This window comes from Desulfobacula toluolica Tol2 (genome assembly GCF_000307105.1).
Classification (GTDB): domain Bacteria; phylum Desulfobacterota; class Desulfobacteria; order Desulfobacterales; family Desulfobacteraceae; genus Desulfobacula; species Desulfobacula toluolica.
Genome location: NC_018645.1, coordinates 4,479,729 through 4,941,101 on the forward strand (window position 1 = coordinate 4,479,729; position 461,373 = coordinate 4,941,101).

The following is a 461,373-nucleotide window of genomic DNA, read 5'->3' on the forward strand; positions in this document are numbered from 1 at the left end:
AACACAAGGGCTGCCTTGGAACCATAAAATTCACAAAACCGTTTCTCCAGTGCCTCATAAAGGCCGGAATTACCGGTCAAAAGCCTGGAGGATGAGGAACCCAGACCATATTCATTGATCATGTTTTCCTTGTCCATACGGCTGTAAAACTCTTTGCACAGCACAGCATCGGTTGCAAGCCCCAGGTAATCGTTTGACGACAGGTTAAGGCAGGATTTGTGTTTATAGGTTATGGTTTTGTCCTGGCGATTATCAATGTCTTTAAAGGATCTTAACAGATCGTTTTTTTTGATTTCTTCCAGTCTTTCAGAATAGGTTTTGTAAGGGTTATGCATAATTAAACACCTGTTTTGTAAACAACTTGAGTTATCTTTTTTGTTAATGTGTCAAGGTCATGGTCTTCTATAATATAAGGTGGCATGGTATAGATCAATTTGCCGAACGGCCTTATCCAGACTCCCTGTTCAACAAACTGCCGCTGTATTTTTTCGATATCCACAGCTTCTTTCATCTCCACGACCCCAATCCCGCCTAAAACCCTGACATCTTTCACTTGCTTGAACTGTCTGCATTCCTGCAATCCGGATTCCAGTTTTGTTTCAAGGTGCTGAATTTTCATTTTCCAGTCATAGGAAAAAAGAAGGTTGATATTGCTCAGGGCAACACTGCACGCCAGTGGATTGCCCATGTATGTGGGGCCGTGCATAAACACCCCGCATTCTCCTTGTGAAATCACCCGGCCGATTTCCTGTGTGGCAAGAGTGGCTGCAAGGGTGAGGTATCCGCCGGTCAAAGCTTTGCCCACACACATGATATCAGGTGAAATTTGGGCATGATTGCAGGCAAACAGTTTTCCAGTACGGCCAAAACCTGTGGCGATTTCATCCAGGATCAGCAGCAATTCATACTGGTCGCACAAGGCTTTGAGCTTTTTCAGATACACGGGAGAATAAAACCTCATACCTCCTGCACCCTGAACAATAGGTTCAATAATGACTGCGGCACAGGATTGATGATGTTGTTTGATCAACTCTTCCATGTGTTGTATATGGCTGTCATTCCATGGTTCATGAAATTTGCAGTCTGGTTTTTGTGCAAAATGGTGTTTGGGCAGAATATTCTGAAAGGCATGGTGCATACCGGTCACAGGATCGCATACAGACATGGCATAAAAGGTATCGCCGTGGTATCCTGACCTGACCGTAATCATGGTATTTTTTTCAGGCTTTCCCATGGCATGCCAGTATTGAAAGGCCATTTTCATGGCGACTTCAACGGAGACCGACCCGGAATCACACAAAAAAACCTGGGTTAAGGGGTCAGGTGTGATGCTGATTAAGAGTTTGGACAGCTCAACCGCCGGCTCGTGGGTTAACCCGCCGAACATCACATGGGACATTTTTTTCATCTGAGTTTCAACAGCTGCATTTAAAACCGGGTGATTGTATCCGTGGATGGCTGCCCACCAGGAAGACATCCCGTCTATGAGCCGTGTTTTGTCCATAAGGGTGAGATGGACGCCTTGGGCGGATTCAACCGGATATGTTTTCAAAGGCCGGGTCATTGAAGTGTATGGATGCCACAAGTGTGTTTTGTCAAATTCCTGTAATTGTAAAATTTTATCTGTCATATTTTGCCTGCTGTTTTATACCGTTAACTTTTGTTTGAATTTTAGTTAACCAAATTCAATGACCAAGTCAATACCCATATAAAATTATTCCAGCAGATATATTTGCAAAATAACTCATGGCGATGATATTGAATTATAAAAAACTTTGATATATGGTAGCCTCTATTAATGGATTCAAAAATCACAAAATATTACATTTTGTTTGGATTAGTAAATCCAAACTGTAATTGTAGCTAAAATCAAAAGAGATTGTTATCTTTTACTTTAAACAACAGGAGTGATTATTTTGTTCCGAATCCCTAACCTGTTGAAACAATCTTGACTAGTTAAAGAGACAAACAATGAAGATAATATGGTCTTAATCTTGATCAAGTAATTGATCAATTACTTGATAGGTTCTTTTTTACTTTTATCTGTGGATGGGTAAGTATGCATGTACGAATTTTAATTTTTACAATCCTGACATTAATAAGCTCTTTTTCCATTGCACAGGCAACTCTTCCTGATAAAATCGACATTGGTATTATGTCTTTTAAACCCCAATCTTGTAATATTCCCCAATGGTCGGTTCTTGAAAATTATCTGAACACACAAATTCCAAAAACAGAATTTAAAATCATTTTAATGTCCAGGACTCAATTGGAAGAAGCCATTGGCAAAAAGCTGATTGACTTTGTTGTGACCAACCCGTTTCAATATACCATTTTTCGCCACAGGTACGGCTTGTCTGCTCCATTGGCAACAGTCATAAGAGGCGGCAGCAACACAATTCCCCTAAAGCGGGTTGGAGGAACACTCTTCACACTTTCAGACTGTACTGATATCAACAACCTCAAGGACATAAGAGACAAACAGATTGCAGTCCCGTTTCAAAACAATTCTTTTATCGTTCAAATGCTGCAGTATGAATTATTTGTAAATGATCTTTCCCTACTCCGAAAACGCCAGCTTGTTATAACAGGATTGCCCCATGACAATACGGTTTTGGCGGTTATTAAAAATCAGGCGGATCTCGGTTATGCCAGGGCAGGTACATTGGAAAAAATGGCGTCACAGGGCAAGCTTGACCTTTCACAGTTCAAGGTCATCCACCCTCAGATACTGCCTGATTTTCCGGTTCAGGTTTCAACCGGTCTATACCCGGAATGGCCTTTTGCATCCTTATCCCATATCGAACCCGCAGATCAAAAAAAGATAATTGCCGCCCTGCTGAAAATGGAACAGACAGATTCTGTAAAAATGCCCTTTATAATACAAGGATTTTTACCCCCTGCAAATTACGATTCCGTTGAAAATTTAATGAGGACATTGCGGATTGATCCCTTCAACAAGACACCAGACATCAACATGTCAGATCTCTGGCAGATATATAAAACAAAAATTATTTTTATCGGACTTTTTTGTTTTATAATGATTCTGGTAGGAGCTTACCTCCTTCAAAACAGGCAGTCATTGCGCTTAACTAAAGAGCGTCTGGATATGGCAATTGAAGGAACCAATGCCGGGCTGTGGGACTGGTATGTGCAAACCGGTAAAGTCGTATTAAACGAAAGATGGGCCAAAATAATAGGATACACCATAGATGAACTTGCACCTGTGAGTATTAAGACATGGGCTGAACTTTGCCACCCTGATGATCTGAAGAGATCAAATAATCTTATCCAAAAGCATTGGGCCAATGAAACCGGCTTTTACCAATGTGAAGTCAGAATGAAACACAAAAACGGGTCATGGGTATGGGTACGGGATCAAGGCAAGGTGATGCAGTGGACCAAAGATGGCAAACCCATGCGTATGACAGGTACTCACATCGACATCACAAAAAGAAAACGCTATGAAATCCTGATTCAGGCAGAACATGATATGGGTTCTGACTGGCGCAGCGCAGGCAGTTTCAATGAACAGCTCAATCTTTGCCTTCAAACCGCCCTGCAGGTTTCGTCCATGGACTGCGGGGGACTTTACCTGGTGGATGAAAACGATTACAGCCTCCGGCTAACCGTACATCATGGATTGTCCAAATATTTCATTGCCCATGCCACATATTTTGGAGCTGATTCCAGGCAGGCACACCTGATAAAAAAGAAAAAGCCTGTTTATGCAAGGCATCTGGATCTGCTCGAGGACAAAAAAAGTGCAACCGCCCATGAGAGGCTGAAGGCTGTTGCCATTATACCAATGATATTTCAAGGCAGGGTAATTGCCTGTTTGAATGTTGCCTCCCATATATTGGAGTCAATACCTGAACATGCCCGCAATGCCCTGGAAAGCATTGCAAATTATACAGGATCTTTTGTCGCACAGGAAATTCAGGATGAGCAGATCCGGCAAGACCAACGGAACATGGATAACTTTTTCAACACTATTGAGGATATGCTGTTTGTACTCGACATGAACGGCTGTATCATCAAGCACAATCAGGTAGTTGCCAAACAGCTGGGATACTCTTCAAATGAATTAATCGGCAAACACATCCGTTGCTTGCATCCGGAGGATCGTCACCACGAGGCCCAAGCTGTTATGAGCAGAATTTTTGCCGGTGAATCCGATTCATGTTCAATTGCACTTAAAACCAAACACGGCAAGCTCATACCAGTGGAGACAAAGGTTAAGCTTGGCCGATGGCAAGACAAAGAGGTGATATTCGGCACCAGCAGGGATATTACTGAGCGCATAGAGATAGAGCAAAGAAGACAGCAGATTGAAAAGACAGAGGGCCTCAATCGCATGGCCGGGGCTGTGGCCCATAATTTCAACAATATATTGACCATTATTCTTGGCAATCTTGAACTGGCCATGGAGGCCTTGCCGCCGGAAACATACATTTCCGATAATATCAAACAGGCATTTCAGGCTGCTCAACGCGCTGCGGACATAAGCAGACAAATGCTTGTTTTGCTGGGTAATATTCAACCAAAATTAGAATCAATTGATTTATCAAAAACGTGCCTGCAACACTTACATCAGCTGCGTGACAACTTAATAAAAGATGTATCATTAAAAGTTGATATCCTCACACCCGGACCTGTTATTAAAGCTGAAGACGATCTGATTTGCAAAATCCTGACCGCTCTGGTTACCAATGCCTGGGAAGCCATAGATGATTTTCCCGGCACCGTTCAGGTTACAGTGGGAGAAGTTACTCAAACAGATATTCCAAAACATAACCTTTTCCCAATTGAATGGAGCCGTTCTGATGCACAGTATGGCTGCCTGACGGTTACGGATACCGGCCGGGGAATGAATAAAATTCAGATCAATAAAATTTTTGATCCTTTTTACACCGACAAATTCACTGGTCGAGGATTGGGGCTTCCGGTCGCCCTCGGAATTATCAAAACTTATGGCGGCTGTATTACAGTTAAAAGCGAACCTGGAAAAGGAAGCAGTTTCAGGATTTTTTTACCATTGGCCTCTTAATGTTTTTTAGGCTCAAAGGAAATCCAATCCAAATGATTTGATTGGGAGGGACAATTTTCGCTGAACAGGTCCGTGCCGTCTTTTCATATTTCAGATACGAAATCCTCTGAGTTCATGACCCTAAACAGCGGGTACAAGGGGTTTTTTCTATAAAGATCCAGGCATTGTGCATGCATGGTTTCAGAAAAAGCGGTCGAGCAGTCATCCACAATAACAGCCTTGAAATTATGGCATATGGCATCCATTGCAGTGGCCAGAACACAAAAATTGGTTGCAATCCCGGCAACAGCGCAAAGGGTTATCTGCTGGTCTCGAAGAATCTTTTCAAGACCTGTGTCAAAAAAGGCTGAAAACCTTGGTTTGGGAAGCCAGAGATCTTCGGGTGCCATGTCAAGGTCAGCAACGACTTGTGCGCCCTTGGAACCCTTGATGGCATGAGGGTGCATTTTGCCTGTAAAAAGAAAATCATCCTCGGCAAAAGCATCAGTTGAAAATATAACGGGGAAATTTTTTTTACGAAACTCTTTGATCAAAAGGTTGATCACGGGAATAATTTTTCTGGCCAAAGGGGTGATTGGGTAATGATTTTCATCTTTAAAATAATCTTCTACCATATCAATGATCAATAATGCCGGTTTTTCTGTCATAGTCGCTCCTTTGGGATATTTTTTTGATAATATTTTAATGATAAGGAAAAACCCATGGCAAGGGAGCTGATTAACCCTTGCCATGGGAAATCGGAGTGATTTTTTCTATTTACTCACTTAACTTACTCACTTACTTAGCTTATTTGTTTTTCCAAACAGCTCTTCTTCTTTCTTCAAAAGAGGCAATACCTTCAAGGGTATCTTCTGTTTTCATCATGGTTTTCAAAAAATAATTGCTGACCAGATCAACGCCCTGGGCAAAACTGGTTCCAATATGGCGTTTTACAGCTCGTTTATTGAGCCGGATAATCAAGGGACTTGCCATAACAATCTGTTTGACGTTCTTTTCCACAACGTCCTGGAACTCATCCACTGAAGCCACCTGGGATACAAATCCAAGATCCTTGGCAGCCTGGGCAGAATAATTCTGGCCGGTGGTGACAATTTCAATTGCCTTGGCAACGCCGACAAGCTCGGGAAGTCTTAAGGCAGCATAGGGTGGGAAAAATCCCAGCTTGATTTCAGGCTGTCCAAGAATGGCTTTTTCAGATGCAATCACGATATCACAGGCAATGGCCAATTCCATACCGCCACCTAAGCATGCACCGTTCACAGCAGCAATAATGGGGATATCAATCATGTTGATCAACTCGAAAATCCGGTTGAATGTGGAAACCATAAGGTCCACATTATCCGGTTTATGATCGGCCACTTCAACACCTGCACAAAAACTTTTACCCTCGCCTGTGATAACAACGCATTTGAGTTCATCATCTGCAGCAATCTTTTCAAGCTCGGCATTCAGTTCATTCATCATGGGTATGTCCAGAACATTATGTTTTGGTCGGTCAAGAATAATTCTGGCAACCTGGTCATCTTTTTCCACTTTTAAAAATTCTAGTTCTGCCATATAGGCCTCCTGTTAGTTTAAGATAATGCGGTTATTTTTTATCCTCTGATAGCTCTGGGTGTAATCATATGATGCTGGGGACAGATGGATTTTGGATTCTGATATGCAGCCCCGGCAAAAGCTTTCAGGTAATCACGCAATGCGCTCATTTTTACAACTTCATCCACCATACCGTGCTTTGCACAATAGGCAGGTCTTGAATTATCATAGTATTCTTTAGCCTGCTGGTTCATTTTGTCGATAATTGGCTCAAGGGGACGTCCTGCATCCTTTTCCTTGACAAGTCTTCTTGAAAAACTTGCAGCCGCAGCGGTTTCACCATGCATAACATAAATTTCCGTAGTACCGATACCCAAAGTAAAAGCATTGTGCCTGTTGGCCGTGGGGCCGCCCATGACATAATGGGCTGCCGCAGTTCCTTTTCTCAAGGTGATCAAAGTCATGGGAACATCGGTTTGCTGGATAGAGTAGATCAAGGACTGTCCAAGGCCGAGAAGTTCAGCTTTTTCAGCAATATCACCAACATCAATGCCTGAGGTATCCTGGAACCAGATCAAGGGGATTCTGTCACGGCCGCAAAAGGTAACAAATTCATTCATTTTGATCAGGCCCTGGCGATACAATTTTCCGCCGATTCCGCCGTAATCAGCATACTCGGGATAATCTTCTCCCAGCCATCCCTGGTTGTTGCCGATCATGCCCACAAGAAATCCATCCATTTTAACCAGACCTGTATAAATTTCAGGGCCGTAATCAGGTTTGTATTCCATGTGTTCACTGCCGTCGACAAGACGGGCAATGATTTCTTTGAAATTATAAATCTGTTTCTGATTAAATGGCATTAGACGGTAAAGATCTTCTGCCGGGAACCTTGGCGCTTTGGGTTCTGCTACCCTGAAAAACTTGGGATTATAGGCAGGCATATCTTTCATGTAATCTTTAAGTCCGTCAAGCACACCTTTTTCTTCTTCATATACATACCTGAAAAAACCTGTTGAATCGTAATGAACATCAACTGATCCCGGTGGTTTTTCCTTGAACTGTTTGGCGGATGCAATCAACTGTTCCGCACCTTCCAGGTCAAAATATCCCTTGGGAGACATGCCGCTTAGAATACCGCCTCCGCCTACGGCAATATTACAATCTTTGTGGGCAAACAATATGGTGGGGCTGATCCCCTGGTATCCGCCGCCTGCCGGGTTTGTACCATAGATACCGGCCAGTATGGGAATGCCCATCTGCTCAAGTTCCGCATGACGATAAAAAGTGGTGCCGCTTCCTCTTCTGTTGGCATAAAATTTTTCCTGTTCTGTCAATTTTACACCACTGCAGTTAACAAGCCATACCAATGGGATATTCAACCGTTTTGACAGGTTAGTGGCCCTGAAAATATTTTCCGGCTGTCCCGGAAGCCATGCACCTGCCATGACTTTGTTATCAAACCCTGCCACGACACACCATTTACCGGAAATTTTTGCAAGGCCGTCAATGACATTGGTTGTGCCTTCAACATTATTTTCGGGATTAAAAATGGTGTGCAAAGGAGTCCATGTGCCGGGATCAACCAGATACTCAAGCCGCTGCCATACCGTCATTACACCTCTTGAATTGATCTTTTCCGTAGGCAGTCCGGCATTTTTAACCTTTTCGACTTCTGCATCAATCCCGGCTTCCACTTCCTTGATATTTTTCACATTTTCTTCTGAACTTAATAATTGTCCTTTATTAAGTTCAACACCGAATTCCGTCATTTTTTCAAAATATTGTCTCATTATTTACTCCTGGTCAAATTTAATTATTATTTTCAAATCACCACCCTCCTGTCAGGAGAGTCATTCGCTTATCGTAAAATTTTAATTTTATATTTCGCCTGCTTGGAAACACCCCCTTGACTTTAAACTTTTCTTTAAGTATAGACCCAAATTATCTTGTTTAAGAAAATTTTTTTTTCTGACAAGGGAAGAACCAAATATTATACGAACAAAGGAGAAGAAAATGAGCACTGAAATTTTAGCACCAATGCCCGGATCAATCTGGAAAGTGCATGTAAAAGAAGGTGATGAAGTTGTTGAGGGACAGGAACTCTTAATCCTGGAAGCCATGAAAATGGAAAACCCCATTATTACAACAACAGCAGGCAAGGTAACGGAAGTTAAAGTAAAAGTGGAAGATAAAGTTGCCACAAAGCAACTGCTTCTGACGATTGAATAATTTTCAATACCTTGAATAGCAAATTTTGTATCTGCAGAGGGCATCATCTTTTATGCTCTCTGCATGATATGAAATTGTTCATTTTCTTCTTTGTATAATCCTTTTTCCAATTAACTGAACCAGGCAGAAATAATCAGCCCGGGGCAGTGCTTTCCATCCTGATAATTCATATAATAAAACAGCATTTTCATACCGGTTATAGATTAAATAATTCCCCTCCTTTGTCAAGCTGTTTTTCAGCCATGTTGTGACTTTTTTCTTGACAAGTGATTTAAATTTTAGTTTATGGTATGCATCATAACATGGAACAATGTTTTGATATATAAAACACCACAAAAAGGATTAATCTTAAAGAATGCACAATAAACCACAAACCTTTAATTTAAGATAAATGGTATATGGGTCAGGATATTAAAAAGCTAAATTCCATTGAAAAAGCCCTGGAAATCATGCTCACATTCCAGGACGTTAAACCGTCATGGGGTATAAGGGAGTTAAGTGCAAAGCTCGAATTCAGTCCGGCAACTGTTCAAAGAATTCTGCAAGTTCTCAAATCATATGAATTTGTTAAACAAGACCCTAAAACCAGGCAATATTTTATTGGTAACATATTTTATAAATTTCTTGAGTGTCTGAACAGTTCAAATAATCTTACCCGAATCGGACGCAGATTCATGGAAGAACTGGCAGTCGGAACCCTTGAAACAACCCATTTGAATGTCATCAAAGGAAATCTTCGGATCTGTATCGACACCATTGAATCTCCCAAAGAATTAAAGGCAGGCATGCGAATCGGCAACCAGTCACCGCTGTATGCCGGAGCATCTGCAAAATGCCTGCTGACCTTTTCCTCTAAGGATTTTCAAAACAATTATTTTCAAACCATAAACATGGAACCCATTACCGAGTTCACCATCATACGGCAAAACAAGCTGCGGAAAGAACTTGACAAAATAAAAGAACAGGGATATGGCATCAGCCTTGGGGAGAGAACTCCGGGGCTAGGTTCATTGAGTGCCCCTGTTTTTGATTATAGAGGGCAGATCCTGGCAAGCCTGAGCCTTGCCATACCTGAAATCAGATTCAAGCAGGAGGATCATCTTTCAAATTGTATTGATATACTAACCAGTGCTGCAAAATCTTTTTCAAACGAAATGGGATTGGGCGCTGGAAAATTTTAACTATTTAGGAGGAACAATGGATTTTAAACTATCAAAAGAACTTCAAATGCTCCAGAAAGAGATCAGAAATTTTACAAAAAAACAGATTGAACCTAATATTGAGGAATGGGATGAAAAACATTACCTGCCTTATGAAGAGGTCATGAAACCTCTGGGAGAACTGGGATTTTTCGGAACAGTTATCCCTGAAGAATACGGTGGGGAAGATATGGGTTTTCTGGCAGCCATGATCGTTACAGAAGAGCTTGCCCGCGTATCTTCTTCTTTGCGCGTTCAGGTCAACATGCAGGTACTGGGATGTGCTTACACCATCTACCGTTACGGCAGCGAAGAACTGAGAAAAAAATATGTTGAAAAACTGTGTACGGCTGAATATGTCGGCGGTTTTGGTATTACTGAACCCGATGCCGGTTCAGACATCATGAACATGTCCACCGTTGCCGAAGATAAAGGAGACCACTGGCTGATCAACGGTTCTAAAACCTGGATCTCCAATGCCAACGTAGCCGATGTCCTTATGTGCTATGCCTATACGGATAAATCCGCCGGTTCAAAAGGCATGTCCGCTTTTGTTATTGAGCCTAAAAATTTCCCCGGCATCAAAGTATCCTCATTAGATAAGCTGGGATCTTGGTCTTCCCCCACAGGCGAACTTTTTTTGGATAATGTAAAAGTTCCCAAGGAAAACCTCGTGGGTGAAGTTGGTGACGGTGCAAAAATTGTTTTCTCATCCCTGAACCAGACCCGTCTGTCTGCTGCAGCCGGTGGTGTCGGCCTTGCCCAGGCATGCCTGGATGAAGCAATCAAATATTGCAATACCAGAGAACAATTCGGCAAAAAAATCGGTACTTTCCAGATGAATCAGGATATGATCGCCCAGATGGCCGCTGATATCGAAGCTGCCAGACTGATTGTCTACAAAGCTGCCTGTGCAAAAGACGACGGCAACCTGAACAATGGTTACGACGTTGCCATGGCAAAATATCTGGCTGGTGAAGCTGCAACAAAATGCGCTAACTTTGCCATGAGAATCCTGGGTGCATACGGATACTCAACAGAATACCCGGTTGCCAGATACTACAGAGATGCCCCAACCTATTCCATGGTTGAAGGTTCCGCCAATATCTGCAAATGGATCATGGCCCTTGATCAGCTGGGTTACAGAAAAGCCAACAGATAATACAAAAAAAACAACGTGGACAGCTCTTCTTCCTGAACTACCGTTTGAATTGCTGTTCACGGCTTTTTTTAAGGAGGCCGAAGTGGACCCGAAAGAAATTGCTAAAAAAACAGGAAAAACTGCTAAACTGTACTTTTCCACTGTCAAAGAAGAGGAAAAGCCCTACAACCTGTGGAGGCATTTTGACAAAGAGCTTGCAAAAGACATGTCCCTTTATATCACAGGTCAGATGTATGCCAGAGAAAAGATTCCCCATCAAACCCGACAACTGGTCACAGTGGCTGCGTTAACGGTTCTTTCAAAGCCTGATGAACTAAAACTGCATACACATGCGGCACTGAATGTGGGGTGTACAAAAGAAGAAATTGCAGAAGTGATTTTCCAAACCAGTATCTACGGCGGTGTACCTGCTGCAAACACGGCTTTGACGGTACTCAAAGAAGTTCTGGAAGAACGCGGCGAAGAGTAAATCAGGTATCAACAAAAAAATTTGTTAAAAGCAAAGATGCATGTGCCGCACAATTTTTTGCTTTTAACGTTTAACTCTTGAGTGATAAAAATCCATGACAGAAGAAGCCTATTTCAACCTGGCCAAAACCATCATACAGGGAAATACACCGGATTCAACACAATTTGCCAAAATTGCCCATTTGACTGATGACAAAGTATTTGAACTATTCCCTGGTGCAAATTTAATTAGATCCACTTATTTTAAAAATCAAATCCACCTTTGCACCATCTGTAACGGTAAATCAGGTAAATGTTCCGAAGATTGTACCTTCTGCGCACAATCCAGATTTCACAAGACAGATGTTGAAACCTATCCGCTTCTTTCCAAAGAAAAACTACAGCAGCCTGCACTGGATCTTAAAAATACGCAGGTTACCCGTTATTCCATCGTGACCAGTGGAAAAGGCCTGTCCGGAAAAGAGATAAACCGCGTTTCAGAAGCGTTTTCAGAAATAAAAGACCTGCCTCTTTGCTATTGCGCTTCCCTTGGCATTATCACGGAGGATGATTTCAATCTGCTTGCAAGGTCCGGTGTCACCCGCTACCACCATAACCTTGAAACCGCAAGAAGCCATTTTAACAACATCTGTACCACCCATACATATGACCAGCGGATCGAAACCATAAAAGCGGCACAAAAGGCTGGACTGTCCGTTTGTTCAGGCGGCATATTCGGTCTGGGTGAAACCGATGATCAAATCCTGGAAATGGCTCTTGAACTCAAGTGCCTGGATGTGGATGCAGTACCCTTGAATTTTTTGTCTCCCATACCGGGAACACCAATGGAACATCAGTCTAAGCTTACCCCGCTGAAATGCCTTAAAATAATTGCTCTGTTCAGATATGTACTTCCTGAAAAAGAGATCATCATCTGCGGCGGAAGGGAAGCCAATCTGGGCATGCTTCACCCGTTTATTTTTTATGCCGGGGCAAGCGGCATTTTAACCGGCAACTATCTGACCACCGGCGGCAGGCAGCTGGAAAAAGATTTGAACATGCTCAATCAGCTTGAACTGACGCCACGATAGGTCATTGTTTGATTTTTTTATAAAAGTTTTTCAGAATCTAAACAGCGACTTTCATATTTTAGTTTCTGCCCTTTAGGGTGTTTTGGACAAACCAAGGTGACCAGATTGTAGTATAAAATGGCCAGGTCTGCCCATGAAAGTTATTCCAGGATCTATTCCAGGCTTTTCCCGAGAATGGTGTTCCAGATTCCGTCCGGGCATCGCCTCTCAATGATATGGACATTTTTTTGAGACAATGACGCCAGTACTTTTTTAGCTTCGGAATTCAAAAGCCCGGACAGAATAAACCATTTTTTTTCCAATAGATACGGGCTTTCTATCATTATCCGCATGACATCATAATGAATATTGGCAACCAGAAGATCACAAGGGATATTCATGATCTCCTCGCCTTTTGCCTGGAAAGCAAGAATTTGTTCTTCAAATTTGTTGAGCCTGATATTGTTCAGGGTGGTTTTAACCGCCAGATGATTGAAGTCACACGCCATCACAGGATTGCAGCCCAGAACTGCCGCTCCCAGGGATAGCAGCCCGGTTCCCGTACCGATATCCAGCACAGACCGAATCTTATGCCGGGTACACAATCGATGGATCAGATACAGACAATCTTCCGTGGTCTGATGCCTGCCGGTTCCAAACACCACTCCCGGATCAAGCTGGATGCCCTTTATGGTTTCATCATCCAAAGCAGGCCTGTTCCATGGCGGATAAATGCACAGACTCTCGACACAGTAAGGCTCAATCTTATCTCCATGCCATTGTTCTCCGGTCATTTCATATTTTTCAACCAGGCTGATGCCCTCATTTTTTTCAAGGATTTCTTCTACAACATCATCACAAAGCGAAGAGAAAAAAAGAAACGCCATTGTTTCTTCCACCCATGTGCCGAGAAAGCAATCACTGCCCTGAACCGTCTCATCAACCAACGGAACACCGTCAAAATAGTAAATATAAAGATTATTATACGGATTGATCATTTTTTATTGTTTTATCACCTCTTTTAAATTCAAAATATCAGTCAGGCTTTAATTAATAAGTTCCACCCGGATTTTTGTCAAGATCGCTTCTCTATAAGGCCAAAATGAATTTATTATATTTTGCAAACGCGGTAAAATTTTACCGAAGTAAAGTTTAAAAATTGCCAAACCATCCGTAAAAATTTGATTGTTCACAGATAATCTTTTATAGAATAAGCGCAACACTATCTCTAATATGTTGATTCAAAAATGTCGAATTTAAAACTGGCGTTATGCATCAAAATAAAGGACTAATATCAACCATAATGACATCTCTTTATAGAATAAATGCTTGGTTAAACACTTTTTATCAGCGAGTGACTCATTTTTTATACTTTTTTTAATTTGGCGAAGGTATTACCAAGAACATGTTTATTTAGTGTCTGCATGGAAAGTCAATGGTTCTCGTGCAAATGCAAACACTACTTGCTTGGAAAATTTAATTTAAAATAAAGGAACAAGATATGAAAAAGTTATTCATCTGTTTTAGTCTCATATTGGCAACTCTATTGCTTAATAATTGTGCAAAACACCGAGTAATGCCTTTAACATCAAGTGAAGAAAAAATCCATATTGATGTACTCTGTGACCGCGGCAATCAGGAAGAGTTGAAATCAAGGCAGTGGCAGTACCGTAATGAAATTGCTGGTTTTATGGAACCCAATCTCGTACGCCGACTGGGTGATTATGGATTCAGCTCTGCGTTAATTGGGAAGGAAACAGAATATAAAAAAGCAGCTGGCACCTATCTTTTGAAGGTGGCTATTGAGTCCTATAATCCCGGCAGTGCAGCCGCCCGCGTTCTTGTTGGTTTCGGAGCAGGAGCCTGTTCATTGAAATGTCACTACGAGTTACTCGACAGTAAAGGCGAAACCATTTTGAGCTGGGATGACGGTATTGGTACATCTCAACACTGGAAGCGCTTACCTGTTGCCTTGAACAAAAAAGCCGGGGCTAAACTGAGTCAATACCTTGCCGGTGTTAGCCAGAAGTGAAGGGTGAAGAGGGTAAAATATTAACTTAAAGCATCTGTCAAAAATACTGGCCGAATACAAATACAATGGAATTTTGTCCCCGGTTCGATGAGCCAATACCTCCATTGGAAATATGATGCATCCTTAAGGAGATCAATTTATTGGCCTTTCCGTTTCTTTTGAATTCAATACCCATTCCAGCCTGCGGATTAAAATTAAATCGATAGTCCTGACCTTTAACACGGTAGTCGTCATACACAACACAGATGCCAGCTTCCAGATACGGCTTGATACGGTTGGTCTCAAACCTATCCAGATAGATCAATGCCAGCACTCCGGTATTTGCAATAAATTTCATATCCTCATCATCAGGGAAAGCTCCCCCGACAGAACCTTCAACCTTAAACATAAGGTTATCCGGCGCTTTATGTTTCCAAACCCTCTCATAGTCATACAGCCTGAATATGGATACCTGTAAAAAACATGCACCGTCAGATGGATCATAAGTATACCCTGAATTCAAAGCTATCCCGGTCTCGGTGGGAACATAGCTTTCATTGATTTGGGCGGACACGGTAATAGGGGTAAAAAAGGACACCATTGCTGTTATAAATAGACAAATCAGTTTTATTTTTTGAAATATCAAATCAAAGCTCATTTTATTTTAAATAAATACCTTTATAAAAATTTCGGGTGTATCTCACCCATCGGTTGACCAGCCAGTCTTCAATGTAAAAAATAAAGCAAATTTAATTTGAATACAAGAACCCATTGCTGTATAAAGCCCCATCACTAAAAAAAATGAAAGAGGGTGATATGTTAATACAAAAATTTTTGGCTGAAATCCGCTATTACCAAAGGCGTTATCAGTGTTTTTTGTCCAGATGCTTATATTTATTGTTTTGCTATACTGTACAAATTTTGATATCCTCAACAGTTGGTCAAGCAGGTTACAGACTTAAAGCGGGACAGTTTGAACTGGTTAATAAAAATTTTTCCAGCACACAAGCCTCAAAACAAAGACTTCCGGAAAAGGAGTATTATACGGGGTATCCCTGCTTAAAATGGTAACCGTCAAACAGAAAAATTCGGTTAGTTATTCTATTATTAATAGAAACATCACTGGTGTTAATAAATGAATAAATATGATGACATTGTCGTTGGAAGCGGGGTAAGTGGATTAACTACTGCTTTGATTCTAGGTATGAATCAAAGAAAAGTCCTTTTAATCGAAAAATCTTCTAACATAGGAGGCGCTTTATCTCGTTTTTATAAAAAAGGTATCCCTTTTGACACTGGGTTTCATTTTACCGGTGGATTTGCGAATGATTTAATTCTTTCTGATATGCTTGAAGTCTTATCAATTAATCACGATATCCAACCAGAATTTATAAGACACCCTGAAGACAACAGATTCGTTTTTGAAAACCAGGGCAAGGCACCAGGCAAATCATTTGAATTCCATCCTGGTTTTGAACAAACCATGCAAGATATGCTATCTTATTTCCCGGATGAGAAACAAGCAATCCATTCTTATTTTTCTAAAATGAAAAGTATTAGAAAAAACACTAAAGCTATGAACATCCGGGCTGAATTTGAAATGCAAAAACCTTTGGACGAAGATTTTATCAGTCTGAAAGATATGCTTGATTCTCTTACTCAAAACAAAACACTAAAAACTCTTTTAAGTGCATTTTCCATGTGTCATGGAACTGAACTTTCTAAAATCTCATTTGCAAACCATTCAAGAGTGACATATAGCCTCTATGAATCAATTGCCAGAGTAAAAAATGGTGGGAATGCTTTTATCAAAGCATTTAAAAAGAAACTTAAAAAATATAATGTCGATATACAAACAAACACTTTTATTACTTCCTGTGAAGATATTGAAAATCGAAAAGTTGGAACTTTTGTACTTAACAATGGTTCAAAATTAAAAGCAGCAAACTGTATTTTTACAATTCATCCTAGAAAAATCTTAAAAACATTTCAAGAAAAAAATACATCCAAAGCATTTGCAGATAGAATTAATAGTTTTGAAGAATCTATTGGATTTTTTCTTGCCTTTATAAAAATTACAAAAAAAGATCAAAAACCTTTTAATCCCAGCATAACAACGCTTTATCCTGACAATGACATGAACAAAATGTTTGACCCTGAATTTAAAGGCGACCTGCCGTTAGTTATAGTAAGAAACTCTGAAGAAACTAAAACGAAAAATGTTAATGTTATAAATGCTTTTGAATTATCACATTGGGAGCATGTAAAAAAATGGGCTGATTCCACGACTGGTAAAAGAAGTTCAGAATATAAAGAGTATAAAAGAAAAACAACCAGTCGGATATGTGAACGCATAATTAAGATTTTTCCTGAATATAAAGATTGCCTTGAAGTTATTGATTCGGCATCCATGCTGACTTTCCGTGATTATCTAAACAACCCGTTTGGGTCTGCATATGGAATAAAACAAAAAATAGGACAATTTAATCTTTTTGGTCGTATTCAATATAAAAATACATTTGCAGCAGGACAGAGTGCTATCTTGCCAGGAATAATCGGAGCAATGATTTCTGGGTTTACTATTTGCCGATACTTATTGAGTAAAGATGTTTATGCAGCTTTTATAAAAAACCAGCTAAAAGACAAATAAGGGTAAAAATATTATAATGAGAAGAGTTGTTATTACAGGGACAGGAACCATTTCTGCTCTTGGCAATTCCATGGATGAATTAATAAATTCCATTGAGCGCAAAGTTTGTGGTACAAAACAAATGACAACATGGAATAAATACAAAGGACTGCAAAGCCTTGTTGGTGCCCCGGCAAAATTACCCGATATAAAAACAATACCGCGAAAAATGCGACGTTCAATGGGTAGAATGAGCCTTTTAGCTGTCTTTGCAGCAAATGAGGCTTTAAAGTCAGCTAAAATAGAAAAAGATGCAATCACAAACAAGAGATATGGTTGTGTTGCCGGTTCTACAATGGGAAGTGCAGAAGCTTTGAACGATACTTTTGAAACTATGCTTCCGGATCATGATCTTACTTTGTTAACATCAATGAGTTTTTTCAAATGTATTTCCCATACCGTATCCATGAACCTTGCACAATATCTTGGAATTACAGGAAGTATCATTGCAACATCAGCAGCCTGTGCATCTTCTCTCCAGGCGATAGGCACCGGCTTTGAATTGATCCGGTACAACAAACAGGATATTGTACTTTGTGGTGGTGCAGAAGAGCTGCATCCTACAGTAACAGGCTCATTTGATATATTATTTGCAACTTCTACTAAATTTAATGACAATCCTGAAAACACGCCCCGCCCTTTTGATAAAAACCGGGACGGATTAGTTTGTGGTGAAGGTGCCGGCATACTTGTACTCGAAGAACTTGAACATGCTAAAAAAAGGGGAGCTAATATACTTGCTGAGGTCCTTGGATATAATACTTGTGGAAGTGGTTCTCATATAAGCCAGTCAAACAAAGAGGCTATGATTCAATGCATGAACTCAACATTGTCAGATGCAAGCTTGAACCCTGAAAATATTGATTTTGTCAGCGCACATGCTACTGCAACTTTGCAGGGCGACCATGAAGAGGCAGCAGCTATTTATGAAGTATTTGGATCAAGAATACCTGTTAACAGCTTAAAAGGATATTTAGGACATACCCTTGGAGCATCAGGTGCTATTGAACTTGCAGTTTCAATTGAAATGATGAATAAAGGTATCATTTATCCAACATTAAACCTTGATGATGTTGATGAAAATTGCAGTATGATAAATCATGTAAAAACAAAACTGAAAAAAAACATAAACTTTATACTGAAAAACTGTTTTGCTTTTGGTGGAATAAATGCTTCTATTATTTGTAAAAAATATGAGGAATTAAATGAGTAGTGATATAGAAACAATGAATATAGAAACAATGATTAATGAAGTTTTTGAAGAATCTTTTGAAATTGAAAAAAAAGAACTTAGACCAGAAGCTAATATATTTGAAGATTTAGGACTGGACAGCCTTGATGTTGTTGATTTGGTTGTTGCCTTACAAAAAAAATTCAGTGTGGAAATCAGAACTGACGAAAAAATAAAAGATATTAGAACTCTTGAAGATCTTTTCAAATTTATTAAAGAATTACAATTAGAAGCTTAGTATTTATGATCTTTTTCAAGAATCTGTTGTTTTTTATTCTTGTTAGTACTTTTACAATAATTTTTTTTCTGTTTTTTGGAATAATTTTAATATTTATTCGTGTTTTTAGCTCAAAAACAATAGCTCAAAAAACTTTAAGATTCCTGATTGTATGTTACGGAAGAATAATTATATTCGGTTTTGCAAGAATACTTGTTAAAGTTAAATTTATAGATTCATCAGAAGGCAAACAGGCTTTGGACCCTTGTGTGTATGTGGCAAACCACAGCTCAGCTTCAGATGCTTTTCTCATGGGTGTACTTCCGGGTGAATTTGTTCAAATTGTCAATTTATGGCCTTTTAAGATCCCAATTTTAGGGCTATGCGCTCGTCTTGCCGGATATTTGAGTATTCGAAGTATGTCTTTTGTTGATTTTTCAAAAGAGTGCAAACTTTTATTTTCAAATAATATTTCAATTATTGGTTTTCCCGAAGGCACTAGATCTGTCTCTTCTCAAATGGGCAAGTTCCATAGCACATTGTTCAGAATAGCAAAAGAAAATAATCTGAAAATTGTACCCTTGTGCATTTTAGGAAATAAAGACAAGCCATTACGTGGAAGTTTAAAAATAAATCCAGGAAATATTGAAATTCATAAACTCCCTGCCATTGATTATAATGAATATGAACATTTTAGTAGTTTTGAACTAAAAAATTATACTCGTGCAAAAATGCAGATATTTATTGATCAACACAAAGAGGTAATATGAACAATAATATAATCAATAGCATAGAAATAGATCTTGGGGGCAGTTGCAACCTTAACTGTTTTTTTTGTTATTTAACAAAGGTTAAAACTTCTGATAAATTTAACAAAAACAAACTTTTGCTTGATGAAATAATAGATTTGATAAACCAGGCAAATGAGCTTGGTGTTCAAAAAGTGATTTTATTTAACAATTCATCAAACCAACATCCTGATACTGCCGAAATTCTTAAATTAATTAATAAAAAAAACATGCAAATGGAATTTTCATTAACAAAACCGTGTAACAACCTATCTGTTAATGAAAATGCATTGATTAAGTGCTTAAAACATAAAGATTCGTGCTTCATTAATTTATATGGTTCTGTTTATCCTTGCGCTGGAATGCGATTATCAATTGGTAATATACGCCAGAATAGATTAAAAAAAATACTTTTTGACAGTGAGGTTCTTGCAAACCTTAAAAACCATGAATTCAGTATAAAAGGCCCATGTCGAAAGTGTGATAAATTTTCCAATTGTTATGGGTGTCGTGCCAGAACATTTGCTTTGACTGGTGATTATCTGGCATCTGATCCTTTATGTCCTGAAAATCAAGATAAACTTGAAAAAATCACTTATCTTCCCATGTCAGTTGAAAAATTAGTACCTCAAAAACAAGGCATGCGTGTTGTCACTAATTTATTAACTGTTAAAGAACGTTATGCAAAAGTGGAATCTATTTTTCCAGCCAACAGCCCTTTTATTAAAAAGGATGGAAGCCTGGAAGAATTTGCGTATATGGAAGTAATGGCACAATCTGCCGGTGTAATGGATGGGTTTGAAAAATTTGATACTGGTAAGCTTAGTCCCGGAGGATTTTTAATCGGAGGTCAAAAAATTAATATTTATGCTAAAACCTTTGCCGGAGATAAGCTTATTATTGATATTTATAAAACAACTAAATTTGGAAATTTTGGCATACTTACAGCAAAAATATATTGTAAAGATATTTTAATTGCAGAAGGTGAAGTAAAGATTTATCAAACTGACGGAGTAAATAATGAAATTTAACATTATAATATTACTAATAATCTTTTTAATTCCTACCAGTCAACTTTTTGCTGCAGATGCTCAGATTGATAATTTTTTATCGGAAGTAGAACAAAACATGAGCCAGGTTAATACAGTTCATGCCATGTTTGTTCAGAAAAAAGAAATGGCTATGTTTGACATACCTATTATAATCAAAGGTGAGTTCTATATTCAAAACCCTGATAAGTTTGCCTGGATTGTGACTGATCCGATTGAATACACACTGATTTTAAGCAAATACAAGGTTAAAAAATGGGACAAATCAAACGGAACACAAGAGATGTCACTAAAAGATAATCCAATGTTCAAAGCAATGATTGAACAGATTACTTTCTGGTTCTCAGGATCATATTCATCGTGTAAAAATGATTATGATATCAAAGTTATTCAAAAAAACCCAGGTATCTTAGACTTTGCGCCAAAGAAACATAATCCTGCTTCAGAAATGCTCACTAATATCACTCTTACTTTTCAAAATGATAAAAGATATATCTCAAATATCAAACTTTTGGAAAAAAATGATGATATTACCGAACTCTTTTTTAATGATGTAATCTTAAACTCAAAAATTGACAAGTCAGTTTGGGAAACAAATTAACCGTGTCTAAAAAGACTGATATAAACTTTGATAAACTCAATAAGTTTGACTTATTTTTTGATTTTATTGGAAAAAATAAAATTTATCTTCTGATTTTATTTTTCCTTCTAATCATGGTTTCTTTTGTTCGAATTGCCAAAGTAGATTTTGTTAATGATATTTCTGTTATGTTACCAGATTCCCCTGAATTAAAAAGATCTCTTGATTTTATTAATAATTCAGACATGTCTGACACTATAGCTTTTTCCATAACATGTAAAAACAATTCAAATAAAAATTTATTATCACAAACAGAGGCTTTTTCAGACAAATTAAAAAAAGTTTCTCTGATTACTGAAGTAGTAACAGGAATTGAAAATCTTGATATTTCAAAATTGAGAAGGGATATTACAAAATTATTACCGCTGTTACTTGCAAAAGAAGATTATAAATTATTTAAAGATATTGAAAAAGATGAGTATATTGCTGAAAAAGCAAGACAGTTGTTTATTATGCTTACAACACCCGGCAGTTCATTTATGCAAACATCTATGGACACAGACCCTTTTGGGTGGTCTAACCATATACTCAATAAGCTTCAGGTTTTAAGCAAATCAATGGGGTTTGATGTTGAACTTAAGAACAAGCATTTTGTTGACAAAACCCATCAATATTCACTTGCTATAGCCAAAACATCCGCTCCTTTAACAGATGCTGAAAAATCTGAAATTCTTATGTCAGCAATAAATGATATCATAAAAACGTTCCCTGATCTTAATATTGTGACAGTATGCGGGCATAAGCATACATTGAGTAACCAGAAAATTGTTAAAAAAGATATATATATTACCACTATCATTATCACTCTTAGTTTTATTGTCTTAATGCTCTTTATGTTTAAAACATTTGATGCTCTGTCAATATTTATCTTGCCGTTTTTTGCTATTGTTCTTTCTGTTTTTATCTCCAGTTTTATTCTCAATTCTTTATCCTTTTTTATGATAGGATTTGCTGCTGTGATCGCAGGAATTTCTGTTGACTATGGGATACATTTGTTCACTGCCTGGAAGACTAACGGTTATAAAGGATTAAAAAATACAATTAAACCCGTTTGGATAGCATCTTTAAGCACAATGGGTGTCTTTGTCTCTTTTTTTATTTCATCTGTTCAGGGTTATAAGGAGCTTGCTGTTTTTTCCATTATCAGCATTGTGATTTGTGTTCTTTTATCAATAATTTTTTTGCCTCATTTTTGGAAAAAGAAAAGTTTAATCCCCAACATTAATATCCCTGCTGAAGTATCAGTCAATAAAAGTAAATTTATCTTAATTTTGTGGGGTGTAATTTTCTTTTTTTCCATAATGAGTATGATAAATTCTGATTTTTTGAAAGCAACCGACATTTCAGCCTTTGATGGAAGCGAGCAAAGTGTTTTTGATTCAGAATCACAATTTTATGGTGTTTGGGGTGGAGAAAAAAAACCAGGTGTCATTGTTACAAAAGGCAAAAATATTGAAGATGCCTGGCCCGATTATGAACTAATAACAAATAAACTTAAAAATAATATTGATGGGTTTAACTCGCTTGCTGTTCTTTTGCCTTCAATAAAGCAACAACAAAAAAATTTGCAGAACTTTCAAGAATTCTGGACAAAAGATAAGATTTTTCAACTTAAAGACAAATTCTTAAAAGAAACAGAGGCTTATGGTTTTAAAAAAGATTCTTTTAACAAATTTTTCCTTTTGCTTGAATCAAAAGGCCTTTCATTTGAAAATCAAATTCCGGAAGTATTACAAATATTTGAAAAGCACTTTGTCAAAGAGATCGACTCAACTCATCTTCTCTCTTATTTTAATGACACAAAAGAAAACTTTACAAAAATAGAATCAGTTTTAACGGATTATCCAGATTCGTATATAGTTTCAAGAATAGAACTTTCTTCCCACATTGGAAAACAATTAATCCTGGACTTGAAAAAGATATCTTTTTTTGCATTTTGCTGGGTGTGTGTATTGATTATAATTTTTTTGAGAAAGCCCAAGGATATTTTTCTATCATTACTTCCTGTTGTAACCTCAATTTCGTTTGTTTTTCTTGCTTTAAACCTTCTTTCAATCGAGGTCTCTGCAATAATTCTTATAACTTTAATTATTATTTTAGGCTTAAGTCTTGATTACGGTGTTTTTATATCAAGCGCTGATTCATTAAAAAATAGAAAGTCTGTAATTATTGCTGCAACTTTCTCAATGCTGACAAGTATGATGGGAGCAGGCGCATTATTATTTGCTTCTCACCCTGTGATGTTTTCTATAGGAGTAACTTTAGTAAGTGGAATTATTGCAGCTTACTTGAGCGCAGTCTTTTGTATTCCTGCTTTTAAAAAGGTGTTAAAATGAAATTTTTCTTACTTTTCTTCTCTCTGCTATTTATAGCTGGCTGTTCAACCATAGATGTACCTGAGCATAATCTTGTCCCACTTAACCATATAGACAAAAAAACTGCCTGCAAAGAAATAGCTCAATATAATGATTCAATTACACAAAAAACAAACATGATCAACTCAACCATATTCACGTTCAAAGGTCGATCCATGACTGCTCTCGGCATTACCAAACTTGACGGAGAAAATAAAAATTTTTCTGTTGCAGGTTTTAATCCCATGGGCATAACCCTTTTTAAAATTCAAATGGAAGATGAAAAGGTAATTTCAAGTTACGTTATTCCTCAATTCGGCGCTGATAATCTTGATAAGGCGGCTTCCATGATAAGTCAAGATATAGCACATATCTATTTTAACAGAAAAATTGATTTAAAGACTGCATCTCTTGAGCTTGATAAATATAAAGTTACAATAAATACTCAAGTGGACCAAAATGATTTTGAATACATTTTTAGTGGGCAGCCTCTAAAACTGACAACAAAATCAATGTATAAAAATAACAACAAAATCTGGTCTGTTGATTATTATGATTATACAATTGTTAACGACAGGACATCTAATAGAGAAATACCGTTCAAACTTTTTTTTAAAAATTATAAATATGGCTATGTCCTTGAAATAGAGACAAAAGAAATAAAATAATCATTTGTGTATACGCATACACCCAAAATCTTTTTATTTATTTGTTTAAAAAAACTTTATATTGATATATGGTTCGAGTTTTAGCAATCAAAGATTTGACTTGAAAATGAGCTTAATAAACCAACAGATAACTGAATTAATAAAAGAAAAACTTGAATATCAAGATGATAGTTTAAATATCCAAATTAAGTTTGATAAAAACTTTATTGGTTTTAAAGGACACTTCCCTAATAATCCGGTTTTACCTGGTGTTGTGATGATTAAAACAATGACTCTAATGTATGAACTATACAAAAAAAAAGAGGTTACATTATCTCAAATAACACAGGCTAAATTTATTGAACCTGTGTTTGCTGATACTGTTACTTGTTTTATTGTCAAAGCAAATAGAGACAAATTAAACAGAGATAAACAAACAATTAAACTCCAAGGTAAAGTCCTTAAATCAGAAAAAATTATTGCGAAAATTTCACTTATTTTGCAGGAATAATAGATAAAAATTCTGAACAGCAAAAAAATACTCCAAACATATTATTTCTGGAACAATAAACATGAAATGTTTTTTAGTTGATGCAAATATAGCCACCTCGCCCTATCCAGTATATCCTCTTGGAATGAGCATGGTTGCAAATGCTCTTATTAAAGCCGGCAACAAAGTTTTTCAATTTGACTTTTTACAAAATAACTCTTCTTATGAAAAACTTTTGTTTTCCATAAAAAAAGAGGCTCCTGAAATAATTGGCATATCAATGAGAAACATTGACAATGTTAATTCCATGAATGAAAAAATATATATCGATGTTGTTAAATCAATTGTTTCTCAAATCAAATCTGTAAGCAATGCAATGATTGTTCTTGGCGGCACTGCTTTTTCAATTTTACCGGAAAAATTACTTGAGGAAATTGGAGCAGATTTTGGAATCGTTGGTGAAGGTGAAAGTTTGATGGTAGACCTCACAAGTCAAATCAAAGCCGGTAAAATACCTCCGAATAAAATCCTAAAAGCCAAATCAGACCTTAGAGGAAACCAAATACAAAAAGCATACTATGATAAGGAGATTTTAAATTATTATCTGAATAATGGTTCTATTGCCAATGTCCAGACAAAACGTGGATGTATACATAAATGTGTTTATTGTTCATATCCTTACCTTGAAGGAAATGTGTTCAGACATCGTGATATTAAAGAAACAATTGATGATATTGAATTCCTTGTAAAAGAGTGTAAGGCTAAAATGATTTTTTTTACAGATTCTGTTTTTAATGACAATCAGGGCAATTATATTGAGCTGCTTGAAGAAATGGTCAAACAAAAGGTTTCGGTTCCATGGACAGCTTATATCAAACCTGAAAAAATTTCTAAATCTGCCATTAATCTTATGATAAAAACCGGGGTTCGCGGAGTTGAAATTGGGTCTGACGGTGCTTCGGACGAAACCCTGGCAGGATTGGGTAAATCTTTCAGATTCAAAGATATTATTGAATGTAATAAAAATTTTACTGATAATAAAATTGCAACTGCAAATTTTTTTATGTTTGGATGCCCTCGTGAGACTAAAAAGACCGTTGAAAAAGGGATTAGTAATATAATAAATTTAAACAAGACTGTCTCTTTTATATTTCTGGGGATTAGAATCCTTCCTAACACAAAATTACATGACATTGCTATTAAACAAGAAATTATCAAAAAAGATAATGATTTGCTGGAACCTGTTTATTATATTGCACCTGGTCTTGATAAAGACTGGATGCAAACAACTTTAGATGAAAATTTTAAACCATACCGGCACTGCGTGTTCCCACCTGATGCTCTTGAAAACAGTGTGAAATTTTTACACAAATTAGGTCATACAGGGCTTATGTGGGATCTTCTTATACCTGGCAAAGATCGACTAAGGCCAAAAAGACGAAAAAAATCATAATAATGGATAATAATTCTGTCTGGTGTGTCATACCAGTATATAATAATGCAACTACTGTTAAAAATATAGTTGAGCAAAGTTTTAAATATATTAAAAATATTCTTGTTGTAGATGACGGTAGCACTGATGCTAACCTTACTGAACTTCTTGATGACACTGAAGCAATAGTTATTCGCCATGATAAAAACAAAGGTAAAGGAGCAGCCTTATTAACAGCCATAAACTATCTTAAAGAAAAAAATGTCCTTTCAATGATAACAATTGATGGGGATGGACAGCATCGTCCTGAAGATTTGCCCAATTTTCTTGATGCAATTGAGAATAATCCAAATTCATTGTATGTGGGTGTCCGTGATTTAAACCAATCTTCTGTTCCAGGCTCCAGTCGTTTTGGTCGCAAATTTTCCAATATGTGGTTTAAAATTGAAACTGGTAAAGATTGTAAAGACACTCAAAGTGGTTTCAGGGCATATCCAATTAAACTGATTTCAAAGTTAAAACTTTATGGTTCATTCTATGATTTTGAAATAGAGGTAATAGCAAGGGCAGCATGGGCACAAATACCCATTAATGAGATCTCAATCAATGTTGTTTATGATCCACCTGAAACTCGTATTTCCCATTTTAATAAATTTAAAGATAATTTTCTTATTTCTCTAATGCATACGCGTCTTATTGGCCGCTGCCTTGTACCATTACCCCATAAAAAATTAGTGGCTAATAATAAAAGCCATGGATACTCTCTTGTTTTAAATCCGATCGGTTTTTTTAAAATGCTGCTCAATGAAAACACAACCCCCATGGCATTGGCTTTCTCAGCTGCAATGGGTACTATCATAGCAGTTCTTCCTATTTTGGGTTTTCATATGATTGCAATCATATATGTAACGGCACGATTACACTTGAATAAAATTATGGCTTTAGGCATTCAAATTCTTTATTCACCTCCTTTTGTTCCATTTGTATGTATTGAGGTAGGACACTATTTTCGTAACGGCAACTGGCTTAGCGAATTTACTTTAGCTGCATTTAAAACAAATTGGCAGGAATATATTTTTGACTGGTTTATAGGGTCGTTGGTAATGGCACCAATCTATGCAATAATTGCATTTGTTGCTGTCTATTTTATAGCACTTAAAATTCAAAAAAAAATATCAAAACATGACTATGCCTGAAACAATTGAACAATCCCACAGAGGAAATAGAATCGGCTTCTGGTTTTTTGGAATATTTCTGCGTTTTGGCGGGCTTTATGCCGCATATACACTTTTATATGGTGTCACCCTTCATTATTGGCTTTTTGATAAAATAGCAGTCAAAACCTCATCAGCTTATTTGAAAAAACGATTTCCTTCAGATTCTAAAATCAAAATACGCTTCAAAGTCTACAAATTGCTCTACAGTCAAGGCAAACAATTGATCGACCGGGTTGCACAAATATCCGGGTCAGTTAATTTTAATTTTGATTTTGTTGACAAAGATAAGCTTAATCAGCTTTCTGCATCAGATAAAGGTTATATCATCTTGACTGCCCATGCAGGAAACTGGCAACTTGCAATGACAGAGCTTGGCCAATTAAATAAAAAAATTTCACTTGTTATTCGACCAGAAAATAATAAAGCTGTTAAAAAAGCGCTTAATATTAACGATAATAATAAATTTGGTATAATTTCTCCTGAGGAACACTTGGGAGGAATAATCCCTGTAGTAAAAGAGCTTAATGATGGCAATATTGTTTCATATATGGGAGACAGATCCTACAGGTTTGAATCTGTAAAAATAAATTTTATGGGTGCTAAGGCAAATTTTCCATATGGTGCTTTTGCAATTGCTGCTGCAACTAAAGTTCCTGTTGTAATAGCTTTAGCTTCAAAAACCGGTTTAAAAACTTATAAGGTAGACTTTACAAATATTATGAAACCTGAGTATAAGAGTCGTAAAAATAAAAAGAACCAACTATCTGAATGGGTACAGGAATATGCTGATATACTTAATGATTTTTTTGAAGAATATCCATACCAGTGCTTTCTTTTTCATGATGTATGGGAAGAAGATTAATACTCAAAAGGAGAATATATGTCCCAAAAGCAGAGCCTTGAAGAAATCAAAGCACAACTAAAAGAAGAATTAATTGAAAATCTTTCTTTGGAAGATATAGGGCCGGAAGATATTACAAATGATGAAGTATTATTTGGTGACGAAGGAATAGGCCTTGATTCTCTTGATGCTGTCGAAATTGTTGTGTTTTTACAACGTATTTGGGGAATAGAAATTCAAGATATGGAAGAAGGCAGGGAAATCCTTGTATCAATTGACACAATTGCTAATCATATTTATTCAAACCTATGAATGCTCCCCTCCTGAATTAAAGACTCATAAGGTGTTTCTATCAGGTCAAAGCTTAAAATTTTATAATGAGATATTATGAATAATGAAAAAATTTTCATAACAGGCATGGGTATCATTTCTGCATTAGGTAATTCAATAGATGAAACTTTTCAGGCATTATCAAAAAATAAGATTAATACTTCGAACATTGATTTTTTTGAATGCGATATAAACAAACCTGTTTTTAAAGCAAGTTTTCTGAACAAAGCATCAGATTCGAGAATGCGTACAAAAAAGCTTGCTGATATCGCTTTTAAGCAAGCTATTGTTCAGGCTAACATAGTTCCGGCTAAAATCAACAATTCAGACAAGTTAAAAATTGGAATTTGCTGCGGGACAACTGTTGCAAGCCAACTCAATGATATTGAATTCTACAGACAGTTTCGCTCCGGCACGGTAGAGTCTTATGATCCTGTAAAGCATTATCTTGAAGGAAATATATCAGAAGCACTCCTTTTAGAACATAATTTTTCAGGTCCTGGTTTAAATGTTGTGAATGCATGTTCTTCTGGCACTGATGCAATTGGAGTTGCTATGTCATGGATTAAAACAGGGATTTGTGACATTGTAATTGCCGGAGGTGCAGATGAATTAAACCGTATTCCTGTTGCCGGATTTAATTCTTTAGGGATACTCAGTGACTCAATTTGCAAACCTTTTGATAAAAACAGAGATGGATTAAATCTTGGAGAAGGAGCAGCCTTTATAGTGCTTGAAAAAGATTCTACTGCAAGGGCACGTAAAGCTTCAATATTAGCAGAATGCTGCTCATATGCAACAGCTGCTGATGGTTATCATTTAACCGCACCTCATTACAAGGGCAAAGGTTTAAAAATTGCGATTGAAAAAGCCTTGTTAAATGCAAATTTAACTCAAAATGATATCAATTTTATAAATGCCCATGGCACTGCAACTAAAAACAATGACTTTGTTGAAGGCTATGTTTTTAAAGATCTGTTTAAAGACAAAACAAAAATTCTTTCCACAAAAGGATATACCGGACATACACTTGGTGCTGCTGGTGCAATTGATGCAATATTGACTGTATTATCACTTGAAAAACAATGGCTCCCAATAAATGCAGGCTTTTGCGATCAAGATCCTGACATTGGTTTCAGCCCTGTGACAGAAGCCACAAGTTTTAAGGCTGAATATGCTTTATCAACATCACTTGCTTTTGGTGGTAACAATTCAGCAGTTATTTTCAGGAGAGTATAAAAGTGAACTTGCTTGGTAAAGGGTTTGCAGATAAAAACACAAAAATAAAAGGTATAAGAAGAGCGGATATTTTTGCAAAAATGGCTGTATCTGCTTCAAAAAAGGCATGTGCAGGTTTTGACTTTGAAAATGAAAATACTGAAATTTCAATTATTGTAGCGACCTTGTTTGGACCTCATGTAACAACCTTTAATTTTTTAGACAATCTTTTAGATTATTCTGATTCAGGTGTGTCACCAACAACATTTTCCCATTCAGTTCATAATGCCGCAGCTTCTTATATCGCAACTTCTCTTAAAATCAACGGACAATCGCTTACAATCACCTCTTTTAATGATCCTTTTAAACAGGCATTGATTTTGGCTGATGCTTGGTTTGAATTTAATCAAGCAAAAAAGATCCTTGTCTGTTATGTAGAAGAAGAATCAGACCCTCTTATTGCTGCTCATAAGCATTGTACATTTTTATCTTATTCAAAAGATAAAATTTCTACCGGTGCTGCATCAATTCTTTTGGAAAAGGGAAACAATATGAAAATACCTGAAAAAATTCTCCATCCTTTTACTTATATTGAGGGGTTATAAACGAATTGGAAAACATTACTATCAAACATATTAAAGAAAAACTTACTGAACAGATAGCTTTGTCCATAGGTGAAGAACCGTCAAATATAAAATCAGACATGCTAATGCATGAGCTTGGTCTTGATTCACTCGGGCTTGTAGAATTGTTTGTGTTTATTGAAAAAGAATTTAAAATTCAACTTATGGAATCAGGTATTTCGCAAGAAGACATACAAAAAATTGATTCTTTATCTGAAAGTATCAGTAAGGCTATAAACAACTAATTAATGATTTTTTTTAACACATCCCGGCGTTATTACTTAAATGGCATTGACTGGGTCATGGCAGCCCTGGATAGAATTAATATAAAGCATACAGGGCTTGGCAATCACTCCCAACTTGTGCTTGTATTGAAAGGATATCTTGATAAAAAGAACCTAACAAATAAACTTTCTAAAAACCTGTCTAATAGTGCTTTTTTACGGGGTAAAACTAAACGTGCTTGGCATCTTGCACCTTATTGGGTTTCAGAACAACAAAATTTTGATCCTGAGGATATTCGATTTTTTAAATTAGAATCAAATAACCAAATAATTGAAAATAATCTTAATGAAATTATTCAAGATTGTGCAAGAACTCCTTTTAAAGATGACAAAACCCTTCTTGGTTTTGATCTTATTCATTCTAATAATAGCACCTATTTGATTATGAGATTTAATCATAGAATGTTTGATGCAAGGGGAGCAGAAGCATTCCTTGGATATCTTTTGGATGAACAAAAATCTGACGAACAATATACCTTGCCATCACAAGGCGCTCAACTGAATTTATGGAAAAGTCGTTTTTTATCAGGTCAACGTATTAATCGTTTTTTAAGATCAATATATTCAAAAGAAACTCAAGTCGTTCAAATTAATGATCAGTCTGATGCATCTAAATCAGAATCAAATAATTCACATTGTTTTCATTGCTTTACCTTTTCTGAGAAACAGACCAGTACAATAGATGAAAATGCCATAAAAAAAGCAGGCTATCTCATGAATGGCATTTATATCTTAAGCTGTGTTACAAAGAGTTTTGATTCTCTATTCAAAAAGCGCAACAGTCAGGGTAACATACTTATTCCAATCAATGTGGATGTTCGTGAAACCAAATTCAGTACCGCAAAAATTTTTTTTAACAACGTCTCTTTTATGCTCTTTAATGTCAAACAAGGTCTATCTATAACTGATTATATAATAAGTTTTAAAACCCAGTTTATTGATCAGATTAAGAACAAAATACCATATCATTTTATTAATGCATCTTTACTGATGCGTATTATGCCGCTTAAAATCCTTTCATTTTTTATGAATTTTAGAATGAGAAAAAAACCATGTTCTTTCTCATTTTCTTATATTTCAGAACAGGCATTCAATTTAAAATCTGTACAAAACTTTGAAGTTTTAAATCTTTTTCATATGCCTTTAGTCCCAGTCAATCCAGGCATTGGAGTGTTTTTTACACGATTTAATAAAAAAATTAATATGGTTATATCAAGTTTTGACAATAATCTTAGTAAGAAAGATGGCAAATACTTACAAGAAGAAATAATTTCAAGGATAACTTTTCGGCCCAACCAATGAAAAAATTTGATGCCATAATTGTTGGAGCAGGAATAGCAGGTCTTTCTTCTGCACTGACTGCTGTTAATTCTGGAATGAGGACAGCACTTGTAGAAAAAAATCATTACTTAGGAGGTATTGCACAAGATTGCTTTCACACATATATTTGCGGTCTTTTTCAAAATGACAGGTCAAAACCTTTTCAAATTGCTAATCCTGGAATTTGTTCTGATATTTTTAAATTTTTGCGTGAATGCTATGGTGACAAGTCTCTTGTTAAAATTGGAAAAGTTGAAACTCTTGCATTTATTCAAAAAGATTTATGGGGCTATTTTTCTAAACATTTAAAGAAAAATAATTTTACTTTTTTAAAAAAAAGCAAGTGTATAAAAGTGATGTCTGAAAATAAAAAAATTCAAAGCATAACAATTGCAATTGAGCATGGCACTCAAAAAAAAAATATTAATCTCTATGCTGATATTTTTATTGATGCAACAGGAAACGGGTATTTTTCAGACAAAACCCTTGAAAACAACTCCCAGCTTGGAGGATATTGTATTCTGTTAGACGGTTGTTTAAACAAAGATTTGTCTTTGATAATCCCTTATACTGCTCGAAAAATTATCAAAGAGTACGAGCTTAATGAATATCTTAAATTCATAACCATAACTTACAATTTTCTGACAAAAAAATATATTTTGAAATTTTCCGTAAAAAACCATGAAGATGTGGAGACATGCCAGTTTATTTATGAAAAATTAAACAAAAACATTAAAGAGTTATCCCAGTTAAAATTCATCAAAGCCTCTGAAAATATTCATTTAAGAAGTTACAGTAATATCCAGGCTAATACGTTAATTAATCACAAAACTCATGATAGAGACATAGCTGTTAAAAGTTACTGGCCAACAGAGAAATGGGATATAAACAAAGGCACTCAATATCAATATTGTAAAAAGGACAAGCCTTTTTGTATTCCAGTGTCTGCTTTAAAAGATGATAAGATTCACAATCTTTTTCTTGCCGGAAAAAATATCAGGGTATCAGAACAGATACATGCATCAGCCAGAGTTATGGGAGTATGTATGGCAACAGGCGAGCAAGCAGTTATTAATGCGTTAAAATATTTAAAAACAAATAATATGAAAGCATTACGACTATGAAAGTACTATTAGTCAAACCATATACTGAACTAAAAGTTGCAAAAAGACTTCAGGAAGGATTTTTACATTTAGAGCCACTTGAACTTGAGATAACTGCTGGTGGTATTAATAAAAAACATGATGCCCGCATTCTTGATCTTAGTGTAGAAAAAAAGCCACAAAAAATATTTTTTCAAACACTTAAAGACTTTAAACCGGATTTAATAGGTTTTGGTGCTTACAGTACGGCTCTTTATATTGTAAAAGACCTTGCCGGAAAAACTAAAGAGATACTCCCCCGATCTCATATTATTGTTGGTGGAGTGCATGCAACTTTGCGCCCTTATGATTTTAATGATAATTGCATTTCAGCTGTTGTTCGGGGAGAAGGTGCAAATGCAATATCTGAAATTATTGCAAATCTTGAAGCAAATGCTAAACTCCACAATGGTTCAAATATTCTTGATCCAACTGACCCTGATTTTGAAAAAGATGCCGGAAAAAACCCACCGACCTATGTTGATGTTACCTCCATTCCCTTACCCCGACGTGATTTAGTAGACAGAGCTAAATATTTTTGTATCTGGACCCATAGCGACTCAGGAAAAGCAGATAAATTATTCCCACGGGTTGCAAGCCTCAGGACGTCACTGGGATGCCCTTTTTCATGCTCTTTTTGTGTGATTCATCATGTTATGAACAAAGCATATTTACAACGCAGCCCCGAGGATGTGGTTGATGAAATTAAAAATTTAAAAGAAGACTATATCTATTTTGTTGATGATGAGATGTTTATTAATATAAAACGTGTTACTAAAATAGCTGAACTTTTAAAAGAACATAAAATAAATAAAAAATATATCAGCTGGGCAAGAAGCGATACCATCTCAAAGCACCCGGAAGTATTTAAGCTCTGGAAAGAAGTTGGGCTTGATGTAGTATATGTTGGGCTCGAATCAATGGATGAGAAACGACTTGAGGATTATAATAAAAAAACAGGATATGAAACAAATAAAAAGGCTATAAAAATAATAAAAGATTGTGGAATTATGCTTCATGCAGCTTTTATTGTTCATCCGGATTTTGACAAAAATGATTTCAAACGTCTTGAAAAAGATGTAATTGATTTATGCCCTTCAGAAGTAACTTTTACAGTTTTATCACCATCACCCGGCACACCACTTTTTGTACATCATAAGGAAGAATTTATTTGCGATCCTTTTAAATACTATGATTGCATGCATACTGTCATTCCCACTAACATGACTATCAAACGATTTTACCAGCATTTTGGTCGCTTATATGCAATTGCGCTGCGTTCAAATCCTTTGCGGGTCAATAAAATCAAGGTGCCGCTCAAAGATTTTTTTCGGGCACTGCATTATGGCATAAAATATGTTTTTTCTCTTTATAGTATTTACAAAGACTACCCTGAAAGCTTGCATCATCTAAAAAAAGATGAACTTCTTGAAAAGGCAAAAAAAGAAGGATTTTCCTATGATGATTAATAAGCAACAACGAACTAATATTGTTGATATTATAAGAAAAGAAAATTTTGAACAAAACAGTAATCTTGCTGTAACCAGATCGGTAAAAGATGGATTGAAAAATTCAATCACATATTCAGAACTGTTTAAAGAGGTTGAAAAATATAGCAAAAAGCTCTCTATAATCGGTTTTACAAGTCACGACCGTATCGCTCTTTTTTGTGAAGATTCAATAGAATATGTTATTATGGCACTTGCAATTTTAGATACTGATGCTGTTATTGTTCCCATATCTCCTTCTCTTTCCTCTAATGAGTTAGAAATTTTATGCAATCGGATTAAAGTTAAATATATTGTATCTGAAAAAAAAATTACAACATATTCTATTGTTTCAGAAAAATACCTTGATAAACTTTATCTTTATGAAATTGATAAAAATATCAAATATTCAAAATATTATATGGAAGTTAATAGTCCTGCCTTTATTCGTTTTTCATCAGGCACAACCGGAGAAAGCAAAGGAGTGTTATTAACTCATCAGGCAATTATCGACAGAACCTCTGCTGCTGATGAAAGGCTTAATATAGCTTCAAATGATATTATTGGCTGGTTTTTATCCATGAGCTTCCATTTTGTAGTCAGCATTCTTCTTTTTTTGCGTAAACGTGCCCATATTGTTTTATCCCAGAATAACTTCCCTACAGGTTTTATTGACTCGTTTGAGACAATTAAACCTACATTTTTATATGCTTCACCTTTTTATTATAATTTGCTTGCAACTCATAAAAATATTTCAAGCACATTGTTGTCGGATGTTCGTATGGCTGTGGTAACAGCTGTATCCCTCAATAAGAAAACAGAACGAAAATTTTATGATAAATTCAATATTCATCTTAGCCAGGCCTATGGTATTATCGAAGTTGGCCTGCCGTTTATTAATGACAGATTTGATGATGAATATATTTGTTCTGTGGGAAAACTTTTACCATCCTATGATCTAAAGATTAAAGATCCTGATGATAAAGGTCAGGGTAGAATTTATCTTAAAGGAAAAGGAATGTATTCTGCATACATTTCCCCCTGGAAAAAGCAAACTCAATGGTTTGATACAGGTGATATCGGATATTTAAAAAATTCTTATCTTTTTATTTCAGGCAGATCTAAAAACATTATAAATTTTGCAGGCATGAAAATATTTCCTGAAGAAGTAGAAAAAATTATTTTAAGTTATGACAACATTAAAGAAGTAAGGGTCTTTGCTGAAAGACATGATGTTTACGGACAACTACCCATAGCTGAGTTTGTATTGGCATCCAAAGAAGAGCTTAATGTTTTTAAACTAAAAAAGTATTGTTTACAGCACCTTGATTCATACAAAATACCCAAGGAATTTATTGAAGTTGAATCTATAGAAAAAACATTGAGTCAAAAAATTAAAAGGACATAGTATGAATGAAAATTCTGAACAGATAGTATTGGTAACAGGTGCCAGTAAAGGTATTGGACAGGCTATTGCTGTGGAACTAGGACAAAAAGGAAGAGTTGTCTATGTAAACTTTCAAACAGATAAAAAAGGAGCCCTTGAAACCTGCAAATTAATTGAAAAAAATGGTGGTATAGCCAAAGCCCTGCAATTTGATGTGAGTAATGCAAAAGAATCTGAACAAGCTGTAAACTCAATACTCAAGACCCATGAAAAAGTCGATATCCTTGTTAATAATGCCGGGATCAGAAACGATAAACTCATGGCATTCATGCAGGAGTCTGACTGGAAAAATGTTTTAGATACCAATCTTGCATCTTTTTTTAATGTATCAAAATTAATTGTTAAAAATATGATTACCAAACGTTTTGGAAGGATAGTCAATATTTCATCCACAGCTGGACAAGTTGGTAATGCAGGCCAGGTTAATTATTCTGCTGCCAAAGCCGGTATAATTGGAGCAACAAAAGCTTTGGCAAAAGAAATAGCCAAAAGAAATATTACTGTTAATGCTGTGTCTCCAGGATTTATTGATACTGGAATGCTTGATGGAATGCCCCTTGATGAAATCACAAAAATGATACCGTGTGCAAGACTTGGAACAGTTGAAGAAGTAAGCGCGCTTGTTGGCTTTTTATGTTCAAATCAAGCCTCCTATATAACAGGACAGGTAATTGGAGTAAATGGTGGAGTAGCCTGAATCTTATGAATAAACCATATTTTAAAACAGCAAAAGATGCACCTGAACCTTTAAGAGCCATTGTAAAAACCATTACAAGATTTGAAGAAATCGATTCTATGGGTATTGCCTGGCATGGAAGGTTTGCAAGCTATTTTGAGGATGCCAGGGTATCTTTGGGTGAAAAATATAAAATCAGTTATTTTGATCTTTTTAACAATGGAATTTTAGCTCCATTAAAAAAAATTCATATTGACTTTAAAAAACCTGTTTTCTTTAGAGAAGAGATATCAATCGAATGTATTTTGCATTATACCGAGGCTTCAAAAATTTCAACTGAGTATATAATCAAAAAACAAGATAATACAATAGCTGCAACAGGATATGTTATTCAAATGCTGCTTAACCTAAAATATGAACTCTTTTTAACCCAGCCTGAATATTATAAAAATTTTTGTAAGATGTGGGAAAAAGGGAAAATTAAATGAGAAATGTTGTTATTGCTCAAACCTCTGTTGTTACATCTGTCGGCTCAGATTTGACCTCTACTTTTCAATCTTTTTTAAATAAAAAATCAGGCATTAAGAAAATTGATCGATTTGAAACTAAAAACTATAGAAGTAAATATGCAGCACTCATTAAAGATATAGAGACACCTGAAAATAGAAGCAGTTTCTTAAATCTTACTGATTTGATCATTGACCAACTGAATGACATACCCAAAAATTGCCGTTTGTTAACAGCTACGACACAAGCATGTGTTGATCTGTTTGAAAAAAACGAAAAAAAAAAATGCTCTATAAACAAATACCTGATCCCTTCCAATATCCCTAAATACATAGCTCGAAAATTAAACCTGAAAGACAGCGGAATAAATATAAATTCTGCCTGCGCTTCCCCAACAATTGCTATTATTAAAGGCACGCAAATGATTAAAAACAAAAGAGCAGACTCTGTTCTTATATTTTGTGCTGATATTGTAAGTGAATTTGTTTTTTCAGGTTTTTCCGCGTTAAACGCACTCTCTGCATGCCCTACACAACCTTTTGATATTAACAGAAAAGGGTTGAATCTTGGTGATGGAGGGGCGGCAATCCTTCTTATGAATGAAGAACTTGCAAAAAAAAATCATATTGAGTTTAACACATCCATTGCAGGATATGGCATTGCATCCGACGCCACTCATATTACCGCACCGGCAAAGGACGGACGTGGATTAATCATGGCTGTCAAAAATGCTCTTAAAACGGCTAAAATAAATGCTGATCAAATTGGTGCAGTCAATACTCATGGCACAGGAACTATATATAATGATTCCATGGAAATTAATGCATTAAAAAATATTTTTAAAGACATAAAGATACCGGCAAATTCATTTAAAGGCTCAATTGGACACACTTTGGGTGGTGCAGGCGGAATTGAAGCAGCCGTTGGGACATTAATGCTTAAAGAACATATACTTCCTGGAACCTGTGGTTTTTCAAACCCTGAAAAAGATGCTGAAAATTTAATAAGTTCTGACAATGTATCGTTTTTTAAAAATTATCTTTTAAGTACAAATTCCGGTTTTGCCGGAACAAATGCTGCTTTAGTTTTAAAAAGGATAAATTGTTAATGGATTATTATATATGCGGCATAGGTTTTGTGACTCCTGAATCATTTGGATGTGGCAGGGATTTTAAAACCTTTAATCCAAAACCTGGAAAACTTTCCCCCATAACAAGAAAAGATGTTTTAGAAAAACCTTATAAACCTTTTGGCAGGATGGACTTTTTTTCAAAAATTGGTTTTACAGGTGCATATTTTGCCTATAAAGATGCTCAATTAATTACTGCTGAACCAGTTGAAAACAATAAAACATCCAATACTGCTATAGTTGTATCAACACATTTTAGATGTCTTGATACTGATAATAATTATTTTCAAACAATCAAATCTGAAAATGGCAAGAATGCCAGCCCAGCCCTGTTTGCATATGCACTTCCAAATGCATTTTTAGGCGAAACTTCAATTTATTTAAAAACAACCGGTCAATGTTTTGCTATTAATGAAGACAGTACAAATGGAATTACCGCACTTAAAATGACATTTGACATATTAAATTCCGAGGAATCTGAAATTGTAATATGCGGCGTCTGCGATGTAAACATTCCAAAAATTTTAGAGAAACAGTTAAACAACAGAGATGATTGTTTTGCAGGAAGTCTTTTTTTTACAATCAGCAAAAAAGAACAAAAACATAATTATGGCAAAATAAAAGAAGATGAAAACGGTAATTTTTTTTTTAATGAAAAGAATATAGAAAGTCTCCTTGATCTTGCTCAAGTTTGTATAGAAAACAATAAATTAAGGACAATTTAATATTATGAAAATGCAACTAATCTTTCCTGAATGGAAAAAACTCAGGCATCAGACAGTATTTCATCTTCCTCCCCATGCACCGGTTGTGTTTTCCGCAGCTCTACCAGAATACGTTGATCTTCATTTTTTTGATGAAAATGTACAAACTATTCAATATGACACGACCTATGATATTATTGCAATCTCAGTACTTCTTTCCTGCCAGATTCCAAGAGCATTAGAAATTGCTGATAAATATAGAAAAGAAGGGGTTCCTGTGATTTTTGGAGGCATTGCAGTTATGCTTCATCCCAAAGAAGTCATGGAACATGCTGATTCTGTATTCCTTGGTGAAGTTGAAGATGGAAGGCTTACAAAGCTTCTTGAAGACTTTAAAAATGGTGAGTTAAAAAAAGTTTATGATTATATGCAAGATCACCCTGACACCAATACAATTGGACCTGCCAGGAGAGATATTCTTGATCATGAACTCTATGCCTACAGAGGCATTCAAATGGTTGATCTTGTTCATGCATCCCGTGGTTGCAAATTCAATTGTTTTCCATGTTGCAATAATTTTTTAGGTGGTAGTAAATTCAGGCCACGTCCCATTGATACAGTCATTAAAGAGATAAGTGAAATAAAAAACAACCGTCTTTTTATTGTGGACAACTCCCTTGCTCAGGATAAAGAGTGGGTAATGGATCTTTTTAGAGAAATGATACCCTTAAAAAAGAAATGGGTTTCACATCCTATTGTTTATGATGATGATGTGCTTAAACTTGCTGCTGAAGCTGGATGCTGGTATGTTTATCAAGCAATTGTTGATACATCAGATGTTATCAAAGACAGAATAAAACGCCTCCATGATCATGGAATCGGGGTAGAAGGAACAATTCTTTTAGGTACTGATGAACAAGATGAAGATTATATTAAGCGTTTGATTGATTTTCTCATGGAAACAAATCTTGATATGGCTGAGTTTACAATTCTTACACCTTTCCCGGAAAGTCCTATCAGAAGAAAATTTGAAAAAGAAGGAAGGATTCTGCACAATGACTGGAGCAAGTATTCGTGTGATAATGTAGTTTTCCAGCCAAAGCAAATATCCCCTGAAAGACTTGAGGCAATGTATGATCTTGCCTGGGAAACCTTTTATGCCAATGGAGGTCAGCAAACAAAAATGGGTTCGCTTTTTTATAAAGTTATCCAGAAAGAAATCAAAGATGGTACATATAGACGATATAATCCAAAAACAAAACGGGCTTTCAGGAAACTGATATGATCATGAACCGTAAAAATAAAAAAATTCTGCTTGTTCATCCTTTGGGTTATAAATCTGATAAAGCATCCACTGATATTTCAAGAATCGCTAATATTACACCACCACTTGGCATTGCAAGCATTTGCGCCTATTTGCTTTTACGACAAATTGATTGTGATATAATTGATTGCTATGCCCATCCTGATGCAGACAAGAAAATCAATAAATATCTTGAAACTGAAAAACCTGACTATATTGGTTTTTCCTGTTCAACTTCAACTTTTATGGATGGAATACGTATTGCAAAAATCTCAAAATCAATACTTTCTGACATTAAAATTGTTTTTGGTGGCGCACATGTTTCAGCTTTAAAAGAATCAATTATAAATAATTTTAACATTGTTGATTATGTGGTCGTAGGTGAAGGAGAGCAGACACTTACTGAACTAATAGAAGCTGACAACAAGAACCTTTCCGATATTAAAAACATTGTCTACAAAAATTATGATAATAAAGTTGTTTTTACCGGATACAGAAAAAATTTACTTGATTTAGACTCCCTGCCCTTCCCGGCATATGAAAAACTTGACGGGTATCCCGAAAAATACAAACTCCCGATTTTCAACTACCCCAAAACTCCGAATTCCAGCTGTATTTCAAGCAGAGGCTGTCCTTATTCATGCAGTTATTGTGACAGATCCGTATTCAGAAAAACTTTCAGATTCAACAGTGCTGAATATCTTTACAAACATTTTAAATATTTAAACCATAATTTTGGAATCAAGCATGTAAATTTTTATGATGATCAATTCACATTCCATAAAAAAAGAGTTTTAAAATTTTGTGATCTTATGATTTCAGGCGATCTTAAAATGAGTTTTAACTGTGCTGCAAGAGCAGAACATCTTGATCATGAAATTGTTACGGCAATGAAGGCTGCCGGGTGTTGGATGATTAGCCTGGGTATTGAAACAGGAGATCAAAAACTTCTTGCACAACATAGACAAAATGCAAATATTGAAATGCTTCGAGAAAAAATCACATTAATTAAAAAAGCAAAAATACGTGTAAAAGCCCTTTTGATGATGGGACTTCCAGGGGAAACAGAAGAAAGTATATCAAAAAGTAAAAAATATGTTTATTCTCTGCCAATTGATGACTTTAATCTTGCAAAATTCACTCCTTTTCCCGGCTCTCCAATCTACCAACAAATCAAGGATGGTGGCTCTTTAGGAACTTTTGATGAAAATTGGGAGAAAATGGACTGCATGGAATTTATTTTTATTCCCAATGGAATTAACAAGGAAAAAATGGAAGCACTGTTTATAGATTTTTACAGATCTCATTTTATGAGATATAAAGTCCTTTTTGGATACTTTTCTATGATATGGAAATCACCAGATTCCTGGCGCAGATTTTTCATTGATTTTTTCTCTTTTATGAACTTTATTAAAAATAAAAAAAGAGTTCAGACATAGCTAAAATAATAGATATCTTTGAAGATGGGATTTTAAATACACGAAAGAGTTGACAACCATGAAATTCAAAAAAGTCATTGTTCAATTTGATACAAAAGATTTGATGTTGGCCGAAGAGCTGATCTGTGATATTTTTTTTTCTTTCAGCCTCAAAGGGGTGGTGTGTGATATCCCTCTGGATGAACCTGATGAAGGCTTTGGCACAAACACTTTGCCAAAACCTGAAATCAACTCCATCACAGGATTTCTCCCTCTGATTGATTCGTCCGACATCATACTTGAAAAAATAAAGCAACAAGCGGCAAAACTGTCGAGTCTGGATATAAAAACCAATATTAAAACTCAGATTGTTGATGAAAAAGACTGGGCTGATGCCTGGAAGGACTATTTTGAAGTCACAAAGGTTACAGACAAAATTACCATAAAACCGGAATGGAAAGACCATACAGCACAAGAAAATGAAATTGTTATCCATCTTGACCCTGGTATGGCATTTGGCACGGGAACCCATCCGACAACAGCCATGTGCATAAAGCAAATTGAAACATTTCTTGTGCCGGGTTCAACATTCCTGGATGTTGGAACAGGATCGGGAATTTTAATGGTTGCGGCTGCAAAACTTGGTGCTTCATGCCTTGTTGGCATTGATACTGACGAGGTGGCCATAAATGTGGCCAAAAAGAACCTGGCCAAAAATGATATTGACCCTGAAATCTTTGATCTTCTGTGTACACCTATAGACACAATGCCACAGGATCAAAAACCTGCCCAAACCTTTGGGTTTATTGCCGCCAATATTATTGCCCAGGTCATTGTAGACATCCTGCCACAGATATCTTTGAGAATGACACACAAAACAACAACCGTTCTTTCAGGTATTATCAAAGAGCGGCAAGCCGACGTAATGAAAGCGCTTGAGGCCAGTCATCTTGTTGTCATCCATGAAGACCATATGGATGAATGGGTAACTCTTGCCGTTAAAAAGACCCCCTGATTCCCATATTAATTTGAGGATCAGTTGAATAACATTGGAAATTAATGATATACCCGTATGCATAAATTATTATCTTAACTTTTGAACTTAAACTATAACAAAAGGGTTATTGTAAGGTAAGCACATATGGCATCCCTGCCGGAATTTACTGTGTCAAACAAGGATAATACAACAATTATTTGTCTTATCGGTAAGCTTGATGCAAAAGGCGCATCCAGCATCTGGCAGGATGTCATCCACGCTATGTCTGCCGGTAGTACGGCAAACCTGATCCTTGACCTTGAAAAGTTAACATACCTGGATACGGCAGGGGCCACACTTATTCATCACATGGAAATGCTGGTCAAAAACCTGGGGATAAAAGAAATCAGCATTGTCAATCTTAAACCGGAACATTTGCCTCTTGTTGATCTTGCAAAAACCATAAAACTAAAAAATATCTATTCTCCCTTGAAAAAACTTTCCTTTGTTGAGAATAAAGGGAAAAAACTGTCAGAGCTTTTATCGGAAACAACAGAATTTATAACCTACACCGGAGAAATCACCTGGGCATTGATTCAAAGCCTTATCCATCCCAAAAAAATTCGATGGTCCGACACCTTGCAGGTTGCCGAAAGGGCCGGGGTTGACGCCCTGCCCATCGTTGCCCTGATCAGCTTTATTGTGGGCCTTGTCATGGCCTTTCAGGCAGCCATTCCCATGCGCATGTTCGGGGCGGAACTTTATGTGGCCGATCTTATCGGAATCGCCATGGTAAGAGAGCTTGGCCCCTTGATGACCGCCATTATCCTGGCCGGAAGATCGGGTTCGGCTTTTGCCGCTGAAATCGGGACCATGCGGATCAATGAAGAGATTGATGCATTAACGGTCATGGGAATTAATCCAATACGGTTTTTGATTGTACCAAGGATCATTGCCTCAACCATCATGACCCCTTTGCTGACCATATTTTCAAACCTTGTGGGAATGCTGGGCGGTGCCCTTGTGATCACATCCATGGGATATCCTATTATTTCCTATTACAACCAGATTGTATCCTTTGTGACATGGATTGATTTTGCAGGGGGACTGATTAAATGCTTTGTGTTTGGAATTCTGATTGCCGCAACCGGCTGCATCCGGGGATACCAGACCCAAAGCGGGCCGTCTGCCGTCGGGATTTCAACCACCCGTGCCGTTGTCACCGGCATTATACTGATTGCCGTGTTTGACGGTATTTTTTCAATTATTTATTATACCCTTGGAATATGAAACAGACTCAAACCGCCATAAAAATAAAAAACCTTTTTGCTGGGTATAACAATACCGCAATTATTGAAAATCTCAATTTTGAAGTGCTTAAAGGCGAAGTGTTTGTGATTATCGGCGGGTCAGGATGTGGAAAAAGCACTTTGTTAAAGAATATGATCGGACTTTTACCACCTATTTCAGGCAAAATTATAATCCTGGGAGAAAACCTGTCCGATGCCTCTGGACAAGACAGAAACCGTATCCTTCAGAACATCGGGGTAGCCTTTCAGAGCGGGGCCTTGTTCGGCTCCATGACGGTGATGGAAAATATTACCCTGCCGTTAAAAGAATTTACTCGCCTCCCCGGTTCAGTTATGGAAGATATTGCCTGGTTGAAACTCAAACTGGTCGGCCTTGAAAACTCTGCTTTTCTCATGCCCGGAGAATTGTCCGGCGGCATGAAAAAAAGAGCTGCACTGGCCCGTGCCATGGCTCTTGACCCCTCCATTATTTTCCTGGATGAACCCTCTGCAGGGTTGGACCCGATTACATCGGCAGAGCTGGATCATCTGGTCATGGATCTTGCATCATCCCTGGGAATCACATTTGTGATTGTCACCCATGAACTGGCAAGCATTGAGGCCATATCCGACAGGATCATCATGCTTGAAAAAACGGCAAAAGGCATCATTGCAACCGGCACACCTGAACAACTGAAAAATTATCACACCAACCCTTATGTCCATAATTTTTTTAACCGGACCACTGATTTAAAAAAAACTGTTGATTTTAACCGGACTAATGACAAAGGTGAACAATGACCCAAAAAACAAATTTCTTTAAACTCGGCCTGTTTATAATTATTGCATTCAGCCTAGGTACGGTATTTTTAATCATTTTCGGAGCTGGAAAATTTTTCAAACAAGAGCTGCTCGCAGAAACCTGTTTCAATGAATCGGTCCAAGGCCTGAGCATCGGCTCCGAGGTAAAGTACAAAGGAATTAAAATCGGAACGGTCAAGTCCATTACCAGTGCGGCCCGTGTATACCAGACCAAGTCGGATTATGTGCTGGTGATCATCGCCCTTGAAAACGGCATATCCTTAGGCCAGACAGGTAACTCTTCAACGATCCGAATCAGGAACGCCATCAAGGACGGCCTGGTCATCCGCCTCTCCTTTAAGGGACTTACCGGCGTAGCCTATCTTGAAACCGATTATTCAGTACAAAATCCCGATGATGTGCTTGATATTTCCTGGTCCCCAAACAACATCTATATTCCTTCCCAGCAAAGCAATATCAAACAATTGGGCGATACCCTCAACCTGATTCTTGATAACCTGGCAGACATCAATCTGAAAGGGATTACAACTGACATTGATCTGCTGTTACAGACCTTGAATCAAAAAATAAATACCATTGACATGGAAAAGATCTCCGGTCTTACAGCCTCCCTGCTGACAGAACTCAAAGATACCAACCAGAAGATCAGCAAAATTATCGGATCAGACAAGGTCAAACACCTTCTGGATGATGCACAAGCCTCTTTTTCAGAGCTGAGAACCATTGTTGAGTCTTCAAAAATACCGTTGAACCAGGCGCTAAACGATTTCCAAAAAGCCGCCGGCAGCACAAAGAACATGACCCGGGATCTTGAAACCCGGCTGCCACCAAAAATTGACAGCCTGTCGTCCAACCTTGATCAATTGATGCAAAACCTTGCAGGTACATCCGAACAAGTGGAGAATATCATCTGGCTCAATTCCGATAAGATCAAGCTGATTATTGACAATCTTGAAACCACGTCTGAGAATTTAAAACAGATGAGCCACGATCTGAAACAATATCCCGGCAGGCTGCTTTTTGAAAAGCCGCCCCAAAAAATAAATACGGAGAAAAAAAACTGATGCGGCAAAACTATTCCATCATTTTAACCGGATTACTGGTTTTCCTGACCGTCCTTACCGTCATTTCGGTCTTTTCAGGGTGTGCCGGCATACAGACAAAGCCTGCCGACAAAAATTATTTTGAATTGCAAATCACCGTACCTGCATCAGCCCCCAACAGCTTTTTCATTGGTGATCCCCTTCTTGTCAGAACATTTTGTATCAACCCTGCATTTGATTCCCATTCTTTTGTTTACCTCATTGAAAAAAACGAGTATGTAACCGATTATTACAATGAATTTATCTATTCTCCAACCCGGCTTATCACAGAAAAAATTGCGGAAAATCTTTACAACTCAAACCATTTTAAGCCTGCCCCCACCGACAGCAGACAGGACATCACCTACCTTTTATCCGGTAAAATCACAAGGCTTTACGGAGATTTTCAGGCGACAAATGATCCCAGTGCCATAATTGAAATCAGAATGATTCTGAAAAAAAATACAGGCAAAGCTTTCCAGGTTATTTCCAGCAAGACCTATCTGGCCCAGGAACCCATTTTATCCCGCAACCCGGCTCACCTTGTTTTTGGCTGGAACAAAGGGCTTGCAAAAATCATGGCACAATTTATCAGCGATTTTTCAAAAACAGGTCTTTCAAAATAAATTTTTCCAATCCATGCTACATTAAAGAATACGGATCAACATCCACAATCAGCCGCATCCCTGACTTGGGCTTTGTCTTGGGATTATCCATCATGGATTTTATCAGCTGGTTTAACATTGCTGAAGAAGGGCTTTTCACAAGAATCTGCCATCTGAACCGTGAAGAAATTTTGGGAATACTCGCCTCAATGGGTCCCAAAACCTGAACCAGATCCTTTTGATTTTCCTGAGCTTCAACCATGGCTTTGAGAACCTGTGCAACAGTGGCGGCATAGACTTTTACCTTTGCCGCGCTGTTTCCCGACAGTTTCAACTGAATCATCCGCGAGAAGGGCGGATACATCAAGGCTTTCCGATAGGGCACTTCATTTTGAAAAAATTCAAAAAAATCCTGTTTCCTGGAGGCTTCAATAATAAAATGTTCGGGATTATAGGTCTGCATAATCACTTTTCCCGGCGTATCCCCTCTTCCTGCACGACCGGCCACCTGGGCCAGAAGCTGAAATGTTCGCTCCCCTGCCCTGAAATCCGGAAGACTCAAGGACAAATCGGCACAAATCACGCCCACCAGGGTGATAGAGGGAAAATCATGCCCTTTGGCAAGCATCTGGGTTCCCACAACAATATCGATATTCCGGTTTCGGATACTCTTCAATATTTTTATGGTGGCCCCTTTTTGGGATGTGGAGTCCTGATCCATCCTCGCAAGCCTTGCATCCGGAAACAGGGCCTTTAGCATGGATTCAACTTTTTCAGTTCCAAACCCCAACAGCTTTATTTTTTTAGACCCGCACTCCGGGCATTTGATGTTGACGGACCGGGCATAACCGCAAAGATGGCATTGATATTCATTGTGCCCTTTGTGCATGGTCATGGTAATATCACAATATTTACAGGACAAGGATTTGCCGCAGTCCATGCAGACCGGAAAGGTTGCAAAACCCCGCCGGTTCAGAAAAATCAATGCCTGCTTTCCTTGATCAAGACAGGCCCTGATCGCTTGCGCAAGCGTTGGCGTAATGATCCGGTCACTGCCCCTGGCATCTTTATAATTTTTCAAATCCACAAGGATGATCTCCGGCAGGGGATGACGGTTGATACGGGTTTCAAGTTTTAATTCTTCGAACCGCTTGAGAACCACATTCTGATAGGATTGCACCGAAGGGGTGGCAGACCCTAAAATCACGGGGCAGCCGTTAAGCTTTGCCCGGACAACGGCCAGATCCCTTGCATTATATCTGAGACCTGTCTCCTGCTTGTAAGACCCGTCATGCTCCTCGTCCACGATAATGACCCCGATATTTTCAAACGGTGCAAACACGGCAGACCTGGCCCCGATAACAATCTTTACTTTTTTTAAAACGATTTTTCGCCACTGGTCCAGCAGCTCACCCTTGGACAAGGCAGAATGAATCACGGCAACCTTATCACCAAACCTTGCCCTGAACCGTCTTTCCGTCTGGGAGATCAGGGAAATTTCCGGCACCAGCACAATGGCGTTTCTCCCCTTTTCAATCACATCCCAGACCAGCCGCATGTAAACTTCTGTTTTGCCGGAACCTGTGATACCGGACAAAAGGTAAGGGCTAAATCTTTGGCCTGATTTGTCCTGTACCTGCCTTACCACCCGTTCTTGTTCCGCTGTCAGTTCCGGTGGTCTGTCCGGCTCAACAGGATCACCCAGGGGGTCTCTGAAAACCTGGCGTTGAATGATTTTGACATATCCGGCCTCGGCCAATGGTTTGATCAATGCTGGCGCAGTGGGAATCTTAGCTTTCAACCCGGTCAGGGAAATTTCTTGTTTCTTTTTGACCAGTGCAAGGAGCTTTTCCCGTTTTTTTGACATGCGAAGAGCTGTTTTAGGGCCATCCCCACAAAGGATGAACTTTTCTTTTTTTATGGTGGCCCCGTCTTTTTTCAAAACTGCTGAAACCGTTATCAGATCATTTTTTTCCATCCGGCGGATAAGGGCATTGATGGTGGTGTTTTTACTGTTTTTCACCAATTGTTTCAGGGTACACGATTCTTTTTGCAGAATAGATTCAAGGACCTGGGCTTCCCCCGGCGTTACCTTGGCATTATTCAAGCTATGCCGCCCCTGCCGGGTCACAAACACACAGGAGACATCATGACGATCAAAACCCGAAGGAAGAGCTGTTTTAATAACATCCCCCAGAGGATGGATATAATAATTTGAAATCCACTTGAAAAATGATATTTGTGATTCAGGGAACAGGGGATGATCATCCAATACATCCAGAATCTTCTTTGCTGTAAACCCGTCACAGCTTTCCTGCCCGGAAAGGATATATCCGGTCACACGTCTTCTTCCGAACGGAACCAGGACTCGCATTCCCGGGGAACAAACCGCTTTCAGTTGATCCGGAACCCGGTATGTATAGGACTGCATTACAGGAAGAGTCACGGCAACCGATATGTAAGGTGTCTTAATCATTTGTCCTATTGACCACAAAAACCGAAATATTTCAACATAAGACTGGCTTGAAACAATTACAAATCATGTCAAATCAGACAAAAACCTCTTAAATCGATAAAACCGCCCAGGATACAAACAAATACCGCAAAAATTTACCGACGCTCACAAGAAAAAGGAATACAACAAAATTTATTTTCAGCACGCCTGCTGCCACGGTTAAGGGATCTCCAATAACAGGAACCCATGCAAACAAAAGACTGAAAACCCCGTATTTTTTAAACCGTTTTTCAGCCTGCCCCATTGCCAGGTCTGATAAGCCAAAAATTTTATAAAAAGATATCCGGCTGCCCAAAATTCCCAAACCATAATTTACGACAGATCCCAGCACATTGCCCGAAGTCGCTGCAAAAACCGTTATATAAGGACTCAGATCATGAGTTAACAAATAGCCCAGAACCACTTCGGAACTCATGGGGAGAATGGTTGCGGCAAGAAACGAAGCAAGAAACAGTCCCCAATAGCCGTATTCACTCAAAATTTCCACAGGGTCTATTCAAACAACTTAAAAAGTGCCTGGGTTCCCTTGTTTTCATATCCCATTTTGACTGTTTTTTCATACAGGGACATGGCAAGATCAAGCCCAGGAGTTCTGAGACCCGAACGACTTGAAGATGCTATGGCAATCTTCATGTCCTTTATAAAATGTTTGATATAAAACCCAGGTTCAAGGTCACCGGCAATCATACGGGGACCCAGATTGTTCAAAGACCATGACCCTGCAGCTCCCTGCCCTATACTCTTGAATACGGTTTGAGGGTCAAGGCCTGCTTTTTTTGCATAGGCAAGGGACTCACAAACCGCGACCATTCCGGCGGCAATGGCAATCTGGTTCGCCATCTTTGTATGCTGGCCTGATCCTGCTTTGCCTTGAAATACAATATTTTTACCCATCACTTCAAACAAAGGGATCATTTTATCAAAAATCTTTTTATCCCCACCCGCCATAATGGAAAGTGTAGCGTTCAAAGCCCCCAGGTCACCGCCGGACACCGGTGCATCAAGACATTCAATACTGAACAACTTTGCCTGTTCATAAATCCTGACTGCAAGATCCGGGCTGGATGTGGTCATATCAATCACAACAGTACCTTTTCCTGCATGGTTTAAAATACCGTCCGGCCCCAGGTACACATCTTCAACATCAGCGGGAAATCCTACCATGGTAATAATCACATCACATTTTCTGCTCAAGCGCCCCACTGTATCTTCCCAGACAGCACCTTTTGAAAGGATTATTTCAGCCTTCTGCCGTGTACGGGTATGGACATGCAGCTCATATCCGGCATTTAAAATATGGCCTGCCATGCTTTGCCCCATGACACCCAATCCGATAAATCCGACACTGGTTTGTCCCGGTTCGACACTCATTTTTAATATCTCCCAAAAAAATTAAATTTCCCTATTAATGACAGTTTTTTAAGGGTTAATCAATACGATGTAATTTCCAATAGACAGCCAAAGTTATGATCAACCCCAAAAACAAGTAAAACTATGAATTTTGTAAGAAATTTACCTACACCAGAATCAGAAATCCTCCAATTGATTCATTGACGCCATATTTGATATCCTTTTAACGGCAAAGATAGATTCTTTTTAAACACCAAAAACAGGAGGATCGTAATGAAAAATAAGGGGTTATTAATAATCATTGGAGCAGTTGTAATTGTCCTGATTTTTGCAGGACTCTATATTTCGGGTATATTCAAAAAGGCACCAACGGTTGTTGAAAAAAAAGAAACAAGTAGAATCGTTTTTGGTGGCGGCCCTGCCGGTGGGACATTCCAGGTGGTGGCCAATGCCATCCAGGTGTATAAACCCATGAAAGCTGTTGCAGAATTTAAAGTACAGGCACAATCTTCAGCCGGTTCAGTGGAAAATTTAAGAAAAACAGATTCCGGGGCTCAACAGATGAGCGTTGTGTACTCAGGTCATGTCTACCTGGGTCGAAACGGCATGATGAAAAATGATACAAAAAAATATGAAAATGTCCTTGCTGTTGCATGGCTCTATGGCGCTCCGGCTCAGCTGGTTACACGAAAAGGTTCAGCAATTAAAAGCGTAAAAGATCTGAAAGGCAAAAAAGTCGGGGTCGGCAATGCCGGTTCAGGTGCGTTTGCAAACTGTGAACTGTTTTTTTCCCACATGGGAGTCTGGGATGAAATCGAAAGAAATGCAATGGGGTATAATGATGCGGCTCAGGCATTTGGCAACAACCAGCTGGATGCTTTCTGGCTGTTCACGGCTTTTCCCAGCGGTGCCGTTATCATGGCGGCCCAGACAAATGACATTGAACTTATAAATCTTGATGAAGACGCTAAAGCAAGCGGATTTTATAAAAAATATCCTTACTTTGCAAAACTTTCCATCCCTGCAAATACATACAAGGGTGTAGAGTATGACTCTCCCTCGTTCCAGGATTCCGCTCTCTGGGTGGCAAATCCAAAAGTGTCTGCCGATCATGTTTATAAAATGCTTTCCCTGATCTTTACGGATGAGGGGCTGGCCCACATGAGATCACAGAAAAAGACCTTCAAATATATGGCAGTTGAAACCGGTGCCGATGGTATCGTAACACCTTTCCATCCGGGTGCTGAAAAATTCTGGAAAGAAAAAGGGGTTTTAAAATAAGTTAATCGTTAAAATAAGTTAACAGGGCTATTAATTTAAAAAACAGGAAGGCAAATCATGTACGAAAAGCTAAACAAATTTGAGCAAATCGTGTTTGATGCATGCTCGGTGATCCTGGTGGTTTTTTACTCTTATGCTGCGGTGATCCAGCCCATGGCAACCCAGTATCACAGGGGGGTTTATGTCATTATAACCTATGTTCTTGTCTTCCTGCTGTATAAAGCCAAATCCAGAATCATGAGGTTTGTGGACTATATCCTCATTATTCTTTCCGTTCTGTCCATTGGATACTGGATTTTTATGTTTGAGGTCATTAATTATAGGACAGGCGCTGAAACAACCACGGATATGTTTTTTGCCATTATCGGCGTGTTAATTGGTGTGGAATTGGCCAGACGGGTGGTAGGCGGTGTGTTTGTCTTTTTGGGTGTCATCATGCTGACGTACGGTGTTTATGGATATCTGGCACCGGATCTGGTTTCCCATGCAGGTGCCCCGTTCACTGAATTGTGTGTCAGCATATTTTACAAAAGCGACGGCGTCTTTGGGATAATGGCCAATGTTCTGGCAACCTATGTGATTTTGTTTGTACTCTTTGGTGCATTCCTGGAAAAATGCGGTGCTCAGAAATTTTTTATTGAATGGCCCCTTGCTGCCGTAGGACATAAAATCGGCGGGCCTGCAAAAGTGTCGGTTATTGCATCAGGACTGTTCGGGTCCATCTCGGGATCAGCCATTGCAAACACGGTTTCCACAGGCATGTTCACCATTCCCATGATGAAAAAAGCAGGATTCAAACCTCATATTGCCGGGGGAATAGAACCGGCCGCTTCCATAGGCGGCATGTTCATGCCCCCGATTATGGGGGCGGGAGGATTCATCATGGCGGAACTGACAGGTGTACCTTATTCCACAATAATGCTGGTGGCCATATTTCCGGCCCTGATGTATTTTTTTTCTGTTTTCTGCATGGTCCATTATGAAGCTAAAAAATATAATATTGTGGGTGAAAAATCAGAATTTTCAGCCACACAGATTTTTAAGAAACAATGGTTTTATATCATCCCATTGGTTGTCATCACCATTTTTATGCTATATGGATTTTCTCCCGGATATTCCGCCATTTTGGGTCTTGTATCCTGTATAGCCATAAGTTATGCCAGAAAAGAAACCAGGATCGGTCCCAAAAGATTTGTTGAAGCGGCAAGAGAAGGAACTGAAAACAGCCTTAAGATTGGTGCAACAGTGGGTATTATCGGTATTATCATCGGCGTGTTGACCTTCTCCGGTCTGGTGCTGACCTTTGCCGATATTATGATAGAACTGGCAGGAGGTTCCTTGTTGCTGACCATAATGCTGGTTGCTCTTGCATCCCTTGTGCTGGGAATGGGCGTGCCGGTAACGGCTGCCTATCTCATCACTGCCGTGGTCGCTGTTCCGGCCCTGACTCACTTGGGTGTAAATGAGATAGCTGCCCATATGATTGTTTACTGGCTGTCACAAGACTCCAATATCACCCCACCGGTCTGCATTGCGGCATTTGCAGGTGCCACAATTGCAAAAGCAAACATGTGGAAAACCGCGTTTACCTCATTTAAGTTTGCAAAATTTTTATACCTGGGGCCTATCCTTTTCGGCTATGTCCCTGGGTTCTCGCTTGACGGCAGTTCAACCGACATTATTAAAGCATTTGTTTTGATTTTCTTCGGCACCTGGGCCTATTCATGGTTTCTCAGCGGTATCTGGATCGGCGACATAAAAAAACTTTTCAAAAAAAAACCAGCATAAACACCCTTTTTTTTATTTCGTCCAGGCCAGTCCTTCCAAAAAAACAATCAAATCCCCTTTGAAATCAGGTTATTTCACAGGGGATTTGATTGTTCAAGCATTATCCTTCTAAAAAAATAGTTGCAATGTCAACGATTTTATACAATATTAGCCAAAAAGGTTTAGAATTAAATACAAAATAATATTTACACATTAATCTGTGTAATATTTTTAATATGGGAAATAAAATAGATCTAAATGGAAATATTCAACAAACTTATTGATTCATCAATTGCATATTTAGTGGGCCGCACATCCCGCTCAATCATAAAAAGACTGACTAAAAAATTTTCTCAAAGCGGTTTTGATGTAAGCTATGAGCAATGGAGCATCCTTGTTCATCTGTACAGGAAAGACGGACAGACCCAGCAGGAGCTTTCCAATATCGCAGTAAAAGACAAGGCCGCTATTACACGTCTTTTGAATGTCCTGGAAAAGAAAAATATTGTGTTAAGGGTTCCTGATAGAAATGACAAACGAAGCAAATTGGTCTATCTTACCAATAAAGCCAAAGAATTTAAAACCGAGTTGATTGCCATTGTCGAAGAATTATTGGAAGAGGCGGAACAGGGCATTTCTTCAGAAGAAATCAACCAGTGCAAAACCACTTTAAATAAAATATTTTTAAATTTTGAACAGCTCGATCAATAATTTATTTGATTGCCCTACATGGTTGTTGCCGGAAAAATATCCGGCAATGCCCCTTGTTATCCTCTTGATTTATATGAAAGAATTTTTAAACTGCTGAAATTAAATATCTTTCATTATTAGTTGTGGCAGAGTGATCTGCCATGGCCGTTATTGCGTCTTTATACTAAAGCTGCCAGCTCACCTACCATAACTTTCATCTGCTGTGCGTGACCGCTTATTTCCGAAGAGGTATTGGCCGACTCTTTAGCACTGTCGGCATTCCGCCGTGTCACCTTGTCCATTTCCAATACAGCTTTGTTCACCTGTTCTATTCCGGACGCCTGTTCATTGGAGGCTGTGCTGATTTCATTGAGCAGAGCCGCCACATCAGAGATGCTTTCAGTCAGATGGATGAACACTTCACTTGCCTGAGAGACCATTGCAGAACCTTCACCAATAGTATTCACCGTTCCTTCAATCATCTGGGAAGTGCTTTTAGCAGCTTGAGCTGCCCGCATGGACAGGCTGCGAACTTCATCGGCCACCACCGCAAATCCGGCACCTGCCTCACCTGCCCTGGCAGCCTCAACTGCAGCATTTAATGCCAGCAGATTTGTTTGAAATGAAATTTCATCAATGGTTTTAATAACATTGGATATTTTCTCACTGGCCGTGGAAATTTCATTCATGGAAGTGTTTAAGTTGGTAATGGCCTGATTGGCCTGTTTTATCACCTGGTTGCCTTCCTGCATGAGAAGATTGGCCTTTTGTGCATTGTCGGCGTTTTGTTTGGTCATCACAGACATTTCTTCGATGGATGCAGAGGTTTCCTCTATAGCGGAAGCCTGGCCGGATGATCCCTCTGCAAGGGATTTGCTGTCAGATGAAATTTGAATTGCTCCGGATGCCAGCCGGGAAGCGCTGTCGGACAATCCGTCAACAACCTTCAGTATAGGCCTCACAATTCCTTTGGAAATTTGAAGGGAGCCAAGAATGAATAATGAGATGCCAACAAGGGCAACTCCAATGATCCAGGTTTGAACTTTTCGTTTGGCTGCAAGGCCGGAATCAATCAATGTCTGTATTGTGCTGCTCACATTTTCTTTGGGCACACCCACTAAAACGGAACCTAATTTTTCTCCGTCAAAGGATGTCAGCACTGAACATTTGGTGAGATATTTTTTGTCTGCAAGCAGGACTTCACGATAAATTCCATCTGGATTACTTAGAATATCCTTTTGTATATCCGGGTCCAAGGCCAGTCGGGACGCTTCATTGGGTGCGGCTTGCTTTGACGGATCAAACCCTGCAAACACCAGGGGAATACCTTCAAAATAAATCGCACTTGCAGAATCAATAGTTTTAAATAATTTTTTTAATGGATTATCAGAAAAATCATTTAACAGTTTTCCATTAATACAAACCCCGACAGGGCCTCCGAAATCATCCAGAATAATATCTGCCGACAGGATGCCTATGGTTCCTTTTCCTGAAACATCTTTATGGCTTAAATTAAGCGCTTTAAGAAAATCAGCCGTGACTTTTGCCATGAGTCCGTTTTTTAAAACAGCATCCTTATCCTTACTGTTGATAAGCTCCTTTATAAGAGGGCCGTATTTTGACTCCTTATAATAATTATTCAACCAGCCTTGATCCGCGTCTGCTGGAAAAGTAGCGATACAGCCGCCCTTTATATCAAGCACAACGGAATAGTCAATTGCCTTTTGCTTGCCTATTTCAGCCAGTTGAAAACTCAGCGGTGTCGCCAGAACCATTTCGACAAGACTCCGAACAGAAGAATTATTCGAAATTTCTTTGGTCGTCGTTCGAACATTTTCTTTAACATCATTAATAAAAAGATCCAGAACTCTGCCATAGCTGGCGATAGTTGCATTATTTTGATTGACAAGCCCATTGCTTATTGCTACGGCTTGCTTTGTAATACTGTTGTCTAACTGCCAGGATACAATTATGCCGATGGCAGCAACAATTAAAATCATTACAATACTGTACTTTACAAGCATTTGAACCTTAATGGTTTTCATAATCACACCCGATTTTACAATAATTAATAATGGAGAACCTTCAAGAGCCTCTCCGTTTAAGATATATTATCGTCATACGATTTTTTTTAAAAGTTATGCCTCCGATGCTGATGATGAGGTTAAAAATTCCGATAATTTTTTAATATTTTCATATAACAACATAATAATTTTTTTCCTCTTTTCTAGTTTATTAAATTCACACAATAATTAAAAAAAAGAAAACTTGTCAAGTGAATTTAAAAAAATCGGGCAGATGCATGTGGCGATGAAATCAAAACAATCTTATTAAACCAATACGTTATAATTCAACCAGCTTGTTTTGAATGGCATACCTGGATAACTCGGCATTATTTCTTAAATTAAGTTTTTTTAAGATTCTTGACCGGTAGGTGTCAACGGTTTTTACGCTGATATTATATGATGTTGCAATTTCCCTGTTTGTCGAGCCCATGGCAAGTTTGCGCAATACTTGAAGCTCGCGCATGGACAACGATTCCGTGAGTGTTTGGCTTTTATTTCCACGGATAACCCTGAGGGCCAGAGCTTCACTGGCTTTTTCCGTCAGATACCGCCGGCCTTCATGAATTTTTTTTACGGCAGCCACAAGCTGTTCAGGAGCGGACTGTTTGGTGACATATCCCATTGCGCCAGCTTCTATGGCTCTTATAACGTATTGCTCTTCATCATGCATTGTTAAAATAAGAACAGGAACATCCGGGCAGTAACTGTTCAATCGGGTCGTCACCTCAAGCCCATCCATTCCCGGCATGGAAATATCAATCACCGCCACATCGGGCTTTTTATTCATGGCTTCGTCCAAAGCGGCCTGACCGTCTGCTGCCTCGGCTATCACTTCAATCTCATTGCTGTCTTCCAGAACTTTCCTTAACCCTTCCCTGACAATACTGTGGTCGTCGGCAAGCAGCACTTTAATCATGAATTATCCTTTAATTTTTACTTTACAGCAAACGGTTGTCCCTTCCGACAATCGGGAAGATATGTCAAGTTTTCCTTCGACAAGATCGGCCCTTTCTTTCATTCCCTCCAGACCGAATCCGGCAAATTCTTTATCATTAAACAGATCAAAACCACATCCGTTATCCTGTATGGTCAAAACAATACCGGCTTCATCTGTTTTCAATTCAACCGTAATGGTTGTGGCATTGGAATGCCGAAGTGCGTTGGTTACAGCTTCCTGACCGATCCTGTAAAGTGCCGTGGCAAGGGTGTCGTCAATTTTCGGAATTTGGCCGGCCTTGAACACACAGGAGATATTGGACCGCTTTTCAAAATCCGAGAGCAATGATTCCAGCGCATCCACAAGCCCAAGGTCATCCAGCACCCTTGGCCTTAAGCGATAGGCCATGGCCCTTACATCCGTAATGGTATCATCAATCAGGGAACACATTTTTCCAGCCCTTTTCCCGGCGGCTTCATCAATGCCAGTTAAATATTTTTCCACCCATACCGCATCAAAGCGCAGGGCGGTAAGCACCTGCCCCAAATGATCGTGAAGTTCCCCTGCTACAACTGCTTTTTCCCTTTCCTGGGAATCAATAATGTTCTTTGACAGATTTTTCAAATTATCCCGGGTTTTTTCAAGCTGAGCAGTCCTCTTTTTTACCTGTTGTTCCAAGTCATGAGAATATTGCGATAATTTTTCTTTTGCGATCTGAAGATCTTTTTGCGTGCGGTTTTTTTCCGTCACATCCACGCTAACAGCAAGGGATCTGACAATATCGCCGTTTTCATCCTTGACTCCGTAGCATGACAACATGATATCCAAAGTTTCCCCATTTTTTTTAATATATGTATAGGGGATATTTTTACAGAATCCAGTACTGAAAAATCGGGGAAAAACAACATTCACGGCATAGTTTTTGGACTCAGGCGTAAAAAAGCTGATGAGCTGCCTGCCAATAACATCCTCGCGTTGATACCCCATTACCTCCACCCAGTGATCGGAAACCCGTATAATCCTTCCCCGGATATCAATTGAATGAAGCATGACCGGGGTTTTATGGTAGATGTGTCTGTATCGCTCTTCACTGAGCCGAAGTTCTTTTTCCGCTTTTTTCCGTTTTGTTATTTCCAGGCTTCCCAGCCGGTAAAGAATCAGGGCTAAAAAACCGGTCAGGATCAACACGCAAATGATAACCGGTCCTGTAACCCTGACAAAGGGTTGGACTGCCTGCCGTTCAATTTCTTTGTAATTTCTTAAACTAATAATTTTCCAACCCGGATAATTTGTAACATCAAGGCTTGTAAACAGGTATCGGGCATTGTGTTTATCAATTACATACCCTTCTTTTATATGACTATTTTTGTCTCTTGAAAAACCGGACCAGGACCAGGGGCCGTTTCCAAATTGTCTTGAGTTCTCAATTGAGCTTATATCCTCTTCATTCAACTGCCATAGAAGCTTAAACCTCAATTCTTTTTTGTTTGAGATGAATATAACCCCATTTTGATCGACAAAAAGAAGAGAGTCCTCTGAGTTTGAAAACAATTTTGTTTCAACAAATTCAACCGATGTTTTGATAACAACTACCCCAAGGATGTCACTATTTTTTTCATCATAAACCGGGTGGGCGTAATAAACTCCTCTTTTGTCAGAAGTTGTTCCAAGGGCAAGATAGGTTGATGCAATGCCGTTAACGGCTTTTTTATAATAAGGCCTGAAGGAAAAATCATGTCCCACAAAACTGTCGTGGGCATTGCGATTGCTGGAACATAAGGTAATACCGTTTTTATCCATGAGGTAGCTGACATCAAGATCAAGGGAGTGTGTGAAATGATCAAGGATCTTGTTGGCCCTGTAAATCGTTTCCAGGTTGGTGTCGGTAAGTGCTGTTTGTAATTCTCTGATACCCGAAATGGCCCTGACCGGTTTAATATGCTCTGAAAGATAAGAAGACAGTTGACCTGTAAGAAGTTTCAGCCTGGAATAGGCATTGGTTTCCGTCTTTTGAAAGGCAGCCTTTCGAAAGGAGTAATAGTATAAGAATCCGCCGGTTGAAGCGGATAAAAACACAAACAGCGCCAATATCAATATGATGATTCGAAGTCGCATGAAAATAAGTATATCCGCATAGTTAAACTTTTTCAATGAATTTGCACAAAGTGACAATACCCAGACTCTTTTAACGTCTTTATCCGCAACATAAAACCCTGAAGAGTATGCCGGCAGTTACCAAAGCCATAACCTCAAAACAATCAAAAAAACTTAACCCATCTTTTCGACCTAATGTTAAAATCGCCTATAATTACAGCTTGTTATATTTTTAATTTGTTCGTTATGGCACTACTTTTATTGATTACTCTTTTAACCGTTGCTCCCGGATGAAAACTGATCCCCAAGGCAGAATAAATTTCCTGTTGCCTTGGTTCGGGGCGGCTACTCTTTCTAACATGCACGATATTATCATTTTCAGGCCGTAATAGGCCAGTAATTGTTTGTCGTTTTTCATGATGTTCCTTTTATTGTTTCAGAAGGCCTCTTGCTCCCCGTTTTGGTATGACGAATACGGCAGTGTGGTTTCATGGTTGATGCCCAGTTTTATAAGGCCGTTACAGGTTTCATGGGCAATCATGGCTGCACCTTTGTCCGTCATCAGGCTCCTTGGAAGTCCTCTTTTGTAAAACGCCTGGGACAGCCCGTGGATTAAAACTTCGGCTGTTTCATTCAAATACCATTGAATGTGGCAGCACAGGCGGGAATGATCATCAAGAACAAACAATGGACATGCCCATATCTGAACGAACTTTACGGCCCAATTCCATAATGGGGTCCTGGGCATTTCTTGCCTTGTAATACCAGCTTTCAATTTCAGGTTTAAAAAACTTAAAAAATTTGGATAAAAATCCAGGACCAGTTGGTAAAACATCTGAATTTTAAAAGCTATGCCCATCTTCTGCGCGGAATCAACCGGCCCTGATTTTTTGACACATGCCGGACCTTCCGGACAAAAATTCAAGGCAGGATAAAAGCGCATCCCAGGCACAGGAGTTGAATCTTAAAAAGTAATTGATCAGGTAGGCTGGAAGCTGGCTGTTTTTAATACAAGAAGGTGCCCGACCTCGAATCCTTTGCAATCATGATAAGACTATGAATACAAGTCTCTGCTTTTTGTTGCCAGGTCAAACCAAAGACTGATACCATAAGTGCTTGGTCAACTTTTGTGTAAAAAAATTACTCTGGTAAAAATATTTTGGTTCAGCTATATCTCCAATAGTTGATTCAGCTAATAATTCTAAAATAAAAGTTGAGCAAAGGCAGAATATTGACCGAACAAGACCAGAAAAAATGGAACGAAAGATATCTCAATAATATTGGGAATCAAGAACCTTCAGATATCATACTAAAATACGTATCTCTTGCACCAACAGGGAATGCCCTGGATATCGCTTGTGGAAATGGCAGAAATAGTAAATTCCTTGCCCAAAAAGGTTTCCACGTAGATGCAGTGGACATATCAAACATTGCTTTAAGCCAATTCACGGGCGATGATACACATATAAATGTAATTTGCCAGGATATAGATACCTGGCAAATTCCACAGAACCATTACCAGCTTATCATAAATATCCGTTTTCTGGACAGACGTTTGTTTCCAATGATTAAAAATGGACTTAAACCCGGAGGTGTTCTCATATTTGAATCCTTTATTGATGATAAAAAGGATTATTGTTTGAAGTCGAATGAACTATTACATGCCTTCAAGTCCTTTCGTATTGTCTACTATGAAAAAAAAGAGAATGAACCCTCTGAGAAATTTGATCAATCTGTATATTTTGTTGGAATTAAAAAATGAAACAAATCATTAAAAACATTTATCATGTAGGCGACAATGAGTGTTCGGTCTATATGGTTGATACACAATCGGATCAGGGCTTAGTCTTAATTGATGCAGGTATGAATTTAAATATGATCAAGCAGATTGCCTCCCATGGGATGCGTTTCGAAGATATCCAGCACTGCATTTTAACCCATTGCCACATTGATCATATTGGTGCATGCGCAGAATTAAGCCGGGCATTACCGGGTATAAAATTTTACGCCCATGAATTAGATGCTGTTCCCATTGAAGAGCCTGGTCATGATGGCCGGACTGCAGCATCTTGGTATGGGGTAAAGTATAAGTCCATCAAATTGTATGAAAAATTTAAAACAGACACGATTCTCAGTCTTGGCAATTATAAATTCCAATGCATCCATACACCTGGTCACACACCCGGATCAATTTCCATTCTTGTTGAATCAGAAGGTAAAAAAGTGTTGTTCGGACAAGATTTGCATGGCCCTTTCAATGACAGTTTTTTATCAAACCTTCATGATTATCAATCTTCCATGGAGAAGCTCTTGGATTTAGATACTGATATTTTATGTGAAGGCCATTTCGGAATTTTTCAGCCTGCTAATAAGGTCCGGCATTACATTGAAAAACACAAATCACTGAATCAGCCTTAAATATAAATGAGTAACGAAAGAACACAAACAATCAGACAGGAAATTATAAGCCACCTTGAAAGTGGTCCCATGACTGTACGAGATCTTTCCCAAACAGTGGGTATAATGGAAAAGGATGTTGTCCATCATTTGGAATTCATCGAGAAAACAATCCAGAGTAAAAAGAAAAGAATCAGGATGGAGCCTTATTATTGCTTGAATTGCGGATTCGAATTCAAAAACAGAAAAAAGTTCAAAAAGCCTGGAAAATGTCCGGCATGCAGGGATGGCAGAATCGCTCCAGCTATATTCTGGATTGAATCTTAATTCTACAAACCGCTTATACCAGGGATAAAAAAATATGCCCCAATTTAAAAAATATCGTGAATCCGTACGCCCCCCGTTATCTATTCGGTTATCCTTATCTATTTTTATCGGATGTGTTTTTTTGGGCGGCTTAACCTGGATTATGTACCCCGGTATTAACAGGCTACCAGCATTACTTCCTTCATTGATATTTGTTCTGGCTGTTGGAACGGTAGCGTTTTTATTGTTGTCACTGTTCTACAAAGTATCGATTCGGATATCAAAAAAGTTGATGGCAAGCAGCGCAGAAAAAGAAATTATATTAAGGGTTTCCGGTGTTAAAAAAGATGGGAGTTCATATATTCGATGTGAGAATATTCAGGCCTTAAATATTCGTCCTTATAATGTTCCAGGTTTTGCTAGCATTAATCCTTTTTGTTCAAGGAAAGGTGATGAGGGGGAACAAATTGTTATTTTGCCTGGATTTAAAGGAGAAGGCATATTGTTGACCTACACCTATGAGGCGTTCTTTTCGCAAAAAGAAAAAACCCATACCATTCTTTTTCCCACGAATAATGCTAAAGGCTTGTCCGAAATCTTAAATGATATTATTGACAAGACAGATGATACGAATAAACAACCGGAAGGTATTGAATAACCATGAATCCCAAAATCAGAAAAGAGACAGATGGTGACACGGATGCTATAACCGATGTGATAATGGCAGTCTTCAAAGATTTAGTTTGCTGTTGAAACCCTGGCCCTCAGGGTCAGGCTTTTTAAAATTCAAAAAAGATCCCGGACTATTATTAAAAGTTCTGGAGCTTTAAAACTGTAGCTAAGCGCAACTTCTTGCAGTTTGTGGTAATTTCATCCATCAAGCGGATAATATAAAAAATTGAGAACCTTATTGAAGTCATGAATAGTTATCCTATAATTTAATCTTCTCATACAACTGTTAACTTTTTAACAAAAGTTAATATTCTTTTATAATGCTGATTGACATCTATTAGAGTACGAATCCGGCACATGTATAAAAGACACATGTATAAAATAGATTGACAACAAAAGGAGGTTTCTGGTTTTATGTCATGTTTGATTTAAATACCCGTGGATGAAAAGATACAATAACCCTTCCCGGGTCTAAAACATGAAAATAAAATAAAGGAATGATCTAATGGACCCGATTGCCAAAAAAGCAAAACAATGGATTGATGAAAAAAGAGACCCCAGGAGTGCCTATTGGCAAGCCGCTCTTGAAGCCAACATGGACCTTTTTTCACCTGATCTGGAAAAAGGAAAACTAACACCGGTCCATTCGCTGGAAGAAAAAGACCTGCCCGTATTCAAGGCGGCTTTGGAAGTGACGGACCTGAGTCCCGGCCTTTTAGCAGCCTTTTTAACCCCTTCTGTTGCCAACTCCATTATTCCGCCGGATTCAGCTGAAGAACTTATGCGCATTGAAAAAGGCAAACCCTCCTATAAAATAATTATCCTGAGACCGGGCAAGGAAGAACGGATAATCTGTATTGAGATTTCAGAACATGCCCACAAGCCGGGCATGGATATTTTCCAGTCCGGCGCCCTGTTGGGAACATTTGATTATCAGACCCATGAAATCTGTCTGTCGGAATTGACCAAAGCCATCCGTGCCCATGCCTGGGAAAAAGACAAATGGCAGCACAAAGATCATATTGCCTATACCTTGAACTGGTTTGAAAAAATTGAATACCTCGGCAAGGCAGATGTGAGTGTGGACAAAACCCGTTCTGTTTTTCACAGCCCCACATTGATCAGAACCAATCGGGTCGATGCTTTGTTCCTGATAATATACGAAATATTGCACAATCGTTTCCAGGAAAATTTTCAAGCCCTGTCTCAAGACCTGATAAGTGCAGGGGCAGGGAAAAATTCTGAAGACAAAGAAACAAGGCTTTCAGCCTGCCACACCCTTGCAGAGACCAGTATGCTCGATATGCTTAATATGGTAAAAAAATTTAACCTGCTTGATTTTACAAGTTTTAACGATGCGGAAAGCCGGAATTTTAAAAACGAGTTTGTCAGAACAGCCAGGAAACTTTCCTCAAAACTGGATAAAATGTTGGTATCGTGACAACGAAAAGCAAGCGGCTTAATTTTGTTAAAGGACTTCCAATCTCTGCAAAGTAAAATAATGACATAAAATCTTTTGCTAAAACAAACACTGTGTGCCGGTCAAACCCGGAACACAGTGCTTATCCCTTCTGTGCTACATATGACGGCAAGTCCGCCGGATCATTGTGCAATAAGGCTGCGGGTAAATTCGATAATATGGTTGGTGCCTTTTACATCTCCCATTGCCATAATATGAATACCGTCTGCATATTCAATAATATCCTTTATAAAATCGCAGGTAATCTCAATCCCGGTTGCGCCTTGATTTTCCATACGAGAAATAACGTCTTCCGGAACATCAATACCCTCAACATTTTTATCCATGAACCTTGCCATCTTTACACTTTTGAGCGGCATTACTCCGATTAATATCGGTTTGTCCAGTTTCCGGGCGGCTTTAAGAAACGTCACGGCTTTTTCAGAATCATACACAACCTGGGTTTGAAAAAAATCCGCTCCGGCTGAGATCTTTTTTTCCATTTTTTCCATCTCATGTTCGGGTTTCCTGGATGTTGGCATGGCAGTACATGCAATGTTAAAATCCGTGCTTCCGCCGAATTCTTTTTCATCATAATCCAACCCGTTGTTCATTTTTTTTATCAGTCGGATCAGGTCAACCGTATTGTAATCATAAACCGCTTTGGACGGATAAGGCCCGTGTTTCGGCGGATCACCTGTTGTAACAAGGATGTTGCGGATGCCAAGGGTGTGTGCCCCCAGCAGGTCAGCCTGTGTTCCCAGCAGGCTTCGGTCTCTACAGGTAAAATGGGGCACGGTTTCAACATCAAGGCTGTTCTGGATCAGGCTTGCCATGGAAATCGAATTGATCCGCAGGTTGCCCATGGGGCAATCATGAATATTGATGCCGTCCAGTGGGAGATAATCGCGGGCCTTTTCCAGAGATTCATCTGCCAGGACACCCTTTACCGGCCCAAGCTCAGTGGTGATAACGAAATTTTTGCCTAATTTTTGTGATAGCTTCATAAGAAACTCCTGTAAGTTAAAAAGATGGTAATTTCAATTAAAAAAAATTCAAGCTGTGTACCGGGCACTCATTGATTCAACCTTTTCCTTTTCTAGTAAAACTGCGCGAATTTAAAGCAAAGACCCTCCAGTGTCAAGATGTTTATCATTTTGTGCAGCTGCCATTCGGTCATGATATCCAGGGTGATATGCTCATGCTTGCATCCTGCCGGCAAAATCGATAAACTGTCCTGAATCATATGAAATAGGATAGTATGAAAATAGGACAGTATAAAAATAATATAAAATTAAAGGAGATTAAAAATGAACGTAATCATTGATCTTTGCGTGGTACCCATCGGTGTTGGCCTTTCCGTATCAAAATATGTGGCAGCATGTCACAAGATCATCAAAGACGCCGGTCTTGAATCCGAGCTTCATGCCTATGGCACAAATATAGAGGGGAACTGGGATGCCGTATTTGACGTGGTAAAAAAATGCCATGAAAAAATTCATGACATGGGAGCCCCCAGAATCACAACCACCATAAAGGCCGGCACACGGACAGACCGGGACCAGACCATGGCGGATAAGGTTGCCAGCGTTAAAGCCAAACTTTAAGAATCTTTTTTGTTTTCAAACAAGATGTTCAGGATCTCTTCAATGTCTTGGTCGGCAGTTTGCACATTTAACGTGCAGCCTCCGGCGCCTGCGTGGCCTCCCCCGCCAAATCGGGCCAGAAGATTTCCAATGTTGACATGACATTGTTTGTTGAAAAGACTGCGACCGATGCTGAGCAGCACAGAATTATGTTCAGGGCCGTCATACCTTATTTTTACACTGGCAATGGTTTCCGGGAACAATGTATATGTCAAAAACCTATTGCCGCCGGGAACAGTGTCAAGAGATCGAAAATCGGTAATGGATATGGCGTGACGGATTGTTGTATGGGCTGTTAAATGATTTTCATAGGCTGCATTTTCTTTAATGACCCTGGCGCAACGGATTTTCACGTCCGGGTCTTCAAGAACACGGTCAATGCCTTTGTCCATCAAAAGATTCACCAGCTTTTCCCAATAGGCTGAATCCGCATAGTCACGGTTCTGGATGGTCATGGAGAAAAGAATATACGGGTATTTTTCCGGATATCGCACCTGGTCTTGGTCAAGATCGGCAGCATCAATGATATCCGTGTTCAAGACCAGTTCATCATAATGGTCGTCCAGTTTGCCTTTGTCTTGATAATAGTTGTAAACAACACGGGCGGCGGATGGCGCAATATCAAAGCCACCGTTAAATGGAGTTTGAGGCTTATTGGAAACATGGTGGTCAAACCATAAGGCACATTGGGGCGAATAGGGCAGATTGGCCATAATATCAGTGTTTAAAATAACGGCTTTTCCGGTTTGAATCTCATTGGGTTCAACCCATTTAATATTGGGCTCAATATTTTCAGCACGGCACAGCAGAACCGCACATACAATTCCGTCAAAATCAGGCCTGGTAACTATTCTCATAAGGTAACTCTTTTCAATTTAAAAGGGTTTTGGATATTTTGGGTTTTTGGTATTAGATGATGGTTTTCGGGTAATGGTTGCTGACAAATCATGATAAATCCTTACTCCCTGACCTGTCTGATCACATTGCAAAGCAATCGGTTAAGGGGTTTTAACGCCCCTTGGGCGGTTTCCAGAACAGCTTCCAGCGTGGTTTTAACAGGAGCATCAGGATTATTTATATTGGTGATCAACGACAGTCCCAGAATTTTCATGTCGGCATGAACGCCTGCAATGGCTTCCATAACTGTGGAAAACCCCACGGCATCACTGCCAATTGCTTTTAGGAACCTGATTTCCGCAGGTGTTTCAAGGCTTGGCCCCAAAAGACCGGCATACACACCTGTTTGAACAGGAACCTGATGAGTTTGGGCTGTTTTCTGGGCCAGGCCCACAAGATCCTGATCATACACCTGTGTCATATCAGGAAACCTCAGTCCCCAGGCATCCTCATTGGGACCGGTCAAGGGATTTTTCCCGGTGAGATTGAGGTGATCTTTGATGATCATGATATCACCCGGCGAAAAATTCAGATTGATACCCCCGGCAGCATTGGTTAAAATCAATGTTTTGACGCCCAGTTCCTGCATTACCCGCACCGGGAAAGTGACCTGGGCCGGTGAATATCCTTCATACAGGTGGAAACGGCCCTGCATCATCAGAATCGGTATGCCACAGATGTTGCCGTACACCAGTCTGCCTTTATGGCTTTCAACCGTGGATATCGGAAAATTGGGCAGTTGTGAATATTCAAACTCTTTTAGCACCTCAAGGTCATCAAGAGTATCGGAAAGCCCTGTGCCGGTTAACACCCCAATGGAAGGCGGCCGCTCGCCTATTGCCTGTGTTAAAAAGTGAACTGTTTTACCAACAAGTTGCCGATCATTTTTCATCATGACTCCTTATGCTGTGGTATTCCGTTTTTTTGCATCTGTCCGCTTTTATCAATTTTACCGATTTTACCGACCTTTACCTATCTTATCCTTACCGACAAAAAAAATTCAATCGTATGATATCCGGGCACACCGAGTATACGGCATGAGGTGATGCAAGCCGTTTTATGACGGCTCTTTCTTTTTGGGTGAATTTATACTATATGCGGAGCATAAGGTCAATTTAGGAGCTATATTCATTTCAAGGCATGAATGATCATATGACGGATGAACAGATGGATGAAAATTATTTTTACTCAATTGAACATCAACGAACCTCAACCATAAAAATAAGGCGGTCTGTTTTTATCTGCACTTTGGAATTTGTGGACTCCATTGAAAACGCCAAAGAATTTATTTCCAGGATTTCAAAAGAAAATAAAACCGCCACTCATAATTGCTGGGCATATGTTTTAGGAGACAAAGGAGAAATTTTTCATTGTTCCGATGCAGGCGAACCTTCCGGAACAGCAGGCAAACCCATCCTCAACACATTAAAAAGCCATTGCATGACAAATATTGCAGCTGTTGTGACCCGGCATTTCGGCGGTGTCAAACTGGGTGTCAGGGGGTTGATTGAAGCCTATTCAGCGTCTGTGAAAGAAACCATTGACCTGAAAAAATTAAAAAAACTGATACATACGGTAAGTATTGATATCAAGGTGTCCTATGAGTTTAATGATACGCTGCTCAACCAGATAAAAAAATATTTAGACAGGATAACAAATACTGCCTATACAGATAAAATTGTACACAGGGTTGAAGTTGAACTTAAAAATTATGCCCGGATGGAAAGCCTGCTGCTGGAATATCAAGCCCGGAAAAAATTAAAATTTACCATTATACCACAAGACTGATCTTGCAAGCTTGAGCCGAATATGATTGTCACATCTGCATTTAAAGGCATCCCGGACAAATAAAAAAAGATATTGACAATAAACCATATTTAAGTATTATTAAATTTTAATTAATTATACTTAAATAATTGGCGGATTCATGAAAGCAAAACTCGGCGCACTGCTCAGGGCCATCAGAAGTTCACGGCACATTACAATTAAAGAAGTTGCAGGAAAAGCCGGTGTCAGTTCAAGCCTGCTGTCACAAATAGAAAGGAACCGGATATCCCCTTCCCTGGATACCCTGCTTCAGATTCTGGAAGTGTATGGCGTTACGCCGGATAAATTTTTCAAAGATTATGAAACAAATTCCCGGGTTGAGATTATCAAAAGGGATGATCGAAAAATTTATCAGCGAAAAGGCTTTAAATATGAAAAGCTTTGCGGAGACAGCCAGACCAGGGGGAACCACTCGTTTAATGCCTTTTTTCTGGAACTGGCCCCGGGCCAGTTGAGAGGGGATGCCGGCAACGGGCATCTTGGACGTGAGTTGGGAATTGTTGTTAAGGGATCTGCACAGCTTGTTTATGGTGAAGAGACATACGAAATTCAAAAAGGCGACTCAGTGTCCTTTTTTTCACAGATCCCCCATGTGATTCAAAACTCATCGGATCAGATATTCCAGGCATACTGGGTGGTAACACCGGCAGACGGGGAAGACTATTTTGGAGAAAAAACATCATAACTGCCACAGGCAGGTCCGGCCATTTTTTACAACAATCTGGTCATACAGGTCTTGCCACAGCAAAGATTTAAAGCAGTTGTTTGGATTTTTAAAGACTTTCTTATAAAAATTATTTGGAGAGAATAATGGGAAAAACCATCGCAGAAAAAATTTTTGACGCACATTTAGTAGATGAACCTTTTGGAGATGTCAGTGTTTTAAAACTGGACAGGGTGTTTTGTCATGAAATCACAACCCCCACAGCAATCCAGGATCTGGTGGCAAGGGGAAAGGACCGGGTGTTTGACCCGGAAAAAATCAAAGCGGTGATTGATCATGTCACCCCTGCCAAAGACTCTAAAACTGCCATGCAGGGCAAAATTCTGCGGGACTGGGCAAAACGGCACAAGATTAAGGATTTTTTTGATATCGGCCATAACGGTGTGTGCCATGCCATTTTCCCTGAAAAAGGATTTGCCCGGCCAGGATTCACCATTATTATGGGTGATTCACATACCTGCACACACGGTGCTTTCGGGGCATTTGCAGCAGGAGTAGGCACAACGGATCTGGAAGTCGGTATTTTAAAAGGGGTGTGTACCTTTAAAAAACCTGAAACATATAAGATTGAAATCGTTGGAACCCTGCAAAATGGCGTATATGCCAAAGATATCATTCTCAAGGTCATCCAGGAGTTGGGCGTAAACGGGGCCACCAATATGGTCATTGAATTCAGAGGCAATATTGTGGATGAAATGAACATGGACCAGCGCATGACCCTTTCCAACATGGCGGTGGAAGCAGGTGCCACAAGTGGGATCTGTCTTCCTGACATGACAACGGTGGAGTATCTGTGGGACTTTATCAAAGATGAGCATGCAAGCAAACAGGAGGCCCTGGAAACCTTTTCAACATTCAATTCCGATGAGGATGCCGTGTATGCCAATCAGAAAACCATTGATGTCAGTGATCTTGAGCCGTTAACAACCTTTGGATATAAGCCGGACAATGTCAAACCCGTATCCCAAATGAAGGGAACAAAAATCGATCAGGTCTATATCGGCTCCTGCACAAACGGGAGGCTTGAAGATTTAAGAATTGCCGCAAAAGTTCTGGAAGGCCATACCATCAATGAAAATGTCCGGGGCATTGTATCGCCTGCCACACCCAAAATCTTTTCACAGGCTTTGGAAGAAGGGATTATCAAAATTTTCATGGAATCGGGTTTTTGTGTGACAAATCCCACTTGCGGTGCCTGTCTTGGCATGAGCAACGGAGTTCTGGCCGACGGTGAGGTGGCTGCAGCCACAACAAATAGAAATTTTAACGGCCGCATGGGCAAGGGCGGTATGGTTCATTTGATGAGCCCTGCAACAGCAGCAGCCAGCGCAATTACAGGCGAAATTTCAAACTCCAGTCTTTTTTGTAAATAACTGACATGGGCATACCTGACCATTTTTTACAACAATCTGGTCACTCAAGTTTGCCCACAACAAAGATTGAAAGTCAACACCGTGTTTGCCAGGACTTTAATATAAAAAAGAGGAACGACATAATGAAAGAATTTAAAGGAAATGTATTATTTCTTGATCGCTCGGATATCAATACGGATGAAATCATTCCAGCCAAATATCTGACTGAAATTGAAAAATCAGCCATGAAACCCCATTTGCTTGAAGATTTAAAGCTTGAAGGATTTGACCCCAAAGCAGATATTGACCAAAAGGCCGTGGTTATCACCCGGGAAAATTTCGGGTGCGGATCATCCAGAGAGCATGCACCCTGGGCTCTTGAAGAAAACAGTATTAATGTTGTGATTGCCGCAAGTTTTGCAAGAATATTTCGTCAAAACATGTACAATTGCGGCATGCTGGCCATTGAACTGCCCCGGGATACTATCAATGCAATTTTTGATACATTTGGAAAAAGCAACGCTCAAGTCGAAGTGGATGTTGATGCATCAATGCTGACTATTCTGACAAAAGACAAAACTGAAAAAATTGAATTTCAAATTTCAGAATTTGACAAAACCCTTATTAAAACCGGCGGATGGGTAGAGTACGCAGATAAGAATTATTAGTCCCTTTGCGTCAGCTTCGCCCTCCGCTCCAGTGCAGACGGGTTTTTAACACCTTATAGTAGGATTGAGCTTCAAATGATATCATTTGGATATCATTCCTACTTTTTTTAATGAAAATCTTGTCTCCAGGGTCCATTTCAAATCCCTCCTGGCCGTCAAGGGTGAGGATCATATCTTCAGGACTGCCTTCCAGGCGGATCTCTATCTGTGTTGTGTCAGGAATAATCAAGGGCCTGTTGGTCAATGTAAACGGACAGATCGGAGTCAGGATGATAGAAGAGACTGACGGGTGTACCACAGGCCCTCCCGCAGCAAGGGAATAGGCGGTTGATCCGGTTGGGGTTCCAACGATCAGGCCGTCTGCCCTGTAGGTTGTCAAATAATTTGAATCCAGGTATACGGCACATGATGCCAGCCTTGAAAGAGCTGATTTGTTGATGACCGCATCATTGAGGACATCAACATCAACAATCTGTTCACTGTTGCGCATAACTTTGATATTAAGACGGGTTCTTGTTTGAACAAGGAACCGCCCTTGAACCAGTGCGGTAATTGCCTTGTAAAGATTTTCTTCGGTTGTTTCGGCCAGGAACCCGACCTCACCGAATTTTACCCCCATCAGGGGAATGTCCCGGTTTTCTATGAATCGTGCAGCACTTAAAAATGTGCCGTCTCCGCCCAGGACAATGATACACAACAAATTATCAGGAATAGCAGTACTCTCCGAGTGCTGGATATCAATGACAACACATTGGTTTCCCAGTTTTTTTTCAATTTCCAGGGCCTTTTTTTCAGCCTTTTCATCATTTTTAATTACAAGCCCGATCCGTTTTGCACTCATGATTATTCGCTGCCTCCGTCATATGATCTGGAAGGCTTCTTGCCTCATATCTGCCATAAAGTCAAGGTTTAAAGTTAATGAGCCTGTGCCCAGTTTTCACCGATACCAAAATTTACAGTTAAAGGAACTTTCAGGGGATGAACCTGTTCCATAACGGTTTTTGCCAGATCAATCAATTGCTCTTTTTCTTCAAGCGGGCATTCAAATATGATCTCATCATGAACGGACAAAAGCATTTTTGAAGCCATGTTATTTGCTTTCAAGGCATCTGCCATTTTGATCATGGCCATTTTGATCAAATCAGCGGCACTGCCCTGTATGGGCGTGTTGATGGCTGCCCGCTGTGCAAAATTGCGAACATTTGCATTGGAAGAGTTGATGTCATCCAGGCGGCGTTTTCGACCAAAAAGCGTTGAAACTTCACCTGTTTTGCGGGTTTCTTCTATGGTGGTATCAATAAATTTTTTCACACCTGCATACCGTTTAAAATAATTATCAATATAGGCTTTGGCCATTTTCCTGCTGATGGACAGCTCATTGGACAGCCTGAACCCGCTCATGCCATAGACAATGCCAAAATTTATGGCTTTGGCCTGGCTTCTTAAATCTGCGGTAACAAATTCGGGCAAAACCTGGAAAACCTCCAGGGCTGTCCGGGTATGAATATCCTCACCCTCATTAAACGCCTCAATGAGAATATCATCTTCGGCATAATGAGCCAGGATTCTAAGCTCTATCTGGGAATAGTCTGCTGAAATAAGGGTATGGCCCTTTTTCGGAATAAAGGCTTTGCGGATCTCTTTTCCTTCTTTTTTCCGGATGGGAATGTTTTGAAGATTTGGATGGGAACTGCTCAACCGGCCGGTAACTGTAATGGTCTGGTTAAAAGAGGTATGAATTCTGCCGGTCTCTTTGTTGATCAGCTGCTGCAAAGAATCCGCATAGGTTGACTTAAGCTTGCCAAGAGTTCGGTATCTCAGCAGCTTTTCAGGCAGTTCATGTGTTTGTGCAAGCTTGGTCAGCACTTCCACATCTGTTGAGTAACCGGTTTTCTTTTTTGTCTTTTTGGCGGTTTTCAGTTGTAATTTTTCAAACAAAATAACCCCCAACTGCTGAGAAGAATTGATGTTGAATTCCTCGCCTGCAAGGGCATAAATCTCTTTTTCCAGACTCTTTAATTCCAGGTCAAAGGTTTGGGAAAGATGCTGTAACGCATCCTCATCCACTTTAATCCCTTCCATTTCCATGTTTGCCAGAACAGTTATCAAGGGGATCTCGATCTTTTCCATCAGATCGGAAAGGTTTTGATCCTGTATTTGTTTTTTAAACTGCTGATAGGCCATAAAGGTAATATCCGCATCTTCAGAAGCATAATTCACGGCCTGGGCAATGGGAACATCCTGAAATCCGATCTGGTTTTTCCCTTTACCTGTCACATCTTCATAAGAAATGGTCTTATATCCAAAAAGATTCATGGCAATCCGGTCCAGACTGTGACCCCGTGTTGCTGGGTTTAAAAGATAAGAGGCAATCATGGTGTCAAATGCAATGCCTTGCAGTGTGATGCCGAATCTTGACAAGACAATATAGTCATACTTGATATTTTGCCCCACTTTTTTGATGTCCGGGTTTTCAAGTATTGGTTTAAAAATCCTTAATATGTCATCCTTGTCCGGTTGATTAATTTGGTCAGGTTGATCAAGATCATCCGATTGAGCAATATCATCCGGGCTTGTATGGCCGATGGGAATATAAAACCCCTGGTTTTCCTTGAAAGAAAAAGAGATTCCCACAAGCTGCGCATCCATGGGGGTTTTGGATGTAGTTTCCGTATCAACGGCAAAAATTTTTTCCTTTTCAAGGGTATGAGCCAGGTTTTCAAGATCCTTGATTTTGGTGACCAGAGTATATTTTTTTTCAGAACTGTCTGTTTTTTGAGCAAATTCTGCAGCCAGTGTCTTGAATTCAAACTCCCTAAACAGTTCAAATGCTTTTTTTGTATTAATATTGTCTATTTTAAAATCTTCAATCTGTCTTGTGACCTCTACGGACTGATCAATGGTGGCAAGATCACGGCTTAAAAAAACTATATCCTTGCTGGTAGAAAGATTTTCATATAATTTTTTCTTTTTTTTAAGCTCATCAATATTTTCATACAGATTTTCAATGGAACCAAACTGGGCAATCAGTTTTATGGCGGTTTTAGGCCCGACCCCCCGGACACCTGGAATATTGTCCGAACTGTCTCCGGCAAGCCCTAGAATGTCAATAAATTGTATTGGGTCTATTCCCATGTCTTTTTTTATTTTGGCCACATCCGTTATGGTATCTTTCATGGGATCCCAGAGAGTGCAGTGGTCGGACACCAACTGCATAAAGTCTTTATCCCCGGTGACCATGACAACCTCAAATCCTTTTTCCCGGGCCAGTTTTGCATAGGTGCCCACAAGGTCATCTGCCTCAAATCCCTGCTTTTCTTCAATTGGAATATTGAATGCCTCAATAACCCGTTTGATATCCGGAATCTGAACCGCCAGATCTTCTGGCATTGGAGGCCGGTTGGCCTTGTATTGATCATACATCTGGTGGCGGAATGTGGGTCCTTTAACATCAAATATGACCACGGCATATTCAGGAGTGTTGTCCCTTAATAATTTTAGCAGAATCCGGGCAAACCCGAATGTGGCATTTGTGGGGTGCCCTTTTGAGGTGTTCAGACTCCTGATGGCATGAAATGCACGGTATAAAAATGCACTGCCGTCAATGAGAAATATTTTTTTTCTGGAATCCGCTTTTTTTGAATCTGCCATGGTAACACCCTTTTTTTTATATTGAATTTTTCATGAATTAAAGGCATATATACTATCTTTTTTATGAAAGGAGAAGTATATTCAGCAAGATGAAATCAAAAGCCCAAACAAGAAAAGAAAACCGGCGTAAAAAAAAGTCAAAACTCTGTCATTGCTGCGGCAAAACCGTTATGTTCTGCTGGAATTGCAGATGCGGATTTTCCATGTGCCAGGACTGCATGTATGAAAATCAATGGGGCATGACCTGCAATGGCATTACCTGGGAATGTCCTGATTGCGGTGGACAGAACGGATTTGGTAATCAATAAGATTTTTAAAATTCAGCCAAGAATCTTTGTGTAAAAACATGTAAAAGGAAAAAAATATGGCAAAAAAAATCACTGTAGGCACCTTGATATCAGGTGGCGGGACAAACCTTCAGGCAATCATTGATGCATGCCGCGACAACAGAATTGATGCAAATATTGTTTTTACTGGCTCTGACACGCCAGGAGTCAAAGGGCTTGAACGGGCGCAAAAAGCCAATATCGACACCTTTGTTGTGGATTACGCCCACATCATTGAAGACTGCAAAAAAAACGGAATAAAGGACACGGATCTGCCAAAAGATTTTAATCTGAAAGAAATTCAGTCAAAACAAAAACTGGTTGTATCTGATGCATCCAAAGAACAGGTGGAATTTTTTTTAAAAAGCCGGGCTATTGCAGAAAAAAAACTGTTGGATATTATCCTTGACTATGACATGGATCTTCTTGTCCTGGCAGGATTTATGCGGGTTTTAACCCCTTATTTTATTGACCGGATCAACATTGAGCCAGGAAAACACAAAATCATGAATATCCATCCCGCACTTTTACCGTCTTTCCCAGGCACGGACGGATATGGGGACACGTTTCGGTACGGTTGCAAAATCGGCGGATGCACGGTTCATTTTGTTGATTACGGGGAAGATACAGGTCCAATTATCGGACAAAAGGCATTTGAAATTGAAGACAAAGACACCCTTGACGACATAAAGAAAAAAGGCCTTGAAAAAGAGTGGGAACTTTACCCCCACTGCATTCAAAAGTTTGCTGATAGGGTTTAATGCGTAACATTGCCGGTGACAAGCCCCTATATGAACAGGGGCTTTAGGATACCGCCGTCAAATAGACTGGATAAAAAAAGGTCCTTCTGGATTCCGGATCAGATTTCCGTATTAATTTATCGCATCAGGAAAGAAAAGAATTCACCATTTGTATGGCGTCAAGATAGAACTGAGGCAATTTCTTTTCTATGGATTTGCCGGCGATCAGCGTGTAGAAATTATTATCCCACTCTCCTCTTTCAAGACTGACAACAATCTTTAAAATCTTTTTAAATTCCTTGTCTTTTCCCAGCAAGCCATCCTTTATCTTTTCCGAAAAAGTGATGTTTTTAAGAACATCTTTCATCTTTATATCCAGCATGGCATCCATAACGGAAAACAGGCCGAGAGTAAAAAGTTCCTCGGTTGTGAAATGGGTTTTGAAAACCGTTCCGAATTGTTCGCACAGCCTGGCACGAATGACTGAAGACCGGATCAGTTCGTTGGGTTTGCTTTCACTCAGGTCTGATACTGCAATAATGTTGATGAATTTTCTGAGTTCCTCCATACCAAGATAAGTAATGGCGTCTTTAATGGTGTTGATCGGGGTGGGCCGGGCAAAATATGCTGAATTGATAAATTTTAAAAGCTTAAACGATACTGAAACGTCTTTTTTAATCAAAGATTCAATTTTTTTTATATCAAGCTCTTTTTTTCCAACTTCGTTTATCAGCTTTAATTTGGTGATTTGGCTGGATGATATCTCTTTTTTTGATAATATTTCCGGCCTGGAAAAAAAATATCCTTGAAACAAGTCGAACCCCATCTCTTTTGCCAGTTCAAACTCTTCATAGGTTTCAACCTTTTCCGCCAGCAGGGTGATAGAATAATTGGATCGAATATCTTTTACAATGCCGGTCAGTGTTTCCAATGGGGTGGCCATCAGGTCAAACTTAATGATGTCGCACATTTCCATCATGGGAGTAAATTTTTCATGATAGACAAAGTCATCCAGAGCAATTTTAAACCCTTTTTCATGAAATTCTTTCAAGGCCAAAAGAATTTCATGGTCAGGCTCAATATTTTCCAGCACCTCTATGATGAAATGCTGTTGAGGAAAGAGAAGCGGGGTTTTTTGAAGAATAAGTTCTTTTGTAAAATTAATAAGGCCTGGTTTGTTGCCCAGGATTTCTTTGATTTCAAAAGAAAAAAAAGTGTTGGCCAGCACATTGGAAGTGGCAACATCCCCGTCAATATCCGGAAAAGCATTTTTAAAACCAAGCCTGAACAAAAGTTCATATCCCCAAAGTTTTTTTTGCGCAGTAAAAACAGGCTGTCGAGCAACGAAAATATCCATACAAAAATCCACTCCAAATACAATTAACTGCAATCAATAATTTTAAATGATATGACTATTTAACATTTATTGAAATTATTTGCAAAAAAACGAATTGCAGCAGACATACAACAGTTGGCATCAATTGATCAGTTTCAGCATCAAAGGCAAGGCTGTCATGGTTCCGATGGATGACCCCAGGTTGGTGAAAACAACCACCAGAAGTATCCGGGTCACATTGTTACGCCAAAAGCCTTTTATGGACCCGATATCATTTGGAATGTCTTCAAGATCCTTGACTTTAGGCTTTCTTGAAAAAGCTTCCACAAGCCCGGACACCCAGCCGGCAGCAATCATGGGATTTAAAGAGGTTAACGGGGCTGCAATAATTGACGAGATAATGGTCAAAGGATGAGCCAGTGCCAACAATGCGCCAAGACCTGCAAAAATACCATTGGCAGCGATCCAGATCCAGATCATATCCGATCCTGCGGATTTCCCTTCCATAAGAAACCCTGTTGCAAACAGCAATAAAATCAAAGATGGAATAAGCCATTTTAAGATTTTTCCGGTGTTGCCTGCCGGGGGGACACTGTTTAATTCATCAAGGTCTATGACATCATTTAGCGCCAGGTATTTTTTTATTCCAGGTGCATGAGCAGCCCCGACAACGGCCACGATTTTTTCACCCGGTGCAGACCTGATTTTTTCCGTCAGGAAGCGGTCCCGTTCATTGATCAAAGTTTTTTCAATAATGGGGTGGGTTTTTTTTACATCTGCCAGAAGGGTTTGCAGAATATCTTCCTGCTTCATTTTTTCAATATCTTCTTCCTCGATATCATCAGAGGCACCAAAGGAGAACACAAGAGAAGCCATCAATTTTAGTTTTTCCCACACCCCCATGCCTCTCCATACCCTGGAAAGAGTGACCTGAATATCCCGGTCGGCCGGAACTATAAGGGCATTAATTTTTTCTGCTGCTGCAATGGCATTGATCATTTCCTGGCCCGGCTTGATATTAAATTTATCCGCCATTTTTTTCTGAAAAGAAGCCAAGAGAAGATTCATGAACAACAGCAAAGCTTTTTTCTCTTTAATGACCTTGACAATGTCCATGTTTTTCCACCTGTCTGCATCCTTGAGAGCTGCAAGCCTTGTCCGGCAAAGTTCCACACAGACCGTATCCGGATTTTGTTCATGGATGGTATCTTGAACAAGCTGTGCGCTCTGTTTTGATACATGTGCGGTGCCGATTAAAATAATTTCTTTTCCATTGCAGGAAATACGGGTTATCATTTTATCGTCTTTATCCGGTTCAGCCAATTTGTTCGAAGAATTTTCCATGAATTTTATTCAACCTTTCAACTCAATTTAATGGGACTCGTATTATAACCATTATATTTTTCATGGCAATACAAATTCATCCAAATTCTTGACCTTAATAAATAGTTTTGATATTCAAAACAGTATGAAATCAATAGACGAACAAATACTGAGAACAACAAAAGAAATTATCGTCAAATTCATTGAAATGGGAAGACTGTCCCCCTCAAATATTCATGAATCATTTAAAGATATTTATACGACGGTCAATGAAACGGTCAAGAAAAATGTCAATACGACTGTCCCTTCCAATGACAAACAAGACTGAAGATAATTTTTTTCCAAGACTAAAATCCGGGATAAAACAGGACTTGATCCAGAAAACTATTTTTTTATCTGCACGGAGGCTTTATGCTGAGCGCACTGGCCATAAAAAACTTTGCGATCATTGATGATGTACAGATTTCATTTAAGGATGGATTTTCCGTATTGACCGGGGAAACCGGGGCGGGAAAGTCCATTATCATTGAGGCGGTCAACCTGCTGCTGGGTTCACGGGCATCAGCCGATCTGGTCAGGGCAGGCTGTGACAATGCGGAACTGGAAGCCTTTTTTGACATTGAAGAGCAGTCAAAAACCGCAAAGCTTTTAAAGACCCAGGACATTGACGGTTCCGAAGGTCTGATCGTTCGCAGGGTAATCTCGTCGTCAGGCAAAAGCCGTGTGTTCATCAACTCACGACAGTCAACCCTGGACCTTTTGAAAAAGGTCACCCGGGACCTTGCCGGTATTTCAAGCCAGCATGCCCATCAAGGGCTTTTAAAAGAAGAAAACCACCTGGAAATTCTGGATGAATTCGCAGATACGACACTCCTGAAAAATGAAGTCAAAGGCCTGTATCAAACCATTGTCCCTTTGAAAAACAAAATAAAAGAACTTACTCAAAGCCTGGAGGCAAAAAGAAAAGAACAGGACTTTTTAGAGTTCCAGATAAATGAAATCAGTTCTGCCGATATTCTTCCCAACGAAGATGAAGAGCTTGAAAAAAAACGCAAAACCCTTTTAAATGCTTCAAAAATATTTGAGGCGGTCAATCGCTCCATACATGAAATTCATGACAGGGAAGGCTCTCTTATCGAAAAATTGTCTTTTTTAAAAAATAATATGGAAAAACTGGAGGAAACAGAAGCCACCCTTGAAAAAACAGTTCAAAAATTATCGGGAACCATCTTTGATTTGCAGGATATTTCCGATGAATTAAGAGAATTTTCTTTTACCATTGATCTTGATCCGGCTTCACTTGAGATGACAGATCAAAGGCTGGACCTGATTTCCAAGCTGAAAAGAAAATATGGTCCAAGCCTTGAAGATCTGTTTTCTGCATATGAAGGCATGCAAAACAGGTTCTATCAAACAACCGGAACAGCAGAACAGATTAAAACGCTTGAAAAAGACGTTAATGAAATTTTAAAACAGATCAGTCAAAAAGCCGCGCAATTATCAGTCTTAAGGAAAAATGCCGCCAAAACATTATCCCGGCTTGCCGGAAAAGAATTGGAAGCCCTTGAAATGGGAAACGCAAACTTTGAAGTTTGTTTTTCCCATCAAATCGCAACGGGTTCAGACGATATTTCAACTCCTGATCAAAAAAAAATAGGACCGGACGGTATGGACAAAGTGAGGTTTTTGCTCAGTCCGAATCCGGGGGAAGCATTAAAGCCTCTGGTGAAAATTGCTTCAGGCGGTGAACTGTCAAGGATTGTTCTGGCACTAAAAGCTGTTTTATCAAAGACCAGATCCCTTGAAACATTGATTTTTGATGAGGTGGATGCCGGTATCGGCGGAGCAACCTCTGAAAAAGTCGGCCTTAAATTAAACCAATTGTCAAAAAAACATCAATTGATCTGCATCACCCATTTGGCACAGATTGCAAAATATGCTGAGAACCAGTTCCGAATATCCAAAAATGTTGTCAATGGACGGACCTTTACTACAATTGTTCCATTAGAACAGGGGCAGGCAAGGATAGAAGAGATCGCCAGGATGATCGGCGGAACGGATATTACAGGTGCAACCCTTGACCATGCCAGGGAACTTCTTGAACAGGCATCATCTTGACAAATAATCATAATATGGTTAGCTTAAAAAATCATTGAAAATCTGAAATAAAGGAGTTGTGATGCCGATATATGAATTTAAATGCTCAAAATGTGAAGAATTCTTTGAAGTCATTGTAATGGGTTCAAATGATAATGATATAATAAGTTGTCCTAAATGCGAATCAGAAGAATTTGAAAGAGTTATCTCCAAAACCAATTTTGCCATGGCAAGTCCATCCGCAGGACAAACCAAAGGGGTTCAAACCCAGGAAAGGCAATGTTCCTCAGGATCTTGTAAAACCTACACCGTTCCAGGTGAATCAAGATAATTTTCATGATTCGTTTAACACCCACTGATTTTTCCCTATTTAAAATTTAATGTAAAACTGCCGCATAAGGCAAAGGAGTTGTTGATGCAAAAAGTTGCCAAACTTGTTATTGACGGAAAAGAACTGATGCTTCCGGTAGTTGAAGGGTCAGAAGGAGAAAAGGCTATTGATATCAGAAGCCTTCGGCAGGAAACCGGATACATTACATTTGATCCTGGATTTGGAAACACCGGAACATGCAGAAGTGCCATTACCTATATGGATGGGGAAAAGGGAATTTTAAGATATCGTGGCATTCCCATTGAGCAACTGGCAGAACATTCAACATTTGTAGAAACAGCATTTCTCTTGATCACAGGTCAGCTTCCCACCCGTGAGGAATTAACCAGGACCAGCGTTTATTTGAATGATTTTTCACCTCTGCACGAAAACATGAAGGCGTTTTATCAGAATTATCCGCCCAAAGCACATCCCATGGGTATCTTGTCAGCCATGGTAAATGCCATGAGAAGTTTTTACCCTGAACTGATTGACCTTGAAGAAGAGATGAACAAGACATATCTTCGCCTGATCTCCAAAATCAGGACAATGGCGGCCATGGCCTACAGGATTTCATTGGGGGAACGGGTGGTTTATCCCAGACCTGACCTGTGTTATTGTGCCAATTTTTTAAACATGATGTTTGACAGTGTGGTGGTTCCCTATCATGTGGATGATGACCTGGTAAGGGCCTTGAACGTGTTCTGGATTCTTCATGCCGACCATGAACAAAATTGTTCCACTACGGCGGTAAGGGTTGTGGGCAGCGGAAAAGTCAATATTTACTCTACGATTTCAGCCGGAATTTCAGCGCTTTGGGGTCCTTTGCACGGAGGTGCAAACCAGGCAGTGGTCAATATGCTTGAAGATATTCATAAAAAAGGGTTGACGATCAAAGATTGTATTGCAAAGGCAAAAGACAAAACAGATCCTTTCCGGCTGATGGGATTCGGACACAGGGTCTATAAAACCTATGACCCCAGGGCAAAGATCATGAAAAAAATGGGGGATATTATTCTTTCAAAGATAAAACGAAAAGATCCTCTGCTGGACATTGCCCAGAGGCTTGAGGAAGCCGCGTTAAAGGACTCATATTTTAAAGAGAAAAATCTCTACCCCAATGTGGATTTTTATTCCGGCATTGTATTGAGGGCCATGGGGATTCCCACCAATATGTTCACAGTGATGTTTGCAATCGGACGTCTGCCGGGGTGGATAGCCCAGTGGAAAGAGGATGTGTCCGACCCTGAGATGAAGATATCAAGGCCCCGCCAGATCTATACCGGCCATCAGGAAAGGGGTTATATTCCAATTGATGACCGGGAATAGGTTATAAGATAGCAAAAAGTGTTGCGGAAAAATCATTTGATCAGACATGAGCATAAATCAACAAATATAGCTTTATTGTATTTTTCCGCAACAACATCCGTTTTTATTATTTGTAAGGCATCGTATGGTTTTAACGCTTTTCTAAACGTTTTATCCTGATATTTTAAGGCCTCGTAGCTGTCAATCAAACCAACAAGTTGAGCTTCAAAGGATATCTGTTTTATCCCATGCGGATATCCACTGCCGTCTAATCGCTCATGGTGTTCAAGAGCGGTTATGCCAATGGATTTATCAAAGGTCGGATATAATTCTATCTCCCTGAAACCCTTAATGGTGTGTGTCTTATAAATTGAATACTCTTTATCGGTAAGCTTTTCTTTTGTTTCTATAATTTTTTTATCAATTTTGGAGGAGCCAAAATCATGCAACAATGCACAAAGACAAAATGTTTTAATTTGCTCTTCAGAATATCTTTTAAAAAAACAATATTGAGCAGTAAGGGCTAAAACATTGACAGAATGCTCAACAACTTTAGAACTTTTATTGTTTATAGCGGTTAATGCGTCTAATAAATCCGAATTCTTTTTTACGCCATAAAACAAAATTTCTATGGTCTCAGGCAATGATTCTAAAGTAACTCCTAACGGCCCTGACAGTGCCTCTTCAACAATATTACAAAGGCTTTTTTTAATTGCATAAAGACCTTTTGAAGATATGGCTCGTGCTAATTTTATATTTAAAACCCTTTGCAATTTTTCAACAACAGAAACTTTATCTTCCTTGTGGATAAAAAACTGTGGATACTGATTTCGTTCAAGCAGGTCTTTATCCAATTTCTTATCTGCGTTTTTATAAAGAAGCGCCTCTCCATTCTTTGAAATATAATATAAAGGAAAATTATTATAGTATTTTATATGTGATTTTTTAATCGGTATTAAATCAGGCATATTATTTAAAATTTTTCTACAAATATTGTTACATATAACGGCCATGGCATATCACTCTGCCACAACAAATAATGAAAGATATTTAATTTCAGCAGGTTAAAAGTTCTTTAATATAAAACATACATGGCAAATTTGTCTGCCACAACAAAAACGAAACTCTTATTCTGGGGTGTCTAAAAAACCGCGTATTAGCCCATTTTTTTTGCTCGGTTTTTGGGCCTCTTATTCGGGTTAATATCGTGGTACATTGTTAGGATCATGGAAAGCCGCTTTAAAATCATCTTCACCGAGCAGATCCCTGCATTCTTCGCATTCTTGCCATTTTCCGGAATGCCCGTCATTGTAATGGAAATAGCAAACGCTGTATTGCTCATGGTGATATTGACAATACCCTCCACCTTCGATGGAAACATAAGAAGTGTCGCAGCAAATCCATTGATCACAACATTTAGTTTTCACAAGAGGAACCGAATCATTACCGCAAAATCTGCAATATTCACCTGGGATCGTTTTAGCTTTCAATCTATCATGTGTCATTAGAGATCCTTCTCTATTTTCATTAACCCAATATCTAACCGCACAATAGCAAACCCCACTGAATGACTCAAGATTGTTGTAAAATTCCTTTTGCGCCTTATGTTTTCTGTTTTTTCAACTGAAATCGGTTTTTTTATGAGTAAAATTTCAAAATTAAAAAAAGTAGATCGGCCTGGAAAGGGAAAGCAGTTGATCGAAATCAAACGATTAAGTATCAAAAAGCTGAACTGAAACGCATTAGAAACGATCGAGACAAATACAAGTTTCAATTTCGAAAGACCAGGCAGCAGCTGGTTGAAGAGCGCAAAAAAGCCACCTTGCCTGCCAAGGAAAAGAAAGAATTGCTGATTTATATTTCATTGAGCCTATTCCTGATCGGTCGTATTGGATTCAGAGCCATATCCAGGGTGCTTGGCGTATTAGCCCCATATTTTGGAATTGACGGCAAAGTTCCTTGCCCTCAAACGATCATCAACTGGCTCACTCGCTATTCATTGTCAAAAATTTGGACTTACAGTGGTCTGCCTTCAGTTTCTTTTGAGAAAAACAAATTTGTAAACGGTGCCATCTGGATCATAGATACTTCTATCGCCTTGGGTGTCGGTAAAATTCTTGCTGTTCTCGAACTTAACATCAATCATCATGCCACCAATGAGAGCGCGCCTGCCCTTAAAAACATAAATTGTGTTGCCATTTCTGTGGCTTCCTCATGGACTGGAAAATCCATTGCGGATTTTTTACAACAGGTGATCCATATTACGGGAAAGCCTGCGGCATATTTAAAAGACGGTGGATTGGATTTGAAAAAAGGTGTCAGACTTCTGAAGGAAAGAGGGCTGTATAGTCATTCCATCGATGATGTCTCTCATGTCGTTGCCAATCTGCTGAAAAAAGAATACAATAGGCATCCTTCTTATGATGGCTTTATCTCTGCATGCGGTCAAGCCTCAAAAAAAATGAAACAGACGGATCTTGGCTGTCTGGTTCCTCCAAAAGTATCGACAAAAGCCCGATTCATGAATATTCATCGACTGGTGAAATGGGCTGAAATGATTCTTCAACACTCCCCACGAGGGCGAACATCAGAGGGATCTGTCATTGCAAAGCTTAGAAATTCCATCGGTAAGCTTTCTGAACACAGGCCGTTTATCAAGCGATTCCTCCGTGATGCCCGTCCGCTTTTAGAAAGCCAGAAAATCCTTAAACATCGAGGGCTGAATTTCGAGACATACAAAGAGTGCAAAGCGATGTTACAATCTATTCCCCAGAGATCTCAGGTATCTATCGGCTTTATGACCTGGATGGAAAATCAACTGATCGTCGCATCATCATTGGGATTGAACAATATCGGGATGCCCATTTGTTCCGATAATATTGAATCCCTGTTTGGCCTTGGTAAAACCCATGGCGTCGGCGAAGTAAAAGACGCCAACAGAATCGCACTGCGCTTGCCAGCTTTTTGTGGAACCTTACCTGAAGACGCAGCAAAGATGGTCATGAGAGTGACTGTAAAGGAACAACAGGAAATTGAAAAAAAACTGTTGTCTTTAACCCGGCAACGCCGGGAAATTTTACCGAACCCCGGAAGTATGACAGCGGTTTTTTCTTCTGAAAAGAGATGCTATTTATCTCTTTTGCCGGTACCTAAAAACGGTGAAAAAACAGAAAATATAATTGATATTACAGCGAGTTGTGGAAAATTTATTGGTCACATGAAATCTATCCCAGACAATACAAATAATTCAGACGTCACGTCTCAAATCAGATCTGTAATCGCTTGAGAATGGCTTGCCTGGTCATTATTGATCGAAAACGTATGTGCGATCAGCGTGTTGAAATGCATGAGTTACAGGTGGATAGATTACCTGCAACTCAAGCAGGTTCAATGGAGGGCCAAATTATGAGCAAACTAAACAGGAAGATTTAGACGTCCCACTCTTATTCTTACAAGATGTTGAGCTGAGTTTCATATGAACGATTTTAGATGAAAGCCCTAAAAATTCACACAGAAACTTTCAATCTTTGTTATGGGCAAATCCTCAATAAAACACAAAGTCTGCCTATAGCAGCTATCGTAGATACTCTTTTTTGAAATTATTGTAAAGTTGAAATTGCCAATGAAAAAAACCCACCCATAACAGTAAGGGGTGAACTTAAAGTGCTGTTGTGCGGACTTTTCAGGCTGACAAACATCCCATGTTTTCTTGATTACGGGAAGTAAAATTAAAAGTGTTATTAGTTTTTATCATACCTCTATTGACAAACAGCAAAACCCTGCCCTATCATTGAAAATTTCAACACTGATAAGTATTAGGGTTGATTTAATACGATTGGAGTAAAAGCTATGAATTCAAAAGATTACTACCGCCTGTTGAAGATCGACAGAAACGCTACAGAGAATGATATCAAAAAAGCCTATAGAAAACTTGCCATGGAATTTCACCCGGATGTTAATACGGAAGAAAATGCAGAAGAAAAATTCAAAGCAATTAGTGAAGCCTATGCTGTTTTAAAAGACAATCAAAAACGGCAGATTTATGACCAGACAGAAAGCACTGATTTTAATGGATTTGGCAGCATGGGAAACCGCATGGGCCGTGGCATGGGACGATGCATGGGCCGGGGTATGGGTATGGGCATGGGGAAATGCAGCGGTATAGATGCTCTTTTCCAGAGGCGCTCCAGGTACAGCAAAAGAAGACCGGCAACACCAGGTGTCATACCGGAATAATCATTCAAACGGCAGGGAATTCATATTCATAGGACAATGGCGATTGTAAAGGCATGTCGTCCTCATATCACATGCTTCAACACTGTTTTATTTGAAAAAGGGTTAAACTATTGTGATAAATTAATGGATTTTTCGTGGTATCTGTGATGGCATTTTCTCTTTATTTAATGGCTGCGGTGTGTTTTTATGCCGGCCTGTATCATTTTATATTTTTTTTAAGGAGAAGAACCTACGGATTAAACAGTTTGTTTTCCTTTTTTTGCTTCACCCATGTTCTTTATTTTGTGGCCCAGGGCCAATGGTATTCTTCTGAAACTATCGAACGTGCCCTGATTTGCGTTCAATTTGCTTATGGATCAATATCCCTTATATTGATTTTGCAACTGTGGTTTTTCTACTATTATTGCGAAAAACCATTTTCCCAATTTATAAACATTTTAAGCACTGCACTATTTAGTATCTTTTTGATTGCAAGTTTTACCACAAGTGACCTGACACTATCTGCTGATAAAGCCTATATAAAAGAATTTGAGTTATTCGGGACAGCAAAATTCACAGCATATGAATTTGCTCCGGGGATATTGTTTGAATTGTTTATGTTGTTAGGTTTTGCTGAAACTATTTTTCTGTTTGTCATTATTTTGAGGTATTATCACAAGCGTTACGGCACGGTACTTAAACCCATGCCAATTGTTTTCAGCATCCTGCTTGTGGCCGGAGGGTATGACATTTTTTCTGCCCTGGGTTTGACAAATTCCATCTATATGAGTGAATTTGCTTTTATGATATTGCTTCTAACCATGGCCTACAGACTCACAAGTAATTTTATTGATGCAATAGATGAAGTAGAACGCCTTAACCTGTATCTTGATACCATCGTAAAAGCAAGAACCCGCGAACTGGAAGAAAAAAACAATACACTTCAAATGTTATCCACCACAGATCCTCTGACAAAACTGTTTAATCGCCGCTATCTGGAAGATAAATTGAAAAAAAAAGTTGTTCAAAGTGAGCGGTACGGCACCCCTTTTTCCGTGATCCTTATGGATATAGACAAGTTCAAATCCGTTAACGACAACTATGGCCATGATTTGGGGGATCAAGTTTTGATCAGCATATCACAAACCTTATTGGATAACATCCGTGAAACAGATGTTGCAGGACGCTGGGGTGGTGAAGAATTTTTAATCTTGACCCCTGAAACAGATATTGTAGTTTGCAAAACATTGGCAGAACGGCTGAGAATTCAAATACAAAACAAATCCCACGCATCCATTGATCAGATAACTGCAAGTTTTGGCATTGCCCAGTTCAAGCCCGATGATTCGATCAACTCTCTTATCAAAAGATCTGACAACAGGTTGTATAAAGCCAAGGACAGTGGACGCAACCAGGTTATAGCAGGGTAGCGCTTCCATCTTCTGTATTGTGCCGTACTTAAATTTTTATCAAAAGATAAAAGTTGACATACATTTTTAAATATTCTAATGAAACATCTAACTAAGCCACGAAGGCTGTTTTGCTTAAAATATAAAAATTAATTATTATTTATAAATAAACCACGAAGGTAACCAAAGTCAGAAGACTTGAAAATTCCTTGTGGTTTTTTGTTTTTTATAACTGCCAATGACAGCCCCGGCATTTTTCCTGGGTTTGTTCAAAACAAATATTGAAAGTTAATGCTTGGATTAGCAATCGCTTTCATAATAATGAGGTGGGCAAAATGGCCAACAAAAAATATGAGTTTTCATGTGTGGCATATGTATTCTCAGTTCTTTTTTTCATCGTTCTTTTATCCGGTTCCATTGTTCTTTTGTCTGATTCTATTGCATATGCTCAAGATCAGATCAAAGAAATCCGAATTGCTGATGCCAAAGGAGACTGGGGATACCCAAATCCCTACAGGCATTATCCAAGGGGGCCGGGCTATATTCGCATGAGCTGGGTGTTTGACACCCTTGTGTGGAAAGACAAAGACAAATATATTCCCGCACTGGCAAATTCCTGGAAATTCGATAAAAAATCAATGTCATATGTGTTTGAACTGAACAAACAAGCCAGGTGGCACGACGGGCAGCCGGTCACGGGTGAAGATGTTGTTTTTACAATTGACTATATGAAAAACCATCCCTACCACTGGATTGACTTAAGCCGCATTGCCGGTGCAAAACTGCTAAAAAAACATACAGTGGCTGTTTTGCTTAAAAAAGGCTATGCACCGTTTCTTTCGGATATCGGCGGAACAATGCCCATATTGCCCAAACATATCTGGAAGGACATTAAAAATCCCAAGGCCTTTGATGAACCCCTTGCCTATATCGGTTCCGGGCCTTACCGGTTTAAAGATTATGACCGGGCAAACAAGACATATTTGTATGAATCCTTTGATACCTATTATCTGGGAAAGCCAAAAGTTCATAAACTGATCTATATCAAAACAGGCAATCCCATTATGGCCCTTTCAACCCGCCAGGCATCCCTGTCAGCTATCCAGCCGGATATGGCGACCTTTTTGAAACAAAAAGGCTTTACCATTCTTGCAGATCAATACGGATGGAATAAAAAGCTGATGATCAATCATACCACAGCTCCTTTCAATAACGTAAAATTCAGGCAGGCCCTGGCTTTTCTGATCAACCGCCAGGAAATCATCGACAAGGCGCACAGGGGATTTGGCAAGATTGCTTCCTGCGGACTTTTGTCCATGGATCATGATATGTATAACCCTGATACAGCTAAATATACTTTTAACCCGTCAAAGGGACACGATTTGATAAAATCCCTCGGGTATAAAAAGAATAATCATGGATACTATGAAAAAGACGGAGCGATTTTAACCATTGAACTGCTTTCCTCCAATATCACGGTGGCAGGCGGCACTGCCAATGACCGGGATGGAGAGATTATAAAAAAACAGCTTGATGATGAAGGCATTAAAACACAATTGATCCATATGGAACAAACCACAGTTGACTCAAAGATCAGAAACTGGGATTTCATGCTGGCTGTTTCCGGGCACGGTGGAATCATGGGTGATCCCAAAGTGTTGAATGAAATGATAGGATCAAAATATGGGGCAGGATCTGTTAACAGTGCCAGGTTTGATACAGACACCCGGCTGAACAGCCTGATGGAAAAGCAGATGGAAACAATGGACCCGGAAAAAAGAAAGGCCGTGGTATTTCAAATCCAGGAACTGCACGCACAGCTTTTACCGGCAATCCCTCTGTACTGCCCGGATACTTACAGTGCATTTGATCCGTCTGCCAAAATTGACTGGTTTTACACAAAAGGCGGCATTTCAAAAGGAATTCCCATTTCTCAAAACAAAATGTCATTGGTCAGATAGATGAAACAAAAAAGCTTCACTGTTATTGCATACACAACAGCTCTTTTGATTTTAATCTACTTGAGCTATGCACTCCCCAAATGCCTTCCCGGAGATTTTGTTACAGCCATGTATTCGTGTTCCAATGTGATTTTAACCCAGCAGCAAGAGACTCAGCTAAAAGAATTTTATTCTGATAATGAAGATTTCAAAACTTATCTGTTCCGGGTTATAACGCTTGATTTGGGCTATTCCCATGCGTTTTTGGCCCCCATCTGGACATTAATCAAAGAATCACTGCCCTGGACCATTCTTCTTTTGGGCGGTGCCAATGTCATTTCCCTGGTGGCAGGATTTATCATCGGTGTTGAAACAGCCTGGCGAAAAGGCAGCCGGTTTGAAAAAAATACCGTAGGATCAATGACTGTGCTGGAGGGATTTCCTGAAATTGCAACCGGTGTGATTTTGCTGGCTGTTTTTGCCCTTCACCTGCAATGGTTTCCGTCATCAGGTGCCCAGGTTGCCTATTCAGATTTTACCATGGGTGAAAGACTGACCGATATTCTTTACCATCTGGCACTCCCCCTTTTAACCCTTGTGATTGCCTATATCCCCGGAACTGCGCTTCTGGTCAGAAACACCATGATAATGGTGCTGGGAGAAAAGTATATTCTGACGGCAAAATCAAAAGGCCTGCCCAATATCAGGATTAGATATCACCATGCTGCACGAAATGCCATCCTTCCGCTTGTCACCAGAATAGGCCTGAGAATGGCTTTTATGATAACAGGCGCCCTTGTGGTGGAAACGATTCACTCTTATCCGGGAATCGGCACCCTTCTTTTTACTGCCATTGGTACACGTGATCTGCCTTTGATCCGGGCCATTGTGCTGTATTCGTCAATGGGGGTGTTGATGATCAATCTGCTGCTTGAATTTGTTTACCCAATCATTGATCCAAGGATAAAAGATGCATAAAAACGGTCTAAAAGAAACAATTCGTGATCCCTTGTTTATTACCGGATTTTTTTTGTTGGGATTTGTTGTGGTCACCCTGGCTGTCGGCCGTTGCCTTACGCCTTTTTCACCGGATGACATCTCTTTTACACCTCTTTCACCGCCGTCATGGGAACATCTTCTGGGTATAAATGACGGGGGCCAGGATATTTTTTCAGAACTTGTTTTTGCCGTGGGAAATTCCCTTGGGTTTGGATTGCTTTGCGGAGGCACAACTCTTTTTATTGCAATTTTTGCAGGTCTTTTTGCCGCCTGGTATCAAGGGATAGTTGATCAGGTGATCATGCGGGTTTGTGATATTCTGCTCTCCATTCCATCAATTATGATTCTTATCTTTATTGCGGCACTGTTTCGTCCGCCTCCTTTTGTTCTTGCATTGGTTCTATCCTTTATGTCATGGCCAACCCTTGCCAGAAGTTTTCGGGCCCAAGGGTTGACACTCAGAAAAAGCCTTCATGTTCAGGCAGCCTCCCAGATGGGGGCAGGTGCTTTTTATATCATAAAAAACCACCTGGTTCCGGAATTGTTCCCTTTGTATCTTATCGGTTTTGCAGGAAAAATGAGAATGGCCATGTTTATGGAGGCAACGCTGGCTTTTCTGGGATTGTTTGATCCATCCAGAAAATCCCTTGGAATGATGATCAGTTACGCACTCAAGTACTATTATATGGATATCTGGTGGAACTGGTTTGCACCGCCGGTTGCTTTTTTATCAATCATGATCATGTCGGTTACGTTTATGGCGATTTCAATGGAAAAAGCCTTTGATCCGCGTATCCAAAACACAATGGGGTAACACCATGAATTTAAGGATAAACAATCTGTTTGTTTCATACACAGACAATGACCATGTTCTTTCAGCTTTGAACGGCGTTGACTTTAAAATTGAAAAAGGACAAATCACCGCTCTGGTGGGAGAATCTGGTTCCGGAAAAACCACCCTTGGTCTTGCCTGTATGGGGCTGTTGCCGGAAAATGCCGAACAAAACGGCCGGATATGGCTTGGCACACAAATGCTGACCGGCCTGGATAATGAAAGTTTGAATGCATTGCGCCACAACACCATTGCCATGGTGTTTCAAAACGGCGGAGCTAATTTCAATCCGGTGATCCGTGTGATTGATCAGGTGGCAGAACCACTTGTGAGCAGAGGAACAAAGAAAAAAGAGGCCAGGCAAAAAGCAAGCGCAATGTTAAACCGCATGGGTCTTGCAGCCCCCCTTCATGACCGCTATGCACACCAGTTGAGCGGTGGTCAGATTCAACGTGCATTGATGGCAATGGCATTGATTCTTGATCCCAAAATATTGATTCTTGACGAACCCACAGCCTCACTGGACAGCGTCACAAAATCCTTTGTCAAAACCATCATCCAAGAGGAAGCCGCATCAGGAAAGGCTATTCTGCTGATTACCCATGATCTTGGCCTGGCTCAGGATCTGGCCGATAAAACCATTGTCCTCTATCTTGGGCAGGTAATGGAAGAAACTTGTGAAAAAATCATTGAAAATCCGGGCCACCCCTACACCCATGCCCTGGTACGTTCTTTTCCAACCCTGGATACCACACGTGATCTTGGCGGTATACGGGGCACGGCATTTTACAGGTATACCCATTGCCATAAGCAGGGAGACGGCAATCACAACCATATTCAGACGGACAGATTCCATGATGACGGTCATGTGCCGGTATCAGGCTGTATTTTCAGGCCAAGATGTACCCAGGTGATTGACCGGTGTTACAATAGCATTGAAATCGTTCAAACCGAATCACAAAAAATCAGATGTGTCCGGGGCGGCATCACCCGGATGGTCCGTTTTAAAGGGGTTTCAAAAAAATATCACAAAAAAACCGCCTTAGCTTCCCTTGATCTGGATCTATACGCAGGAGAGTTGTTCTGCCTGGTGGGAGAGACAGGTTCCGGCAAAACAACCCTGGCAATGATTGCATCCGGTGCAATCAAATCCGATACAGGCAGTTTTGAATTCAATCCGGAAGACATAAAAGGAAAATCAATTTCACAAATTACCGGTGTTGTTTACCAGTCCCCCATGGAATCAGTGAGTCACAGGCTCAATGTTTTTGATATTGTGGCCGAACCCTTAAGAATTGCCAAAATTGAAAAAGACAGGGTCAATGAAATGGTGGTCAGAGCCTTGAAAAGAGCCCAGGTTTCCACGGCTTCCGATTTTTTGTTGAGATACCCTCATGAGCTTAACATGGGAGCGGTTCAAAGGGTCTGCATTGCAAGGGCAATTGTTAACGAACCGCTATTTCTTGTTGCTGATGAACCCACAAGCGCACTTGATCCCAGTGTTCAGGCAAAAGTTTTAAAGATGCTGCTTGACTTGCAGACGCAACTGGGACTGACCCTGCTGTTTATTACCCATAATATCGGTCTTGCAAAAAAAATCGGAGACCGGGTTGGGGTGATGTTGTCAGGCCATATGATGGAACAAGGTCCGGCAAAACAGATATTTAATTCCCCCTGTCATCCCTATACCCGTCTTTTGCTTGAAGACGGTGAAGAATATCAGCCAACAAATTCTGAAAGCCGCGTTGAAAATTCAAAAGAACACATCTGTCCTTTTATATCCAGATGCGCTTTGGCACAGACTCAGTGTTTTAAAACAATGCCGTTAAAAACAATCAATGGCAAAGGGTTTGTAAGCTGTCATCAATTTGAAAAAACATTGGAACCCTTTGTTCATGGCTGTATAAATTGATCAAGGATCGTGATTGAATCAGCATAAGAAAAAAAAATTGTGCATAACTGCCATGGCAGGACCTGGTCTTTCGCTCAGATTTGCCCACAACAAAACATGAAAGTCACTGTTGGAATTTTTTAAGACTTTCATATAAAAAAAACAATAAAAAGGTACAAGGAGAAAATAATGGAAATTATTTTAAAACCCACGGGAATTGTCAAAAGTTCAATCAAAGCACCTAGTTTAAAAGCTGACCATAAAGATATAAACCCGGCAAAAGCTAAAGAAGAGATGAAACAACAGCACAGGGAGTTAAAAGAGCATATTTCACAAATTATAATTGACAAAAAATTTGAAGAAATCCTGGAGGGTATTGAGGAATTTTCCCATATTCTTGTGCTTTACTGGCCTCATTTGGTGCCTGAAAAGAGCCGCGAGCTTTTAAAAGTTCATCCTATGGGCAGAAAAGATATGCCCCAAAAGGGGATTTATGCCACCTGCAGCCCGGCAAGACCCAACCCTATCCTTGTGACAGCCGTTAAGTTATTATCACGGAAAGACAATGTGCTGGAAGTAAAAGGGTTTGAGGCGGTTGACGGCAGTCCTGTAATTGATATTAAACCTTATGTGAGTCACTATTACAGCCCGGAAGATGTCACTGTTTCAGGCTGGATGCAGGACTTGACAGAAGAGCTTGAAACAGAAGAAATTAAAAACAATTGCTGAATAACCGCCACGGGCAGACCTTGTATCTTTTCTTTTTAAAGTCCACACCTTGGTTTGCCCACAACCGGTTTGCCCGCAAAAAAGATTAAAAACCTCTAAAAAAAGACCGTATAAATTCATTCATTTCAGTAAAGCTGATCTTGTCAACCCGTGCTTTTCCAATCTGTTCAAGAAAAACATAAAAAAGGTCAGTGCCCTGCTTTTTTTTATCTTTACCGGCAGCGCTGACAATCTCTTGTGCATTGTAATTTAATGTTGTGGGAAGGTTAAGATCATTTAAAAGTGATTGGATTCGTAAAACATCGTCCCGGGAAATCAATTGCCTGGCCTGTGAAAATTCGGCTGCCGCCACCATCCCCATTGCCACTGCTCTTCCATGGCCGGCTTTTTCAATTTTTTCAATTGCATGGCCAATGGTGTGGCCGAAATTGAGTTTACGTCTTTCTCCGGACTCTTTTTCATCCTGCTGGACAACTTGGGATTTGATGCTTACGGAATCTGCAACAAGCCGAAAAATCGTATCATAATCAAGATTCAAAGCTTTTTGTTTGTTTGATTCAATAAAATCAAACAGATTGGCATCGCAAATCAGTGCATGCTTGACGATTTCAGCAAGACCGTTTGAAATTTCTTTTTCAGGAAGGGTATTTAAAAGCTCAATGTCACAAATGACGAATTCAGGCTGGTTGAAAACCCCCACCATATTTTTATAGGACTCCAGGTTGACACCGTTTTTGCCCCCCACACTGGCATCCACCTGGGAGAGAAGAGATGTGGAGACAAACCCGAAGTCGACTCCCCGAAGAAAAGTAGAGGCTGCAAACCCTGTAATATCACAGACAATGCCGCCGCCGATTCCCACAATAAAGCTTGAGCGGTCACAGGAATAATGGATCAGCTCTTTTAATATGGTTTCAATGGTTGCAAGGGTTTTAATTTTTTCTCCTGTCCCGATGGTGATAACGGGAACATCCGGAAAATCTTTTTGATAATATTTTTTCAGGTTCTCGTCCGTGACAATGACAACCTGACTGGACGGCAAATAATTTTCCAGATTTTTAAGACGTTCTCCCACATATATGGAAGAACGTTTTGATTGACCGTTAACATGGAAGGTTTCCATTATTTTTCCCCAACAATTGCATGAATCGCATTCATTTTTTTCATGAGATCAAAAAACTGATCCGGGTATAAAGACTGGGCTCCATCACTCAAGGCCTCATCCGGGTTATTGTGAACCTCAATCATCACGCCGTCCGCACCCAGAGCTGCCGAGGCATAGGAAAGGGCTACAACCTGATCCCTGACACCGGCTGCATGGCTGGGATCGACAATGATGGGAAGATGGCTTTCTTTTTTTGCGGCAGGCACAACGGAAAGATCCAGCGTATTTCTGCTGTGTCTCACAAAGGTTCTTACCCCTCTTTCACACAAAATAACATTGTTATTGCCCTCTTCCATAATATATTCAGCAGCCATCAACCACTCCTGAAGCATGGCAGACATCCCTCTTTTTAAAATCACAGGTCTGTAGGATTTTCCAGCACGCCTTAAAAGGCTGAAATTCTGCATATTCCTGGTGCCGATCTGGACAATATCGGCATATTCTTCAACAACATCAAAATTCTCAACATCCATAACTTCCGTTACAACAGGCAATCCTGTTTCTTCCCGTACTTTTGCCAAAAGTTTGAGGCCTTGTTTCCCAAGCCCCTGGAAAGAATATGGAGAAGTCCTCGGCTTAAATGCACCGCCTCGAAATATTTTTGCCCCGGCATCTTTAACGGATTTTGCAATGGACATAACCTGTTTTTCGCTTTCAACAGCACAGGGACCGGCAATTACGGGTAAGCTCCCATTGCCGAAAACAGCATCACCAACTTTAACGTGGGTATTTTCCTGTTGAAATTCCCGGCTGACGAGTTTATACGGTTTTGTCACCGGAATAACCTCCTTTACACCGTCAAGCCCCAGAAAATGAGCGGCATCAACAGAACCCTTGTTGTGCAGAATTCCAATGGATACCCTGTCTCCTCCGGGTATGGGCCGGGCTGTGTAACCTCTTTTTTCAATTGCGTTTACTGCAGCTTGAATTTTTTCTTCAGTTGTGCCTTTTTCCATCACTACTAACATTGTTTTCCTCCGTTTGATTTTGTATCAGTATTCAATCGTTTGAGCAATAAAAAAGGCTGCAGATTTTTTACAGCCAAAAAAACAAAAAAAAGGCTGCATTGTTTGACTGCAGCCTTTTTAAATTTTAGTGTATAATTTTTATTTCAGACCGCTGCCGCAGAAAGTTATGCGCCACCATCGCCAAAGCGGACAACCTGCCGCAGATTTTCTATCGGCATGTTGTTTTTTTGTGTTTGTTTCTGTGTATAAGAACATCATAATAAAACTGATTATAGATAATAAATGACGTTTGTCAATAAAAACATTTGAAACTTATAACTTAGTGTTTGCTTTTCCACAGCTATCACGGTAACCTTTAATCGTTTATATGAAAGAATTTCTAATTTCGTTGACATCATACTTCTTTCATTTTTTTGTTGTGGCAGCTTGATCTGCCATTTCCATTATTCAAAGTAATATTTTTTTTCTTAATAGATATGAAAACACGAGTAATTATTGCAGATGATCATGCCATACTTCTGGAAGGATTGAAAAACCTTCTTGAAAAAAAGGGGATAATTGTTGTTGCGACAGCAAAAAATGGGCGTGAAGCCTGTGATTTGGCAATCCGGCTTCAACCCGATGTTGTTATTATGGATATTTCCATGCCAAGGCTCAATGGTGTGGAAGCAACGGAAATCATACGGCAGAAAATTCCAAATACCAAGGTAATTGCGCTTTCCATGCATTCCAACAAACAGAGCATAGATAAAATGTTTGCATCCGGTGCATCCGGATATATCCTAAAAGAATCTACATTTGATGAATTGTATGATGCAATACAGGAAGTTAAAAATGACAAATTTTACTTAACCCCTTCCATTGGCAAATTATATGTCGATAAAAAGGGAAAAATGCCTAATGGCATCAGTAACCATTCGAAATTCAACAAAATCTCAAAAAAAGAACGCGAAGTCCTTCAACTGGTTGCAGAGGGACAAAGAAACCGGGCAATTGCTGAAAAACTTGGCCTCAGCATCAAAACTGTAGAAACCCATCGCAGAAATATCATGAAAAAACTTGGTATTTTCAATGTTGCAGGGCTTACAAAATTTGCAATCAAAGAGGGAATTATTTTTCTGGAGTAACTGCCACAGGCAGACCTGGTAATTCACCTTGATTTGACAACAACAAAACATAAAAATCACTGTTTGGATTTTTAAAGATTGTCGTAACAGAAAAAAATGTTTAAAAAAATAAAAGTTTTCCATGATTGTAATACCTTTGATAGTTTAATATATTATGATGAATATTAATTTGCTTTAGGGGTGAGGTGGGTAAAATGGAACATATACGATTAAACAATGAGGATCCTGATGTGGTAAAAACCCTTGCCGGAGGAATCGCTCATGATTTTAACAACCTATTGACCGCAATTAAAGGCAGAGCATCACTGATGATGAATAGCATGAAATCATCTGATCCTCTGTATAAACATGTCACGGAAATCATCAAGTGCATTGATAAAGGCTCTGAAATGACAAACCAGCTGCTTGGCTTTGCCAAAGCCAATGAGTATTACTTGCGGCCTATTGATATAAACCGGCTGGTTCGAAATATAGTTGAAAGCCTTGATTTCAGGCGTAAAAGAATTATTCTGGATGTGGATCTAAACCCAAAACCTCTGATCGTTGATGCTGATCCTGATAAAATTACCCAGGTACTGATGGCAATTATTGATAATGCCCTGCTTGCCATGCCCAAAGAGGGAAAGCTTTCCCTTGTAACGGAATCTGCAGCTATTGTAAATGGAAACGCAGATTCTTACGGGCTGAACAGCGGATTTTTTGTTAAAATTACCATTGCAGATACAGGGATAGGTATGGAAAAAGATGTGCTGGAGAATATTTTCACCTCTTTTTATTCTCTAGACCCTGAACGTTATCCTGATAAAAAGGGCTTGGGGCTAACCTTTGCCAAAGAAATTGTTCAAAATCATAATGGGGTCATTGATGTATGGAGTTCTCCAAATACAGGATCTTCTTTTTCTGTTATTTTACCCTTAAAAGAAAAACCGGATAACATAGATATCCCGTCAGAAGATGAAAAATTGATTATGGGCAATGGATTGGTTCTTCTGGTAGATGACGAGGAACGAATTCTGACGGTTGGACGGGAAATCTGTAAGGTGCTTGGGTATAGTGTTATAACGACTGCTTCCGGAAAAGAGGCATTAAACATCTATAGAAAAAGAAAAGATGAAATAAATCTTGTTATTCTTGATATGATTATGCCGGAAATGAATGGACTTGAGACATTCATTGAGCTCAAGAAACAAAATCCTGAAATAAAGGTACTGCTTTCAACCGGGTATTCCATTGATGAAAAGGCCCAGGAGATGCTCAGACAGGGATGCAAGGGATATATTCTGAAACCTTACAGCGTGGTCGATTTTTCCCATAAAGTAAGAGATGTTTTGGAATTGTAAATTTGTCAAACTGCCTGCAGAAAAATATTGTCAAAGGGATATGAAGACTTCAGGAATACTTACGTGTATTCAATCCTTGACACTTAACCTGTGATTTTTTATAGTCCTTGGAACTTATTTGAATAAATACAAGCTTTTGCTAAAGATGCACTAATGATTAATTTTGATAATTCTGCGCCGGTAAGATTAAAAGGGGTTGGGGATGGTTTCTGGATCACGCTTGACCCGTCTCAACCTGAAAATGTGCTTAAATCGGAAATAGACAAATTATTTAAAAATTTAAGGCACCTGATCATAAACTCAAGTGTTATAATTGATGTTAAAGATGCCAGAGGACACGACGATTTGATAGAAAATATCAAATCATATTTGATAAACACATTTGAGGTCGCAAGAGTATCTAAACCATCTGAAAAGAGATCCATTCCAACAGAACGAATCCGTCAAAGGGATCTTTCAAAGGGCTGGAATCATCATAAAAGTGACGTGTTAATGCTCAGGGGACGGGTTAGATCCGGTCAGAAGGTTGAATCAAAAAAGCATATTGTGATAGCAGGAGATGTGAATCCCGGATCGGAAATCATTGCCGGAGGAGATGTGATTGTTCTTGGCAGGCTGGCAGGAAAAGTTCAGGCTGGCTGCCCCAATGATGAAACCGCCATTATCTTTGCACTTGATTTCAATCCAAACCAAATTGAAATCGCGGGATTTTTTGCTCCGGGAATCAATAAAAAAGCCAGCGCAAAGCCGGAATATGCCTGTGTTGAAGATAGTGGGGTAGTTGTAAAGGATTATATGGAGGCAAATCCTTTCCGGAAATTGCCTTGGCCGGAAGCCATTTAAGAAAAATTTAAGAATAGAGGTGTGAATTGGAAGGTAAAATAATCGTCATAACATCTGGAAAAGGCGGTGTTGGAAAAACAACCGCCACTTCTTCTATTGGTGCCGCCCTTGCCCTTGAAGGCAAAAGGGTGGCAATTGTTGATATGGATATCGGCTTAAGAAACCTTGATGTTGTTATGGGCCTGGAAAACAGGATCGTATTTAATATCGTTGATGTTGTCCAGGGAAAATGCAAAATAAGCCAGGCTGCCATCAGGGATAGACGGATAGAAAACCTTTTCCTTATTCCGGCATCACAAAGTGACAACAAAGATGTGCTAACGACTTCCGGTGTGGAACGGGTGGCCAATCAGCTCAGAAAAGAGTTTGATTATGTGATCATGGATTCACCGGCCGGTATTGAAAAGGGATTTGAAAATTCAATTGTGGGTGCCAATGAGGCTCTGGTTGTCTGTACCCCTGATGTATCTGCTGTCAGGGATGCGGATCGCGTTATCGGAATTTTGTATTCAAGGTCGTTAACCCCGAAACTGATCGTGAACAGGATTGAACCCAGCCGGGTGGCAAAGGGTGAAATGCTAAGTCATGAAGATGTTCTTGACGTTCTTTCCATTGATCTTGCAGGGCTTGTCCCCATGGATGAGCTTGTATTGATTTCTTCCAATACAGGAACCCCTCTTGTTTTACAAAATGAATCAACAGCAGGCCAGGCATTTAAACGGATTGCCAGACGACTCAATGGTGAAGCAGATTTGCCAATAGAAGTTCCAAACCATAAAACCAGCATGTGGGGCAAACTCAGCAAAACCTTTGGGTTTAAAAAATAAGGAGAAATGAATGTTCAGCGGATTAATAAAAAAATTTGCCAGTCAGAAACCAAGTAAAGATGCTGCAAAAAAAAGACTTCAATTCTCCTTAATATATGACAAGCTTGAGATAGACGATACAACATTAACCAATCTTCAAAGAGATATTGTCGAAGTGATTTCAAATTATTTTGAGATTGATACAAGCTCTCTTGAACTCAAGGTCAAAAGGGGTGAAGAGGTGTCAGCACTGGTCTTTAACACACCCATTCTTCATATAAAACGAAAAACCGTATAAGTTAGATCTTAAATTTGACTAACAGCCATGGCAGATTGAGCTTTCACAACAAAACGTGAAAGATATTTGATTTCAACTATTTAAAAGTTCTTTCATATAACTGCCACGGGCAGACTTGCTCTTTCGCTCAGATTTGCCCACAACAAAAAATGCAAGTTACTGTTTGAATTTTTAAAGACTTTCATATAGAAAAGCACCAAAATGAGCTTGCAGCCTTGTTTTAGCTCTTTCTTTTTTTCCTTCCAAGTACCCTATCTATTTAAGACACCCAATCTTTTTTTGTTTTATGATCAATTCGTGATTATTTTAATAATTAAGCGGTGAATTTCAGCATCGTTAATTTAATGAACCGTCAAGGATTTCAAATTATTTCATTTGAGATCCTAAGCAATCTTTAAAAAAAAAGGAGATGCAAAATGAAACAAAAAATGATCCTGTTTCTGATGGTTATGACAGTTTGAATTTTTAAAGACTTTCATATAGAAAAGCACCAAAATGAGCTTGCAGCCTTGTTTTAGCTCTTTCTTTTTTTCCTTCCAAGTACCCTATCTATTTAAGACACCCAATCTTTTTTTGTTTTATGATCAATTCGTGATTATTTTAATAATTAAGCGGTGAATTTCAGCATCGTTAATTTAATGAACCGTCAAGGATTTCAAATTATTTCATTTGAGATCCTAAGCAATCTTTAAAAAAAAAGGAGATGCAAAATGAAACAAAAAATGATCCTGTTTCTGATGGTTATGACAGTTATTTTGATTTTCGGAGAGTATCTTTTTGCCGACAAACAGAATGCCGTAAAAAATAAAACAAAACAAGCCTCGGAGAATATTATGATATCAGATAAAGACGAAATAAAAAAAAATATAGGAAAGCTTGCAATTGCCACCTTTGCAGGAGGATGTTTCTGGTGTACAGAATCTGATTTTGAGAAAATCAAAGGAGTTAATCAAGTAATTTCCGGATATACCGGCGGGCAAGAAACAAACCCGACCTACCAGGAAGTGTCCGGAGGCAACACCGGTCATGCCGAGGCGATACAGGTGTATTATGACCCCGATGTTGTGACCTATGATGAACTTTTGGATGTATTCTGGCGGCATATTAACCCGACAGATCCGGGCGGGCAGTTTGTGGACAGGGGGTCACAGTACCGGTCGGAAATTTTTTACCATACCGAGGCGCAAAAAAGAAAGGCAATGGCTTCCAAGCAGGCATTGGAAAAATCAAAGATTTTTGATACGCCTGTTGTCACCCCCATTACAAAATTTGAAAAATTTTATGAGGCTGAAGCATACCACCAGGATTATTATAAGAAAAATTCATATCGGTATAAATATTACCGATGGGGGTCCGGCAGGGATCAGTTTTTAGACAAAGTATGGAAGGATAAGAATATGGATAAAATGGACAAAAAGAAAAATCTGCCGGAGAAGAAAAAAACCGTTAACCTGTCATCCTGGTCAAAACCGGAAGATCCGGAGATCAAAAGAAAACTTACACCTCTGCAGTACAAGGTCACTCAGAATAACGGAACAGAACAGCCTTTTAACAATGAATACTGGGACAACACCAAAGATGGGATTTATGTGGATATTGTTTCAGGAGAACCTCTGTTCAGCTCCAAAGACAAATTCAAATCAGGTACTGGGTGGCCAAGCTTTACAAAAGTTCTTGAGCCGGATCATGTTATTGAGAAAACAGATAAAAGCCTGTTCACGGTCCGGACAGAGGTGAGAAGCAGATATGCGGATTCCCACCTGGGACATCTGTTTGATGACGGCCCCCAACCCACGGGCATGCGATATTGCATTAACTCTGCGGCATTGAGATTTATCCCCCAGAACGAACTTGAAATTCAAGGATATGGCAAATATCTGGAAATGTTTTGACAAATAAAGACTTTTGATACGAAAGGTGTCTTCTATGCTATGGGAAAGGCACCTTTTCAAGTTTCAGTCCTTGTTTTTGACTGATTGTTATGGTACTGGTGATCATGTTCCTGAGAAACAATCAAATGCAGCTTGCCATTAAGTTAAAAGACGCTATTCTGGATGCCTATGATCCTGAAGCCGTCATATTGTTCGGATCTCTAGGGCGTGGTGATGCCGATGAGTTCAGTGATATAGACCTTTTAGTGATTATGGAAACGGTTCAAGATTCAAAAGAAGTGAGAAACAAGATATCCGAATCTCTGAACCATATCACAACCAACAAACATATTATCGTTAAAAAGGTTAACGAGTTTATTCATCAATTTGATATCCCCGGAACCCTTGTTTTCCCGGCAATGAATGAAGGACAAATACTGTTCGAAAAAACCGATATTTTGCAACAATTTCCGACAACAGATTCATATATCACAAGAAAGCAGAAGGTGATTAAAACCGAATACCTTCAAAAAGCCCATGAATATTTGACCCTGGCTGAAGCATCGCTCAAGACGAATCATATGTTCAGGTGCAGGGATTTTGCAAAATTTGCTGCGATACGGGCGACAAAAGGCCTTTTTGTCAGACATGATATTCATCCGCCAAGGGATACTGATTTGGTTCAACTTTTTCACAGTATCAAAAAATTCGAACCAGGCTTGATGAAATATAACGAATTTTTGAGAAAATTAAACACCTATTGTCCTGAAAAGACCGGTGATGAGGCAGATCTGAAAAATGCTGCTGTTCTCCAAAGCACAAGAGATTTCATTGAGCATGTTAAAGATACATGCTTGGATGATAATCAAAAAAGCAATTAGAATTCCATTACTTGATGCCTACATCAATTCAGACGATTTCTCCAAATTTTCTTTACACACAGGCCAGATACTGATACGGATTGATCTGAATTTTCAATCCTTTCCGGTCGGACATAATTTGATTCTACATGATGTCCGGTTTTGTACAATAAAAGAATTGAAAATTGGAAAATATAATTTTTCATTAAAAAAAGGAGGTATCATAATGGCGGAAATGACGGAAAAAATCAGAAACTTGTTTGAACAGGTTCCCATTGCTTCACTTTCCACGGCAACAACGGATGGCATTCCAAACAGTGTTCCTGTTGGGGCAAAAAAAGTAATTGACAACGAAACTTTGCTCATCTCAAATCAGTATTTTAACAAAACACTTGAAAACATAAAAGCAAATCCCAAGGTAGCCGTCACTTTCTGGGAAGGAAAGGAAGGCTACCAGATCAAGGGCACGACAACCATAGAAACGGAAGGTCCCCGTTTTGAAGAGACATGTGCATGGATTAAAGAAAAGGGACATACCTGCAAGGGTGTTTTAATTATTAAAATAGATGAAATATTCGGTGTCTCCCCCGGACCGGGTGCAGGCAGAAAACTTGCATAGTTTAGCCAACTGCCTCTTACGGGTTCTACAGGATGTTAAAAAGTACCATTGATGCAAATATGATGACCGGTTATCATGAGTTTTATCTCATATTAATGACTCAGGACATTGATTTTTAAGGAAAAACTCGATAAGAAAAAGAGAATGTTGATCAGATAATATCCTGGAGTTATGAATGCGTCTTGAATGTAACAGTCTGAATTTTACCTACCCCGGCAGTGAGATTGCCGTCATTAAGAACCTTTCTTTTTCCATGGAAAACCCAGGATTCAATGCTTTGTTCGGACCATCCGGGGTTGGGAAAACATCTTTGGCAAAAATAATTGCCAATATTAATGGGAGAAATATTCGATGTGGCGGTGATCTCTTGATCAACAACATGGATACTATTCTTTATTCGTATAACCTGGAAAGGCTTCCGGGATGGTCGAGTACGGGCAATCATCTGAACAAGGTAACACCGCCTGGAAAAGAGGCATTAAAAAAACAATTAATCAATATTTTTGAATTAAATGATGTGCTGGGCTCAAGATTTTCCCAGCTTTCCATGGGGCAGCAGAACCGTATCAATCTCATTCGATACCTGTTACAAAAATTTGATCTTCTGATTCTGGATGAAAGCCTTGCCAATGTTGATGAAAAATTGAGGGAATCAATCATCCTTGCTATCAAAGAATTATTTGCCGATAAAATGTTTTTATATATTTCCCACAACCTCATAGAGGTATCAAAATTTTGCAAACAGATTCTTGTTTTCGGAAAACAATCAGAAAACAAGGGCTGTTTTATGGTAAACGGGCAGGATTACAGAGCCGACTATCAACTGGACAAAAAAAAGCTGGATCTCACCATGCTGGAGATTATGAATGCTTTTTAGACGAATTTATCAGTTTTTGATCGTATATGCTATTGGCATTGCTTTTTTATTGATGATAAAGATGGTATTATCATTGTCCGATTATGTGATCCCGGGTGTTCCGTTAATCATTGAAACAGCAGGCCATTTAATTAAAACCTATTTTTTTGACGTTATGAACACCTTGTCAGTAACCGTACTGGGCCAGTGCATGTCGATTATCATGGCCTTTACCGTGGGGATTGCCGGCCGGAAGTCATCCTGGATCGGTTCTTTTATTAAGGTGACGGCCTATAATATACAGGCATATCCAATTGTTGCCCTGGCCCCAATTATTTTCATCCTTCTGGGGGATGGATTTCTTCCAAGGCTTTTGATTGCGTCCATGATCTGCTATTTTCCACTTCTTTTATCCGTGCTGGGCATCATGGCAACCCCGGTAGAAGATATTGAACATTTTTATATTGTCACAGGCCGGATGAGGTGGCAGCTTGAGGTAAAAATAAGGGCATTTGAAAATTTAAGCAAGCTGACGACCGTTATATCGGGAAGCGCAACCCTTGCCATGGCCGGAACCATTGTGGCGGAATTCATTGCTGCCAATGCCGGGATCGGGTACAGTATCAGGATTGCTCTGTATCAAAGCGATCTGGCTAAAATTCTGATCGCGTTATTTATGATCGGCATCATTATATCCATATACCAGGGAATGTTGGAAACAATGGGAGAACAAATTAAAACCAAATGGTCTATTTCAAAAAAAGGAGAGGTCTTATGAAAAAAAGCCATTTCATAGTACTGGTGCTTTTATTGTTTCTGATCTCTGCAACATCCGTACATGCAAAGCAAATCAAATTGAATTACAGGCTTAAATGGCTGTTTAACGCCAGTGTTGCAGGGGACATTTATGCTGATGCCAAAGGCTATTTTGCTGATGCCGGTTTAACCGTCAAGGTCAAGGAGGGAAGTCCTGAAAAAAACGCCATTAACGAATTGGAACTGGGGCATGCCGATTTTGGCGTGGCGTCCGCAGACCAAGTGATTCGTGCCCTTGATAAGGGGGCCAAAATCGTCGTTATCGCACAAATTTTCCAGGTCAATCCCATGCAATGGATTTACCGGGCGGACCAACCTGAAATCAAAAAACTTGAGGATCTTAAAGGACGCAATATCGGCATCACGTTTGGCGGAAATGATGAAACCATTATGAATACCGTTTTTGCCAGGGCGGGCATTACAAAAAAAGATGTCACCATTACAGGGGTCAGGTTTGATTTTACCCCCTTTTTCAGACAAAAAGTGGATGTCTGGCCGGTATACAGAAATTCCCAGGGCGTTATACTCAAAGCTAAACTGGACAAAGAGGGAGAAAAAATTTATTTTTTCAATCCAGCTGATTTTGGTGTAAATTTTGTGGCCAATTCCGTGATTACCTCGGAAACGATGCTGAAAAACAGGCCCGAAATGGTTGAAAAATTTTTAGAAGCTTTGCTCAAAGGCTGGGAAGCCGCCATGAATCCGGCAAACGAAGCCTCAGTTCTCCAAGAAATCAAAAAACTGGATCAGGGAACCAATGATGAAATCAGGCAACAGCAGCTTGTCGCCACAAGAACCCTGATCAAACCATCCGTATCAATCAAAATAGGCACTATTGATATCAATGCCTGGAAGCAGACCGAGCATATCATGTTCAAAGAAAAACAGATAAAAAACAAGGTCAATATTGCAACTCGTCTGATCCAAAACATTAGCAAACCAGTTGAATTTAAAAAATTTAATTAGTGAGTAATGATAATGAATCATCTCTTATGATGATCTGAACAGCATAATTTTATTTATGGTTATTTAATAAATAAGGAATTCCATGAAAGTAGATATTGGTCCGGTAACCCGGTTGGAAGGTCATCTGAGTATCCATACAACGGTTGAAAATAATGTTATTACAGAGGCAAAAAGCATGGGAGAAATGTTCAGAGGCTTTGAAGCATTTCTCCGGGGCCGGGATCCCCTGGATGCACAGCAAATAACTCAAAGAATCTGTGGTGTCTGCTGCTATGCACATGCTGTAGCATCCTCTTATGCTCAGGAATCTGCATATAATCTAAGCGTACCGCCAAACGGCCGTATTTTGCACAACCTGATACAAGGAGCAAACCATCTGTATGATTATTTGTTGCACTTTTATCAATTGTCTGCATTGGATTTTGTAGATGTTACGGCAATCCTTGAATATAAAGGGTCGGATTCCGACCTTACAGTTCTCAGGGATTGGGTAAAAACAGAACTTAATTCAAAAACAGCTTTTCCAGCAGCACCCTTTTTGCCAAGACTGTCAGGACGCTATCTTTCCGATGCACAAGTAAACATAGGGGCTTTGAAACATTATATTGAATCGCTTGAAATCCAAAAAAAGGCCAACAGGGCCTCAGCTATTTTCGGCGGCAAATTTCCGCATGCCACTGCCATATTTCCAGGCGGATGCACCCAGTCTCCAACTATTGACAATATTGCATCATACAGGTCATTAATTTTTGAAGTTCGAAATTTTATCCATCAAAAATATATCCCAGACATACTGGCTGTTGCCAAAGAATTTCCCGATTACTGGAATATCGGAAAAAGCCGGGGCGGTTTTCTGTCATATGGACTGCTGCCCCTTGGGCCGCAATTGGACAGCAAACGATTGTTTGCGCCAGGCGTCTTGTTTCAAGACAATTTTGCCCGTGTTGACTTTGATGCCATTCAGGAAGATGTAAAATATTCCAAATACTCATCCCCTTCAGGCTTAAAGGTAAGAAATGGGGAATTAACCCCATCCTCCCATAAAACAGGGGCATATTCATGGGTTAAAGCGCCAAGATATCAGGAGAAAATGGTGGAGGTCGGCCCGGCAGCCAGGATATTGGTGGATTATCATCAAAACAACAACCCGAAAATCAAACAATTGGTGGATAAATTTGCCGGTTTGGCGGGCATCAAGGCCGAAAACCTGAACTCAGTACTGGGAAGACATCTGTGCCGTGCTATATCTGCCGCAGTTATTGCTGATTTTCTGCTGGAGGAGACGGAGCGTATTGATCTTAAAGGACAACACATGGCCCAATATAATCTTCCAAAATCAGGTGAAGGATTTGGTGCCACAGAAGCTTCACGGGGTGCCCTTCTCCATTATATTAAAGTTAAAGATTACAAAATAAAAAAATATGAGTGCGTTGTTCCAACCACATGGAACTGTTCGCCCAAAGATGATAATGATCAGCCCGGAGCGCTTGAATCGGCTTTGATCGGAACCCGGGTTGAGAATCCTGATGAACAGATTGAGGCCAACAGAATTGTACATTCTTTTGATCCGTGCTTAGCCTGTGCCGTACATTAATAACCAGACCGATAATTACAACAGGCTGAAACTTTTTAATTTTTCGTTGAGGACAAATTTATGATAGATAGACGAGAATTTCTGAAAATGGCTGCATGTTTAAGTGCCTCCTTTGGTATTTCCAACTTCCCCGGAATTGTTAATGCAGCCTTGAAAAAGATCACTCCTGAAAATACTCCCCAACTTATTTATTTACAGGGCCAGTCATGCACCGGCTGTTCTATTTCATTGCTGCAGGCAGAATCTCCTGATGCAGTTTCCATGGTGACCCAATATTCAAAACTTTCGTTTCATGCTGACCTGTCTGCCGCATCAGGCAAACAGGCTTTGAAACTCATTGAAGAATACATTTCAGGCGATGCCGGAGAATATTTTCTTGCAGTGGAAGGAGCCATTCCCTGGGCAATGCCCGAAGCTTGTGTGATAGGAGACAAGCCGTTTGCCGATTATTTGACGGCGGCTGCAAAAACCATGAACGGTGCCGTAGCAGTCGGCACATGCGCTGTACATGGCGGTATTCCTGCTGCCGAAGGAAATTTAACCGATGCCGTCAGTCTCAAAGAATTTTATAAACGAAAAGGCATTAACCCTTTGCTGATTGATATTCCGGGATGCCCGGTTCATCCTGACTGGGTATGGAAAACTATCATTCACCTTGCACAGGTAGGATTGCCGGAGTTAATCAATGGCCGGCCCAAATTATTTTTTCAACGCAAAGTCCATGAGCTTTGTCCAAGATATCATGATTTTCAACAGGAGATCTTTGCCGAAAAACTGGGTGATAAAGGATGTCTATTCAAGTTGGGCTGCCTTGGTCCCGACACCTATGCCGATTGTCCGACACGTTGGTGGAACGGTGGACAAACCTGGTGCATTGATGCAAATGCACCCTGTATAGGCTGTGCCTCATCTCAGTTTGCATCAAAAAAGAATTTTCCATTTTACAGATCATTTGAACAGGCAATGATAAAAAATTCGGAGGATAATAAATGAATCAGAAATTCTTTTCTCATCTCTCGGTAACTCACAGAGTTCTCTTTGTCGTACTTTTTGTTCTTTTTATTTCCCTTATTATAACTGTTTTATTGCTGAATGGATTTGTTGAAAGGCAAATGCGTCTCACATATACTGATTCGGTTCAAACACTTTTTAATGCATTTGAAGATGGCGTAAAGGGCTCTCTTGAAAGAGGGCAGATGAAAAATTTTCAAAAACTGTTGCATCATCAAAAAGAGATAAAAGGGGTGCTTGGAGTTAACCTGTATGATAAACAAGGCGACATAAACTTATCTTCAAATAATATTGCCAATGAAACACGGTTGTCTTCTGAACTGCTTGATCAGATTGATCGCTCCAAAACAGAACAGCTTATCTTTCAAACCGACTCAAGGCTTACTGTATATGCCCCGCAATGGGTGGTTCCCGATTGTATCCGGTGTCATCCTACCTGGAAAAACGGAGATATCGGAGGGGTATTGTCTCTTACATATAATCTGGATTCACTCAACAATGTTATTGACCGTCTGAAATATTTTACTGCCGGTGGATCTTTGATTCTCCTGTTTATTGTCAGTATTATCATATTTTTAGTGATGCGCAAAATGGTCAGCAATCCCATTAATAGCATCATTAACAACTTAAGCACCAGTGCAAAAAGTGTTGGTGAAGCCTCCCATATGACAGCTTCAAGCAGTGAATCTTTATCTAAAAATGCATCTCTCCAGGCATCCTCACTGGAACAAACCTCGGCATCTTTGAAAAAACTGGCTGAAATGACGCATATGAATACTGAAAATGCAGCCTTGGCTGATAATATAATGAGTGAAACAAGCCAGGTCATGATTGACTCAAATCAAACCATGGACGGCCTGAACAATGCCATGAAAAAAATTGAAGAAGCCAACAAAGAAACTGCATCGACTCTCAAGCTCATAGATGAAATAGCTTTTCAAACAAATCTGCTTGCGCTCAATGCCGCTGTTGAAGCAGCCAGGGCAGGTGAGGCCGGTGCGGGTTTTGCCGTGGTGGCGGATGAAGTCAGAAATCTGGCGTTACGGTCTTCAAAGGCAGCCAATACGATTAATGTGCTGATCAAAGGGTCTAATTCCAGAGTATCCAAAGGGGTTGAGTTTGCACAAAAAGCAGGGGAATCATTTGGCACTTCGGGAAAAAAGACCCGAGAAGCTGTTGCTTTGATAAATAAAATTGCTTGTGCATCAAAAGATCAATCCGCTGATATTTCTCAATTGTCCATTGCCGTCACTGAACTTGGAAAGGTGACTCAAAATAATTTGGGGGATTCAAACAAGGCATCTTCGGTTTCAAGTGAAATGGAATTACAGTTTAAAAAGTTAAGTCAAGATGTTGACAGCCTGATCAAATTAATAAGAGGAGAATCTGTTTTCAGGGAAGCAAATTTGAAATAAAAAACAGCAGCAATGAAACTGCAAAAATATTAAAATATGCGGATGATCTGTTTGCTTTTCGCATTAAACCGGATCATCATAAAAAATGCAGATGCGGTCAAACTGATGAGAAGGCCGTACCAGACGCCATAGATACCCATATTGCATGTAAATGCCAGAAAATACCCTGAAGGAAGCCCTATCACCCAGTAAGCAACAAGGGTGATCAGGGTGGGTATTTTCATGTCGGTTATACCGCGTAAAATACCAAGCCCCACAGCCTGGGTTCCGTCGGAAATCTGGAAAAAAGCAACAATCACCAACAGGGCTGCGCTGATATCAATGACCTCTTTTTCGGAAATATAGAGAGTGGGCAAAAAAAAGCGGAATAATATAAAAATTAATCCGGCTGATGCCATAAAAACGGCACACAACAGTGTGGCTGAAAATCCTGCGATCCGTGTTGCGTGAATATTTTTTTGTCCCACGGCATTGCTTACCCGGATTGTGGCGGCAGAAGATATGCCCATGGCAATCATGAATGAAATGGAGGCAAGATTTAATGCAATCTGGTGGGCTGCGAGCTCAACCGTTCCCATCCAGCCGATCATGATTGATGAGGCCGTAAATGCACTGACTTCAAAAAAATACTGGAATCCTGCCGGAATACCTATGGCCAGAAGCCGCCGCATCATGGAAAAATCTATTTTCCTGTAATTCAAGGTGGGATCAAACCGCTTCATTTTCGAAGATTTTCTGATGACAACCATCAGCACAATCGCCATGAATGTTCTGGAACTGATGGTGGCAATACCGGCACCTGTCAGGCCAAGGGGCGGCATGCCAAGATGGCCGTATATAAAGATCCAGTTTGCCAGGATATTCACAATATTTGCTAACAAAGTGATAAACATGGCAGGTTTCAGATAGCTTACTCCTTCGGCAAATTGCCGATAGCTTTGAAACAGCATTAACGGTATCATGGAACCGCCCAGCACTTTCATGTAAAGAGATGCCGGACCCACAATTTCTTTTGGCTGATTTAAAAACCGGATACACTCTGATAGAAGAAGGGTGACACAGCAAAGCAGAATACCAAAAAAAACATTCACGATAAGACCCTGCCTTAAGATAACACCGCATTCTTTATCATTGCCTGCACCGTATGCCATGGCGGTTAAAGGGGTGACCGCCACGGTCAGTCCGAATCCAATAACCATAATCAAGATAAACATGGCATTTGCAATGGATGCAGCAGCAAGAGCCTGGACACCTAATTTTCCCACCATGACGTTATCCACAACCGACATTAACAATTGCCCTACCTGACCTACAACAATGGGAAGAGACAAAATAAGGGTTTTTTTTATTTCATTTTTAAACATGGTTTGATTCTCAAACAGATTATGAGGCTGCCATTTTTTCAATATGCGTTAGGGCAATTTTTACGGCATCTTTAATTTGTTTTTCAGGGGGGAGCGTCTGCTCGATCTTCTCAATGAACCGGGACTGACGCAGCAGTTTATAGGATTCGTTGAAATTAAGGTCATAGACCCAGCTTATCTGTAACAGCTTTAGATCTGTCAAACAGCTCAAATGGCAGGTTTGAACCAGCTGTCCATTATTGAGAGCATTGATTATTTTTTCAGAGTATGCCTGTCCTTTATCTGGAAAATTTAAAAAGATTGCATCAGTTCCCTGTTTGATTTTTTTTGAGTAATAATCAATGACCACCTTCCAGATATCAAGTTTGTCTGCATCGCGAAGCAGTTTAATGAACAACAATTGTTTTTTGTTTTGGATATCAGGCAGTTGGTACGCGTTATGCCAGGCAATGGCTGTCACAATATACCTTTTTTCCTCTGTTGACAGGTCTTTCAGAATCTTATGAACTGATAGTTCCCGTATGCCGAGCTTGGCGTGATTTACCGATTTTTTGTCGTTAAATGTAGCATAATCCCGATATTGTTTAAACCGCCCGATATCATGAAATAATGCTGAAATTTCGACAATTTTTAATTCATCTTGTGTAAGATTCAGGGACCTGCCAAGCCTGAGAATATTCGCACAGACCCTGAGGGTGTGGACCTCTTTTAAATTAAACATCCGGTTCTGTTCAGGAGTGTTTCCATAAAAACCGGAAACATATTCAAAAAACCTGGATTTCAACTCCAACACTTGTTTGTTCTTCATGTTCAAGGCCTCATTTTGTTCAACTCATATCGTTGATCCGTTCAATAACTGCCACGGGCAGACCTGGTCTTTCGCTCAGATTTGCCCACAACAAAGGTTGAAAGTCTCTGTATGAATTTTTTAAGACTTTCATATAAATTTTCATGGGTTTAGATTTAACCTATACACTTTAATTTAGTCGGGCTTACAGGTCAAGCAGTGGAATAAAACTTCCAGTGTATAGTCAATGTCATAAACTTAAGCATTGAGTATTTTACCACGAAGGACACGAATTTTACGAAGATATTAGAGTATTCAACTTCGTGTTCTTCGTGGTTTTAATCTGAAAGTCTCTTAACTTTATGACATTGAGTGTATAGTCTATCTTCCACTGGAAGTTTTATTATATTTTATAAATCAGTCCGGTTAAATAGATTTGGTGCAGCCGGTTTAAATTTCATAACTGATGATTCTTAACCCCTCCAGGGTCAGGGATTGTTCTACTTTTTCAATAGTTTTGGATAATCCTGATATCAGTGGTGCCAGGCCTCCCGTGGCAAGAACCCGGGGGGTGGTTGACATCTCTTTGGTCATTCTTTCAACCATTCCGTCCACCATTGATGCATTACCGTGAATTATACCGGATTTAATACTGTCAATGGTGTCCTTGCCAATTACCTTTTCAGGGGCCTTGAATATTTCCACCCTGGGCAATCTGGACGCTTTCTGAAAAAGGGCATCGGCAGAGATCATAACCCCAGGTACAATTGCGCCGCCAAGATATTCTCCTTGCTCGGAAATAATATCAAATGTGGTAGCAGTCCCGAAATCAATAATAATGAGAGCTGTCTTATATTTGTTATAGGCAGCCACGGCATTGACGATCCGATCCGCCCCGACTTCGTTGGGGTTATTATAAAGAATAGGCATAAGTTTTTTTACGGAATCAGGATTTATCCATACAGGTGTTAAACCCAAATACCTTTCACAAAATGCATTCAGGATAGGAACGGCGGACGGAACAACCGAGGAAATAACAATTTTTTCAATTTTGGTGCGATTCACACCCTTATCTGAAAAAAGTGCGTTGGCCAGGACATTGAATTCATCTGCGGTTGCATCCCTTACGGTTCGAATCCTCCAGTCATGCTTGAGATTCTCACCGTCATAAACACCGATAACGGTATTTGTATTTCCTACGTCAATCACAAGAAGCATTGCTTTCTCCTTTATTCTATTTTTACTGTAAACACATGTGGAACCGCATCTGTCATCACCAGGCCAACCGGTATGTTAATATATGCATGCCGGGCATATACCCCTGGTTTTAAGTTCTTAAGGTCAATAAACGAATGTATTTGACCCATAATTTCCATATTATTTAAAGTTTCAAATGGACCCTTAACCCGAATCGTTATAAAAGACGGCTCAATAGTTACTCTGGATGTGCAATTCCAGACCTGGACAGGTATGTTTTCAATTGATTTTGAAACCAGCTGCTGCTGAATCGGAATGGTAACAATAATAATAGGATCTGACGAAGAAATAATGGATGAATTGTCCAGATCCAGAGGAATATTTTTTTTAAAATCTTCTTTGGCATTGTTAAGATCAATGGGTTTTGTCTTTAATTCCTTAATCGACAAAATCAAGGAAGCTGCACCGGTTAATTCAACACTGGCAGGTTCTGTGGCAGCATCCAGGGCAATATAGCCTTTGGCAGGTTCTCCTGTGTAAGGAACCGATATGGCAAATGTTTTTTTTATTTTTTTTTCAATTTGAACACTTAAATACGGGGGATTAATCGCAAGGATTTTTATGGCCGGGTTCATGGGAATTCGTTTTTTTTCAACAGGAATCAAATAGGCTCCAGGTTCAATAGAATCTGAATCACCTGCCGGATCGAATTCAAGGTCAGTATACAGATCCACAGGGTAGCGTGTACTCTCCAAGTTGATACGTTCGATCAATTTGGGGTCAGCCTGGATTCTGATCTCTATTTTATCTGTATGAAAGTAGGTCAGCACCATATTGTCAGGTATATTGGAAAAATCAACAGGCAATAGAAGATCAGTCTGAACCTTGTCAGTGCTACAGCCGGAAATATCAAAAAGAACAGATATCAAAAAAAGAACAGATATTAAAAAAAAAACACGCTTGTTACAAGATTTCTTATGCATTCCTGATCGAATCTATGATACGGGTAAAAGAGTTGACTTTTTCAACATCATGGACTCTGACAATGTGTGCCCCTTTCAGGATAGAGGCTGCAACAGCCGCCAGTGTGCCATATTCGGTCTTTATATTATCCGGGCCAACCTGTACTTTTTCTTTTTGACTCAAAATATTTTGAATAAAAGACTTGCGGGACGGTCCCATGAGAACAGGATACCCCAACTCAGTAATCTTATCCAGATGGTTGAGAATGACCAGATTATGTTCAACGGTTTTTCCAAACCCAATGCCCGGATCAAGGATTATATTTTTCTTTTGTATGCCTTTTTCCATGGCATGGGCCGCTCTTGACTCAAGGTAGCTCGTTATTTCAAGCATCAAATCATCATAATTGGGGTCCACCTGCATGGTTTCCGGGGTTCCCTTCATGTGCATTAGCACCACGGGAACCCCTTGCCTGGCAGCAAGGTCGGCCATGGCAGGGTCTTTTTCAAATGCGGAGATATCATTGATTATGGCGGCTCCGGCATCCAGAGCCTCTTTGGCAACAACAGATTTCACCGTATCAATGGAAATAGGCACGTCAATTTGTTTTGCCAAAGCTTCAATGACCGGGATGACCCGGTCAAGTTCTTCTTGTTCCGATACCGGCTCGGAAAATGGCCTTGTTGATTCTCCTCCGATATCAAGAATATGTGCCCCGTCTTCAACCAGTTTGATGCCCTGAGTTACTGCTTTGTCAACAGTGTTGAAACGGCCTCCATCGGAAAAAGAATCAGGTGTTGCATTTAAAATTCCCATGATACAGGTTTCAGTACCCAGTTCGAGGTGAAATCGGTCAAAGTCAAGTGTGAATGGCTGCATTTGCTCTACTCCTATTCCCTTTTATCAGTGTCATCCGTATCATCCGAACTTTTGCCGTCTGATTTGGAAGAATCCTGATTATCCGATGTTTCAGCCTGTTCATCCCTCTCAATGACGTTCGTGCTATCTTGCCCGGATGTCTCCTGATTTTCAGGCTCAATATGCTGTTTCGGCTTAATATAAATATTTTTTTTGCCAAAAAAATCAAACTCAGGCCGCATGGAGGCAATCATATTATCCAGCTCAGGCCCTAAAATAGTTTCTTTTTCAATGAGCAGTTCCGTCAATGCGTGGAGAATATCAATATTTTCTTCAAGGACTTTTTTCGCAGTTTTATAAGCCTTGTCAATGATCAAGGAAACCTCTGCATCAATTTTTCTGGCGGTTTCTTCTGAGTAGGCTTTGGCCTGGGTCATTTCACGACCGATAAAAATATTGTCATCATGATTCTCATAGGACAGGGGGGCCAGATTATCACTCATGCCAAATGTTCTGACCATGCTGTTGGCAAGCTTTGTGGCCTGTTTGATATCATTGGATGCACCCGTACTGATGCGTTTAAAAATAAGATCTTCCGCCACACGTCCGCCAAAGGCAATGGCAAGCTCATTTTCAAGCTGGTCCTTATATTTAAAATCCCCTTCTTCAGGAAGAAACCAGGTAACCCCGGCAGCCCTGCCCCTGGGAATAATGGTAATCTTGTTAACGGCATCTGTGTTGGGCAAAAACCTTGCCACAAGGGCATGCCCGCCTTCATGATATGCAGTTGTTTTTTTGTCTTCGTCCTTGATGACCTTGGATTTTCTTTCAAGACCCATGTAAACCTTGTCTTTTGAATCTTCAAAATCTTTCATGGTCAGTTTTTCATGGTCCTGTTTGGCAGCCAGGAGTGCGGCTTCATTCACAAGGTTTTCAAGGTCTGCACCGGAAAAACCAGGGGTGCCTTTTGCCAGAATCACCGGATCCACATCATTGTCCAGGGGGGTTTTTTTCATGTGAACCCTTAAAATGCCTTCACGGCCTTTAATATCAGGCATGTCCACCACGACCTGACGGTCAAACCGCCCCGGACGAAGCAGAGCCGGGTCCAGAACATCCGCCCTGTTGGTGGCTGCCATAAGAATAACGCCTTCATTGGATTCAAACCCGTCCATTTCCACCAGCAGCTGGTTCAGGGTCTGTTCTCTTTCATCGTGGCCTCCGCCCAGGCCTGCGCCTCTCTGACGTCCAACCGCATCAATCTCATCTATAAATATAATACAGGGAGCGTTTTTTTTACCCTGGGCAAAAAGATCCCTCACCCTGGAAGCACCAACTCCCACAAACATTTCAACAAAATCAGACCCGCTGATGGTAAAAAAGGGAACCCCTGCCTCACCTGCAACAGCCCTTGATAAAAGTGTTTTTCCGGTTCCTGGATTTCCAACCAGTAAAACACCTTTTGGAATCCGTCCGCCAAGCCTTGTATATTTTGAAGGGTTTTTTAAAAAATCAACAACCTCGGTCAATTCTTCTTTGGCCTCATCAATTCCCTGGACATTGGCAAAGGTGACTTTTTCTCCCTTATCATCTATGAGTCTTGCCCGGCTTTTTCCAAAGGACATGGCTTTTCCGCCACCTGCCCCCCCCTGCATCTGGCGCATAAAAAAGATCCACACACCAATGAGTACAATCATGGGCAACCAGGATACGATAATTGACATAAACCAGGAGTTCTCAGCCGGTGGTTTTGCTTTAATGGCAACCCCTTTGGAACGCAGAAAACTGATCAGTTCTCCATCGTCCGGCGCAAAACTTTTATACCTGGCACCGCTTCCATCGGTCAGATATAAATCCCGGCCCTGGATCACCACACTCTGGACGCGTCCGTCTTCAACCATTGCAAGGAACTCTGAATACCCGACTTCCACCTGCCCGGTCTGTTGCTGATTGAAAATATTGTAAAGCATGACCATCATCAGAACAATCACCAGCCACAGGGAAATATTTTTATAAAATTGATTCAAGATTTTTCCTTTCCTTAATTCTTAAATAACCCAATCATTTTTCAGAAGCCGGTTCGACCTGTTTTGATTTCAAGGTTCATGCGATTAACCGACAACTGTTTTTATCCTTAAAAAACACCCTGATCCATAAACATAAAATCAAAGTATACAAGCACATATTAAACATGAAATATGAATATACAAGAAAAATCTTAGCCTTAGCGACCTTGTTTTTCCCTTGCTGTTCGCCTTGATTGCTTCTCTTTGTTTCCGATTTGCCTTAAGGGTTTATCTTCTTTTTTGATTATAATGCTATCCTTGTTTTTGTAAACCCTTATCTGACCAGGCAAATCCAGACTGATGCCCGAGGGACGATCAAAGCAAAATTGTATCATATCCTCTATATGGGCAAAACAAATCCGCTTTAAATCTTTTTTAACCTTCCATATTGCCTTTCTGAAGACACGGTTTAAAATCGCCGGATGAAGCTCTGACATTAAGTTTTTTGACAAGGCAACAGCATGATTGTCTGTTTTGATCAAACACCTGTTAAACTGCCTGTCGGTTTCCATGTCCCAAAAATCTTCTTCCTTTCTTAATATCCGGCTCAGCCTGTCAAGGGCATCAATGATTTCAGGATTGTATTCCGACTGGAGCCGGGGAAGCAACCGGTGGCGGATATTATTTCTTAAATAGGCCATATCCGTATTGGACGAATCAACCCGGTAAGCCTGTTTTTTATCTGTTAAAAAATCAAGGATCTGGATTTTTAAAACCCGGATCAAGGGCCGGATATATCTGTTGTTGCGTATGGCCGGGATTCCTGAAAGCCCTTTGGAGCCTGCTCCCCTTAGCAGGTTCATCAATACCAGTTCAACGTTATCGTCTTTGGTGTGACCGGTGGCAATTTTTGTATACCCATGAAGTTTGGCTGTTTGTTCAAAAAAACGGTATCTGACATCCCGGCCGGCCTCTTCAATTGATAGACGATGCTGTTTGGCATACTTTTTTACATCTGTTTGCTCACCATGAAACAACAGGTCAAGATTGTGTGCAAAACTTTTTACAAAAATTTCGTCTGCTAAAGATTCATCTTCTCGAAGCATGTGATTCATATGGGCAATGCCGATATTTAAGCGGTATTTTTTTTTAACGGCCAGCAACGACAACACCAGGGCAACGGAATCAGGGCCGCCTGATACGGCAACCAATACCTTGTCTTCCTGTTCAAGCAGGTTAAATTCATGAACAGTATCGGCAATGATGTCAATAAATTCTTTTTTCATGCACATCCTGGTGGTTGCGTCAGCATGCAAACAAAGGCATCCTGGATTTTTCAATCAATCCGGATGCCCATGCTTTTTCAAAAAAAGTGGTAATGGCGGCTTCCCCGTTTTTTCCAATATCTTTTGAAAAATCATTTACATAAAGTTCGATATGCTGTTGGATCACATCTTCATCCAGCTCCTGGGCATGAGTTTGAATATAATCATAGGCCATGGCAGGATTTAAAAAAGCATGGTCAATGCTTTGGCGAATCAGTTGTTGAATCGTGCAGACCACCTTGGGGTCAATGTCTCGCTTGACAGCAATACAGCCCAAAGGGATGGGAAGGGAGGTTTTATCTTCCCACCACTGACCCAGGTCTGCTTTTAATTCAAGCCCCATGGTTTGATAAACAAACCTGCCTTCATGGATAATAACCCCGAAATCGGCTTTGTTTTCCATGACTGCGGGCATGACTTTTTCAAAAGGCATGGGCATGACCTGCATGTCTTGGCCCTTAAAGAGATCGTCCATATAAAATTTGAAAAGATGGTAAGCTGTTGTGCCAAGACCGGGCACGGCAATCACGGGCCTGGCCTTATCATCCAGGGACCTGCCGGGATTTGATATGATCAGCGGGCCGCAGCCCATGCCCAGGGCAGACCCAGTTCGCAGCAGGGCATATTTGTCCATGAGGCTGCCAAATGCGGCAAAGGACAGTTTGGTAATATCATATGCCCCTTTGGCTGCATTCTGGTTCAAAGTTTCCACATCCTCAAGCACGATGTCAAATGCGTATCCTTGAAGATCAATCAATTGTCCGGCAATAGCCTTGAAAATAAAAGTGTCGTTGGGACAGCTTGAATAGGCCAGGCTGTATGTCTTGTTTGGTTTCATTCTTTTCTTATTATCAAAACAAGCACCATAAAAGCAATTTGATTTTTAATATTGACCTAACTTTACTTTTATCTCTGCCATGATTATCGTTTCTGGACATGGGATGAATCAAAACAGCAGATCAGGAGTATATAGAGTCTTATGAAAAACAGCGGTTCAATATGTGTATCACTGATTGAGACAGAAGATGCAGATGAAAGCATCTTGGGTTCAACTTCCAAGGAGCTTGACAGGATTATCGTCAAAGGAGCCAGGGAACATAACCTTAAAAACATTGATGTGGACATCCCCAAAAAAAAGATGGTGGTGTTTACCGGGGTGTCCGGGTCCGGCAAATCCAGCCTTGCATTTGACACCATTTTTGCCGAAGGTCAGCGCAGGTATGTTGAATCGCTTTCCTCCTATGCCAGACAGTTTATCGGACAGATGGAAAAACCCAAGTACGACACCATCCGGGGGCTTTCCCCCACCATTGCCATTGAACAAAAGGCGGCCAGCAAGAACCCCAGATCCACTGTGGGAACCATTACGGAAATTTACGATTACCTCAGAGTGCTGTTTGCCCGGGTCGGGACCCAGTACTGCTGTACATGCGGACAAAAGGTGGGCAGGGGCCATGCCCAGAGCATGGTGTCCCAGATCCTCTCCCTGCCCGACGCCTCAAAAATCCTGATACTTTCTCCAATTGTGGAAAACCGGAAAGGGGAACATAAAGAGCGGCTTGAAGAGCTGAAAAAACAAGGATATGCCAGGGTCAGGGTGGACGGGGTGGTGCAGGATCTTGAAAATGTCCAGACCCTTGCAAAAAATAAAAAGCACCACATAGAAGTGGTGGTGGACCGCCTCAAGGTGACCAATACCCAGGCGTTTGAGAAGCGCTTGACCGATTCGGTGGAGAACGCCCTCAAGTTGGGCAGTGGCCAGATCATTGTTCATATGCTGGGACGCGAAGACCTTAAAATGAGCGAGGCCAGATCCTGTTGCGGTATTGCATACCCGGAACTTGCTCCCCAGATTTTTTCTTTTAACTCCCCTCTTGGCATGTGCCAGGAGTGTAATGGTATTGGAACGCTTCTGTCCATGGACCCGGATAAGATTGTCCCGGACAAAAATTTGAGTATCAGACAGGGCGCAGTTATACCTTGGAAAAATTATTTTATCAAAAATCCCCGGTATGCCAATGACAATTCCTGGGGAATGAGCCAGCTTACGGCCATGGAGCAGCAATGGGGCATCAACTTTGATATTCCCTGGAAAAAACTGCCCAAAAAAGACCGTGATCTTCTTTTGTACGGTTCCAAGAACAAAGAGATGACCGTCAACTGGAATTCACACAAGATCCAGGGTGAATTCACAAGAACCCATGAAGGATTGATCCATACCCTGATCCGGCGGTACAAAACCACTCAGTCGGAAGGACAAAAAAAATATTACGCAAAGTTTATGACGGCCAGCACCTGTCCTGCCTGCCATGGTAGACGCCTGAAAGACGAGGTTCTTAATGTCCATATCCAAGGGCAGTCAATCATGGATGTGACCGCCATGACCGTTAAACAAGCTTATGAGTTTATAAACACACTGAACATGACCGGAAACAAGAGGCTGATTGCCCAGGAACTGCTCAAAGAGATCTCGGACCGGCTGGGGTTCCTGGTAAATGTAGGTCTTGATTACCTGTCCCTTGACCGGAGCGGCCCGACTTTGTCCGGTGGCGAATCCCAAAGAATCCGCCTGGCCTCCCAGGTTGGATCGGAACTGACCGGGGTTCTCTACATTCTGGATGAACCGTCCATAGGCCTTCACCAGCGGGATAATATCAAGCTTTTGCAAACCCTTCATCATCTGCGGGATATCGGTAACACTCTGATTATTGTAGAGCATGACCAGGAAACCATGGAAGAATCAGACTGGATCGTAGATATCGGCCCGGGCGCAGGACACCTTGGCGGTCAGATTGTGGCTCAGGGAACTCCGGAACAGATCCGGCGCAACCCTGCCTCCATAACAGGTCGGTTTTTAACGGGAAAAGAACGGATCAATATCCCGAAAAAAAGAAAAAGCCCTGAAGCCAGAGGCGGCAAATGGATCTCCATTGTCAAGGCAGAAGAAAATAATTTAAAACAGATAACGGCAAATATCCCCCTGGGGCTGCTTGTGGCGGTTACAGGGGTATCTGGTGCGGGAAAATCAACCTTGATCAATCAGATTTTATACCCTGCCCTGGCTGTCAAGCTGCACAATTCTCAAATGACCGTGGGCCGACATGGCAAGATCAAGGGGCTGGCCCATTTGAACAAGATTATCAATATCGACCAGAAGCCAATCGGCAGAACTCCCAGGAGCAATCCTGCAACCTATACAAAGGTGTTTGATCATATCAGGGAATTTTTTGCCCTGCTGCCCGAATCCAAGGCGCGCGGGTACAAAAAGGGACGATATTCTTTTAATGTCAAAGGCGGCCGGTGCGAAGCCTGTAAAGGCGACGGATATATCAAGGTGGAAATGCATTTTCTGGCCGATGTATTTGTTCCATGTGACGTGTGTTGCGCAAAGCGATTCAACCGGGCCACACTTGAAATTGCCTATAAGGATCATTCCATTTCAGATATTCTTGACCTGTCTGTGCTGCAGGCAAGGGATTTGTTTGCAAGTCACCCGAAAATCACAAACATACTGGATACCCTGATGGATGTGGGGCTGTCCTACATTAAGCTGGGACAGGCAGCCACCACCCTTTCCGGCGGGGAAGCCCAGAGAATCAAGCTTGCCAGGGAACTTGCCAAACGGGATACCGGGGACACTCTCTATATCCTTGACGAACCCACAACAGGCCTGCATTTCCAGGACATAAGGCTGTTATTGAAGGTTTTGTCCCGCCTGACAGTCTCGGGCAACACCGTGATCATTATTGAACACAACATGGACGTTATTAAAACTGCCGACTGGATTATTGATCTTGGGCCGGAAGGGGGCAGCAGCGGGGGAGAAATCATTGCTGAAGGTCCACCTGAAAAAATTGCACAATCCTCTAAAAGCCATACCGGCAAGTATTTGAAACAAATATTAAACAATTATAAAAGCTGAAAGAATCTCATGTCTCTTTTTAGATGGGTCATCCGCCCGTATCTGTATAGCCAGTATATGTTTCAGAAGCTTGCCCGGAAAGGCACGTTTGGTGGAGATCAGGCAATTTATGTTAAAACCGCATACAAAAATACTGGTAATGGTTTGAAAGACGGATTGTTCCGTCACCATGTCAAGCAGTTCCATGAAGCCTCCTGCTCGGTGGCATCGGTTGTGTCTGTGGTGAACACCCTTCTTGACAGACAAGGCCATTTGAACGGAACACCGTTATGCCAGCAGGATTTGCTCGAATCTGTTAGAACCGCGCACTGGAAGGAGCGGATGAGTGACAACGGTTATAACGGGCGAAGAGGGCTTCCGCTCCAGACCCTGGGCCAGGTGGTCGAAACCAGCCTCAAAGTATATGGAATTTCATATCAATCACTTGAGACGGTCCAGGCAAGTCGTGATCCAATCAAGTCAAGAAAAATCAAAGACCGTCTGCGCGCCAGGCTTGAACAGTTTGAAACAGCGGGCAATTGCCTGATCATTTCCCATTTTGACCAGGGATGCTTTGTCCGGGATCTTCACATCCCCCATATTTCACCTGTGGGCGGATTTGACCCTGAATCCGGAACCGTGACCCTCCTTGATGTTGATCCGTCCCAAGAATGTCCCTACCAGGTTTCCTTTGATCTGTTTTACAAAGGATTGTCCAGCAATTATAATCCCATCTTCAGAAGATTCGGATATGGAGAAGGCGGATATGTTTTTATCCGGGTTTAAGGCTTATTGTATGAAAATACATTTTTAATGTTTTAAAATCAAACTGTTTTCATGCTTATAGTGGCAGGATAATCAGCTATAGAGAGATATGCAAAAAGATCAACATAAAATGCACTGCTGCATATTTTCTAATCTCAATATGCGATTTTTGCGATCTTAGTAGTCTAAGATTAAAGGGTTTTTGGATGTATTATGCATTACTGCATGCATAATGCACATATGCATGAAGCATTTGTTGTTTCAAACAAATTAATTTTCACGCCATCCCTGTCTTTAAAGGTTTTAAGACTAATACAACCATTCCATTAAAAAACAATCCAAGGCATATAATTTGCTTTATTAATAAAGTTGCCATTGGAGTTGATAAGACTTTCATATCAATGCCACAGCCAGACCGCATGTTTGGCGGTTTTGCCCACAGACATAATGAAAGTCGGGGGGTTTTGTTTGCAAAATTTTTTCTATAAAAAGGAGAATTCATTTGTCTGAAGAATATCTTAACAAAAAAATTTATGTAAACGGCATTCCCCGGACCATAATCGCAGATGCAAAGGCCGGCCTTGCCGAAGTAATCCGGCAGAATCTCGGGCTTACCGGCACAAAAGTGGGCTGCAACAAAGGACAATGCGGTGCATGCAATATTATTCTTAACGGTAAACTGGTACGTTCATGTATTACCAACTGGGATAGAGTTCCAAATAATTCTGTAATTGTTACTATTGAGGGTTTAGGTGATGCAAACAAGCTGCATCCCCTTCAATGGGCTTTTGCAGTGACCGGTGCCATACAATGCGGTTTCTGTACCCCGGGTTTTATTATGAGTGCAAAAGCGCTTCTGGATAAAAATCTTGAGCCGACAAGGCAGGAAGTTCGAACATGGTTTCAAAAACACCGCAATGCTTGCCGCTGCACTGGATACAAACAGATTGTTGATGCTGTCATGGATGCTGCAAAGGTTATCAGGGGCGAGCTTGAAATGAAAGAATTTTCATCTCTTTTAGGTAAAAAAGGCGAAGTATGGGGAACCTCTTATCCAAGACCCAGTGCGGTTTATAAAGCAACCGGCACCTGGGATTTTGGCGAAGATTTCAGGAATAAACTCCCTGATGACACACTTTATGGCGCAATGGTACAATCTAAACTTTCCCATGCCGTCATAAAAAAAATCGACCTGTCAAAGGCTGAAAAAATGCCCGGAGTTTATAAGGTTGTTACGGCAAAGGATGTTAAAGGCACCAATAGAATTACAGGACAGCCGACCTTTTGCCAGGATGGATTTGACCGGCCCATATTTTGTGATGAAAAAATTTTCATGTATGGCGATGTGGTTGCCCTTGTGTGTGCCGACACTCAGAAACATGCGGATGCAGCAGCCAAAGCCGTCATACTTGAGCTTGAAGAACTGCCGGCCTACATGTCCGCCATGGATGCCATTGCAGAGGATTCCATACAAATTCATCCGGGAACCCCAAACCTCTATAATGAAAAAAGAATCGCAAAAGGCGAAGAGACCGCACCCCTCATGGAAAAAGCCGCCCATGTAGTGGAAGGGGATTATTATCTTCAGCGCCAGCCACACCTTGTTATGGAGCCTGATGTCGGATTTGGTTATATTGATGAAAAAGGGCGTCTGACCATTCAGTCAAAAAGTATATGGATCTATTTTCACCAGGCCCAGATGGCTCCGGGGCTTGGACTTGAGGCAAAGAATATCAGAATAATACAGAACAATTCAGGCGGGTCATTTGGATATAAATTAAGTATCACCTGCGAGGCAATCATCGGCGCTGCAGTACTGGCAACGGGAAAACCGGTATTCCTGGCCTATAACATGGCCCAGACCATCAGCTACACCCCCAATCGTTCCCCTTTTGACATGCACATGAAATTAGGTGCGGATAAAAATGGGAAAATCATCGCAATGGAGACAAAATATTATGTGGATCACGGCCCCTATTCTGAGTTCTCAGAGCGCCTCACACAGCGTGGAACACAGTTCATGGGTGCAAACTATGCAATTCCCAATATCCGCGGTATAGGCCATACCGTCTGCACAAACCAGACCTGGGGTTCTGCATTCAGGGCTTTTGGAGCGCCCCAGGCCTATACTGCAACTGAAATTTTAATGGATGAGATGGCAAAAAAGATCGGCATTGATCCCCTTGAGTTTCGCTATATGAATGTGATCCGTGAGGGAGATACCTTTCCTTTTGGGCAAAAACCGGATGTCTATGTTTACCCCCTTATGATAGAAACCATACGGCCAAAATATCAGGCTGCCCTTGAAAAAGCAGAACAAGAATCCACTGAAACGGTTAAAAAAGGCGTGGGCATTGCCCTTGGTGTGTTTGGCGCAACCCATGACGGACCGGATACAGCGGATATTATAATTGAGTTGACCCAAGAGGGCATCACACTTTACAACAACTGGGAAGACCATGGCCAGGGAGCTGATATTGGCGCGCTTGGAACGGCTCATGAAGCTTTACGGGAACTTGGGTTAAAACCCGAACAGATTAAACTTGTGATGAACGATACTGCCCTGGCTCCGAATGCGGGTGCAGCATCGGGAAGCAGTTCCCAGGTTGTAAAAGGCAATGCTATTTTAAACGGGTGTGAGATTCTGCTTGATGCCATGAAAAAAGAAGATGGAAGTTTCAGAACCTATGATCAGATGATTGCCGAAAAAATTCCGGTCCGATATACCGGGACATGGACAAACACCGGCGGCACCATGTGCGATGAGAACTGCCAGGGAAACCCATTTGGGGCATTGATGTACGGCCTGTTTATGCCGGAGGTGGCCGTGGATATTACAACGGGAAAAGTCAAGGTTGAAAAATTCACTTTTGTTTCAGATATCGGAAAAATAAATAACATTGCCAATGTGGAAGGACAGATGTACGGAGGCCTTGCCCAGGGCATCGGCCTTGCTCTGTCTGAAAATTTTGAAAATATTAAAAAGCACTCGTCTTTGAGTGGAGCGGGACTGCCTTATATTGAAGATATTCCAGATGACATGGAACTGATACACCTGGCCGTGCCCAGAAAACAAGGCGGGCCTTTCGGCTCCTCCGGTGTTGGTGAGCTTCCCCTTACAGCGCCCCATCCCGCAATTATAAATGCCATATATAATGCATGCGGCGTTCGCATTCGAAAACTTCCTGCATTACCTGAAAAGATACTCAAAAAATTAAAATCAATGTAAGCAAAGAAATTGTCCGGTTTTTTAATTTTCAACATTGAGTGTCGGTTTTGCGGCAATTTGCATTACCTGCCGGGTTGTAAGCATTAGAAAAATAAAGCTTATAACCCGGCAGAAATCAGGCAAACATTATATGCTGAAATTAATAATCTTGATTTTTTTGAAATTTTCAGTGTCATTGTTCTATAAGAAGGGTTAAAATAAATAATATTTTAAACACGAAGGAGATCAGACAGATGAAAAACAGTGGGCATGATAAAGGCAAAAGCAAGCAGGACTATTGAGTCTCATGAGAATTTTATAGAAAGGACATCGTATTATGGAACAACTTGACCAGATCATTAAAACACTTTCATTGACCATGGGTGCGGCCTGGGCAAGCGGGATCAATTTGTATGCTACAATTCTTGTGCTGGGCTTTCTGGGCTTAACAGACAATATTGTTTTGCCTCAAAAACTTGAAATTCTAATGAACCCCATGGTTATGAGTGCTGCAGGACTCATGTACTGTGTTGAATTTTTTGCAGACAAAGTTCCGGGTGTGGATACGGGATGGGATACGCTTCATACCTTTATCCGTATTCCTGCGGGTGTGCTTCTGGCAGCAGGTGCCGTGGGGGATGTAAACCCTGCGGTTGCCATGGCGGCAGCGATTATGGGCGGCGGCCTTGCAGCCGGCAGTCATGTGACCAAGTCAGGCACCCGTTTGCTGATCAACACCTCGCCGGAACCCTTCAGCAACTGGACCGCATCAATAGTTGAAGATGTCGCTGTTATTGCCGGTGTCTGGGCTGCGTTACAGCACCCCGTAATTTTCCTAGTGCTGCTGGCTGTTTTTATCTGTCTTGCTCTCTGGCTTCTTCCAAAAATCTGGAGCGGAATAAAAAAAATTTTTCGTTTTCTGGGATCTATTTTCAAAAAAAAAACACTTGGTACAATTTCCTCTGATGACAGAACTGCAAAAAAGTCCGGTCAGGTATAGAAGATGATTTTCAAAACAATCTGACCCAGTAAAATTATTCAAGGGTTTGTCAGTCCAGCACCTTGCGGATGGTCTTTGACAGCTCCGCCATGATGATTGGTTTCATGAGACAGGCCCTTATCCCAAGGGTTTTCGCCCTTTTTTCATCCACCAGGGCGCTGTAGCCTGTGGCGATGATAATCGGGATATCGGGACGGATCGCCATTAATTTTTCAGACAATTGAATCCCACTCATATGAGGCATCGTCATGTCGGTTATGACCAGATCAAACCCATGGGGGTTTGACTTGAAAAGCGCCAGTGCGTCAACGGGGTTATTCCTTGTTTCAGGCCTATATCCCATGTAGGTCAGCATCGCTTCAGCCATTTCCACAATAGAGGTTTCATCATCAACAAACAATACTGTTTCACTTCCCAACAAAAATTCTCCGGCGGTATTCTGTTTTGTCTCGGTTTTTTGGGCAGCCACCGGGAAAAGGAGATTGAATACTGCACCTTGGCCGGGCCTGGTGTGAACAAAAATACCGGCATTATGATTCTTAACAATGCCGTGAACGACGGCAAGGCCCAGACCGGAACCTTTGCCCACCTCCTTGGTGGTAAAATAAGGGTCAAAAATCCGGTTCATGATGTCGGGAGCGATTCCCGGACCCGTATCTTTTACGCTTATTTTGACGTGCCTGCCGTTACCCAGGCCGGGATACTTTCTGATTGAAGGGTTCTCAACGGTTTTCACATGCACCGTCAAGGTTCCGCCGGTCTGTTCCATTGCATGAAAAGCGTTGATGCACAGGTTCATCATGATCTGGTTGATCTGAGTCGGATCGGCAAGAATATTTTCATCTGCAGAATGAATATCCTGCACAATTTCAATGGTGGTTGGAATCATTACCCGCAAAAACTTGAGTGCTTCTTTAATGACTAATGCAATTTTTATGGGTCTTTTTTTTGGGTCGGTCTTACGGCTGAAGCTGAGGAGTTGCCTTACAATATTTGTTGCTCTGAGACCGGCTTTCTCGATCTGTTTAAGGTTGGAATAAGCAGGATTACTTTCCTGGGTGTTCATTAAAGCCAATTCTGTGTTTCCCATAATAATACCCAGAATATTATTAAAATCATGGGCAATGCCGCCTGTCAAAGTACCTATGGATTCCATTTTCTGCGCTTGGGCCAATTGTTTCTGAAGCAAATTCTTCTCCAATTCAGCCTTCTTACGTTCAGTAATATCCACATGGGTTCCAACCACCCGGACTGCCTGTCCGTGTTCATCAAAAATCACATTTGCTCTGGAGTGAATATAAATTTTGTGACCTTTTCTATGTTGCATTTGAAACTCTTTTTCAAATCGATCCCGTTTTTTTTCTATTACTTGTTCCAACATTTCCCAACAAGCTTTAATATCTTCCGGTTTTGTAAGCCTTTCCCATTCTGAAAGTTCATTTTTAATTTCATGCGGCTCATACCCCAGCATCCGTTTCCAACCATTGGAGTAGTAAATTTTATTTGTTATGAGATTCCAGTCATAAAGGCCGTCATTTGCAAATTGCATGGCAAGCTCAAATCTTTCCATGCTCTCTTTGAGGGCCATTTCATTATTTTTTTGATCCGTAACATCGTTATAGACCGTAACAACTTCACCGGAAGGAATTTTAAAAACATAATTCTCGTAGTAATTGGAAAATTTTTCATCCTGGTATATTTTTACCGGGTAATAGTCAGGAGTCCCTGTTTCCCAAACCCTTTTAAGGACAGAGATCAGTCCGAAATCATCAACCGTTGGCCGCAGGTCAAAAAGACTTTTGCCCATAACCTGCTCAAGGGTTTGCCCCTCTATCTCCAAGCTTTTTTTGTTAAATCCTTTTATGATATAATCTGACCCTTTTGAACCATCATTGATAACTTCGTAAATGCCACAACCGCTGGTCATGTGATCGAATAACCCACGAAAAAGTTCTTCGCTTTTGGCAAGCTCAGTCTGGTTTTCAAGCAGCTGCTGATTTTTTTTATTGATTTGATATTCCGTTTTTTTTTGTTCAGTGCGGTACAACTCCGTATATTGATGCAAGGCATCCTCTATTTTTTTATGATCAGCTTCTGCTTGTTCTAATTTCCGAATTCTATTTTCCAATTCTTCATAAGTCGGTTTTTCAGTCATGTAATATCCCTTTTTATATCGGAATGCACAATTGATTCTATGGAGTGGAATACTTGTCATGTCCCACATAATTCAAAAAAAATGGCTACAGACATAAAGCGGGACAGTTTGAACCGGTTAATGAGAATCTCCCGGAACGTAAGCCTAAGAAACAGGGTTTTCCAGAAGAGGCTTCTTCTACGGAGTATCCCGGCTTAAGTTTGTAGCCTAAAAGCTATAATGCTTTTAATATTCTATTTAATTGTGATAAAAATCAACTTACAATAGATTATAGTATAAATCAAATTTTAGAGATAAAATTCAACGATATGAGTCGCAATCCATAGCCCAATACAATCAAAACATTCAAGGCGTTACAGCCCGAAACAAATCCTGCAATCTCTGTTCATTCCTCCCAACAAAAGACTGAAGGGTTAAACCCGGGTTTTGACCTTATGCTGATCATCCACCCAAGGATACAGATGGATATTGCTTCTCCCACAATATTTTGATACCCATCTATAATGAATAAACCATGTGCAAAAGGAAGATAAAAAGAAGATAAATGAAAAAATGGTATTTAATATCGGCAGTGTGCCTGCTGGGCCTTGGAATAATTTTTTATGATCATTTTTTAAAATTCAATACAGTTGTAGAAGAAAAGTTCCAGGGCCGGTTATGGGAACTGCCGGCCCGGGTTTATGCCCGCCCCCTGGAACTATACCCGGGCATGCGTCTGGCCCCGGATCTGTTTGAAAAAGAGTTGAACCTCATGGGGTATCAAAATACTGGGAATATGAGTGGATTGGATGCCCCTGGCAAATATGTCCGCACAGCAAACAGGTTTGAACTTTTTTGCCGGCCGTTTAATTTTGGTGATGAACAAATGCCGGAGCGCAGGTTTTATATTAAAATTGAAAATAACCGGGTGGTGAACCTGCAAACTTCCCCGGACCGGACCGACAAAACAATGGAGCGCCTGGACCCGGTCATTGTCGGCGGATTTTATCCGTCATCCATGGAAGACCGCATCCTGGTGACACTTGACCAGACCCCGCCATTACTGGGGAATGCCATCATTTGTGTCGAAGACAAGACCTTTTACTCCCACTATGGAATTGATCCCAAATCAATTTTCAGGGCCATGCTGATCAATTTAAAAAACAGGCGCATGTCCCAGGGTGCCAGCACCATTACCCAGCAACTGGCCAGGAATTTCTTTTTAACCAAAGAAAAAACCTTGATCCGCAAGTTCAATGAGATGATCATGGCTGCCGCACTGGAGCTTAATTACAGTAAAGCCGATATTCTGGAAGCATACATAAACGAGGTCTACCTTGGTCAGGACGGCAACCGGGCCATTCACGGATTCGGGCTGGCCGCTTATTTTTATTTTGGAAAATCCCTGACGGATCTGAGGCCCCATGAAATAGCTTTGCTGGTCGGCATGCTGAAGGGGCCTTCGGTTTATAACCCCAGACGATATCCTGACCGGGCCATGGACCGGCGCAATCTTATTCTGGAGATGATGGAAAAACAGGGACTTGTCTCACAAGCACTGTTAAAAAAATTCCTGGCAGCCCCCCTGGATATTATTGAAAATCCTGTCAGGGGGCATTCCCCGTTTCCGTTTTACCTGGATCTGGTCAAGCGTCAGTTGCTTCAAGAATACAAGGAGGCCGACCTTAAAACCATGGGCATAAGGATTTTCACCACCCTGGATCCCCAGGTTCAACTGGCGGCAGAACACAGCGTGACTGATTTTTTAAAGCAGGCCCCGGCCGGACTGGAAGCCGGTGTCGTGGTCACTGCCAGGGCAAGCAACGAGGTACAGGCCCTGGTGGGAGGGAAAGACTTCAGATACAAGGGTTTTAACCGTGCCCTGGATGCAAAACGACCCATCGGCTCCCTGGTAAAGCCAGCGGTCTTCCTGACGGCACTGGAACGTCCCTCCACCTATACACTGGTCACTCCGGTCGATGACAACCCTGTCAGGGTTCCTAACCCGGACGGCAGTTACTGGAGCCCTGAAAATTTTGATAAAACACACCATGGACAGGTGAAGCTGTACCAGGCCCTGGTTCATTCCTTTAATGTCCCGACCGTCAGGCTCGGCATGAATCTGGGAGTTGAATCCGTTTTAGACACGCTTGAAAAGATGGGACTTGATCATAAGCCGGCTGCCTTTCCTTCGGTTCTTCTGGGCAGCCTTGAAATGTCACCGCTCCAGGTGGCCCAAACCTACCAGACCCTTGCATCCGGCGGTTTTTTTACACCGATCAAATGCATCCGTTCTATTTACAGACCGGACGGTCAGGTACTTCAACGGTATCCGCTGACCATTGAACAGCGTCTTGATCCGGGAGCCGTTTTTTTATTAAACAAAATGCTTCAGGCTGTAGTAAAGGAAGGCACCGGCAAATCACTGAAAAAATGGGTGTCCGATGATCTGGGCATAGCCGGAAAAACCGGCACCACAAATGATCTTAAGGACAGCTGGTTTGCCGGTTTTTCCGGCAACCGGCTGGCGGTCGTGTGGATCGGCCGGGATGATAACCGTTCTGCAGGGCTTACCGGCTCATCCGGGGCTTTGCAGATTTTCGGGCGTCTCATGAGCCGGATTCCAAATGCCCCTCTGGATCTGCAGGCACCTGGAAATGTTGAGTGGGCTGTCATTGATGCCCAAACAGGTTATCTAACCCAAAAGACCTGCCCCGATGCAATGGCGGTTCCCTTTCTCAAAGGATCAACGCCAACCCGTTTGCATTCCTGCACTTCAAAAGCAAAAACCCGATATAATGATCAAGAAACAAAAAAAAAGCCAAACATTTTGATGGACTGGCTGAAAGAGATTTTCAAATGAAGCAGATGCCGTATTTTCAATGGATACTTTGTATTTTTACCACCCTTTTTATGATTTCCTGTTCACAACACCGGGCCTTAGAACCGCCCTCAAACCTTCCTGCTGAAAATTTACCTCAAATCGGAACCCGGCAGCCCGCTTCTCCCCGGAACACCCCCCGGCCAGCAATTCTTTCAAAAATAATTCATACGGCTGAAAATCAACTTAGATCTAATAAACCCGAGGCTGCGTTTCATACTCTGGAGCGCTCCCTTGATATTGACGGCCAGGACCCTCTCATCTGGCATCTTATGGCCAAAGCCCAACAGATGCAGAACAATTTTCAACAGGCAAAATATTTTGCTGAAAAATCCAATGCCATGGCCGCACGCACGCCATCCCTTCAAAAGAAGAACTGGCGAATCATAGGCGATGTACTGAAAAAACAGGGCCGGATGCAGGAAGCCGAAGAGGCCTATGAAAATGCACGGTAAATTATATGAGGACACACCTGCCCGCAGTTTTTGCTGTTTACATGCAGCGAGTTCAGACCTTGTCAAACCGTTCAACCGGCTAATTCAAGGTGAGCGCCCTGAACGGTCAATGGGTATCAGTATTTAACAATCCATCAACGAATTCGCTGTGGTTGGGGGCGACGATTATTTGTTACCGACAATTGCCGGTGTCAATTAAAAACATTTTGTATTTTATAATACTTATGATAATATCACATAATCTGAAAATTATTCCTACTGAATTAGAAGAATTGCAATCTTCTGCTCTGTTGTGATCGAACCGGCAAGATCGCTTGCCTGAAAAAAATAAGATTAACCTCTGGAAAAATAAATTATGGAAAATTATATTCATGATATATTGAAGCCCGATCTTTTGGATCAACTGCCGATACCTATTGCGTTTCACAGTCTGAATTTTACCATCCCATGGGCAAACAAAGCATATCAGAAGGCTATTCATCTAACCAATCATAAAATAAAGGGGCAAAAATGTTACATGACCTGGGGACAAAAAAAGCCCTGCAGTCTCTGCCCTGTAAAGACTTCCATTGAGGTCGGTGAACCCACCGGGATGGAATTGACATCTTCAGGTGATAATCATTGGCACGGAAGCAGGCTCTTCTGGATGACAAAATGTTTACCGGTAAGAGATAAAACGGGAAATATCCTTGGCGTGTTTGAAATTTCCTTTGAGGCCGCAAACAAAAACAACACAGAGATGGCCCTTCGAAAAAGCGAAACCATCCTTAAAGAGGCGCAGTATCTGGCGAAAATAGGCTCGTGGGACCTTGACCTGAAGACAAACTGCCTGACCTGGTCCGATGAAATATTTCGCATCTTTGAAGTTGACCCTGCCGGCTTTGGTGCTTCTTATGAAGCATTTATAGATATGGTCCATCCCGATGACAAAACATCGGTTGATGTTGCCTACAAGGCCTCTATCAAAACCAGGATTCCCTATTCCCTATGCCATCGCCTGTTATTGCGGAACGGGCGGATAAAGTATGTCCATAATCGGTGTAAGACCTATTATGCCGCTAATGGAGAACCCGTTCGCTCCATTGGGACGGTACAGGATATCACCCGGCGCAAACAAGCGGAACTGGAGTACAAAAATCTGCAGGAACAATATATGCAAGCCCAAAAAATGGAATCCATCGCAAGGCTTGCCAGTGGTGTTGCCCATGATTTCAATAATATGCTGTTCGTTATTCTGGGGAACATGGATATGATCCTTGATCACATGGAGATCTCCCATCCGCTCCACGATGCCCTGAAAGATGTGAAAACCGCAGCCCTGCGGTCAGCTGAGCTTGTTCGTCACCTGCTTGCCTTTGCTCGGCGTCAGACCATTATTCCCCAAACTCTGAACTTAAATGATGTGATTGGAAACATGATTAAAATGATGAAACGGCTGATTGGTGAAAATATTGATCTGGTCTGGATACCGGGGGCTGAGCTGGGACGGATTAAAATGGACCCATCCCAGGTCGATCAAGTATTGGCAAATCTATGTGTCAATGCCCGGGATGCCATCTCCGATATAGGCAAAATCACCATTGAGACTCACAATGCCACTTTCACCGAAGCCTATTGTGCGGAACACCTTGACTTTTATCCCGGATCATATGTCATGCTGGCCGTCAGCGATGATGGGTGTGGAATGAACCAGGAAACTTCCACCCGTATTTTTGAGCCGTTCTTTACGACCAAGGAAGAAGAAAAAGGAACCGGCTTAGGCCTTGCAACAGTTTACGGTATTGTTAAGCAGAATGGCGGATTTATTAATGTTTACACCGAGCCGGACAACGGCACGACTTTCAAACTTTACTTTTCAGTGCATGAATCCGAAACCAAGTCAAATAGAATTGAACCGGAACTGCATCCCCCACGCGGTAATGGAGAAAAAATTCTGCTTGTGGAAGATGAAACCGCTTTCCTCAAAACAGGCAGAAAAATGCTGGAGGCGATTGGATATCAGGTTTTGACCGTTAACAGTCCCATGGATGCACTTAAGCTGGCAAACAACTATTCAGGATCAATTGATCTGCTGATCACCGACATTGTGATGCCCGAGATGAAGGGTCAGGATCTGGCGGCCACCCTTAAAACCATATGGCCTGGTCTTAAAACACTTTTTATATCCGGGTACACCGCTGATGTCATTTTGCACCATGGGGGCCTTGACAAAGGCGTTGCATTCCTTCAAAAACCGTTCTCAAAAACAGAACTGGCCCTTAAGATAAATAATATCATTTGAGTGTACCTTTTTTAAAGGCCGCCCCATACTTCAACCTCACTGACGGTCGAGCGTCAATTCCTGCACTGACAAGAGCAGATTCTTTCATGCTTTCTTTATAACGGGACAAATTTTTTTTATCAGACAAAATTACCCCCATTTTCTTCAGCAGGAATTTAAGATTGCTTACTGCATAATTTCTTATCAGGACGGATTTGGAAAAAAACGGCCAATACCGGAACGATTCCAATTAAGGGATTGAAATATCTGGATTGTTTAATAATTTAAACCTTCTGCTTTTCATTTTAATGCTACCATTGAGCTTCAAAATTCTCAATATCAAAATGATTGACAGAAGATGCCGTAGCATTGATTTTCCTAATCAAGTTTCCCTTTTAATAAATCTCCCAGTCCGGCAAACGGATTGGTGGTGCCCCCTTTTTCAGATGACCTGTCAGACGGCTCGTCTGAATAGGCATCGGCAACCTGATCCCGGGAATGTTCATTGTCATGGCAGTAAATGCACAACAGCTCCCAATTGCTGCCGTCTGGAGGATTGTTGTCATGATTATGGTCTTTATGGTGTACGGTCAGCTCCCTCAGGCGTTTCCCTTCGAACTCGCGACCACAATGAGCGCAGATCCAGGGGTACATTTTAAGCGCACGCTCCCTATAGGTTTTTTCACGCTCAAGCCGGCTTGTTTGAACCTCTGAAATAATACGTTTGATATTGTTATCATCTTTTGACATATATGGTGCCCTCCTGTTTTTTAATCCCAAATTACCTGAAAAAGTATCATCAATTGTTTATTTGCCGTTCATGCTCTTCATAATTAGTTGTTCTAATGCCTTTAAGGATTTGGAAGATTTACCTGTTGTTTTCTCTTTTTTGACATTTCTCATAAGTTGCCTCAGTCTCTGATGATCCAGTCCAGGACAGGCACAAATAAACTCTTCCATGACAGCCGGGTCATCCGTTAATAGCCTGTCCAGCCACATCCGGGTCTTTTTGACAATTTCAGATTCAATGGGAAGGTTGGCATCGGTTTGCATCAATGCATGACGGATTGGTTCCGGGTCCACATCCCGCATCAAGGTTCCGATAAATTGCCTCTGCCTTCTGCCTGCAATCTTCGATTTAATAGATCTGGCTTCTATCAGTGCATCCCGCAGATCATCGGGAAGCTCCATGCGTTCCAATTGCCGTATAGGAAGTTTGATGAGCTGTTCTCCTAGTTTCTGGAGTTTTTCAGCCTCTTTTTTTATCTGTGTTCTACTCTTGTCTTGAATATCTTTTTCCATGGTTTCCGCCGATAATAAAAGCCTGAAATATCAGGCTGTAAAATTATAAAATATAGGACAGGACATCCGTTTTTGTCAAGGAAACTACGATGGTATTGCAAGCTGCCAACAAGTAAATGGTGGATCTGTATATCATTCTCAAGCAGGCCTTGTAAGCCCATTTGAAAAGAGTTGTCAATCATTGACATATACTTTTCTTGCTCTCTTGAGTCTTTTACTGACATATCCGGCGATTTTTTTTTCATACTCTGCAACGATTTTGCGGATCAGAGGAATGTTCGGTGAATCAAGTTGAGTATTACCAATAGAGCGTACCGGGGTGACATCCACTGTCGTGCCGGTAATAAAGGCTCCCTGGATATCGGCAAGATTCCTGGTATGGACTGTTTTTTCCAACACTTCCAATCCAAGCCGGCTGCAGATTTGCATCACATGAGTTCGTGTCACACCCTTTAGTACGCTTCCGGCAGGTGAGGTGTAGAGTTTGTTGTCTTTTCCCATAAAAAAAACATTGGAGCGTGAGCCTTCAGTGATGTGCCCGGATTCATTAACGAGCAGGGCTTCATAAGCGTTTGACGACTCTCTAACCGCCTTAACCTGCTCTCTAAAAGAGCCTTTTATGGTCTTAATGTTTGGACAAATCCGTTCTCCTGAGAATAAAATGGTATGAACACCTTCCAAACGGGCCTTGCTGTCCAAAAATTCAGCAGGGATAAAATAAGCCAGAAATATTTCTTTTTCGTTCATCAAGGCTGATACCAGCTTAACGTTGCCATGGTCGCATTTGTTTTTTTCGACCAGGTCTGCAATATTATGCAGAATCTCTGCTTCTTTTTTTGGAATCCGGGTTCCGACAAGGGAGGCTGACATCACAAATCTTTCCAAATGCGCCTCGAAAAAAAGAGGTATACCCTGGCGAACCTGCATCACTTCATAGATGGCCGTAGCTGGAACCTTGTCAAAAATCGCCATATCCGCAGTGGACTTTATGATTTGGTTTGCAACAAAAAAATTGTGAATCGCTTCTCTTTTCATAACCGTTTCTCGCTTTCAACCTATTGATTTTTTAATATTATTTGGCCTGACAGGGGATTGCCAAATTCATGCCAATGCTAACCCACCGTATATTGCCAGGCGGCAATCCACAATGGCATCATCAGTATGCAGATCAAATACTGTATAAACATCATGCTGCTTATGGATTGGGTGTCACCTCCATAATTTTTAACTATTAGAATCAGATTGGTTGCCGGGGGTGCTGCCGCCTGTATCATCATCAGGCTGCAAAACAAAGGCATTGAAATATAAAATTTTCCATAATAAAGAATTGCGAAAACAGTTGAAGGCACCAGAACAAATTTTACCGCCGTTACAATTAAAATATCTCTTAATGGCGGCATATCTTTAAATGAAATTGATCCAATGGTGGCTCCCAGAATAAAAACTGCCAATGGGACTGTGGCCTGGCCAAGCAAATCAATGGATGCAATTACAGATTTTGGTATAAAAGTTGAAAGATGTGTAAAAACGGCTGCAACGGAAATAAAAATAGCAACAAAAGGGGGAGTGATAAAATCCTTCCAATGAATTCTGCTCTCTTTTTTTCCTGAGATCATAACCTTTCCTATACTCCACATGACGGGAGTTAAACCCAGCACAAGAAGAAAACAATACAAAGCAAACAGATCGAACTGATCGGCAAAAAGAATCTGACCAATGGGAAGAACTATATAAACGGCATTCTGCATGCTGGACAGTATCATTAAAGGTTTCTTCTCCGGTTTCAGTTGAAAAGCAAGTCCACTGAAAGCAAGCCCGATCATAACAATTAAAATTCCAGACACAGGCAGAATCCACAAGTTTGTAAAGTTTTCAGGATGAAACCGGATTAATGTTTTAGCAATGATCAGGCAGGGAAGAAATATATTTACAGTAACAACTGATAAAGCTTGAATCTGTGATTTTGAGACAATATTCCTTCTGACCAGAATGCCTGCGGCAAATGAAATAAGAAACAATTGAAAAATTGCACTAAAAACGGTTATTCCTGTTTGTATAAACATGTATCCGCCTGTTTGCATGTGTTTTATCACACAAAATTTATTTTGAAACTTTTGTCGGACAAATCCATAACAGCACTCATAAATCGCAACTGCTGTATGAGGCTATATATTTTAAGTCTTTATGATTGTCATTCATAGTGCATATTTCCATCCAATTGCATATTTCTGAATATTTCCATCCAGAATGATTATTATTTGTCCGCAGTCCGTTATTATATAATATTTAAGTTGGAAAATCTTTGTTTTTAAAGCAAGTATGTCTTTGTTTCTTTTATTTAAACATCAAAATCACAACCATAACAATCTTTTTGTATGGCTGATGGTCATCTCCAATGTAATACGAGCATCAATAACGGTCTCTTTGTTATAAAATTTTGAATCTTTGTTGTTTTTTAATTTTATTTTTAATTCTATTGTTTGACAATATGAGTTCAAATCGATATATTCTATTCTAACGATTCAATAAAGAGGTTTTATGCAAAGCATTATACGAATCAAATTCAAAAAACATAAAACCTTTATTGCAGGGTTTGAAAACACCTTAAAAGAATCAGGCCCTAACAGAATCAGCAATTGACAGGCAGGAGATAATCATGAAAACGTTCATTAGAGTTATGAAAGCATTATCAGATCCTAACCGGGTTAAAATGATGAAAATGCTTCAAACACGTCCCTTATGCGTATGTGAAATAAAAGAAGCACTCGGCATTGCCCAGTCCACCGCCAGCAAACATTTAAAAATTCTTGAAGATGCTGAACTGGTAAGAAGCTTTAAGGATGGTTTGTGGGTGAACTATTCTCTTTCCGACGGAAGTAAATCGCCCTATTCAGCCAGCATGATTGGAAACTTGAAACATTGGCTGGATAATGAATCGGAAATACAAAAGTTGAATCAAATCCTGCCGGGTATTGATCGTCATGAAATTGTTGGAAAATAATTGAATATCAAAAACTATACATTTATATAGTATCGTTAAATGACCACATATAATAAAGATAGGATAGAAGAAATCATGAATTTAAAAGTTGCCAAAACCCCTTCGGCTGGGAAAAAAGAAAATATAATGATGGGTCTTAATTTGATGATGGGGGCAGCAGGTGTATACCTGTGGTGGCTTATTTACAAAGCTCTCCCCGGCTTGTCCAAATGGCTCTCATACAATCTGTTGAACATTGAACAAGGCTCCCACCTGGGCGCTTCTGTTGAATTTTTTCTTTATGACACGCCAAAAGTCATGATGCTGTTATTTTTGGTCGTTTTCGGTGTCGGAATTATCAGAAGTTTTTTTACACCGGAAAAAACCAGGGCATTTCTTTCAGGGAAAAGTGAGTTTGCCGGCAATGTTTTTGCCGCGTTATTAGGGATTATCACACCTTTTTGTTCATGTTCCGCTGTTCCGCTATTTATTGGTTTTGTTACGGCTGGAGTTCCCTTAGGCGTTACTTTTTCTTTTTTGATTGCCGCACCCATGGTCAATGAAATCGCCCTGGGACTTCTTTATGGTCTTTTAGGCTGGAAAGTGGCGGCCATCTATATGGGGACGGGTCTTTTTATCGCCATCATTGCCGGTTGGGTGATCGGCCGTTTAAAACTTGAACATCATATTGAGGATTGGGTCACTCAGGCCAATATGGCCGACATTAATATTGAAGATGAAAAAATGACCTGGAACGACCGGTTTGTATATGGATGGGATGCCGTAAAAGAGATCATCGGAAGGGTCTGGATTTATGTGATTATTGGTATTGGCGTAGGAGCCGGAATTCACGGGTTTGTCCCTGAAGGGGTGATGGCCTCAATTATGGGCAAAAGCTCCTGGTGGTCTGTTCCCCTGTCTGTTCTTATCGGTGTTCCGATGTACTCAAATGCTGCCGGCGTCATCCCGGTTGTTGAGGCACTTTTAGGCAAAGGAGCCGCCCTGGGTTCTGTACTGGCGTTCATGATGAGTGTCATTGCACTGTCCTTACCTGAAATGGTGATTTTGCGGAAAGTATTAAAGCCTAAACTTATTGCCGTATTCATCAGTGTTGTTGCTTGCGGCATCCTTTTTGTAGGGTATTTATTTAATTTGATTTTATAAAAAATACAACTGAACAACTGCCACTGGCAGATCTGGTCTTTCGCTCAGATTTGCCCACAACAAAACATGAAAGTTGCTGTTTGGATTTTTTGAAGACTTTCATATAAAAATTGAAACAATCATAAATTTAAAAGGAGTTTTATCATGGAAATAAAAGTATTAGGTCCTGGCTGTGCCAAATGCAACAAAACTGAAAAACTGGTTCAAGAAGTGATCAAAGAAACCGGAGCAGATGCAAGTGTAGAAAAAGTCACCGATATGATGCAGATTGCTTCTTACGGTGTGTTTGGCACACCGTCGATCATTGTGGACGGAGAGGTCAAATGCAGTGGCAAAGTGCCCAAAAAAAAGGATATCAAAACCTGGATCGGAAAATAGATCAAAAAAAATATGAAAAACATACGCAATTGCTTAACATCGTGTGTGTTTAATATGTTTTTTAAAAGAAAACAAAATTCTTTGGTAAAGGAGATAAATCATGTCCCAGGAAAACTGTGCTTGTTCAAAAGACATCATGATTTTTGCTTGCTCCGGAGCGTCCAATCTTGGGCAACTTGCGAACCAAGCCGCTGTTGAATTGACTCAGGAAGGCTTTGGAAAAATGTTTTGCCTTGCTCAAATCGGGGCAAATATTGGCAAATATGTCCAGTCCGCTAAGGTTATGGATGAAATAGTTGTCATTGACGGGTGTGAAAAAGCATGTGGAAAAACTGTTCTTGAAAATGCCTTGATGCACATGAAAAAACATATAGTGATCTCCCGGTTGGGAATTAAAGAAAAAAACAATTTTTTTAACAATCCTGATGACCTGGCGGCATTAAAACACAAGGTAAAACTTGCTTTTCCATATCCTATTAAAGTTACTTTTCCATCGTCAACACCGCTTTCACCAGGAGACAGGGCAAAATCAAGGCAGTTAGGCGGCAAGTGCTGCTGACAATTATTACCGATCCTGGAATCGAAAAAAAAATAAGAATTCAAATATATACCGCCAGTACCTTGAAACGATTAACGACCATGACATATTTAGCTGCCACAACAAAAAACAAAAGAATCTGTAAGATAATTACAGCGATTTTACCAAAGGAAAATAAACAATGATACATATCCCTAAACAATTGAGTCTGCTGTGTATTATTCTGATACTATGCTTTACCTTCCATACAGGTGTGTTTGCAGAAGATTTTTCAAATGTGCCAGCCAAAGGAAAAGTGACAATGATTGATCTGGGTGCAACAACATGTCTTCCATGTAAAATGATGGCTCCAATTCTTGTCAAACTTGAAAAGGCTTACAGGGGCAAGGCGGATATCATTTTCATTGATGTAAAGTATAATCGTCAGCAGGCATCAAGATTTAAAATCCGGGCAATTCCAACCCAGATTTTCTTTAATGAGCAAGGAGAAGAAGTTTACCGTCATGTGGGATTTTTAAATGAAAAATCCATAATCGAACAAATGGCACAAATGGCACAAATGGGTATAGAAAAACCAGACCCGGCAAGCAAAGGATAATTTAATGTTGGATACGTTATTTTTAACGGTTAACCAATGGATGACCGGCGGGACTGCCTTTGCCGCATTTGGATGCTTTTTATGGGGCTTGATCAGCGTGCTGTTCAGTCCATGCCACCTTGCTTCAATTCCCCTGATAGTCGGATATGTCGGTGGCCAGGAAAAAATGATCAATCCCAGGCAGGCAGGATTGTATTCAGTCTTGTTCACATCGGGTCTTTTTCTTACAATCGCCTTGATCGGTTTTATTTGTGCCTTGCTTGGAAGAATGCTGGGGGATGTGGGAAACTATTGGCAGATTCTGATCGGTATTATTCTGATTTGGGTTGCACTGGGAATATTAGGCGTTGAAAAATGTTCAATGTCCGGAAGTCTGCTATACAAACTGAATCTGAAAGGTAGGTTTGGTGCCTTTGCACTGGGCCTTGCTTATGGCGTTCTGTCAGGATCTTGCACCTTTGGTTTCATTGCTCCTATTTTGGCTATAATCACTGTACAGGAAAAAATAGCTACTGGTGTTCTCTATATTCTCCTCTTTGCTTTGGGACACTGCCTTCCCATTGTAATTGCAGGAAGCTCGACAGCCGCCGTAAAGAAGCTGCTTGAAAACAGTGCATGGAACGGGATAGGAATATGGTTTAGAAAAATTTCCGGATCAACCATAGCGGTTTTAGGAGTTTATTTTATTATCACTCCCTTTTTTTAAATAACGGCCATGGCAGATTAAACTGCCACAGCAAAGCATGAAAGATATTTAATTCCATCAGGTTAGAAATTCTTTCATATAAATTGTTCAACATTCAAAAAACAGGAGGAATACGGCATCATGCTTTTAAAGAAATATACTTTGGAAATATTCAAATCAAAGTGTCAGGCCGATGCAAAAGGTGTGCATTGCTTTGCACACCTGGAACAGGATGTAAGTGATACTATCCCGTATCTGAACACAGTTCTCGGCGGATTTGAATACCTGTCCGATCCACCGGCGGTTACATTCAAAGCTCAAGGCAAGCTGATTACGGTCCACGGACGAAAGATTGCAGTTAATGCACTAAAAGATGAAAAAGAAGCAAGAAAAATTGTTGAGTGGCTGAAAAATGAAATCAACACTGTCTGGGAGACAAAAGATGATATTGAACCATGCTACACAGGAATGCCAAGGCCGGGTATCATTGAAATCCTGAAGCTGTTGCCAAAAACCAACTGTAGAGAATGCAATGAAGCCACATGCATGGTTTTTGCCACAAAAATCGCCGAAGGTGCCAAAGGGCCTGAGGACTGTCCCCGGTTGGGAGAAGATGAAAATAAAAAATTAACTGAATATATGAGCCAATTCAATTTAGATCTGTAAACAAACGTTGATTATAGATATTTTCAATACATTTTGATTTTCGCAGTCTTATTAACGATTTGATTTACTGTTTAAACCTTATTAAAGGAGTGTAAAAAATGTAATCTATCGAAAAAAGGAAAACTGTTATGAGCAACGAATATATTTCCATGTGGAAGGATTTGGGATTGAATCTTGAATCTCATGATGCTTTGTTGAGCGTTTTGGGAAATGCCTATACAGACATTTATCTGGCCCAGAAAGACCGCCCCGAAGGAATGGGATACTTTGATTTTGTGATGAGTGAGGTGCATGGCCTCAGGATCAAGGAACTGCTGGATGAAAAAAAACAGGGCCGTAAAATCATTGGCTCCTATTGTGTATTTGTTCCCGAAGAAATCGTTCTGGCAGCCAATGCAACCCTTGTGGGGCTGTGTTCAGGTGCGGATTTTGCCATGGAAGAAGTTGAAAAATATTTGCCGAGAAACACCTGCGCCCTGATCAAATCCGCATTCGGGTTCAAGCTGGGACAGGTATGCCCCTACCTTGAGGGGGCGGACATGGTTGTGGGCGAAAACACCTGTGACGGAAAGAAAAAAGCCTATGAAACCTTGGGAAGCCTTATTGACAACCTGTATGTGATGGATCTGCCCCAGATGAAATCAGTCAATGGACGCGAACTTCTGAGATCTGAATATGATCGATTTAAGACAGCCGTTGAAAAGCTTACAGGGGTCGCCATTACCTTTGACTCTTTAAAAACCGCCATTCAAACCGTTAACGCAAAACGATCTGCTCTTCACCGTCTGTATACCTTGAGAAACAATGATCCTGCACCCATTTCAGGACTGGACGCCCTTCTGGCAAACCAGGTTTCCTTTTATGATAATCCGGTCAGATTCACGCAGTCTCTTCATAAAATCTGCGATGAACTGGAAACAAGGATAGAAGAAAAAAAGGGTGTCATGCAGGAAAAGACGCCCCGTATACTATTGTCAGGCTGCCCCATGGCCGTTCCCAATTGGAAACTGCCATGGATTGTTGAAACATCGGGCGCAGTGATTGTGGGAGAAGAATCATGCGTGGGAGAGCGGGGAACAAGAAACCTGACAGATGATTCCGGTGACACAATTGACGCCCTCATGGATGCCGTTACCGACAGGTATTTCCAGGTGGACTGCGCGATCTTTACACCCAATTCGGACCGGCTGGAAAATATTATGCAAATGGCCCAGGCCTATAATGCCGATGGGGTTATCCATTACGGACTCCAATTTTGTCAGCCATATCTGATGGAATCCATACCCGTGGAAAAAATGCTGGAAGACAAAGATATTCCATGCCTGCGCATTGAAACCGATTATGGAATGGAAGATGCCGGACAACTCAAAACACGGGTGGAAGCATTTATTGAGCTGCTTAAAGGATAAACAAAAGGAAATGGATGAATGAAATGTGCAGGAATTGATATCGGTTCGCGTACCATTGAACTGGTTGTCGTGGAAAATGGCCGGATACTTGAAACCCGGAAAACAGATACCGGGTTTGATCCGATCACTCAAGCAAAAAAAATCCTTGACGGGGTTTGTTACGACGACATCATGGCTACCGGATACGGACGAGGCCTGTTTGAAACCGTTTTTGACCATGTAAAAACCGTTACGGAAATCAAGGCACATGCAAGGGGAGTGCAGGCCTTTTTTGATACGGCAACAACCATCCTGGATATCGGCGGCCAGGACAGCAAGGCGATTGCCCTCAACAAAAAAGGACGTGTGAAAAAGTTTGAAATGAATGACCGCTGTGCCGCAGGAACCGGCAAGTTTCTGGAAATCATGGCCACAAATCTCGGGTTTGAGATCGACCGGTTTGGCCCGGCAGCGCTTTGTGCTGAAAATGCCATGAGCATCAACAGCATGTGTACGGTGTTTGCAGAATCAGAAGTCACATCACTTATTGCAAAGGGAGCAGACAGACAAGAAATTGCCCGGGGCCTTCATCTGAGCGTCGTTAAAAGGGCCTCGGCAATGATCGCCAGAGTTTCTTCCCAAGGGCCGATTGTTTTTTCAGGTGGTGTGGCGCAAAATCCATGCATACGCGAATTGATATCTGAAAATCTTGACAGGCAAGTTGTCGTCCCGGACAATCCCCAGATGATGGGGGCTTTGGGAGCAGCGCTTATACTTGAAAAGGAAAACTTCTGAATTACCTTTCAATTGTTTGGCATGAGGCGGTATACCTTCTGGTTAAATGCATTTAGCCGTTTTACGAACATCAATGCGAACTAGCCTGATTGTTCAGATCAGATATCGGTATTGAGTTTTTACACAACTAATGGCGTTGGCCTTGAATTTAAGCGTAAGTGCATAGAATAATCATATAGCACAATTTTTACTGCTGTCCAATTTTTCTATTATAGTTATAATCTCTTTACAATACCTTCACCAACTCAATTTTTGATCAAATACCAATCTATATAATGTGTTTAATTCAATCAGGACAAGCAATATATAGCATGGTATTGATTTATTCAAAAACCAGTTTGAAAATTTGGTAAAGGTATTATCTTTAATATTCAAATATTTATTCAAAAAAAGCAGAATAAAACTACGATACCTGGGTTGCTATAGGATATTTCTATAGCTTTACCATGATATTATCAATATTATAATTTTGACTTCTATATCACTACCTTGTAATCAACACCTGGCATTGCCAATTGTTTATAATTATTATGACTGATTTTGCTAAAGGAGTAAAATGTTTATCGGAATTGATATCGGTTCAAGAACAGCCAAAGGAATTGTGTTTGATGGAAAATCAATTGTCGGCAGCTCTGTTTGCGACACTGGTATTCGTCCCAAGGATTCAGGTGAAAAAATACTCGGGCAACTCCTGAAAACAACCGGATCAAAAGAATCAGACATTAAGAAAATTGTCGGGACCGGTTATGGCAGGGTTTCTCTGACCATTGCAGATAAAACAATAACCGAGCTTTCCTGCCATGCAAAGGGCGCTCATTTTATCTGTCCTTCCGCACGCACAGTTATTGATATCGGCGGACAGGACAGCAAGGTGATCCATGTCAATGAAACCGGCGGTATGAAAGATTTTTCCATGAATGACAAATGTGCTGCAGGTACGGGCCGTTTTTTTGAAATTGCAGCAAGGGCTCTTGAAATGGATCTGGATTCATTTTGCAATATTGGTCCGGCAGTGGCGAAGTCCTGTCAAATTAATAATATGTGCGCGGTATTTGCAGAAACAGAGATCATCTCATTGCTGGCAAAGGAAATCCCTGTGGAAGAAATTGCTTCAGGAATCAACCAGGCCTTTGCAAAACGAATTGCAGGTCTGGCCAAAAGGTTGGGTGTCTCCAATGATGTTTTGTTTGTAGGGGGTGTTGCAAAAAATGAAGCTTTGAAAAAAGCGGTTTCCCATGCCCTTGATATTGAATTTTATCCGTTCACAACAGATCCCCAGCTGATGGGGGCTTTGGGCGCAGCTATTTTTGCCAGTCAACTTTAAAAAAAGGAATCAAACCAATGGAATTAAGCGTAACACAAACCATACAGGATCTGAGAACAGACCTGGCCATGGAACTTGAGATGGCAAAAGATGAAGGCAAAAAAGTTGTTGGCTGCCTATGTTCTTATACCCCCATCGAACTTATACTGGCTGCCGGTGCAATTCCGGTGGGACTGTGCGGTTCCACCCAGACTCCCATCCTTGCTGCAGAAGAAGTCCTTTCCCCTGACCAGTGTCCAAAGGTGAAAGCAACCTATGGCAGGGCAATTTCCGGAACCTGCCCTCTTTTTCCCCTGGCAGACTGCATTATATCGGAAACCACCTGTGACGGCAGGAAAAAAATGTATGAGCTTCTGGCCAGGGAAGTGCCGCTTCTGGTAATGGATCTGCCTCAAAAACCGGATGAACAAGAAGCATTGACCCACTGGATCGCTGAAGTTGACAAGGCAAAATCATTTCTTGAACATCAGCTGGATGTTGTTATTACATCAGAGAATTTGAGAGATGCCATCCAACGGGGTAATCGTAGAAGACATAGCCTTACCAGGCTGTTCATGGCAATGGGATCAACGCCGCCGCCGGTCACAGGCGTTGAGTTTATGGAAATCATGTCCAAGATCGGCCATTATGTGGATTATGACAAACATATCAACTTGTTGAGCCAGCTTTTACAAACACTTGAAAAAACAGTGACAGATAAAATATCACAAGTTTCAACCAAGCGCCATAGAATTCTCTGGACAGGACTTGGCAACAGCCTGGGCTGCAGCAAGGTGCTTGAACTGGTGGAAGAAAGCGGTGGTGTGGTGGTTTGTCAGGAAGGGTGCGGTGGCATTACACGGACCGAAGATTTAATTGATGAAACAAAAGATCCCCTCCACGCGATTGCCGAACGGTATTTGCGGGTGACCTGTGCCTGTATGACCCCAAACGCTCAACGATTTAAAGATCTAAAAAGACTGATTCAAGAATTTAAAATCGATGGGGTGATTGATCTGGCCTGGCAATTTTGCCAGCCCTTTGAAATCGAATCTTACAGAGTGGGCGAGCTTGTCAAAAAAGAAATGGGACTGCCTTTTTTACATATTGTTACCGATTTTTCCCAATCTGATGTCGAACAACTCAGGGTTCGTATTGAGGGGTTTATTGAGCAGATCAGCGAGAATAAAAAATATGCCCGTCATTAAAGCAAAACATCTCAGAAAGATCTTTAATGAAAACCAAACCAATTCCCAGGTTGTTGCAATTGATGATTTCAGCCTTGATATAAAAAAGAATGAATTCGTTGCCATTGTAGGACCCAGCGGCTGCGGCAAATCAACCTTTTTACTAATGGTTGCAGGGCTTGAGAAAGCAACATCCGGGACCCTGCTGCTCCATGACAAGCCTGTGGGAAAACCGGAAGCCAGCCGGGCTATAGTTTTTCAGGAATATCTGCTGTTTCCCTGGAAAACGGTCAAGTCAAACATTGAATTCGGTCCTTCCTTACAGAAGATACCTAAAAAAGACCTTGAGAAAATAGGTCGTCATTATATTGATATGGTTGGTTTAAACGGGTTTGAAAATCGATATCCCCATGAGCTTTCCGGGGGAATGAAGCAGCGTGTGGCCATCGCCCGCGCTCTTGCCAATGAACCTGACATACTTTTAATGGACGAACCTTTCGGCGCACTTGATTCGCTGACACGGGAAAGCCTTCAAATGGAACTTTTAACTATCTGGCAGCAAACCACATGTACAGTTCTTTTTGTTACCCACAGCATCACCGAAGCCGTCTATCTGGCGGACAGAGTGGTGGTCATGAGCAAACGGCCTGGAAGAATAAAAGATATCATTCCAATTAATCTGGAACGCCCGCGTTACAGGGAAATGTACGTTTCTAACGAATTCAGGGAATATGAAAACATGCTGAAAGAAATTGTTTGGAAAGAAGTTGGAGACACGGTTTTATGAAACACATAAATATCAAGAAACTCATCTCCCCTATTATCCTTCTTCTCTTATGGGAATTGATTGCCAGAATCGGGTGGATACCGAACTGGTTTTTACCGGTGCCGTCAACGGTTTTACAGGTGCTGTGGGAAATGATTTTATCCGGTGAGGTTCCAAAACATACCGGCATCAGTCTTTTAAGGGGTTTTACCGGGTATGGGTTTGCCGCAGTATTTGGTATTGGTCTGGGGCTGTTGATTGCCTGGTCAAAAATTATTGAAAATATTTTTGACCCGCTCATTGAGTTGATTCGCCCCCTTTCAACATTTGCATTAATCCCGATTTTTTTTCTCTGGTTCGGCATCGGCAATACCTCAAAAATAATAATTATTTTCAAAGCCTGTTTTTTCCCCATCGTGATCAACACAATATCGGGTATTAAAGGTGTGGACAGCAAACTGATTCAGGCTGCCCGCTCCCTTGGAGCTACGGAACGGCAATTGTGGACAAAGGTATTCATTCCTTCGGCTCTTCCCATGATTATCACGGGCATGAGAATATCCACGGCTATTTCAATCATGGCCCTGGTGGGTGTAGAAATGCTGGCCGGTGATTCAGGTATAGGATTTTTGGTGATTGATGCCCAACGTACTTTTGACACTGAGCGCGTTTTTGCCGGCATTATCGTTTTATCAATTCTTGGGTTTTCTCTGGATCGAATTGCAAGGATGATCCAGTATAGAATCCTTTCCTGGCATACACAGACGTCTTTGGAGGGAGGACGGACATGACCGGGTTACAAAAAACTATTTTAAACATAAAAAACATAAAAGGAAAACAGATGATAAAGATTGTTAGATTGATTTTCCCGTTGCTGCTGATGGTATGCCTTTTATGGCCACCGATAGCCGGCTCAGAACCGATGAATCCAGACAAAGAAAATTGTCCGGATTGCCAAAAGACCGAGCCCATTAACATAGGCGATGTGCTTGTCACCGCATTTCACGGTGGTGCCGTTACAATTACGCCCACGAAAACAGTTATAGACATCGAAAAATTTAACAAAAGCGGAACTGTGGACCGTGTGGAAGATATTTTGATGCATTTGACAGGTATTGATGTATTGCGAGGGACGGCAGGCGCTGATCCACAGCAGATGATTATGATGCGTGGATTTGATGACAGCCGATTTACCATTGCCATTGACGGCAGAACAATTACTGCTCCAACGGCAGGCGCTGACACCTATGTTGACTGGTCAAGCCTGACCACAGGTGATATGAAAAAAATTGAAATCATCCGAGGTGCAGCATCAGTCCAATATGAAAATTCCCAGGGCGGTATCATCAATATCATTACACAAAAGGGAAAGAAACAATCCACCCTTGTTCCCCAACTGACAGTCTCTTCTGAATATGCCAGGTACAATACATGGGTACACCGGACGACAGCAGACGGCGGTATTGGCGATTTAACCTATTTTTTAAACTATGGATACAAGGAGTCGGACGGCTATTTAAGAAACAATGATTATAACGGGAACGATTATTCAGCCAGGTTTGCTTATACCTTTGCATCTGATGGCATCCTGACGCTTTCCGCAAAAGGATCGGACCTTACTATGGGATATACAGTGGCCAATGATCCTGACGGCATATATGCCGACTATGACCCTTCCTACCCGGTTGTACCTGAAGATGCAGATACCCTCCGACGTTACAGGGACATGTCCTTTGCCGGAGGGGATAATTACAAAGATAAAGAATCTCTGCATAAAGACATCAGCTTTGAACAACCATTTGGTAAAAACACCTTAAAAGTCCAATTATATGAAACAACAGGCGAGGAAAGCAGTTATTATTACACCCTTGTCAAAAACAACGCATATGACCCGACCATAGACCCACCTGAAAATCAATATAAACTGACCCAAAAATCTTCCGTTGGTGATAGCCGCAAGGAGAGACATATCGGCGGAAGACTCCAGTATCATATGGAACTGTGGGATAACCACTCCCTGGTCATGGGGTATGACCAGAGACGGATGGAGGTTGAATCCAATAAGGATATCTGGCGGATGCAGGCAGGTTACCTTGAAGACAACTGGCAAATCACTTCTAAACTATCTGCGCTTCTCGGTATGCGGTATGCCCATATTCGTGAGAATACCTATCCCTATGCAGATCCCGGTACAATTGAAAAATACAGCCACAAACTGAAAACACAGCTTTGGTTACCCAAATCCACACTTACCTATCAGTTTACAAAGGACACCTCAGCCTTTATTTCTGTCAACAAGGACTACCACGTCCCTGGCTGTTGAGATCGGTCTGCTTGGGCCAGTTTTGGCTCTGATGAAAAAGGAAATGAAATTGAAACAGAAACCAGTATGCACTACGACACAGGGCTTTTCCATAAATTAAACGAGAAGATCGATACCCGGTTGTCAATATATTACATCGCCATCGACAATTATATTGTAGCAAATTCAGGTGATTCCCACCATGCATCAAGCAGTTACGGCTACAATGTCGATAAAATTGCTTTTTACGGTTTTGAAGCGGAATTCAACGCGGCACTGTCTAAAAAGGTGACACTTTTCGGTAACTACACTTTTAGACAAATCAATTATGACCAGGAAGATATCCTGGCAGATGCCATCCTGCTGGAACTATCTCCAGAGCATAAAGCCAATCTGAGTATCCGCTACAAAATGTTTGAGAACACGCGTTTGACATCGGATATCAGGTATGTCGGGGAGCGTAAAACTGAAGGCAATGTGTACAACCTGGATGATTTTATCACGGTGGATGTGGGAATTGAACAAACCCTGTTCAAAAAAATTGCCCTGCGCGCCTATATTAGTAACCTTTTTGGAGAAGAGTACCAGGAAGTATATGGCTATCCATTGCCTGAGCAGACCTTTGGTATTCGTGTAAAAGTTACATTTTAACAATACACAGGAGTAAAAATGAAGTTGTTCTTCAGATCAAGTGTAGCCACATTCGTTCTGTTATTCATATTTTTACCGTCCCAGTTGCTTGCGGATTCGCAAGCAACTGAAAAAAGGCCGACGGTCAAATTAACCTATTGGAAAAGCATTGACGACCTTCCCTTGTATGTGGCCAAGGAAAAAGGCTATTTTGAAGAATCCGGTGTCAATGTAGAACTTCTGCACATTAAAGGAGAACAAAATGCGCTTGCCGCAGCATTGAGAGGAGATGTGAATGGCGGATATATTTCGCTTGCTTCACTGATCAAGCTGGCTGAAAAAAAAGTACCGATAAAAGTGGTAATATGGATGGGACATGCCCATAAAGGAACCAAATGCGGTATACACGTAGGTACACAGACAACGTATCAGCAATTGACTGACCTTAAAGGTATCCGCCTGGCAACCGGTGGCAGCATCAACACAAAGACCATGCTGACCCATGCTCTTTACAAGGGAAATCTAGGATTAAAAGATATCCGAACATTATGGGGAGGCACACCGGATAATCCCATGCAATATGAAGCAGCTCTCAGGTCAGGCGGTGTTGACGCATTTATTGTTTGAGACCCCCTTGCAGCCATGCTGGAATTGCATGGAGCAAGTAGGATATTAGCTTCTTTTCATGATATTGTACCCAATTGGATTTTTGCAGGCTTGTATTTTTCAGACACCTTTTTAAAAAAGAATAAAGAAAGTGTAAAAAAAGTGCTGCAGGCTATTGAAAAAGCATTTGTCTTTATCAAAGAAAATGAAATTCAGGCAAGAGAGTATCTGCCAAAATATACCGGAATCAAAAGGGATATCTGCATGATAGCGGCATTAAGGGAATATGGTGCAGCAAAAGAACCCATAGAACGCATCAACTTTCAACGAAACTTGATGATTAAATACGGGTATATTAAAACCAATACCCCAATAGAACACATGATCGATTATCAATATTTATCTCAATAGGGGATGATCTTATGAAAAAGTATCTGTTTCTAATGCTGCTGGGTTTATTGTTTTCCAGCCCAGCCTCCTGCTTTGCAGGTGATGCTACCTCCCTTTTTTCAGATGGGTTCAAAAGAATCCCCAAACAAAGCACTTCCAAATTACTTTTTATACAACTATGTATGATTATTATATGTGTTTTTTTTGCTGTACCTCTGCGGGCAGAACAGAGGATCGAAAAAGATCTGGATGAAGACGGAATAGTGGATCAGGTGCTTATCTATAATGATAAGGGTACCATTATAAAGGTAGAGACAGATCAGGATCAGGATGGTTTTGCCGAACGACTTCTAATTTATACCGACGGCAACTTGGCCCGCATTGAACGGGATACGGACAAGAATCAAAAAATGGACAGCCTGGATTATATTGAAAATAACCGGCGACTGCGGCAAGAAAGGTTCGATCCTGAAGGCCGTTTGTTTCAAGTAGTCATATTTGACGAGGATGAACGTATTTTAAAAATGAAAAAAGACACCACCGGAAACCAGCAGTTTGATACACACTATCAGTTTTCAAACGGCAATCTGGTATCATCCACCAGAGATACGGACAACAATAAACAGATCAATGTCTGGACAAACTATAAGAATCAGCTGCCTGTTCAGCAACAAGAAGATAAAAATGAAGACGGGATTATGGACCGGATATTGACCTTTGATGACCAGGGTCAGATACAAAAGATGCTAAAAGATCCCTTTGCAAAAGGTCAGTTCCGGACCATTGATTTTTTTGAAAATGGTCGGATCAAGACCCGGCATAAGGATAAGAACCAAGACTTAAAGATTGATGAGATTACCCTATTTGACAACGACAACCCCATTGAACAGCAAAAAGACAGAAATTTTGACGGCACCTGGGATTATTTTGCTGATTTTGATGCAAAAGGGGAACTGCTTAAAACCAGAGAAGACACCTCTGGCAATGGAAAAGTAGACCGGATACGATTTTTCAGGGCATCAGAGCCCTATAAGGTACAGACAGATACAAATGGGGATGGTTTTTTTGAAACCGTATCATTGTTGAAAAATCAAAAAATTGTAAAAAATATGATTGATAAAAATCAGGATGGGAAGACCGATGTAACAGTCTTTTTCAATAAAGATGAGGAAAAAGAAAAACTGATCAGTGATACAAATCTGGATGGTAAAAAAGATTTATGGCAGTTTTATGCCAATAATAATTTAAGCCGCCTTCTAAAAGATGAGAATCATGATGACCGGGTAGACCTGAAAGTAACCTATAAAAATGGAATCAAAGCCATATTGGAAAAGGATTCGGACTACGACAGTGTTTTTGAAATAACACAAGTTTACACAGATCCTGCCTGGACACTTATCGTTTCACACGATTTCAATGCAGATGGGAAAATGGATATTCAATCCTTTTATACTGGCAAGGTCTTGCGAAAAAAGCAAATGGATGAAGACCTGGACGGCCTTTTCGATATTGTGGAATATTATTCACAACAGGCCGCCCTTGAAAAAATAGAAGAAAAAAAAGAAGGCAAACCATGGATGATCTGGTTTTATGGTGCAAATGAAGAGTTGATTCGCGGTGAAGAAGATAAAAACCAGGATGGCAAAAGTGATGTCTGGTATCTGTATGACAAGGGGGCACTTGTTGAGGTGCAAGAAGATACCAACCATGATAGTAAGGCCGATTTGTGGGAATACTATGATGAAACACAGACTGTGGTCAAACGCCGGAAGGATCTGGATTTTGACGGCATGTCTGATTTTACGGATCAAATAAATCACGCTGAAACAGACAGCTGAAGAACTGGAGGAAGAGATGCTCGATTTTTTATCAAAAGGTGGAATGCTGGTTATACCAATCATATTTTGTTCTGTCATTGTCCTGGCAATTTTTTTTGAACGGATCATTCGATATGCAGTCAATCGCAATCGGGGGAAAAACATTGAACATCAGGTGACTCAATTGATGAAACTGGGAGATACAGACCAAGCGCTGGCCGTCTCAAAAAAAAGCCGGTCGCCCATGGGCCGGGTGTTGGAAAAAGCCATTGATGCAAGAGATATGGAAAGCGACGTACTGGAATCGGTTATTGCAAATGCCACAGAAAATGAGGTCAGGGGACTGTCTTCATATCTTCAAGCCCTGGCAACCATTGGTAATATAGCACCGCTGCTCGGGCTTTTGGGTACGATTATCGGCATGATAAAGGCTTTTATGGTCATCCAGCAGATGGGGGGCAAGGTCAATGCCGCCGTGCTGGCCGGAGGGATATGGGAAGCCATGCTTACCACTGCGTTAGGATTAGCCGTGGCACTGCCCACCATGGTGGCGCATTCATATTTAATTGCCAAGGTGGACATGTATGAAGCACGGCTTCAAAACGGTTCCATCCTTTTTTTAAAAGCAATTTCAAAAAAGGTGGCGTAAGATGCCGGTGTTTAAAAAAAAAAGAGACCGATACCAGATTCAGCCGCCCATGACCTCATTGATTGATATCGTGTTTTTATTGCTCATCTATTTTATGTTGACCACCAATTTTATTGTGGAAGAGGGTATTAATATCAAACTTCCCAATGCCAAAGCCTCTGCCCCCCAAGTAAAACAGGAAATCACCATTTATATAGATAAAAGAGGAACCATCTACATGATGGAAAAAGAAATTCCTTTAGATATGCTCTATGCACAGATCAAAGAGATGATTGGCGGGGCGACAGATCGCCTGGTTGTGGTAAAAGCTGACAAGACAATTGTCTTAAATAAAGCGGTCCGGGTAATGGATATCGCAAAAGCGGCCGGTGCATCCCGGCTGTGCCTGGCTACTGAAAAAGGATTATAAATCGTGACAGCACAAGAACAAAATACATCCAATTGGCTGCTGCGCGGATTTATATGTTTGTCAATGGTGATCCATTTTTTTATTTTTCTCCACATGGCAGGTATTTATAAAAACAATGCCATGTCATATATTGAATTCACCATGCACGAGTTTTCCAAACCCAATATTCGACATATTCCAACCCCGCGGATGCGACAGAAAAATCCGGATATTTCCAAAGTTCAACAAATTAAAACCAGAAAATTGATCATCCCCCAATTTAAAATGGAAAAGGTCCAAACTCACCAGATGGACAATAGTTATGAAAAAATAAGCATGCCGGGCTTTACAGACACGATAAAAATCAGTGATATGACTATTAACAGCATTGCAGATATCAATGCCTTTCACGAACCGGTTAAATTCACCACTGCAAAAGAATATTTTGAGATGCTGAACCTGCGTATAAACAGTGCAAAAGAATATCCGGAATATGCGAAATCCCGCCATTTAGAAGGCCGTGTTACAGTGGAATTTGTGTTGCAAAAGGACGGGGTACTGAACAATATTAAAGTTGCAAAAAGTTCCCGCCACGAGCGCCTGGATAATGCCGCCATTGAGGCTGTAAAGCGTGCATCACCCTTTCCCAGACCCCCTTCATTTTTATTCAAGACACCAATAACTCTTCAGGTTAATATTATGTTTGAAATGGCATAAAACTAAGATGCATTGATAATTATTGAAAAATAAAACAGAGTAAAAATGAACTATTGTTTCAGATTGAGCTTTGAAGCAATCATTTGAACAGGTCCGGCTTCTTGCCCCGGAAATCCGGGACAAGTGTATCGACAGCCTATAGGGTATAAAGGTTTTTTGATGCAAAGACCGGGTCTGTTGTAAGATTCACCCCAAGGCGTCTGAGTCCCTCTTCATCGCCCCTGGAGGGCATATGGGTCATATGCATTTCACAGCCCCGGAACGATTTGAGCCCTTCCATGGCCAGTTGGACGGCATGGTTGCCGGTGGCGCTGATGGCAAGGGCAATCAGGGTTTCCTGGAGATCCAGGCTAAGGCTTTTTTCGCCCAGAACCTCGGTTTTCATCCGGGTCACGGAATCACAGATATTTGCCGGCATAATATTGATCTTGTTGGGAATACCGGCCAGATGCTTGATGGCCCGGACAATGGCGCTGGATGCGGCATGCATGCGGGGAGAGTTGCTGCCCGTGATAATTGTTTTATCTTTGAGTTCAATTGCAGCACCAAAGAAAACCCCGTTTATTCCCAGGCGGGGATCATTTTGGGCTTCTTGTGCTGCCTGACGGGCAGGAAGAACTACAGCCCGGTCTTCTTGTGTCAGATCAAACTCCTTCATCAGCAGTTCCGAGCGCTGGACAGTCTCCTTGTCCGTAAGGCCCAGGATGTATTCGCAACGATATCTCAAGTATCGTCTTATCAGCTCCTGTTTGGCTGCCATCCTTGCCCCTTTGTCATCGGTAATGGCAAATCCCACCCGGTTGACCCCCATGTCCGTGGGTGAGAGGTAACACGATTCATTTCCGGTGATTTTTTCAAGAATCCGCTTTAAAACAGGAAAAATATCCACATCCCGGTTGTAGTTCACTGATTTGGTGTTATAGGCTTCCAGGTGAAACGGGTCGATCATGTTGATATCCCCCAGATCTGCAGTGGCTGCTTCATAAGCCGCGTTCACCGGATGCTTTAAGGGAATGTTCCATACGGGGAAGGTTTCAAACTTGGCATAACCCGACTGGATACCGTGGCGGTGGTCATGGTAGAGCTGGGAAAGGCAGGTTGCCATCTTGCCGCTTCCCGGTCCGGGTCCGGTAACGACCACCAATGGCTTTTCAGTCTTGATGTAATCGTTTGCCCCGTATCCCTCTTTGCTGACAATTAGTCCCACATCAGTGGGATACCCTTTGGTGTAGTAATGGGTGTAAACATTGATGTTGCGCCGTTCCAGTTTGTTTTTAAAAATTATTGCCGCAGGCTGGTTTTCAAAACGGGTTATGATGACCCCCCTGACACTGATTTCCCAGCTTTTCAGGTCATCAATGATTTTCAAAATATCTGTCTCGTATGTGATACCAAAGTCTGCCCGGATTTTCTTGCGCTCAATGTCACCGGCATATATGCAGATGAGTACCTCTGCCTGATCCCTGAGTTCATGGAGAAGACGAATTTTTATATTGGGGTCATACCCCGGCAGAACCCGTTCCGCATGATAGTCAAAGAGAAGTTTTCCCCCGAATTCAAGATAGAGTTTATTGTTAAAGCGATTAATGCGTTTCGTGATTTCAGCAGCCTGTTCCTTTAGGTAGCGTTCATTGTCAAAAATTTTCTTTTCCTGCATATTCTTCCCCTGATCAAAAAAAATCAGCATCCTTTTAAATTTTTAAGCGATTATTCCAGGTTGCTGTGTCATAATAGATGCAAAAAACTTCACACATACGCCATTTACCACAACTTGCTCTCTGTGACAAATACTGCTTTATATGCGGACTGTAAAAAAATATGAGTTTGCTCTTGTAAATTCCATTGTTTCTTACGATACTTCCAGGCATGAAAAACAACATATATAATATTGACCATGCTTTGAAATTTAACGGTTTGACTGTTTTGAGTTGCCTGTATTTGCCATGAAACCCAATGTGAAAATTATTTTATTTTTTCTGCTGACGGCTTTTGTTGCAGTGCTTGGAATTCTTCACACCCTTACACCGGGGCACATGATTTTTTTTCATGATACCTACCGGCGGCTGAGCTATTTTCCCATTACCATTGGTGCTATACTTTTTGGAATCCGGGGAGGTATTGTTCTGGCTGTCCTGTCCTGCATGGCATTTGTCCCTCATCTTTACATGTTCTGGGCAAGGGGACCGCAAGCTTATTACAGCGAATTATCGGAAATTGTCTTTTACCTTGCTGCCGGGGGGGTGGTCGGGCTTATTTCAAGCCGGGAAAACAAATTAAGAGAAAAATATAAAACGCTTTCGGAAAAACTGGCTGGATCATATAAACGCCTTCATGAACAGGCATTCCAGCTTGTGAAAGCCGAACAGCAATTGGGTCAAAGCCAAAAACTTTCCATGCTTGGGCATGTATCGGCATCCCTTGCCCATGAAATCAAAAATCCCCTGGCATCCATCAAAGGGGCAGCTGAAATCCTGGCAGATGAAGTCCCCCAAGGCCATCCCAAACATGAATTTATCGAAATCATGCGCCTGGAAATTGCAAGGCTTAATAATTCAGTGGAAGATGTCCTGACATATTGCCGGGGCAGTCAACATCAAGACAGAGGCAAAAAACAAACCGTTGAAAAGATTGTCAACCGTGTGGTTGCGTTGCTTGAAGCAAAAATCAAGGAAAAATTCATAGGCGTTGATATCCGTCCGAAACCCAGCATTCGTCCATTTTTGACAAACGAAGCTGCCATGATTCAAGTGTTGATGAACATTATTATTAATGCAATTGATGCTGTTGAAAAAAACGGCAGAATCCTCGTTGACATTGGCGACTATGAACAAGGTTGCCTCATAAAAATTTGCGACGACGGCCCAGGCATAGATGAAGCCATGGTTACCAAAGTGTTTGAGTCCTTTGTCTCCTTCAAGGAAGGCGGGACAGGCCTTGGACTTTCCATTTCAAAACGGATAGTTGAAAGCCTGGGTGGAAAAATCAGTGTTGAAAAATCAGAACTTGGCGGTGCAGGGTTTTTAATATTTTTACCTGAAAAAACATTTTTAAATAACGGCCATGGCTGATTGACCTGCCACAACAAAAAAATGAAAGATATCTGATTCCAAGAGGTTAGAAATTCTTTCACATAAATGAAAGTATAAAACATGTCTGATCTAATATTATTGATTGATGATGATCAAAGCTTGAGAAGGGTTACCGAATACAATCTGGGCGCAAAAGGGTTTATAGTCGTGACTGCTGCATCAGGCAAAGAGGGACTTGAATCATTTGAGACAAACACACCTGATCTTGTGGTGACAGATGTTAAATTAGGGGACATGAGCGGGCTTGATATTCTTGCAACCATAAAAGAAAAAGCCCCTGATATACCCGTGATTATCATGACGGCATTCGGGTCCATTGAGATGGCTGTCCAGGCAATGCACAAAGGCGCGTTTAATTTTATCACCAAACCCTTTGAGCGGGAAACCCTGATTCAATCTTGCAAAAAGGCATTAGAGCTTAGCAAATTACAGTCCCGAACAAAACTTTTGTCTAATGAAATAAACCGGCTGACCGGCACACAAGGCATTGTGTCTGCAAGTTCCGTCATGAAAGAATTGTTGGAAACCGCGTCCAGGGCTGCAAACAGTGAAGCAACAATTTTGATATCCGGAGAGTCGGGCACAGGCAAAGAGGTGCTGGCAAGGCTGATACACCAGAACAGCCCCAAAAGAAACGGTCCCATGGTTGCTGTCAATTGCGCGGCCATTCCTGCCGGACTGATAGAAAGCGAGTTGTTCGGCCATGTAAAAGGGTCTTTTACCGGAGCCATAAAAGACAGAAAAGGACATTTTCAAACAGCTGCCGGCGGAACCCTTTTTCTGGATGAAATCGGCGAACTGACAACGGATATACAGGTCAAGCTGTTGCGGGCAATCCAGGAAAAAGAGGTGCAGGCCGTGGGATCGGAACGGGTGAAGCGTGTTGATATCAGAATTATTGCCGCCACCAATCTTGATCTTAAACAACAAATTACCCAAGGCAAATTCAGGGAAGATTTATATTACAGGTTGAGCGTCATTCCGCTGTTTATTCCGCCATTAAGGGAGCGAACCGAAGACATTCCAGCCCTGGTAAAACATTTTTTAAAAAAATTTGATGCCCCACGGGATGTTGGGTTCTCTTCACAGGCCCTGGCAATATTAAAAACCTATCACTGGCCAGGAAACATAAGGGAAATGCAAAATATTATTGAAAGATGTATTATCTTACGCAAACAAAGCGTGATTGAGCCTGAAGACCTTCAATTGCTCGTTAACAAACCCTCATCTTCAGCACTTACACCGGTTATTCCTGATGAAGGAATTGCACTTGAGGATATTGAAAAAAGCTATATTTTAAAAGCCCTTGAAAAGGCAAACCAGAACCGTTCAAAAGCTGCCAGATTGTTAAAAATACCTCGACACGTTCTGTTATACCGGCTGGAAAAATATGGCTTGTAAACTTGTAGAGTATTCTACACCTCTTTGTTGAATACTCTTTAACTTCCTTTCTTTTTAATCAACTCTTTCTTTTTATTCAACTCTTTCTTTTTTCACAATCAAATATTTATCTTGTATTTTAAAGCTATTAGAAGCGAATTCACTCAAACGCAACCTATTGGCACAACTTTTGAAATATCAAGTTAAAAATATCAACGCAAGCAGTGTCAAAAAATCAAAACAGGAGAATACTGTGAAAAAAACAAAGCATATCATTTTGAGTTCTATTGGACTCATAGGCTTGTTGCTGCTGATAACGGCAGTAGCGGTTATGGCTGAAAAACCAGAAACCCGAACCCTCAGCCGGGCGGTTTTAAAAATAGACAGTTTATCCTGCGGAGGATGCTTTTCCACGATCAGTTCAGGATTTGCACCCCTCAAAGGATATTCAGGCATGGGAACCAATTTATTCAGAAAATTGATTGCAATTGATTTTGCCGAACCATTAACAATTGAAAAAATATCCAGCAAACTTGCTCAAGTCGGATATCCTGGAAAACTCAAATATGTTGATAATATTTCACAAAAAGAATCCTTTGCATATATTGACGCAAAAAAAAACAGGGGTTCATCAAATAGTGGCAGTTGCTGCAGCAGTGGTGCAATCCCCGACAGCCGCAGCATTGACCCTGGATCATCCGGCCTGGCAGAACCAACATCGGGCGGGTCATGCTGCACCCTGCCGGATGTTTCTCAATCGACAAAAGCACTTTAATTTTTATAAGGGAAACCATAATGAAAGTATTTCAGAAAACAATCATCGCCATCACCCTTTTTTCGATCCTGCTTTTGGCAGGTTCCAACGCATATGCGCTGTTTGGGGGCAAATTTAAAACTTTGACGCCCAAAGACGGGCATCTTCAGATTCCCATCAAACAAGTGAATGACGGCAAAGCCCATTATTTTCAGACAACGGCTGATGACGGACCCGATGCTGGAACCAGGGTGAATTTTTTCCTGGTTCAAAGTATGGATGGTGTGATCCGCGCCGCCATAGATTCTTGTGATGTCTGTTACCGCTCCGGCAAAGGGTATGTCCAGAATGAAAACGTCATGGTCTGCACCAACTGCGGCCGTCAGTTTGCCACTGACCGGATCAATGAGATCAAAGGCGGATGCAATCCTGCTCCTTTAACCAGGATGATCAACGGAAAAAATATTGTGATTTCCATGCAGGACATCAATGCCAATGCCTGGTATTGCAAGTTTAAGTAGGAGGCAGTGTCCATGTCATATGATCCTGAAAAATACCGGAAAAAAAGAGAAAAAGTCCTTGGCATAAAAAAAAAGGGATTGGGATTTGGCACCCTTGCAATGCTCGTATCATTGGTTATCGTAACAGTTTTAAGCATTGTGACTATTCCCCAGGCCATATCGTACATGGCCACACGCCATCTGGATGATGCGATTTTCAAGCTGGAATCAAATCCAGCCTGGCCAAAAAGTATCATTACAGGGATAAACGCCATGGACGGGGTTAAAACCATTGCGGATGACACGCACAACACCCGCCTTGTTGTTACCTATGATCGGCGCATGGTCAAGCTTTCCAACATCACGGCATTGTTTGAGCAGCAGAATCTGAATGTGACGCTGCTCAACCAGGTTAACCATCGCCAGCATCAGAACACATTGAAAAAAGAGGAGAAAGACCTTGCGACTCCATGATATCTCGTTGGGAAACATTAAGCGCAGAAAAGGCAAGATGCTGTTTCTTGTGATGGGGCTTGTGATCGGTATTTCAACGGTTGTCACCCTTCTTTCCATTACCGAAAGCATGACCCTGAACATTGAAGAACGGCTCAACCAGTTTGGTGCAAATATTGTCATGGTTCCCAAAAGCGAGAACCTGTCACTCAATTACGGAGGCATTGATGTGGGCGGAATCAATTACCAGGTTCAAGAATTTGAACAGGAAAAGCTGGCCGACATCAGAACCATAAAAAACAGCAAAAACCTTTCCATTATTGCCCCTAAAATCCTGGGGTCCGTCACGGTAAAAGATAAAATTGTTCTGTTGATTGGGGTTGTGTTTGAAGAGGAACTGGCCTTGAAAACCTGGTGGCACAAAGCAGCAGGAACATTTGCCAAAAAAGAAGATGAAATCATGCTGGGTTCCAGGGCAGCCGACCTGCTGGGGTTTAATGTGGGGGACACCGTACTTGTTTCAGGCAAATCCTTTAAATTGTCAGCGATTTTAAGGCCCACTGGGACTTCCGAGGATGATGCCGTTATTGCAAGCCTGGGCGCGGCCCAGACACTGCTGGGAAAACAAGGCAAGCTGTCAATGGTGGAGATATCGGCCTTTTGCCAGGGATGTCCCATTTCGGAAATGACATTGCAGATTGCCGAAAAATTTCCCAATGCAAAGGTTACTGCCATGAAGCAGGCCGTGATGTCCAAAATGCAGTCCATTGACATGTTTAAATCCTTCAGCCTTGGGGTATCCATTATCGTGATTCTCATCGGTTCTCTGCTGGTCATGGTCACCATGATGGGATCAGTCAACGAAAGAACCCGTGAAATCGGAATCTTCAGGGCCATTGGGTTCAGAAGGGGGCATATCATGCAGATTATTTTACTCGAAGCCCTGCTGCTGGGGATCATTGGCGGTATCCTGGGATTTGGCCTCGGGAATTTGATTGCCTGCAGCATAATTCCAATAGTGATCAAAGACGGGGGATTTGCCGGAATCAATTTGTCTCTTGGAATCATCTCCATCCTCATGGCCGTGGCTTTAAGTCTTCTGGCAAGCCTTTACCCCGCATTTAAAGCCAGCAACATGGACCCTAGTCAAGCATTAAGAGCCCTTTAAAACAGAAAGGAAATCAACATGACACAGATTAATCATTTGATCGAGATTCACGAATTAAAAAAAACATATCAAAGTGGCGACACAAATGTGGATGCCATAAAACAGATGAATTTTTTTATTGACGATCAAGAGTTTGTCACTCTCATGGGACAGTCCGGTTCAGGCAAGAGTACATTGTTGTCCATTATGGGGGGGCTCAATCATCCGACACAGGGAAAGGTTCTTGTGGATTCCCTTGACCTTTATGATTTAACCGCAGAACAGCGGGCGGATTTCAGGAGTGAATATATTGGATTTATTTTTCAGTCTTTTCAGCTTATTCCCTATCTGACTGTGCTGGAAAACGTCAAACTTCCCATGGCTGTCACGGGCCTGAAAAAAAATATCAAACATCAGATGGCCGTAGAGGTCATTGACCGGGTGGGTCTTGGATCAAAAGCCCTTCGCCTGCCGGATCAGCTGTCAGGAGGAGAACAGGAACGGGTGGCCATTGCAAGGGCCATTGTAAACAAGCCCCCCATTATCCTGGCGGATGAACCCACGGGAAATCTGGATTCAAAAACCGCCAAAGAGATCATGATGCTGTTGCAATCTTTGAACACTGACGGGCATACCGTTATTGTGGTGACCCATAACTCGGATATGGAAGCCTATGCAACCAGAAATATCAGGGTCATGGACGGGGAATGTTTTGTTGCGTGCAAACCCAAATAAAATACCAGGTCGCCTTTAGCATCTTGTCTGGCTTTAGCTCCTTGTCTGGCTTTATAAAACAAAATCAACCTAACCCAATATATCAACTTAAACAAATATACAATTCAATTATAATGCCAAAATGCCTGTTATCTTATCTTTCAAGTGTTTTATGGAAAAAGGTTTATCAAGCACGCTGGTAAAACCGTAACAATTGATTTCTTTTTCATCCATATCGTCAGGGTATTCAGTAATTAAAACGCCCTTGATATCGGGATCTATTTTTTTGAGTTCTTCCATGGTTGAAAATTCGCCCTGCCCTTTCCTGATATCAAAATCAAGCAAAGCAATATCAATTTTTTTATCACCGGCTTTAGCTGTTTTACAAATTCCAATGGCCTGATTACGGTTAGATGCGACAAGCGTTTTATATCCCAGGTGCCTCAACATCTGGGATATGGCATCCAAGAGCAATTCATCCTCATCCATGACCAGCACCCAAATATTGGTTTTATTCAAAACCGGTTTGGCCTGATGTTCAAAATTTTTATCATGCTTGATCTCCAACCCTTTTTGATTGAAAACCGGCAGGATAATATTAAAAATGGTTCCTTTATTCAAGGTTGATTCAACATTAATATGGCCGCCATGCCTTGTGATGATTGTCCAGGCAACACTCAGGCCAAGGCCTTTGCTTTTCCGGTTGTCCATGTGTTTGGTTGTAAAGTATGGATTAAAGACCATATCCAGATTCTCTCCGGGTATGCCGCAGCCTGAATCAGAAATAAAAATGGAAATTTGGGGATTTTTAGGACGGTGGTCCAGGTATCTTACGATAATATCAATTTTGCCGGCACCCTTCATTGCTTCAACCGAATTTTGAAGCATATTTTCAATTGCAACCTTTAACTGATCCGGATCTGCATAAAAGGGAACGGGAATGCTCTCCGGTTCAAAAGAAAAAATGACCGTCTCCGGGTAAAAATTATTTTCAAGGATCTGCCTGATCAATATTTCAATATCCGTCTTTTCCTTTAACGGTTTGGAACCTTTTCCAAACAAAACAAGCTTTGACGATATCCCTTTTGCCTGCATAACGCCTTTTTCGGCGTTTTCCAGATATTCTTGCGTTTCACTGTCAAGAGAACCCATCTGGGCCAGATTGATATTACCGATAATCGCGGTAAGGGTATTGTTAAAATCGTGGGCAACCCCACCGGCAAAGGTGCTGATACTTTTAAGTTTTCTTGATGTCTCAATTGTTTTATCAAATTCCCGGAATAATTTTTCGTGTTCTTTTTTGTCTGTGATATCAAATGCCGTTTCAAGGCGGACGATTCTATTGTCAGGCCACTCAATGGCTTTGTCAATAATCCTGTACCAGCGGTTATTGAGTGTGTTGCAAAATTCCCATTCATATGCTTCATCCGGTTTTCCATCGGGATGAACAAGTCTTTTGTTGGTGCAAAAAGAACAGACCCCTGTCTGATTTTTCTGGATAACCTGCCAGCATTTTTGTCCTTCAAGTACCACTGAATCATCATATCCCAATGTCTGTTTTAATTTTTTATTGGTATAGATCAATTCATGGGTCTGCATATCCGATACAAATACGATTGACTCCATTGAATCAAGTATAGCCCTGAAAATATCAACATCTTTTTCAATATTCTTTTTTGGTATGATTTGATCGTTTATCTGATTATATTTTTTTTCCATAATGCTCCCTGCTATATTCCCAATCGGCTTAAACAGACAGGAAAATTTTCAGGCGATAAGCGCCGATATTAATTTTATATATCAAAAAATCGCATTGTCATAAATTTTTCTATAACTGCCACGGGCAGACTTGGTATTTCATCCTGGTTTGCCCACAACAAAGATTGAAAGCCTCTGTATGAATTTTTTAAGACTTTCATATAAAATCATCTGGATTTTAATTAAAACCAAGTTTATACTCTGTATAAAAAAAATACAATCAGTAAAAACCCTTAATTTCAATAAATAATTTTCAATATTCCCAAAAAAGTTATGCTTAAAAATTTGGCTATATTTATTTTGCATGGGATTTTTTATAAAATCATTACGATTTCAAGATAGCAGAAGAGACGATATGCGCCTGAAAAAACAGTTTGCCCAGTGAAAATTCATGCATATATTATGAAATGACAGATTCTAACAGCAACCCAAAAATCATGGAGACATAACTATGACAACCCTGAATAGAATTTCAGCAGTTGATGCAAAAACAAGGGTGGATTCTGGTCTGTCCTTGCTGGTTTGCATCTATGACGATGAAAAATTTCATTCCCAGGCCCACCTTGAAGGTGCCATTCCCATGAGTGAATTTTTAAAATTAAAACCTGATCTTGGCAAAGACACGGACATTATTTTTTACTGAGGCTGAGTAGATGATAAGTCTTCGGCAGGTCTTGCCGTACAATACACAAAAGAAGGTTACACCAATGTCAGGTTTCTTGACAAAGGAATCAATGGATGGAAAGAAGCGGGATTTAATGTTCTTTAATTGCATACCCTGCCATGGCGATTTTGCCATGGCAGGGTATGCAATTCCTATTGGATTTAACTGATTTCAGAACGCATCAACCAAATCAACCGGTAACCCAAAATCATCAACTTCTAATACCTATTGGACATCATTGATTCCCACTTCTTCAAAAGTTTTGATGTCTGCAAGAATTCTTGTGGAAAGATCCAGAAGTTCCATACACAAGGCAGCACCGGTTCCTTCCCCTAATCTGAATTTCAAATCAATCAAGGGTTCAAGCCCCAGTCGTTTGTGCATGAACCGATGACCTGTTTCCACGGATTTATGACTGACAAAAAGATAATTTTTTGCCGCAGGTGCAAGTTCGCAGGCAATCAAAGCACCTGCAGTAGAGATAAACCCGTCGCAGATAACCGGAATGCCCCTGGCGGCAGCGCCCAGGACGAGGCCTGCAAGCCCGCCGATCTCAAGTCCCCCGACTTTTGACAACACGTCAACAGGATCATGGGGATCAGGCTTATGAAGGGCAAGGCCTTTTTTGATGACATTAATCTTATTTTTCAAGCTCTTATCATCAATACCGGTCCCGCGGCCCGTAAGTTTTTCAACTTCAATTCCGGAAAAGGCGGCAATAATGGCGGAAGAAGGTGTTGTGTTGCCGATCCCCATATCGCCGGTTCCCAACAGATCAACCGGCTCCAGAGCCTCAAGTTCATTTACGATTTCAATGCCTGCTTCAATAGACAAAATAGCCTCTGCCCGTGTCATGGCAGGTTCTTTTGTGAAATTGGCGGTCCCGTATCTGACTTTTTTATGAAAGATGGGCAGGTCCGGTGCAAAATCATGATTTACCCCTATATCAGCCGCTTTAACAATAGCACCCGCATGTTTTCCAATGACATTGACCGATGCCCCGTTATTGGCAAAATTATAGACCATCTGGGGGGTGACGTCAGCCGGGAAAAGACTGACCCCTTCCTGGGTAACCCCGTGATCTCCCGCACAGGTAATGATCCGTTTATTTGAAAGATTAACATTAATGGTGCCTTTTATTGCGGCAAGCCTTGCTGAGATATCTTCCATGATGCCAAGACTTCCAACCGGCTTGGCCTGATTTGCCAGCCGTTCTTTTGCCGAATGAAATGCATCCTCATCAAGTGTTTCATCAATGGATAAAATAGTCTGATCTAATAAGCTCATAATACTTACCTCTTGTCTGTAATATCCTTCTCAAATATTTCCATGCCTTTTTTCATGGCACAAAAATCCCCGCACATGGTGCAGGTTTCTTGTTGGGCAGGCGCACGTTCCTCACGGGTTTTTCTGGCAATTTCAGGGAATAACAGATATTTTTCCAGATCATTCCATCTCATGTCCCGTCTTGCCATGGCAGCCTGTTTTTCATTTTCCCGCCGGTCAGGGTATTTGGAAATATCCCCGATACGGGCTGCAAGCCGAGTGGCCCTCACGCCTTCTCTCACGTCATTGACATCCGGCAGGGCAAGATGTTCGGCAGGAGTGATATAACAGATCAGATCCGCGCCAAACCGGGCGGAACTTGCCGCACCAATGGCGGCGGTGATATGATCGTATCCTGCGCCGGTATCGCAGGGGATGGGGCCTAAAACATAATAAGGCGCATTGCCGGACATGCGTTTTTCCAGCATGATATTGCCTTCAATTTCGTCCAGGGGGACATGGCCCGGTCCTTCCACCATCATCTGGCAGCCCTGATTCCGACCGATTTCCGCCAGTTCGCAGTTGATGATCATTTCAGCCATCTGGGCACGGTCATGGCTGTCATGGATGGCACCGGCCCTGATCCCGTTGCCTAAGGAAAGAACGGCATCATATTTTTTCATCAACGCACACACACGGTCAAACTGCTCATACAAGGGGTTCTCTTTTTTATTGATATCCATCCAGGCCACCATATAGGTTCCGCCCTTGGATGCCAGACCGCCATAACGAAATCCCTGTTTTCTTAAGCGTTCAATGGTGTACTGGTTGATCCCGCAATGAATGGCCATAAAGCTCAAGCCGTCATCCAATTGCTTTTCAATCAGGTCAAACAGGTATTCAGGATCTAATTTTGCCGGATTTTTGTATTTGCGGATGGCTTCTTTAAATGCCTGGTACAACGGCACATTGCCCACAGCAAGATCGGTATTGGCCAGAACCGTTTGCCTTACGTTATCAAGATCCCCGGCGGCAGACAATTCCATTAAGGTGTCAGCCCCTTCTTCCTGGGCAGCCTCTGCCTTTGCCACCTCAAGATTAACATCACAGATATCTGAAGAGGTTCCAATGGAAGCGTTCACCTTGGTGCGCAGGCCGGTTCCAATTCCGGTAACCTTTTGCCCGGGGCGCTTGGGATTACAGGGGATAACAATTTCACCCTTTGCCACATGATCTAAAATAAAGGATTCAGACAGCCCTTCGGTCCGGGCTATAATTTGCATCTGTTTTGTGATGGTGCCCTGACGGGCATGCTCAAGCTGTGTTGTCATAGTTTCCTCGCTATAAAATCTCCTGTAAAACCCAAAAAAAGCTTTGCAAGAGATGAGTTCTTACAAAACCTTTTACCATCAGATTCTACAATGATTTTTACCTGGCTCGTCTTCTGACTTCCGGCATTAAACCTGTTTTTTTAGCCTTCCCGTTTTCACAGTGGCCTTTACAAAAAAAAACAGATGTTTCCGGTTACAGCGGCGGGACCGTCACGGAGTTTCACCGTGTTCCGTTTGCCAAGGCAACCAACAAAATATGAACACTTTTTATAGAATACGGCAGATGAAGTCAATATTTTACAAAAAAAATAATTTACTTTATTTCTGCTGGACTTGATAAAATGCCCATGTCATATAAAAGAGTGGGGTCTTCATTGAACAACAAAAGGGTCTTGTTGTGGATATGACAAATTTTTAAGCTGAACTGGAAAAAATCTCGCCAAGTCAACATAAAAAAAACAATTAATCATCATTTTTTATCAACCAGCCAAGGAGGAAAAAATGGGGAAATTATTAAGGGTTAACACCCAAAACAAAACCTTTGGGTTTGAACAAGTTCCCAAAGCTTATGCAGGTCTTGGGGGCCGGGCGCTCACATCCAAAATGATTCTGGATGAAGTGCCTGCAACCTGTCACCCGCTTGGAAAAGCAAACAAATTAATCTTTGCACCCGGCATTATGTCCGGATCTCCTGCCGCAGATTCAGGACGGCTTTCAGCAGGAGCCAAATCGCCTCTTACAGGCGGCATCAAAGAGAGCAACGCAGGCGGACTTGTTTCACAGAAACTGGCCAAACTGGGGATCACCGCCCTTGTTCTGGAAGGCAAACCCCAAACAGAGGGTTACAGCATCATTGTCATCAATAAGGATGAAGTTGAAATCCTTGATGCAGGCCATCTTGCGGGCAAGGGCAATTATGAGGTCATGGAAAATCTATGGCAAAAATATGGCAAATCAGTTGGAGTCTTAAGCATTGGCCAGGCAGGCGAACAATGTTTGAAGGGCGCAAGCATCCAGCAGGCCGACATGAACGGGAGACCGGGACGTGCCCACGGCAGAGGCGGTTTGGGAGCGGTTATGGGGGCAAAAAGAATCAAAGCCATTGTCGTGGATGATAAGGGTGCAGGACGTCTTGAAATAAAAGATCCGGATGCCTTTAAAGCAGCCAATAAAAAATGGGTGGACATGCTCAGAAAACATCCGGTTACAGGACAAGGCCTTCCCGCACTTGGTACGGCAGTATTGGTAAATGTCATCAATGAAGCAGGCACCCTGCCAACAAAAAATTTCAGGTCAGGCCGGTTTGAGCATGCCCAGGACATCAGTGGGGAAAAAATGGCACAAAACATTGAGCAAAGAGGGGGTATTACAACAGAGCCCTGCCATCCGGGTTGTGTGATCAGATGCTCCAATGTTTACCATGACAAGAAAGGCAAATATCTCACCTCCGGGTTTGAATATGAAACCATCTGGGCATTTGGTGCCCACACCACCATCAGGGAGCTGGATGATATTGCCATGCTGGACAGGATGTGTGATGACTTCGGTCTTGATACCATTGAAACGGGAGTTGCCATCGGCATTGCCATGGAAGGCGGCATGATTCCATGGGGAGACGGCAAGGCTGCCATAGATCTTCTGTCCAAAGTCGGAACGGCTGCACCAGAGGGTAAAATCATTGGAAACGGCGCTTTGTTCACAGGAGACGCCCTGGGCGTGGACAGAGTTCCCGTGGTAAAAAAACAGGCATTCCCGGCCTATGACCCGAGAGCATGCAAAGGGGTTGGGGTCACCTATGCCACAACGCCAATGGGTGCGGATCATACGGCAGGCTATGGGGTTACAGCCAATATCCTGGGCGTGGGAGGCACTATTGATCCTCTTAAAAAAGAGGGTAATGTTGAATTGTCACAGGGGCTTCAAATCGCAACAGCTGCCATTGATGCAGCCGGGCTTTGCCTATTTGTTGCTTTTGCCGTTCTTGACAACGAAGACGGGCTTCCAACCATCGTGGAGATGATCAATGCACAGCATGGCCTTTCTCTAACACCGGATGATGTTCTGGAACTTGGAAAATCAATATTAAACAATGAAAAGGAATTCAACAAAAAAGCAGGGTTCACACAAGTTGATGATCAGCTTCCTGAAATGTTTAACGAAACATTTCCCCCTCATAACACCAAATGGGATTTTTCTTCCGAAGAATTATCAAAAACACTCAGCTTTTAAAACCTGAAGCCGGATAATACTTAAAACCAGGGGCGGACTTTCTGCTCCTGGTTTTTTAGTTGTCATTCAATCACGGCAATTCAATCACGGCAACACAGTTTTTTCAAGATCATGATGTCTGGAATACGCCTGTTTAAATTTATTTAATGGATTTATAAAGCTTGTTTTGCTATAAAAAGGACAAAAAAAAGTAATTATATGTGTCTGAAATTTATCGTAATTTAATGGCCATGTAATATATCATAATATAACCCATATGTTCTGGAATAATAATAAAATGAAAATATATCAATATCCTTCCAAGAGTGCGGAAAAAAGAGTGAAAGATACCATAGATCGTGGTTTGGGGTTTTCAAAACAAGATTATGAGACAGTCGAAACCTATCTTGAAGATGTCAAAACAAGAGGGGATGAGGCCCTTGTTGAATATACCAATAAATTTGATTCAAGCAAGGTAACTGTTGAAAATTTAAAAGTAACCCCAAAAGAATTTGATCTTGCATTAAAAAAAGTTGATGCATCCTTTTTAAAGAGCCTTGACCGGTCCGTCAATCAACTGGAGTATTTTCATTCCAAGCAAAAAGAAAATTCCTGGATCGACACACCCAGAAGCGGTGTCATGGTAGGCCAGCTTGTAAAGCCCGTTAGCGCGGCAGGCGTTTATGCCCCCGGAGCAAAGGGTGGGAAAACTCCTCTGGTGTCATCCGTATTGATGGGAGGAATTCCAGCCAAAGTCGCGGGTGTCCCTTCTATAAATCTTGTGACCCCTCCCATGGAAGACGGAAACATCAACCCTCATATTCTTGCCGCAGCCCACAAAATTGGAATTGACTCGGTGTTTAAGGCTGGAAGTGCATGGGCCATTGCCGCCCTGGCCTATGGCACTCAAACAGTTCCAAAAGTTGATGTAATTGTAGGCCCTGGAAATATTTATGTGACCCTGGCCAAAAAAATTGTTTCAGGAACCGTGGGCATTGACATGATTGCAGGCCCAAGTGAGATCCTGATAATTGCAGATCAGGATGCCGACCCCCAATTTCTGGCAGCAGACCTTCTTTCCCAGGCCGAACATGATGTCATGGCATCTTCCATATTGGTTACCGATTCCGAAGATCTTGCAAAAGCAACCGTTGCCGCCCTGGAAGAACAGATTGAAAAATTATCCAGAAAAGAGATTGCAAAGCAGTCCATTGAAAATTTCGGTGCCGTCATGCTGGTGCCGGACATTGAAACCGGTATTGACCTTTCCAACCGCCTGGCACCTGAACACCTTGAACTTATCGTCAAGGAGCCATTTGATTATATCAACCGGATACAAAATGCCGGGGCCCTGTTTTTAGGCTCATATACGCCCGAACCCATGGGAGATTATATTGCCGGTCCCAATCATGTCCTGCCCACTGCCGGAACAGCCCGATTTTCTTCAGCCTTAAGTGTTGAACATTTTACAAAAAAAACCAGCTTGATTCATTATTCTAAGGCTGCCTTTAAAAAAGAAGCCGACGATGTGATACGGCTGGCTCAAACAGAAGGTTTGGGGGCACATGCCAATTGTGTTAAAATCAGAAAATAACTGCCATGGGCAAACCGGGCCTTTCAATTTAGTTTGCCCACAACAAAGATTTAAAGTCTCTGTATGAATTTTTCAAGACTTTCATATCAAAAACATTATTTTATATATTGACTAACACTCTGATTTTAATCTATAAAGGACGTTTGTTTAAATTTTGATAATAACTGCCGCGGGCAGACCTGGTATTTAACCTTATGTTTGCCCGCAGCAAAACATGAAAGTCTTTGTTGGAATTGTTCAAGACTTTCATATAAAAATTTTAGTGGTAAAGAAAAAACAATGCAGACCATACGAGGATTCAGAGATATACTGCCGGAGCATATTTCCCTTTGGCAGAAAGTGGAAAAAGAAGCAAAAGATTTATTTGAAGCGTTCGGTTTTAAGGAAATCCGGATTCCCATCATTGAAAAAACACATCTGTTTGCCAGAAGCATCGGAGAGGTCACTGATATTGTTGAAAAAGAGATGTACACCTTTGCCGATCGAAAAGGGGACAAGCTGACCTTAAGGCCGGAAGCCACTGCATCCATTGTCAGATCCTATATCCAGCACAAGATGTATGCCGCAGATCCAGTCAGAAAATTTTTCATGATCGGCCCCATGTTCAGACGGGAAAGACCTCAAAAAGGCAGATACCGCCAATTTTATCAAATTGATGCGGAAGTGTTCGGCATTGAATCCGCCTATATTGACAGCCAGATGATTTTTCTGTTAAACGAATTGTTTAAACGCCTTGGTTTAACAGGCCTTTCAGCCCATATCAACTCCCTTGGCTGCCCTGACTGCAGGCCGGATTTTCAAAAAGCACTCTTAGATTTTCTTGAATCAAAAAAAGACCGGCTGTGTGAAAACTGCTTAAGACGGATGGATAAAAATCCCTTGAGAATCATTGACTGCAAAGCCACTGATTGCCAAGAGGCTCTTCAGGATGCCCCGGCAACTCTGGATTATCTCTGCAATGAGTGCGAAGACCATTTTGCCACGGTTAAAACAACCCTTGAACATCAGGGGGTTGATTTTATTGTGGACAAATCCCTGGTACGGGGTCTGGATTATTATACCCGGACTGCCTGGGAAATTCAGACTACAGCCCTTGGTGCCCAGAGTGCCGTTGCCGGCGGCGGCAGGTATGACGGCCTTGTCAAAGAGCTGGGAGGCCCCCAGACACCAGGAATCGGATTTGCCATTGGATTTGACCGTCTGGTGGAGGTCATGGAACAAATTGACAAGACACCTCAAATTCCTGGCCTTGATCTGTTTATCGTGTCTTTAGGGGATGCGGCCATGGAAAAAGGATATCATTGGTCTTGTGAGTTGAACCAGGCCGGTATTCGCACAGAAATTGATTTCAGGGCAAAAAGCATGAAAGCCCTTATGAAAAGGGCAAATAAGTTCAATGCTCAATATGTATTGATTGCAGGAGAAAACGAACTGACACAAAATGCCATCATTTTAAGAAACATGAACACCAAAGAACAGGTTTTACTTGCCGTTGAAACCCTGGTTCCGGAACTGATCAAGATATTAAAAAAATAAAATAGAGGAATTATTGAAGTGACTGATTTGCTAGGAGATCTGACAAGGACACATCATTGTTGCCAGTTAAGGGACACTGATATCGATAAAGAAGTGGTCTTAATGGGCTGGGTACAGCACCGCCGTGACCACGGAGGGGTAATATTCATTGATTTAAGGGATAAAGAAGGTATCACACAGATCGTTTTTAACCCGGAACATTCAAAAACAGTCCATGAAAAAGCCCAGGAAATCAGAAACGAGTATGTTCTTGGCGTAAAAGGAAAAGTCATTGCGCGACCCGGTGATATGCTTAATCCGAATATGAAAACCGGGGCTGTTGAAGTGATGACAGATGAACTTTATATTTTTTCAAAAGCCAAAACACCGGCATTCCAGATAGAAGACCGGGTGGAAACATCGGAAGTTCTTCGTTTGCAGTACAGATATCTGGATTTAAGACGGCCCCAGCTGAAAAACAATATCCTGGCAAGGCACAAGGCCACAATGGCAATACGCAACTATCTGGACAATAAAGGCTTTGTGGATATTGAAACACCCTTTTTGACCAAAAGCACACCCGAAGGTGCCAGGGATTACCTGGTTCCGTCCAGGGTCAACCAAGGGGAATTTTATGCCCTGCCCCAGTCTCCCCAGCTGTTCAAGCAATTATTGATGATTTCAGGGTTTGACAAGTATTACCAGATTGTCAAATGTTTCAGGGATGAAGACTTAAGAGCGGACCGGCAGCCCGAGTTTACCCAGATCGATATGGAACTTTCGTTTGTTGATGAACAGCAGATCATGGACGTTGCAGAGGGCATGATCGTTGCTATTTTCAAAAAAGTATTGGATATTGACCTTGTTACGCCGTTTCCCAGGATCACCTATGATGAAGCCATGTCAAGATTTGGTCTGGACAGACCTGATCTCAGGTTTGGTCTGGAATTGTGTGAGGTCTCCGATATTGTAAAAGATGCAGGATTCAAGGTGTTTGCCAATGTGGTAAAAAACGGCGGTCTTGTTAAAGCTGTCAATGCAAAAGGGTGTGCCACTTTTACCCGCAAACAGATTGATGAACTGACTGATTTTACAGCCGTTTACAAAGCAAAGGGACTGGCCTGGATAAAAATCAAAGAAGATAGCTGGCAATCACCCATTGCCAAATTCTTTACAGACGAAGAAAAAGAGGCCTTAAGAAAACGGCTTGACCTTGAACCAGGGGATATTGTTTTTTTCGTGGCTGATCAGCCGAAAATTACAAACGAAGCCCTTGGCCAGTTGAGAAACGAACTGGCAAGGCGGCTTGAACTGATTTCCGACGATACCTATGAATTTACCTGGGTGACCCGTTTTCCCCTGCTGGATTATGATGAAACTGAAAAACGCTACCAAGCCCTGCACCATCCTTTTACAGCTCCCCTTGAAGAAGATATTGAAAAGCTTGATTCCGACCCTCTTGCCATTAAATCAAGGGCTTATGACCTGGTGTTGAACGGGATTGAAATAGGTGGCGGAAGTATTCGTATTCACGACACTGAACTCCAGGCAAAGGTCTTAAACTGTCTTGGCATTGATGAAACCGAAGCCAATGAAAAATTCGGGTTTCTTTTAAAGGCATTGTCGTCCGGAGCCCCCCCGCATGGAGGAATTGCTTTCGGGCTGGACCGGCTGATGATGCTGTTGTGCCGTGAAGACTCCATCAGAAATGTCATTGCATTCCCAAAGACCCAGAAAGCCACCTGCCTTTTGACGGATGCACCGTCCAAGGCATCGACTGCACAGCTTCGGGAGCTTGCCATCAAAGTTACTAAAATAGAAGAATAAAACTGATTTTTCAAATAAGAAGGTGTCTTGCCCGTTGCAGGCAAGACACCTTTTTTTTTAAAACAAATTGCTTGTTAAAGCCCTTGATCGATAATTATCTGTGCATTTTTTTTTAGAGATGCGCTTTTGCCAAAATTTAAGAATCAACAATGGGAATATCATCCATTATATCATCTGGTTCTTCTTTTTTGTATGGCATTAATACTGCCTGGGAGGTCTTTCCGTCCACAAGAATTTTTATGGGATTTTCAAATTTTATATGCTTCAGATAAGTTGTTGTGGTTTCGCATGTCTGACAACTGAAAAATTCATAATCAATAAAATCCTCTCCTTTATCTGATACGGTAATATAACTGATACCAAGAGAGGTGATATTCTGGAAAAAATGAGACCCCTGGGAAGGATCTGCCTTGATGCTTTCAATGGTGGTTTCCAGCATTACTCCCACATTGGAAATATCATTCCAGACAACCGGAATCCCCAGCCACCGGTCTGAAGTTCCCCACCTGCCCGGCCCGATCAGGACGTATTTTTTGTTATTTTCATTAAACAGGGCATTGATTTTATTTATTTCCGTTGCTATTTCAATGGTTTTACCTGGATCAAAGGTTGCAGGGTCCACATAGACAACATCATAGATATCCTTATATTCTCCGTTCCCAAGTGACATAGTGGAATAACAAAACGCATCCTTAATGTCATCTTTTCCTATTTTCACCTTGAGATTTTGTTTGTACCGTCCCATGGGCCTGATTTGCAGCAAGGAAAACTGTGCTTTTTGAGTCCCGTTTTCCGGTAACGTAACTGCAAATTCGATCTCAACAGACGCCCCCATCCATTTTCTTCCGATTTTGGTCACTTCTTCAAGAATGGAGGCCAGGGGAAAAGAATTGTATTTTAAAATATTGGCAAAGGTTAATATGGGAAAGCCTTTATTTGAAAAAGAATCTCTGATCCGGTTATCCTGGACATGAAAGGTGGAGGATAAACTCCTGACAACCGGATGATCGGTTGCATCATTTATGTCTATTTTTGCAATAGTAGGATCTTCAGGAGATTCAGATATGAATTTTTCATCATCCGGGAATTCATCAAGTTTTAATGCATAAAAATATTTTTGAGAGTTTTCAAGGATATCATTTATCATGGAAAACTGGGGCAGAAACTGGGGATATTTCGGGCAGAATCTCAAAGTTTGACCGCCTTCCATAACGATTTTTCCAAGGCCCAGCGCAATATAGCTTATGCCCTCTTCCGCCTTTAAATGGGATATGGGATAAAAATTATATGACCGGGCCACGCCTGAAATTGACGGGTAAAAGTACTGTTTGTGTGCCTTGCCGGTCAATTGCTGCAGAATCACGGCCATTTCCTCATCCTCAGTTCGGTGCATGGTGGATCTTGCATAAGATCTGGGTGCTTTAAGATAGGTGGAGGCATAGACCAGTTTGATTGCCATAATAAGCCGTTCCAGCCGTTTTTCAAAATCAGGATGTGAATTGGGAAGCATATAGGTGTTATACAATCCGGCAAAAGGTTGATAATGGGCATCTTCAAAAAGAGAGGAAGACCTCACTGCAATGGGGTATTTTACATTCCTCAAATAGGCTTCCAGGCTTTTTTTCAACCCTACCGGGAAACGGGCCTCAACAAATTGCGCAACAATATACTCGTCTTCCGGGGCATTATCAGGTTCAAGGAGCCGGGAAAGTCTGTTTTCTTCAATAAAACTTTTAAATCCTTCCGTTGAAATCACAAAAGTCTGTGGAATACTGATATCCACGTCAGGAAACTTGTTTTGCAAAGAAGGGTCGCGTTTTATCTGGGAGGCTATAAAGGCAAGTCCCCTGGCCTTGCCGCCAAGGGAGCCGTTTCCGATTTTCATAAAATCCGTATCAGAATCTAATTTTTCAGAATCAAAATCAATAATCTGACCCTGCCTGGACCCTTTTCTTCTGGCATGGATGCTTTCGGTTAAAAAACTTTTCAATTCCCGGGCATCTGGAAAATCACTTATCTTATAAGGCCTGAGCCGCATTGCAAAATCAAATTCACTTCTGGCCATGAACCACCTTGAAAAATCATTGTTCATGGCATGATAAACAATTGAATCATCGGGAATTTCAGACAAAAGCTTTTCAATGGCTCTTAAGTCCCTGGCCCTGGCAATTTCCTTTCCATTGGGCAGTCGAAAAACAAAATCCCCAAACCCGAGATAGGACACAAAAAAACTTTTAATTCGATTGTTTAAGTTGTTTGAATTCTTATTGATAAATACTGCCGGGATATCAAGAACTTTTTTCCTGTTACGCTCCTCCGTACTCAGGATCAATACCGGCAGATCCGGGATCTCTTTTTTGATTTTTGATAGAAGCTTATATCCTGCTTCTTCATCCTCAACCCCTTTTTTCCGGTATCGCATATCGGAAAAAACCGACAACAGATAAGGTTTGTATTTTTCATACAGAACCATGGCCTCTTCATAATTATGAGCCATCAGCACCTTGGGCCTGCCACGCATCTTTAACAATCTATGTTCTTCGTTAATGGATTCATCAATAACTGAAAGAGTCTGCAGTACAATCTGTTTATAAAGCACCGGCAAAAAAGAAGAATAATGATAAGGTGAATCCTCCACCAGGATAATCACCCTGACATTGCCGTTCTCCGTATCAAATGCCACATTCATTTCATCTTCAAAATTTTTGATAATGGCCAGCAAAAGGTCTGCATTCCCGCCCCAGATATAAGTGCGGTCAATGGCCGTGGAATTATCCACACAGATGTACTTGTCAATATCACAGGTATTGTGCAGCAGCATGAAAAAAGGCAGTTCGGAATATCTGGCCTTTACTTGCTCACCAAAGGTGTAGACATCCATTCCATCCAGGCTGGGCATGGCAAGAATCAAATCAAATTTCTTGTTCTCAAGTCGCCGGAATGCTTCTGATGCAGATGACACCCATGTAAGCCTCGGCGGTTTTGACAGGTTAAGTCCTTTATACTCATTGATAATTCTTGTTGACAGGCGGCCTTCTTCCTCCATGATGAATGCATCATACGGACAGGATACCAGGAGGATATCCCCCACCTTTTTGGCCATTAGCTCATGATATAATTTAAGGGAAGGAACTTTAATCGAGTCATTTGAATGATTCTTCATCTGTATAAACCTTTTTAAATGATTGATACCTTTTTAATTAAGGTAAACTTTTTTAATCTTAATTTATATAAAAAATAATACTTGAATGCAATGAAAGAGCGGACTTGGCTCAAGGTAAATGGCGTCTTATTTCTATACTGCCATGATTTATGATTTTTTTGTATAAATTATTGCTAAGACCGACGGCAGTCTCTTCTGGAGATTATAAGTGAAATATACAGAAGTTTGCAACTTGCAGAAAATTAAAAAATGATATTATAATCTTCCGCACAGTGGATTTATTGAACCAATAACTGGTGCGAATTCAAAGTACAGGATCAAACATTTCAACCGTTAACACATAAAACAAGTATTGATAGGAGGAGACATGAAATTGAGATTAGCTGTATTTATTGTTGCAATTTTCACAATAGCCGGATGTTCAACTCTTGAAATAAAATCAAGTTCTAATTTGGATAATGCACATAAAACTGCTCTGCTTTATGAAGAACTGATTGAAGGCAAATCACCGGATACAGCTCAACTTACCCTTTTTTTTTCCAACATGCCAAAAGGCGGAGACCTGCACAATCATTATTCAGGAAGTATTTATGCGGAAACATATTTAGATTGGGTTAAAGATGCCGGTTATTGGATAGACAAAAACACACTTTATATCAGTAAAGCAACTACTGACAGCAGTATTTGCGTTGATGAATTACGTTCCGACAACAAGCTTTATAGAAAACTTTTAACCCTTTGGTCTGACAAAGACTACCAGAATCATTACCACTTGCAGCCACCCCCGGATGCTAATTTTTTTAATACATTCAGTTATTTTGGTCCAATTTCTCAGCATTACAACAAAGGCCTGATGATTTTAAAAGACCGGGCCATAAAAGAAAATGTCGGTTTTATAGAACTCATGCTTAAATCAGTCGGTTACTCATACTCTGATAAAGAATTTAATGAAAATTTTGATGAAAAAATCAGGAAAGCCGCCGATAATGAAGCTGTTTCATTACTTCTTGACGTAATGTCTTCGAGAATAGATGCAGACAATACTTTTAAAGAATCGGTTTATGGATTCATCAAGACAGTAGAAGAAGCTCATAAGGGTGTGGATGATGATCAATTTATGATGCGTTATCAAACATATGCATCAAGAAACAGTTCGCCAAGCAAAGTATTTTCAGCGCTGTATTCAGCATTTAAGGCTGTTGATCAATCCGATCTTCTGGTAGGGGTTAATATTGTCGGCCCTGAAAATGGTGTGGTTGCAATCGCGGATTATAATTTACACATGCAGATGTTTGCATACTTAAAAAAGAAATTCCCAAGCGTTAACAAATCATTGCACGCAGGCGAACTTACACTCGGCATGGTGCGCCCGAAAAATTTAAAGTTCCATATTTCTAAGGCCATACATACCGCCGGCGCTCAAAGGATAGGGCATGGTGTGGATTTGCCTTATGAAGACAACGCTATCAAGCTATTGCAGGAAATCAAAGAAAAATCGGTCATAGAGATCTGCTTTACCAGCAATGAATTTATATTGGGGGTTAAGGATAATGATCACCCTTATCTGATATATTCAAAATACGACGTTCCAATAGTTATATGTACAGACGATTCAGGAGTTTCCAGGAACAATTTAACCGGGGAATACGTTTTGCTGGCAGCAAGATATAAACCAAGCTATGAAAAGGTGAAAGAATATGTGTACAACAGCATTAAACATTCTTTCTTTTCAAAAAGCGATAAAAATTTATTAACCGATTCGCTTGACGCTCGTTTTGAAAAATTTGAAGCTGAGATGTCCGGGTATTCCGATTTAATACTTAAGTAAAGAGTGCTGACAATTGCTTGCACAAATGATCCCGGGGTGGACAAAAACAAAAGCCGTTTTGCAAACAATCCAGCAGGCAAAAGGGCTGCAAAAATGGATAGAACAGTCAACCGGAGATAAACATTATGCAACTCCGGTTTTAGCTATACCTGGATGGTATATAAATACTTCTGCCAAACCGAGAAAATTAAGGATCAGCAACAAGAAAAATCTTGGTTTTCTTGCAAAAAAGAAGATTGTATTAACTAAAAAAACAGGTGGCTGTTATTTCATTTCAGATCGAAAAAATGTATCGTACCATAAAAGGTAAAGCTTATAATAAGAAATAAATGCAAAAATCAAAATACTTTTTAGCGATTTACGGGCTTTGGCTTGGATGGTATAAAAATTAAAACTTTTACTTGAGAAGGAAAAATCAGATATGTCTTCATTAAGCAAAACATTTTTTAATGAACAACACAGGGCACTGGGTGCCACAATGGTTGATTTCGGCGGCTGGGACATGCCGGTACAATATGAAAAAGGAGTTATTCAGGAACACTTGGCTACCCGTAAGAGTTCAGGACTTTTTGACGTGTCCCATATGGGACGGTTTATTATCAGCGGAAAAGATAGACTGCCATTTCTCCAGCGGGTGCTGACCAACAATGCCGGGGCTCTTGAAGTGGGCGAGAGCCAGTACACCATCATACCGGATAAAAACGGACATGCTGTTGATGATGCCTATCTCTACCGGTTTCATGAAGACAACTACCTGCTGGTGGTCAATGCATCCAACCGTGAAAAGGACTGGAACCATTTTATGGAACAGGCCAAAAAATTTGATGATCTTCAATTAAAGGATCATACCCTTGATATGGGGATGCTAAGTCTTCAGGGACCTGCCTCCAAAAAAGTCATGAATGCACTTATAGATTCTGGCACCCTGCCTATTCCCCTGAGAAACACCTTGAGCGAGGTGATGATTTGTGGAGCAAAAGTACTGCTTGCCAGAACCGGTTATACTGGTGATCCGCTTGGATTTGAACTCTTCATGGACAAGGATGATGCCGTTAAAATATGGGATCTGCTCCTGGCACAGGGGGTGGAACCCATTGGGCTGGGTGCCAGGGATACGCTGCGGCTTGAAGCTTCGCTGCCCCTGTACGGCCATGAATTCGGAGATGACCCGGACAATAAACCCATTCCCATTTTTGCCTGCCCCCTTGCTAAATTTGCCGTCAGCTTTGCTGCTCAAAAAGGTGATTTCATTGGTAAGGCTGCCCTGATTGAACAGTTCAGTGCATTGAAACGCATTGCGGATTTCGATTATTCCAATATTGAGGCCCTGCCCCGGGTTATTGTGCCGGTGGCCGTTACCGGCAAAGGCATTGCCAGGAACGGCTGTGAAGTGATGAAAGACGGTCGCCATGTCGGGTATATCACCAGCGGCACCATGGTGCCTTACTGGAGTACGCAAGGAGAGGGGCTTTTTTCCGTGTTGACGGAGAATGATGAAAAAAGGGCAATTGCACTTGCACTTGTGGATGCAGATGTTGTACAGGGGGATCAGCTTGAAATTAAGATCCGCAAAAAAATATACACAGGGGTTGTGGTTCCCTATCACATGAGAGCGGAAGCACCTCCCAATGCCAGAGCTATTGTCTGGAATCAACTGGGTGTGGAGGTGTCCCCGGCAAAGGCATCGCAGACAAAAGAAACACAGTCCGGCACAATATCAAAAACCGAATCCCTGATGTCAGGTCTTATTCAAAAAGCCGTGGACAACACCACCTGGCGCCAGTCCCAATGCATCAATCTCATCCCCTCGGAGCAGACAGCCTCCTCTTTTTCAAGACTGCTTTCCATCATGGACTCTTCGGGCAGATATGCAGAACATAAAAAAGTAAAAGCCTTTTGTGATCATGAGGTATTTTATTACCAGGGAACCCAGTTTATAAGTGAAGTGGAAGAGTTGCTGGTACAGGAATTCCAAAAATTTTTGGGGTGCCGTACCGTGGAAACCCGTGTGCTATCGGGTCAGATGGCCAATACGGCTGTGTTCAGTGCCATGGTGGATTATCTCAACCGGGTGGACAGAAAAAGTGAACAGCGCCGTATCCGGAAAATCATGAACAACCACATCCTTAACGGCGGCCATTTAAGTGCCCAGCCCATGGGAGCTTTGCGCGATTTTGTGGCACGGGACCCGAAAACCGAAAAGCCTGCAGTGGTCAATTTCCCGGTCTGCCAGGACAATTTGTACAAGATTGATGTACCTGCCTGCCAAAAACTCATTGAAATCCATCAGCCGGAGCTGATTATTTTCGGCAAAAGCATGACCATATACCCGGAACCTGTGGCCCAAATCCGCAAAATGGTAAAAGCCGCAGGGCTTGATACTGTAATAATGTATGATATGGCCCATGTGCTGGGGCTTGTAGGCCCCCATTTTCAGGAACCGTTCAAAGATGGTGCCGATCTTGTGACCGGTTCAACCCATAAAACTTTTTTCGGCACCCAGAGAGGTATTGTTGCGGGGAATTATGCTCTTGATGACCAGAGATATCCTCTGTGGGAAGCCATTGAAAGAAGAACTTTTCCGGGAAGCGTGAGCAATCATCATCTTGGAACCATGCTGGGTCTGCTGGCCTCAGCCTATGAGATGAATCATTTTAAAGACGACTACCAGAAACAGGTGATTGCCAATGCCAGGGCGTTTGCATCAGCCCTGGCTGAACTGGGCATTGATGTGGCAGGAGAGAAAGCCGATGGCTTCACTCATACCCATCAGGTCATTGTGAATGTGGGATATTCAAAAGGTCCGGAGGTAGCGGACTTTCTTGAGAAAAACAATGTTATTGTCAATTATCAGGCCACCCCGGAAGAAGAGGGCTTTACCGCCTCCGGTTCCTTGCGCATGGGCGTGTCTGAAATGACCCGTTTCGGTATGAAAGAACAAGATTTCCAGGTCCTTGCCCAATTGATTCATGATGGTGTTAAAGGGGCTAAATCAATCAAGGATGAGGTGATTGGCTTGAGAAAACAATTTACACAAATGCAGTTTTGTTTTGACAATTCAAAGAATCTTGAAGGTTTGATGGAAAAACTTCATGCATTGGCTTAGGATCTGGTTTGTCAGGGACATATTTCAAATCGGTCCCCCTTTCAGGAAAAATATAACCATGTGATCCCATTATCTAAAATCAGCATGACATGCTCACCAGATCACTGTACCGGTTCCGGACTAATGGAAGATTATCTCAAAAAGTCCGTGCCGGTGCAGTGCTGAATTTCGGTGATGCAAAATAGATTTGTTTTTAAAGCCTTTCAAACCGACTTGAAAGGCATAAAAATTATTTTGCTTTGCACCACAATTGAATCCTCATTGTTCCCGGGCCGGCATGCTATCGATACTCTTTATAATTGATACTATATTTAGCAGCCTTATAGGAAAATTTTCTAACAGTGATTCCAATGAGTTTTGATGCCTTATGAATATTTCCTTTGGTGTTTTTCAACGCATCCATGAGGATCTCTTTTTCAAGGTGGGCAACCGCATCTTCAAGGGATAAGGGAAGGGTTTTGGATTTGGTTCCGGTTTGAAGGGTGGCAGGAAGGTGATAGCTGTGGATGGCACCTTCATTACAGAGGATGACAGCCCTTTCAATACAGTTTTCCAATTCCCTTACATTTCCGGGCCAGTGATATTCCATCATCATGTCAATGGCAGGGGAGGTGATGCGTTTGATCTCTTTTCCATGTTCTTTTCTGTATTTTTCAAGAAAGTGATCGGCCAGCAAAATGATATCGGTTTTGCGCATTCGAAGGCTGGGAATATAAATCGGGAATACATTCAGCCTGAAATAAAGATCATCCCTGAATTTGCCCTGTCGGGACATCTCTTCAAGATTTGAGTTGGTTGCGGCAATGATTCTGACATCACTTTTAATGGGGGTGTATCCCCCTACGCGTTCAAATTCTTTTTCCTGCAGCACCCTTAAGAGTTTTACCTGTGCTGAAAGGGCCATGTTTCCGATTTCATCCAGAAAGACAGTGCCTTTGTCCGCTATCTCAAATTTCCCTTTTTTCTGATGGGAAGCTCCGGTAAACGATCCTTTTTCATGACCGAACAATTCACTTTCAATAAGGTTTTCCGGGATGGCTGCACAATTGATCTTGATAAAGGGTTTTTTGTTTCTATTGCTGTTATAATGGATGGCATTGGCAACCAGTTCTTTTCCCGTCCCGCTTTCTCCCCGGATCAAAACAGTGGCTGAAGAAGATGATACCTGGGCGATCATTTGAAGAACTTCTCTCATTTTATTGGAATTGCCGATAATGTTGGTAAAGCTGTATCTGTTTTCAAGTGCTGATTTCAGTCGTATATTTTCTGTTTTCAGCTGTTCTTTTTCAACTCTTATGGTTTCAATATTGATCACATGATGTGCCACCATGGTTGCCACCACAGACAGGAGCTTTTCGCCCTTTTCCAGGGATTTTTTCCCCTCAAAGGGTTGATCGGCACTGATGGCTCCTATGACCCTGTTGTCTTTTTTTATGGGGACGCAGATAAAAGAATAATCCCGACCTTCCATGACCTGCCTTGAATGGGTTTTGTCAAGGAACAGCGGTTCTTTGCTGATGCGGGGAACCACAGCCGACTCTCCGGTTTGAATGACTCGACCGATTATGCCTTCCCCTGGAAGATATTTGATTTTGCAGGTGGTTTCTTTAGAAATGCCATGGGCCATTTCAATTCTAATTTCACCGGTTTCAGAGCTGATCAAAAAAATGATCCCCCTTACCAGGTTCAAGGATTCAGACAGAACGCTTAATACCTTGAATAATGATTTTTTCATGTCCATATGCTGGTTCAGTGATTCACTGATTTCATATAAAAGTGATATTTCTTCAAAAAATTTCATTTATTTTGTTCCGCATACTTAAATTCATAATTAAGCTATTGATTTAAAAGTTATATTGAAATATTTCACAAAAAGAGGCCCTGTGGGAATATTATTGCATAAAATTTGATTTTATAACAAGATATAATGTTTTGCCGTGATTAAAAAGGAAATTTTTAATGAAGCAATTGTTCTTGATAAAATCAAGCTTTAATGGAATAATGTGATTTTTTTTGGATGTGCCTTAAATAAAAAGACAAAAAGGGTTGTCATGGGAAAAAATCAATCTGCAAAAACGAAAAAGAAGCGAAGTCCCGATAACACCCTGAAAGTATTGTTTGACATATCCGAAGCAATCAACACAACCCGGAATCTGGATGAACTCTATGCAGTGATTCATAAAAGTCTGGATGAAATTCTTAATGCGGATAATTTTTATATCGCTCTTTACGATAAAGCAAGTGATTCCATCACATTTCCATATTATGCGGATGAAAAAGGTGAGGCACCCGAAGAGATAATTGGTTTGAGTAAAACAGCCTCTTCCACCGGCATGGTCATTCAAAACAAAAAACCGATGATTTTTTATAACAAGGATCTTATTCGGCTTGCTGATCAGCAAAAACAAAAATCAAGGAAAACAGTCGGAAAAATCTGGCTTGGCGTACCTTTAATTATCCATGACAGGGTAAAAGGCGTCATTGTGGTTCAAAGCTATACTTCAGCAAGCGACTATAAAAAAAAGGATCTGGAACTTTTAGACTCAGTTTCCCGGCATATTGCCCTTGCAATTGAACGAAAAAAATCGGATGAAAAATCGGCAGAGCAGCAACATATTCTTGAAAAAATCCTGGAATCGTTACCAGTGGGAATCGGCCTTGCGCAGAAACGGATTTTCAAGTGGGTTAATAATGAAATGGTTCGAATGTTTGGATATCAATCAAAACAGGATTTTGAGGATAAAAGTACAAGGATGCTCTATCCTGATATTGATCATTATGATGTTAACGGGAAAAAAATATATTACAGCCTTGTCAACAATGGTACGGCAGATTATGAAATCGATATGATCAAACAGGATAAAACCCTGTTTCCTGTCCATATCAAGCTGAACTGTGGGGATGTGTCTGATCCCGCTGCATGGACAACTGCAATACTTACGGACATCAGCCAAAGAAGATTGGCTGAAAAAGAAAAATATGAAAAAGAAAGGCTCCAGGGTGTTCTTGAGATGGCAGGGGCGGTCTGTCACGAAATTAATCAGCCATTGCAGGCAATTTTAGGTTTTTCCGAACTATTATTGATGGGTTCAGAATCAGCCGATAAAGTAGACCCAATTGAAAAAAACAACCTTGCTTCCATAAAAAACCAGGCAACCCGGCTTGGAAAAATTACAAAAAAATTATCCAATATTACCAAGTATAGCACGCTTGATTATCCCGGAGATACTAAGATTGTGGATATTTGGGGAAGCAAAAGCGATAAAAATTCCAAAAACAATAAAAATAACAAAAGCGATAAGAATTAAGGGATAGGTTTGTATTTTGAAAAAAGGTGTAACATTTGTGATGGGCGGATGCAGAAGCGGGAAAAGCTCTTTTGCTCTGGATCAGGCCAACAGGATAGAAAAAAAAAATAAAGTTTTTATTGCCACTTCCGTGCCAACCGATATTGAAATGGAAAAACGGGTGGAAAAGCATCAAAAAGAACGGGGAGAAGACTGGATAACCATTGAAGAAGCGGTTAAAATTCATGAAAAAATTAATGAGTTTTCTTCAAAAGCCGGTGTTATCCTGGTGGATTGTCTGACCCTGTGGACATCCAATCTCTTGTTTCATTCCTATGACCACAATCAAATTAAAGGGGCTATTCAAGATCTGGAAAATTCCCTTGAACAGTGCAAATGTCCGGTATTCCTGGTTTCCAATGAGGTGGGCATGGGTATTGTTCCGGAAAATATGCTTGCCAGGCAGTTCAGGGATGTTGCAGGGCTTGTCAATCAGCGAATTGCAAAAACAGCCGACAAGGTTGTTATGATGTTTGCCGGAATTGATCACCAGATAAAGCCCAAACTATAGCAGCTAACGCCCATACCATAGAAGGAAACAAACATTCATGCAATATCATCATATTTTCGGCCCGGTTCCGTCCAGGCGGCTTGGCATTTCCCTGGGGGTTGATCTGGTTACCCATAAAACCTGCAGTCTGGACTGTATTTATTGTGAGTGCGGGAAAACCACCCGGTTAACCATGGAGCAAAAAGAGTATGTCCGGTTCAAGGACGTGAAAAAAGAACTGGACCATTTCTGGCAGCATAATGATGATCCTGACTATATAACGTTTTCCGGTGCCGGCGAACCAACATTAAACAGCAAACTGGGACAGGTCATAGGTTATATCAAAGATAAAAAACCCCATATTAATGTAGCTGTTTTGACCAATTCCACCCTTTTTTTTGATCCAACAGTCCGGCATGCGCTTTTAAAAGCAGATCTTGTAGTGCCGTCTCTTGATGCTGTGTCAGACAAGGCATTTGCCAGGATTAACAGGCCTGGCAAGACTCTGGATACCAAGGAAATTGTAAAGGGAATTGAAGCTTTTGCAAAAGAATACAAGGGAAAGATCTGGCTGGAAATTTTCATTCTTCCGGGAATTAATGACAGTACATCTGATTTGCTGCTGCTCAAAGAGGCTGTTCAAAAAATTCAGCCAAACCTGGTTCAGATCAATACCCTTGACCGGCCTGGAACTCTTGCGGGTATTAAACCCGCCTCAAGATCCGAGCTTGAACGAGCAATCCAAATTATAGGGTTTCCCAATAGCCAGATCATTGCAAAGGTGGATAAAAATATCAGGGCACACATACAAAGAGAAAATATAAAAGCGGCCATTGTTGAAACCATTCATCGCAGACCCTGCACAAAGCAGGATCTGCTGAAGATTTTAGGGGTTGAAAAAGAGGTGATCAACAACCATCTAACCATACTTGAACAGGAAGGCAAAATAGTTGGAAAAACCCAGGAACGGGGTGTTTTCTATCAGACATTAAAAGACTCATGACAATAAAAAACATATTAACGGATTTAAGATCTGCAATCTTGTTTATCACCATTCTTCCGGCAGGAAAAGATGTGGCCTATTCTCCCATGGGCATGATTAAATTTTTCCCCGTTGTCGGGCTTATACTTGGGGGGCTTCTCCTGGTATTTGATGCGGGCGTTTCAACACTTTGGTCGCCTGGTGTGGCAGCCGTTCTTGATGTTCTTTTCCTGGTTGTGGTGACCGGGGCATTTCATCTAGACGGTTTGGGGGATGCGGCAGACGGGTTGTTCAGTCACCGCTCCAAAGAACGGGCTCTTGAAATCATGAAAGACAGCAGAACAGGTATGATGGGGCTTGTGGCAGTGGTCTGTATCCTGGCTGTTAAAGCCGCCGGGATTTATTCCGTCAAAACAACCGGAACCCTTTTTCAAACAATGGACCTGCTGTTGATTGTTCCGGCATATGCTCGCGGGGCAATGATTGTTGGCATCAAGGTGCTGGATTACGGCAGAAAAGAGACCGGGACCGGGCTTGATTTGTTTGAAAAGGGTATTGGTCCAAAGGATTTTGCCTTTGTGCTGATTCCTGTGGTCATCTCCCTTTTTTTGGGGTATAAATGTCTGGTTTTGAACCTTGTTTTTCTTGGAACCCTGTGGCTGATACTGGGGTTTTACAAAAAAACACTCAATTGTATTACAGGAGATATGCTGGGTGCCATGACTGAAATCCTGGAAGCGGTTTTATTTTTGGCAACCGGGGCATTAATCGCTTAAAAGGAAGAAATAAAATGATTATCGGCCATGGCGGGAATAAAGCAAATCTGGCAGAAACACTGGGCTGCGGGGTTGATGAAATTGTTGACATGAGCAGCAATTTAAATCCTCTGGGACCGCCTGAAAACATAGAAAAAGTAATTTGTGACAACCTGGTTAAAATACGATCTCTGCCTGAAGCAGATGCCGTGACCATGAGAAAAGGCTTTGCACACTTTCACGGAATAGATCACGAGAACGTTGTGGCAGGCAACGGAACCACCTGGTTTATTTACACCATCCCCAAAGCTTTGGCCTCAAAAAAGGTGTTGATTGCCGGTCCAACCTATTCGGATTACAAGGATGCCTGCCTTATGCATAACATTGACTTTGCGCATTGCCTTGCAAAAGAGCCAAAAATGTTTGCACCAGATATTGACGACCTGTCCAGAATGGCAAAAGACGCGGATACGGTGTTTCTTTGTAATCCCAACAACCCTACTGGCGCATTGATGCCAAGAGAACAGCTTGACTACCTGATTCAAAAACACGAGAATACGGTTTTTATCATTGATGAATCCTATCTTCCATTTGTGGATCAGGCCCGGGAGATATCCCTGGTGTCGGAAACCGGATATAAAAATCTGATTGTGTTGTCCTCCATGTCCAAAATATTCAGAATACCAGGGCTTCGTACCGGGTTTTTAAGTGCATCCAGAAAACTTGCTGAAAAAATCATGGCCTGTTACCAGCCCTGGAGTGTCAATGCACTGGCCCAGACAGTGATCGAACATATCTTTGATCACCCGGAAAAAATCGAACCCTTTTATCAAAAAACAAGAGACTATATAAAAACGGAAAAACAGCTCTTTCTTGAAAGTCTTGAGGATATTCAAGAATTAAAATTATTGGATTCAACCACATATTTTATTTTGGCCCGGCTGACAAACGGGTTGACCTCAGAAGAATTTTGTAAAAAAATCGGACAACACAAAATTCTGATCCGGGATTGTTCCAATTTTCTGGGCCTGTCCGATCAGTATGTGAGATTTTCATTAAAGCAAAGATCTGTCAATTTGCATCTTGCCGAGTTGATAAAACAGGCTGTGAAAAATGATTGAAATTCATTGGTACATTATTCCGGCTGCGTTTATCCTTGACTTTATCCTTGGCGATCCTGATATTTTGCCCCATCCAATCATCTATATGGGAAAGGCCATCAATTTTTTTGAAAGCCGTTTCAGAAAATGGTTCAAGCATCTTCTGGTTTCCGGGCTGTTTTTTTCCTGTTTTCTGATTTTTTCCACATGGTTGATTGCCTTTATCATTATAAAATTGAGCATGGCTGTCCATCCTGTTTTTGGCGATCTTGTTCAGGTTATTCTGCTGTTTTTCTGTTTTTCATCAAAAAGCCTTGAAAAAGCTGCATCAGGTGTTTTTTTTGCTCTTAAAGAGAATAATATTGAAAAAGCCCGGAAAAAAGTTTCCATGATTGTGGGCCGTCAGACAAAGGATCTGGATCAAAAAGCCATTACGCGCGCCAGTGTGGAAACAGTGGCTGAAAATTTTGTGGACGGGTTTTTATCGCCTTTGTTTTTTGCAATGATCGGGGGGGTGCCATGGGCTCTTGCCTACAAAATGGTCAATACCCTGGATTCAATGGTAGGCTATAAAAATGACACATATCTTCTTTTTGGCCGGGCATCTGCAAGAATTGACGATGTGGCCAATTTTATTCCGGCAAGACTGTCGGTACTGGTCATTGCCTTAAGTGCAGGTCTGCTTTCGTTTAAAAAAGGGATTCTGGCATTAAAGACTGGATTTGTCCAGGGATCACGCCATAAAAGCCCTAATGCCGGTTATCCGGAGGCTGCTTTTTCAGGTGCCCTTGAAATAAGACTTGGCGGGCCAAACATGTATCATGGTGCCATGGTTGAAAAGCCGTTTATTGGAAAAGATTTTAAAGATCCTGAAAAAGAAAAAATAAAACAGGCTTGTGATCTGATGATGCTCAGCTCTTTGACAGCCATCCTGGTTTCAGTCGTCTTTTTCTTTGTTGTTTAGAGTACTCTTAGGACTAAGAACTTTGAAAGGCCTTTGGCCAAAAACAACTCTTTGTCCTTTGATTGTCAATGTTATTTTATTTGAATTCCTTAATAAATTTTTAAAGGAAAAAATTTCAATGGCCGTATTACCTGACAAACCGTTCAAGCTTGGCACAACCTCTTTTATTTTTCCGGATCATATTATCCCCAATGTAAAAAAACTGGGGGCTTTTTTTGATGAAATCGAGCTGCTTGTGTTTGAAAGCATGCCTGAAGAAGTTTTGCCTTCAAAAGATGATGTGAAAAAGCTTTTAGAGTTATCCCAAAAATTGAATTTAACTTATAATATACATCTTCCCATTGATGTGAGTCTGACTTGCGATGATTTAAAAAAAAGACAAACATCTGCGGACATGCTTTTAAAGGTTATTGATCTTTTCACCCCTCTTGCACCCAGCACCCACACACTTCACCTTGATATGCCCAAGGGGATTAAAACGGATAAGGGTAATTTAAGACAGCTCAAAGATTGGGAAGAAAAAGCCCGGCAAGGCCTTGGGGCACTGGTGTCAGGACTGTCCAATCCAGGGATCATTTCCGTTGAAACTCTTGATTACCCGTTTTCCCTGGTCGAAACCCTGGTGGAGGAGTTTAAAACGTCCGTTTGTATTGATGTCGGTCACCAGATAAAATATGGTCATAATCTTTTGAAAACTTTTGAAAAACATCAATATAGAACGTCCATCATGCACCTGCATGGTGTTGATTTTTCCGTGCCGTCTGGAAAAGATCATACTGCTTTGGATAAATTACCGGAAAAACATTTCAGACAAGTTCAATTCATTCTGGAAAATTTTGAAGGGGTGGTCAGTATTGAGGTGTTTAATCTTGAAAACCTGAATCGATCCTTGGCTTTTCTTTCAAAGATATTTAAAAATATTGCGCCATGTGTCTGACATTGAGCAGATTCAACACAGGTCTTATCCAAAAATTATGATAATTTTTGGATAAGACCTGTGAATCCATGTTTTTTTGTAATTATTGACCTTGATGCAGATGGGGTCGTTTACGATGGAAATCCTCTTGCCGTGGAAAAATAAGGTTGAGGGTGATATCATTTTGGGCTCAAAGGTGTTTTGCGGTAAGCTCACTTCCGTTTGCCATGATTTGATTTCCTATTTCCGAGTCACTGATCAAAAGATCCATGAAATCCTGGCGGGTAAGTTTGAATGCATCGCCGTCGGTTAATGCAACACCTGTCCCCAGATATTTGGGTGCTGCAATGATGGTTGCCCAGCCGATAAAATCCCCTTTTTTGTCCAATATGATATGTTTTCCGTTTTTAAATGAGATTTTATATTGACCTGAAAGGAGAATATAAAATTCTCTTGCAATTTCATCTTCTTTTATCAGGACATCCCCTTTTTTTATTTTTACCAGGTGGAGGAGGTTAAAAATTTTTTCAAGTTTTCCAATCTCTATATTTTTAAAAATAGGCATTGCTCTTAATATATTAATTTCATTAAACATTTCATCTCCTTTTAGACATAGCGTGTAGTAAATAACATATCAATAACTGTTACTGATAGAATAAATTAAACTCAGCAGTAAGTCAATCAAAGGATTTGCTGCCCTTACTTGGATAAATGGGATCATGGATCAATGAGATCAGGCTTTTGTTATTGTCTTTTGATCAACCTTTTGAAAAAAGAGTATATATGAGGTCAACTTATAATTATCCAAAGTTTATAAAGAGTGTTGTCTTGAATAAAAAGAACAGCTTTGGTATCTTTAAGGTTCGAAAAAAAACAATATTTACGGCTTACAGATTAAAGGCAATTCTGTGAGCTTTTAATTTTTATTAATCGCAGGAAGTGTTAAGATGTCACTGGTTGATCAAAGACGTTCCACCCGGCAAATCAGTGTCGGCAATGTTAAAATAGGTTCCATGGCCCAGGTTTCAGTTCAATCCATGACCAATACCCAGACCCAGGATGTGGTGGCTACGGTTAACCAGATTCTTGCTCTTGAAAAGGCAGGTTGTGAAATCATCCGGGTGGCGGTTCCTGACATGGAAGCGGCGCAGGCCATTGAAAAGATCAAGCAGCAGATCACCATTCCAATCATTGCTGATATTCATTTTGATTTCAGGCTGGCACTGGCATCTGCAACAGCAGGTGCTGATGCCTTAAGAATAAATCCGGGTAATATCGGGGAAGCCAAAAAAATCAAAGCAGTCGTGGATTGTGCAAAAAAACATGGTATTCCAATTCGGATAGGCGTGAATGCAGGTTCTCTTGAACAAGAGATTGAACAGCGCCTGGGAACAACGCCTCAAGCCATGGTGGAGAGCGCGGTGCGCAATATCAAGATTCTTGAGGACCTGGATTTTCATGACATAAAAGTGTCCCTGAAAGCTTCGGATGTTTCAAGAACAGTGTCTGCCTACCGGCTTCTGGCACCCAGAACGGATGTGCCTTTTCATATAGGGGTAACGGAAGCCGGCGGGCTTTATGCGGGTATCACAAAATCAGCCATAGGTATTGGTATGCTTTTGGCCCAGGGTCTGGGTGATACCCTCCGGGTTTCATTGACACGGGACCCGGTTGAAGAAGTCAGGACCGGTTATGAAATTTTAAGGGCTCTGGGGATAAGAAGCCGCGGACCGGAACTGATTTCATGCCCCACATGCGGACGGTGTAAAATTGATCTTTTTAAAATTGCCGAACAAGTAGAAAAAGCTTTACTTGAACGGTCTTCCCGGATTAAAGTTGCGATTATGGGATGTGTTGTAAACGGACCCGGTGAAGCAAAAGAGGCGGATATCGGCATCGCAGGTGGTGATGGCAAGGGGATTCTATTTAAAAAGGGAAAAGTTATACGGAAAATAGATCAGGATGAACTTGTGGATCAATTGCTGAGCGAAATAGACAAAATGATAAAGAATTCGGAGAAATTTAATGGCAAAAAAGAGTAAAACAGCGATCACCCCGACCCGGGAACAAGATTATCCAGCTTGGTATCAGGAAGTGATCAAAGCGTCGGATATGGCGGAAAATTCACCTGTCAGGGGATGCATGGTGATAAAACCTTGGGGGTATGCCATCTGGGAAAATATTATGCACCAGATGGATGCCATGTTTAAGCAGACCGGTGTGAAAAATGCCTATTTTCCCTTGTTTATTCCGTTAAGCTACCTGGAAAAAGAGGCGGAGCATGTGGAAGGGTTTGCCAAAGAGTGTGCCGTTGTAACCCACCACAAGCTTGAATCCGATGGTGAAGGCGGTTTAAAACCGGCTGGAAAACTGACTGAGCCTTTGATTGTCCGTCCCACATCGGAAACCATTATAGGGGAATCAATGGCCAGATGGACCACAAGTTATCGGGATCTGCCTATTTTGTTAAACCAGTGGGCAAATGTTGTTCGATGGGAGATGCGTACCCGGATGTTTCTGAGAACCAGCGAGTTTTTATGGCAGGAAGGCCATACCGCACATGCCACGGAATCCGAAGCAAAAGAGAGAACCATGCTCATGCTGGATATCTATACAAAATTTGTTGAAGACTATCTGGCCATGCCGGTGATCAGGGGCAGGAAAACGGTTTCAGAACGGTTTCCGGGAGCCGATGATACAACTTGTATTGAAGCCATGATGCAGGATAAACGAGCGCTTCAGGCCGGCACCTCCCACTTTCTGGGCCAGAATTTCGCCAAAGGGTCTGATATAAAATTTCAGAATGAAGAAGGTACGGAAACCTTTGCCTGGACCACTTCCTGGGGAGTTTCCACCCGGATGATCGGCGGAATGATCATGGTGCATTCGGATGATGACGGTCTTGTTTTGCCACCAAAAATAGCACCTGCCCATGTTGTTATTCTTCCTATATTTAAAAAAGGGGAAGATCGTCGAACCATTATGGAAAGCGCCCATGGCCTTAAAGATGCATTGGAAGAAAAACAATTTCATGGCAGAAAGATTATTGTTGAAATTGACGACAGGGATATCGGCGGTACAAGGGGTTGGGACTGGGTAAAAAAAGGGATTCCAGTCAGGATTGAACTGGGTCCAAGAGACATTGAACAAAACAGTGTTTTCATGGCCAGAAGGGATAACCCATCAAATCAGAAACAATCCATGGACAGGGAAGAGTTTATTGATCAGATTACTGATATCCTGGATAATATTCAAGATACCCTTTTTAATCGTGCCGTGACCCGAAGAAAAGAAAACACCTTTGAAATTGATGATAAAAAGAAATTTTACAAGCTGTATCAAAAATCCAAGGGATTTAATAATGGTGCTTTTATCATGTCCCACTGGTGCGGATCAGAAAAATGTGAGGAAAAAATCAAAAAAGATCTGTCCGTCACCATTCGCTGTATTCCGTTTGACAGCCCTACAGAAGAAGGCAGGTGCATTTGTTGTGATAACCCCAGCTCACGAAGGGTACTCTTTGCAAAAGCATATTAAGTTGCATCAATGATCAGGATTAACGACATACTGGATAAAATATATGAGTATAATCCCGAAGGGGATTGTGACATCATAGACCGGGCCTATGTTTACTCGGCAAGAGTTCATGACGGCCAGGTAAGGCTTTCCGGGGAACCCTATCTGTCCCATCCTCTTGAGGTGGCCAATATTTTAGCCGACATGCGCCTGGATGTTGAAAGCATTGCCGCAGCCCTTCTGCATGATGTCATTGAAGACACACCCGCAACAAGAGAAGATATTGAAGATATGTTCGGACCGGGTGTTGCCCATATTGTTTCCGGCGTAACAAAACTTTCCGCCCTGCCTTTTTCAACCAAAATAGCTCAGCAGGCAGAAAGTTTACGCAAAATGATCCTTGCCATGGCAGATGATATCCGGGTGGTTCTGATCAAGCTTGCGGACCGGATTCATAATATGCGTACCTTAAAATATCACCGCAAGCCTGAAAAACAGGCTGCCATTGCCCAGGAAACCCTTGACATTTACGCCCCAATTGCCGCCCGCCTGGGGATATTCTGGATGAAGTATGAACTGGAAGACATTGCGTTTTATTATACCAAAAGGCATGAATATGAACGTATCAAGGCACTTGTAAACAAAGCCCGGCATGAAAAAGAAGATTACATTATAACCGTCAACGAAAAGCTTCATGAAAAAATGAAGGAGATGAATCTGGAAGCTGAAATAAAAGGGCGTTACAAGCAAAATTACAGCATTTATCAAAAAATGATATCCCAGAACCTTGATTTTAATGAAGTCTATGATGTCATCGCGTTCAGGATCATACTTGATACGGTTCCCCAGTGCTATGCCGCCATGGGCGCCATCCATTCCATGTGGAAGCCGATTTATTATAAAATAAAAGATTATATTGGAAATCCCAAACCCAATATGTATCAGTCCATTCATACCACGGTTGTGGGACCCAAAGGAGAAAGGGTTGAAATTCAGATCAGAACCCAGGATATGGACAATATTGCGGAATCCGGAATCGCTGCCCACTGGAGTTATAAAGAAGGCTCAAAGATTGATGAAAATACAGGAGAGCTGTTTGCATGGATCAGAAATCTTGTGGAAAACCAGGAAAATTATAATGATCCTGATGAATTTTTAGAAAATGTCAGGATTGATCTGTATCCTGATGAAATATATGTGTTCACACCTCAAGGTGAGATCAAAATTCTTCCCAAAAAAGCCACACCGGTTGATTTTGCTTATCGCATACATACCGAAGTGGGTGCCGAATGCACCGGCGCAAAGGTCAACGGGAAAATAGTACAGCTTAGCCACCGGTTAAAAACGGGTGATACAATTGAAATTATCACAACCAAAGGCCATACCCCAAGTCCTGACTGGCTTAATTTTGTAAAAACCGTAAAGGCCAGAACTAAAATACGCGGCTGGATCAATGCCCGGGAAAAAGAGAGAAGTTATTCTCTTGGCAGGGAGATGTGTGAAAAGATATTTAGAAAGAGAAACCAGAATTTTAATGCCCTGGTGAAATCAGGAGAAATCAAACAGGTTTCAGATGCCTATGGTTTTAAAGCCGTGGATGACCTGATTGCCCATGTGGGGTTTGGAAAAATAACTCCGCTGCAGATTTTGAATAAAATTGCACCTGAAGTTGAAAAACAAGAGGTTAAAGAAACAGGTGTTCTTCAAAAACAGACTGGAAAGCGAAAGAATAAAGACAGTACAGGTATCATTGTAAAAGGACTTCATGATATTCTTGTCAAGTTTTCAAAATGCTGCAATCCGCTTCCGGGAGATCCTATCATTGGGTATATCACCCAGGGACAGGGGGTGACTATCCACCGCAAAGGGTGCCTGAATATCATGAAAATGAGCAATGAGCGCCAGATCGAAGTTCAGTGGAGCGATGAGGTCAAAGAATCCTATCCCGCCAGTATCAAGATCCGTACAGATGACAGGTCAGGGCTTTTAGCAGATATTGCCTCGGTGATCAGCAAACATAAATCAAACATTCTAAATGCCAATACTGAAACCCTGGAAACAGGTATCAGCCTGTTTTATTTCACCCTGATGGTTGAAAGTACAGATCAGCTTCGTCAAATCATGTCGGCCATTAAAAAAGTCAAAAAGGTAACCGATGTCAAACGGGTTATCAGAAACGATTAATAAAGGTGATAAATTTGAAAGATATCACCAAAGCAAAGGAAATCTTGTGAAATCCAGGGCTCTTGAGGTTAATTTATCCGATACAAAAGTTGATGTTATAATTGACTCAAAATATGAAGTTTTTTTGGATATTGTTTCATCCTATGTCGGGATTTTGAACCGGATGAACGTTTTTCTAAAAGAGCTGTCACATCCCTATAAAAACTGGGAATTTATTGTCAGCGAAGCCCGGCATTTTTCCCTTCAATATTTTTATTTGTACAAGTCCCATCCAGATGGCGGCAAAGCATTGGATCTTTTTGTTGATATTTTTCTGGATTCATTTGAATCAGATTCGCCTTTATGCCTGAAAACAAGGGCGGCAGATAATCTAATGCTGTTTTTGCAGCATATTGTCAAAGAATCTGATCATGACTTTGACGTTTTTTTGCCTGTGATTGAAAAGGCTGTGCAAAAGATTGAATCTTATGAAGGCCGGGACTTCTATTTTTTTGTCAGATCTTATTACCAGCCGGATAAAATAGCGAAAGCTCTGTTGGTCAATCTTAAGGGGGATGCACCAATTTTTAAATCCCTTAATCTGTTTTTGGTAAAATTTTATGAGTATTCATTTGACTATTGGCTGAAAAAAGAAGACCCGATTTGCTGGATTGGCCAGAGCATTAATGTCAATCGCCTGGAGCAAGGGTTACAGTCTATTTTGGAATCAGTGTCACATGAAAAAATACGGCTGTGGCAAAAAAAACTTGAAGTAATTATTCAAGAATTGGATCAAGATCCTCGCAGGGCAACTCAAAAATTGACAGGTCTTGTAAGTTATCAGGATTTTGTAAGTCTGATCCGGGCCGTGCCTCAAAAAATAATGACCCAAAGTGGTGATGATATCGGCGGTTTTCATCTGAAATTAACTTTTCTTTTTTATATTATTCATATTCCTGGACTTTCCACTATTCACGTTCAGGCGCTGCGCGACATTAACACTACACTGACCCACCTGATCGGTGACAAGGATTTTAAAAAAGATATCAATATTGTCAACCAGACATTTTTGCTGCTCAAAGAACATAAGGGAAAGTACCCTGAAACCGTTCTGGACTGCATCCATAAAATCGGGGACTCGGTTTATAAAGCTTCAAAAATTGATCTGATCAATCATTTTATTGACCGTGCCGTGGATCACGGGTTTCAGTTTCCCATGATTGAAGGGACAGGAGATGACTGGCAGATAAAGAGCAATTGCGCGCATGTGAAAAATATCAGGGTGTTTCTTGACCTGATCTCGCAGCATCCCAAAAAGTCACGACGCTTGTTGTCCGCGCTGATCATATCTTTGGCCATTGGCGGCGTTTTTATCAAGGATACGGATCTGTTTCCAAGGGATATCACAAATTTTTTAAATTCAGACATTGAACCGGTTTTTAATCTGGTAAAGCAGTTGGCGCGTTTATTGCCGGCTTTTTTCAATGAAATAGGAGCCGAGGGACAGCTTCGGGATATTTCAACTGAACTTGATGAATCTTGTCAGAGAAAGGACCAGTTGATTCATTTTTTGAGAAAACAATGCCATGTTGAGAGTTCAAGCAGGATCGTGGAGTTTATCAAAGAAGTGATTTTCTTTTGGAAAACAGGAGATAAAAAAAAACTGGAACCTCATGTTCCCCCTTCAATTTATCGGGATATCAAAGTGTCGGGTCCTTTTGTTGACGGGCCGAGAATTATTCTCAACAGCCTGAAGGCAAAGGATATATTCCTTCCAAAAGACTATATGATGCATACCCAAGAGGCCATCAACAAGTTGATTGATGAAGTTGAAGGCGTAACAGAGCCTGACAAATCCAGGGTGAAAATGTTATTTGGTTTTTACCGGCTGTTAAACCAGAAATATATGATTGATAACCTGGAATTGAAAAAATATCTGTCTTCATTCAAGTCTGAAAATCTGCCGGATACAGCCAATATTGTTTCAGTGTTTGAAGAAAAAAACCTGGAACACAAAATTTTGTCACTTCTTTCTTACATGAAAGAGCTTAAAAAAATAATTCTTTCGGACAGGATATATGAAGCCAATGAGGCCATTTATCATAAACGCCATTTTGCCGTTGATATTCCGTCCATGTACGGCAGTTACAATGAGGCAAAATTTGATGCCCTGGGATTGACCCTGAGGGTTGAAAGCATCCTGAACGTATGGTTTGAAGAACTGGTTAACAGTATTGATCTTCAAGTTATCACCAAGGCGACGTTTAAACGCATTTACAGTATACTGGACCTGTTCAGGTCTGCATTGGCGCTGGACGGCATTATATCCAACCAGCTGGATGTCCAGATGGATTTTTTAAGATTTTCCATGGATATTAGAACCTGCACTTTTACCCAGTACCTGGATATTTTTAAAGGTTTCACAAGGGCGGTTGCCGATATCATCCATGATCATTTTAATAATATTCATTCCAATAATTTATTTCAGATAGAATCCAGACTTGGAAAAGATCAGATTCTTGAGAAATATCTTCCCAAAGAAGGGTCTGAAAAACAAAAATCCAAACTGGATCAGAGAGTGGCGGATATTTTTTTCAGGGACCGTATTGCAACCTCCCTTGGGCTTCAGCAGATGGACGTGTTTTTAAACCGTATACTTCATACTTTGTTTCAGCAATCTGAAAAACTTTCCCAGACCCATTTAAGCCGCCTGTTAAATTATGACCCCAAATACTCTGCCATTGAAGTGGGCAGTTCCGATCCCATCAGCAATAATATTATATTTTTAGGTAACAAGGGATTGAATCTTATTAAATTAAAAAAAATAGGCGTTGCTGTTCCCGAAGGATTTATCATTACCACTGAAGTGTTTAAATGCCGTGAAATCATAAACAATTACAAACCTGCCAACATAAATTTCAAGAAATATGTGGCAAAGATGGTTGGCAATCTTGAAAACAGGACCCAAAAAAAATTCGGAGATCCTAAAAACCCGCTGTTGTTATCGGTTCGAAGCGGTTCTTCCATTTCACAGCCCGGAATGCTGGATTCATTTTTAAATGTGGGACTCAATGAGGAAATCGCTGCAAGCATTGCCGGGATCAGTAAAAACCCATGGTTTGCATGGGACAGCTATCGTAGATTTATTCAAGGATATGGCATGGCATTTGGAATCAAAAGGGATGAGTTTGACCATATCATTTATTCAAAAAAGAAAGAATTTGGGGCTGAATTTAAACGATTGTTCACAGGCGACCAGATGAAGGGGGTTGCCCTTGTCTATAAACAATTATTACTTGATTCAGGAATTGATTTGATTGAATCTCCCATTGACCAGTTGTTTTTATCCATTAATAAGGTTTTTTACTCCTGGGAATCCAAAAGGGGAAAGGATTACAGGAGGATAATGGGGATATCCGATGACTGGGGTACTGCTGTAACGGTTCAGTCCATGGTGTTTGGAAATTTGTCCAGGCAGTCGGGATCAGGGGTGGTGTTCAGCCACAGCCCCAAACTTCCGGGAGATACGGTACGTCTCTGGGGGGATTTTACCATTGGAAACCAGGGCGAGGATGTTGTATCGGGTCTTGTAAAAACCCTGCCCATCTCGGAAATCCAAAGGGAGCTTGAAAAACCCGATTCAACAATCAGCCTTGAAAAAAATTTTCCCCATATTTACTTAAAATTAAAAGAGGTGGTCCATCGCCTGGTGTATGATGAAGGATGGAATCCCCAGGAGATTGAATTCACCTTTGAAGGAGAGAACAGGGAAGATCTTTTTATCCTACAGGCAAGGGACATGTCTTTGAGGGACAGAAAAAAGATTGTGGATTTTGATGTGGCCCCGGAGATCCTTGACAAGGCATATCTGGGTCATGGGATCGGTGTCAGCGGCGGGGCCATGAGCGGCAAAATCGTTTTTACACTGGAGGAAATTGATGACTTAAGAAAGAGTCATCCGGGTATCAGTTTGATTTTGTTGAGAAATGATACGGTTCCTGATGATATCCTGGAAATTGATGCAGCAGACGGAATTTTGACGGCCAGGGGCGGATTAACTTCTCATGCCGCCGTGGTGACCTATAGCCTGGGTAAAACCTGTGTTGTCGGGTGTGAAAATCTTGTTTGCAACGAGCTGGAAAAAGAGTGTCTGCTTAACGGCGTAAAAATGGTCACAGGTGACTATATCAGCATTAACGGTCAAAAAGGCTCTGTGTATAAGGGTGCAATTGAAATTAATTAAACAATTAAATAAACATTAGTGAAACGAGGTAATATAATGAGTATAAAAGGTTCTAAAACGCTTGGTATTAACGGACTGGGAAGAATAGGAAAGCTTTCTTTGTGGCATCACGCAGGCAGGAAATATTTTGATAACATAGTGATAAATATCGGCCGTGATGTGGGTAAATCCTTTCAAGATATTATTCATTATATGGAAAGAGATTCAACTTATGGGCGGCTGGATTCATTTCTTCACGGATATCAGGCAGAACCGGTTATCACTGATGTGGATGAGGCCAATTCATCGTTGACTGTAAATGGTGTAAAAGTAAAAATATTGCGGGATCATAGAAACCCCAAAGATATACAATGGGCAGAGCATGATGCCGGGATTGTAGTTGATACAACCGGTCAGTTCTTAGATCCTTCCCTTGAGGCCAATGACGCCAAAGGTTCAATCCGGGGCCATATTGAAGCCGGTGCCCAAAAAGTGATTGCTTCGGCTCCGTTTAAACTCAAAGAGGGTGTGGCCATGCCGGACGATGCCGTGACAACCGTGATGGGTATCAATGACGGAGACTATGATCCGGTAAGGCATAATATCATTTCCAATGCATCCTGCACCACCACATGCCTTTCCCATATGATCAAGCCTTTACTGGATTATTTCGGTATTGAAAGAATCCTGTCCGCCTCCATGGCAACCGTTCATGCTGCCACAGGATCTCAGCAGGTGCTGGACAGGCTGCCAAAAACCAATGCCAAGGATTTAAGAAAAAATCGCTCTATCATGAATAACATCATTCTGACCACAACCGGTGCTGCAAAGGCATTGCAGCTGGTTATTCCGGAAATGGCAACCATCGGTTTTATTGCAGAGTCAGTACGAATCCCCACAGCCACAGGCTCTTTGATTATCCTGGTGATGAACTTTCAAGAAGATCTGAACAAAAAGCCCATTCGAAGGGAAATGATTAATTCAATTTATGAAGATGCCGTAAAAACAAATACAAACGGATACCTGATGTATACGGATCAGCAAAATGTATCTTCTGATATTATAGGAACGCCAAGGGCTGCAGCTGTCATTGAAGGCCATGAAACCCATACCCGCACCGGGGTCATTAAAATTAACCTTGAAAATGTCCGGGGAATTGATAAAAGCGTATTGGATGTAATCAAGGATCAGGTCGCCAGCATCCAGGTGACCCAGGCGGTTATTTATGGCTGGTATGACAATGAAATGGCAAGCTATGTCAATATGCTGGGTGACAGGATTGTATCCATTGCAGAATCCATGCATTAAAATATCATTAAGCAGGAAGATGTATCCACTTGTTTTCAACAAAAAATCATCATTTCATGCGTATTTAGCAAGTATAAAAATCCAAGTGTAACATCCCAATATAAGATTCTGGGTCACGGCAGATTAACGCCATATTTTTTTTATTTTCAGGTTACGTCTGCCTGACCTGAGACTTTCAATCTTTGTTGTGTGCAAACATGGGTGAAAGACCAGTTCGGCCCGTGGCAGTTTATATTAAAGAACTTCTAAATTATTGGAATCAGATCTCTTTCATTTCTTGTTGTTACAAGTCAATCTACCACAACAAATAATGAAAGATATTTAATTTCAGCAGGTTAAGAGTTCTTTCATATAAATGAAAAAATCAATTTGATTCTTTTAAAAGAAGATGGTAGGCAGATATTAATTATCCAAAATTTAGTGATGATTCGCGTAAAAATTTAATTTGGAGACTCATGTATGGAAGATGAGGAAAAAACAAAAAAAGATCTGATATCAGAACTTAACGCGCTTCGCAAAGAATACACTCAATTGAAAGCATCCCTTTCAAAAAATCAAGAATCACAAAATTTCAGCGGAACTGAAACTATTCTTATTGTGGATGACAACAAACAAACAAGGGAAACAATTAGAGCAATGCTTGAAAAGTGCGGCTATAATATTATTGATGCTGATTCTTCCCTGAAAGCCATTGAAATTTTTAAATCCTGTGACAAACCAGTTCATCTGGTATTGGCAGATGTTGTTATGCCTGAAATCAACGGCCCTGAAATGGTCAAGAAACTATTGGACATGCAATCTGATATACCTGTTGTTTTTATGTCCGGCTATGCAGCAGGCGATATTATTCATGATGATGTATTCAAGGTTCTTTGTTCAAAAGCCCCATTTATTGAAAAACCATTCACCTTTGCTGAAATTTGCTTGGTTATAAGACAACAGCTTGATAAAAAAATATAATATTCAGGGCAGGTAAAAAATGATAAGCAAAACCTATACGGAATCTGTTAAAGAATCAGGGAATTATTTGAGAAGTGCCTTGAAAAATATTGCCAAATATAAACTTCCGTATAATCCTGTTTCATATTTATTATGGTATGAATATGCTCTTGGGCAAAATAAGGATTTGATTGATGATATTGAATTGATTTTTAAAACAAATCAATTACTTACAAACGATACCATTTCTAAGCTATTCAAAAAACACATCACAGATAATCAAATACTGATTTCGGGAAAAAAAATCAGGGAATTTCAAAAGATATTAGCGCAAATGACCAAACACCTGAGTCAATCAGGCGACGAAATCGGCCTTCAAGGCAATATGCTGAATACATATGCCATAGAGCTGGGCCAGGCAAGCTCTTTAGATGCAATAATTGAAATCTCTAAACATATTGTTTTGGAAACAAAATCAATAGTTGAATCCAGCAAAAACCTTAAGAGCAGGCTTGATTCAACGGTTTCTGAAATTAACATGCTGAGTAAGGAATTGGACGGAATACGGCAGGCTGCCAAAACCGATATGCTGACCGGTCTTTTAAACCGGAGGGGGTTTTATGGTGCCATGGTTCAAGCCATAGCAAACATAGAAAACGCCAATGACATGTTATCCGTCATTATGCTTGATATTGATCATTTTAAACGAGTGAATGATCAATACGGACATCTTATTGGTGACAATGTTTTGAAGATACTCAGTAAATTACTAAAAGACCATATAAAGGGCAAGGATATTGCTGCCCGGTTTGGAGGCGAAGAGTTTATTCTGGTTCTTCCCCAGACATCCCTTGAGGGTGCTTATGCACTGGCTGAACAAATCAGGTTGAGTCTGCTAAAAATGAATTGGAAAATTAAAGATACGGGTAAATCAATAGGGCAGATAACCATATCTTTAGGTATTTCCTTGTATCAGGAGGGTGAATCCATTGAGGCTGTTATTAAAAGAGCGGATGATGCCCTTTACCATGCAAAAAATACAGGCAGAAATAAATCTGTTACTGAAGTTGAGATAGCAAATTAAATACATTGATATACGGATCGGAGCAGGAAAATTGCAATGAATAAACAGCCCATAGGCATTTTTGATTCAGGTGTCGGGGGACTTTGTGTGTTAAAACAAATCAGGGAACGACTTCCCTATGAGTCTATCACTTATTTTGCAGACAGCGGCAATTGTCCATATGGATCAAAAGCGGAAGATGAGGCCCTTGATTTGGCCCGAAAAAACATTGAGTTTCTTCTGGAACTCAATTGCAAGTTGATTGTTATCGCCTGTAACACTGTCACTGCCGTAGCTATAGACTGTTTCAGATCAGAATATAAGGTTCCGTTTATCGGAATGGAACCTGCCTTAAAACCGGCTGCATTACAGACCAGGAGTAAAAAAATCGGTATTCTTGCTACGGAAAATACATTGAACGGAAGGCTTTTTAAACAAACTTTTGATAAATATGCGCATGGCCTGGAGGTTTTTATTCAACCGGGGCATGGGCTAGTGGAACTTGTTGAAACCGGAGGCCAGAACAGTGAAAAGGCCTGCAACCTTTTGAAGGAATATCTTTTGCCTATGATGGAAAAAGGAGTGGATACCATTGTGCTGGGTTGCACCCATTATCCATTTTTAAAAGAGATGATTCAAACGGTTACAAAAAACAGTGTCACAATTGTTGAACCTGCTGATGCCGTTGCCGCACAGACCAAGAGAATACTGGTCCAATACGAATTAATTTCAATGGCCGGCAATGATCCCCAATTTCAGTTCTACACAACAGGAAAAAAGACAATGGCCCAAAAAATTTTATTTGATACGATTGATAGTCCTTACGGGCTTGAATTTATAGAAATTTGAGTGTTTTTATGCCTTTTTTTCTTTTTTCAACCGTTGTATCAGTTCTTTTTCCAGGTGTTGAATGATAATTTTTAAAATATGGCTTTCCTGAACAGGGCCGGAATTATTCCACCCCATTTTCATTGCCCGGTCCTTTATTTTTCTAAATTGGTTCAAAGAATCGGCAATGGCCTTCCAGGCAAAGAGCTTTTGCAGGATATGACGCTCTTCAGGAGTCAGGTCTGCCGTATCTATGGATTTACCGCTGTCGGTTGTTATGATCATTTTATCTTTTCCCGGTATGTTTAAATATCCTTAGGAACGCGTATTAAATAACCTCCAAAATTTCAATTGACTCAGGAACAGCAAAGGGATTATTCATGATATCATATTGAGATATTATTTAATCCTGGGTACTTATGATAATAAAATCTTATTTTCTTTATCATCAGCTCTTATCATTAAGGGCAGATATTTTTTATTGATTACAGGTTGAACTCTTCAATCCAGATTGAAAATCTTTTTGCATGCTCCGGGTCTATTTTTTCTAATTCTTTGATGATTTGATGTGTGGTTGTGTTCTTGTCAGCATTTTTCGGATCTTTTGAATGGTATTTGTCTGCAACGCAGATGATTTTTTCTTCAATGCTGAGGGGGACCATATCCCTTTGGGGCAATGGAAGGCAGTTTGATATGATATTTTCTCTGGTTATGCCGGCCCCGGTATGCCGCTCACACACAAGGCCATATTCCGGCGGCAGGCCATGCTCATCCAGAAGCTTTCTGCCAAGGTATCCGTGACAAATATAAGGAGCATCGCCTCTGCAGCCAATGGATTGTGCCCGGGTCATAAAGATACCGATATCATGAAGCATTGCAGCGTTTTTGATAAATTCAATATCCGGATTCAGATGAGTAAGATTCTTGGCAATATCAAGGCTCTTTTCAGTTACAATCCTGCTATGTTCAACAAGAATCTGGTAAAGTTTTGTATTCTGCGCGTAAAATTTTTCAATAATGGTGAGCGGGTCCATTTTTTATGATAGTAAAACGCCTTCAATAAAAGGGTCCAGATCGCCATTCAGTACCCTGTCCACATCCCCCATTTCAAAATCGGTTCGATGATCTTTCACCATCCTGTAGGGGTGGAGAACATAGGATCTTATCTGGCTTCCCCAGGCAATGTCATCTTTACCGTCATGAAGAGTTTGCATCTTTTTATCCTGCTTTTTCTTTTCAAGCTGGTAAAGCCTTGATTTTAAAACCTTGAAGGCAATTTCCTTGTTACGGTGCTGGGAGGATTCCTGCTGGCATTGAACCACCACCCCGGTGGGAAGATGGGTGATCCTGACCGCACTGCTGGTTTTGTTTACATGCTGCCCGCCTGCACCACTGGCCCTGTATACATCAATCCTGAGATCCGACTCATCAATATCTATTTTAATTTCATCTTTTATTTCAGGGTAGACAAATACGGATGCAAATGAGGTATGGCGTTTTCCGCTTGCATTATAGGGCGAAATTCTGACCAGGCGGTGAACTCCGGATTCAACCTTCATAAACCCGTAACAGTTTTCCCCGGCAACCCGAATTGTTGCGCCTTTAATACCGGCTTCATCCCCGGGCTGATAATCAATAATTTGAAATTTGTATCCTTTTTTATCCATCCATCGGGTGTACATGCGAAACAGCATTTCAGCCCAATCCTGGGAGTCTGTTCCCCCGGCACCTGCATTTATGGAAACAAGTGCATCCCTTGCATCATCTTCGCCATCAAGGGTGATCTCCACGGAGAATTTTTTTATTTTTTTTTCAAGTGCGGATAAAAGGTCTGACACTTCAAGTTCACTGTCTTTATCAGACTCTTCAAGGGCAAGCTCCAGAAGGATCTCGGCATCTTCAATGTCTTTATAAATATTTTCCCAGGTTTCCAGAAGATTTGCCAGGCAGGTTCGTTCTTTTAAAAGAACGGTTGCGTTGTCCGAATCATTCCAGAAGTCTTCTTTGGAAATAATATATTCAAGTTCACGAAGGCGCTTTTTTTTTACAGAAAGGTCAAAGATACTCCTTGAGTTTCTCGGTTTTGGTGTAGATGGATTGAATTGTCTGTTTTAATTCTGCACTCATTTTAATTTCTCCCTAAACTTTTTTTCTAACCCCTTTTAACACAAAAGCAAGACAGATTGCAACTATTGAGGTGATAGCAAAAATGTCTCCGTATCGGGTATAGAAACTGATCTGGTTAAGGGCCGGGATTTTCCGAGTAAGAGTCTGGTCGACAAATAAGGCTGTTGTTTCAAGAATTTTACCCGTGGGGTCAATAAAGCCTGAGATTCCGGTATTTGCTGCCCGCGCAACAGCTCTTCGGCTTTCTACCGCACGGAATACAGCAATGGAAAAATGCTGCTGCGCGGCTGATGTATTTCCAAACCAGGCATCATTGGTAATCGTGGTCAGGATGTCTGCCCCGTTTTTTACAAATTTAGATGCAATGGATGGAAATAAAATTTCAAAACATATTAGAACTCCTGTTTTGTGTGTGACTTTCAGAGTATGATTGTTGAATGCAAGAGGTTTAAATAATTTGTCCCCCGTGGAAAAATTGCCTGCCTGGGCCGTTATTTTCCCTAAAAACATCAAATAATCTCCCAGGGGGACATATTCACCAAAAGGCACCAAATGGGTCTTGTCATAGGTTCCCGTAACAATGGAAAACCGGTTCAGCATGTAAGCTCGATTGTAGAACTTAATTTTTTTTTCTTCTGATGTGACTGCAGGGCTTCCGATTAAAAAATTGGTTTGTGATGACCGGATGCATTGATCTACTTTATTTGACAACAGGCTGTCATAGCCATAATAAAACGGCAGCGCAGTTTCCGGCCATATTACAAGATCTGGGCTTTTTTTTGCCGCTGTATCGGAAAGACTGATATATTTTTCCACTGTTTTTGTTTTAAAAGCATCATTCCATTTTAAATCTTGTTTAATATTGCCTTGAACCAGGGTGATGGTCGTTTTTTTTGCGGTTTTAATTTGAGACGTTATCTCCACAATTTTATGGTGGCCGTACACAAGTACGCCTGACAAAAGAATAATGGTATAAACAACAGGAATGACATACCTGTTATGTTGTCTTTCTTTAACGCATATCCAGACCACGGATAAAAGACAGTTCACCAGAAAAATGCAAAATGATACTCCGTAAACCCCTGAAAAATCGGCTATTTGAATCAATAAAAGATTTGAATACTGACTGTACCCCAGAGTTCCCCATGAAAAGCCGGTAAATGCATAGGTTCTGACATATTCAAGGCCTGTCCAGAGGGATGCTGCCAGCAGTGGCGCAAAAAAGGATGCCGGATCTGTATGCTTTGAAAGAAAAGCATAAACCGCCGGGTACAGTGCAAGGTAAACACATAAAAGGGCGAGGGTGGAAACCGCAAGAATTGGATGAAGTCCGCCATATACATGGACAGTAGGGATAATCCAGTAAATAAGAGTGAAAAAATGAAACACTCCAAGTGTAAATCCGCTGTAAAACGCCTCTTTTTTGGTCATAGACCTTATGGACACAAGCCATGGGATCAAGGCAAAAAAGGCAAGATAAGAAAGGTTTGTTTTGGGAAAAGAAAGCGTTAATAACAGGCCGCTTGCCAATGCAGGAAAGTATGCAAGTAAAAAAGTATGTTTTTTTTGAAGCAACATTCTTGATTTAATATCTTGTTTTTTTATATAAACTTAGCTTAACATAATGTAATCATAAGAGTTTTGGTTTTTGTTGTTGCAGGCCAATCTGCCATGGCCGTTTTATATGAAAGTCTTCAAAAATTTAAACAGTGACTTTCAATCTTTGTTGTGGGCAAACCAAGGTGACCAGATTGTAGTATAAAATGGCCAGGTCTGCCCGTGCAGTTATTAAAAAAGTTTGTTATACTTACCAGCAAGTGTCTGGACAGTCAAATCATGAAAACCATATTAATATAAAAATTTTAAAAGGTGATTCCATATGACAAACGAGTGGTATGAAAACAGCTTGGAAGAATTTTTCAATATGTCATCAGAGCCGGCAAAATCATTTGATTTGAACGAATCGGCTTTAAACGTCCGGGAGATGACAACCATACTGGAATCAGCCCCCGCAGGGATCGGAATTCTCAAGAACAGGGTTCTTGGGTGGGCCAATGATATTTTTTATTCTATGCTTGGATATGCCCCCAACTCTTTGAAAGGGAAGAATGTAAGAATTCTTTATTCTGATCAAGAAGAGTATGACAGGGTTGGGTTGGGTTTGTATTCCAATTTGGATAAACATGGCGTCAGCCTTGTTGAAACCATGCTGTTAAGAAAAGACGGCACATTGTTTGACTGCAGGATCAGAGCTTCAAGACTCAACCGGGAAAACCCTTCGACGGGAATTATCGTTATTATTACGGATATTTCAGAGCTTAAACAGCTTCAGCTTCAGCTTCAGCAGACTCATAAAATGGAGGCGATCGGGTTGCTGGCCGGCGGGATATCCCATGATTTCAATAATATCTTAATGGGAATTCAGGGGCATTTGTCACTCATGCAAATTGATGTGTCTGACACTGAAAAAATCAGGGCACATACAAAACATATCGGTCGGCTTGTAAAAACCGCGGCAGAACTTACAACCCTGCTACTCGGGTTTGCAAGAGGTGGCAAATACCAGATTTCAGCGTTAAATATAAATGATCTGGTTGGCATGGCATTGGATATTTTCAAGCCCACCCGAAAAGATATTATTGTTCATGAAACCTATGAAAAAATGATTCACCTGGTCGATGCGGATCAGTCTCAGCTCAAACAGGTATTTTTAAATCTGTTGATTAATGCCTCACAAGCCATGTCTGAACAGGGCGATATTTTTGTGAAGACTCAAAATTTTTTCATTGAAGAAGATAATGGATATCCCTTTGAGATTCAGCCGGGCCGGTATGTTAAAGTGACTGTAAAAGATACTGGTATCGGAATGGATATGGAAACCCGGAAAAAAATTTTTGATCCGTTTTTTTCCACAAAAGAGGTAGGGGATAAAAAAGGCCGGGGTCTTGGGCTGTCTACGGCTTTTGGGGTAATAAAAAATCATGGCGGCTTTATTCTGGTTGACAGTGAAAAAGGCAAAGGTGCCAGTTTTCATGTCTGCCTGCCTGCATCAAATACTGTTCAGGCAAAAGAAAAAGATGAGGACCGGCAATGTTTTGATGATATTCAAAAAGGATCTGAAACCGTATTGCTGGTGGATGACGAGGACGAAGTTGTTAATGCCGGAAAAAAATTTTTGGAAAAATTAGGGTATAAACCGATTATCGCCAAAAACGGATTAGAAGCCGTAGAGATCTTCAAGCTTTACAAAGATGAAATTTCCCTGGTGGTTCTTGATCTGATCATGCCTAAAATGAGTGGGAAACAGGCATTTTCAGAAATAAAAAGCATCCGGAAAGATACAAAAATTCTTATATCCACAGGGTATTCTATTGATGATAAGATAAAGGGTTTTTTAACCCAGGGATGTGACGGCTTTATTCAAAAACCCTTTTCCTTGAATGAGTTTGCAAGGGTTTTGAGAAAAATTATAGATAAGACAGTATAATTTGCAGCGGAGACGATTTTAAGTGAACAGATTTGGAATATGCTCACTTTAGAATAGTGTTTTTTGAATACAACTTTACAATATCCGGCTCAAATGTTATTTTATGAGGATATCAGATGGTCGATTTAACGGTATCATCAGGAGTTTTGTATGAAACATATAAAGATTCGGTTTGGAGATAATATTGATACACATGCTGCTGAGGAAAAATCTTTTGAAGATATGTTTCAATCCGTCAATCCCATGTTCTGTCTTTCAAAAAGAACCTGGAAACCTCAGATGGATATATTTGAAACAGAAAATAAAATTGTTATCCAGGCCGAAATAGCAGGCGTAAAAAAAGAAGATATTATCATTGAAGTAAGCAATAAAGCCGTCAAAATATCAGGCAACAGAAACAGCAACCATCTTGACAGGACTGCCACCTACAGACTTGCTGAAATCCAGTTCGGCCAATTTGAGCGAGTTTTGTATCTGCCCTGTGTCATAGATGTTGAAAAGGTCTGTGCCACATTTTCAAATGGATTTTTGGAACTGGTTTTAGGAAAATTGTTCAGGAAAAATATTAAAAGCAAAAATAATATTTCCATAGACTTCATCTAAGCTATAGATTCCAAAAAAGGGACCCCGACAATATATGGATGATCTTAAAGCTCCATCGCGCAGGATAACATCAGACAACATCCCGGACATCATTCCCGTTCTTCCTATTGTCGACACCAATCTTTTCCCAAAAATGGTACTGCCCCTGGTATTGATCCAAAACGAGGCTGTTGAACTGATTGATGATGCCATGGCCGGAAATCGAATGCTTGGCCTGCTTTTATCCAAGCGGTCGGATATTGATTCTAGGCACAGAACTGATGATCTTCACATGATCGGCACAGTGGCTGTGATTTTAAAAATGTCCAAAATGAAAGATGATAAAGCCCAGCTGTTAATTCAGGGGCTGGATCGCTTCCGGGTCATTGAATTTCTTCAAAATAAAAAATACATGCAGGCCAGAATTGATGTCATGGAAAACAGGAATGCCGACAGCAACAAAGAAAACAGGGCCTTGATGGCCAATATTGTCAAGCAATATGAAAAAATTGTTGCATTTTCTCCTGGGCTTCCTTCGGAAATGGGACAAATGATCAAATCATTGCAAGAACCCCATGTGCTTGCAGATATGGTTGCGTCCACCATTAATGCGCCTGTCAAGGAAAAACAGAAAGTTCTTGAACTTCTGGATGTAAATAAACGCCTGAAAAAAGTTACCCGATTGGTCAATGATCAATTGGAAATCCTTGAAATGAGCTTTAAGATCCAGAGCCAGGTCAAAGAAGATATGGACAAACGTCAACGCGAATACTACCTGCGCCAGCAGCTTAAGGCGATAAGAGATGAACTGGGTGAAACTGAAGACGAAAGTGTCGAGATAAAAGAATACCGGGCAAAAATAGAAGAAAAAGCCCTGCCGGAAGAAGCCCAAAAAGAAGCGAAAAGAGAGTTACAGCGCCTGTCAAGGATGCATCCGTCTTCGTCTGAATATGTAGTTGCCTCGACCTATCTGGACTGGTTGACCTCCCTGCCCTGGGATGTCGCTTCCGACGATATGCTCGATATTAAAGAGGCAAAAAAAATATTGAATAATGATCATTATGGTCTTGAAAAACCCAAGAAGCGAATCCTTGAATATCTGGCTGTTCGAACATTAAAAAATGATTCCAAAGGTCCGATTCTTTGTTTTACCGGCCCGCCCGGGACCGGAAAAACATCCCTTGGCAGATCAATTGCCAGGGCGCTGGGCAGACAGTTTGTCAGAATTTCCCTGGGCGGTGTTCGTGATGAAGCTGAAATCAGGGGGCACAGAAGAACTTATGTGGGAGCGCTCCCGGGAAGGATTATCCAGTGTTTGAGAAAAGCCGGCACCAACAATCCCGTGTTCATGCTGGACGAAATCGACAAGGTGGACCATTCCTATCATGGCGATCCTTCTTCAGCTCTTCTGGAAGTTCTGGACCCGGAGCAGAACTTTTCGTTTTCAGATCATTACCTGGATGTGCCCTTTGATCTTTCAGATGTGATGTTCTTAACCACGGCAAATGTTCTGCATACCATTCCGGCACCCCTGAGGGACAGAATGGAGATTCTGGAACTCAACGGTTATACTGAAGAAGAAAAATTTAAAATAGCCACCCGGTATCTGATTCCCAAGCAAAGGGAAGCCAACGGCCTGACTGCAACCAGGGTTAAACTTACGGCTGGTGCGGTCAAACTGATTATTTCCGGGTATACCAGAGAATCGGGATTACGAAACCTTGAACAGAAAATCGGGGCTGTCTGCCGGGGTGTTGCCGCCAGGATTGTCGAGGGTGAAACCAAAAATATAATTGTGGGGCAAAAAGATTTGCACCAATATTTAGGACCGGTACGCAACAGGCCTGATCCGGCCCTGGGAATAAAAAATCCAGGCGTTGTTATGGGGCTTGCCTGGACACCCTATGGCGGAGAAATTCTTTTTATCGAGGCGGTTGCCATGAAAGGCCGTAAAGGTCTGACATTAACCGGGCAGCTTGGAGATGTCATGAAAGAGTCTGCAAGCACGGCTTTGAGTTTTATCCGGGCCAACACAAAAAAAATAAAGGTGGATCATTCTTTTTTCAATACCCATGATCTTCATATCCATGTGCCTGAAGGTTCAATCCCCAAGGACGGTCCATCTGCAGGCGTGGCTATGCTGACGTGCCTGGCATCAGTGATGACGGGACGGCTGGTGAAAAAGCGCCTGGCCATGAGTGGTGAAATTACGCTCAGAGGCGAGGTTCTGCCCGTGGGCGGGATTAAGGAAAAAGTTATTGCAGCGCATCGGGCAGGAATCAAAACGATTATTCTGCCTTTATGGAATCAAAAAGATATGGAAGATGTGCCGGAATATATAAAAGATTCCATTGAGTTTCATTTTGTTGATAAAATGGAAGATGTATTGGCATTGGCTCTTAGCTGACTTTGTTTAAATGTTGTTTGTATATTGCGGAGGTATTTTTTGAAATTCAGATCACAGATTCAGATCCTGATATTATTTTTATTCGTCATTTCAGGATGTTCAACGCACCTTGACACTACCTATGATCCGGTCCATATTCCATCGTCAAAATCAACCATTCCGAAAAAAAATCCCGCAACCCAGAAACCGTATAAAATAAACGGGGTTAAGTATACCCCGCTGGCCAGCGCCACCGGATTTGTCCAGACCGGCCTTGCCTCATGGTACGGTAAAAAATTTCATGGAAGAAAAACAGCCAATGGCGAAATTTATGACATGTATGCCATGACTGCGGCACACAAAACATTACCCCTTGGGACCTGGGTAAGTGTTCATAACCTTGAGAACAACAAGAAAATTGTTGTGAGGATCAATGACCGAGGCCCGTTTGTTTACGGCAGGATCATAGACCTGTCCTACACCGGTGCAAAAAAGCTCGGGGTGTTAGGCCCCGGAACAGCAAAGGTGAAAGTGACTGCCCTTGGAAGGGCCACGTCTTATTCCGAAAAAACAAAAAACCCCATTGCATTTACGGCGGTTGACTACTGGAAAGGCAACTTCACGGTCCAGGTAGGTGCATTTCAGGTTAAAGCCAATGCAGATAACTACAGATATAAGTTATCGAGAAATTATCAAAATGCCCACATTAAACCCTTTGAAGATTACAGGGGAACCTTTTACCGGGTGAGAATCGGCAGGTTTACCAATTTAAAGGATGCCGAAAGGTTCAGTGACAAACTTATGGAGCAAGACTTCAGTCAGGCTTTTGCCGTTGCAGAATAAAGAAAAAATCATGGAATATACTGTGTTTCTGGACCGGGACGGGGTCATCAACAAGGATTCTTCCGAATATATAAAAGACCCGTCAGAGTTTGCCTTTATCCCAAACAGCCCGGAAGCCATTGCCCTTCTTACAAAAAATAATTTCAATGTTATTGTGATCACCAACCAGTCGTTGATCGGCAGACACATGGCCACCCCGGACACATTGCAAGCTATTTTTGAAAAAATGAAAAAAGGTGTGAAAAAGGCGGGAGGAGAGATCAAGGATATTTTTTTTTGTCCCCATGTACCTGAAGACAAGTGTTTCTGCAGAAAACCCATGCCAGGATTAATTTTTGATGCAAAAAAAAAATACCCAATTGACCTTGCACAGTCCTGCATGGTGGGTGACAGTGCCAAAGATATTGAATGTGCCCGTAATGCCGGGTGTTCAAAAGCCGTACTGGTTAAAACCGGCAATGGAAAAACAGCTAAAGCCGACCTTCGTAAAAAAGGCATCACACCGGATCATATTGCTTCTGACTTATATGAAGCCGCTTGTTGGATCATCAAGAGTGTAAAGTTTTAAATGATAACCATCAAAGGCATTTTAGACAAAGTCACCTATCAGAATCGGGAAAATCATTATACGGTTGCAAAACTTCGAATTCCTAAAATCAGTGATCCTGTTACCATTGTTGGATATCTTGCCGGAGTGGTTGAAGGTGAAGGCCTTGAAATATCAGGAAAATGGGTTTCACATCCCAGGTATGGGGACCAGTTTAAAGCACAGTCGTACAAGGTTGTTTTGCCTGCCACTGTTTCAGGCATTCGCAAATATCTGGGCTCGGGTATGATTAAAGGCATTGGCAAATCCCTGGCCGAAAAAATAGTGGACTATTTTGCAGAAAACACCCTTGATATTATTGAAAACGAACCGGAAAAATTAAAACGTATTCACGGCATAGGAGAGGTCAAGAAAAACCGCATTGAAAAGGCATGGAACAAGCATCATTCCGTCAGAAGGGTCATGCAGTTCCTCCAGGAAAATGATGTGGGCGTGTACCATGCCGCCACCATTCTTCAAACTTATGGCTCCGAGGCTTTGAATATTTTGCAGCATGATCCATATGTCATTGCAAGGGATATCCCTCAAATAGGGTTTCCCATCGCCGATATGATTGCCATGAAAGCCGGGGTGCAAAAAGATGATGAAAACCGCCTTCAGGCATGCCTGATACATATCCTGTTGTCTTTTGAACAAGAGGGGCATGTGTATGGATTAAAACAAGAAGTGTTCCTGTCGGGTTCAAGAACATCGGGTGTGGAACCGGATAAGTTTGAGCAGGCCCTGAAAGCTTTGACTGACTCTGATGACATAAAGATCCAAATTGATGACGATGAAACAAAACTCTATCTTAAACGCCTTTATCATGCTGAGTCAGGTATTGCATCACGGATGAAAGCCATTTTATCCTGTGTGAAAAATGTGGCTTCTTTACCCCAACAAGTGGGAAAAGACAAGATTCTTGAAGAAGTGCTGACAAAAATTGCCGTAAAATTATCCAAAGAACAATTGAATGTTGTGACCAAAGTGCTGCATGAAAAAATTGTGGTCATCACAGGAGGGCCTGGAACCGGTAAAACAACCCTGATAAGGGCATTGTGTGAAATTTTTAAATTGCAGAATCAAAAGGTCGTATTAAGTGCGCCCACTGGCAGAGCTGCCAGGCGCCTTTCAGAGGTCACGGGAAAACAGGCCTTTACCCTGCACAAACTTTTGGGCTTTGATCATGAAAGCCAAACGTTTGAAAAAAATTTTGCCAATCCCCTTGAGCTGGATATTTTTATTGTGGATGAAGCCTCCATGGTGGATACACAGCTCATGTATTGTCTTATTGAAGCCCTGCCGGTATTTGCAAGCCTGATCATTGTCGGAGATACCTTTCAGCTGCCTTCCGTGGGACCGGGCAATGTGTTGTCCGATATCATTGATTCCAACCGTGTAAAAGTCTTTTTTTTGACAAAAATATTCAGACAGGCCAAACAAAGCCCTATTATCATGCATGCCCACAGCATCAGGAACGGAGAAATGCCTGACTTGCAAAAGCCCGGGGAAGGGCAATTATCGGAATTTTATTTTATTGAGAACCAGAGACCTGAAAAAGTGGTTGAAACCATTCTTGAACTTTGTTCAAAAAGAATTCCCCAGGCATTTCCCCATATTGATGAGATACAGGTATTAACGCCCATGCACCGGGGGGAGGCCGGAACCATTAACCTGAACCAACAGCTTCAAAAAGTGTTAAATGATTCTAAAGGCGGTATAGCTGCCGGAGGGATAACGTTTAAAGCCAATGACAAGGTTATGCATTTAAAAAACAATTATGACAAAGAGGTTTTTAACGGTGATATAGGTATTATTCATGAAATCATTAAATCTGAAAACAAAGTCATGGTGGATTATGACGGTCGAATTGTTGAATATGACATCCTGGAACTGGATGAACTAGCACTGGCCTATGCCATATCCGTCCACAAATCCCAGGGAAGTGAGTATGCAGCTGTTATTATTGCTCTGACAACGGCCCATTTTCCTCTTTTGCAGAGAAATCTTTTGTATACTGCCATGACCCGGGGCAAAAAGTTGGTGGTCATTGTGGGATCATCAAAAGCCATGGAATTGGCATTGAACAATAATAAAACCGCATTGCGCCTTACCGGGCTTAAACAAAAACTGATGAGTGTGTGATTTTTTATATCCGGGAATATAAAATTTTTAAAGCTTGGTTCCAACTTTGCCCAAGAATCTCTAAATGATTGATTTTAAATCAGTTGCGTACTCGCACTGAATAATCTACATGATTCAAAAGATATTCAACGAAATCATTCGGTTTAGCCTTAAAAAACTTCAGCAGCGTGGTGAATATTACATTTTTTTTTGGAAAAAGCCTTAGATGTCCCTGAAGAAATCACTGTATCCCAGTGAGGGGCATTATACTTAAAGGAGGCAACCAATGAAGATTGAAATTGAACAAGACAAATTTTGGAATGATGAACGTTTGAACTCTTATCTTAAAGTACGTACAAATGATGAGAATGCGCAACCACTCTCCGAATATGCGGAAGCGATTGAACGGTCGCTTAAACGCTCCATCTTTGCTCTGGCAGACCTTCAACAGGAATTGATCTGCAGAGAAGGCATGAATGGAGCAATGCAACATTGTCAATTAGGAAATAGTGGCGCATCCAATGCAGATTTCGAGTGGATTGAGTATGATTATTCTGAGTATACGGTTGAGGAATTAAAAAAACTGCAGGAATCCTGGTCTGTTGAACTGTTTCCGGGAGAGGAGATTTCGATAGCAGAGTCGGATCGGATTAATGCGGAGCTGCAATATGCGGGCAGTGAACTACATTTGATTTCCGGTATGTTTTCAGGGTATCGGAAAGTCTTGTTAGGCCGCTGCAGGAAAGTCAATGGCAAAGGCAATACCTTTTATTTGGAGGTTCTTGAGGAGCATGCAAAAACACCTGGAGTTGCAGATAATATTGCATCATTAAGTCAACCCGGACTGTATGCCATTTTAATAGAGGGTTGTGCCCGTATTGCGGCGATTAAATATAAGCCTTTCCTGAGAATGGCTCTATCAGAGGTAAATGATCAAGGGAATCCCAAAACTCTTTCCACGCTTCAGAAACGACTATGTCTGGCTTTGATCAGAAGCTATATAACACGCCTTGGAAAGGACGATACACGCCTGATGAAAGAGTTAACTCGTGATGTAGAATTACAATCGCGCCTGTACTGTCAAGGGCAATTGAATCAGCACCTTGTCTTTGGGTTGGATAATATTGCATTGATCAATGCACTGGGAAGTAATCTCAAGTCACTTGAATGCAGCACGCATCATCCCAAGCTTGGAGATTTCAAGGGCATGGTCGTATTTACGGAATGCGGTGCCGAGACAGGGGGCACCCTTTTTGAAATCAACAGAATCGCCCGGATTGATCCGATACGAGCCCGAGAAATGCTGCTTATGTTCCTAAGCGACTATATTTACATGGATATACGAGGGCAATTTGAGGAAAAGAGCCTTATGGTGCTGGCGGCTTTTTTGCCGTGCATCTGTGGTGGAGTATTAAGTTTAGAGGCACTGGAGCGTGCCATCAAATGGTGGAACGATTATATCAATGGTCCTTTTATCCATTTTCTCAGTGAGATACAGGCATTGGTGCTGGCGGCCAGGCATTACAATCCCCCGGATTCTGATCATATCATTTCAAGAGACTTGGTTGAGGCGCAGCTGATTAAGTTTCTGTCTGATAATGCCTCAAATCCTCTGACATTGAAGGAGAAAAAAAAGAGAGAAAAATCGTTTGCATGGGTTAACGCCATGTGGAGTAATCGATTGCTGCTCATGTCCCGGTTGGGGTTGGAAGATTATACGGAATTGGCCGGCCGTGTATTTGAATTTGTACCCAAAACCAATGCAAGTATGGTATCGGCAATCCACCCGGGGTGGACCGGCAGGAAATCTGACCTCAAGGGCATAGTAGAAATCCTTTGCCAGGAAACCATCTAAGATGATGTTTACTATTGCTTTTTCAGGGATTTTGAATTAGTTGTCCAGTTTATGTTTAAGCAGTAATCCCAGGGAGTCATCAGATATTCGTTTATTCAAAGAGTATTTACGAATCCCTGGGAAAAAACTAGAATATCTGCAATCAGATTTTTTCAAACTTGACTCTTAAAACAGGATATTTTCAATGGATTATGAACTCTATTCTAAAATCAAAGATTTTCAAAAATTAAATTTCAATCAACGAAAAAAGACGTTGTGCAGTCGACTGGAACGAAGGCCAAAGAAAGAGGAACAAAACCAACAAAATATGGGGAGAATTCCATGGTTTAGGGACTGGATTCCCATGTGGAACAACCCGGAAACCAATAAAGATGAGTTTCTAATCTCACTGATTGCCTGGCAGTTTCCAAATGTAACATCTGAGGAACTCATATTTATAGAAGAAAATCTTAATAAGTTAGTGGAAGAGGCGATTCATGGCCCTGCCGTTCAATACAGAGACCCTTTTGCATTAATAACCGAGATCACCCTTGCATATTCCACGGGCTTCTGGAAAAACGAACCCGTAACGCCCTTTACCGGCGACACTGTTCTTTTGGAATTCATCCTTATAGCGGTCAATGTTATCAACAATATTAAAGGCACAGTCAAGTATGTCTGGGGCCAGGAAGACTTTGTCATTAGAAATGACTATATAGATCCTATCAGCCTGGCTATGGAAGCTGTTAATGGGTATTTCACCCCGGATCCGGCTTCAAGAAAATCCATTTCCTCCTGGAATCCCGAAAATCAATTACTCATCGACCATTTTCTCATCGCGATTTGCGGGACCTTCAATTACCAGCAAATCAAAGCTAATGAATTGGCCGCAGGACACTATCGCTCCGTATTGGACTGGAATAATCTGCTAATTTACCTTGGTCTTTTTGCTGAAATGGTCTTTGAAAACGGCCTTCGCATCGACTTTGATCCAAAGGGGCATAGTGACACGGACTGGATTGTCACCGCTCAGGCCAAATTCAAAGTTCCTTATGGGGTCATCAAAACTGCAACCAAAAATGAAGATGAAGAAGCAATCTCGTACCCCACCGATCAAACCACAGAAGAAGGAGAAGATTTTGTTTATCAATATACCGGTGGAAACGGAGAAAGTATTGCCAAATACGGCCTTCGGGGATTCATAAAATGCGGGCATTGCTCAAAGTCAGCAACGGTTAAGCACCCTGGTTGGGCAACCCCTCTCCAGCGAAAGAGAAATTTAGGAAGTATCTACTATGAACCTGAACTGCCTTCATACGATCCCACACTTTCCCGTAAACAGGCACGTCAAAGAATCGAAGATGAAGGATACCTCCATTGTCCATACTGCCATATAAAAGGCGAAAGGATTAATTGGAGCAGACTTGCTGTAAAATTGAAGTACAGCAACATCCTCTAAAATAAAAATCAATTCTTTTCGTTTAGATCTCCCTGAAGATAGAGTTATTAAACACATTAATAAGGAAAAGATATTATGAACTCAGAACTACTCAATGAATTTTTGGAAGCATGCCGGCACTTTTCCGTTGGGCCCAATCAGCCCGGTGCCATAGCCACCCCCAACTTTACCCTTCATGCGGTCCCGGCCCAAACAGAAGATAAACAATTTACAGTCTATTTCACCCTTATCCCCCGCACTCCGGCAGGTGCCGATGTAAAGCTTCCCATCACCCTGAAAGGAACCGACGGCACCACCCGCATGGGTATTTTAACATCACCGCGCACCCTGCGGTTTCTCAATATCGAAGCCCAGACCTGGCATATGCCGTTGCTAAAAAAGTCACAACTACACGGCACCGGCTTAGCAGCGAAGCCGCTCGTCGGTGTCAGTCTTGCTGCGAATGAAGAATCCGGTACAGGTGACAAAAAACAAATAAAAAAACAAGGTACAGCTATCTATCATAATATCACATTTAATTGGACCCTCTATCATAGCCGTGATGAAGGGTTTTTCCTTGTTATCACTTGCCCTTTAAACGTATCGGATCTGTCCCCGGCATCCCACCTGAAGGTAACTTTATATTACGACGACAAGGCCAACGTTCACCACGCAGTTCTCAAAAAAGACCGGTTCAACCGCCTTCAAGCCGAATTCAAACTAGGAAAAATCTCGCTCATTTCGGACCCTATCTACCATATAGAGCCTTTCAGCCCAGAACAAGCATGATCATTTGCCCCACTAAAATTTAGGAGGAAAAAAAATGGACAACAATGCTAAAATCGCTTGGGTAACAACATTTGGTGCAACACTATGTTTATTACTGATATCACTTAATATTACCTCAGCCATCATTAGCCACTTTGAAATTCAGAATGAATCCCCACTTAACAAACTCACCTGGGCGTACTTCATTACACTTTCAGTAACTATACTGCACATATTAAAATGGACCAAAAAACGTTTAAACTCCCAAAGATATCCCCACCAAACCGTTCTTGCATTTCAGTATTCGATGGCCTGGCTCTTTGCCAGCTACAGTGTGAGCATTGCCTGGATCATTTCTGGCCTTTCGCTTATAGCCCAATCATCCCTTGATTATAAACCTGCATGGATATGTGCATACATTATAGGTACAGTCAGCCTATTTTTATACTCTGCATGGTTCGGAGCAAAACAGTATGCAAAAATGGACGGCGACCTGCAACAGTTTGGCCGATTCGTCAAAGACAGTGTGATTGTATTGATATTTATGATCATAATAACCCTTATAACAGGAACATCTCCGTCGATCTGGATACCGGAAAATCTGATGCAAACCACGGGAAATAATATTCTGAGAAACCACCTTCTTCTTACATTTGCCATAACCCATCTGTTTCATTTTGCAATGCTGTATACATCTAATCTGAAAAACCAGAAAGTCTGAAAGGAACTTGAGATGCCAGAAAGTATAGTTGACGAAAATATTACTGAACTTGCCAACCGATTTAACAATTGTGAATATGAAGTCATCCCGAAATTTCTGGAAAGATTACAAAAACCGGAGGCTCCTCTCATCGAATTAGGAATTGACATTGAAACCTTCGCCAGAACCATTGCTCTTCATTGGCCATCCGCCACCAATTCTGCAGCCACTGCCGCAGATGAAATTCCTCCCGACGTGTTTTATGATTACGGCGTCGCCATGGAAATCGAAGAATATTATTTAAATTACCGGCACGCGCATTTTAAAGCTCACCTCTTGGCAGCTGAAATTACTAAAGCTAAAACACCAGATGAAAGTTTGAAACGGATAAAAGTTGCTGAAAACTTTATCAAATTACTGGAAACCCAGACTACTCCGATTGTACTACCATCAATTGAGGCAATTCAACATCATATTTGGGACCGCTCCCGAGCCACTTCAAAAAAAGGCAGTATCCGCTGTGCCCTATATATGACCGATAAAAATTGCCAAAATTCGGGACAGGCCGGTTCGCTCGAAATTGGACTTTTTAAAGGATCAGGACGTATTTATCCATCACTCCAAATCAGCCACAGAGTACGAACCCCTGACTTTCAGCTTGCCGAAAAAATGGCAGCAGTGGCAGCGGGTCTCCCCGGCTACCTCGATGCGGTATGGACCCTTCGCTTTGACAAAGAAGAAACCATAGACTCATCCATACCGCTCCAGGGGCCTAGCCTAGGGTTGCCGCTGGCAATCGTCTTAAAGGGACTGCTCTCTAATCAATTCCCCTGCGAAAAAATCGAACAATCCTTTGCCACAGGAGCCGTGGTCGATGCCGACGGCACACTTGCTCCCGTGGGAGCTGTCAATGCTAAAATTAAAAGTCTTCTTCAAGAAGTGAAAGTGGACTATCTTCTCACCGCCGCCGGACAGGATGACGCTTTGCTCAAGCAATTGAAAGTGCGTTTATTCTCTGCCGAAACTCTTGACGAGCTGTTTGATAAACTATCTGATCGCGTAAAAGCCCTGTCCACACTTTCTGGGGGTAATCGATTTGCCTGGATGAGAGACCTGAACTCACCATTTTTCCAGAAACAGCACATCCCCGTTTCCAGTTTTATTCCCCTTGATATCATTGATGACGGCGAGCAAATTCAGGCAGGCAATGTATCCGGCCGTTACGCATACTGGATGGAGCAGGACCATACATGCCTATGCGGAACTCCGGCTTCCGGAAAAACCACCTTGTTGCTCTATTTTATGAACCAGATGAGCAATCGGCAAGGCATTACACCTGTCTATATGGACCTCGCCAATCCATTACTATATGATGTCCTTGCTTACGACGACTCGTTTACCTCTCATACACTCACCCAGATCGTTCTAACCGCCTGCAACAGTTCAGGTCTGGTAGCTGCTGAAACCATCGAACAATTAATTACCCATGGCCGTTTACTGCTGATTTTTGATCACCTGGAAAAGCTCTCTTTCGCCCGTAGAAAAGCTATTTTGGATTATCTGGAAAAGAATTTCAGCATACGGTCACTTATAGTAACCGACACCTTTCCCGTACGTTTAAAAATATCTGAATGGAAGGCCATAGAAATTCTTCCACTGGACAAAGAACCCAATCGAATCAACCAGTGGTTTCAGCAGCGACACCTTTCCCCTGACCAATGCAAAGATGCCTATAGGTGGTTCTTTGAATGCTATAAGGAAATAAAATACCCCATTACTTTTACATCCTCAGCTGAAGAAAATTATTTTCAAGAGTTGAAACAAAAAGACCCTTCAGATTTAGACGATATTGGCAAAATAAATCGAGAATGGTTCCATGAATATGGTGGTCAAGCACAGTGCATCTTGACCCCCCTCTTTATAGATGCCTTAGCTGCAAATTTCGCGCGGTACCACCCGATGCCGCCCGCACCTAACTTCCCCGGAGTCCCAAGCAATACCCGCTCATATCCGGGGGCTATTGAATTGATGTGCAGATATTTTGAACTCTCTTACGACAATTCTGAACGCCGCGACCTGCAAGCCAGGGCCATGGCTTCCATCGCCTGGCATTCCATTACCGAACAAAAATATCGTTTTACAAGGGAAGACATTCAAAGGTGGGCAGAAAAAATGGTTTATCCTTCAGACCCGATGATCACAAAGGCAATGGCTAAAGAATACGATATTTCAGTACAACAGGTTGATAGTTTGTTACCTCAAATTATTAAGGAGGTATTGTTTAAAGCCGGTCCCATAGAAGAACAGCTATCCATATTTTTCGATACTTTGCCAGGAGGACGATTTTCTTTCCGCATTCCTATTACCAAAATATATCTCGCACAGGATCATGTTCGGTACAGCGGCCGTTCCCTTTTCCCACAGGTCAAAAAAGGACAACAACGTGAACAGCTGCAGTCTTCTGAAAAAATCAAGACTACCGGCAAACAGAGATCTGACATATCCCTTTTTCCACCTGATGTCAATATCATCAACAGTATCTATCATATTGGTACTGCAGTTCTTGCCATCCAAATTACACTTGTTGCATTGGGCTATGGAGTACGACTTTTGCTCCTGGAACATACAAATACAGCTCCGGCAGAAGCTATAGTAGCGGCTACAGTATTAATAGGATTAACCTCTATCTTCCATCTGCAAACGCTGATTAAAAAATGGGAAACCGGCAATTGGGGTAGCTTTGCTACTGAAGTATATCCAGCCATGGGAAAATTTACAATGTTGGGTCTGATAACGGCTTTAAGTTTTTTGGGCTCCATCTTGTGTGCCCGATTAAGCATCGGTATGGGCATTATTTTTTCAGCTGTATGTTTCATGGCATTGTACTCTAACATTCTTCGTTGGACTCGCTTAGGGCAAATCCCGGTACCCTGGATTAATATCTCCTTTCATACGCATTTTTTCATTCTTTTCATCACCTGGATGATTGTATGTGCGGAACATTTTTTTCCAACATTAACCTCCTGGTATTCGGGAGACGCATCATTTTTTAGAATATTATTTTATGAAATCAAAATAATTCTGCCTGTTGTTTTCGTTTTATTTCTGCAGTGCGCACAATTAGCTTCCAACTCCAGAATAAAATCATAACAAATTGCTGTGATTAGACACCCTTAAGCATGCTGTAAGGAATAAGAGGTCCCCCTAATAAAAAAAAGAGGTCCAAGCTTAGCAAGCCCTGAAGTTAAGGTTGGCGCATCAAGATCAAAAAGGAAAAGGAGATTGGAATGAAGATATTCAAAGAGATGATTAAAAGAGAAATAGTTCGTGGTATGGTTGTTGCTGTATTGGTCGTTGTGCTGGTTGGTGTTGATTCTCAGCGGTTATCGGCCAACCCGTTTGGATCATTTGTGAAAGCTGTTTTTGTCGGTGGGCAGATATTGAAACTCAAAGATGTGGCGCAGCAGATCCCAGCTATGGAAGAGGCTCGGCAAATAGAAACGGACAAGTTGTGGCAAGCATCCATTGAAGAATTTATGGTGCAGCATAATGGAAAGAACCGGATTTTGGACACTCATGAATTTTTTATTCTTAAAAAACGGATCTCTTCAAAAGGAGATGAGCTGCCCGGGCTTTATTCTTCCGTCGGAGCGTATGCAACGCTTCCCAAGGGAGAAGTCGCTGAGTTGATGACGCCCGGATTCACATACCAGGAGGCGTGGCATATTGATCGTGGAAATTATCCGGAGCAGGGGAAGTCTATGAAATCAGCAATGCCATTGCTGCAGCTTGATAGGAAGGCTGTTTATTTTAAAGATGGATATCTTTTCTCAAAATAGTTTGAGATGAATCATGCAAACGGCCATGCCACGGTAACCTGTGACATAAAGTCCATAATAAAACCATGTAAGAACCTATTCAGATTTTTTTGATTGATAAGAAATGTTGAATCTGAAATCAAGAAGGAAATGCTATGAAAAAAGAACTGAATTTTAAAATAACTATATTAATCATGCTGGCTGTGTTTTGCGGCTATCATCATTCATATGCAAAAACTGGTGCTACGCCTTTTGAAACACATTTTTCAGGCTGGAAATTGGGTTATGATAATATGATTCTTTTCAAAGAGGCTTTCAAAATGAAAAATGATTATAACGAGTATAGCCTATGTTCATCAAAATTACCTGGGTTAATAACCAATTATATATTTAAAGAATGGAATTTCTCATGGAAAAATAAGGAGTACACTTTTTTAGATTCGAATGCTTTTATCAAATTGGGCCGTTTAGATGCGACAATTGTATGTATAAACAAAAGTTATTCTATCGCGGACAAGGAAACCGGACGAACGATTTTAGAAGCTGTGTTAAATGATAATTTAGATGGAACAAAATCACAATTTTTAATCGCAATAAACGGTAAAGGGGTTATTGTTGAGGGCCTGGATAGAGGGAAAAGGATTAATAAAAATTTCAAAGAGTTAAAACTCCCATATAATTTGAATGAAGGAATATTGGATGGACTTGAGGGCGAAACAATACTTAAATGGTCTGAGTTTGATACTGACTCTTTGACTATTGAAAAAAAACGGGCACAAGCTGTGAAAAGAAAAGATAATACTTTTAAAATAAGCATGCTCGACAACTCAGGCATTGAGATGATCTATGATGCCAATTCAGATAGAATGATAAGAGTCTCTTCCCCTCAAATGGATATGAATATTTGCCAGATTGAGACAGCTCTTCTCGAAAGAAGTAAAGAACTTAAGGAATTAGTATCCATAGAGGTTACTACAGACTGCTGGCTTCCCCCTGAAGATGATCTCCAGGGATTAAAGGCCAGATTAATTTTTAAAAACAAAACAGGCAAACAAATTATAATTGAACAAAATAAAAGACAAAGTATAGAAAAAGTACCTGGTAAACCCCATGAAATAGTGGTTTCTGTTCATGCAGAAAAAGAGCCTTCTTTTGAGGAGATCAATCAAATCAATTTGATTGATTATACAAAAGAAATGCATCGATTCCTTAAACCTGAAAATACCATTCAGTCTAATGAAAGTGAAATCCGAAAAACTGCAGATGAAATTATTGGGCATGAAAAGAATCCTTATTATCAGTCAAAGCTGCTTGCCCAATGGGTTCATAAAAATATTAAAAGTACATATGATGTTCTTGATGGCAATGCACTTGAAACATTGAAAACAAGGCGCGGCGATTGCAGTGAAAATGCAAAGCTGTTCGTAGCGTTGGCCAGATCAATAGGAATTCCATCGAGATTAGTCTCTGGATGGAAGGGAGGAATAACAGGCTTTGGGGGGCACGAATGGTCAGAAGTTTACCTGGGAAAGTGGATTGAAATTGACCCAAGTACCGGGGAACTATCCTCAGGTATATATATAAGGGACTACGTATCTGAAGAATTCGATACTTATAGGAAGCTTGAGCAAATTAAAATCGAACAGCTATTTTATAAAAACAAAATGGTTACGATAGATAAAACAAGGCCGTATTCGATTCTTAATACAAAAAATTATTATAACCGTTTCTTTGGTATTGCCTTTAAAATCCCAGAAAATACAGTATCTGTTAATTCAAAATCCATTGATTCTCTGTTAACACTTTTAATTAAGAAAGCTACCCCACTGAAGGCAATAACTCTTAGTGTTACATCCTCAGTTGGCAGTTTTGAAAGCGAGCTAAATAACTATGCAGAAAATCATTCGTTTTATGGTTCAAAGTACACTGATTTTTCAAGCTTTGTGTATAACGACAAAAAAGTCGTTGTATACGAGTTGTTGGTTAAAGAATCCAATCAGAAATTCATAGGCTATTATATCCCGCTAAAGGATAATTTAGGATTGATTTTTACCTGCCTTGGAGAAGATATTAAAAAGAAGTTCTGGTCCAAATTACCTCCTTATATCGCTACTATGGTTTCCTCTTTGCAAATAACGAGTCCCGATATTGGAAAAGAAATAGTTATCAATTAGTGCCTTACTCCTGAAAATATGTCCGGTTAGATTTGGGAATTGAAATAATACGGATTGTTTTGAATGATTGCCACATATTTTGATTTATAAGATTAAAAAATTCGTTTTTATGAATTGTATTTATCTACAAACAGGGAAAAATAATGACAGACTCTAAATACATTTACCAGGCCATAGGCGATATCTATAACTCATGCTTTCCCGCCCTCAAATCATGGTATTCGGAAAATGGTTTAATTTTAACCGAACAGATAGTAATCCACCATCCCGAAGTTAAAAAAGAAATGATAGCTTAGAACCCCCTGAAGGAATCTGTATCTATTGAACAGAAACGAAAGGAGAAATGTTATGACGTATGCATATGTAAAAAAGGTCGAATTTTCACAATCAAATGTTTTGGATGGCTTTTCGATGGTGGGTCTGGCAGTATCATTGTTGTTTGCCAGCCCTTTTTTGATGCTGGGGGGCGCAGCTATTATGTGGGTTGTGGGCCTGTTTTCACAAGATTTCGCTTCGGCTTTGTGGTGTATAGAATATATCTCAGTTTTCACAGGCATTGGCGGTTCTATTTTAGGATTTGCCTTCTCCTTTTTGATCAGTCTTTTCTGCCTGTTGTCGCTTTCTGTAATTTTGTTATTACCAATGCTTATAATCGGACGATTGATCTGGACAATGTTCAACCGGAATTCTTTTTCTTTTTGGAGTGGAAACTATCCTGTGCCATGGTGGATATTTTTGATACTTGTTTCCCTGGGTTGCATATCACTGCTGTTATGGGGAAGTGGACAGGCGGAAGACATTTTCAAGTGGAGCGTTACGGTCGGGATCTATTTGTATCCATGGTTGAAATTGGGTGTTCATTGGATGTTACGTGTGTTGGTTTATGGGTTACCGCTGGTTTTTGTAGTTGTAATAGGTTGGGTAGCTATTGCTAAAGTGATTCTAAAACTCAAACTAACAATGAAAAAACTAATAGATAAATATATATTAAAAGGTTTGATAAAAAACCGTGATTCAGTCGATTTCGATAAAAAAATTGAATAGAATCAAAATAAAATTTAACGGCTGGTTAAAAAGGAGAGTGGTTATGTCATTTTTAGAGAAGGTGTACACATTTTTTGGCGGAAAATCTAATTCGGATGTTACCAATGGTTCCGAAGCTGTGCCGACTCATACAGTGGGATATCAATCAGGTCATTATAATGGCGGGTAGAAATCAATATTTTTGGAGAATCGCTCTACACTCATTGAAAGCAGTGATCCCACAGCTCGTTTAGAGGCGTTGCAAAATCTTATGACGCTGGATATATCGAACATAGACATGCGAAATCAGGTTGTTGATGAGTATATTGAAACCCTTAAAAACGACTGGATGGGAGAGGTTGCTTTAGCAGCCGGGCTGGCTCTGGCCTTTAATCAATCTCAACACAATTACATAAAAAAGCATATTCGTTCTCTGTTCCTCCAAATGAAAAACCGCATGAGAAATACTGGACGTAACCTTCAGACTGCGGCTTGTTATCCGCTTTTGTTTATGGAAGATCGTGAGTTTTTCGAGTCAATCAGTGCTGATGATTTCAGACCAAATGTACCGCCCCGAATAGATGAATTGCTGGAGGCGGATCTCATTGGTGACATGCAAAAGTCATTGGAGATGGCGGTTTATTATGAGGGCATTGATGATGGTGTGTCCGGCACGCTATTTCAAAAAGTTCTGCAGATGTTTCCGAAGCTTTCGACCAAGTTTGAAGTTCCTCCTGTAGAGCCGGTGGATTCAATGAATGCAATGATTGATAGCCTCAAGAATTGTTTTCGTACGGAACTGGAAAACATTGAGTTAAATCCTGAATATTCTGATGAGCTAAAATCAATATTCAAAAAGTTCCGCCGCCCTGGTGCGATTGATATGTTGTTTAAAGATGTTATTCCAAAGGTTGAATTGGCTTTGCAGGATTCTAAGCCTCATAATTGTGTCGTCGGGTTGACGGATCATCCGGTGCAAATGTTTCTTGATGTTCGCCCGGGAATAAATTTGAACACTTTGGGCAAAGCATGGCAGGCCCAAACCGGACATTCTTATGTAGAGTCTATTCCAGGGCTTTTGCTCAATGCTGAGCAGAATGGTCTGCGCCACGTATTGCATCTTTTCTTCTGTTTTGATGAAAATCAATCAGGCGTGGCAATAGCATTCCTTCCTCCGATGGAAGATGTGCCAAGGATCGGCAGTCTGATTCCGTATAGTATGCATCCACTGAATGATCACGCTTAAGCTTGTCTAACCGGCTGACAGTAATGGAAAATATTATTATGAATAAAGCATTAAAAGGAGATGAAAATGAAAACTGTATTCCACCGGAGATCACAAAGTGCCCTGAAAAGGGCAGTAATTCAAGGGTTTATACTGCTGCTGTTTATCTGTTCCTCAGCTGCAGCGTTTGCCGGAACCTTCAGGTACGATGGTAAATCTTATGAGGAAACAACTTCATCCGATGTGTTCATCAAAAAATATCTGGCTGGAGAACCGGCTGCGGCCACGTTCACCACGACAACTTTTCAGCAGGTCATGCAGAGTTTGATCAGCACCTGCAGGGAGAAGCAGCTTGAACCCTCAAATGTATTTCAGCCTTCCCGCTGGCATTGCACGAGCTGCAGTTATATCCTCCCCGCATTATTTCCCATGAAGATCCTTGCTCCCCATATGCAGGGTATGGGCTACGGTGCAACGGTAAACGAGGTGAACACTTTTGCCCGGACAGGAATGTGTCCGAAGTGCAGCAGCTCCACTTTCTGTGTTCTAACCGAGACAAATCCGAATGTGCTGAAATCGGAAACAGCTCAAGGGGCGGATGAGGTCGGTATAACGGCCAGGGACTTGCAGAACATGAAGGATTATTATCGGCTGCTGGCCATGGGATGGTGGAAAAATCGTCAAGGCAGTAAAGTCTGTGACAAATGCAACGGCAGTGTGGAGCATGGCGAGGGGTATATCTATGGAGACTGGGATGGAAAACACATCACTGCTCACAGGCTGCTTTGTGATAAATGTATCGACAGTTACGTTGGTCCAGATCTTCTGCCGAAATTGCAAAAGAACCCCAATCACTGCGGTTACGGTAAGATTGAGAAAGCCCGTCTCTATGCCGAACTCTTTAATCCCACACCAAAGGATATGAGAAAAAATGGTGTTCCGGTTTCATTCCGTACTCTTTGCCGTGAGCGCTATCAGCGTCTCCTAGGGGACCGCCAAAACGTTGACCTGCTGTCCGGCGACAAAATTAGACCGGGGAATGGATACATGATCACCGGAGGCGACTACAAGAACAGCCTTCGTGTAATTGATATGTATGTCGCTCACTATACCAAGGGCGGACGAATGACTCGGGAACAGGCCTTGGCAAAGATAGAAGGCATGCGTATCAATAATATGTTTCACTATAAAAATCTGGCAATTTCTGGAGAAAACATTCATCTGTTTGAACCTAGATAACAGCAATTTTTCCAGGTTGGTCGGGCCGGAATCTGCAGTTTATCCGTAATTGATGTCGGGCCCGGTCAGCCCTGAATAACTGCCACGGGCAGACCTGGTCTTTCGCTCAGATTTGCCCACAACAAAACATGAAAGTCACTGTTTGGATTTTTGAAGACTTTCATATAAAAGACCCGGAAAATCAAGATGGAAATCCAAAGGAGAATACTATGATCAAACTTATTAGCACAGTGGCTGTATGTACGGTATTTCTTGTGACTTCAGCTCATGCCATGCAATTTAGAGACAAACTGGCAGATGCAGAAAGGACATTTAATGCCATCCAAGATAATTCTGTTGAATCCATTCAGAAAAAAGTTAAGCAGCTCAATATCATGGCAACAAACATAATGGATTTACGTGAATTTGGCGAGAAGGAATTCAGCGAAAATGATGAAGCAAAAACAGTCTTACCATATTTAAAAAATCTGGCATCCTCCATTATCACCCAGATAAAAGCGGGCTCAATGAGCAAAAGGGTTTCTGTGGCACTATACTCACTTGGGCGCCTTGGTTTTAATCCAAACCTTCTTTTTGTAAACAAAACCGTATCAATAGTTATTCCTGAAGCAGCAGGGATAAAGCTGGATGAATTAATGATAAAAATCAGTTTCAAACATTCCTTGCCAACAAAATTAACCACATGGCCAAAGGCTGGACCAGGTGGATCAGGTGCTGGTCCACTTCCACCGGTATTGATTGAAACCAGTGCTAGAACGCTTATGAGTATCGGTCTTTTTGGAAAACTACTGGAAGTCTTGGAAGATGCCCAACTCCAGATGGATTATGCCCGGCAAAATGAACAAGATTCCCCTATGATTGTATTGCACAACCAACCAAACTGCCTTGCTGCCAATATCATCAAAATAGAATCAAAAGTATATGCAATCACAATTTTTCAAAAGAAAAAAGACGAAGACACATGGGGAGAACTGGTTCCGTACCTGGAATTTCAAAAAGTTGGAGGAGGAAGCACACCACCTGATCCTATATTTCCTGTTGAATTAGACTTCAATGATGAAGATAAAGATAAAAAATATTACATAAATTTTTTCATGCAAAACTATAAAGCCTCAATTTTTGTTGCCAATGGATTAAAAGCTATGTCTATAGGAACATTAAAATGATTCAAAAAATCTCGCTTCCCATCTTGGCTGTTCATACTTTTGTCGTTTTATTCTGTCTTCTGGGTTCACTGAAGGCAGAAACCATAAAGGAACAATACAGTTCAATAGAAAAGGAAATGAATGAGTCAGAAAATTATGCATCAGCACTGATTTCCCTTCAGGCTCTTCTGGATCACAAAGAGTGCATTGGTATAACCAGAATAAATTGTCTGGATGTTGTAATTGACGCAGCTAAAAGGTCAGGGAATGCAGATCTTGTAGAAAAAAGTGCCAGAGAACAGATTAAATTATGTCCGACGCTCTTACCTAAAGACAAGAAATATGCATATATCATCAACGATGCCTACACAGATATTGCGGATGCTGCATTTTTTAGGAAAGACTATCAATATGCATTAAACGTACTATATGAAGCAGAAAAAGCAGACCCACCACCAAACGAATATAGACGGAAAGACATTAACCGAAAAAAAGCCGGAAGTCATTTTATTCTGGCCTGCAGGAAGATGGATGCAGGAGATCAGGCTGGAGCAACGTCTGAACTTAAAACGGCAAAGGATTTACTTGCCAAAGAATTAACATACTCAAGTGATGAACGCTTCCGTAACACATTATATTCATTTCTAAAAAACATGCCTCATTGGGGATTTCCACTACGTTCTGACTTTAAGCGGTATACCAAACCGGAAGTTTTTTCTGCTGTCAACGGCAAGCTGCCGGAATCCGAAAAGAGTAATTTCCGATACCCTTTTGAAGTTGATGATGAAATGTGTGATTGGGCCACAAAACATCTTTCGGAAATAAAAGGTCCACGAGAGAAAGCCCAATACCTTTTTTTTCTATGCAAAGAACCATGGGGATTGAAGCTTCGGTACTTAGATGATTTCTATCATTATAAGGATGATGTTTCATGGACAGCAAGAACTTCAAAAGAGGTTTTTTATGAGCATCACTCAGGCGCAGTAAAATGTGGCAACAAAAAGAACTCTTCGTATTATAAAAACAGCAGAACTGGCGATTGCGCGTCCCAGGCAAGATTATATACAGCACTTGCAAGATCAGCAGGACTTGATGTTGCCATGGTACGAATCTATCAGGATATCGAAGGAAAAACGCGGAAAGAACATCGGGGAGCAGGTGTTATCATTGATGGATGAGTTCTGCTTGCCGATCTGACCTTCAATACAACTTCAATTGGCGTTACCTATAAACATATCCGGGTATTGGACGATCTGGAAGCTGCAAGCTTCATGTTTCCATGGAAACTTTCTGTTGAGGCATTTGAACTGGCACCTTTTAACGATGTTGCCAGGATTAACTGTGCAAGTATTTACACCAGCAAAGGATTCTACAAAAAGGCCTTAGGATTTCTTGAAGATATGCCTGAGGCAGGAAGGTATTATGGCAACTACTGGGTAAAAAGAATTGAGCTTATTAATCATATTTATGGCCCGAAAAAAGCATTGGATTTATTCAAAGAGTCAGAAAAATATGTCATGACATCAGATCGATTGGAAAATCTGAAAGGGAAACTTTATGCCAAACTCGGCAATGATGACATGGCTCTTAAACACCTTAAGACTGCTGTAAAAATTGATGAAATCCACAAAGTGGAAACATGCAGGCTCATCTCAAAGTTATTGGCCAAAAAAAAAGACTACTCCCAGGCAGGCGATTATTTGAAAAAAATTGTATCTATGAAAACCTTGATCAAAGGGCATGAAGTCAAAGGCTATCTGGAAGCTGCAAAGATGTATGAAAAAGGGCAGTACTTTGAGAAAGCTTTTGAATGTATTGTCCAGGGACTCAACAATTTAAAGGATGCCGACTACCATGAAAAAAAACAGAATTACAAAACGCTCTGCAAAAAACTCTTATCACTGACTGAAATGGGCAATCCCAATCCATACCTTTTACGGATACGCCTAAACCAAGTTCGAAAATATTTCAAATATCATGAAAAACATGTACCAGGTCTTCATCTTGCTGAAGCAAACCTTCTTTTTGCACTGAATCGCAACAAAAAGGCTGAAAAATCAGTCTATCAAGCGATTCAACATCCATTGGCAGATGCAATAATCATAAAGCAATCAATTGAAACTCTTTTAAAATCAGGTTCAAAATCCCAGCTGTCTGAAATAATAAACAAACTTACAGAATCATCAAAAAAGCTGGATCAGAATCAGTGGAATCAAATCGGCAGGACTTTTCTTGAACTCAAAGATGTAAATGCACTGGATCAATGGGGTATCAAATTATCTGACCCAAAACTGTTATTAGACTGTGCAGAATTCCTTTGGGAAAACAAAAAACGCACATTGGCTGTTTTCTTTGCGGAAAAAAGTTTGGAGGCTCAATCTTTATCTACAGAAGACATTGCTGCCTATGTAAATTTCTTTAGGACAAAGATTGAACTGAAACACAAACATGTTTTCAAAGGTCTTCTGGCATTCACAAGAAAACAGGATTCAAAAACACAGATAGAAATCTACAAAACCATTGGTGACACCCTTTTTTTATCAAGTGACTGCTCTGAAGCGGCTGGTTATTATGAAACAGCCCTTGGACTTGCAAACAAAAAAGAACAACAGGAATTGCTTTATGCTGCTGGAAAAGCCGAACTTGCTGCTGGTAACAAAACTGCAGCAAAAAAAATGTTCCTGAAAATAACCGATCAATCTACTGTGCTGGAAGCAATCCAAAAATGCCTTACTTATGATATGTATGAACTGGCATATGAGTTGGCAGAACCCGTATTGGCATCTTATGACTGGCCAATAGATTTCATTAGTGTACTGGTATATACCGCAAAGCTTGCAGAAAAACTGGATATCATTATACCGGCAATGAAAACACGAATCGAAACACTGGATAAAAAAAATCAGTTCCAGTGGTGGTTTGACTTGGCTTATAACCTTCCTGAATCAAAACTTATCATGCGTGAAGAATTATACAAAAAATGTTTGACTTTTTCTCTTTCCAAAGATCAACTTTACCGGATCTACAACAATCTTGGCTCACTAATGAATTCGTCGGGAGAGTACACGGACGCGGAAACCTGGTATCGAAAAGCAATGAAAACTTGTCCTACCAAGTCAAAACCCTGCACCAATCTGATTAAAGTCTTGCATCGGCAGAACAAGCACAATGAAATACGAACTGTTTATGCCAGATTAATGGAGTGTGACAATGTGAACAATGTTTACATCCGGGATGCAGTGAAGTGGCATTATCGTCAAGGTCTTCTCAACGACTTTATCATCTTAATGACCGAAAAGCTTAAGTGGCAAAAACAAGGGGCAAGTGGCATTCTTTTAACAGTGGAGTATTCAACATGGTTGCCAGAGAAGGAACAAGAAGAGCTGTTGGAACTGGTCATAAACTCTGCTCCGACAAAGAAAGATCATGTAAAGGCCCTGCAGATTAAGGGCAATCTGCTTTTTAAACAGGCAGATTATGCAAAAGCAGAAACATGTTATCAACAGGCCTATGAGCTTGATCCGGAAAACGAGGAAACTGGAAGAGTACTAATCAATTTTTATACGAACGTCAAAAATTGGAAACTGGCAGATCAAGTGATCATTTCGCTTGAAGAGAAATTTCCAAAAGCCCGGGGGCTTATCAGAACCAGCCTTAACTCCTGGAAAGCCCGGGATAACCTTACCCAAGGATACAGAAATCTTCATAAGCGTTTGGAAAACATTGCCGATCCAAAGGTCCGTGGAGCAATAATCAGCGCAAGCTTGTCTATTGCAATATCAGAAAAACTTTTTTTTGAAGCAGAAAAACTTCTTGATTTAGCCAAAAAAGAAGAACGGCCTTCATTTTTACAGACTGATTATCATAGAAAACGATGTGAACTCCTTCTTAAGAAGGGGAAATTTCATGAAGCTGCTTTGTTAATGGCAGAGTATCTTAAGAAAGAAAAAGATGAGACAAGCCTTATGTTGCTTATGAAAATTTTATTAAAAGATGTAGGCAATCTCCCAAAAGCACTGAAATGGACAGAGAAAGCTTTAATAGGTGACGTGGGATATTGCTATTTTGATCAAATTTTTGATTTATGGAAGACAGATCCAATTAATTGGAGGATATTCACAGGCCTGCTAAAATCTCTTTCAAGTAAGGTTAGGACAACAGATCTTCTCGATCTAGCTGGAACCTGCAAAAGCAAGGGGCTGTTGCAAATTTGTCGGATCTTATGCAAAGAATACGAAAAACGAAATCCTCTTCCTTTTTTAGAACACAACGAAAGAACCTTAGCAGGCTACTGGCTGGACATTGGTGATATAGACAAAGCAAACTACTACTACCAAAGCATTTTCAAAAGAAATAGATTCGAACTGCGTGATAGAACAAACCTGATCAATATTCTGCTGAAACAAAATAAGGTTGATGAAGCCAAAAGGCTATTGACAGAGCAACTGCCTGCAATAAACGGAGTAAACCTGTTGTCGATCCAAGCACTGGCTGAAACCTGTGCTGAAAATGGTAAATTCATTGAATTTGCAGATATATTAGAAGAACTGGCAAGTTTCCCTATTGACTCAGTTGATATTTTTTATTCTCTAACCACCATAGCAGAAAACAGCAACTGCTTGGAACTGGCATTGCAGTGGTATGAAAAAGCATCAAGATACTGCCCAGGTGATAAAATTCAGCAAGCAAATATTGCCATTAATTCCGCATACCTTCACTCCCGCCTCTATCGACAAAAGGAAGCATATAAAATACTTAAGACAATATGGAAAGCCCAACCAGAGAACACCTTTGTTGGAAGACATTATGCACTGATTCTGCTTTCATGGGGAGAAATTGACAAAGCAGGTAAAATTGTTCAGGATATGCTCCAGACAGCGCCGACTGATCCATATGTCCTTAACACACTTGGACATCTGGAGCTTCATTCCGGCAATACAAAACGGGCTTCAGATCTCTTCAAACAGGTACTCAGCAAAGCTATTGATGAAAACTTTCTTATGAATGCAATGTGCATAGCCAGTTCAGTCAAACAGCAACAGCATATTCTCAATCGTGTGGAGCATCAGTACGGCAAGACAACAACCTTTATTACACAACAGACAGTGCATAAATGCCTTCAGGGCAGATACAAGGAAGCTATTGAAGATCTGAAAAAAGTGCAAACAAAAGACGTAAATACTGTTTATTTTATTCAGCTCATTAAGAAACTGGCAAACAAACAAAAAGATAAAAGTTTAATTGAAACGGAACATGAATTACTCCAAAAAGAAGGGGATATAGACTTTTTTCAGGGCGTCCATTTGTATCACTCCGGAAAGTATGATGAAGCATTAGATATTTTCAGCTCAATGGTTGATCATCACCGTTGTCTAATGGGAAAATACAAGTATCTTGGCAGTTGCTTGAATATTCAAGGAAATTATGAAAAAGCTGAAAAGATTGCCCTTGAGTACATCAAAAAAGATTCATCACAATTACCAATTATGCTGAGGATCTGTATAATAAGTCAAATTATGAAAGAAAATTATTCAAATGCAGAAAAATATTTGAGTAAACTGAAAAAATGGGAACCTGGCTTTGAGTCTAAAATTTTAGAAGTAGTTATTCTTGAAAATACCAACCGTAAACAAGAAGCAGAACTCCTTCGAAAACAAATAAAAAAACAAGGAATAAAAATCACCACTAATCTTCTGGAAACTTTATTTTTATGGCCTCCAGCGCTTTGTAAACAATATTTTGGAGAAAATAAGCTTCAAAGAGCTGGTGTGGAGAACAATCACCTGTCAGTAAGCGGCCAAAAAAAGATATGGGGTAATGGCGATGGAGGAAGCATGTGGTGCCGATCAGCAGACCCAGATAAGCTGGATGAGTTTAAAAAACATGTAACTGCGGATGCAGTATTCAAAAAGGTTTTGAACGAACGGACAATAGTGGTAAAACTGGATGATGATGACTCAGAAAGCTTCCCAGTAGGGTTATTAAGCTGAAATCCCCAGGCATGTATTCAATAATCCGGAGATTTCATCCTATAAATCATCCATACCTGACTCTGATTGCGTAATTTTTTTTTATATTAATTGCATCAAGTGCAGTGATAGGGACTTCCATGGAAAATGAAAAAGCAGACTTAAAGTGTTCTATATCCGTAACTCAGCACCATATTGATTTTGAAGCAGTTGTAGACTTAAAGATAGAAGGTCGATCAATTCTTTTGAAATTACCCAATATAGCAAAAACTGGTACTATAATGCGACTGCCTGATGAAGGTCTGAATGGTGGTGACTTATATGTGGAAATCAAGATAATTCAGGGCAACTGGACCTGAATCTGTGGTTTATCCGTAAGTGATGTCAACCTGATCAATTTTGAAAAAAAATCTTGATTATCATGAAGTTGATGTATCAGAAAGGAAAATTGATACGGATTAATTTTTTGGAAAAAGGCTGAGACATCGAACGGTGGATATCAAGCAAGATGTCGCCTTTTTCTAAAGCATTTGGTTAATATTTCCGTATCAGTGGATTGTTTGATCTTCCAGATCAGACAATTTATTACCAGGGGCGGCTCAAGAGCCTTTTCAGCTGTCCAACAGACAATTTTGGCCCCAACATAGAAAATCCCAATTCATTCCAGAAATTCTATTGAAATAAGCGTTTTGACATCTTTGGGCAAGCCCCATATGATTCTGAGCTTAATTAATTCACTTTAATAGACTTAGGATGAACCCATGAATCTTAAACCGTTTCTTGCTTTTTCAGAACTCAGCATTGCAGATCTTGATGCATGGCAGAATCAAGGAGGAAAAACAGCAGGAGTCTACTGCATCTATGCGCCCGATGAACTCATCCGGGCCGCCGGGATCGTCCCTGTAAGCCTGTGCGGCAAAAAGCAGACCCCCATCAAGGATGCGGAAAGAGAACTTCCGGCCAGTTTATGTCCCCTGATCAAATCCAGCTATGGATATGCCGTGACCGACACCTGCCCCTTTTTCAGTTTTTCAGACATCCTCATTGCAGAAACAACCTGTGACGGCAAAAAGAAAATGTACGAACTCATGGGGGAACTCAAACCTTTGCATCTGATGCATCTTCCCCACACTCAGAAAGGAGCCGCCCCCCTGCGATACTGGATGGACAGCCTCAAAGAACTTGAGAATTTCCTGTTTGAATGCTCCGGGGTAAAAGTCACCAAAGAAGGTCTTCATAATCAGATCCGGCAGCAGAATGAAATCCGCAAAGCACTTTGGGACATATCTGTTCTGGCTGCTGACAAACGCTCCCCCCTGACGGCAACGGAGATGCTGGCCATACAGGAGAGCAAAAGCTTTTGTGTACACCCTGAAACATACTTGGCCCAATTGACATCCCTGAAAAGTGATATGGAAGACTTTTTTAATCAGCCGGATCTTCCGGACCAGGACGGAACTCGCATCCTGCTCACTGGATGCCCGGTTGGAAAAGGATCTGACAAGGTCATCAGGATTGCCCAGGACCTTGGTGCCAGGATCGTTTCCATGGAAAACTGCTCCGGGCTCAAGGGCATGACTTTGGCTGTGGATGAAACCGGAGATCCCCATGAGGCAATTGCCCGCAGATACCTTAAGATCCCCTGTTCCTGTATGACCCCCAACCCCAACCGCCCGGAATCCATCAGGGAAATGGCCGACCTTTTCAAAATCGATGCTGTCCTGGATATGACCTGGCTGGGATGTCACACTTACAACGCTGAATCCACCACGCTTCAACGGTTCGTGGAAGACAACCTCCACCTGCATTTCCTGCATATCGAAACCGACTATTCCGAATCCGATGAAGGACAGCTTCGTACCCGGATTGAAGCCTTGATCGAATTATCAGAGTAACAAATAATTTTATTCAATATGATAAAGGAGAGACAAAAAATGAACAACAACAGTGTAAAGAAAATTTGTACAACCATAGCAGCCCTGTTGCTGATTTTTTGGCTGGTAACAGGTGCCGCCCATGCAGCCGAAAAAAAAATCCCCAGCCTGTACCTGGGTTATGTTTTCACCACACACCACACACCACTGATGGTTGCCGCCATAAAAGGGGAAGCCCTTAAAGAATCCGGGGCTTATCTGGCCCCCATGGTTCCCAGGCAAAAGTATAAAATCATGTCTGCTGATGGAACTCCCCTGGCCGTACTCAACTTCATTGTTTCTAAAAGCGGGTCTGAGACATCCACTCTTTTTGCCATGAATCGCCTGGATATCGGCCTTGCATCCAGCACCGCTTTTATGAGCGGTATTGACAGGGGAACCAAAATGAAAATTTTGTGCCCCCTGCATGTGGACGGCATGAGCATGGTTTTTCCTGCAAACAGCAAGATCAAAGGATATGAAGCTGTTTCCGCAGCCATCAAAAATTCCAAAACCCCTTTTAAACTCGGTTATCACTCCCCAACCAGCGCCCCTCGTGTGGTCTTTGAAGGGGCATTGCACAAGGCCGGATACAAAATCACAGGCAATCCCAATGATGTCGATGCCGACATCCTGATGGTGGACCTCAAGTCTACCTCCAACCTTATCCCTGCCCTGCTCAGCAACCAGGTTGACTGCTGGGTGGGGCCTGCACCCCATCCTGCAGTGGCCGAATACAAGCATGTCGGCCACATCGGCCTGGACTCCCGGGATCTGCCCCCTGAGGGCCAGTGGACCGACTTTCCATGCTGTGTTATGGGAGCCGGTGAGCAGATCATTGCAGAAAATCCTGAAGTTGTCCAGGCCATGACCGACCTGCTGACACTGGCCTCTAAATGGAGCAATACCAACAAGGCTGAAGCCGCCAAAATTTCAGCTGACTGGCTCGGTGTTCCACAAAAAGCCGTTGAAAAATCTGCCATCATCTATACCACCAATCCCACTGAGAACTGGATAAAGGGTGAAGGGGTGTTCCTGGATATGCTCAACAGCATGAACAAATTCAAGGGAAAAATGAAGGGCGCAGAAATTGCTGAAGCCTCAGCTATTCTTTATGATTTTTCATTTGTAAAAAAGAGCCTGGCCAGATAAACCCATGTCAACTTCATCCAATGCCCGGATTTTCTTTGGCAGCTTTGGCAGCGCTTTTTTTAGAGTCAAAATAAAGCGGCAAACACTGGCTCTGATGATTCCGGTTCTTGCACCCATACTTTTGGTTTTTTTATGGCTTATACTTGCACCCAGGATCAACAACCAGGTGATCCTGCCAGGCATACGGGAGGTGGGCAGACTCCTGTTCCACCCCGCACAGGATCTGATCGGAATGGGATCACTTGCAGGCAACGTGCTGGTGAGTCTGGTGCGTGTTGTAATGGGGTATGCAATCGCCGCAGTGGTAGCCATCCCCCTGGGGGTGGTCATGGGATACTACGGACTTGTATTCCGGTTTTTCAACGGTTTTTTAAACCTGTTCAGGCCCATCCCCCCCCTGGCATGGGTTCCTTTGGTCATGGCCTGGTTCGGCGTCTCCAGCCTTGCAACCCTTACCGGGGTTGAAACCGGAAAAGCGTTTATCTACCTGAACAACATCAAATTCTCCATGCTGTTCATCATTTTCATCGGTGCATTCTACCCCATTCTCACCTCCACCATCCACGGTGTAAGAAATGTCGGAGCCACCCTCATTGATTCGGCAAGGGTTCTGGGAGCCAGTGAAAACCAGATTTTCATTAAAATCCTGATTCCCGCGGCCATGCCATCCATTATAACCGGGATGCGCATAGGCCTTGGTATTGCATGGATGTGCCTTGTTTCTGCAGAAATGCTGCCGGGTTCACTTTCCGGCATCGGCTATATGATCACCCACGCATTTACCCTTGCCTCAACTGATATTGTCATCGCAGGAATGATCTCAATCGGAGTTGTGGGCGCACTCATGGATATGATTTTCCGCCGCATTGAGCTTAAAAAATTTTCATGGCGCAGGCAGGCGGATTCATGAATGAAAAAAACCGGGAAATCATCGGCATCAAAGGCCTTTCCAAGACGTTTACCACCCAAAAAGGAGACCAGTTCCTTGCCGTGGACAATATCAGCCTGAGGATCTTTAAAAATTCCTTTACCTGTATTGTGGGCCCTTCAGGATGCGGAAAATCAACCGTCCTGCGCATCGCAGCCGGTCTTGAAAAAGCCTCTGCAGGAACGGTTCACTATTGCTGCTCCCCGGTGACGAAACCATGTGGTGAAATAGGGCTTGTATTTCAGGAATATTCCCTTTTCCCCTGGATGACGGTTCTGGACAACGTGGCTGCAGGGCCTGAATTCGCAGGAATTAACAAAAAAAAACGGCACCATGATGCCATGGACTACCTTTGCATGGTCAATATGGAGGAGTTTAAGAACGCATACCCCCACGAGCTTTCCGGAGGAATGCGGCAGAGAGTTGCCATTGCAAGGGCTTTGGCCAATGAGCCTGATGTACTGCTAATGGATGAACCTTTTGGTGCCCTGGACGCCCACACCCGCATCCTGCTCCAGCAAGAACTTTTAAGAGTATGGGAACTGACCCGTAAAACCATCATACTGGTCACTCACAGCGTGGATGAAGCCGTGTTTCTGGCCGATGAAATTCTGGTCATGTCCAGCCGCCCTGGCCATATCCGTAAAATCATCCGGGTGGACATGAAACGCCCCAGGAGCCGGGCTAATCCAACATTCGGAGCCCTGACAGATAATATTCTCCGGGAGCTGGGAAACGGGACGGTTAAACAACTGCCTTAAATCTCACAAAGGCCTGCCGGGTTTATTCTGCAGGAATATCGGTTGTCCATACAAAAACTTCTGGATTTGGAAACTGATATTCTATGTGAATACCATAACGGCATTTTCCAGCACTAAAATTCAGTATAGGGGAATCTTTAAAAGCAAAACCAGCTGTTGTTTTAGATCGAGACTAATTTTCCCTAACCACAAGATATTGTGTCAAGATTTGATTTGGAGATACCAGGACTTTTGGAACGGGATACTATGTGATAAAACGCTTTTAGTTCTGTGGTTTGCTATATATGAAAGAATCTAAGGGCATTGTACAGTTCTTTCATATAAAAAAAACAATAACGCAAAGTGAACTTATCAATGTTTTTAATTACCAGGGTATTAATTGGACCCTTTGGCACTTTGTATCCTAAACTCAAGATTGATAACCATTCTTCTTTAATTTTTTTAGGTATGACGTAAGGTAATGCAAAAATTTATCCTTCTGGAAACTGGCGGCAGTATTCATACAAAGCCATGTTGGCAGCAGAAGCGGCGTTGTAGCTATGGGGCATCCCCCATACGGGAATTTCGATAACTTCATCCAGTAGCTCAAGGATATCATCCTTAATCCCAAGGCGCTCATTACCCACAACTAAAACTGATCGACGCTTAAAAGAGAAGTGATGGATGTTCTGTGAGTTGGATGTTTGTTCTATCCCCACAATAGAGTAACCATCTGCTTTAAGTTTTTTTAGTACTGGGCCTAAGGATCTGTGAGTTGAAACTGTTAGCTCTGAGGTGGCGTCTCTGGCAATTTTACTAATTAATGATGCGTTCCCGCAAATAATCATTTTCTCTACAGCACATGCACTTGCGGTGCGGGCGATCTGAGAAATATTCACGTTGCTCCGCATGGGTACACATGCAATAATCAGCTCACGGGGCTGGATTAAACCTGTTCGAAATTTATGGCGCTGGTGTTCAAATTTTCCCATTATATAGCCTCTGTCTGATCTGTTTTGATAGCATCATCCATGCTCTTTTTATCATAAAACACAGTATCAAGATAAAGGCCTGAAGCGGGAGCTGTACCGGGTGCAGCTTTACGACTCTTTGCCTCTATTATACGGGGAATATCATCGACTTTTGACCTTCCCTCTCCAACCTTAACAAGTGCGCGAACTATATTGCGTACCATTTTATAAAGAAAACCGTCAGCAATAATTGAAAAGCACAGTAAAGAGTCTTTTTCTGTAAGCGTAAGAGAATGAACAGTTCTTACTGATGTTGCCCTTTTATAATTTGGAACTTTGGCAAAGGAAGCAAAGTCTTTAGTCCCTGTAAAATATGAACAGGCTTTATCCATAGCTTTAACATTCAATTTTTCAGGAACATACCAAACTTTTCCATTCATTTCAGATGGCAGCCTGGGGTGGTTCCAGATTTTATAGATGTAACATTTCCCAATTGCGGATTCTCTTGCATGGAAGCTATCAGACATCTTCTTTAAACTGGTGATTTCGATGTTTTTCTCAAGGACACTGTTAAGTTTAAACAAAGCCTCTTTTTCATTGATATCTTTGGGGAGACGAATAGATGCGACTTGTCCTGTTGCATGGGTTCCGCGATCGGTTCGTCCTGATCCTTCAACATTATGGCGCAATCCCAAGCATTTTGTCACAGCATGTTCCAATGCGCCCTGGATCGTAGGCTTGTCTTTATGCCGTTGCCATCCGTAGTAATTCTGCCCATCGTAACGGATATCCATCCTATAATTTGCAAAAGTTATATCATTATTAAAATCTGTCATCAAAAAAACACCTGTTGGGTTGCCTGTGGGCAAATTAAATAATAACGGAACTCACAGTCTGTAAAGCTAATATGTACTTCAACGGAAAAAGTCAGTCAAGGTTTATGTCTGATGAATAAGAACAAGCAAAGTCCATAGGAAAAAGGGGACTTGTCAAAAGGTATGCTTTGAGTTTTTATATATTATTGTCGTTTTTGTTGCTTTTCATAGGCTTCAATAATGCTTGATACAAGTTTATGTCGGACAACATCATTTTTTGAAAAATAAATGAACTCGATTCTATTTATTTTCTTTAACAGACCCTTAGCTTCTATAAGACCGGATTTTTTACCGGCGGGAAGATCAACCTGTGTGATATCTCCTGTAACAATGACTTTTGATCCATAGCCAATTCGTGTCAAAAACATTTTCATTTGTTGTGATGTTGTATTCTGGGCTTCATCAAGAATAATAAAAGAATTGCTCAGGGTTCTTCCCCGCATAAAAGCAAGGGGGGCAATTTCAATGGTGTCCTGCTCTATAAGTGTTTGTACTTTTTCATAGTCCATCATATCATAAAGAGCATCATACAAAGGGCGCAGATAGGGATTTATTTTCTGGGCAAGGTCGCCGGGTAAAAATCCCAGAGTCTCTCCTGCTTCGACCGCAGGCCTTGCTAATATGATTTTTTTGATTTCCCCTCTTGAAAATGCAGCCATTGCCATTGCCATTGCAAGATATGTTTTGCCGGTTCCGGCGGGACCTATGGCAAAAATAATATCATTTTTAAGGCTTGCCTCGGCATATTCTTTTTGGGCAGTATTGCGTGGGGTGATGGGTTTGTTGTTAACTGTTTTAAAAATTGTTGTAGAAAAAATATCTTTGATATGGGAATTATTGTTGTGTTTTATAATTTTTATGGCGGCATCAAAATCAGCTTCATCAAAATAAAATTTATTTTCCAGAAGCTGATAAAGTTGCTGGAGTATTTTTTCAGCAAGATCAGTATTGTGGGCTGTGCCACTAACCAACAAAGAACTGCCCCTTGTATTGATCTCAACATTAAACGCTTTGCAAATTTTATCCAGATTATAGTTGTGATGACCGAAGAGCTCTCTGGTAAGCATCGGATTTTCAAATGTAATGTTTTTCATAATTCATAGAATGCATTTTATTTGCTTACAGGTCAATAAAAATCAATTACTGGCAAAAGATTGGCTGCCAGCTCAGAACACTACTCAGGTCACAAGATTACTCATGTCGCAAAGCAACAATGGGATCAACCCCGGCTGCGCGGGCAGCAGGATAGAGGCCAAAAATGATGCCGATCCCGATGCTCACGATCAGCGGCAAAAATATACTGGCCGGTGTTATGACTGTAGGCATTTTTGCAAACCAGGTGATAAACCAGGGAATGACCATGCCCAGCATAAGCCCGATTATGCCGCCGATTGTAGAAAGCACAACAGCTTCGATAAGAAATTGAATGATAATCTGCCTGCGTCGGGCACCAATGGCTCTGCGGATGCCGATTTCCCTTATCCGCTCGGTCACGGAAGCCAGCATGATATTCATGATCCCTATGCCGCCCACCAGGAGACTTATTCCGGCAATGGACCCCAAAACAATGTTAAAAGTACGTTTTGTGGCTTCCGCCTGTTTGAGCAGGGCAAGGGGAACACTGAGCTGATAGTCAGTTTTTTTGTGAAACAGTGTCAGCATCCGTTCGATGGCTTCAGCCGTGGGTTCCACGCTGGACAGGGTATCCACCTGGACGATAATCTGATGGAGTTCAACCTTTTCACGCAGACGAGATCCCGAAGATCTCTTCATTGTAACATCCCCGAAATAACTCCGGGCCGTTGTTATGGGAATGTAAGCATCAATTTCCTTGTCAGGAATTTGCATGGTTCCTGTCTGCCCGGTTTCGTTTCGAATAATGCCGACAACCTCGAAGCTGTCCCCGCTGATTCGGATCATCTGACCAATGGTGTTCATGCCGGCCAGAAGTTTTCTGGCGCCAAACTCCGTTAAAACAACGACAGGAGCCTTTTTCTCCTGGTCTTCCAGGCTGAGAGTCCTGCCGCCGAGAAGGTCCCTGGGAATCACTTCAAACCATTTTTGGGTGGTCCCCACAACCCGAAGTTCAAGAGAACGCTGCCCGAGACGCGATTGTTTTCTCACAAGTTTCACCGGCACATTCTTTTGAACCGATGAAAAGCTTTCCTGTATCCTGGCATGATCCTGATAGGTCAGCCCGTAGATGCTGATAAACGAACTTGTTGTGCTGTTGCCCTCTTCTTCAACGGATTTAACAGATGAAATAATAATATTGTTACTGCCCAGTTTGCGGATCTGTTCCAGCGCATCCTTGCTTGCGCCCTCCCCAACAGCCAGCATGGCCATAACACTGCCGACACCGAACACCACGCCCAGCATGGTCAGAAATGACCGCAGTTTGTGAAGCAGCAGTGTCTGGATGCCGGACGAAAGTTCCCTGAAAAATTTTATCTGTCTGATGTCAATCCCCTTCGATTCGTTCGATCATCCCGTCTTTCATATAAAGCCGATGCCGGGCATAGTCTGCAATATGAGATTCATGAGTTACCATGATGATAGTTTTGCCTGCCACATGAAATTTATCCAGAAGTTCCATAATCTGTCGGCTGGTTTTGCTGTCCAGATTACCGGTAGGCTCATCCGCCAGAATCAGATCTGGATTTGTTGCCAAAGCCCGTGCAATGGCCACTCTTTGCATCTGCCCTCCGGAAAGCTCTGCCGGGCGGTGATCAAGCCGGTCCTCAAGTCCGACCATGGCGGCAAGCTCCCTTGCATGATCTGCACTCCTATTGGTATCCCAGCCAAGGTAGTAAAGCGGCAGTTCAATGTTCCGCTGCACGGATAATTGAGAAATAAGATTGAAACTCTGAAAAATAAACCCGATATGCCGAAGCCGGATATCGCTTAAGGCATCATCATTCAAGCCGCTGATATCTTTTCCCTGAAAAATATACCGGCCGCTGGTCAGCCTGTCCAGGCAACCGATAATATTCATCATTGTGCTTTTTCCTGACCCGCTGAAACCCATGATAGCCCAGAAACTTCCCTTGGAAAAGCAGATATCTATCCCTCCTAACGCTGCTACTTTCTGACTGCCCATAGTGTAAATCTTCCGGGCATTTTCAAGCCTGGCAATAATGTCCGGTCCGCTGCCTGATGGTGAAGATGCCATGATTTTATTGTCCGTCCTGTTGTTTCACGGGCCGATTCCTTTTTTTGGAAGTTGTTTTTGCAGGTATTGCTGCAGATACGTCCGGTTGTTTTGTCTTGCTCAGATAATCGACCCCGGCCGCCTTTAAAGGCGGCGTGAGAAGCACACGGTCACCGGGTTCAATGCCTTTGATCACACGAATCATACGATTATTGTCAAGACCTGTCTCCACTGTCCTGGGTTCAAATTGAGTTTTGTTCATCACATAGACTTTAGGAACGCCTTCAATCCTCAGCACCGCCTGAACAGGGACGTACAGGGTGTCGGCATGCTTTTCAATGACTATCTCGGCCTGGCAACTCATCCCGGTACGGACGGCATTGTCCTTCTGATCAAGAAAAATCTGTGTTGTATAAACCTTTAGGTCAGGGTTCATCCATAGGCTCTGGGCATCAGGAAGCGGTGCAATATGAGTTATTCTGCCTGTAAATTTTCTGCCCGGCAACGCGTCCACAGTCACAAACACGGGCAGACCCACGGTTACCTTTTTTAGATTGGATTCATGAATGGCAATCTCAGCATTGCTTGAATTGCCCGTGGGCAGGTAGATAAGCTCCTGGCGTTCTCGGATATCCTGACCCTCCTGCAATGGCTCTGAATTGTGACGGAACAAACCGCCCTGGGCGCTGGTGGCATAAATAACAAGTCCGTCGGCAGGCGCGTAAATTTTTGTCTTGCCAATCTGCTCCTGAAATTTTTCCAGTTTATCCTTCTGGCGCTGATATTCTGCCTGTCGCGCCTTGAGTTCCGCCTTAGCCTGTATCACATCCGCACGGGCTTTGCGCTGAGTTCGTTCCAATGCCATTTGGGCCTGGCTGACATCGCTTTTGCGCTGGGCCAGGTTTCTTTGATGTGTATAATTGACAAGAAGAGCATAATTGTTTTTGGCCAAATCCAGATCCAGGGCTTTTTTCTTTTCCGACAGCTGATCAGCCTGAAGTTCTGTCTGGGAGATATATTTTTCTTTATACAGGGTCTGGGACCATTTCAGGGTATCCCTGACACGGGTGAGTTCTTCTTCGGCAAGAGTGATGTCTGCTTGAGTTTTTTTCAGTTCATTGGGATATTCTCCTTTGGTGTATTTCTTCAAGTCCTGACGGGCAAATTCCAGGGTCAATTGAGCAAGGTCCATATCACTTTTTGCCTGATTTTCAGCAACTGCAAGGCTTTCCTTGGCATTGACATAAGATGCCTCGGCATTCTGCACCTTTATCTCCTGGTCAAGCCTTGAATCAATAAGGGCGCTTGCGTCCAGTTCAACCAGCAAGTCACCTTTTTTAACCCGTGTGCCTTCGGGGATCAGATATATAATCGAAGTTTTTCCCTCCACTTCGTTCTTGATGATGATTTGCTCTCTGGCCTTTATGGTTCCTGATTCAACGACATTGACCGTAAGCGGCCCTCGTTTGACCACAAATGTCGGGGCCTTTTGTGCGTCGGTGTTTGAACTTTTAAAACCGACGGCTGTCAGAACCAGAACAATAACCAGGGCGATAGTTACAGCTACAGCAGTTATAATAACAATTTTATTTTTCAGCATTATTGTCTTTCTCCAAAGAATATTCCTGCCACATACCAGTATCCGTAACTTTAAGCACCCCCATGTCACGCTGGATTTCCAGCTCTGCTATGCGGTAATTCACACGGGCGGATGTCAGACTGAGCTGGGCTGACAACAGAGCATCCTGGGCTTCCAAAAGATCACGGGTTTCAGCTCTTCCTGCATCCATAAACATATTGATGCTTTTAACACGCTTTAAGGCTACCAATACGGCCTTTGCCTGGATATGAAGCGTTTCTCTGGCTTCAAGAAGATCCCGGAGCCGACTCCTGACAGATAGTTTCACGTTGTCTTCAAGGTCTTGAACATCCCGTACTGCCTGTTCCAGTTCAATAAAACTATTTCGATAGATAACAGCCTCGGCAGTGCGTTCAAAAGGCAGATCCAGGGTCAGCAGAGCGGAAAAGATCCCTTTGTCCGTACGAAGCCTGGCATTATCAAGATCCGCAGTGGTGATGGCCCGTCGCTCTCCTATGGATGCCGACCCAAGTAATGTCAGTTCTGCACCCAGGTCATCGGCTGCTGCAACAACAGTTCTCTGTGCGTCAAACACCCTGCCCAGTGCTGTTTGCAGATCAAGCCTGTTTGCAAGGGCAAGTTCAGTTGCCGTACGGGTATCCAGCTCCAGGAGACCGGCATTGCCCTTATCGGGTTCTGTCAGCCGGACCGGTGCGTCGGCAGGCAGGTTGTTTTGGTCCTGTGCAACCTCCCCTTTTTCTTGAGCAGTTTTGCTTGAAAGCTTGCCGGCCAGAATGTCTGCAAGGTGTTTCAACTCATCCTTATCCAGACTTATATCAGCGTCTGGCGGAAGTCCTATGAGAATTTTAAAAGCATCCATCTGTTGTTTATATTCTTCCCGGGCTGATATCCATCGTTGTCTGGCAACAAGTTCGTTCTGAACCGATTGATCCACCTCTATCTCCTTGAGACGTCCTGCATCAGCCAGACGGCTGCTGCGACGGGTTGAAACGATTCTGCTCCTATAATCTTCCTCAGTGTTTTTTATAGCATCCAATTGTTTGAGAATGGTCAGGTATCTGCTGCCGACCGATACGGCAAACTCTTTTTTGAAGCGTTCAAAATCCATGATGGCATAGACCACATTGCGCTCTGCTTGTTGCAGCGGTTCTGTGACAATGTATTTTGCTGAGCCTCTTAAAAAAGGAATGGACAAGCTTGCATCACCGGCAATTCCAATGGATGAGCTTCCACCTGAAGTAAGAAGTGTGGCCAGATCAATTGCCAGGGCAGTGGTCAGTGTCATTCCGTTTTTAAACTGCCGGGAGCCTTCGGCCTCACTGCTGGTCAAAGTTCCCCTTTGGGATGGTTCTTTTGAGGCATCATAACTTGCAAGACTTTGGATCTGTCCCAAAAGAGTATTTCTAAAGCTGTCCTGTTCAAGGTACAACGCCAGAGCAGCCTGAAAAACAGCCTCTTTTTTTGTCTGGAAATCAGAATTGTTTTGTGCGCCGATTTCCAGAGCCTGCAACAGTTTTATTTCCAATTGTCCGGTTAAAACAGGCAACCTCTGATTCCCGGCTTTTGGAAATTTTGGAAAACCGGGTTCCGGCCAGTGATCCACAGGCGACAATTGATCCGTGCCCAAAGATACAGGGCCTGTGACAGGAAGGGATGCATGCTCAAACAATTGCCTGCGAAGCATGTCGCCGGGCCGGTCAATACTGAATTTTTTTTTCATGCCCAAGACCTGTTCCTGCTTTTCAGCAATTATATCCAGGGCTTTTTCATCCATATCAACTCTATATGCGCCGGGCGTCTGACATCCTGTAAAAATCATGACTGCCGCCCATATCAAAATCAGGGCCGAACATGATTTTCCCGCCTCCTGGATCAGGAACGTCACAAACCGACTGAATGTCTTCTGCTTTATCCGACAAACTGGATAATCACCAGAATCAATTAGTAGAGTAAGTTTATTCATATTTAGTTCCATTACATCTCACGTTTCGCTCTTTGACAATCGAAAATAATTGTTTATTCTCACTTTTAATGTAGTGAGAGGCTTTAGTCAACATTCGCATCAGGTTGTGTTGTTATGACAAATATCCTTTTTGATTAGAATTGTACGAATTAAAATATTACGGGGAATGTCTAATAGTTTGAAATAGTAATGGCCGATTTTTTTTTAAAATCAAGGCTGTCACCATAAAAATGCCGTTTGAAAGACATTTGAGGTAATAATTGGAAATATTTCCTTGTAAAGATGGGATTCAGTTTGTGATAAAATTCTAACGTTAACAATATTTTTTGTCCTATAGCTTTGTTGTACCGGGCTATTTCCCAAAGTTTTTTTTCATTCATAAAAAGTCTTTTGACAACGGAATTAAAATCATTTTCCAATGTTGATGTAGCATACTGATTCAGGAAACCAGCATTCAAAAATTCATTTTTAAAACGTTCACTTGCTTTGCCTTTTTTTACAAAATCCACTCCCGACTTTCCATATCTGAAATTAACCGGGTTTATGCGTTTCCAGGAAGAATCTGTGAAAAAACTTTTATGATTGCGTAACAGGATGCTTGAAAATTCTGCATGAAACAGTTTTTCTACAAAATCATTGGTATATCCTTTGGACAGTCCGCTATTCGCAATATAAATCCTATTATGCGAGTTTGTTCCGCTTGTTGAAACACCAAAGTAAGATAATTTATGAACTATATAAACTTTCGTTAAGTTCTCCCTGACAAGATAGGCAGGATACTTTTGAATGGCAAGCTTAATTATTTCCAAGGATCTAACTATTTCATCTTCAGAAATCTTCATCGCTTTTGCATTGATTTTTTTAGATCGCCAATTTTTTGGAAACATATCTGCTTCAATATTCCAAATAATTTGAACGTTTGTGGATGGATGTAAATAAGAATCAGCATAAGATTTCGTTGCTGTAGCAGCGAAAAAAACGCTACTAATTAGGTGCAAACAAATAAAATATAGTATGGCTGATTTCATTATAAATCTATACGATAAGTGTTAAGCCACGCTGATATCACCAGATTAAAGAGTGGCGAAATAGCGAAAAGTATCGCTTTAATTCACACCTCGCTTGTTTCAACATTAAATTTAGAAAACAGCTGATAAGCAGAACTTTTGAAGAAGCCATGCCAGCACATAAAAAGGATTTTTTTGACTTAAGTCTTTCAGCAGATTAGAAGTGATAACGAACAATTAATTTCAAATTTCAAAAAGCGAAACATGAGTTAACAAATTACTTAAAATGATCTAAATAAAATATTTTTTAGTTTCTGTGTACTTTAAAAGCAATATAAGTGCCGACAAACCAATTGATTATTTCTTTGCCATATTATCAATAGCGCCTAAATGAAAGATAGGCTATAATATCAAATACTTATAACTTATATGTTTTTTTAAAGCTTGGTTGATATTATGAGAAAGTTTAATCTGTCATTGCATGACTGATGTGATAGTATGGGATAATATTTACATAAAAAATAATAATTTATTTCACAAAAGCATGACATGCTGATCAACAATAAATAATTTTGTTGCAACAAAAAAAAAGCGGTATCGGTTGAAAAAAATTCATAATTTAATTCCTTCCCACCACAAAATATTTTACTGTCTTAAAAACTCAAATTTTCTTGATTCATAAAACACTTGTATTTTGATGAGACATAAAGCATTAATACAAAACTGTATCGCAATGCTTTCATGGAACGATCAAACCCAAGTACACGGGTAAAATTCTAAATTTTTGACCTGTGGCATAAAACTTGTATTGATCGTTTTTGAAAAAACCGGACGGTTATCAATAATTTAACAACCAAACAAAGGAGGCTCTATGGCAGAAGAGGTAAAGGCCGGATGTGCAAGACCATCAGGCGGACCTGTAGAAGAAATCACCCTTGAAGAATCAAATGAAACCCAAACCCCAAAGAAAGGAACCAAACTTATGATGCAACTTGGTAAAAAAGCGCCGGATTTTACTGCACCCGGTTATCAGAATGGAAATTTCATCAATATAAACCTGTCGGATTATTTAGGAAAATGGGTTCTGCTTTGCTTTTATCCGGGTGATTTTACATTTGTCTGAGCAACTGAAATTTCAGCAGTTGCTGAAAAATATGCAGAATATCAGAAACTGGGAGTGGAAGTATTGTCCATAAGCGTTGACAGTATGTTCGTACACAAAATGTGGAATGATAACGAGCTGTCCAAAATGGTAGACGGAGGAGTCCCGTTTCCCATGCTGTCTGATGCCGGCGGGAGAGTAGGACAGGTCTATGGTGTTTATGATCAAGACGCTGGTGTGGAAATGAGAGGAAGATTTATTATTGATCCCGACGGTGTTGTCCAGGGATATGAAGTATTAACGCCCCCTGTTGGAAGAAATATAAATGAAACATTGCGGCAGGTTCAAGCGTTCCAGCTTGTACGGGAATCCAAAGGCACGCAGGCAACACCTTCCGGATGGAAACCGGGTAAAATAACCCTCAAACCCGGACCTGATCTGGTCGGCAATGTGTGGAAGGAATGGAAAACAACCATGGCCTTTGATTAGCAGAAAATTAGCAGAAAATTAATATGTTTTTTTCAAATTGGTCACCTGCTGGGTGACCAATTTGAAAAACCCGCCCCCCATCCTGACTAAATGATTCAAACCCGTCTCATCCAAGCAGAAACCTTGACCTCTATCAATTGATTTGATAATCCTTTCTCAGATTAGTAATCAATCGTCTAAAGGAGAAGTCTGTGATACTCTGGTTCAAATCAAATAATTTATCAGATAAAAGACTGAGCCATATTTCCTTATGAGAAGAAGCTATGAAAATACTGAGGCATATTGGTTCAATAACTTTTGTAATCGGATTTTTTCAGCATTTGTTTTAATCTTGTATCAAGTTGACATTTGCCGATATAAAAACTGCCGTATCAGCGGATAATGCAGGGAATAATAACACACAGGAAACAGCGTGGGAAAAAAAAATGAACACATCATGCCCGGCAAAAAAAAACAGATCGTCCGTATTTCAATCGGCAGAAAACTGATAATTGCATTTTTACTTCTTTCCATTGTTCCAATGTCTACTGTCGCCTATTATAATCTGACCCAAAGCCGCAATGAGGTTACCCGGCTTGCCAAAAGTGAATTGGAAGACCTGTCTTACCATACCGCCCGATTCATTGATCAATTGCTCGTGGAAAATCAGCGCAATGCAGCAAACCTGGCGGGCAATCCGACAATTGTACAATTTATGTCAGAATCAGGCAAGAACAGCCTGCCCTTAAAAGAAAAAACTTACCAAGTCCTCCAAAATTTTGTTGACAATCATCCGGATTACAATGCACCCGGCCTTTTTGATGCCAACGGGATTGTTCTGGCTTCGCTGACTGATATTCTTGTGGGCAAGAACCGTTCCTTTCGCGATTATTTCCAGATTTCCATAACAGGGCAACCCTACATCTCCGATATTCTTGTCGGACGGTCTACCAGGCAGCCGGGAGTCTTCTTGAGCCACCCCGTCAAATCATCACAAGGAAAAATCCTGGGCATCAATATAGCATGGCTTAAAGCTGATACTATTTGGAAAATCATTGATGATATTCATGTGGGCAAAAAGAAATTTGCTTATTTAATTGATCAAGACGGAGTGATCATTGCCCACCCCAACCGGGATCTTTTATATCACAGTCTTGGAAAAATCAGCCCCGAATCCGTCTCCACCATATCTTCTACCCTTAGATTTGGCACAATACCCAACACAAAAACACCTTTAATTCCTGAAAGCCTGGGCATGGACCAGCTTGCCTACAAAGTATTATCGATACGAGAATCCGATACATTCCGCTACTATTCACCACTTGATTATAAATATCATATAGCGGGATATTCACGTTTGAAAAAGCAAACCTGGACAGTGGTTGTTGACCTTCCGGAAAGCGAGTTTCTGGCTTCGTTAAACCGGATTAAAACATTGGCATATATCAGTATAGGACTGGTCACAATAATCACGGTTATGATCTCCATATTGCTGGCAAATACTATAACTTTTCCTGTTCGTCGACTGACTGAGACTGCGGCAAAGGTAACTTCTACAACACCATTTAATCCTTCGAGTATTGCAGATGTAACATCCGGTAATGATGAAATCGCTTATCTTGGACAGGTATTAAGTGAAATGGTTCTGTCTTTACAGGCAAGTGAAGAAAATCTCAGAGAAAAAAAACAATTTATTGAATCCATTGTTAATCTTTCCCCAGATATTTTATACATCTACGATATTATTGATAAAAAAAATGTTTACAGCAATAATGGTATCCGGAAAATATTGGGCTTTTCATCAAAAGAAATCCAGGAAATGGGCAATACACTGATTCCGCAGTTAATGCATCCGGATGATTTTAAATTTTATGTGAATCATACCTATCCCAGATATTTTAAAACAGCAGATAATGATTCAATTTTTCATCAAGTCAGGATGAAACACAAAAACGGTTCCTGGCATTGGCTTGATTGTATTGAAATGATTTATTTGCGAGAACCGGACGGCTCCCCCAAACAGATATTTGGAGTCATTCATGATATTACGGCTCAAAAACAGGCGGAAAATGAGAAACTTAAAGCTGAGCAGTATGCTGCAAACCAGGAAAAACAAGCCATTGTCGGGCAGATTGCCGGAAAAATGGCCCATGATTTCAACAATATTCTTGGTATCATCATGGGGAATACCGAACTTTCACTTTTATATTGCAATGACCCGGAAATTACAAAAATTCTTGAATTGATATTTGATCAGACCATCCGAGGCAAAAACCTGACCAAAAATCTGGTTGCTTTTGCCAAAGATCAGGAACCCAAATATGAATTTTTTAACATCAGTGAAAAAATTGATCTGGTTCTAAAACTTTTGAAAAAGGATCTTGAGCAGATTAAGTTAATCAAGGAATATGAACAAGGTATTCCCGACTTGCTTGCTGATCCTGGAATGATAGAACACACCCTGATCAATATGATTCAAAATTCCATACATGCCCTCAGCAACTCAGGACACCCGGAAATTATGATTCGGACTTACTGCCTTGCAGATACCATCTGCATTGAAATAGAAGACAATGGTTGCGGCATACCTGAGGAACACATCAAAAACATCTACGAGCAATCATTTACGCTAAAAGGCAAACAGGATAAAACCAGTTCCTATAAAAAAATAATCAAAGGGACCGGATATGGAATGAGCAATGTAAAAAAATATATTGAGCAACACAAAGGAACGATCCGGGTTGAATCTGAAGTGGGTTTGAGTACAAAATTTACGATCAGCCTGCCCATTATCAATAAAGAATTAACAACAGAAGAAAAAAAAGAAATTTTAATCTCAAAATCGTATTTCAGCAAATATATCCTTCTTGTTGAGGATGAACCGGGCATATCTGATGTTCAATATAAATTACTGAGCAAAGAGCCATTCAATAATAAAGTTGACATTGCGCCAAACGGACAGGTTGCCATTGATCTTTTCGAAAGAAATACCTATGATTTTGTAAGTCTGGATTATATCCTTCCCGGAGAAATAAACGGTTTGGGTGTGTATCGACATATCCGCAAAAAAAATCAAAACATTCCCATACTCTTTCTTTCTGGAAACATAGAATTTTTAGAGTCTATAAAAGAATTGAAACAAAACGATGCCCATATCGACCATCTGTCTAAACCCTGCCGGAATATAGATTATATAAACGGAATAAACAAATTAATGGCGATGGCTCTGGTTTGACATTCAATCAGACCTCATTGACAAAAGCCCTGATTTAAATTTATTTGTCAAAGTATTGCAATGCCTGCCTTTTTCCTAATCAATCAGGAAAAATAAGACGTATTATGTGGCAAGGGGCATGTTAAAAGGATTGCTTCTGCAACATGTCGAAGGGACATGCATGATGCATCGCTGCATTGTTGAATCCAGTCAGAGGCTTCATCTGCAGCAATTTTACGTTGTTGCATAAGCACGTTATTTGCACGCATTAACAGGTCGTGGGTATTCAGTTCTTCCTTTGCAAGCTCTGCTCTCACCATAAGTTCTGTGTTAAAAATTGAAATGGCTGCCTGATCAGCCAAATTACTCATCAGGTTTACCTCTGTTTTAGAAAACTCATGGGGTTTGGTTGTAAAACAGTTCAGTACGCCTAACAATTTATCATTTTTGTATACAATCGGAACGCCTAACATGGAAACAATACCTGATCTGCGGGCCATATCTTTTTCTTTGAATTGCCTGTCCTTTAGTACATCGGCAATGATCAAAGGTTTTTTGTAAGTTGCCACCATGCCCACCACCCCCTGGTTCAATGCCAGAGACTTATGGTAAAAAAGATCTGTATCAATACCCCTGGATGTTTTCAGACGAATTGTCAACGGGTTTTCACGCTTGTCAATCAACCATAAAGAACACGTTGTTATTTGGGTAATAGTTGCGGTGACTGTTACAATCAAATTGAGAACGTCATCAATATATTTTTCATAAGTCATTGCTTCGGAAATTTTAATAATGTCTTGAACCTGGTTTGCCATTACACACATTGCCTCTACCTCACTGTCATTTTCCAATGCAATCTGCATTTTGTATGGTTATTTTATCATACAATCCAGTCACCTTGCGTTAATAGTTTTACGCATTACTATCCGGGCATCAAAACAATTCAAAGTGTTGCAAGATAGGTTGAAAGATTGATTTTCTGATTAGTTATCCCAAGTTTTTTGCGAATATAATTTCTATAGGTTTCTACACTTCTATAGGAAATATTCAGCAGTTTAGCGACTTCCTTGGAGCTGAGTCCGCTTCTGATCATATTGCAAATTTCATTTTCCCGTGGTGTTAGCCTGGGTATTTTTCTTGAAATACTGCTGCCAAAAGAAGATGTCAGTTGTTTTAAATTGTCTTCAAACACCTTAAAATATTCGTCTTCAATATCAGAACCTTTGTTTTGTAATTTTTTTAATAATGGCAACAATAATTCATCAATATTATCCAAAACTCTTTCTTCCAGGTTCTTTTTTTCAGAAATCATCTGATTCATGACCTCACGAAGAGCAATATTTTTATCTTTTAATAATTGGTTCTGTTTCTTCAGCTTTTTTTCACTTTCATAAAGTGCCTTTTCTGCCTGTTTTTGCTCACTGGTGCGTCCTAATCTTTCTGCAATAGCATTGATCAGTGATCTTTCTTCCTTAAGGAACGGTCCCTCATAGAGTTCAGGCTTTTGCTCCCGGTAGCATACGCTCAAAACACCGACAGTCTCACCATACAGGATAATATCTGCGGATTGTTTCCATGGAACTTCCATATAATTTTCAGTAACGAATTGTTTTCCGTTTATGATTAACTGTGCGCAGGTTATTTCCGGATATTGCCATGAACAAGGTATCACCTCGATAACAGCCTGGTATATTTCATTCAATGAGATATCTGCTTTTTCAACAATCTTTGATATGTTGTAAAGACAATTTATCTCTTTTATCCGTTCTTTGAGATCATGGGTCTGCTGTGTAAGCTTTTTTTCCATCTGATTGTGCCGGATCTGTAACGCTTCAAGTTCTGCATTTCTAATGCGTAATGCAGAAACTTGATCTAAAAGTTGTTCATCTAAAAATTGTTCGTCGGTTTTTTTCATTTTTCCATAATAGGGGTTATGATGCTCTTTGAACAAAACTCGTTCAAAGAGCATCAATTCATTAACTAACTGCCACGGGCAGACCTGGCCATTTTATCATACAATCAGGTCACCTTGGCTTGCCTGCAGCAAAACATGAAAATCACTGTTTTAATTTTTCAAGACTTTAAATATAAAAAAGTCACTAAAAAACTATTTTACATTAAATCATCGAAAAATTATACTATTCCTTGATCCTGCATTGCACTCACAACTTTCACAAATCCGGCGATATTGGCTCCGGCCACATAATTGCCGGGTATTCCATATTTATCAGAAGCGTCAACACATGATTTATGAATACTTTTCATTATCCCTTTCAGGCGGCTATCCACTTCTTCGCTGGGCCAGTTTAAGCGCATGCTGTTTTGAGACATTTCCAAACCAGATACTGCTACTCCGCCTGCATTGGAAGCTTTTCCCGGTGCAAATAAAAGCTTGTGATCAATGAAAAGGTCTACGGCTTCCGCTGTCGACGGCATATTGGCACCTTCTGCAACCAGCTTGACGCCGTTTTCGATGAGATTGGCAGCATCTTTTTCATTTATTTCATTTTGTGTTGCACTGGGAAATGCACAATCCGCGCGATGATTCCATAAAGGGTTATATCCCAGGGATTCATCAACAGCTGTGTAAACAGCTTCAGGATATTTTTCAGTATATTCCTTGATTCTTCCGCGTTTAAAATTCTTCAGATCCATGACAAATGCCAGCTTATCCGCATCAATGCCGGCTTCATCATAGATATAACCGGAAGAATCCGAAAGTGTGACAGCTTTACCTCCCAGGTGCAGAATTTTTTCAATCGAATACTGCGCCACATTTCCAGAACCGGAAACAAGGCAGGTTTTTCCTTCCAGGCTGTCATTTTGTGTCGCCAGCATTTCAGACGCAAAATAGACGCAACCGTAACCTGTTGCTTCAGGACGGATCAGGCTTCCTCCCCAGTTAAGTCCTTTACCTGTTAATACACCGGTAAATTCATTGCTCAACTTCTTGTACATGCCAAACATATATCCGATTTCTCTTGCACCAACACCAATATCCCCGGCAGGTATATCGGTATTCGGGCCGATATGACGGTAAAGCTCCGACATAAAGCTCTGGCAGAATCGCATAACTTCATTATCTGATTTTCCTTTGGGATCAAAGTCGGAACCGCCTTTGCCGCCTCCGATTGGCAGAGTTGTCAAAGCGTTTTTAAACACCTGCTCAAAGCCCAGGAATTTTAATATGCTCAAATTAACTGACGGATGAAAGCGCAGCCCACCCTTGTAAGGCCCCAAGGCACTGTTCATCTCAACCCTGAATCCACGGTTTACATGCACTTGTCCTGCATCATCCACCCATGGCACCCGAAAGATTATGGTACGTTCAGGTTCTGTAATTCTTTCCAGAATGCGGTCCTGACCATATTCTGGATTCCGGTCTAAAACAGGTTTTATGGTTTCAACAACCTCTTTTACAGCCTGATGAAATTCTTTTTGTTCAGGGTCCTTTTGGTTTATTTTTTTTAGTATGTCCGACAAAAAAGTTCCTCCTTTAAATTTAATAATATCACTTTACACATTTTTTTTTGTATTTTTGTGTAAAGCAATGAATTCAGACCACAAATTTAAAAAATGTGTTCCAGTGTTATTGACTTTTATTATTGACTTTATTTTTTCATGGTCATGACGCATTGAGAATTTCTTCCGTTAATTTTCATCATCAGCGGCTTTTCTAATTGAATATGCCGCAAAAATGTCGTTTCTGACGCTGCAGAAAGAGATTCTATCCATTCCCAGTCAAAATAATCGTTTGATATGGTTGAAGATTCCTTACGAATCTCATCGACCGTGATATAATGCACACCCAAAGGTGTAATATTGTGAAAAAAATGAGACCCCTGGGAAGGATCAGCATTAATACTTTCATTTCTAAGCTCAATAATGGCACCTGCACCGGAAATGTTGCGCCACTTCACAGGTATTCCCAGATACCTGTCCGAAGATCCCCATCTGCCCGGACCCACCAGAAGATAAGAACGTTTTTGCTGAATCAATTGAGAATTTAATCTGTTGATCTCTTCAGCTATTTGTACGGTGGCTTCCGGTTTGAAATCACGGGGTTTTACATAAACGATATCTGTCATCTTATCATTGATGCCATTTCCAAGAGCATGGGATGAAAAGCAGAACCCATGATCGATTTCCTGTTGGGTAATATCTATTTTAAACTGATTTTCTTCAATGGCCATGGGCCGTATTTGCAGAAAAAAGAAATCGGTTTTACGATCCTGATCAGGATATAAATTCACCGAGAATTCAATCTCTACAGGAGTTCCGAAACTTTTACTCCCAAATGCCAGCAACTCTGTCAACAACCCGGAAATCGGCGGCATATTATATTTAAGAATCCTGGCAAATGTCAGCACCTTGGGGCCTGGCATGTCCCAAGTATCGCGAATACGATTCTCGCCAAGAACATAGGTGCTGGCAAGTGTCTGCACTGGAAATTCGTTATTTGCATCATTCACGGTTCTTTTTTCCAGATTCAGATGCTGATGAGCATTCAAATTATTATTTATTTTCAGCGCATAAAAAGAGTTTTGTGTATTCTGTAAAATATTTTCAACACTTGAAAATTCGGGTATTATGTTAGGATATTTGGGTGAGAACCGTAAGCTTTTCCCACCCTCTACAACGGTTTTGCCAAGTCCTAATGCAAAATGAGCAACCCCGTCTTCCGGTTTTATGCGGGAAAAAGGATAAAAATTATAAGACTGGGCAACGCCTGAAATGGCAGGATAAAAATAGTCTCCGTAATGATCGCCCGCAATCTCCTGAACAATAACCGCCATGGAAGTTGTAAACGGCTGATTAGAACCGTTTAAAGAAAAAAGCTTTGCATCTTCAGAATAGACAGATGCATAGACCAGCTTAATGGCTGCGATCATGTGATCAAGCCTGACTGACAGGCTGGCATGGTTGTTGGGAAGCTTATAGGTTTTATACAGACCGGCTGAAGGCGAAAAAGAAGCGTCTTCCAAATGATTGGAAGACCTGACAGCCAAAGGATAGTCCACCTGGGCAAGATAGGCTTCCAGATCTTTTATCAGCCACTCCGGCAATTGTGCATTTAAAAAACCCTCTTTAACTTCATCATCTGTAAAACCCAATTTTGAAAAACCTTGCAGGTTATTCATAGCCACAAAATCATCAAAAATATCCGTGCATATCACCATTGTTCTGGGAATTTTAATATTTATGCTTGAGTTGTTATTTTGAAGCTCTTCATGCTTGCTGAGAAGACCGAATACAAAGGCCAGACCACGGCCCTTTCCTCCCAGAGACCCTTGACCGATTTTAACAAATTCCCTGATATTCGGATCAAAATGATCTCTATTAAATTTTGAGACAATACCTTTTTGCCGTTTTTTTCTCAATTCGTTGATATTGGAAAGAATAAACTGCCGCAGTTCATCAGCACAATTAAAGTCGGAACTTTTAACTGCCCTGAATTTTAAGGCAAGATCAATTTCAAACCTGGCCATGAGCCAGTTGGAGAAATGATCCCGGTCTGCGTGGTATGCAATGGACTCTTTGGGAATTTTTGGCAGCTTTGCACCAAGCTGCAGAAGATTTTCTGCACGATCAATCTCTTGTTTATCAGGCAAACAAAAAACAAAATCACCAAAACCAAGATGGGTCTGAAAAAATTCATGCATATCCCGGGAAAGTGTTGAAGAGTTTTTATCTATAAATACTGCTGGAATTGTATCGGATTTTTCACGGTTTTCCGACTCCGAACTTATCAGAAGAAGCGGTACATTCCTGTTTTCATTTTTGATTTTAGACAGCAGGGCAATCCCTGCTTCAGGGTCTGTTTCACCGTTTCTTGGGAAACGGGTATCAGATATCACACAGAGAAGAAAGGATCGGTATTTTTCATAAAGCTCAATTGCCTCTTCATAATTTCTGGCCAGAAGCACCTTAGGCCTTGCACGCATTGTAAGCAGTTTTAAATTATCATTAAGGCTTATTTTCAATAAGGCCTGGGTCTGTGTTACAATTTCCTTATAGATAATCGGCAAAAAAAACGAATAATAGTCAGGAGAATCTTCCACCAGAATCAATACTCGTGTGTTACCAAGCTTTGTATCCTGGTCAACATTAAGGTGGTCCTCTGCATTTTTTATCAAAGCAATAAAAAGATCGGAATTCCCGGACCAGATATAAATATTGTCAATGCATTCCCCTAAAACATTTTCAGGCAAAGCGTATATTTCCCTGATGCTTGGAGATATGATGATAACCGGGAGATCTTTCTTGATTTCTTTTATTTTTTTTCCCAGGGAAAACAGATCCAGCTCTTCCAGATGAGGCACAATTAGTACCATGTCAAACTCTTTTTGACGCAAAAGAGACAGAGCTTCTTCTACAGAAGAGACACCGCTCACAGAAGGCGGATGAGAAAGGTTCATGCCGTTATATTCGTTGACTATTTTTGACGTAAGACTTCCGCTTTCTTCCATATTGTACATATCATAAAGACTGGCAATCAGCAGAATTTCCTTTATTTCGTATGCCATCAATTTTCGAAACACCTCGGACCTGGCATGAAATTCACTGATATATTTATTGTTTTCTATATTCATCTTCAGTTATTTTTTCCTGTCAAACAATATATAGGAACAACCTTTATTTTTATTTTCCAATACCATTATGGAAAAGAGCTGAGTCTTTATTCTCCAAAACAATATGAGCTATTCACATTTTTCAAGCGAAACAACACTATAAAACCACAACCATACTACGTTAAAATTCCACGCATTATATCCAGATATAAATAATTTTAATTTAAATTTTAAGCAACGCGATAAAAACACGCTAATAATGCGTATAAATTTCACGCATTCAATCAAACGCAACACTTCAAGGTTTGGCTTTCAGGCGATATGTTTTATGCTTTTTTCAGACGAGTGCGATCATAAATTTTAAAAAAAATCTGTTTCTACAGGCTGTTACGGAATGAACAATTTATAAATCTTATCACAACATGCAGTTGTCCATTATAACAACAATAGTATATATGGTAGTTTTGCGAAATTTTTTTTAGCTCTGTAACAGCCTGTCAACAACTTGCATGGATACAAGTGAAAAGTTAACCGGCCAATGCCTTGCATCCGGGGCCTGTGATCGTACTTTTACCCCCGGAGACAGGAATGATATTTATCTGCGTGCCGATTCTTTCTTTTAAGGCTGGAACATGGGAGATGATGCCGATCAGCTTGCCTTCCTGCTGCAGTCCGGACAATGCTTCCAGCGAGGTTTCCAGGGCATCCTCATCCAGGGTGCCGAACCCCTCGTCCAAAAACAGGGAATCCACACGGACATTGCGACCGGCCATATTGGACAGTCCCAGGGCAAGCGAAAGGCTTACAATAAAGCTTTCACCGCCGGAAAGATTTTTTGTGGACCGTATTTCACCTGCCTGATAATTATCCACAATGTTCAACTCCAGAGGCTGTTTTTTATCCCTGATCAGCAGATACCTGTCCGTCATTTTTTCAAGCTGCCGGTTGGCATGGGACACCATGACCTCAAAGGTGAGGCCCTGTGCAAAATTCCTGTATTTTTTACCGTCTGCAGACCCTATTAATGCATGCAGGGCCTGCCATCTTTCACACTCTGTTTTCTGATCATCAATCAATATTATTTTTTGCTGCAGCCTGTTTTTTGCCTTTGTGTTGTCCGACAATTTCTGTTTTATGGCACCGATCTGCTCCCCCAGCGTTTTAAGGGATTCCCGGATTTGGTACTGTTCTTTTTTCAGATAATCCAGGGGCAGATCCGTTATTTTCATTGTCTGCTCCCGGAAAAGCCGGGTTTCCCGGTCCTTTTTCCTGGCTGCAAGATCTGTCTTTTTTTTATCCAGCTCCTCTGCCCTTTTACTTAATCTGCTTTTTTCCTCAACTGAGAGCCGGTGGGAAACAAACATGGATTCATCATCAAAACCAGCCTGTTTACAACCGGCCATAAAAGAAAATTCAAGATGATCCAGCTCAGGCTTTCGGGCGGCTGTGCTTTCTTTTACGGCTGTGATGCGAGTGTTCAATTCATTGAGCTGCTGTTTTGTTTTATCCCGGTTCTGCCTTGCTGCTTTTACCGATTTCTCGGTTTCAGCAACCCTGTTTTCCAGCCGGGTTTCTTCCGTATCAGGATTTTTTTGGCCATATAATTGGCTGCGCTCAAGCCCCAGCGCTTCACACTCTTTTTTCCTGGCTGCAAGAACACCCTGCCTTTCCTTTAAGTCCTCTTCAAGGGTTTTCATCAAGGCATCAAGGGTTGCTATCTTTGCTGTCAGGTCATTGTTTTTCTTTTCGATTTCAATTTTTTGGTTTTGATGATCCTGCCACTTTTTTTGCCGGGCCTTAAGATAGACCAATATGGCATCAGGGCCTTTTTCCGGGATGCTCCTTATGCCAAAGGGAGCAAGATTTAAGACAAGCTTTTGTCTTACTTCATTACAATTTTTTGATGCCGCCTGCAGCTCATTTTCAAGAAGCAGGATATAAGCTTGGGACTCATCTTTTTTGTGCAAATCTAAAACCAGCTGTTTTTCCTCTTCAGCCCAATTCATCCCTGCTGTTTTTTCTTTGGACTCTTGTGTCTTCAGGCTATTTTCCAATTGTTCGGCCTTTTTGATCAAACAGGACAGGTTGTTTATTTTTTCTTCAATCTCATCAATTTTGGGGATATTGCCTTTTGCAAAAGGATGATCACATGAGCCGCACAATGGGCACGCCTTGCCGTCTTCCAATTTTGACCGTTCATCTTCAAAGTTTTTGATCGTCCTCAAATATGCCATTTCACGCAAAAACCCGTCATGTTCAGCCCGGTATTCCCTCAGCAGGCGACCATCCAGAAGAGTTTTGATTTTATGTTGCGTATTTGCCACCTGTTTTACAGCATCTTCATGTTTTTTTTTAAGGTTACGGCAGGCTGCTGCCTGCTTTTCATGCCGGGCCATATCTGTTTTAAGCTGTTTTTTTCCTTTTAAAACCTGTTCGGTGATGACGGTAATGGCTGCCATGAAAGTTTTCAGATTTTTAACCTGCTCAATCAGGCCGGTCAAGTGGGTGACAAGTTCCGCATCACGGACATTGGCAGACAGATAGGTGTTTATCAAGGAAAGGTCTTTAACGGCCAATGCCTGATCTGCTCTTGCTGATTGCTGCTGGTCCTGTTTTTCTGAAACCTGCTGTTTAATCTTGCGGCAGTCTGATTCAACTGTGTTTACGACAGACTGCTTCTCCGACAATAAAAGATCCACGGCCCTGACCTTTTTAATCAGTAACAGCCCTTCCTTTTGTTCTTCCTTGACTTTGGTTACCGCAGTCTCAGCCGCTTTGAGATCTGTTTGCTTTAACCCCAGTATTTTTTCAATATCAGGAATCCGGGTTTTGGCATCTGTCAGAATTTTAAAATCATCCTGCTGTTGCTGCCGTTTGGATAACAATGTGGCATATTCACTGTCCAGACTCGCGGCTTTCCTGGCCATTTCCAATCTTTTTTTATCATTGCCAAATGCTTTAATTTCCCCGGACAAATTCTCTGATTCTTCGTTGATTCCCGTCAGTTCGTTTTTTAATTTATCAATTTCCAAAAGCCAGAGAATTGTTTTGCCCAATTGATCGTTTTTTAAACCAAGCGTTTTTTCAGCAGCCTGATTTCTGGACAGTTCCTGATGAAGGCATGATTCGTCTTCATCGCTTAAAAGGGAGATCCCTTCAGTTTTTGCCATCAATACCCTGAGTTTATTGTGTTCAGCAGAATTGCGCTCATGAACCTGTTTTGAAATATCACTGTAAACTCCTGTTCCGGTAATCTGTTCCAGGATGGGGCCCCGTTGATCCGGCCCTGCCGCAAGAAATGCGGCAAACCCTCCTTGAGCCAGCAGCATGGAACGGGTAAACTGCTCAAAATCCATGCCGGTTATTGTTTCAATCCTGGCGGCAACATCACGTTTTTTTGATTCCAGTATCCTGCCGCTGATCGCATCCGACACCTCATGCTTTGAGTCCAGAAGGTTGCCGTCCGCTTTTTGATAAGCTTTGCGCTGGCTCCAATGGCACTTGAATTGCCCGGTTATGGTTTCAAAAGTCACTTCGGCAAAGCATTCTCCGGTCTGACGGGACATGATTTCGTTATTGCTTTTATTGATGCCTTTTAATCTTGGCGTCCTGCTGTAAAGGGCAAGGCATATCGCATCCAGAATGGTTGACTTGCCGGCACCTGTGGGCCCTGTAATGGCAAATATCTTGTCCAAGGCATATTCCGCGCTTGCAAAATCAATGACCCACTCTCCGTAAAGGGAATTGAGATTTTTAAATCTAAGCTCAAGAATTTTCATGATCAGCTTTTCTATTGGGCATTTTTATCTTGTTCATGGAGAGTTGTAACGATTTCATTGTACGCCTGAACCAGTGGCAAACGTTCTTTTTCTTCCACATCAAATGTATCCAGCAGACGGATAAAAACATCATTTGCATCAAGAGTTTCCAAAGTTTCCTGCTCACCTGTCCGGTTTATGATCTGTTCAATCATACGCTTGTTTTTGATGCGGCTAATTTCCATCCCGGTATCTGCAACCGCTTCTTCAACCAGCTGCCTTAAATTCCCGACGATCTGCCTGCCGGTGTATTCAATCTCCAGCCAGGCACGACTGCCCTTGGATTTTTGTTCATCAATGCGTTGGATAATGGTTTCCACATCCCCGGATATTTTTTCCAAAGCCTGGAAACAGGGAACACAATGTTCTTTGATATTGGGTGTTCTGCCGTCAAACTCCACTGAAACCACCATCTTTTCCTGGCGTGCCTCTCCATACCCCATGGGGATGGGCGACCCTGAGTACCGGATATGATCTTCTTTTCCAACCTTCTGGGGAACATGCAGATGCCCCAGTGCCATATAGTCCACGCAGGCCGGGAACACATCCTTGCCCACATGGGCCAGGGAGCCGACATAAAGCTCTCTTACGCCGTCACCGTCAATGGTTTTACCACCGGCCGCAAACAGGTGGCCCATGCCGATCACGGGAATATTACCGCAGTTTTTGATTTTTTCTTGTGCAACCATACCGACATCTGCATAATGCTGCCGCACTCCCATAATCAGGCTTTGATTCTTATCATCCATGCTTTCCCCGGCCCTGACAACCCTGATATCACGGTCCCGCAGATATGGAACTGCACACACGATGGCTTCCGGCACACCCGAAGACCCGGCAAGGATAATAACCTCATCCTCCGGGTTGCCTGTGGTTGAACTGACAACATGAACATTAAAGGCCCTCAACAACTCTTTGGGGGCGTTTAAAAAAGAAGGGGAATCATGGTTGCCTGAAATGATCACAACATGACGGCAGCAGGATGCGGCAACCCTGCATAAAAACCGGTAATAAAGCTCCTGGGAACGGTTGCTGGGAGTGCTGGTATCAAAGACATCTCCTGCAACCAGCAATGCATCAATATTGTGTATTTCTATGAACCTGGCCAGCCAGTCGAGAAATTCAAAAAATTCATCATAGCGCTTCCGGCCATACAATGACCGGCCGATATGCCAGTCTGAGGTGTGAAGAAATTTCATAAATATTATCTTTTGCTAATGCCCTTTGTGTTACTTTAAAAACTCCATAATCTGTCGTTTTAGTTTTTTTATCTGAGCAAATGAGTTTGCCCTGTTGTTACAGCGTCCAGTAATAATTTGCCGGTTATTTTCAATTGCCCGAGTTTTCCTTTCTTTTTATCCATAATGATATCATACAGATCTTCTCGTGTTACCGGGGGTTTTGTTTCCTGTGCTTTTTTCTTCAAGGTTACAGCATTTTGCGGGCAGGCCGCCACACAAATTCCGCACCCTACACAACGGTTGAGGTCAATGCCTGCCTGCCGGGTTTTTTCAGACAACTTGACCGCGCCCACCTGGCATTTTTTTTCACAAATTCCACAGCCGTTGCATGAGTTGGTATCAACGACGGCATAAAAATTTGAAGCCCAGAAATCCAGGGGTTTGGGAATGCTTTTATGAATCCGGAGCATGCCGCAGCAGCATCCGCAGCAAGAGCAGATAAACTCGGCCTTTTGTGTGTTCGAAGGCTGCAGGATCAAACCCTCTTGCTGATTTTTTTCAAGAATTGATACGGCTTCATCCAGACCAATCTGCCTTCCCATGCCGTTGCGAATCGCTGTCAAAGCCATATCTCCGACAGCAAGACAGGTTTGCGTTCTATTCGTCACCTTGCAGGATTTTCCCTGCAATTGTTTTTTACTGCGGCAGATGCACTCACACACGGCAAAATTATCACTGGATTCTTTTAACAAAGCCATGACTTCATCAAAGGTACTGACATTATTTTTAATGGAAATACTTTTGGCTATGGGTATGGTTCGCATCTGGGGCAGTTTTGTGCTTAAAAATGCCGTTCCAAATTTTGGATTTGAGGTATAGGCATCAAAATCTTTAATAAATTCGGGAGAGAGCCTGCCAAGCTGAAATTCATACATGCCCACAACAAGAGGGATATTGCAATACAATCTTGCATCTTCTTTTACCCTGATTTCAAGCCCGCCTTTTTTTTCAATGGCCGCCAATATGCCTGCCAGCTCTTGTTTAGATCCAACCAGATTTTTTGCTCTTTTATAAACAGTTTCAATGGGTTCCGGTTTAAAATCCAAACAGGTGGCAATTTTTGCTTCCAGAGGTGAAAAAATATGTTTTAATATCCTGATTTCCACACCAGAATCTGTCGCAGGAAATCCAACAGCCTGGCTGTCCAGGTGCTTTTGCAGGGCTTTATAAATTTTTTTGTTTTCATTCATGCTGTTTGTACCGATTCAGAAATTATGGTTTATCAAATTGTTATTTTTTATATTTTTCTTTTTTCAGGTATACCAGATTTAACATAACCGCCACAAACGAAAAAAATTGAAAACCTTACAAATGTTTTCTCTTTGAATTTTCCCAGGTTTAATGCCATGATAATGGTCGATTTTTGATATCAATACTGCGGGCTGGTCCATGAAAAAATTCAACAATCTGAAAACTGACAACCTTAAAATAAAAGAGATTGAAACACCAAGTGACTGGGACCGGTATGTCATAGGTCACAAAAAATCAGGATACTGCCATCTTTTTGACTGGAGCCGGGTCATAAGTGAAATCTATCATCACAAGCCCATTTACCTTGCTGCAGTTAAAGAAAGCCCCGGAAATAGCGAAGAAATATGCGGTATTCTGCCCCTTTTCAGGTTTAAAACCCTTACAGGCAGATTAAGGCTTGTGTCCATTCCCTTTTTTGATACGGCAGGAATTCTTGCCCAAGACAGGAAAACACAATCTTTTCTTTTCAGGCAGAGCAAGGCGTTTTGCATGAAAAAACGAATTTCAGGCATGGACCTGAGGCAGGATATGCCATTGAATATTGCAAACATGAAAATTAACGGGGCGGTTCCCAATGTGTATAGCGCCAAGGTGGGTCTGAATATTACGATTTCAGGGTCACAGCAGGTCATGATGGACATATTCAAGTCAAAACTGCGAAGCCAGATCCGCAAAGGCCGGAAAAACGGTCTTACCTGGAAAATAGGCAAAAAAGAACTTCTGCCACATTTTTACCATGTATTCAGCCGGAACATGCGGGATCTTGGATCACCTGTCCACTCAAAAAAATTTTTTAATGCTGTCTTTACCCATTTTTACCATCATTCATTCATATGTGTTGTATTTTACAGGTCAACCCCTGTGGCAGCGTCCTTTATGTTCCGATTTAAAAAAAAGATTTCCAATCCCTGGGCATCATCTGTCAGGGAGTTTCGGCATTTAAATTCCAATATGTTTCTTTACTGGCAGATGATACGGTTTGCATGCAATCTTTGCATGGAAACATTTGACATGGGACGCTCTTCCAGAGGGGTTTCAACATATCTGTTCAAAAAACAATGGAACCCGGAGGAAAATCAGCTGTTCTGGTATCACTGGGATCGGCCGGAAAAGTGCATGGGTACTCTGAGAGAAACCCTTGCCATCAAGCCCTGGGAAAAACTCCCGCTGGGCATGGCAAACCTCTTGGGGCCTCTGGTTAGAAAAAATATCTCCCTTTGAAATATGCTTGACTTTCTTGTAATGATAATCTGTAATGATACAATTTCTTCATAAATATTTTTTAATTTCATAGGACTTAAGATTCAAGAGCAAACAAAAAGGAGAGTCCGAAAAAATTAAAGAGTGTTATTCCGATTAACTATAACTGATTTCAACAACCTTATATTTAAACATACACGAAGATATTCGACAGTGACTGAAAAACTGTTGTTAACTATAATCCAGAAATCGTATGACTTTAAAAAAGACGGTTTAACATGAATTTATTTTTTTTGAGAAAGGTTCATACATGCAGAAGAATAAGAAAGAGCATTTAAATACATGCTTTTTGATTATCAGTTATCATCCAATTATTAAATCTTTAATAAGAGAGATTTTAAAAAAAAATAATTTTAAAAACTATTTTTTTGCCAACAATGGATATGAAGCACTCAAGATTATTAAAAGCAATGAAAAAAAAGTGGATTTTATTATTTCAGATTGGGATATGCCGATTATCAATGGCATAGAACTACTAAAAATATTGAAAAATGATCCCGAATTTTTCATGCTGTCCTTTATGCTGTTATCGAAATCATGTTCTGTAGAATTACGACGGATATATGCGACAGAAGAAAATGCGGACATATTTATGACCATTCCATTTAAAGAAGATGAGATGATAAGCTGTATAATAAATTATCTGAACAGCATGCCTGAAAAAAGCATTTTTAAAGAGATGGTCCATAATAAACTAAACAATAATTACATGGAAGTTTTGACTTTAGGACTTCAGTTAGAAGATATGTCCACAAATGAATCTATTCTGGCCGGAGAAAGTTTATACCATTTAAAAAAATATAATCAGGCCAAGCGGTTGCTGAATAAAGCCTTGTCCAAAGAAAAAAACAGCAAAATTTATGATCTGCTGGGCAAAATCCATTTTAAACAGGGTAACAATTTAGAATCCCTGAAAAATTTTGAACTGGCAAAAAAGCAGAATCCCCTTAATATGACCCGTTCAATCAATTTGGTCAGGGAATATCTTTTACAGGGAAAACCGAAAAAAGCATTAAAAATAATAACTCATATTTTAAAATCAAACCCCACATATCTCGATCTCATTGAAATAGCAAACCTTTACTTAGGGACGGGTTATTTGGACAGAGCGTATAAAATTTTAAAATTTTTGAAACCCATCAATGAAAACGCGCAGATTTTTTATATCTGCTGCGTAAAATTGTGGCAAAAAAAAGCTCATAAAAAGAGTCTTAATCTTTTGACGCACTGTATCAATGAACTTCCCCAAAACCATCTCTTTCTCTATTATCTTGGAACCATATTTTTGAAAAAAGGAGCGCTCCAGCTATCGCATAAATATATCAGGATGGCTCTAAAAATAAATCCAGATTATGAGCCGGGCAAACGGTGTATAGAATATTTGGAAGACCACTTAAAATTAGGTGACAAATAAATCATTTTTTCAATCAATAGTTCGGTAAAAAAATACCGAACCTGTGTTTATCATATTAAAGTCTTCAAAAATTCACATAGCAATATTTATTGTGGGCAACCCCGTATGAACCACCAGTTCTATCCTTGGCAGTTATATCGAATTTATGATAATGCTTTTCCTTTTGAGAGGCTGAACCATGACCAAAGAAATTGTTATACAAATTCCCATGCCCCTGATCATCAGCATTGAAGATGTGGGATGGTGGTCCGGCAAAGACGGCTCCGCCTTTAACCAGCCCTATAGAACCGGCATGCAAAGGGATCATGTCCCTGAAGATTATACCGCCCTTGCAGCACTGGGGAAAGGCCTTGACATGAGGATACTGTCAGGTTTTGTTTTGTGCGAATGGGATAAAACCAACCTGCTGCGCCAGTTGCCATCCGCCACATGGATGGCAGACAAATGGAGAGTGTCTGAAAAAAACAGGGATCTAAAGGAAAAAGCAGCCTGGATCATAAACAAAGAAAACCAAAAAATCGAATTCGGGCTCCATGGCGTGGGCCATGAGTTCTGGACAAAAGGCGGAATGGAAAGATCCGAATTTCACAATGCATCATGCACAATGCGGGACAAAGATGAAATCAGACAACACCTGACCTGTTTTTTCAGGCTTATGGACCAGTATCACTTTGATTTCACTCCCAGGACATTTATCCCCCCGGCCCTGAAGCACAGTTTCGGCAACCAGGAGAACGGATTCCAGAAAATTTTGAATGAATTTGGCATTCAGTATGTGACCCTTGTCTTTAACCGGGCAAAAATCCATTCAAAACCCAGGCACAACAAGATAACCTGGGAAAACAATGTTCTTCTTGTGGAACGAGGAGAATCGCAGATTGCATGGAATACCGTCAACGCCACCCCTTATTTCAAATTTGACCGGCCTGTCATGGCGCTTCACTGGGCAAACATTCTCCATTCCGATCCTGGAAAAAATCCGGGGGTGATAAAAAACTGGATACAATACATCAAAACAAACAGCAAAGAAAAAGGCATATTACTTGCCAGAGATACACAATACTGCTTTAACCAACATCTTCACCACATCCTGTCAAGGATTGAAAAAACCGGTGAAGAGTTCTCAATTGATATTAGCTGGATGAAAAAAATCCCGGGCAGACTTGCAGGAAAAACGCTTTTCTTAAAACTTCATACCCCCCCAGGTATCAGCTTGAAAATCTCAGGAGCAAAAGTCCTGCCCGGGACCAGATCCGCTGAAATCGATTTTTTAAAACTTCACATTCTTGAAAAAACAAATAAAATATGGTTAAAACCCGTCCGGCGAAAAAATATTCAATCAGCCCGGACAGATGAAAAGGTGTCTAATCAAGATGTGATGCTGTATTGTTAAACAGGTAATCGCCGCCATCCGCACCCGTATGGCATGCGATACATCCGGTATTCATGCCTTTGGCAACACGTCCGGCAAGCATAACTCCCTTGGGATTGGCAAAAAGGCTGCCATCGGATTTATATTTAACCCAGAACCAGTCCTGGTTATCCGGGTCATACCCCTTCTCCCTTTTAAACATAACCGTGACAGCGACAAGATATTGATCCGGATCATTGACGACCTTTGAGCGTGTCATTCCATCGCCCATGTAATTGGCTTTTACATAAACGATCCCGGTATGCCCGTTAACCGTAACATTTGTTGACAATTGTTCGAGAATCACCCCGTGAGGTTCCATGCCTTCGTAGGGAAGCGCGCGTATCTGATCCGGGCCCACAAGTTTTTCTTTTTCAAGCACTTTCCATAATGCGTTTGAATAGGCAACATCGTATTCAGAGCCAAACGGCGGGACATCCTGCTGCATTGTCATATTCTTTTGCATGCAGGCCGTGAACCCCAAAGTGGCAATAATAACCAATGATAAAATAAACAGTGTTTTTTTCATACTTTTTTCTCCTATTAAGTTTAATCCAATGCTTTAATATTGGGTGTTATGTGGTTTAGCGGCAAACAATATTTCCAAATTTTACCAAACCGGTTTTCCCAAACAAAAAACAAAGAAAAATCAGACAAAGAAAATCAACCGGAATCAGAATAAAAAGGCAGCTGTATTTTACGAATTGCCATATGAATGTGTAAGATTATTTACATTACCGCCTGACTCAAAGGTTGTCAATACGGTTGTCTGCTTTTTTGCGGTTTCTTTGACCACCCTTCCATGGTATAGTATGCAGGTATTGCAATCCCATCAACCATAAGGAATAACACAATGAATTTTGACAACCCCGAAGCAAGAGCCTATTTATTTGAACTGTATACCGTGACCCAGGGTGATCCAAAAGCACAGGTATCCATGTATGATGTGGGGGCAACACTGGGCCTGGAAAAAACAGATGCCGGGGCAATGGCGGAAGACCTTTTTATCCGGGGTTTTGCAGAACTCAAGACACTTTCCGGAGGTATCGGCATCACTGTTCAGGGATTGGAAGAGTTGGATGTACAGCCCGATCCGGTGATCTGCAATGATGACTCCCTGGTTTTAGGCAAAAGCACGGTTCTGGAAAATAAAGGGCAAAAAGCCGTGGAAAAGATACTTCAAGATATAAAGGCAAGTTTGGTTCAAACCAGCCCGCCCTATGAAAAACTGGAAGAAATTGTGATGGATATAAAAACCATTGAAATCCAAATGCTTTCTCCCCGACCCAAGACTGCTGTCATTCGTGAAGTCTTGCGATCATTACACCAAAGCATATCCGCTTCAGGCACGGAAGACCTGGCTGTAAAATTGATGGCAATAACGGATTCAGGGGTCTGAATTGAATCCTTTATTACTTTTTGATCAATCTTTGTTGTGACAACTCAATCATTGAATAACATTGAGGCACAGATGATGGACAAATTAATTATCAGAGGAGTACTCAAAGCCCTCCTCTGATAATTTGCAACTGATCAAAACGTGACTCCGTGCCCTTTTTTAAGACATGAGTACGCCATCATTTGTCGTGGTATCAATACCAGTAAGCTCAATATTGAAACTGTCTTGAACATTATTGGTACCCACATTAATGGCAAAGAGTGATTCAAACACATCCACATCCAGTATGTCCAGATCTCCTTCAATGCGTAACAGGGGGCCAATACCAATATCAATCATGGGCAGGTCAATATCAGGCCAATTATCGCCCTCAAGTCCGAGAAGATCGCCAAGAGGGAGCTTAACACCTGCAGCGAACTCACCTTTCAAGAAGTCCAGCACATATCCAAGGCTCAAACCGATCTCTGTATCATTGGAAAACATTGCTTCGGGTACAATGGAAAGATTATAATCAATTACACCGTTTCCATCTGCGTCATATTCACTGGCATTATTGATAGTCAGATCACCATCCCCATTGGCTGTAAAATATTTGGTTTCTCCATTTTCCAGGGTAAGGGCATAGGACATATCATCTATGGAAAGTGTAAATTCCTGGGAAAAATCTACAGAGGCAGAGGCATCAAGGTCGGCAGCCTCAAAGGTAACTCCAAGGTTGATATATTTGGTGATCTCTTCTCGTGTTTCTTCGGGCACTTCTGCCATTTCAAGAATCTGTTCAATACCGAACTCTATGTTCAATGGATTAAAATCCGGAATAGCAGTAGTTGCACCTGCGCTGGCACCGCCACTCACTGCAGCAGCAACCGCTTCCACCACTTTATTTACGATAACGGCTACAGCCGCATCAATATCAATGTTTACATTGATCACAGGATCACTTTCGCCGTAAGAGGCATAAAAACCAAAAGACCCGGTATCCTCATCAATTTCTGATGTGTATGAATAATCAGGATCAAACAGGTGATCAGAATTAAAATCAAAAAGATTGACATGTAACAGGGAGGTGCTGGTTTCATCAGTTGCATCCAGCAAAAATATGGGCACTGCTTCAGACTGGCCGTCCAGAGTATCCAGTATGGTCTCGAAAAGGCCCTGTGCCATGGTTGAAAGTGCGGCGTCCAGTGTGGTGCCGTCTGCAAGGGAAGGCAAGTTGTAAAGTTCTTTTAATTCCGGGCTGAAGTCAAGTTTGGCATTGACCAGATTCAAGAACGCATCCGTGATTTCCGAGATATCCAGGTTTACAAATGCGCCTTCATCATAATAGTCCATGACGGATGCGGCGCTCGGATCATCAAGAACAACTGCCACACCTTCTGTTTCCACTGTGGGAAAATCCAGTTCAATTGATAAAATATCTTCGGTAAGAGTCTCGATAAACGGCACTTCCCAAGGACCGCCTTCTGTGGAATCAAAATCAATCAGCACCAGCTCTCCCACCCCGATGTCTTCGGTGAATTGAGGCTTATAAGCTTCAGGAATGGTTGCAAGAAGATCATTCCAGGAGTTTGTGGAAACAGTTGTATTGATATTAATGCCATCACTTCCGGGTGAAATATCAAAGATGGTCGTTCCAGCAATGATCAAATCCCCATCCATGAACAGTTCAAGATCAGCTCCGACATCATACAGCAGGGCAGCATAGAATGTGGCATTTGGACTGATAGTACTAAAGGCGACACTGTCACCATCGGTCATATTGGTCATCATGGGTGTGATGGCCAGCATATCCGTGGTCTGGTTATATTGGACTTGTGAGGTCAACTGGTAATCAATATCAGTATCGACCGAACCCATATCAAGCTCAAAATCAACCTTTAAACCCACCTGGGCATACAGCTCTGACTGCAATTGCAGTTCAGCGTTAAAGTCTACAACACTTGCCGCTTCCATAGCTTCATTTGCAGAATTTTCAGCCAAATGCAAGGCTGCCTCTGCTGTGTCATAAATCCCTTGTTTAACTGTGTCATAAGCTTCTTCCGCCTTAAGGTATAAATTTTCAGCCTTTTGAAAAACAGCCTCTGCTGTATCATAAATTCCTTGTTTAACATTGTCATAAACTACTTCGGCTTCAAGGTAAGTTACCTCAATTGCGTGAAAAGTAGCCGCTGCTACGTCATCAAAAGCGTCCTTTGCCAACTCATATGTATCTTTTGCAGCGTCATAAATACCTTGGGCCACGACATTGAAAGCATCTCCTGCATCCGCCCAAAGATTTGCAGCGCCTTCATAAGCCGCCTCTGCGAGGTCATACGCTCCTTCAGCCGCTTGAAGAACCAACCATGCTGGTCCTTTAACTAGGAAAGCCCAGTCAGGAATAACCTCATACACATCGCGAGCCGTCTCAATAACATCAGTGGCTATATCAAAAGCACCTTGGGCAACTGTATTAAAGGCATAGCCGGCAGCCTCATAAACATCTTGGGCGAACTCATAAGCATCCACTGCCAGGTTAAAAGCATCAAGTGCCACTTGATCAACAGCATCTACAGAGTTGTAAAAAACATCTTTTCCTTCATTGTATATTGCTTCGGCTGCCTTAAAAACAGCAAGGGCAGTTTGGTCAACAGCTGTTGCAGTATTATAAAAAGTTTCTTTTGCTATATTATATGCAATTACTGCAGCATTAAAAATGCCCTCGGCAACTTGATCAACCGCCTGAGAACTGACAGTAAACACCTGCCATGCCGCATCCAATGCATCTTGTGCGAATTGCTTTACAGTACCTGTTATTTCATCAGAATTCAGATGAACATCAATGAGATCAAACTCTCCACTTCGCCAATAGTCTGCCCCGGTGTCGCGCCAGACCTGATCCGTATCATCCCAAGCTATTGGTGCCTCACCAATCAATGAAACATAGTCATGCCATCCGATATGCCCATTAAAATCCCCCCACATGTTCTGGTTTAAGGAAACAAAAGCAAGCTGCTCTGTTGAAGAAGATACGTCATAGGAAAGTTCAACAGGCTGTATTTTGGAACCAATGGCTTCACCCGTATCTTTGCTGAATCCTGTCACGGTTATGGACAATTCCCCTGTTGCATCCTGGTTTTCCGGGAGCAGGACCGTAAAGGTCTGTGTGCCGATATAATCTTCAATGCCTGACGTCACATTATTTGAAAGGGAATCCATAACAATGGCACCGGCAGTTAGACCGTTAAATGTCAGCTGAACTCTTTCATCATTGCTGGGTTCACTTGTAATCTCCAGACGAATTTCATTGGGATGGTCGCCGGCTGAGGTGATGACTTCAAGAGAAGGGGCATCGGTAATCCCTTCAATATTGACTGTCAATGATTGATCCACGCTTGCGCCTGCTTCATCAAATACCTGCCAGCTCAGTTGCAGCGTCTCAAAATCGCCGTTATTCAGCTTATCATAAAAGTCCGGATTGATGGTTAACATATCACCATTTATGGTCCAGCCGTCTTTCCCATTTGCTTCTGTTACATTTCTTGCGTGCAGTATCGCGCCATTATCGATGTCAGACACACCTTCAAGCAAATTGATGGTATAAGGATCTGCATTTTCATCTGTATCACTGGTCAGCGCGGCAGCAACAGTGGGGGTATCATTAGTGCCGGTCATGGTGATGGTCACCTGATCAACACTGCTCAATGCACCATGGGTATCTCTGGCTTGCCAGGAAAAACGGTAATCCACCGATTCACCAGCTGCAAGACTCTGATACACATCCATATTGGCGTCAATGACATAACTGCCATCGGAATTAAGCGTAAACCCTGCGGGCAAATCTGTATCCACCAACACATATGTCAGTGAACCTGTGTCATCATCGCTGTCTATATCAGTTGCTGCAACCTGACCTGTGAAACTTGCGTCTTCTTCAACCGCCTTGTCTTGATGAGCAACAACAACAGGAGTATCATTAGTGCCGGTAATAGTTATGGTCACCTGATCAACACCGCTCAATGCACCATGGGTATCTCTGGCTTGCCAGGAAAAACGGTAATCCACCGATTCACCAGCTGCAAGACTCTGATACACATCCATATTGGCGTCAATGACATAACTGCCATCGGAATTAAGCGTAAACCCTGCGGGCAAATCTGTATCCACCAACACATATGTCAGTGAACCTGTGTCATCATCGCTGTCTATATCAGTTGCTGCAACCTGACCTGTGAAACTTGCGTCTTCATCAACTGTTTTATTTTCCTGATTAACAATTACCGGTGCCTCATTGCTTCCCGTAACCTGCATCGCAACTTCGCGTACCACCTGGTTTGCGCCTTTTCCATTGTTCACAGTATAGGTAAATACGACTTCAGCCAATTGGCTTTGCGCCAATTTTTCAAAATCAGCATTGTATAAAGAAAAGGTACCATCAGCATTGAAGAGCATTTCAGTGTTGGCTGGATTAATCAGTGGAACGCCATTTTCGTCATCCGGGGATAATGCGCTAACAACGACATCCTGTTGGTCTTTAAATATGGATTTCAATAAAGAAAATACGTTGTTTTTTGCGTCACCTTTATCGAATTCAAACAGGCTTGAATCAATTTTATCCTCTCCATTCATATCTGTTTCATTAAAGAATGGTTTGATGAGAAAAGTGCCTTCTCCTCCAATTCCATCTGATTTTTTTAAAATTTTTTGTGTTTGCCCTAAGATTATTGCATTTGCCATGCTTGAGCCTCACTGTTATTTGTTGAACTAAAGAAACCATTGCCTTATTATATGATTTGAAACTTATTGATTTGTTTTAAAAAACACAAAATAAATTCCAGTGAATTCCAGTGAAAGTTGCATAACATGCTAAAATAAAACAATATTATTCATGAGCAGCATGGATCGATACTATGATTTATAGAACAGATAAAACCTTAGACAGAAGTGGCTTATATGAATTTTCTAAGCCTGATAAGAGCTTCTTCAAGCACTTTTCTTAAAGGAAATGGTTTCTCACACACGGCCAGAACAAAATCAGCCGTATTAATAATGGTTTTCCAGCGGGGCCTGGCAGGCAGGGTTGAACTGTTCAGATATTTGTCCAGGGTCTGGGTTCTTGCCCACCCGTCTTTTTCAATGTAAACCGTCCATAATCCTGATCTGTCAGCCAATTCAATTTTTGATGTCTTTGTAGAAACTATCCACAAATCACAGGCAGCATTCATAACCTTGACAGCCAGGCTGCGTTTGACCCGGGTTATGTCCTCATCTTTTTTATTCTCACTCAATTGATCCAGCAGTGTGTCGATATTTTTTAAGCTTTCCCTGTTCCCCTGCGGATCATCTCTATTGAGGGTAAGGCTGTTCAATGAGGCTTCAAACCTTCCAAGCCTTTCGTTGTTACGGTTCAGATCATTAATCAATCCGGCTGAGCTTGCCATGGATAATATTTGATTCTGTCCTGGTATGGTTTTTTTCAGGATCAGGAACAAAAGTGCATCCTCTTCCAGATCAAGAAAAGAAAGGGAAATATCCACCTGAAGCAATTTATTCTCAGGGCATTGAATAGTTATAGCCTGAAAATAAGATTCCCCGTTACACAGTTCATTGTGACCCAGGCAACCTATAAGCGCTTTAAAACTATTGTCAGAACTGTCTTCAAAAAGAGACAGAACAGAACAGCCCAGAAGATCTTTTGCCGAATGATTAGTAAGGATTTCAAATGCATGGTTGCAAAATCCGACTTGGTGAACCGGATTGACAGCCAGAACAGCATCATCCATCCTGTTGAGCATGCCGGACAGCCTGCGCTGCATCAGTTTGAGTTCCAGTTCTCTTTTTTCACGGATACCCAGTTCTTTTTTTAATTTTAAGTTTTCCTTGACCGTTTTAAAAGCTTGTTTTAGTTGAAGTTGGGTTTTGATTCGCGCCATGAGTTCATCTTTAAAAAATGGTTTGGTGAGATAATCATTGCTTCCAACCGTAAATCCTTCCACAAGATCCTGTAACCTGTTTTTGGCTGTCAGCAGAATAACCGGCAATTCCGAAGCTGAATATTTTTCCCGAATTTTCCGGCATACATCATACCCTGATATTTCAGGCATCATTATATCCAGCAAGATTAAATCAGGTAATGGGCCTTTTTCAAGACAATCAAGCGCTTGACAGCCACCAGCAAATGGCTGGGCTTTAAAATGACCGGATTCAAGATGATTGATCAAAACCTGGAGATTTACAGGATCATCATCTACAACCATAATAAGACCATTTTGTCTATTGTCTTGGGATTGTTTGTTCTCTATTATCAAAGGTGTGAAAAACTCGTCAGTGGCGGAAAAAATAGTTGAAATTCTTTCTGACGGTTCTGTCTTGAATATGAATTCCAATTCACTTGAACCTGAATAAAAGGGAATCGTAAACCAGAAAATAGATCCTATACCCATTTTGGAACTCACGCCGATATTACCACCATGCAATTGAACCAGCTCCTTGGCAATGGCAAGTCCAAGACCCGTGCCGCCATAGTTTCTTGATGCGCCTTGGTCAACTCGATCAAAGGCTTGGAAAATTTGTTCAAGCTTGTTTTCAGGGATACCAATGCCGGTATCTTTGATCTCAATTTTCGCCATTTCCCCTTGTTTCGAGGCCATAAGTGTTATGTTTCCTTTGTCCGTAAATTTTATGGCATTACCGATTAAATTGAAAAGGATCTGGGATAGCCGGTCCTCATCGCTTAAAATCAACCCAAAGTGTTTTGGAATTTTATTTTCAATAATCAGCGGCTTTGATCTTATCAATGGATTGGAAACCATGATAACGGATTCAGCTATGTTTTTGATATCCAAAGGTTTTAAATCAAGTTCCAACTCCCTGTTTTTAAGTCGTGAAGAATCAAGCAAATCATTGATCAGACTTAAAAGGCGAATGCTACTGGATATAATCAGGGACAGACTTGTTTTGACTTTGGTATTAGAAGCACTGTCCACAAGGGATTGGGCAAGACCCATAATTCCATTCAAAGGAGTTTTAAGTTCATGAGAAGTATTGGCAATGAATTCATCTTTGAGAAGATTTAATTTTGAAAGCTCGATATTTTTTAATTGTAATTCCATGGTCAAATTTTCAACAGCAGAAAAGGCAAGGGAAGATCGCACAGAGATCAAAAAAGAATAGGAAAGAATAAAAAAAAATGTGCCGTATGGGACTAAAACAGCTGTATTTATAATATGCCGATCATACAATACGTCATTTCCTCCGGTAAGGGCCAGAACCAAATATCCTGGTATCAAAAAGAGGATGTTTTTTCTGTTTTTGATAAGATCAAGTATAAACATGTAAAATAGATACAAAACAGCACTTAATGATACCAGCACAAAATAGGAAACCACGATATCAAATGCATTGGGAGGGGTAAAAAGGAGATAAACGACAAAAAGACCCCCTAAAATCTTGTATACTCGATTAATCAGCTTGGCATGTTTATTGGGAAATAGAGCATGATAGAACATTACCAGCAGCGGGGTGGTAAACCCATAGGGAAAAAGGGTCATATCAATGGACAGCCGCCATGGCAGGGAGGGGAATAACGTTGCCATCAAACATCCTCCATTAACGCCGAATAAGGTTTGAGAAGCCCACATCGCACAATAAAGCCCAAAATACAGGTTGGCAATTTCTTTTCTGTGCATCCCGTAAAGTGCCATATGGAACAACCCCATGATCAGTAAAGCACCTCCCAAAACTGCGGTGGTAATCAATGCTTGATGTGTCATTTGTTGAATTTGTTGATCTGGTCCCAGCCAAATATGCGTATTCACACCACCTTGCATATTGTGAAAATTTGAAACTTGAAACACAATTTCAACATAATCATCAAGGTTGCTAAAGCGTGCAATTAATGAATGTTTTTGAGGCCGCTCACTTATTTTGTCTGTTCCCACCTGCCCGCTGTATGTCAACAGTTGCCCATTTGTCCATACATTGCAGACCGAAAGAACATCGTTGATTAAAAGAGCATTTAGATTTGCCTTGGGCAAGCCTTTTATGATGATCCGATAAGTAGCATATCCCTTGGGTGGAAGGGGCTTTTCATTAATATAATTTTCTTTCCAAAGTCCAGGGATTTTAATATAATCTTTTTTTGGGGGGATCACGATATTCTGAAAATCTTTTGGTTCAAGCAATTTTTCCCAATAAAATTCCCAGTCTCCATCCAGTCGCACGGGACCATTCTGGTTAAAATCCCAGTTTGAAAGATCCAAATACCCATTTTCAACTCGGGGAACCGCCTGGCTTTGAATACAGCCACTGATAAAAAAGGTTAGTATCACCGCAAGAACCAAACAAACATTATTGATTTTTTGACTCTGCAAATAAGTTTGATTGTCCGTTTTTGTAATGATAAAAAATTTTAGCGCAGTCAATTTGATATACCAAGTCATTAAAGTGTTCACTATATCAAACTTTTTATCAGCACAACAAAAAAAGGAAACATAACGTTATATTTTTTTGATTTAACTGATTTAGGGGTCTTATGTTGGAAAAAATCAGGAAAAAGCTGCCGAAATCAACCTAACAGCGATAGACATCCTGTCATAACCATGGGATTTTTTAAGCAACCTGTCTGCGGTTACCTCTACAATATCTTGACTATTTCACAATTTTTCTTCATTAATAGACCATAACATTTAAACCAATTGGAATTTAAGAAAACAAAGGAGACCCAATGTCAAAAGGAAAAGTTGTTCTTGCTTATTCAGGAGGGCTTGATACCTCGGTTATTTTAAAATGGTTGTTGGAACAAGGGTATGAAGTCTTCGCCTATATGGCTAACATCGGCCAGAAGGAAGATTTTGAAGTTGCAGAACAAAAGGCATTAAAAATCGGTGCATCCAAAGTATTTATCGAAGACATGAGAAAAGAATTTGTCACTGATTATATTTTTCCCGTATACAAAGCCAACACAATATATGAAGGGCGATATCTTTTAGGCACTGCCATTGCCCGCCCCATTATTGCAAAAAAACAAATAGAAATTGCAAAACAGGTCGGTGCCGAATATGTATCCCATGGCGCTACCGGCAAAGGCAACGACCAGGTCCGGTTTGAATTGTCCTATTATGCATTAAATCCGAAAATAAAAGTGATTGCACCCTGGAAAGACACTGCATTTTTAAACGCTTTCAAAGGAAGAACAGATCTTCTTGCATATGCTGAAAAACATGGGATTCCCACCAAGCAATCCGCATCCAAACCCTATAGCGAAGATGACAACCTGCTGCATATTTCCCATGAAGCCGGTATTCTTGAAGATCCCGGCCATGAGTGCGAGGACAGCATTTATTCCCATACAGTGTCCCCTGAAAACGCACCGGACAAACCCACAAAAATCAAAATTGAATTCAAGGACGGCATCCCGGTCAAGGTCTCCAATCTTAATGACAACACCGTTAAAACCGATGCTCTTGAACTGTTTGAATACCTCAATGAATTGGGAAGAGAAAACGGGATCGGACGGCTTGACATGGTTGAAAACCGCTTTGTGGGCATCAAATCAAGGGGCGTGTATGAAACCCCGGGCGGCACAATCCTCCATGAAGCTCACAAAGATATTGAAGGCATTGCAATGGACCGTGAGGTTATGCGCTTGAGGGACATGCTGTCTGCCAAATTTGCGGAACTGGTTTACAACGGATTCTGGTTCAGCCCTGAAATGGAATTTCTCATGGTGGCCATTGATAAGAGCCAGGAGGTCATTGACGGTGAAGTCACCCTCAAACTCTATAAGGGCACGGCATACCCGATTGCCCGGACAAGCCCGTCTTCTCTGTATAATCAGGATCTGTCCTCCATGGATATTGAAGGCGGTTATAATCAGGAAGATGCTGAAGGATTTATTAAAATCAATGCCATCCGGCTTATGGCCCATAGAAATATCATCGATAAAAACAACTAAATCAAAACAATCTTCCCGGAAGGAGGAGTTACCTTTCCGGGAAGATATTATCTGCCTTAATATAAAAAAAAGAGACAAGGAAACGATCTTGACCGATATAAAGGAAAAATGCCTGAACTGCGGCGGAAAACTGTATATCAAACAAACCTGAACAAAAATCTATTTTTGCTGCAGGTCCTGCACAACAAACTATCCGGAAGACAAATATAAAGATATCATGGATGAATACCTTGAGGAGAGACTGGCCAATGTTCCCATAAACCGGCTATGACACTCGGAGGGGTATTTGACCATTATTCAATTAAATTCTGCCGGTATGCTTTTTCAGGATACCCCGGAACTGATCATAGGACAGTCCAAGCATTTTTGCCGCTTTTTTCTGGTTAAACCGGCAGGCTTCCAACGCCCGGGACACCAGGTAACACTCCAATTCACCAATAGCCGCCTTGAATGGTTTTTTTAAAATCTTATCCAGAACAGATGCCTCTTCCAAAAAAACTTCATCCTTGGAAGCCTTATCTTTGGTCGACAAAATCCCTGACTTTTTACCCATGTCTTTTTGTACACCCGTGTTTTCCAGGGCATCCTTATAAGGAGAATGAAACGGATTAAAGCAAATATCTTTAATTTCAAAACCTGAGGATCTATAAACAGCCCGCTCAATCACATTTTTCAATTCCCTGATATTTCCCGGCCAGGGATAGGCTTCAAGCTGTTTCAAGGCTGTTGAACAAATTTTGGGGATTTCATCCCGGCCAAGCTCAAAGGCCATCCTTGCCGCAAAATGGTTTGATAAAAGCAGGATATCCTCTTGCCTGTGCCTCAAGGGCGGCACATATATCACTTCAAAAGAGAGCCGGTCCAAAAGGTCTTGTTTGAATTCATTGGATTGTGCCATCAAAGGCAGGTTTGCATTGGTAGCAGCCACAATCCTGACATCCACATGGATGGACTGTGAGGAACCTACCCGCTCAAAACTGCCGTATTCAACCACCCTTAAAATTTTCTCCTGAACTTCCATGGGAACCGTACCGATTTCATCCAGAAACAAAGTGCCCTCGGATGCGTTCTCAAACCTGCCTGTCCTGCGGGAAGCAGCACCGGTAAACGAGCCTTTTTCATACCCGAACAATTCAGACTCTATCAATGTACGGGTTAGCGCTGCACAATTCAATGTTACAAAAGGTTTTTGCCACCGCTTGGATAAAAAATGAAGGCGCAAAGCAGCAAGCTCCTTGCCTGTTCCGCGTTCTCCTAAAATCAGAACCGGGCGCTCGACAGGTGCCACTCTGGATATTTGTTCTTGAAATTCAATAAACGACTCTGACTGACCCAATGCTTCCGGCATTGAAAGATCCTTGTCTCTTCTTTGGTTACGGCTTGACAAAACCATCCACTCCTTCTTCTGAAACAACCTTATAACTTGGTAAAAATTCTATGTTTTTAGCATAAATCACCAATAAATGGTGTAAGATACCACGCAACAACACAATGGTCAATAATCATAACCAATTAAAATAAAAGCACATTGAACACACAAACCTGCCTGGCACACTAAATGCTATAACAAATTCTATATAGAATCATTAACACCCGAAAAATTAATTTTAAAAGAGCAACTTTAAACCATAAGGAGAAACAAAATGGGAATTTTCACACGATTTAAAGACATTGTCGCATCAAACATCAGTTCCATGCTGGACAAAGCAGAAGATCCTGAAAAACTAATCAAACTGATGATCAGGGAAATGGAAGACACTTTGATTGAAATCAAATCCTCTTGTGCAATTACAATTGCCAGCCAGAAAAAAGTTCAAAGACTTATGGATGACCTTCTGGAAAAAGAAGCGTTCTGGGTTCAAAAAGCAGAGCTTGCCGTAAAAAAAGGCAAAGACAACCTTGCCCGTCAGGCACTCCAGGAAAAAAGACGGTATACCCTTAAAGTTGAAACCGTTGAAATCGAATTAACAGAACTAAGCATCATTGTGGAACAATATCAAGAAGATATCCAGGAACTTGAAAACAAACTCAAATCCGCTCGGGAAAAACAGCGGCTGCTGCTTCAAAGACATATCCGGGCAACACGCAAAAAAAGAGCCAGGCAGGAAATTCGGCGCGCAGACAGCGCAGAGGTTATTCAAAAATTTGAAGAACTTGAAAACCATATTGAAAGAATGGAAGCTGAAGCTGATCTGGTAGACTATGGCAAACCCTCCACGCTTGAAGAACAATTTGATGCTCTGGAGGCTGATGATGAGATTGAAGTTGAACTGGACAGGTTAAAGTCCTCCCAATCTTCAAAAAACAGTGATACAACCGATGTATAAATCATCAACCGACAGCCATCAACACCCAACCAAACGGGAGTAATTGTATTATGCATCATATGACGGGCGCACTTATCGCAGGCATCTGCATCGGTGGGGCAATCCTCTTCATCATTACCATAGGACTTATTATCATCGGCATCATCAGGGTTGCCAAAACCGGAGGGCTGTCCTCAAAAGACAAACAAACCAGGGCAGAAGAGGCCGGGATGATACAAGACATATATCATGGCCTGTCAAAAATGGAAGAACGGGTTGAAGCGCTTGAAACCATACTAATTGAGCGCAAAAAAAAGGATTTTGACAAATGAAACGGCATTATGGACGCAGACACAACTTTCAGTTTAAAAAATCCAGGCGACAGTACAACACAATAAAAAACAGATTTGAAAGGCTGATATCCAGCCGTGTGATATACCGGTCCAGACAAGGCATTTTCATGGGCGTCTGCCAAGGGCTTGCCGATTATTTTAATTTCAATGTTTTCTGGCTGAGAATAATTGTCCTTGTTTTATTCTTGTTTACCGGGTTCTGGCCCGTTGGTGTCATGTATATCATTGCAGGACTGCTGCTGAAGGTGGAACCTGTTTCTCCGCTGCACAATGAAAAAGACCGGGAATTTTATGACAATTATGCCAATTCAAGGCAATCGGCCATCCAGAGAATCAAAAGAAAATTTGACAACATTGAGCGCAGGATTCAAAGAATGGAACATACTGTTACTTCAAAAGAATTTGACTGGAAATAAGGGCAAATCCATCCTTGAAAAGAAAAATGGAAAGACCGCACATGAGGCAACCGAAAAATTTCATGGCATACACATAACTTTTGCCGGTTAAAACAGCTTTGGATTTTCCAACCAGAACCGCCAGGGCGATTTTTGAACCGACCAGCAAACCAAAAAAACTTAACACAAATGCCGCACCTGCAAAAACATTGTGATCCGCTGTTGCCCGAATCATTGTGGGTGCGCCCACACTCAGCCAGAACAGATAGGGATGGGGACTCAAGACATTAACCAGTATACCTTTTATCAACGATCTTGGCCGGGTATTACGGATATCAATCGCCACACCCCCGGCCTTTATGCCCCGAATACCCATTGTCATCACCAGCGCACCGCCGATAAGGGAAATAACACCCAAAATTCCCTGAAACCCCGACAGCCGGGACAAAACAAATACCGTCAGCACAATAATGGGGGCATCGGTTATCAAGGGGGCCAGGGCAACTTTAATCCCGGCCCCGATATCATGCAAAATGGTTTCGGAAATCACAACCGTTAATAAAGGTCCCGGCGTCAGCCCGGCAGACAATCCTAAAATCATACCAATGGTTAAATAATGAATCATATAATTTCCCTTCCCAACAGCCTTGCAAACTACCATCGGCAGACCTGGTCTTTCACCCAGACTTGCCCGCAATAAAAATCGAACCTTGCACACCAGCAACACATCAAATGTCAACATACAACATTTAAGCCCTCCTGACATCACAAATATCAATATCAAGGCCATCCTTGATATCAATTCCAAACCACTCTCAATGAATTCATTGTAACAATTGCATGAATTCTGATATAACTGCCACTGGCAGACTTGGTCTTTCGCTCAAATTTGCCCACAAAAAAACATGAAAGTCACTGTTTGAATTTTTAAAAACTTTCATATGATAAGGATAATTTTGGATATTTAGAAAAATAAATCTTCAGGAGAAAAACGATTGAATTCAACATGCGGATATACGGTTTGCGGCAACGGGCCCTGCATTGTTCTGCTTCACAGCTCAATGAGTTCAAAAAACCAGTGGAAACCTTTAATCTCATTGATGGCACCAAAATTTCAACTCATTTCCATTGATCTTTCAGGTTATGGCGATAATGATCTTCCTATGAATCACCAGACGTTTTCAACGGATGATGAAATTTGTCTTGTATCCGGGATCATAGAAAAAGAGATCGGCAATACCGAGCCGTTTCAGCTTGTTGCCCACTCTTACGGGGGAGCTATCGCATTAAAGATGGCGGCAGAACTGCCTCACAGAGTCGCCTCTCTTACCCTTTTTGAACCCGTTCCATTCCACCTTCTGCACCCTGATGAACCAGCCTGCATTGAAATAACAAGCATTATTGATCAATTGACCCGTGCCCTGAAAGAGGAAAACAAAAGATCAGCCACCCAATTGTTTATTGATTACTGGTCTGAAAAAGGAACCTTTGAAAAACTGAAACCCGTGAACAAAGACGCATTAATCAACTATATTGACAAGGTAGTGCTTGATTTTCAAGCCCTGATTAATGAATCATTAACCCTTGAGGACTACTCAAACATTAATATTCCGGTCTGCCTGATCAAAGGGGAGAAAAGCCCATTATCAGCCGTCAGACTCTTTCGAATACTGGCAAAAACCCTTCCTGAACCTTTTCTTTATTCTGTTCCGGGCGGGCATATGTCTCCTGTTACAGATTTTAAAACCGTCAACAGTATCATAGAACAATTTTTAACACTGCCGGAGCTTTCCCCTGTGTTTGGATAAAGCATTATTGTCCATGGCATTTTTTATATTTTTTGCCGCTTTTGCACCAGCAGGGTTCATTGCGCTTGAATTTCAACGGCTCAAGCAGGATACCGTCAATATAATACCATTGGCCGTTTTCACGGACAAATCTGGATTTCTCATGTATTTGCCCTGGTTCATTGGTTTTATAAAACGCTGCAAACTCGACATATCCGATTTCCCGACAGCCCGGGTCCATATCTGTTTTCAAAATCTTTAAACCCAGCCATTGGGTTTTTTGGAACATTTTCAGCAACATCTCCCTGTCATTGGAATCTTGTGTTGAAAAATGATGAGTGGACATCAGATAATCCATATCGTTCAGGCAAAAAGCCGAATACCTGGACCGCATCAATTGTTCCGGAGTGTTTGGTTTTAATCTGCCGGACAAAAAAGGATGACAGCAAAATTCATGGGCTTTTTGGCTTCCGCAACAACAAAGTGTGGTATTTTCAATCATTTATCCTGTCCTTTTAAATAATCCGGGCAATGCACCTGTTACAAAACTTTTTTTGCTCCAAACTTTTTTTACTCCAAGCCAGATGGTTCAGTTCCATAACTCCTTGTTCCATAACGCCTGCCCTACCCTGCACAAAGCAAAACAACATATGTTACAATCACCGATCCCAGAACAGGTATAATGATCCCCCCTTTCCACAGCCCGAAAATCAGGGTAAATGCGATACCTGAAATCGCAGCCATGGGAACATCCGGTGTGGCACTGAATACGCCCGGAATAATCAAAGCACCAATGGCTGCCACTGGAATACATTTTAAAAAAGCATCCACCCTTTTGGGAATCTTTTTATTGGTTAACAGCAAAAACGGCATCAGTCTCGGACCATATGTGACTGCTGCCATCCCAAAGATAAGCGGAATCAAATTATTCATAAGCTTTTTCCCCGGTCTGTTTTGTGATGAAAAATGATCCTGCCCAGGCGATGACCAGAATGCATACAATGATACTCCAGCCGTTTGGCAGGAGATCCAGTTTAATGAGAAGAGTATTGAGAAGCCCTGATGCAATGGTCAGTATAACGGCTTTAACCGATCTTTTCATTTCAGGCAGCAAGATGGCCAGCAGCAGTGCATAAAGCGCGACCCCCATGCTTCTGGTTAAAATTTGCGGCAAAAACCCGCCCAGGATATAACCGGCCACAGTACCGCTGACCCAGCCGGAATAAGCTGACAATTGCAAGACAAAAACATAGGTTTTGGAAAGACGGCCCGTTGTAAACGACAAAACCGAAAACACCTCATCTGTCACGCCAAAGGCCATCAAAAAAAGATATCTTTTGGCTATCTTGCCGATTCTCGTGGACAAATAAGCACTCATCAGAAAATGCCTGAAATTGACCAGCAAGGTCGTTAAAATAATGCCGCCCGGACCCATACCCGTCATTAACAAATTCAGTGCAATAAACTGACTTGCACCCGCAAACACGACAGCAGAAAATAAAAAACACTCCAGAAGCGTAATATCGCAGCCCTTTGCCAATATTCCAAATGCAATGGCTGCTGGAACATAGCCGATAAAAATAGGAATTCCGGATTTGAATGCATTCCGTACGTCTCTTGTCATGACCTTTATCATCCTTGTTTTTATATGAAAGAATTTTTAACATTCTAAAATTAAATATCTTTCATTATTTGTTGTGGCAGTTTAATCTGCTATGGCCGTTTATATGAAAGTCTTTAAAAATCCAAACAGCGACTTTCATGTTTTGTTGTGGGCAAACCAAGGTGAAATAACAAGTATGCCCTCAGCAGTTGGGAGTAGCTCATCACATCCCGACCATCCACCTCAAGTTTTTATCAAAAACTATTGTGGCAACTACTAAAATTCAATCAAGATATCAAGTTTTTATATGTTTTTGACAATTATTCATTGTCCTGTTTCCAATAATTTTCAACACCAGTTGGTTTCCATGATTGATTTTTCCCACATCTCCCGATATAGATAACAGTCAGAAAAAATTATTATTTTTCAGGCATCCTAAATTGCCTCAAAGTAATCAGTCGGATGGAGTTGCACCGGCAAGCAGCCGGAGCCTCTTACAAAAATCATAATGGCTAAAAAAATCAGGCAAATACTCGAAAACTTTCTGTAATATTACTTAAGAATGAGGATATTATGATAGAACTAAATCAAAAAGATATAATCACACTCTTAATCAAACAAGAAAAGCTTTTATCCCGTCTATACACAATATTTTACAACAAATTGCCGGCACACAAAAATTTCTGGGAGACCCTTGCCAAAGAAGAACAGCTCCATGCAAAATGGCTTGAACAACTTTATGGTGCCGAGGAAAAAAATCTTGTACATTTTGATGAAGGAAAAATCACGCTCGTTTCAATAAACATGGTTACCAAGGGTATCCAAGACATGATTCAAACAGCTAAATCAGGCGAAATAGACGATAAGACAGCTTTGATTAAAACGGCTGATATTGAACGGTCGCTTATCGAAAAAAAAGTCTTCTCCCAATTTAACGGACTCAATGAAAAAGCAAAAGCCACCATGAAATTACTGGAAAGAGAAACCAAAAAACACCTTGCTAAAATTGAAGCCTATTACAAACAAGTGATGTCTTCATAAACTCATTAAAGGCCATGGCAGATTGACATGCCACAACAGAGATTGAAAGTCACTGTTTGGATTTTTAAAGACGTTCATATAAAAAGTAAATTCAGGATTACCAGATGACCCTACTAAACGATGAAAACAACAAATTACAAAACCTGATACAGGCCTATGGACGTTTTGTGCCACATGAATTTTTGAGTTTCTTAGGAAAAAAAGACATCACAAACATATATCTGGGTGACCAAATTGAAAAAAACATGACTGTTTTGTTCACTGACATCCGTGATTTTACATCCCTTTCAGAAGAATTAACCCCCAGTCAAAACTTTAGTTTCATCAACTCCTACCTCAGCTGTATGGAGCCGGTCATATCTGCACACCACGGAATTATAGACAAGTACATAGGGGATGCCATTATGGCTCTCTTTCCAACAAGTGCGGATGAAGCAATCGCTTGCTCCAATGCCATGCTGGCGACTCTGAATGAGTATAACAAAACCCGCCAAAAAGCAGGGGATCAGTCGATTAACATCGGCATCGGCCTGAATACCGGATTGCTTATTTTAGGAACCATTGGCGGCAAACAGCGTATGGAAGGCACGGTCATCGGAGACTCTGTAAACCTTGCCGCCCGCATGGAATCCATGACAAAAACGTATGGCGTAAGCTTATTGATCAGTGAACAGACCTTTTACAGCCTTAAGAATCCGGAAAAATTTTCCATCCGTTTTTTAGATCGCGTTATGGTCAAAGGAAAAATCCGGCCACAGACTGTATATGAAGTGTTTGATATGGATTCCGATTCTGTGCGAGAAGGAAAAAAGGCAACGCTCAAAATTTTTGAAGAGGCTTTGGCCCATTATCATTATAAAAATATTACCGATGCCAAATCTCTTTTGTGTAAATGTCTCAAGCTAAATCCGGATGATAAACCTGCCCGACTGTATCTGGAAAGGTGTGATGCTTTCCAACGAACAGGTGCCCATGAAAGCACGGGCGAACTGAATTTTTTTGTAGAATGGACAAATGATTTTCAGTTTGGTGTGCCCAAAATAGATGAGCAGCACCAGGACTTGTTTCAATTATCAAATGAACTGATGATGAGTATATTTAAAGGGGAAAAAAACCATAAAATTGATAAGGTCATATCTTTTCTGGATGAATATATTATCACCCATTTTCGTTATGAAGAAAATTTGATGAGAACCTATGAATATCCTTTTATAAATTTTCAAAGAGAGCAGCACCAAAAATTCATACAACAATTTATCAGGTTCAAACAAGAAATTCGTATTCTGGATAACAGCAATCGCAATTTTATCCTTTTCCGCCTCCAGATTCTATTGGTGGACTGGCTTGCAAATCACATCCTGAAAACAGACAAACACCTTGGTCGATACATCAAGAGAAAAAAAGCATCACCCCATTAAACCACCATGCAGACCCAGGCCGTATGCAACGCTGGTAAAGGCATCCGCGCTTCTGATTTTATCTTTTCCCACCTTTTTTTCAAACAATTCTCGGATCATTGGGATATAGGAAGATCCGCCGGTTAAAAAGACAACGTCAATATCGGAGGAAGATAAATTTGCCTCTTTAAGGGTTGAATCAATACAGGCATTGACGGCTGAAACTTTTTCGCTGATCATGCTCTCAAATTCATCCCGGGACAAAAGTTCGTCAATACAGATATCATAATCGTTAAAATAGACACGAGAGCCTTCCTTATCGGACAATTCGCATTTTGCCTTTTCAATGGATTGAAACAGCAGATATCCGTAGTTGGCGTGAATCAGGTTTTCCAGATTTCCCAGCAGTTTTTTGTCCGCAAATTTTGCACTGACCTTAAGTTCTTTAATATTGTCCAATGTTTTGGGCAAACGAAGCTGTGGAATAAGATGCCATTGCATCAGCTTTCGTATCACAACCGGAGAAAGCCCAAAAAAATTATCACTCCAGATGGATTTGACCTGTACGTTCTTTCCATAATAATCTGCAACCTTTTCTCTCATGATCTGGGAGTCAAACACATCCCCTCCGATATAAACACCTCCCACGGAAAGAATATCCTGCTCTCGCTGAATCCTGGTACCCGACTTTTTTCCGGCCTTATGAATGGTAAAATCAGAACTGCCTGCCCCAAAGTCTCCCACTAACACGATCTGTTCTTTTCCGGCTTCAAGGCTGTTTTCATATGCCAGGGCTGCGGCAATGGGTTCCAGCTGAAAACAAATGTTCTTGAACCCGGCAAGTTCCGCTGCCGTGACCAGTCGCTCCTGAGCAACCTTGTCCCGGACTTTGTCCTCGGAAAAAATAACCGGACGCCCCAACACCAGATCGGAAACCTCCTGGTTGATGAGTTCCTGTCCCCGCTGCTTCATGACCTTGAAAAATATACAAATCAATTCTTCAAGAGTATAGCGTTTTCCGTAAATAGATGTTTTTTCAAACCCTGTATCAGGAAGAAAGGTTTTGATCGACTGCATATACCTGCCGTCAGCCTCATTCTCAATATATTTTTTAACCCCTTCATAACCTACATATGACTCTGTCAGGCCTTCCTCTTTAAAAAAATACAAAATGGATTTGAGGGAATTGGAGATGGGATTCTCCCTGTCCACATCCAATAACCTTACCTGGCCGTCCATATGAACGGACAATGCTGAATTGGATGTTCCAAAATCAATTCCAAATATGGCTGACATGATAAATCTTACCCCCGGTAAATATTAATGTATGTTGTCAAGGCATGACACCTGATTCAAAGCGACGTAACATACACGAGAATCAAATGATTGTAAAGCACCTTTCCATATTTTAAAATTCAGGCATCAGGCTTTGGACAGGTCATATAAAAACGGGCTTTTCTTTTCCATGAAAAGCCCGCTTTAAACATTCACATTAATGCCGATAAATAACGGATATAATATTTAACCGTTGGAGGCCCAGGCAAGATCAAAGGCCTGCTCGTTTTGATCAAGGTTGGTAATGACAAGGGAGGGCATTATCCATGCCTGATCATCGCCATCATTGGTCTCCGCCACCTTGATGATGGGATAGGCGGTTTGCCGGGCAATCTTTTTTACCGTGAGAAACCGGGTACTGTTTTCCCCAGCAGGAATCCGGGTAAAGGCAAGGTGATTGACATTGTTCCGCAGGGCTGCTTTCTGGTAGTTTTCAAACTCTTCCATGTTATAGTGTTTGCCCGGCAGCACTTCCATCTGTTTGGTACACCTGGTGTCAACATCCAGGGAAATGTAGTATTTATGATCTTCAAAATCAATTTCATATCCGTCATACAGGGTGTAAACATTGCCCAAAAGCGTGATCAGCTTTTCAAAATGATCGATCTTCTTGGCATACCGCTCGCCTTCCTGGTTTTTACCCACATGATAATAATCAGCCATGAACATGCAGTGTTCGGGAAGCAAAATCAGCTCGTTTTTGTTGAACTCCTTGAGGATGTGGCGCTGGATGGTTTTTCTCAAAAGCTTGGCCTTGGTAGGCCTGCCGGAGATAAGAAAATAGATGCCGTCCAGATCTTTTTCTTTTCGCCACTCCGCGAGCAGGCCTGCCTGCTTGCCGAACAAAAGTTCCAGGAAGCGTGAAAATTCTTTATTTATAAACCGTTCGGATTCCCACCAATGCGGTTCCTCATCAGGAAGCCTGGTTTGTGCATAGGCCTCGGCAAAATATTCGCCCGCCTTTTTTTCCGAAAATGACTCTTTTCGCTTCAGGGCCGTGGTGATGCCAAGATCAGAATCCTGGTAGGAGTTTATCAGAAGGACACTGGCGTCGGTGGTCAAACCTCCGATATCAATGTGGCAAACCACAAAATTCAAAAGTTTTTTCTCCTGGTTACTGAGCCGGTTGTGGGAAAAAAGAAAACCAACCTCCTTGAGATCCGGTATCCTGTCTTTGTGGTTTGAAAGCTCCCAAAAAGGCATCAGTTTAAGCAGATTAAGAAAATACAACTCACATGCACCGTTTTCATCTGCTGATATATTAACAAAAGTTTTTCTAAGATGCCTCAAATTGGAAGGAAACAACTGGCCCCATTTGTTGTGATTGGCAAGGTCCATGCACACTGAAAAAATATTTTCCCGGTATCCGGTTCTGAGATTTTCAATAAACAGATCCGGCACTGTGACCCGTATCTCCGTGATGATGGGGATGGCAGGTCCGTTCCAGGGTCGTCCTTCTTTGGGCTTGGTGATGTATTTAAAGCTCTCTTCCAAAACCTTTTTTATGTAGAGCTTAAATTGAGGGACATTCCCCTTATAGGCGGCAAACTTGCTGGCAAACACATATTTGGCACTTTTAACGATCTGGCTTGAACTGACACGCTCTCCCTCCATATTGGAGACAAAGGCAAAATCACGCTCATCACCGGACGGCGGATTGATGAATGCCGACGGGAAACCTCCCTGGTCACCGTCTTTGCAGTTAATCACATATTGCCATGAATCTGTGATTTTGTCTCGGCCAAAGCTGCACGGCCAGCACAGTACCGATGTTCTGTAGGAGCCAAAGTCTACAAACAGAATATAATCCTCCTGGTTATGGGGATCTCTGGGGGTCCTGCCTGCAATGGTTTCGTAATATAATTTGTCATCATCTTTCAGCTCGAGATTAAACTCGTCAACAGATGGTTTTTTCCGTTTAAAAAAATCAAACAGCATGGGTTGTGTCCTCCGGATCTCTTTCCATAGTGGTATAATCCCCCCTGAGCAATGCATTGGGGACATAAAGTTCGGCCATGTTCATTATAATATAGGGAAGATCTTCTTCCCTGGTTCCAAGAAACCCCTTTTTTTCAGGGTCCAGGCGTTTAAACAGGGTATTCCACATGACCTTTGCAATGGTTTTACTGCGATCCGCCTCCCTTAAAAACTGCTCCAGGTACTGGGAAAAAATGGTAACCCAGAACTCCTGATGGTTGGCAATAATACCCTCATGGGCATAGCCCAGCTCAGCTTCAAAAAACTGCCGAAGAGGCTGGTAGGATTCATTGAGAATTGCCTGGCGTATCCTTTCCTTGATTTGAGCAACTTCATCATAATTCATGATGTCATGGTAGCAGTCCATGGCTTTAGAATAAAGGACATCAGCTTCCATTATCCAGGGTTTTAAAAACAAATTGTCCAAGGCTTCCCTGACATAGGATGTGGCACACAACTCTTTGAGTATCCGCCTGGACCAGGAAACGCCGCCGTCAAACAGCACCTGCTCTTTTATCTCTTCTATGTTCCGGTATCTGGACATATTTGTCACCCACTCATCCACATGGGGACCGGGAGGGACAAAATTGACAGGATAATCCGTATTACAGGGGTTTATCAGCTGAATCAGCGTATCAAACGCATTGTAACTCTGGAAATCACTTTGGATATCCTGAACCACATTGGTGTTACCGCAATAGCTTGCAATGGCGCTTTCGCCTTGCAAGGAGAGTACCAGGGGAAGTTTGTGATAAGAAACATTGGTCTTGAGAACCTTTCCGTATTTTTTCAGGATGGCATCCAGGGGGTGGCCCGGCGGAATAGCTATTTTATGCTGAAAACAGGCCACTAAAATGCCAGGATACTTTACCAGAGTGGCCATCATGTTTTCCTGAAACAGCCGGTGAAGCTCTTTTTGCCTCTCCATGGCATCTGCTCCCTCTTTGATGCCGGGATACTCAATAACCGGAAGCGTCATGGGTGTTGCATGATCAGGAACCTGCACCCGGAGCAGATAGTCATCCGGCACAGCACCGGATGACAGGTCATAGAGCCGGTTAAACTGGTTCTGGGTCAAGTTGTTTCGCATGATCCGGCCCGTGGAGATGGACACCTGGCTGATGAAAACCTTGTCCACGCCGGAAGAAGGTTCCACCAGGCAGGGCACGGCTGTATTTTCCGAAGTGGTACGCATTTTAACGGAAAAAAGCTTTCTGAGTTCATCATTGTCAAAAAGGTCCAGCAAATAGCTTGTCTTAAACGATTTATCAGTGCCCGTGATGTGGATATAGACCGGTGTATCCACCGAAGGCACGTTTTTAAGGCAGTTCCGGCAAAGGTCAATCACCTCTTCTGCACGGTCTTGATGAATTTGAGGTACTGTGGTGAGTTTGTCTGCTATGGATTCAATATTCCGATGCAATTGCATCAGACGATCTTGGTTGGCATTCATGTCAGGGTTTATACTCCTTGGTTCTTTGTCCCTTAATTGATCTGAAGGATCTGGTAGTTTCCGTCATCGGATTTGATAATTTTCAACCGGTTGCCCCCCAGATCAAGTTCCATGTTCGTGATGTCGTGCTTAAAACTGAAAGTAATACTGTCTTTGAACACCATAAAGGAAAACGGATTAAAAAGATTGGCCGTGGTTTTTTCAAATGTTGCAGACCGACCGTCTTTGAACTTGCCCTTAAAGCTGTCCAGCGGTTCAAACAGCTTTATAATACCGGTTTTGCCCGGAGTAATGTTGATGGACTGGGTGGAAAAACTATCATCCTTGGAAAGTTGTACCAGGGTGGTGTTCACCTGGATTGGGTCGCGTTTTAACAAAACCTTGTTGTCACGTTCAAATGAAGATTTGGTAATCAAATTGGACAGCACCAGGCTTGTGACGGGATCATAGCACTGGATGCCGTATTTGCCCTTGGAATCTCCCATAAGCAGTTCCCTGTGTACGGTAACAGGCAAAAGGCCCTTTACCGGTTTAAGGCCAAGCTTGGCGATTCTGTCTTTGAGTACTTCCAGTTTCAGGGTCTGGCCCATTGTCTTTGTGAAATAGACCAGGGAGTTGTTCGAAAGCCTTAGCTCTTCGGCCTGGGATTGGTTAATGCCGAACCAGGAAACCCGTTTGGGTTTTTGATTTTTCAGCAAAAGATCCCCTATGCGCCTCGGCACAAGGGTGGCTTTGTCCCGTTTAAAAAATGCTGCAAAATCAAGGCCGCCTGCACTGTCCTCCCGGGTCAGAAGATACCAGTCAATCTTGTCCAGGGGCTGCTGGATTCTCAGTGGCGTAAACGTGTACACATCCTCAAGAAAGCCTTTCATCTTGTAATTAATTCCGTCTGTCTGCAAAAGTTCGGAAAATTCATTGGCATCACGCAACTTGGCGTAATCCCGGTAGTTGATCATGTTTTTTGTCAAAAAATTTGAAATCTCAGTATGCTTTATATCAAGATCCCCGACCTTAAAGTAAAAAATATTACTGGAATATCCCGACTGTTTACACGAATAGATACCGGCAAGGCGCAAGAACTCGGTGCCTTCCAATTTAGTTCGATAACGTTCCATAGCCTTTGCCACTTCAGTGTTGTAATTAAAATAAACAAACAGGGCAAATCTGTAACCCCGGCTGTTATTTTTATCATCCTCCTCTTTGTAAAAATCTTTGTCCATTGATGCCAAAAGATCCGTGACATATTCGGGCCGCAGCAAATCGTCAGCCATTTTTTTTGTAAAAGGCCTCTCATCTGTCTTCCATTTGTACACCTGGGGAAAAACAGATTGATAAAAAGACATTTCAGATGAGTTCAATGGAGATGTTAAATTTTTAAACGGGAACCCTTTTCCCATGTACATATATCGATAGATGCCAAAAAAAAATGCAGATACAAGACACAGCACAGCCAGGGCAGATACCATCCGTTTCAGGCTGTTGTTCCTGATTTTACTTCCCTGGAGAGCTGCCAACAGTTTTCTGGCCCTGTCCTGTCCCGTTTCTGAATCTCTGTATACAATGTTGGCACCATAGGCCATAACACCTTTTTTTTTATCCTTGTACCGAAAAAAAGCCCAGGAAGAACCGATATTATCACCACGGGTTACCCTGATCTTGAGGTAGTCGATAAACTCTTTTTTTTCGGCTGATGTCAGCTTTGCCATTGGAACATAGTACATATCGGGTTCCAGGGTTATGATGCCGTCGACATTAATAACCCGGATACCAAGATGGGAAGTGACACTTTGATAACGCCTCACGTCTTGAAAAAAACTGCATTCCCTTGGTATGAATGTCTCGTAGGTTAATGGAAAATCACGAATTTTTTTAATGGTGAGTTCAAACTCATCAAAACGCCCCATACAATTATTCTCCTCTTATCCCCCCCCTTTGTCAGGGGATTCTGGTGAGCATAAATAAAAGAAGAAATATATCACAGAACAGTCTGTATTTTCAATGGTTTATTTTGTTTTTTCCTTCCATCAAAAATTTTACACGGTCAAGTTCATTTTCTGAAAAAACCTGGATTCCGTTTTGTTTCAAAATAGCGGCTGTAACCCCAAAGCCGGGGATAAGATTGGCAACAAACCTGCCGTCATAAATATGATGAGATCCGCAAGAAGGACTTTTTTCCTTTAATACGGCAATTTCAATTTTATATTTTTTCACAAGAGCAAGTGCATATTGCGCCCCCCTGACAAAGGGAAGAGTTACATCATGCCCTTCAATATCAACCACCTTCACCCTTTTGTTCAGCACATCCATACCGTTTCCGTTAACGATCTGAGCCGGAAGCCTCGGAATTTTTAATCCCCCTGAAACTTCAGGGCATATTTTAACCAGCATTCCTTGTTGACTCCATTTGATCAACACGGAATCGGTTACCGGCATCTGTTTGCCATCATATCTGGCCCGGTCTCCTGCAAGGCAGGCGCTTATTAATATTTTTTTCATATCAAAACCATATATAATTCTTGTAAAATTGTAAAATAATCATTGACAGGTTAAAAATATTATACTCATCATATCAATGAGCATATATTCATTATCCGGCAACATGCATTTAAACTCACTCAAATCTTGAAATATAAATATCAGGAGGATATCTAAAATGACACAGGTTATTTCCGATCGAAGGGATATTGAATTTGTTATTTATGAACAGCTTGAAGCAGAAAATCTTTCCCGGCTTCATGAAAATTTTGCTGCTTTTAATAAAAAAACCATTGATCTTGTTATTTCAGAAGCAAAAAATTTTGCAGTCAAAGAGTTGTTGCCGGCAAACAAAGAGGGAGACGAACAGGGGTGTAAACTTGAAAAGGGCAAGGTGACCACGCCGGAATGCTTTAAACGGCTGTATAAAATATTTAATGAAGGAGAATGGCTTGCCTTGACCGAAGATCCCAATTGGGGCGGCCAGGGAATGCCCAGAACCATTGCCTCTGTTGCAGGTGAATATTTCAACGGTGCAAATTTTCCTTTTATGATGTATCCCGGACTGACCCAGGGAGCCGGTCACCTGGTGGAAAAATTCGGCACCCCGGAACAAAAAAAAATCTACCTTAAAAACCTGTTCAACGGCAAATGGACCGGAACCATGCTTCTGACCGAATCAGGAGCAGGATCTGATGTTGGTGCCCTGACCACCAAAGCTGTTAAAAATGATGACGGCACGTTTTCCATAACAGGTGAAAAAATATTCATTTCCGGCGGAGAACATGACCTGGCGGAAAACATCATCCATCCGGTTCTTGCAAGAATAGAAGGCTCACCAGACGGAACAAAGGGAGTTTCACTGTTCCTTGTGCCCAAATACCGGGTAAACAAAGACGGTACGCCAGGTGAATTCAACGATGTGATCTGCACTGGAATTGAACACAAGCTGGGCATCCACGGCAACAGCACCTGCTCGCTTTCCCTTGGCTCCAAAGGCAATTGCGTGGGCACACTACTTGGCGAAGAAAACAAGGGAATGAAAGCCATGTTCCTGATGATGAACGAAGCAAGATGCCTTGTGGGATTCCAGGGGTTTGGATGCGCTACGGCAGCCTATATGTATGCCCTTGATTATGCAAGGAACCGAATCCAGGGCAAAAACCTTCTTGAGCTTATGAACCCGAAAGCCAAATCCGTTTGTATCATGCAACATCCGGATGTCAGACGGCAGCTGATGATGATGAAGACAAATGTGGAAGGCATGAGATCACTTCTTTATTTTACCCAGTATTGCTCTGACATGGCATGTTATGCCCCCACCCCGGAAGAACAGGAGAAATACAAGGGATTTGTTGATGTGTTGACACCCATTGTCAAAGGCTATGTAACAGACCGGGCTTTTGAGGTCTGCAGCCAGGGCATGCAGGTATATGGCGGATACGGCTTTATCGAAGAATATCCCATGGCACAGCTTTTGAGGGACTGCAGGATCACACTGATTTATGAAGGCACCAATGGTATCCAGGCCATGGATCTGCTGGGAAGAAAGCTGGGCTTGAATAAAGGCAAACCCATCATGGATCTGTTCGGTGAAATGCACAAAGCCGTTTTTGCAGCAAAAGCCCTACCAGAGCTTAAAAAACAGGCAATCAAAGTGGAAGAAGCCATGAACAAGCTTGCAGAAGTCGCCATTCACATGGGCCAGACAGCCATGTCCGAAAAAATATTAAATGCCTTTGCCAATGCCCATCCTTTTCAGGATGCAACCGGGGATGTCGCCATGGCATGGATGCTGCTCTGGAGAGCCGGCATTGCAGCCAAAAAACTTAAAACAGCAAAAAACAAAGACAAATCTTTTTATAAAGGAATTCTCAAGTCCCTTCAATTTTATATAGAGACGCAGCTTCCAGTCACCCTTGGCAGATGCAACGCCTTAATGAACGCCAGCAGTGCTGCTGTAGACATTGACGATGCTATGTTCCCCGGTTAACTGCCATGGGCCAATGGTGTTAGACCAATGAGGTCAAACCAATGAGGTCAGACTGGTGTTGTGATCAAGCCTGATTTTTGTTCCGACCCACTATTCTCATTCAGCGCCAAAGATGCTATATTAGCTCTTTATAGAGTAAGCAAATACCGGGATCAAATCAACTTTGAATGGAAAAAAGATGAAAAATTTTAAAGCCAACGGACTGCCCCTGTTAATCGGAAGCCTCCCCATGGACAACCATGAAAAAGCAACAAAACTGGTTCTTGACCACACACCTGATATCCCTCTTTGGGTCCAACTGCCGCTTTACAAGGAAGAAGGCATGATAGATCAATTTCTTCCCGGGCTGCCCGGCTTCACCGGTGAAACCGGAAAAAGCATCCTGGACACCTCAATGCCGGGGTTTGATGAAGAGTTGATTGCCTATTTTGAAGAGTATCTGGCTGTCTGCGAATCCGCAACTGATCTTGGTGCCTCACGGTTTGCCCTTTCCGGCAAAAGAGGCAAAGGATTTTTTGAATTCTTAAAACAGGTGGATGAAAAAAAGGCTCCGTTTATCGCCCTTAAAGGCCAGGTAACCGGCCCTATCACCTTTGGAACCGCAGTAAAGGATGAACAGGACAAAGATATTTTTTACAACGACCAGTTAAAAGATATCGCCATAAAAAAACTGGCCATGAATGCCAGGTGGCAGGCCGCAGAATTTTCAAAAAGAGGGGCGGTTCCCATTATCTTCATTGACGAACCTGCCTTGGCAGGATTTGGAACATCCGCCTATATTACAATTACCAAAGAAGACGTAACCCAGAGCATTGATGAGATCATCCAGGAAATCCATGCTGAAAACGGCCTGGCAGGTGTCCATGTCTGTGCCAACACGGAATGGGATATGCTTTTGGAATCAAAACTGGATATCATCAGCTTTGATGCCTATTCTTTTTTTGACAAATTCATACTTTACCCGGAAATGATTAAAACCTACCTGGACCAGGGAAAACTTCTGGCCTGGGGCATTGTACCCACAGACAAACCCGAAGTCATTTCGGCGCAAACCACCCAAAAACTTACCCAAATGCTTCATGAACAGATGGACGAATTATCGGATAAAACAGGTATTGATAAAGAGACCATCTTGTCCCAGGTATTTATTACTCCCAGCTGCGGCACAGGTTCCCTGGATCTTGATTCGGCCAAAAAAGTATTAAAACTTACCCAAGAGGTATCAGCGGAATTCAGACGCATATAATGCTTAAAACATGCTATTGATTTTCCGTTAAGGCTTCTGCTGAAAAATCTGTGGACCGCATTTCCAGCTCTTTAAAATACCGCGGATAATTCTGCATTAATGTGGCAATAATGGTATCCCAGGGAAGGTCGGCAAAAGAGCCGTATTCTTTTACATATTCCATATGCCGGTTACCTTTTTTATCAAAAACGTGAAATATGGAATCTTTTGTTCCGTCAAACTCCAAAGGCTTTACATTAAAATTATTGCAAAGCTCCAGGTTGAATGCAGGGGTTGCCTTTACCCAGATGTTGTTTAAAAACAGTTCGGTATAACCATGATACATAAACACATCGGTTCCCATCAATTTTTTTAAACGCTCTGTATTCAGATGATTTTTAACATCTGCGAATCCAAGTCTTGCCGGAATCTTCATGCTCCTGGCGCAGGCGGCCAGCAAAACAGCCTTGGCCACACAAAATCCATATCCTTTATTCAGGACAGAGCTTGCCTTCATGGATTTTTTTGGCGGTACAATGCTGTAGGGGTTATACCGGATGCCGTCCCTGACTGCATAATAAAGACTAACCGCCTTTTGTATATCGGTTTCAACAGGGTTGCAATTGCGCCCTGCAAACTCAAGCACTTTTGGATGATCACTGTCAATATAATATGTGGGGGTAAGATATTTTTCCATAATTCAAACCTTATTTCCTTTTCATTGCAACAAATTTTCTTTATGTCAGCATAAAATGCCAGTTTATTCCACCATTTCGGCCATTTCAGTGATGATATGTCTGAGTTCTGTTTCGTTTTTAATGAAAAAGTCTGTTCCTGCCTTTTCAACAAAGTCGCTCACCTGTATCCTGGTTTCATATTTATTGAAACCGCTTTGAACTTCAATCTCAAGCATTGGGTATTCATGTTCAAGCTCCACCCGTATGGTGTTTCCCTGGTGCTGATATATGAAGTTATACTCGGCTTCTTCTTCAAGGCTTATTCCTGCTACATTGGCAGGCTTTCTTTCTGAGACTTTCTGCCATCGTTCACACAAGACACCATCAATGTACTCGATCAAAAAATCATCCATCTTTGCGTATGCAAGTGCGCTTTTAAAGCCTTTTTTTATTTTATCAAACAATCCCATTTTGTTCTTCCTTTTAATAGTTTAAATTTTATGATCATGATAAAAAAATATCTAAAAGTACATCTTTCATTTTATTATTTCAAGGCTGATGACTGATATTGTTACTCTTTATTGATTGCGGCAATTCCGGAAAAAATCAGCACCCGGCTGTAAAACAGATGCCCTTTTTTTGAAGTTCACACAATAAAAGGTCTCCATCAATTGAATCACACTGTCCCATCTTGTACAAAAAACCGCGGCCGGAAACAACACTGTCCCACATTATGAGACACTTATCCCTGACAATTTATCAGACCAATTCGTCCATACAGCCCAAAAAGCAGCATCCCAAAGACAGGCACGCTTTTTGCTTAATTTATTATTAAATGCTCATAATTTAAATAACTGACACGGGCAGACCTGGTCTTTCACCTTGGTTTGCCCATAACAAAGATTGAAAGTCGCTGTTTGGATTTTTGAAGACTTTCGTATAAACAAAAAGGGGGTTGCGCCATGAGAAAACCCTATGGAAGACAAACAAAAGAAAAAGTTGGAAAAATCCTTCTGGAACCCCACAGAGAAACTGCCATGAAATTGTTGGAACAAATACCTGACGAACAATTGGTGGGACATCTTTTTTCTCATTTTTACCATAAAGACGAGCGGATTAAATTTCGCAGCATTGCCGCAATGGGAACCCTTGGATCTCGAATGGGACGCCGTGACATTGAAAAATCAAGAATCCTTCTTCGGCGGATTATGTGGAACCTGAATGACGAATCCGGCGGAATCGGGTGGGGATCACCCGAAGCCATGGGAGAAATTCTCTGTCAAAGCCCGGAACTTGCACTGGAATTCAAATCCATTCTTTTTTCATACCTTGATCCGGAAGGCAATTATCTTGAGCATGAAATGCTTCAAAGAGGTATTTTATGGGGAATCGGGACATATCTTGAATCCTCACCCCATGATTTGAATGAAAAAACAAAAGGACTGCTGTATGGATATTTACACTCCACAGATCCTGTTAAACGGGGATATGCCATAAGAGCCCTGATCAATGCCGGGGACTTTGACTGTAGTCTTGTGCCTGAAAATATTATCACCGACATGCAGCAGATCAACATTTTTACAGGCTGGAATTTTGTTGCAACCCGTATTTCAGATATGGTCCTGTCCTGTAAACGACGCAAAGTATTTGCTTGAACGAAAAAAGCAGAATCAGACGTACATGTATCAACAAAATAAAAATGAAGGACAAGGTCATGCTTGAAAAAAAATGTGATATCAATATTGACCGAACAATTGACCTTGCCAGGGAGATGATCAAACTGGCCCATATGGGGTATGAGCAGCGAGAAGACCCTGACTGCGGCATCCTTTACGGTATTCTTCTGGATTCCGGCTATCGACTGCTTGATCTTGCACAAAAAGAAAAGCAGTCACACAAGCAAAAAAGGCTGTTGGAGTGCCGCGCTAAAAAAGGAAAACATTTAATTAAAACATATGGTAATTCAATATTATGAAAATCCCAATTTTAGACATATCCTGCTGCATCCTGTGTGAAGTGTGTGTTGATGTGGCCCCCCATGCCTTTAAAATAAATGATGCGGGCTTTGTCGAACTGCTTGAACTGGATGACTATTCAGATGAGGATATTAATGAAGCTGTAAAAAATTGCCCCAAAGACTGTATCTGCTGGGAATAAATTTTTATACGATACGGTTTTTTGATTATAATTTTAAATTTTATTTTTCAAATTCATCCCAAAAAAAACATTGCACCTGATACATAAATGTGTCATTTACCTGATCAGTATCCATAATAACTGCCCCAGGCAGACTTGGTATCTCACAGAGTTTGCCCGCGACAAAACGTGAAAGTCTTGACTGGAATTACCAGGACTTTCATATAAATACATTGTTTTTTATGTCTGGAAAATAAAAAATGGCTGATTTGACACATACCCTGCTGGATCACGACAATCTTAATCTTGTTCTTGACAACCTGAAACTTGGTATTATTGCCCATACCACAAACAGGATCATTACGGTTTTTAATAAGGAAGCGGAAAGAATCACCGGTTATTTAAAAGAAGAAGTGATCGGAAAAGACTGCCATATGGTTTTTCAGGAACCGTTTTGCGGAGGAAAATGTTCTTTTTGTGACGGCCCGCCGGACTTTCCATTTGACACAAAAGAATATCCTTTGAACATTATTACCAAAGACGGTTCTGCCCGTCAGCTTGAAATGACCGTTTCAGCCATCATCAGCCATGACAATGTATTCAAGGGAGTTCTTGCATCATTCAAAGACGTGACCGAATCCTTTAACCTGTCATTAAAAGCTGAAACCCTTTCAAGCTTTGCCGGCATCATCGGCAAAGACAAAACCATGCAGGATATTTTCAGGCAGATCCGGGATGTTGCCATGTACAATTATCCGGTCCATGTTTCAGGGGATACGGGAACCGGAAAAGAAAGGGTGGCATATGCCATTCATGATATCAGTTCATACGGCAACGGTGCTTTTGTACCTGTAAATTGCGGGGCACTTCCCGAAGGAATTGTGGAAAGTGAATTGTTCGGACATGTCAAAGGCGCTTTTTCCGGTGCCATAAAAGAAAGAAAAGGACGGTTTGAACTGGCCCATAAGGGAACGCTGTTTCTGGATGAAGTGGCGGATCTGCCTTTAAAAACCCAGGTAAAACTTCTAAGATTCTTACAGGAAGGCTCTTTTGAAAAAGTCGGCGGTGAAAAAAAAGTATCTGTAGATGTCAGGATTATCAGTGCCACCAATAAAAACCTCAAGGCGGAAGTTCTGGCCGGTAATTTCAGGGAAGACCTTTACTACCGGCTGAATGTGATTCCCATCCACCTGCCGCCTTTACGACAGCGAAAAAACGACATCCCGCTTTTAGCTGCCCATTTTTTAAAGGAAGCGGAAAAGGAAAGCAAAAATGGTGTTCCACAGCTTGCCGAAGAGACCCTTGATGTCATGCTTGATTATCATTGGCCGGGAAATGTCAGAGAATTAAAAAATGTTATCCAGTTTTCCGTAGTGCGCTCAAGGGGCAATAAGATTTTGCCATCAGATCTTCCCATGGAGATCACTGAAAATAAAATTTTCAGCGTTAGAACAGCAAACACGCCGCCAGCCCCGGAGATCCTTACTGCCAAAGGCAAGCTTGACATTGAATCAGTTAAAACGGCAATAAAAAAAACAGGCGGCAATAAATCCAAGGCTGCCAAGGTATTGGGTGTTGGACGGGCAACCCTTTACAGATTTCTTGCCCGTAATGAAGAGCTTAAAACCTATGCGGATCAGTTTTGATGAGCAAATTATTTTTTCTTTAAATTTTCCAAAGTATATCCGATATCAAATATTTCAAAGAAATTAAAATCAATGATTTATAATAAAAAATAATTTAGCGCTTGACTTTCAACCCACGCTCTTTTATTATATGAAGATTATATCGCTTTATGTTAAGCGTATAAGTTTTCTTTCAAAGGTGTACATTCCAGACAATAAAATTGGTATTACCCCCCAAAGTTAGAATTTTTTTTTATTTTTATTACAGGAGATTGCCAATATGGCGAACGGTATCGTAAAATGGTTTAACGACTCAAAAGGTTTTGGATTTATCGAACAAGAAAGCGGAAACGATGTTTTCGTACATCACTCAGCTATCAATTCTACAGGTTTTAAATCCCTGAATGAGGGGGATCGCGTTTCATTTGATATTGAACAAGGACAAAAAGGTCCTGCAGCAGCAAATGTAAGCGTATTATAAGTTAACCGTTTTATTTGCTTGAGAAAAAAGTCAGTTCAATGACTTGAAAAATAAAAGACCCTGGACAGTATTCTGTTCAGGGTCTTTGCGTTTTTATACAAAGCAAAAACAAATTGGTGGTCCGGCATTTGTTAACGGCAGTTCTTTTTTTTTGATGCCTTGGCCTGCTTTTTTTTGTTTTTTGCCTTTTTTTTCATTCCAGGCTTAGAAGGCTTTTGAATCGGAGACGATGGAAACGTTATTTTTTCTGAAACATATGAATCCTTTGACTGTTCAGCCTTTTCTTGGAAACAGGCCCACCAGGACATATATTCATTAAGATCATCTAAATTATTTTGTTCAAAATATTTTTCTAAATTTTTTATTATAGCTTAATGAAAACGAACAGAATTCTTCTGTTCTCTCCGAGTCATATAGATATTTCTAATACAGATAGTGATTCATATAAGTATTATCAAATTGACAATCATCAATCCATGAAGCTATAGGAGTTTGATTTTATATGAAGGTATTTAAAAATCCAAACAAGTGATTTTCATCTTTGTTGTTGGTAAATCTGAGCAAAAGACAGGTCTGCTTGTGGCAGTGATTGAAATTCAATGGATTTTTTTATTTTTTGAACAATAAACAAAAAGGTGGATTTTGAAAAATAAAAAGTGGGTTCTGCTGATAGCATTGATTATCATACTTATGTGTGTATTTGTAAAACCCTTACGGGATATGATAGAGCAGCTTTTTTTCCTTTTTGGAATGTATGATGTGGAATATATCAAGGGGTATATACTGTCTTTTGGTATATGGGCACCGGTTGTTTCTTTCTGGTTAATGCTGTTTCAATCAGTTGTGGCACCGCTTCCCGCATTTTTAATTACATTTTCCAATGCAGCTCTTTTTGGTTGGATAAAAGGAGCGATACTTTCATGGTCAAGTGCAATGGCAGGAGCTGCATTGTGTTTTTTTATCGCAAAGTGGTTTGGAAGAGGTGTGGTTGAAAAGCTCACATCTAAACCAGCTCTTAACAATATGGATGATTTTTTTAAAAAATATGGATCATATACCATTCTCATTGCACGGCTTCTTCCCTTTATATCTTTTGATATTGTCAGTTATGCGGCTGGCTTGACCTCAATGGGATTCTGGCCTTTTTTATGGGCAACAGGCATAGGTCAGCTCCCGGCAACCATTATTTATTCATATGCGGGAGAAATGCTTGCAGGAGGCGCTCAAAAGTTTGTTTTGGGCCTGTTGCTTTTGTTTGCCATAACTATTCTCACAATAATGCTTAAAAAAATATGGCAGAACAAGAAAGCTCAAAAGCTTCATATGCAAATTGAAAAACAGATAAAGGAGGTATGTTGAAAAAGAAAACGCTGTTTGTAATAGCCTCGGTAATTATAGCAATTGTTGCTGTGCTAACTGTATTGGTGGCAAACAACAGAACAAAACAACCTGTTGTTGATACGAAAAAATATTTAAATATTGATATTAGTCAGTTTAAAAACGGCAGTGATATTTTTATTACTCCTCATGAACTGCAACAAAAGCTTGGTCATGAAAATATTGTTATTCTGGATGCAAGCCATCCCAAAGTTTACGGCAAAGGACATATTCCAGGGGCTGTAAGTATTGGGTTTAAAGGATTGTCAAATTGTATGGGAAAACCAGGGGATAAGGAGTGGGGAACCATTCTTCCCAAAGATAGACTGACAAAAAAACTTGAATCCCTTGGTATTGATAACAATAAACTTGTTGTTGCGTATTCTGATATTTTTAAAGGCCCTGGCGGCGGCGGCAGAGCTGTCTGGCAAATGAAAATGGCAGGACTGGACAATGTAAGATTGTTATATGGCGGTCTTGAACTCTGGAAAAGATGTGGATATGAGCTTTCCAGGGAACCTGTCATCCCGGTTTGTGCTGAGAATATTGTTTTAAAAGATTATGATGAATCTTTCAGGGCAAACCAGGAGTATATTTTTAAAAATTTGGACACAATAAAAATTGTTGATGTCAGAAGCCTTAAGGAATTTACAGGAGATGACACTTCCAGGGGAGAGGCCAGGGGTGGTCATATTAAAGGTTCTCAATGGTTGGATTGGACCTGGCTTATGAACAAGGACGCAAGTGTTAAATCACCCGGAAAAATTATAGAGTTGATGGCTGGAATAGGTATCAAGCCGGGTGATGAATTTGTTCTTTACTGAACTATGGGGATAAGATCTGGATTTTCATCCATGATCCTCAAAGCAGTTGGCTTTGAAAAGGTAAAAAATTACGAAGCATCAATATATGAATGGTCTGCAGATGAGAATATGCCCATGGAGACAGGCGAATATAATCAAAATTAAACGATATTTTTGAAATATGATGAAGAATCTTGCCATGAAATGTACAGGATGCGACGTTTGTGTCAAAGAATGTTCATTTCTTCAATATTACGGGAACCCTGGAAAAATAGCTGCAGATTTTTATGCTGGTCGTGCAAATGAATTAATATCATTTGAGTGCAGTTTGTGTGGTCTTTGTTCGTCCCTGTGCCCCAAACACATTGATCCGTACAAGGTTTTTTTTCAAATGCGCAATGCAGTATGGACTCAGACCAAAGAAATCATGCCGGAACATAAGGCAATTCTGGCTTATGAAAAAAAAGGGCTTTCCAAAAGATACTCTCTTTATAAGCTGCCGGACGCCTGTACAACTGTTTTTTTTCCTGGCTGCACCTTTACCGGCACACGGACCAAACGCACAGAACAGATATATTCCTGGCTGAAAAACAAAATTCCCTGTATTGGAATTGTGCTTGACTGCTGTGCAAAACCGTCACATGATCTTGGCCGGGATGATTTTTTCAACACAAATTTTTTGGCCCTGGAACGTTTTTTATACGACAACGGTGTTAAAACCGTAATAACCGCCTGTCCAAACTGTTACACTGTTTTTTCAACTTATTCGAAAAAGTTGAAAACTAAATCTATTTATGAAATTCTTGCAAAACAAGAAAGAACAGCAACCAATAAACTGATTGGCTGTGTTACCGTTCATGACCCATGCGTGACAAGATTTGAAACAGATATGCACAACTATGTTCGAAAACTTCTGACAGACAATGGGCTTGAAATAAAAGAGATGAAACATTGCAGGGAAAAAACCGTCTGCTGCGGCGAAGGGGGATCGGTTCTGTTTGTTGCTCCTGATTTTGCATCTAATTGGGGCAATACCCGAAAAAAAGAAGCAGCTGATAAAAGGATCATTACCTATTGTGCAGGATGCTGTTCTTTGCTTGGAAAAACAGTTCAAACCGATCATGTTCTGGATCTTTTATTTGAACCGGAAAAGACCATGCAAGGATCAGTCAAACCATCATCTGCCCCGTTTACCTATTTTCACAGGCTAAATCTGAAAAGAAAATTAAAAAAACAGACCAAGCACGATGTTATGGAAAAAGTGTATTTTCCAATAGAACATCAAAGAATGACAAAAATTTTTAAAGTATTGATTATGGTTATACTTGCCGCCGGAGTGGCAGGTATAAAAATGACAGGTGCCGAAGAAATTTTCAATCAGGAAGCCATTCAAACCTATATAAACGGTTTTGGTTCTCTTGCCCCTTTGGTGTATATGATCATTGTTGCTTTTTCTCCTGTGTTTTTTTTGCCAGGCACACCTTTTATAATTGCCGGAGGATTGATTTTCGGCCCGTTTCAAGGAGTGGTCTACGGAATAACCGGAGCCACATCAGGTGCTTGTCTTGCCTTTCTTGTGTCAAGATATGTTGCCTCAGAATGGATTGAATCAAAACTTACAAATCCGTCCTGGCTTAAACTGAAAAGACAGACTGAAAAGCATGGATGGAAAATCGTTGCCATTACAAGACTTGTACCGCTCGTTCCCTTTAATCTTTTGAGCTATGCCCTGGGTCTTACTCGAATAAAATTCACCACCTATTTTATCACCTCGTTTATATGCATGCTTCCCGGATGCATCGGATATATTCTTTTATCCGGCTCTGTGCTGGAAGTTTTACAGGGCAAACTCTCCATCAAATTTTTTGCAGGTCTTGGAATAATTATTCTTCTATCTCTTATTCCTGTATTTTTCAAAAAAATCAAACCTGAAGATCTATAGCCGCATAAACCATACAATTTCCAAAAAATTTGTTTCCAAAACGAAAAATTTTTTCAATAAAAAAAATAGTTCTTTTATTTTTGTCACAAATATTTTATGTATTGAGTTTTTTCAATTATTTACTTATCCAGTCGTTTGTTGTATGAGTGAAAAATTATTATAGAATTTTAATTGTTTGAAACAAATATAAACGAGGTGAAATTATGAAAAAAACAATGCAGACCATTGATGGAAATACAGCAGCAACTCATGTGGCTTATGCCATGAGTGAAGTTGCAGCTATATATCCTATTACACCATCAAGCCCGTTGGGTGAAATCGCGGATACATGGGCATCAAAAGGCAGAAAAAATATATTCGGCCAGGTGTTGAACATTAAACAGATGCAGTCTGAAGCAGGTGCCGCAGGAGCCGTTCATGGTTCTCTTGCAGCAGGCGCTCTTACATCATCCTTTACCGCATCCCAGGGACTTTTGCTTAAAATACCCAATATGTATAAAATTGCCGGCGAGCTGCTTCCTTGTGTTTTTCATGTAACTGCCCGTGCTATTTCAGGTCATGCACTTTCCATTTTCGGTGATCACCAGGATGTCATGGCTGTTCGTCAGACAGGGTTTGCCATGCTTGCTTCCAACTCGGTCCAGGAAGCACAGGACATGGCGTTGGTTGCCCATCTGGCAACTGTTGAGGGCCGGGTTCCATTTGTTCATTTTTATGATGGATTCAGAACTTCCCATGAAATCCAGAAAATAGAAATGATTGATTATAAAGACATGGCATCCTTGTTTAATTATGAGGCTTACAAGGCATTTAAAAGCCGTGCTGTAAATCCTGAACACCCGGATACCAGAGGAACAGCCCAGAATCCTGACATTTATTTTCAGGGCAGAGAAGCTGCCAATTCATATTATCTTAAAATTCCTGCTATTGTAAAAGATTACATGAAGAAGGTCAGTGATCTGACAGGTCGCGAATACAGCCTGTTTGATTATGTGGGAGATCCTGAAGCCGACCGGGTGATTGTGGCCATGGGTTCCGGTTGCGAAGCCATTGAAGAATCCATTAATCAGCTCAATGCCCAGGGCGAAAGACTTGGACTTGTCAAGGTTCGTCTATACAGGCCCTTTGACACACAAAGCTTTTTAAGAGCCCTTCCGTCAACTGTTGAGACCATAACGGTTCTTGACAGGACCAAGGAACCTGGTGCCATTGGCGATCCTTTGTATACTGATGTGTGTACCGCATTCATGGAATACGGTGAAAGTCCCAAGATTGTCGGCGGCAGATATGGTCTTTCCTCCAAAGAATTTAACCCGAACATGATCAAGGCTGTTTTTGATAATATGAAGTCTGTTCAGCCGAAAAATCATTTTACAGTGGGGATTATTGACGATGTCACCCATACCTCCCTGGATGTAAAAACCGGTTTTAACCCGGCACCAAAAGGAACCATTGCCGCTAAATTCTGGGGCCTGGGTGCTGATGGAACCGTTGGTGCAAACCAGAGCGCCATTGCCATTATCGGTGACAACACTGACAAGTATGCTCAAGGATACTTTGCCTATGATTCAAAAAAATCAGGGGGATTGACGGTTTCCCATTTAAGATTTGGTGATGTGCCAATTCAGTCAACCTATCTGATTGATGATTCTGATTTTGTAGCCTGCCATAAATCCAATTATGTGGAAATTTATGATGTCCTCAAAGGATTAAAAGAAGGGGGAACCTTTCTTCTTAATTCTCCATGGTCTATTGAAGACATGGAAACCTATATTCCGGGTGATGTAAGAAAAACCATTTATGATAAAAAGATCAAATTTTTTAATATTGATGCCGTTAAAATCGCCGGGGAAGTGGGTCTGGGCGGCAGGATCAACATGATCATGCAGACCTGTTTTTTCAAGCTTGCCAATGTTCTTCCGGTGGATGAAGCCATCAGTCTTCTCAAGGAAGATATAAACGTCATGTTCGGCAAAAAGGGTGATAAAATTGTCAACATGAATATTGAAGCTGTTGATAAAACTCTTGATAACCTGGTTGAAATTAATGTTCCGGAATCCTGGAAAGAGGGTGTAAGCCAAGAAAAAACTGTTGAAAAGACCACACCATTTGTGGATAACGTCATGAAAAAAATCAGTGCCCAGGGAGGAGATGATCTTCCTGTAAGTGCGTTTGCCCCGGACGGCGTTTTTGAACAGGGAACGGCCCAGTATGAAAAAAGAGGAGTGGCCATAAGTGTTCCTGAATGGATTGCTGAAAATTGTATTCAGTGCAACCAATGTGCTTTTGTATGTCCACATGCAGCAATTATTCCAATTGTTGTTACAGATGAAGAACTTGCCAATGCACCTGAAAATTTTGTTACGGTTGACGGCAAAGGAAAGGGAATGGAGGATTATAAATTCAGAATCCAGGTTAATCCCTTGGATTGTCTGGGGTGTGGAAATTGTGCGGATATCTGTCCTGCCAAAACTCCTGCTCTTGAGATGAAACCTCTTGCCAGCCAGATTGAAGGCCAGGTGGAAAATCATAAATTTTCCAAAACCATTCCGTTTAAAACCGATATTCTTAAAAGAGAAACTGTTAAGGGAAGCCAGATGTATCAACCCCTTCTTGAGTTCTCCGGTGCATGTGCAGGATGTGGTGAAACACCTTATGTGAAATTATTGACCCAGCTTTTTGGTGAAAGGATGACCATTGCCAATGCAACAGGATGCTCATCCATCTGGGGAGGATCAGCCCCTTCAACTCCGTATTGCACCAATGCAGACGGTGAAGGTCCGGCATATGCAAGCTCTTTGTTTGAAGATGCTGCAGAATTTGGCTATGGCATGATGCTGGCAACGTCTACCAGAAGAAAAGTTCTGGCAGCCAAGATGGAACAGGCTCTTGAAACCGATATATCTTCAGACCTGAAAGATGCATTAAAAGGCTGGCTTGCAGGAAAAGACGATGCAGAAGAATCCAAAAAATATGCGTTTGCTTTAAAGACCATGTTAAAGGATTCTGCTGAAGGCGTCTTAAAAGATATCTATGACGAAAAAGATGTGTTTGTAAAAAAATCCCACTGGGTTTTTGGCGGTGACGGCTGGGCATATGATATTGGATTCGGCGGTTTGGATCATGTCCTTGCATCAGGAGAAGATATTAATATTCTGGTTTTGGATACGGAGGTTTATTCAAATACAGGTGGTCAGTCTTCCAAAGCAACACCAACCGGTGCCATTGCCAAATATGCTGCCTCGGGTAAGAAAATCGGCAAAAAAGACCTTGGCCGCATGATCATGAGCTACGGATATGTCTATGTTGCGTCCATCTCCATGGGGGCCAACAAGAATCAGACCATGAAAGCCCTGCTTGAAGCGGAAAAATATCCCGGCCCCTCTCTGGTTATCTGTTATGCCCCCTGTATTAACCAGGGCATCAGAAAAGGCATGGGCAAATCCCAGCTTGAAGGAAAACTGGCGGTTGAATCCGGTTACTGGCCATTATACAGGTATAACCCTGAACTGATCAAAGAAGGAAAAAATCCTTTTACACTTGATTCAAAAGCGCCTGACGGAACTTTGCAGGAATTTCTTGGCGGCGAAACCAGGTTTGCAGCACTTGAAAAGAGTTTCCCTGAAGAATCAAAACGCCTGAGAGCTAAAATTGAAGAAGAGGTAACTGATAAATACACCATGTATAAAATGATGACAGCTACCGGAGAAGATGAAAAATAGTAGTTTAGTCATATAAGCTGTGTCTTCAAACAGGCCGGAATTAACTTTTCCGGCCTGTTTTTGTTTTGATAAACCCTTGTTGCCTTTCATTTAACGGCAATCAGCCATTATTGTATGAAAATTGACTTAACCTTTACGATTGAGATTTGTTTGTATATGATGCTGAAACTTTGACTTAAAAATTCAACTTTAGAATTTTGTAAAATTTTGGTCGGGTATGCTGTAACTTAAGTTCGCAAGTTGAGTTAAAAATGGATTAATGGAAATAAAATATGGTTAAAAAAAAGTTTGTTTTAATATTGTCTTTTACCGGCATTGTTTTGGTTGCCCTGTTGGCGAATAGTGTTTTGGCTTCAAATTCAGTCACCAATACCCAAAAGGGGCATTCCGTGTTCCTGTCGGACATTCAAATTATAAAAGGGATTGTAAAATATGGAGATACGGCATCATCCCTGTTGAACAAATATCTTCCGTTGCAAACCATATACGAGATCAGCAGGCGCAGTTCAGAAGGTTTTACATTGTCCCATATCAGGAAAGGTCAGCCATACAAAATTATTTTGCAGGAAAACACTCTGGTCGGATTTGAATATGAAATAAATAAAAACGACCGGCTGGTCATTCAAAAAAACAAAGATATTTTTTCAATTGATCAGGTGCCGATAGAATATGATAAAATTCTTGAGATAGTCTCTTCCACAATTACTTCCAGTTTGTTTGAAGCCGTTAAAAAATCAGGAGAAAGAATCCAACTGGCATTGAGACTGTCTGATATTTTTGCCTGGGACATTGATTTTATAAGAGATATCAAACCCGGAGACCAGTTTAAAATTCTTGTGGAAAAAAGGTATAGGGATGGTAAATCAGCCGGTTACGGGCAAATTCATGCCGCTTTTTTTACCAATAACGGCAATTTGTTTAAAGCTTTTTTGCATAAGGATTCGAAAGGAATACCCGGATATTATGACGAGAATGGAAATAGTCTTCAAAAAGCATTTTTAAAGGCTCCTCTTGCATTTTCACGTATTTCATCCAAATTTACCAAAAAAAGAATGCATCCCATTTTAAAAGAGTATCGCCCTCATCCGGGAGTGGATTATGCCGCGCCAAAGGGGACACCCATTAAAACAGTTGGAGATGGTGTTATAACGCAAATCGGTTATAACAAGGGAATGGGAAATTATATCAACATTCGTCATTACAATGGGTATATCACCAGTTATAATCATATGAGCAAATTTGCCAAAGGCATGAAGAAAAACAAACAGGTACTCCAGGGGAATGTGATCGGATATGTTGGGATGACCGGGTATGCTACAGGTCCACACCTGGATTTTCGCATGAAGAAAAATGGAAAACTGATTGACCCGCTAAAGCACAGACCACCGGCTGCCAAACCTGTCAATCCGGATGAAATGGATCGGTTTCTGGCAAAAATACAAAAATTGTCAGCAAAAATCTTAATGGCGTTCAAGCCTGATGCATCAGCTAAAACCCCGACATAAAAAACTTATGTAATCTTGGTTTTATTCATAAGCGGATAAGTCAAAGGAAAAACCTTTGCTTGCTTTTACTGTTTTTACGGTGCAGGATAGCATAATATATTGCACCATGATCCATTAATTTAATGGTATGGAATTTTTGTTTTTGACTTATAATATCAAACTATTATGGTAAATATACAATTGCAATGGAGAGATAACAATGTCAACGGAATCCATCAATCAATGGTTTGAAAACAGCTTTAAAGCTTTTGCCTGCAACAAAGCTGTTACATTTTTCCGGAATGGAGAAATGGAAACGCAATTGACCTATGATCAATTGCATAATGATATCAATCGGTTTTCAAATTTTTTATCTGCCAGAGGTCTTAAAAAAGGAGACCGGGTTATTCTGCTGCTTGAAAAATCAGTGATTAATGTTGTGGCCTGTGTTGCCTTGTTAAAAATTGGCGCTGTGGTTGTTCCCCTGAATCCCGGGTTTAAAAAAAATGAACTCAATTACCTGCTCAAGGATTCAAAAGCTGAAATGGTAATTGCAGGGCTGGATAAAAAAGAATTGATAGAAGAGATTTATCCTTGTGCTACTTTTTTGCAGATTCCAACTCATTTGCCCTATGAAGACCTTGAATTTTTCAGATCCTGCCCCCAGTCTTTTTTCAATCCCAAATTGTCACAAAATGATCCTGGTTTGATTATTTACACGTCAGGCACAACCGGAAACCCGAAAGGTGCTGTCTTAAGCCACGCCAACCTGGTTTGTGATGCCGAAAATGTTATTTCGATCTGGGATATCACTCAAAAAGATGTGGTTTGCCATGCCCTTCCCCTGTTTCATGTACACGGGCTTTGCTTTGCACTTTTCACAGCCTTGCTGAGCGGTTCCCATGTCATGATGCTGGACGGTTTTACCCCGGAAACGGTCCAGCAAAGATTATCGTCAAAAAATCCTGATGACACCTGCAGTATATTTATGGCTGTGCCTGCCATGTATACCAGGTTATTGGATTTTGTTGAGGGTAAAAAAAATGATTTTTCCCATATGCGATTATGGACTTCTGGTTCAGCACCCCTTTTGGAAAAAGAGTTTGATAGAATCACAAGGATATGTGGAAAAAATCCGGTTGAAAGAGAAGGCATGTCGGAAACCGGGATGAATTTTTCAAACCCGTTAAATGGCAGGAAAAAACCGGGCAGCATTGGTATTCCCCTGCCGGGAGTGACGGTGCGAATCGTTAATCCTGAAACCTGTGAGGATGTAACGCCAGGTGAAGTAGGTGAAATATGGTTGAAAAGTTTGTCCATCACAAAAGGATACTGGGAAAAGCCGGTTGAAACAGCAGATACATTTCAGGACGGATGGTTTAAGACCGGTGATCTGGGGAAAAAAGATCAGGACGGATATTATTATCTGACAGATCGGATAAAGCATTTGATTATAACCGGCGGTGAGAATGTTTCCGCCAAAGAAGTTGAAACGGTTATAAATCAGCTGGAAGGGGTTAAGGAAGCTGCTGTTGTGGGAATACCCGATGAAAAATGGGGTGAAAAAGTTGTGGCTCTTGTTGAAAAATACCCCGGGGTTGAATTGAGCGAATCCAAAATAAAAGCTGTCTGCAAAGAACAGCTGCACAATTTAAAATGTCCAAAAAAAATTATTTTTTCAGACCATATTCCTAAAAACACCATGGGCAAGGTTTTAAAGGAAAAAGTAAAACAGTTTTTTCATTCTTATTAAAAAGTTTTGACTTTTTAAGTCATATTAAAGATGATAAGGAAAAATCAGAAAACTTCTTTTACAGGAGCGTAACCTATTATGATAGAGATGCGGTTCCGTGTGCCATATGTCTAAGCGTAAACAAATTTTTTATGAGGCCTCCCAAGTTCCTGACAGGGTTGTTTCTCAAGGTACAATGCTCTGGAACAAGACAGGTGTAAAAAGATATATGCGACCGGTTTACCGCCGGTTGACACCGCCCTGTAATAATGCCTGCCCTGCCGGAAATGATATTGAAGGGTTTATTCGGCTTGCAGAGAAAAAAGATTTTTTTGGCGCGTTAAAATTAATCAAAGAAGAAAATCCCTTTTCAGGGATTTGCGGCAGGGTTTGTTTTCACTCTTGCGAAAACGCATGTAACAGAGGTAAATATGACCATTCCGTTGCCATCCATGCTATTGAGAGATTTGTTTCAGATCATGGCATGAAAGATTTTAAGCCTCAAAAACTTTTTTCTTCGTCCGGCAAGCGGGTGGCTGTTGTCGGTTCAGGGCCTGCCGGTCTTTCCTGTGCTTATCATCTGGCACGGTTTGGACATGCCGTCACAGTATTTGAAAAAAATGATAAACCCGGCGGCATCCTCAGATATGGCATACCAGCATACCGGCTTCCCAAGGACATTCTGGATCATGAAATTGCGGATATCGTGGGTCTCGGGGTTGAAATAGACTGTAAGACTACCATTGGCAAAGATATTTCGTGGAATAAACTCAATGAATTTGATGCTGTTTTCATTGCCACAGGCTGTTACAAGGAAAAACAAATATTTGATGTAAAAAAAGGCGTCAAAGGTTTTTTTTCGTCTTTAAGTTATTTGAGAAAAACTGTTAAAAAAGAGCTTAAAAAATCCGGCAGAATAACCGCAGTGATCGGGGGAGATAATGCCGCCATAGCTTGTGCAAGAACAGCTCTTCGCTTTGGCAGCAGTGTGACGCTCTTCTATCAAGGTACCCAAGATAAGATGCCGGCTTTTGAAGAAGATATTTTGGATGCTCAAAAAGAAGGGGTTGAATTTCAATTTCTGGTTCATCCTGTGGATCTTATTGTAAAATGGGGAAAAATAAAAGAGCTGAAATTGCAAAAAATAACCCTTGGTAATCCGGATAGTACCGGTAGAAAAAGCATGGAACCTGTTCCAGGCTCTGAGTTTTCCTTTAAAACAGACATGGTAATCACCGCTATGGATAAGACGGCTGATTTTGATCTGATGCCTCAATCATTAAATCCTGATTCATCAAATAATGATTTATTAAAGATCAAAATTGATGAATTTGGAAGAACATCTCTTGAAAAAATTTTTGCAGGTGGGTGTGCGGCCTCAAATGAATACAATATTGATGAATATAATATTGCCGAAGCCATTGGTTCGGGAAAATCAACTGCCTGTGCAATTGATGCAAGTTTATCAGGGCAAGATATCAATGAGATTAAGGATCAAATTTGTATCGGCAATACTCAAAGGGTATCGGCAATAAGATATTGTGCCGTAAAATCAGTAGCAAAACCACAAAACATTTTAAAGAGTGTGGTTTTGTTTGAGGATATCAATACAGCTTATTTTGACCGGAAAGCAAGATCCGGAGAAGAAAAGCTCAATGTTCAGGAAAGATTGAAAGGTTTTGATGAAGTCTGTAAATCTTTGTCATTGAGTTCAGCTTTGGCTGAAACCGAAAGATGTTTTCACTGCGGCGTATGCATGGAATGTGATAATTGTGTAAAATTTTGTCCGGATATGTCCGTGATCAAACGGGAAAAAGCATCAGGATATGATATTGACCTTGATTATTGCAAAGGGTGCGGCATTTGCGTCAATGAATGTCCACGATCTGCAATGACCATGGAGAAAGAGATATGAAAAGGGTCCTCACGGGAAACAATTCAGCCTGCTGGGGCATCCGGCTTTCCAGGGTGAAACTGATTGCAGCCTATCCCATTCCCACCCAGGTTCATATTATGGAAGAATTATCAATCATGTGCAAAGACGGCAGCCTTGATGCCCGTTTTTTGCAGTTGGAGTCTGAATCTTCAGCTCTGGCCGCCGTGATTGCCTCCCAGACAACCGGGATCAGATCATTTATCGCCTGTTCTTTAAACAGCCTGTCACACATGCATGATCTGCTTTACCGGGCCGCAGGTGCAAGGCTACCCATAGTCATGCTCACTGTAAAAAAGTCCCTGGAATCGGGAGGGCATATAGGGTCAGACCAGGCAGACGCCCTGATCCAGCGGGATACCGGTTGGATACAGATGTATGTTGAGAATAACCAGGAAGTCCTGGATTCTGTGATCCAGGCCTACAGGATTGCAGAAAAAGTGCATCTCCCGGTTATGATCTGCTATGATGACTTGTTTTCAGGCCATGTCTGTGAGCCGGTAGATATTCCGGGCCAGGATGAAGCGGATACCTTTTTGCCATCCTATGAGCCTGAATTTTTTCTGGATCCCAAAAATCCGAAATCGTTTTATTCGCAACTCTTGCCGGATAATTACATGGACATGCTTTATCAACTTCAGACGGCACATGAAAAGGCTCTTGATATAATTGATGAGACAGGAAAATCGTTCAAAAAAATTTTGGGACGATCCTGCGGAGTTGTTGAAAACATTGAATGCAAAGATGCCCAGATTGTTCTTGTTGTTCACGGAGCTATGACTTGCCCGGCAAGGCATATTTTAAAGCAGATGAGAAAAAAAGGACAAAAGATGGGTGTTTTGAAAATAAGAATTTTTCGGCCCTTTCCTGTAACCGCAGTTCAGACAGCACTTAAAGGCTGTAAAAAAGTCATTGTCATTGATAAAAATTATTCTCTGGGAAAAGGAGGTATTTTTGCCGATGAATTAAAAAGTGCCATATCAGACGTTCCAGATGCCCCTCTGGTGTATTCTTATATTGCAGGGCTTAGGGAAAAAAATATTGCATTGGAGGATATCAGGGAGATGATAAATGAAACCATAAGCCGTGATACTCCTCCAAGACATTCCGTATGGAAAGGTTAAAAACAATGAAACAAGGATTTGTTCATGGTGAATTAATGATGCCCGGCCATCTGGCCTGCCAAGGATGCGGTGGCACTCTTGTCATGAAGCATGCACTTGAGGCCATAGGCCCCAATATGGTTCTTGTCATACCGGCCTGCTGCTGGACTGTTATTCCCGGAAATTTTCCGTCTTCCGCCTTGAATGTTGCTGTTCTGCACACAGCGCCTGCAACATCCGGTGCTGCTGCATCCGGTATCAGGGCTGCTCTTGACGTAAAAGGCATGCATGATACAAAAATTCTTGTTTTTGCAGGAGATGGCGAAACCTTTGATAACGGCCTTCAGTCCCTTTCAGGAGCTGCGGAAAGAAATGAGGATATTATTTATATCTGCTATGACACTGGGGCATGTCTGAACATTGTGGTTCAAAGATCTTTGGCCACATTTCAAAATGTTTGTGAAACAACATCTTCTTTATCTCAACCAAAGTCCAAAAACAAAAAAAATATGATCCGAATAATGTCAGGTCATAAAATACCTTATTGCGCCACTGCTAATATTGCGTTCCCGGATGATCTGTACCGGAAAGTCAAAAATGCTGCAGACATAAAAGGCACATGTTTTATCCATGTTCTTTCTGCCTGCCCTTCCGGGTGGAAAATACCGCCTGAAAAAGCCGTTGAAATATCACGGCTTGCCACCTGCTCAAAAGCATTTCCCCTTTATGAAGTTTTTAACGGTGAAGAATATAGGATCACCATGGAACCGGATGAAGTTTTAGTGGAAGATTATCTGCAACCACAAGGACGGTTCAGACATCTGAAAGAAACAGATTTGGACATAATTCAGGAAAGAGTGGATTATGAGTGGAAAATCCTGCTTCAAAGATCCATGATAGAGCCGTTTCGAATAAATTTTTGACCATAAATTCATCATTCATGGTTACATTATTTCCAAAGGACACGGTTTTATGAGCTCCGTTCACAATCATATCAATGGTATCAAGTCTGAAATCATAATCAAAAATTGTTTTATATGAAAGAACTTTTAATCTGCTGAAATTAAATACCTTTCATTATTTGTTGTGGCAGAGTGATCTGCCATGTCCGTTAGTAACAATGTGGATAGCTGATGTCAGGATCACGTCATTTTCGACGTTTTGTTTGAAATGTTTGTAAAGCTCAATGGGTTTGCCTCGATAAAGATAATTTTTAGACGACTTATAAAAATTAAAGATTGTAACTGTCAAATTTCCTTGCATAATAAACCTCTCACGTTTATCATATTGACGGATTTGAAGCCGTTTTCTTGAGTATTATACATTATGTCAAAAGGCAATATATGGACAATTCAAAGAACAATAAAAATATGTGATGAAAAAAAATAAACTTCTGCTATATATTCTGTTCGCGGTAGTTTGCGGAATCTGGCTGATATCATTTTCTCATTTCCGGGAAGATTTTTTAGGACAATTTTATTATATGCCGTTTCTTGGGGTTATTGCAGCTACAATAGCCAACACAACACCGGCTGCAGCGGGAATCGTTTATTTTCCAGTGTTGACCCGATTACAGATAAGTCCTGTAACAGCCGTTCAGTTCAGCCTGATTATTCAGGCATACGGCATGGGGCTTGGAACCTTTAAATGGTATCTTGTCAATAAAAGACTGTTCATGGCCAATGTTATGCCGTTATGCCTGTCAGGCGGTATAATTGGCATTATAATCAGCATTGTTTTCATTCCAATTGAGAATCCTGAATTGTTGAGCCTGACATTTAATACCATTAGCTTTATAGTGACCCAGGTTATATTCTTTTCAATTCTTTTCAGACACACTTACCCCAATTTTACCATTAATTTAAATCTTCTTAACATGGTTGTTTTATTTACCTTCTCATTGGTGGGCGGACTTGTTTCCGGTTGGATCGGATTCGGCATTGACACAATGTTTTATTTTCTTTTGACTTTTATTTTTAAAATTAATCCCGCCATAGCTATTGTCACAAGTATTTCCATTATGGCTGTCGTATCTGTTGCAGGCACGGTACTCAATATCATTTTTAATCAGGTGCCCCTGTCTTTGTGGTATTCGGCCGTACCGGGAGTGACAATCGCAGGATTGTTTTTTGCCTCTTATTTTGCCGTTAAAATCGGTGCAAGAAATATTCTTATATTATTTGCTTTTCTTTTGAGCGTGGATTTTTTCATGGCTTTCTGGACCCAGCAAACCATACCAATGAACCAGACATTTAAACTGATTTTTACTTATATTCTTGTTCTTTATTTGCTTGTGATACATGTGAAAATATTTAAACAAAGTTATAAAAACATCAATCCGGAAATAGGAAAATTCAAGTCTGATCAAGATTGAATTTGCTCTGAATAAAAGGTTTGATTTATTGCTTAATAAAGAACATTGCCGTGTCAAAATGAAAAAAACAATATGGAAAAAATCATGATGAAGAATCTTCAAAGAGTATTGTTGTCAATGGTTTTGTTGTTATTGTTATTAAATTCACCTTGTTTTGGGCAGCAGTCTTTCGGGGATATAAAAACAGTTAAAATATCTGTCATTGAAAACGAACATATTCATAATATGGCAAGAAAAACCGTTCGTGCTGTTTATGAAAAGATAGGTATTGAGGTTATATTTTGTGAGTTGCCTGCCAGACGGGCTTTGGAATGGGCCAATGCCGGAAAAACAGACGGTGACCTGGCTCGAATTGATGGAACTGAAAAAAAATTTACAAATTTGATTAAAATTTTAACTCCGGTAACAACCTTTAAGGGCGTTGTCTTTACTAAAAAAATAAAAAAGGGCATTCAGTCCTGGAACGACTTGAAAGGATTGAGTGTCGGCATCATTGCCGGAATTCGATATTCTGATATCGGTACAAAGGGATTGGACCGCATTCAGGCAAAAGATATGACCCATCTTATGACACTGCTTTTTTTAGACCGCCTTGAGGTTGCAATAGCAGATCTTGATTCCGGACAAATTGAAATAAAGAAAAATTTTCCAGAATCAAAAATTCATACTATTGGTCGCCCGCTTGACTCAGCGCCATTATTTCATTTTATTCACAAAAAAAACAAAGGTCTTGTTCCCAGGTTTGAATCAGCACTTCGGGATATGCTGAAGAGCGGACAGATTGATTTAATTAGAAAAAAAGTACTGCAGGAGGTTTTGTTTTGATCAAGCGCAAGATGGGGTATAAGCTGGTCGTATCAATTATCTTGTTCAGTTCAGTGATTACGCTTATTGCAACAGGTTTGCAGATTTTCATGGACTATCGTGTTGAAATAGACAGGGTCAACAACTATGAAGTCATGATCAGGAAAAGTTATCTGAAAAGCATTGTCACAAGTGTCTGGGTGTATGATGAGCAGCAGATTCAAACACAACTCAACGGCATCCTTCAACTGCCGGATATGGAGCATCTTGAGATCCTTTTGGATACGGGTGCGGGCTGGGGTGTGGGACACAGAGCATCAAAAAATAATTTAAATTATGAGTTCCCCTTGTTGTATTCGTACAAAGGTGAAGATGTAAAAATCGGAACCCTGCATGCGGTTGTAAGTCTTGATAATATTTACGCACGCCTGATCAAAAAAGCCATTACCATTTTGATAAGTAATGCGGTCAAAACATTTCTTGTATCAGGATTCATATTGTTGATATTTCAATATTTGCTTACCCGTCACCTTTATTCTCTTTCCAGGTGGATGAGGCATCTTGATATCGGTAAATCCTTTGAAAAATTCCAACTGAACCGAAAACCTGACAAGTCAGGCCAAAACGATGAATTGGATGAACTTGTTCTATCAATAAACCAGATGCAGGACAATTTGAAAAATTATTTTGGTGATTTAATTAAAAGTGAAAAAAAATATAAGATACTCATTGAAAATATACCAATCAAGGTCTTTCATAAAGACATAGAATCTGTTTATGTTGCATGCAATATAAATTATGCCGTGGATTTGAACATTCAACCGGATCAGATAGCCGGAAAAACAGATTTTGATTTTTTTCCAAAAGAGCTGGCAAAAAAATATCTGTCTGATGATAAACGCATAATCAAGTCAGAAAAGATTGAGTCCTTTGAAGATCAATATATTTATCCGGGCGGGAATAAAATTATTGTCCAGTCAATAAAAGCGCCTGTTCGGGATGAAGACAATAAAGTCATTGGTTTGATTGGTGCGTTGATTGATTTGACGGAGCTGGAAAAGGCCAAAACCGACCTTAAAAAAAGCGAGGAAAGATTCAGTAGGTTAATGGAAGGGTTGCAGAAAACCCATTTTTTTTTCAGCCAAAATACCCAGGGTAATTTTACATACCTGAGTCCATCCATCAAAGATGTTCTGGGATATAGTGAAGAAAATTTTTTAACACATTACACCCGGTATTTAACGGATAATACAATAAACAAAGAAGCTATTCGGTTGTCTGAAATGGCGGTTAAAGGCTTAAAACAATTACCCTATGAAATCGAACTCTTCCACAACAACGGCACCATCCGTCAGCTCCAGGTGACTGAAGCCCCTGTTTTTGATACTCATGGAAAAGTCGTTTCTATTGAAGGCATGGCCCATGATGTCACTGAAATTAAAAAAATTGAAACTCAACTTCGCCAGGCTCAGAAAATGGAAGCCATTGGGACTTTGGCCGGAGGAATTGCACATGATTTTAATAATATCCTCAGCCTGGTTTTAGGATATGCCGAAATGATCCTGGATGATGCCCCCAAAGGATCAATAATCAAAAAAAATACGGAAAATATTCTGACAGCAGGACACAGGGCAAAAGATATGGTCAAACAAATTCTTGCGTTCAGTCGTCAATCCGATTTGGAGTGTATCCCCTTTCAACCTGCCGTCATTGTAAAAGAAGCATTTAAAATGATTCGTCATTCAATTCCGACCACCATAGATATTCAAGAGGATATTGATCCGAACTGTGATTTGATTATGGCAAGCCCGGCCCAAGTTCACCAAATCGTAATGAATCTGTCTACCAATGCTTTTCATGCCATGGAACAGACAGGCGGCTGTATTTTTATCTCTCTGAAAAACCGGAAAATTGATGTTAAAGACGTTATCCGCAATGAAACCGGGCTATTACAAGGGCAATTTATTGAATTAATCATTAAAGATACAGGGCCTGGAATTGATCCTGCGATTCAAGATAAAATATTTAATCCATACTTTACAACAAAAGAAATTGGTAAAGGGACAGGTATGGGCCTGGCAATTGTTCATGGTATTGTCCAAAGCTATGGAGGGGCAATCACAATTGAAAGCAACAAAAGTGAAGGCGCTGCTTTTCATGTGTTTTTTCCTGCAACAAAAAGTAAAATCACAACAGAAGATACAAATGAACCTGTTCAAAAAGGATCTGAAAGAATCTTATTGGTGGATGATGAAGAAGAACTGCTTAATATGACGGCAGATATGCTCAAAAGATTAGGATACAAGGTTACGGCAAGGCAAAGCAGTATTGAAGCTTTGAAAATCTTTAAAAATAAACCAGACCGGTTTGATCTTATAATAACTGATCAGACCATGCCCGTAATGACGGGTGCAAACCTTGCACAACAAATGATGCAAATCAGACCGGATATTCGTGTTATTTTGTGTACCGGATACAGCTCAATCCTTTCTAAAACCCAGGCCATGGAAATGGGAATTAAGCAATTTGTATTAAAACCTGTTACACAAAAAGAGATTGCCGGTTTGATCCGAAAGGTTCTGGATGCTTCCTGACAACTGTTTTTTTAAACATATCCGTTTAATAATAGACAATACGATGATGATATTTGTTGAAATTCACTATCCATACCAGAAGATATAATTCTTGTTTTTTTTACAATCTGCGTTAATATTCAACTTCATTTGAATTGGAGGGTCTGATCACAAGACCCCCATTAGTTTATTGTTATCAAGCCTGAATTAGAATTGATAAGTTAAAGGAAAATATGAAACGAATTTGTGTGTTTTGCGGATCAAGCCCCGGGTCAGAGCCGGAATATATTGAAATGGCGGTACAACTGGGAAAAGAACTTTCAAAAAATAAAATAGGACTCGTTTACGGGGGCGGAAGTGTCGGAATGATGGGTGTTCTTGCCGATTCAGTCGTAAAAGCCGGAGGTGAGGTCACAGGTGTTATCACAAAAAAGCTGTTTGAAATGGAAGTGGCTTTTACCGAGTTGTCTGATTTAAGAGTCGTGGAAACCATGCACGAGAGGAAAGCTATGATGGCAGAGCTTTCAGATGGATTTATAGCCCTGCCGGGCGGGTTTGGCACCATGGATGAAATATTTGAAATACTTACCTGGTCTCAGCTCAATATTCTTCAAAAGCCCTGCGGTTTTTTGAATGTGAAAGGGTATTATAATAAATTGATTGATTTTATTGATCACATGATTTTACATGATTTTATTAACAAAGCCTGCAGGACTATTGTACAAGTGGACGAACACCCGACAAGCCTTCTGGAAAAATTTCAAAATTATTCGCCGTTATCAGACGATAAAGGTGAATGGGCTAAAAAAATGGCTGGCAATGAATAACAAAACAAATAACACAATGAATACAACAGATATGGATACAAAAAAGGTTAATATGTTTGATAGTCAATGCATGGATATTGATACGCTTGAAACGGCCAGCCAGTTGTTTTTTCAAATTTTCGGAAGTCAAAAGCTTTTGGGCGAACAATTTTTTATTGATCTGGTTTCTGCTGATTTAGTTTTTACCGATCTGGGTTTTGCCAATCTGGACGGTGAGCCGAAAAAAAAATTGTTTGAAACGCTTTTGATAAGATGCGGGTATGAAAACAATTTCCCCGGTTTTTTTCAGGCTGTTTGTTTACAGATAAGCCGTTGGGAAAAAAATGAAATCATCATCAACAATATTCGAATTCCCAACCTTTATCTGTACCGGCTTCTGGAAATCCTTGTGCCGGGAAACCGTCTGTATTCTGTAAAAACCATTGATCAACTTGAACAAATTGCATGGGTCAGGGCAAATGATAAATTAAAACTCCAGGAAGTGATTGATCAGTTTCCGGTACGGCTTTCCGACCATGTGATTCGCCAGTCAATGGTATCGGACGGCATTGCAAAACAGTATCTGCCGTTTGCAGAAGAACTTGATCCAACAGGCCATACCATTACCTTTGACGGCCATTTCAAGGCGGGGGTATTGGAACAGATGTACCGCAACCGCGTTATTTTTCTTCTGGATATGAGCTGTCCTGTCTATTGCAGGTTCTGTTTTAGAAAGCATAAAAGTACCCGAAAAGAAAAAACCCCGACACCCGAAGATGTCCTGGCTGCTGTTGATCATGTAAAAAACCATTCTGAAATCAAAGAAATACTGATCACCGGCGGAGAGCCTTTGCTCAACAAGCTAAATCTTGAAACCGCCATCAACTCCTTGATGACGATTGACCATGTTCAAACCATCCGTATTGCCACCCGGTCTGTTGCCTATTATCCGGAACTTTTTTTAAAAAACAACAAGGAATATATCCGATACCTTCTGGACAAAAACACCCAATGCATGGCCCATGGCAAACGCATTGAGATAGGGCTGCATTTTGTTCATCCTGACGAGGTTTCCATTCAATGCCTTGACATCATATCGCAATTTGTTAAAAACGGAATTCAGGTCTATCTTCAGACTCCTTTTTTAAACGGGTTGAACACGGATGGAAAGACTTTGGCTACGTTGTTCACCCTGTTAAGACAGGCCGGGGTAAAAATTTATTATATTTTTACGCCCTGCCATACCATCCACGGAACAAAGGAATACTGGACACCTATTTCACAGGCTTTTGAAGCGTTGAAGTACCTGCGGGCAAACGTGTCTGACCGGTGTATTCCCAAATTGTGTACGGCAACTTCTTTGGGGAAAATCGAGTGGCATACCAGCGGATGGGCAGTTGAAACAGATAAGACAGATGAGAACTACACCTGGATCAGAACCCCTTATACACCCGCCTACTTTGATGCCTTTGTTTCCGACACTGCGTCAATGCCGGATTTCAGGGTTAATGATGAAGGAACCCTTGACGCAAAGTTTTTGCTCAACATGGGTGATGACCGTTTGATTGCGGGCAAAAGACCTTGTGACAAAGCTTTGTCGAAAACGGCTGAACCTGATGTCACTTTTGAACAGATAGAAGATATTTGTTCCTGCCTGCTGACTGCCCGACCATTGCCTGCCAACGGCATTGACCGGACACCGTCGAAATTGATCTGTCGTACACATAAAACCAGGGTTGAAATGTATCCGGGGTCAGATGCAGACGATAGTGCATTTGAGTATATTCAACAAAATTCCGACATCACGGATGTGGTGATTCACTTGCAAAATGACGGTTCATTATCTGTGGAAAAATCCATAAAAGAAACAGGTTGCGTGGTGAACCGGCTGAAAACTTTTGCTCATATTGTATGTATCAGGATCTGCTGCCTGCAGTTTAATCGTCAGCCACAGATTTTTACAACAAAGCTTATTGATACAATATCCCAATGGTGTGACTTTTCAATTGCTGATCCAGTAAGAATCGAGATTGAAGCCTGGTTTATGCTGCCCCAAGAAATTGGTGGCCTGCATGGAAAAATTGCAAAAAAATTGATTCAAAAAGGCGTGAACATATATGCTAATGTCCCGTTGATCCGGGGGGTCAATGATCGGCCCGAAATTCTTGAAACCCTTGCCCACAAGCTGAGACATGCGGCCATAGAGTTTCATCACATGTATGTGGCAGGCCTTGGCATCCAAAAACAATTTAATGCCGGACATCGTGTTGACGCACAGCAGGTCATTGATATTGCCTCCCGAATTCGAAAAGAGTGTTCAGGAAGGCAAATTCCGTTATATATGGTTCAAACTCCTTTGGGAGATGTTGATTTTGACTTCCGGGATTTTATCTCTGAACTATGAGATTCTGTCAACTTTGATATTAAGAATTCTTGCAATCCGTTTTGCCATGTCAAATGTATGTATCTTGCAAAGACTTTTTTGGGAGTTCAAAACTATATTTTTTTATGGTCCCTTCGTCAAATGTACAACAGTATTTCTTCCTTGTCGCTTGGCTTCATATAAATTGTTATCTGCTTCCTTTATCATGTCTTCTATACTTTTATTATCATCAAATTCACACAATCCTGCACTTATGGTTATGGTCTCACCTACTGTAAACTGATAATTTTCAATGGTAGAACAAAGTTTTACGGCCAATGCCTTAGTTCCACTCAAATCGGTTTCAGGGCACATCACTAAAAACTCTTCTCCGCCCCATCTGCCAACAATATCTGTCGATCGTAAAGTGTTTTTCATTAATTGTGATATTTCATAAAGCACAGAATCCCCTGCTTGATGGCCATAGGTGTCATTGATTTTTTTAAACCAATCTATGTCAATCATGATGAGTGAAAAACTATTTTTGTATCGAATTGCCCGCTCCCATTCTTTTTCCAATTCATTATTAATCTTATGGCGATTTGGTAATTTTGTGAGTTGATCTGTTATAGAAAGCAATTCAAGCTTTTCATTTATAGTTTGCAATTCTATATTTCTATTATACAACTCATTTTCTGTGAACTGTTCGATATCAGTGGCTATTGTACCAATTTCATTGTTTGGATATTCATAGCCAGAGTCATGATCGCAGTTGCCTGTAACAATAGCATTAACACTCTTTTTAAGCTCAATTAACGGCACAATAAATCGTTTGCTTAATGAAGCGCTTAAAACCCAGGCAAGTAAAACGGCTACAACGCCGATGATTAAAATACTGACAAATGTTTGCAGGATAATCGGCTTGATAATTTCACTTTTATCCACTACTGTTATAATAATCCACCCAATGTTGTCAATTCGGCTGTAACAAGCGAGTTTATAAGTATCCTTCAGTTTATAGCTAAACTCCCCATTTTTTTTATCAAACCTTACTGAAGAATTGATTATATCCGAGACGGTTTTGGTTAAGGCTGAATTTTCATGATGTATAAGTATTTTCCCATCCGGTTTTACTGCAAAGCTATAAGATGATTTATAGTTCTCCCCTCGTTTTTTCAATAAATTTGCAACCGTATCAATAGAGCAATCAATCGATATAACCCCATTAATTTTATTTTCAACATCAACCAACACTTTGCTGATAGAAACCAACCACTCCTTAGTTTTTATTTCTTTATAGGGCAGCCCGCCTGAAATGTCTGGTGCGGATTTTATTGCCTCTTGATACCAGGGGCGAACAACTGAATTATAGCCTTCCGGAGGTGTATAGTTATTTATCAACAAAGAACCATTCTTATAGCCTGAATAAATATAATTGATATCAGGATCAGCAATTTCAAGAGATTTGTATAAATTTAATATATCTTGAAGATCGTTTGCACCAAGCGAAGGGGCATTTTGAATTTTTCTATTACTTGCTAAAAATTGAACGGCATTGTGAATTTTGGTAAAATAACCGGCTATAAAATAATTTACAGCTTGATTTCTTTGCCTGATAACAACATAAGCATTAGAAATGCCGGCATAGTAAAGAAAACTCGACGATAAAATGCTGAATATTATTAATATTGAACATGAAAGGATTATACTGCTTTTGAATAATTCTTTTCTGATAGTCATTTTGTTTGCACTATTAATCCCCTCGTTTTTTTATCATGGTATTTTTCCATGCTCACAAAAATAAAATAAATTAACGTGATTAAAACTTTTTTTCAAGAAATGATTTTGTTGATTCTCGGTTTGCTAATAATTTTTATAATCCATAAGTTTTCATAAAAAATTTGTATCCGAGTGCTTACTCACTCATTTGTGATTGTTCGTATATATCGCAAGTAATCGGGATTGAGGTTCATTTTTTATACTTTATCAGATTCAAAAAAATACTTCTTGACAATAAAAAGAACGGCAAAGTCGGCAAAAAATTCAGAGAACATATTTCAAGTCATTAAGGACTTCTGACTTGTTGGAATCAGATCTCTTTTATTTCTTGTTGTGGCAGGTCAACCTGCTATGGCTGTTATTCCATACCGTTTTTGTGACTTATTATTTCCTTGGAATATGGAACAGTTTTTCCAGAATATTCTCCATGGGGCAAAACTTTGTAAAAGCGGATTGCAAAAGATTTAAGCCCACAAAGGCTGTAAAAAACAGCCAGTAAGGTGAATGAAAATGCCCGAGGATTAACGTGATTAAAATAAATGTACCTGCAATGGCTCTGATATATTGTTCCATTTCCATTTTTGTTTTCATGATTCATTCCTTTCTGGTTCGTGTTCTTTTTTATAAACCGCATAATAGGTGACTGGAATCACCAGAAGTGTAAACAGGGTGGATGCAAAAAGCCCGAAGATCAACGCCCATGCCAGCCCTGAAAACACAGGATCAAAGGTGATGGGAAAAGCTCCGATGGCAGTGGTCAAGGCTGTTAATATAATTGGCCGCATCCTGACAATACCGCTTTTTAAGATGGCGTTCTGGAAAGACTCTCCTTGTTTTAAGGCATCCTGGATAAACTCGATCAATACCAGGGAATTTCTGATCACGATACCGCCAAGGGCAATCATGCCGATCATGCTTGTGGCCGTAAAAAAGACAGGGTCACTGAATCCCCCGGCGCTTTGAGTAAACAGGTTTAAGATGAAAAATCCCGGCATAATTCCCAGTATGGTCAGGGGAATGGCCATCATGATGAGCATGGGCATAAAATAAGATCCGGTATTTATCACAAGAATAAAATAAATTCCAAACAGGGCTGCAGCAAAGGCAAGGCCCATATCCCTGAACACTCTCAGGGTGATTTTCCATTCACCCTCTCCTGCCCAGTTGACGCGTATACCGTTTTGGGGAGGATTTTGTTTCAGTGTTTTCATCATGTCCAGAACTGCCTCTCCGGGTGCCCTGCCGGTCATTTCTCCCACCACATAAACCACAGGTTCAAGATTTTTGTGGTAAATGGGCTTTTTATTGTTTGTTTCCACCACATGAACAAGCTCAGCCAGGGGGATCATTTTGCCCAGAGCAGACCTGATGGGAATCTGAGAGATTGAGATCATATCCGAGCGTTTGTCACGGGGCAGAACAACCCTGATCCACAACGGGTTTCTTTCCGGGTCCAGGTGAAGGCTTGCCGGGGTGATGCCGCCCACAGCGCTTTTCAAGGCATCAAGAATGGTTCGCGTATCAATTCCGTGCAACGCAGCCTTTTCCCTGTCAATAACAATGTCCTTTCTCTGGCTGTTTTTTTCGGTCATGATTTTTATATCGGAAACATTGGATTCCTTCTCCATGACGGCTTTTATCTGTTCTGCACTTTCCAGGAGTTGTTCATAGGTTTTGTCATAACCGCCATAGATTTCAGCCACAAGGGTGGACAAAACAGGAGGTCCAGGCGGCACTTCCACCAGCTGGACCCGGGCGTTGTTGTCTTGTGCGATCTTTTCAAGATCTTTTCTGATGCGCAAAAGGATGGTATGGCTTTGCTGCTGTCTTTTGGATTTATGGGCCAGGTTGATGCGGATATCGGCCAGGTGGCTGCCGGTTCTGATAAAATAGTGACGTACCATTCCGTTAAAATCCATGGGCGATGAGATGCCGGTAAAAGAGACAAAATTTGTGACCTCGTTCACGGTGGCAAGATATTGTTCAAACTCCCGGACCACACGGTCAGTATATTCAAGAGAAGTGCCTTCGGGCATGTCAATAACGATCTGGAATTCATTTTTATTGTCAAAAGGCAGAAGTTTTAAGGGCACAAACCTGAAAACCGCCAACATACATGATCCTGTCAACAAAATGATGATCCCCATAAACAGCATGATCCGAAGATATGGTTTGTTTAAAAACGGTGCCAGTATTGCTTTATAAAGTCTGGCCGGATACGGCTCAGATGCTTTTTTATGTGCGGGCTTTTCTTTCACGGATTTTAACAGGTGATAAGATATCCAGGGCACAATGGTCAGGGCGCACACCGTGGAAAAGGTTACGGTCAGGGGGACGTTGATGGCCATGGGTGCCATATAGGGCCCCATCATGCCGGTAATAAAAGCCAGGGGAGTAAAACAGACAATGATGGCAATGGTGGACATGATCACCGGGGGCAGCACTTCTTGAACCGCAGCAAGGGTGGCCTCAAATGGCTCGAGGATCTTTTGTTTGATATGCCGCTGGATATTGTCAACATTGGTGATGGGGTCATCCACCACCAGACCCAGGGACAGGATAAGGGCAAACAAGGTGACCCGGTTGATGGTATACCCGAACAGATAGTTCATAAAAAGGGCCAGGGAAAAGGATATGGGAACGGCAATGGCCACTACACAGGCTTCGCGCCATCCAAGGGCAAATGCCAGGAGAATCACAACGGAAACAATTGCAAACCCCAGTGATTTTAACAGTTCGTTTACCTTGGCCTGGGCGGTTTTTCCATAGTTTCTGGTCACTTCAATGTACATGCCGTCAGGAATGATGGTGGTTTTGAGTTTTTCAACCTCTTCTATAAGGTGTTGGGCCACTTTAACTGCATTGGTTCCCTTTTTTTTTGAAAAGGCCAGGGTTACGCATGGGAAAGACAAAGGAACATCTGATTCAATATTGCGACTTTTTTTATAAAAATTGGAATACCCGATCCTTGTATATGCCTCTGCCTCTTTAGGGCCGTCAATAATAGTGGCCACATCTTCAAGAAGTACCGGTTTTGCCTCCCTTCCTGAGATCACAAGGGCTTTTACCTGGTCAATGGACGTTAAAAACGAACTGCTGGTAATTGTGATCTGGGTATTGTTTTTGTTAAAATATCCTGCCTGGGTTGACACATCCGCACCTTGAAGTGCCTTTTCAATATCATGGATTGAAACATTAAATCCCTTCATTCGAAGAGGGTCAAGTTCAACCCTGATTTCCCTTTTCCTGCCGCCGTAAATGGAAGATCTTGAAATGTTCTCAAGCCTTGACAGTCTTGCGACAATCTCTTCACCCACCCTTTCAAGCTCATGGTCACTGTATTTGTCTGAATAAAGGGTGAGATTTAAGATAGGGACATCATCTATTTCAATGGGTTTGATCAGCCAGTTGGTCACGATGGGCGGAACCCTGTCCAGGTTCATCTGTATTTTATTGTGAAGCTTTACAATGGAATTTTCCCTGTCTTCTCCCACAAAAAAGCGTACCGTGACAACTGCTTTTTCTCTTGTGGACATGGAATAGACATACTCAACCCCGTCAATCTCCCACAAGAGTTTTTCAAGAGGGGTTGCCACAAGTTTTTCTATCTCCGCAGGACTGGCTCCGGGTGCCTGAACATAGATGTCCGCCATTGGGACAACTATCTGGGGCTCTTCTTCTTTAGGGGTGATATAGATACTGAAGGCACCCAGTACCAATGAGATAATGATCAGCATGATCGACAACTGGGAGGTCAGAAAAAGCCGTACAATACGGGTAAGAATTGAGCCGGTAAGAATCGAATCGTTTTGTTCAGGCATGCTTATTTGTATCCTATGGTTTCATTTCCGGTGAGTCCTGCCAGCACTTCAATCTTGTCACCCAGTTTTTTTCCGGTTTTGATGTATACCGATTGCCAGGTGTCGTTGTTTTTCACATAGACCAGTTCCAGCTGGCCCACCTGGATCACCGCTTTTTGAGGTATGAGAAGGGTCTGTTTTTTTTCAACCGGGATCAAAAGCCTGCCGAACATTCCCGGATAAATACCCGGAGTCTCCGGCAAGGTGGCCTTTACCAGAAAGGTGCGGGTGGCTGGATCAGCATAGGGTACGATCTCTTCTACTCTTGACTGCACGGTTTTTCCAATGGTTTTAATGAGTATCCGGTACTCATTGCCTATGATGACACGGCTGATCAATCCCTCTCGTACATTGGCCTCAAGTCTCAAAGCGCCGCTGGTCTGGATAATTAAAAGGGGCTTGCCAGGAACGGCAATGTCACCCGGATCAATCATTCTTTTTGCAACCACACCGGCAGCAGGAGCAATGATCTGTGAATATCCCAGTGCAATCCGTCCTTCTTTAACAATCTCTTCAGCATTTCTGATGGATGCTTTTGCCGACTTTTCAGCTTCCTGGGATTTTTCAAGGCGCGCCTTTGCCTGGAGAAAGGCGGATTTGTCAATTTCAAGTTTTTGAGACGTTACAATGGCGGATTTAAACAGTTTTTGTGTCCGGTTGTATGCAGCCATGGTCTGGTCAAGACCTGCCTTTGCTTCATCCATGGATTTTTGGGCCTGCTTGAGTTGGTTTTTTGCAACATTAAGCCCTTCTTGTGCCTGTTTAAGCTGTGCCGTGAGCCGTCTTGCATCCAATTGTATGAGAAGCTCGCCTTTTTTGACGGCTGTACCCGGAACATGCAAAACTTTTATCACCTGGGCGCTGACCTGGGATTCTATCATGGATTCTGTCAGAGGTCTTATGGTCCCGACAGCCTCATATATCCGGGTGACATCCTGTTTTTCAACAGTGGCGATATTTTCAGGGTTAAATTGTTTCCCGGCAGCACCATCTTCAGAAAATCCAGGTTGTATTTTGTCATTCTCACATGAGAAGCCGATCAAGAAAACAAATAGCAGTAATGGAAAAAGGAACTTTTTTTTCATGGCATGGCTCTTTTCTATAAGTTTTAATTTATGAAAACCGTTATTCTAAAGCGGGCGATGCCCACAACCCAATTCCCAGATGACATGAACCTTTCCTATTTGCTAAAGATGAAAGTATGAACATTACCATCAAACAAAAGGAGGCGGCTCATGGAATCATTTATAGACATATTCTAAAATTTGGTCAAGAGAACGATTTTTGGATTTGATCGAATCGTTTTTACTCATCCATTATAAGTTTTAGCTATGTTCTTTTAAAATAGGTTTAAAAAATTATAAATCATAATGACACTTTTGCGGGTTAAGGAAAGAATAATGTCAGATGCATGACGAAAGCGGCATGTTTTTCCCTGTTTAAAAAGTTTGTTGCAAAGGAATTAAACTTGTAACTAATTGAATTTTAATATATTTTATGTATTTTGCGAACATTGGCACGGGTATTGCTTTAATTACTTTCAGAAGCACTTAATGTAATGAAGCGAGGTAAAAACATGAAACAATCTTTGAACAGACTATCCAACAAAATGACTGCAGTGTTGTCAATGATTTTCAAGACAGCACAAAAACAGGCAGACCATAAAAAACTGACTCACCACATTGTTGAATTAAATAAAAAGCAATCATCCCTGGAAATTATCAGCGAAGTTGCCTTATGTCTGAAAGATATTCTCAATTACAGATTGTTTGCCTTTGTGATCAAAAAAGAAAATAGTGTTGATATCTGGCTGGACCCCAGAATGTACAAAAAATCCCTTGAGAATATTGTGTTAAAGGATTTTAACATTAAAAATAAAGAAAGTTTAAACTATCTGAATCACACTTTTCATGATGATGAGCAAGAAGAAAAATTCGATATGAAAGATCTTGTTTTTTATGAATTAACCGATGAAGATTGCTATTCAAGAATCTACATGCTTCCCCAAAATCAGATGTACGACCACCATGACGAAGTTGTACATCTTATCCTCCAGGGATGCTCAACCGCACTCTCACGGCAGATTAAAATGGAACAGTTAAGGACCGCGGCTGTTATGGACTCTTTAACAGGATGTTACAACAGAAGAGAATTTGAGAACCAGCTGAAAAGAAATATTTCAAGAGCAGTTCGGCATAAAAACGATTTGTCCGTATTTATGTTTGATCTGGATCATTTTAAAAACGTAAATGACACCTATGGCCATCTGGCCGGTGACAAGGTGTTGCAGGAAGTCACACGCATTGTCAAAAATAATATCAGAGCAGATGATATCCTTGCCAGATACGGGGGGGAAGAATTTATTGTTATTATGCCTGAAACCAGCAAAACAAAAGCCATGGAACTTGCGGATCGTCTGAGAATTAAAATTTCAAATAAACTTATTGTGCATGGTGACGATACCATAAAAGTGACCGCAAGTTTCGGGGTTTCTGAGCTGACCAAATCTGCAGACATGGCCCGGATCATACAGGATGCGGACACCATGCTGTACAAGGCCAAACTGAACGGGCGGAATACGGTTATGCCCGGATTGATCAAGGTTGTTTACAATCAAAAATCTGCAAAAGCTATATTGTAGAACGAACTTCTATATTCCTTTCAAGCAGATAGTTTTTAACATTTTGGATGGGCACTTCTTTTCTGTGAAATATACCGGCGGCAAGGGCTGCCTGTGCAGATGTTTTTTCAAACACCTGGAAAAAATGATCTTCACACCCGGCCCCGCTTGATGCAATCACAGGTATGCAAACAGCATTTCTTACGGCATTGATCAATTCAAGGTCAAACCCTGAGTTTGTCCCGTCCTTGTCAATGCAATTGAGAAGAATTTCTCCGGCACCCAGTTCCTGGCAGGCTTTGGCCAGTGCAACCGCATCCAGATCTCTTGTCTTTCTGCCACCCTGTACTGTACACTGATACCAGCAATAGGCTTCATTGTTCGGGCCTGGAAATTGAGTTTTGATCACATGGTGTTTTTTTGCATCATCCGGCGAGTTTACATAGACTCTTTTGGGGTCCACTGAAATCACTACCGCCTGGTTGCCGTACACTCTGGAAATTTCTTCGATGGAGCTTTTTCCTGTTTTTTTACCTGTTTTTAAATATTGCTCGGCAATATCAACGGCATCGCTGCCAATGGATATTTTATCAGCTCCTGACCTGAAATATCGGGAGGCCACATCCAGTGCGGTATAGGTTTTTCCATTGCTGTCCGTATAATCTCTTATCCCGCCGCCAATGGTCAAAGGCACAAAAACATTTTTACTGGTCTGTTCAAGCACTTTTATCATGGGCATATCTTTTAAAGGAAAATCCCTGAATCCTGTAATATTCAAAAAAGTGATCTCATCTGCCCCTTCCTCATAATATCGTTTGGCAAGCTCCACAGGTTTGCCCAGATTCCTGACGTTTCCTTCATCCCTTACATCGTATTGATCCCCTTTTGTCACCACAAGGTCGCCTTGATCGTTGGTTCTGACATCCAGGCAGGCAATGATTCGTTTTGAAAGTCCTTTTGCTTTGATGTCAACGGCCTTTTTCGCTCTCAGGTCTTTTTGATAAATAAAATTTTCCAGCAGTTTAATACCGGCATTTCCGCTTTTTTCCGGGTGAAACTGGGTGCCGATGATATTGCCTTGCTGAACACTGCTGACAAATTCATAATCGTAATTTGTGGTGGTTAAAACAACCGATTCATCTTCAGGAACAATATGATACGAGTGGACAAAATAAAATTTTGTATCCGGCAAAACATCCTTAAACACAGGCGAATCTTTTTTCAGGTTTACCCCGTTCCATCCAATGTGAGGAACAGCCAGATCTGTTTTGAAACGGTTGACCCTGCCCTTGAACATACTCAAGCTCTCATTGCCTGAAACGTCTTCTTCACTTCCCTCAAAAAGGGCCTGCATTCCCAGGCATATACCAAAGAACGGCTGGTCAGCTTTAAGATATTCGCGTAATGGAGCAATATAGTTTTTTTCGGTCAGGATACGGATCATGTTTTCATAATTTCCCACACCGGGAAACAATAGTTTTTCAGCATCCAGGATATCAGAGGGTTTGGTAACTGGTTTGATTTTTCCGCCCAGTTTTTCAATGGCATTGACCACGCTTCGAACATTGCCGGCCCCATAATCAAGTAAGGTAATCATCATCTTGTGCTATCCTTCAAACAAAGGTGTTGTTGTATTTTTTTGTCAGGTATTATCATCCAAAACAATTTTTTACAAAGATATTTGTCAAATATGTTGTACAACGCTATTAATCAAAATATATTTATCAAACATATCTATATTAAGGACTGTTTTGAAACATCATCTTTTTTGTGCATAAATTCCCTGCAGGTTTTCATGAAAAAAGAGAGCTTTAAACCCTGATTGTTCAAGTCTCTTCATGGTGTTTTTAATAAAATTTTTTTTGGATTTTATTTTTTTGGGGCTGCCGGTATAGTGAAATAATTTTGAACGCGAGGCCATGACCCTGAAAAGCGCGTCATAAAATTTTTTCCCGTACAGATCCCCGGTAGCGGAAGTAAACCTTGGCGGATCATGAATCACGCTGTTGAACTGACCATTTTCAAACCTGTCAATTTCTTGACTGATGTCCGTATGGATCAGTTCCAGACGATTGTCGGCATATTTTTTCAACCAGGGGTTTAAATTGCGTATTTTTATGACAGCCGGGCTTTTTTCCGTTGAAATCACCTTTTTGGCTCCGGCTTTCAGAGCAAACACAGCTGAATACCCAAGACCTCCGCAGGTATCTAAAACCAGATCGCCCGGTGCAACCACAAGTTGGGTTTTTAACCGGGCATCTGTTAAGGGGTCAATGTCTTTGGACCGGTGCATCTTGATCCCGTTGATTTCAAGGGTTGGGGCGCTTGTGGTGGGAACCAGCTTGTAATAACCGTCGCTTCGGACTTCAACAGGAGTCAGCATATTGTTTTTAAATATGAAAATCTTGTTTTTAAAAGCCAAAACAGTTTCAAGCTGTTTTGCATCAATTCCGGTCTCAATCCCGGTCTCAATCCCGGTATCAATTTGGGCATCATTGTTCAGTATCAGCCGGTCTTGTGCAATCTGCCATACCTTTTGCGTCAAATTCAAATCCAGGGACAAACAGACATTGTCCTTGTCGTTTCTGATGGCTTCAAGAATTTGTGTCACAACATCAAAATGAAAATAATAAGATTCAGTTATCATAGGTTAAAAGTCAATACTGCCGGGAGTTCTTGGAAACGGTATGACATCCCGGATATTGCTGATTCCGGTCAGCATCATTAAAAATCTTTCAAAACCCATGCCAAATCCTGAATGGGGTACGGACCCGAATTTCCTGGAATCCAGATACCACCAATAGTTTTCCATGGGCAGACCCATCTCTTTCATTCTTTTTTCCAGCACTTCCAGCCGCTCTTCGCGCTGGCTGCCGCCAATCAGCTCTCCGATCCGGGGAACAAGCAGATCTACGGCGGCAACGGTTTTGCCGTCTTCATTCATTCGCATGTAAAAGGGTTTGATCTGTTTGGGATAATCCGTAAGAAAAACCGGCTTTTTGAAATATTGTTCGGCCAGGTATCTCTCATGCTCTGACTGCAGATCAGTGCCATAATCAACTTTAAAATCAAATGTCTTTTTTGAATGTTTTAAAATATCAATGGCCTGGGTATACGAAACCCTTGCAAATTCCGTGTTCAAAAGGATGTCCATGCGTTTTGGCAGGGATTTGTCTACAAAATTACTGAAAAGCGCCATGTCTTCCGGGCATTCATCCATGGCATGCCGGACCAGTGTTTTAACAAGCTCTTCGGCATTGTCCATGTTTTGCTTTAAATCACAAAATGCCATTTCCGGCTCCAGCATCCAGAATTCTGCGGCATGCCTGCTGGTATTGGAATTTTCCGCCCTGAACGTGGGGCCGAATGTATAGACATCTCCCAGAGCCAGGGCAAACATTTCAGCAGACAACTGGCCGGAAACAGTAAGGCTTGATTCCCTGCCAAAAAAATCTGTTTTAAAATCCATTTTGCCCTGTTGTTCTATCATCTTGGGATCAAGGCTGGTGACTCTGAACATTTCTCCTGCACCTTCACAGTCCGAGCCTGTAATCAAAGGGGTGGTCAAATATCGAAAGCCCTTTTCCCTGTAAAACTTATGTATGGCAAACGCCATTTCCGATCTGAGCCGGAATGCCGCTCCATACTTGTTTGTCCGGGGTCTTAAGTGGGCAATGGTTCTTAAAAATTCATCTGTGTGCCTTTTTTTTTGAAGGGGATAGGATTCCGGCGCAATGTTTATGATCTCGATTTGATCAGCCTGGATTTCCCATTTCTGGCCTTTACCTGGTGATGCCGAAAGTTTTCCAGTAACAGACACAGAGGTTCCAGTGGTAATGGTCTGAATATCCGGGTAATTTTCCAGGTCATCATTGGCAATAACCTGGATATTTTTCAGGCAGGAACCGTCATTGATTTCCATGAAAGAAAACTTTTTCGAATCCCGTTTTGTCCTGACCCATCCTTTGACCAATACTTCTCCAGGTGTGGTTTCAAGCTTTAGGAGTAAATTGATTTTTGTTCTTTTCATTGCGTTATCCTGCAAAAAATAATATGTTAGAAAATTTGATTGTACCAAATTACATAAAGGTTTTTTTATAAAATTCAGTATCATGCATAAACAAAATTATCAAGATATCCTTGCATTGGTTCAAATGCCGACCCGATATGCAGGCAATGAAATCAATACTGTTAAAAAAGATCCGGATCAGGTGGATTTAACATTTGCCCTGGTATTTCCCGACCTGTATGAAATCGGAACCTCCCATTTTGGATTGCAAATCCTTTATTCCATTTTAAACCGCCATGAAAAAATTGCAGCAGAACGGTTTTTTGCTCCGGCCCCTGATATGGAGGCCCTGTTGCGCAAAAAAAACATTCCCTGCCTTTCCATGGAGTCTCAAAAAGAGCTGAAAAGTTTTGATATTATAGGAATCAGTCTTCTTTATGAACTGAATTTTACCAATATTTTAACTTTGTTGAGCCTGTCGAACATTCCGTTTTATTCTGCACAGCGAGATGATCTGTTTCCTCTTATTATTGGCGGCGGCCCTTGCGCCTTTAACCCCGAACCCCTAGCTGATTTTTTTGATGCTTTTGTTATCGGAGATGGTGAAGAGGCAACAGTTCAAATTTCACAAAAGGTGATGGAGTTTAAAAAACAGGGAGACGGCAACAAAAAGACTCTGCTCAGACTTTTGTCAAAAATTGACGGGGTGTATGTGCCCTCGTTTTTTGAACCGGCCTATGATGAGCTTGGCATCCAGACGGTCACAACTTTGTTTGACGATTACACACAAGTGAGGCGGGCTTTTTTGCCTGCGCTTACAGTAGATACATTTCCAACTTCTCCCATCATTCCTTTTGCCAAACCGGTTCACGACAGGCTGCGCCTGGAAATTGCCAGAGGATGTTCAAGAGGGTGCCGGTTCTGCCAGGCAGGCATGATATACCGGCCGGTCAGGGAAAGGTCGTTGGAAGACCTGATCAAGATCACCCGGCAGTCTTTAAAAACAACCGGGTATTCCGATATTTCCCTGCTGTCTTTGAGTACGGGAGACTATTCAAACCTTCCCCAGTTGATGGAAGGTCTTATGGATTTGGGCCAGGGGCATTGCAATGCCATTTCTCTTCCGTCTGTAAGGGCGGAAAAACTCACTCCCCAATTGATGAACATCATCAAAAAAGTCAGGAAAACCGGGTTTACCATTGCCCCGGAAGCAGGCTCCCAGCGCCTGAGAGATATTATCAATAAAAATCTGACAGAAGAAAGCATTACGGCAACGGTTGAAAATGCCCTTAATCTTGGCTGGAAAAACATTAAGCTTTATTTCATGATGGGACTTCCTTTTGAAACATCAGAAGATATAGATGCCATATGCACTCTTTCAAAACGGCTGGCTTCTTCTTATGCCAAGGGAAAAACAAAAATCAATGTCAGCACAACCACTTTTATCCCAAAGGCCCACACCCCGTTTCAGAGATGTTCACAGATCTCTTTAAAAGAGACCACGGAAAAACTGCAATATTTAAAAGACAATTTAAGGCACCGCAATGTGAATCTCAAATGGCAGAGTCCTGAGATGAGCATGGTTGAAGGCGTCTGGGCAAGGGGTGACAGGAAATTGTCAAAACTTTTGGTAGCAGCTTTTGAAAACGGATGCCGCCTGGACGGCTGGACCGATAAGTTTAATTTTTCTTTATGGCAGAAATCTTTTGAAGAAACCGGAATAGATCCTTTGTTTTACACCACCCGGCAACGCGAGGATGATGAAGTTCTTCCCTGGGATCATATTGATTCAGGAGTATCGTCCAAATTTTTTAAAAAAGAGTTTCAAAAAGCCAAAGACGCTTCATTGACATTTGACTGCAGGGATAACGAGTGTACCGGGTGTGGAGTGTGTGATTTTAAAACAATAATGCCTGTTGTGCATCAAGTTCTTATAGACGACCGGGTTATTACAGATGACCTGAAAAATGATCCGGTAACCGCCACCCCCTTGAAACACTTGCCTGATGATGCGTTTAAAAAATTTGAAATTTCATTTTCAAAAATCGGGAAAGCACGGTTTTTCGGCCATCTTGAACTGGCCACCATTATTCAAAGAGCCGTTAAAAGAGTCGGCTTGAATGTCAAATATTCACAAGGATTTAATCCTTCCATGAGGCTTTCTTTTGAAACCGCACTGCCCGTTGGAATGGAAAGTGAAGACGAAAAACTTTTTATCTACCTTGAGAAAAATCAGGCACCTGAAATTATTGTTGATTTGTTCAACAGAAACCTTCCTGAAGGCCTGCTGGTTACAGGATGCAAGCCCTTTAATAAATTTGAGAAAAGAAATGATCAGACTGCTTGTTACATCATCAGTCTTGCAGACGGGTGTCTTGAACAGGAAAAAGTAAATCAGTTTTTAAATCTGTCAGAATTTATGGTTGAAGACTTGAGCAAAAAAGGAAAAATACGAAAAACAGACTTGAGAAAATCAGTTGAAAAAATTTGTTTGATTGATTTGCAAACCATTGAAATGGTTTTAAAAAAATATAACGAAAGAACCATAAGGCCAACGGAAATATTGACAAAATATTTTAAACTGGATGAAGATGTCATAAAAAAAGCCAAAATCAAAAAGATAAAACCCAAAGGATAACACCATGTTAAAAGAGCTTGTTGTTAATGCGGCACCTCATGAAACACGAGTGGCATTGATTGAAAACGGTACTATTGTAGAAGTTTTCATTGAAAGGGAAGATGAAACATCCATTGCCGGCAATATTTATAAAGGACGGGTGCAAAGAGTTCTTCCCGGTATGCAGGCGGCGTTTGTTGATATCGGGTTTGATCAGGCAGCATTTATTTATGTGGATGATGTCTTGGATACGGCCTGCCGTGAAATGTATCAGAAATTTGAGCAGGACAATGATTCAGATGACACTGATAGCGGGAATATGCAGACAGGCTCTATGGCAGGCAGTCACACCTCATGGAAAGCTTCTTTCAACCAGGAATGCAGTATTGAGGATTTGCTGACAGAGGGCCAGGAGATCCTGGTCCAGGTTGCAAAATCATCCATAGGCACCAAGGGACCGAGAATCACCACCCACATCTCCCTTGCCGGACGATATATGGTATTAATGCCGACAGTGGATCACATAGGCATATCAAAAAGAATTGAAAATGAGACTGAACGAACAAGGTTAAAAGACATTGTGTTGTCTATTCGTAAAAATAAGTTCGGATATATATTAAGAACACAGGCCAATGGAATTGATGAAAATACCATTGCAAAAGAGATTGAATTTTTAAACAAAAACTGGGAATCCATTCTGGCTAAAAGCATGGGCGCCGGAGCGCCATCTCTTGTATACAAAGATCTTACGGTAACTTTCAGGGCGGTCAGGGATCTTCTGGCCAATGAAGCGGACAAACTGATTATTGATTCAAAAGAAGAATATGAAAATGTTCAAAAATTTTTAGAACGTCTTATGCCGGATGTAAAATTATCTGTAGAGCTTTACCAGGGAAGAGAATCTGTTTTTGATGCCTATAATATTGAAGGAGATGTGGCAAGGGCATTAAAAAAAAAAGTGTGGCTCAAGTCCGGCGGATATATCGTGATTGAGCAGACAGAAGCCCTGGTGGCCATTGACGTGAATACCGGCAGGTATGTGGGAAAGCACAATTTTGATGAGACCATCCTTAAAACCAACCTTGAGGCTGTAAAAGAGATTGCCTACCAGGTGCGGCTTCGAAATATCGGCGGAATCATTATTATTGATTTTATTGATATGAAAAAAGAGCAGCACAAGGACAAGGTCATGGCACATATGAATGAAGCCATGAAAAAAGACAAGAGCCAGACAAATATTTTGCCATTAACAGAACTTGGCCTTGTGCAGATGACCCGCAAAAGAATACGGCGGAATCTGACCAGAACTCTTTGCGAACCCTGTTTTTATTGTAATGGAGACGGACACCTTTTATCGGGAAAATCCATATGCCATAAAATTTACAGAGATCTTGTCAGTGAAGCCGGTGATATGATGGGCAACCGCTTTACTGTAAAAGTACATCCTGACATCGCCCAGTTGCTTCATGGCAGGGAAAAACATCTGATTTCATCCCTGGAAAAACAATTTTCAAAGCCCATCGCCATATACCCGGAGCCTCATTACCACATAGAAGAATACCATATATTCGAGTCCCTGGTAAAATAAATATAGGGTTAATCATATAATTGGCCCGGGTTCATTCTTGACATTTTTTTTAAAAAACGTTAATATCCCATGTTTATGGTGGTTTGTAATAATAATGGTTAAAATAAGAAAAGTTAAGGATTGTTGATTTATGAAACGAACATTTCAACCAAGCAACAGGAAAAGAACTCGAAAACACGGATTTCGTAAAAGAATGTCTACACCCAGCGGCAGACGAGTAATTAATGCAAGAAGAGCTAAGGGAAGAAAGAAACTTACCGTTTAGTAAAGGGATTTATTGAGTAACTTTTGTTTGCCAAAAAAGGTTAGGCTCCTGAAGAGAGCTCAATTTTTAACACTTTCGAAACAAGGGAAAAAAGTACATACAGACTGCTTTTTAGCACTTGTACTTAAAGGAACAGCTCTAAACAATCGAATTGGCATTACAGTATCGAAAAAAGTAGGAAATGCAGTAGAGCGTAACAGGATAAAAAGAATTATTAGAGAATATTTCAGGCACAATAAAGAGAATATTTCAGGACCGGATGATATAAACATCATTGCAAGGAAGGGTCTGACTACGCTATCCAACAGGCAGATTATTGAGAAGCTTGATAAACTTTTTACAAAAATAGCTGCAGTAAATTAAGTAATGAAACCGCTATTAATAATATTTATTAAATTTTATCAATATTTTATATCACCGTTAACCGGGGCAAATTGCCGTTATTATCCGAGCTGTTCGGCATATGCCCTTGAGGCGATTGAAAAATACGGCAGCCTTAAAGGCACAGCTCTTGCCGTTAAAAGAGTTCTGCGTTGTCATCCATTCCATGCAGGAGGGTTTGATCCGGTTCCATAATTTATCCAGATGCCCGACTCATTTCCTCTTCTATTTTAAAGTGACGTGCCGTTACAACTTATTTTAGGTTTAGGAGAGAAAATGGATGAACAAAAGCGGTTATTATTAGCTGTCGTGCTGTCAGTTGTGGTTCTTATCGGGTATCAAATGTTTTTTGTAACCCCGCCGGACCCGAATAGTCTTCCTAAGGACGTTCAAACACAGAATGCAGACCAGCCAAAGGTTCAGGAAAACACCCCTAATGTTTCCGATTATAGAGCCGGAACCGGCGAGCTTTCTGACCCGGTCTACCGCCCGGAAAAAAAATATAGAACCATATTTGTATCCACCCCGCTTTATAATATTGCCATTTCCGAACATGGCGCTGCCGTTAAAAGTTTTGAACTGAAAAATTATAAAGAAACAAACAAAAAAGACTCTCTCTTAAAGCAATTGGTGCCGGAACAACTTTTATCCGGAACCTTGCTGCTTGATCTTGAAGGACAGTCCCTTCCCGGATTAAAAAATGCTGTCTATACCGCAAAAACAGACGCAACTGATAACTCTGTTGTTCAAGGTAAAAAAACCATTGACTTTGCCTTCAGGACCGACCGGGGAATGGTGGTGAAAAAGATTTTCACCTTTAATGCCGATTCTTACATGATTGATTGCGACATCGTTTTTCAAAACGGATCAGACATGCCGTTAAACGATTCTCTTGTGATTAACACTCCTGGAATTTTTAATGAGGAAGTCAAGAAAAGATCCAGGTTTGCGTTTGAAGGGCCGGTGGTGTTTGTTGATAATGAGTATACTGATATTGACGTTGATGATATCAAAGAAAAAAACACTTATAGCGGAAAAATTGACTGGTCAGGTTATATGGAACGCTACTTCATGACGGTTATCATGCCTAAAAAAATTGATAACAGCCCCATGAATGATACAAAATTTTTGTTGTCCTATGCAAATGAACGGGTTGCCGCTAATTTTATCCAAAAAATGGATCGGCTTGACCCGGGCAAGCAGGCAAATTATTCGTTTAGTCTCTACATGGGCCCGAAAAGCCAGCAGGTGTTAAGCCAATATGACACCAGTCTTAAAAATGCCATTAATTTTGGATTTTTTAATGTGATTGCCAAACCACTTTTGATCACCATGAATATGATCCACAAGGTGATTCCAAATTATGGCGTGGCTATTATCCTTTTAACGGTTTTAATTAAATTGATTTTCTGGCCCCTTGGTACAAAAAGTTACAAATCAATGAACGAGATGAAAAAAGTTCAGCCGTTGATGATGGAAATTCGGGAAAAATATAAAAATGATAAACAGAGGATGAACCAGGAAGTCATGGGGCTTTACAAAACCTATAAAGTCAACCCGGCAAGCGGGTGTCTGCCCTTACTGGTTCAAATGCCTATTTTCTTTGCTCTTTACAGGATGCTTTACCAGGCAATTGAGTTGCGGCATGCACCTTTTATCGGATGGATATCTGATTTGTCCGCCCCGGACAGGCTGTTTGACTTTAATTTTGCAATTCCCATGATGCAGGAACCCTATGGTATTCCAATGCTGACACTTTTAATGGGTGCATCCTTTTTATTGCAACAGAAAATGACTCCAACTGCAGGTGATCCCATGCAGGCCAAAATGATGATGTTAATGCCGATATTCATGACTGTATTATTCATCAATTTCCCGGCAGGATTGGTTCTGTATATGTTTGTAAACAACATCATATCCATGGGACAGCAGTATTATATTCAAAAGAAATTTTTGTAAGCAGGAGGTAAAATGACACAAACTCAGGAATTCAGCGGGAAAGATGTAGATGTCGCTATTAAAAATGCCTGTGCAGAATTGATGCTTTCCAAGAAGGAATTGAAATATGACGTGATTTCAGAAGGTTCTTCAGGAATCTTTGGAATTGTCGGCAGAAAAGATGCCCGAATCCGAGTCGTTCTTCCGAATATGGATACTGATAAATCAGATGAAGCGGAGATGGAAGGAATCAGATCCATTGTGGATGAAGCTTTTGGTGAAGATACCCGTCTGGAAGAGACCCGAATTGAAAAACCCAAAACCGAAGAACCCCGTATAGAAGAACCAAAAAGTGAAAATTTTCAGAAAAAAGAATTCAAGTCTTATGACACACCAGATCCGGTTGACGTGTCTGAGGACTCTATTGCGATCGGTATTGAGGCGGTACAGAAAATGGCCGATTTGATCACGGATGATGCCACTGTCAGTGCCAATACAGATCAGGACAGGCTGACCCTTAAGATTGAAGGCGGAAATGCCGGTATCCTGATCGGCAGAAAAGGCCAAACCCTTGATGCCATGCAGTTTTTAACCGATAAAATCATCAACCGGAAAAGTGACGCCAGGGTCAGGGTCAAGGTGGATATTGAAGGTTATATGGAAACTCGCAAATCCAATCTCCGGCACCTGGCATATAAAATGGCGGACAAGGCAAAAAAGACGGGCCGTCCGGCAACCATCAACCAGATGAGCGCCCAGGACAGGCGGATTGTCCATCTGGCCTTAAAAGATGATGCCAGTGTCAGAACTCAAAGCATGGGTGACGGATATTACAGAAGACTTGTGATTTTTCCAAAAAAAAAAAACAGTTTCAGAGGAAAGAGACGGTTTAAAAGATAACATGCCATGACGGATACAATTGCCGCAATAGCAACTCCCTATGGAAGCGGCGGGATTGGTGTTATAAGGATTTCGGGACCAAAAGCCTTTGATATCGCAGCAGTGCTTTTTTCAACAACAAAACACTGGCCCAAAGGGTGTAAGAAGTTAGAATCTCATAAGGTTTATCACGGATATGTTTTTGACCGGAAAAACATATCCGTGATTGATGAGGTTTTATTGATTCCCATGAAGGCACCGTCCTCTTATACGGCTGAAGATGTTGTGGAAATTCAGGCCCATGCAGGAACAATTGTCTTGCGTACCATTCTCGATGAGATACTTTCTTGTGGCGCACGGCTTTCCGAACCCGGAGAATTTACAAAACGAGCTTTTTTAAACCAGAGAATTGATCTGACCCAGGCCGAGGCAGTGGCGGATATCATTAATGCGAAATCTGTCAATGCACTTAAATTTGCAGCGTCTCAGAATCTTGGAACATTAAAAAGCAGTATCCAGGAGTTAAGACAAAAACTGATTCAGTTTTTGTCTTTGCTTGAAGTCAATATTGATTTTCCCGATGATGTTGACCCGTTTGAACCATCCCAAAAAGAGATGGAACTGGTGGATGATGTGCTTAAAACCTGCCGTGAGTTTATCCGGCAGCATGAGGATGCCTGCTTTTTAAAGGATGGTATCCGGATCGCCATCTGCGGCGCCCCAAATGTGGGGAAATCAAGTCTGATGAACCGGCTGCTTGCACAGGACCGCTCCATTGTCACGGCCATCCCCGGAACCACAAGGGACCCCATTGAAGAGGGGCTGAATATCGAGGGAATACCCTTTGTTATTGCAGATACGGCAGGGATTCACCAGACCGATGACCTGGTCGAGATTATCGGCATTGAAAAGGCAAAAGATCATATTATCGCATCGGATATCGTATTGTTCATGAAAGAACCCGACACTGTTTTTTCCGACAGGGAATTTGAAAAAATGGTTCCTTTGGAAAATCAAGCCGGCAAAAAAGTTATTTTTGTGATCAATAAAATTGACCTGGACAAAGGCAATCTGCCGAGTCTTTCTGAAAAATACCGGCACATCCCGACAATTGAAATTTCAGCCCTCTTAAACAAAGGGATTAATAAGTTAAAACAAAAAATTGTGACCATCAGTATTGGCCATCTGGATATGGAAAAATCATCGGTCATTCCGAATTTACGGCATAAAAAAGCCCTTGAACAGACGGTTGCAAGTCTTGAGGCGGTAAAAACAGGACTGGCAAATAAATTAGAAGAGGAAATACTGGCAATTGATGTTAAAAGCAGTATTGATTTTCTTGGAACAATTACAGGCGAAACCGCGTCTTTAGATATATTAGACAATATTTTCAGTAATTTTTGCATTGGAAAATAGTGTATGACTAAAAAACTATGAAGATTTAATTCCACTGCAATTGTCGGTAAAATTGGCGGTTTTTGGTTGGCACTGAATAAAGGATAAACATTATGGCATTAGATTTAAACGAACACTTTGTAAAATATGAAGCACTTGTCCAGATGGTGGATGCAGTGTTTGCCCGTGTGAAAAACGAATACCCCAAAGAAGTGTTCTGCAGGGAAAAATGCAGTGACTGCTGCTATGCAATTTTTGATCTCACCCTTATCGAAGCGCTTTATTTGAAAAATAAATTTTTAAATAAATTCAGTGGCAAAGAAAAAAATGATCTCATTGAAACTGCGGACAAGACGGACAGGGTGCTTACAAAGATGAAACGGGATGCCTTTAAGGCAGTCAAAAATGGTGCAGATCAATTGGAAATTGTCGGAAAAATGTCCCAGGAACGGGTCAGATGTCCCCTTCTGGGCCAGGACAATCTGTGTGTTCTGTATGAAAACAGGCCGATTACCTGCAGGGTTTATGGTATTCCCACATCCACGGCAGGTGTCAGCCATATCTGCGGTCGGACAAATTTTAACCAGGGACAGCCTTACCCCACATTGAATATGGACAAAATTTATACCCAGCTCCAGCTGCTGTCAGCCCAATTGGTGCAAGCCATCAATTCTGAAAAAATAAAAATGCATGAAATGCTGATCCCTGTTTCAATGGCCATGGTTACGGATTTTAATGAAGAATACCTGGGAATCAGAAAAATGGGAGTCAAAAAAAATGGATGAATTTACCCCCGAACAGATTGAAGAAAAGAAAAAAGGCATTTTTGATGCCATGGGCAAAAGAGGCCAGAAGCAGATCCTTAAAAAAGGATATGAAGCATGGAATCCTTTTCAGGAACCCAAAGATCCCATTGAGATCCGGAAAGATAAAACCAAGCGAACCAGCCAGGTTCTTATCCGGGAGTTTTTGACCCAGATTGATCATGATGAATACTCAAATACCTTTGCCCAGGGTGCTTTTGAAATGTGCCTGGGTATTATCAATAGTGAAGAAAGAATACTGGGGATGTTTGAATTTGCCCGCTGGTATGAAGAATTGTTAAAAAAAGAAGGTCATGATTCCCTCTGATATGCATGATATGCAAGTGGATAAAGAAACAATTTTAAATATTCTTTATCAATCCGATGTCAGGCTGACCCCTCAAGCGCTTATCAGAGAAATCAAGTCCAGGGTTTTGATCACATCTTCAGCAGCCAAAAAGATAGTGAGGCAGCTCATTGATGAACAGGAGCTGTCTTATCATTATCTTTACGGGTCCACCTATGTGGAAAAAAGTTTTCTAAAGCCGGTCCGCATTACAAGGCATTTTGTTCTCACACCCCCTGGATTTGAGACACAATCCACCCCGACCGATATAGACATTACTATTGAGCCGGGCATCTCTTTCGGAGCCGGCCAGCATCCCACCACACAACTTTGTCTTGCCGCAATAGAGTTCTGTTTTTTTGAACAACAACTGATTCATCTTAAACCAGGCCTTGTCGGCGCGGACATCGGAACCGGTTCCGGTGTGCTGGCCATGGCAATGTGCCTTTCAGGGCTTGCCGCCTGCAATGCTTATGAAATTGATCCGGTGTCCATTAATGAAGCTAAAAAAAATATTGCATTAAATCATCTGACAAAACAAATCAACGTCGTTGAAGACACTATGAAAGAGTGCAATTCTCCGGTTTCCATCATTTGCGCCAATTTAAGATTTCCCACGCTGAAAACTTTGTCTGATATGATTTGGGATAGCTTGACAGATCATGGCATTGCCATTCTGTCTGGTGTGCGCGAATGGGAAACACAAGCCCTTATCGCCTGCTATTCGGCAAAAGGATTTGAGCTTGCCTGGCAAAAACATGACAAACAGTGGTCCGGGTTTGTGTGGATAAAAAAAAGGTGATAAACCAAATTGTATGATAAAAACTTTTGTTAAAGTTTTTCTTCTTCTTTTTTTAAGCCTGTTTTTGTACGGAAATATCTATTTTTGGACCGATGAAAACGGTACCAAGCATTTCAGCAACACAACCGCTCCGTTGGATGAAGCAGTTGAAGAACTGACGGAAAGCCGTGCCGTTCTTCAAAAATTGACAGCCGTAAAAAATAACCATCAGGTATTTAAGGTATTAAAGGTCTTTGACGGGGATACCATAAAGGTTAGCGGGCTTGATTTGATTTTCAAGATACGGCTGGTAGGAATAGATTCTCCGGAAATCGGATTCAAAGGTCAAAAAAGCCAGCCTTTCAGCCAAAAAGCAAAGCAGTATCTGGCAGGTTTGGTGGACAATAAAAACATCACCCTTAAAAGTTACGGTATCGGCGGATATAACAGGCAACTGGCAGAAGTTTTTATCGGCAATAAAAATGTAAATATCGCGATGGTAAGGGCCGGGCTGGCCGAAGTATATAAAGGCAGACGGCCTAAAAATCTTGATTTCCAAGCCTATATAACCGAAGAATCAAAGGCCAGGCAGTCCCGAAAAGGGATGTGGATACAAAAGGCTTCCTATAAAAGTCCCAAGCAGTGGCGAAAAGAACATCCAAGAAAATAATTTTAGGATTGCCAAACTCTTTTTAAATGTTTATTCTTTTTTTCAGGTTAAGGGTGTCACATCTTTCATGCAAATTAAAAGAATGCAAATTAAAAGGTGTGTATTGGGAAATTATTTTTTAAACTATTATAAACAAAGGAGCCGGTATTATGAAAGAAAGATCACTGAGAAGGCACCAGGAGTTTAAAGCAAAAAGAAAAAGTCAGCAAAATTATAATAGTTGCATTAAAGATTTATCCCCGTCAGAAAGACAGGCGCTGGGAAACAACCTTGAAAAGTTAAGAAAGGTTTGTGTGGCAAGTCATTTTGATGAACAGGCAAAAAAGCCCGTAAAAAAACCGCTTCGGGAAATGAAGCATGATATTACAATGAGAGAACAGCTTGGCTGATTAGAACCATTTTAAACAAAAGCCTCATGGTAGACGATTGGTCAACCATGAGGCTTTTTTATTTTTAGAATAACAAAATTTTCAAAACGGTTAAAAAGGAATATCATCATCAGGAATAGGCTGCTGTCCGCCGGTCATGCCCGGGCTTGTTGTACCCTGGAAATTGCTGTCGCTTCCGGAATCTGGTTTCTGATAACCGCCACCTCCCTGGAATCCTCCACCGCCTTGCTGTCCTCCACCGCCTTGATATCCGCCGCCCTGCTGGCCGCCACCGCCTTGGAATCCTCCGCCACCGAACTGGTTATCCTGTCTGCCGCCAAGGAATTGAAAATTGGATACCACGATTTCTGTAGTATAATGGGTTTGACCGTCTTTTTCATAGTTCCGTGTCTGAAGTCTGCCTTCAATATAAACCTGACTGCCTTTTGACAGGTATTTTTCAAGAGTTTCAGCTGGTTTGCCAAAGGCTACAATGCGATGCCATTCTGTTTTTACCTGTCTGTCACCGGTGTTTTTATCTGTCCATTGTTCGCTTGTGGCAAGGGAAAAATTCACGACTGCCAATCCTTGCTGGGAATACCTTATTTCAGGGTCCCGGCCAAGGTTCCCTATGAGCATCACTTTATTAAGACCCGCCATTTATATTCTCCTGTTTTTGGATAAGATTTAAGATGTTCATTTTTTTAAACTATTTACCTGATTCAAAACCCGGTGTCAAAGGGATAATTTTTTTCACCGGGCATTTGAAGCGTAACTATTGACAATTCTTGGGGTTACAGTTATGTTGCTATTAGGGTAGCAACATTTTGGAGGATAAAATGGAATCCTTTTCAAATCTAAAAGATCTTGGATTTTCACAATATGAAGCCGCCTGTTATATGGCCCTGGTAAGCCATCACCCGGTGAACGGGTCCCAGTTGAGCAAGCAATCAGGGATTGCCAGATCAAGGATATATGATGTGTTGCGCAGCCTGATTTCCAAGGGTTATGTGATGAACATCAATGCCGGCCAATATGCACCCCTGCCTCCGGATGAATTGATCAGACAGCTGAAAAAAAAATTTAACACAAGCATCAAAGCATTTGAAGAGCAGATCGCAAAGGCCTGCCAAAAGAATGCTGTTGAATATGTCTGGACCCTTACCGGGTATGACGCGGTCATGGAAAAAGCCATGGAAATGATCAAAGAGGCGAAACAGGAAATTTATGTCAGATTGTTTCCCGAGGCAGACCTGCACCTGGGCAGATATTTGACGGATGCAGACAAACGAGGTGTAAATATTCGCTATATTGCCATGGGCAGGATTGAAAAAAAATTTGATGTGCAGGTGATGCACCCGGATTGCGATCAGTTACAGCAGACCATTGGCGGACGATCCATAGATGTGATCATCGATAAAAAACAAGCCCTTGTGGGTATATTTGAAACCGGCAATGAAGATCAATCCCCCATCAACTGGACAAAAAATCAATGGGTTATCCTGGCAAACCGGGACAGTCTGCGCCATGATTTCTACCACAGCTTTCTGGAAAAAATGATAGACCGGCACCAGGAACTGACACACGACGAACAACGAATTTACGAGATCATAAAATCGGATAATTAGAGGAGGTGTCGTATGACTGCAATAAGAAAAATTCATCATTTCAACGGATTCTCCACCGAGAATGACAACACCATTTTTAAATTGGAAGAAAATTATGGTGCCCACCATTATGACAGGATCGGTCTGGTTGTCAGGCAGGCAAAAGGATGCTGGCTGACCGATGAAAAAGGCAATAAATACCTGGATTGTCTGGCTGCTTATTCTGCGGCAAATCCGGGTCACCATCACCCCGTTATTACTCGAGCGGTCATGGATGCGTTGACTGGAAATTATGCTTCGGTATTGTCCAATGTCGTATTTACTGACCCGCTGGGAATTTTTCTGTCCAAGGCTGCCAGCTTTGCTCCCCAGATGGCACCCAGGTTTGGTAATCACGGAAACAAAGTGCTGCCCAAAAACGGCGGGGTTGAATCCGTTGAAACGGCCATAAAAACCATGCGGTATTTTGGATTCAAGCACAAAGGAATTGAAGACGGAAAACAGCAGATCATTGTGTTTGACGGCAATTTTCACGGCAGAACCATTTGCGTTGTTTCTTTTTCATCCACCCCAAAATACAAACATGGCTTTGGGCCTTTGATCCCCGGGTTTGTATCCGTTGAATTCGGCAACCTTGAACAGGTCAAAAAAGCCATCACACCCAACACATGCGGCATCCTTGTGGAGCCCATGCAAGGAGAAGGAGGAATGAGAATACCGCCTGAAGGCTTTCTCAAAGGGCTTCGACAGCTGGCCGACGACCATGATCTTCTGCTGATCTGTGATGAAATCCAGGTTGGTCTGGGGAGAACAGGGAAAAAATTTGCCTTTGAACATGAAAACATTGTTCCTGACGGGGTGATTCTTGGAAAAGCATTATCCGGAGGTCTTGTTCCCCTGTCCGTGTTTATTACCAATGCAAAAATTATGGATATGGTTTTCTCCAAAGGATCAGACGGGTCTACTTTTGGCGGGTATCCTCTTGCCTGTGTGGCAGGAACAGCTGCTTTAAAGATTTTTGAACAAGAAAAACTGGCTGAAAAAGCCGCTGAACAAGGAAGAATCCTGAAAGCCAAAATTGAACAAATTGCCAAAAAATCCGTTCATGTCAAAGAGGTCAGAGGCAAAGGGCTTTTCATCGGAATAGAAATGAAAAACGGCAATGCCATGGAATTTTGCCGCAAGCTGTTAAAATTCGGTTTGATTGTCAATGACAGCCACGGGCATACCATCCGGATTTCTCCGCCCCTCATTATCAATGACCGGGAAATAGAATTTATGGTTAAACAGCTTGAAAAAGTTTTGGCAGATTAAAAAAATCTTAATTTAAAATAGTATGTCAGGGTTTTAATGCTGTTGCAAAAATAATCGGTTAACATCTCTTGAAAGCTATACGATTATTGTATGGTTTGACGGTATTTTTAATGATTCTTTTTAAGATTAGCCCCATACTCAAACATCAGCATTGGCCTCTGAATACCTTCAAAATTGTGTTTTCGCATACAGGCTGACTTGAAACCAGGTTGAAAAAAAAAGTGATTTGTCTTATAAATCCCGGAAGCTGAAATATTATGTAAAAATCATACAAAAAGGAAGAGCTATGCTGGAAAAAATTGATTGGAAACAAGACTATAAAATAGGAATTGAGGAGATAGACTTCCAGCATCAATATTTTACTCTGCTGATCAATAAATTGATTGATGATCTGGTTGAACCCAAAGATGACTATTACAATTGCAGACTATTGGAAGAGCTTTCACAGTATGCATCCTTTCACTTTATCAGCGAAGAAAACAGAATGATTCGCTGCAACTACCCGTTTATTGAAGACCATAAGGATCTTCACCGCAACCTTATCAGCCAGTTAAATGATCAAATCAATTATTTTAAGATGGCCAAATCAACAATTGAAGACATTATCAGTTTTTTAACGGAATGGTTTCTTCATCATACCGTTGAAAAAGACCATGAATTCGGAGAGTATTTTAAGGAAACAAATAAAAATGTCAAATAAAGCTGTTTCTTCTATACCATTTGAAAAAAATAAATTTGTTTTGATTGTTACCGATACCGGATGTTCGAATATTTTATCTGAAATTCTCTCAGGAGCAGGCTATAGAATTGATTATGCTAAAACCTGTAGGGTAGTACTGGACATTGTAAAAAAAAAACTGCCGGACATAGTCATCATAGATATTCAAAGGCCTGGCAACCATGAATTTGAACTCTGCCGGACATTAAACTCAAATGATATCTCCCTTAATATTCCAATCATCTTTATATGCACTCTGCCGGAATTGGATGATAAGGAAAAAGCCTTTGAGGCCGGTTGTTATGACTTTATAACAAAACCTTTCTTTGCAGTTGAATTGTTGTCACGAATCAAGAATTGCATCATGATGCAGCAACATCAAAAACAACTTGAACAGATAATCCATGAAAGGACCCTGGCTTTACAACAAGAGCAAGATAAATTAAGGCGGGAATTACAGATACGCACACAAAATGCTGTGATCAGAGAAAATCAACTCAAACTGCTGTCCTTGAGCTTTGATATCAGCCAAACCATGATTCAGGGGAAAACCATTACGCAAATGCTGCAAAATTGCTGTGAACTCATTGTTCACCATCTGGATGCTGTGTTTACCCGTGTCTGGCTTATTGATGAGCTTCAAAATGTTCTGGTGCTGCAGGCAAGCGCCGGAATGTACACAAGTATCAACGGCAAACATAGCCGAAAATCTGTTGCCTGCACCAACAAGATAGGAAAAATTTTTTTAACCAAATCTCCTCATACAACCAATGCTATTATGGGTGACTTTCAGGTTTGTGACCAGGAATGGGCAAAGAAGGAAAAAATGGTTTCTTTTGCAGGCCATCCCCTTGTGGTGGATGATAAGGTGATTGGTGTTGTTGCCATGTTCTCGAAAAACATCCTGTCAAATATGGTTATGAAGTCGCTTGAGAGCGTGGCCAATAGCATTTCCCTGGGGGTGCGGCGCAAATTGTCCGAAGCATCTTTGCTTGCAAGTGAGACCCGGTTTCGGGATTTGATCGAGGATACAGTTGATTGGATATGGGAATTGAATCATGAAGGCGTCTATACCTATAGCAGTCCCCGGGTGTTTAATCTGCTCGGGTATGATCCCGGCGAAATTATGGGCAAGACCCCTTTTGAATTTATGCCGCCTGAGGAAGGTTTGAAAATGCAGACTATTTTCCGGGAAATGGTTTCCGGGCAGAAGATGTTCAGTGCCATTGAAAACACTTGTCTACATAAAAACGGTAACAAGGTGGTTCTTGAAGCCAGTGCCAGGCCGATATTCAATGATGACGGAACCTTATGGGGATACCGGGGGATCAACCGTGATATTACCGAGAGAAAAAATTCTCAGGAGGCGCTTAGGCAAAGAGACGAGCAGCTTCGCCAGACCCAGAAAATGGAGGCCATCGGAACCCTGGCAGGGGGAATTGCCCATGATTTTAATAATATTCTTGCAGCTATCCTGGGATATACGGAACTGGCTCTTTTCGATCTTCCTGAAGAAAGCAGAAAAAAACACGAGCTTGATCAGGTCTTAAAAGCAGGGCACCGGGCCAAAGAATTAATCCGGCAGATACTGACATTCAGCCGAAAAAGCGATCAAATGCTGAGACCGCTGCGTGTCCAGATCATTGCCAAGGAAGTTGTAAAACTGTTACGATCCTCCATCCCGTCAACAATTAGTATCAAACAAAATATTGATCCGGGCTGTGAAAATGTTGTTGCTGATCCGACACAGATTCATCAGGTTTTTATGAATCTGTGTACCAATGCATATCATGCCATGAAAGAATCTGGAGGTGTTTTAAACATTTCTTTGCAGCAGATACAATTAAACCGTGAAGATCTTAATGGCAATCTTAATATTAAAACAGGGTCTTATCTGAAATTAGAGGTCAGTGACTCAGGCATTGGCATTCCCAAAGACATTCAAAATAAAATTTTTGAGCCATACTATACCACCAAGGGCATGGGAGAAGGCACGGGCCTTGGCCTTGCGGTCGTACACGGCATTGTCAAAAATCTGCACGGGGATATTACCGTAAACAGTGAACCCGGCAAAGGAACAGCATTTTGCGTTTATCTGCCTGTGGCAAAAGCAACAAAAAAAAATGTTCGGGAAAGATCTATGGCACCGGTTCCAACCGGCAAGGAACACATTCTCCTGGTGGATGATGACGAAGACCTTGCCCGGATGCATAAACAAATGCTTGAAAGACTTGGGTATAAAGTTACTGTGTTGACATCCAGCGTTGAAACTCTGGATGTGTTTCAAAATTCTCCCAACGGATTTGATCTGGTAATGACGGATATGACTATGCCGGGCATGACAGGGGCGGAACTTGCCCGGCGGATTTTTAAAATAAAACCCGATATGCCGGTGATTTTATGTACAGGATACAGTGAGATAATAAATGCCGAGCAGGCCAAGGCCATGGGCATTAATGCCTACTTGTCAAAACCGATCCTTAAAAGGGAATTGGCTGATGTCGTCAGAACTGTTCTGGATGAAACTAAAGAGATAAATATCAAAGAAAAAAAATATTGGACAACATATTAAAGGAAACTTTATGGCCGGAATATTGATCATAGATGACGAACCCCAGATACGAGAGCTTTTAATAAAACACCTGAATGAACTTGATCAAATGCCAATGGTTGCCGAAACACTTGCCGATGGACTGGAGATGGTCGCTTCAGGGACGTTTGACCTTATATTTCTTGATGTAAATCTGCCGGACGGAAATGGTATTGAAGCCCTTCCTCTTATCAAAAACTCAAGATCTGAACCTGAAGTCATTATCATAACCGGAGAAGGCGATGAGCAAGGTGCAAAAATGGCAATTGACAGCGGGGCCTGGGATTATATATTAAAACCTTTTTCAGGGTATGAAATCAAACTGCAAGTCAAACGCTCCCTGGATTTTCGGGCATCAAAAAAAGCTCTGAATTCTTCACCTGAAAAAATTTTAAACAGATCCAGCATCATTGGGTCAAGCCCCAAACTTCTGTCACGACTGAACATGGTTGCACAATGCGCCAAAAGTGATGCCAATGTATTGATTACCGGGCAGACAGGAACCGGAAAGGAATTGTTTGCCAAAGTTGTTCATATGAACAGCCGGCAGGAAAAGAATAATTTTGTGGTGGTGGACTGTGCATCCCTTCCGGAACAGCTTGTTGAAAGCGTGCTGTTTGGCCATGTCAAAGGAGCTTATACAGGGGCGGATTCCAATCAGGACGGGCTGGTGAAAAAAGCGGATGGAGGAACTCTTTTTCTTGATGAAATCGGAGAACTGCCCTTATCCATACAAAAAAAATTTTTAAGAATTCTTCAGGAACGAAGATTTAAACCAGTTGGCGGCACAAACGAGGTCGTGAGTCATTTCAGGCTTGTTTCGGCAACCAACCGGAATCTTGAAGAAATGGTCAAAGAAAATCAATTTAGAAATGATCTGCTTTTTCGGCTCAGAACTATTCACATTGATTTGCCCCCTTTAAAAGAGTGTAAAGAAGACATCAAGGATCTTACCCTTCATTATATTTATACCTTGTGCAATCATCACGGTTTTGAAAACAAAGGGTTTGTCTCCGAGTTTTTAAAAGCGCTTGAATCCTATGACTGGCCCGGAAATATCAGGGAGCTTATCAGCAGCCTGGAAAAAGCCATACTGGCTGATCCAGCGTCTCCGATTCTTTATCCCAATTGTTTGCCCAACCCGATAAGAATACACTATATTCAATCTTCCATGAACAAAACCAGGGCAGGGTGTGATTTTAAGCGTGTCAGCCAAACATCGGACAAGTTTCAATCCATTGATCTGCCGGATAATCTATTAGATCCCATCAAACCTCTAAAACAGGTAAAAGACGTGGCAATCAGCATAATTGAAAAGATCTATCTTGAAAAGCTGATGCAGTCATCCAACGGAGATCTTGATAAAGCCGGCACCTTGTCATGCATCAGCAAAAGCCGTATCTATTCTTTGCTCAAAAAATATAACATCTCCAGATCCGTATAGCTTCCAAGGGCAGACTTGGTATTTCATTCAAATCTGTCCACAACAAAGATTGAAAATCCATACCTGTTTTACTAAGGCTTTCTTATAAAAAAAATTCATATCAAATTTGAAATTCGTATTGTTTAGTACGATTTGTATTGTGTTATTGATTGCCCCAAAAAAGCTGCCCCATGTAACTGTCTGTTATTAAAAACTTTTTTCTGCTAAACGCTCTGGCACTCTTTTTGTATTGGTTGATATTAAATGCTGAAACTGGTTTTATTTTGGAAAAAGGAGGAAAATGGACATTATTATTTACTCAGATGCAGGCAACACTCAAAAGGACAAACTTGAAAAAGAGATTTATCACGTTTGCAATATAATGCCTGTCATGGTTTTTGATTTTAAAAGTTTTTTTAATGTGATCAAATCCAGATTATATGGCCAGTATATAGTGGTCTTTCTGATCAAATCTGCTGAAGAACTTGAATTTTTATATTCCAACAAACAAAAACTGTTTTCTTCACAGTATATTTTAATTCTTCCAAATGAAGATAAACAATTAATCAAAAAAGGACTTTTATTATACCCAAGATATCTTGCTTTTGCCTGCCATGGATTTAAGGATATGTCTGCCGTACTGAACAAGATGATTTGGAACAATACCTTAAAAGAAAAAAAACTGGAAAATTTAACAATTCAAACAATCAACAACAATTAATTATTAATAGCAGAAAGGAGAAAACATGAACCTGTCAATCGGAAAAAAAATGGGGCTGAATACATTGATATTTTCTTTGGTTGCCATTGTGCCCTTTGTCATTTTAGGGGTAATGGCCGTAAAGACTGCACAGCAATCATTTGTTGAAAGCAAATTTGAACAATTGTCCTCTGTCCGGAGCATTAAAAAAGGCCAGATCGAAAAGTTTTTTAAAGAACGGGAAGGCGACATGGGGGTTCTTGTGGAAACCGTCAGCACCTTGAGGCAGGAAGCTTTTGCAAAACTGGTTGCTGTTCAGGAAATAAAAAAACAACAGCTTATGAATTATGTAAGTTCTGTAAAAGGGGCGCTTCAGGGCCTGAAGGGTGATCCGTATGTTCAAAAAGCTGTGATGGAGTTTGCCACGGCCTTTGCAAAAGCAGGCAATAAGACTGAGTCCTCTGAATGGAAATCAGCGGCACTGGAATATCATCCCCGGCTCAAGAATATCATGGAAGGCAATGGCTGGTATGATATGTTTTTGATTGGCAAGCAGGGTAATATTATCTATACGGTCATGCGTGAAGCTGATCTGGGCATGAATATACCCGGCAGCGAATTGAAAAATCAGGGCATGGGCAAAATCTTTACTTATGCAAAAACAATGGGAAAAGACGAAATTGCCATTGCGGATTTTGAACCTTATTCACCTTCCAACGGCAAGCCTGCAGGATTTATGATGGCTCAAATACATGATGATTTTGGCAATCTTCAAGGATATGTTGCATTACAGATTCCTTTGGACCGTATCAATCAAATCATGCTGGTACGCGACGGCATGGGAAAAACAGGTGAAAGCTACCTGGTTGGCCAAGACGGCCTGATGCGGTCGGATTCCTATCTTGACCCCCAAGGCCACTCAGTGGAAGCATCCTTTCAAAACAAAAAACCTGTCAAGACAGAAGCGGTTAAAGATGCGCTACAAGGAAATACAAATCACAAGGTCATTGTTGATTATAACGGCAACCCGGTATTGTCCGCATGGAGCAGAGTTGAACTGGGCAATGGCGTTTATTGGGCCATGATATCTGAAATTGATGTGGCTGAAGCCTTTAGCCCCGTTGATGCGGACGGCAATGAGTTTTATGCCAAATATAAGGAATTGTATGGATATTATGATCTGTTCCTTTTCAATCCTGACGGGTATGCTTTTTATACGGTTACCAGGGAATCCGATTATCAGACTAATTTTTTAAACGGCAAATACAGCCGGTCCAATCTTGGAACTTTGATTCAACAGGTGGTGCAGAGCAAACAATTCGGACTGGCGGATTTTGCGCCTTATGCACCCAGCAACGGCGAGCCGTGTGCGTTTATTGCACAGCCCCTCATACACAATGGACAAGTGGAAATAATTGTGGCATTACAGCTTTCCCTTGAATCCATCAATTCCATCATGCAGGAACGAGAGGGTTTGGGCAAAACCGGTGAAACATATCTTGTCGGCAGTGATCATCTGATGAGATCCGATTCTTTTCTTGATCCGGCATCACATTCTGTTAAAGCGTCTTTTGCCAACCCAGGCAAGGGAAGTATTAAAACCATGGGTGTAACTGAAGCCCTTTCCGGCAAAACCGGCAATCAAATTATCATGGACTACAATGACACTCCTGTTTTGTCGGCTTATACACCTGTCACAATCGGCAATACAACATGGGCGTTACTGGCGGAAATCGATCAAAAAGAGGTTGTCACCGAGTCTGTGGCCGCACAGATATTGCTCAACCGTGTCTGGATGATTGGGCTTGTGTCTATCCTGGTCATTGCGGCTGTGATCATAATGAGTATTTTTATTGTTAAAAATCTTTCTCAAACCCTTTCCCGTGTAATCGCCGGATTAAGTTCCAGCACAGAGCAGGTAGCCTCGGCAGCAGGGCAGGTATCGTCTTCGAGCCAGTCTCTTGCAGAAGGGTCGTCAGAACAGGCCGCATCAATAGAAGAAACTTCTGCATCCATGGAGGAAATGGCCTCCATGACAGCTAAGAATGCAGAAAATGCAGCTCATGCAGACACCTTGATGAAAGAAGCAAACGGTGTGGTAGCAAGCGCCAATAACTCTATGAACCAGCTGATCAGCTCCATGGAAGATATCTCCAGGGCAAGTGATGAGACCGGTAAAATCATTAAAACCATTGATGAAATCGCTTTTCAGACCAACCTTCTCGCCCTGAATGCAGCAGTTGAGGCGGCACGGGCGGGAGACGCGGGAGCCGGTTTTGCAGTGGTGGCAGACGAGGTGAGAAACCTTGCCATACGATCTGCAGAAGCTGCAAAAAACACGGCACAGTTAATTGAAGGTACGGTAAAAAAAGTGAACCATGGATCAGAACTTGTTTCCACAACCAATGAGGCATTCGGTAACGTAGCTAAAAGCAGTGAAAAAGTCGCAGGATTGGTGGCTGAAATTTCAGAAGCTTCCAAAGAGCAGTCCGGCGGGATTGAACAGGTGAACATTGCCATTACGGAGATGGATAAAGTGGTTCAGCAAAATGCTGCAACTGCTGAAGAATCGGCTTCCGCATCCGAAGAAATGAACGCCCAGGCAGAACAGCTCAAAGATTATGTAGGGGATCTTGTTCTGCTGGTTACAGGTAAAAATGAACAACGCTCTGCTGCTTTACTTCATCAAAAATCAGTTGCAGGAATTTCCGGAACCTCTCGTCGTTCTATGCCGGCAAACAAAAAACTTATCGCCCCGTTAAAAGAAGTCAGACCTGACCAGGTGATACCGTTTGATGATGATAAGGAATTTGTGGATTTTTAATGGATTTTCGAGCTTTATAACAATGTCGGCCATTCGTCACAATCAGTGGGCCAATAGGGTCAGAATTGTGTTGTGATCAACTCTGGATTTACCGCAAAGGGCAGGATATGTTTTCCTGCCCTTTGCCTGTGTGGCCGGGAAGGATGCTTTAAAGGATTTTTAAAAGAAAATTTGTAGGACTATATTCATAATACATGATAAGAAGATGGGATGACTGATTATTATGCTGTTAATATGACAATTAAGGAAAATAATGATCATCCAAATAATTTTTAAAAAATTAAAACAAGCTTTTATGGATCTGCTGCCCATTATTGCAGTGATAGCTTTTTTTCAGATTTTCGTTTTAAAGCAGCCATTGCCGCAAATGGGAGAAGTCATTTTTGGTGCTTTGCTTGTGGTTGCCGGTTTGAGCCTGTTTGTTCAGGGTTTGGAAATGGGCCTGTTTCCCATTGGTGAGTCAATGGCCCATGCATTAGCCCAAAAAGGCAGTCTTTTCTGGCTGCTCTGTTTTGCCTTTGCTCTGGGGTTTTCAACCACTGTGGCAGAACCTGCCCTCATAGCCGTGGCCTGGGAAGCAGCAGAGATTGCCGGTCAGGGAGGCCTTATTGATCCGGGCCAGGACTCTTTGGAAAAATATGCCTTTGGGCTTCGCATGTCTGTTGCCGTTTCCGTGGGGCTTGCCATCCTTATCGGTGTTATTCGCATCATCCGCGGTTGGCCAATTCATTATCTGATCATCGGCGGCTATGTTTTTGTTATGCTGATGACATTCATCGCCCCCAAAGAAATTGTCGGCATCGCTTATGATGCAGGTGGCGTGACCACCTCCACCATCACCGTGCCCCTGGTTGCAGCTTTGGGGGTAGGCCTGGCCTCATCCATCAAAGGACGGAGCCCGCTTGTGGACGGTTTTGGTCTTATCGCTTTTGCTTCTCTTCTTCCCATGATTTTTGTCATGGGTTATGGATTAATTATTTTCAGATAAAAAAAGGCCTGTTATAATGGAATTCATACATGATTTCAGCAAAATATTGTTAGCCACCTGTAGGGATGTATTGCCGATCATTATTCTTATCAGCTTTTTCCAAATACTTGTTTTACGACAGAAAATTCCCCATTTGAGCCGTCTCATTGTCGGTGGCATCTATGTTGTTATTGGTCTTGCTTTATTTCTGGCAGGACTTGAAAAAGCACTTTTCCCTTTGGGCAATATAATGGCAACCCAGCTGTCTGATCCGGTCTTTATTTACGGCACAGAAGAAATTGTCACCCATGCCGACTGGAAAGCTTATGGCTGGGTGTACCTGTTTGGTGCAATGATCGGTTTTGCCACCACCATTGCAGAACCCTCTCTTATTGCAGTGGCTTTTAAAGCCAGCGAGGTTTCCGCAGGGACGATCAAACAATGGGGCCTGAGAATTACCGTGGCCCTGGGAGTCGCTTTTGGAATCAGTCTTGGCACTTTTAGGATTGTAACTGGTACGCCGCTTTATTTGTATATTCTTGCGGGCTATGTGATTGTTGTCGTACAGACCATGTTTGCCCCCAAAAGCATTATTGCCCTGGCCTATGATTCGGGCGGGGTTACGACTTCAACGGTTACCGTGCCGCTGGTAGCGGCTCTTGGCCTTGGGCTGGCCGCCACCGTACCTGGGCGGAATCCTGCTCTTGACGGGTTTGGCCTTATTGCCTTTGCCAGTCTGTTTCCAATTATAGCTGTCATGGGCTATGCACAGTTGATGCACTGGTTTGCCAAACACAAAAAAAAAATACTGGAGAAAACAAATGCGCTTTAAACTTATTTTATCCCTGGTAAAGGAGGATATAACTGACCGTATAGTGGATGCGGCAAAAAAGGCTGGAGCCAAAGGGGCAACCATTATACCGGCCAGAGGAACCGGCATCCATGAGGCGAAAACTTTTTTTGGCCTCACACTGGAGGCCAGGACCGATATTGTCATGCTGCTGATCGAAGAACATATTGTTGCCCAAATTTTAGATGCGATAAAAAAAGCGGGACAATTCCACAAACCTGGAACCGGTATTGCTTTTGTGGTTCCTGTTGAGCAGGTTGCCGGTCTGGAAAGCCAGATAGAAAGTTTTAAGGAAGAAGTTAAAAAAAGTTATTTTTAAACAATTATCATTATTTCTACAGGGGAATAAAAATATGGTATCTGACAAAACCTCAATAATCAGGGCAAGAGACGTGATGTCCAAGGGAATTGTCTCTATTGACGGCATTGCAACAGCAAGTGAGGCTGCTGCCAAAATGCGTTCTGAAAAAGTCTCTTATCTTCTTGTCAACAAACGGCACAAGGATGATGCCTGGGCCATGGTGGTTGTTCAAGATTTTATTAAAAAGGTGATAATCCCGGGTCGTTCACCGTCTGAAGTTAATGTTTATGAAATCATGACCAAGCCTGTTATTACCGTTCCGGCAGATATGGACATTCGTTACGTTGCCCGTTTGATTTACCGTGCCGGTATGCGAAGAGCTCCTGTGGAAGATTGCGGAGAGCTTATCGGTATGGTTTCCCTGGCATCTTTGATCCTTGATAATGATCTTTTTTAATATTTTTTGTTTCACGGATTATAAAATCGATATTGGCCTGATCCCTGCCTATGCATTAATCATCTCCAAGGATCAGGCTTTGATTGTATTTTAATTAGAAACTATAGCTTATACCTGCTTCAAAATATGCGCCGCCCTGAACATAGTAGGCATTTTTAGGCTCGCCGTCGGCACTGGTTAAGGTGCCTGCAGTATTTGAAACATATTCAAGATCTTCATCAAAAATATTTTTACCCAGAACCCAGAATTTCCATTGGTTCCAGGCATAGGAAATTCTTGCATCAACAGTTGTTTTGGAAGGATATTTTATGCGGTTTAAATAATCCACATATCGTTCACCCATGTAATTGATATCCATGCTGAACTTGAGCCCTTCCAAGGGAAAAAAATCAAGTCCTACAAGACCGCTGAATTCAGGAACCCAGTAGATTTGTTTTCCGGCAATGTCGGCGTGCTTATCCGTGGTGTTTGACGGATGAAGTTTGGCAGATACTGTGCCTGAAGTCCATTGGATATCCTGGTAGGTACCGGCCAGACGGTAGCCGAAAAAAGAACACACCCGGCCATCGGCTTCAAGCTCAATGCCTTTTGCCTCGGCATCACCGATATTTCCCCGTCCTCGAGATGTCGTTCCTTCATAGACTGAGCCAAACTTGTCCTTATAATCTGAAAAATAGAGGGTGGCATTTATATTGAAAGCCTTGTTCAGCATGTGCTTATAACCGATTTCATAAGTCATAACCTCTTCTGGCTCCAGGTTTTCAGGAGGGTTAAAAGTTCCGCCATCTTCAACCGCCCAGGCATAATACCGGGGCGTTGGAAACCAGTAATTTCTTCCTGCTGAAACATAGAGGTTTGCCTTGTCCGTGAAACGGTAGGACGGGGCTATAAAATAACTGAACATGGTTCGATCCTCATCTGCAATATTTGGCACCTTGTCTTGCAGTTTAACTTCGGTCCTGTCCAGTCGTCCTCCTGTTTTAAATCCCCATTTTTCTTGAAAAAGAAAGTCATTATCCCAGAAGATACCATAGGTTTTCTCCTGGAGATCAAAATTGTATGCATCCGTGTTTTTACCCGGATCAAACGGATATATCCGGCTTACATCATTATCAATGCTTTCATAATTCAATCCAATTGAGGGTGTATAGCTTATGGCACCAAACTTAAAATGATATCCACCCGAAATTGAGACCGTATAAGTATCTTGTTCAGAATCATTGTGATATACGCTTGAGGGTTTATCAAAAAGATAAGCAAGGCTCTTGTCTATTTCATCATAACCTGTCCAGGAAAGTGTGGAATCGATAAATTTTTTCTCATCTTTATGAGACAGTTCAAGGGCAATGATTGAATTTTGCTGCTCTTTTTCAGTATGCCAGATCAAATCTGAATCTGTTTCACTTTTCGGAAAATGGATGTCCCTGCGGTAATTTTCCAATTGCCATTGGTACTTTAAAAACCCATACGCCGTATCTATATCATAGTCCATATGATTAACCCATATGCCAATGCGGGTCTGATCAGACAAATTATACCCAAGCCTGGCAAGAACCGATAACCTGTTTTCTTCTTCCTGCTCATACCCATCAGTGTGATGGTTTCCAATATTTAACATGTAATCATACTGGTTTTGCCTGCCATGGAGGGATGCGGTTTCATCATGGGTATCCCATGAACCGTATGAGGCAGAGACATCACCATGAATGCCTTCTTGCTTTGCTTTTTTGGTAATAATATTGATGACCCCACGAGCCGCACCAGGCCCGTATGCAATCCCGGCGGAGCGCAGCACTTCAATGCGCTCAATTTGTGCTACGGGAATAAAGTCAAATTCACTATACCTGGAATCCCCGATTTTTTGCGGGATACCGTCAATCAGGATAACAGGCCCCCCTGCCATTGCGCTTTTGTTGCCGCGAATCACAACTGTACCGCGCTTTGCACTACTGTCAACAACACCTGGAATTTTACCCAGGGCTTCGATAACATTTTTCGCCCCCATTTCTTCCAATTCCGTTCCAGTGATAATGGAAAGACTGGCAGGCGTATTAATTGCATTTATTTTATTGGTGGAGGTGACAACCAATTCATCCATTTTATGAACAGGTTCTTTTATTTCCAGGGCCATTACATAAGCAGGCAGAAAAACAGCTAAAAAGATCAAACCAACAAGACAGCGTTTCATTTAAATTCCTTTCACAATTATAATTAAACAATCCATAATTGATTCGGAATTTTCCTGATCGTCAGGCAAAAGTGTTTTTGATATGCTTGAAACAGGGCAAACAAAAATCCCGAATCACTCCAAATGTTTGATCCGGGAAGTCCCTTTTTTTATCCTCAAAATCATTTAATCCACTTCTGTCCATAAAGCAGATTATCAATCAGGTTTCGGCAGGTCTTCTGACTTCCTTTCTTTTTTGCCAGCCTTCCCATTTTGTTCAAACAAAACAGTGACATTTTCCAGCCAAAAAAGTTCCCCTTTATTTTAAAAGAGGCGGGGTTACAGCGGCGGGCCCGTCCCTGAATTTCACAGGAGTTCCCTATTAAGCATTAAAGCACCAAAACACAGGTATTCCTATTGACAGACAGTAAAAAAGTCAAGGTAAATTTATTTTAACTAATTCATATTACCTCACACCTTCATCAAGCGTTTCAAAATAAAAATGATTTTGAAAAAACAACATTTTTGAATGCTTAAAATCAAATACTTGTTAAAATGTCTTGACAACTTTACAGATATTTTTTATCTTTTGCTATTCTTCCAATAATTATTACGGGGTTAATAATGCTCAATCACAAGTCACCTCTTCCCTTATACCATCAGCTGGCAGATATCCTGACAGAACAGATCCGATGCGGAACATACATGCCCGGAGATCTTATCCCGTCTGAAAACGGGATGGCAAAGCAGTACGGCATTGGCCGTCCAACAGTGCGCCAGGCCATGGATACACTTGTCAAAAAAGGCCTTGTGGAACGCAAAAGAGGGGCTGGAACTTTTGTGAAGCAACCCGGCAACCAGGTGGACCTGTTTTGTCTTGCAGGCACGTCCCAGGCGTTTGAAACAAAAGGGATCAAGACTGAATCAAAACTTCTGGCTCCTCTGGCTGCCGTGAATGTTACTGATGATAAAACCAATCCTTTTGAAGGAAAACCCGCTTTTTTTTTATCGCGCCTAACCTGTGTTAAGGCAGATCCTGTATTATTGGAGGATATCTATCTTCATCCAGTATTGTTCAGGGGCCTGGAAACTGTGGATCTTGAAAACAGATCCCTTTCCGGGGTGGTGTCGGATCAGTATTATCTGAAGCCGGAAACAGGCAGGCAAACCTTTAAAATATCTTTTCTGCCTGAAAACAAGTCAACAGCACTTAACCTGAATCCTTCCGATCCTGTTCTTGAAGTGGAACGGACTTTGAATTTCCCGGAAGCACCCGGAGCTATATTTTCACGTTTGTACTGCAGAACGGATAAATTTGCATTTTCCCAGACCATGAGCCTTAAGATGACATAAACAATCAAAAAACCGGATCATATCCGGCCATTGAAACCAATGGTTTACATATAACGGCCATGGCAGATCACTCTGCCACAATAAACAATGAAAAATATTTAATTTCAGCAGGTTAAATGTTCTTTCGTATAAACCATGAGCAGGAGCAAATAACATGAAAAACAGGGGATATTACGGTAACCATGGCGGGGCATTTTTGCCTGAGATTCTGGTTGCCACGTTTGATGAACTGGAAATTGAGTTTGAAAAAATAAAAAAAGATCCGTCTTTTTGGAAAGAGTATGAAACCTTGATGGGATCTTACTCCTGCCGTCCCACCCCTTTGACCTTTGCTGACAACCTTACCCGGGAATTTGGCGGTGCAAAAATATATATCAAGCGAGAAGACCTCAATCACACAGGCGCCCACAAAGCCAACAATGTAATGGGTCAGGGGCTGCTGGTCAAACGCATGGGAAAAAAACGGGTGATTGCGGAAACAGGGGCAGGACAGCACGGGGTGGCAACTGCCACAATGGCGGCAAAGTTCGGATTTGACTGCACCATCTACATGGGGGAAGTGGATGTGTTGCGCCAGCGTCCCAATGTGTTCTGGATGGAGCAGTTAGGTGCCACCGTGGTTCCGGTAAAAGACGGCACAAGAATTTTAAAGGATGCCATCAACGAAGCGTTCCGGGACTGGGTAACAAACATGGACACCACCCATTATGTCCTGGGAACCGCCTGCGGGCCACACCCTTTCCCGGAAATGGTCTCTTATTTTCAATCCATTATTGGCAAGGAGGCAAGACAGCAGATTCTGGATGTGGAAGGCAAACTTCCCAAACGGGTATATGCATGCGTGGGCGGCGGGTCCAATGCCATGGGGATTTTTTCAGGATTTTTAAATGATCCTGTGGAGCTTGTGGGGGTTGAGGCAGGAGGCAAGGGTTTAAATTCAGGCATGCACGCCTCCCGGCTGAGTTCGGCAGATGGAAGCCATGGTATTGCCCAGGGGTATAAGACCTATTTTCTTCAGGATGATGACGGCCAGATGAAAGAGACCCACTCTATTTCAGCCGGGCTGGATTATGTGGGGGTGTCTCCGATTTTATCCCACATGCATGACCAGGGAACGGCAAGGTTTGAAAGCGCAACAGATACTGAGGTTGTGGCTGCGCTGAAACTGACCATGCAAAAAGAAGGAATTATCCCGGCCCTGGAATCTGCCCATGCTTTTGCCAGGGCATTTAAGGAAGCGCCTTCCCTTTCAAAAGACGATGTGATCATCATCAATCAGTCCGGCAGGGGTGACAAGGACATTTTTACAGTGGCAGAGGCTGTTAATGATCCCAAATGGAAAGAATTTATTATTGAAAAGGCCAAAGAATACAATGCTTGAATCCTATATAAAAGACCGACTCAAAAACCGTGATATTTTGTTGATGACCCATATTGTCATGGGGTATCCCTCCTTTGAAGACTGTTTTGAAATCGTAAGGCAGATGGTTGATGCCGGAGTGGATTTAATGGAATTGCAATTGCCGTTTTCAGAACCCATGGCAGACGGTCCTGTGATTTTAAAAGCCAACCAGGCAGCTCTGGAAAAAGGGTCAACCGTTCAAAAATGCTTTGAATTTGCCCGGGCCGTATCAAAGGAATTTTCCATCCCGTTTTTGTTCATGAGTTATGCCAACATTCTTTTTAAATACGGAATGGAAAAATTTTCAGACAAAATGGTTCAAATAAATCTAAAAGGTGCCATTGTGCCGGATCTGCCGCCTGAAGAGGGCAAAGAGTATATCTGTGCCATGCAAAAAAATAATCTGGACCCCATTTATATTTTTTCCCCGGAAACAAGCGATGAGAGACTGGCATATTTAGCCTCCCATGCCTCAGGCTTTGTCTATTGCCTTGCCAGGAAAGGGGTTACCGGAAAAGACACTGCTTTTTCAGATGATCTTGCCGTTTATCTGTCAAGGTGTCGAAAGGCCACTGACCTTCCTTTGGCCGTGGGATTCGGCGTAAAAGAAAAAGCTGATGTGGACTATTTAAAAGGCAAGGCAGATATTGCCGTGATCGGCTCCCAGACTATCAGGATCGTGGAAGAAAAAGGTGCTGCTGCAGCCGGGGAGTTTATCCGCAGCCTTTTGTAACATGTGATCTGTTAATGCCTTACTCCTCAATTTTTTGTTAAAAAAAACAAGAAAATTAGGAGAGGCATCTGAATTGCGGGTTTCCCGCCTTAGCTGTACCTGTTCATCACATTTTATCACATTGCATCACGTTGTGTTATCCGGCAAGCCAGCCGCCTTTTTGACGCTGATTTAATTTTTTCAGTTCAATGGCGGCTCGTTCATGGCTGATACGTTCATTGATCAGGTCTTTGTATATCCGGTCGGCGATTTTACGCCGCTTGACAGCATCACCTGCATCCAGAACAGCCTCAACCATTCCGGTTATTTTAGAGGCGATGCTGTTTTCAGATCCGGCAACAGTCAGATTATTTTTAATGGCAGTGACGGCAGTGTCAAGGTTTGACCGGATCAGGGCGATCCCTGCCTGATATTTTTCCGTCTGAGCAATCCCTTTGCCTGCTGTCTGATCTAAAATATTGATCAGATAATCCCGGCATAACATGCCATAATCCTGGAAAGACGTGAGCATATTCAACCCTTGCTCAAAGACTTCTGGTTCCCGGTCATTCAATAAATTTTGCCCCGCCAGATAACACTGCTCCCAGGCCTGCCACCGGTAAACAAAATCCAGGCCAGGGCCTTTGATGTTCTGCAGTCCCATGACCCTGTTCAACAGTCCTGGAGGAGTATGGCTGCAAATGGTATTGATGATCTGTTCGCCTGTGGCATGGACATTTTCAATAACAATTAATTTTTGCTTAAACCATCTGGTAACAAGGGTTTTAAACTCCATTTCCAGGGCTTTTGTACTGGGTTGCTGTTTTATTTTTTCCTGGAATGCTTCAGCCTCTTTGTTCTGTTTTTTCAATTTCTCAATATGGTGTATGATTTGCTCTGTTTTTTTTGCTCTGTTTTTTAATTCCAAGTTTTTTAATGTCGTATTTTCAAGCAATGAAGCAGGATGGGTGACGGCTGTTTTGATTTCTTCCTGGCTTAGTTTTGCTCCCAGGCTGTTGAGCATAACCTTTGCCCGGTTGATAACCGTCTGTGAAGAAAGTGCTATTCTCAATTTTACGGCAACTTGCCGGAATGTTGAAAGGCCTGCATTACGGTCATTGGTCTCGGTTGGGAACAAATTGATTTTTTCCAGATATTCATCCCAGGCCGCAGTAATGAATCCCATGAGTCCAGACAGGTTTGATCCGATCAGAAAATGATAATCAGCACTGAGATCCTCCACAATAATTGAGGCAAACATCCTGGATCTTGTTATTCTGTCCGCCCGGTTGTTGACCAGAGTGCTGATAATGGTTTCAGGAGTATTTTCATAATCAGGGCTGTCAAGTTTCATCCGTTTCCAGTTGCTCAGGGTTGCAAACCGCTCATTGGCCGACATACCGTTAATAAATGCAAGTTTTTTGTTTTTTATGGGCGCAACAGGAAAGACTTTTAAAGCCCCGATATCGGGAATCACCCTGTCTGCCATCTCCCGGAGGGCAAAATCGGGATCTATGTCTAAAAAACCGGCCAGTTTTAATACCAGGGCCACATTGCTGGGATGCTCCTCATATGTAAACCTGCCCAGTACGTCCGGTGTCAGCAACCCTGATTCAAGCCAGCCTGTATACTCTATTTTTGTTTTTTTCTCTTGTGCATCCCGGGCAAGGATGGGTTTCATTTCCTCTTCAGATGTAATCAGCACACCTTTTTTCGGGATAAAATTTGTCATGACCTGTGGAATGTTGATGCCTGCCGGTCCTTGAATATCCTCATGATCCGGATAAGTATTGGTAATGGTGGACACATCGTCACGGGTCCATTGCTGCTGGAGAATTTTGACAAAGGCAGGAGACAGGGCCATGCATTCCCATAAAAATATTTTTGATTTCAGTTTTTGAGTCATGCGGATCATATGATGATGTTCCCATATGGTTGCTTTGTCATAGGGTCTGAAAAGAAACATTTCCCTTGTTTTCCCAAAGGGGAAGGCATGAAGAAACATGGCTTCGCATCCGGTTGTCTTGTTCACCAGCCCATGCCCTAAAGCTTCAAATACAGCGGCTTTAAGTCTTTCAACCCCAGATTTTCCACGGGTTCCCCATCCGCCGATGACAAGGGTTATTTGTTTTCTGGCAGATGCAACAGCATGGCTTAAGGACAGATTTTTATAGAGAAAGAAAAAAAGCAGTGCAGCTGAAAAAAGACCCAGTTCATACAAAGAGTTTTCATAGGCTGAAAAAAAATAATATTTGAACCGGGTCCATACATCCGGGGTGAAAAAGGGAAGGCCAAAAGCAAAAAATCTTGTTACTGAAGGATCTTCATCTTTTTGTGGCGGTATAACGGCAAAACCCTCAAATTGTATGTCAAAGCCCAGTTTTCTCAAGGAGCGGATATAATTATCCGGGTTTTCCCGGCTAGTCTCCTCCCAGTTTCTAAAATCCGCATGTTTTGAAAATCCCAGGGTGAGCGATATCCAGGCCAGGGCACGCCTGAATAAAGACCGGGGAGAATACATTTTTGTGACACCTTCCGGGGTATAGATTTTAACCGGTCTGGTTGAAAAAACTGTTTTTGAACAGCCTACGGCGTCATCAACCAGAGGAAGATAGGGCCTCCACCCGGATTCAGTGTCAACATACAAGGGTTCTCCCGGAACTTTTGTCCGGGTAAGTTCGCTGCCTATACCTGAAGGGGCTCTCAGGTGTCCAAAATATTTTCTGCCGGTGATGTGGCTGAACCCCTGCCGTTTATCCGGTGACGGGGAAAAAAATTCATGTAAAAATCTCCAGACCCGGAAACCAAAACGCTCTCCTCTGAAAAGAAAAATTCCGGTGATGCCTTTTTCAAGACCCAGGCTGAAATCTTCCAGGGCAAGTACGCAAAGGATTCTGCCGATACTGTTGTCGTCCATATTTTTAAACCAGGACTTGGGAAGCCGCTTTTTTTTGCCGGGTCTGATATGGGGGATAATGGCGGCAAGTTTCTCCATCAAGTCTTTTGCTTCATCATCTGTTTGAATGAGCAGTTTTTCCCGGGTTAATGCAGCCCAGCGTCTTACAGACAAAGATTTCGCGGTCTTATGAAGCTGTGTGATAACCGGCAGTTGCCGTTCAAAAAACGCGGCTGCACCATCGTGGTGTCCTGCCGTGTTTAATGTGTTTATAATATCATAAACGCATTTAAAGCTGACACGGACAGCAAAGGGGTCTTTTTCCATGGACAGGTGATCAAAAATCAGGTCCGAGACCGTGCCGGTAAACAAAAGTATCAGATCATCTGATGATGCCACGGCTAAAAGCCCGGCCGCCCTTACCTTTGGGGAGAAGTCCTTGAGAAGGATGTGTCTGAGCCAGGAGACGATATCCTCATTTTGTGTCCCGGATGTTTGGCGGATCAGAAATTTTATCAAAACCCCTGGAACAGCCTGCCTTACAAAAGGGCTGATATCCCTGGAAATGGTTGGAATAAATTTTTTAATCTCTTTTTCATTGTTAAAATGATCATGGAACAGCTGTATGATTTTTCTGCGGACAAACAGGTCGTCACCATCTACTGGATTAAAAAGCCGTCGGGTGGCTGCCTGGAAAAAAGAGTCCGGGTCAAGTACTGAAAGCAGGTCAAAGGCTTCACACTGAATCCATATCTGCTGGCGGACATCTAGGGATGCCCGGTAGATGAAGTTGATAATTTCCTCTTCAATTATCTCATTTTTGACCTGTGAGGGAATGGCCCTGATGATCCTTGTCATGCACCTGAAGGTTTCTATTTTTACCCGCTCGTCACCGCTGAAGGCCAGCAGGGGTTTCAATGTCTTTTCAATGTTGATACGGTTGAGTATTCTTTCTTGTTCTGCCTTATCTGAAACCGAACCCAGGGCTTTTGAGGCAATCACCCCCAGCCGGTTGAGCAGAAAAACAAGATGGTATTCGATCCGGGCAATTTTACGGCTGCACCTTTCAAGAACAACATCATACCCGAACCAGCGCTTAAAGGCCCGCTTGTCGCCTTTGATCCGGGAAGCGGAAGCGCCCAGGTCAACGGCAAACTGAAGGATCAGAGCTTTTTTTTCAATGTTAGTATTGGCGGACGCAAACCGCAGGTTATAGTCAACACGCAATACGTTCAAGGCGCGGATTGCCTCTTGCTCGGCCATGGACTCATGCACCAGAAAATTAATGATCTGATAGGACAGGCGGCGTTTTTCAGGAAAATTTGCTGCCTGCTTGTTCAATGCCTTACTGTTTAGAAATTTATCGGGCAAAAATCTGTCTGCCAGAAACTTATCAGTCAGCTTGTTGATTTTTTCTGTGAATAATTTGTCCTCCAGATTTGACAGGTCTGCTTTTAAAATATGTTGAGTCTCTTGTTTTATCTGTTTCATGTTTTTTTTCATGATCAATTTTGCCTAATGGTTGCGGATAAAGGTATTGTTTTTTTGGGGCATGTTTCGTTTATGGATATTGAAAAAATCCAGGGCTCCCGGCCTGATATCTTTTAAACCCCGGCCTTTGCTGAAAAACCAGACTCCTGAAAACTCAATGGCGGTGTCACTGTTGTCCAGGTCCTGTTCAAGGGTCAGCCCCAAAGTAAGCCGTTGCTGATCACGGGTCCAGTGATTCCAGAACAATTCAAGGGTTCCGGTGTTTCTTTTGATATCAGCGGACCGGTCCTCATCTGAAAAATAATACCTGTGGCCGTAAGAAAGATTTGCCTGAAAATTACCCAAAAGCTGCTTCCATCCGATTTTCATTTTCATATTATCCGGTTGAAGCAAATTCATATTTTCATTGCTGCTGATTGATCCTTGCAAAAACCATACAGTATCCAGCCAGGGCATGTATGAGGCGTATTCAGAAAGGGTTGCCCCCGCCCTGTGGTCGTTTTTGTAGTCGGTAAAGATATCTCGGTCCACCAGGCGGTTGGGATATTGGTTTGCATCATCCATGCTCAATATTCTTCCAAAAAGGGAAAAAGATGGGATATGAAAAGCTTTCAGGCCAGAGTTCAGGCCAAATTTCAAGTATAGTGGCCGTTTTTGAAAAATTCTTGCTTTGAAAAGACCGGAATATTCCGCAGGGCTGTTGTCAAACATGGCAAAAGTATCTGCATCAGGATTTTGCAGGTATATGCGGCCTGTAAGGTTCAGGCCCAGGGGAACCTGCCTGGGATAATAATAAAAATCTTGTGTCAGTCCGATGACCGGTCCTGCATTTTGCCTGAAGCGGGTTAAAAATCCAGTGTCGGTATATCCAGGCAGAGTTTCGTGATAATAGTGATGGGTTGCCAGAATTTCATATATATGTCCCTGGTCTTCTTCTGCCTCATCTTCCAGGCTGTTGAACAAGTTTTTATATGATCCAGCCAAAGACCAGGTTCCGTCTTCCTGAGACCCAAGGGCGTAAGTGTCTTGAAAACAGACGGTGTTGCCGGGAGAAAAATCTTGTAAAAAATTTTCATGGGGAGCAGGAACAAGGTCAAAGTCGGCTTTCACCAGTCTTGGATTTAACGGATCGGGTGGGAATATGGCCTTAGCTCGCCTGTGTACCCTGAACAGGGCTTGGGATTCATTTTTGTCCGGTTCCAGGACAAGGGTGTGCCAGCCCGGATTCATATATTGATGCTCAACCCGGGTATCGTTGTTTTTGAGTGTATCAATGCGTATCCATGCCGGTCCCTGGATGTGAACCCTTACAGGGTCTTTGTGGGTTGCCCTGTAAAAGGAACGCTTGGGTGGATTGTCTGTTAGCAGCTCGGTACATGTGCTGTTTGTTAAAGGTTTGCCAACTGATTTTCCGGCACTATATGTTTTTGTAACGGACGGGTTTTCACAAAATTTGACCTTTAAAAACTGGTTTGAATAACTGTCTGAAATACCGATTGTAAGCCTATGAGACCCTTTTGAGACCCGGATTGCCGCTTGGTGGGCAGTCATTCCTGGAAAAAGCGTGATAAATTCGGGAGCCTGGTCATCCAGCTGGTAAAAAAACTTGACAAAAGCGGGTTGCAAAAAAGGCAGATCCAGCAGGGATATGTCTGCTTTGAGCAAAACGGGCCGGGTGTTGTTCATGAACAATACCAGATTGTTTTCTTTTGTTATGATCTGTTCTCCCGAAGATACCGGGGACAAAAGTGCTTTTCTGATGCGAAGGGTATCTGATTCCGGCTCCCATCCGGCCAGTGGAAAAGATTCAATTCCAGCATTGGCTTCAACCATTGAGACAGGTTCCCAGGAAGTTTGTCTGGTAATTTGTCCTAAAAGCCCTTTTAATCCTTTTAAATGGGAATATTTTGTAAACAATTGACGGGCGTCGGCTTCGATTTGCAATATGTTTTCAGGATGTTTTTCCGCGGCCAGCACAAGCTGGGACATGGTTTTGAAAACCAGATCTTTTTCACTGGAAAATCCTTGTTTGGAAAATGGTTCCAGATAAGATGTATCCGGGTAAAGTGGTTCCGGGGTTTTTACCTGCTGTTTTGCCTTCCGTCTGTTTTCAAGATCTTTCCGGGAGAGAACCGGTATCTGCGGCAGTGTTTTCGGACTGTGGCTGTCGTATCCGGCCAGCTCCCGTGCAGCAGCTGAGCCGCCGGAACAAGAACTCTGCATGATCTGCCCTTTTAAAACCGCGTCAACATTGGCGGTTGTTAGTTGAGGCAAAATACCAGTCAAGGGCCTGTCCGGCCTTAAAACTTGAAATGCAGCCAAAAGTGGCGTTGTTGCGCTGTAAACTTCAATGTCATTGGCTCCCGGTATCAGATTGATGTCATGGCTGATACTGGTTCCTGGAGTATGGGTGTTGTCTCCTGAAATCACCATTGCCTGAACCGGAAGATTATTGACAATCGGGACAAGATGATCTTTGTTATTATGTTGGATGGTAAACCACCCGTTCATTGGCATTGTGTCCGGCAGTTTGTCTGTTTGCTCATGCAGAACTCTTACAATAACCTTTAATGTTCCGGGACCGTGAAACCTTGCAGTAACAGGTTTTGAAGGCACGGCCCGGAAAGATTGGGAATACAGATCTCTTGGCAAAGTATATAATGTCACACTTCCGTCATAATCCATAACCGAATCCGATGCAGTCTGCCAATGGTAATCCAGCGGCAGGCCGGAGGACCAGGCTTCCCAGTCCAGTATGCCTTGAAGCCGTTTGGCCGGGGTCGCTGAAAAAAGAGCGGAGTTGATTTCCAGCCCCCTTTCCACAGCTGTTTGAAGAATTTTCCCCGGTTTTCCAGCAGAGTCAAGGATTTCACAGGCCTGTTCCGGTTTTGACTGGTACAGCAGGCCCATACCGGTCCAGTAGGCGGCTTGTTCCGAAGAGTTTAAGCGGGTGACAAGATCATCATACACCCGAACCCAGCCCAGAGTGCCCGCCGCCTTTAACAGCGGCATTACGGGCTGAATGTCCGAAGGAAGAACCGCAGCCAGGAACAATGCCTGGGAAAACTGCCCCTGCTCGACCAGAAGTTGTGTCAAATCCCTTATGTGATTTGGTGTGGGATAACGAACAGCCCTTGTGCAATACAGAGCCATCACCTGAGAGCAGTCCTCTGCCTGCCGGTAAAATTTTAACAGCCGTTCAAAAGCGGAATCAGAAACCGGTTGCGCAGCGTTGATAAAAAGCTGTTTGAGCCATGCTTCTGCAAGATAGGTTTCGCCCAGGGACATCAGCTGATCAGCTATTTTTAAAGCTGCGGTACAGCGAATTTGCCCGGCAGTATTGTGGAATACGGCCGACCATTTTTCAAGGGCAGGCAGAGCCTGGTTTTGGTCTTCCAGGTATCGGGCTTTTTTAACCAGGGCGTTTGTCCGGGCATCCGAAAACATTGCCCCGAAAGGATATGAACGTTTAACAGCCTGACAATCTGTTTGAAAAGCTGTGCAAGCTGCCCGATGATCAGCCTTGCCTGGCCGTTGGTTTGCCTTTGAAGCTGCCTGGGTATCTGCCTGGGAGGCAGTGAACAAGGCATGATTTGACCGTATCATACGAACCAGGGAGGTCTGAAAATTTTTTAAATTACGGCTAATATTTTCTTGTCCTTCCTCGTAACTTTTTGAAAATTTTGTACTCCGGCCTGAAGAAAGCCGGGCGGCAAAGTCGTCAAAAAGGCCGGGGCAGATTTTTTTATGTTTACCGATCCAAAGATAGTCTGATTCAGACATGACATAGGGCTTTGAATCCAGGTATTGGATTGCTGCTCTGCCTGTAAATTTTTTTTCTCCCCACAAGGAAAATTCATCTGCTCCGGGCGGCAGATCCAATTCAAAATAAGATGGTTGAATCAATTTTTTCGGATCAAGACAAGGATCGGACAAGGTTTTTTCAAGTTGCCGGAGTACAAGTCCCGCTTCTGCCGGAGTGATCCTGAACATATCTTGTGTGACATCATATTTAGTTTCAGCGGTAAAGCAAAGCTTTGGTTTTCCGTTAAATTGAACAAAAAAATTTTTTGAACCATTTCCTGGCTCCAGAATGACCCTAAGCTTTGACCATGCCGTTCTTTTGGGAATGGTGTAAACCAGGGGCCGGGTTTTGTCATTGGGAACGCTCAGGAAATATCCTTTTTGAATCAGGCTGACGAGTCTTTGTCTGTGCTGTTGTGCCACAACCATGCGGGTGTCCCCTGCTCTCCTGAGCCTGGGCAGGATGAATCCGAGGCGTTCCTGGGATTTATTATCCGGCTTGATCCGGGGCAAAAGATTGCGAAAAAATGTATGACCTTCATATAAATTTTTTGCTTCACGCTTGAGTTGCGGGGCATCAGGCCGGGTTTCAGCAAGTTTTTCCATCAAAGACGCGCTGAAAAGTCCGCTCTGGGGCCGGGTGTTGTCTTGTGCTGTTTTTTTTGCTGCCGCTTCAATTTGGGAGAAAGAAAATGCCGGGTTGGGTATGATATCAAACATTTTATTCAGAGGCATGACAACTGTTTTTTGAGACAAAACCGTGTCCATGCTTTTTTTGTAAGTTTTTGGCGCATTGAATTTTGCCAACAAATAATCAGGGTCTTCCTGTTTTATGACCCGCACAATAAGATCCGACCGTGGAACAAGTGTAAGTGTATGGTTGCCTTTTGGCAGGGTTAGAAAAGAGGTTTTGATCCGTCCGCAGACCCGGGGAATGCCGTTGATAAAAATGAGCCGTGAGCTTTCCGGTACGGTTTCAAAATCCAGGACAGCATGGGTTTTTTCATCCATGAACACCTTTAACCCGTACCTGAGTCTCCTGAAAGATTCACGCTCCGGGTATACCAGACGGTTTTCAACAACAAGTCGGACCGGGCCGTCCAGGCTGATTCGGGAAGGCTTGTCAGCCGTTAAGCGCCAAAAACTGGCTGATCCCGCCGTGTCCTGGTGCGACACTGAAACAGCAGTGCCATCAAGGGGAATCAGTGTCCTGGCCGGGGCAAGCGTGCCCAAGTGTTCCTGCCGGGAAAAAAACAGGGCAATACTTATGTTCTGTTTTATGTCTGTTGGAAGAAAAATCTTGCAGATTACAGGATCATTTGTATCAGGATCAATAAGGGCCGAAAGTTTATCAGGAGTCATGGGAACTTTCAAAAAAGCATGCAGCCCGGTACCGTTGGACATGGAAATTTTTAAGGGGGCAAGCCCTGTTTCGTGATCCTGTGATATAAGCCTTAGCATGCGCTGTTCGGGAATTTTTACCTTGACGGCCTCTCCCGGCTCAAGGGTTATCAGATGCATGCGGTATTCACGGCTGTACCTGGGGCATGGCCCTTCTATAATGTTTTTTTTGTTTTCAATATTGTCCCATCTCAACGGAAGGTCATAGGCATTCAGAAGATGCATCTGCAGATCATCCACAGCAGCATGGCCGTAACCTGTGACAAAAAAATAAAAAACGGCTCCCATCAACCGGATTAAAAGATATCTGGTCATTATTTGAATTCCTTTAAAGCATTTCTATACAGTTTAAAAACCATTGTTTGATCTCAGGGACATCTTTGATCTGCTGCCGGGTTGCAAGATCCAGTTCAATGTGTATAAACCCATTGTGGCCTGCGGATCGAAGAAGAATGCCGCTTATATTCCGGGTGCCCCCAAGCTCTCTGACATCACGGGGATACAGGCTGACGTTTCCGGTAAATTGTTTTTTCAGGCAGTCTGCAAACTTGTTGGCCAGGCGGCTTGCCTGTCGTGTTCCCGAACTTACCACAAGGTTTGAATTCCGGCCTTCCAGTGTTTTTCTTCGGGATTTTGAAAACCCGTGAACCTGCAACAATGATCCGTCTGAATATGCCCGGGCAAATGCGGCTGTAAATGCCGTAAAAAAGGTGTCTGAAAGTTTTGCCAGATCATGGGCTTCATCATTTTTCGGGCGGTTTTTCTGCTGAAGATTGTTTTTTTGCGGCAGGGAATTTTTTCTTTTGTTTCCATACCTGTGAACAGTATTAAATGCTGCAGCTGCAAAGTGTCCTTCCAGACTTAATTGAATGCCGATATCGTCAGTATGAAAGTCATGCAGTCCGTGGGGTATCATCAGAACACGATTGGTCTTCGGGGTTGTGGGAAAAATATAAAAACCCCTGCCGGTACGATTTTGTTCATCTTCCGACAAAAGAGTATACTCCGTGCCTTTGCATTCAATATTTGTCATGGAAAAATTTAGTTGTTTCCACTCTTCAATTAATGCCTTATGAGGCTCTTTTTTTAACATTCGATAAAACAAGTGCTGAACTGTCTGCAACTCTTTTTTGGAAGGAAACACAAAATCGGTTTTTGTCCGTGCCTCATGAAGATGCTGTTTGACAAGCAAATACCCGCTATCGCCTTGGGATAAGGAGGGCTGTAATAAAAAAAACAAGGTCAGCGCAAACTGCCATGCAACGGTTTTGTCCAAAATCATTTTATTTCCTTTAATATTTTGCGCTCGGGATAGACACCAGAAATTACCCTGTAAGGAACGATATAGGCATCAGGGCCGTGTTCCAGGGTCAGGCTGATTTCATATTTGCCGGGTTTCAGATCCGAGCGGAGCGGAAAAAAACAAGACTGCCTGGATCTCAACAAAGGGGTGGATGAATTCAGAATATAGGCGGGTTCATTGTTGTCCGGTCTCAGGCTGTATTGCCGTTTTCTGCGGGTAAGGGTATTGAACGGGCCATAATCCGTAAAAGAAAGATTTTGGATTTTGGCGGTAAAGATGAGTCTTTGGCTATGTTGATCACTTTGTTGATCCCCATATTGATCACCAGAGTGATACATAGAAGGAAAAAACAGGGCCAGGGATAAATTTTCATCTTCATCAAACAATTTGGTATAGTCCAATGTCATTGACTTTCGGGTCAGGCGGTAGGCAAATCTCAAATGATATCCTGCATCTTCAGAGCGGATAAGGTTCACAAAACATTGAACAGGAGCCGAAGACAATAGGGTAAGCTTGTGTATGCCTGCCTGGACAGGCGGCAGCATCACGCTGCCGGTGAGCCCTGCCAGATCTTTTTGAAAATAATCTTTCCCGTCAAGTATCGCCTTGATATGAAAAGGCCGGGATCTGTTTTCACTGTAAAAAATCAGCCGGGGCCTCATTTTTTTCAGAGCCCCTTGGGACTTAAAATTGATTGTCACGGGTATGTTCAAGGGTATTTTTTTAAAATTTGACACAAGGGCTGAATCACGGTGATACTGTTTTTTTTCAGCCGGCGTTAAAATATAGTGCCCGTTGCCATTGTCATTGCTATTGCCGCGGGGGGCAAAGGATTCCCATACAAAACGGCCTGAGGACAGATCATAATCAATGTCCGGCGGTCTGTGCTGAAGCCTGAGCAAAACCGATCTTTGCAATTTAAAAAGCGTGTTAAATCCCAACGGTGTTATGGGAAACCAGGAGACTTGTTTTTCATCTTCTTTGTCCATGGAGGCATACCCGTCTTCAGGCACACGGGTCAGGGCCATCCTTTGAGGAGGACGGTTGTATGCAGTTGCCAGCAGTGGGCTGGAAGATGAAAACCGGATGGAGGAAACCTTTGGAGGAAGCCTGAAATAAACTGCAACAGGATCGGATAAAATAATCCTGGTATCATTTTCAATCAAGTGGTCATATACGGAAGGAACCGGGTCAAAAGGAATGTTTTTTTTAAAAATTTGTTTTCCGTTATGATCAAGCAGAGCGTAATCAATAGACTGATCAGCAGAGATTGTGTCGCTTGTTTTTTTTCTGAACACGGCCTTAAAGGGTGTGGACAGCCCTTTTGCATGGGAAACCCGATAGGTCAGAGTGTTCTCTTGGTCCATGGCAAATGCCCGTGCAACAAGGGGGGCAGGAGTGATATCAGTCTTCTGGCCTTTGTCAATGCTGTAGACCTGAACAATAACCGGCTGGTCAGAACTCAATTCCATTATGCCTCCGGCAAGCCGGTTTTCATATACAGCAAAAATGCCGTTCCATGGCACTGTCCATTCTTGTTTTTTTTGTTTTTTGCCAAACCATTTTAATTGTATATGGGCAGGGGGCTTTCCTTCCACAATGGGGGCAACATGCGAAAATACACATTTGACTTGTATTCCCTGTTCCGGGATGGGTACGGTAACCCGCAACTGCTGATCAATCACCAGACCGGTTGGGAAAGGTTGCGGTTGCGCAATGTCGGCGTCAATCTCTTTTCTGACATAAAGTTTGCGCAATTTATAATCTTTGCTGGCAGATCCCAATGGTGCCAGAGGTTGCCAGGCCATTCGCATGAGGTTTGTCTGTTCGGTCTGCGTTAAAAATTCAGGAGGATAGATATTAAAACGGGACAGATGCTCCCTTTTTTCCTTGCCGGTTCGCTGCCACTGGTGCTTTAAATTGTTTTCAGAAGGTGTTTCAGGCAGATAAAGCCGCATTACCACATCAAAGATAATGGGGTCATGACCAAAAAGCCGGAATCTCATCTTTAAACCCTGGTTATCCGGGATTTTCTTAAAATCCAGAACCACACTCCTGCCGTCTGCGGGAACCAGGGGTGTTTTAAGATAATACCCTGCCGTGTATTGCTTGTCCCCGGCAGCGTCGTTATACAAGGTGATTTTAGTATGCTTGTGATAAATTCCTGATTTTATAATATTATTTTCTTTGTCGCAAATCTGGTATTCCAGGGCATACTTCATTGGGGTATCAGGATCATAGTCGGTCTTTTTGGGGATATTGGCAGTGGTGATTATCTTGACCCTGTCTGTTGCCGGAGGAAGATAAAAGTTGGTCCATTGGTTTTGATCCAGTTTATAGCACAAGCTTATCTTTGCATCCGGGGCTTTTAAATAGCTCAGCATGTTCTGCCTAAGCCCTTTAAAAAAACTTTCAAATTCAAAACCCATGGTATGGCAAGGCCATATGAAAAATAATGCGGCAGCAGCTGTTAAAAAATATTTTTTCACTGTTTTTTCCACTCCAGCCATGCAAGTCTGGCGTCAATATAATGGGATATGCGTTCTTGAGTAACCTGCAAGACGTTTACGGCAAGTGTTGTACCCATGTCTTTTGGAAACAGGTTGATAACTGCGGCAAGCTGTTTTGCTTTTGTGAATACAAGTAAAAAGCTCTGTTTTGAATTCAGGTCGATGATTCTTTGATAAGACAGGCCTGGCCATTGATGCAAAATTTGATCCAGCACAATAATATCATGGGTTTCAATATAGGTCTGAATAAGGGTTTTAAACCGGCCTGGCAAATCAACCGGCTGGTTTTGGCTTGTGTTGATAGTGGCGAAAAGATCGGCTTCAAACGTGTTGATGCCCAAAGCTCTGAACTGGCTTTCCTGTATCTTGTTTTCCGTTTGCTGCCTGAAATAGGCTCTTATGACGGGAGACAGCCAGATAATGGCAAACTCTTTATTCCGGGACTGGTCCAGGTACATGGCCTGGGGAATTCCCCCGACTTCATATCCGGCCGTGGCTTTTGACCCGTCCACCAGTTTGATGCTCAATCCGTTTGATTTCAAAGAGGTGATCAGGTCAAGGGTCAAAGTATCGGGTTGACTGTAAAGCTTGACTCCGGATCGAAAAGACAGCAATGCATCCGTATCCGGCAAAGGCGCATCCGGTTTGAATCCAAGAGCCCTGCATTGAACGATCATCAAGGGATCAGATCCTTGTTCTCTTACCATCACCTGGCTGACAAGGGTGTACAGGCTTTCTTTGTTCTGCATCCTGATGATATCTGATGATCCGTCCGGGTTTGTTAAAGGGTGGGCCGTACTGATCATCAGGCCCAATGCCTTGGTCCGTTCAAACAATGACACTGAGTACTCAAACACGTTCATTTCAGATAAAGGCCTAGGTGTTTGTATCAGATAGGGATTTGACGGGCCGAGGCGGAAAATATAACTTCCCCAGAACCGCTTGGCTGCATCATCTCTTTCCGATAAAATCAAATAATCCTGGTGTGAAGTTTTATGGCGGTACTGGATGATTTCATACCCCATAACGGCAGCCGATATGTTTAATGCTTTTAATTCATTGACCGCATTCGGTCCCCATCCCTTATCTGAATACAATTGCCGGGACAGCTTTAATAAAGGGGTTAAAATTTCATGGTCAAAAAACAAAAGTTCTTCAAATCTTGGTACTTGATACAGGCCCGATCCTTTTTCTGAGATTTTTTGTTTGCCCCTGAGCAGCCAGTCTTGAAGATAACCCACAATACTCTGCTCGCTGAGTTCAACAGGCAGTTCAATTCCCTTGAAAGGTGTTTTAAACATTAAATCCCTTGCATGGTGACGGTTCAGCATTAATACGGCAAACCCGGAATGCGACTTGTCCCGCAGCCGGTTGTTGAATGGAGAAGTTTCCCATTTTATGCCGAAAGGACCCAGTATTTTTTTTAAAAGCACAAGATCCAGCCCGGGCGGTAACGAAGATTTTATCCAGAGAAGGGAGTCGACAACCGGTGGTTCTCCCAGAGTAGGGATAACACGCTTGCCTGTCAGCACCTTTATGGTGTTTTGGGTGTGACCCCGAACCTGAAGGATATTGGTGTCATGAAAAAAACGCTGAAACACGGAAAACAGTGTTAAAGGATTGTTCAAAACATCGGACGTTCCGTCATCATTGGTTTTCAGTCCTGATCCGCCAAAGGCAAGAGCCTTGGCGTTCAAAGCGGAAAACAGCCATGTCCCGGCTTCCAGGATGCCCCATTCATCCAGGGGAGCCGGCACTTCAAGGAGCATGGGGTTTTTAAAATCAACATTAAAAACATAACTTCCCCACCCGTTTCGCGGCTCTGCTTCATACACATAAAGATAATGTCCTTCAACCTTTGCCAGGGCGTAATTGATCCGGCCCAGAAGATTTTCAGCTGTTTTAAGGGAATTTATGTCCTTTGAAACGCAATAGTGTTCAATGGATTTGAGTGCTTCTGAAAAAATTTCCATCTCCCTGGGCAAAGGAGACACAAAAGAATTTTTTTTCAGAGAGGTAAACAGCCTGACCTTGTCTTCTTTTAAAAGGTCAATCAACCGCTGGTCGCCAAACTCTTTTTTAACATTCAATATCCGGGTCAAAGGCTGTGCAGTCAATGATAGAATATTGGGAATATGGGTCATGGCAAAACCTATACAGGTTGCCGCCATGACCGCTGCCAACGATGTCTGGAGAACTGCCCGTGTGACCCTGACAGCAATGTCTTTATCGTGCATTTTAATTGCAAGCAAAGTGGTCAGCAAATATCCGAATCCATAAAAATCAGTCACTTTTTCTCTGGGAAACCAATGAATAATGACCCATCCCAGCACCAACTTATAAAAAAAACCAACATTGAAAAACAAAAGAATTTTTCTTGCTCCCTCCATGTTGGCTTCGCGAAAGATGGAAAGCCTCAGCACCAGGGAGGCGATCATCAAAATAATAAAGGTTTCCAGAAATGTATACACCAGTTTTTCAGGCTGATACCATTGCAGGGCAAGCAATGACGGTATCAGTATTCCGCTGAAGTCCCATCCGTAATGCAGATTCATCCTGGATGCCACAATCGAGGTTGTTAACAATATAATATAGGCTTTGGGGCTGGATAACATTGAAGAGGCAATGTCTTCATACATGTATACGATATTGCCCATGTTGAAATTTGTAAATTCAATCAGAACATACCGGACCAGCAGCCATGTGGTCAAAAGGGTTATAAAAGCCTGGATAAATCCTTTTTTCAGTCCCGGCTTCCAGAATTGATTGGCCAGCAGGGCAACAACAATGAGGCCGAAGCTGTGCAGGCTGTTGCGGTAATCAAAAACAATCCCGAAAGTCCTGGTCACATATTCTCCTGACAGTGGAAGCAGGATGGTGTCAAAGATCAGTCTTACAATGATGCTGGTCAACAGCAGTGCAAAAAATCTGTCTCTGCCGAAAAAACTGTTCCACCAACCTGATTTTGAAAAATATTCCGAGTAAAGCCAGACCAGAAAATAGGTGATGACGGCTTCAAAAATAATCACGGCTGCCGACAACGGCTTGACCATCAAAAGCGGAATAAGATAGCCGGGCACAACCAGGCCGCTTAACACCCAGCCCAGACGCAGATTAAAAAAACAGGTCACACACACTCCAAGCCAGACCGTTGTGGTCACTGAGTTTGCAAGACTTCCTGGCGGAAAGATATTGAGTATAAAGGATTCAATCATGATTAAAACTTATTCAGCATCAGGTTAAATTGAATGCCTTTTCCAACTTGACTTGTTCCAGTCAGATCACATTTCCATTGTTTGAGCTTGGGTGACAGCTGCCGGATCTCTTGAAAAAACTTTGAGTTATTTAACTGGCCTGAAGATAAATACCTTTGAAAATCCTCATCCGGCATTCCATACCCTGCATTGTATATGCTGTAAAAGATACTGCCGTTCTTGGATTCCGACCTGATTTGGATGGCTGTTTCTTCATAGGCATCATGCAAAAGGATTGAAAACAGGGAGATAAAAAGTTTTTTCAGGTCTCCGGGACCGGCTAAAACCAGATCAGATAAGCTGCCGGATGCAATCTCAAAAGAAATTCTTTTTTTGCCTGCGATTTCTTGCAACTGGGATATGGAGTTTTTAATGATTTTGAGGGTGCTTACGGGAAACACCTGATATGTTTCTGAAAACACATCAAGGCTCATATAATCATTGAGTTCTGTAATAAAATTAATCAGGTTGTCTTTTTTATCATTTAGATTTTCAATGAGTTTTGTCTTCTGTTCGGCAACCATTTTGTCATCTTCAAGCATCATGCATACATTGCTTATGGACTCGACCCCTTCTTTAAGGTGGATGTTGCTGCGCTCAAAAAGTTCTGCCTTCAAGGTACCGGAATTTTTGGCATCGGTTACGTCAATCATTTCAAAAAGCATTCCATGCAGATCAAAAGGATAGGCTTCATCCTGAATCAGGCTGTTTTCCTCTTCAATGAGCAAAGGACGAATGGAGAGCAAAAATGACTTGTCATGGTCGGCTATGGTGACGGGCAGGGTTAATATGTCATGGCTGATGATGGTCTGGCTGAGCAGATTGCGCATCTGTTGAGCCGTATGGTTCGTCAGTTTTACTGCAAGGTCAAGGGCCGTCATTTTAAACGGAGCAATGTTCATGGTTTTTAAAAAATTGGACATGCCTTGATTGACATGGGTCACCTGTCCGAAAATATCATATAAGATAACGGCGGATTCAATGGAGTTAAAAACCAGGTCCAGAATGGACACCCGCCTTCCCAGCAGATTGATGATATTATTTATCTCATGGGAAAGATCTTCTTTTGTTTCAAAACGCAAAATTTTATTGATCAGGCTTTTTTGACCTGCCTGCTCAAGATGCCATTTGTCTCTCTTGTAGAGGATTTCGCCTATTTCCACTGCAAAGCGGTTGATTGTGGGAAGAAGAGTGGATATATCCGCTGCTTGGCCGGATGAAATCACAAATGCCCAAAACCCCTGAAGCCTGCCCGCAAAACTCAGAGGAACCAGGTATTGCACATCATTTGGCTTTGCTGTCTTAAAATAAGAATGAATTTCAATGGGTTTGTTTTCTTTGATTGCAGTGGAATACGGTGTTCTCTGATAGTCCCGTCGCCTTTCCTTGATATCACTGATGGAGGTGTTCAAAGCAATTATTTCCTTTACCCTGTGGTCGTTTTCTACCTTGTCAAGAAAAATTGCCCGCTCAAGATTCAGGGTCTGGTTAACCATATTGATGATCCTTGACCAATACTCTTTGGATTCATAAAACCCGGTGGCAGAAAATTTTTTCTTAATTTGAATGGACCGGTTTAATATCATTTCTTTGGCAAGCCTGCTTTTTAACGAACACTTTCTTGCAAACATAAAAACCAGGACGGTTGCACAGGTGAGAATAATTTCAAAAAAAGGCGGCCAGAAAAACGCATGGGATAACAAAACCCAGGTCACTATAACGCACCCCATGAAAAACGCCCCGGTATACACAAGTATCATAATTTCAGACAGCAGCGGATAGAGAGTCAGTCCAAGAAAGGTGATGGTAATAATGAAACATAATGTGGTAAGGGGGGCAGACCACTTGATTGGGTTTTGTTCAATCAAAGTATCGAGTGCATACCCGTTATATTCGACCAGGGAAATACTGTTGTCACCCGAATGAACAGGAGTGTTAAAACCTGGTGAATTTGCAGCTTTTTTCAACCCTATGATGACACTACGGTCTTGAACCAGTTCCGGAACAAGATTACCGGAGACTATCCGTTTAAAGTCTATATTGGGAAGTTTTTTTGTTGCCGCCATAAAGTTGATAAAAAAGATATTGTCTTCGCCAAGCTCTGGAGTATTTCTCATTTGTGCGGCAAGCACCAGGAAATTTGGTGTTTTTTTATTTTGGACGGTAAAATATGCCTGCTCAAAACGATGCACCCCGTAATTGTTTGGCGGAAGGTCATAGGGTGCCGTGATAATTTTTTTTCCCCGGGCCCGGGCAGGTATAGGATCAAAAAGATCTTCACCTGCCGGATCTTGTTTCCCAAGTTTTTGTCTGCCAAAAATGACATTACCCATGGAAACGGCTTTGTCATAAAATTTTTCCGATACATTGGGAGGAAAAAAAGAAAATATAACCTGACTGGCTCCAATTGCATTAAGGTTTTGCAGGAAAGATATCCAAACCATATCGCCACTTTTTTGCTGGTCATAATCTATCTCAACAAGAAGTGTTTTTTTTGCAGCATTTTGCTGTTCAGGGATATGGTTGACAAAAGTGTCATAAAGGATGCCGCTGGGCAGATTAAACGCCCCTGAAAGACTTAAAAACCATATAAAAAGGGTTGTAAGAACCCCCGTATAAATAACAATATATTTTGATTCTCCGTTCATTACATTTCCTTAAAATAAGATTTTGCAGCAAACAGTTACAGCAAATAATTTGGTATGGACCATTTCCATGGATTCTTCAATTTTACTCTTTACTTGGGTTCTTTAATTTTTTCTGAAATATTAAAGAAATCAGCAGTCGTCACAATTGATCTGACGGTCTTTAATACTTTTTTTATAATTTAACTCACGTTTCGCTTTTTGAAAATTGAAAACAATCATTTATTCTCACTTGTAATATAGTGATAGGTTTTAGTCAACATTCTCATCTATATTGCCAAACGCCAACGCCTTGAGGAACAACCGCCTCTGCCCGGCATATAAGGACCTAAGCTGCTTGAGTTCCCTTCCCTGCAATGGAAATGATGGAAGATTTGTGCAGTAAAAAATTTATTTTTTTTTTGTCCTCAATAGAATAGCTACGCCTGAAATTCTTCAGAATCAGGTGGATGGTGCCTAAAAAGGCTTTCATTCGCCGGACTAAGTTCCCGCCAAGCAAAAAAAAACCTGAATTACCTTTGGACGGGTATAAAAAAAATAGGCGGTGGATTTGGGTTTCAGCAATTTTGTATTGCTTTTTTTAAAATCTTTATTTAGCTACTTGAATTGATTTATAAAATTAAAGGGACCTTGCAGTGTAAAATTATTAAAATGTGGAATTGCTTGATTAGATCTAAAATAGAATGACTATTTTGTACCGGGCCTCTAAATATAAAATTGGCGGCATATTTTTTGCATTTCCAAACTTAAAAAGGCAGGGATAGACGAATTATTAAACGGTATCACTTGCTGAAACATTCTTTATGGAGGCATGATTGAAAAGTTTCGAATTGATCAAACCCTATTTTATCGAGCGCCGGCCGGACCTCATTTGGGGAATCGCGGCTCTTCTTGTGGTGGACGCTTTTCAACTGTTTATTCCCAGGATCATCAAGTGGGCAGTTGATGACATCTCTGCTATGAACATCACCCCTGCCGGTCTTCTGACCTATGCCCTTTACATCCTCGGTGCCGCCCTGATGATCGGTTGTTTCAGGTATTTATGGCGTGTGCTTATTTTCGGAGCATCCAGGAGAATTGAGGAAGGAATCCGTGAGAAAATGTTTCGTCATGTCCAGTTGATGCCGGCCACGTATTTTGAAACGTTTACAGCAGGAGACATCATGGCCCATGCAACCAATGATTTGAAAAATATCAGGATGGCATCGGGAATGGGTCTTGTGGCGCTCACCGACACCATCGTGCTGGGCTTTGCGTCTATTTTTTTCATGGGATATATCAACGTTAACCTGACCTTGATGGCCTTGATTCCCATGCCGTTTATCGCGTTTTTTACCAAAATCTTCAGTAAGAAGCTCTTTGCCGAATACATGACCGTTCAGGCCGGTTTTTCTGATCTGATGGAGTTGGTCAGGGAGCGGTTTTCCGGGATTAAAATCATCAAGGCCTTCAACAGGGAAAATTTTGAGTCGGATTCCTTTTGCAGGGGATCGGAGAGTTATGTGTCGAAAAACATGAGCCTGGTGAAATATACAGGCCTGATTTTCCCAATGATGATTTTTTTGACCAACATAAGTCTTGCCATAGTTATCTTCATAGGGGGGAGGCAGGTGATCACCATGACCATTTCTCCCGGTGATTTTGTTGCCTTCATCAGCTACCTTGGGCTCCTGACATGGCCCATGATGGCCATTGGCTGGGTCACCAATATGATTCAGCGGGGAATGGCATCTGTTCAGCGGATCGAAAAAATACTGGCCCATGAACCGGAGATTAGAAATTCAGACAATGCATTGGTTCCTAAAAAGATTTTCGGCGAAATCCGTGTGGATGAGTTGTCTTTTAACTACAAAAACAAAGAGAGGCAGATCCCTGTACTTGAAAGAATCAGCTTTTTCTTGAATCCAGGGGAGACCCTTGGCATAGCAGGTCCTCCGGGAAGCGGCAAAACCACCCTGGTGAGTTTGCTCCCGAGGATCTTCGATGCCGCCACCGGCGGGATCACCATTGATGGCATGGGGATCAAGGAGATCGACCTTGAACTATTGAGGCGCGCAATCTCCTTTATGCCCCAGGAGCCGTTCCTGTTTTCAGGCACAATTCGGGACAACCTCATTTACGGGGATCCTGGTGCGGGGGAAGAACGTTTGATAAAATCGATCGAGATGGCCAGGCTGACCGAGACCATCGCGTCTTTTCCAGATGGCCTGGAAACCGTGATCGGTGAAAAAGGGGTTTATCTTTCCGGGGGGCAGAAACAGAGACTGGCACTGGCCAGGACATTTCTGAAAGACTCACCCATCGTCATCCTGGATGACCCGGTAAGCCAGGTGGATATGGAAACCGCCATGGCGATCTCAGAGACGATCCGTTCTCTTAAGGGGCACAAGACAATAATCATCGTGTCACACCGATTTTCCGTGTTCAAACATGCGGAAAAGATCATCGTGTTAAAGGACGGCATCATCTCGGAGTCTGGTCGTCATGATGAGCTGGTCGAGTCCGGCGGTTATTATGCGGACGCTTATGAAATGCAGGTTACGGAAGAAAGGATCGGGTAAGGAACTGTTATGAGACTGAGCATGAATTTTCCGGATGAGGAAAGCCTGGACAAACCCAAGGATATAAGGTTGTTGAAACGTTTTTTCCCCTTTATCATGAAGCGCAAACTGATGGTGACGGTCTCTGTGGCGCTGGTGATGGCCATCTCTGCATTGGACCTGGCCATGCCCTATGTCACCCGAATTGCTGTGGACCGCTATATTGTACCCGGACTCGATTTTTCCAGTCAAAGGGATGGTATACAGGGGGAAGGTTCTCCCCCTGCCCTGGCAGTTGAGATCAAAACAAAAGAGATGGAAACGGTCATCCTCAGTCATCCCGGGCTTTTTGAGAGACAAGGAAACACCGCCACCCTCTCATCGGAACACCTGGACCGCCTGACCCGGGAAGAGATGCGCATCATGCGTGCCCATGATTTGCGTGGTACTGCCCTGGTGGGCCTGGTGTTGTTGGCTATTGCGGGGTTGCGGTTTCTGTTCAGCTTTGTACAGATCATGGTGATGGAATACACCGGACAGTGGGTCATGCATGATCTGAGACTTTCCATCTACAGGCATATTCAGCGACTGCCCGTCTCCTTTTTCGATAAAAACACGGTGGGTCGGCTTTCCACACGGGTGACCAACGATGTCCAGAATATGCAGGAGTTGTTTACCTCCATCATCACGTTTGTTATGAAAGATTCCTTCATGCTCCTGGGAATATTGGGGGTCTTGGTGTATATGGACCTGAAGCTCGCTGCTGCGATTTTGTCGGTGATCCCATTCGTGTTTCTGGCAGCCATTCTCTTTTCGAGAAAATCCCGGAAAGTGTTCAGGGTTTTGAGGATTAAAGTGGCACAGATCAATTCGATGTTTTCCGAAGCCATTGGAGGCATGAAGGTGATTCAGCTGTTTACCATGGAAAAGAAGACTCTGGATGATTTCAGGAAAATAAACCGTGAAAATTATGATGCCGGGCTTCAGCAGATTAGAATCTATGGACTTTTCATGCCTGTGATCGACATGCTGGGTTCCTTTACCCTGGCTATCGTGATCTTTTACGGTGGAGGAAGGGTGGTCTCGGAGTTGGTGAGTCTTGGAATCCTGGTTGCCTTTATCTCCTATATCAAGATGTTCTTCAGGCCGATCCGTGATATTGCGGAGAAGCATAACATCCTGCAGAATGCCCTGGCATCCGGCGAAAGAATCGTACAGATCCTGGACAAAAAGCTCCATGGCGAAGGGGGCTCAAAAGAACTGGAAAGGCTGGACACCCTCTCCTTCGACCATGTGACCATGGCATACAAAAAGGGGAAAAACATCTTGAATAATCTCTCTTTTGACCTGAAATCGGGAAGTTCTTTAGCCATTGTGGGACCCACCGGGTCCGGGAAAACCACCCTGATCAACCTGATTGTTCAGTTTTACAAACCAAAAGGTGGAAGGATACTGATCAATGGAGATGAGATCGACCGCTATTCCGTTAGATCCATACGGTCAAAAATAGCCTTGGTGACCCAGGATCCCTATCTGTTTACGGGAACCATTCGGAAGAATATCCTGCCACCGGAAAAGGATGTGTCAAAAGAGGAACTCAACTCCATCCTGAAGCTCTCCAACTGTCAGTCTATCATTGATAAAATGCCGGAGGGCCTGTCCACGCGAATTTCCGGAGGAGGTGCATCCCTGTCCAGCGGGGAAAGACAGCTCATTTCCATTGCACGCGCGTTTGCTCATCAGCCGGACCTGATCATCTTTGACGAGGCGACCTCCTATGTGGATACGGAATCAGAGGAGAAAATCCGAATTGCGGTTTCCAACCTGAAGGAGAACCGGACTTCCATCACCATTGCCCACCGGCTCCGTTCCGCGGTCACTTCGGATCAGATCATCGTGATCAAGGACGGCAGGGTGATCGAAAAAGGATCCCACATAACCCTGATGAAAAACAGGCAATTTTATTATGGCCTTCATCAGGCAAACGGCCTGAAGAAAGGAAAGATTGCGGATACGATGTAGGCGGCTATTGCCGCAATCTCTTTTTGCTTGATGTATTCAACCAGAGGAAAATCGGCCTCCTGAGCAAATTATTTGAATCAGAATGGAACAATATCATATTTAAAGCCAAGACTTGTTTTTCTCATTTTTTCCTTCTGATTATCATCAGATTATTTTATCGCTTTTGCTGTTCCCTCTGATACAGGTTTGACAGGAAGCGGAAGAGAAGGAAACGCAATTGCTTTGGTTAAATGGTAAGCTGCCTGTAGATAGGATGTAGGACAAAGTGAAAAACATTCCTTGCAGTCCCAGCATTCTTTGGCGGCCAGTTCAGGAATAAAACTTATTTCCCGTTTTCCGCCTTTGTCAATCAATCCAATAACATTTTTCTTTTTAACTTCAGCACAGTATCTTACACACAGTCCACAAAGCAGGCAAAACGAAGACTCTTTTTCAAACCTGTCTTTATCAGCCCCATACTCTTGCGCCAGCTCCAGCAATGCCGGAGAATCCGGAGAATGTGCCAGCAGGAACTCCAAAATCAGTTTGCGAACCTTATCCACCATCTTTGTCCTGGTTCTGACAATCAGACCCTGTTCAACCGGGTAAAGGCAGCCGACAACCAGTTTGCTCCAGCCGTTGACTTCCACTTCCACGGTGCAAAGGCGGCACCCGCCATAAGGCTCCAAAACCTCATTATGACAAAGCGTAGGGATAAATATACCGGCACTTTGAGCCGCCTCCAAAACAGTCATCCCTTCCTCAGCCTTAACTTCTTTTCCATCTATCTGTAAATTGATTTCACTCATTGTATCCACACTCTTTTAGAGTTTAATTCTTGTTTGACCCAACCAGCATTTAAGCCGTAGCAGTCTTTTTTATGCCAGCCTCATACTCATCCCTGAAGTAGCGCAGGGAGCTTTTGAGCGGATCGGAAGCGGTTTTCCCCAAAGAACACAGGGCAGAGACACTCAGAACCTCGGCAATTTCTTCCAGCAGTTCGATATCCCCCTGTTTTCCCTCACCTTTACTGAGTCTTATCAAAACTTTCAGCATTTGCTTGAGGCCCTCGCGGCATGGGACACATTTGCCACAAGATTCATTGGTAAGAAACTCCAGGAAAAACCGGTTCATATCAACCATATTGGTATCTTCATCCATGACCATCAATGCACCGGCACCCATGGGAGCAGACACCTCTTTGAGAGCATCGAAATCCAGCGGGGTGTCAATGAGGCTTGCCGGCATTGACCCGCCCATGGCCCCGCCGAAATGAACCGCTTTCAGTTTTTTGCCGTTGGGAATGCCCCCGCCGATATCATAGATGATTTCCCGGATGGTCGTTCCAAATTCAACTTCCACAACCCCTGAATTAACAATATTACCGGAAAGGGATATCAATTTTGAACCCTTGCTGTGTTCTGTTCCGATGCCGGCATACCAGTCGGCGCCCTTATCGATGATCAGGGGCACATTGGCCCAGGTTTCCACATTGTTCAAGTTACTGGGCTTGTCCCATACGCCACTGACTGATGTCCGGATATATTTGGGTCTGGGCTCCGGGTTCTTTCCTTCGATAGACCGCATCAATGCACTGGACTCACCGGAAACAAATATTCCCACATCAAAATGGACTTCAACATCGAAATCAAAGCCGGAACCCAGAATATTGTCTCCCAGCAGCCCGTATTCCCTGGCCTTGTCAATGGCAAGATAGATATTATTTTTCAATTGCGGAGAGTCATGGCGGGTGTAAATAAAGCCTTTCTGAGCGCCAATGGCATAGGCTCCGATGATCAGGCCTTCCAGAACGCTGTGGGGATTTCCCGTAAAAATAGCCCTGTCCATGGTAGCCCCGGGTTCTCCCTCATGGCCGTTGACGATCACATACTTCACATCGGCCTGAGCATTACGGGTTGTTTCCCATTTGCGGCCGGCTGCAAATCCTCCGCCCCCCCGGCCTCGCAAATTGGCTTTTTTAACTTCATCCAACACCTGCTCAGGGGTCATTTCAAACAGTGCTTTAGACAAGGCACCATACCCGCCGATCCCGATATAATCATCAATGCTCCTGGAATCAATCCTGGTATTATTGCCGATGAGCTGACGCATCTGTTTTTTATAAAAAGGAATGTCAGACTGGTATACTGATTTCTCACCGGTATGGGGGTCAGTATAAACCAGGCGATCAATCACTTTTTTCCCAAGCACGGTCCGGGTAATAATTTCAGGAACATCCCCTGCTGCCACCTGAGTATAATAAATATCTTCAGGATAGATGGCGACATTGGGTCCCTGCTCACAAAAACCGTGACAGCCGGTTACTCTCAGCTCGACTTTGGCTTCCAGAGACTGTTTTTTTATTTCAGTTTCAAAGGCACTGATAACAGCTTCGTTACCGAGGCCCAGACAACCGGTTCCCGCACATACTGAGATATAAGATTTATCAGGATCTCTTTGTGACAAGAGACCCTTTCCGAATTCTTCCAATTCAACAGCTGAATTTATCCTTGGCATAATTTTTATTCCCTATGCATAGTTTTTCAACACTTGTTCTGCTTTATCGGGCGTCACCCTGCCGTGATGCTTTCCGTCAATGATAATCTCCGGCCCCAATGAACAACAGCCAAGGCAGTTGCCATGTTCCAGACTGAACGTGGAATCGGAATCTGTCTCACCGGCTCGAATACCCATGGCCTCCTGAACTGATTCCATAAGTTGCGTTGCACCGCGGATATGACAAGATGTGCCTGTACAGATATGAACTTCATGACGACCCTTGGGAGCCAGGCTGAAGGTTTTGTAAAAGGTGGTGATCTGCATTACCCGGCTTAATGGCACTTCCAGTTTCACACTGATTTTGTCCAGTATTTCCTTGGACAGCCAACGGTTTTTGCTCTGAACCTCCATCAGCACATGGATCAATGCCTCCGAACGGCCTTGGTATTCGGCAATAATCTGATCAACCTCACCATTGTCCAACGCAGATGCTTCAACTTTTACATCTGCTTCATCCTTATATGAAACGCCGTTTTCATCACATGTGGCTGAAAAAAGATTCCGGTTTTCGTCGAACAGGCATAATCCCTGCCTGGCCGCCAGGTTAAGATGCCGTGATACGTCAGACTGATTGATGCCCAGGCTTTTTGTGATTTCACCGGGCGTACAGGCTTTTTTCCTCAACAGGGCCATAATCCGGCTGATTTCATACTTGTCCACAACCGTTTCTTTGAACAGCTTGTCAAATGCAGGACTGGTAAAAAATTCATCATATTCTTCCACTGTTTTCAGAGGAATTCTCAACCTTATTCTTTCCACCAGCCTTATATACGGTATGAGCTGCTGAACCGCATCCAGCCGGGCTTTCAATTCCTCGGGATCGACTCCTTCACCTGCACCAAGAGGTCCTGACGCTCTCACCGTCCTGGAGAAATCATTCATCACATCGGCATAACGGCTTCCTTCTGAAGCTGAAATCCACTCCAACCTTAATCTTTCGGGATTCACCCCGATCATTTCCAATAATTTGCCGGCAATATGTTTTGTGCTTAATGCAGAAAAATTTCCTTCAGTAATATAATGACATTCACCGGGCCAACAACCGCCGATAAACACCCCGTCTTTTCCGTTTGAAAAAGCCCGGAATATAAATGACAGGTCGACTCTGCCGGTACACATGACACGAATAATTTTAATATCAGGCGTGTATTGTTGTCTGGAAACTCCAGCCAGGTCCGCAGCGGAGTACCCTCACCAATTGCATAAAAAGCCTAAAATACTTGGTTTAAATTCAAGTCCTGGTCCCATTTTTCTCACTCCTACGGCAGTCTTCACTGCGGTTCTCTTTCTTAAAATTCTATCAGGGCAATGGTCACCTCAGGAACAACCACCGCCATATCAATCAGGCAAAAACATTTTTCAGGACGCATCAATTTGGCAAAAGATCTCATCATCGGTAAAGTGTTTTAGAGAAATCGCATTTGCCGGACACACCGTGTTACAGAGGCCATCCCCTTTACAGAGAATGGGATTGACTGTAGCCTTTTTGCCTTTTCCTGTCTCATGAAATTCAATGGCCCCATAATTGCAAACCGATATACAGGCCCCACACGACTCGCAGGCGTTCTCGTCCACCTGGCAAATAGCTCCCGAGACTGTCACCGAATCCTTGTTCAGAATCGTGATCGCACGGCCTGCAGCCCCGTACGCCTGGCTGATCGTCTCCGTGATATGCTTGGGATAATGTGCAATACCGCACAGGAATACCCCCTCGGCTGCAAAGTCTACCGGCCTTAATTTTACATGGGCTTCCTGAAAAAAACCGTCCGGATTCATGGCCACCTTGAACAGCCGGGCCACTTCCATACTCTCTTCCGATGGAATCACCGCAGCAGACAACGTTAGCACATCGGCATCTAATTCAAGCCGCCGGCCCAAGATAAGATCCGGCACAGTAACTCTTAATATCGACTTGCCTCCCTCTGTGATCGCTTCCACTTCGGGCTTGTCATCCAATTCCCAACGGATAAATTTCACGCCCTTATCGGCAGCCTCACGATAGTAATCTTCCCTGTACCCATAGGTTCTCATGTCTCTAAAGAGAATATAGATGTCCATCTCGGGTTTCAGATCTTTCAGGTTCGTGGCGTTCTTTACAGCATGGCTGCAACATATTCGGGAACAGTAATTTCTGTCCTCATTTCTGCAACCAACACATTGGATCATTACCAAACTCTCGGCATTCATCAGCGCTTCATCTTGTTTGAAGATACGATCCTCAAGCTCCAGCTGGGTCACTACCTGGTCATCTTCTCCATAAAGATATTCGGTAGGCTTATATTCCGCCGCACCCGTCGCGAGAACCGCAATGCCATGTTCTATGTCTTTGATCCGTCCTTCAGTCTTCACCGTGGTGACAAAATTTCCCACATAACCAGTCACATTCGTGATGATTGCTTCATGGGATATCTGGATGTAAGGATGTTTATATACCTTTTGGACAGTGTCTTTTAAGAAAGCCTGAACATCCATTCCTTCCAGGGTAGTATGAATTCTTCGCGTTATGCCTCCAAGCGCCTTATCCTTTTCCAGCAGCTTAACCCGAAATCCCTGATTGGCCATACTAAGGGCACTGGTCATACCGGCAAGTCCGCCGCCTACCACCAATGCTGTTTTGTTCACCGGCAGCTCAAACTCCTGGAGGGGCTCAAGAAGCGATGACCTGGCCACGGCCATGCGAACGATCTCCTTGGCCTTCCGGGTGGCGTTCTCCGGCTCCTTGGAATGCACCCAGGAGCAGTGTTCTCTGATATTGGCCATTTCATAGAAGTACTGATTGATACCCCCTTCACGGCAAGTGTCCCTGAATAACGGCTCATGGGTTCTTGGCGTGCAGGCGGCCACCACCACCCGGTTGAGACCCTTTTCCCGTATCTGATCCGATATCTGCTTGGCATTGTCCGTTGAGCAGGCAAAAAGGCTCTCCTGGGCATGCACCACATTTTCCAGCCCGGACGCATACTCTACCACTGCCGGCACATCCACCACCCGGCCGATATTGGCACCGCAATGGCATACAAAAACGCCCACACGAGGTTTCTCTTGGGATACATCCTTCTCCGGCGGGTAGACCCGGTCTCTGGCAAGATCCCCCCGACGGTAGGCCAGCAGTTGACTGCAGAGGGCATCGGCCCCGCCGGCACTCATGACCGACTCGGGGATATCGATAGGCCCCTGAAACGCGCCGCTGACAAAAATCCCCGGCCGCGTGGTCTCAATTGGATTTAGCGGATTGGATTTGCAGAACCCGTGTTCGTTAAGCTCAATACCAAACTGGTCCGCCAATTCTTCTGCATTCTTCGGCGGGTTTAACCCCACGGATAATACTACTAGTTCAAATTCTTCTTCCTTGACGCCGTCATCAGCAGTTGAATACCTTATGGAAACATTTTTGGTTTCCGGGTCCTCTTTGCCAATCGATACATAGCTTCTTATAAATTCAACCCCGGGCAGGTTTTCCGCCCGTTGGTAAAACCGCTCGAAATCCTTGCCAAAGGCACGAATATCGTTATGGAAGATCTTCGCCTCAAGATCCGCTTCATGATCCTTTGCCAGGATCACCTGTTTTTGCGCATACGCGCAGCATACGCCTGAACAATAGCTGTTTCCGCCCTCGATCACCTGCCGGGACCCCACACACTGAATCCAGGCGATTTTCTTCGGATGCTTCTTGTCCGATGGGCGCAAAATCTCTCCATCATAAGGACCGGTAGAGGCTAAAATCCTTTCAAAGTCGAGGCTTGTAACCACGTTCTCCATGATCCCATAACCATAGTCGTTCCGCAGTTTTGGATCAAATACCTCAAACCCCGGCGACATGATGACTGCGCCGACCTCTACCTGGATCGTCTCTTCTCTTTGGTTGAGATCTATAGCTTGATTTTGACAGGCACCGATACAGATATTGCATTTTTCATCCTGGAGATAAAGGCAGGTATCAGGGTCAACGTATGTAATCAGCGGAACGGCCTGAGAAAAGTATATATGTATGGCTTTATTCAAGGATAAGTTTTGATTATACTCATCCGGAACCTTGACCGGGCAAACCTCTACACAGGTCCCACACCCCGTGCATCGATCTTCAATGATATATCTTGGCTTTCTGGTCAAAGTGACCTTAAAGTCTCCTGCTTTGCCCTTTATACTTTCAACTTCAGTGTATGACAGAATCTCTATATTAGGATGTCTGCTGCATTCAATAAACTTTGGCGATTCAATACACATGGAGCAGTCATTCGTGGGAAAGGTCTTATCAAGCTGAGACATCTTTCCCCCGATGGCTGGTGCTTTATCAACGAGATAAACGCTAAACCCCGTATTCGCAAGGTCAAGGGCGGCTTGGATGCCGCTGATGCCGCCGCCGACAACCATCACATCTATTAGATTGTTTTTTTCAGGACTGTTAACAGGCAGCCCTTCAACCGTTTCTTTTTCCACTTTTTTTGTCCTTCTAAGAATTCTACGGTTTTCTAAATCATTTCCTGAATAATTTCCGTGATGTCTTTAACCTCTAAGACGTCGTCATATTCCAGGTTTAACATGCTTTCCTCAAAATTGGTGATGCAATAGGGGCAGGCCGTTGCCAGCACCTTTGCCCCAGCTTTCTTGGCCTGGACCAATCTGAGGTCGGAGAACCGCTCTTCCTTGGGAGTGTCCATCCAGATTCGGCCGCCACCCCCGCCGCAGCAAAGGCTGTCTTTGCCCCAATCTGCCATCTCAACCAATTCCAACCCGGATACTGCCTTTAAAACATTGCGAGGCTCATCATATATTTTATTGTGCCGCCCCAGGTAACACGGGTCATGATATGTAACTTTCTTCCCGAACTCACCTGACAATTCAAGCCGTCCCGTTTCAATCAGCTCTGATAAATACTGAGTGATATGAACGACTTCAAAGTTCACCATAAACTCGGGGTATTCATTTTTAAACGTGTGGTAGCAATGGGGAGAAGAAACGATAATCTTCTTCACACCATTGTCGATAAAGGTCTTGATGTTTTCCTTGGCCAGGCTTTGAAATACGTCCTCACTGCCGATTTTTCGGATGCTTTCGCCGCAGCAGCTTTCTTTAGCGCCCAATATGCCAAAATTCACTCTTGCTTTTTTAAGGATATTGGCCGTGGCTGTGGCGATTTTTTTCATTCTCGGATCAAAGCTGAGATAGCAGCCGACAAAATACAGCGCTTCCATGTCCTTTGTGAACGGTTTGACGCCAAGATCTTTTGCCCAATCCCCCCGTTTATTTCTATCAAACTGCAAGGGGTTGCCTTCGGAAATAAGGCTTGCTCTCGCGGTACGGGCCGACTTGACCGACGCCGGAAACACCTCATATTCCGAAGCTATCCGGCGCAAAGACATGCCGACCTCTACCTGTTTGACGCCTCGCGGACACCGATCAGGGCATCTGCCACAGGTCGTACATCTCCATATATCTTCGCCTTCTATCTCCGTTAAGCCAAACGTGGCCTCACGGATGATTTTTCGGATACTGAACTGCCTGACCCGGTTCCAGGGGCAAACCGTGTCGCATAGTCCGCACTGAAAGCAAAACCTGAAGGCTTCTCCACTGGCCTCTTTTATTTCTTCTATGACTTCTTTGAAGGGGGCGACTGTTTCCACTGTATTTATTAATCCTCTTCTTTCAACTTAAGTGGTTAACGCTTTGATAATCGAGAAAAAGTATCCACGACCTTCTTTTGCCCGTGTTTCTTCACGAGTGACTCGTAAGCTGTCTTCAACTCCATCTGATTATCTGCTTCCTGCGTTTCTTCCTCTGCCACTGCCACTTCCCTTTCCGAATAGGTCAAGCAGTCACGTGCGCATATCTGAACACACATCGGCTCAGAAAGTGGAGGCACATCTTCACACATGTCGCATTTGAGAGGAAGACCCGAATCGGGTTCTTTGAACCAACTCCTCGACGGGCAGGAAGCCGGACAGAAAGCGCATTCCGAATACTCCTTGCCGTCGATCACATAATGATTCCGGCCGTTACATTCGGCTTGCGTATAGCCGCCGGCTCGAACCGGCACCCATTGATCGTTTCTTTCATCAATTACCACCTTGATCCGGGAGCGGGCCGGGTTAAAGCTACTGTATTTCGGTATGGCGTGAAATGCAGCACAGGCCTTCTCACAGGCGCGACACCCATTGCATTTGCTCGGGTCTACTTTTATTTCTTTGATTATTTTTTTTGCCGGTTTACTCATTGCTGTTTTCACCTCCCGGACTATTTATTCTTGATATTGTACTCAGTTAGAGTGAAATTTTCAGCTTTACGGAAACTCACTTCTGCATTTTTTGGTCTTCCTTCTGAGTAACATGATTGATCCTTGTAGCAAATATCTTCATCGCCCTTAATGAGTCCCCTCTTGATGAGTTCATCGGCGACATCACCCAGGCCTAATTTGTCCAATGTTAATTTGGTGGGAACGCCTTCGTTGGTCCACCCCTTGAATGTGTAGTATCCGTCAAGAAGCTTCTGCTCATTTTCCGGCTCCCTTTTCTTCCAGTGATCTGCAGGTGGCTTCTCGTCGGCTCTTTTCAGTCCTCTGCTCATATTGATGGCCCTGACAAGATTCCGGTTTCTTCTGGCTACTTGCCATAAATCATCGGCATCCATTTCGATCCCGGTCGCCAATTTAATAAAAGTGGGTATGTTGTAGATGTTGTATGCGGAACCGCCACCGAATTGACCTCTAAATGATGAACAGAATGCGCAAAGGCCAAGGGAGTCATCAACGTAGTGCATGGTTTCGTTCCAATCACATATGTTAATAGCCGCTTCAAATGATGGATGTGTGCGTGGCTCCCATTCCTGGAAGAATTTTTTAAACCTCTCGGGTGCCGACATCCATTCGTCGGTAAACTCCTTTCTCTCTGCAGGTTCTTTAATTGGATCCTGCGGATAAGAGCCCTCGGTCTGATTGATCGCCATCTTGTCGCTGGTGCAATACATGAGATAATACGGATAATTCACTTTGCCCAGCTTGAGAGGTATCTGCTCGAACTTTTTCATTGTGTTATGATCATATTCTTCGGCACCATTGCCGATCTGACGGGCTGCCCGATATACCCCATTGGCCAGAATATCCCCTACTCCTTCTCTCCGGACAAGCTTCTCAAGCAGATAGTAAAACCTGTCGGCAGATTTTTCCGGAAAATCAGGCAGGTCTTTGTCGGTTAAAATGCCTGCTTCATAAAGTTCGATGGCGAAAGCTAAGGCTTGTGGTGCGGCATAGCTGTCCACACCGTATTCCTGGCTTAGGGCCATTATGTCGAAGGTAAAAGGAAGCTCTTCAAAAGCCGCCATATGCCAGGTGCCTTTGCCGAAGCATTTTAACATGTACCTTTGCCGTCCGGGTGGCTTGACCACAAGATGACAGTTTTTAGGACAATTGTAGCAGCCTTGCAACCGGTCGCGGATTTTCAGAGTGTAATCCTTCCACCTGTCTTCTTGCTCCTGATGCCAGAAATCTTTTCTCCTTGTGCGTGCATTGCCCCAGGCAAAATTGTTATGGTGCCAGGCATCGTTCCACTCAATTGCCATGAGATCCCCGTTAAACGGACTTTCATTTATATCCTGATAGTGTTGGAGACATAATTTGAACATCTCTTCGGGGTTGGCAACTTGAAAATCTTTTGTGCCACGCACTGCGATCGCCTTCAGCCTTTTATCCCCCATAACCACACCTACGCCGCGAGATGCAGATCCGTTATAATGTTCTATGGAGGCCATGAAAAGCCTGTTTTCACCGGCAAGGCCGATTGCGGCCACTTGAATATCACGATCATTTAACTCATCTTTAATAGCATGTGCGGTTTCCTGAGCCCCCATTCCCTTAAGGTGAGAGGCGTCCCGCAGTTCCACTTTGTCATTGTGTATCCACAAATATACCAAATCTTGTGATTTGCCTCGAAGGACGATCTTATCGTAGCCGGCATGTTTGAGTTCCGGCCCAAAATAACCTCCAAAAATCGAATTGGAAAACATGTTCGTCTGAGGAGAAATGGTATCGACCATCGTTCGATTGGCTGCTGGGATAGGAGTACCGTCAAAAAGGCCTGTGCTGAATATAAGCAAATTATCGGGAGAAAAGGCATCGGTCTCCGGACTCACTCGATCCCATATCAACCTGGCGGCAGAGCCATTACCACCCAGATGAAGCCTGGTTACTTCGGGATCTGTTTCTACCCGCTCAATATTGCCCACAGTCAAATCTACTTCCAAATTAATGCCTGTCTCTCCATATCTCATAATATACCTCCTAATAGTTCTATTTGACGGACATGGCGATTAAAGTTAGCAAAAAGCCTGCCAATGGGCAAAAAAAATAAAATTACTTATAAATTCAGATGTTTATTTGTATGAGCAGGAAAAAGATAGTGAAAAAAAACAAAAACTCCTGAAAAACAGGAGTTTTTGTTAATAAATGTTAAATTCTTGTTCTTGAAAAACAGGAATCTCTGTTTTTATCCCCCAATGAACTTATAACAACGATGCATAAGTCTGAAACTCCTTTTGTAAGGAATAAATTAATGTTTTGTTGTGATCAACCATGCGATCATCTATATTTTATTATTGAAAAAAGTTTACCAATGGATTTAAGACATTTCTTTAACTATAAAATCAGCACGTTGCGTAATGATATTGCGATCAGGACATAACACTCCTGAAAAACAGGAGTGTTGTATTCGTGATATTAGGCAACCACTCCTGAAAAAAAATAAGGGATCGGATACCTGCCTGTGTTAAAAAGAATCAGGGCTGACTGATTCCGCGCAGAAGATAGGCATAGCTTTTAAAACTCAGATGTTTTACCAACTGGTCCTGGATTTTCATGTTTGCAGCCGATGCATAGCCGATGCCAATATGAATTATTAACTTATAGTCAAAAAATAAAAACAAGTAAAAACCGGACATCACTGATACGGGCTACTCACATCTGAACCCATTAACAATAATACTGAAAATTGTTTCAATGTTTTCAAATAGAGGATATGACATATCATTTAAGAGCCAACATGTAACCAGATGATCCATTGTGCTGATAAAAATATCACGAGCAGCCTGAGGATCAAGGTCTGCTCTGAGTTCTCCATTTTTTATGCCTTCAGAAATGATAGAAACAGGGTAATAATAAAGAGTTTTGACATTTAAATATACGTCCGTTTTAAGAAATTTTGCATTAGTTTTTAAATTCAGATAGACTACTTTTGCATCTAATGGAGAAAGTTCTATTCTTCTTAAATACCACCATAAATATTTTCTCAGTTTGTTTTCTGCTCCCTTTATCCCAAAAAGATGGTTTTCAAGATCTTCTAAAAGTTCGGAAATCCACAAATCCGGTATCTCAAGTAGAAGATCTTCTTTTCCTTTGAAATATTCATATAGAGCTGCTTCGGAAAGGCCAATGCTTTTTGAAATATCAACAACGGTTGTCTGATGAAAGCCTTTATCGGCAAAAAGTTTTTTTGCAGCTTCAATTATTTGCATTCTTGTATCCGAGCTACTTTGCTTCCCGGTTTTTCTTTTTACTTTTTTTTTTAAAACTTTCTCTTTCTTCATAGAGTTACCAGTTTGCCCTCAAAAAAATTCAATTGCAACATCCTGCAAATGTTTAGCCATCATTATCTCAACTTTTGAAAAAAAAGCCAATGTCACTAACTGCCATGGCAGATCAATCTGCCACAACAAAAAATGAAAGAGGCTTTATTCCAACAGCTTAGAAGTTCTTTCATATAAAGATTAATAACATTTAAACAATAAAATTCAACAAGATTTTTATTTTAAAATATGTATTGAACCTTCCCTAAAAAATTATAATTCGTACCAAACTCACTTGCTATTTCATGGTGGTGTTTGTTGCCAATAACAACCCTTTTTATCAAAGCTTTTCTTAATTTTGTTTTGTGTGCAACATTTAGTGCATTTTTAAAATGAGTCCTATAAACTAAATACCACTTAGAATAAACACATTCAAGAATATTTTTTTTGAATGTCAAAAAGAATTTATAATAAATTTACCCGCAATAAATATTATTTTTACTATTATTAAAGCAACTTACAAAAAAAATACAAACACAAACCATCTTTCTATATTACTTAATGATAATATAAATTATTAACAGAAGCAACAAAATCTAACCGATTATAAAGCTCATAAAATAACAAGCACCTGAAAATAGCCTTTGGTAAAAAAATCTCACCCCAAAACAATAAGTATGATTATGTTCTCTACATAATATGTAGTGGTTAAAATAAAAGCTTAGACAACAAAAATTATTTATCTAAGTTCAAATAACTTTTGAACATTATGATAATAGTTATAATTAAGGATGGTTAAAGAATTTTAAATCAATCTGTAATTATCACACAGAGCAGCAGCCTTGCATATAAAAATAATCGGAATTATAAGGTCAACCCATGATCATAGTGCTTTCATAATAAGATTAGGATAAAACAGAAATCATTTTCAAATAAATATTATTATTTTTAAATAATTAAAATAAAAGCTTATTTATATAATATAGCCAATAAATTATTGTTATTATTATACAGTATTTTTTCGAAAAAAAATCATTGACCGCTATATTAGTTAATGCTATTAGGTATTTTACAATAGTGACTGAATAATAAAGGAACTTTTTCCCCAAAAAAACAACTAAGATTTTTAATTTCAGAAGGTTAAAAGTTATTTCATATAAATTACCTGGGTAAATATTTTTTTCTTACAAGCAAGATTTTTTTGGGAAAGATGAGATTTGAATTGATGGAATCAACAACAGCAGACAGTGAAAGTCGCTGAATTCATCAAAAACCGCGAAGAACGACGAGGGCTGTCAGGAGGTGCATTATGAGATATGGAGAGACAGGCTACAATTTGGAAATCAATTTGACTGAAGGCGAAATTGAGCGGGTAGAAACAGATCACCAATTGACAAGGCTTCATCTGGGTGGCAATGGTACTGCTGCCAGGATAATATGGGACAGAGTGAGTCCCGAAACAGAGGCCTTTTCTCCTGAAAATTTACTCATATTCAGCGCGGGTCTTTTAGTCGGGACTCCTGTTCCGGCCTGCAACCGTACTATGGTAAATACTATTTCTCCCCAGACGAACTTTTTTTCTCATTCGATTTTTGGAGGCTATTTCGGACCGGAACTTAAACATGCCGGCTACGATAAAATCATCATTCAAGGCAAAGCACAAAATTTGGTTTATTTGTGGATACATAATGACAAAGTAGAAATACGGGACGCCTCTCATCTTAAGGGAAAAGGAGCTCAAGAAACCGCATGGGCTATCAAAGAAGAGTTGAAAGATCCCAGAATTCAAGTGGCTGCAATCGGTCTTGCCGGAGAAAACAGACTTTTTATGTCCACCATAGAACATTCTAACGCCAGCGCATCTCGAGGAGTCGGCGTGATTATGGGGGATAAAAGGTTGAAAGCCATAGCAGTGCGCGGCACAAAAGATTTTCAGGTTTTCAATCCTGATGAGTTGTTCAAGTCATGCCTTAAACACAGCCAGGATATACATGCCAGCCCGTTTAACGGGGATCTTATGGCAATTGAGTGGAATGACGCTTTTCACCATGACAATTTTGCCTGGGGCAATGCGCGCATACGGAGAAAAGGCTTTTGGAACCAGGAGTTAGAAGACAGATGGAAGGATTACACTCTGGAGATCCGCGACCGTTTGCAAGGCTGCTATAATTGTCCTAAGAACTGCCATCTCGTGGTCAAGCCACCCGGACGGCAAAGATACATTTTAAAATGCTTTGGAAAAGGCACCTGGCATATGGCAGCTTTTCAAGACCTTCCCTTTACCTTTGATATACTTGCTCTAACCCAGGAGTACGGTCTGGACAGTTATGCCGCACCACAAACCATAGCCTTTGCAATTGAACTTTACGAAGCTGGCATTCTAACAGACAAAGACCTGCCTGATTTTCCTGAAGATAGTGGTGAGAGGTTTTACTATCTGCTTGAAATGCTTGTCCGGAGGGAAGGAATTGGGGATGTTCTGGCAAATGGAGTCTATGCGGCAGCCCGTCAGATTGGCAATGGCGCTGAAGTGTATGACCATAATACAATGAAAAAATTTGAGCAGATACCACTCAAGCTGGGAAAAGTGAATCATCCGTATTATCTTATGTATTGCACCAGCGACAAGATGGCGATTAATCAGACAGAGGGTTCCTTCCCACAGGATGCCATTAAAAATATTACGGAAAGACAAGAATTTGCAGACGGTTGGATATCAGCACCTGAAAGGTTTAAAAAATTCTTCATGGAATGGGAGCCAAGAACACATCCATCATTAGAAGCCTCTATTAACATTTGCGACTGGAATGAGACTATGCACTATGTTGATGACGCCATTGGTTTCTGCGCTTTCTGTTCGTCATTTCGAGGCCAGTTCGGCGGAGGCTCCGCATACCACATCTACAACATACCAACATTCATAAACCTGGCGACCGGTATGAATCTGGATGCTGACGACCTGTGGCAAGCGACCAGAAGAAATCGGAACCTTGTCAGGGCCATTAACATCAGTAGAGGTTTGAAAAGAGCCGATGAAAAACCGCCTGCAGATCACTGGAAAGTCAGGGAGCCAAAAAAGGAACAGGAGCTTCTTGGTGAGTACTACAAATTTAAGGGGTGGACCAAAGAGGGAATTCCTACCAAAGCAACATTGGATAAACTAGGCCTGGATTATATAGCCAAGGAATTTATCAAAAAAGGAATCCTTAAAGGCAATGAAAATAATTGTTATATAGATCAATCGTGTTATTCAGAGGGAAGAAAAAAAGAAGCCGTTTTGACTGTCCGTCAGGCTGAAAATTTCACTTTGACTGATTATAACCTCAAAAACAAATAACCCGGGAGGTGACAACTGCAATGAGTGATTCAGTAAAAAAAGTTATCAAAGAAATAAAAATAGATCCGGACAAATGCAATGGGTGTCGCGCCTGTGAGATAGCCTGTGCAGCATTCCACAGCAAACCAAAATACAGTAGCTTTAACCCGAGCCGCTCCAGGATACGGATGGTAATCAATGAGATAAATGATGAATGGGTTGCAATTCGCTCCAGTAATTTCACTAAAACCGAATGTAAAGGCAGATCCAGGTATATAATCAACGGGAAAGAATATAGTGAGTGCAGCTTCTGCAGTACTATCTGTTCCGCCAGAGATGTCTTTAAAGAACCTGATTCCGATCTTCCCCTCAAGTGCGACATGTGTGGGGAAAATCCGGAACAAATACCCATGTGTGTTCAAATTTGCAGTCGTGACGCCTTGACCTATTCAACAAGAGAAGAGGAAGTTCAAGAGCAAGATGAAGTAAAGTGGGAAGAAATGAAAATAGGGTTGGAGTCCTTGTTAAAAAAACATGGTTTAAAAAAGATAAAAAATGCCGTTATCCGTCTGGCAAAGAATAAAAAACACTGATAAACTTTTCCCCGATATCTGATTTGAAAATCGACAGCTCACGTCGTTTCCAGTTATTATGATTTTCCAGCGACCTTCAGTAAAATTTTCTTGACATTGACAAACATTATAAACATAGGCACTATGATTTTTTACAAAAAGACTATTCAATAATTTTCAAAATGTGTTGGGAATTGAAAGTCTTAAAAATATATACTTGTATAAAACGCTTTTTGAATTTTGAATAACAACAATGTTTCAATAAGATCAGAATGAAAGCGATCCCCTCTTTCATTCTGATAGCTTTTTTTAATACATATTAAAAATTCTATCCAGGGAGATAAAGGGTATGCAATATCCCATTTGTTTGTTGAATACATATTTGGATAGATATAAATTGTGGATACCTCTTTGTTTCTTTTTTGTATTATTGTTCACATCATTTTCAAACAGTTCCGAAGCAAAAAAGAAAAATATACTCATCGTTTTTTCATATGAATATGGCATGCCGGCGTATAATATAGTGGAACAGACCATACGATCTGAGCTGAATACGGATAATAGCAATATAATTTATTTTAATGAACAATTAGATCTGTCCCGCTTCATTGGAGAAAAATATAAAAACACTTTAAAAGAATCATTTTATTTAAAATATAACCATCTCAAATTTGATTTGATCATTACAATAATGAAACCCGCTTTTGACTTTATACAAAGTGAATGTAAAGATCTGTTCCCAGGTGTGCCCATTGTTTATGGCTTGATTGACGAAGGGTTTGACAAGCCCAAAAAACTTCCAGCCAATACATCTGGGTTTGCCATGAATGTCAGTATTGACGGCACCATAAAAGCAGCCATGAAAATTCAACCGGATGCACAACATATGGTCATTGTTTCTGATAAAACACAGCTTGGACAATTACTGGAGGAAAGGGCAAAACAGGCCATTGACACTATTCCTGATCAAATTTCAGTAACCTCATTATCAAACTTTTCAATGGAAAAGATTCTAATAAAAGTTCACAACCTTTCATCTGATACCATTGTCTTATATCTGGTTATGTCGGAGGATGGTGATGGCAAACCCATTATCTCAACGGACGCTTTAAAAATGATCAGTGATGTATCAAATGCACCTGTATACGGCCTTTGGGATATTCTTTTGGAACACCGGATGACAGGTGGATGTTTAAGCAGCTTTGTTTCGCTGGGTCGAAATATGGCTGAAAAAGGAAAACAAATCTTAAATGGGCAAATAGAGTCTCCTTCTTTAATTACAATACCCAACACTCACATGTTTAACTGGAGACAGCTTCAGCGCTGGGGTATAAAGGAACAGAATCTCCCATCAGGCAGTAGGATCAAATTCAAGGAGATGTCTGTCTGGGATACCTATAAAAAACAAATCCTCATTGTTTTTTTGATTTGCATAAGCGAGGCAATACTGATCGGTTTTTTACTTGTCCAAAGAAGAAAAACCAAATTGTCGGAAATAAAGCGTTCAAAAACAAAAAAATTCAGAGATAACCTGATCAAAACAGCGAATGTTCTGATTTTGGGGTTTGATACCCAAGGCAATGTTACATTGTTGAATTCTGCAGTTGAGAAGTTAACCGGATATCTCACGTCAGAATTTGAAGGTAAAAACTTGTTCAATATTTTAGTCCCCGGGAAAAGTGATCAAGCTGCAGGGCATTTGTTTAATAACTTTATGAATGAAAGCCTGCCCAAATTGTCTGAATATAAAATTCAAACAAAAGATGGCAGGGAACGAATTATTTTATGGAGTAATAATGCAATCAAACAAAATGGAAAAGTAGAAGGCACAATTTTAATTGGTATTGATATTACAGAGCGCAAGCACGCAGAAAGATTGCTGAAGGAAAGCGAAGAAAAATACAGAGAACTCATTGATAATACATCAGATATTAGTTATAGATCAAGCATAGATGGCTATTTAATATTTCTATCCAAGGCGGTTCAGCGCTTAACCGGCTATACCGTAGAAGAGGCGATCGGATCAAATATAGCTGATATGTATTTATATCCGGAAGAAAGAAAAAAAGTCATGGCAATCCTTAAAAAATGGGGACATATTTCAGATTATGAAGTCCAGTTCAAACATAAAGACGGGTCAATCTGGTGGGCTTCTTCGAATTCTCAATTATTCACAGATCAAAATGGTAATATTTTGGGAGTCGAAGGAACTATAAGGGACATCACCAGGCGTAAGATTGCCGAAGAGGAACTTCGCAAGAACGAAGAAAGGCTTCGTTTAGCGCTTGAAGGCACGAATACCGGATTTTACGAGTGGTATCCTGTGACCAATGAAACCTACTTCAGCCCAACTTTTTTTACAATGTTGGGATATGAACCTGACAAGTTCCCCCATAATTATAACACTTGGGCTGATTTATTACATCCGGAAGACAAATTAGCTGCTGAGACGGTTGTAAAGGATTTCCTTCAAAAACGACAAAGCTCGTTCAAACACGAGTTCCGGATACGGTCGAAAAAAAATGGGTATCATTGGATATTAAGTCGTGGTGCAGCAATGGAGTGGGATGAAAAAGGCAGAATCCAACGGATAATAGGAACTCACTCGGATATCACTGACAGCAAACTGGCCGAGGAAATGCTTCGGGACAGAGAAATGAGACTGCGGACGATGTTTGACCAGACCTTCCAGTTCATGGGGTTGCTTTCTTTGAAAGGTAACTTGTTGACAGTAAATCGGGTCGCCCTTGAATTTATAAAAGCCAAAGAAGCAGATGTGATTGACAAACTCTTTTGGGAGACTCCCTGGTGGACTCACTCTGCAAAGGAGCAAAAAAAAATACTTCAGGCAATTAAAAAGGCTGCTTTGGGTGAATACATTTCATTCGAAACCACCCATATAGATCCTTCCGGCAATCTGCACCATATTGATACGTCACTTAAACCGATTCTGGGTGATGATGGCAGGATCATCTATCTGTGTGCGGAAGGAAGAGACATAACCGACAAAAAACAAGGTCAAAAGGAAAGGGTAAAGCTGGAGAAACAATTGCACCAGGCCCAGAAAATGGAGGCTATCGGTACGCTTGCCGGTGGTATCGCCCATGACTTTAACAATATTCTTGGTGCAATTATCGGTTTTTCTGAACTGGCGCTTGAAGATATCAAAGAAGGTGACCCAGTAAGATATTCCATTGATCAGGTTTTACAATCCGCTTTCCGGGCAAAAGAACTGGTGGAACAAATTCTTTTGTTCAGCCGTCAGGGCAAACATAAGATGAAGCCGGTGAAGATAACTTCCCTGATCAAGGAGGTTATTAAGCTGCTCAGGTCAACCCTCCAGAAGACGATTGATGTTAAGGAAAATATTTTAATCAAAAAGGATATGGTGCTTGCAGATCCAGTTAAGATTCATCAGATTCTAATGAATCTTTGTACCAACTCAGCCCATGCAATGGGTGAGAAAGGGGGAACCCTGACCGTCACCCTTGATCAAATCGATTTTGATAAAAAGTCTTTGATGGAGTTTTCAGACCTGAAATCGGGGTCATATTTAAAATTGAAAGTGACTGATACCGGACATGGTATCCCTGAAAAACTTATCGATAAAATATTCGACCCTTTCTTTACAACCAAGCCCCGTGGAGAGGGAACCGGTTTGGGACTGGCAGTAGTGCATGGTATTGTGAAAGATCATAAAGGGAATATAAAGGTCTACAGCGAACCTGGAAAAGGAACCGCCATCCATATATTTCTACCCCTTTTAAAAGCAGATGATCCGTTGGCTGTAAAGGATGACAAACCCATATCCGGCGGCACGGAGCACATCCTGCTGGTTGATGATGAGATCCCGTTAATCAAGTTTGGAAAACAGACACTACAGCGATTGGGCTATCGGGTTACAGCATTTTCTGACAGCCGGATCGCATGGGAAACATTCCAAAAAAATCCAAATTTTTTTGATATGGTCATTACAGATAAGACCATGCCCGAAATAACAGGCTTGATGCTTTCTGAAAAAATAGTCAATTTGTGTCCGGAAATACCGATTATCCTGTGTACAGGATTTGGTGATGAATTATCATTAAAAGAAGCTGAAAAGATCGGGGTAAAAGCCATGCTGCATAAGCCTGTCATCAAGAAAGACCTGGCTGAAACCATCCGCCGGGTATTGGATCAAACCAGAGAAAAAGGGGTTTAAATTAATGGCCAATGTGTTAATCATAGACGATGATAGGGTGTTTTGTGATTTTCTTTCACGGAAAATTAAGCGGTTAGGCCACAATAGTGTATTTACACTAACTTTGGAAGATGGGATTAGTATGGCATTTTCCAGAGGATTTGATGTGATTTTACTGGACGTCCAATTGCCTGATGGTAATGGTATAGAGGCGATCCACCGGTTTCAGGAACTTGACTATCCTCCGGAAATTATCATTATTACCGGTTCCGGAAATCCGGATGGTGCCGAACTTGCCATTGAATGGGGGGCCTGGGATTACATTGAAAAACCAAGTTCAATTGAGGCCATTACCCTGCCGATCATTCGAGCACTGGAATACAGAAAAGAGAAATGTAACAACAATACCAGGATGATCCTGAAAAGGGATGGTATTATCGGCAGCAGTGCTGAAATGAAATCGTGTCTGGACCAATTGGCCCAGGCGTCAAGCAGTGATATCAGCGTTTTGATCCAGGGAGAAACCGGAACTGGAAAGGAGTTGATGGCCAGGGCTATCCATGAAAACAGCCAGCGATCCAATGAACCGTTTATCGTTGTTGACTGCAGCGCTATCCCTGAATCTCTGGTTGAAGGATTGTTGTTTGGACACGAAAAAGGCGTATTTACAGGTGCTGACAAAAAACAGATCGGTCTTGTCGAACAGGCCAATAAAGGGACATTGTTTCTGGATGAAGTGGGAGAACTTCCCATATCCATGCAAAAGGCTTTTTTGCGAGTACTTCAGGAGAGAATATATCGTCCTTTGGGCAGCAGGTATGAAAAGGAAAGTGACTTCAGGCTGATCTCTGCCACCAACAGGCAGCTTGAAAAAATGGTGACGGAAAACAAGTTCCGTGAAGATCTTCTATACCGGATTCGCTCCTTTTTAATTCATACCCCCCCATTAAGGGACCGTTCGGAAGATATATCCGAATTATCCATGTATCATGTTGTCAGACAATGTGAAAAAATGGAAATCCCGATAAAAGGGTTTTCTCCTGATTTTTTTGAAGTTATAAATTCTTATAAATGGCCTGGTAACGTTCGCGAATTATTGAATACAATAGACAGTGCCATGGCAGCTGCCGGAGAGCAGCCGATTCTTTTTCCTCAGCATCTTCCTGTAAAAATGCGCACAAGAATCGCAAGATCCGGTCTAAAAAAGTATACCCATCAAACATTGATTGAGAACAGTATTTCAGAAGTTTCTGCCATGCCGGATGAATCTGTCGGCACCTATAAACGGTTTCGTGAACAACTCCTGAACGCAGGGGAAAAACATTATCTTTTAAGGATCTGCAAGCTGTCTGGAGGGCATGCCAAGGATGCCTGTAAAATTACCGGATTATCCCAGTCCCGACTCTATTTTTTAATGCAAAAGCATGGTATCTCCCTATCCGATTTTAAATAATTGAAAATATCCACTTTTTTATTTTCTGCAAGCAAATGTAGTTTAAAAAATGTCAAAATCTGTTTTGACATTGGGATCACTTATTTTTCTAAAAATCATTCCTGTTTTTCAGGAGTAAAAATCTAATATTTATAAATACAAAGCTCCTGTTTTTCAGGAGCTTTGTATTCTGATTGCACCTTCATTTTAAGCTATATTTTCAAAAATAGCTTAAAATTTCAGATATTTATACAATAAGCAACTATTTTGGCATACTACTTGTAGGAGTAAAGCCAATTATGCAATTGAAGAGAAACATAAAAACCAACTTATTACGGGGAATCAATGACTTATAGTTGGAAACAAATAAAATTGATCATATCCCTATAGCAGTTAAAGATTTTGATGAAGCATGTAAAGTGTGGGAACTGGTCTTTGTAAAAACAGAACCCGACGATGTTTATAAGGAGTACTATTATTATGTTAAAAATAAGTATCCCTGAATTTTATCATAAACGGGTGCTGCACCTACTGGGGTTTGTTGTTGCTCTGTTCAGTACCGGTATCGGTATTGGCGGAGGCACCATATTTATTTCTGCTTTTATATCGATTTTTAAATTTGATTTCAAACGGTCCGCAGGTCTTTCACTTGCAACCATTATCCCCATCACGTTTGTGGGTGGAGCATCTCACCTGTTTTTTTTTTCCAGTCCCCCTTCTTATAAATATTTTCTTGTTTTTATTCCCATGTGTATCATTGGTACAATTATAGGTTCAAAATTTATTCATAAATGGAACAACCAATGGCTCAAATGGATTTTTACCATTTTTCTTCTCATTGCAAGTTTTCGAATCTTAAAACTTGTTGATTTACCTTTTTTAATGTTTTCAAGCCTGAATGAAATCTCCTGGACCCATGAAGCCCTTTTTATCATGACGTTCGGAATTTTTATCGGCATAATTGCCACATGGCTGGGGATTGGGTGCGGACTGCTCATTGTCCCTTTTTTTGTGATTGTGATGAATTTTAACATACACGAAGCTATCTGCCTGTCTTTAACCACAATGTTTTTTTTAACGATATCCGCCACTCTCATGCACCACAAACTTGAACAACTGGATTTCAAGTCCTATAAAGCGTTATTTCTCCCGTCTCTTGCAGGGGCTGTTATTGGTTCTGCCATATCCGGTCTACTGCCGTGTTTTTTCCTCAAACAACTGTTTGGCATTATATTGGCATTGATTGCCTGTTCATACCTTTACCAGCTTTGGACTATGGCAATAAAAACCGTACTCTCAAAAACACAACGTCATGAATAAGGAGAAACAAATGTATAGTACAACTATATATGACACCTTGAGAAACGATTTGGAAGAAAAGGTAATTTCCCACAATCTTGTTAATGAATCCATCAACATAAAATGCAAAAGGCTTTTGCCCAGACAGGCTATAGGAAGACATAAACACGACTATTACCCCATTATCAAGGGCAAAAAATTCATGGTTGAGGCTGATTTTCTTCAGGTAAAAGGACAGGGATTTACAGACGCTTTTGAGAACAGGGCATATAGCATTAAAGATATCTTATCCATGAATCGTTCCACAAAAAGAAATCGGGTTTCTTTTGTTGCAGGATTGAATGCGGCTTACAGATATCTCGGCCTTACAGACAAGACCATTTATTAATGCGTACAAACCTGCTGTTTTTTGATGGGGAGACCATTTCAGCACCTGCAAAAACACTTAATCATACAACCTTTTGTGAATACGGACATTACTATAAAAATGGAAAAAGGCAGCTGCAGTAGGGTTAGGCCTTTTGCTATTGTTCCCAAGGAACTGATTAAACATGGATGTGTGGGAGCTGGATTTGCAGGTATTATAAGCTTACCTGTATTGAGCAAATATTTTTTTTAATCTTCCCTTCTTTTGAGGGGTATTTAATCAACAAAGGAGATGGAGGTAATGATGAAACACCTAAAGTACATTGTTGCAGTATTGATGCTGAGTGTTTTTTTCAGTGGGTTTGCAGATACTGTGGAGGCCAGAAAATTTTTGTGGAATAAAACTTATTTTTATAATTTTTACAGTGTTTGTCCCCTGCCGAGCGGAGATGTATGGGCAGTGGGCAGCAATGGCATGATCTGTCGTCTGAACCCGGAAAATTATGAATGGGACGTTCAAGAATCCGATCTTCATGGCAACCTGTACAGCGTTTCCTTTGTTAACGCCCAAAAAGGCTGGGTCTGTGGTCAAAACGGTCAGATTGCCCATACCCGGGACGGTGGCAAAACATGGCAGGTGCAAACGAGCGGTACCAAACAACACTTGTTCAGCCTTACTTTCAAGAATGCAGAAAAAGGCTGGGCAGTGGGGGATTTTGGAACCATCCTCCATACCTCTGATGGAGGCCGAAATTGGCATGTCCAGAATGAAAAAACAGACAAAATTTATAACAACATCTATTTCAACGATACTGAACATGGCTGGATCGTAGGGGAATTTGGAACCATCCTTTATACTGAAGACGGCGGTCTCAACTGGATGGAACAAAAGAACCCTCTGGGAGAAAAAACTCTGTTCAGCGTTTGTTTTAATGACCGAACAAATGGCTGGATCGCCGGCATGGATGGTTCTATCTTGAAGACAGTAGACAGTGGTAAAACATGGACTGCAATCAAATCATCCATAACGGAAAACCTAATGTGCATTCAGGTTGTTAGAAACAATGGCTGGGTCATCGGGCTTAAAGGAGCATATGGAATGCTTGGTAAAGGTATGTGGAATGATGAAACCCACAGAGTTCCGACACGGGCGTGGCTCAATGATTGTGTTTTTGTCGATGAAAAAACCGGCTGGCTTGTCGGCAGTGTTGGCACTCTCTTGCATACTCTTGACGGAGGTAAAACTTGGTTTCCTGGCAACCAGTCCGGGACGAAATAAAAAAGTACTGCCAATGAAGACAAACTGACAAAAAATCATAAAATATACCAAGAAATGAGAGGCGTTGACTGATGATAGAGAAGATTGCACATTTTATTGTTAATCGCAGGTTATTGATCGCCATATTGATGTTTATAGCCACGAGTTTTTTTTTGTACAATGCGCTGCAGATCCCAATTAAAACATTTTTTCCGGATCTGTTGCCACAAAACCACCCCTTTGTGAAACTCATTAAAAAGCATCCCAAGTTTGGCGGAACCAATAGTGTGATTGTCGGGTTGGAGGTCAAAAACGGGGATATTTTTACGCAAAAAACCCTTCAGAAAATCATTGATTTCAGCAATGATCTTTATTTTCTTCCCAGTGTTGACCGAACAAAAGTGATGTCCCTTGGCGTTAACAAAGTAAGAAATGCCAAGATTACCTCCTGGGGCATATCAAGCCCCTCTATCTTATTTCCGGAAGCACCCAAAACAAAAGAAGGGATTGATCAGCTCAAAGCGGATGTCTACAGCAACCCAACCTATTACGGAAACCTGGTGAGCCTGGATGCCAAAGTAGCCTTGCTTAAAATGGGTTTTTTTGAAGACAAACTGCAACCTCGTCTAATTTATAAGGAGTTGCAAAAGCTTAAAACCCGCTTTGAGGATGAAAATACAAAAATTCACATTGTGGGAGATCCTTACCTTTACGGGGTCATATTCTCATATCTGCCCCAGACCGGCATGTTTTTCGTGATAACCATTGTTGCCATGCTTTTGATCGCCTTTTTGTACACGCGAAGTCTGCGTTTGATTCTGATACCCATGACTTCTGCCTGTATTTGTGCAATCTGGGGGCTTGGCTTTATACAATTGCTGCACTTCAACCTGGACCCGTTGATCCTGGTAATTCCTTTATTGATCAGTGCCACTGCCCTGAGCCATTCCATCCAGTTCAACAGGCGGGTCAACGAAGAATATGCGTCTACAGGCAACCTTAGAGAAAGCTGCATAATAACCATCAAAGGCCTTTTTTTTCCGGGTCTTGGCGGCATACTTACGGACAGCATGGGTATTTTTCTTATTTCCATGATTCCAATTCCTCTGATGAATAAACTGGGTCTGTTTATGTTTCTCTGGTGTCTGTCCATGATACCGGTTGTTCTTGTCTTAAACCCTGTGATCAATCTCTATCTCCCTAGAATGAAAAATGCTAAAAAATGGAGAGAACAAAGACGAAACGGCTTTATGGAATCTTTCCTGCTGAAAAAAATCGGGGAGATCAACTGCCGGCCAGGTGCATCCTGGGGCATTGTATGCGTTTTTTTAGTTTTTGCTGTGATTGCCTTTTATCTGAATATGGACATTAAGGTGGGCAATGTTAATGAAGGAACTCCCATTTTAAAAGATTCATCCCAGTATAACCAAGATGTGAAATTTATGGCTGAACGCCTTCCCGGCAGTATGAACCCTATGCTTGTGGTGGTGGAAGGAAAGCAAGAGGGTGCCATCAAACAACCGGAACTGCTGAAACTGGTGGATCAATTCCAGGCCTGCATGGCAAAGATTCCGGAGGTGACATGCACTCTTTCTATTGTGAATTTGGTTAAAGGCATTAACATGGCCTTCTGGGAAAATAACCCCAAATATTTCATGCTGCCCGACTCTGCCAGGGGAGTTTACGCCAACCTTCATCTGCTGACCAGTGGCGGTGCCGAGCCTGGCGATTACGATACCTATTATGATTTTGATTTCAAGAATCTCAATATCACATTGTACGTTGAAAACCACAAGCCAGAGGTCATCAATAAACTTCTTGCAACTGCGAGAGAGTTTATATCTACCCATAAGACCGACCTTGCCGAGTTCAAACTGGCAGGGGGCCGCGTTGGTGTTATTGCGGCATTCAATGACTCTATCATGGTGCATGAAACCACCACCCTGGGAGTGGCATTGCTGCTAACCGGCATTGTTACAGGCATCATATTTCGTTCATTTCTTGCGGGACTGCTTCTGGTAATACCTCTTTCTCTGGCATCCTGGTTTACCTTTGCGTACATGGCAATCCAGGACATAGCCATAAATCTTCAAACGCTCCCTGTATCAATAATCGCCATCGGTATTGGAGTGGATTACGGGATTTATCTTTTAAGCAGAATCCGTGAAGAATACGCTATAAAAGGAAATTTGGATGATGCTTTAAAAGAAGCCATCGGCACGGCGGGAAATGCTATTGTACTCACGGGAATTGTTATCATTGCTGGTGTAGTATTCTGGAATTTTTCAGACATCAAATTCCAGGCTGAGATGGGGTTGCTTTTGTCTATTGTCACCATATTTCATCTTCTGGGGAGCCTGCTCCTGCTTCCCGCTATGGTTAAAATTATAAAACCGCAGTTTCTTTTTAAAAGAGAAACTATAGCAGCGAGAAATTCCGGGCAAGAGGCTGTTTCTTCTCCACTGTTTGAATAGATGAGCAAGTCGTCCGTTCGTATATCCGTCATCAGGATTATGAAGACAGACGCTATGAACAGATAGGGTTGTTTTATTAACGTGCGCCTTTAGGCGTTTTTTGATGCCGCTTTGAGCGGTTAACAATCAAGCCCCCGGTTTTACCGGGGCTATGACCATGATAGGAGAAAAAAGATAATGAAAAGGAAATGTTTGTTGTTTGCAATGATGGGTCTGATTTCAATTGTCTCATTGACGGTCGTGTCCAATATTGGTGCAGTTACGATCGATTCCGAAGGTAATTATCAGCTTGGCGGCTATATACGCCACACTATTGGTGTGCGTATGGAAGACAGCATCAATCCGACCAATTCCGGACCATTAGCGTCCGGGAATGAGAAAGGGGATTTGTCCACGGCTAGAACTGAATTATTTCTTGATTTTTCAGCAAAATTTAGCGATGAATTGCGGTTCAATGCAATTGCCAGAGGATGGCATGAGGGGGTTTACGGTCTTGATGACGACGTTAATCAGTATCCAAAAGACCTAACAACACAGCCTGGCCCCCATACTAAAGATATGGAGCAGGACTGGGATTTCCGGGAATACTATCTAACCAAAATGGCAGGAAATTTCATCATCAAGGCGGGCAGACAGCAGATTGCCTGGGGTGAGGCGGACGCCATGCGGCTCGCAGACGTTATAAATCCTCTGGATTTGAGCTGGAACTGGTCATTTCCAGCATGGGAAGAAATTCGTGTTCCCCTGCACATGCTTGATGTGGTGTATAATGTACCACAGTCCAAGCACAATCTCGGTTTTGAGGTGGTATGGGTGCCGGCGGACTTCAGACCCCATCAGTATGCGGCTCCGGGTGGCAACTGGTCCCTTTACAGCGGCGGTTTTGGTTTGCCCGATGTTGTAGGTACTACCATTTTTAATCAAATGCAAGACGATCTGCCGGACAACGACCTGGGTAACGGACAGGGCGGTCTTAGAATCAAAGGGAAATTTGGTCAGTGGGACACTACACTTTTCGGCTATTATCAGAGGGATCAGATCGGAGTAGCCACTCTGGATCCCGGTGCAGCTCTGGATCCTGCAAATTATCCATTCAAGTATGAATACCCCAATATTATAAATATCGGCGGAACTTTTAATATGTATTGCTCAGCTCTTGAAACGGTGTTTCGTGGAGAAGCAGCCTATGTAATCGACCAGCCTTATGGTACCAACCTTGGGTCAAATGACGGCAAAGGCTTTGCACCTGTCACTGAATATGCAGAAAGCGATACCTTTGCCATCATGTTGGGTTTTGATAAAAATGTAATGATCCCCTCTCTCAACCGAACCAAGTCCTTTTATTTCAGCGGTCAGTGGTTCAACAAATGGATATTGGATCTGGATTCGGACAAATATCTCACTTTTTTGGGAGATAATGATGCTGAAACCTGGCAGACGATCGGTTCCCTTTTGATCAATACCGAGTATTATGAAGGAAAAATTATTCCTGAATTACTCGGAGTACATTTTTTTACTTCAGGCAGCGGTTTTTTTGACGGTAATATTACATACAAGCCCACCTTTACTTTCAGCGTTACAGCTGGAATTCTCAAAATATGGGGAAACGACAACCAGGCTGGGCTATATTTTGGTCCTGTTAAGCGTAACGATCAGGTGTACCTAAAGGCTAAATGGAGCTTTTAGTGATGATAAGTGCTGATTTTTCAGTATTTTTTTTGCTTTTAACAAGACAAATTTTATTTTGGAGGTAATGATTATGAAGAAAGGGTTTATCTTTTTGGGCTGTTTCATTGTAACGCTGGGATTTATTTCTTTTGCCAACGCTGGTATGAGGGAACCTATGGAAGGGGCAGGATGGCACTATCCCTGGAAGGATACCTACTCGGAATGGAAACCTGGGAACATGAAGTATGATGAAGAACTGTTTAACCAGGATGTGATTGAAGCCTATGGATGGGAAGCCGAGGATGTAGATAAAATCAAGGATATGATACCTCCGTCCATGTACATAATTTTGAAAAATCCGGATATATGGGGTCCAAGGCGGATCAATGTTACAGCTTATAGAGAAAATAAAGGTTATCTATGGGACCGTTTTGTAAAAGCCACAAAAGAATACAAGGATACTGCCAAGATTGACAAAGGATGGCTTATAAATTACACAGCGGGAGTCCCTTTTCCCGAGCCTAAGGATGGGATTGAGGCGTTATGGAACTTTAAACAACATTTCAGGGAGGATGACCGGATACTCTCGGCTGTAACTATCATTACCAACCGCGGCGGTCAGGTCAGATACCAGACTTCCGACGGCAACCTTATGTATTTTGACGGCAGGCTGGAAAAATCGCCAAAACCCCTGTATAAAAGCCCCAATAATGAACGGCGCATTGATGCGTACGCCAATGCTCATCCCTATGAAATGCGGGGAACTTTGTCGGTGATCACCCAGTACGATGACCCGGAAATGGACGATTCATTTTGGCTGTATTTGCCGGCACTTCGGCGCGTACGCCGCCTCTCAGCGGCTCAGAGAACCGACCGGCTTCCAGGAGGCCAGGATCTTATGTGGGAAAACTTTGATGTCTTCAACGGCAACCCCAGCAAATATAATTGCAAGCTGATGGGCAAAAAAGAGATGCTGTTCGTACATAACGGTGATCCCAAAGGTTCCTGGATTCATGGCAAGCATCTGTCAGGCCCCAATGATTACTACCAGAAAGTACAAGTGTATATAAATGAATTGACGCCAAAGGATCCAGACTTTCCCTTTTCCAAAGTCATACTTTATACGGATTCCAAAACCTGGGTGCCCTATTACGGGGAGTGGTACGATAAGGAAGGGAAATTATATCTTTTCTCCCAGTTCCAGTATGCACCGAATAAAAACGGCATCTTCGTTGCAGTGGTCATGAACCACGTTGATATGCAGAAAATTCACAGCACCGGATACGCTGTGACCGATCCCAAGTTCAACACAGGTCTGACGCCGGACTATTTCAAGGTAGATAGCCTGAAGATGGCATATCCTTCGAGATAAACATTATCATGATTTGATTCAAGTGCGGGCATTTTGTTACTTTTGCAGGGAAACTGAATGCCCGCCATTTTTTTGAAGCGGCAACTTTATACAAATGATTTAGTGAACAGCTCTTGAACTCAGGCAAAAAACATTATTTTTTAATGCAAAAGCATGGTGTCTCTCTTTCCGATTTTAAATAATCGGAAATACCCCCCCTTTTTATTCTCTCCCAAATACTGTTTTGGATCTTTTTTAAAATCGCTCCTGTTTTTCAGGAGTAAAAAATTTAATAATCAGAATACAAGACTCCTGTTTTTCAGGAGCTTTGTGTTCTGATTGTAGTTATATTTTATCGCTATTCTTAAAAATAACTTAAAATATAAGGCGCTTACATCACAAACAATCACTTTGGCATACTACTTGTAAGAGTAAAGCCAAGACACATGTCATTTGAGAAAAATATGAAAACCAACTTAGATCTGAGGAGGCAAATTGGAAACAAATAAAATTGATCACATATGTATAGCAGTTAAAAATCTTGATGAAGCACGCAAGGTGTGGGAACCGGTTCTTGGAAAAACAAAACCAGACGATGAATATATTGATGAGCCGGAAAAAATTAAAGTTGCACGATACTGGGTCGGTGAAGTTGGTTTTGAACTTATGGAGTCCACAACACCGGATGGAGACGTGGCCAAATTTATCGAAAAAAGGGGCGAAGGGGTAATGCTCATAAGTTTTAATGTTGATAACACTAGAGAATCCATGGCTGAACTTAAAGAAAAAGATTATCCGTTTATTGGTGGCGCAAGGCCATTTCGTGACTGTGAATTCTCCTTTATTCATCCGAAAAAAATGAACGGGGTATTGACTGAACTCATTGATTATAAATGGAAGGAATTTGAAAAATAGCAGCTTGGTTATTTTTTCTTATTGCGTTCATGTTTTTACAAAAAAATAAATAAGGAGGTTCATAGATGTTGGATTTAATCATAAAGAATGGAAAAGTATTTATTCCTGAAAAAGGATTTCTTGATCTTGAAGTAGGAATAAAAGATGGAAAAATTGTGGCACTTGAAAATAATCTTTCAGATTCAAAAGAAGTTCTGGATGCCGCTGGAAACATTGTCATGCCGGGTGTGATTGATCCCCATATTCACCTTGGAATTTTCAACGATTTTGCCCATGAATGTGAGCATGAGACCAGAGCTGCCCTGGCCGGCGGCGTAACCACCTGTGGTGTGTTCATGGGCGGTGATCAGTCCTATCTGGGTCAGGTGGGAGAGCTGATTGATGTAATTGAGGCCAAGTCTTCCGTTGATCTGTTTATGCATCTGGCCATTTTTACAGAAGAGCAGATGTCTGAAATGAAGTCATATTACGAGAAATTTGGCATTACTTCTTTTAAATTCTACATGGCAGGCGTTAAGGGCGTTTTCCCAAATGTCAGCGATGGATTTATTTATGAGGGATTTAAAAAAGTAGCAGAATTTGGTGATAAGGCGATCGCATGTGTTCATTGTGAAGATCAGTCCCTTATTGATGTTGCCTTTGATAAGGTATCTGCCCAAACACCTGAAGGAACACTTGTGGACTGGGCAAAAACAGGACCTGATATGGCAGAAGAAGAGGCCATCATCCGTGCGTGTTATCTTGCTGAGAAGGCAGGAAATCGATTGTATATTGTTCATATCTCCACCAAGGATGGGGCCGATCGCCTGACAAAGATAAAAGCAAACGAGGGTGCAAGGGTTTTTGGTGAAACAACGTCAGCCTATCTTACCGTGAACAAACATGGCGAATTCGGATTAAAGGGCAAAATGCTTCCTCCTCTCAGAGACAAGTCTGATAATGACGGACTGTGGGATGCCGTAAAGAATGACACAATCGATTCCCTTGGAACAGATAATGTCAGTATGACCCTGGAAGTAAAGCAGGAGGAAAACGGAATGCTGGGCGCAATGCCCGGTTACCCCATTCTTCAAACCCATTTTCCTGCAATGATCAACGAAGGATACCACAACCGGGGTATTGATATTGAAACCATTATCACAAAAGCAACCATAAATCCTGCCAAGATTTTTGGCCTTTATCCTCAAAAAGGTGTCATAGCAGTGGGCAGCGATGCTGATATCGTTATTCTTGACCTTGACAATTCCAAGACTGTTGAGAGTAAAAATCTGTTTTCTTACGGTGATTTTTCTCTTTTTGAAGGACAAACTATTAAAGGATGGCCAACAACTGTCGTAAAAAGCGGGAAGATTGCTTTCTCAAATGACGAAATCATGGTGGAACCGGGAAGCGGATCATTCTTAAAACGGGAACTATAAGACTAATTGATTGATATATCTCAAAATAACAGACTGTGTGAAGCAGTTAACGAGGAGATGTGATGTTTGAAATGCGTTTTCATGGACGAGGGGGTCAAGGAGCTGTGATGGCATCCAAAATTTTGGCAAAAGCCCTCGTCGAAGAAGGTCATGTTGTTAAAGCGATTCCCTCATTCGGGTTTGAAAGGCGCGGTGCGCCGGTATCCGCCTTTCTGCGTTTCGGAGACAAGGAAATCAGACAGGTGACAAATATTTACAATCCGGATTGCATAGTGTGTCTTGATCCAACCCTTTCCAAATCCGTGGATATTTTTGAAGGCATCAATGATAATGCCATATTTATTCAGGCAACAAAGAAAGATATATCTGAATTATCATTTCCAGATACCCTTTCAAAAGTCGGCACATGTGATGCCTTCGGTCTTGCCATGGAGATCATCGGAAGGCCAATTACAAACACAATAATGCTTGGCGTGTTTGCAAAAACCACCGGGCTTGTGTCTGTGGGTTCAATTAATAAAGCCATGGAATCCGTTGCTTTCAGGGATGCCGCCCTGAATAAAAATATTACCGCTGTAAAATTAGGGTATGAGAGAACCACTGTGCTTGAACTTAAAGGAAAGGAGATATCATGATTAAACAATCCACCCCCGCCTTTGACAGTTCAACGATTCCCAATGATTTGTGTCCCATTGCAACACATTTTGTGTTTCTTAAAACCGGTGACTGGAGGGCCATGCGCCCCATTCTCCTGCGGGAAAAATGTGTGAAGTGTGCCACCTGCTGGCTTTATTGCCCTACTCAGTGCATTTCTGAAAAAGCAACATGGTTTGAAGCAAATCTTGATATTTGCAAGGGATGCGGAATCTGTGCAGAGGAATGCCCCCATAATGCAATCATAATGGAAGAGGAAACTGAAGTATGACCGAAAAAATAGTTTGTGACGGGAATGAAGCGGCTGCATGGGGTGTTGCCAAAGCCAAACCTGATATGGTCGCAGTATATCCTATAACTCCTCAATCTTCCCTTGCCGAGTATATTGCTCAGTTTGTGGCGGACGGGGTGATTGATGCTGATTTGATGGATGTAGAAGGAGAACACAGTGTTTTGTCGGTTCTCCAGGGAGCATGTCTTGCAGGGGCAAGGACCTATACGGCTACCTGTGGCCAGGGGCTTGCTTTTATGTTTGAGCCTTATTTTCGAACACCGCCTTTAAGGCTTCCCATTGTTATGTCCATTGTGACACGGGACGGCATTACCCCTCAATGTGTATGGGGAGGGCAACAGGATGCCATGACGGTAAAAGAAGTCGGTTGGATTCAAATGTATTGCGAAACAAACCAGGAAATTCTTGACACCATGATCCTGGCTTACAGGATCGCGGAAAATCGAGATGTTATGTTGCCGGTGAATGTATGTCATGATGGAAATTATCAATCTTACGGCGTAGAGCAGGTTTTACTGCCGGATCAGGATATGGTGGATGGGTTTCTTGGCGAAAAAAATACAAACTGGCATGCTGCTCTTGATCCTGAAAAACCCATGGGAATTGATCCTTTGACAGGTGGTGCAGGCGGTGAGGGGCCTTCGCGTTTCGTAAGATACAGGAAAGGGTCCTGCAAGGGAATGCAAAATGCCCTTGATGTCATCACGAATGTCCATGAAGAATGGGGTGAACTCACAGGACGACATTATGCACCTTTGGTTGAGGAATACAGATTAGACGATGCGGATTATGCAATCGTCACCATAGGCGGGATGACCGGAGCCGGCAAGGATGCTGTTGATGAGATGCGCCTTGAAGGAGAGAATGTGGGTCTTATCAAAATCAAAACCTTTCGTCCCTTTCCCCAGGAAGCTTTATTAAAAGCTGTTTCCAAGGTTGCGGCCGTAGGTGTTGTGGATCGGTCTGTTAATTTTGGTTGGAATTCCGGCCCTGTTTATCAGGAAATCTTAGGGATTCTTTATCAAATGGAAAAAAAGATTCCAGCGGTCAGTTTTATTGGAGGTCTGGCAGGAGCCGATATTACCATCAACGATTTCAAAGACACCATTATGACAACGAAAAGGGCTTTAAATGGTGATTTGCCGAAATCAACAATCTGGATAAATGAATAGGTGATTATCATGCATACCAACTATCTTATTATTGGCGGAAGCCATGCAGGACTTTCCGCCATTGATGCCATCAGACGATGCGACAGTGAAGCTGCTCTGACATTGGTGACAACGGAAAAAAGACCGCCTTATTCTCCAACTGCTTTACCATATATAATTTCCGGTAAAACAGAACCGGCGAAGACGGATATCATACCATCTAACTACTTCAAAGACCTTGATGTTAATTATATAAACGGTGCTTCCGCAACTCAAATAGACACCCAAATCAATCAGGTAAGGTTGAATAACGGGGGCACAATTGACTATGAAAAATTACTTGTTGCAACGGGTGCAAGTGCTTTGGTCCCGAACATTGCCGGAATTGAAGATGTTGAGTTCTCTTGTATCCGCACAATGGCGGATGCTGAAAAAATAAAAAAAGAGATGGCACAGGCCAAGTCCGCACTCATCATAGGGGCTGGTTTCATCGGCATGCACGCTGCGGAGAACCTTGCAAATTCGGGCTTAAGCGTAACCGTTGTAGAAACCTTTGACTACATTATGCCGGCAAGTTTTGATATTGAATCGTCTGATCTCATCAGAAAGGCTTTTGTTGAAAAGGGCATTACCATACTCACAGGCAAACAAGTATCAAAGGTTTACAAAAGTGGCGATCAAACTGTTCTTTCACTTGCGGACGGAGATGAGATTTCCGGGGACATGCTTGTCATTGCAGCAGGCATTAAACCCAATACCGATTTTCTTGCAGATTCCGGAATTAACTGTGATCATGGGATTGTTGTGGATGAAAGGATGCGTACTTGTGTTCCCAATGTGTGGGCAGCAGGTGATGTTGCTTGTGCCTCCGATTTTTTCTCTCCAATGAAAACCATCGGCGGAACAATTCCCTGCGCAACAGCGCAGGGAAAGATTGCAGGTATGGATATGTCGCAAGATTCCTATGTTAAGGATTATCCTGGAAATTTGAATATGAATACCTTTGGATTTTTCGGGAATTTTGCTTTTTCCATAGGAAATGTGGCAGACACATTTCCTGACAGCAAATTAGAATTTGAAATACAAACTGATCCGGAAAAAAAGAGTTTTTGCAAATTTGTTTTTGACGGACCTGTTTTAACAGGGGTTTCCGCCATTAACAGGCGGCTTGATCCTGGCATTTTAAAGGAATTAATCCTGCGTAAAACAGACCTTTCCACAAAAAAAGAAGACTTTATAAAAACTCCCCTTGAAACCGGAAGACAAGTGATGAGGGAATTGTTTTAAACAATTTAATAAAAAGGAGATACGGTTTTGGGGAAAAGTTACTCAACCATAGCTTTTGATCCGGATAAATGTGACGGATGTGATGACTGTGTGAATGCCTGCGCTTTGATCTATGATGAAGAGGGGTCCATTGAAAATTCACGCATTCAGCTTGCAAAAGATGAAAATAAAAAATTTGGACTGGCCTTGTGCCGCCAGTGTGCTGAACCTGAATGTGTTCAGAATTGTCCTGTGGGAGCGCTTTCCAAAGACCCGGATACAGGTGTTATTTCTTGCAATGACTCTTGTATCGGCTGTAAAATCTGCACGCTCAGCTGTGCTTATGCAGGCATTACGATCAATGCCATTACAAAAAGGGTCATGAAATGCGATCTTTGTGGCGGAGATCCTGCATGCACAAAGGCATGTGAAAAAGGCGCATTGAAATTTCTTAAAAACAATGAAATGTTCAAATCCTGGGGCGATAAAGAAGATCTTGTTGCCCCTGGCATTTCATCTTGTCTAGGGTGTAATACAGAGCTTGTTTTCAGGCATACCTTAAGAAAAGTCGGTTCAAACACCATACTTGCCATTCCTCCCGGATGTACTGCCGGAGTCGGGGCTGTCGGTGTTAATGGGGTTACGGCCACAAAGGTGCCGTCCTTTCATCCTCTGCTGACCAATACATCCTCAATGCTTGCGGGGATAAAAAGATATTATAACAGAATAGGACGGGATATAACCATGATGGCCTTTGCCGGAGACGGCGGAACCGCAGATGTCGGTTTCCAGTCTCTGTCCGGTGCTGCGGAACGCGGTGAACAGATGATTTATATCTGTATCGATAATGAAGGCTACATGAATACCGGTGTGCAAAGATCAAGCACAACACCTTATGGCGCATGGACAACCACTACGCCGGTCGGATCTGCGTTAAAAGGCAAAACCCGCGATGCCAAATATCTTCCTATCATTATGATGATGCATAATTGCGAGTATGTTGCAACGGCTTCGACATCTTTTATGGATGATTATTACGAGAAGCTGGACAAGGCCTATGAGGCCTCAAAAAAAGGAATGGCATATCTGCATGTGTTTTCTCCATGTCCAACGGGTTGGCGGTTTCCGCCGGAAAAACTCATTGAGGTTGGAAGAAAGGCAGTCGAATCCAATATTGTGCCTTTATGGGAATATACAAATGCAACAAAAAAACTTGAGTTTACTCACCCTGTGGATGATCCGGTTTCGATAAAAGATTATCTTTTTCTGATTGGTAAATACAAGCATCTTGATGAAGCCCAGCTTGAATTTATTGAACAGAATAGAGACAGAAGAATCGAGATGCTTAAAAATATATCAAACTCATAAAAAAAAGGAAACGGGAGATGTATGAAAACGCTGTACAGAATTCTGTAAAACCCGGCAAATGGATTAATTCAACCTGTAAAATGTGCCTTCACTCATGCAGCATAAGAGTTCATGTCACCGATGACGGCGTGGTGAACAAGATTGAGGGAAATCCAACAAACCCGAGCAATGAATGCGGACTTTGTCCAAAAGGCAATTCTGCGCTTATGAGGCTTTATGATCCTCAACGCATTAAAACCCCTATGAAACGAACCAATCCGAGAAAAGGTCCGGATGATGATCCTGGATGGGTACCTATTTCATGGGACGAAGCCTTGGATATTGTCGGCAAGGAGCTGAAGAAAACCTTTGATGATGATCCCAGAAAATTGCTGCCGGCAATTAATGATTTTCACAAACTTTATTTGTGGGGATGGCCTGCTGCCTTTGGCGGAAATAACAATTATTTTTCGGTTGTGGGAACCTTATGTGGTGGCGGTTATCATCCCATGAACGGTTTTATCCACTCTACCTTTGCCGCAGGGAATGACTCTGATTATTGCAATTACTGGATCAATAACGGTGGTTGCGACGGTTTTTCTTCCCATCTCCATGTGGCAGGTGCGGCACGCCATATGGCCAGAGCCCGTGCCAGGGGCATGAAACTGGTCTCCGTAGACCCGAGACTATCCACATCCGCTGCAAAATCAGATGAGTGGATTCCCATCAGGCCGGCAACAGACAGGCATTTTGCACTGGGCCTGTGTTATGTGATGATTTCTGAAAACCTCTATGATGCCAAATTTTTAAAAAAAGACACCAATGCGGTTTATCTGGTGGGACCGGACGGCTTTTTTGTAAGGAATAAAGATAAAAAACCATATGTGTGGGATTCCGTTGAAAATAAAGCAAAAACTTATGATGATAAAACCATTAAAGACTATGCCCTTGAAGGAGAATACGAGGTTGAGGGCGTAAAAGCATCTCCTGCCTTTCAGATATTTAAGAATCATATAAAGAACTGCACCCCGGACGAGGTCTCTCAGATCACCACGATTCCGGCAAAGGATATCCAGCGCATCGCAAGGGAATTTGCCAAAGCAGCCTCTATCGGGTCTAAAATAGAGATTGATGGAAAAGAACTGCCGCTGAGACCTGCCGGTTATAATTATTATAGGGGAGCCCAGGGACATAAAAGCGGAACCATGAGCAACCATGCATATAAACTGGTGAATTTTCTGGTGGGAAGCATTGATGCACCCGGTGGCCATGTTGGTTTTACTCTGGATGATGTTATGATTGACAGAGGACATATCTGGGAAGGAGAAGGCGGACAGATCAAAACCACTCCCCATCAGCTTGGTCCTGGAGTGCCCTTTGCCTATCCGCCAAATACCGCACATTTAATGGATTATTTCCCCGTTGGAGTTCATACCGGCCATCTGATCGCTGAAACTTTTTTTGACCCTAAAAAATGGGGAATGGATTTTCAACCGGACACTATGCTGATTTGTCATTCCAACCCATTGTGGAACATGAACGGGCCCCAGGATAAATATTTTGCGATCATGCGAAGCATGCGGTTTATAGTTGCCATAGATATTCTGCTCAATGAAAGTACTGTGTGGGCGGATGTGGTTCTTCCAACCCTTGATAACCTTGAACGCTGGAACATGACGATGATCGAACCGACCGTTACGGAAGGACCTTGTCTGACACAGCCGATTATCAAACCGCTGTATGATGTAAAGAGTGAAGAGGAAATTTTCAACGAAATTTCAGAAAGAGTCGGCATCCTTGATCAATGGAATGAAGTTCAAAATTTTGCAAATATGTTTTTTGAAAAACCTGAACTTATGCTCAAGCCCGGGGTGAAATATTCGGATAAGGATATTGCTGAAAGAAAAGGCAAATTGTGGGACAACAAAGACCTTGAGTGGTTTAAACAAAAAGGTCATGCAGTCACAAAGAGACAGCCGGATAAATTCTACCGTCCATGGGAAGGTCAGAGAATTCATTTTTATCTTGAAGATGTTCTTAAAGAAAAGAAACAGCTTCAGGAAAAAATGAAAAAAGCAAAGGTTCCCTTTTACGATATCTGGCAATGGGATGATTACCAGGGAGTTCCAACTGATGTTTTGGATCCCATTCACAAAGAAGCAGCTGAATTTGATATGTATGCCATCAGTTTTAAAGACGTCCAGATAAATTTCGGCGAAAGTCTAAGTATCCCATGGATTTCTGATATTGTGCGCAAAGATCCTGTTCACATGGGAATTTTGATCAACACCAAAACCGCTGAAAAGCGGGGGATCGGCAATGGGGATCTGATGAAGGTCACCTCTCCTTATGGCACCATTATGGGGCTTGCCAGATTAACAGAAGGGGTTCACCATGAAACAATTGCTGTTTCCAACGCATTGACACGATGGACCGGCTACCATGCCGTGGTAAAAGCCGGTGGCGGACATTTTAACAAACTTCTTCCGGCAAACCTTGAAAACACATGCGCATGCAGCGGACAAATGGAAGCGGCCGCAAAGGTAAAGGTGGAGTTTTTCAGGAAGAATCCCAATGATGGACAAGTCGTTGAAAGTGAATTTTCAAAATATCGTTATGAAAAATGAAGGAGGTGACATATGACTGTAAAATGGGGAATGGTATTGGATTTAAAACGATGCATTGGATGTAATGCCTGTACAGTAGCCTGTAAACAGGAGAACAGTGTTCCAGCCGGCATCAATTGGACGGAAACCCTGAGTGAAGAGATAGGCACATATCCCAACGTGACACGGGCCTATATTCCCACCACCTGCAACCATTGTGAAGACGCCCCTTGCGCCAGGGTATGTCCCACCGGGGCAACCTATATTACAGATGACGGAATCGTGCTGGTGGACGATAATAAATGCATAGGGTGCGGTGCCTGTATAACGGCTTGCCCGTATAAAAAAAGAGCGAAACTTGCTAAAGAACCGTTTGAAAAAGGACTCTATACCGCCGGGGAAATTACGCCTTTTGAAGTTCAGGGTTATACACGATTTACCGTTGGTACGGCTGTAAAATGCACCTTCTGCCATGAAAGGGTGAACCAGGGGCTTGATCCGGCCTGCGTTGTTACATGCCCGACAGAGGCACGGATTTTTGGTGATCTTAATGACCCTGAAAGTAAACCGCGCAAGCTGATTCAGGCCAGAAAGGGTTATCAAGCGTTGTCAGAGCTGAATACCAAACCAAAAGTTTTTTATGTGGATTAACAGGGAAACTAAGCAGGAGAAAATTATGAGTTCAAGAACGTATGATATCGTGGGGGACGATTTTAGAGTAGGATATAGAAAGCAGAACGCATGGGGTTGGAAAATAGCCCTCGCATTTTTCTTTGGTGATGTGGGAGCAGGAACTTTCTTTGTTTCGGCATTTTATGATTACATGCCGGGTCTGATTTTTGGTTGGATTCTCACCACTTTTTTTAAACCAACAGCGCTTTTCATGCATTTAGGACAACCGAAAAGGTTCTGGCGAGCCATTACAAATCTGCGCACTGCTTGGATCAGCCGAGGTGTTCTGGGCGCGATTCTTTTCACGGGGTTTGGATTCTTTCATATGATAAATCTGAAATGGGCTGTTTTCGGCTCTTTTGCAGGAGGCCTTGTGTTCTTTCTGGCCATGCTGGGTTGTTTTATCGTGATGATTTATCTGGGATATGTGTTGTCCCATTCTCCTTCCATTCCGCTTTGGAATAGCGGTTTAATGCCGGTGATATGTCTTGTGTATGGACTTATGGGCGGGGTAACCGTGACGATCCTTTTTGGTGGCAACTCCCTTGATCCCAGTGCATTGCAAATGCTGAAAACAATTGAGTTGATTCTCATTGGAATTACCGCTGTAAGCATTGTAAGCATGCTTCATGGTGCAGCGTATCAAAGCAGCACCGGCATGGCAACCATTCTGCAATTACTTTTTGGAGAATATGCAAAATGGTTCTTGGGGTACGTTGTGCTGGTAGGTATTATCGGTGCAGGACTTTTGGCATTAACCGGTTCCATATCGGTTTTTGTGCTGCTCCTTGTGGCTGTCATGGAGTTGATCGGAGATTTTGGACTTAAGATGGTATTGTTTAAATCGGCTCTATATTCTCCGCCGCTTACTCATTCCATGGTTTAACAGGATACAGTTAACTTGAAAGAGATCTGCCTTGGGCGGCTCTTCGAGAATTTTTCGAAGAGCCGCCAGGTGGTTTGTTCTATAGGTATCCGGACAAAAACAATTTTTGCTGATAAGCGGATAAAAATATTGAGGTTTAAATATTAGGAGAAAGTAGATGTCTCTTCGAAAAAATTTTGAAACCCTTTTAAATGAATCGGCCATAATACATGGACATTTATGTTCAGGTCAGGTGATCGGCGTTCGCATGGCCATACTCGGGTGTCGCCTGATTGGGCTGGATGATCCCCGGTCCCATACTCAAATAAAAAAGCTCATTGTCTACCTTGAAATGGATCGGTGCGCAGGGGATGCCGTGGCCCATGTAACAGGCGTAAAGCTGGGCAGGCGGAGTTTGAAATTTATGAATTACGGAATTATGGCAGCCACATTTCTCAACCTTGAAACCCAGAAAGCCTTCCGGATCATATCCACAGAAGAATCAAGAGATCTTGCACAATTTTATGCGCCGGAAATTGAAGGAAAAGCAGCCCAGCAACTTGCGGCGTACAAGCGCATGCCGGACTATGTTCTGTTCAGGGTTCAGGAGGTAAATACCTTTCTTAAAGATTACGACATGCCCGGCCCGACCCGCAGTAAAACCATATGCAGCCGGTGCGGCCAGGTGGTAAGGGATCATCGCGAGGTAATGATTGACAATATGCCTGTCTGCCGACCATGCACGGAAAAGGTCTATTTTTCAGATCCCCATGAAATATCAATGGGAGATATGGATTGGGCCCCGGTAAACAAGAACACTGTTTTAGACACCCATATGATGGAAAACCAAAATTAAAAACAAGCTTAAATAAAACACCTCAAAAGGATTCCCACCAAAGAATCTTTACATGAACTGGGTTTGGATTATGTGAGCAACGATTTTGAAAAGCGGGGGCTATTAACTGAGAATGAAGATCTGCCTTCTACGGAAGAATACCAGGAAAATACTGGTAAACATGAAGGACTAACCAACAGATGACTGCATTGGATTAGTTATGCTTGAAAGATATTGTTCCATAAGCCATTTTTAAATAACTTAATTTAACAGGAGGCAAAAACAGTGAGTAGCAGAATTTTACCAAAATTTGAATTGTTCATGCCGGAAAGTATCGAGCAGGTTGTTGATTGTCTTGGCAAGCATGGCAATAACGCTGCCGTTATGGCAGGCGGAACCGACTTGATGGTTCGTATGAAATCCGGGTTTTCCCCGGAGTATGTTGTCAGCCTTTCCAATGTGCCGGGGCTTGACCATGTTATATATGATGAAGATAAGGGATTGACCATCGGAGCGATGGCAACCTTAAATCAGGTGCTTGAATCCCAGGATGTTAAAGACAACTATCCGGCTCTCCATAAATCAGCCTATGAAAATGGAACGGAGCAGACACGTAATGTTGCCACTGTTGTTGGAAATATTTTAAATGCCTCTCCGGCAGGGGATTGTGCATGTGCGATCCTTGCATTAGGAGGATATGTTGTCCTGCATGGTCCTGATGGCAGTCGTCAGGTTAATATTGACGATTTCTGGATTAATTATCGTGAAACGGAAAAGAAAACTGATGAATTTGCAGTAGAAGTTGTTATCCATCCCTCGAAAAACAGTAAATCTTCTTTCTCTGCTTTAACCAGAACTAAAAAAGATCTGGCAAAAATAAATGCGGCAGCTGCCATTACAATGGAAAAAAACATCTGCTCCAAGGCCCGCCTGGCAATGGGGGCCGTTGGCCCGACCCATATCCGCCTCAAAAAATGTGAAGCCTTGTTGGAAGGGCATGAAATTAATGACGACATCCTTGAAAGGATTGTTGAACTTGCCCCAACAGAGATAAATCCCATTGATGATGTTCGTTCCTCTGCAGAATACAGGCGCAGCGTTTCAGGTGTTTTAATGAAAAAAGTCATTAAAGAAATTTTGAGTTAAACTCAAGAAAAAGGGATGTATGAAATGAAAACATGTGATATTACGCTTTTTGTCAATAAAGAACAATACAGCATGACCATTCCTGTGAACAGAACTCTTCTCCAGGTACTCAGGGATGATTTGGAGCTTATGGGAACAAAATATGGTTGCGGAACAGGAGAGTGCGGTTCCTGTACAGTCCTTATGGACGATAAACCTATTCTATCCTGCCTGACACTGGCTGCGGTTATGCACAAAAAAAATATAACCACCATCGAAGGCCTTGAGGAGGATGGTGTTTTGCATCCTGTCCAAGAGGCTTTTGTTGAAAAAAATGCGGTTCAATGCGGATTCTGCACACCAGGCATGATTATGAAATCCACGGCTTTGCTGGCAAAAAACTCAAACCCCACAGAGGCTGAAATCAGAAGTCATCTGGAAGGAAATATTTGTCGCTGCACAGGCTATGTGAAAATCATTGATGCTGTTCAATATGCCAGCAAACAAATGGACAAGTAAAAGGAGGATTTCCCATGGCTTCTATTATAGGCAAACGAATTCCAAAAATTGATGCAAAAGCAAAAGTGACGGGCCGGGCGGCTTATGCGGGTGATCTTAAATTCCCGGGAATGCTGTATGGAAAAGTTGTTCGGTGTATGAAGTATGCCCATGCCAGGGTGTTAAATCTTGATATATCTGAAGCGCAAAAAGTTCCCGGGGTTGTGAAGATTCTCGGTCCGGATGATGTGACGCAAAAGAAATATTCAAACTGGGTGATTGATCTCTTTTACCCGAAAAACTTTGCTGAGCTTGTAGGTGATCTTGATGATCAAAACATATTTACAAACCATGTGAGACACCAGGGGGATGCCATTTGCGGAATCATCGCAAGAACCGAAGAGCTTGCGGAAGCTGCGGCAAAACTGATCAAGGTTGAATATGAAGAACTTCCTGTTTATCACACGGCAACACAGGCAAAAAATGAGGAAGCTTTTCAGATTGATTCCCAAAAACCGGGCAACTTGGCATTTGAGCTGCCTGAACAGGTTTTTCCCGGCAATACTTATGGCTGGGGCGATGCGGAAGAATTGATGAAAGAGGCCGATCTGGTGGTTGAAGATACTTTTTATGTACCAAAGGTAAAGCAATGCCAGATGGAAAACCACACCTATATTTCACTTTATGACGATGAAGGCAGAATGAACTGCTGGTCCTCCACCCAGATGCCCAAGCCGGTCCAAAAAAAGATTTCAGACCTGTTTGAACTTCCAATGAATAAGGTTAAGGTTAATCAGACCATTATTGGCGGTGCTTTTGGGGTGAAGCTGGGGATGATCATGGAACCTGAGGCCTGTGCCATGGCAATGAGTGTGCCCGGAAAGTATGTTAAGGTCTCTGCCTTAAGGGAAGAAGACTGGCTAATGTCCGAAAGCCGCCATCCGGGAGAATACTCAATTAAGATCGGACTGAAAAATGATGGCACTCCAATTGCCTGCACGGCAAATTTTTTAACCAATGGGGGCGGGTATTACAGCCATTCTTCCGGAGCGCCTGCCGTGGCCGGAACCTGGATGATCGGAATGTACAAATTTGCGGCCTGTAATTTCAAATGCCAGCGATACTATACCAACCAGATGAACTGCGGTGCATTCAGGGGGTATGGAAATCCCCAGACTAATTTTGTTTTGGAACAGATCATTGACCGGGCCTTGAAAAAACTGGATATTGATCCTGTGGAATGGAGGCGAGAATGGCATAAAACCACCGGTGATGACGGATGGATGCTTGGGGTTCCCTATTCTTCTTGTGCCCTTGATGCCTGTCTCGACCAGGGTGCTGAATCGTTTGGCTGGTTCGAAAAACGCAATAAATACAAGACACAGACCGGGACAAAAAGAAGAGGGATCGGGGTTGCAGTCATGAACCATACAAGCGGTGCCTTTCCGTTTCTCCATGAACACACCACATGTACTGTTAAGCTTAATGAAGATGCTTCCGCAGAAATCATAACATCGGCATCTGACCTGGGCACAGGTGCCCACACAGCCTTACAGCAAATCGCAGCAGAAACACTGGGGTTTGACTTAGAGAAGGTACATATGAAGGTTGGAGACTCGGATGCTGCAGGCTATGATATCGGCGCCCATGCCAGCCGTACTATTTATGTGGCAGGCCTTGCCGTACTAAAGGCGTGTAATGATGCAAAAGATCAAATCCTTGAAAAGGCAGCCATCAGCCTTGAAACTGATAAGGAGGCTCTTGAAATAATTGATCAAAAGGTCTGTGTTAAGAAAGATCCGAATACCTTCATCTCAGTGGAGCAAATATGCTATGAAGGTGTTAACGCTTTTCTTGACGGTGCTACAGGTCAAAGAATAGGTACCCCGGGACAAATCCAGGGATATTCAAGCCATTATGCCGAACATAATTCTCCCCCGTTTGCAGCGTGTTTTGTTGAAGTTGAAGTGGACACGCAAACAGGCGAAGTGGCAGTGATTGAAGTTGTAAGTTCTCATGATATAGGCAAGGCCATCCATCCGCCATCGGTTGAAGGCCAACTGGAAGGCGGTGTACACCAGGGCCTTGGAATGGTTCTTACTGAAGAGACCTATTATAATGAAAAAGGGCTTTGCGTGAATAATAATTTCACTGATTATAAAATGTTCGGACCTTCAGATATGCCTGTCTGCAAATCCATACTGGTTGAAGAACCTGATCCTATAGGGCCATACGGCGCAAAAAGTTGCGGCGAATCCGGACTTGTAGCTCCTACAGGTGCGACTGCAAACGCAGTTTATAATGCCATCGGCATCCAGTTCACCGGCGCACCCATTACGGCGGAAAAAATACTGAAAGCTATTAAGGAATTCGGCATTGATTCCGATACCATCCTTCCATTCGGATATGGTTGCGAGGACAATGATATCCCGAATTTAAAATAAAGAAAGGTGGCTTAAAAAGAAGGATTAGTCCCTGTTCATTCTGTCAACAGGATTTGGATGGGATGAACAGGCTCACCAAGATTATTTTAATGGAGAACCAATGGACCGTAAACTTATACTCATGCGTGGTGGTGGAGACTTGGGTTCTGCAGTTGCACACAAACTTTACAGGTGCGGCTTCAGAGTTGTTATTTCAGAGGTTGAAAATCCTCTGGTGGTCAGAAGAACCGTTTCTTATGCCCAGGCGGTGATAGAAGGTGAATCCATAGTTGAAGGCGTAAAGGCTGTTCTTGTTAAAACCCAGGATGATATTATTCCAGCCATATCCCATGGCGATATTCCTGTTTTTATTGATCCTCAATTAGATATCATTGAGCGCTTGAAACCCTATGCCGTTATTGATTCAACCATGTCAAAAAAAAACAGGGGCATGAACATTCAAATGGCGCCCCTTACCCTGGCCCTTGGTCCAGGATTTAAAGCAAAAGAGGATGTCGATGCCGTTATAGAAACCAAACGAGGCCATTTCCTGGGCAGGATAATCTACAATGGCCAGGCCATCGCCAATACAGGTATTCCCGAGAGTGTCAACGGCTATGGCAAAGAGAGGGTTCTAAGGGCTCCTTGCCAGGGAACTGTAATGCATAAACGGGAAATAGGAGATTTTATAAATAAAGGTTGCGTCATCTGTTCTGTTAACAACGAGCCGGTTAAAGCTCCTTTTGATGGAATGCTGAGAGGATTGATCATGCAAGGCGCAAGCGTTAAAAAAGGGTTGAAAATAGGGGATGTTGATCCAAGATGCAAAAAGGAGTATTGTTACAGCTTCTCGGATAAGGCCCGGGCTGTTGCCGGGGGCGTGCTTGAGGCGGTTCTGCATCATTTACATCATGCAAGAATACCCAATCAATAAAATACAATTAACTCAGGGATAAAGCCTTGCAGGGGCGATTGCTGTATTCCTTGGAATGACGGTAATCTGCCTTTCTGATTGATCGTTTTGGTAATTTTTTAAAGCGAGGTCATTAATGTTAATACTCAAGCCGTAACCCGACGGGGGTACGACCTGAGGGAAAAGAAGGAATCAGGTTATGCAAAGCGTCACCGTAGAAGAATCCATAGGAATGGTGCTATGCCACGACATCACGAGAATTGTTCCGGACCTGTTTAAAGGCAGAGCGTTTAAAAAGGGACATGTCATCAGGGAGGAGGATATTCCCAGGCTCCTGGAGTTGGGAAAGGAACATATCTATGTCCAAAGCTTTGACGGCAGTGTTCATGAAAATGATGCGGCACAGCGTATTGCGCGGGCTGCTGCGGGGAACGGGTTGACACTTTCAGAACCCTACGAGGGAAAAGTATCGTTTACCGCAAAGACAGACGGCCTGTTGAAAGTCAATATTGATGCGGTAAACAGGATGAACGATATCCAGGATATCATGTTCGCGACCCTTCAATCAAATCACCAGGTGGCTGCGGGGACTTCCCTTGCAGGGACAAGGATCATCCCCCTTTCCACTGATGAGGCGAAGGTTGAGGCTGTGGAACAGATCTGCAGGGCCGCATTTCCAGTAATTGAAATCAAGCCTTTTGCCCGGTTGAGAGTCGGCATGGTCACCACGGGAAACGAGGTGTACAAAGGCCTTATCAAAGATGGTTTCGGTCCCGTGGTCCGGAAAAAATTTGATGCGCTGGGAAGCGTCGTATCCCGGCAGATATTTGTTCCCGATGATATTGAAATGACTGTTGCGGCCGTTCATGAACTTCTGGACGAAGGTGCAGAGATGATAGCGGTGACCGGCGGGATGTCCGTGGATCCGGACGATCTGACCCCGGCATCCATAAAAGCCGCCGGCGGACGGATCATAAGCTATGGTGCGCCTGTCCTGCCCGGAGCCATGTTCCTTCTGGCCTATATCGGAGATGTGCCCGTGGTGGGTCTGCCCGGATGTGTCATGTATCACAAGGCCAGCATATTTGATCTGATCGTGCCCCGGCTTCTTGCCGGTGAAACAGTAGAAAGATCCGACATCACAGCCATGGGACATGGCGGATTCTGCTCCAGTTGCGAGCATTGCCGATATCCGTTATGCGGATTCGGCAAATAAGAGGGTAAAAATGTTTAAAAATATGAAAATCGGAACAAAAATTGTAGGCGGTTTTTTTATCGGCATTCTTTTGTCAGTTATAATTGGTGTTACAGGTGTGTACAATATCAGTAAAATCGGCGATATTGTTAACCGTCTGGCAACACAGGGAATTCCTGAAACATCTGCTGTGATTGAGACTGAGCGGGCCACTTGGCATACCCATATTCTGTCCTATGAATTTGATCTAAAACAAGACAAACAAAGTAAAAAAGAATGGATCAGCCAGCGCGAAGAGATAAAAAAAGGCCTTGATAAACTTGAGCCCATTGCCACGGCTTTAAATCATAAGGACATATTAAAGTCAGTTAATGATATTAAAAAGATGCTGGGGGAGTATTCAAAGATCAGTGAAGAATACACATCCCTGGCCCTGAAAAATAAAGAAATCGAAAAAAACCTGAAAACCGGCGCTTCCATTGTTGCCAAACATTGGCTTGATTATATTCTGGATCAGAATATGAAAATAGAACGATCAATTGAAAATCGGGAGCTTGATGATATTATTATAAGGGTAGACATGATCAAAATAGCCAACGATGGTATGAATTTTTTTAATGAGATCATAAAAAACCAATACCTTTATACTATTTACCAGGAGGATGAACAGGCCCTGGCAATAAACTCCAACATCAGCAAACTTATTGGTATTGCTAATAGTGTAATCAACATGTCTATAGATTCGGCAAATGTTGAAACGGGTGAAGCAATACTTTCTGATACGGAAAAAGCGGAGAAACTGTTTGAAGTCTGGGTACTAAACAAGAAAAGGCAGGCAGAGCTTCTATCCTGGCTGGATAAAAATGTCAGGGCAATTGTCAACCTTACCACTAAAACAGCATTAGAAGCGGATAAGGCTGCCTATGACATGGGAATTTCCACCGCAGGGCTTGTATTCAATTTAAGGATGCTTCTTTCCATCATAATAGCCTGCTCCGTTATCATCGGTTTGGGTTTGGCCTTTTTTATCACCAGGGGCATCACCAAACCATTGAATATGCTTATTAACGGTTTGCAGAAAGGGGCGGACCAGGTTTCTTCCGCTTCGACCCAGGTTTCATCTTCAAGCCAGTCCCTTGCAGAAGGCGCTTCGCAACAGGCAGCCTCCATTGAAGAGACATCTTCATCAATGGAAGAAATGTCTTCAATGACCAAGAAAAACGTTGAAAACATCAAAGAAGCCCAGAATAAAATGGTTGAAGCCGGCCAGATTGTGGTTAATGCCAATAAAAATCTGGAAGAAATGATTGGCGCTATAAATGAGATCACAAAGTCTAGTGAGGAAACCAGCAATATAATTAAGACCATTGATGAAATAGCTTTTCAAACCAATTTACTTGCGTTAAACGCTGCAGTTGAGGCTGCCCGGGCAGGAGAAGCCGGTGCAGGCTTTGCCGTTGTTGCAGATGAAGTGAGAAATCTTGCCATGAGGGCTGCAGAAGCTGCAAAAAACACATCTGAATTAATTGACGGGACGGTTAAAGCAGTTAAAAAAGGCAATGAACTCACAAAGAGAACCCAGGAAGCATTTAAGGCAAATGTAGACATTTCCATGAAAATCGGAGAACTTGTTGATGAAATTTCAGGGGCATCTGATGAGCAGGCCAATGGTATTGAACAGGTGAATACCTCCATTGCGGAAATGGACAAAATTGTCCAGCAGAATGCAGCCAATGCCGAAGAATCCGCCTCTGCATCCGAAGAGATGAGTGCCCAGGCAGAGCAGCTAAAGGAATATGTCAGCGATCTTGTTATTATGACAAACGGCGAAAAAAACAGAAAACACACAGCATTTCCAAAAGAAAAATGCCTCATTCCACCTCCCATCCAAGTCCGGCAAGTAAAAATAAAAAACTTTCATACAAGGTAAGCGAAGTCAGACCGGACCAGGTAATCCCTTTTGATGATAACGATATATCAAATTGGAGACCAAAACAATGAAAACGAGCTTGATCGGCTATCAGGAAGCAATTCAGCTTATACTATCAAATATTACACCACTGAAAAGTGAAACTGTGTCTTTGACCGAATATGACGACAGGGTGATTGCCGGGAATCTTAATGCGTTGGTGAATTCACCCTCTGTGAACGCATCCATGAAAGATGGGTATGCCATCAGATCAAGCGATATTGCTCACGCCACTTCTGAAAATCCGGTTCAACTCAAGATCAATGGTATGGCGACTGCCGGAAACCAGTGCAAGCAAAGTGTTAAGACTGGAACCGCTGTTCGAATTCTGACCGGTGCTAAAATCCCTAAAGGTGCCAATGCGGTTGTGGCAGAAGAATTTACTGCTTCAAGTAAAGATGTGGTCACTGTAAAAAAGCATTCAGAGCCAGGTCGAAACATTCTTCCAAAAGGTTGTGATGCGGCATTCAATGATCGAATATGCAGCAGGGGGGAGCGATTGTCCCCAGGGAAAATGGGATATTTGGCGGCATCAGGCCACAACAAAATTCCCGTGTTAAAAAAACCCGATATAGCCATCATTGCAACAGGTGATGAGATGGTGACGCCTGGCTGTCCTCTGCCGGAGGGCAAGCTGTTTGCCAGCAACTTGATCACTTTGAATGCCTGGTGCCGACGCTATGGCATGAAAACATCCATGGAAATTGTGAAAGACAAACCAGAGGCAATCTTAAAAACACTGAAACAAGCTGTCAAAACACATGATACAATTTTAACCAGCGGTGGAGCATGGACCGGAGACCGGGATTTTGTGGTAAAAATTTTGCAACGGCTGGGATGGAAACAGATTTTTCACCGGGTCAGAATAGGTCCGGGAAAAGCAGTTGGTTTTGGTCTTCTTAATGAAAAGCCAATCTTTGTTCTTCCAGGTGGTCCTCCATCCAATCTGTTGGCATTTCTTCAGATCGCTTTACCCGGAATCTTAAAACTCGGCGGTTACAGTTCAACAACATTGCCAAAAATCCAAGTGAAGCTTGAGGACACTATTATAAACCAAGATATTGAATGGACGCAATTTATCTTTGGTATTTTTAAGAAAGGAAATGGTCATACCCATTTCAGACCCATTAAACTCAAAAGCCGGCTTCAAACCATAGCAAAAGCAGAAGGAATTCTTATCCTTCCCGAGGGAACGATAAAAATTCCAGTCGGATCAATCGTGCCGGTGCAACTCCTGATTTAAACTTTCTTCCATATTTTTTATTTATTGATCTTAAATTTTTAGTTTCCATTTTAGTTTCTTTCTAAAATTACTCCTGTTTTTCAGGAATAAAAAATTTAATGTTTATGGACACAAAGCTCCTGTTTTTCAGGAATTTTGTGTCCTGAAGATCGTGATATTTTTTAACATATTGAATTTATTTACAATAATCATATGCTAATCTATTGGCAAGCCTTTTGCAATAGTATGGATTAGCAGCAAACGCCTTGTTTTTTTGGAGAAGTAGAATGTTTAAAATACTTTTTTATTGTTCTCAGGAATTAAATGGTTCCTTTACGGAATTAAGAAAAATAGTAGAGAAAGAAATTTCTTCGGATCATATCGATATCATCAAAAAGTTTCATACATTATCAAAGAAACTTAAAGACGTTAACAATCAATATAATATCGCAATTCTCACGGCCTGCAATATGGAGGAGCTTAATTGTCTTCATGCTTGGAAAGACTGCTTAATTCACATGGATATTATTCTTATTGTACCTAAAAATGATAAAAAAGCCCTCATTTATGGAAGAGAACTTTATCCGCGATATATTACCGAGATTGGTCGTAATTATGGGTACTTGAATCATATTTTACATAATTTAATTCAGCGTTCAAAGACCAGAGAAATTTAATGGAAAACCAAAATTAAAAATGATCATAAAGGAGAAATTGCATGTTAGAAAAAGTGTCGGTACAAAACGCGGTTGGTACTCGCCTTGCCCATGATATTACTGAAATCAGACCGGGTGAATTTAAGGGCCCTGCATTCAGAAAAGGGCATACAGTCTGTGATGGAGATATCTGCCATCTTCAAAAACTTGGCAAGAACCATCTCTATCTGCTTAATATGGAAGAAGGTGAAATCCATGAAAACCAGGCTGCAAAAATTCTGGCAAAAGGTCTGGCCGGTCAAGGGATAGAATGGAATGACGATCCAAAAGAAGGGAAAATCACCTTGCATGCCGCATATGACGGCATTCTTTCCATTAATATCGCATCATTGGCTGCATTCAATCTGATAGATGAGGTCATGTGTGCTACCCAGCATAATAACACACTTGTTAAAAAAGGCGATCTGGTTGCTGCCACCCGTGCAATTCCTCTGGTCATGAAACAGGCGCCTATTGAACGAGCCGCGTTGATCGGGTCCCATGATAAAGGAATAGTCAGCGTCAAACCGTTGAAAAACCTTAAAACAGGCTTGGTTATAACAGGGAGTGAGGTTTATAACGGATTGATTGAAGACGGGTTTGCTCCAGTGTTGTCAAAGAAAATCAATGATCTTGGTTCCCGGATACTGAGCGTAAAATATGCGCCTGATGATTCAAATCATATTCAGCAGGCTATTTTAAACTGCCTGGATTCAGGGTGTGATCTCATTATTTTGAGCGGCGGGATGAGTGTTGATCCCGATGACGTGACCCGGACGGGTATTCAGCAGGCCGGGGCAACCGAGATGTATTACGGGAGTGCGGTGCTGCCGGGTGCCATGTTTCTTGTGGCATATATCAATGATATACCGCTTTTGGGTGTGCCTGCATGCGGACTGTTCCATCGAATTACAGTATTGGATCTGATACTCCCGAGAGTCATGGCAGGGGAGCATATAGATAAAAAAGAATTGGCATTTCTGGGTCATGGCGGGCTTTGCATGAATTGTAAGAAATGCACGTTTCCCCATTGTCCCTTTGGAAAAGGTGTTTGATTTCTAAATAAGTTGGATAATAAAATCATCCGGGTCGGTTTGGGCTTAGGATCTGAACTCAAAAAGGATTCATCATAACTTTAAAAAAGGTGGGCAGATGACAGGCTATAAAAATTGCATAATGAGTAAATTTTCCGGTCCGGAAAAAGATGAAATTTGTCTTGATCTGATTAAGGAAGATCCGCTTTCAATAAGAATACAGGGAAAACCCTATACGGTTGTTCTGCGGACACCTGGTGATGAAATCGCTCATGTTGCCGGATTTTGTTTAGGAGAGGGGATCATTGATTCTTCTGATGATTTTGAAAATCTCGGATATTGCGGTGAAGATGTGAATGTTGTTACGGTTACGTTAAAACCTGAGAGGCTTAACCGCATACCGGATATTTTGAAACGCAGGGGTTTTATCAGTCAGACCAGCTGCGGAATTTGTGGCAAAGAACTTGTTGATGATCTTAAACAAAATATAACACCGATATTGGAAGGTCCGAAAGTTGATGCAAAAATGGCAACCCATTGCCTTAATACGCTTTCAGATCACCAGACTCATCGCCAAAGTTGCCATGCTGCCGCGATTTTTACAGGAGACGGAAAGCTTTTATCTGTAGGAGAGGATGTCGGACGTCACAATGCCCTGGATAAATCAATAGGAAAGCTTGTTCAGGATGGGAAACTTGATATGGGGTCTGTGCTGGTTCTTACTTCAAGAATCAGCTATGAGCTTGTTCAAAAAGCGGCACGGGCAAAAATCCCTGTTATATTTGCAGTTTCAGGACCGACTGCGCTTGCGGTGGAACTGGCTGAAAGTCTCGGCATGGCGCTTGTCTGCCAGACCAGAAATAAGGATTTGTTTGTTTTTTGCGGAGAGCATCGTCTTGCCATGGTGTAATACAAACAACCACAATATTTTTTTGTCACCAAAGGTGATTTTTAATACGATATCGAAACAGGAGTCAGAAAATGACACCCATCCAAATCATTGGCCATGCAGGTTGCGGAAAGACCACCTTGATCGTTGATCTGGTTAAAGAGCTGACCAAAAGGCAGATTTCGGTCGGTACCCTGAAACACAGTGCCCATGCGCACGAGCTGGACAAACCCGGGAAGGATTCCTATCGTCACAGAAAGGCCGGTGCCTGTCCTGCCGCAATGATGACAGAAGAGATGGCTGCCGTTTACCTGCCTAGAAATCATACCAATACGCCTGATCAATTGATCAAAACATATTTTAAGCAGACTGATATTATCTTGATTGAAGGTTGGATCAGCGGTCCGTATGACAAGATTGAACTCTGGAGGGAAGTTGTTAAGCGCATGCCGCTTTTCCCCGACCTGAAAAGAGTGAAAGCATTGGTGACCGATGATGCACTTCCATCCAGGGTTGTACAGGATGCCGGATCAAATGAAATTGACTGTCTGAAACGCTCTGATGTTGAAGGACTTGCCGATTTTGTTATGGGTCTTACAAATGGATAACGATTGAAGCTGGGGGTTTTCAAAAAACCCTACCCCATATTATTTTATTAATTGTCATAATATGACTCTTGCCAAGGAGGAATTATGAAACCAAAAAAAATTTCGACCAAACAATTTTCACGAAGAGAATTTTTCAGGAGGGCCGGAAAAAAAACCGGCGGCGTATTAGCTGGAATGGCTCTGTTTCAGGGAATTACAGGCAGTGCGTATGCCTATCGATCTGACGGCCAAGGCTGTGAACTTCCAAAGGTCAAGTATGAATTACAATTTGACCCAAAAAAATGTGCAGGATGTGGATATTGTGAAGTGGCCTGTGCCCAGTTTCATGAAGGTGACGCCGGTGCAACGCATAGAAACCGTTTCACTGCAAAACCGTTAATCAAAAGCATGGGCATTTCTCCCATTTCAGCCAATGCCCCTGGTTGGACACAGCCCATTGCCATGGCAACATTTGCCGATTTCAGCACCAATGAATTTTGCCGTCAGTGCGATTCTCCAGAATGCCTGGATGCCTGCCCTGAAAATGCCATATATGTTGATTCCAAAACAGGGGCACGGGTGGTGGATGAAGAAAAATGTGTTGGTTGCGGAGACTGTATTGAAGCTTGTCAGTTTGAAATGATGCATCTTAATCCTGAAACTGAAAAAGCCTATAAATGCGACCTGTGTGATGGAGATCCCCAGTGTGTAACCTGGTGCCCCACAAAAGCCATAACATTCCATAAATTATAGTTAGAAGGATAATGAAATGACAAATCAAACATATGGTAACATGGGAAAAATCCTCAGGATAGATCTTACAACAGGAAGCACAAAAACAGAAGATGCCACTCCATACTATAAAGAGTGGTTAGGGGGAAGATGCTTAAGCCATCACCTTCTTTTCAAGGAAGTGGACGTGGCAAAAACAGACCCCCTCTCCCCCCAGAACATGATATTGATCAGCACAGGGGTTTTGGGCGGAACCACATTTCCAAGTTCCGGCAGAACCCATGCAACTTTTCTGTCTCCCCATAATACCAGCGGTTGGGGGGACAGTAACTGCGGAGGTCATTTTGGACCTTCTATGAAGCGCTGTGGCTATGACATGCTTATTATTACGGGTAAATCCCCCAAGCCTGTTGTAATCCAAATGGAAAACGACTCGGTCAAACTCTCTCCCGCACAAGACCTTTGGGGAAAAGGGTGTAATGATACCCAGGCAGAACTGTTAAACAAGAATGGAGAAGAGGCAAAAATCCTTTGTATCGGTCCGGCCGGTGAAAATTTGATTACGTTTGCCAATGTGCGTACCGAGCAGACAAACTCCATGGGGCGTTGCGGTCTGGGTGCTGTATTTGGTTCCAAAAACCTTAAAGCCATTGTTGCCAAGGGAACCAAACCTGTGAAACTCTTTAAGCCAAAAGAGTTTTATAAACTTAGCCTTGAACTTCGCAACACGTTCATGGATCCTGATTATGGCATGGTTCACAGCCTGACCTATAAATTGATGTCCACCGGGGGAGTTCCAGCCGTTACCAATCTCATTGCCCAGACAGGTATGACTCCTATCAGAAACTGGCAGAGATGCGGTATTGATCCTAAATTTGACAAACTTGTAACCTATTGGTTTGAAAAATGGGGCACCCGCAGGGAGTCCTGTTTTAGCTGTCCTGTCCACTGCCATGCTTCCTACGCAGTAACTCAGGGCAAATATCCCACCCGGGGCGGCGGTCCTGAATATGAAACCACCACCGCATTTGGACATAAATGTGATGTGACAGATGAAAAAGTTGTTCTCAAGCTCAATACCATGTGTAATGACTACGGCCTTGATACCGTAGAAACAGGTGCCCTTTTCTCAACATTGATGGAACTGAGAGAAAAAAATATCATTGATAAAAAATTCACTGATGATGTTGACCTGGTTTTTGGAAACGGCGATGCCATGGTGGAACTCATGCCGAAAATAGTGTTTAAGAAAGGATGCGGGAAAAAACTGGTTTTAGGACCCTACCGGCTTGCCCGGACACTTGGTGAAAAAGCCATGGAATCAGTCTACCACCAGAAAGGAATGTGTGCCACCGGGGTTGAAACACGTTCAACCATCGGCTCCATGCTTCAATTTGCTGTTTCTCCGAGAGGCTCGCATCACCTGAGCGGTCTGCCCACTGCAGAATGGGTCAATGTGCCTGCTCTCGGCTTGCATGTTACAGGCCATAAAGAAGCAGGGGATATCAGGTCATACCATCCCGAGGGAAAAGCAAAACTGGTACAGTATTATGAAAATCTTTTCTTTATGAGCGATTCTTTAGGAGTCTGCAAGTTTAATTTTGGACATCTGGGCTATTTCCATGACAAGCCGGAACATCTGGAATACATGTATGATATGGTTCTTAAGGGGATTTATTATGCTTCCGGCATCAAGTATAGCAAAGAGGAGTTGTTTGCCATCTTTGAAAAATCCAACCAGATTGAAAGAGCTACCATTACAATGCGCGGGATCAGAAGAAAGGATGATCAGCCAAACCATAAATGCCTGACACAAAGTTGTCCCGGTGATCACCCTGCGGGACCTGTTCCTTTACCACCAATTGATAGTAAAAAATACAATAAAATCCTTGATGCTTACTATAAAGTCAGAGGCTGGGATAAAAAGACAGGTATTCCAAAGCAAGACCATCTAAAAGAACTCGGGCTTGTGGATGTTGCAAGAAAATTAAAAAAAGCAATCGCCTGAACCAGGCAATCTATAATTAGCAGGGTATGAAAATCCCTAAACATTAATTAATTTAAAGGAGGTTTTATGGAAATTACTGTTAATACTCCTATCACCCATTTAAGACCTGA

The 461,373-nt window shown here is 41.6% G+C and carries 362 protein-coding genes, 4 pseudogenes and 2 riboswitches (2 of these 368 running past the window's edge); of the genes and pseudogenes, 262 read left to right on the top strand and 104 right to left on the bottom strand.

Annotated elements, in window-relative coordinates; all coding sequences use genetic code 11:
• Both TOL2_RS20320 and bioA read right to left on the bottom strand, forming a co-directional pair.
• A protein-coding gene (locus TOL2_RS20320; RefSeq protein ID WP_014959156.1) for an aminotransferase class I/II-fold pyridoxal phosphate-dependent enzyme crosses the window boundary here: on the bottom strand, window positions 1-335 show its 5' end (the start). It extends 859 nt beyond the left edge of the window; the window shows 335 of its 1,194 coding nt (coding positions 1-335); it begins with the start codon at window positions 333-335; its stop codon lies off the left edge, out of view.
• A 2-nt stretch (window positions 336-337) separates the two neighbouring features.
• Window positions 338-1,630 (bottom strand): adenosylmethionine--8-amino-7-oxononanoate transaminase, encoded by a 1,293-nt coding sequence (gene bioA, locus TOL2_RS20325; protein WP_014959157.1) that lies wholly within the window; start codon window positions 1,628-1,630, stop codon window positions 338-340.
• 429 nt (window positions 1,631-2,059) lie between these two features.
• On the opposite strand from bioA, the gene TOL2_RS20330 reads away from it, so the two are divergent.
• Window positions 2,060-5,050, top strand: coding sequence for a PAS domain S-box protein (locus TOL2_RS20330; protein WP_014959158.1), 2,991 nt, complete (start codon window positions 2,060-2,062; stop codon window positions 5,048-5,050).
• An 83-nt stretch (window positions 5,051-5,133) separates the two neighbouring features.
• Here TOL2_RS20330 and TOL2_RS20335 read toward each other — a convergent pair whose 3' ends face one another.
• From TOL2_RS20335 to TOL2_RS20345, 3 genes are all read right to left on the bottom strand, one after another.
• The gene (locus tag TOL2_RS20335) at window positions 5,134-5,697 is read right to left on the bottom strand and encodes a cysteine hydrolase family protein (RefSeq protein ID WP_041279651.1); all 564 of its coding nucleotides are present in this window, start codon (window positions 5,695-5,697) and stop codon (window positions 5,134-5,136) included.
• 139 nt (window positions 5,698-5,836) lie between these two features.
• On the bottom strand, window positions 5,837-6,607 hold the full coding sequence (locus TOL2_RS20340) for an enoyl-CoA hydratase/isomerase family protein (RefSeq protein WP_014959160.1): 771 nt from the start codon (window positions 6,605-6,607) through the stop codon (window positions 5,837-5,839).
• 38 nt (window positions 6,608-6,645) lie between these two features.
• Entirely contained in the window at window positions 6,646-8,379 is a 1,734-nt protein-coding gene (locus tag TOL2_RS20345; protein ID WP_014959161.1) for an acyl-CoA carboxylase subunit beta, read from the bottom strand.
• A 223-nt stretch (window positions 8,380-8,602) separates the two neighbouring features.
• Here TOL2_RS20345 and TOL2_RS20350 point away from each other — a divergent pair, with 223 nt between their 5' ends.
• The 5 genes from TOL2_RS20350 to bioB all read left to right on the top strand — a co-directional run bounded on the left by TOL2_RS20350 (window position 8,603) and on the right by bioB (window position 12,717).
• Window positions 8,603-8,818 (top strand): acetyl-CoA carboxylase biotin carboxyl carrier protein subunit, encoded by a 216-nt coding sequence (locus TOL2_RS20350; RefSeq protein ID WP_014959162.1) that lies wholly within the window; start codon window positions 8,603-8,605, stop codon window positions 8,816-8,818.
• Between the two features lie 398 nt (window positions 8,819-9,216).
• The gene (locus TOL2_RS20360) at window positions 9,217-9,999 is read left to right on the top strand and encodes an IclR family transcriptional regulator (protein WP_014959164.1); all 783 of its coding nucleotides are present in this window, start codon (window positions 9,217-9,219) and stop codon (window positions 9,997-9,999) included.
• Window positions 10,000-10,015: 16 nt separating this feature from the next.
• Entirely contained in the window at window positions 10,016-11,179 is a 1,164-nt protein-coding gene (gene acd / locus TOL2_RS20365) for a glutaryl-CoA dehydrogenase Acd (protein ID WP_014959165.1), read from the top strand.
• An 82-nt stretch (window positions 11,180-11,261) separates the two neighbouring features.
• The gene (locus TOL2_RS20370) at window positions 11,262-11,648 is read left to right on the top strand and encodes a carboxymuconolactone decarboxylase family protein (protein WP_041280176.1); all 387 of its coding nucleotides are present in this window, start codon (window positions 11,262-11,264) and stop codon (window positions 11,646-11,648) included.
• 94 nt (window positions 11,649-11,742) lie between these two features.
• The gene (bioB, locus tag TOL2_RS20375) at window positions 11,743-12,717 is read left to right on the top strand and encodes a biotin synthase BioB (RefSeq protein ID WP_014959167.1); all 975 of its coding nucleotides are present in this window, start codon (window positions 11,743-11,745) and stop codon (window positions 12,715-12,717) included.
• Window positions 12,718-12,869: 152 nt separating this feature from the next.
• Here bioB and TOL2_RS20380 read toward each other — a convergent pair whose 3' ends face one another.
• Window positions 12,870-13,694 (bottom strand): 50S ribosomal protein L11 methyltransferase, encoded by an 825-nt coding sequence (locus TOL2_RS20380; protein ID WP_014959168.1) that lies wholly within the window; start codon window positions 13,692-13,694, stop codon window positions 12,870-12,872.
• Window positions 13,695-14,197: 503 nt separating this feature from the next.
• On the opposite strand from TOL2_RS20380, the gene TOL2_RS20385 reads away from it, so the two are divergent.
• On the top strand, window positions 14,198-14,728 hold the full coding sequence (locus TOL2_RS20385; RefSeq protein WP_041279652.1) for a DUF4410 domain-containing protein: 531 nt from the start codon (window positions 14,198-14,200) through the stop codon (window positions 14,726-14,728).
• Window positions 14,729-14,765: 37 nt separating this feature from the next.
• Here TOL2_RS20385 and TOL2_RS20390 read toward each other — a convergent pair whose 3' ends face one another.
• On the bottom strand, window positions 14,766-15,365 hold the full coding sequence (locus tag TOL2_RS20390; RefSeq protein ID WP_014959170.1) for an acyloxyacyl hydrolase: 600 nt from the start codon (window positions 15,363-15,365) through the stop codon (window positions 14,766-14,768).
• 477 nt (window positions 15,366-15,842) lie between these two features.
• On the opposite strand from TOL2_RS20390, the gene TOL2_RS20400 reads away from it, so the two are divergent.
• From TOL2_RS20400 to TOL2_RS20550, 31 genes are all read left to right on the top strand, one after another.
• Window positions 15,843-17,357, top strand: a complete 1,515-nt coding sequence (locus tag TOL2_RS20400; protein ID WP_014959171.1) for a phytoene desaturase family protein — start codon at window positions 15,843-15,845, stop codon at window positions 17,355-17,357.
• Between the two features lie 16 nt (window positions 17,358-17,373).
• Window positions 17,374-18,609 carry a beta-ketoacyl-[acyl-carrier-protein] synthase family protein gene (locus TOL2_RS20405; protein ID WP_014959172.1) on the top strand — a complete coding sequence of 412 codons (1,236 nt, stop codon included), beginning with the start codon at window positions 17,374-17,376 and terminating at the stop codon, window positions 18,607-18,609.
• Window positions 18,602-18,865 carry an acyl carrier protein gene (locus tag TOL2_RS20410; RefSeq protein ID WP_014959173.1) on the top strand — a complete coding sequence of 88 codons (264 nt, stop codon included), beginning with the start codon at window positions 18,602-18,604 and terminating at the stop codon, window positions 18,863-18,865. The genes TOL2_RS20405 and TOL2_RS20410 overlap by 8 nt, the downstream gene beginning before the upstream one ends.
• A 5-nt stretch (window positions 18,866-18,870) precedes the next feature.
• On the top strand, window positions 18,871-19,614 hold the full coding sequence (locus TOL2_RS20415) for a lysophospholipid acyltransferase family protein (RefSeq protein ID WP_014959174.1): 744 nt from the start codon (window positions 18,871-18,873) through the stop codon (window positions 19,612-19,614).
• Entirely contained in the window at window positions 19,611-20,663 is a 1,053-nt protein-coding gene (locus TOL2_RS20420) for a radical SAM/SPASM domain-containing protein (RefSeq protein ID WP_014959175.1), read from the top strand. The genes TOL2_RS20415 and TOL2_RS20420 overlap by 4 nt, the downstream gene beginning before the upstream one ends.
• The gene (locus TOL2_RS20425; protein WP_014959176.1) at window positions 20,653-21,282 is read left to right on the top strand and encodes a LolA family protein; all 630 of its coding nucleotides are present in this window, start codon (window positions 20,653-20,655) and stop codon (window positions 21,280-21,282) included. Before TOL2_RS20420 ends, TOL2_RS20425 begins: the two co-directional genes overlap by 11 nt.
• A gap of 2 nt (window positions 21,283-21,284) precedes the next feature.
• Entirely contained in the window at window positions 21,285-23,657 is a 2,373-nt protein-coding gene (locus TOL2_RS20430; RefSeq protein WP_014959177.1) for an MMPL family transporter, read from the top strand.
• Window positions 23,654-24,343, top strand: a complete 690-nt coding sequence (locus TOL2_RS20435) for a DUF3261 domain-containing protein (protein WP_014959178.1) — start codon at window positions 23,654-23,656, stop codon at window positions 24,341-24,343. Before TOL2_RS20430 ends, TOL2_RS20435 begins: the two co-directional genes overlap by 4 nt.
• A gap of 106 nt (window positions 24,344-24,449) precedes the next feature.
• Complete coding sequence (locus TOL2_RS23865; protein WP_051012479.1) at window positions 24,450-24,833, top strand: hotdog family protein; 384 nt, start codon at window positions 24,450-24,452, stop codon at window positions 24,831-24,833.
• Between the two features lie 61 nt (window positions 24,834-24,894).
• A complete protein-coding gene (locus tag TOL2_RS20445; protein WP_014959180.1) occupies window positions 24,895-26,265 on the top strand; it encodes a lipid biosynthesis B12-binding/radical SAM protein in 1,371 nt (456 codons plus the stop codon).
• A gap of 2 nt (window positions 26,266-26,267) precedes the next feature.
• Window positions 26,268-27,440: a DUF2062 domain-containing protein gene (locus TOL2_RS20450; RefSeq protein WP_014959181.1), complete on the top strand. Its 1,173-nt coding sequence runs from the start codon at window positions 26,268-26,270 to the stop codon at window positions 27,438-27,440.
• Window positions 27,433-28,323: an LpxL/LpxP family acyltransferase gene (locus tag TOL2_RS20455; RefSeq protein ID WP_014959182.1), complete on the top strand. Its 891-nt coding sequence runs from the start codon at window positions 27,433-27,435 to the stop codon at window positions 28,321-28,323. The genes TOL2_RS20450 and TOL2_RS20455 overlap by 8 nt, the downstream gene beginning before the upstream one ends.
• Before the next feature lie 18 nt (window positions 28,324-28,341).
• Entirely contained in the window at window positions 28,342-28,614 is a 273-nt protein-coding gene (locus TOL2_RS20460; RefSeq protein ID WP_014959183.1) for an acyl carrier protein, read from the top strand.
• A gap of 75 nt (window positions 28,615-28,689) precedes the next feature.
• Entirely contained in the window at window positions 28,690-29,871 is a 1,182-nt protein-coding gene (locus TOL2_RS20465) for a beta-ketoacyl-[acyl-carrier-protein] synthase family protein (protein WP_014959184.1), read from the top strand.
• Window positions 29,872-29,873: 2 nt separating this feature from the next.
• Entirely contained in the window at window positions 29,874-30,455 is a 582-nt protein-coding gene (locus TOL2_RS23870) for a beta-ketoacyl synthase chain length factor (RefSeq protein WP_014959185.1), read from the top strand.
• Window positions 30,456-30,460: 5 nt separating this feature from the next.
• Window positions 30,461-30,718, top strand: coding sequence for an acyl carrier protein (locus tag TOL2_RS20475; protein ID WP_014959186.1), 258 nt, complete (start codon window positions 30,461-30,463; stop codon window positions 30,716-30,718).
• 3 nt (window positions 30,719-30,721) lie between these two features.
• Entirely contained in the window at window positions 30,722-32,059 is a 1,338-nt protein-coding gene (locus TOL2_RS20480) for a hypothetical protein (protein ID WP_014959187.1), read from the top strand.
• Complete coding sequence (locus TOL2_RS20485) at window positions 32,056-33,201, top strand: FAD-dependent oxidoreductase (RefSeq protein WP_014959188.1); 1,146 nt, start codon at window positions 32,056-32,058, stop codon at window positions 33,199-33,201. The genes TOL2_RS20480 and TOL2_RS20485 overlap by 4 nt, the downstream gene beginning before the upstream one ends.
• Entirely contained in the window at window positions 33,198-34,688 is a 1,491-nt protein-coding gene (locus tag TOL2_RS20490) for a B12-binding domain-containing radical SAM protein (RefSeq protein ID WP_014959189.1), read from the top strand. The genes TOL2_RS20485 and TOL2_RS20490 overlap by 4 nt, the downstream gene beginning before the upstream one ends.
• Window positions 34,678-36,114, top strand: coding sequence for a class I adenylate-forming enzyme family protein (locus TOL2_RS20495; protein WP_041279655.1), 1,437 nt, complete (start codon window positions 34,678-34,680; stop codon window positions 36,112-36,114). Before TOL2_RS20490 ends, TOL2_RS20495 begins: the two co-directional genes overlap by 11 nt.
• Window position 36,115: 1 nt before the next feature.
• Window positions 36,116-36,850 carry a 3-oxoacyl-ACP reductase FabG gene (gene fabG, locus TOL2_RS20500; RefSeq protein WP_014959191.1) on the top strand — a complete coding sequence of 245 codons (735 nt, stop codon included), beginning with the start codon at window positions 36,116-36,118 and terminating at the stop codon, window positions 36,848-36,850.
• Window positions 36,787-37,317, top strand: coding sequence for an acyl-CoA thioesterase (locus TOL2_RS20505; protein ID WP_139169039.1), 531 nt, complete (start codon window positions 36,787-36,789; stop codon window positions 37,315-37,317). The genes fabG and TOL2_RS20505 overlap by 64 nt, the downstream gene beginning before the upstream one ends.
• Complete coding sequence (locus TOL2_RS20510) at window positions 37,314-38,444, top strand: beta-ketoacyl-[acyl-carrier-protein] synthase family protein (RefSeq protein WP_014959193.1); 1,131 nt, start codon at window positions 37,314-37,316, stop codon at window positions 38,442-38,444. The genes TOL2_RS20505 and TOL2_RS20510 overlap by 4 nt, the downstream gene beginning before the upstream one ends.
• Window positions 38,444-39,190 (top strand): beta-ketoacyl synthase N-terminal-like domain-containing protein, encoded by a 747-nt coding sequence (locus tag TOL2_RS20515; RefSeq protein ID WP_014959194.1) that lies wholly within the window; start codon window positions 38,444-38,446, stop codon window positions 39,188-39,190. The genes TOL2_RS20510 and TOL2_RS20515 overlap by 1 nt, the downstream gene beginning before the upstream one ends.
• 4 nt (window positions 39,191-39,194) lie before the next feature.
• Entirely contained in the window at window positions 39,195-40,454 is a 1,260-nt protein-coding gene (locus TOL2_RS20520) for a B12-binding domain-containing radical SAM protein (RefSeq protein WP_014959195.1), read from the top strand.
• Window positions 40,455-40,456: 2 nt separating this feature from the next.
• Window positions 40,457-41,911: a B12-binding domain-containing radical SAM protein gene (locus tag TOL2_RS20525; RefSeq protein ID WP_041280181.1), complete on the top strand. Its 1,455-nt coding sequence runs from the start codon at window positions 40,457-40,459 to the stop codon at window positions 41,909-41,911.
• Window positions 41,912-41,969: 58 nt separating this feature from the next.
• Window positions 41,970-42,905 carry a 50S ribosomal protein L11 methyltransferase gene (prmA, locus tag TOL2_RS20530; RefSeq protein ID WP_014959197.1) on the top strand — a complete coding sequence of 312 codons (936 nt, stop codon included), beginning with the start codon at window positions 41,970-41,972 and terminating at the stop codon, window positions 42,903-42,905.
• Window positions 42,906-43,031: 126 nt separating this feature from the next.
• A complete protein-coding gene (locus TOL2_RS20535; RefSeq protein WP_014959198.1) occupies window positions 43,032-44,156 on the top strand; it encodes an MlaE family lipid ABC transporter permease subunit in 1,125 nt (374 codons plus the stop codon).
• A complete protein-coding gene (locus TOL2_RS20540) occupies window positions 44,153-44,956 on the top strand; it encodes an ABC transporter ATP-binding protein (RefSeq protein WP_014959199.1) in 804 nt (267 codons plus the stop codon). The genes TOL2_RS20535 and TOL2_RS20540 overlap by 4 nt, the downstream gene beginning before the upstream one ends.
• Window positions 44,953-46,041, top strand: a complete 1,089-nt coding sequence (locus tag TOL2_RS20545; RefSeq protein ID WP_014959200.1) for an MlaD family protein — start codon at window positions 44,953-44,955, stop codon at window positions 46,039-46,041. Before TOL2_RS20540 ends, TOL2_RS20545 begins: the two co-directional genes overlap by 4 nt.
• Window positions 46,041-46,685 carry an ABC-type transport auxiliary lipoprotein family protein gene (locus TOL2_RS20550; RefSeq protein ID WP_014959201.1) on the top strand — a complete coding sequence of 215 codons (645 nt, stop codon included), beginning with the start codon at window positions 46,041-46,043 and terminating at the stop codon, window positions 46,683-46,685. The genes TOL2_RS20545 and TOL2_RS20550 overlap by 1 nt, the downstream gene beginning before the upstream one ends.
• Before the next feature lie 16 nt (window positions 46,686-46,701).
• On the opposite strand, the gene priA is transcribed toward TOL2_RS20550, so the two are convergent.
• From priA to TOL2_RS20565, 3 genes are all read right to left on the bottom strand, one after another.
• Window positions 46,702-49,140 (bottom strand): primosomal protein N', encoded by a 2,439-nt coding sequence (priA, locus tag TOL2_RS20555; protein ID WP_014959202.1) that lies wholly within the window; start codon window positions 49,138-49,140, stop codon window positions 46,702-46,704.
• A gap of 88 nt (window positions 49,141-49,228) precedes the next feature.
• The gene (locus tag TOL2_RS20560; protein WP_014959203.1) at window positions 49,229-49,666 is read right to left on the bottom strand and encodes a YqaA family protein; all 438 of its coding nucleotides are present in this window, start codon (window positions 49,664-49,666) and stop codon (window positions 49,229-49,231) included.
• A gap of 5 nt (window positions 49,667-49,671) precedes the next feature.
• Complete coding sequence (locus tag TOL2_RS20565) at window positions 49,672-50,550, bottom strand: NAD(P)-dependent oxidoreductase (protein WP_014959204.1); 879 nt, start codon at window positions 50,548-50,550, stop codon at window positions 49,672-49,674.
• Window positions 50,551-50,802: 252 nt separating this feature from the next.
• Here TOL2_RS20565 and TOL2_RS20570 point away from each other — a divergent pair, with 252 nt between their 5' ends.
• The 3 genes from TOL2_RS20570 to TOL2_RS20580 all read left to right on the top strand — a co-directional run bounded on the left by TOL2_RS20570 (window position 50,803) and on the right by TOL2_RS20580 (window position 54,288).
• Window positions 50,803-51,810: a TAXI family TRAP transporter solute-binding subunit gene (locus TOL2_RS20570; protein WP_014959205.1), complete on the top strand. Its 1,008-nt coding sequence runs from the start codon at window positions 50,803-50,805 to the stop codon at window positions 51,808-51,810.
• A 57-nt stretch (window positions 51,811-51,867) separates the two neighbouring features.
• The gene (locus tag TOL2_RS20575; RefSeq protein ID WP_014959206.1) at window positions 51,868-53,598 is read left to right on the top strand and encodes a TRAP transporter permease; all 1,731 of its coding nucleotides are present in this window, start codon (window positions 51,868-51,870) and stop codon (window positions 53,596-53,598) included.
• A gap of 237 nt (window positions 53,599-53,835) precedes the next feature.
• Window positions 53,836-54,288: a MarR family winged helix-turn-helix transcriptional regulator gene (locus tag TOL2_RS20580; RefSeq protein WP_014959207.1), complete on the top strand. Its 453-nt coding sequence runs from the start codon at window positions 53,836-53,838 to the stop codon at window positions 54,286-54,288.
• 158 nt (window positions 54,289-54,446) lie between these two features.
• Here the strand turns inward: TOL2_RS20580 and TOL2_RS20585 are convergent, their stop codons facing one another.
• The 4 genes and pseudogenes from TOL2_RS20585 to TOL2_RS26115 all read right to left on the bottom strand — a co-directional run.
• Window positions 54,447-56,312 carry a methyl-accepting chemotaxis protein gene (locus tag TOL2_RS20585; RefSeq protein ID WP_014959208.1) on the bottom strand — a complete coding sequence of 622 codons (1,866 nt, stop codon included), beginning with the start codon at window positions 56,310-56,312 and terminating at the stop codon, window positions 54,447-54,449.
• Between the two features lie 298 nt (window positions 56,313-56,610).
• On the bottom strand, window positions 56,611-57,249 hold the full coding sequence (locus tag TOL2_RS20590) for a response regulator (RefSeq protein ID WP_014959209.1): 639 nt from the start codon (window positions 57,247-57,249) through the stop codon (window positions 56,611-56,613).
• 3 nt (window positions 57,250-57,252) lie between these two features.
• Window positions 57,253-59,385, bottom strand: a complete 2,133-nt coding sequence (locus TOL2_RS20595; protein ID WP_014959210.1) for a PAS domain S-box protein — start codon at window positions 59,383-59,385, stop codon at window positions 57,253-57,255.
• Between the two features lie 421 nt (window positions 59,386-59,806).
• Window positions 59,807-60,064: pseudogene (locus tag TOL2_RS26115) on the bottom strand (DDE-type integrase/transposase/recombinase); the annotation flags it as partial.
• Between the two features lie 531 nt (window positions 60,065-60,595).
• Between TOL2_RS26115 and TOL2_RS20605 the strand changes: the two are divergent.
• From TOL2_RS20605 to TOL2_RS20625, 5 genes are all read left to right on the top strand, one after another.
• Entirely contained in the window at window positions 60,596-61,126 is a 531-nt protein-coding gene (locus TOL2_RS20605; protein ID WP_014959212.1) for a class I SAM-dependent methyltransferase, read from the top strand.
• Complete coding sequence (locus TOL2_RS20610; RefSeq protein WP_014959213.1) at window positions 61,123-61,782, top strand: MBL fold metallo-hydrolase; 660 nt, start codon at window positions 61,123-61,125, stop codon at window positions 61,780-61,782. The genes TOL2_RS20605 and TOL2_RS20610 overlap by 4 nt, the downstream gene beginning before the upstream one ends.
• Before the next feature lie 6 nt (window positions 61,783-61,788).
• Entirely contained in the window at window positions 61,789-62,088 is a 300-nt protein-coding gene (locus tag TOL2_RS20615) for a transcriptional regulator (RefSeq protein WP_041279657.1), read from the top strand.
• 34 nt (window positions 62,089-62,122) lie between these two features.
• The gene (locus tag TOL2_RS20620; protein ID WP_014959215.1) at window positions 62,123-62,725 is read left to right on the top strand and encodes a hypothetical protein; all 603 of its coding nucleotides are present in this window, start codon (window positions 62,123-62,125) and stop codon (window positions 62,723-62,725) included.
• A 519-nt stretch (window positions 62,726-63,244) separates the two neighbouring features.
• Window positions 63,245-64,180 carry a hypothetical protein gene (locus TOL2_RS20625; protein WP_014959216.1) on the top strand — a complete coding sequence of 312 codons (936 nt, stop codon included), beginning with the start codon at window positions 63,245-63,247 and terminating at the stop codon, window positions 64,178-64,180.
• Between the two features lie 161 nt (window positions 64,181-64,341).
• Here the strand turns inward: TOL2_RS20625 and TOL2_RS20630 are convergent, their stop codons facing one another.
• Complete coding sequence (locus TOL2_RS20630) at window positions 64,342-65,205, bottom strand: methylenetetrahydrofolate reductase (RefSeq protein ID WP_014959217.1); 864 nt, start codon at window positions 65,203-65,205, stop codon at window positions 64,342-64,344.
• A 303-nt stretch (window positions 65,206-65,508) separates the two neighbouring features.
• Here TOL2_RS20630 and TOL2_RS20635 point away from each other — a divergent pair, with 303 nt between their 5' ends.
• A complete protein-coding gene (locus tag TOL2_RS20635) occupies window positions 65,509-65,805 on the top strand; it encodes an MTH1187 family thiamine-binding protein (protein ID WP_014959218.1) in 297 nt (98 codons plus the stop codon).
• On the opposite strand, the gene TOL2_RS20640 is transcribed toward TOL2_RS20635, so the two are convergent.
• Complete coding sequence (locus TOL2_RS20640) at window positions 65,802-66,701, bottom strand: hypothetical protein (protein WP_014959219.1); 900 nt, start codon at window positions 66,699-66,701, stop codon at window positions 65,802-65,804. The genes TOL2_RS20635 and TOL2_RS20640 overlap by 4 nt on opposite strands.
• 101 nt (window positions 66,702-66,802) lie before the next feature.
• Window positions 66,803-67,636 (bottom strand): purine-nucleoside phosphorylase, encoded by an 834-nt coding sequence (locus TOL2_RS20645; RefSeq protein ID WP_232507983.1) that lies wholly within the window; start codon window positions 67,634-67,636, stop codon window positions 66,803-66,805.
• Window positions 67,637-67,893: 257 nt separating this feature from the next.
• Here TOL2_RS20645 and TOL2_RS20650 point away from each other — a divergent pair, with 257 nt between their 5' ends.
• The 4 genes from TOL2_RS20650 to leuD all read left to right on the top strand — a co-directional run bounded on the left by TOL2_RS20650 (window position 67,894) and on the right by leuD (window position 71,312).
• Complete coding sequence (locus TOL2_RS20650) at window positions 67,894-68,529, top strand: IMPACT family protein (protein ID WP_232507984.1); 636 nt, start codon at window positions 67,894-67,896, stop codon at window positions 68,527-68,529.
• 139 nt (window positions 68,530-68,668) lie between these two features.
• The gene (locus tag TOL2_RS20655) at window positions 68,669-69,253 is read left to right on the top strand and encodes a helix-turn-helix domain-containing protein (RefSeq protein WP_014959222.1); all 585 of its coding nucleotides are present in this window, start codon (window positions 68,669-68,671) and stop codon (window positions 69,251-69,253) included.
• Between the two features lie 125 nt (window positions 69,254-69,378).
• A complete protein-coding gene (locus TOL2_RS20660; protein ID WP_014959223.1) occupies window positions 69,379-70,665 on the top strand; it encodes a 3-isopropylmalate dehydratase large subunit in 1,287 nt (428 codons plus the stop codon).
• Between the two features lie 122 nt (window positions 70,666-70,787).
• Window positions 70,788-71,312 (top strand): 3-isopropylmalate dehydratase small subunit, encoded by a 525-nt coding sequence (leuD, locus tag TOL2_RS20665; protein ID WP_014959224.1) that lies wholly within the window; start codon window positions 70,788-70,790, stop codon window positions 71,310-71,312.
• Window positions 71,313-71,322: 10 nt separating this feature from the next.
• On the opposite strand, the gene TOL2_RS20670 is transcribed toward leuD, so the two are convergent.
• Window positions 71,323-72,153, bottom strand: coding sequence for an NAD(+)/NADH kinase (locus TOL2_RS20670; protein WP_014959225.1), 831 nt, complete (start codon window positions 72,151-72,153; stop codon window positions 71,323-71,325).
• Between the two features lie 74 nt (window positions 72,154-72,227).
• The gene (gene polA / locus TOL2_RS20675) at window positions 72,228-74,963 is read right to left on the bottom strand and encodes a DNA polymerase I (protein WP_014959226.1); all 2,736 of its coding nucleotides are present in this window, start codon (window positions 74,961-74,963) and stop codon (window positions 72,228-72,230) included.
• A gap of 89 nt (window positions 74,964-75,052) precedes the next feature.
• Here polA and TOL2_RS20680 point away from each other — a divergent pair, with 89 nt between their 5' ends.
• Window positions 75,053-75,271 carry a hypothetical protein gene (locus tag TOL2_RS20680; protein WP_014959227.1) on the top strand — a complete coding sequence of 73 codons (219 nt, stop codon included), beginning with the start codon at window positions 75,053-75,055 and terminating at the stop codon, window positions 75,269-75,271.
• A gap of 56 nt (window positions 75,272-75,327) precedes the next feature.
• Complete coding sequence (gene purN, locus TOL2_RS20685; RefSeq protein ID WP_014959228.1) at window positions 75,328-76,050, top strand: phosphoribosylglycinamide formyltransferase; 723 nt, start codon at window positions 75,328-75,330, stop codon at window positions 76,048-76,050.
• Between the two features lie 124 nt (window positions 76,051-76,174).
• On the opposite strand, the gene TOL2_RS20690 is transcribed toward purN, so the two are convergent.
• Window positions 76,175-77,386 (bottom strand): EAL and HDOD domain-containing protein, encoded by a 1,212-nt coding sequence (locus TOL2_RS20690; RefSeq protein WP_014959229.1) that lies wholly within the window; start codon window positions 77,384-77,386, stop codon window positions 76,175-76,177.
• A 120-nt stretch (window positions 77,387-77,506) separates the two neighbouring features.
• The gene (locus TOL2_RS20695; RefSeq protein WP_041279658.1) at window positions 77,507-78,709 is read right to left on the bottom strand and encodes a TraB/GumN family protein; all 1,203 of its coding nucleotides are present in this window, start codon (window positions 78,707-78,709) and stop codon (window positions 77,507-77,509) included.
• A gap of 124 nt (window positions 78,710-78,833) precedes the next feature.
• Between TOL2_RS20695 and TOL2_RS20700 the strand changes: the two genes are divergently transcribed.
• The 4 genes from TOL2_RS20700 to TOL2_RS20715 all read left to right on the top strand — a co-directional run bounded on the left by TOL2_RS20700 (window position 78,834) and on the right by TOL2_RS20715 (window position 82,484).
• Entirely contained in the window at window positions 78,834-79,016 is a 183-nt protein-coding gene (locus TOL2_RS20700) for a hypothetical protein (RefSeq protein ID WP_041279659.1), read from the top strand.
• Between the two features lie 83 nt (window positions 79,017-79,099).
• The gene (gene recN / locus TOL2_RS20705) at window positions 79,100-80,806 is read left to right on the top strand and encodes a DNA repair protein RecN (protein WP_014959231.1); all 1,707 of its coding nucleotides are present in this window, start codon (window positions 79,100-79,102) and stop codon (window positions 80,804-80,806) included.
• A gap of 61 nt (window positions 80,807-80,867) precedes the next feature.
• Window positions 80,868-81,116 carry an FmdB family zinc ribbon protein gene (locus TOL2_RS20710; protein WP_014959232.1) on the top strand — a complete coding sequence of 83 codons (249 nt, stop codon included), beginning with the start codon at window positions 80,868-80,870 and terminating at the stop codon, window positions 81,114-81,116.
• Window positions 81,117-81,200: 84 nt separating this feature from the next.
• Entirely contained in the window at window positions 81,201-82,484 is a 1,284-nt protein-coding gene (locus TOL2_RS20715) for a citrate synthase (RefSeq protein ID WP_014959233.1), read from the top strand.
• Window positions 82,485-82,516: 32 nt separating this feature from the next.
• Here TOL2_RS20715 and TOL2_RS20720 read toward each other — a convergent pair whose 3' ends face one another.
• On the bottom strand, window positions 82,517-83,476 hold the full coding sequence (locus TOL2_RS20720) for an HD-GYP domain-containing protein (protein WP_232507985.1): 960 nt from the start codon (window positions 83,474-83,476) through the stop codon (window positions 82,517-82,519).
• Between the two features lie 186 nt (window positions 83,477-83,662).
• Window positions 83,663-83,968 carry a hypothetical protein gene (locus TOL2_RS24420; RefSeq protein ID WP_014955645.1) on the bottom strand — a complete coding sequence of 102 codons (306 nt, stop codon included), beginning with the start codon at window positions 83,966-83,968 and terminating at the stop codon, window positions 83,663-83,665.
• A gap of 341 nt (window positions 83,969-84,309) precedes the next feature.
• On the opposite strand from TOL2_RS24420, the gene TOL2_RS20730 reads away from it, so the two are divergent.
• The 8 genes from TOL2_RS20730 (at window position 84,310) to tsaA (ending at window position 94,478) form a co-directional block, all read left to right on the top strand.
• Entirely contained in the window at window positions 84,310-85,749 is a 1,440-nt protein-coding gene (locus tag TOL2_RS20730) for a hypothetical protein (RefSeq protein WP_193787649.1), read from the top strand.
• Between the two features lie 563 nt (window positions 85,750-86,312).
• The gene (locus TOL2_RS25845; RefSeq protein WP_014959235.1) at window positions 86,313-86,699 is read left to right on the top strand and encodes a DnaJ domain-containing protein; all 387 of its coding nucleotides are present in this window, start codon (window positions 86,313-86,315) and stop codon (window positions 86,697-86,699) included.
• 464 nt (window positions 86,700-87,163) lie between these two features.
• Window positions 87,164-88,108, top strand: a complete 945-nt coding sequence (locus TOL2_RS23875) for a GGDEF domain-containing protein (protein WP_158406152.1) — start codon at window positions 87,164-87,166, stop codon at window positions 88,106-88,108.
• 314 nt (window positions 88,109-88,422) lie between these two features.
• A complete protein-coding gene (locus TOL2_RS20745) occupies window positions 88,423-90,048 on the top strand; it encodes an ABC transporter substrate-binding protein (protein ID WP_014959237.1) in 1,626 nt (541 codons plus the stop codon).
• Complete coding sequence (locus TOL2_RS20750) at window positions 90,049-91,005, top strand: ABC transporter permease (protein ID WP_014959238.1); 957 nt, start codon at window positions 90,049-90,051, stop codon at window positions 91,003-91,005. It abuts the gene before it with no gap.
• Window positions 90,998-91,840, top strand: a complete 843-nt coding sequence (locus TOL2_RS20755; RefSeq protein WP_014959239.1) for an ABC transporter permease — start codon at window positions 90,998-91,000, stop codon at window positions 91,838-91,840. The genes TOL2_RS20750 and TOL2_RS20755 overlap by 8 nt, the downstream gene beginning before the upstream one ends.
• A 4-nt stretch (window positions 91,841-91,844) precedes the next feature.
• The gene (locus TOL2_RS20760; protein WP_014959240.1) at window positions 91,845-93,770 is read left to right on the top strand and encodes an ABC transporter ATP-binding protein; all 1,926 of its coding nucleotides are present in this window, start codon (window positions 91,845-91,847) and stop codon (window positions 93,768-93,770) included.
• Window positions 93,771-93,938: 168 nt separating this feature from the next.
• On the top strand, window positions 93,939-94,478 hold the full coding sequence (gene tsaA / locus TOL2_RS20765) for a tRNA (N6-threonylcarbamoyladenosine(37)-N6)-methyltransferase TrmO (protein ID WP_014959241.1): 540 nt from the start codon (window positions 93,939-93,941) through the stop codon (window positions 94,476-94,478).
• A gap of 85 nt (window positions 94,479-94,563) precedes the next feature.
• On the opposite strand, the gene aroB is transcribed toward tsaA, so the two are convergent.
• Together aroB and aroF are read right to left on the bottom strand one after the other, a co-directional pair.
• Window positions 94,564-95,601 (bottom strand): 3-dehydroquinate synthase, encoded by a 1,038-nt coding sequence (aroB, locus tag TOL2_RS20770; protein WP_014959242.1) that lies wholly within the window; start codon window positions 95,599-95,601, stop codon window positions 94,564-94,566.
• Complete coding sequence (aroF, locus tag TOL2_RS20775; RefSeq protein ID WP_041279660.1) at window positions 95,601-96,611, bottom strand: 3-deoxy-7-phosphoheptulonate synthase; 1,011 nt, start codon at window positions 96,609-96,611, stop codon at window positions 95,601-95,603. Before aroF ends, aroB begins: the two co-directional genes overlap by 1 nt.
• A 476-nt stretch (window positions 96,612-97,087) precedes the next feature.
• Here aroF and TOL2_RS20780 point away from each other — a divergent pair, with 476 nt between their 5' ends.
• From TOL2_RS20780 to TOL2_RS20845, 14 genes are all read left to right on the top strand, one after another.
• Complete coding sequence (locus TOL2_RS20780) at window positions 97,088-97,738, top strand: response regulator (RefSeq protein ID WP_014959244.1); 651 nt, start codon at window positions 97,088-97,090, stop codon at window positions 97,736-97,738.
• A 194-nt stretch (window positions 97,739-97,932) separates the two neighbouring features.
• Window positions 97,933-99,078 (top strand): hybrid sensor histidine kinase/response regulator, encoded by a 1,146-nt coding sequence (locus TOL2_RS20785; RefSeq protein ID WP_014959245.1) that lies wholly within the window; start codon window positions 97,933-97,935, stop codon window positions 99,076-99,078.
• A gap of 153 nt (window positions 99,079-99,231) precedes the next feature.
• Window positions 99,232-99,921: a septum site-determining protein MinC gene (locus tag TOL2_RS20790; RefSeq protein ID WP_014959246.1), complete on the top strand. Its 690-nt coding sequence runs from the start codon at window positions 99,232-99,234 to the stop codon at window positions 99,919-99,921.
• Window positions 99,922-99,947: 26 nt separating this feature from the next.
• Window positions 99,948-100,748 carry a septum site-determining protein MinD gene (minD, locus tag TOL2_RS20795; protein ID WP_014959247.1) on the top strand — a complete coding sequence of 267 codons (801 nt, stop codon included), beginning with the start codon at window positions 99,948-99,950 and terminating at the stop codon, window positions 100,746-100,748.
• Between the two features lie 10 nt (window positions 100,749-100,758).
• Window positions 100,759-101,025, top strand: coding sequence for a cell division topological specificity factor MinE (minE, locus tag TOL2_RS20800; RefSeq protein WP_014959248.1), 267 nt, complete (start codon window positions 100,759-100,761; stop codon window positions 101,023-101,025).
• 710 nt (window positions 101,026-101,735) lie between these two features.
• Window positions 101,736-102,917 (top strand): peptide-methionine (R)-S-oxide reductase MsrB, encoded by a 1,182-nt coding sequence (msrB, locus tag TOL2_RS20805; RefSeq protein ID WP_014959249.1) that lies wholly within the window; start codon window positions 101,736-101,738, stop codon window positions 102,915-102,917.
• Between the two features lie 104 nt (window positions 102,918-103,021).
• Window positions 103,022-103,777, top strand: a complete 756-nt coding sequence (locus TOL2_RS23880; RefSeq protein WP_051012481.1) for a nucleotidyltransferase domain-containing protein — start codon at window positions 103,022-103,024, stop codon at window positions 103,775-103,777.
• 205 nt (window positions 103,778-103,982) lie between these two features.
• Window positions 103,983-104,375 carry a pyridoxamine 5'-phosphate oxidase family protein gene (locus TOL2_RS20815; RefSeq protein WP_014959251.1) on the top strand — a complete coding sequence of 131 codons (393 nt, stop codon included), beginning with the start codon at window positions 103,983-103,985 and terminating at the stop codon, window positions 104,373-104,375.
• 175 nt (window positions 104,376-104,550) lie between these two features.
• On the top strand, window positions 104,551-105,252 hold the full coding sequence (locus TOL2_RS20820; RefSeq protein ID WP_014959252.1) for an ATP-binding cassette domain-containing protein: 702 nt from the start codon (window positions 104,551-104,553) through the stop codon (window positions 105,250-105,252).
• A complete protein-coding gene (locus tag TOL2_RS20825) occupies window positions 105,242-106,009 on the top strand; it encodes an ABC transporter permease (protein WP_014959253.1) in 768 nt (255 codons plus the stop codon). Before TOL2_RS20820 ends, TOL2_RS20825 begins: the two co-directional genes overlap by 11 nt.
• Window positions 106,006-107,013, top strand: a complete 1,008-nt coding sequence (locus TOL2_RS20830; RefSeq protein WP_014959254.1) for an ABC transporter substrate-binding protein — start codon at window positions 106,006-106,008, stop codon at window positions 107,011-107,013. The genes TOL2_RS20825 and TOL2_RS20830 overlap by 4 nt, the downstream gene beginning before the upstream one ends.
• Before the next feature lie 82 nt (window positions 107,014-107,095).
• The gene (locus TOL2_RS20835; RefSeq protein ID WP_014959255.1) at window positions 107,096-108,607 is read left to right on the top strand and encodes a nickel-dependent hydrogenase large subunit; all 1,512 of its coding nucleotides are present in this window, start codon (window positions 107,096-107,098) and stop codon (window positions 108,605-108,607) included.
• 60 nt (window positions 108,608-108,667) lie between these two features.
• Window positions 108,668-109,600, top strand: coding sequence for a hydrogenase small subunit (locus tag TOL2_RS20840; RefSeq protein WP_014959256.1), 933 nt, complete (start codon window positions 108,668-108,670; stop codon window positions 109,598-109,600).
• Window positions 109,597-111,033 carry a methyl-accepting chemotaxis protein gene (locus TOL2_RS20845; protein WP_014959257.1) on the top strand — a complete coding sequence of 479 codons (1,437 nt, stop codon included), beginning with the start codon at window positions 109,597-109,599 and terminating at the stop codon, window positions 111,031-111,033. Before TOL2_RS20840 ends, TOL2_RS20845 begins: the two co-directional genes overlap by 4 nt.
• A gap of 29 nt (window positions 111,034-111,062) precedes the next feature.
• Here TOL2_RS20845 and TOL2_RS20850 read toward each other — a convergent pair whose 3' ends face one another.
• The 8 genes from TOL2_RS20850 to TOL2_RS20885 all read right to left on the bottom strand — a co-directional run bounded on the left by TOL2_RS20850 (window position 111,063) and on the right by TOL2_RS20885 (window position 120,371).
• Complete coding sequence (locus TOL2_RS20850) at window positions 111,063-112,397, bottom strand: MATE family efflux transporter (RefSeq protein WP_014959258.1); 1,335 nt, start codon at window positions 112,395-112,397, stop codon at window positions 111,063-111,065.
• A 19-nt stretch (window positions 112,398-112,416) separates the two neighbouring features.
• Window positions 112,417-113,205 (bottom strand): HD domain-containing protein, encoded by a 789-nt coding sequence (locus TOL2_RS20855; RefSeq protein WP_014959259.1) that lies wholly within the window; start codon window positions 113,203-113,205, stop codon window positions 112,417-112,419.
• A 429-nt stretch (window positions 113,206-113,634) separates the two neighbouring features.
• Complete coding sequence (locus TOL2_RS20860; protein ID WP_014959260.1) at window positions 113,635-114,402, bottom strand: type III pantothenate kinase; 768 nt, start codon at window positions 114,400-114,402, stop codon at window positions 113,635-113,637.
• A gap of 11 nt (window positions 114,403-114,413) precedes the next feature.
• Window positions 114,414-115,310: a CdaR family protein gene (locus tag TOL2_RS20865; RefSeq protein ID WP_232507986.1), complete on the bottom strand. Its 897-nt coding sequence runs from the start codon at window positions 115,308-115,310 to the stop codon at window positions 114,414-114,416.
• 46 nt (window positions 115,311-115,356) lie between these two features.
• Entirely contained in the window at window positions 115,357-116,223 is an 867-nt protein-coding gene (gene folP, locus TOL2_RS20870; RefSeq protein ID WP_014959262.1) for a dihydropteroate synthase, read from the bottom strand.
• A gap of 11 nt (window positions 116,224-116,234) precedes the next feature.
• The gene (gene ftsH / locus TOL2_RS20875; protein ID WP_014959263.1) at window positions 116,235-118,229 is read right to left on the bottom strand and encodes an ATP-dependent zinc metalloprotease FtsH; all 1,995 of its coding nucleotides are present in this window, start codon (window positions 118,227-118,229) and stop codon (window positions 116,235-116,237) included.
• Window positions 118,230-118,426: 197 nt separating this feature from the next.
• Window positions 118,427-119,494: a tRNA lysidine(34) synthetase TilS gene (tilS, locus tag TOL2_RS20880; RefSeq protein WP_014959264.1), complete on the bottom strand. Its 1,068-nt coding sequence runs from the start codon at window positions 119,492-119,494 to the stop codon at window positions 118,427-118,429.
• 19 nt (window positions 119,495-119,513) lie between these two features.
• Entirely contained in the window at window positions 119,514-120,371 is an 858-nt protein-coding gene (locus TOL2_RS20885) for a menaquinone biosynthesis family protein (RefSeq protein ID WP_014959265.1), read from the bottom strand.
• Window positions 120,372-120,512: 141 nt separating this feature from the next.
• Here TOL2_RS20885 and uvrA point away from each other — a divergent pair, with 141 nt between their 5' ends.
• The 4 genes from uvrA to TOL2_RS20910 all read left to right on the top strand — a co-directional run bounded on the left by uvrA (window position 120,513) and on the right by TOL2_RS20910 (window position 128,407).
• Window positions 120,513-123,455, top strand: coding sequence for an excinuclease ABC subunit UvrA (gene uvrA, locus TOL2_RS20890; protein ID WP_014959266.1), 2,943 nt, complete (start codon window positions 120,513-120,515; stop codon window positions 123,453-123,455).
• A gap of 9 nt (window positions 123,456-123,464) precedes the next feature.
• Window positions 123,465-124,220, top strand: a complete 756-nt coding sequence (locus TOL2_RS20895) for a phytochelatin synthase family protein (RefSeq protein WP_014959267.1) — start codon at window positions 123,465-123,467, stop codon at window positions 124,218-124,220.
• Window positions 124,221-124,701: 481 nt separating this feature from the next.
• The gene (locus TOL2_RS20905) at window positions 124,702-127,428 is read left to right on the top strand and encodes a molybdopterin-dependent aldehyde oxidoreductase (protein ID WP_014959269.1); all 2,727 of its coding nucleotides are present in this window, start codon (window positions 124,702-124,704) and stop codon (window positions 127,426-127,428) included.
• A gap of 316 nt (window positions 127,429-127,744) precedes the next feature.
• Window positions 127,745-128,407: a DUF4126 domain-containing protein gene (locus TOL2_RS20910; protein WP_014959270.1), complete on the top strand. Its 663-nt coding sequence runs from the start codon at window positions 127,745-127,747 to the stop codon at window positions 128,405-128,407.
• 49 nt (window positions 128,408-128,456) lie between these two features.
• On the opposite strand, the gene TOL2_RS20915 is transcribed toward TOL2_RS20910, so the two are convergent.
• A complete protein-coding gene (locus TOL2_RS20915) occupies window positions 128,457-130,562 on the bottom strand; it encodes a PAS domain-containing hybrid sensor histidine kinase/response regulator (RefSeq protein WP_014959271.1) in 2,106 nt (701 codons plus the stop codon).
• A gap of 544 nt (window positions 130,563-131,106) precedes the next feature.
• On the opposite strand from TOL2_RS20915, the gene mrcB reads away from it, so the two are divergent.
• From mrcB to TOL2_RS23885, 3 genes are all read left to right on the top strand, one after another.
• Window positions 131,107-133,404: a penicillin-binding protein 1B gene (mrcB, locus tag TOL2_RS20920; RefSeq protein ID WP_014959272.1), complete on the top strand. Its 2,298-nt coding sequence runs from the start codon at window positions 131,107-131,109 to the stop codon at window positions 133,402-133,404.
• Window positions 133,401-133,877 carry a hypothetical protein gene (locus TOL2_RS20925; protein ID WP_014959273.1) on the top strand — a complete coding sequence of 159 codons (477 nt, stop codon included), beginning with the start codon at window positions 133,401-133,403 and terminating at the stop codon, window positions 133,875-133,877. The genes mrcB and TOL2_RS20925 overlap by 4 nt, the downstream gene beginning before the upstream one ends.
• Before the next feature lie 355 nt (window positions 133,878-134,232).
• Window positions 134,233-136,158, top strand: a complete 1,926-nt coding sequence (locus TOL2_RS23885; protein ID WP_014959274.1) for a hybrid sensor histidine kinase/response regulator — start codon at window positions 134,233-134,235, stop codon at window positions 136,156-136,158.
• A 357-nt stretch (window positions 136,159-136,515) separates the two neighbouring features.
• Here TOL2_RS23885 and TOL2_RS20940 read toward each other — a convergent pair whose 3' ends face one another.
• From TOL2_RS20940 to TOL2_RS20955, 4 genes are all read right to left on the bottom strand, one after another.
• Window positions 136,516-136,887: a YajD family HNH nuclease gene (locus tag TOL2_RS20940; protein ID WP_014959276.1), complete on the bottom strand. Its 372-nt coding sequence runs from the start codon at window positions 136,885-136,887 to the stop codon at window positions 136,516-136,518.
• A 57-nt stretch (window positions 136,888-136,944) separates the two neighbouring features.
• Window positions 136,945-137,439, bottom strand: coding sequence for a ribosome biogenesis factor YjgA (yjgA, locus tag TOL2_RS20945; protein WP_014959277.1), 495 nt, complete (start codon window positions 137,437-137,439; stop codon window positions 136,945-136,947).
• A gap of 174 nt (window positions 137,440-137,613) precedes the next feature.
• Window positions 137,614-138,474 carry an aminotransferase class IV gene (locus TOL2_RS20950; protein WP_014959278.1) on the bottom strand — a complete coding sequence of 287 codons (861 nt, stop codon included), beginning with the start codon at window positions 138,472-138,474 and terminating at the stop codon, window positions 137,614-137,616.
• 77 nt (window positions 138,475-138,551) lie between these two features.
• The gene (locus tag TOL2_RS20955; protein WP_014959279.1) at window positions 138,552-139,502 is read right to left on the bottom strand and encodes an AEC family transporter; all 951 of its coding nucleotides are present in this window, start codon (window positions 139,500-139,502) and stop codon (window positions 138,552-138,554) included.
• Between the two features lie 593 nt (window positions 139,503-140,095).
• On the opposite strand from TOL2_RS20955, the gene TOL2_RS20960 reads away from it, so the two are divergent.
• The 20 genes from TOL2_RS20960 (at window position 140,096) to TOL2_RS21055 (ending at window position 157,386) form a co-directional block, all read left to right on the top strand.
• Entirely contained in the window at window positions 140,096-140,440 is a 345-nt protein-coding gene (locus TOL2_RS20960; protein ID WP_014959280.1) for an ArsR/SmtB family transcription factor, read from the top strand.
• Window positions 140,441-140,515: 75 nt separating this feature from the next.
• Window positions 140,516-141,583 carry a permease gene (locus tag TOL2_RS20965; protein ID WP_051012486.1) on the top strand — a complete coding sequence of 356 codons (1,068 nt, stop codon included), beginning with the start codon at window positions 140,516-140,518 and terminating at the stop codon, window positions 141,581-141,583.
• A 144-nt stretch (window positions 141,584-141,727) separates the two neighbouring features.
• Window positions 141,728-141,961: a thioredoxin family protein gene (locus TOL2_RS20970; protein WP_014959282.1), complete on the top strand. Its 234-nt coding sequence runs from the start codon at window positions 141,728-141,730 to the stop codon at window positions 141,959-141,961.
• Window positions 141,962-142,061: 100 nt separating this feature from the next.
• On the top strand, window positions 142,062-142,520 hold the full coding sequence (locus TOL2_RS20975) for a putative zinc-binding protein (protein ID WP_014959283.1): 459 nt from the start codon (window positions 142,062-142,064) through the stop codon (window positions 142,518-142,520).
• Window positions 142,521-142,680: 160 nt separating this feature from the next.
• Window positions 142,681-143,097, top strand: a complete 417-nt coding sequence (locus TOL2_RS20980) for a thioredoxin family protein (RefSeq protein WP_014959284.1) — start codon at window positions 142,681-142,683, stop codon at window positions 143,095-143,097.
• 4 nt (window positions 143,098-143,101) lie between these two features.
• Complete coding sequence (locus TOL2_RS20985) at window positions 143,102-143,803, top strand: cytochrome c biogenesis CcdA family protein (RefSeq protein WP_014959285.1); 702 nt, start codon at window positions 143,102-143,104, stop codon at window positions 143,801-143,803.
• A gap of 120 nt (window positions 143,804-143,923) precedes the next feature.
• On the top strand, window positions 143,924-144,448 hold the full coding sequence (locus TOL2_RS20990; RefSeq protein WP_014959286.1) for a (Fe-S)-binding protein: 525 nt from the start codon (window positions 143,924-143,926) through the stop codon (window positions 144,446-144,448).
• A 128-nt stretch (window positions 144,449-144,576) separates the two neighbouring features.
• On the top strand, window positions 144,577-145,857 hold the full coding sequence (locus TOL2_RS20995) for a double-cubane-cluster-containing anaerobic reductase (protein ID WP_014959287.1): 1,281 nt from the start codon (window positions 144,577-144,579) through the stop codon (window positions 145,855-145,857).
• A gap of 18 nt (window positions 145,858-145,875) precedes the next feature.
• Window positions 145,876-146,631, top strand: coding sequence for an acyl-CoA dehydratase activase (locus TOL2_RS21000; protein WP_014959288.1), 756 nt, complete (start codon window positions 145,876-145,878; stop codon window positions 146,629-146,631).
• A 556-nt stretch (window positions 146,632-147,187) separates the two neighbouring features.
• A complete protein-coding gene (locus TOL2_RS21005; RefSeq protein ID WP_014959289.1) occupies window positions 147,188-147,955 on the top strand; it encodes an acyl-CoA dehydratase activase in 768 nt (255 codons plus the stop codon).
• Between the two features lie 17 nt (window positions 147,956-147,972).
• Window positions 147,973-149,142 carry a double-cubane-cluster-containing anaerobic reductase gene (locus TOL2_RS21010; protein WP_014959290.1) on the top strand — a complete coding sequence of 390 codons (1,170 nt, stop codon included), beginning with the start codon at window positions 147,973-147,975 and terminating at the stop codon, window positions 149,140-149,142.
• Window positions 149,129-149,908: an ABC transporter ATP-binding protein gene (locus TOL2_RS21015; protein WP_041279661.1), complete on the top strand. Its 780-nt coding sequence runs from the start codon at window positions 149,129-149,131 to the stop codon at window positions 149,906-149,908. Before TOL2_RS21010 ends, TOL2_RS21015 begins: the two co-directional genes overlap by 14 nt.
• Window positions 149,905-150,678: an ABC transporter permease gene (locus tag TOL2_RS21020; RefSeq protein WP_014959292.1), complete on the top strand. Its 774-nt coding sequence runs from the start codon at window positions 149,905-149,907 to the stop codon at window positions 150,676-150,678. Before TOL2_RS21015 ends, TOL2_RS21020 begins: the two co-directional genes overlap by 4 nt.
• A 50-nt stretch (window positions 150,679-150,728) precedes the next feature.
• Window positions 150,729-152,840, top strand: coding sequence for a TonB-dependent receptor, CU motif-type (locus TOL2_RS21025; RefSeq protein WP_014959293.1), 2,112 nt, complete (start codon window positions 150,729-150,731; stop codon window positions 152,838-152,840).
• Window positions 152,841-152,858: 18 nt separating this feature from the next.
• Window positions 152,859-153,446, top strand: coding sequence for an ABC transporter substrate-binding protein (locus tag TOL2_RS21030; protein WP_014959294.1), 588 nt, complete (start codon window positions 152,859-152,861; stop codon window positions 153,444-153,446).
• Between the two features lie 15 nt (window positions 153,447-153,461).
• A complete protein-coding gene (locus TOL2_RS21035; RefSeq protein WP_041279662.1) occupies window positions 153,462-153,836 on the top strand; it encodes an ABC transporter substrate-binding protein in 375 nt (124 codons plus the stop codon).
• Window positions 153,837-153,847: 11 nt separating this feature from the next.
• Entirely contained in the window at window positions 153,848-155,653 is a 1,806-nt protein-coding gene (locus tag TOL2_RS21040; RefSeq protein ID WP_014959296.1) for a hypothetical protein, read from the top strand.
• A gap of 16 nt (window positions 155,654-155,669) precedes the next feature.
• Window positions 155,670-156,281: a MotA/TolQ/ExbB proton channel family protein gene (locus TOL2_RS21045; protein WP_014959297.1), complete on the top strand. Its 612-nt coding sequence runs from the start codon at window positions 155,670-155,672 to the stop codon at window positions 156,279-156,281.
• A gap of 1 nt (window position 156,282) precedes the next feature.
• Window positions 156,283-156,690 (top strand): ExbD/TolR family protein, encoded by a 408-nt coding sequence (locus tag TOL2_RS21050; RefSeq protein ID WP_014959298.1) that lies wholly within the window; start codon window positions 156,283-156,285, stop codon window positions 156,688-156,690.
• 3 nt (window positions 156,691-156,693) lie between these two features.
• Window positions 156,694-157,386 carry an energy transducer TonB gene (locus TOL2_RS21055; RefSeq protein ID WP_014959299.1) on the top strand — a complete coding sequence of 231 codons (693 nt, stop codon included), beginning with the start codon at window positions 156,694-156,696 and terminating at the stop codon, window positions 157,384-157,386.
• 136 nt (window positions 157,387-157,522) lie between these two features.
• Here TOL2_RS21055 and TOL2_RS21060 read toward each other — a convergent pair whose 3' ends face one another.
• On the bottom strand, window positions 157,523-159,043 hold the full coding sequence (locus TOL2_RS21060; protein WP_014959300.1) for a DUF1846 domain-containing protein: 1,521 nt from the start codon (window positions 159,041-159,043) through the stop codon (window positions 157,523-157,525).
• A gap of 298 nt (window positions 159,044-159,341) precedes the next feature.
• On the opposite strand from TOL2_RS21060, the gene TOL2_RS21065 reads away from it, so the two are divergent.
• The 7 genes from TOL2_RS21065 to TOL2_RS21095 all read left to right on the top strand — a co-directional run bounded on the left by TOL2_RS21065 (window position 159,342) and on the right by TOL2_RS21095 (window position 165,444).
• Complete coding sequence (locus TOL2_RS21065; protein WP_158406154.1) at window positions 159,342-160,454, top strand: two-component system sensor histidine kinase NtrB; 1,113 nt, start codon at window positions 159,342-159,344, stop codon at window positions 160,452-160,454.
• Between the two features lie 81 nt (window positions 160,455-160,535).
• Window positions 160,536-161,876 carry a sigma-54-dependent transcriptional regulator gene (locus TOL2_RS21070; protein WP_014959302.1) on the top strand — a complete coding sequence of 447 codons (1,341 nt, stop codon included), beginning with the start codon at window positions 160,536-160,538 and terminating at the stop codon, window positions 161,874-161,876.
• A gap of 232 nt (window positions 161,877-162,108) precedes the next feature.
• On the top strand, window positions 162,109-162,630 hold the full coding sequence (locus tag TOL2_RS21075; RefSeq protein WP_014959303.1) for a heavy-metal-associated domain-containing protein: 522 nt from the start codon (window positions 162,109-162,111) through the stop codon (window positions 162,628-162,630).
• Window positions 162,631-162,650: 20 nt separating this feature from the next.
• Window positions 162,651-163,130 (top strand): DUF2318 domain-containing protein, encoded by a 480-nt coding sequence (locus TOL2_RS21080; RefSeq protein WP_014959304.1) that lies wholly within the window; start codon window positions 162,651-162,653, stop codon window positions 163,128-163,130.
• A gap of 12 nt (window positions 163,131-163,142) precedes the next feature.
• Entirely contained in the window at window positions 163,143-163,583 is a 441-nt protein-coding gene (locus tag TOL2_RS21085) for a hypothetical protein (RefSeq protein WP_014959305.1), read from the top strand.
• Window positions 163,570-164,730 carry an ABC transporter permease gene (locus TOL2_RS21090; RefSeq protein WP_041279664.1) on the top strand — a complete coding sequence of 387 codons (1,161 nt, stop codon included), beginning with the start codon at window positions 163,570-163,572 and terminating at the stop codon, window positions 164,728-164,730. The genes TOL2_RS21085 and TOL2_RS21090 overlap by 14 nt, the downstream gene beginning before the upstream one ends.
• Window positions 164,731-164,748: 18 nt before the next feature.
• Complete coding sequence (locus TOL2_RS21095) at window positions 164,749-165,444, top strand: ABC transporter ATP-binding protein (RefSeq protein WP_014959307.1); 696 nt, start codon at window positions 164,749-164,751, stop codon at window positions 165,442-165,444.
• Between the two features lie 108 nt (window positions 165,445-165,552).
• On the opposite strand, the gene TOL2_RS21100 is transcribed toward TOL2_RS21095, so the two are convergent.
• Window positions 165,553-167,142 carry a hybrid sensor histidine kinase/response regulator gene (locus TOL2_RS21100; RefSeq protein ID WP_014959308.1) on the bottom strand — a complete coding sequence of 530 codons (1,590 nt, stop codon included), beginning with the start codon at window positions 167,140-167,142 and terminating at the stop codon, window positions 165,553-165,555.
• Window positions 167,143-167,632: 490 nt separating this feature from the next.
• Here TOL2_RS21100 and TOL2_RS21110 point away from each other — a divergent pair, with 490 nt between their 5' ends.
• Window positions 167,633-167,824, top strand: coding sequence for an apurinic/apyrimidinic endonuclease family protein (locus TOL2_RS21110; protein ID WP_041279666.1), 192 nt, complete (start codon window positions 167,633-167,635; stop codon window positions 167,822-167,824).
• Between the two features lie 246 nt (window positions 167,825-168,070).
• On the opposite strand, the gene cobT is transcribed toward TOL2_RS21110, so the two are convergent.
• Window positions 168,071-169,132 carry a nicotinate-nucleotide--dimethylbenzimidazole phosphoribosyltransferase gene (gene cobT / locus TOL2_RS21120; RefSeq protein ID WP_014959309.1) on the bottom strand — a complete coding sequence of 354 codons (1,062 nt, stop codon included), beginning with the start codon at window positions 169,130-169,132 and terminating at the stop codon, window positions 168,071-168,073.
• 5 nt (window positions 169,133-169,137) lie between these two features.
• Complete coding sequence (thiC, locus tag TOL2_RS21125; RefSeq protein ID WP_014959310.1) at window positions 169,138-170,442, bottom strand: phosphomethylpyrimidine synthase ThiC; 1,305 nt, start codon at window positions 170,440-170,442, stop codon at window positions 169,138-169,140.
• A gap of 86 nt (window positions 170,443-170,528) precedes the next feature.
• A riboswitch (cobalamin riboswitch) is annotated at window positions 170,529-170,708 on the bottom strand.
• A 235-nt stretch (window positions 170,709-170,943) separates the two neighbouring features.
• On the opposite strand from thiC, the gene TOL2_RS21130 reads away from it, so the two are divergent.
• The 4 genes from TOL2_RS21130 to aspS all read left to right on the top strand — a co-directional run bounded on the left by TOL2_RS21130 (window position 170,944) and on the right by aspS (window position 177,586).
• A complete protein-coding gene (locus tag TOL2_RS21130; protein ID WP_014959311.1) occupies window positions 170,944-172,671 on the top strand; it encodes an aldehyde ferredoxin oxidoreductase family protein in 1,728 nt (575 codons plus the stop codon).
• A gap of 277 nt (window positions 172,672-172,948) precedes the next feature.
• Window positions 172,949-174,244: a histidinol dehydrogenase gene (hisD, locus tag TOL2_RS21135; protein ID WP_014959312.1), complete on the top strand. Its 1,296-nt coding sequence runs from the start codon at window positions 172,949-172,951 to the stop codon at window positions 174,242-174,244.
• Between the two features lie 279 nt (window positions 174,245-174,523).
• Window positions 174,524-175,780, top strand: coding sequence for a histidine--tRNA ligase (gene hisS, locus TOL2_RS21140; RefSeq protein ID WP_014959313.1), 1,257 nt, complete (start codon window positions 174,524-174,526; stop codon window positions 175,778-175,780).
• Between the two features lie 18 nt (window positions 175,781-175,798).
• Window positions 175,799-177,586, top strand: a complete 1,788-nt coding sequence (gene aspS / locus TOL2_RS21145; RefSeq protein ID WP_014959314.1) for an aspartate--tRNA ligase — start codon at window positions 175,799-175,801, stop codon at window positions 177,584-177,586.
• A gap of 136 nt (window positions 177,587-177,722) precedes the next feature.
• Here aspS and TOL2_RS21150 read toward each other — a convergent pair whose 3' ends face one another.
• Complete coding sequence (locus TOL2_RS21150; RefSeq protein WP_014959315.1) at window positions 177,723-180,749, bottom strand: PEP/pyruvate-binding domain-containing protein; 3,027 nt, start codon at window positions 180,747-180,749, stop codon at window positions 177,723-177,725.
• 367 nt (window positions 180,750-181,116) lie between these two features.
• Between TOL2_RS21150 and TOL2_RS21155 the strand changes: the two genes are divergently transcribed.
• Window positions 181,117-182,577 (top strand): amidohydrolase family protein, encoded by a 1,461-nt coding sequence (locus TOL2_RS21155; protein WP_051012491.1) that lies wholly within the window; start codon window positions 181,117-181,119, stop codon window positions 182,575-182,577.
• A 421-nt stretch (window positions 182,578-182,998) separates the two neighbouring features.
• Complete coding sequence (gcvT, locus tag TOL2_RS21165) at window positions 182,999-185,683, top strand: glycine cleavage system aminomethyltransferase GcvT (RefSeq protein WP_014959318.1); 2,685 nt, start codon at window positions 182,999-183,001, stop codon at window positions 185,681-185,683.
• Between the two features lie 280 nt (window positions 185,684-185,963).
• On the opposite strand, the gene TOL2_RS21170 is transcribed toward gcvT, so the two are convergent.
• On the bottom strand, window positions 185,964-187,484 hold the full coding sequence (locus tag TOL2_RS21170) for a sigma-54 interaction domain-containing protein (protein WP_014959319.1): 1,521 nt from the start codon (window positions 187,482-187,484) through the stop codon (window positions 185,964-185,966).
• Window positions 187,485-187,734: 250 nt separating this feature from the next.
• Here TOL2_RS21170 and TOL2_RS21175 point away from each other — a divergent pair, with 250 nt between their 5' ends.
• From TOL2_RS21175 to cbiR, 7 genes are all read left to right on the top strand, one after another.
• Window positions 187,735-188,991, top strand: a complete 1,257-nt coding sequence (locus TOL2_RS21175; protein WP_014959320.1) for a GAF domain-containing protein — start codon at window positions 187,735-187,737, stop codon at window positions 188,989-188,991.
• A gap of 16 nt (window positions 188,992-189,007) precedes the next feature.
• Window positions 189,008-189,541: a bifunctional adenosylcobinamide kinase/adenosylcobinamide-phosphate guanylyltransferase gene (cobU, locus tag TOL2_RS21180; RefSeq protein ID WP_014959321.1), complete on the top strand. Its 534-nt coding sequence runs from the start codon at window positions 189,008-189,010 to the stop codon at window positions 189,539-189,541.
• 37 nt (window positions 189,542-189,578) lie between these two features.
• A complete protein-coding gene (locus TOL2_RS21185) occupies window positions 189,579-190,523 on the top strand; it encodes a radical SAM protein (protein WP_014959322.1) in 945 nt (314 codons plus the stop codon).
• Window positions 190,520-191,278, top strand: coding sequence for an adenosylcobinamide-GDP ribazoletransferase (locus TOL2_RS21190; protein ID WP_014959323.1), 759 nt, complete (start codon window positions 190,520-190,522; stop codon window positions 191,276-191,278). Before TOL2_RS21185 ends, TOL2_RS21190 begins: the two co-directional genes overlap by 4 nt.
• Before the next feature lie 14 nt (window positions 191,279-191,292).
• A complete protein-coding gene (locus TOL2_RS21195; RefSeq protein ID WP_014959324.1) occupies window positions 191,293-192,378 on the top strand; it encodes a pyridoxal phosphate-dependent aminotransferase in 1,086 nt (361 codons plus the stop codon).
• Complete coding sequence (cbiB, locus tag TOL2_RS21200; RefSeq protein ID WP_014959325.1) at window positions 192,371-193,321, top strand: adenosylcobinamide-phosphate synthase CbiB; 951 nt, start codon at window positions 192,371-192,373, stop codon at window positions 193,319-193,321. Before TOL2_RS21195 ends, cbiB begins: the two co-directional genes overlap by 8 nt.
• 118 nt (window positions 193,322-193,439) lie before the next feature.
• A complete protein-coding gene (cbiR, locus tag TOL2_RS21205) occupies window positions 193,440-194,258 on the top strand; it encodes a cobamide remodeling phosphodiesterase CbiR (protein ID WP_014959326.1) in 819 nt (272 codons plus the stop codon).
• Between the two features lie 169 nt (window positions 194,259-194,427).
• On the opposite strand, the gene TOL2_RS21210 is transcribed toward cbiR, so the two are convergent.
• Window positions 194,428-194,832: a cyclic nucleotide-binding domain-containing protein gene (locus TOL2_RS21210; RefSeq protein WP_014959327.1), complete on the bottom strand. Its 405-nt coding sequence runs from the start codon at window positions 194,830-194,832 to the stop codon at window positions 194,428-194,430.
• Between the two features lie 352 nt (window positions 194,833-195,184).
• Here TOL2_RS21210 and ispG point away from each other — a divergent pair, with 352 nt between their 5' ends.
• From ispG to murI, 8 genes are all read left to right on the top strand, one after another.
• Window positions 195,185-196,279 carry a flavodoxin-dependent (E)-4-hydroxy-3-methylbut-2-enyl-diphosphate synthase gene (gene ispG, locus TOL2_RS21220; protein WP_014959329.1) on the top strand — a complete coding sequence of 365 codons (1,095 nt, stop codon included), beginning with the start codon at window positions 195,185-195,187 and terminating at the stop codon, window positions 196,277-196,279.
• Window positions 196,263-197,774: a proline--tRNA ligase gene (gene proS, locus TOL2_RS21225; RefSeq protein WP_014959330.1), complete on the top strand. Its 1,512-nt coding sequence runs from the start codon at window positions 196,263-196,265 to the stop codon at window positions 197,772-197,774. Before ispG ends, proS begins: the two co-directional genes overlap by 17 nt.
• A gap of 9 nt (window positions 197,775-197,783) precedes the next feature.
• Window positions 197,784-199,937, top strand: coding sequence for a RelA/SpoT family protein (locus TOL2_RS21230; protein WP_014959331.1), 2,154 nt, complete (start codon window positions 197,784-197,786; stop codon window positions 199,935-199,937).
• Window positions 199,909-204,159: a PEP/pyruvate-binding domain-containing protein gene (locus TOL2_RS21235; RefSeq protein WP_232507987.1), complete on the top strand. Its 4,251-nt coding sequence runs from the start codon at window positions 199,909-199,911 to the stop codon at window positions 204,157-204,159. The genes TOL2_RS21230 and TOL2_RS21235 overlap by 29 nt, the downstream gene beginning before the upstream one ends.
• 36 nt (window positions 204,160-204,195) lie before the next feature.
• Window positions 204,196-205,446 carry a type I glyceraldehyde-3-phosphate dehydrogenase gene (locus TOL2_RS21240; RefSeq protein WP_014959333.1) on the top strand — a complete coding sequence of 417 codons (1,251 nt, stop codon included), beginning with the start codon at window positions 204,196-204,198 and terminating at the stop codon, window positions 205,444-205,446.
• A 459-nt stretch (window positions 205,447-205,905) separates the two neighbouring features.
• A complete protein-coding gene (locus tag TOL2_RS21245) occupies window positions 205,906-206,406 on the top strand; it encodes a response regulator (RefSeq protein ID WP_014959334.1) in 501 nt (166 codons plus the stop codon).
• Between the two features lie 19 nt (window positions 206,407-206,425).
• Window positions 206,426-207,469, top strand: coding sequence for a GGDEF domain-containing protein (locus TOL2_RS21250; RefSeq protein WP_014959335.1), 1,044 nt, complete (start codon window positions 206,426-206,428; stop codon window positions 207,467-207,469).
• A gap of 36 nt (window positions 207,470-207,505) precedes the next feature.
• A complete protein-coding gene (murI, locus tag TOL2_RS21255) occupies window positions 207,506-208,297 on the top strand; it encodes a glutamate racemase (RefSeq protein WP_014959336.1) in 792 nt (263 codons plus the stop codon).
• A gap of 6 nt (window positions 208,298-208,303) precedes the next feature.
• Here murI and TOL2_RS21260 read toward each other — a convergent pair whose 3' ends face one another.
• The 4 genes from TOL2_RS21260 to lnt form a co-directional block, all read right to left on the bottom strand.
• Entirely contained in the window at window positions 208,304-208,561 is a 258-nt protein-coding gene (locus TOL2_RS21260) for a hypothetical protein (RefSeq protein WP_014959337.1), read from the bottom strand.
• A gap of 200 nt (window positions 208,562-208,761) precedes the next feature.
• Window positions 208,762-209,310, bottom strand: coding sequence for an HD domain-containing protein (locus TOL2_RS21265; RefSeq protein ID WP_014959338.1), 549 nt, complete (start codon window positions 209,308-209,310; stop codon window positions 208,762-208,764).
• 3 nt (window positions 209,311-209,313) lie between these two features.
• Window positions 209,314-210,403 (bottom strand): peptide chain release factor 2 gene (gene prfB, locus TOL2_RS21270; RefSeq protein WP_198408349.1). Its coding sequence is split into 2 segments (ribosomal slippage): window positions 209,314-210,345 and window positions 210,347-210,403, totalling 1,089 coding nucleotides; the frame shifts between segments, so codons are not numbered across the junction.
• Between the two features lie 12 nt (window positions 210,404-210,415).
• Window positions 210,416-211,981, bottom strand: coding sequence for an apolipoprotein N-acyltransferase (lnt, locus tag TOL2_RS21275; RefSeq protein WP_014959340.1), 1,566 nt, complete (start codon window positions 211,979-211,981; stop codon window positions 210,416-210,418).
• Between the two features lie 301 nt (window positions 211,982-212,282).
• On the opposite strand from lnt, the gene TOL2_RS21280 reads away from it, so the two are divergent.
• The 26 genes from TOL2_RS21280 (at window position 212,283) to TOL2_RS21395 (ending at window position 246,498) form a co-directional block, all read left to right on the top strand.
• The gene (locus TOL2_RS21280; protein ID WP_014959341.1) at window positions 212,283-213,890 is read left to right on the top strand and encodes a hybrid sensor histidine kinase/response regulator; all 1,608 of its coding nucleotides are present in this window, start codon (window positions 212,283-212,285) and stop codon (window positions 213,888-213,890) included.
• A 150-nt stretch (window positions 213,891-214,040) separates the two neighbouring features.
• A complete protein-coding gene (locus TOL2_RS21285; RefSeq protein ID WP_014959342.1) occupies window positions 214,041-214,493 on the top strand; it encodes an Hsp20/alpha crystallin family protein in 453 nt (150 codons plus the stop codon).
• Window positions 214,494-214,527: 34 nt separating this feature from the next.
• Window positions 214,528-216,879 (top strand): endopeptidase La, encoded by a 2,352-nt coding sequence (lon, locus tag TOL2_RS21290; protein ID WP_014959343.1) that lies wholly within the window; start codon window positions 214,528-214,530, stop codon window positions 216,877-216,879.
• 39 nt (window positions 216,880-216,918) lie between these two features.
• Window positions 216,919-217,701, top strand: coding sequence for a septal ring lytic transglycosylase RlpA family protein (locus TOL2_RS21295; protein ID WP_014959344.1), 783 nt, complete (start codon window positions 216,919-216,921; stop codon window positions 217,699-217,701).
• A 10-nt stretch (window positions 217,702-217,711) separates the two neighbouring features.
• Window positions 217,712-218,269: a D-glycero-beta-D-manno-heptose 1,7-bisphosphate 7-phosphatase gene (gene gmhB, locus TOL2_RS21300; RefSeq protein ID WP_041280197.1), complete on the top strand. Its 558-nt coding sequence runs from the start codon at window positions 217,712-217,714 to the stop codon at window positions 218,267-218,269.
• Window positions 218,270-220,432, top strand: coding sequence for an SF1B family DNA helicase RecD2 (recD2, locus tag TOL2_RS21305; protein WP_014959346.1), 2,163 nt, complete (start codon window positions 218,270-218,272; stop codon window positions 220,430-220,432).
• A gap of 265 nt (window positions 220,433-220,697) precedes the next feature.
• Window positions 220,698-222,266, top strand: coding sequence for a hypothetical protein (locus tag TOL2_RS21310; RefSeq protein WP_014959347.1), 1,569 nt, complete (start codon window positions 220,698-220,700; stop codon window positions 222,264-222,266).
• Window positions 222,267-222,450: 184 nt separating this feature from the next.
• A complete protein-coding gene (locus TOL2_RS21315) occupies window positions 222,451-223,704 on the top strand; it encodes a hypothetical protein (protein WP_014959348.1) in 1,254 nt (417 codons plus the stop codon).
• Between the two features lie 75 nt (window positions 223,705-223,779).
• A complete protein-coding gene (locus TOL2_RS21320; protein ID WP_014959349.1) occupies window positions 223,780-224,472 on the top strand; it encodes a hypothetical protein in 693 nt (230 codons plus the stop codon).
• A 34-nt stretch (window positions 224,473-224,506) separates the two neighbouring features.
• Window positions 224,507-225,172, top strand: coding sequence for a hypothetical protein (locus TOL2_RS21325; protein WP_014959350.1), 666 nt, complete (start codon window positions 224,507-224,509; stop codon window positions 225,170-225,172).
• A 12-nt stretch (window positions 225,173-225,184) separates the two neighbouring features.
• Window positions 225,185-228,301, top strand: coding sequence for a hypothetical protein (locus TOL2_RS21330; protein WP_014959351.1), 3,117 nt, complete (start codon window positions 225,185-225,187; stop codon window positions 228,299-228,301).
• A gap of 137 nt (window positions 228,302-228,438) precedes the next feature.
• Window positions 228,439-228,990, top strand: coding sequence for a hypothetical protein (locus tag TOL2_RS21335; protein WP_014959352.1), 552 nt, complete (start codon window positions 228,439-228,441; stop codon window positions 228,988-228,990).
• Window positions 228,991-229,124: 134 nt separating this feature from the next.
• Window positions 229,125-231,143: a transglutaminase-like domain-containing protein gene (locus TOL2_RS21340; RefSeq protein WP_014959353.1), complete on the top strand. Its 2,019-nt coding sequence runs from the start codon at window positions 229,125-229,127 to the stop codon at window positions 231,141-231,143.
• A gap of 143 nt (window positions 231,144-231,286) precedes the next feature.
• Window positions 231,287-231,439, top strand: a complete 153-nt coding sequence (locus tag TOL2_RS25045; RefSeq protein ID WP_158406155.1) for a hypothetical protein — start codon at window positions 231,287-231,289, stop codon at window positions 231,437-231,439.
• 52 nt (window positions 231,440-231,491) lie between these two features.
• Window positions 231,492-232,187: a hypothetical protein gene (locus TOL2_RS21345; RefSeq protein WP_014959354.1), complete on the top strand. Its 696-nt coding sequence runs from the start codon at window positions 231,492-231,494 to the stop codon at window positions 232,185-232,187.
• Between the two features lie 43 nt (window positions 232,188-232,230).
• Window positions 232,231-232,356 (top strand): hypothetical protein, encoded by a 126-nt coding sequence (locus TOL2_RS25850; RefSeq protein ID WP_269764186.1) that lies wholly within the window; start codon window positions 232,231-232,233, stop codon window positions 232,354-232,356.
• An 81-nt stretch (window positions 232,357-232,437) separates the two neighbouring features.
• Window positions 232,438-233,412 carry a hypothetical protein gene (locus TOL2_RS21350; protein ID WP_014959355.1) on the top strand — a complete coding sequence of 325 codons (975 nt, stop codon included), beginning with the start codon at window positions 232,438-232,440 and terminating at the stop codon, window positions 233,410-233,412.
• 66 nt (window positions 233,413-233,478) lie between these two features.
• A complete protein-coding gene (locus tag TOL2_RS21355; RefSeq protein ID WP_014959356.1) occupies window positions 233,479-234,630 on the top strand; it encodes a hypothetical protein in 1,152 nt (383 codons plus the stop codon).
• Between the two features lie 209 nt (window positions 234,631-234,839).
• The gene (locus TOL2_RS21360) at window positions 234,840-235,796 is read left to right on the top strand and encodes a hypothetical protein (protein WP_041279671.1); all 957 of its coding nucleotides are present in this window, start codon (window positions 234,840-234,842) and stop codon (window positions 235,794-235,796) included.
• Window positions 235,793-236,953 (top strand): hypothetical protein, encoded by a 1,161-nt coding sequence (locus TOL2_RS21365; RefSeq protein ID WP_014959358.1) that lies wholly within the window; start codon window positions 235,793-235,795, stop codon window positions 236,951-236,953. The genes TOL2_RS21360 and TOL2_RS21365 overlap by 4 nt, the downstream gene beginning before the upstream one ends.
• A gap of 1,437 nt (window positions 236,954-238,390) precedes the next feature.
• On the top strand, window positions 238,391-241,765 hold the full coding sequence (locus TOL2_RS21370; protein ID WP_158406157.1) for a tetratricopeptide repeat protein: 3,375 nt from the start codon (window positions 238,391-238,393) through the stop codon (window positions 241,763-241,765).
• Window positions 241,766-241,884: 119 nt separating this feature from the next.
• Window positions 241,885-242,103, top strand: a complete 219-nt coding sequence (locus tag TOL2_RS21375; RefSeq protein ID WP_014959360.1) for a hypothetical protein — start codon at window positions 241,885-241,887, stop codon at window positions 242,101-242,103.
• A 402-nt stretch (window positions 242,104-242,505) separates the two neighbouring features.
• Window positions 242,506-243,639 carry a double-cubane-cluster-containing anaerobic reductase gene (locus tag TOL2_RS21380; protein ID WP_014959361.1) on the top strand — a complete coding sequence of 378 codons (1,134 nt, stop codon included), beginning with the start codon at window positions 242,506-242,508 and terminating at the stop codon, window positions 243,637-243,639.
• A 39-nt stretch (window positions 243,640-243,678) separates the two neighbouring features.
• Complete coding sequence (locus TOL2_RS21385) at window positions 243,679-244,809, top strand: CmpA/NrtA family ABC transporter substrate-binding protein (protein ID WP_014959362.1); 1,131 nt, start codon at window positions 243,679-243,681, stop codon at window positions 244,807-244,809.
• A gap of 4 nt (window positions 244,810-244,813) precedes the next feature.
• Window positions 244,814-245,719 (top strand): ABC transporter permease, encoded by a 906-nt coding sequence (locus tag TOL2_RS21390; RefSeq protein WP_014959363.1) that lies wholly within the window; start codon window positions 244,814-244,816, stop codon window positions 245,717-245,719.
• The gene (locus TOL2_RS21395) at window positions 245,716-246,498 is read left to right on the top strand and encodes an ABC transporter ATP-binding protein (protein ID WP_014959364.1); all 783 of its coding nucleotides are present in this window, start codon (window positions 245,716-245,718) and stop codon (window positions 246,496-246,498) included. Before TOL2_RS21390 ends, TOL2_RS21395 begins: the two co-directional genes overlap by 4 nt.
• A 470-nt stretch (window positions 246,499-246,968) precedes the next feature.
• On the opposite strand, the gene TOL2_RS21400 is transcribed toward TOL2_RS21395, so the two are convergent.
• The 9 genes from TOL2_RS21400 to TOL2_RS21435 form a co-directional block, all read right to left on the bottom strand.
• Complete coding sequence (locus TOL2_RS21400) at window positions 246,969-247,469, bottom strand: TrmH family RNA methyltransferase (RefSeq protein ID WP_083863822.1); 501 nt, start codon at window positions 247,467-247,469, stop codon at window positions 246,969-246,971.
• Window positions 247,469-248,284, bottom strand: a complete 816-nt coding sequence (gene truA / locus TOL2_RS21405) for a tRNA pseudouridine(38-40) synthase TruA (protein WP_014959365.1) — start codon at window positions 248,282-248,284, stop codon at window positions 247,469-247,471. The genes TOL2_RS21400 and truA overlap by 1 nt, the downstream gene beginning before the upstream one ends.
• 182 nt (window positions 248,285-248,466) lie before the next feature.
• On the bottom strand, window positions 248,467-249,417 hold the full coding sequence (locus tag TOL2_RS21410; RefSeq protein ID WP_014959366.1) for a PhoH family protein: 951 nt from the start codon (window positions 249,415-249,417) through the stop codon (window positions 248,467-248,469).
• 97 nt (window positions 249,418-249,514) lie between these two features.
• Complete coding sequence (locus TOL2_RS21415) at window positions 249,515-250,702, bottom strand: ABC transporter permease (RefSeq protein WP_014959367.1); 1,188 nt, start codon at window positions 250,700-250,702, stop codon at window positions 249,515-249,517.
• Between the two features lie 82 nt (window positions 250,703-250,784).
• Window positions 250,785-251,495, bottom strand: a complete 711-nt coding sequence (locus tag TOL2_RS21420; RefSeq protein ID WP_014959368.1) for an ABC transporter ATP-binding protein — start codon at window positions 251,493-251,495, stop codon at window positions 250,785-250,787.
• A 4-nt stretch (window positions 251,496-251,499) separates the two neighbouring features.
• Entirely contained in the window at window positions 251,500-253,074 is a 1,575-nt protein-coding gene (locus tag TOL2_RS21425; RefSeq protein ID WP_014959369.1) for an efflux RND transporter periplasmic adaptor subunit, read from the bottom strand.
• A complete protein-coding gene (locus TOL2_RS21430; protein ID WP_014959370.1) occupies window positions 253,061-254,893 on the bottom strand; it encodes a TolC family protein in 1,833 nt (610 codons plus the stop codon). The genes TOL2_RS21425 and TOL2_RS21430 overlap by 14 nt, the downstream gene beginning before the upstream one ends.
• On the bottom strand, window positions 254,856-254,993 hold the full coding sequence (locus TOL2_RS25690) for a hypothetical protein (RefSeq protein WP_232507988.1): 138 nt from the start codon (window positions 254,991-254,993) through the stop codon (window positions 254,856-254,858). The genes TOL2_RS21430 and TOL2_RS25690 overlap by 38 nt, the downstream gene beginning before the upstream one ends.
• Before the next feature lie 214 nt (window positions 254,994-255,207).
• A complete protein-coding gene (locus TOL2_RS21435) occupies window positions 255,208-256,065 on the bottom strand; it encodes a hypothetical protein (protein ID WP_148278163.1) in 858 nt (285 codons plus the stop codon).
• Between the two features lie 850 nt (window positions 256,066-256,915).
• Between TOL2_RS21435 and prxU the strand changes: the two genes are divergently transcribed.
• Together prxU and TOL2_RS21445 are read left to right on the top strand one after the other, a co-directional pair.
• A complete protein-coding gene (gene prxU, locus TOL2_RS25695) occupies window positions 256,916-257,635 on the top strand; it encodes a thioredoxin-dependent peroxiredoxin (RefSeq protein WP_014959372.1) in 720 nt (239 codons plus the stop codon).
• Window positions 257,636-258,047: 412 nt separating this feature from the next.
• Window positions 258,048-260,849, top strand: coding sequence for an ATP-binding protein (locus tag TOL2_RS21445; RefSeq protein WP_014959373.1), 2,802 nt, complete (start codon window positions 258,048-258,050; stop codon window positions 260,847-260,849).
• 83 nt (window positions 260,850-260,932) lie between these two features.
• Here TOL2_RS21445 and TOL2_RS21450 read toward each other — a convergent pair whose 3' ends face one another.
• The 7 genes from TOL2_RS21450 to TOL2_RS21480 all read right to left on the bottom strand — a co-directional run bounded on the left by TOL2_RS21450 (window position 260,933) and on the right by TOL2_RS21480 (window position 273,649).
• On the bottom strand, window positions 260,933-261,679 hold the full coding sequence (locus TOL2_RS21450; RefSeq protein WP_232507989.1) for a GAF and ANTAR domain-containing protein: 747 nt from the start codon (window positions 261,677-261,679) through the stop codon (window positions 260,933-260,935).
• 92 nt (window positions 261,680-261,771) lie between these two features.
• The gene (locus TOL2_RS21455) at window positions 261,772-262,743 is read right to left on the bottom strand and encodes a helix-turn-helix transcriptional regulator (RefSeq protein ID WP_014959375.1); all 972 of its coding nucleotides are present in this window, start codon (window positions 262,741-262,743) and stop codon (window positions 261,772-261,774) included.
• A 218-nt stretch (window positions 262,744-262,961) separates the two neighbouring features.
• The gene (gene gdhA / locus TOL2_RS21460) at window positions 262,962-264,311 is read right to left on the bottom strand and encodes an NADP-specific glutamate dehydrogenase (protein WP_014959376.1); all 1,350 of its coding nucleotides are present in this window, start codon (window positions 264,309-264,311) and stop codon (window positions 262,962-262,964) included.
• A gap of 128 nt (window positions 264,312-264,439) precedes the next feature.
• Window positions 264,440-267,421 (bottom strand): PEP/pyruvate-binding domain-containing protein, encoded by a 2,982-nt coding sequence (locus tag TOL2_RS21465; RefSeq protein ID WP_014959377.1) that lies wholly within the window; start codon window positions 267,419-267,421, stop codon window positions 264,440-264,442.
• 506 nt (window positions 267,422-267,927) lie between these two features.
• Window positions 267,928-271,179 (bottom strand): SbcC/MukB-like Walker B domain-containing protein, encoded by a 3,252-nt coding sequence (locus tag TOL2_RS21470; protein WP_014959378.1) that lies wholly within the window; start codon window positions 271,177-271,179, stop codon window positions 267,928-267,930.
• A gap of 11 nt (window positions 271,180-271,190) precedes the next feature.
• Window positions 271,191-272,417 carry an exonuclease SbcCD subunit D C-terminal domain-containing protein gene (locus TOL2_RS21475; protein ID WP_014959379.1) on the bottom strand — a complete coding sequence of 409 codons (1,227 nt, stop codon included), beginning with the start codon at window positions 272,415-272,417 and terminating at the stop codon, window positions 271,191-271,193.
• A gap of 68 nt (window positions 272,418-272,485) precedes the next feature.
• Window positions 272,486-273,649 carry an ATP-binding protein gene (locus TOL2_RS21480; protein WP_014959380.1) on the bottom strand — a complete coding sequence of 388 codons (1,164 nt, stop codon included), beginning with the start codon at window positions 273,647-273,649 and terminating at the stop codon, window positions 272,486-272,488.
• 199 nt (window positions 273,650-273,848) lie between these two features.
• Between TOL2_RS21480 and TOL2_RS21485 the strand changes: the two genes are divergently transcribed.
• The 3 genes from TOL2_RS21485 (at window position 273,849) to TOL2_RS21495 (ending at window position 277,777) form a co-directional block, all read left to right on the top strand.
• On the top strand, window positions 273,849-274,931 hold the full coding sequence (locus tag TOL2_RS21485; protein WP_014959381.1) for a GNAT family N-acetyltransferase: 1,083 nt from the start codon (window positions 273,849-273,851) through the stop codon (window positions 274,929-274,931).
• A 289-nt stretch (window positions 274,932-275,220) separates the two neighbouring features.
• Window positions 275,221-276,384, top strand: a complete 1,164-nt coding sequence (locus tag TOL2_RS21490) for a response regulator (protein ID WP_014959382.1) — start codon at window positions 275,221-275,223, stop codon at window positions 276,382-276,384.
• A gap of 178 nt (window positions 276,385-276,562) precedes the next feature.
• A complete protein-coding gene (locus tag TOL2_RS21495) occupies window positions 276,563-277,777 on the top strand; it encodes a hypothetical protein (RefSeq protein WP_014959383.1) in 1,215 nt (404 codons plus the stop codon).
• Here TOL2_RS21495 and TOL2_RS21500 read toward each other — a convergent pair.
• Window positions 277,749-278,324 (bottom strand): cytochrome P460 family protein, encoded by a 576-nt coding sequence (locus tag TOL2_RS21500; RefSeq protein WP_041279673.1) that lies wholly within the window; start codon window positions 278,322-278,324, stop codon window positions 277,749-277,751. The two genes, TOL2_RS21495 and TOL2_RS21500, sit on opposite strands and share 29 nt — an antisense overlap.
• A gap of 324 nt (window positions 278,325-278,648) precedes the next feature.
• On the opposite strand from TOL2_RS21500, the gene TOL2_RS21505 reads away from it, so the two are divergent.
• Window positions 278,649-279,194, top strand: a complete 546-nt coding sequence (locus tag TOL2_RS21505; protein WP_014959385.1) for a hypothetical protein — start codon at window positions 278,649-278,651, stop codon at window positions 279,192-279,194.
• A 159-nt stretch (window positions 279,195-279,353) separates the two neighbouring features.
• On the opposite strand, the gene TOL2_RS21510 is transcribed toward TOL2_RS21505, so the two are convergent.
• A complete protein-coding gene (locus tag TOL2_RS21510) occupies window positions 279,354-283,907 on the bottom strand; it encodes a tetratricopeptide repeat protein (protein WP_014959386.1) in 4,554 nt (1,517 codons plus the stop codon).
• Between the two features lie 212 nt (window positions 283,908-284,119).
• Window positions 284,120-287,500 (bottom strand): hybrid sensor histidine kinase/response regulator, encoded by a 3,381-nt coding sequence (locus TOL2_RS21515; RefSeq protein WP_232507991.1) that lies wholly within the window; start codon window positions 287,498-287,500, stop codon window positions 284,120-284,122.
• A 395-nt stretch (window positions 287,501-287,895) separates the two neighbouring features.
• Here TOL2_RS21515 and TOL2_RS21520 point away from each other — a divergent pair, with 395 nt between their 5' ends.
• On the top strand, window positions 287,896-289,125 hold the full coding sequence (locus TOL2_RS21520; RefSeq protein ID WP_014959388.1) for an argininosuccinate synthase: 1,230 nt from the start codon (window positions 287,896-287,898) through the stop codon (window positions 289,123-289,125).
• A gap of 157 nt (window positions 289,126-289,282) precedes the next feature.
• Window positions 289,283-289,396: a dual CXXC motif small (seleno)protein gene (locus TOL2_RS26120; protein ID WP_407641565.1), complete on the top strand. Its 114-nt coding sequence runs from the start codon at window positions 289,283-289,285 to the stop codon at window positions 289,394-289,396.
• A 30-nt stretch (window positions 289,397-289,426) separates the two neighbouring features.
• Here the strand turns inward: TOL2_RS26120 and pspF are convergent, their stop codons facing one another.
• The gene (gene pspF / locus TOL2_RS21530; protein ID WP_014959389.1) at window positions 289,427-290,518 is read right to left on the bottom strand and encodes a phage shock protein operon transcriptional activator; all 1,092 of its coding nucleotides are present in this window, start codon (window positions 290,516-290,518) and stop codon (window positions 289,427-289,429) included.
• 250 nt (window positions 290,519-290,768) lie between these two features.
• Here pspF and TOL2_RS21535 point away from each other — a divergent pair, with 250 nt between their 5' ends.
• Genes TOL2_RS21535 through pspC form a run of 3 tightly spaced genes read left to right on the top strand, consistent with a single transcriptional unit; the run spans window position 290,769 to window position 292,200 of the window.
• Window positions 290,769-291,452, top strand: coding sequence for a PspA/IM30 family protein (locus TOL2_RS21535; RefSeq protein WP_014959390.1), 684 nt, complete (start codon window positions 290,769-290,771; stop codon window positions 291,450-291,452).
• A 50-nt stretch (window positions 291,453-291,502) separates the two neighbouring features.
• Window positions 291,503-291,763 (top strand): phage-shock protein, encoded by a 261-nt coding sequence (locus TOL2_RS21540; RefSeq protein ID WP_014959391.1) that lies wholly within the window; start codon window positions 291,503-291,505, stop codon window positions 291,761-291,763.
• Window positions 291,760-292,200, top strand: a complete 441-nt coding sequence (pspC, locus tag TOL2_RS21545) for an envelope stress response membrane protein PspC (RefSeq protein WP_014959392.1) — start codon at window positions 291,760-291,762, stop codon at window positions 292,198-292,200. Before TOL2_RS21540 ends, pspC begins: the two co-directional genes overlap by 4 nt.
• Here the strand turns inward: pspC and TOL2_RS21550 are convergent.
• Window positions 292,172-292,921, bottom strand: coding sequence for a LysE family translocator (locus tag TOL2_RS21550; RefSeq protein WP_232507994.1), 750 nt, complete (start codon window positions 292,919-292,921; stop codon window positions 292,172-292,174). The genes pspC and TOL2_RS21550 overlap by 29 nt on opposite strands.
• Window positions 292,922-293,174: 253 nt before the next feature.
• Between TOL2_RS21550 and TOL2_RS21555 the strand changes: the two genes are divergently transcribed.
• The gene (locus tag TOL2_RS21555; protein WP_014959394.1) at window positions 293,175-293,987 is read left to right on the top strand and encodes an alpha/beta fold hydrolase; all 813 of its coding nucleotides are present in this window, start codon (window positions 293,175-293,177) and stop codon (window positions 293,985-293,987) included.
• A gap of 4 nt (window positions 293,988-293,991) precedes the next feature.
• On the opposite strand, the gene TOL2_RS21560 is transcribed toward TOL2_RS21555, so the two are convergent.
• The 3 genes from TOL2_RS21560 to TOL2_RS21570 form a co-directional block, all read right to left on the bottom strand.
• Window positions 293,992-294,468: a YchJ family protein gene (locus tag TOL2_RS21560; protein WP_014959395.1), complete on the bottom strand. Its 477-nt coding sequence runs from the start codon at window positions 294,466-294,468 to the stop codon at window positions 293,992-293,994.
• Between the two features lie 122 nt (window positions 294,469-294,590).
• Window positions 294,591-294,899, bottom strand: coding sequence for an AzlD domain-containing protein (locus TOL2_RS21565; RefSeq protein ID WP_014959396.1), 309 nt, complete (start codon window positions 294,897-294,899; stop codon window positions 294,591-294,593).
• Entirely contained in the window at window positions 294,892-295,590 is a 699-nt protein-coding gene (locus tag TOL2_RS21570; protein ID WP_014959397.1) for an AzlC family ABC transporter permease, read from the bottom strand. Before TOL2_RS21570 ends, TOL2_RS21565 begins: the two co-directional genes overlap by 8 nt.
• 552 nt (window positions 295,591-296,142) lie before the next feature.
• Here TOL2_RS21570 and TOL2_RS21575 point away from each other — a divergent pair.
• Both TOL2_RS21575 and TOL2_RS21580 read left to right on the top strand, forming a co-directional pair.
• On the top strand, window positions 296,143-296,610 hold the full coding sequence (locus TOL2_RS21575; RefSeq protein WP_014959398.1) for a ferritin family protein: 468 nt from the start codon (window positions 296,143-296,145) through the stop codon (window positions 296,608-296,610).
• Between the two features lie 104 nt (window positions 296,611-296,714).
• A complete protein-coding gene (locus tag TOL2_RS21580; RefSeq protein WP_014959399.1) occupies window positions 296,715-298,028 on the top strand; it encodes a bacteriohemerythrin in 1,314 nt (437 codons plus the stop codon).
• On the opposite strand, the gene TOL2_RS21585 is transcribed toward TOL2_RS21580, so the two are convergent.
• The 5 genes from TOL2_RS21585 to TOL2_RS21605 all read right to left on the bottom strand — a co-directional run bounded on the left by TOL2_RS21585 (window position 298,017) and on the right by TOL2_RS21605 (window position 305,268).
• A complete protein-coding gene (locus TOL2_RS21585) occupies window positions 298,017-299,303 on the bottom strand; it encodes an Hsp70 family protein (RefSeq protein WP_014959400.1) in 1,287 nt (428 codons plus the stop codon). The two genes, TOL2_RS21580 and TOL2_RS21585, sit on opposite strands and share 12 nt — an antisense overlap.
• 225 nt (window positions 299,304-299,528) lie before the next feature.
• Complete coding sequence (locus TOL2_RS21590) at window positions 299,529-301,280, bottom strand: hypothetical protein (protein ID WP_014959401.1); 1,752 nt, start codon at window positions 301,278-301,280, stop codon at window positions 299,529-299,531.
• Window positions 301,270-302,772 carry a hypothetical protein gene (locus tag TOL2_RS21595; RefSeq protein ID WP_014959402.1) on the bottom strand — a complete coding sequence of 501 codons (1,503 nt, stop codon included), beginning with the start codon at window positions 302,770-302,772 and terminating at the stop codon, window positions 301,270-301,272. The genes TOL2_RS21590 and TOL2_RS21595 overlap by 11 nt, the downstream gene beginning before the upstream one ends.
• A gap of 32 nt (window positions 302,773-302,804) precedes the next feature.
• Window positions 302,805-304,676, bottom strand: a complete 1,872-nt coding sequence (locus TOL2_RS21600) for a hypothetical protein (protein WP_014959403.1) — start codon at window positions 304,674-304,676, stop codon at window positions 302,805-302,807.
• A gap of 91 nt (window positions 304,677-304,767) precedes the next feature.
• Complete coding sequence (locus TOL2_RS21605) at window positions 304,768-305,268, bottom strand: DUF523 domain-containing protein (RefSeq protein ID WP_014959404.1); 501 nt, start codon at window positions 305,266-305,268, stop codon at window positions 304,768-304,770.
• Window positions 305,269-305,425: 157 nt separating this feature from the next.
• Here TOL2_RS21605 and TOL2_RS21610 point away from each other — a divergent pair, with 157 nt between their 5' ends.
• On the top strand, window positions 305,426-307,240 hold the full coding sequence (locus TOL2_RS21610) for an acyl-CoA dehydrogenase (RefSeq protein ID WP_014959405.1): 1,815 nt from the start codon (window positions 305,426-305,428) through the stop codon (window positions 307,238-307,240).
• 178 nt (window positions 307,241-307,418) lie between these two features.
• Window positions 307,419-308,486, top strand: coding sequence for a uroporphyrinogen decarboxylase/cobalamine-independent methonine synthase family protein (locus tag TOL2_RS21615; RefSeq protein WP_014959406.1), 1,068 nt, complete (start codon window positions 307,419-307,421; stop codon window positions 308,484-308,486).
• A 13-nt stretch (window positions 308,487-308,499) separates the two neighbouring features.
• Here the strand turns inward: TOL2_RS21615 and TOL2_RS21620 are convergent, their stop codons facing one another.
• Both TOL2_RS21620 and TOL2_RS21625 read right to left on the bottom strand, forming a co-directional pair.
• A complete protein-coding gene (locus TOL2_RS21620) occupies window positions 308,500-309,162 on the bottom strand; it encodes a transglutaminase-like domain-containing protein (protein WP_014959407.1) in 663 nt (220 codons plus the stop codon).
• Window positions 309,163-309,225: 63 nt separating this feature from the next.
• On the bottom strand, window positions 309,226-309,612 hold the full coding sequence (locus tag TOL2_RS21625; RefSeq protein ID WP_014959408.1) for a hypothetical protein: 387 nt from the start codon (window positions 309,610-309,612) through the stop codon (window positions 309,226-309,228).
• 492 nt (window positions 309,613-310,104) lie between these two features.
• Between TOL2_RS21625 and TOL2_RS21630 the strand changes: the two genes are divergently transcribed.
• The 19 genes from TOL2_RS21630 (at window position 310,105) to TOL2_RS21725 (ending at window position 336,441) form a co-directional block, all read left to right on the top strand.
• On the top strand, window positions 310,105-310,797 hold the full coding sequence (locus tag TOL2_RS21630) for a DVU0298 family protein (RefSeq protein ID WP_014959409.1): 693 nt from the start codon (window positions 310,105-310,107) through the stop codon (window positions 310,795-310,797).
• Between the two features lie 59 nt (window positions 310,798-310,856).
• The gene (locus TOL2_RS21635; RefSeq protein ID WP_014959410.1) at window positions 310,857-311,117 is read left to right on the top strand and encodes a hypothetical protein; all 261 of its coding nucleotides are present in this window, start codon (window positions 310,857-310,859) and stop codon (window positions 311,115-311,117) included.
• Window positions 311,114-311,299, top strand: a complete 186-nt coding sequence (locus tag TOL2_RS21640) for a ferredoxin (protein WP_014959411.1) — start codon at window positions 311,114-311,116, stop codon at window positions 311,297-311,299. Before TOL2_RS21635 ends, TOL2_RS21640 begins: the two co-directional genes overlap by 4 nt.
• Before the next feature lie 239 nt (window positions 311,300-311,538).
• Window positions 311,539-312,924, top strand: a complete 1,386-nt coding sequence (locus tag TOL2_RS21645) for a sigma-54 interaction domain-containing protein (protein ID WP_014959412.1) — start codon at window positions 311,539-311,541, stop codon at window positions 312,922-312,924.
• 259 nt (window positions 312,925-313,183) lie between these two features.
• On the top strand, window positions 313,184-313,384 hold the full coding sequence (locus TOL2_RS21650) for a cold-shock protein (protein ID WP_014959413.1): 201 nt from the start codon (window positions 313,184-313,186) through the stop codon (window positions 313,382-313,384).
• A gap of 642 nt (window positions 313,385-314,026) precedes the next feature.
• Window positions 314,027-314,743: a TVP38/TMEM64 family protein gene (locus TOL2_RS21655; RefSeq protein ID WP_041279676.1), complete on the top strand. Its 717-nt coding sequence runs from the start codon at window positions 314,027-314,029 to the stop codon at window positions 314,741-314,743.
• Window positions 314,737-315,585, top strand: coding sequence for a sulfurtransferase (locus TOL2_RS21660; protein ID WP_051012499.1), 849 nt, complete (start codon window positions 314,737-314,739; stop codon window positions 315,583-315,585). Before TOL2_RS21655 ends, TOL2_RS21660 begins: the two co-directional genes overlap by 7 nt.
• A 160-nt stretch (window positions 315,586-315,745) precedes the next feature.
• Entirely contained in the window at window positions 315,746-317,506 is a 1,761-nt protein-coding gene (locus TOL2_RS21665; RefSeq protein ID WP_051012500.1) for a VTT domain-containing protein, read from the top strand.
• Between the two features lie 203 nt (window positions 317,507-317,709).
• Window positions 317,710-321,228 carry a pyruvate:ferredoxin (flavodoxin) oxidoreductase gene (nifJ, locus tag TOL2_RS21675; protein WP_014959417.1) on the top strand — a complete coding sequence of 1,173 codons (3,519 nt, stop codon included), beginning with the start codon at window positions 317,710-317,712 and terminating at the stop codon, window positions 321,226-321,228.
• 272 nt (window positions 321,229-321,500) lie between these two features.
• A complete protein-coding gene (locus tag TOL2_RS21680; RefSeq protein WP_014959418.1) occupies window positions 321,501-322,733 on the top strand; it encodes a M23 family metallopeptidase in 1,233 nt (410 codons plus the stop codon).
• Window positions 322,734-322,932: 199 nt separating this feature from the next.
• Window positions 322,933-324,465, top strand: coding sequence for a class I adenylate-forming enzyme family protein (locus tag TOL2_RS21685; RefSeq protein WP_014959419.1), 1,533 nt, complete (start codon window positions 322,933-322,935; stop codon window positions 324,463-324,465).
• Window positions 324,466-324,571: 106 nt separating this feature from the next.
• Window positions 324,572-326,359 (top strand): FAD-dependent oxidoreductase, encoded by a 1,788-nt coding sequence (locus TOL2_RS21690; RefSeq protein ID WP_014959420.1) that lies wholly within the window; start codon window positions 324,572-324,574, stop codon window positions 326,357-326,359.
• On the top strand, window positions 326,356-327,501 hold the full coding sequence (porA, locus tag TOL2_RS21695) for a pyruvate synthase subunit alpha (RefSeq protein ID WP_014959421.1): 1,146 nt from the start codon (window positions 326,356-326,358) through the stop codon (window positions 327,499-327,501). Before TOL2_RS21690 ends, porA begins: the two co-directional genes overlap by 4 nt.
• 5 nt (window positions 327,502-327,506) lie before the next feature.
• A complete protein-coding gene (locus tag TOL2_RS21700; protein ID WP_014959422.1) occupies window positions 327,507-328,403 on the top strand; it encodes a thiamine pyrophosphate-dependent enzyme in 897 nt (298 codons plus the stop codon).
• A 560-nt stretch (window positions 328,404-328,963) separates the two neighbouring features.
• A complete protein-coding gene (locus TOL2_RS21705; RefSeq protein WP_232507995.1) occupies window positions 328,964-329,854 on the top strand; it encodes a sulfite exporter TauE/SafE family protein in 891 nt (296 codons plus the stop codon).
• An 84-nt stretch (window positions 329,855-329,938) separates the two neighbouring features.
• Window positions 329,939-330,679, top strand: coding sequence for a substrate-binding periplasmic protein (locus TOL2_RS21710; protein ID WP_232507996.1), 741 nt, complete (start codon window positions 329,939-329,941; stop codon window positions 330,677-330,679).
• Window positions 330,676-333,252 (top strand): PAS domain S-box protein, encoded by a 2,577-nt coding sequence (locus tag TOL2_RS23905; protein ID WP_014959425.1) that lies wholly within the window; start codon window positions 330,676-330,678, stop codon window positions 333,250-333,252. Before TOL2_RS21710 ends, TOL2_RS23905 begins: the two co-directional genes overlap by 4 nt.
• A 212-nt stretch (window positions 333,253-333,464) precedes the next feature.
• A complete protein-coding gene (locus TOL2_RS21720) occupies window positions 333,465-334,058 on the top strand; it encodes an LOG family protein (protein WP_014959426.1) in 594 nt (197 codons plus the stop codon).
• Complete coding sequence (locus TOL2_RS21725) at window positions 334,051-336,441, top strand: radical SAM protein (protein ID WP_014959427.1); 2,391 nt, start codon at window positions 334,051-334,053, stop codon at window positions 336,439-336,441. The genes TOL2_RS21720 and TOL2_RS21725 overlap by 8 nt, the downstream gene beginning before the upstream one ends.
• A 102-nt stretch (window positions 336,442-336,543) precedes the next feature.
• Here TOL2_RS21725 and TOL2_RS24425 read toward each other — a convergent pair whose 3' ends face one another.
• From TOL2_RS24425 to TOL2_RS21745, 4 genes are all read right to left on the bottom strand, one after another.
• Complete coding sequence (locus TOL2_RS24425) at window positions 336,544-338,139, bottom strand: sensor domain-containing diguanylate cyclase (protein ID WP_014959428.1); 1,596 nt, start codon at window positions 338,137-338,139, stop codon at window positions 336,544-336,546.
• 423 nt (window positions 338,140-338,562) lie between these two features.
• Window positions 338,563-338,769, bottom strand: a complete 207-nt coding sequence (locus tag TOL2_RS21735) for a YgaP family membrane protein (RefSeq protein ID WP_014959429.1) — start codon at window positions 338,767-338,769, stop codon at window positions 338,563-338,565.
• Window positions 338,766-341,999 (bottom strand): efflux RND transporter permease subunit, encoded by a 3,234-nt coding sequence (locus TOL2_RS21740; RefSeq protein ID WP_014959430.1) that lies wholly within the window; start codon window positions 341,997-341,999, stop codon window positions 338,766-338,768. Before TOL2_RS21740 ends, TOL2_RS21735 begins: the two co-directional genes overlap by 4 nt.
• 2 nt (window positions 342,000-342,001) lie before the next feature.
• The gene (locus TOL2_RS21745; RefSeq protein ID WP_014959431.1) at window positions 342,002-343,123 is read right to left on the bottom strand and encodes an efflux RND transporter periplasmic adaptor subunit; all 1,122 of its coding nucleotides are present in this window, start codon (window positions 343,121-343,123) and stop codon (window positions 342,002-342,004) included.
• A gap of 491 nt (window positions 343,124-343,614) precedes the next feature.
• On the opposite strand from TOL2_RS21745, the gene TOL2_RS21750 reads away from it, so the two are divergent.
• A complete protein-coding gene (locus TOL2_RS21750; RefSeq protein ID WP_014959432.1) occupies window positions 343,615-344,679 on the top strand; it encodes a GGDEF domain-containing protein in 1,065 nt (354 codons plus the stop codon).
• Here TOL2_RS21750 and hisF read toward each other — a convergent pair.
• From hisF to asnS, 3 genes are all read right to left on the bottom strand, one after another.
• The gene (gene hisF, locus TOL2_RS21755; protein ID WP_332370615.1) at window positions 344,669-346,258 is read right to left on the bottom strand and encodes an imidazole glycerol phosphate synthase subunit HisF; all 1,590 of its coding nucleotides are present in this window, start codon (window positions 346,256-346,258) and stop codon (window positions 344,669-344,671) included. The two genes, TOL2_RS21750 and hisF, sit on opposite strands and share 11 nt — an antisense overlap.
• A 159-nt stretch (window positions 346,259-346,417) precedes the next feature.
• Window positions 346,418-347,305 (bottom strand): class I SAM-dependent methyltransferase, encoded by an 888-nt coding sequence (locus TOL2_RS21760; protein WP_014959434.1) that lies wholly within the window; start codon window positions 347,303-347,305, stop codon window positions 346,418-346,420.
• A gap of 3 nt (window positions 347,306-347,308) precedes the next feature.
• Window positions 347,309-348,688: an asparagine--tRNA ligase gene (gene asnS, locus TOL2_RS21765; RefSeq protein ID WP_014959435.1), complete on the bottom strand. Its 1,380-nt coding sequence runs from the start codon at window positions 348,686-348,688 to the stop codon at window positions 347,309-347,311.
• 82 nt (window positions 348,689-348,770) lie between these two features.
• Here asnS and TOL2_RS21770 point away from each other — a divergent pair, with 82 nt between their 5' ends.
• The 13 genes from TOL2_RS21770 (at window position 348,771) to TOL2_RS21825 (ending at window position 360,719) form a co-directional block, all read left to right on the top strand.
• Window positions 348,771-351,305, top strand: coding sequence for a TIGR03960 family B12-binding radical SAM protein (locus TOL2_RS21770; protein ID WP_014959436.1), 2,535 nt, complete (start codon window positions 348,771-348,773; stop codon window positions 351,303-351,305).
• A 4-nt stretch (window positions 351,306-351,309) separates the two neighbouring features.
• Window positions 351,310-352,872, top strand: coding sequence for an Rne/Rng family ribonuclease (locus TOL2_RS21775; RefSeq protein WP_014959437.1), 1,563 nt, complete (start codon window positions 351,310-351,312; stop codon window positions 352,870-352,872).
• A gap of 130 nt (window positions 352,873-353,002) precedes the next feature.
• Window positions 353,003-353,137 carry a 50S ribosomal protein L34 gene (rpmH, locus tag TOL2_RS24430; RefSeq protein WP_014959438.1) on the top strand — a complete coding sequence of 45 codons (135 nt, stop codon included), beginning with the start codon at window positions 353,003-353,005 and terminating at the stop codon, window positions 353,135-353,137.
• Between the two features lie 27 nt (window positions 353,138-353,164).
• Window positions 353,165-353,500 (top strand): ribonuclease P protein component, encoded by a 336-nt coding sequence (rnpA, locus tag TOL2_RS21780; protein WP_014959439.1) that lies wholly within the window; start codon window positions 353,165-353,167, stop codon window positions 353,498-353,500.
• Between the two features lie 3 nt (window positions 353,501-353,503).
• A complete protein-coding gene (yidD, locus tag TOL2_RS21785; protein ID WP_014959440.1) occupies window positions 353,504-353,713 on the top strand; it encodes a membrane protein insertion efficiency factor YidD in 210 nt (69 codons plus the stop codon).
• Between the two features lie 81 nt (window positions 353,714-353,794).
• Complete coding sequence (gene yidC / locus TOL2_RS21790; RefSeq protein WP_014959441.1) at window positions 353,795-355,477, top strand: membrane protein insertase YidC; 1,683 nt, start codon at window positions 353,795-353,797, stop codon at window positions 355,475-355,477.
• A 12-nt stretch (window positions 355,478-355,489) separates the two neighbouring features.
• A complete protein-coding gene (jag, locus tag TOL2_RS21795) occupies window positions 355,490-356,356 on the top strand; it encodes an RNA-binding cell elongation regulator Jag/EloR (protein WP_014959442.1) in 867 nt (288 codons plus the stop codon).
• A 6-nt stretch (window positions 356,357-356,362) separates the two neighbouring features.
• Window positions 356,363-357,751, top strand: coding sequence for a tRNA uridine-5-carboxymethylaminomethyl(34) synthesis GTPase MnmE (gene mnmE, locus TOL2_RS21800; protein ID WP_014959443.1), 1,389 nt, complete (start codon window positions 356,363-356,365; stop codon window positions 357,749-357,751).
• A gap of 92 nt (window positions 357,752-357,843) precedes the next feature.
• Window positions 357,844-358,515: a YkgJ family cysteine cluster protein gene (locus tag TOL2_RS21805; RefSeq protein WP_014959444.1), complete on the top strand. Its 672-nt coding sequence runs from the start codon at window positions 357,844-357,846 to the stop codon at window positions 358,513-358,515.
• A complete protein-coding gene (locus TOL2_RS21810) occupies window positions 358,508-358,861 on the top strand; it encodes a hypothetical protein (RefSeq protein ID WP_014959445.1) in 354 nt (117 codons plus the stop codon). Before TOL2_RS21805 ends, TOL2_RS21810 begins: the two co-directional genes overlap by 8 nt.
• Entirely contained in the window at window positions 358,848-359,681 is an 834-nt protein-coding gene (locus TOL2_RS21815; RefSeq protein WP_014959446.1) for a 50S ribosomal protein L11 methyltransferase, read from the top strand. The genes TOL2_RS21810 and TOL2_RS21815 overlap by 14 nt, the downstream gene beginning before the upstream one ends.
• Before the next feature lie 13 nt (window positions 359,682-359,694).
• The gene (locus TOL2_RS21820) at window positions 359,695-360,330 is read left to right on the top strand and encodes a thermonuclease family protein (protein WP_014959447.1); all 636 of its coding nucleotides are present in this window, start codon (window positions 359,695-359,697) and stop codon (window positions 360,328-360,330) included.
• A gap of 149 nt (window positions 360,331-360,479) precedes the next feature.
• Complete coding sequence (locus TOL2_RS21825) at window positions 360,480-360,719, top strand: hypothetical protein (protein ID WP_014959448.1); 240 nt, start codon at window positions 360,480-360,482, stop codon at window positions 360,717-360,719.
• A gap of 90 nt (window positions 360,720-360,809) precedes the next feature.
• Here the strand turns inward: TOL2_RS21825 and TOL2_RS21830 are convergent, their stop codons facing one another.
• On the bottom strand, window positions 360,810-361,358 hold the full coding sequence (locus TOL2_RS21830) for a single-stranded DNA-binding protein (RefSeq protein ID WP_014959449.1): 549 nt from the start codon (window positions 361,356-361,358) through the stop codon (window positions 360,810-360,812).
• Between the two features lie 179 nt (window positions 361,359-361,537).
• On the opposite strand from TOL2_RS21830, the gene TOL2_RS21835 reads away from it, so the two are divergent.
• From TOL2_RS21835 to TOL2_RS21885, 12 genes and pseudogenes are all read left to right on the top strand, one after another.
• Window positions 361,538-362,326, top strand: coding sequence for a TrmB family transcriptional regulator (locus TOL2_RS21835; RefSeq protein ID WP_014959450.1), 789 nt, complete (start codon window positions 361,538-361,540; stop codon window positions 362,324-362,326).
• Between the two features lie 12 nt (window positions 362,327-362,338).
• Window positions 362,339-363,619 (top strand): aspartate aminotransferase family protein, encoded by a 1,281-nt coding sequence (locus tag TOL2_RS21840; protein ID WP_014959451.1) that lies wholly within the window; start codon window positions 362,339-362,341, stop codon window positions 363,617-363,619.
• 286 nt (window positions 363,620-363,905) lie between these two features.
• Window positions 363,906-364,319 carry a bacteriohemerythrin gene (locus tag TOL2_RS21845; RefSeq protein ID WP_014959452.1) on the top strand — a complete coding sequence of 138 codons (414 nt, stop codon included), beginning with the start codon at window positions 363,906-363,908 and terminating at the stop codon, window positions 364,317-364,319.
• Entirely contained in the window at window positions 364,309-366,909 is a 2,601-nt protein-coding gene (locus TOL2_RS23915) for a response regulator (RefSeq protein WP_014959453.1), read from the top strand. Before TOL2_RS21845 ends, TOL2_RS23915 begins: the two co-directional genes overlap by 11 nt.
• Window positions 366,910-366,919: 10 nt before the next feature.
• Window positions 366,920-368,371, top strand: coding sequence for a sigma-54-dependent transcriptional regulator (locus TOL2_RS21855; RefSeq protein ID WP_014959454.1), 1,452 nt, complete (start codon window positions 366,920-366,922; stop codon window positions 368,369-368,371).
• A 280-nt stretch (window positions 368,372-368,651) separates the two neighbouring features.
• On the top strand, window positions 368,652-369,071 hold the full coding sequence (locus TOL2_RS21860) for a hypothetical protein (protein WP_014959455.1): 420 nt from the start codon (window positions 368,652-368,654) through the stop codon (window positions 369,069-369,071).
• Between the two features lie 319 nt (window positions 369,072-369,390).
• Window positions 369,391-370,128 (top strand): annotated as a pseudogene (locus TOL2_RS26125) (cache domain-containing protein); the annotation flags it as partial.
• Window positions 370,129-370,953: 825 nt separating this feature from the next.
• Window positions 370,954-371,874 (top strand): annotated as a pseudogene (locus TOL2_RS26130) (methyl-accepting chemotaxis protein); the annotation flags it as partial.
• A gap of 253 nt (window positions 371,875-372,127) precedes the next feature.
• The gene (locus TOL2_RS21870) at window positions 372,128-372,862 is read left to right on the top strand and encodes a DUF1538 domain-containing protein (protein ID WP_014959457.1); all 735 of its coding nucleotides are present in this window, start codon (window positions 372,128-372,130) and stop codon (window positions 372,860-372,862) included.
• A 16-nt stretch (window positions 372,863-372,878) separates the two neighbouring features.
• Window positions 372,879-373,673, top strand: a complete 795-nt coding sequence (locus TOL2_RS21875) for a DUF1538 domain-containing protein (RefSeq protein WP_014959458.1) — start codon at window positions 372,879-372,881, stop codon at window positions 373,671-373,673.
• The gene (locus tag TOL2_RS21880; protein WP_014959459.1) at window positions 373,663-374,010 is read left to right on the top strand and encodes a P-II family nitrogen regulator; all 348 of its coding nucleotides are present in this window, start codon (window positions 373,663-373,665) and stop codon (window positions 374,008-374,010) included. Before TOL2_RS21875 ends, TOL2_RS21880 begins: the two co-directional genes overlap by 11 nt.
• Window positions 374,011-374,044: 34 nt before the next feature.
• Entirely contained in the window at window positions 374,045-374,449 is a 405-nt protein-coding gene (locus TOL2_RS21885) for a CBS domain-containing protein (protein ID WP_014959460.1), read from the top strand.
• Window positions 374,450-374,543: 94 nt separating this feature from the next.
• Here the strand turns inward: TOL2_RS21885 and TOL2_RS21890 are convergent, their stop codons facing one another.
• Window positions 374,544-376,637: a TonB-dependent receptor gene (locus tag TOL2_RS21890; protein ID WP_014959461.1), complete on the bottom strand. Its 2,094-nt coding sequence runs from the start codon at window positions 376,635-376,637 to the stop codon at window positions 374,544-374,546.
• Window positions 376,638-376,828: 191 nt separating this feature from the next.
• Window positions 376,829-377,033, bottom strand: a riboswitch (cobalamin riboswitch).
• 207 nt (window positions 377,034-377,240) lie between these two features.
• Between TOL2_RS21890 and TOL2_RS21895 the strand changes: the two genes are divergently transcribed.
• The 3 genes from TOL2_RS21895 to trpA all read left to right on the top strand — a co-directional run bounded on the left by TOL2_RS21895 (window position 377,241) and on the right by trpA (window position 380,104).
• Window positions 377,241-377,969: a GntR family transcriptional regulator gene (locus tag TOL2_RS21895; protein WP_014959462.1), complete on the top strand. Its 729-nt coding sequence runs from the start codon at window positions 377,241-377,243 to the stop codon at window positions 377,967-377,969.
• 154 nt (window positions 377,970-378,123) lie between these two features.
• On the top strand, window positions 378,124-379,350 hold the full coding sequence (trpB, locus tag TOL2_RS21900) for a tryptophan synthase subunit beta (protein WP_014959463.1): 1,227 nt from the start codon (window positions 378,124-378,126) through the stop codon (window positions 379,348-379,350).
• Window positions 379,343-380,104, top strand: coding sequence for a tryptophan synthase subunit alpha (gene trpA, locus TOL2_RS21905; protein WP_014959464.1), 762 nt, complete (start codon window positions 379,343-379,345; stop codon window positions 380,102-380,104). Before trpB ends, trpA begins: the two co-directional genes overlap by 8 nt.
• 136 nt (window positions 380,105-380,240) lie before the next feature.
• On the opposite strand, the gene TOL2_RS21910 is transcribed toward trpA, so the two are convergent.
• From TOL2_RS21910 to TOL2_RS21935, 6 genes are read right to left on the bottom strand one after another with little or no spacing between them, the layout of a single operon-like run.
• Window positions 380,241-384,482, bottom strand: coding sequence for a hypothetical protein (locus TOL2_RS21910; RefSeq protein WP_014959465.1), 4,242 nt, complete (start codon window positions 384,480-384,482; stop codon window positions 380,241-380,243).
• Window positions 384,483-384,494: 12 nt separating this feature from the next.
• Window positions 384,495-389,990, bottom strand: a complete 5,496-nt coding sequence (locus TOL2_RS21915) for a hypothetical protein (protein ID WP_014959466.1) — start codon at window positions 389,988-389,990, stop codon at window positions 384,495-384,497.
• Between the two features lie 13 nt (window positions 389,991-390,003).
• Window positions 390,004-390,957 carry a hypothetical protein gene (locus TOL2_RS21920; RefSeq protein ID WP_014959467.1) on the bottom strand — a complete coding sequence of 318 codons (954 nt, stop codon included), beginning with the start codon at window positions 390,955-390,957 and terminating at the stop codon, window positions 390,004-390,006.
• Complete coding sequence (locus TOL2_RS21925; protein WP_014959468.1) at window positions 390,954-393,467, bottom strand: hypothetical protein; 2,514 nt, start codon at window positions 393,465-393,467, stop codon at window positions 390,954-390,956. Before TOL2_RS21925 ends, TOL2_RS21920 begins: the two co-directional genes overlap by 4 nt.
• Entirely contained in the window at window positions 393,464-396,703 is a 3,240-nt protein-coding gene (locus TOL2_RS21930; RefSeq protein WP_014959469.1) for a poly-gamma-glutamate biosynthesis protein PgsC/CapC, read from the bottom strand. Before TOL2_RS21930 ends, TOL2_RS21925 begins: the two co-directional genes overlap by 4 nt.
• 2 nt (window positions 396,704-396,705) lie before the next feature.
• Window positions 396,706-399,390 (bottom strand): CHASE2 domain-containing protein, encoded by a 2,685-nt coding sequence (locus tag TOL2_RS21935; protein ID WP_014959470.1) that lies wholly within the window; start codon window positions 399,388-399,390, stop codon window positions 396,706-396,708.
• Window positions 399,391-400,202: 812 nt separating this feature from the next.
• Between TOL2_RS21935 and TOL2_RS21940 the strand changes: the two genes are divergently transcribed.
• Both TOL2_RS21940 and TOL2_RS21945 read left to right on the top strand, forming a co-directional pair.
• The gene (locus TOL2_RS21940; protein WP_014959471.1) at window positions 400,203-401,948 is read left to right on the top strand and encodes an ABC transporter ATP-binding protein; all 1,746 of its coding nucleotides are present in this window, start codon (window positions 400,203-400,205) and stop codon (window positions 401,946-401,948) included.
• A 21-nt stretch (window positions 401,949-401,969) separates the two neighbouring features.
• Window positions 401,970-403,949 (top strand): ABC transporter ATP-binding protein, encoded by a 1,980-nt coding sequence (locus TOL2_RS21945; protein ID WP_014959472.1) that lies wholly within the window; start codon window positions 401,970-401,972, stop codon window positions 403,947-403,949.
• 149 nt (window positions 403,950-404,098) lie between these two features.
• Here the strand turns inward: TOL2_RS21945 and TOL2_RS21950 are convergent, their stop codons facing one another.
• The 9 genes and pseudogenes from TOL2_RS21950 to TOL2_RS21985 form a co-directional block, all read right to left on the bottom strand.
• Window positions 404,099-404,737, bottom strand: a complete 639-nt coding sequence (locus tag TOL2_RS21950; RefSeq protein WP_014959473.1) for a 2Fe-2S iron-sulfur cluster-binding protein — start codon at window positions 404,735-404,737, stop codon at window positions 404,099-404,101.
• 49 nt (window positions 404,738-404,786) lie between these two features.
• Window positions 404,787-406,445: a (2Fe-2S) ferredoxin domain-containing protein gene (locus TOL2_RS21955; RefSeq protein ID WP_014959474.1), complete on the bottom strand. Its 1,659-nt coding sequence runs from the start codon at window positions 406,443-406,445 to the stop codon at window positions 404,787-404,789.
• Window positions 406,446-406,457: 12 nt separating this feature from the next.
• Window positions 406,458-406,910 carry an NADH-quinone oxidoreductase subunit NuoE family protein gene (locus TOL2_RS25855; RefSeq protein ID WP_083863944.1) on the bottom strand — a complete coding sequence of 151 codons (453 nt, stop codon included), beginning with the start codon at window positions 406,908-406,910 and terminating at the stop codon, window positions 406,458-406,460.
• Between the two features lie 66 nt (window positions 406,911-406,976).
• Window positions 406,977-407,735, bottom strand: a pseudogene (locus TOL2_RS25860) (hydrogenase iron-sulfur subunit); the annotation flags it as partial.
• 111 nt (window positions 407,736-407,846) lie between these two features.
• Window positions 407,847-410,858, bottom strand: a complete 3,012-nt coding sequence (locus tag TOL2_RS21965) for an FAD-dependent oxidoreductase (protein WP_051012612.1) — start codon at window positions 410,856-410,858, stop codon at window positions 407,847-407,849.
• 98 nt (window positions 410,859-410,956) lie between these two features.
• Window positions 410,957-412,108 (bottom strand): (Fe-S)-binding protein, encoded by a 1,152-nt coding sequence (locus tag TOL2_RS21970; protein WP_014959477.1) that lies wholly within the window; start codon window positions 412,106-412,108, stop codon window positions 410,957-410,959.
• Window positions 412,109-412,143: 35 nt separating this feature from the next.
• Window positions 412,144-412,698, bottom strand: coding sequence for a 4Fe-4S binding protein (locus tag TOL2_RS21975; protein ID WP_014959478.1), 555 nt, complete (start codon window positions 412,696-412,698; stop codon window positions 412,144-412,146).
• A 20-nt stretch (window positions 412,699-412,718) separates the two neighbouring features.
• Window positions 412,719-414,746, bottom strand: a complete 2,028-nt coding sequence (locus TOL2_RS21980; protein ID WP_014959479.1) for an aldehyde ferredoxin oxidoreductase N-terminal domain-containing protein — start codon at window positions 414,744-414,746, stop codon at window positions 412,719-412,721.
• A gap of 678 nt (window positions 414,747-415,424) precedes the next feature.
• Window positions 415,425-416,057, bottom strand: coding sequence for a TetR/AcrR family transcriptional regulator (locus TOL2_RS21985; protein ID WP_041279681.1), 633 nt, complete (start codon window positions 416,055-416,057; stop codon window positions 415,425-415,427).
• 1,288 nt (window positions 416,058-417,345) lie between these two features.
• On the opposite strand from TOL2_RS21985, the gene TOL2_RS21990 reads away from it, so the two are divergent.
• From TOL2_RS21990 to TOL2_RS22160, 35 genes are all read left to right on the top strand, one after another.
• Window positions 417,346-419,373: an aldehyde ferredoxin oxidoreductase N-terminal domain-containing protein gene (locus tag TOL2_RS21990; RefSeq protein ID WP_014959481.1), complete on the top strand. Its 2,028-nt coding sequence runs from the start codon at window positions 417,346-417,348 to the stop codon at window positions 419,371-419,373.
• A gap of 20 nt (window positions 419,374-419,393) precedes the next feature.
• On the top strand, window positions 419,394-419,945 hold the full coding sequence (locus tag TOL2_RS21995; RefSeq protein WP_014959482.1) for a 4Fe-4S binding protein: 552 nt from the start codon (window positions 419,394-419,396) through the stop codon (window positions 419,943-419,945).
• A 484-nt stretch (window positions 419,946-420,429) separates the two neighbouring features.
• Window positions 420,430-424,125, top strand: a complete 3,696-nt coding sequence (locus TOL2_RS23920; protein ID WP_158406162.1) for a PAS domain S-box protein — start codon at window positions 420,430-420,432, stop codon at window positions 424,123-424,125.
• Window positions 424,126-424,129: 4 nt separating this feature from the next.
• Window positions 424,130-425,557: a sigma-54-dependent transcriptional regulator gene (locus tag TOL2_RS22005; RefSeq protein WP_014959484.1), complete on the top strand. Its 1,428-nt coding sequence runs from the start codon at window positions 424,130-424,132 to the stop codon at window positions 425,555-425,557.
• A 459-nt stretch (window positions 425,558-426,016) separates the two neighbouring features.
• Window positions 426,017-426,856: a sulfite exporter TauE/SafE family protein gene (locus TOL2_RS22010; protein ID WP_014959485.1), complete on the top strand. Its 840-nt coding sequence runs from the start codon at window positions 426,017-426,019 to the stop codon at window positions 426,854-426,856.
• A 10-nt stretch (window positions 426,857-426,866) separates the two neighbouring features.
• Complete coding sequence (locus TOL2_RS22015) at window positions 426,867-427,223, top strand: hypothetical protein (RefSeq protein ID WP_014959486.1); 357 nt, start codon at window positions 426,867-426,869, stop codon at window positions 427,221-427,223.
• Between the two features lie 279 nt (window positions 427,224-427,502).
• Window positions 427,503-428,480: a WD40/YVTN/BNR-like repeat-containing protein gene (locus tag TOL2_RS23925; protein ID WP_014959487.1), complete on the top strand. Its 978-nt coding sequence runs from the start codon at window positions 427,503-427,505 to the stop codon at window positions 428,478-428,480.
• A 71-nt stretch (window positions 428,481-428,551) separates the two neighbouring features.
• Window positions 428,552-430,933, top strand: coding sequence for an efflux RND transporter permease subunit (locus tag TOL2_RS22025; protein ID WP_014959488.1), 2,382 nt, complete (start codon window positions 428,552-428,554; stop codon window positions 430,931-430,933).
• 177 nt (window positions 430,934-431,110) lie between these two features.
• Complete coding sequence (locus TOL2_RS22030; RefSeq protein ID WP_014959489.1) at window positions 431,111-432,619, top strand: DUF1302 family protein; 1,509 nt, start codon at window positions 431,111-431,113, stop codon at window positions 432,617-432,619.
• Window positions 432,620-432,692: 73 nt separating this feature from the next.
• Window positions 432,693-433,973 (top strand): DUF1329 domain-containing protein, encoded by a 1,281-nt coding sequence (locus TOL2_RS22035; protein WP_014959490.1) that lies wholly within the window; start codon window positions 432,693-432,695, stop codon window positions 433,971-433,973.
• A 474-nt stretch (window positions 433,974-434,447) separates the two neighbouring features.
• Window positions 434,448-434,867: a VOC family protein gene (locus tag TOL2_RS22040; protein ID WP_014959491.1), complete on the top strand. Its 420-nt coding sequence runs from the start codon at window positions 434,448-434,450 to the stop codon at window positions 434,865-434,867.
• Between the two features lie 65 nt (window positions 434,868-434,932).
• Window positions 434,933-436,285, top strand: a complete 1,353-nt coding sequence (locus tag TOL2_RS22045) for a dihydroorotase (RefSeq protein ID WP_014959492.1) — start codon at window positions 434,933-434,935, stop codon at window positions 436,283-436,285.
• A gap of 71 nt (window positions 436,286-436,356) precedes the next feature.
• Window positions 436,357-436,920, top strand: coding sequence for an NADH-dependent phenylglyoxylate dehydrogenase subunit gamma (gene padE / locus TOL2_RS22050; RefSeq protein WP_269764209.1), 564 nt, complete (start codon window positions 436,357-436,359; stop codon window positions 436,918-436,920).
• Window positions 436,917-437,210 carry a 4Fe-4S binding protein gene (locus tag TOL2_RS22055; RefSeq protein ID WP_014959494.1) on the top strand — a complete coding sequence of 98 codons (294 nt, stop codon included), beginning with the start codon at window positions 436,917-436,919 and terminating at the stop codon, window positions 437,208-437,210. Before padE ends, TOL2_RS22055 begins: the two co-directional genes overlap by 4 nt.
• Window positions 437,207-438,403 (top strand): NADH-dependent phenylglyoxylate dehydrogenase subunit alpha, encoded by a 1,197-nt coding sequence (gene padG / locus TOL2_RS22060; RefSeq protein ID WP_014959495.1) that lies wholly within the window; start codon window positions 437,207-437,209, stop codon window positions 438,401-438,403. Before TOL2_RS22055 ends, padG begins: the two co-directional genes overlap by 4 nt.
• Window positions 438,404-438,412: 9 nt before the next feature.
• Window positions 438,413-439,669: an NADH-dependent phenylglyoxylate dehydrogenase subunit epsilon gene (padH, locus tag TOL2_RS22065; protein WP_014959496.1), complete on the top strand. Its 1,257-nt coding sequence runs from the start codon at window positions 438,413-438,415 to the stop codon at window positions 439,667-439,669.
• A gap of 27 nt (window positions 439,670-439,696) precedes the next feature.
• Window positions 439,697-441,016 carry a thiamine pyrophosphate-dependent enzyme gene (locus tag TOL2_RS22070; RefSeq protein WP_014959497.1) on the top strand — a complete coding sequence of 440 codons (1,320 nt, stop codon included), beginning with the start codon at window positions 439,697-439,699 and terminating at the stop codon, window positions 441,014-441,016.
• 17 nt (window positions 441,017-441,033) lie between these two features.
• Window positions 441,034-443,622: a molybdopterin-dependent oxidoreductase gene (locus tag TOL2_RS22075; protein WP_014959498.1), complete on the top strand. Its 2,589-nt coding sequence runs from the start codon at window positions 441,034-441,036 to the stop codon at window positions 443,620-443,622.
• 12 nt (window positions 443,623-443,634) lie between these two features.
• A complete protein-coding gene (locus TOL2_RS22080; RefSeq protein WP_014959499.1) occupies window positions 443,635-444,252 on the top strand; it encodes a 4Fe-4S dicluster domain-containing protein in 618 nt (205 codons plus the stop codon).
• Window positions 444,253-444,277: 25 nt separating this feature from the next.
• On the top strand, window positions 444,278-445,159 hold the full coding sequence (locus TOL2_RS22085) for a DmsC/YnfH family molybdoenzyme membrane anchor subunit (RefSeq protein WP_014959500.1): 882 nt from the start codon (window positions 444,278-444,280) through the stop codon (window positions 445,157-445,159).
• Window positions 445,160-445,316: 157 nt separating this feature from the next.
• A complete protein-coding gene (locus TOL2_RS22090) occupies window positions 445,317-445,994 on the top strand; it encodes an FmdE family protein (protein ID WP_014959501.1) in 678 nt (225 codons plus the stop codon).
• Between the two features lie 264 nt (window positions 445,995-446,258).
• Window positions 446,259-447,119 (top strand): FAD binding domain-containing protein, encoded by an 861-nt coding sequence (locus tag TOL2_RS22095; RefSeq protein ID WP_014959503.1) that lies wholly within the window; start codon window positions 446,259-446,261, stop codon window positions 447,117-447,119.
• 24 nt (window positions 447,120-447,143) lie between these two features.
• A complete protein-coding gene (locus TOL2_RS22100; RefSeq protein ID WP_014959504.1) occupies window positions 447,144-447,617 on the top strand; it encodes a (2Fe-2S)-binding protein in 474 nt (157 codons plus the stop codon).
• Between the two features lie 14 nt (window positions 447,618-447,631).
• Complete coding sequence (locus TOL2_RS22105; RefSeq protein WP_014959505.1) at window positions 447,632-450,040, top strand: xanthine dehydrogenase family protein molybdopterin-binding subunit; 2,409 nt, start codon at window positions 447,632-447,634, stop codon at window positions 450,038-450,040.
• A 100-nt stretch (window positions 450,041-450,140) separates the two neighbouring features.
• Complete coding sequence (yqeB, locus tag TOL2_RS22110; RefSeq protein ID WP_014959506.1) at window positions 450,141-450,953, top strand: selenium-dependent molybdenum cofactor biosynthesis protein YqeB; 813 nt, start codon at window positions 450,141-450,143, stop codon at window positions 450,951-450,953.
• 178 nt (window positions 450,954-451,131) lie between these two features.
• Window positions 451,132-452,148: a molybdopterin-binding protein gene (locus tag TOL2_RS22115; protein ID WP_014959507.1), complete on the top strand. Its 1,017-nt coding sequence runs from the start codon at window positions 451,132-451,134 to the stop codon at window positions 452,146-452,148.
• 10 nt (window positions 452,149-452,158) lie between these two features.
• Complete coding sequence (locus TOL2_RS22120) at window positions 452,159-454,057, top strand: methyl-accepting chemotaxis protein (RefSeq protein ID WP_014959508.1); 1,899 nt, start codon at window positions 452,159-452,161, stop codon at window positions 454,055-454,057.
• 67 nt (window positions 454,058-454,124) lie between these two features.
• On the top strand, window positions 454,125-455,339 hold the full coding sequence (locus TOL2_RS22125) for a molybdopterin molybdotransferase MoeA (RefSeq protein WP_014959509.1): 1,215 nt from the start codon (window positions 454,125-454,127) through the stop codon (window positions 455,337-455,339).
• A 266-nt stretch (window positions 455,340-455,605) separates the two neighbouring features.
• The gene (locus tag TOL2_RS22130) at window positions 455,606-455,995 is read left to right on the top strand and encodes a hypothetical protein (protein ID WP_014959510.1); all 390 of its coding nucleotides are present in this window, start codon (window positions 455,606-455,608) and stop codon (window positions 455,993-455,995) included.
• A gap of 41 nt (window positions 455,996-456,036) precedes the next feature.
• Window positions 456,037-457,068, top strand: coding sequence for a molybdopterin-binding protein (locus TOL2_RS22135; protein WP_014959511.1), 1,032 nt, complete (start codon window positions 456,037-456,039; stop codon window positions 457,066-457,068).
• A 97-nt stretch (window positions 457,069-457,165) separates the two neighbouring features.
• Entirely contained in the window at window positions 457,166-457,957 is a 792-nt protein-coding gene (gene fdhD / locus TOL2_RS22140; RefSeq protein ID WP_014959512.1) for a formate dehydrogenase accessory sulfurtransferase FdhD, read from the top strand.
• A 71-nt stretch (window positions 457,958-458,028) separates the two neighbouring features.
• The gene (gene mobB, locus TOL2_RS22145) at window positions 458,029-458,544 is read left to right on the top strand and encodes a molybdopterin-guanine dinucleotide biosynthesis protein B (protein WP_014959513.1); all 516 of its coding nucleotides are present in this window, start codon (window positions 458,029-458,031) and stop codon (window positions 458,542-458,544) included.
• An 84-nt stretch (window positions 458,545-458,628) separates the two neighbouring features.
• Window positions 458,629-459,276 (top strand): 4Fe-4S dicluster domain-containing protein, encoded by a 648-nt coding sequence (locus tag TOL2_RS22150; RefSeq protein WP_014959514.1) that lies wholly within the window; start codon window positions 458,629-458,631, stop codon window positions 459,274-459,276.
• Window positions 459,277-459,292: 16 nt separating this feature from the next.
• Window positions 459,293-461,263, top strand: a complete 1,971-nt coding sequence (locus TOL2_RS22155) for an aldehyde ferredoxin oxidoreductase family protein (protein ID WP_014959515.1) — start codon at window positions 459,293-459,295, stop codon at window positions 461,261-461,263.
• Between the two features lie 66 nt (window positions 461,264-461,329).
• Window positions 461,330-461,373 carry the beginning of a MoaD/ThiS family protein gene (locus tag TOL2_RS22160; RefSeq protein ID WP_014959516.1) on the top strand. The gene runs 181 nt beyond the window's last position, so the window shows 44 of its 225 coding nt (coding positions 1-44); the start codon lies at window positions 461,330-461,332; the stop codon falls past the right edge of the window.

Excerpts from the sequence above, each read along its gene's own strand:
- rpmH (WP_014959438.1), top strand. The coding sequence starts at position 353,003 with ATGAAACGAACATTTCAACCAAGCAACAGGAAAAGAACTCGAAAACAC.
- TOL2_RS20595 (WP_014959210.1), bottom strand. The coding sequence starts at position 59,385 with ATGCGACTTCGAATCATCATATTGATATTGGCGCTGTTTGTGTTTTTA.
- TOL2_RS22075 (WP_014959498.1), top strand. The coding sequence starts at position 441,034 with ATGTATGAAAACGCTGTACAGAATTCTGTAAAACCCGGCAAATGGATT.
- TOL2_RS21840 (WP_014959451.1), top strand. The coding sequence starts at position 362,339 with ATGACTGCAATAAGAAAAATTCATCATTTCAACGGATTCTCCACCGAG.
- TOL2_RS23925 (WP_014959487.1), top strand. The coding sequence starts at position 427,503 with ATGATGAAACACCTAAAGTACATTGTTGCAGTATTGATGCTGAGTGTT.
- TOL2_RS21760 (WP_014959434.1), bottom strand. The coding sequence starts at position 347,305 with ATGATAACTGAATCTTATTATTTTCATTTTGATGTTGTGACACAAATT.
- TOL2_RS21510 (WP_014959386.1), bottom strand. The coding sequence starts at position 283,907 with ATGGCAAATGCAATAATCTTAGGGCAAACACAAAAAATTTTAAAAAAA.
- TOL2_RS21710 (WP_232507996.1), top strand. The coding sequence starts at position 329,939 with ATGATGAAGAATCTTCAAAGAGTATTGTTGTCAATGGTTTTGTTGTTA.
- TOL2_RS20895 (WP_014959267.1), top strand. The coding sequence starts at position 123,465 with ATGTCTCTTTTTAGATGGGTCATCCGCCCGTATCTGTATAGCCAGTAT.
- TOL2_RS20835 (WP_014959255.1), top strand. The coding sequence starts at position 107,096 with ATGAAAGTAGATATTGGTCCGGTAACCCGGTTGGAAGGTCATCTGAGT.
- TOL2_RS21685 (WP_014959419.1), top strand. The coding sequence starts at position 322,933 with ATGTCAACGGAATCCATCAATCAATGGTTTGAAAACAGCTTTAAAGCT.
- TOL2_RS21315 (WP_014959348.1), top strand. The coding sequence starts at position 222,451 with ATGGATTATGAACTCTATTCTAAAATCAAAGATTTTCAAAAATTAAAT.
- TOL2_RS20515 (WP_014959194.1), top strand. The coding sequence starts at position 38,444 with ATGGATTATTATATATGCGGCATAGGTTTTGTGACTCCTGAATCATTT.
- TOL2_RS21915 (WP_014959466.1), bottom strand. The coding sequence starts at position 389,990 with ATGACCAGATATCTTTTAATCCGGTTGATGGGAGCCGTTTTTTATTTT.
- TOL2_RS20510 (WP_014959193.1), top strand. The coding sequence starts at position 37,314 with ATGAGAAATGTTGTTATTGCTCAAACCTCTGTTGTTACATCTGTCGGC.
- TOL2_RS20885 (WP_014959265.1), bottom strand. The coding sequence starts at position 120,371 with ATGAAACCAAACAAGACATACAGCCTGGCCTATTCAAGCTGTCCCAAC.
- TOL2_RS22120 (WP_014959508.1), top strand. The coding sequence starts at position 452,159 with ATGTTTAAAAATATGAAAATCGGAACAAAAATTGTAGGCGGTTTTTTT.
- TOL2_RS25850 (WP_269764186.1), top strand. The coding sequence starts at position 232,231 with ATGTCATTTTTAGAGAAGGTGTACACATTTTTTGGCGGAAAATCTAAT.
- TOL2_RS21050 (WP_014959298.1), top strand. The coding sequence starts at position 156,283 with ATGCCGGTGTTTAAAAAAAAAAGAGACCGATACCAGATTCAGCCGCCC.
- TOL2_RS20780 (WP_014959244.1), top strand. The coding sequence starts at position 97,088 with ATGAAAACACGAGTAATTATTGCAGATGATCATGCCATACTTCTGGAA.
- folP (WP_014959262.1), bottom strand. The coding sequence starts at position 116,223 with ATGCAGCCATTCACACTTGACTTTGACCGATTTCACCTCGAACTGGGT.
- TOL2_RS21740 (WP_014959430.1), bottom strand. The coding sequence starts at position 341,999 with ATGCCTGAACAAAACGATTCGATTCTTACCGGCTCAATTCTTACCCGT.
- TOL2_RS20580 (WP_014959207.1), top strand. The coding sequence starts at position 53,836 with ATGGAAATATTCAACAAACTTATTGATTCATCAATTGCATATTTAGTG.
- TOL2_RS21265 (WP_014959338.1), bottom strand. The coding sequence starts at position 209,310 with ATGGACCCGCTCACCATTATTGAAAAATTTTACGCGCAGAATACAAAA.
- TOL2_RS21455 (WP_014959375.1), bottom strand. The coding sequence starts at position 262,743 with ATGAAAAAAACCGACGAACAATTTTTAGATGAACAACTTTTAGATCAA.
- TOL2_RS20415 (WP_014959174.1), top strand. The coding sequence starts at position 18,871 with ATGATCTTTTTCAAGAATCTGTTGTTTTTTATTCTTGTTAGTACTTTT.
- TOL2_RS20335 (WP_041279651.1), bottom strand. The coding sequence starts at position 5,697 with ATGACAGAAAAACCGGCATTATTGATCATTGATATGGTAGAAGATTAT.
- TOL2_RS21580 (WP_014959399.1), top strand. The coding sequence starts at position 296,715 with ATGACCCTACTAAACGATGAAAACAACAAATTACAAAACCTGATACAG.
- TOL2_RS21540 (WP_014959391.1), top strand. The coding sequence starts at position 291,503 with ATGCATCATATGACGGGCGCACTTATCGCAGGCATCTGCATCGGTGGG.
- TOL2_RS20535 (WP_014959198.1), top strand. The coding sequence starts at position 43,032 with ATGGCATCCCTGCCGGAATTTACTGTGTCAAACAAGGATAATACAACA.
- TOL2_RS21400 (WP_083863822.1), bottom strand. The coding sequence starts at position 247,469 with ATGGGAAAATTTGAACACCAGCGCCATAAATTTCGAACAGGTTTAATC.
- TOL2_RS20570 (WP_014959205.1), top strand. The coding sequence starts at position 50,803 with ATGAAAAATAAGGGGTTATTAATAATCATTGGAGCAGTTGTAATTGTC.
- gmhB (WP_041280197.1), top strand. The coding sequence starts at position 217,712 with ATGGAATATACTGTGTTTCTGGACCGGGACGGGGTCATCAACAAGGAT.
- nifJ (WP_014959417.1), top strand. The coding sequence starts at position 317,710 with ATGAAAAAAACAATGCAGACCATTGATGGAAATACAGCAGCAACTCAT.
- TOL2_RS20840 (WP_014959256.1), top strand. The coding sequence starts at position 108,668 with ATGATAGATAGACGAGAATTTCTGAAAATGGCTGCATGTTTAAGTGCC.
- prmA (WP_014959197.1), top strand. The coding sequence starts at position 41,970 with ATGAAATTCAAAAAAGTCATTGTTCAATTTGATACAAAAGATTTGATG.
- TOL2_RS21990 (WP_014959481.1), top strand. The coding sequence starts at position 417,346 with ATGAGATATGGAGAGACAGGCTACAATTTGGAAATCAATTTGACTGAA.
- TOL2_RS20615 (WP_041279657.1), top strand. The coding sequence starts at position 61,789 with ATGAGTAACGAAAGAACACAAACAATCAGACAGGAAATTATAAGCCAC.
- TOL2_RS21725 (WP_014959427.1), top strand. The coding sequence starts at position 334,051 with ATGAATAACAAAACAAATAACACAATGAATACAACAGATATGGATACA.
- TOL2_RS21805 (WP_014959444.1), top strand. The coding sequence starts at position 357,844 with ATGGCATTAGATTTAAACGAACACTTTGTAAAATATGAAGCACTTGTC.
- TOL2_RS21310 (WP_014959347.1), top strand. The coding sequence starts at position 220,698 with ATGAAGATTGAAATTGAACAAGACAAATTTTGGAATGATGAACGTTTG.
- padE (WP_269764209.1), top strand. The coding sequence starts at position 436,357 with ATGCGTTTTCATGGACGAGGGGGTCAAGGAGCTGTGATGGCATCCAAA.
- TOL2_RS22055 (WP_014959494.1), top strand. The coding sequence starts at position 436,917 with ATGATTAAACAATCCACCCCCGCCTTTGACAGTTCAACGATTCCCAAT.
- aroF (WP_041279660.1), bottom strand. The coding sequence starts at position 96,611 with ATGTTAGTAGTGATGGAAAAAGGCACAACTGAAGAAAAAATTCAAGCT.
- TOL2_RS20420 (WP_014959175.1), top strand. The coding sequence starts at position 19,611 with ATGAACAATAATATAATCAATAGCATAGAAATAGATCTTGGGGGCAGT.
- TOL2_RS21010 (WP_014959290.1), top strand. The coding sequence starts at position 147,973 with ATGGAATTAAGCGTAACACAAACCATACAGGATCTGAGAACAGACCTG.
- TOL2_RS20925 (WP_014959273.1), top strand. The coding sequence starts at position 133,401 with ATGAAGCAGATGCCGTATTTTCAATGGATACTTTGTATTTTTACCACC.
- TOL2_RS20450 (WP_014959181.1), top strand. The coding sequence starts at position 26,268 with ATGGATAATAATTCTGTCTGGTGTGTCATACCAGTATATAATAATGCA.
- TOL2_RS20785 (WP_014959245.1), top strand. The coding sequence starts at position 97,933 with ATGGAACATATACGATTAAACAATGAGGATCCTGATGTGGTAAAAACC.
- thiC (WP_014959310.1), bottom strand. The coding sequence starts at position 170,442 with ATGACAACACAGCTTGAGCATGCCCGTCAGGGCACCATCACAAAACAG.
- TOL2_RS20520 (WP_014959195.1), top strand. The coding sequence starts at position 39,195 with ATGAAAATGCAACTAATCTTTCCTGAATGGAAAAAACTCAGGCATCAG.
- yqeB (WP_014959506.1), top strand. The coding sequence starts at position 450,141 with ATGGACCGTAAACTTATACTCATGCGTGGTGGTGGAGACTTGGGTTCT.
- hisF (WP_332370615.1), bottom strand. The coding sequence starts at position 346,258 with ATGATGATTACCTTACTTGATTATGGGGCCGGCAATGTTCGAAGCGTG.
- cbiB (WP_014959325.1), top strand. The coding sequence starts at position 192,371 with ATGATTGAAATTCATTGGTACATTATTCCGGCTGCGTTTATCCTTGAC.
- TOL2_RS20565 (WP_014959204.1), bottom strand. The coding sequence starts at position 50,550 with ATGAGTGTCGAACCGGGACAAACCAGTGTCGGATTTATCGGATTGGGT.
- msrB (WP_014959249.1), top strand. The coding sequence starts at position 101,736 with ATGAAACAAAAAATGATCCTGTTTCTGATGGTTATGACAGTTATTTTG.
- TOL2_RS25845 (WP_014959235.1), top strand. The coding sequence starts at position 86,313 with ATGAATTCAAAAGATTACTACCGCCTGTTGAAGATCGACAGAAACGCT.
- TOL2_RS21470 (WP_014959378.1), bottom strand. The coding sequence starts at position 271,179 with ATGAAAATTCTTGAGCTTAGATTTAAAAATCTCAATTCCCTTTACGGA.
- TOL2_RS20970 (WP_014959282.1), top strand. The coding sequence starts at position 141,728 with ATGGAAATAAAAGTATTAGGTCCTGGCTGTGCCAAATGCAACAAAACT.
- priA (WP_014959202.1), bottom strand. The coding sequence starts at position 49,140 with ATGATTAAGACACCTTACATATCGGTTGCCGTGACTCTTCCTGTAATG.
- TOL2_RS21005 (WP_014959289.1), top strand. The coding sequence starts at position 147,188 with ATGTTTATCGGAATTGATATCGGTTCAAGAACAGCCAAAGGAATTGTG.
- recD2 (WP_014959346.1), top strand. The coding sequence starts at position 218,270 with ATGATAACCATCAAAGGCATTTTAGACAAAGTCACCTATCAGAATCGG.
- fabG (WP_014959191.1), top strand. The coding sequence starts at position 36,116 with ATGAATGAAAATTCTGAACAGATAGTATTGGTAACAGGTGCCAGTAAA.
- TOL2_RS21520 (WP_014959388.1), top strand. The coding sequence starts at position 287,896 with ATGTCAAAAGGAAAAGTTGTTCTTGCTTATTCAGGAGGGCTTGATACC.
- TOL2_RS20995 (WP_014959287.1), top strand. The coding sequence starts at position 144,577 with ATGAGCAACGAATATATTTCCATGTGGAAGGATTTGGGATTGAATCTT.
- TOL2_RS21490 (WP_014959382.1), top strand. The coding sequence starts at position 275,221 with ATGCAGAAGAATAAGAAAGAGCATTTAAATACATGCTTTTTGATTATC.
- mrcB (WP_014959272.1), top strand. The coding sequence starts at position 131,107 with ATGAAAAAATGGTATTTAATATCGGCAGTGTGCCTGCTGGGCCTTGGA.
- mnmE (WP_014959443.1), top strand. The coding sequence starts at position 356,363 with ATGACGGATACAATTGCCGCAATAGCAACTCCCTATGGAAGCGGCGGG.
- TOL2_RS22085 (WP_014959500.1), top strand. The coding sequence starts at position 444,278 with ATGAGTTCAAGAACGTATGATATCGTGGGGGACGATTTTAGAGTAGGA.
- TOL2_RS21185 (WP_014959322.1), top strand. The coding sequence starts at position 189,579 with ATGCAATATCATCATATTTTCGGCCCGGTTCCGTCCAGGCGGCTTGGC.
- TOL2_RS20650 (WP_232507984.1), top strand. The coding sequence starts at position 67,894 with ATGACGGATGAACAGATGGATGAAAATTATTTTTACTCAATTGAACAT.
- bioA (WP_014959157.1), bottom strand. The coding sequence starts at position 1,630 with ATGACAGATAAAATTTTACAATTACAGGAATTTGACAAAACACACTTG.
- TOL2_RS20610 (WP_014959213.1), top strand. The coding sequence starts at position 61,123 with ATGAAACAAATCATTAAAAACATTTATCATGTAGGCGACAATGAGTGT.
- TOL2_RS21195 (WP_014959324.1), top strand. The coding sequence starts at position 191,293 with ATGATTATCGGCCATGGCGGGAATAAAGCAAATCTGGCAGAAACACTG.
- TOL2_RS20660 (WP_014959223.1), top strand. The coding sequence starts at position 69,379 with ATGGGAAAAACCATCGCAGAAAAAATTTTTGACGCACATTTAGTAGAT.
- TOL2_RS21100 (WP_014959308.1), bottom strand. The coding sequence starts at position 167,142 with ATGGAAAAAAAATATAATCAGATAAACGATCAAATCATACCAAAAAAG.
- TOL2_RS21640 (WP_014959411.1), top strand. The coding sequence starts at position 311,114 with ATGAAAATCCCAATTTTAGACATATCCTGCTGCATCCTGTGTGAAGTG.
- TOL2_RS22150 (WP_014959514.1), top strand. The coding sequence starts at position 458,629 with ATGAAACCAAAAAAAATTTCGACCAAACAATTTTCACGAAGAGAATTT.
- TOL2_RS20710 (WP_014959232.1), top strand. The coding sequence starts at position 80,868 with ATGCCGATATATGAATTTAAATGCTCAAAATGTGAAGAATTCTTTGAA.
- mobB (WP_014959513.1), top strand. The coding sequence starts at position 458,029 with ATGACACCCATCCAAATCATTGGCCATGCAGGTTGCGGAAAGACCACC.
- TOL2_RS20590 (WP_014959209.1), bottom strand. The coding sequence starts at position 57,249 with ATGATTAAAGTGCTGCTTGCCGACGACCACAGTATTGTCAGGGAAGGG.
- TOL2_RS20850 (WP_014959258.1), bottom strand. The coding sequence starts at position 112,397 with ATGTTTAAAAATGAAATAAAAAAAACCCTTATTTTGTCTCTTCCCATT.
- TOL2_RS21130 (WP_014959311.1), top strand. The coding sequence starts at position 170,944 with ATGGGGAAATTATTAAGGGTTAACACCCAAAACAAAACCTTTGGGTTT.
- TOL2_RS20975 (WP_014959283.1), top strand. The coding sequence starts at position 142,062 with ATGTCCCAGGAAAACTGTGCTTGTTCAAAAGACATCATGATTTTTGCT.
- TOL2_RS21910 (WP_014959465.1), bottom strand. The coding sequence starts at position 384,482 with ATGAAAAAAAACATGAAACAGATAAAACAAGAGACTCAACATATTTTA.
- TOL2_RS20990 (WP_014959286.1), top strand. The coding sequence starts at position 143,924 with ATGCTTTTAAAGAAATATACTTTGGAAATATTCAAATCAAAGTGTCAG.
- TOL2_RS21500 (WP_041279673.1), bottom strand. The coding sequence starts at position 278,324 with ATGAAAAAAACACTGTTTATTTTATCATTGGTTATTATTGCCACTTTG.
- TOL2_RS22025 (WP_014959488.1), top strand. The coding sequence starts at position 428,552 with ATGATAGAGAAGATTGCACATTTTATTGTTAATCGCAGGTTATTGATC.
- TOL2_RS22035 (WP_014959490.1), top strand. The coding sequence starts at position 432,693 with ATGAAGAAAGGGTTTATCTTTTTGGGCTGTTTCATTGTAACGCTGGGA.
- TOL2_RS20845 (WP_014959257.1), top strand. The coding sequence starts at position 109,597 with ATGAATCAGAAATTCTTTTCTCATCTCTCGGTAACTCACAGAGTTCTC.
- asnS (WP_014959435.1), bottom strand. The coding sequence starts at position 348,688 with ATGAAAAGAACAAAAATCAATTTACTCCTAAAGCTTGAAACCACACCT.
- TOL2_RS21875 (WP_014959458.1), top strand. The coding sequence starts at position 372,879 with ATGGAATTCATACATGATTTCAGCAAAATATTGTTAGCCACCTGTAGG.
- tilS (WP_014959264.1), bottom strand. The coding sequence starts at position 119,494 with ATGAAAAAAGAATTTATTGACATCATTGCCGATACTGTTCATGAATTT.
- TOL2_RS21550 (WP_232507994.1), bottom strand. The coding sequence starts at position 292,921 with ATGTTGACATTTGATGTGTTGCTGGTGTGCAAGGTTCGATTTTTATTG.
- TOL2_RS21415 (WP_014959367.1), bottom strand. The coding sequence starts at position 250,702 with ATGCTGGGCGTGGTGTTCGGTGTCGGCAGTGTTATGGCCATGCTGGCT.
- TOL2_RS21235 (WP_232507987.1), top strand. The coding sequence starts at position 199,909 with ATGTCAAACGGGTTATCAGAAACGATTAATAAAGGTGATAAATTTGAA.
- TOL2_RS20345 (WP_014959161.1), bottom strand. The coding sequence starts at position 8,379 with ATGAGACAATATTTTGAAAAAATGACGGAATTCGGTGTTGAACTTAAT.
- TOL2_RS21630 (WP_014959409.1), top strand. The coding sequence starts at position 310,105 with ATGAGAAAACCCTATGGAAGACAAACAAAAGAAAAAGTTGGAAAAATC.
- TOL2_RS21465 (WP_014959377.1), bottom strand. The coding sequence starts at position 267,421 with ATGAATATAGAAAACAATAAATATATCAGTGAATTTCATGCCAGGTCC.
- TOL2_RS22155 (WP_014959515.1), top strand. The coding sequence starts at position 459,293 with ATGACAAATCAAACATATGGTAACATGGGAAAAATCCTCAGGATAGAT.
- TOL2_RS21575 (WP_014959398.1), top strand. The coding sequence starts at position 296,143 with ATGATAGAACTAAATCAAAAAGATATAATCACACTCTTAATCAAACAA.
- TOL2_RS20670 (WP_014959225.1), bottom strand. The coding sequence starts at position 72,153 with ATGAGTGCAAAACGGATCGGGCTTGTAATTAAAAATGATGAAAAGGCT.
- TOL2_RS20465 (WP_014959184.1), top strand. The coding sequence starts at position 28,690 with ATGAATAATGAAAAAATTTTCATAACAGGCATGGGTATCATTTCTGCA.
- TOL2_RS21020 (WP_014959292.1), top strand. The coding sequence starts at position 149,905 with ATGAAACACATAAATATCAAGAAACTCATCTCCCCTATTATCCTTCTT.
- TOL2_RS21890 (WP_014959461.1), bottom strand. The coding sequence starts at position 376,637 with ATGAAACGCTGTCTTGTTGGTTTGATCTTTTTAGCTGTTTTTCTGCCT.
- TOL2_RS20750 (WP_014959238.1), top strand. The coding sequence starts at position 90,049 with ATGAAACAAAAAAGCTTCACTGTTATTGCATACACAACAGCTCTTTTG.
- TOL2_RS20635 (WP_014959218.1), top strand. The coding sequence starts at position 65,509 with ATGAACGTAATCATTGATCTTTGCGTGGTACCCATCGGTGTTGGCCTT.
- TOL2_RS20955 (WP_014959279.1), bottom strand. The coding sequence starts at position 139,502 with ATGTTTATACAAACAGGAATAACCGTTTTTAGTGCAATTTTTCAATTG.
- TOL2_RS20630 (WP_014959217.1), bottom strand. The coding sequence starts at position 65,205 with ATGAAGCTATCACAAAAATTAGGCAAAAATTTCGTTATCACCACTGAG.
- TOL2_RS21570 (WP_014959397.1), bottom strand. The coding sequence starts at position 295,590 with ATGACAAGAGACGTACGGAATGCATTCAAATCCGGAATTCCTATTTTT.
- TOL2_RS20410 (WP_014959173.1), top strand. The coding sequence starts at position 18,602 with ATGAGTAGTGATATAGAAACAATGAATATAGAAACAATGATTAATGAA.
- TOL2_RS21620 (WP_014959407.1), bottom strand. The coding sequence starts at position 309,162 with ATGGAAAAATATCTTACCCCCACATATTATATTGACAGTGATCATCCA.
- TOL2_RS21930 (WP_014959469.1), bottom strand. The coding sequence starts at position 396,703 with ATGATTGAATCCTTTATACTCAATATCTTTCCGCCAGGAAGTCTTGCA.
- TOL2_RS21095 (WP_014959307.1), top strand. The coding sequence starts at position 164,749 with ATGACACAGATTAATCATTTGATCGAGATTCACGAATTAAAAAAAACA.
- TOL2_RS21735 (WP_014959429.1), bottom strand. The coding sequence starts at position 338,769 with ATGAAAACAAAAATGGAAATGGAACAATATATCAGAGCCATTGCAGGT.
- TOL2_RS20690 (WP_014959229.1), bottom strand. The coding sequence starts at position 77,386 with ATGGATATTTTCGTTGCTCGACAGCCTGTTTTTACTGCGCAAAAAAAA.
- TOL2_RS20540 (WP_014959199.1), top strand. The coding sequence starts at position 44,153 with ATGAAACAGACTCAAACCGCCATAAAAATAAAAAACCTTTTTGCTGGG.
- TOL2_RS21430 (WP_014959370.1), bottom strand. The coding sequence starts at position 254,893 with ATGATTTTTACAGGATGTCAGACGCCCGGCGCATATAGAGTTGATATG.
- TOL2_RS21335 (WP_014959352.1), top strand. The coding sequence starts at position 228,439 with ATGAAGATATTCAAAGAGATGATTAAAAGAGAAATAGTTCGTGGTATG.
- TOL2_RS22135 (WP_014959511.1), top strand. The coding sequence starts at position 456,037 with ATGTTAGAAAAAGTGTCGGTACAAAACGCGGTTGGTACTCGCCTTGCC.
- TOL2_RS21175 (WP_014959320.1), top strand. The coding sequence starts at position 187,735 with ATGGGAAAAAATCAATCTGCAAAAACGAAAAAGAAGCGAAGTCCCGAT.
- TOL2_RS21745 (WP_014959431.1), bottom strand. The coding sequence starts at position 343,123 with ATGAAAAAAAAGTTCCTTTTTCCATTACTGCTATTTGTTTTCTTGATC.
- TOL2_RS21410 (WP_014959366.1), bottom strand. The coding sequence starts at position 249,417 with ATGAAAAACATTACATTTGAAAATCCGATGCTTACCAGAGAGCTCTTC.
- TOL2_RS20360 (WP_014959164.1), top strand. The coding sequence starts at position 9,217 with ATGGGTCAGGATATTAAAAAGCTAAATTCCATTGAAAAAGCCCTGGAA.
- yidC (WP_014959441.1), top strand. The coding sequence starts at position 353,795 with ATGGATGAACAAAAGCGGTTATTATTAGCTGTCGTGCTGTCAGTTGTG.
- TOL2_RS21375 (WP_014959360.1), top strand. The coding sequence starts at position 241,885 with ATGGAAAATGAAAAAGCAGACTTAAAGTGTTCTATATCCGTAACTCAG.
- TOL2_RS21935 (WP_014959470.1), bottom strand. The coding sequence starts at position 399,390 with ATGAACGGAGAATCAAAATATATTGTTATTTATACGGGGGTTCTTACA.
- gcvT (WP_014959318.1), top strand. The coding sequence starts at position 182,999 with ATGTCTTCATTAAGCAAAACATTTTTTAATGAACAACACAGGGCACTG.
- recN (WP_014959231.1), top strand. The coding sequence starts at position 79,100 with ATGCTGAGCGCACTGGCCATAAAAAACTTTGCGATCATTGATGATGTA.
- TOL2_RS20425 (WP_014959176.1), top strand. The coding sequence starts at position 20,653 with ATGAAATTTAACATTATAATATTACTAATAATCTTTTTAATTCCTACC.
- TOL2_RS20655 (WP_014959222.1), top strand. The coding sequence starts at position 68,669 with ATGAAAGCAAAACTCGGCGCACTGCTCAGGGCCATCAGAAGTTCACGG.
- TOL2_RS21210 (WP_014959327.1), bottom strand. The coding sequence starts at position 194,832 with ATGTTTAATGAAATTAATATATTAAGAGCAATGCCTATTTTTAAAAAT.
- TOL2_RS21590 (WP_014959401.1), bottom strand. The coding sequence starts at position 301,280 with ATGCTGTTTGATTTTTTTAAACGGAAAAAACCATCTGTTGACGAGTTT.
- TOL2_RS20340 (WP_014959160.1), bottom strand. The coding sequence starts at position 6,607 with ATGGCAGAACTAGAATTTTTAAAAGTGGAAAAAGATGACCAGGTTGCC.
- acd (WP_014959165.1), top strand. The coding sequence starts at position 10,016 with ATGGATTTTAAACTATCAAAAGAACTTCAAATGCTCCAGAAAGAGATC.
- TOL2_RS21775 (WP_014959437.1), top strand. The coding sequence starts at position 351,310 with ATGTTAAAAGAGCTTGTTGTTAATGCGGCACCTCATGAAACACGAGTG.
- TOL2_RS23885 (WP_014959274.1), top strand. The coding sequence starts at position 134,233 with ATGGAAAATTATATTCATGATATATTGAAGCCCGATCTTTTGGATCAA.
- TOL2_RS20680 (WP_014959227.1), top strand. The coding sequence starts at position 75,053 with ATGAAATCAAAAGCCCAAACAAGAAAAGAAAACCGGCGTAAAAAAAAG.
- TOL2_RS23880 (WP_051012481.1), top strand. The coding sequence starts at position 103,022 with ATGTTCCTGAGAAACAATCAAATGCAGCTTGCCATTAAGTTAAAAGAC.
- TOL2_RS21345 (WP_014959354.1), top strand. The coding sequence starts at position 231,492 with ATGACGTATGCATATGTAAAAAAGGTCGAATTTTCACAATCAAATGTT.
- TOL2_RS21855 (WP_014959454.1), top strand. The coding sequence starts at position 366,920 with ATGGCCGGAATATTGATCATAGATGACGAACCCCAGATACGAGAGCTT.
- TOL2_RS21390 (WP_014959363.1), top strand. The coding sequence starts at position 244,814 with ATGTCAACTTCATCCAATGCCCGGATTTTCTTTGGCAGCTTTGGCAGC.
- minE (WP_014959248.1), top strand. The coding sequence starts at position 100,759 with ATGTTCAGCGGATTAATAAAAAAATTTGCCAGTCAGAAACCAAGTAAA.
- TOL2_RS21565 (WP_014959396.1), bottom strand. The coding sequence starts at position 294,899 with ATGAATAATTTGATTCCGCTTATCTTTGGGATGGCAGCAGTCACATAT.
- trpB (WP_014959463.1), top strand. The coding sequence starts at position 378,124 with ATGAAAAACAGGGGATATTACGGTAACCATGGCGGGGCATTTTTGCCT.
- TOL2_RS21660 (WP_051012499.1), top strand. The coding sequence starts at position 314,737 with ATGTTGAAAAAGAAAACGCTGTTTGTAATAGCCTCGGTAATTATAGCA.
- TOL2_RS20830 (WP_014959254.1), top strand. The coding sequence starts at position 106,006 with ATGAAAAAAAGCCATTTCATAGTACTGGTGCTTTTATTGTTTCTGATC.
- TOL2_RS21355 (WP_014959356.1), top strand. The coding sequence starts at position 233,479 with ATGAAAACTGTATTCCACCGGAGATCACAAAGTGCCCTGAAAAGGGCA.
- TOL2_RS21815 (WP_014959446.1), top strand. The coding sequence starts at position 358,848 with ATGATTCCCTCTGATATGCATGATATGCAAGTGGATAAAGAAACAATT.
- TOL2_RS21350 (WP_014959355.1), top strand. The coding sequence starts at position 232,438 with ATGACGCTGGATATATCGAACATAGACATGCGAAATCAGGTTGTTGAT.
- TOL2_RS20390 (WP_014959170.1), bottom strand. The coding sequence starts at position 15,365 with ATGAGCTTTGATTTGATATTTCAAAAAATAAAACTGATTTGTCTATTT.
- TOL2_RS20350 (WP_014959162.1), top strand. The coding sequence starts at position 8,603 with ATGAGCACTGAAATTTTAGCACCAATGCCCGGATCAATCTGGAAAGTG.
- TOL2_RS21950 (WP_014959473.1), bottom strand. The coding sequence starts at position 404,737 with ATGAGTGAAATCAATTTACAGATAGATGGAAAAGAAGTTAAGGCTGAG.
- TOL2_RS20980 (WP_014959284.1), top strand. The coding sequence starts at position 142,681 with ATGATACATATCCCTAAACAATTGAGTCTGCTGTGTATTATTCTGATA.
- TOL2_RS20480 (WP_014959187.1), top strand. The coding sequence starts at position 30,722 with ATGATTTTTTTTAACACATCCCGGCGTTATTACTTAAATGGCATTGAC.
- TOL2_RS21260 (WP_014959337.1), bottom strand. The coding sequence starts at position 208,561 with ATGATCATAACAACCGACAGCGGTAAATCCATAGATACGGCAGACCTG.
- TOL2_RS20700 (WP_041279659.1), top strand. The coding sequence starts at position 78,834 with ATGAAATCAATAGACGAACAAATACTGAGAACAACAAAAGAAATTATC.
- pspC (WP_014959392.1), top strand. The coding sequence starts at position 291,760 with ATGAAACGGCATTATGGACGCAGACACAACTTTCAGTTTAAAAAATCC.
- TOL2_RS23915 (WP_014959453.1), top strand. The coding sequence starts at position 364,309 with ATGTCAAATAAAGCTGTTTCTTCTATACCATTTGAAAAAAATAAATTT.
- TOL2_RS21485 (WP_014959381.1), top strand. The coding sequence starts at position 273,849 with ATGAAAAAATTCAACAATCTGAAAACTGACAACCTTAAAATAAAAGAG.
- ispG (WP_014959329.1), top strand. The coding sequence starts at position 195,185 with ATGTCACTGGTTGATCAAAGACGTTCCACCCGGCAAATCAGTGTCGGC.
- uvrA (WP_014959266.1), top strand. The coding sequence starts at position 120,513 with ATGAAAAACAGCGGTTCAATATGTGTATCACTGATTGAGACAGAAGAT.
- TOL2_RS21885 (WP_014959460.1), top strand. The coding sequence starts at position 374,045 with ATGGTATCTGACAAAACCTCAATAATCAGGGCAAGAGACGTGATGTCC.
- TOL2_RS21365 (WP_014959358.1), top strand. The coding sequence starts at position 235,793 with ATGATTCAAAAAATCTCGCTTCCCATCTTGGCTGTTCATACTTTTGTC.
- TOL2_RS20960 (WP_014959280.1), top strand. The coding sequence starts at position 140,096 with ATGAAAACGTTCATTAGAGTTATGAAAGCATTATCAGATCCTAACCGG.
- TOL2_RS21505 (WP_014959385.1), top strand. The coding sequence starts at position 278,649 with ATGAATTTTGACAACCCCGAAGCAAGAGCCTATTTATTTGAACTGTAT.
- TOL2_RS24425 (WP_014959428.1), bottom strand. The coding sequence starts at position 338,139 with ATGACTATCAGAAAAGAATTATTCAAAAGCAGTATAATCCTTTCATGT.
- TOL2_RS22045 (WP_014959492.1), top strand. The coding sequence starts at position 434,933 with ATGTTGGATTTAATCATAAAGAATGGAAAAGTATTTATTCCTGAAAAA.
- TOL2_RS21425 (WP_014959369.1), bottom strand. The coding sequence starts at position 253,074 with ATGCTGAAAAATAAAATTGTTATTATAACTGCTGTAGCTGTAACTATC.
- TOL2_RS20950 (WP_014959278.1), bottom strand. The coding sequence starts at position 138,474 with ATGAAAAGAGAAGCGATTCACAATTTTTTTGTTGCAAACCAAATCATA.
- TOL2_RS21000 (WP_014959288.1), top strand. The coding sequence starts at position 145,876 with ATGAAATGTGCAGGAATTGATATCGGTTCGCGTACCATTGAACTGGTT.
- TOL2_RS21830 (WP_014959449.1), bottom strand. The coding sequence starts at position 361,358 with ATGGCGGGTCTTAATAAAGTGATGCTCATAGGGAACCTTGGCCGGGAC.
- TOL2_RS22100 (WP_014959504.1), top strand. The coding sequence starts at position 447,144 with ATGAAAACATGTGATATTACGCTTTTTGTCAATAAAGAACAATACAGC.
- TOL2_RS22115 (WP_014959507.1), top strand. The coding sequence starts at position 451,132 with ATGCAAAGCGTCACCGTAGAAGAATCCATAGGAATGGTGCTATGCCAC.
- padH (WP_014959496.1), top strand. The coding sequence starts at position 438,413 with ATGCATACCAACTATCTTATTATTGGCGGAAGCCATGCAGGACTTTCC.
- truA (WP_014959365.1), bottom strand. The coding sequence starts at position 248,284 with ATGACAGATTTTAATAATGATATAACTTTTGCAAATTATAGGATGGAT.
- trpA (WP_014959464.1), top strand. The coding sequence starts at position 379,343 with ATGCTTGAATCCTATATAAAAGACCGACTCAAAAACCGTGATATTTTG.
- TOL2_RS21245 (WP_014959334.1), top strand. The coding sequence starts at position 205,906 with ATGGAAGATGAGGAAAAAACAAAAAAAGATCTGATATCAGAACTTAAC.
- TOL2_RS21035 (WP_041279662.1), top strand. The coding sequence starts at position 153,462 with ATGCTGGAATTGCATGGAGCAAGTAGGATATTAGCTTCTTTTCATGAT.
- leuD (WP_014959224.1), top strand. The coding sequence starts at position 70,788 with ATGAAAGAATTTAAAGGAAATGTATTATTTCTTGATCGCTCGGATATC.
- TOL2_RS20645 (WP_232507983.1), bottom strand. The coding sequence starts at position 67,636 with ATGATGAAAAATGATCGGCAACTTGTTGGTAAAACAGTTCACTTTTTA.
- TOL2_RS21080 (WP_014959304.1), top strand. The coding sequence starts at position 162,651 with ATGAAAGTATTTCAGAAAACAATCATCGCCATCACCCTTTTTTCGATC.
- TOL2_RS20495 (WP_041279655.1), top strand. The coding sequence starts at position 34,678 with ATGATGATTAATAAGCAACAACGAACTAATATTGTTGATATTATAAGA.
- TOL2_RS21250 (WP_014959335.1), top strand. The coding sequence starts at position 206,426 with ATGATAAGCAAAACCTATACGGAATCTGTTAAAGAATCAGGGAATTAT.
- TOL2_RS21280 (WP_014959341.1), top strand. The coding sequence starts at position 212,283 with ATGACAAACGAGTGGTATGAAAACAGCTTGGAAGAATTTTTCAATATG.
- TOL2_RS21170 (WP_014959319.1), bottom strand. The coding sequence starts at position 187,484 with ATGAAATTTTTTGAAGAAATATCACTTTTATATGAAATCAGTGAATCA.
- TOL2_RS20720 (WP_232507985.1), bottom strand. The coding sequence starts at position 83,476 with ATGGCCGTTATATGTAACAATATTTGTAGAAAAATTTTAAATAATATG.
- TOL2_RS20460 (WP_014959183.1), top strand. The coding sequence starts at position 28,342 with ATGTCCCAAAAGCAGAGCCTTGAAGAAATCAAAGCACAACTAAAAGAA.
- yidD (WP_014959440.1), top strand. The coding sequence starts at position 353,504 with ATGAAACCGCTATTAATAATATTTATTAAATTTTATCAATATTTTATA.
- fdhD (WP_014959512.1), top strand. The coding sequence starts at position 457,166 with ATGACAGGCTATAAAAATTGCATAATGAGTAAATTTTCCGGTCCGGAA.
- jag (WP_014959442.1), top strand. The coding sequence starts at position 355,490 with ATGACACAAACTCAGGAATTCAGCGGGAAAGATGTAGATGTCGCTATT.
- TOL2_RS21585 (WP_014959400.1), bottom strand. The coding sequence starts at position 299,303 with ATGTCAGCCATATTTGGAATTGATTTTGGAACATCCAATTCAGCATTG.
- TOL2_RS23865 (WP_051012479.1), top strand. The coding sequence starts at position 24,450 with ATGAGCTTAATAAACCAACAGATAACTGAATTAATAAAAGAAAAACTT.
- TOL2_RS21955 (WP_014959474.1), bottom strand. The coding sequence starts at position 406,445 with ATGCCAAGGATAAATTCAGCTGTTGAATTGGAAGAATTCGGAAAGGGT.
- TOL2_RS21835 (WP_014959450.1), top strand. The coding sequence starts at position 361,538 with ATGGAATCCTTTTCAAATCTAAAAGATCTTGGATTTTCACAATATGAA.
- TOL2_RS21810 (WP_014959445.1), top strand. The coding sequence starts at position 358,508 with ATGGATGAATTTACCCCCGAACAGATTGAAGAAAAGAAAAAAGGCATT.
- TOL2_RS20525 (WP_041280181.1), top strand. The coding sequence starts at position 40,457 with ATGAACCGTAAAAATAAAAAAATTCTGCTTGTTCATCCTTTGGGTTAT.
- TOL2_RS21705 (WP_232507995.1), top strand. The coding sequence starts at position 328,964 with ATGCCGTTTCTTGGGGTTATTGCAGCTACAATAGCCAACACAACACCG.
- TOL2_RS21980 (WP_014959479.1), bottom strand. The coding sequence starts at position 414,746 with ATGAGATATGGAGAGACAGGCATTAATTTGGAAGTAGATTTGACTGTG.
- TOL2_RS20485 (WP_014959188.1), top strand. The coding sequence starts at position 32,056 with ATGAAAAAATTTGATGCCATAATTGTTGGAGCAGGAATAGCAGGTCTT.
- TOL2_RS21845 (WP_014959452.1), top strand. The coding sequence starts at position 363,906 with ATGCTGGAAAAAATTGATTGGAAACAAGACTATAAAATAGGAATTGAG.
- TOL2_RS21480 (WP_014959380.1), bottom strand. The coding sequence starts at position 273,649 with ATGAATGAAAACAAAAAAATTTATAAAGCCCTGCAAAAGCACCTGGAC.
- cbiR (WP_014959326.1), top strand. The coding sequence starts at position 193,440 with ATGGCCGTATTACCTGACAAACCGTTCAAGCTTGGCACAACCTCTTTT.
- tsaA (WP_014959241.1), top strand. The coding sequence starts at position 93,939 with ATGGAAATTATTTTAAAACCCACGGGAATTGTCAAAAGTTCAATCAAA.
- TOL2_RS21595 (WP_014959402.1), bottom strand. The coding sequence starts at position 302,772 with ATGAATGCCAACCAAGATCGTCTGATGCAATTGCATCGGAATATTGAA.
- TOL2_RS21015 (WP_041279661.1), top strand. The coding sequence starts at position 149,129 with ATGCCCGTCATTAAAGCAAAACATCTCAGAAAGATCTTTAATGAAAAC.
- TOL2_RS21880 (WP_014959459.1), top strand. The coding sequence starts at position 373,663 with ATGCGCTTTAAACTTATTTTATCCCTGGTAAAGGAGGATATAACTGAC.
- TOL2_RS21600 (WP_014959403.1), bottom strand. The coding sequence starts at position 304,676 with ATGGGGCGTTTTGATGAGTTTGAACTCACCATTAAAAAAATTCGTGAT.
- TOL2_RS21060 (WP_014959300.1), bottom strand. The coding sequence starts at position 159,043 with ATGCAGGAAAAGAAAATTTTTGACAATGAACGCTACCTAAAGGAACAG.
- purN (WP_014959228.1), top strand. The coding sequence starts at position 75,328 with ATGGCAAAAAAAATCACTGTAGGCACCTTGATATCAGGTGGCGGGACA.
- TOL2_RS20855 (WP_014959259.1), bottom strand. The coding sequence starts at position 113,205 with ATGAAGAACAAACAAGTGTTGGAGTTGAAATCCAGGTTTTTTGAATAT.
- aroB (WP_014959242.1), bottom strand. The coding sequence starts at position 95,601 with ATGGAAACCTTCCATGTTAACGGTCAATCAAAACGTTCTTCCATATAT.
- padG (WP_014959495.1), top strand. The coding sequence starts at position 437,207 with ATGACCGAAAAAATAGTTTGTGACGGGAATGAAGCGGCTGCATGGGGT.
- yjgA (WP_014959277.1), bottom strand. The coding sequence starts at position 137,439 with ATGGAAAAAGATATTCAAGACAAGAGTAGAACACAGATAAAAAAAGAG.
- TOL2_RS21985 (WP_041279681.1), bottom strand. The coding sequence starts at position 416,057 with ATGAAGAAAGAGAAAGTTTTAAAAAAAAAAGTAAAAAGAAAAACCGGG.
- TOL2_RS20760 (WP_014959240.1), top strand. The coding sequence starts at position 91,845 with ATGAATTTAAGGATAAACAATCTGTTTGTTTCATACACAGACAATGAC.
- TOL2_RS21645 (WP_014959412.1), top strand. The coding sequence starts at position 311,539 with ATGGCTGATTTGACACATACCCTGCTGGATCACGACAATCTTAATCTT.
- TOL2_RS21770 (WP_014959436.1), top strand. The coding sequence starts at position 348,771 with ATGCATAAACAAAATTATCAAGATATCCTTGCATTGGTTCAAATGCCG.
- TOL2_RS21650 (WP_014959413.1), top strand. The coding sequence starts at position 313,184 with ATGGCGAACGGTATCGTAAAATGGTTTAACGACTCAAAAGGTTTTGGA.
- hisS (WP_014959313.1), top strand. The coding sequence starts at position 174,524 with ATGCAGACCATACGAGGATTCAGAGATATACTGCCGGAGCATATTTCC.
- TOL2_RS22105 (WP_014959505.1), top strand. The coding sequence starts at position 447,632 with ATGGCTTCTATTATAGGCAAACGAATTCCAAAAATTGATGCAAAAGCA.
- TOL2_RS20715 (WP_014959233.1), top strand. The coding sequence starts at position 81,201 with ATGCAAAAAGTTGCCAAACTTGTTATTGACGGAAAAGAACTGATGCTT.
- TOL2_RS20625 (WP_014959216.1), top strand. The coding sequence starts at position 63,245 with ATGGACCCGATTGCCAAAAAAGCAAAACAATGGATTGATGAAAAAAGA.
- TOL2_RS20385 (WP_041279652.1), top strand. The coding sequence starts at position 14,198 with ATGAAAAAGTTATTCATCTGTTTTAGTCTCATATTGGCAACTCTATTG.
- polA (WP_014959226.1), bottom strand. The coding sequence starts at position 74,963 with ATGGCAGATTCAAAAAAAGCGGATTCCAGAAAAAAAATATTTCTCATT.
- TOL2_RS21325 (WP_014959350.1), top strand. The coding sequence starts at position 224,507 with ATGGACAACAATGCTAAAATCGCTTGGGTAACAACATTTGGTGCAACA.
- TOL2_RS21320 (WP_014959349.1), top strand. The coding sequence starts at position 223,780 with ATGAACTCAGAACTACTCAATGAATTTTTGGAAGCATGCCGGCACTTT.
- TOL2_RS21535 (WP_014959390.1), top strand. The coding sequence starts at position 290,769 with ATGGGAATTTTCACACGATTTAAAGACATTGTCGCATCAAACATCAGT.
- TOL2_RS20915 (WP_014959271.1), bottom strand. The coding sequence starts at position 130,562 with ATGACTGAAAAACCGACTTATGAAGAATTGGAAAATAGAATTCGGAAA.
- TOL2_RS21380 (WP_014959361.1), top strand. The coding sequence starts at position 242,506 with ATGAATCTTAAACCGTTTCTTGCTTTTTCAGAACTCAGCATTGCAGAT.
- TOL2_RS20405 (WP_014959172.1), top strand. The coding sequence starts at position 17,374 with ATGAGAAGAGTTGTTATTACAGGGACAGGAACCATTTCTGCTCTTGGC.
- TOL2_RS20745 (WP_014959237.1), top strand. The coding sequence starts at position 88,423 with ATGGCCAACAAAAAATATGAGTTTTCATGTGTGGCATATGTATTCTCA.
- TOL2_RS21680 (WP_014959418.1), top strand. The coding sequence starts at position 321,501 with ATGGTTAAAAAAAAGTTTGTTTTAATATTGTCTTTTACCGGCATTGTT.
- TOL2_RS20620 (WP_014959215.1), top strand. The coding sequence starts at position 62,123 with ATGCCCCAATTTAAAAAATATCGTGAATCCGTACGCCCCCCGTTATCT.
- TOL2_RS21895 (WP_014959462.1), top strand. The coding sequence starts at position 377,241 with ATGCTCAATCACAAGTCACCTCTTCCCTTATACCATCAGCTGGCAGAT.
- TOL2_RS21340 (WP_014959353.1), top strand. The coding sequence starts at position 229,125 with ATGAAAAAAGAACTGAATTTTAAAATAACTATATTAATCATGCTGGCT.
- TOL2_RS20445 (WP_014959180.1), top strand. The coding sequence starts at position 24,895 with ATGAAATGTTTTTTAGTTGATGCAAATATAGCCACCTCGCCCTATCCA.
- TOL2_RS21190 (WP_014959323.1), top strand. The coding sequence starts at position 190,520 with ATGACAATAAAAAACATATTAACGGATTTAAGATCTGCAATCTTGTTT.
- TOL2_RS20755 (WP_014959239.1), top strand. The coding sequence starts at position 90,998 with ATGCATAAAAACGGTCTAAAAGAAACAATTCGTGATCCCTTGTTTATT.
- TOL2_RS20940 (WP_014959276.1), bottom strand. The coding sequence starts at position 136,887 with ATGTCAAAAGATGATAACAATATCAAACGTATTATTTCAGAGGTTCAA.
- lnt (WP_014959340.1), bottom strand. The coding sequence starts at position 211,981 with ATGTTGCTTCAAAAAAAACATACTTTTTTACTTGCATACTTTCCTGCA.
- TOL2_RS25045 (WP_158406155.1), top strand. The coding sequence starts at position 231,287 with ATGACAGACTCTAAATACATTTACCAGGCCATAGGCGATATCTATAAC.
- TOL2_RS21070 (WP_014959302.1), top strand. The coding sequence starts at position 160,536 with ATGTCTGATCTAATATTATTGATTGATGATGATCAAAGCTTGAGAAGG.
- TOL2_RS21860 (WP_014959455.1), top strand. The coding sequence starts at position 368,652 with ATGGACATTATTATTTACTCAGATGCAGGCAACACTCAAAAGGACAAA.
- TOL2_RS20640 (WP_014959219.1), bottom strand. The coding sequence starts at position 66,701 with ATGAGAATAGTTACCAGGCCTGATTTTGACGGAATTGTATGTGCGGTT.
- TOL2_RS21495 (WP_014959383.1), top strand. The coding sequence starts at position 276,563 with ATGACCAAAGAAATTGTTATACAAATTCCCATGCCCCTGATCATCAGC.
- TOL2_RS20695 (WP_041279658.1), bottom strand. The coding sequence starts at position 78,709 with ATGGAAAATTCTTCGAACAAATTGGCTGAACCGGATAAAGACGATAAA.
- TOL2_RS22090 (WP_014959501.1), top strand. The coding sequence starts at position 445,317 with ATGTCTCTTCGAAAAAATTTTGAAACCCTTTTAAATGAATCGGCCATA.
- TOL2_RS20985 (WP_014959285.1), top strand. The coding sequence starts at position 143,102 with ATGTTGGATACGTTATTTTTAACGGTTAACCAATGGATGACCGGCGGG.
- TOL2_RS21700 (WP_014959422.1), top strand. The coding sequence starts at position 327,507 with ATGAAACAAGGATTTGTTCATGGTGAATTAATGATGCCCGGCCATCTG.
- TOL2_RS21230 (WP_014959331.1), top strand. The coding sequence starts at position 197,784 with ATGATCAGGATTAACGACATACTGGATAAAATATATGAGTATAATCCC.
- TOL2_RS21995 (WP_014959482.1), top strand. The coding sequence starts at position 419,394 with ATGAGTGATTCAGTAAAAAAAGTTATCAAAGAAATAAAAATAGATCCG.
- TOL2_RS21615 (WP_014959406.1), top strand. The coding sequence starts at position 307,419 with ATGAAAAATTTTAAAGCCAACGGACTGCCCCTGTTAATCGGAAGCCTC.
- TOL2_RS21155 (WP_051012491.1), top strand. The coding sequence starts at position 181,117 with ATGAAATTGAGATTAGCTGTATTTATTGTTGCAATTTTCACAATAGCC.
- TOL2_RS21385 (WP_014959362.1), top strand. The coding sequence starts at position 243,679 with ATGAACAACAACAGTGTAAAGAAAATTTGTACAACCATAGCAGCCCTG.
- TOL2_RS21690 (WP_014959420.1), top strand. The coding sequence starts at position 324,572 with ATGTCTAAGCGTAAACAAATTTTTTATGAGGCCTCCCAAGTTCCTGAC.
- TOL2_RS21030 (WP_014959294.1), top strand. The coding sequence starts at position 152,859 with ATGAAGTTGTTCTTCAGATCAAGTGTAGCCACATTCGTTCTGTTATTC.
- pspF (WP_014959389.1), bottom strand. The coding sequence starts at position 290,518 with ATGGTTTTGTCAAGCCGTAACCAAAGAAGAGACAAGGATCTTTCAATG.
- TOL2_RS20575 (WP_014959206.1), top strand. The coding sequence starts at position 51,868 with ATGTACGAAAAGCTAAACAAATTTGAGCAAATCGTGTTTGATGCATGC.
- TOL2_RS20550 (WP_014959201.1), top strand. The coding sequence starts at position 46,041 with ATGCGGCAAAACTATTCCATCATTTTAACCGGATTACTGGTTTTCCTG.
- TOL2_RS20380 (WP_014959168.1), bottom strand. The coding sequence starts at position 13,694 with ATGATCAATCCGTATAATAATCTTTATATTTACTATTTTGACGGTGTT.
- TOL2_RS21820 (WP_014959447.1), top strand. The coding sequence starts at position 359,695 with ATGATAAAAACTTTTGTTAAAGTTTTTCTTCTTCTTTTTTTAAGCCTG.
- TOL2_RS22010 (WP_014959485.1), top strand. The coding sequence starts at position 426,017 with ATGTTAAAAATAAGTATCCCTGAATTTTATCATAAACGGGTGCTGCAC.
- bioB (WP_014959167.1), top strand. The coding sequence starts at position 11,743 with ATGACAGAAGAAGCCTATTTCAACCTGGCCAAAACCATCATACAGGGA.
- TOL2_RS20455 (WP_014959182.1), top strand. The coding sequence starts at position 27,433 with ATGCCTGAAACAATTGAACAATCCCACAGAGGAAATAGAATCGGCTTC.
- TOL2_RS20505 (WP_139169039.1), top strand. The coding sequence starts at position 36,787 with ATGTTCAAATCAAGCCTCCTATATAACAGGACAGGTAATTGGAGTAAA.
- TOL2_RS21920 (WP_014959467.1), bottom strand. The coding sequence starts at position 390,957 with ATGATTTTGGACAAAACCGTTGCATGGCAGTTTGCGCTGACCTTGTTT.
- TOL2_RS20490 (WP_014959189.1), top strand. The coding sequence starts at position 33,198 with ATGAAAGTACTATTAGTCAAACCATATACTGAACTAAAAGTTGCAAAA.
- TOL2_RS22080 (WP_014959499.1), top strand. The coding sequence starts at position 443,635 with ATGACTGTAAAATGGGGAATGGTATTGGATTTAAAACGATGCATTGGA.
- TOL2_RS20860 (WP_014959260.1), bottom strand. The coding sequence starts at position 114,402 with ATGCTTCTTGTGATTGACGTAGGAAATACAAATACCGTTATCGGTGTT.
- murI (WP_014959336.1), top strand. The coding sequence starts at position 207,506 with ATGAATAAACAGCCCATAGGCATTTTTGATTCAGGTGTCGGGGGACTT.
- TOL2_RS22030 (WP_014959489.1), top strand. The coding sequence starts at position 431,111 with ATGAAAAGGAAATGTTTGTTGTTTGCAATGATGGGTCTGATTTCAATT.
- porA (WP_014959421.1), top strand. The coding sequence starts at position 326,356 with ATGAAAAGGGTCCTCACGGGAAACAATTCAGCCTGCTGGGGCATCCGG.
- TOL2_RS21975 (WP_014959478.1), bottom strand. The coding sequence starts at position 412,698 with ATGAGTAAACCGGCAAAAAAAATAATCAAAGAAATAAAAGTAGACCCG.
- TOL2_RS21560 (WP_014959395.1), bottom strand. The coding sequence starts at position 294,468 with ATGATTGAAAATACCACACTTTGTTGTTGCGGAAGCCAAAAAGCCCAT.
- TOL2_RS21750 (WP_014959432.1), top strand. The coding sequence starts at position 343,615 with ATGAAACAATCTTTGAACAGACTATCCAACAAAATGACTGCAGTGTTG.
- TOL2_RS24420 (WP_014955645.1), bottom strand. The coding sequence starts at position 83,968 with ATGACACATGATAGATTGAAAGCTAAAACGATCCCAGGTGAATATTGC.
- TOL2_RS20790 (WP_014959246.1), top strand. The coding sequence starts at position 99,232 with ATGATTAATTTTGATAATTCTGCGCCGGTAAGATTAAAAGGGGTTGGG.
- TOL2_RS21475 (WP_014959379.1), bottom strand. The coding sequence starts at position 272,417 with ATGAAATTTCTTCACACCTCAGACTGGCATATCGGCCGGTCATTGTAT.
- TOL2_RS21945 (WP_014959472.1), top strand. The coding sequence starts at position 401,970 with ATGAATTTTCCGGATGAGGAAAGCCTGGACAAACCCAAGGATATAAGG.
- TOL2_RS21825 (WP_014959448.1), top strand. The coding sequence starts at position 360,480 with ATGAAAGAAAGATCACTGAGAAGGCACCAGGAGTTTAAAGCAAAAAGA.
- TOL2_RS22125 (WP_014959509.1), top strand. The coding sequence starts at position 454,125 with ATGAAAACGAGCTTGATCGGCTATCAGGAAGCAATTCAGCTTATACTA.
- TOL2_RS20910 (WP_014959270.1), top strand. The coding sequence starts at position 127,745 with ATGGAACAACTTGACCAGATCATTAAAACACTTTCATTGACCATGGGT.
- TOL2_RS21665 (WP_051012500.1), top strand. The coding sequence starts at position 315,746 with ATGATGAAGAATCTTGCCATGAAATGTACAGGATGCGACGTTTGTGTC.
- hisD (WP_014959312.1), top strand. The coding sequence starts at position 172,949 with ATGAAAATATATCAATATCCTTCCAAGAGTGCGGAAAAAAGAGTGAAA.
- TOL2_RS21040 (WP_014959296.1), top strand. The coding sequence starts at position 153,848 with ATGAAAAAGTATCTGTTTCTAATGCTGCTGGGTTTATTGTTTTCCAGC.
- TOL2_RS20585 (WP_014959208.1), bottom strand. The coding sequence starts at position 56,312 with ATGAAAACCATTAAGGTTCAAATGCTTGTAAAGTACAGTATTGTAATG.
- TOL2_RS20400 (WP_014959171.1), top strand. The coding sequence starts at position 15,843 with ATGAATAAATATGATGACATTGTCGTTGGAAGCGGGGTAAGTGGATTA.
- TOL2_RS21435 (WP_148278163.1), bottom strand. The coding sequence starts at position 256,065 with ATGAAATCAGCCATACTATATTTTATTTGTTTGCACCTAATTAGTAGC.
- TOL2_RS20435 (WP_014959178.1), top strand. The coding sequence starts at position 23,654 with ATGAAATTTTTCTTACTTTTCTTCTCTCTGCTATTTATAGCTGGCTGT.
- TOL2_RS21240 (WP_014959333.1), top strand. The coding sequence starts at position 204,196 with ATGAGTATAAAAGGTTCTAAAACGCTTGGTATTAACGGACTGGGAAGA.
- TOL2_RS20820 (WP_014959252.1), top strand. The coding sequence starts at position 104,551 with ATGCGTCTTGAATGTAACAGTCTGAATTTTACCTACCCCGGCAGTGAG.
- TOL2_RS20815 (WP_014959251.1), top strand. The coding sequence starts at position 103,983 with ATGGCGGAAATGACGGAAAAAATCAGAAACTTGTTTGAACAGGTTCCC.
- TOL2_RS20965 (WP_051012486.1), top strand. The coding sequence starts at position 140,516 with ATGAATTTAAAAGTTGCCAAAACCCCTTCGGCTGGGAAAAAAGAAAAT.
- TOL2_RS21395 (WP_014959364.1), top strand. The coding sequence starts at position 245,716 with ATGAATGAAAAAAACCGGGAAATCATCGGCATCAAAGGCCTTTCCAAG.
- TOL2_RS21720 (WP_014959426.1), top strand. The coding sequence starts at position 333,465 with ATGAAACGAATTTGTGTGTTTTGCGGATCAAGCCCCGGGTCAGAGCCG.
- TOL2_RS21420 (WP_014959368.1), bottom strand. The coding sequence starts at position 251,495 with ATGGCATCTTCACCATCAGGCAGCGGACCGGACATTATTGCCAGGCTT.
- TOL2_RS22130 (WP_014959510.1), top strand. The coding sequence starts at position 455,606 with ATGTTTAAAATACTTTTTTATTGTTCTCAGGAATTAAATGGTTCCTTT.
- TOL2_RS21285 (WP_014959342.1), top strand. The coding sequence starts at position 214,041 with ATGAAACATATAAAGATTCGGTTTGGAGATAATATTGATACACATGCT.
- TOL2_RS21605 (WP_014959404.1), bottom strand. The coding sequence starts at position 305,268 with ATGAAAAAAATATTAATAAGCGCCTGCCTTGCAGGAGACCGGGCCAGA.
- TOL2_RS21110 (WP_041279666.1), top strand. The coding sequence starts at position 167,633 with ATGACAACCCTGAATAGAATTTCAGCAGTTGATGCAAAAACAAGGGTG.
- TOL2_RS21330 (WP_014959351.1), top strand. The coding sequence starts at position 225,185 with ATGCCAGAAAGTATAGTTGACGAAAATATTACTGAACTTGCCAACCGA.
- TOL2_RS21045 (WP_014959297.1), top strand. The coding sequence starts at position 155,670 with ATGCTCGATTTTTTATCAAAAGGTGGAATGCTGGTTATACCAATCATA.
- TOL2_RS20545 (WP_014959200.1), top strand. The coding sequence starts at position 44,953 with ATGACCCAAAAAACAAATTTCTTTAAACTCGGCCTGTTTATAATTATT.
- TOL2_RS22015 (WP_014959486.1), top strand. The coding sequence starts at position 426,867 with ATGTATAGTACAACTATATATGACACCTTGAGAAACGATTTGGAAGAA.
- TOL2_RS21625 (WP_014959408.1), bottom strand. The coding sequence starts at position 309,612 with ATGGGATTGTTTGATAAAATAAAAAAAGGCTTTAAAAGCGCACTTGCA.
- TOL2_RS21965 (WP_051012612.1), bottom strand. The coding sequence starts at position 410,858 with ATGGTTGTCGGCGGCGGCATCAGCGGCATCCAAGCCGCCCTTGACCTT.
- TOL2_RS21610 (WP_014959405.1), top strand. The coding sequence starts at position 305,426 with ATGACACAGGTTATTTCCGATCGAAGGGATATTGAATTTGTTATTTAT.
- TOL2_RS23920 (WP_158406162.1), top strand. The coding sequence starts at position 420,430 with ATGCCGGCGTATAATATAGTGGAACAGACCATACGATCTGAGCTGAAT.
- cobT (WP_014959309.1), bottom strand. The coding sequence starts at position 169,132 with ATGAGCTTATTAGATCAGACTATTTTATCCATTGATGAAACACTTGAT.
- TOL2_RS21870 (WP_014959457.1), top strand. The coding sequence starts at position 372,128 with ATGATCATCCAAATAATTTTTAAAAAATTAAAACAAGCTTTTATGGAT.
- proS (WP_014959330.1), top strand. The coding sequence starts at position 196,263 with ATGGCAAAAAAGAGTAAAACAGCGATCACCCCGACCCGGGAACAAGAT.
- TOL2_RS21150 (WP_014959315.1), bottom strand. The coding sequence starts at position 180,749 with ATGAAGAATCATTCAAATGACTCGATTAAAGTTCCTTCCCTTAAATTA.
- TOL2_RS22005 (WP_014959484.1), top strand. The coding sequence starts at position 424,130 with ATGGCCAATGTGTTAATCATAGACGATGATAGGGTGTTTTGTGATTTT.
- TOL2_RS21085 (WP_014959305.1), top strand. The coding sequence starts at position 163,143 with ATGTCATATGATCCTGAAAAATACCGGAAAAAAAGAGAAAAAGTCCTT.
- TOL2_RS20825 (WP_014959253.1), top strand. The coding sequence starts at position 105,242 with ATGCTTTTTAGACGAATTTATCAGTTTTTGATCGTATATGCTATTGGC.
- lon (WP_014959343.1), top strand. The coding sequence starts at position 214,528 with ATGGATGATCTTAAAGCTCCATCGCGCAGGATAACATCAGACAACATC.
- TOL2_RS20330 (WP_014959158.1), top strand. The coding sequence starts at position 2,060 with ATGCATGTACGAATTTTAATTTTTACAATCCTGACATTAATAAGCTCT.
- TOL2_RS21360 (WP_041279671.1), top strand. The coding sequence starts at position 234,840 with ATGATCAAACTTATTAGCACAGTGGCTGTATGTACGGTATTTCTTGTG.
- TOL2_RS21635 (WP_014959410.1), top strand. The coding sequence starts at position 310,857 with ATGCTTGAAAAAAAATGTGATATCAATATTGACCGAACAATTGACCTT.